The following is a 452903-nucleotide window of genomic DNA, read 5'->3' on the forward strand; positions in this document are numbered from 1 at the left end:
TCGCCGACTCCGCGGGCAAGAAGGGTGGCGAGTTCTACACGCCGCGTGACATCGTCCGCCTGATGGTGCAGATCGCCGACCCGCGCCCCGGGATGAGCGTCTACGACCCGTGCACTGGCTCGGGCGGCATGCTGATCCTGTCCAAGGAGTACGTCGAGGAGTCCGGCGGCGACGGCCGCAACCTCGCGCTGGCCGGCCAAGAGAAGGACGGCAGCGTCTGGGCCATCTCCAAGATGAACATGCTGCTCCACGGCATCCCCGACGCCGACCTGCGCAACAACGACGACGGCACCCTCGAAGACCCGGCCCACATCACTGGCGGGGAGCTGCAGCGCTTCGATCGGGTGATCACCAACCCGCCGTTCTCGATGAACTACTCCGCCGATGCCATCCCGTTCCCGGAGCGCTTCCGCTATGGCTACACGCCAGAGAAGGGTAAGAAGGCCGACCTCATGTTCGTCCAGCACATGCTGGGTGTCACTCGTCCGGGCGGCATGGTCACCACCGTCATGCCTCATGGAGTGCTGTTCCGTGGTGGGGACGAGGGCCGCATCCGCACCGGCTTCCTTGACGACGATCTCATCGAGGCGGTCATCGGGCTCGGCCCACAGCTCTTCTACGGCACCGGCATCCCCGCCTGCATCCTCGTGCTGCGCTCGCTCGGCTCCAAGCCTGTCGAGCGCAAGGGCAGGGTCCTATTCATCAACGCCGACCGGGACTACCGGGAGGGTAGGGCGCAGAACTACCTCGAGCCCGAGCACATCGAGAAGATCGTCTCGGCCTACCGAACCTTCGGAGACGTCCCCGCCTTCGCCCGCGTCGTCAACCGGGATGAACTGGCCGAGAACGATGACAACCTCAACATCCGCCGCTACGTCGACACCACACCCGAACCCGAGCCGCACGATGTGCGGGCGCATCTCTTCGGTGGCATCCCCATTCGTGAGGTCGAAGTCAAGGCGGACCTCTTCGTCGCGCACGGCATGGACCCCGACCACCTGCTTGTCCCGAAGAATGGGGACTATCTGCAATACGGCGGCGACGTCACCGACCGGCGCGACCTGCGGCGCCTGATCGAGGCGGATGACGGCGTGATCGCAGCCGAGGCGACAGTAACCACCGCGATCGGGCTGAGGTGGAAGGCCGAGGAGACCCGGTTCGACAAGCTGCAGTCGACTGCCGACCTTGTTGAGCTGCGCCAGGAGTTCAACGAGACATTCCGCGTCGCCCTGGAGGCGACACCGCTGCTGGATCACTTCGCTGTCAGCGGCATCATCGCCTCCTGGTGGGGCGTCAGTCTCCCGGACCTGAAGGCGCTCGCCACGCTCGGTTACCGCGGCCTTATCGAGGCCTGGGTCGCCACCGTCCTCGACGCTCTCGACGAGGAGAAGGCGAAGGTCAACCCGCTCGATCACAAGGTCGCCCGTGCGTTGCTTCCCGAGTACCTCGACCAGCTCGCCGTGCTGGAGGCGGACGTTGCTGAGCTGGACGCCACGATCAAGATGGCTACCACTTCTGATGATGACGAGGACGACGCTGAGCCGAGTGAAGACGCCCTCTCGCCCGCAAAGATCAAGAAGCTCAAGACAAAGCTGACCGCCATCAGGAAACAGTTCAAGGCTGACAAGTCGGCGTTCGCTCACCGGCTCAATGAGGCCAGCGAGGCGCTGGATGACTCATCAGCTCGCCAGATCGTGCTCGACGCGATGGAGCAGGATCTGCTCGCCGAGGCTCAAGACCGGATCATCCGTCACCGACGAGCAGTGACTACGGCCTTCGAGATCTGGTGGGATAAGTACCAGACGCCACTCTCGACACTCGAAGCCGAGCGAGAGGCCGCTGCCGCCAAGTTGGCTGGGTTTCTCAAGGAGCTCGGCTATGAGTAGGTCGGAGTGGGTTCAAGCGACACTTGCGGACTGTGTCGACACCATCAATTCGGGTGTGAGCGTGAACTCGGACGACCGCCCCAGGGGGCCTGGTGAGATCGGGGTCCTGAAGACGAGCGCTGTCGGTGCCGGTTCCTTCGATCCTGACGAGAATAAGGTTGTTGCAAAGAGGGACCGCTCACGAGTTGCGGAGCCGGTGCTCGGCGGATCAGTTCTGTTTAGTCGGATGAACACTCCGCGCCTCGTGGGAGAATCTTGCTACGTCGAGGCTGGCGATCCTTCGCTGTTCCTACCTGATCGATTGTGGCAGATAAGGGTTGATTCGTCGCGAGCTGACGCGCGATGGTTTTCATATGCTTTGCTGGAGTCGCGTGCTGCATCAGAGATCAAGCGTCTGGCGACCGGAACAAGTGGCAGCATGAAGAATATTGCGAAGAGTGGCTTCCTCGGCATATGCATACTAACTCCACCGATCGAAGAGCAGCGGCGCATTGCCGAGATCTTGGCCGCGCTGGATGGTCAAATACGAGCATCCGAATCAGTTACGGAAAAGCTCGTCACGATCCATACGGCAACCCTAGACGATCTGCTGGACGATCTTCCCAAGGAATCGTACGTGCGACTAAAACATCACCTACTCGTTCCGCCCAAAAATGGGTACTCGCCGGTAGCTGCACATGAGTCAACCGGCGAGTACATGCTTGGATTGGGCTGCCTAACAGTCCGAGGGTTCGTTCCCCGACAGCTCAAGCATGCGCCTGTAGGTGACGTTCGTTTGCAACCGTTCCAGCTTGGCGACGGCGACGTTCTCATCTCTCGATCGAATACGAGAGATCTCGTCGGGCTTGCCGGGGTATTTCGCGATGTGGGCGCCCCTTGCTACTACCCAGATCTCATGATGCGGCTCGTTCCGTCGGGCACCGTGAGCAATACATACCTAGCAGCCGTGCTCAATACCCAGCGAGTCAGACGTCAGATCACGAATGTCGCGAGCGGAACGTCCGGCAGCATGGTCAAGATAACCAAGTCTACGGTTGAGACATTGACACTGCCAATACCGTCGCGATCCGAGCAGGATCGAATAGAGGCGGCAACTCGCGCTGCAACGGAAGCGCTGGACAGTGAGTTGAACCGACTCGAAAAGTTGCGCTTTCTCAAGGCCGGCCTAATAGATGACCTGCTGACAGGTCGAGTTCGGCTCGCAGACGAGGCCGCGTCATGAGTCCCGGCCCTGAGTACACCCACGTCGAGAAACCCCTGCTGGATCAGCTGGCGGGTCTCGGGTGGGCTGTCATCGAGGGTTCGAAGTCGGATCCCGCTGTCACAGAGCGGGACTCCTTTCGTGGCTCGATTCTTGAGGAACGCCTGCGGGCTGCGTTGCTCAAGATCAACCCAGGTCGGGATGGTGCGCCATGGCTGGACGACTCCCGTCTCTCCGAGGTCGTCTCGTCGCTGACGCGATCTGAAGTGGGCAAGCTCATCGAGCTCAACGAGCGGATGACCGAGCGCCTGCTTGAGGGTGTGTCAGTGTCGGGTCTACCCGAGTGGGATCAGGGGCGGTCGCAGCGGATCCGCTTCATCGACTTCGAGCACCCCGAGCGCAACGACTTCCTCGCGATCAACCAGTTCCGGGTGGACGAGCCCGGCGGCCAGGCGAAGAAGTTCGTCGCTCCTGACGTGGTGCTGTTCGTGAACGGCATCCCACTGGTCGTGATCGAGTGCAAGAGCCCGTACGTCACTGACCCGATGGCCGAGGGCATCAACCAGCTGCGCCGCTACGCCAACCAGCGTGGCCTCGGTGCGCCGGAGGGCAACGAGCAGTTGTTCTGGAGCAATCAATTCGTCGTCTCAACGTACGGCGACAAGGCGCGCGTCGGCACCTTCACTTCAGGTCCGGAGCACTACCTGGAATGGAAGGACGCCGCTCCGCTTACACTCGACGAGCTTTCCGCGCATCTCTTGAAGCCCGCGGCCGAGCTGACTGGCCAGGAGCTGCTCGTTGCCGGCATGCTGACGCCGGCGACTCTGTTGGACATCGTGCGGCACTTCACGCTGTTCACGGAGGTCAACGGCCGACGGATCAAACTTGTCGCCCGCTACCAGCAATACCGCGCGGTGGGTCGGGCGTTGCAGCGGCTGCGCACCGGCAAGACCCGTGGCGTCGACGGTGAGAGTGACCGCCGCGGCGGTCTGATCTGGCATACCCAGGGCTCGGGCAAGTCGCTCACGATGGTCTTCCTCGTCCGGGCGATGCGCTCGGATCCGGTCCTGCGAGCCTTCAAGGTCGTGATCGTCACTGATCGGACCGATCTGGAGAAGCAGCTGTCCGAGACGGCGAAGCTCTCTGGTGAGGGTGTTCAGCGGGCCCGTCGCACCAGCAGGCTCAAGACGATCCTGGCCGAGAAGGGCCCGGCCCTGGTCTTCGCCATGATCCAGAAGTACCGCGACTCCGCCTCGGGCTCGGGCGAAACGCGCATGGCGGGTGATGAGAAGAACGAGGTACTCGGCGTCCTCAATACCGACGAGACCGTCGTCATCCTGATCGACGAGGCCCACCGTTCCCAAACCTCTACCCTGCACGCCAACCTGATGGCCGCGCTGCCAAACGCGGCGAAGATCGGCTTCACCGGCACGCCGATCATGCGCGAGGGGAAGAAGCGGACCGACGCGATCTTTGGATCGTTCATCGACAAGTACACGATCCGCCAAGCCGAGGACGACGGCGCGGTTGTCCCGATTTTCTACGAAGGCCGCACCGCCAAGGGCGCAGTGGCCGGCGGCAGTGACCTCGACGAACTGTTCGAGGACATGTTCACCGAACACACCACCGAGGAGGTTGAGAAGCTCAAGGCCCGCTACGCCACGACCGGTGCCGTCCTCGAAGCCCCGAAGCTCATCGCAGCCAAGGCGAAGTCGGTGCTGTGGCATTACGTCTCGACGGTGCTGCCCGGTGGCTTTAAGGCTCAGCTCTCCGCCACCAGCCGCCTAGCGACAGTTCGTTACCGCGACGCGTTGCTGGCTGCCCGCGACGACCTCGTGACCCAAATCGAAGGTCTGCCTGGACACCTCGTCAATGGCGCGGCCGATCGCAGCCTCGACATCGACGGACTCGACCGGCGCCGGCAGGTCCTGGTTCGGGCGCGGCCGTATCTGGAACTGATCCGGATCCTCGACTTCGTGCCCGTCATCTCCAGCAGCAACAACGACGATCCGACCTGGGTCCAGTGGACCGACAAGGCCCGCCAGGATGCCGTTATCGCCGACTTCAAGAAGTCGCTCGGCCCGACCAGCGAACAGGCCAGTCCCGTGGCGTTCCTGCTTGTCCGCACCATGTTGCTGACCGGCTTCGACGCACCTGTCGAGCAGGTTCTATATCTCGACCGCTTCATCCAGGACGCCGAACTACTCCAGGCCATCGCGCGGGTCAACCGCACCGCGCAGGGCAAGGCCGCGGGGTTCCTGGTCGACTACTTCGGCGTCGGCGCCCACCTACAGAAGGCGCTCCAGGCGTACGCACCAGAAGATGCCGAAGACGCGATCGGAGCCTTGGCCTCGATCACCGACGAAGTCCCCAATCTGCGCGACCGTCATGCCAGGACAGTGGCTGTGTTCGCGCAGGCAGGCATCGACACCTTCGACACCGACGAGGACATCGAGGCCTGCGTAGACGTCCTCTCCGACGAGGCGCTGCGTGCTCGCTTTGGCGTGCTGCTCAAGCAGTTCCTGACCACGCTAGACACCGTCCTGCCGCGCCCTGACGCGTTGCCGTTCGTGGGCGACGCCAAGCGACTGGGCATCATCCAGAAGGTCGCACGTCGGCGCTACCGGGACGACGGCATGGGCGACTTTGATCCGTCGCTGTACGGGGAGAAGGTTCGAGCGCTCATCGACGAGCACGTCACCTCGCTCGACATCGCCACCAAGATCCCACCTGTCTCGATCACCGCGCCGGACTTCCTAGCCAAGGTCAAGGGCCTCACCTCGGATAAGGCCAAGGCGTCGGAGATGGAACACGCCTTACGGTTTCACATCCGCAAGAACTTCGACGAGGACCCGGCCCGCTACACGAAGCTCTCCGAACGCCTCGATGAAATCCTCAAGACACTCACTGGCAAGTGGGAGCAGCTCAGCCTGGCGCTAGAGGTGCTGCTCGGGGATGCCACCGACGAGTCCGGTGGCGCGGATCGTGCCCATGAGGATCCCCTTGTGGCGCGGTTCTACGGGCTGTTGGAGGGCGAGTTCGCCACCGACGCGAGCCTGCCCGACGAGATCCGCGTGGACATCGCGCACCTGGCCGAGGAGATCGTCGTCGAGCTCACCGATCACGCCGGCCTCATCCGCTTCTGGCACAACCCCCACGCCCAGGACGAGCTGCGTAAGGAGATCATTCATACCCTCGACGACCGCGATCTGTTCCCCTTCACCGAGCAGGCCGCCGTCGCCGACAAGGTCATGGAACTAGCCCGTGCTAATCGGCCTCTGATCGCCCAGCGCGCGGCCGGAGGGACGCGCCCATGAGTGCCGCCGTGCTCCACCTCGATGGACTGCGCGTCCCGGTTGAGACTGGCGGCGCCAGCCGCAAGGCCAAGCTCACCATCGAGGCCGACGGGTCCCTGCGACTGCGGGCGGCCGGTGATGTCGCAACGGACGAGCTGACGCGATTCCTCGCCTCAAAACGCGACTGGGTCTACCGCAAGCTCGCCGAAAAGGAAGTGCTCCAGAACGAGCCGGTCACCAAGGAGCTCGTCGACGGCGAAGGCTTCCTGTATCTCGGCCGCAGCCACAGGCTCAAACTCGCCAAGACGGACAGCGCGGTGCGACTCGAGCGCGGCCGACTGGTCATGCCCAGCGAACTCGCCGCAGACGGCCCGGTGCACCTGATCGCCTGGTACCAGCGGTGTGGCGAGACCTGGCTGCGTCCCCGCGTCCGCGCATGGGCGGAACGCCTGCGCGTCGAACCCGTGGCCATCGAGGTCGCTGACCTTGGCCACAAGTGGGGTAGCGCCACCGCCGGAGGGCGTGTGCGCATCCACTGGGCAACCCTGCAACTCTCACCGCAGCTGGTCGACTATGTTCTGGCCCACGAGCTGGCGCATCTGCGCGAAGCCCACCACGGCCCGGCCTTCTGGCAGCTTCTCGCCCGCGTCATGCCCGACTACGACGAGCGCAAGCGCGAGCTGGCTCAGCGCGGCGCGCGGCTATGGTTCGGAGGCACCTCATGATCGACCCAAGCGCCCTGTCGCTCTGGTTCGACGGCCCTGCCAAGGTCGATCTGCTTTCCCTTGACGCCGTCGCTCAAACGGTTGCCGACGCGCTGCTGGAGGAGGCGCTCGATCCGGTAGCCCCGGGCCTCTCCGGCAGCTGGGGCAGTGTTCGATCGGCCACAATTGCGAAACGCAGAAGGTGTTGGTCATCCCGACCGACCCGTGGCGCTACGACCCGGTGACCGGCGCCAAGGAGAGCCTCTTCGCTGAGGTGCTGGCCGCGCAAGGCCGAGCTACACGCGCTTCACGAGGGCAACGGAATCCTCTTCAAGATGCGCGATGACCCACGGATCACCAAGGTCGGCAAGTACCTGCGGCGATTCTCGATCGACGAACTGCCCCAGCTGGTGAACGTGCTCCGGGGGGACATGTCACTGGTCGGACCGCGGCCGCCGCTACCGGCCGAGGTCGCGCAGTACGCGATCAACGACGCGCGGCGGATGCTGGTGAAACCGGGCCTGACCGGCCTGTGGCAGGTCAGCGGCCGCAGCGACCTGACCTGGGAGGAGTCGATGCGCCTCGACCTGCGGTACGCCGACAACTGGTCCTTCGCTCTAGACCTGACGATCCTGTGGAGGACCGCCCGCGCTGCGCTGGGGAAAGGCTCGGCCTTCTGATCAAGCCCGCGCGAGGTCAATAAGGAGCATAAAGGGAGATCGCACCTGACGTAGGGCTGCTTATCTGCGAGCTAATCATGACGGCCACAAGCACTTCAGCGGACTGATCGAGGTGCTGCAATCAGCCACCCGGCAGGTCGCCCGCGCGGCTCGGAGGCCCAGCGCACCGGCCGCCAAGATCCTGACCGACGCCCGCCGCGCGCACTACCTACTGCTCGCCGACGGCCCGCCGACCCCGGAAGCCTGAGCCGTGTGTCACGGCGGCAGCGCGGTGGGCCTAGATCTGGGCTCACCGCGCTGGGTCGTTTCCGGGGTCAGCAGACGACGTTGGTGCACTGAGCGGGGTTGCCGTTGTGGCTCGCGTGGTTCCCGCCGCCGTCGATCACACCGGGGACGGCTTCGATTCCCAGGTTGTGGTTGTTGTTGGCGGTGTTCCGGGTGAGCCTGGTCGAGGGCCCGTCGACGTGGATGCCGTCATTGCCGCTGCGGTTGGCCGTGTTGCGCTCCACGACGGTCGCGATCGCCGTGTTGCCGACGTAGATCCCATCGCTCTGCCTGCTGTTGACGGTGTTCCGCGAGATGAGGTTGCCCTCGGGAGCGGTCGGTGAATCGAGAGTCAGCACCAGGATGGCCGGTCCACGACCGCCGGTGACGGTGTTCCGGTCCACCGTGTTGCGGTTGGCGCCGTCGAGGATGATCCCGAATCCGCCCGTCTCCGCGGAGCCGAAGAATCCCGTCCCGGTCACAACGTTGCCGCTGATCAGGTTGCCGGCGACCTCCTGGAGGATGATCCCGTCGCCGTTGTCGGCCAGCTGGTTGTGTTGTACGCGGTTGGCGGTGGTGGCGCCGCCCATGTCGATCGCGGCCCCGGCGTTGTGGGACACGGCATTTCCGCGGATAGTGTTGCGGGAACTGTCGAAGACGCCGATGCCTTCGTCGTTGCCGCCGACCACATTGGTCTCGATCGAGCTGTCATCGACGCGAGCCAGGACGATGCCTAAACCGAGGCTTCCGGCGACCGAAGTCTTCTCGATCATGCTGTCGGTGGTGTCCGCGAAGATGACCCCGGCGTCGTTGGTGTCCGCAATCACCAGTTGACGGAGACGATTGTGAGCGGCACCTCCCGCGACGAACGCTCCGGCCCTGAACTGGCGGATCTTCCCGCCGGTGACGGTCACGCGGTCGTGGCCGTCCAGATTCGATACCCCGATGTCGCAGGGCCCGTCGGGACACTCGGACCGTAGGCCGTCCCCGTCGATGGTGTGTCCGTTGAGGTCGAGCGTGATGTTGTCGGCGCCGATGACGATGCCGTCGCCTGGACAGTTGACGAGATCGACGTGCAGTTTGGTGTCGGCCGTGATCGTGTCGCCGCAATGGAGAGTCGTCTTCACAGCAACCGCTGCAGGGACGGCGCCGGCCCGGGCGGGTGCCACCATGGCGATCACCGTCCCAGCGATCACGACGGCCAGTGTGGTGGCCGCGGACAGTGCTCGCGAGCCTGCTCTTGCTTCTGACATCGTTCGCTCCCTCTCCCTGGACCTGGAGTTCTCGGGCTGACCTGGTGGGGCCGGTCGACGTCGAGCTGACTCGGGCCGTCGAGTCGATCCCGGCGGAATCAGCTCTGCCGGGCGGCTGCAGGTATGAGCCGAAGTGGGACGGTTATGTTCACTGAACTGGTCGAGCGGTCCGGTCCGAGGCGATTGCGGTCCGGCCCCGGGGCCGGCGGTCGTCATGTGATCAGTTTGGCGGCGGTGAGGTTCTTTCCGACGGCCCAGCAACCTGCGTTCTGCTTGCAGTCGACACCGCGCAGGTCGGTTTGGTCGAACAGTTGCCAGGTATCCCCACGGTTGGTGGTGAAGTCGCTCCCGGTGAAGCCAACCGCGACGGCGCTGTCCATTCTGTCCGTCAGGGCCATGTTGGTGCGGAAGCTGGCCGGTGATCCGACTCGCGACCAGGTCATGCCCCCGTCAGTGGTCCTAGCGACCACGCTTGGATCGTTCCCGACAGGATTACCACCTCCAAGGATGAGGCCCTGCTTGGTGTCCCAGAAGGCCAATGAGAAGATGCCGGCCCCTAGGTCAGCGGATATCGGAGTATCGGCCACCGACCACGTGCGACCACGGTCGGGCGTGTGGAACACCCGTGAGTTCGCTCCTGGTAGCACCGTGCCGAACCATGCGTCCTGAGGACCCTTGGTGACTAGAGAGGTCCCGCTCGCATGGACACCTTCGTTGCGCCGAGCCTTTAGCTCTGCATTGCTGGGGGCAACCTTCCAGCTCTGGCCGCCGTTACCGGTGGTCAGGATGCGGAACTGGCCCCCGACAGGGTCGCTCAGCGCAATGCCGTTATCCCGGTCAAAGAACGCGATGCCGTCGTAGAACGCGTTTCGCTCCTGGTTTTCGAACACCAGCTTCCAGGTTTTGCCGCCATTGGCGGTGAGATAGATCTTCGACTTTTTTCCAGAACCGATCGCCAGCACGACGGCGTGGTCGCGGTCGAACGCCTCGATGTCATGAAAGGCCGAACGTTCGCCACCTGGCGGGGTGACGTTCTGCCAGGATGCGCCGCCATCTACCGTCCGGACCACGACTCCAGGACCTTCAGCTTCTCCGAGGCCGGGGCCGAGGAAACTACCCGAGGCCCAGACAGCCTCGCGGCTGACGACGTCGATCCCGACCAGGCTCGCAATGACGGTTGGCATGAGACGCCAGGACGGCGACACTGCGGCTCCGGTGACATGGCCTGCGCCCTCATCGATAGCCATGGCAAGCTCCACGCGCAGTGATTGAATCGCATCTGCCATCGGCGGCTTTGTCCACAATTCCCCCTGGCCTAGACCATTCCCTACAGGCCACCATCGCATCATGTCTTGACGACGGCTACAGCGCGTGTCACCAAAGGTCAGAATCGAACACTTGTATCAGGCTTAGCCTAGAGCTGCCGTCCGTTTGCTCGACGGTTCTTGTTGGTTCCTGCGTTCTGCTTCACGGCCGAGTGCCATCTGGCATTGGTGTGATGCTTTTGTCGCGAACCGCCGGCCGCTACTAGGAATCGACGGGGTCGACTGGCGCTCCCGACAGGCTGAACAGGATCGGAACGTCGCCATAGTCGGCGGTTCGCACGTAGAGGCGTTCTTGAATGAACCGTCGGACCACCTCGATCTCACGGACGCCCGTGTCGGGATCAATGACCACTCGCCTCTGGCTGATCCACTGTCCGGACAGCGTCGTGGTGAGAGGCGAACCAATTGGCCCTAGCGGTACACCGGCACGATCGAGTGGGAGACTCATTTGTATACCATTCCTTCTACCGAGGCGCCGGTGTTACTGTCCACGGCAGAAACGGTGAATGTGCTGGCCGCGTTGAACGGACACGAAGTCCAAGCGGTCCAAGCTGGCTCAGCCCGCCCCTCCTCACATCCCGGGGCCGCCCCCCTCTTCTCCGACCTCAGACCGGGCGCTCTACCTGACAGTCGCGCTGACTCCTTACCTCTGCCAGGTGCTCGACGCCCTGGCAAAGGTCATCCACGGCTGACGTCTCGCTCGCCGGCGGCCCCGGCTACCGCGGCGCACAGCGAGTGCCAGCTGAGCCAAGCCCCTGACCTCACCCGCCGTACGTGAGCGGGTCGTACAGCGCAGCCGGTGGGGTGGCCCAGGGCAACGGTTCGAGGCCCTTGCCGTTCTTGTTGTGGCCGTCGAGGGTGCACTTGTTGAAGGTGCCCTGGGGGTTCATCAGGCTGTTCATGTGCGGGTAGCAGTGGTCGCGCCACCACACGGACATGCCGGTGCCGGGTTCGAGGCGAAGCGCTTCCCAGGCGCGCCAGAGCGCCGACAGGACGCAGACGGCCTCGCCGTGTTTCCACCATTCGCGGCACCAGGCGGTCGACGCGGTGACGGGCCGCCGGTACGCCTTGATCAGGAACTGGTCGACGAACTCGGGCAGGGTCTGGAAGTACGTCTGCGGCTCGGCCTGTTCGGCGGCCGCGGCGTCGAGCACGTCGCCGCTGGCCGCGGCTTCCGCCTCGAGCTCGTCGACGTCGTGACCGCTGCCGCTGCTGTCCGTGGGGTCTTCCCAATCGGTGTCGGACAGCTGCGTCACGAGGGCTCTCCCGTCGGCTGGTTCGCTGCGTTGGGCGGTACGGCGGTACGGCGGTACTGCGGGCGCCGGGGTCGAATTGGGCGATGGAGGCGCGGATCTGGTCGGCGTACGGGCGGTCCATCCAGGGGATGGCCCGGACCAGGGTCGCACGGGACCCGGACGAGAACACGATCGCGCGGCCGGCGGGCAGCGCGGCGAGATGGGCGACGTCGAGGATCTGTTCGCGGTGCAGGGACCGGTTGACCGAGTGGCCGTCCTTGCTGGTCGACGTCGACCCGCGCAGCAGTTCGCGGTCGCCGATGATCTTGGTGAGCCGCTCGAGGAAGGCGACGTCGTCGACGCCGCCCCCGTAGATGCGCCGGTTGGCGGCGGACCAGAGTTTCTCCATGCCGCGCTCGCCCCAGCAGGCCACGCCTTGGGCCCAGGACTGCAGGATCGTAGCGAGCACGATCCCGCGCGATCCGTAGTGGCTGTACAGGTCGGGGAGGTCTTTCCAGCGGCAGACATTCGCGGCTTCGTCGAGGACGCCGATCATCGGCACGGGAAGCCGGCCACCGGGGGACGTGACGGCGTAGTCCTCGGCGGCCTTGACGACGGCCGCGGTGAGGGCGGTGACCAGCGGCCCGGCGTTGGCGGCGCCTTCGCGCGACAGGCTGTAGAGGGTGCCGGCGCGGCGGACGAACTGGTCCGGGTCGAACTGCGGCCGCGGGACCGGGCCGGGGTTGATCCAGGCCGCGACGCGGCTGGACGCGAGGCAGCTGGCCATCTGCTGCGCGGTGCCGAACACGCCGCCGCGCTGCCGCTCCGGCGCGGACCGGATCGCTTCGAGGGCCTTGGCCAGGGTGATGTCGCCGCAATCACGCAGCACTTCCTCGGGCTCGGTGGAGTTCACGTTGGTGAGCCACGAGTAGACGCTGCTGATCGGCTGCCCGGCGCGGGCCGCGGCGAGCAGCAGGCAGGCGAGCAGCTGCATGCCGGCGGAGTCGAAGAACGCGTCGGCGCGGGCATCGGCGGCCCGGGAGGCGTAGGCGAAGTGCTGGGCCAGCTCGCGGGCGGTGTCGTCGTCAACGACGTAGCTGAGCGGGTTCCACCGCCGGGTGGGTTCCTCGGCCGCGACGCGCTGCGGGTCGAACACCCACACGCCGTCCTTGCCCTGGTCGCCGGCCTCGCGCAGCGCGCGGGTGGCGTCGAGGATGTCGCGTTTGTTGGAGGTGACGATCACCGCACCGGGCGCCTCGGCGATCATCGGGATCGCGCGCGAGGTGGTCTTCCCGGTCCGGGGGCCGGCGATGTCGATGATCATGTCCTCGTACGACCCGTACACCGCAGCCCCGCCATTGATGCCACCGGCAACGGTTCGGCCGAGGAACACCCCGGGGTTGTCGCTGGTGACGCCGAGCCGTTTCGCGGTGGCGGTGACGGCCGGTTTCGAGGTGGCCTCGACGTCGCGGCCGCGGCCGAGGTGCCGGGCGGAGGGGTCGACCCGGGACCGGCGGCCGCCGCGGATCCGCCGTACCGCGAACGCGGCGAGCACGGCCAGGATCGCGACCACGACGAGGACGCCGACGAGTGCGTAGGTGGCTTGCCTCGGCCAGGCGACGGTTCCGCCTGCGAGCCCGAACAGCAGCGCGATCGGGTTGGTGGGGATGCCGGTCGACGTACCGGCCCAGGCGGTGCCGAGCCGCAGCGCGCTCCACACGATCAGCCCGATCCCGAGAACAGCGCCACGAACGACCGCGATGCCGGCGTCGGCGGCCACCGGCCTTGATCAGGAAGTTCCCCAGCCCGGGTGGCGTCGGGTCGTCGTCGTCGGAGGACCAGGCGGGCGGGTCCTGCCAGCCGGTGATCATGTGGACCTCGGCGTCGGCGACGTGGACCGCTTCGGACAGCAGCTTCATCTCGGCGCGGGGCACGCCGCCGCAGATGACCATGCCGGCGCGCTCGACGAACCCGCGGGCCTTCATCCGGTCTTCCTCGGTCGGTAGTGCGAGCAGGTCGGAAATGGTGTGCGACACCATCACCTGCCCGACGCCGCGCTGCCGGTTCAGCCGGGTGAGTGCGGCGATCCGGTCGACGAGCCCTGCCCGGAGTACAGTGCGCGCCACAGCTCGTCGGGGACAACAAAGTGGTCGCCGACCGTCACCAGCATGAGGCTCGGTGTGCTGCATGGCGGTCGGCCGGGATGACTCACCGTTTTACTCACCTGATTGGTCGGCAAGCGTCGGCCAGTTATGCGCTGCCACGGCAATCAGTTTCGCGTGTCTATGCAGGTCACGAGCATGCTCGGCAATCAGCGCCTAACGTTGGACACCCTCGGCTGATAAAGCGGGGGTTAGGGGTTCAAGTCCCCTCACCGGCTCTCATTGGGGGATGACTCGGGGCAGCTGCTGGGAGGTGGGCAGTGAGGCTTGAGCATCTCTGTGATGTTGAGTGGCGGTACGACTTGATCGAGACGATTGAGCCGTCGGCGGCAGGCGACGGCCTGTTGTACGGGCAGGGGACTGCGGCCTTCACGGGGCGGCTCGGCGGCACCGCGCGGTGGTCCAACAACCCGAGGCTCCGGGGCGGGTACGCCCACCCCGACGCGCGTGGGTTGATCGACGTCGGCCATGGCGGCTTCGTGATGTTCCGGCTGACCGGCTTGTCGAACGTCACAGACGGCTCGGGTCTGCACGTTCTGACCTTCGAGACCGACCACGAACCCTACCGGTGGCTCAACCATGTCCTCGCCATCGGCGAGGGCGCCATCGACGCGCAGCGCGCCGCCTTGTCGATGCGCTACTACAGGTGCGAGTCGACTACCTCCCCGGGATCCCAGCCGACGCCTGACGCCAGGCCCGTCAGGTTCGATCCACGCAGGCTACGTCGGCTGGAGGGGTCTTCACGGAAGCCTGCGTCTGGCGCACAGTGGTGAGCATGCGTCAGACGAGCAGATGGGACGGGAGAGCTCGATGGGTGTCGAACTGAACCACACGATTGTGCATGTGAAGGATCGGTGGGCTGCTGCTCATGATGTCGGGGAGGTACTCGGGCTGCCGGAGGCGAGGGCGTACGGGCCGTTCGCCGAGCTGAGGTTGGACAACGGGGCGAGCCTGGACTTCATGGATACCGAGGGCGAGATCCATGGGCAGCACTATGCCTTCCTGGTGAGTGAGGAGGATTTCGACCTCGTGCTCGGTCGCTTGCGGGAGGACGGTCGTGGGTGGTGGGCCGACCCGTTCAAGCGTCAGCCGCAGGAGATCAACCACGGCGATGGCGGCCGCGGCCTCTACTGGGAGGGACCTGACGGGCACTGGCTGGAGATCATCACCCGTCCGTACGGGAGCGGCGGCAGTTGATTTTCAGTGCATGTAGAGGCCGCCGTCTACGTTGAGGGTGTGGCCCGTGATGTACGCCGAATCCTCGGACATGAGGAAGGCGATGGCGGAGGCTACGTCTTGGGGTTGGCCTAGGTGGTTGATGAGGAGGGTGTCGACCAAGGCTGCGCGGCGTTCCGGGGGTAGGGGGCCGCCCATGATGTCGGTGTCGATGGGGCCGGGGGCGACCGCGTTGACGGTGATGCCGTGCGGGCCTAGTTCTCGGGCCAAGGCTCTGGTTAGGCCGATGACGCCGGCCTTGGCTACTGAGTAGGGGGTTTTGCTGTAGGTGCCGCCACCTAGTTGGGCTGAGGTGGAGGAGACGCTGACTATTCGGCCGTAGCCATGCCTCACCATGCTTTCCGCTACTCGGTGGGTTACGTAGTGGACGCCGTTGAGGTTGATGTTGATGACCCGGTGCCACTCGTCCGAAGTGAGTTCTAGGTAGGGGACGGGGGAACTGACCCCGGCGAGGTTGGCTAGGGCGGCCAGGGGTGGGAGGGCGGCTTCTAGTTCGTCGATTGCGGTGATGACGGCAGGTTCGTTCGAGACGTCGGCCTGAGCGGCGTGGGCTTTCACGTTGTACTGCGACGTGATCTCGGAGGCCAACGAGTCGCCGGGGGCGATGTCGAGGATGCCTATGTTCCAGCCTTGGGAGGCGAGGAGCAGGGCGGTGGCGCGGCCGATGCCGCGGGGGGAGGCTGCGCCGGTGACTATTGCGGTGCGGTTCACTTGGCGGCTCCGTAGTCCTGGCCGGGCTTCCAGTCGGTGAAGACGTAGTCGGATTCGGAGACCTTGGCGCCGGCGGCCTTGGCCTTTGCCAGGGCCTGGGCGCGGTCGGCCGACGTCGCGTCGCTCAGTTTCTTGAGCTCGGCCTTGAGATCCTTGATCGAGCCGGCCAGGTAGCCCTGCACAATGTTGCCGACGTGGGGAGTGACGGGCTTGCGGAGAGCGTCGACGCGAGCCTGGGCGGGGTTCTTGACGATCGCCTGCGGCATGAGGAAGACGTTCGACTTACAGAACTCGATGCCCTTCTTGTACGCGTCGACCGCGTTCGAGGACGCGACGAGATCGAGATTCAGCGGCGGCTGGTCCATCGCCTCGATCATGCCCTTCTGGTACTCCTCGGTCATGAAGGACGCGATCAGTTGCCCGGCGGCGTCGGGGTTCTTGCTGTCCGCGGAGACGAAGTACCCCGAACTCGGCCGGCCGCGGTAGCACCAGGGATTCGTACCGGCCGTCGGCACGAGGATCTGGCCGGATGCGAGCTTGTCGACGATGGGCGGTGCCAGCGCCTTCGAGCCGCCGGCGCACCAGACGCCGTCGATGAACGTGCCGACCGCGCCGGAGGCGTACCGGGTCCGGGCGTCGACGACACCGAAGTTGTTCGAGCCGGGCATGATCAGCTTGTCGTCGTTCAGCTCCTTGAGGAACTCGATCACCGTGACGTAGGCGTCATGGTGGTACATGTACGAACCATCCGCGAACTGCAGCCCTTGGTACCCAGGGAACCCGGCGGCCTGCGCGAGGTCGTCTACTTGGTCGCGGATGCGTCCGCCGTCCGCCCCGATCGCCAACGTGAGCGGCTGGATCCCGGCCGACTTGAGCTTCCCGAGCGCGTCCTTGAACGCCCCGAAGTCCTTGGGGATGTTGTTCGGATCGAGCCCGGCCTTGGACCAGTGGTCCTTGTTCGCCCACACCAGCGTGGAGCTCTGCCGGAGGCTGAACATCGGGAACCCGTAGAGCTTCCCGTCCAGCTGAGTAATGCCCTCGTTGAAGGCGTCCTTGGGCAGCTTCGCCTTGATATCGGCGGGAATCGTGACTTCATGCACCCACTTGCCACTGACCAGCGCCGGCAACGGCAGCCCGACCACGTTGGAGTAGACGTCTGGCATCTTGTTGGCCTGATGCGCGAGTTGCAACGCCTGAGTTGCTTTGGAGGCGTCGTAATACGTGTGGGCCACGTTCGTCTTCAGCGGACCGGACTGCTTCTTGGCCCAGTCGTCGTTGAGGTGCTTGAACGAACTGAAGTGGTCCCACCAGTCCAGCGTCCCGGTGGCGCCGCTACTTGTGTTCGAAGTCGAAGAAGAACTCGAGCATCCGGTCGCGGCGCCGACAGCGGCAAGTACCGATGCGCCGAGCAAACTGCGACGTGTCATTCCAGGCATGTTTCTACTCCTTAGATCAAGACTTCACTGCTCCGGAGATTCCCTCGACGAAGTAGCGCTGCATGAAGATGAAGAGGACGACCACAGGGACGATCGAGATCACGCCGGCCGCGGCCATTCCGGACCAGTCGGTGGCGGTCTCTCCGACGAATGCCTGCATGCCGACACTCACGGTCCGGAGATCGGGCCGGCTGAAGGTGAACACCAACGGCAGGAAGAACGCGTTCCACGTGGTGATAAAGGTGAGTACTGCGACGGTCGCCGTGACCGGCATTGCCAGCGGCAACATCACCGAGAAGAAGGTACGAACGAAGCCGGCGCCGTCGACGAGCGCAGCCTCCTCCAACTCCCGGGGGATCTGCCGGAAATAGCCGAAGTAGATCAAGATCGCCGACACGTACGCCCCGCCGCTGAGTGCCAGGATCATCCCGCTGAGCGAGTCGATCAGGTGCAACTGCATCGAGATCTTGACCACCGGGATGATCGTGTAGCCGGTGGGTACGAACAGCGTCGCGACCAGTACGCCGAGGAAGAGCTTGGATCCGCGGAATTTGTAGCGGGCAAGGACATACCCGGCCGTCGCACAGCGGATGGTGACGATCACGACGGTGATCACCGTGACGACGATGGTGTTGATCAGATACCGGCCGAAATGCGCGTCGTTCCAGGCCCGCGCGTAGTTGTCCCAGACGAACTTCGACGGCCAGAGCTTCAGCCCGCCGCTGAACATCTCCATGTTGTCCTTGAGCGATGCCGACAGCATCCACAGGAACGGGAAGATCCACAGCACCGCGATCCCCACCAGGAAGATCGCAGCGAGCCACCACGGCAGCCGATGCAGTATCCGACGGTGCCGATCCGTCCTTTCGACGACAGCGGTCATCGCTGTTCTCCTCTCAGCCGGCGACCGGCGTACACGCCCCAGAGCTGGATGGCGCCGACGATCGCGACCAGCAGCCCGAAGATCACCGCGGCCGCGGAGGCGTGCCCGAGTTGCGGGATCGGGGCGGCGAACGCCCACCGGTAGATGTAGATCTCGACGATCTCGGTGTGGAAGTACGGCCCGCCTGCGGTCAGCGTGTACATCAGGTCGAAGTTGTGGAACGTCTCCTCGACCGTCAGCACGGTGATGATGATCAAGAACGGTTTGAGCATCGGCAGCGTGATGTACCGGAAGAGCTGCCAGGTGCCGGCGCCGTCGATCCGGGCCGCCTCGTACAACTCGTACGGGATCGTCTGCAGCGCCGCGAGCCAGTAGATCATCGTGACGCCGAAGAACTTCCAGATGTACAGCACGGCCGCGGTCGGCAGCGCCAGGTGCTGACCGCCCAGGAAGTCCACGCCTCCAAAGCCGAGCTTCATCAGCACGGAGTTGATCGGCCCGGTGCTCGGATCCAGGACGAAGCGCATGACCACGCCGATGATCGCCGTCGTGGTCACCACCGGGATGAAGAACGCCGACCGCAGTACGCCGATCAGCGGCAACTTCGGTGAGTTCAGCACCATCGCCAGCAGCAGCGTGAGCAGCACCCGCGCCGGTACGACGAGCAGCATGAACAGCAACGTGATCTTGAACGAGTTCCAGAACAGCGGATCCGCGAAGACTTCCTTGTAGTTGCTCAAGCCAACGAACTTCTGGCCGGAGTCGAAGCCGTTCCACTCGACCAGTGAGTACCAGTAGCTCGCGATGATCGGATAGATCGTGTAGACGCCGTAGAGCACCACGGTCGGCAGGAGGAAGATCCAGATCCAGGTCGTCTTCTTCCAGCCGTGCCGCGGCCGCTGCTCGACAGCTCGTACGCCGGTTCGCCGCCGGCTGAGTTGCATCGATCTGCTCGTCATGACCGGGCTACCTGATCTGGCTGATCGCGAACGTACGCGGGTCGCCGCCGAGCCGGTTGCCGTTCTCCAGCGCGGTGATCGACGCGATCTCGTCGTCGGTCAATACGAAACCGTCGAGGTCGAAGTTGGCCCGGATCCGTGCGGGCGTCACCGACTTGGGGATGACGATGTGCCCTCGTTGGAGGTGCCAACGCAGTACGACGTGGGCCGGCGTCACCTGGTGATCGGCGGCGATCGACGCCAGTACGGGATGATCGAGATCGCCGCCCTGGCCGAGCGGCGAGTACGCCTCGACCGCGATGGACCGCTCGCGGCAGAGGTCGGTCAACTCTCGTTGCTGGTACGTCGGGTGCAGCTCGAGCTGGTTGACCGCCGGCACGAGCTCGCTCTCCTTGGCCAAGCGGTCCAGGTGTTCGGCCAGGAAGTTGGACACACCAACGGCCCGCACCCGTTCATCGGTGTAGATACGTTCCAGAGCACGCCAGCTGTCGGCATACAGATCGGCCGCCGGGTTGGGCCAGTGCACGAGATACAGGTCGGCGTACTCCAGGCCGAGACGCTGCAGAGTCTCGTCGTACGCCGCCAGCGTCGGCTCATAGCCGTGCTCGCCGTTGCGCAGCTTGGTCGTGACGAACAGGTCCTCGCGAGGGACCCCAGACGCCCGTACGGCGGCGCCGACCCCAGCTTCGTTGTTGTACGCCGCCGCGGTGTCGATGTGCCGGTAGCCGATCTCGATCGCCTGCTCGACCGCGCGCTGGGTGTCCTCCGGCGGGACCAGGAAGACGCCGAATCCCTGCTGGGGGATCTGTACTCCGTTGTTGAGAGCAACCATGATCAGCTACCCGGCTCGAGGACCAGCAACGATGCCGAGGGCAACGGAAGCGCGACCTCCAGGGACACGTCGCCGTCCACCGTCAACCGGCGTTCGGCCTCGAACTCCTCGAGGCCTTGTCGACCGGTGATCTTGGCAAGCTCTTCAGCTGTCGGATCCTGCGGTGAGCCGAGCGACTGCCAGACGGTGAAGGAGTTGCTGTGGTCGGCGTCGATGCGCAGATGCCGCAACCGGTACGACCCGGCCGGCAGGTTGCGCACGGTCACGGTCACCGGCGTCAGGTCGTCGCTGGTCTGATACTGATCGTCGATGTGCCGCCAGACCAGTACGGCGACGCTTCCGTCCTCCGAACGTGAGGCGAGAACGTCGACCTCCTCGGGCATGCTGCTGCCGTCGGTCTCCTCGAGTTCGCCGACCTTCCAGGCCGCGTCCGAGGTCGCACCAAGCCGATCCGGACCGAGCAGAGACAACATCCGATATGCGTTCAGGAACGGCTTCTCGACGCCACCCGCGGTGAGGAAGGACCGGGTGCCTTCGAAGTAGCGCTCGGCCTCGAAGTAGAAACTCCAGGAGGTTGCGTAGGCGACCTTGGCCGGCTCGGTGTCGTTCAGATCGAGGATCTTCTTCATCAGCTTCGCCTGGAAGACGGGGTAGTACTCCGTGTTCTGGAAGCTGTAGTTGCGGTTGTCGTACCGTCCGAAGTGCGCGGGCACCGCCGCGTCGCACTCGTCGACGATCACGGGCAGATCGGCGTACGCCTCATAAGAACCGATCAGCCGGTTGAACTCGCGCACGTCGTACAGCATCTTCGTCGACGACGGGCTGAGTTGCTCGGCGGCCGGTTCGGCGAAGGGCTTGTAGTCGCGCGTCGGGAAGTGGCAGCCCTTGGTGTGGTACGAGATGAAGTCCAGCGGCTCGTCGCGGCTCGACGTGTAGTCCAGGAAGCCGCGGAGGAAGTTCAGGCCGCCGCTGGTGACCGCCGGCCCGCCGACCTTTGCCTCAGGCAACACATCACGGATCGCTTGCACCGTCGCGGTGTAGAGCTCGTTGTACTGATCGAGGGTGCCGCGCCAGTAGAAGATGTCCGGCTCGTTCCACAGCTCCCAGAGCCAGGTGTTCACCTCCGCCTCGCCGTAGCGATCGAGGCAGTGCCGAACCGTCGCGCTGATCAGCCCGCCCCACTTGGCATAGTCGCTGGGCGGATAGCCCCAGGCGCCTGCCTCGTAATTGGTGTACGCCGTCGGGCTGGACACCACGGTCAGCTCGTCGGCCTCGGGCGGCAGGAGGTCCCGCGGGGTGAAGCCGAGCTCGACCAGGAGGTGATGGCCGGCGCCGATGATCGCGTCGTACGCCTGGTCGAGGAGCGTGAAGTCGTAGTACGGATTGCCGTCGGCGTCCTCGTGGTAGACGTTGCCCGAGCTCCAGTGCGGGATGCCGAAGCCGCTGCCCGAGCAGTACATGTAGTGCGGCCGGACGAAGTACCCGGCGCCGGAGAAGTCGGCGAAGGTCTGCAGCAGCCGCTTGCCGGTGGGCATGTACGTCCAGTTGAACTCGTCGTACCCGAAGCTCTCCCAGATCCGCGCCAGCGGACCCTGGACCTGTCCGGCGTCGACGTCGATCGTCGCCGCGGTGACGTGCGGCGCATCGGGATTCCGGGGAGCGGCCGGCGGGAACGGGCCGAGGGCCGTGCGTCCGGTGTGAACCGCTGTGTCGGTGGTCATCGTCGTGACCTCTCTCTGCCCGGGTGATCGGGCTTGCCTCACGGGGTCGGCCGACTTCGCACCCCAAGGGGGAGGGGCGTCGGCGCTGTGCCGCTCTGCCTGAGTGGAGGCTCCGAGTCTGCTCTTGCAATTGATTTACTGTCAATGACTTACTGTTTACAATCTACAGAGAGACCTGACGGCGACTAGAGTCGTCCTGCTCGGATACTTGGCGGTAGCTGCCCTGAGGAGGTGGTCGGGCATGATCCCCGACGATGTCGTGTCACCGCTGCCGTCGCAGCGCGGGCTTGGCGATCTGGTGACTGACGTGCTGCGGGAGATGATCACCGGCGGCAAGTTCCAGCCCGGCCAGCATCTGAAGGAGACCGAGCTCGCCGACGCGCTCAAGGTCAGCCGCGGGCCGATCCGGCAGGCGCTGGCCCGGCTCGAGGAAGAGGGTCACGTCGAGATCCGGCGCCACCGCGGGGCGTTCATCAGCACGCTGACGAAGACCGACGTCGAGGAGGTGCACACGCTGCGCGGCGCCATCGAGAAGCTGGCCGCCAGCCGGGCGTGCACGCGGATGCAAGGCGCGGGATTCGCCGAGATGGATGCGGTCCTGGAACAGATGAAAAGCGTCGACACCAAGATCGACCCCGAGGACGCCGTACGGCTGGACCTGCAGTTCCACGACATCATCTACGCGTACTGCGACCACGCCCGCGTATTGCGAGTCTGGGAATCGATCCGCGGTCAGGTAACGGTCTTCCTAAGAGCCCGCAACGCAAGCTTCCCGGACTTCCTCGACGTCGGCTACAGCGAACACAAGGAACTGAGAGACGCCCTGGCCCTGGGCGACCCACAGGCCGCCCAGGACGGAATCGACAAACACATCCTCGGCGCCTACGAACGCCTAAAACGCCTCAACCTCCCAGACCGCTGACCCACAACATGTCTCGTGACCTCCGCGAGGGGATTCCGAAAGGGAGGTCGGAGGGACACAATGTGTGATGGGTGAAGGGGGGCAGGGTGACTGCTGGGGTGGAGTCGGCTCGGGCTGTTCTGGATGTGGCTCGGGTGGTCGAGGAGTCGTTGGCGGGGGATGAAGGGCCGGACGAGTACGCCGTGGAGGCGCTTGTGCGGGTCGCGGGGGACGAGCTCGAGGCCAGTGGGCGGCAGGGGTTCGAAGCTGTCGGCGCCGAGGGGGACACGGATGTCGCCGCCGTGCTGATTGCGGCGGTGGTCCAGGTTTCGGCCGGGAACACGTTGATCGCGGCGGGAAAAGCGGTCGGTGAGGCTGACCCGGGCGCGGACGCGGTTGGGGAGTACGGCGTTGCGGTGGCGCGGCTCGCCGATGTCGTCGACGCGCTGGACGGGCTCGAAGCCGGTGCGGGCCGCAGGCAAGGGTTCGAGGCTGCGGACGCTTCGGAATCGGTCGAGGCCGCAGTGGACCGGGTTCGCGAGGCCGCCGAGCGAGTTGCGGACGGGATCGCCGCGACGGCCGCGGGGACGGTGACAGAGGCGTTCAAGCAGACTGTGAAGCTGGTGCCCGAGAAGATCCGGGACGTGGCCGACAAGATCGGTGACAAGGTCGATCTCGGCCAGTACGCGGGTCGCCTGGTGAAGCTCGGCGTCCGGGCGGTGCAGCGGGCGCTCGACCTGTTCACGCGGATGTTCCCCGGCGGAGCGCTCGCCGGCATGCGCGACGACGTAAAGGTCCTGTATGCACGGTTGTCCGGCGCCGAGCCGATCCCGGCGACGGTCGGGTTCGTCATCGGCGTCGACGACGTCAAGGCGTACCTGAAGCTGTACGGCGGCGACCGGATCGAGCAGCTCGACAAGGCCGCGGCCGATGTGGAGCAGCTGGGGACGAAGTACGCGAATCTCGGCAAGCTGGCGACCAATCTCATCGAAGGGATCGCCGTGGCGGGTACGGTGGTCGCTTTGCTGCAACTCGCCGTACCGCACCTGGCCTTGATCGTTGCCGGTGCGCTGGCCGCGGTTGTCGCCGGAGTGCTGCTGCTGGCGATGGACTACGTCGGGGATCGGCCTGTGCTGCACACGATCCGGGGCGTCAAACTCGTCCTTGCTGACGCAGTCGGGTGATGGGGATGGCGCGACCCGCTCTGGAAGATCGGGTGGCCGCTGTCTGCGAACAACTCGAGCTGGCCGAGCGGCAACTGGACCTGCCGTTGATCCGCGATCTGCTCGAGCCCCAGGTGGCGACGAGGCTGAGCGGGAAGCTGGGTGACAGGCGCAAGAGTGTCAAGCGCGCTTTGAGCACGGCGACCGAGGACGCCGGCTGGGACTTGTTCGCTACCGAGGAGAAGGCCGCACGACAACTGATGGCCGAGCTGTTCGCCCTCGTCCAGGGCCGCCTGTTCAGCTCGGCGGGGTTGGACAACGGCATCGCCGAGGCAGCACGCCGACTGCTGCAGGACGTGCAGGAGTTGAGCGGTCTGGACCGCGGTGTGCTTGTCACATTCAGCCCCGACACCGAGAGCGTCGACCACACGATCGGCCTGGTCCGGCTGCGGTTTCCAGGCACGACAGTGTGGGACCTGCCGTTCGCAGTCCACGAGTTCGGTCACCACGCCGTCCACGAACTGACACACATCGACGCCGCCCACAGTGACGAGCGTCCGCTGCGTTCACTCGTCACCGGCCCGTTCGGCACCAAGGCCGGCATCGACGAATCCCACGTTCACGAGTTGATCGCCGACGTCTTCGCAACGGTCGCCCTCGGCGCGACGTACCCGATCGCTTGTATCCAGCGGCGGATCAACGCGAAACAACGAGCCACCGACGGTACGACGCACCCGTCCTGGGAACGCCGCGTCGCGACGATGGTTGCCGCGCTCAACCACATGACCAAGATCGGCGACGACCAGCGGTACGCCGCCACCGCCGCGCAGCTCGTACTGCCCGCGTGGCAAGCACTCACCGGCCAGGCTGCCCCGCCCGATGCTCCGGAGCTGAAAGCCCTTGCACACAAGGCGGTCGACGTACTCGCGCGCCACGCCCCGAAACTCACGTACGACGACAAGGAAAGCGCGGTGCTGGTGAAGTACGAGCTGACGACCGCCGCCGAGCCCGGGCCGCCGCGGCCGGTCGAGGTACCGTCGAACGCCGGCCCTGCCGCGATCGTCGACGCCGCCTGGCGGTGGCGGCGGCAGAACCCGGACGCGACGCCCGTCCAGCGATCGCGCGTCGACAAGCATGCCATCGCGCTGTGCACCGCCGTACCGACCGATCGGGGAAATTGATGACCCAACAGCCGTTGCTGCGGATCCGGCTCGAAGTGCTCGTCAACGACATCAACAAGGTCGAGCGTGCGATCGACCGGGCCAAAGAACGCGGCTCCGAACTGGACGCGGTCATCAGTTCGATCACCGACGGAAACCGGTCGGTGGTCAAGCTGATCCAGCAGCTCGCCAGGCTGAACGACCAGACCGCGGGTGCGTTCCGCCGCAACGACGAGCTCGCCGGCCTGCTCGACGACGACGAGGGGTCGTCCGAGCTCCGCGACCAGATCGAGGCCGCCGACTCGGACTTCAAGGAGCTCGACCGCCAGGTCAACGCGATCCGCCGGGAGCTGCGGCGGATCCGGAAGACGACCAAAGAGGTGAACGCCCGCTTCACCAGCGAGAACAGCACTCTGCAGAAGGAGTGCAGCGAGTTGCGCGGAGAGGTCGAGGGCCTGCTCGAGCGAGTGCGGGCCGCGGGCGACGACAAACCGCAGCAGCGCGGTTTCTGGACGGACTACGAGAAGCTGCTCGACGAACGGGCCCGGCCGCTGTTCGGCGAGTACGTCGACTTCCTCGGCGGACTGACGATGCGCGACACCGGCCTCGACGACCGGGTCTGCGAGATGACCGACGTACTGCTCGGCCGGTTCAACTCGATCATCAGGGACTTCGTGCCGATCCCGTCCCGGACGGCCGCGCTCAGCAGCGCGCTGGACAGTGTGATCAAGCTCGGATTCCCTGAATGGTCCATCTGGGGTGTTCCGCTGGTCGCACACGAGGTCGGCTTGGCGCTGAAGAAATCTCACGAGGTCACGAGACTCCAGGAACAGTTCGAAGGCGAAGCGACCGAGGACCAGCTGGCCGAGCTGTACGCGGATGTCTTCGGCGCCTACACCCTCGGGCCGGCTTATGCGTACGCGGCACTGTTGCTGCGGCTGCACCCGCACCACGACGAGCCGATCCGCCCCACCGAGGCGAAGGACGTCGATCGGGCCCGGCTCATCCTGCTGGCGCTGGAGAGCGCGGGCGATCCTGGCACCGGTTACCGGACGGAAGTCGAGCGGCTCAAGGAAACCTGGACCGAGGCCGTGGTGACGAAAGCCGCTCCCGGGCGTGAGGCCGAGGCCGAGGCCGATGTCCGGGGGCCGGGGGCCGAGGCCGACTGGATCGACGACTTCGTCGCTACTGCTCGCGGATACCTCAAGGAGAGAAGGTCGTTGCGAGCGTTCGACGAGCGGCGCTGGACGGAGGCGATGACAACCTGGGAGGAGCTGAAGGACGGCCGGCCAATGTTCGACGACGACGTCGACCTGCTCGCCGTGCTGAACCACGCGTGGGCCGCCAGATTGCAGGATGCCTCCGCGGTCGGTGAGCTCACCCAGCAGGTCGAGGCCATGTGGAACGGACCGAAGCAGCGGAGGCGGTCACAGTGACACCGGAGGTACCACCGCGCAAACCCCGGCTGCCGCGCACCGAGGTCACGGAGTCGGTGACGACGATCGTCTCGGACCGGTCCCGCCCCGGGTCCATGCAAGAGCGCTACATCAGGATCTGGGCCAAGGTCGAGCAGGCGAGGACCGATTACCGCGCCGGCCGGTTGCCCGACCCGGTCACCACGGCACGGCGGTTGCTCGAGGAGGTCGAGGCGGCCTGGCCGGCCCGGAGTGCAGCGGACCAGAACCAGCAGGCGGTGCTCGGTACGGCGGCCTTCCTGCTGGCAGCCGCCTTGCGCGACCAGGGGGACGAGACGCGGGCGCGCCAGTACTTCGAGCTGGCGGTCGCCGCGTTCGAACGAGCTCCCGAATCGACCGACATCCGGGGTGACCTGGCCGCTGACCAAGGATCGGCCCTGCTCGCCCTCGGGCGTGCCGCGGAGGCCGTCGACGTTCTCCGACGGGCGCTGAACGATCTCGGGGAGTCCCTGCCGGTGGTTCGGCGCAACCTGGCGGCCGCGCTGGCCGCCTCCGGCCGGGAGACGGAGGCGATCGACCTGCTGGCGGCCGGGGTCGTGCGGGGAACCTTCGATCCGGCGTCCCACCACCTGTTGGCGACCCTCCTCGACCAGGCCGATCGACCGGCCGATGTCCGGGAGAGGGCCTGGACCGATGCCGCGGAAGCCTTGCTCGCGGCGGAGCAGATCGACCAGGCGATCGATGCCGGCCGGCGCGCGGTCGATGCCCAGCCCAGCGGCCTTTCGCTGGCGGCGCTGGGCCGCAGTTACGCCGCCGCCGGGCGGTACGACGAGGCGGCGGCCGCACTCCGCGAGTCCGACAGCCTCAACCCGTCGGCCTGGACCCGGCTGTACCTCGCCGATGTTCTGGCTGCAGTCGGGGATGCGGACGGCACGGCGGACGCCGCGCTCGCTGCTGTCGCCTTGTCGACCGATGGTTCCGTGCTGACCAAAGCCGCCGTACATCTCCTCGACGCAGGCCGCTTCGACGAGCTCGACGGAGTACTCGACGCTCTGGCGCCGGCGGATCCTGGGCTGGCGGTGAATCTGCGTGGTCTGGCCGCGCTCCGGCGCGGGCGGCGGGACCAGGCGCTCGAGTTGCTGCGCGAAGGCGTCAGCCAACTCCCGGACGACACATCGATGCTGTGGGATGTGGCGATCGCGCTCTATGACCTGGGCGAGTTCGAGCGGTCCATCGACGTACTGCGCAGAGTTCTGGAGCTGGACACGACCGACGTGCTCGCGCTCGCGCAGATCGGTGTGCTCGAGGGTGAGTTGGAACGGTACGACGACGCCGAAAGCGATCTTCGCGCGGCGCTCAGGGAGATCGACGATCCCGGCACACGCGCCTACCTGGGGCGGCTGTTGAGCCTGACCGGCCGACCAGCAGACGCCCTTGAGCATCTGCAGATCGCGGTCGACCAGGGATACAGCGGGCCCTTGACGTTGACCGACTACGGACTCGCGCTGAAGGATGTCGGGCGCAACAAGGAAGCCGAGAAGATCCTCCGGCAGTCGCTGGAGCTCGAACCCGAACAGCCGAACGCCCTGCTGACCCTATCCGCGATCCTGCTGGACAAGGGTGACGTCGCCGCCAACATCGAGGGCGGTGAACTGGCGCGGCGCTTGCTGGAGTTCGACCCCGCGTCCTCGTCAGCGTTGGGCGTCCTCGGCGAGGTGCGCCGTCGCGAGCAGCACTACGACGAAGCCGTGGAGTACTTCGAGCGCGCCGTCGAGATGTCGCCGGACTGGGCCTGGGCGCTGGGCAGCTACGGGCAAGCCCTGCGCGAGCGGTACGACGTCCGCGGGGCTTCTGACGACGCCTCGCTGGTGCTCGCGGCCGATCTGCTGAACCGGGCGCTGGCGATCGAGGCCGATGAGACCTTTCTGCGCGCCGAGCTCGCTCTGGTGCGGATCCGGCAGGACAAGTACGACGAGGCGGTCGTGCTCCTCGAGCGCGCACGGGAGCTGGATCCGCAACCCGCTCTGACTATTCCGCTGGCGACCGCGTTGCGCGGTCGCTACCTCAATTCCGTTGCCCCAGACAACCACGACGACCTGGTCCGGGCCGCGGGCATCCTGACCGACCAACTGGCCGCAACGACGGCAACGGACCAGGACGACGCCTTCGTCGCCAGTCTGAACGGCGAACTGGCGGAGGTGCTCGTCCTGCTCGACCGACCGGACCGTGCCCATCAGAAGTTCAAGCTGGCCTCGAAATTCGACCCCGAGGTCGCCTACTACCGGGTCCGGCGCGGGCAGTTGTACGCCGACGCGGGCGATCTGAAACGGGCGCTGCGGTGCTACGAGCAGGCGATGGATCTCGAGCCCGACTACCCAGATCTCCGTGTCCTGCAGGCGGACGCGCTGGTGAAGCTGCATGACTCGCCCGGCGCACGGGCCGTCCTCGACGAGGCGCTGGCTGCGAAGCCGGACGACGAGTCGGCGCGGTTCAAGCGGTACCAGGTGCTCTGGGAGGCGGAGCGGATCGCCGAGTCGGTCCGGGACCTCGAGCTGCTCGCGGAATCCCCTGACGTGCTGGCTGCGCGGGGCGAGGCTTTACGGCTTCGAGGCCGGTACGACGAGGCCCTCGCGCTACTGGACCGCGTCCTCTCGGACGACCCGCAACACCCGAGCGCGCTGACGACGACGGGTACTGTTCGGCTCGCGCAAGGCGATCTCGACGGGGCCCGATCGGCGTTGGAGCAGGCGGTCGCCGCGAACCCGGGCGAACCGTACGCACAGGGCCGGCTGGCCGACCTGGACTTCACCTACGGCGACGCCGAGCGGGCACTGTCGCGGCTCGCGGCGCAGCTGGAGGATCAGCCGGACCCCGCGCTGCGGGGCGTCTACGTGGACGTGCTGACCAGGCTGGAGCGCTGGGAGGAGGCCGAGTCGCTGATCGAGAGCGCGCTGTGGGACGACGCCGACAATCCGCTGTTCGTGGCCAAGCTCGGTTGGGTGCTCCTCGACACCGATCGGACCGCGGAGGGTCTGCGCAACCTGCAACGGGCCGTCGACCTGCAAGGAGATCTACTCACGCCGCTGGTGGAACTGGCGTACGGCGAACTGCGCGCAGGCCACCCCGAGGAGGCCGATGCGGCCGCGGTTCGGGCCACCGCGGCCGCCGAGGACGAGCCGGGTGGATGGCTGGCTCGTGCGCGGATCGCGATGGCCGTCGGGGATTACCGCACCGCGGTCGAGACGGCCCGGCAGGCGGCAGGCTGCTGGTACCAGGTCTCCAACGTGTACGACCAGCTCGGCTGGGGCTTGCGGTACTGGCCCGAGAACGCGGCCGACGAGAGGGTTGCGGCGTACGACTCGGGGCTCCGGCTGGACGCGCTCGACCCGTGGATGATGGCAGGCCGGGCGGATGCCCTGCGCCGGATCGGCGACGCGGACAGCTCACGGCAGAGCTACGAGCGAAGCTTGTCGTTGATCGGCCTGCGGACGGGGCCGGACGCCAATGTGTCCGGCTTGCAGGGATGGTGCCTGTTCCAGTTGGGCCGCTACGACGAGGCCACCAGCGCTTATTTGCGCCGCCTCGCCTGGCCGGCCCGGACGGCGTCGACCCTGTTCGAGCTGGCGCTGATGGCGGCCGTGACCGATCGCCGGTCCGAGGCGGAGTCGTTCCTCGAGCGGGCCGTCCAGGAGACGGCCCGCGAGCATCCGGCGGTCCGGAACGGAATCGTCACTGTCGCCACGAACGAGGCGGAGTACGAGCGCGCGCGGCTGACCGACGACGTCTGGCGGATTCTGCAGGACGCCTTCGCGCGCGCGTCCGAGTCCGCGAGGCGAGCGGCCGGCGCCTAGCCAGGTCAGGCTGGTTGGCCGAGCCAGTTTTCGAGGGCCGGAGCGAGGCCGTCGAGGTTGTCGTTGTCGGTGGTCCAGGCGATGTGGCCGTCGGGGCGGAGTAGGAGGGCTGTGGGGGCGCCGGGAGTTGCTGGTTTGGTGTTGACGAGGTGGAGGCGGTCGGACCAAGGCGCGGCGAGGTTGTGTAGTTGGGGCGAGTCGGTGAGGTTGAAGAGGACGGCCTTGCCGGCTCGGAGGTGGTCGCCGAGGCGGGTGCCGTCGGCGAACTCGAGGTCGGGGGCCGAGGTTCCGACCAGGTCGTTGTCGCTGCCGAAGTCGTAGCGCTGCCAGGTGCCGGAGAGCTTCTTGGCCAGGTAGGTCGCGCCGTCAGGGGTGTTCAGGAGGTCCGCGACGACCGGGCGGAGAGCTCGGGCGTGGCGGTCGGGGCGCATGATGGTGATCTGGGCTCGGGTCCAGTCGAGGACCCACTCGCCGATCGGGTGGCGTTCGGTGGTGTAGGTGTCGAGCAGGCCGTCCGGTGCCCAGCCCTGGATGGTGGCGGCCAGTTTCCAGCCGAGGTTCACGGCGTCGCCGATGCCCAGGTTGAGGCCCTGACCGCCGAACGGCGAGTGCACATGAGCGGCGTCGCCGGCCAGGAGCACGCGACCGAGCCGGTACGTCGTTGCCTGGCGCGCGTTGTCGGTGAACCGCGTCGCGGTGATGACCTTGGTGATCGTGACATCGGCGCCAGTCACGTTGCGGAGGCTGGTTTCCAGCTCGGCCGCGGTGATCGGGGCGTCGCGGTCGATCGGCGGGCCGTCGAACTCGACGGTGAGGATGCGGCCGGGGATCGGGCCGTACGCGTAGATGCCGGTGTCGGTGCTGTGCCAGCCGAGGGTCAGGTTCTCGGCGCCTTCCAGCTCGACCATCGCCTGGTGGCCGGTGATCTCGGGGTCGGTGCCGACGAAGTCGAAGCCGGCGAGCTTACGGACGATGCTGCGGCCGCCGTCGCAGCCGACGAGCCAGCCGGCCGACACTTCTTCCTCGCCCAGCACGACGCGTACGCCGTTGTCGTCGGCCGTGAAGGTGGTCAGCTCGACGCCTCGGCGTACGTCGACGCCCAGCTCGGCTGCTCGTTCCGCGAGGACCTGCTCGATCGTCTGCTGCATGATCAGGAAGATGCTGGACGCCGGGCCGGCGTCGCGGAACTCGGGGCCGGCGAAGTCGACGCTGCCGGCACCGACCAGGATGCCGCCGAAGTGGCCGGCGATGGGTGGACGCTTCATTTGTGCAGGTGCCGGGCCGCCGGCCGGGCGGGCGAACTGCTGCAACATGCGTTGCTGGTGCTCCTGCAGCGTGGGCAGCAAACCCCTGCGGTACAAGGCTTCTGCGGTCGGCAGGTTGATCGAGCCGGCCTTGATCGTCAGGTCCGGCTCGGTCAGCCGCTCCACCACGAGCACGTCCACCCCGGCCAGTCGCAGCTCGCAGGCAAGCATGAGTCCTACCGGCCCTGCGCCGGCTACCACCACGTCGTAGTCCATGTCAGCTCCCAGATCGTCGTCATCAAATAGTGTACCCGGTCTAAATTTATGTCGAGTATGCTATCTGCCATGGATGAGCGGCTCGGCCTGCGCGAGCGGAAGAAGCGGGAGAGCCGGCGGCGGATCGCGGACGTCGCGTCGGGGCTGTTCATCGAGCGCGGGTTCGACAACGTCACGATCGCCGAGGTCGCGGAGGCGGCCAACGTCGCGCGGATGACGGTCTTCAACTACTTCCCGCGCAAGGAGGACCTGTTCCTCGACCGCCACGCGGACCTGGTCGAGGATCTGAAGGGGGCCATCCGCGCTCGCGAGACCGGTGAGTCCGTCGTCGCTGCCGTACGGCGTCATCTGCACGAGCTCCTCGCGACACAGCATCCGCTGTCCGGCGCGCGCGATGGGACCGAGCACTTCTACCAAATCGTCGACGCGAGCCCGGCGCTCGTACGTCGTACCCTCGAGCACACCCGTGAAATGGCCGACGCGCTGACCGAGCTCCTCGAGACCGAGGTCGGACCGGGCATGCAGGCCGCGGTCGTCGCCAACTTGATCGCGACCGCCGTCACGATCGTGCCGCGCGTCGCCGTCGACAAGCTGATCGCCGGAGAGCCGGGCAAGAAGGTACGCCGTGAGCAGGCCGATGTCATCGACCAGACCTTCGACCTGCTCGAAGGCGGCATCGCCACGTACGGAAGCTGAGTTGCGGAACCAGTTTCGGAACCGGCAGGGGGTGTTGGGGAGCGAGTTCGCCACCTAGAGTCGCCCTGCTTGTAAGGGCTTTCCACTGAGCTTGGAGGGTTTGTGAGGCGGACTCTTGGGTTGGCGGTTGTGGTCGGGGTGGTGGCCAGCGGATTGGCGACGGGTGGGTCGCCGGCGGTGGCTCAGCGTGGAGCGGTGGTGAGTGGGACGTACTCCAGCGGCTCGGCGCAGACCTGGCAGCCGTTGCCGTCGACGTACGTCGGCGCAGATGACAACGGCTCTGTCGACGCGACGGTCGTGGTGGATCCAAGCACGCTCCGGCAGAAGTACTCCGGCGTCGGGTTCTCGCTCGACGAGACCAGCGTGTCCAACCTCTGGAAGCTGACGCCGGCCGAGCGCGAGCGGGCCGTCAAACTGCTGGTGGACCCGAAGACCGGCGCCGGCTTCGACCGGTTCCGGCTCACGATCGGGAGTCCGGACCTGATCGAGCACCTGCCGTTCTGGTCGTACGACGAGTTGCCGGCCGGCGTGACGGAGGACCGCACGCTGAAGTACTTCTCGATCAAGCGGGACGTGGATCTGCACATCGTCGACACGGTCAAGCTGATCCAGAAGTACAACCCGCGCGCGACATTCTTCGCGTCGGCGTGGAGTGCGCCGGCCTGGATGAAGACCAACAACCGGTTCACCGGCGAGGTCGCGCTGAACCCCGGGAGCACGACGTCGTACCGCCAGGTGGGCAAGCTCCGCGACGACTGCATCGACGTGTTCGCGAAGTACTACGTGAAGTACCTGCAGGCGTATGCGAAGCACGGGATCAAGGTCGACGCGCTGACGCTGCTGAACGAGCCCGGGATCGACGTGGTGTATCCGGCGATGGACATCAGCGTCGAGCAGCAGCAGAAGTTGTCAGTGGCAATCAAGCGTGAGGTGCACAACGCGGGCCTCGGCACCGAGCTGTATGTGCACGACTTCAACTTCTGGGACTGGCGGGATCCCAACAGCACGGAGACGAAGAACTACTACCGGATCTTCAACGATCCGCAGACGCGTAAGGCCGCGGATGCGATCGCGTTCCATCCGTACTGGGGTGACCCGACGGTGATGCGGGATGCGTTCGAGGAGTTCGGGAAGCCCGTGCATATGACGGAGACGAGTGATTTGTCGCCGGCAACGATTCTGAACTACTTCCGGCTCGATGCGTCGTCGTACATCATGTGGGCGCAGACGACCGACCAGGACGGCGGCACGCTGCACTGGACGCCGGCTCGGGACAACAGCGTCGACTGGGAAGAGGTCGGCCGGACGACGAAGTGGCCGAACAGGCTGGTCACCGTCGACACGAACACCAAGACGTTCACGGTCCGGGACGAGCTGTACGCGATGGGGCAGTTCGCGAAGTACCTCGGCCCGGAGCACACCCGCGTCGAGTCGAGCGCGACGGCCAACGGCATCAGCAATGTCGTCTACAAAGATGCCCATGACAACTTCGTCGCGATCGTCGGCAACTCCAACGCAACACCCAGCACGGTCCGCGTGACACTGGCGGGGAAGTCGTTCACGGCAACGGTCCCAGCAAACGCCTACGCGACGTACCGCTGGCACGGCGACGTCCCGCGCCGCGACCACGCGACCTCCCAGCCGGGGTCAGCCTCGCGGGCAACACCCTGACGCTGCATCCGACGGTTGCCGGAGCCGTGGACATCAAGGTGCGTGTGACCGATGGTGGTGCCAGCTTCGTCGAGAGCAACCCGGCCGCGAGTGGCGGGAAGAACGTTGGATGGACTGCGCCCGGGAACTGGCTCCAGTACCGCGTCGACGTTGCCCAGGCAGGCACCTACAACCTTGAGCTCAGGGTTGCCAACGGCACCGGCGCTCCGGCGACGGACGCCATTTCGATCCGCGACGCATCAGACGCGACGCTGACGAAAGCAACAGTCCCGGACACGGGCGGCTGGGCCAACTATCAGTCGGTGTCCACACAAGTGACGCTGCCGCATGGGGATCAGGTGATTACCGTGTACTGCGAGACCGGTGGCTTCAACCTGGACTACCTCCGGCTCACCAGTTGAAGGTGGTCAGGAATCAAGAAGCGGTGCGGGGTCGGCTGAACCTAGCTTGAAGGCATGACAAATCTTCGTGGTGTGGTTCTGGAAGTGGCCGACGTTGCAGAGGCCGAGCGGTTTCTGAAGGAAGCGTTCGGGCTGGATGAGCGGGTGCGAGTACGTGAGTCGGCCGCGGACACGAGCGGTTTCCGCGGCTTCACGCTGTCGCTGACCGTAGGACAGCCGAGCACGGTGACGAGCCTGTTCGAGAGCGCGATCGCCGCCGGTGCGACGGTGGTGAAGCCGGTGACCAAGTCGCTCTGGGGGTACGGCGGCACGCTGCAAGCGCCCGACGGCACGATCTGGAAGGTGGCCACGTCCGCCAAGAAGGACACCGGTCCCGCGACGCGCGAGATCGACTCCGTCGTACTCCTGCTGGGCTGCGAGGATGTGGCCGGGAGCAAGAAGTTCTACGTGGACAACGGGCTGACCGTGGCGCGGAGCTTCGGGCGCAAGTACGTCGAGTTCGACGGCACGGGTCCGGTGAAGCTGGGCCTGTACAGCCGCAAGGCGTTGGCCAAGGATGCCGGCGTACCTGCCGATGGCGGTGGGGCGCACCGGATCGCGCTCACCATGGACGCGGGCACGCGCGTCGACCCCGACGGTTTCGCCTGGGAGCCTGCGGCCTGATGCGTCAGCGCCAGTCGCTGCGGTCGGCCGTGCTGCCGGGGACCGGATCGAAGGAGACCTCCGCGGCCGGCACGCGGGTCCCCGACTCGGTCGTGAACGCGACGTCGACCAGTTCGCCGGACTTCGCGTGCCGTACGACGGTGGGCCCCTCGTCGCGGGGAACGTGGACATCGCCCCACTGCTGGAGGGCGGCGAGGACGAGCTTGAGGTCCTCGCCGGCCGGCGTCAGGTGATAGTCGCAACGGGTGCGCTCCCGCTGCGCGCGGTACTCGCGCCGCTCCAGCAGTCCCGCGTCCACCATCGCCGTCAGGCGGTTGGTGAGGATGTTGGGCGCGATGCCGAGCACGTCCCGGAAGTCGGCGAAGCGGGTCGTGCCCAGGTGCGCCTCGCGGAGGATCAGGAACGTCCACCGGTCGCGCAGCAGGTCGAGGGCGCGGGCGATCGAGCAGTTCGGTCGGCCCGCGGTGCGGGTGCTCATGACACCTCCGTGCGGGTGGTGTGGAGGATGGCCGCCGCCAGGATCAGGATGGCCAGCGTACCGATCACGGTGACGCCGAGGAGCAGCGCCGTACTCAGGCCAGACGCTGTCGCGACCAGGCCGAGGGTGAGCGCGATCGCGCCCTGCAGTATGTACGCGACGAGGTAGACCGCCGCGACCGTCGCGCCTCGGTGGTGCGCTGGTGCGTGGGCCGCGATCAGGCCGAGTCCCCCGGAGAACAGCAGGCCGTACGCCGTGCCGCCGACGATCGTCGTCGCGATGAACAGCGGCACCGAATGCCCTGTCGCCGCGAGTTCGAGCAGACCGAGGTCGACGAGCGTGAGGACCGCGCCGAGCGGGACCAGGCGTTGTGCGGGGAACCGGCGGCCGATGATCGCGGTCGTCCCAGTGGCGACCGAGAAGATCGCGAGCAGCAGACCGATCACGAAGATGTTTCCGGTGCCGACCAGGTCACGCACGATCTCGGCGCCGAGGGCCAGGAAGACCGAGCCGAACGCGTACGCGCCGGTGACCGCGAGGGCCGCCGCCAGGTACAGCAGACGGGTGCCCTTGGCAACGGTAATCGGGCGCGGGCGCCAGCGGCCCTGTGCCTCGTCCTTCGTGTGCCGCGGCATCCGCCAGATCGCCGCGAGGACGCCGACGATGACCGCGACCAGGACCCAGTAGTCCAGGTGCAAGGGAGCCGGGGCGTACTCGATCAGCCCACCGCCGACGATCGTCGCCAGGGCCAGCCCCGTCGCGGTCGCCACGGTCGTGACCGACGCCGCTCGGTGCTCTTTGCCCCGGGCACTGAACTCGACTGCGGCTGCCGTCGCCGGCGTCAACGCGAGGCCGACGCCTGCGCCCATCAGCGCGCGGCCCGCGTACACCCAGCCCACCGACGGGGCGACAGCGAAGAGAAGTACGCCGGCGAGCATCGCGCCGACGCCGTACAGCATCGTGGTCCGGCGGCCGATGTAGTCGGACACCTGGCCGAAGATCAGCAGGAACGCGACCAGCACCACCGGGTAGACCGCGAAGATCGCCGTCGTCGCCGTGGGGGTGAGGTGCCAGGTCGAGGCATAGAGCGGGTACGTCGTAGTCGGGGCCGCGCTGGTCCACAGGCTGATGCCCGCGACGGCGGCCGCCGTCCAGAAGCTGCCGCGCCGGCTCAGGCTGCGGCGGGATCGCGGAGCGGCCGAGACGGAGAGATCGAGAGTGCTCACAGAGGGGTCCTTTCAGGGACGGCTGAGTTGCTCGATGAAAGTCAGAACATCTGAGTTGCTCTGAGCAATCCAGGATCGAGTGTGATGCGCGTCACTTGACGACCCGAAGGTGTCTGCAGCAAGGTTTACAGCGCTGCAAATACAGCGCTGTAAATGGCGGCCGAAAGGTAGTAGATGCGTCCCGACATCGTCATCGTGATGACCGATCAGCAGCGGGTGGGGCTGACTCGGCGGAGTGGGTATCCGGTCGACACCATGCCGTTCGTCGACGGTTTGGCGGCCGGCGGGACCGACTTCCGGCAGGCCTACACGGCGGCGCCGGCGTGCGTCCCGGCGCGGACGAGTCTGCTCACCGGGCGGTTCCCGAGCGCGCATCAGGTCCGGCAGAACAGCAACGCCCAGCACGCGCGGTTCTCCCAGGACCTGCTCGACGTACTGCGGGCCGCCGACTACCAGCTGCACTTCGCCGGGAAACCGCACATGCACCGCGGCGCGCAAGACTTCGACACCTTCGCCGGCCCGTACTTCCACACCCAAGGACCCGAGCGGGACGCGGAAGAGAAGGCGTTCGACGACTGGCTCGAGCACCTCGATCACGGTGTCTCCGACGAGCCCACGCCGTACGACGTGCGCTGCCAGCTGCCGCACCGGATCACCACGGATGCACTCGAGGCCGCGCGAACCGCGGGCCCCGACAAGCCCGGTCTGTTCTGGGTCTCGTACCCCGAGCCCCACAACCCGTACCAAGTCCCTCAGCCGTACTTCGACCTCGTCGCGCCCGACGACATCCCCGACCGCATCAGCGGGCCCGAGGCAGCTGAAACCAAGGGCGGCACCTACGCCTGGTTGCGCGAGCTCCAGGAAGAGAAGCGACCGGGGTACGACGACAACTGGCGCCGGTACGCCGCGAACTACCTCGGCATGCTGCGCCTCCTGGACGACCAGATCCGCCGCCTGCACGAGGGCCTGAGGCAACGACCGCGCCTGACCATCGTGCTCGCCGACCACGGCGACTACGTCGGCGAGTACGGCCTGCAACGCAAGGGCGCCGGCCTGAACGACTTCCTGATGCGGATCCCGCTGATCATGACCGGCGACGGCATCGCGATCCAGCAACGTGACGAGCCGGTCTCGATCGTCGACGTACTGCCGACCATCTGCGAGGCCGTCGGCCAGCCGATCCCCGACGGCGTCCAGGGCCGCAGCCTGCTGCCACTCGCGCAGGGCGAGGCAGCGCCCGAAACCGAGTTCGGCAGCATCGTCGCCGAGCAGGGCTTCGGCGGACGCTCGTACGACGTCACCGCCCGGCCGCCGCTGCACTTCGCGTACGACGGCCCGACCTTCGACGAGCTCAACACCGTCACGCAGTCCGGCGCTGCCCGGATGCTTCGCAGCGGCAACTGGAAGCTGATCGTCCACGCCGACCTGGCCGGCGAACTCTACGACGTGGACAAAGACCCGGCCGAGCTCGACAACCTCTTCGACGACGAGAACTACCTGGCCGTCAGGGCCCAACTGCTCCACCAGCTCGCCCGCTGGCAAGCACGGCTGACCGACGACCTCCCCAACGGCAACTACGTCCCGCTCCGCATGCCCCACAACTGGCGCTGGGCCCAACGCAGGGAGAACCAATCATGACTAAACTGACCCGCCGGACCCTGCTGGGTCTCGGCGCCGCCACTGCCGCCGCGACAGTCCTGCCCGGTTGCTCGGGAGGCAAGAAGCCGCTGCGCGTCTCCTGGTACGGCCCCGACCCGGTCACCAAGGCGCTCAACGCCGCATTGGCCGCGTGGAAGTCGAGCGGCGGCGTCGAGTACTCCGCGGAGAGCGCGCCGTTCGACGACTACTGGGACAAGCTCGCCACGCAGACGTCCGGCAACAACGCTCCCGACGTACTGCGGATGTCGATGAGCTACTTCAGCGACTACGCGGGTCGAAGCGCGCTGAAGGACCTTGGTTCGTTGGGAATCGACACCTCGGGTATCGACAAGGATGTCGCCGACAGCGGTGTTGCTGATGGCAAGAACTACGGCATCGGCCAGAGCTCGATCAGCTACGCGATGTACGTCGACGAGGCCGCCGTCAAGCGCGCCGGCGGCACGGTCCCGGCGCAGGGCTGGACGTGGGACAAGTTCGCCGAGTTCGCCCGCGACTACAGCGGATCGATCCAGGGCTCGTACGGATCGACCGACCAGGCCGGGAACTTCCAGCTGTTCGAGGTGTACGCGCGCCAGCACGGCACCGAGCTGTTCTCCGACGACGGCGGAAAGTTTGCCACGAGCAAAGACACGGTCCAGGAGTGGTTCCAGTACTGGGCCGACCTGCGCAACGCGAAGGCCGCGCCGCCGCAGAACGTCAGCGCAGAGACGACCGCGATCGAGAAGTCATTGGTTGCCAAGGGCAAAGCTCCGCTGCAGTTCGGCTGGGTCCAGCAAGTCACCTTCTACCAGCCGGTGGTGAAGAGCCCGCTGTCGGTGTTGCCCGTACCGCAGGACACGGCCGGCGATCTCAAGGGCCAGTTCATCAAGGGGCTCGACCTGTGGTGCATCTCGGCCGCGAGCAAGCATCCCGAGGATGCCGCCAAGCTGATCGGATACCTGCTGAACGACGAGAAAGCGATCAAGACGATCGGCATCCTGCTCGGCGTACCGCCGTCGAAGAAGGCGCGTGACCTGGTCTCGGCGGATGCCGGTTCGGCCGGTGCTCGGGCGATCAAGTACGTCGAGGACATCGCCGGCAAGGTCGGTCCGTCGCCGAAGCCGTGGCCGAAGGGGTACGGCGAACTGCTGACCGGTTTCGGCCGGATCGCGGAGAACATCGGCTTCGGCAAGACCAAGCCGGACGCCGGCGCGCAGGAGTTCGTGGACCTGGCCGGAAAGACCCTCGGCCAGTGATCGTAAGGATCCGCCAGAGCCTTCCGGCGTACCTGTTCCTGCTGCCGTGGCTGATCGGCGTACTCGGGCTGACCATCGGCCCGATGCTGTTGTCGCTGTACTACTCGTTCACCGACTACGCGCTGCTCAACACCCCCGAGTGGACCGGCCTGCACAACTACACCGCGCTCTTCCAGGACCCGCGCTACCTGCACTCGCTGCGTGTCACGTTCATCTACGTCGGCGTCTCGGTCCCGCTCGAGATGGCGTTCGCGCTCGCTGTCGCCGTACTGCTCAATCGTGGGCTCAAAGGTCTCGCCGTCTACCGGGCGTTGTACTACGTGCCGAGCCTGCTCGGCGGCAGTGTCGCGATCGCCTTGCTCTGGCAGCAGATCTTCGGCAGCGACGGCTTGCTCAACGACATCCTCGGCGTCTTCGGGATCCACGGCCGGGGCTGGATCTCCGAGCCCGGCACGGCGTTGTGGACGCTGATCGTGCTCCGGGTCTGGCAGTTCGGCGCGCCGATGGTGATCTTCCTGGCCGGGCTCCGGCAGATCCCGGACGACGTGCTCGAGGCCGCCGAGGTCGACGGTGCGGGCCGATGGCAACGATTCTGGCGGGTCACGCTGCCGCTGCTGTCGCCGGTGGTGTTCTTCAACCTGGTGCTGCAGATCATCGGCGCGTTCCAGGCGTTCACCCCGGCGTTCGTGATCAGCGGCGGTAAGGGCGGTCCGTCGGACTCGACGCTGTTCTACACGCTGTACCTGTACCAGCAGGCATTCGGCAACTTCCGGATGGGATACGCCGCCGCGATGGCCTGGGTGTTGCTGCTGATCATTGCGGTCTTCACCGGACTGAACTTCGTCCTCGGCCGCACCTGGGTGTTCTACGGAGACGAAGGGGTACGTCGATGAAGCGCGTGCTGGCACATATCGGACTGTCCGCCGGCGCACTGATCATGCTCTACCCGCTGCTCTGGATGGTCAGCGCCTCGCTGCGCAAGAACACCGATATCTTCGAGCATCCGGGCCTGATCCCGGAGCACCCGACGCTCGGCAACTACGCGCTCGGGTGGTCCTCGACCGGGACGAGCTTCGGCGTCTACATCATGAACTCGCTGATCATCTGCGCCGCGGTCGTGATCGGCAACGTGATCACGTGCTCGCTGACGGCGTACGCGTTCGCCCGGATGCGGTTCGTCGGCCGGAAGGCGTTGTTCGCGCTGATGCTCGGCACGATCATGCTGCCCGCGCACGTCACGCTGATCGCGCAGTACTCGATCTTCCGGAAGCTGAACTGGATCGATACCTTCTGGCCGATGATCGTGCCGAGTTTCCTGGCCACCGACGCGTTCTTCGTGTTCCTGATGGTGCAGTTCATCCGGTCGATCCCGGTCGAGCTCGACGACGCGGCCCGGATCGACGGCTGCGGGTACTGGGGGATCTACCGGCGGATCATCCTGCCGCTGCTGTCGCCCGCGCTGGTGACGACCGCGATCTTCTCGTTCATCTGGACCTGGAACAACTTCTTCAGCCAGCTGATCTACCTGTCGACCAGAACCAAGCTGACCGTTCCGGTGGCGCTGCGCGGGTTCCTCGACGCGACCGGCAGCTCGGAGTGGGGCGGCCTGTTCGCGATGAGCGTCGTCACGCTGGTCCCGGTGGTCGTGGTGTTCGTGGTCTTCCAGCGGCGGATCCTGGCCGGAATGGCCCACACCGGCCTCAAATGAGATCCTGCCAGGTATGAGGCCGCGCCTGACCGACGTCGCCGAGGCGGCCGGGGTGTCGATGAAGACGGTGTCGAACGTCGTCAACGGGGCCGAGCATGTCCGCGAGGAGACCCGGCAGCGGGTGCTCGCGGCGATCGACAAGCTCGGGTACCGGCCCAACATCGCCGCCCGCAACCTCGCTCAGGGCCGCAGCGGGGTGATCGCGCTCGCCGTACCGCAGCTCGATCGTCCGTACTTCGCGTCGCTTGCGGCGCGGATGCTCGACGAGGCGGAGGCGTTCGGATGGATCGTGCAGTTCCACCAGACCGGTGGGCGCCGGGAGGCTGAGCTCCCGCTGCTGAACGAGCGGCACCCGGCCCGGCTGGACGGGATCGTGATGAGTCCGCTCGGCTTGACGCCCGAGGATGTGGAGGGGCGTGATCCGACGCTGCCGCTGGTCCTGCTCGGGGAGAAGGCCGGCGCGGAGCATCACGCCGACCACGTCGGGATAGACAACCGGGATGCCGGACGTGTGGCGACCGAGCATCTGTTGTCACTCGGGCGCCGGCAGGTGATGGCGCTGGCGCCGGGTCCGGGGATGGAGGACGAGCGGATCAACGGGTACCGCGACGCCCTCGCCTCGGCCGGGTTGCCCGTCGATGAGGACGTCGTGCTGCCGACCGGCGGGCTGCGCGGTCAGGATGCCGAGCGAACCCTCGGCGAGTGGCTGGACTCCGGTCATCCGGCGCCGGACGCGATCTTCGCGGCTACCGACTGGCTGGCGATGGGTGCGATCCGGGCGCTCGTGCTGCGCGGTCTGAAGGTCCCGCAGGATGTCGCGGTGGTCGGCTTCGACGACATCCCCTACGACCTCGCGACCCTGCCCACTCTCACCACGGTCGCGCCCGACCGCGTCGCCATCGCCCGCCTCGCGCTGCAGGCCCTCCGCGACCAGAGGCCTGGAGGCGAACCAGTCCGCCTCCAGGCCCCTTTTAGCCTTGTGGTCCGCGAGAGCACGACCGGTATCGGTTAGCTCAGCCGGCGAGAGCCAGCGAGATCGTCGCGTAGTTGATGACCGCGCCGAGCACTTTGCTGTCGGCGGTCGAGCCGGCCGTCGAGATCTCGACGTCGGCGTTCTTGCTGCCCCCCAGGCCGACGTACCGGGTCGCGACCCAGCGGGTGGTGTTGCCGCTCTTGTAGGTGTAGACGACCGTGCTCACGGTCAGCCGGCCCTGGTGGTTGGTCGAGTTCATCCCGACCGTCGAGGTGCCGACGATGTGCAGACCGCGGGTGCCCTTGAGGGCGGCGATCTTGCGGTTGAGCGCGGTCACAGTGCTGATGTTGTAGTTGTAGTTGGCGTCGAACCGGATCATCCGGTTGTTCGCGCTGTCGTCGAAGCGCGCCTGCCAGTTCCCGAGTTCGACGTCGCGCCAAGTGGTCGGCAGCACCGCCATCGCGTGGTGGCCCTCGCTGTAGCCGAGGAAGAACCGGGTCTTGTACCGCACCGGCGTCGACGCCGTGCTGTTGCTTGCAGCAACTGTCTTGATCTGCTCGGTGGCGGCGTTGCTGGGCAACGCCCCACCGAGCACGAGCGCCCCCGCACCCGCCAGCGCCATGACTCCGGAGACAGCCCCCGCAACGATCCCGAACCGCTTCATCTTTCTTTACCCCCAGCTCTTTCGCCGCCTCCTTGGCTGCGCAGCGAATGAGACACCCGCTCGTCCGCAAAAGTTGCCGCCAACTCTCGACGATCTCCTGCGAGTTGTTGAGACTGGCCGCATGGGTGGGGGAATGGTGTCGATGGTGTTCACCGACATCGAGGGGTCGACGGTGCTGCTGCGGCGGCTCGGCGATCGGTACCTCGATGCACTGGAGGGACATCGCCGGATCCTGCGGGCGGTCTGGGCGACGTACGGCGGGACGGAGATGGGGACCGAGGGCGACAGCTTCTTCGTCGTGTTCGAGACGGCCGGCGATGCCGTGCGGGCGGCGGTCGACGGGCAGCGCGGTCTCGAGGAGCATCGATGGCCGGGCGGTGAGCGACTGCGGGTGCGGATGGGTATCCACACCGGTACGCCGGGTGTGTACGACGGTGACTACTGGGGGATGGACGTCCATCTCGCAGCGCGTATCGGGGCCGCCGCGCAGGGTGGCCAGATCGTGGTCTCGGCGGTCACCGGTCAGCTCACGCAACTGCCCGACGGCGTGACGCTGCGCGACCTCGGAACCCATCATTTGAAGGACATTCCGGAGCCCGAGCACCTGTTCCAGGTCACGATCGACGGCCTGCAGACCGACTTCCCGCCACCGCGCACCATTGGTACGTCGACCAGCCTCCCGGCTCCGGCGACCCCGCTGCTCGGTCGCGAGCAGGACGTCGACCGCATCGTCGACCTGCTGGACCAACCCGACGTACGGCTCGTCACGCTCACCGGTCCCGGTGGTTCGGGCAAGACCCGGCTCGCGATCGGAGCGGCCTCCAAGGTCCCCGGCGGCGTGTACTTCGTTCCGCTCGCGGCGGCCACGTCCGAATCGGTGCTGTGGACGACGATCGCCGAAGTCCTCGACGTACCGCCGAGGGAGCGCAACCGGATCGTTGCCTACCTCGCGCAGCGCACGCTCCTGCTCGTCCTCGACAACCTCGAGCAACTCCCGGACGCCGGCAAGATCGTTGCCGAGATCATCGAAGGCGCGTCGCATGTGAAGATCGTCGCGACCTCCCGGCGCGCGCTCGGTCTGGTCGGCGAGTACCTGCATCCCGTGACGCCGCTGCCCGTCACGGACGAGGACTCGGCCGCCGTACAACTCTTCATGCAGCGCGCCCGCGCCGTGCAGCCGGCGTTCACGTACTCCGACGACGTACTGGAGATCTGCCGGCGGCTCGACGGGCTTCCGCTCGCGATCGAGCTCTGTGCGCCGCGCGTTCGCCTGCTCAGCGTGAAGGAGTTGCTGGCCCGGGTCGACCAGTCGCTCGACATCGCGTCGACGAGCAGCGTGACCCCGGAACGCCACCGCACCTTGCGGGAGACGATCGCCTGGTCGTACGAGTTGCTCAGCCCCGAGCACCGCCGTACCTTCCGTCGCCTGGCGGTCTTCTCCGGCGGCGCCGACCTGGCCGCGATCCAAGAAGTTGCTACTGACATCGATCCGCTGGAATCCCTGGCAGAGCTGCACGATGCGAACCTGATCACCCTCGCCGAAGGTCCGGAAGGTACGCGGGTCCAGCTGCTCGAGACCATCCATCAGTACGCCGCCGACAAACTGCGGACGACCGACGAATCGGCGGCGATCCGCAGTCATCACGCGACGTACTTCGCCGACCTGGCCGAGCGACTCGAGATCATGAAGAGGACCATGGCCGAGCCGCCGATGGAGCGCTCGGAGGCCGACCTCGACAACTACCGCGCCGCGCTCGCCTGGGCCACGGGCAACGACCTCCGGACGGCGCTGCGCCTGTGCTCGGCCCTCGGCTGGGTCTGGCAGCTCGGTGCCTACCACGACGAGAGCCGCCGCTGGCACGAACAAGTCGTCGCAGCCGCCGGTACGACGTCCTCGTCCGAGCTGGCCGCTTGCCTTCGCGGATTGAGCAATCTCCTTCTATTACAGGGCGAAACCGACCGCGGCTACGAGGTTGCCGCGCGAAGCCTGGCCATGTCGCGCGAGCTCGACGACGCGGCCGGCATCGCGTTCGGGATGACCGTGCTCGGTACGGCGCAACGTCAGCAGGGTGAGCTGGACGCAGCCAGGCAGACCCTGACCGAAGCCGTCGAGCGGCTCCGTACTCTCGACGACAGCTGGCGCCTGGCAAGGGTCCTGGGACATCTCGGCGGTATCGAGGAGGCGCTCGGACACCTCGACCGGGCCGAGGAGCTGCTGCGCGAGGCCCTGAGTATCAGCGAGTCCCTCGGGGACGCGTTCGAGAGCACGATCCACGGACAGAACCTGGCCTATCTGCTCGCGCTCGCTGATCGCGTCGGCGAGGCCGCCGAGCTGGCTCGGCACCTGACGCCGACCGTGGTGGCGCTCGGCAGCCCGAGTCTGACCATGGCGTTCTCGAACACCGCGATGAACATCCTGCTCCGCCGCGGCGATCCGGCCGGCGCGGCCGAGCTGTTCGGCGCCGAGGAGGCGATGGGCGAGCGGCTGGAGATCGTCAACCCCTACAAGGACGAGGAGCTCGCGGAGGCACTTGAATTGGTCGGCGATACACTTTCCCGCCCGGAGTGGGAGCGCCACCGGCTGGCGGGCCGGACCGAACGCGTCGAAGATCTGCTCTCGAGGCTGGATTTTTGAGGCGTGCGGTTGTACAAGGCAACGGCGAGTGGTTGACCGCCGTGAAGGTCCCTACCATACTGCTTGCACCGCCATCGGCGGTCTGTGGGGGCAGATGTTACTGGGGTTCAAATGGGGATGGGGGGCTATTGCTTATGCATGCCTGGAAGTTGTTTCGTGCTGCGCTGGTGACGGCAGTCGCCGGCGCGACACTGGTGTCGGTCCCGGTGGCCGCACATGCGGCACCGCCGACGAGCGCGATCGAGGTCAGTACGACGTCGGTCGCCCGTGGGCAGACCTTTACGATCAAGCAAACCGTGTACAACTCGGACTCGTCCACAGTGCTGGGCGGCAAGGCGACGTTGTACGCCAAGGACGCAACGCTCCCGGACATGGTCGACCTGGTCTCGTGCCCGGAGGCCACGGCGTGTGACACGCTCGGGACCAGCGTCCGCGCCGGGACCGGCGACGTACCGTCCGGTGAGTCCAGGACCATCACCTTCACCTTCCGGGTGAAGGACGACGCGCCGCTCGGGACGATCCAGCTGCAGCACCAGTTCGTCGGCGAGAATTTCTCGTTCGAGATCATCGACGGGCCGGAGCTGACGATCAAGGAAGCGCCGGCCGACATCGCCGTGTCGCTGACCGGGAAGGCCACCGGAGCGCGGATCACCTACACAATCGGCGTGAAGAACAACGGCCCGAGCGACGCGACCGGGGTCCGGGTGGTCGGCACTTTCCCGGCCAACCTGGCGTACTCCAGCTCGACCTGCACGCGGGTCGGGACGACGCGATCGGTGAACTGTGACATCGCATCCCTCGCCAGCGGCGAGACTGCGACCCGCACGCTCACCGTGTCCGCGGGGATGCTGACGATCGGAACGCTGACCACGACGGCGACCCGGACGGCCAGCTCACCGGTCGACCCGCTGGCGACGAACGACAAGGCCAGCAAGGTCTGCCGGGCGCTCACCTGGTTGATCGTGTCGTGCTGACAACGTACTGAAACACCGACGACGGCTGGCGGCCGCGGGTTCTCGAGCCCGCGGTCGCCGGCTTCATTTTTGTCTCATGCCTTGCATCCAGGGGCGGCAGAGGTTTACGGTCCGGGTTAACGTTTAAGTGAGTGTTAGTGAGCACTTCTTCGAAACTTGGAGCAACTATGATCAGTCGGCGACGGTTTTTGCAGGTGACCGGTGCGGCGATTGCCACCTCGACGACGCTGGCGGCCTGTGGTGACGGCGGAGCGTCGAGCGGCGGCGCGAAGGCGTCCGGTGAGCTCAAGCTCCCGACGTACAAACCCTTCGAGGGGCTGCACCCGGACTTCCCCGGGGCCGAGTCCGGCCTCGAGCCCGGGTTCCTCAAGTTCCCGGCGGACGCGATCTCGAGCGTTAAGGCGCCGCCGCTGAAGAGCGCGGTGACCGCGCTGACCGAGACATTCGCGACGCCTCCGCCGCCGATGGGCAGCAACCCGATGTGGCAGGCGCTGAACTCCGCCCTCGGCGGCGAGCTCAAGCTGACCATCGGCACCGACCCGGGCTACCCGGAGAAGTTCGCCACGCTGCTCGCCAGCGACTCGCTGCCGGACCTGATGTGGCTGCCGCCGAACCAGGGCATCCCGAACATCGGCCCGATGCTCGAGGCCAAGTTCCAGGACCTGACCAAGTACCTGTCCGGTGACGCGGTGCTGGAGTACCCGAACCTGGCCGCGCTGAAGCCGGCCTCCTGGCGGACCGCGGTGGTGAACGGGAAGATCTGGGGCGCGCCGATCCCGTCGACGCCGTTCGGCCAGGTGATGATGGGCAACCCGAAGACCTGGGCGAAGGTCGGCGGCCTGCAGTGCTCGACCGCGGACGAGTTCTTTGCCAAGTGCAAGGAGCTGAGCAACGGCACGAACTACGCGCTCGAGCCCGCGATCATCAACATGCTGCACATGTTCGGCGAGTGGTTCGGCGCTCCGAACGGCTGGCGGGTGAACCAGGACCGGTCGCTCACCTACCTCTACGAAACCGACAACTACAAGGCCGCCGTCGAGTACGCCGCGAAGCTCTGGGCGGCGAAGGTGTTCTACCCGGACCTCAACCTCGCCGACGCCACGCCGAAGACCGTGAACGGCCAGATCGCCGCGCAGGTGACGGTCGGTCCGCGGGCGACCTCCGACTTCCGCAACCTGGACCCGACGCTGTTCGTGGACACGATGATCCCGTTCGGCCACGACGGCAAGGCGAAACCGACGTACGACATGGGCTACGGCACGGTCGGGTTCACGCCGTTCAAGAAGACCGACGAGGGCCGGATCCGTGAGCTGCTCGCGCTGATGGACTACCTGTCCGCACCGTTCGGCACCAAGGAATACCTGATCAAGAACTTCGGCGTCGAGGGCCAGCAGTACCAGCTGGACGCGGGCAAGAACCCGGTGCTCACCAAGGCCGGCAACACGCAGGCGCCCGGTCTGGTCAGTGCGCTGCAGATCATGAACTCGCCGGAGAGCGTGATCTTCAACCCGGCGTTCCCCGACGACACCAAGAAGGTCTACGCGACCGAGCAGCAGCTGCTCAAGTACGCGATGCGGAACCCGACCGCGGGAACGTACTCCGACACGTCGAGCAAGCTCGGTCCGAAGCTGACCGCGGCGTTCCGGGACACGATCGTCGACATCGTCACCGGCCGGCAGAAGATGGACGCGTACGACGCGGCGCTGAAGCGCTGGAAGTCCGGCGGCGGTGACAAGATGCGCGACGAGTTCGCGGCCGTGCTGCCCTCGAGCGTGCCGGTCACAGGCTCGTGATGCTGAAGTCGAGTGCTCCGAAGCGGCAGGCCAAAGTGGGCCTGCCGCTGGCGGCGAAGTGGCGCCGGGACTGGCAGATGGTGCTGCTGATGATCCCCGGCGTCGTCTTCCTGCTGGTGTTCTTCTACCTGCCGGTGATCGGCAACGTCGTTGCGTTCCAGGACTTCCAGCCGTACCTCGGCATCATGCACAGCGAGTGGAACGGGCTGCAGAACTTCGTCAACCTCTACGACAACCCGGACTTCTGGGACGCGTTGCGGAACACGTTGCTGCTGGCCGCCGTACAACTGCTGCTGTTCTTCCCGGTGCCGATCGGGCTGGCGCTGATCGTCGACTCGCTGGTGAGCAACCGGCTCCGGCGATGGTTCCAGACGATCGCCTACCTGCCGCACTTCCTGTCCTGGGTGCTGGTCGTGACGCTGTTCCAGCAGTCGCTCGGCGGCGCGGGGTTCATCAACAACCTGCTCCGGCACGCAGGACTGGACCCGATCCCGTTCATGACCAACCCGGACACGTTCCCGCTGCTCGTGGTCGCACAGCTGGTCTGGAAGGACGCCGGCTGGGCGATGATCATCTTCCTCGCGGCGCTGACCACTATTGATGTGTCTTTGTACGAAGCCGCCGCGGCGGACGGCGCCGGGCGGTGGCGGCGGATGTGGCACATCACGCTGCCGTCCCTGCGCACCGTCATCGTGCTGCTGCTGATCCTGCGGATCGGCGACATCCTCAGCGTCGGGTTCGAACAGTTCATCCTGCAACGCGATTCGGTCGGGCCGGGGGCGGCCGAAGTACTCGACACGTTCACGTACTACGCGGGCGTGGTCGGCGGCGACTGGAGTAGCGGTGCCGCGGCCGGCCTGGCCAAGGGTGTGGTCGGGGCGTTGCTGTTGTGGGGCGCGAATTCACTTGCCCATCGGCTCGGCGAGCCGGGGATCTTCCAAAGGCGCGGCGCATGAGACCCATCTGGAAAGAGCGTCCTTCTCCTGGGTACCAGGCGATCAAGGCCTTGGTGCTGGGCGGCTTCGCGCTGGTGATCGTGATCCCGATCCTGGTCGTCATCTCGACGTCCCTGGCCAGTGATCGCGACATCATCGACGCCGGCGGATATGTGCTGTGGCCTTCGCATCCGACCTTCAAGGCGTACCAAACGCTGTTCGGTGGCGGGTTGATGGGCCGGGCGATCCTGGTCAGCGTCTTCGTCACGCTCGTGGGTACGGCGATCGCGCTCGCCGTCACGATCGCACTCGCGTACGCGACCTCGCGGCCGGTACTGTTCGGGCGGCCGGTGTTGCTGATGGTGCTGTTCACGTTGCTGTTCGCGCCGGGCATCATCCCGATGTTCCTGGTGGTGAAGCAGCTCGGGCTGCTCGACAGCCTGTGGTCGCTGATCCTGCCCGGGGCGTTGGGCGCCTTCAACTTCGTTGTCCTGCGCACCTTCTTCATGAATGTGCCGGGTGAGTTGCTGGAGAGCGCGCGGATCGACGGCGCGAGCGATTTCACCATCCTGCGACGGATCGTGCTGCCGCTGTCGAAGGCCGTGGTCGCGGTGGTCGGGCTGTTCTACGCGGTCGGGTTCTGGAACGCGTTCTTCAACGCGCTGCTGTACCTGAACGACACGTCGAAGTGGCCGGTCCAGGTGATCCTGCGAACGTATGTGCTGCAGGGCAAGTCGCTGTCCGCGGACCAGCTCGGCGTACATCCGCCGTCGCAACCGCAGTCCCTGCAGATGGCCGTCGTCGTGGTCGCCCTGGTCCCGATCGCCATGGTGTACCCGTTCCTGCAACGGCACTTCACCAAGGGCGTCATTACCGGCGCCGTCAAAGGCTGATCTGCGACAATCGTCCTATGTCCTCACCTGCGGCCGATCGGCCGACGCTGCGCATGGTGGCGAAGGAGGCAGGTGTCTCGGTCGCGACCGTGTCCTACGTGCTGTCCGGACGTCATCGCAGCCACACGATCAAGGACACGACCGCGGACCGGGTCCGCGAGGCGGCGACGCGGCTCGGGTACCGACGCAACGATGCGGCCCGCGCGATCCGCACCGGGAAGTCGGATCTGGTCCTGCTCTCGCTCAGCGTGCTCGCCGACCCGTGGTCGCAGGCGGTCGCGGCCACGGTAAGTACGGCGGTGACTCCGCTCGGCAAGACTGCGCTGATCGTGGCCGACGGCGACTGGCGGAACGTGCTGGCAAACCGGACGCCGGACGTGATCTTCATCGACAGCGTCAAGCCGGATCCGTCGCAGATCGCTGAACTGGAGGCGTTTGCGGCCCAAGGCGTGCAGATCGTCGCGTTCAGCGAGACGCTCGAGCCGGAGGGCTTCGACGTGATCCGGTCGGGCGCTGAGCCGCGGTGTCATCTCGCGGTGGAGCACCTGCTCGAGCATCACGACCGGGTCGGCGCGCTGACCTCCCGGACGATCGGCTTCGCCCGCTTCGACGCCTATCTCACTACGTTGCGCGCGGCCGGCAAGCCGATCCGGGACGACGACATCGAGGTGTTCGAGCAGCATCCCGAAGGGGCGTACCGGGCTGCGATGGCGTTGCTCTCCAAGCCGGATCGGCCGACCGCGATCTACTGCACCACGGACTTCGCCGCGATCGCCGCCGTACGGGCCGCGCATCGGCTGCGGATCGATGTACCGCGGGAGCTGGCGATCGTCGGCGTCGGCAACACGCCGGAGGGCGAGCATCTCGACCCGTCGTTGTCGACGGTCGGGCCGGTCGACTTCAACGACGCGCTGGCGAAGATCATCGTGGGCAGGCTGACCGATCGAGAGGGTGCTCCGGGTGAGGTGTTCGACTTCCCATGGCAGTTGATCGTGCGCGAGTCGTCCCGGGGATGACTCAGCCGAACGTCGTCCTGATCTGTGTGGACGAGTGGCGGGGTGACGCGCTGTCGTGCGCGGGCCATCCGTACGTCGAGACGCCGCATCTGGACGAGCTGGCGCGGAGTGGGGTGCGGTTCAGCCGGGGGTATTCGGCGACGCCTACGTGTGTGCCTGCTCGGGTCGCGTTGTTCACCGGGCAATCGCAGGAGCGGCACGGACGGGTCGGCTACACGGACGGCGTACCGTTCGATGCCGCGCATCCGGTGACGATCCAGGGCGAGTTCCGGCGGGCCGGGTATCACACGCAGGCGATCGGGAAGATGCACGTGTGGCCGGAGCGGGCGCGGCTCGGGTTCGACGACGTCGTACTGCATGACGGTTTCCTGCATCATTCACGGCGGGAGTATCGGCAACAGTTCGGGTTCTTCGACGACTATGTCCCGTGGTTGCGACGGCAGCCGGGGGTTTCGCCGGATGCGGAGTACTTCGACCATGGCGTGAACTGCAACTCGGTGGTCGCGCGGCCGTGGGACAAGGCGGAGTCGCTTCATCCGACGTCATGGATCGGGACTTCTACGATCGACTGGCTGTATCGGCGGGATCCGACCAAGCCGTTCTTCTTGTACTTGTCGTTCCATCGGCCGCATCCGCCGTACGATCCGCCCGCGTGGGCGTTCGATCGGTACGACGCATTGCCGCCGTACGAGCGCTCGTTGGGTGATTGGGAGAGCGACTGGGACGAGTTCCGGCGGGACGGGGACTACCAGGCGTCGATCGGGGATCTGCCGGACCGGGTCGTGCATCGGGCCAGGGCCGGGTACTACGGGCTGATGGCGCAGATCGACCTGCAGGTCAACCGGATCCGCGAGGCGCTGGTCGACTTCGGGGTGTACGACGACACGATCATCGCGTTCACGTCCGACCACGGCGAGATGATGGGCGATCATCGGATGTTCCGGAAGTCGGTGCCCTATGAGGGGTCGGCGCATGTTCCGTTCATCGTCGCTGACCGAGCGTCGGCTGCCGGAGCTGCGCGGGGCGGGGTCGTTGATCAGGTGGTCGAGTTGCGGGATGTGATGCCGACGCTGCTGGAGCTGGCGGGTGTGCCGATTCCGTCGTCGGTGGACGGGTGCTCGTTGGCGCCGTTCTTGCGCGGGTCGTCGGTGCCGGTGCGGGAGTGGTTGCACGGGGAGCATCTGCACTTCGGGCAGTCGATCCAGTGGGTGACGGATGGGCGGGTGAAGTACGTGTGGGGGTCGGAGCGTGGGGTGGAGCAACTGTTCGACCTGGTCGAGGATCCGGGGGAGTTGCGGAATCTGGTTGCCTCGCGCCCCGAGTTGCGGGCGTTGTGGCGGGATCGGTTGATCGAGTCGCTGACCGGCCGCGAGGAAGGGTTCGTTGCTGATGGCAACCTGGTGACCGGGCGTCCGGTCACGGCGATCCTCGAGCACACCAGGGAGAGAATTGCTACCGCCGCGCGTTGACGAGTGGACGTTGGTGGACGTCGGCGAATCCGATGCGACGGTCTACCGGCGGGGCGACGTTTTCGCGAAGTGCTGCGGGGCGACCGGCGTTGTTGACCTGGCTGCCGAGCGAGATCGGGTTGCTTGGCTGGCGGGCACTGGAATTCCCGGCGCTGCAGTCGTTGATTGGCTCGAGTCCTCCGATGGTGCTTGCTTGGTCACCTCCGCCGTACCCGGTGTGTCCGGTGACGCGCTTCCGTCTTCGGTGCATGGCGCGGCGATGCGGAGCTTGGGATCGGCGTTGCGAGATTTGCATGCGTTGACCGATTGCCCGTTCGAACGTCCGTTGGCGACGGTGATCGCTGCGGCGGCGGACGTCGTACGCCGGGGTGCGGTGAACCCGGCCTTCCTGATCGACGAATGGCGACTGCTTCAGCCGTCCGAGCTGCTGTCCCAGGTAGTTGCTGAGAGCCCCTATGTCGAGAGTGTCCTCGAGCCTGTCGTGTGCCATGGCGACGCTTGCCTGCCGAACGTCTTCTTCGATCCTCGGACGCTGGAAGTGACCGGGCTGATCGACTTGGGCCGGCTGGGCGTCGCGGACCGGTACTCCGATCTGGCGCTCGCCACGATCCAGCTGCACGACGAATGGTCCGCCGACCCGGCGCCCTTCCTTGACGCGTATGGGCTCCCGGAGCCTGACTCGCGCCGCTTGCAGTTCTTCCGTCTGCTCGATCCACTCACCTGGGGGTGATTCGCACGCTGGTTGAGCTCGTTGCGTTCGTCGTCTCCCGCCAGCACGCCTTCGAAGGCCGGCCGCTGGACGGACCGCGTCCGGATCCCGAGCCGGTCGCGCGTACGTCGATCGAGGTTCGCGCCGGGCTGGGCATCGTGGGCGACAGGTACTACGGCCAGCAGATCCACAAGAACGCGGCGATCACGGTGATCGACGCGGCGTCCCTCGACGAGGTCGTCCGGGTGCTCGGGCTGCCCGAACCGCTCGACCCGCATCTCACCCGCCGCAACATCACCCTTCGTGGCTTTCCCATCGATTCACTCGCGGCCCATCGCGCACCCGACGGCACCCGCGTCGTCGGTCGCCAATTCACGCTGGACTCCGGCACCGGCCCCATCACCTTCCAAGCCAACCGCCCGGCCAACCCCTGCGCCTGGATGGACGAGGTCCTGGCACCCGGCGCGATGAAGGCCCTACGCGGCCACGGCGGCATCCGCACGACGCCGCTGACCTCCGGATCCCTCCACCTGGGGCCGGCCGAGCTCACCCTGCTGGATTGAGTTTCGGGCGGTTTTCGGCGGAGCGCCGTACCGTCGGAGGGTGAGGCTGGTGGGGGCGATCGTGATGCTGGCGGTATTGGCCGGCTGCACCGACACGGCGCCGACCAGCCGGACCCCGGCGCCAGCCGCCCCGCCTTCCGTCACCCCGACCAGCCCGAAGCCGACGCTCAGGCCGTCCACGTCCACGCCCACTCCCACGCCACGGCCGACCGTGGCCGGCCCGGTCAGCATGACGATTCCGGCGGCCGGGGTGCGGGGGCTGCGGGTGGTGGCCTATGTGGGTACGGCGGACGATCGGCCGGGGACCAAGATCCAGAACCGGGGAGTCGCGGCGAGCCCGCGCGGGAAGGCCGGGGGCGTAGGCCCTGGCGAGATCGGGAACTTCATCATCACCGGGCATCGCGTCAGCCACGGGCGCCCGTTGGAGCACGTGCCCGAGCTGCGGACCGGCGACCACATCCTGGTCACCGCCGGCAGGACCGTGTACGACTACGTGGTCAGCCGGACGATGACGATCTCGTTCCGGAAGCCGGCCGAGAAGGCGCAGCAGAACGCCGCCGTACCCGGGAAGCCGGGCGCCCGGCCGACGCAGGCGATGATCACCATCTCAACCTGCGCGACCATCGAGGACCACGCCGCCGGCAACTACTGGCACGACGAACTCGGCAACCCCGAACACCGCATCAACAAGATCGGCGTTCTCGTCGCCACCCGTCCGGCCTGACCGGCCGGGCTACTTCCGGCCGAGCTTCCACCACTTCGGCTTGTTCATCTTGATCTCGTCCGGCGTCATCGGCGGCGGGACGGGCGGCCGGGACTCCTCGGTGAGGAAGTCGCCGGACTCGGTGTCGTACGGCGTGACGCCGAGCTTGCGGCTGATCTCCATCACTATCGGGATCGACCGCGGGCCGTCGTTCAGATAGAACGTGATGTCGCGGACCTCGACACCCTTGCCGATCGTCATCTCGACGTCGTAGTCCGGACTTCGCAGCGCCAGCCAGGACGGCTTGCTCGTGTCGACATCCGGCACCACCTCCCGGACCGCGGCCACCACGTCGGTCGCCGTACCGACCGATGGCGGCTCGTAGTCCATCGGCATGTCGTCGAGGCGACGTACGCCTCCTGGCCCGCGCACCGCATAGACAGCCCAGCTCATGCCCCCAGCATGCCAGGCGCTCAGCGTTTCCGGGCCGCCAGGATCACAAAGGTCAGATACTCGCCCTGATCCGTCTCCAGCATGTCGAGTGAGCCATCGCGTTCACCGCGGTACTCCGAGACCGCGCGGGACCATCTGAGCCAGTCGGACCAGCCGTTCTCCTGCAGCCGGGCCGCGGTGACGTCGACCAGTTCGGTGATCTCCCACTGGAACCGCCACCAGTCCGCGGTGTGCCAGGCGAGCGCCTCCCACCCGACCACGTTCCTGATGTGCTCCGGGATCTGGCCGAGCTCGCGGACCTCCTTCGTCATCGCCGGAGTCGCGACTCCGAACTGACCGCCCGGCTTGAGGAAGCTCGTGATGTAGGCGAGGTAGTTGTCCGCGGTCCCGAGGTACTCGTACGCGTCGACGCAGATGATCGCGTCGAAGAAGCCCTTCGCGAACGGAAGCGTGTGCGCCTCCGCCTTGAGCGTCATCACCCCGTCCTGGGGCGCGATGTAGGCGGCGGCCTCGGTCGGGTCGACCCACAGGTCCGCGGCCCACACCTGTACGCCGTACTCCTTCGCCAGGAAGACTGACGTGGCGCCCTTGCCGGATCCCAGGTCGAGCACGCGCATGCCGGGTCGCAGCTCGAGCTCGCGGGCGAGATCCTCCAGCAACCACAGGGGATTCGGGCCCATGTCGCCGGACAGCAGCCACTCGGCGTCGTACCCGTTGGCCCGCGGATAGTCCTCGTGCTTCAGCTCCACCACGCGCACAGGGTAGCGGTCTGAAAACGGGATGTGCTCGGTATTTTCGGGCGGCACAGTGGGTGAATGGTTGATCTTGATCCGTTGATCCATGAGTTCTACCGCGACCGGTACGTCGAGGACGACCGGCTGATCCGGTCCGGACACGGCCGCCTGGAGTTCGTCCGAACCCAGGAGCTGCTCCGGCGCTGGCTGCCGCCCGCGTCCGACGTACTCGATGTGGGCGGCGCGACCGGCATCCACGCGCGCTGGCTCGCCGAGGACGGTCACCGGGTCACGCTGGTCGATCCGGTCGTGGAGCATGTCGAGCAGGCGGCGACCGTGCGCACGTTCAGCGCCGAGGTCGGCGACGCCCGCCGGCTGCGGCAGGCCGACGCGAGCGTCGACGTCACGCTCCTGCTCGGTCCGCTCTACCACCTGGTCGAGGCGTCCGACCGCGCCCAGGCGCTGTCCGAGGCGCGCCGGGTGACACGCCCCGGCGGCCTGGTCATCGCGGCCGGGATCAACCGGTACGGCGGTCTGATCGAGGCCGGAAGCAACGGCTACCTCAGCCCGGAGAACCTCCACCTGTTCACCGAACCTTTCGCCTCCGGCCGCAACGACGGCAAGTCCGGCTTCACTGTCGCGTACTTCCATCACGCCGACGAACTGGCCGCCGAGCTCACCACCGCCGGCCTCACCGACGTCGAGGTCCTCGGAGTCGAAGGCCCCGCCGCCAACATCCTCCAGAACACCCCGCCCGACTCCGTCGACTCCCTCCTCCCCTCCGCCGTCCTCCTGGCCCGCCAGGTCGAGTCCGACCCCAACCTGATCTCCGCCGGCTTCCACTTCCTGGCCCACGGCCGCCGCTGACCGGCAGTGCCCCTTCGGGCAAGAATGTCCAGCGGGTGACGGTCGCGAAACGATGTCAATAGCTGCAACTCGGTTTTCGGCAAGGCGGTCCAGGCCGTAACATCAGCCGTCGGCCGGCACTGGGGGTGTTCCGGCCGTTCTGGTGGATGGGTGGGACCGGCGTGAGGCCGGTACTGGGGAGAAGCGGGGAAGTCATGGCCGACAAGCCGGCGCCCAAGCCTGGTCACTTCCTGCCTGGCGGCGAGGGTGAACAAGGCTCGACGGAGGCTCAGCGACCGAACGTGGCACCGCCGGCCGGGCCACTGGCCGCGCCGACGCCGCGACTCGGCGGTGAGGCCCCACCGATCCCGCCCCAGCTGCAGGGGACCCGCATCGACCCCCGCCGTACGACGTTGTCCAGCAGCCGGCTCGGACCGCCGCCGGCCGATGACCGGGCAGCCGCCGCGTACCGGGAGGTGTTCCACCCGCAGCCGATCCCGTTCGATCCGACGAAGCGGCGGTCGAAGGGCCTGGTCGCGCTGATGGTCGTCGCGGCGCTGCTGTTCGTCGGCGGCGGTGTGACGTTCGCCGTCAAGGTGTTCTCCTCCGACAAGTTCAGCGTGAACCCGGTCGTGCCGCCGTCCGTGAAGCCGACCGACGGGCCGACGACCACCGGGCCGGTCGGGAAGGGTACGCCGGACGCCGACATCGTCGGCAAGAACGCGATCTACGCGGCCGGCGCGATGCCGGTGGTGAAGTGCCAGGAGCCCGCGTTCCGCCCGACCTCGATGGAGAACGTGCGCTCGTACTACGAGGCCCTGACGGCATGTATGGACAAGGCCTGGAAGCCGATCGTGACCAAGGCCGGGTTCGAGTTCCGGTCGCCGCGGCTGATCATCTACAACGAGGGCGACGAGACGGCGTGCGGCGTACAGAAGGACCTCGCGCTGTACTGCCAGGACGACCAGGGCGGCAGCGCGACGATGCCGTGGCAGAAGATCGTCGAGGACTACCCGAAGCACAAGGCCGAGATCCGCGCGGAGATGGCGCAGTCGTTCGCCTTCGTGTACGGCGTCCACGTGCAGAACCTGACCGGGATGGCCGAGGCGGCCGACAACCTCGCCGACACGGCCGCGAACAAGGCCAGGCAGTTCGAGCAGCAGCGGCGGGCCGCCCTGCAGGCGTACTGCTTCGGCGCGGTGTTCTTCGGCGCGGCCAAGAACAGCTTCCCGCTGCGCGGTGAACTGCTGAACCAGTGGAACGGGCTGATCCAGCGCCGCGGTGACGACAAGACCAAGGACAAGACCCCCGACCACGGCTCGAGCAAGAGCCTGGCCCTGTGGATGAACCAGGGCTTCGCGACAACCAACCCGGGTAGCTGCAACACTTTCGTCGCAGCATCCGCGAAGGTCAGCTGAGCATGATGGGAATGGCCGATGCCTGAGTCCGAGGACGGTACGCCGAAGCCGGGACACTTCCTGCCCGGCGGCAGCGAGGAACCGGCCGCCGGGTCGCGTCCGCTGATCCTGAAGAGCCGGCATCCCGACGGCCTCGGGAAGGCCCGCTCGGTCGCGCTGGACGACGCCCCGGTACGCCGGAAGGCACGCCCGATCCCGACCGACCCGGGCACCACGAGCGAGTACAGCGGCCCGCCGGTCGCACCGCTCACCGGCGCTCCGCTGCCGCCGCTCACCGGCACCCGCCGGATCGGCGGTCAACGGACGACGGGCTGGCACAAGAACCCGTCCCGCGGCGTACCGCAGTTCTCGACCGAACCGCCGCCGGTCAAGCCACCGCGCCACTACTCGAGCCGCGTGATCGCCGGCCTCGCGGCCCTGGTCCTCGTCATGCTCACCGGCGCCACCGTCGCCGGCTTCAAACTGATCAACTCCTACGACACCAGGGTCGACAACCCACTCTCACAACCCTCGGTGAAGAAGCCCCAACTCCCGATCCCAACCCTCCCGGACCCAACGGTCACCGTCACCGTCCCGGGGATCCCGGACCTTGTTCGTCTGCAGAAGAACAAGATCTACACCTCGGGCAAGGTCGCAGCGGTCAGCTGCAAGGAGCCGGCGATCAAGCCGGACTCGCAGTCCGCGATCCTGCGGTACTACCAGGCGCTGCTGCCCTGCCTGAACAAGGCATGGGAGCCGGTGGTGAAGCGGGCCGGGTACGACTTCCGGGCGCCGAAACTGAAGCTGCAGAGCAGCCAGGCCACGTCCGAGGACACCTGCACCGGTGAGTCGGATACGGCGTACTACTGCGGCTACGACGAGAGCATCAACATCAGCTGGAAGAACGACCTCGCGTACTACAAGAACAGCCCGGAGGGTGCCCGGGTCTGGATGCTCGACACGATGGCGCACGAGTACGGCCACCACGTCCAGGAGATGACCCAGATGCTCACCGCGGAGACCTCCCGCGAGGGCTGGACGAACTCCAAAGCGATGAAGCTCGAGTGGTCCCGCCGCCTCGAGCTGCAGGCGACCTGCTTCGGCGCGGCCTTCCTCGGCGCCAACAAGAAGGCGCTCGGGATGTCCGGCGAGAAGCTGCACGTCTGGCAGTGGGAGACGCAGCACTCCGGCGACGAGTACAGCACGAAGAAGCTCCGCGACCACGGCTCCCGCAAGAGCAACTGGGCCTGGGCCGACCCCGGCTTCAAGTCCGCCAGCCCCGCCTCCTGCAACACCTTCACCGCGCCCGCCGCCAAGGTGAGCTAATGCGCCGCGGGCCGGCGACGGCGCTGGTCGGGTTGGCTCTTTTGTTGGCCGCTGGGTGTACTCAGTCGGCCGGGCCGGTTGCGGTTTCGAGCGCGACGCCGAGCACGACGCCCAGTTCGACGCCCGTTGCGTCGAGGCCGGCGCGGGTTGTGCCGAAGGCTACGTCGACGTACCGGTCGTTGGATGAGATCTACCTTGTTTACAACAAGGTCTACTCGGCGGGACGGGTGCCGGCGGTCCCATGTAAGTTGCCGCAGATTCCGCTGCAGACGCAGAAGCAGGTGCAGCAGTACGCGAACGCGATCCTGGGCTGTCTCGACAGAGCGTGGAAGCCGGTGGTCGGGCGTTCGGACGTCGTGTACTCCGCCACGGCCGTGTATGCCGTCGACCAGGGCTGGAAGACGGGCTGCGGCATCTTCGGGAAGGACGACGAGGGTTTCTACTGCGCCGGAGCCGGGATCTATCTCGACTGGGACGAGTTCACCGAGGAGAGTCCGGACGACCGCGCGTGGGCCGGGGTGTACCTCCAGTTCACGATGGCGCACGAGTTCGGCCACCATGTGCAGCAGCTGACCGGGATCTCGTCGTACTTCGACGATCGGTGGTCCGAGGCCAGTGGCGCAGCTCGCCTCGAGCAGATGCGCCGCCACGAACTCCAGGCGTCCTGCTTCGCGTCCGCCTTCCTCGGGGCGAACCAGCAGACCCTCGATCTGTACGGCGAAAGGCTCCAGGCTTACCGGGACTCGGCGTACTCCGGCGATGACGACGCCCCGGCGACCACGCCGGACCACGGATCGCGCCGGAGCAGCACCGCCTGGGCCAAAGCCGCCTTCAAAGCCAAGTCACCCTCCGCCTGCAACACCTGGGCCGCCCCCGCGAAGCGAGTCACGTGAAGATCCCGAAACGCCTGGCGGTAGCTGCCGCGCTGTGCGTGCTATTCGTCAGCGCGTGTACGGAGGGTCCGCCGCACGTCGCAGTACCGACGCCGACTGTTGCGCCGACCACTGCACCGCCGCGGACACCCGTCGCGCGGGAGGTCGGTGAGCCGGCGCCCATCAAGGACGAGTTTCTGCTGTACAACCCGCTGTACCGCGCCGGGCAGGTCACAGCCGTCAACTGTTCGTTGCCCACGGCCAAGCTCTCGAACCAGCAGGCGATGATCAGGTACGCCACCGCGTTCGTTGCGTGCCTGAACAAGGGGTGGGGGCCGATCGTCACCCGCGCCGGCTTCGATTTCGTCCCACCGGGAGCCGTTTACCCGTCGCCGCCCGGTACCAAGACTGCGTGCGGCCCGATGGAGAAGGGGTACTACGGTCTGTACTGCTACTCCAACCGAGGCATCTATTTCAACTGGCCGGAGTACGTCGTCCCGGGCGCCACGCAGGAAGACACCGCAGCGTCGGTGCAGTGGCTCATCGCCCACGAGTACGGCCATCATGTGCAATGGCTGACGGGGATAGCAGATCAGTACGACGACCGCTACTCGGAAGCCGACGGCGGCGCGCAGAAGGTCGAGGAGAACCGCAGCGAGATGCAGGCGCACTGCTTCGCCGCCGCCTTCTTCGGCGCCAATCAGAAGACATTCCGGATCCGCGGTGAACGTCTCTCGCACTACGGGCATCCCGGCTACGACCGCGGCGCGGCGGACTCGATCAACTTCGACCACTGGCTGCGCCAGGCGTTCAAGGCGAGGGGACCGAGTGGCTGCAACACCTGGGCCGCGCCGGCAAGCAGCGTTACCGGAGTTTGAGTTTGAAGCCCTCGTGGGAGTTCGTGAAGCCCAGGTTCTCGTAGAAGCGGTGGGCGTCGGTGCGGGATTTGTCCGAGGTGAGCTGGACCAGGGCGCAGCCTCGGGCGCGGGATTCTTCGATGGCCCACTGGATGAGCTTGGTGCCGAGGCCCGAGCCGCGGGCCGGCGCGGCGACCCGGACGGCTTCGATCAGGCCGCGGGTGGAGCCTCGGCGGGACAGGCCGGGGATGATCGTCAGCTGCAGCGTGCCGATCACCTCGTCGTTGCGATCGGCAACCATCAGCAACTGGTTGGGGTCACCATCGATCTGCTCGAAGGCGGCCAGGTACGGCGTGAGGTCGTCGAGGGACTCGCGGGTGGCGCCGAGCTGGTCGTCGGCGATCATCGAGACGATCGGGCCGACATCGGCAGCGGTGGCGCGGCGGATCACGGTTTCGGGCATGGTCGCAGCATCTCAAACTTATGCAAACACTTTTCCTAGGGGGACCCGCCGTACCGGGCTGTTTGCCCTGCGCAACCAAGGGTACGAGTGATACTGGACACCACTGCATCCGCCCGTGTGCCGGGGTCGTGTGCAGTGCTGCGCGACAGCGGATGCGGGCCAAGTCGGAAGGAAGTCCCGATGTCCGCATTAGCGATCGACTTCACCGGGCCGTTCGAAGATGCCTTCAGCAAATTGCTGTCGTTCATCCCGAACCTGCTCGGCGGTCTGGTCATCCTGGTGGTCGGCTACTTCGTAGCCAAGGTGCTCGGCAAACTCGTCGGCAAGCTCCTCGGCCGGGTCGGCTTCGACCACTGGATGGAAAGAGCCGGCGTCTCCGGTGTGCTGCAACGGTCGGGCACGGGGCTGACCGCTTCGGCGATGCTGGGCAAGGTCGTGTTCTGGTTCGTGTTCCTGATCAGCTTCACGATGTTCGCCTCCGCACTCGGCGTACCGGAGATCTCGAACTTCATGAGCAACATGCTCGGCTACATCCCGCGGATCTTCGCCGCGATCGTGATCATCTGCCTGGCGGCGTTGTTTGCCAACTTCCTGGCTGCGATCATCCGCGGTGCCACCGGCAACGAAACGCTCGCCAAGGTGGGCAAGTACGCGATCCTCGTGTACGCCGCGTTCGCCGCGCTGACCCAGCTCGGTATCGCGGTCCAGCTGACCGGCAACACGCTGCTGATCGTGCTCGCCGGCGCCGCGCTCGCCCTCGGCCTTGCTTTCGGCCTCGGGGGCCGCGAGATGGCCGGTCGCGCATTGGCCAACCTGTTCGACCGCGAGAAGATGATGAAGCCGACCGCGGACCAGGGCCCGATGAGCGGTACGCCGTCGTACCCGAACCAGGGCGGCTACGACAACGGCTACCAGCAGCAGCCCCCGGCTGCACACAGCGCCGGATACGCCAACGGCACCCAGCCGAACGCCAACTGGCAGTCCGGCCAGTAGCCAAGGCAAAGAAATAGAGGGGAACTCAAAAACGGGTTCCCCTCTATTTCCAATCTATAACCGAAGACCGGGCTTGCCGCAAGCCCCACCTCGTGCTTCACAATCGTCCACCGTGTCCACCAGTGCGTTCGACCTTCCCGAACATCTTGCCGCCAAAGCTGACCAGGCGCTGATCGCCGGCGACGAGGAACACTTCGCGGCCATCGCGGAGACGCTGCGGCAATCGATCGCCGACCTGACCGACCGCCTCGAGACCGCCCGCAAGGCACCTGGCGGCATCGGCCAGGAAGCGATGGACCGCGACCTGGAGGTCCACCGCCTGACGACCAGGCTCCGCCTCCTGAGCCGCTTCGGCCTCGACCTGTGTCTGGGCCACGTCGTCAGCGCCGACGACCCCAAGCAGCCTGTGTACGTCGGACGCCTCGGCCTCACCGACAGCGAGGGCCGGCGGCTCCTGATCGACTGGCGTTCCCCGGCAGCCGAGCCGTTCTTCGGAGCGACGCACGGCAACCCGATGGGCCTGGTCAGCCGTCGCCGGTACCGCTGGACCCGCGGCCGGATCAGCGACTACTGGGACGAGGTGTTCAACGCCGACGAGTTCGCGGGCCATGCCGCGGCGCTCGATGACCAGTCGGCGTTCATCGCCAGCCTCGGCACCAGCCGCTCGCCCCGCATGCGCGACGTACTCGGGACGATCCAGGCCGACCAGGACGCGATCATCCGTGCCGGCTCCCGCGGTGCACTCGTCGTTGACGGCGGTCCCGGCACCGGGAAGACCGTTGTCGCGCTGCACCGTTCGGCGTACCTGCTGTACTCCGATCCGCGCCTCGGCGAGCGGCGCGGCGGCGTACTGTTCGTCGGCCCGCACCAGCCCTACCTGGCGTACGTCGCCGACGTCCTGCCCAGCCTGGGAGAGGAGGGCGTCCAAACCTGCACACTGCGGGACCTCGTCCCCGAAGGCGCCGCGGCGAAGCCCGAGGGCGACCCGGATGTCGCACTGCTCAAGTCGTCGGCCGAACTCGTGACGGCGATCGAGCCGGCCGTCCGGCTCTACGAGGAAGCGCCGACGAAACGCATGATCGTCCAGACCCACTGGTCCGAGCTCGAACTCACCGCAGCCGACTGGACCGACGCGTTCGAATCGCCCGATCCCGGTACGCCGCACAACGAGGCGCGCGACCTGGTCTGGGAAGAGCTGCTGACGATCCTGATCGACAAGGAGGACGACGAGGACGTCTCGGAAGAGATGCTGCGCAGATCCCTGGAACAGAACGAAGACCTGCGTACGACGTTCGACAAGGCGTGGCCGTTGATCGAGCCGAACGACGTCGTCGCGGACCTGTGGTCTGTCCCGGCGTACTTGCGCAGATGTGCGCCCTGGCTCGAACCCGAACAGATCAAGCAGTTGCAGCGCGAGGACCCGTATGCGTTCACGCTGGAGGACCTCCCGTTTCTCGACGCCGCCCGTCTGCGCGTCGGCGACCCCGAGGCAGCGCGACGTGCACGCCGGCGGAAGGCAGTGGCCGCGGCGGAGCGGGAACGCATGTCCGAGGTCGTCGACAACCTGATCGCGGCCGCCGACGACGCCTACGGCGGTGGCCTCGTGTCGATGCTGCGCGGTGAGGACTTCACGGACGCATTGGTCGACCCGGCCGGACTCGTGCGTAAGGACCCGGACCAACTGGCGGGCCCGTTCGCACACGTCGTCGTGGATGAGGCGCAGGAGCTCACCGACGCCGAGTGGCAGATGTTGTTGCTCCGCTGCCCGTCCAGGAGCTTCACGATCGTCGGCGACCGCGCCCAGGCCAGGCACGGCTTCACAGAGACCTGGCCGGAACGGCTCGAGCGGGTCGGGCTCGACCAGATCAACGTGGCGACCCTGACCGTCAACTACAGAACGCCGGAACAGGTGATGGCAGAGGCCGAACCGGTCATCCGGGCTGTCCTTCCGGACGCGAATGTGCCGACGTCCATCCGCACGGGCGACCATCCGGTGGTCCACGGCTCGGCCGCCGACCTGGGCTCGATCCTCGACGCCTGGCTCGCTGAGGACGGCGATGGCGTCGCCTGCGTCATCAGCGCGACCGGCGACGCGGTACCGACGACCTCACGCATCCGCTCGCTCACGCCGGTCCTGTCCAAGGGCCTCGAGTTCGACCTCGTCGTACTCATCGATCCCGAGACCTTCGAGGGAGCAGTCGACCGGTACGTCGCCATGACCCGCGCGACGCAGCAGTTGGTCGTGCTGACAACTTCACATCGTGGTGGGGAAACGCCCGCCTAGCAGACGGGTGGCCTGCTCGGCCGCTTCGATGAGGAGGTCCAGCCAGTCGAGGCAGCGGTCGAGCGGCATGCGGATCGTCGGGCCGCTGATCGTGATGCAGCCCGCGAGTTCGCCGTTCGCCTTGAAGACGGGCGCGGACAGGCCGGAGGCGCCCTGTTCGCGCTCGCCGATGGTGATCGCGTAGCCGTCCGCGCGGGTCTGCTTGAGTGCGGCGGCGAGCTCTTCGGCGCTGGTGATCGTGCTGTCGGTGATCGGGCCGAGCGGTTTCGCCAGGATCTCCTTGGCGAGTACGTCGTCCCATGCGAGCAGGACCCGACTGGCCGACCCTGCGTGCAGCGGCATGATCTTGCCGACATGCATCTCCCGGCGCAGCGCGTGGTGCGTCTCGGCGAGCGCGACGCAGACCCGATGGCCCTGCTCGGCCCGGAAGAACGACGCCGTCTCACCGGTGACATCGCGCAGTTGACGCAGTACCGGCACGATCAGATCGAGTACGTCGACGCCCTTGACCGCGGGCGCCGCCCAGTACGCCATCTTCACCCCGACGCGGACCTGGTCGCCCTGCCGGTCGAGGAAGCCGAGCGAGACCATGTTCGTGACGAGACGCTGCACGGTCGAGACCGGGAACCCGGTCGCGTCGCGGATCTCGCCGAGGGTGAGCGACGGTCGGGACAGCGAGAACGCGTCGAGAATCTCCCCGATCTTGCCGAGCACCAGAAGAGGCTGCCCGTTACCGCTCCCCGGATCCGCTGTCGCCATGCGTTCAGCGTAGGCGACCGTGCCGACCGCGAAATCATCGCCGTTCATGACGCCCAGGGGAACGACGTCGTACTGGCCTGCGCGCCGTTCGCGGCACGGGAACGACTCGGCTCGCCGAGGTCGGCAAGCAGTTCACTCCCGAGTCGCACCAGCGTGCTGAACTTCGCCGGCGTCAACCACTCCGGCCGCAGCGCGAAGACCAGATCCTCGGTGGCCGTGTTCCCGGCCGCGCCCGGTGCGAAGGGACACCCGCCGAGACCGCCGAGCGAACCGTCGACAGTGGACGCACCTGCGTCGAGCGCAGCCAGACTGTTCGCCACCCCGAGGCCCCAGGTGTCGTGCCCGTGGTACACGATCGGGCGGTCGTCGACGGACGCCGTACGGCCGACCAGGTCGTGGACCTGGGCCGGGATCGCCTGCCCGAGGGTGTCGCACAGCACGACCTCACTCGTGCCGTCCGTCCGTGGATCGAGCACGATATCCAGCACGTGGTCGGCCGGCACCTCGCCCTCGAACGGGCAGGTGAAGGCGGTTGCGATGCACAGTTGTACCTCACCCGAGACCGCATCCGCGGCTTCGAGAGCGGCCGGCAGCGCGGCCAGGCTGGCCTCGGTGGACCGGCCGATGTTCGCCTGGTTGTGCTTGTCCGAGGCGGACAAGCAGTACTGGAAGTTCCGCGCACCGGCCTCGGCCGCCCGAGCCACGTGCCGCGGCGTCGCGACCCAGATCCAGCACTTCGCCAGCTCGGCCGGAGTGAGCGCGCGGATCACGTCGAGCGTGTCGGCCACTGCCGGTACGAGGTCCGGCCGGGCCATCGACCCGATCTCGAGCTCCGGTACGCCGAGGTCCAGCAGTGACCTGACCAAGGCGATCTTCTTTGCCGTGGGCAACGGCTTGCCGGTGAGCTGCAGACCGTCCCGGAGCGTCACGTCACGCAGTCCGGTCATGACGCCTCCTCGAGATGGTCAGGGCCGAGCAGCTCGCTCAGCACTTGGTGAGTGTGTTCACCGAGCTCCGGCCCGAGGCTCCGGATCGGCAACGACTGCGGCCCGATCACCGGTACGACGCCCGGGAACCCCACGTTCTTCAGTACGTCGACGCCGTTCGACACGTCGAAGCGCTGGATCATCCCGCGGGCGGCGTACTGCTCGTCCTGGCTGATCTCGCGGGCGGTGTAGATCGGCCCGCACGGTACGCCGGCATCCTCTAGCTGCTCGATCGCCTTGGCGGCCGGCCGGCCCGCCGTCCAGGCGCCGATCGCCTCGTCGAGCTCGTCGCGCCGCGACCACCTGCCCGCGTTCGAGCGAAGCTCCGGATCCGCAGCGAGGTCGACACGGCCGATCAAGGTCATCAGCCGCTGGAAGATCCGGTCGCCGTTGCCGGCCACGATGATGCTGTCACCGTCCTCGCACAGGTACGCGTTCGACGGCGCGATGCCTTCCATCCGCCCGCCGATGCGCTCGCGGAGGACGTCGTACGCCTCGTAGTCCGGGATCAGCGACTCCATCATCGACAGCATCGACTCGTTCAGCGCGACGTCGATGATCCGCTCGGCCAACGGCGCCGGGGGAAGCCCCGCGGTACGACGTACGTCGCGCTGGTAGAGCGCCATCACCGATCCGAACCCGGCGTACAGGCCGGCGATCGAGTCACCGATCGAGATCCCGACCCTGGCCGGCGGACGGTCCGGGTGGCCGACGAGTTCACGGAACCCGCCGTGCGCCTCGGCGACCGCCGCGAAGCCCGGGCGGTCCGACATCGGGCCGGTCTGGCCGAACGCCGAGATCCGCGTGATCACCAACTCCGGGTTCGCCTCGGTCAGCACCTCCGGCCCGATGCCCCAGGCCTCGAGCGTGCCGGGCCGGAAGTTCTCCAGTGCGACGTCGCAGTGCCGGACCAGGTCGATCACCGTCCGGCGGCCGAACTCGCTGCGCAGGTCCAGCTCGATCGATTTCTTGTTGCGGTTGATCGTCCGGAACAGCATCGACGTGGTCCCGGCGTACAAGCGCCAGTTGCGGAGCTCGTCGCCGGTGCCGGGGCGTTCGACCTTGATCACCTCGGCGCCGAAGTCGGCGAGCAGGCGGCCGGCGGTCGGCGCGGCGATGTAGTTGCCTAGTTCAAGGACCCGGACACCGGCCAGTGGCGTGGTCATATCAGCAGTTCTCCAAGGGTTGGTGGATCAGAACAGCAGGCTGATCGGCATCAGCAGGACGATCGCGACCACCGATGCGACGGACACGCCGATCGTGCAGCTCTTCAACGCGCCGCGGGTGGTCTGTCCCATCAGTGACTGCAGCAACCAGAACGTGTTGCTGGTGACGTGGACGGCGAACAGCGAACCGGCGCCGGCCGCCAGCGCGATCAGGACCGGGTCGAGGCCGAGCGCCGGAGCGATCGGGGCGAGGATGCCGGCGGCGGTGATCGCGGAGATCGTGACCGAGCCGACGGCGATGTGCAGCGCGGCGGCCATCACCCAGACCACCAGGAGCGGGGCGACGTGGTTCGCGCTGAAGTACCCGCGGAGGATGTCGCCGAGCCCGCCGGCCGCGACGACCGCCGCCAGCGAACCGCCGACCGCGGTGAGGATCAGGATCTGGCCGCTCTCCTTGAACCCGCGGGCGATCGCCTTCTCGACCCGCGGCTGACCCATCGCGTAGCGGCCGACGATGCAGGTGCCGACCAGACCGACGAGCAGTGCGACGACCGGGTCGGAGATCAGCGCTACGACCTTGTTGCTCCAGTCGGCGGCCTCGGCGATGGCGCCGAACCCGATCAGCAGCAGCGCCGACAGCAGCGGGACGAACAGGACGAACAGCGGCGGCTGGCCGGTCTCGTCGTACTCCGCGGCGTCACCAGCACCGCCGGTCCGCTGCACCTCCGTGGTGCCTCCGCCGCCGACCGTGACAGCTTCCTTCACCGCAACGGATTCGGTGACGGCCTCGGCCACGACGACCTGCTGCTCGTCGACGGCCTCGTTCCAGAAGCCGCGGCGGAACAGGAACGTCATGATCGTGATCGCGATCAGCACGGTCGGGATGATCAGCACCAGACCCCAGAGCAGCATCTTGCCGAGTGGCACGTGCAGCAGCGCGGACAGCGCCAGCGCGCCGACGCCGGGCACCATCAGGACGATGCCGCACTCCAGGCCGATCGCCATTGCGGTGGCCATCCGCGCGGTGCCGAGCGGGCCGATCCGCTTGGCCGCCGACTTGGCCAGCGGAGCCGAGATGACCAGCAGCACGTCGAGATAGATCGACTGCAGCAGGGTTGCGATCGTCAGCGCCAGTGAGTACGGCAGCCGTTTCGGTCCGAAGAGCTTGAGCAGGTGCTTGACCAGGCGCTCGATCGCGCCGAGCTCCTGCAGGATCGAGCCCATCAGAACGCCGAAGGCGATCAGCAGGCCGACCTCGGCCATGATGTCGCCGAAGCCCTTGGTGATGGTCTCGACGGTCTTGTCGAGGCCGAGCTTGGTGGCCAGGCCGAGGTACAGCGAGCCGACCACGAGGGAGATCACCGGGTTCACCCGGAAGCGCACGATGAGAACCACGATGCCGAGGATCGCGGCCGCGGTGTTGACAAGGATGCCGACGTCAGAAGTCATGGGCAGAAGTCCTTCGAGGGGGAGTCGAGGGAGGTGCTGGGACTGTGTGCCCATAATGTGAGCATAGACCCACGATGTAGGCAAGAGGTTGAAGTCGGTACGTTTTGTAGACAGTGACCACCTGAGCGTGAATAGGCGCAAAAAAAAGCCGCACCCTGCACGCCTGGGCGTGAAGGGTGCGGCCGTGTCAGAGCACAGAAAGTGCGTGCCGGGTGATTCAGCTCTCGGTGTCGGGGCCTGCCTCGCGGACGTCCTCGACCTTGCGCATGGCTTCGCGGAGGTCGGCCAGCCAGCTTTCGCTGTGCTGGGCGACCAGCTTGACGCACCAGCCGAGGGCGTCGCTGCGGGAGCGGGCCACGCCGGCGTCGACGAGGGTGTCGAGGACCTGGCGTTCGGGCTGGCGGAGCCGGGTCATCACCGGCGCGGACAGTGAGGTGAAGATCGTCCTGGTCTCGCCGCATCGGACGCCCCAGGCGACCTTGCGGCGGGTGGCGTGCTCGAGCTCGCGGGCGATCTCGATCCGGTGGTCCCGGGTGTCCTCGCGGAACTGCTTGACCCGGCCCGCCTCGGCGGCGGAGCGCTCGGAGTCGCTCACGTCCTTGCTCTGCTCGGGTGCGGGGATCCGGCCGACGATCAGGATCTCGTCCCGGTCGATCGACAGCTCGGTCTCACCCTCGAACCAGTCGCCCGGCAACCGCCCGGTCAGCCAGCCCCGCACCTTCTCCTGCTCAGTCTGTGTACTCATGTAATCATGATTACACCTCAACAGGACGAGCTCAAGCAATCAGCGGTACTGCACCGTGTACGCCGCGTGCGCGTCGCCCTGGGACAGCCCGATGTTCGACACACCGATCACCAGCGTGTGCCTGGTGACGTCGTTCCGGTACGTCACGTACGTCGTACCGGCCGCGCCTTCGGTGGAGATGCGTGTCCAGTGCGCTCCGCCCTTCGCAGCGACCTTGTGCAGCTGTGCGGCCGCGGTCGGCGTCGCGTAGTACGCGGTCCACTTCGTGTCACCGCGTCCCCAGGCCCGGACCAGATTGTCCGACCACTGGACCGCGTTCCAGGCCTGCGGCTCGCCGCTGAACTTCGCGGTGTGCGCCGCGTGCCAGCCGTTCGCCGCACGCAGACCGACGTTCTGTACGCCGATCGTGAGGTTCCCGCCGCGAGCGTCGTCGTGGTACGTCACATAGATCGTGCCGGCAGCGCCTTCGGTCGAGACCCGGCGCCAGTGGATGCCGCCGGGCAACGCCTGTCCGTAGAGCGTGCGGGTAACAGCTGTTGATGCGTAGCAGTTGGCGGTTGCGGTCGCACCGCTGCCCCACGCCCGCACCAAGCGGTCGGCGTACGCCGCCGCGGAAATGTTCGTCGCAGACGCAAGCCGGCTACAGCTGGCTGTCGTCGTGGTTGCAGTGACCGGCGCTCCGGCCGCGGTGAGAACGAATGGCGCGCTGACCGCGAGTGCCGTCGTACCGCCCAGACCTATGATCCTTCGAATCATCATCGACCTCCCGAGTGGATGTGGTCCTACTCGTGGGACGCCACATCACACCCGGGAGTTTGCATTGCTCCCCAATGAAACAGGGCTGCAATGTGTTAGGCAGCCGGTGGTGGCGCGAATGCTGCGCGTAAACGCTCCTGCGCGTTCGCTCCGGCGGCCGTGTGGTCAAGTCCGAGCAACGCCGCACCCACCACCGGCGGTACGTCGACCACGCGCGGGACCGCCTTCGGAGCAACCTCCGCGAGCAGACGCGTGACGCGATCGAGCAGGACGGAGTGTCCCGCGGTCAGAACGCCACCGCCGAGTACGACGGTGACGCGCTCGTCGAGCAGCTCGAGCCGCCGCAACGCACTGACCGCCATCGCGACGATCTCCTCGGCCTGTTGCTGAATGATGCCCAAGGCAACAGTGTCGCCGGCGGCCGCGACCTGGAACAGCACTGGCCCGGCCTCCAACTGCCGCTCGATCGGGAGGTCGCCGAAGTGGAACGCCTCGATCACCGCGGCCAACGACGGCAACCCGTAGTGCACCGGCAGCGCGGTCAGCAGTGCGGTCGTAGGACCGCGCCCGTCCTCGGCTCGCGACGCCGACCAGAACGCCTCCTCGGCCAGTTGTGCACCACCGCCCCAGTCGCCGGTCACCTTCCCCAGCGCCGTGAAGCGAGCGGTCCGCCCGTCCGGCAACATCCCGGAGCAGTTGATCCCCGCACCGCACACCACTGCCACACCGCGCGGTTCGTCTACTCCGGAACGCAGCAGCGCAAAGGTGTCGTTGGTGACGTACACCGACTCCGCCCAACCGCAGTCCTCGAACACAGTGGTCAGCTGCTCGACTTCGATCGGCAGGTCCGCGTTGGCCAGGCACGCCGAGATCTGCTGCACGAGGGGTACGTCGCCCAATCGCAGTCCAGCTTCTGCCGCCGCAGCACGCACCAGCGGTTCCAGTTCGGCCACTGCGGCGACCTGTCCGATCTTCTGCGGCTCGAACCCGCCACCACGCGCCGTACCGAGCACTGTCCCGTCTGCGGCGACCAGTGCGACGTCGGTCTTGCTGTTGCCGGCGTCGAAGGCGAGAACTCCGCCCGGGACTAGCGCGCCCACGGGAGGTACGCCTTGTTGTGCGCGAGCAGCTTGTCGGTCAGCTCCTGTGCGAGGGAGATCTGCCCGACCAGAGGATGTGCCAGCAGTGCCCTGAATACCCGCTCGGATCCACCCTTCACGGCGGCGTCCAGCGCCAGGTCCTCGTACGCCGTGACGTGCGCGACCAGTCCGGCGTACAGGGGTTCCAGCGGGGCGACGGGCTCCGGCGTCGTACCCTCCGCGCCGACTGTGGCCGGCACCTCGATCACCGCATCGTCAGCGAGGAAGGGGAACGTGCCGTTGTTGAGGGTGTTCACCACCTGCACGTCGCCGGTGTTGTTGAGCAGGGACGACGCCAGTGCGACAGCGGCCTCGGAGTAGTACGCGCCGCCGCGCTTCTCGAGCAGTGCGGGCTTCTCGTCGAGCTTCGGGTCGGCGTACATGTCCAGCAGTTCTTTCTCGAGTGCTGCGACCTCTGCGGCACGAGAGGGCTTGGTGAGCAGCTCCTTCACCACCGCGTCGTGCGCGTAGTAGTAGCGCAGGTAGTACGACGGCACGACGCCCAGCTCGCGTACGACGTCGGCCGGCAGGATCAGGTCCTCGGACAGCTCGTCCAGGTGCTCGGCGAGCAGCTTGGGCAGCATGTCCTCGCCGTTGACGCGGACCGCGCGCTCCCAGGTCAGGTGGTTCAACCCCACGTGGTCCAGCGACACCTCATCCGGCGTGACTCCGAGCATGGCGGCGAACCGACGCTGGAACCCGATCGCCACGTTGCACAGCCCGACTGCCTTGTGGCCGTGCGACAGCAGCGCACGGGTCACGATCCCCACCGGGTTGGTGAAGTCGATGATCCACGCGTCCGGATTGGTGCGCCGTACTCGCTCGGCGATGTCCAGCACGACCGGCACGGTCCGCAGTGCCTTGGCGAGACCACCGGCGCCTGTCGTCTCCTGCCCGACACAACCGCATTCCAGCGGCCAGGTCTCGTCCTCGTTACGCGCTGCCTGCCCGCCGACGCGCAGCTGAAGCAGTACGGCATCCGCGCCCTCGATGCCCGCGTCCAGGTCGGACGTGGTGATCACGCGGCCCGCATGCCCTTGTTTTGCGAAGATCCGGCGGGCCAGGCCGCCGACCAGCTCGAGCCGGTCCGCCGCCGGATCGACCAGCACCAGCTCCGACACCGGCAACGTATCCCGCAACCGGGCGAAGCCGTCGACGAGCTCGGGCGTGTAGGTGGACCCGCCACCAACGACTGTGAGTTTCATGCTGTGGCTCCTAGGTGACAGGTGGACCGGCGGTGTCGAACACCTCGTCGCGGGTGGTGCTCAGCGCGGACTGCAGTGCTCCGGAGAGCACGGGATCGGTGCTGATCGCGGTCATCAGCAGTTGCGGCCGCGGTACGGCGAGATCGGCGAGCTCGTCCTGGACGAGGCCGCGCAGACGTTCGCCACCTGCGGTGATGACACCACCGGCGAGCACGATCAGCTCGGGGTCGACGACCGCGACGACCGCGGCCAGACCGACGGCCAGCCGGTGCGCGAACTCCTCGAGTACGGCGTCGCCCGCGCCCTCGGTCTGCAGCGCGACCGCGATCGCGGCTTCCGGCGTACGGGCCTTGAGGCCGTGTTCGCGAGCGAGCTCCAGGACGGGTTCGCCACCGGCGAGCTCCTGGAAACCGCCGGCGTTGTTGCGACCGACGTTGCGGACCAGCGGCGTACCCGGGAGCGGCAGGAACGCCACCTCACCAGCGCCACCGGTCGCACCGCGGTGCAGCCGGCCGTTGATCACGATCGCGGCGCCGATGCCTTCCTCGCCCCAGAGCAGCACGAAGTTGTCGTGCTCACGGGCGTGGCCGATGCGCTGCTCGGCGATCGCGGCCAGGTTGACGTCGTTCTCGACCTCCAGCGGTACGGCGATCGCGGCGGCCAGCTCCTCGAGCAGGTGCGGCGCGTGCCAGCCGGGCAGGTGGGTCGCGTACCGCAGCCGGCCGGTCGTCGGGTCGAAGCCACCCGGCGTACCGATCGAGACGCGGTGCAGACGTTCCTTGCTGAGGCCCGCCTCGCCGGCGGCACCCTCGATCGCCTTGACCACCCGGTCGACCGTGCCCTTGGCGCTGCGGCCAGGGGTGGCGAGCTCGTACTCGCCGACCACCTTGCCGGTCAGGTCCGCGACCGCGGCCCGGATCCGGGCTGGTGTGACGTCGAGGCCCGCGACGTACGCGATGCCGCCGTTGATCTCGTACAGCTGCGCGTTCGGGCCGGGACGGCCTGCCGTGGTGCCGCTCGGGCGGACCAGGTGGGCAGCCTCCAGCCGCGCGAGCAGCTGGGACGCGGTCGGCTTGGACAGACCGGTCAGGTTGCCCAGCGTGGTGCGGGAGAGCGGACCCTGGCTGAGCAGCAGATCCAGGGCGGCGCGGTCGTTCATCGCGCGCAGCAGGCGCGGCGTTCCGGGTGTTGTTGCCATGAGCCAACCCTGCCTCCCTTCGCCGCTCGCGGGTACTCGCCGCGCTGAATACGCGAACTGTTAGGAAAGTTTCCTATTAACGCGAGACCGTACGGCGGACTTCGGCGGGTGTCAATCGGCGGTCGTCGGTTAGGGTTACCTAACTATGTCCACTGGGGAGTTGTTGAGGCGGGCGGTCCGGCGGCATCGGGGCAGGATGATCGCGGGGGTGCTGGTGCTGTCGCTGCATCAGGCGACCGAAGCGGCCGTGCCGGTGGCGATCGGTGTGTTCGTGGATCGCGCTGTGTCGACAGGACGCGTCGAGCCACTGTTGTGGTGCGTGCTGATGATGGTCGTGCTGTTCGCCGTACTGTCGAACGCTTGGAAGACCGGTGCGCGGCAGGTGGTGTGGGCGATCGAGTACGAGACGCACCTGCTCCGGCTGGAGATCGCGCAACGGGTGCTGGACCCACGTGGTCACCGCACCGGGCTGCGGTCGGGTGAGCTGCTGTCGATCGCTACGTCGGACGCCGAGAAGGCCGCACTGGTGATGCGGGGCCTTTCTGTTGGCGCAGCGGCGTGTACGGCGTTGATCGTGTCGTCAGTGTCCTTGCTGCTGGTCGACGTACCGCTGGGGCTCGGGGTGCTGATCGGCGTACCGCTGCTGGTGCTGGGGATCCAGGCGATGTCGCCGCTGTTGACCCGTCGTACGTCGAGTCAGCAGGCGGCCGTCGCGGAGACGACTGCGCTGGCTACGGACCTGGTCAGTGGACTGCGGACGCTGCGGGGTATCGGGGCCCAGCACAACGCGGCTGCGCGGTACCGGCGCTCCAGCCAAGACACTCTGCGCGCAACGTTGCGTGCGGCATCGACCAACGGACTGCAGGACGGCGTGACAACCGCACTCAGCGGTCTGCTGCTTGCTGCTGTCGCTGGGGTAGCTGGGTGGTTCGCACTGCATGGGCGGATCACGATCGGCGAACTGATCACCGTGGTCGGCTTGGCCCAGTTCATCGCCGAGCCAGTCGGCACACTGGGCTACGCAAGCCAGATCTTCGCCAGAGCCCGCGCATCCGCCGGTCGCCTCGCCGCTGTGCTCTCGTCGCCTCCCCAGACTGTCACTGGCACCTCAACAGCTATCGACACCACGAAGCCCCTCCTCACCTTGGAAGGCGTTTCGCACGGCACCCTGTCCTCACTGACCCTGGTCCTCCATCCAGGCGAGTCCGTTGGCGTCCTCTGCTACGACCCGCGCGACGCTGACGCCCTCCTGCACGTCGTGGCAGGACGAGCCTCGGAGCACACCGGCACAGTCCTCGTCGGAGGCACCACTCTCGAGGAGCTGGACGTTGATGTCCTGCGGCGAACGGTGTTGCTGGAGCGCCACGAGACAGACCTCTTCGAAGGCACGCTGCGCACCAACCTCCTGGCAGAGACCGGCCTGGAGCGCGTGATGAACGCCGCCGGCGCCGCCGACCTCATCGAAGAGCTGGACCGTCCACTCGCCGACCGCGGCCAGGCACTGTCAGGCGGGCAGCGCCAGCGACTCGGTCTGGCGCGCGCACTGCTGGCCGAGCCGCCACTGCTCGTGCTGCACGACCCGAGTACTGCGGTCGATGCGGTGACCGAGGAATTGCTGGCGGAGGGACTTGCCGAGGAGCGAAGAGGCCGGACCACGCTCGTGTTGACGAGCAGCCCAGCACTGTTGGGGAAGATGGATCGGGTCGTAGTCATCGCCGATGGAGCGGTGGTTGCCCAGGGCATCCATTCCGACCTTGCCTCGGCAGACGCCGGCTACCGAGAGGCGGTACTGCGGTGAACCTGCTTCCGGTCGCAGGTCCGCGGGCGACGTGGACCGTTCTGTGGCGAGAGATCCGGCGGCTGCCGGTCCTGTCCGTGCTCGCGGCTGTAGTGATCACCGGGGCCAGTGCGGCCGGGCTGGTCGCGCCGTGGGCTCTTGGACAGCTGATCGACGACATCTCGGGTGGCGGTGACCGGTCCGCGATCGTGCGCGTGGTGGTCATGATCGGCGTGGCGGCGGTGGTATCCGGCGTACTGACTGCGCTTGGCGTGACGCTGGTGGCGCGGGTCGGTGAAACCGTGCTGGCGCGGATCCGTGAGCAGGTGCTCGATCGGGTGCTGCAGTTGCCCGCGCCGGTGCTGGAGAAGGTGCGGACGGGTGACCTGCTCTCGCGGGTGGGCGACGACGTGGCTTCGGTTGCGTCCGCGTTGACCGAGGTCGGGCCGTCGGTGCTCGGTGCGGCGTTGACGATCGTGCTGACGGTGGGTGGAATGTTCGCCCTCGACTGGCGGCTCGGGCTGGCCGGGATGCTCGCCGTACCGATGTATTTCCTTGCTCTGCGGTGGTATTTGCGGCGGTCGGCGCCGTACTACAAGCAGGAGCGGGTGGCGCTGGGCGAGCGGTCCGAGGCGATCATCGCGTCGCTGCGAGGGAGTGCGACGGTCCGCGCGTACCGGCTCGAGGATCGGCAGTTGGCGAAGATCCGCGAGACGTCGGGGACGGCGCGGGACATCTCGATCACGGTGTTCCGGCTGTTCAGCTTCTTCTCGGCGCGGATCAACCATGCGGAGTTCACCGGGCTGACTGCGATCCTCGTGACCGGGTTCTTCCTCGTGCGTGCGGATGCGGTGACGGTGGGCGCGGTGACGGCGGCGGCGCTGTACTTCCACCGGTTGTTCAACCCGGTCAACGTCGTACTGATGGAGTTCGACCAGATCCAGACCGCGGCCGCGGGTATGTCCCGGTTGGCCGGCGTGTTGGAGATCGAGGCGGCCCCGGCGCCGCCGGCGGGTCCGGGGCCGGCCGACCGGTCGCTCGAGCTCTTTGACATCTCCCACAACTACGACGGTCCGGAGGTCGTTGGTGGGGTATCGCTGCGGTTAGAACCAGGCGAACGAGTCGCGCTGGTGGGAGCGAGCGGTGCTGGGAAGACCACGCTGGCAGCCATTGCAGCAGGCGTTCTGGTGCCATCAGCAGGCACGGTGAAGCTCGGCGGTGTCGACATCCGTGAGCTCGGTGAGGACCGGACTCGTGCACAGGTCGCACTGCTGAGCCAGGAGGTGCATGTCTTCTCCGGCCCACTGGTCGAGGACGTACGGCTAGCACGACCTGCTGCGACGGCTGACGAGGTGGAAGCAGCACTGGACCGTGTCGATGCGCTGGCGTGGGTACGTGCGCTACCGGAAGGCCTGGAGACGGTCGTGGGTGAGAACGGTCATCAGCTGACCGGGGCGCAGGCGCAGCAGCTCGCCTTTGCGCGCCTGGTACTGGCTGATCCGCCTGTTGCTGTGCTGGATGAGGCGACCGCGGAAGCGGGTAGTGCGGGCGCACGCGAGCTGGAACGAGCCAGCGCAGCAGCCACTGTCGGCCGGACCACTCTGGTCGTCGCGCACCGGTTGACGCAGGCCGAGCAGGCAGACCGGATCGTCGTCCTCGACCAGGGGCGGGTGGTCGAGTCTGGGACGCACAGGGCGCTGCTCGCAGCCGGTGGGCGTTACGCGCAGCTGTGGCGAAGCTGGACCGGGACGTCTACGCCTGATCAGCCAGGAGAGCGAACGACACCAGCCAGTGTGTCGACATGAAGTCCCCACCGGTCACCGTAGGCAGCACAGCCTCCACCTGACGGTCCGCGGCCGCCCGCAGTACGTCGGCAACCTCTGGCAGTGCCGGCGCCAGCGTCCGCAACTGCCAAGCTCTGCTCAACGCCAGTCCTGCCAAGTGCGACAGCTGCCCATCGCCCGAGTCGTCGGTAGCCGGCACCTCGAGCAGGCCCTGATGCCTACCCTCCTGGCCGAGTCCTGGGAGGAACGCGGACAGCCAGTCCTTGAACTCCCCACCCGGCAACACCCGGCGCATCAACTCTGCCTCCGACAGCGCCGGCGAGAGGAAGTCGGTACCGGACGGCTCAAACCGTGTGTCATAAGCGGTATCGCCCCCGAACCACTCCACCGCGCGCGCCTTCACCGCCTCCACCACGTCGGCCCGGCCGAGCTCGTCGTACGCCTCAATCAGCAAGGCGAGGGCGAAGGCAGTGTTGAGGTGCACCCCGTGCCGCACCGGGTACGCCTGCTTCGGCAACCACGCCAGTACCAGGTCCGCGATCACGTCACCGAGCGGAGCCAGCGCCTCCGCCCACTTCGTCGTACGGCCCGATGCGACCAGCATTGCCGCCCAGGCCCAGCCGTACGGCCGCTCGTACCCCGGCCGGGCCTTGAGGTAGGCAGCTTCGACAGCGATGTTCTCCGGCGTCAGACGCCGGTCCAGCAGGTCGGCGGGCCGTTCGCCGACCTGCTCCGGTGCCAGCCTCAGCAACTGCGTCAGAGACCACTGCATGTGTGCGCTGGAATGCCAGTCGTACGACCCGTGGAAGGCCGGGAACAGGCGGTCCGGCGTCACATCGACGTCGTCCGGGCCGAGAGAGGCGTGGGAGGAACCGTACGGGTACGGAGTCTCGAGCACCTGGCAGGCGATGTCGGCCCAGGCGGCGGCGTACTTCATAGCACTCCTTAGAACGCGAAGATGTACATGATGACGATGTTGCAAGCCAGCAAGGGGATCGCAGTCGGGATCTGGGCCTTGATCGGCCCGTACTGATCCTTCATCTCCAGTAGCGCTGCTGGAACGAGGTTGAAGTTGGCGGCCATCGGCGTACAGAGCGTGCCGCAGAAGCCGGCCAGCATGCCGACCGCGAACACGACCGCCGGTGTGCCGTGGAACTGCTGCACCAGCAGCGGCCAGCCGACCGCGGCTGTCATGACCGGGAAGGCCGCGAACGCGTTGCCCATGATGATCGTGAAGATCGCCATGCCGATGCAGTACAGCGCGACCGCGGCGATCAGCGACCCCTTGGGAATCACGTGATCCGTGACGCGGCCGACCGCCTTGCCGACACCGGACGCGGTGAACAGCAAGCCGAGCGTGGCGAGCATCTGCGGCAGGATCGCCGCCCAGCCGATGTGCTCGAGCAGCCGTCGACCCTCATGCAGCGGTACGGCGGGAGATCTCGGTCGGAACAGAACCATGCCGACGGCCAGCGCCAGGATCGAGGCGACGCCGAGGCCGATGATCGTGGCCGAGCCGGTCTCGAGCAGGGGCTTGCCGTCGCCGAGCTTGACCTTGGCGAGCCAGGCGCCGAAGATCGCCGCGACCACCGGGATCACGAGCGCCGGCAGGAACAGCTTGTTGCCGAACCGGTCGGCGAAGCGCGCCCGCTGCTCCGGCGTCGTCGTACGCTCCTGACCGCGGCCGGGGAAGCCCGCGCCGGCGAGTACCGCGATACCGCTCACCGCGATGCCGAGCAGCCACGACGGCGCCTGCTTGTGCACCACGAACGTGCCGTAGCAGAACGACAGTCCGAGGATGCCCCAGAACGCCGCGCTGCCGAGGCGCTTGCGGTTGGTCCGGTCGGTGAAGGCCTGCATCGCGATCAGCAGGAAGAAGATCCCGCACAGCCAGTAGAACCACTCGACCTTGATCACCGGGCCACCTCCTCGTCCTCGGCCTCGGCGTCGGCCTGAGCGGCCATCTTGTCGAGCGTGCGATCCAGCAACCACAGCCGTGAGCCGTGGATGAGCAAAGCGCAGATGCCGGTCGGGATCGCCCAGACGGCGATATCGATCGCTTCGAGTTTCAGGCCGTACGTCGTGTCCACGAAGCCGGTGATCAGCAGGATCGAGCCGATCGCGACGAAGATGTCCTCACCGAAGAAGACCCCGACGGTGTCGGCGCTGGCCGCGAAGCCCTTGATCTTCTCCTGCATCTTCTCCGGCAACTTGCCGTACTTACGCTCGGCCGCACCGGCGGCCATCGGATGGATCAGCGGCCGGACTGCCTGCGCGTAGCCGCCGATGCTGGTCAGGCCGACCGCGGCGGTGCCTTGCCGGATCAGCATGTAGAGGGCCAACAGCCGGCCCGTGGTGAGGACCTTGAGTTTGCTGATCAGCTTGCGGGCCTGGTGTTGCAGGCCGTAGCGCTCGATCAGACCGATGACGGGCAGAGTGACGATGAAGACGGTGACGGAGCGGCTGCCGGCGAACCCGTCGCCGAACGCGTTCAGGATCTTGACCGGAGACAGGCCGCCGATGAGGCCGGCCACGATCCCGGCCGCGGTGACGACCAGCATCGAGTTGATCCGGAGTGCGAACCCGACGACCACCACCGCAATGGCGAGCAGAACCCACATGGTTCCTCCCGGAGGGACAGGGCGATTCCGCTCACCATAGGAGATTGTTGAACGATCCTGCAATGCATCATTCGAACAAATTGTCCGGACACGTGAAAACGCGCCGTGACCGCGGGGGTCCGGCGCGTTGTCAGCGAGGGGTTGTCTAGGGCAGGCGCCAGTCGACCGGAGTCGCGCCTTGCTGCTCGAGGAGAGCGTTGACGCGGCTGAACGGGCGGGAGCCGAAGAAGCCTCGGTCCGCGGACATGGGGCTCGGGTGGGCGCTTTCGACGTACGGCGTGCTGCCCAGCATCGGCTTGAGCGTCTGGGCGTCGCGGCCCCAGAGGATCGCGACCAGCGGGCCGCCGCGGTCGACCAGTGCGTGGATCGCCTGCTCGGTGACGCTCTCCCAGCCCTTGCCGCGGTGCGCGCCGGACTTGCCCGGCTGCACGGTCAGCACTCTGTTGAGCATCAGCACACCCTGCTCGGCCCACGGCGTCAGGTCACCGTTGGACGGCGCCGGTACGCCGACGTCCGCCATCAGCTCGCGGTAGATGTTCGCGAGACTCCGCGGAATCGGCCGTACGTCGGGAGCCACGGAGAAGCTGAGCCCCACCGGGTGTCCGGGCGTCGGGTACGGATCCTGGCCGACCACCAGCACCTTCACCTGCTGCAGCGGCTGCTGGAACGCGCGCAGCACGTTCTCACCCGCCGGCAGATAGGCCCGTCCCGCAGCGATCTCGCCGCGCAGGAACTCACCCATCTTCGCGACCGTGTCCTCGACCGGCGCCAAAGCATCGGCCCAGTCCGGCGCCACCAGATCCGTCAACGTCTTAGGACTCACCCGCCACAGTTTCGCAGCACCCCGCCCTGCTGTGCACCTCGGGTTGTCACCCACTGTTCGCGTGTCGCTCAAACGCCGGCCTTGCCACGCAGGGTACAAAGGTCGCGGCCCCGCAAAGGTATGAGCTTGCGGGGCCTTTGCTATGGGGTGGACAGGCGTTGGAGTGCCTTGGCGTAGCGGCGGGCGGCGTAGTGCTGGGCCTTGCGGGTGGCGGGGCCGGCCAGGCGGGTGTACCAGGTGGCGGCACGGCTGTAGGCGCGGACGGTGAAGTAGATGCCGTCGGGGTCGCGGGTGACGACGAAGGACTCCTCGCCGGACTCGGGGTGGCCTTGGAGGGTGCCGTACGCGAAGCCGATGCGGTCCGGCTCGTTGACGGTCCAGACGACTCGGCAGGGGACTGGCAGGCCGATGCGGCCGAGTGGCGACGGGCCGATCAGCAGGCCCGATCCGAGACGGCCGAGCGAGTTGGTGCCGATCTGTGCGGGCGCGTCGGTCGCAGTCATCGGCACTCCGGCTGCCGGCTGCATCCGCCAATTCAGCAAGGCGTCAGCCGCCCGGTGGAACACCTCGTCACCATGGCCGATCCGTTGACGGTACTCCAGGCGGTGGTAGCCCGCGGGCGTCTCGACGTACCGCGTCGACCCCACGACGTCGTACGTGAACCGCAGCCCCGCCAGGTCCTCGAGCTTCATCCGACCCCTTCCCGTCGCATCGCCAGTACCCCGCACAACGCAAACCCGACCGCATTCGCCACACCGTGCGTCGCAACCATCCACTCCAACGGTAGGTACGGCGTACCCGCGACATGCCCCAACGCCCAGCTGACCGCCAACAGCATCGTCACCACCAGCACGGATCCAGACACCACCAGCAAGACCGCAGTACTCAGGTCAGCCCGCCGCGACCGCCGCCAGAGGCTCCAGCCAACCAACCACATCCCTGCGGTCAGTACGACGGCTCCCGCGAGCTCCACGGGATCACCGAGGAAGAACCCCAGCAGTACGAGCCCAGTGCCCAGCGGGACGCTGATAGCTGCCAGGCCGTCCGCAGACAGGTACGCCATCAGTGCGGCCGCGAAGCCTGCGAAGTGGAAGTGGGCGACCGTCAGCGACAGCACAGTGAGGTTGAAGCCGAAGAGCTCGTACGACGAGCGCTCGGCGACCAGTGCGAGCGCTGCAATCGATGGAGTGGCCAGTGCGGTGTACAAGGCGACCTGCCGCGCTTGTAATGCCCTTTGTCGCAGGAAGTGCCGGACGGCGAGTGCGATGAGAACAACCGTGCCGGCGAAGTAGATCGACGCGAGGGTGATCGACACCGCACCACGCGGCAGCCAGAGCGACAACGCACCCGGAACGGCGAACGCGAACCACCAGCGGGTGCTGGTGGTTCGCGTCGGGAGCAGGGTGAGGCCGAGAGGTACGACGATGAGCATGCCCAGGCTCACCACCGCATGGACCAGGAAGATCAACTGCTCTTCAGGCCGCTGGTGTTGTCCTGCTTGATCGCGTTGAAGAGCGCCGTGGCCTTCTTGGTGTCCCACTTCACGGCGTCGCCCCGGTTGCAGCACAGCTGGTAGTTGTCGTCACTCGTCGGCACACTCAGCGCCACGCCGCCGCTGCCGGAGATCGCCCGCATACCGCGTGCGAACCGGACGAAGTCCAGCAGGCTCATGTCCTTGTCCACGGTCAGCGCGTCGACGCCCTTGGTCGCGACGTTGTAGTACCGCACCGGATTCAGGAACGTCGACGGCGACGCGGCCTTCTTCGCGACCGCACCGACCATCTGCCGCTGCCGCTCGGTCCGGCCGAAGTCGTTCTGGCCGTCGGCATGCCGGGATCGCACGTAGCCCAGTGCCTTCACCCCGTCGAGCTTCTGGCAGCCGGCCGGCAGGTTGATATGCGCCTTGTCGTCGTTCATTGCCTTCGGCAAGCACATCTGGATCCCGCCGATGCTGTCGATCACCGACGCGAAGCCGCCGAAGCCGACCTCGACGTAGTGGTCGATGCGCAGCCCGGTGTTGTTCTCGATCGTCTGGATCAGCAGGGCCGGCCCCTTGTTGAACGCGGCGTTGATCTTCTGCTTGCCCTGGACGCCCGGGATGTTGACCGCGCTGTCACGCGGGATGCTGATCAGCACCGTCGGCCCGGACTTCGGCACATGCATCAACATGATCGAGTCGGTCCGCGCCGGTCCGGCGTCGCCGCCGGTGTGCAGCCGGGCGCGCTCGGCCCGGCTGAGGTCCTCGCGGGCGTCCGACCCGACCATCAGGTACGTCGTACCCGAGGTCTCGGCGGGCCGTTGTCCGGTCGGCATCGCGTCGATCTTGTCGATCCGGCTCCATGCGTACAGCGGGACCGCGATCAGCATGAGAACGAACAGCAGGACGATCAGTCCGACGGTCCGGAGGAACCAGTTGCGCCGCTTCTTCGGCCGGCCGGCCGACTTGGGCGCCCGGTTCGCGTATCGCGGGTCGATGGGCTGCGTTTCACTCATACCCACGACCGTATCGGTGTCCGGCCCCCGGACACGTCACCCCACTGAATGGTTTTACACGTCGGAAAGTAGGTACCGCCTCCCTCAAAGGGAGGAAATCCGCCCCGAGAGCGAACCAGATCGCCGGAACGCGCCCGGCGACATCCCAACTCTGGCGGTGAACAAGCGCGTGAAGTACGCCGGATCGTCGTACCCGACCCGTCTGGCGACTGCTGCGACGGGCAGGTCCTCCTCGGCGAGCAAAACCTTTGCATTGCTGAGTCTTGTGGTCAGGACCAGTTCATGTGGGGTTGAGCCTGTCGTACGCCGTACTGCGTCGCGCAACTCCTTCACGGTGAGACCGAGCTCACTGGCATAGTCCTGGACGCTCATCGGTGTACTGGCGAGCTCGGCGAGCTGTGCGGCCACGTCATCACCTGTCGTGGTCGCAGCTGCGGCGATCAGGTCGTAGAGAGCACCTGTGAGCTGCACTGGGTTGTGCTGTGTGCTGACGCGCAGCAGCCGGCTGAATGCGCGGTCGACCGGACGGGGGTCTGCGAAGCGGCGGACTGGTCGGCTGGCATCCAGGTGGCCGAGTGTTGTGAGTGCTTCGACCGCGGAGCCGCTGAACAGGGTCCACGCCTGACGCCACCTCGTTGTCGGCCGGTAGCCGTGCAGGACGCCGGGGAAGAGCCAGAGCATCGCGGGCGCTCTGACCTCGTGCAGTTGACGGTCAGGTCCGTGCAGCAACTGACCGCGGCCCTCCTTCAGCCAGACGAGGGCATGACAACCGAGGGCGCGTTCTCTGGTGTTCTCCGAGCCATGCGTCTGCTCACCCGCCCCGAGGCAGAAGAGTCCAAGTTGGCGCTCAATAGCACCTGGAGTCAGGTAGATCGACCAGTCCGACACATCACAAGAGTCCAAGAAGCTCGGCACTGTTGTCCATTCCGCCGGCCGCAGGTGTTGGCTGGAATGGACGGGTGCTGACGTCTAACGGATATGTGCTGGATGAGGAGCGGCTGGGCCAACTGGTCGCCGTGCCCGAGGAAGAGCGTGGTGATCGGGCGCGGTTGCGGTCCCGGTTGCAGCGGGACGGGTACCTGTTCCTGACCGGACTGCTCGACCCTGCGGTGGTGGAGGAGTTCCGCGAGTACTACTTCGGGTTGACGCGTGCTGCCACGGACAGGGCGTCGTACCGCAAGGTGCTGTTCGAGGAGATCGTGCCCGGGCCGGAGTACGCCGCCTTCTGTGCGCAGCCGGCGTTGAAGGGCTGGTTCGAGTGGTTCCTCGGCGGTGAGCCGTTCCTGCACCGTCGGAAGATCATCCGCCAGACGGCACCGGGCGAGAACGGCATCGGTACGGCGACGCAGGCGCACTATGACCTGGTGTACCTGCGTGACGGGACTGACCAGGTGCTGTCGGCGTGGATCCCACTGGGAGACTGCCCGGTCAGCCGCGGCGGACTGACCTACCTGCAGGGCAGTCACCACCGAGTGCTCGAGGACGAGGCCGCGGGGCGACTCAAACGGCCTGCAGCATCCATCACGGCGGACCTGCCCGCTCTGGCGACGGAGTACGACGCCAACTGGCTGGTCACCGACTACGTGGCCGGCGACGTGGTCATCCACACCGCGCACACTGTCCATGCCGCCTTGGACAATGTGTCGTGCGAGCTACGGTTGTCGACGGACATCCGGTACCAGCTCGCCGGCGACGCCATCGACGCGCGCTGGCAGAACCACTGGCACGACAGGGACGGTCTCTGACCGGTATCCGGATACGTTCTCGCTAACGACATTCATTTCGGTTAAGGTGCCGCTCGGAAGTCGAACCGAGTCGGAGGAGAGCCGTGAACCGGAATGAACTGATCGCCGGCGTGGCACACAAGGCGGGCATCCCGCGGAACCAGGCCGAGAAGGTCCTCGACGCCCTCGGCGACGTCGTCACCGAAGCCGTACAGCGTGGCGACAAGGTGTCGCTGACCGGCCTGCTCAGCATCGAGCGCGTGATGCGGGCTCCGCGTACCGGCCGCAATCCGCAGACCGGCGAGCCGCTGTCGATCCCGGCCGGGTACTCCGTGCGTCTGTCGTGCGGAAGCCGCCTCAAGGCCGCGGCCCGAGGCAACCTCCGCACTGCCGGCTGAGCTACTGCTGCTACCTACTGGGCCGACGGGCTCAGGAAGCGGATCGGGTCGCAGTGGCCGTCGTCCATGGAGTGCTTGACGACTCTCGGGCCGGACGCCGGCGGTGACGCGGCCGCGGCGGACGATGTGGTGATGCCGCCCAGCAGGAGCGCCGAGATCCCGATGACAGCTGCGATGGTGCGTTTGTTCATGTTTCCTCCCCAATCAAGGTAGGACGATCTACCGCACTCGGGAACGGCTCACGGCGGTAACCCAGTACGGCGTGCTCGGGCTGGTGAGCTGGTCGACCACCGTGCCCCTTGTGCCGGACTTGTTCAGCGTGATGACCGAGATCTGGTTCGAGCGGTTCTGGACGACGTACAGCGTGCGGCCGATGAGCAGCAGCCCGTCGCCGTTGGTCATCAATGCGTCGCCGATGTGGATGCGCCGGGCCGTGGCTGATCACCTTGCCGCGTCCGGTCCGCAGATCGGCCCGAGCAGTACGACGGGCACGGCGAGCAGGGTGGTGAGTCGACGGACGAGGTGCGGCATTTGGCGGGGTCCTCCCTGATCCGTGTTCTTTACCTGGAAGAACGGCTGGCTCCTGTGGATAGTTCAGACCGGCCTGATCCCGAACCGGGTATGTTCGCTGGCAGCAACTAGAACTGGGACAAAGGGGTCAGGGATGACAGCAGGAATCGACAGCTCGGAGTCGGCCGGCGCGGCGCGGCCGCAGGACGACCTGTACCGGTTCGTCAACGGGACGTGGCTGGCTGAGCACGAGATTCCCGCGGACAAGGCGATCCACGGTGCGTTCCACGCGCTCTGGGACACCGCCGAGCAGGACGTCCGGGCGATCGTCGAGAAGACCGCCGCGGCCGGCCATCCGGAGGGCAGCGAGCCGCGGAAGATCGCCGACCTCTACACGAGCTTCATGGACACCGAGACGATCGAGCAGCTGGGCGCCGAGCCGATCGCGGATCAGCTCGCACTGGTCCGGGACGCCAAGGATCTGACCGGCCTGGTCTCGGTCCTCGGGCAGCTCGAGCTGCAGGGTGTGCCGGGCGTCTTCCACTACTGGGTCGACGCCGACGCGAAGAAGTCCGACGAGAACATCGTCCACCTGACCCAGGGCGGCCTCAGCCTGCCCGACGAGTCGTACTACCACGACGACAACTTCGCCGAGATCCGTGCGGCGTATGTCGCGCACGTGGCGAAGCTGCTCGAGCTTGCCGGACTGCCTGACCCGGCCGGGTCCGCGGCGCGGATCCTGGAGCTGGAGACCCGGATCGCCGACGGCCACTGGGACCGGGTGAAGGACCGGGACGTGCAGCTGACCTACAACAAGCTCGACCGCGCCGGGCTCGAGGAGCTCACGCCCGGCTTCGACTGGTCGACGTGGTTGGCCGGGGCAGGTGTGCCGGAGAGCGCGTTCGCGCAGGTCGTCGTCCGCGAGCCGGACTTCCTGACCGCCGCCGCGGCCGCGTTGCAGGAGGTCGAGCTGGACCGGTGGAAGGAGTGGCTGAGCTGGCGGATCGTGCACAGCGCCGCGCCGCTGCTGAGCCAGGTGTTCGTCGACGAGAACTTCGCCTTCTACGGCAGGACCCTGACCGGTGCGCCCGAGCTGCGCGAGCGCTGGAAGCGCGGTGTCGGCGCCGTCGAGCAGTCGTTGGGCGAGGCCCTCGGCAAGCTGTACGTCGCCGAGCACTTCCCGCCGACCGCGAAGGCCCGCATGGTCGACCTGGTGCAGAACCTGGTCGCCGCGTACCGGCAGCGGATCGACGCGCTGGACTGGATGGGCCCGGAGACCCGGCAGCGGGCGCTGGACAAGTTGGGTGCCTTCGTGCCGAAGATCGGATACCCGGACGAGTGGAAGGACTACTCGGCCCTCGACGTCGACCCGACCGACCTGTTCGGCAACGTGCGTCGTTCGGTCGCGGTGGAGACCGCTCGGGACCTGGCCAAGCTCGGTCAGCCCGTCGACCGCAACGAGTGGAAGATGACGCCGCAGACGGTCAACGCGTACTACAACCCGCGGATGAACGAGATCGTCTTCCCGGCCGGCATCCTGCAGCCGCCGTTCTTCGACCTCGACGCCGACGATGCGACCAACTACGGCGCGATCGGCGCGGTGATCGGGCACGAGATCGGTCACGGCTTCGACGACCAGGGCTCGCGCTACGACGGCGACGGCAACCTCAACGACTGGTGGACCGACGAGGACCGGGCCGCCTTCGAGCAGCGCACCGACAAACTCGTCGCGCAGTACGACGCCCTCGAGCCGGCCGAGACACCCGGCCAGAAGGTCAACGGCAAGCTCACCCTCGGCGAGAACATCGGCGATCTGGGCGGCCTGTCGATCGCCTACGTGGCCTACGAATTGTCCCAGGCCGGAGCCGAGGCGGATGAGACCGGCAGCGAGCGCTTCTTCGCTGCGTGGGCGCACGCGTGGGCCACGAAGACCCGGCCGGAGGAAGCTGCTCGGCGGTTGACCATCGACCCGCACTCGCCGCCGGAGTTCCGCTGCAACGCAGTTGTGAAGAACATCGACGTCTTCCACACCACGTACGACGTGCAAGAAGGCGACGGCATGTGGCTGGCTCCAGACGAACGGGTCCGGATCTGGTGACTGCGTCCCCGCCGGCCGGCCCACTCCGGGTCCGGCCGGCAGGGCTCACCGGTGCAATGCGGTTCGAGTGAAGACGTTGTCGGGGTCGTGAGTGTCCTTGACCTGGTGCAGGCGCGTGAGCTTGTCCGGGGAGTAGGCGCGGTGCACGGCGGTGGGATCCTCGTCGGCGATGGTGTTGACGTAGCTCCCACTCGTGTAGGGCTCGAGACCCGCGGAGTAGGTTCGCGCCGCGGTGATGCGGGCCTCGTCCTCGCCGGGATCGCTCCAGTCGTCACCGGTGGTGAACTCGACCAGCGCGTCGCGATGGCTGAACGCCGTCTCAGCGTCCGGCACATCGCCGACGGCGCCGCCGCACAGCGTCAACCGAGCTCCCGGATTGTTGTCCGAGGCAAGGAACGCGTCGATGGCAGCGTCCGGTAGGGACCGCAGGTAGTGGCCCTTGCAGTAGCGACGGAGGGCGTGGCGTTCGGCGTCGTCGGACTGGGTCTGCAGGTCCAGGTAGCTGAGCTCCGTGATCCGTCGACCGATCGGATTGCCGATCCCTTCGTACGACGGAAGCAGCCGCCGTCCCTCGTCGCTATCGCCGACCCACACGTAGCCGATGCTCGCGATCAAGCGTCCGCCGTACTCGTCCCGCCGGCCGATCCGGGCCACCGGTGTGGCCTGCCGCGGCGCGTCCGCGAACAGGTCCCGCCAGCGGCGAAGCGCCGTACCGGCTTCGTCCAGCTCGTAGAACATGTCGACGGTGAGTGCCTGGGTCCCGACGGGATGCAGTTGGAACTCGAACGCGGTGACGACGCCGAAGCTCCCGCCTCCACCGCGCAGCGCCCAGAACACGTCGGGGTGCTCGGTCGCGCTGATCCGCAGTACGGCGCCGTCCGCGGTGACCAGCTCGTACGAGGTGACGTTGTCGCACGTCAGCCCGTGCGGGCGAGCCAGCCAACCGACCCCGCCGCCGAGGGTGAGCCCGCCGACGCCGGTGTGGGAGACGTTGCCGGCCGTGGTCGCGAGCCCGTACCGCTGGCTGGCGACGTCGAGTGCGCCGAGCAGCGCGCCGCCGCCGACCCGGGCCCGGCGGCGGGCCGGGTCGACCTGCACCGAGTTCATTGCGGACAGGTCGAGCAGCAAACCGTCCTCCACCACCGGGAGCCCGAGGAAGCTGTGCCCGCCGCCGCGAACCCCGATCGCCAGCCCGGCCTCCCGGCCGTGGCGCAAAGCCGCAACCACGTCGGCCGTACTCGCACAGCGCGCGATCAAGGCTGGCCGGCGATCCACCATCGCGTTCCACACCGCCCGGCTGGAGTCGTAGTCCGCATCTCCAGGCCGGGTCAGGAGTCCGTCGAAGGCCGCGATCGTCATCGCCGGGCCAGCCGTCGAGTCGCCGTCAGGATCGAATCCCGCCGGAACCAGGCGATGACGGCCGCGACCAGCAGGTAGCCGACAGGAATCGCCGGGGACGCACCGAGCGCGACGATGTTGGTGAGCGATGCACCGACGAGCAGCATCGTCAGACCGAGCGCGGCGAGACCGCACAGCCGCGGTACGAGCAGTCCGATCGCGCCGGCCAGTTCGAGCACACCGACCACGTACCGCAACCACTGACCGGCACCGACCGCGTCGAAGAGGTCGACCATGACCGGGTCACCGGTCAGTTTCGGCAGGCTCGCCATCACGAACATCGCCGCCAGCACCACCTGCGTCACCCACAGCACCACCACGCCCGGCCGGACCCTTCGCGTTGTCGTCGTCGCCGTACTCATCGCTGCCTCCAAGAGTTGTTCTGGTACGACGACCCTCGCGCCGGTGACCCGTAGCCCACATCCGTGCCGACCACGGATCCACCACGGATCGGGCACAGATCCAGCACGGGGGATCCGCGGATCGGTCATGATGGGGCGCGTGAACGAGGTGTCCGCGCGGGAGGCCGAAGTACTGGAGGCGCTGGTCGGCCACCGGTCGAACGCGCAGATCGCCCGGGCACTGCACATCTCCGTCCGTACGGTCGAGAGCCACGTCTCGTCGTTGCTCCGCAAGTACGGCGTGACCGACCGGCGCGAGCTAGCCGACCTGGCAGGATCGCGGCGCGGTCCTGGGATGAGCGGGCTGCCTGCCGGACGGACCACCTTTGTCGGGCGCTCTACCGAGACGACTGCCGTCCGAACGGCGCTCGGGCAGTCGCGCCTGGTGACCGTGCTCGGACCTGGCGGCATGGGTAAGACGCGGCTGGCAGCCGTCGTGGCGGCCGAGGTGGGTGCTGCCGGCGCGTTCGTCGACCTGGTTCCGGTTCGGGACGGCCTGGTGACCCGCACGGTGGCAACTGCGCTCGGGCTCACTGAACGCCCGCCGCAGAGTCTGGAGCAGGTCCTGATCGAGCATCTGCAGACCGGGCGGTGGCTGCTGGTTCTGGATAACTGCGAGCACCTCGTCGACGAGGTCGCCGTACTCGCGGAACAACTGCTCCGCAGCTGTCCCGAGGTGACGATTCTCGCGACCAGCCGGGAGCGGCTCGGCGTACCCGCGGAGGCGACCGTGCTGCTGCCGCCCTTGGACGCCGCGACCGAGCTGTTCACCGACCGGGCGCGGGCCGTCGACCCGACCTTCACGGCATCGCCCAATGACCTCACGGAGATCTGTGCGCGGCTGGATGGCATGCCGCTGGCCATCGAGCTCGCTGCGGCCAGGATCGGCTCGCTCGGAGCCGACGGCCTGCACGCCGCGCTCGACGACAGGCTCCGGCTGCTGGCGGGCGGGCGTGGCGTGGACGCCCGGCACCGGTCGCTGGCCGCGGTGATCGGCTGGAGCCACGAACTGCTGGACGAGCAGGAGCGGCTGTTGTTCCGGCGGCTCTCCATCTACGTCGGCGGTTTCGACCTGGACGCCGCCAGCGCGACCAGTCCAGAGCTCGGGCGGGGTGAGGTGGCCGACTTGCTGGGTCGGCTGACGGACAAGAGCCTCGCCGTACGCCGGGGATCACGCTGGCGGCTACTCGAGACAATCCGGGAGTTCGCCCGCGACCAACTGACCGAGAACGAACTGACCACCGCACAAACCCGCTGGCTCCACTGGGCCGCCAACACCGCCACCACACTGGAGAACCAGCTCGACGCCCCCGACTGGCAACACCCCTACGACCAAGTAGCCAGCGACCTCCGAGCCGCACTCGCCACCACCCCCGCGGCGTTCGACCCGGTGGCGCATCGGTTGGCGCGGGGGCTTGGGCATCTTGGGTTTGCTCGGCGAGAGTTTCGGGAGGCGATTGGGTACTACCGGGCGGCGGCTGAGCGGGCGCCCGATGGGGTGGCTGCTGCGCTGGATCTTCGGTCGGCTGCTGATGCCACGCTCGCGATCTCGGACGCAGAGACCGGGGTTGAGCTGCTGCTGGACGCCGCCGACCGAGCGGTTGCTGATGGCAACGTTCGGGCGACGATGCTGGCGTTGGCCGTGATTGCCGTGAACCGATACCCGACCGGCTCGCTGTACGAGCTGTCCAAGGAGCGCAGCCAAGAGCTGCTCCGGCAAGCCGAGAACAGCGCGCGGCCCGGGGACCCGCAGGTGACCGCATTGCTCGCGATGGCAAGGGCTTGGGAGTACGGCGGCCGCCGGATCGGCGCGGATGCGGGGCTCGCCCAAGAGGCTGTCGACGCGGCCCGGCGCACCGGTGATCCGGTGCTGATCGCTGGTGCGCTCGACGCGCTGACGGTGGCCGCCGGGAACGCAGGGCGACTGCGCGACGCACGCTCGTACGCCGTCGAGCGGATGCGGTTGGTGGGCCCGCTGCCTCGCCACGAGCCGTACGCCGCGGCCGAGATCATCGACGCGTTCCACGTCGCGCCGACCACGGCGACCGCGGTCGGCGATCTGCCGGCGGCGCTCACGGCCGTGGGTGCGCCGGACGATCCGGTCGGGAACCATCCGTACATCTCGCTGCCGCGCAGGATCCGGGTCTACGCGCTGACCGGCCAGTTCGACGCCTGCTTGGAGCACGCGGACGCACCCTGGGACCGCTGGCAAGGCGCGGGCTCTCCGCCGATCGAGTGGATGGCGTCAGCATTGTCCGCGGCCGCGATGGTGCACGGACTGCGCGACGACGGTTTGTTCGACGTCTGGCAAGCACGTGCGCTCGAGGTCGCCCGGTGCACGGACGTGGAGGATGCTCCCTGGCTGACGGCTCCCTACACGTTCGCGCGAGCACGAGTCGCCGTCCAGCGCGGAGGCGTCCAGGGCGGAGGCGTCCAGGGCGGAGGCGTCCAGGGCGGGGAGGTCCAGGGCGGAGGCGTGCAGGGCGGGGAGGTCCAGGGCGGAGGCGTGCAGGGCGGGGGCGTCCAGCGCGGGGAGGTCCAGCGCGGGGAGGTCCAGGGCGGAGGCGTGCAGGGCGGGGGCGTCCAGCGCGGGGAGGTCCAGCGCGGGGAGGTCCAGGGCGGAGGCGTGCAGGGCGGAGGCTTCCAGCGCGGGGAGGTCCAGCGCGGAGGCGTCCAGCGCGGGGATGTTCAGGGCGGGGGCGTTCAGGGCGGGGGCGTTCAGGGCGGGGGCGTTCAGGGCGGGGACGTGCAGGGTGGGGGCGTGCAGCAGGCGGAAGTCGTTGTGCGGCGGGCGTTTGGGGATCTCTTTGAAGGGTGGTGGGTGCCGTACGCACGTGCTGCCGCCGCGGAGCTCGCCGTGGTTGTCGGGCTTCCCGACGCGCACGACCTGCTCGCCGCGACCGCGTCGGACGCCGCTGAGAACGACTGGGCCGCAGCTTGCCTCACCCGCGCTACGGCCCGCTTAACAGGCGACCGCGACGCACTGCTAGTGGCCGCCGATGCCTTTAAAGACATCGGCGCCCACTTCGAGTGCGCCTACACCCTGACCCTGCACCCCGACCACGCGGTCGAGGCCCGGGTGGAGCTCGCAGCGATGTTAGGAAGCCATCCAGTTCTGTAGGCCCTCGACGGTGCGGGGCATGGCGTCCGAGAGGTTCTCGGTGCCGTCGGAGGTGATGAGGATGTCGTCCTCGATGCGGATGCCGATGCCTCGGAGGTCTTCGGGGACGGTCAGGTCGTCGGACTGGAAGTACAGGCCGGGCTCGACAGTGAGGACGTAGCCGGGCTCGACGGTGCCCTGGCGGTAGGTCTCGCCGCGGGCCGCGGAGCAGTCGTGGACGTCGAGGCCGAGCATGTGGCTGACGCCGTGCAGCGTGTAGCGCTGGTACAGGCGGCTCTGCGGGTCGAGCGCCTCCTCGGCCGACACCGGCAGCAGCTCCATCGCGTCCAGGCCGTGCACGATGACCTCCATCGCCGCCTCGTGCCCGGAGCGGAACGCCGCACCCGGCTTGAGCGCCGCGATCCCGGCGTTCTGCGCGTCCAGGACCAGCTGGTACAGGTCGCGCTGGCGCGGGGTGAACTCGCCGTTGACGGGCAGCGTGCGGGTGATGTCGGCGGTGTACAGCTGCCGGTTCTCAACGCCCATGTCGAGCAGCATCAGCGTGCCGTCGTTCACCGGGCCGTCGTTCTCGATCCAGTGCAGCGTGGTCGCGTGCGATCCGGCCGCGGCGATCGATGTGTAGCCGACATCGTTGCCCTCGGCCCGTGCCCGGCGCCAGAACGTGCCCTCGATCCAGCGTTCGCCGTACTGCCGAACCTTGTCCATCTCCGCGAGTACGTCGGAGAACCCGCGGTGCGTGATCGCGACTGCGTCCCGGAGCTGCTCGAGCTCGTACGCGTCCTTGACCAGTCGCAGCTCCGACAGCGTCGCGGCGAACTCCCCGTCCTTGAGCTGCTCGATCCGGGTGCCGCTCAGCAGCGAAGCGATCGACTCGTCCTCACCCCGGCGTACGCGGGTCGGTACGTCGCCCTTGAGCGCGTCGGCGAGCTGGTCGACGTGGCGCGTCTCGAGACCGAACTCCTTGGCGGTCTCGGTCAGCGAAGGACGCCGGCCGGCCCACATCTCGCCGTACATCCGGTCGCGCCAGAACTCCTCGCCCTGCGAGCGGTCGGCGCGGGGGCGGAAGTACAGGACCGAGTCGTGGCCGCTGGTGCCGTTCGGCTCGAGGACCAGGACCGCGTCGGAGGTCTGGTTGCCGGTCAGCCAGACGTAGTCGGTGTGCGGGCGGAAGACGTAGTCGGTGTCGTTCGAGCGCACCTTGAACGTGCCGGCCGGGATGACGAGGCGCTCGCCCGGGAACGCCTGCGACAGCGCGTCCCGCCGCTTCGCCGCCCACAGGCCGACGTCGCTCAGCGCGAGGTCGTGCCGCTCCGAGTCGGCCCACCCCGAGTTCATGAACTCGCGCAGCTTCTGGCTCGGCTCGTTGTCGTGGGAAGCGGTCTTCGGGGCAGCAGTGTCAGCGGTGTTCTCGGTCATCGTCGACCAGTCCTCGTCTCAACGCGGGGTGTGCAGTTGGTCGCCGCGGAGCATGCCGCTGTCGGGCAGCGCCTCGGCGGGGTCGGAGCCGATACGAGTGATCGCATTGTGCTCGTCCACGAAGACTACGCTCGGCTCGAAGACCTTCGCCTCGGCGGTGTCGAACATCCCGTAGGCGATCAGGATGACCAGATCACCGGGGTGGATCAGGTGCGCCGCGGCGCCGTTGATCCCCACCACCCCGGACCCGCGCGGCCCCTCGATCAGGTACGTCGACAGCCGCTGCCCGTTGGTGATGTCGACGATGTCGACCTTCTCGCCGGGCAGCAGATCCGCCGCGTCCATCAGATCCGCGTCGAGCGTGCACGATCCGACATAGTGCAGGTCCGCCTGCGTCACCGTCGCCCGGTGCACCTTGGACTTCATGATCTCGCGCCACATGCCGGCCATGATCCGGTCCCGGCGCCGTGTTGTCAGTGGCCGCGATCACGGCTGACCAGTTCGGGTTCGCGCGGGTCGGGGGCGGGCGGGAGGTGACGGCGGAGGGTCTCGCCTTCGATGTCGACGTTCGGGAGGAGGCGGTCGAGCCAGCGCGGGAGGTACCAGGCGTGGCGGCCGAGGAGGGCCATCACGGCCGGGACGATCGTCATCCGGACGACGAAGGCGTCGATGGCGACGGCGAGCGCCAGGCCGAAACCCATCTCCCGGATCAGTGTCTGGCCGGACAGGATGAAGCCGGAGAAGACCGCCGTCATGATCACGGCCGCCGCGGTCACCACCCGGGCGCCGTGGGCGAACCCGTCGACGACGGCGGCTCGCGGCGTACCGCCGTGGACGTGTTCCTCCCGCATCCGGGTGACCAGGAAGATCTGGTAGTCCATCGCGAGCCCGAACACCACGCCGATCAGGAAGATCGGCAGCATGCTGATCACCGGCCCGGTCTGCCCCTCGATCCCGAACAGCCCGGCCAGCCAGCCCCACTGGAACACCGCGACCACCGCGCCGAACGTCGCCGCGACGGTCAGCAGGAACCCGAGGGTCGCCTTCAACGGCACCAGCACCGACCGGAACACCAGCATCAGCAGTAGGAACGCCAGTCCGATGATCAGCGACAGGTACGGCACCAGCGCGCCGCCGAGCTTGTCCGAGATGTCGATGTTGACCGCCGTAGCGCCCGTGACGGACACCTCCGCGCCCCCTGCGTCGGGCAGCGCCCGGATCGCCTTGACCAGGTCGTGCGTCTGCGTCGCACTCGGACCGGTTGCCGGAATCACCGTCAGCAATGCCGTGTTCCCAGCCGGGTTGAAGGTCGGCGGTGTCACGAGCGTCACATCCGGCAGCCCGCGTACGGCGGTGGCCGTGGCAGCCGCCGCAGCCTGCGGATCGGCGGACGCGCCGGCGTCGACGACCACCATCAGCGGACCGTTGAATCCGGCGCCGAAGCCCTCGGAGAGCAGCTCGTACGCCTTGCGCTGGGTGGAATCGGGTGCCGCGGTGCTGTCGTCGGGCAGCCCGAGCTCGAGATCGGTGGCCGGGAGCGCCAGCGCACCGAGACCGATCACGGTCACCAGCAGCACCGCCACGGGTCGGCGGGTGACGAAGCGGCCCCATCGACGTCCGGCCGAGACCCGTCCGGCCGCCTCGGGATCGCCGGCTCGCAGACCCGGGATCCGTCCGCCGAGCACGCGGCGTCCGGCGAATCCCAGCAGCGCGGGCAGCAGGGTGAGTGCGATCGCCACCGCCAGTACGACGGTGAACGCGGCGGCCAGGCCCATCTGCGTCAGGAACGGGATGTCGACGACGAACAGCCCGGCCAGCGCGATCACCACGGTCAGTCCGGCGAACACCACCGCGGAGCCGGCCGTGCCGACCGCGCGACCGGCCGCCTCGTCCGGTTCCAGTCCGGTGCTCAGCTCGTGCCGGTACCGCGACATGATGAAGAGCGCGTAGTCGATCGACACGGCGAGACCGATCATCAGCGCAAGGATCGGCGTACCCGAGCCGATGTCGATGAACCCGCTGGCGGCCGAGATCGCGGTCACCCCGATGCCTACCCCGATGATTGCTGACAGCAACGGTAGGCCGGCCGCGATCAGCGAGCCGAAGGTGATCAGCAGGACGACGGCGGCCACCCCGATCCCGATCACCTCGGTCAGGCTCTGACTGTCCTGCGCCTGCATGGCGTCGCCGCCGTACTCGACTGTGAGCCCGGCCGCGCGCGCCGGTTCCACCGCGGTGGCCACCGCGTCCTGCGCCTCGGGGGTGACCTCCTGCGCCGTGACGTCGTACGTCACCTGGGCGTAGCCGGTCCGGCCGTCGGCGGAGATCGCCTTCGCGGTGAAGGGATCCGTGATCCGGGCGACCTGTGGCGCGTGGTCGATCCGGCCGAGGGTCTGCCGTACCTGCGTAGTGTTCGCGGCGTCGGTGAGCTTCTGGCCGGGCGGCGCCTGGAAGACAATGCGGGCGGTCGCGCTGTCGGCGCCCGCCTGCGGGAACCGGTCCTGGAGCAGGTCCGCCGCCCGCTGCGACTCGGTGCCCGGGATCGAGAAGCCGTTGGCAGTCGGGCCGGACAGGGCGGCCGCGCCGGCGATACCGGCGGCCAGGAGCCCCAGCCACACCAGAACCACCAGCCGGCGACGGCGGAACGCGAACCGGCCCAGCCGGTACAGGTAGGTAGCCATGCAGCCGATGCTTCCGGCCGCGCTCCGTCACTCGCGTCGGCCAGCCGCGGGCACCTCGCCGTACTGCGTCTGCCGTACGGGCTACTGCGTCTGCGGTACGACGGCGCCCGGGCGAACCAGTCCGGTCTGGTAGGCGAGTACGACCAACTGCGCACGGTCACGGCAGTCGAGCTTCACCATGGCGCGATTGACGTGGGTCTTCGCGGTCGACGGCGACAGCACGAGGCGTACGGCGATCTCCTCGTTGGACAGGCCGAGCGCGACCAGGCCGACGATCTCGCGCTCGCGTTCGGTCAGGACGTCGAGCACCGACGGACCGATGTCCTGCCCGGCCTGCGGCTCGGCCAGGAAGCGGTTCATCAGGCCGCGGACCGCCTTCGGGGACAGCAGGGCGTCACCGCGGGCGACCACTCGGATGGCATCGATCAGCTCGGCCGGCTCCACGCTCTTGCCCAGGAAGCCGCTCGCGCCGGCGCGGATCGCGTCGAACACGTACTCGTCGACCTCGAAGGTGGTCAGTATCAGCACCTTCACGCCGGCCAGCGCCTCGTCCGCGGTGATCATCCGGGTCGCCGCGAGACCGTCGACCTCGGGCATCCGGATGTCCATCAACACCACGTCGGCCAACTCGGTCCGGGCCAGCTCGACCGCCTCCCGGCCGTTCGCCGCCTCAGCAACGACCTCCAGATCGGGTGCTGAATTCACCAGCACCCGGAACCCGCTGCGGATCAGCGTCTGGTCGTCGGCCAGCAGCACCCGGATCGTCACCCACAACTCCCGTCTCGAGAGGAAGAACAGCATGTACGCCGAACCCGCCACCAGGCTCCGGCCCAGTCGTCAGTTGACCGTGTACGGCGGCGACGCGCTCTCGCATACCGACAAGCCCGTGACCCGCGCCGAGGCCCTCCCGGCCTGGTGAAGCCGCGGTTCCGCCGCTGTCGGTTACGTCGACCGTGAAGGCCCCGGTGGAGCGGGTGAGGCGGACTCGAGCTGTTGCGCCCGGGGCATGTTTCAGCACGTTGGTGAGGGACTCCTGGACTATGCGGTAGGCGGTGAGTTCTATGACGTCCGGGAGGTCGCCGATGGAGTCGGGCGGGACCCAGTCGACCTGGACGCCTGCTGCGGTGAACGAGTCGATCAGGGCGCCCAGTTCGTGGAGGGACGGTGTCGGTGCGGTCGGTAGGGGAGAGCCGGAGCGGCGGAGTACACCGAGGAGGACGGTGAGCTCCTGCAGCACAGTGCGGCCGCCGGAGCGGACCAGCGCCAACGCTCGCTCGGCCTCGTCCGGCTGAGTACGCAGTACGTGCGCAGCGACACCGGACTGCACGTTCATCAGCGCGATGTGGTGAGCGATGACGTCATGGAGCTCGTGCGCGATCCGCAGCCGCTCCTCGATCACCCGGCGCTGCGCTTCCTCGTCCCGGGTCTGCTCGGCCCGGACCGCCCGGTCCTCCAGCTCCCGCAGATACGCACGCCGGTACTGCGTCGCCTCACCGATGCATGCGCCGACCAGCACGACCAGCCCGTTCACCAGGTTCGCGAACAGCTCGCCGTCGGTGTACACGGCCGCCGCGACCACCGTCACAGCCATCACCGACACGATCGCGGCCGCGCGGGTCCGGCGTTCGGTCCGCTGGACCACCATGTACGCCGAGCACGCCATGAACAGCCCGATCGGGCTCTTGGCCTGCTGCGTGATCGTGTACGTGACCCCGACGAGCGTTGTCAGCGCCAACGCGACCACAGGCGCCCGCCGCCGCAGCAACATGAACACGGCGCCGGCGATGATCAGCAACGACCCGGACAGAGTCAGGAACGCCTCGCCGTGCCGACGCTGACCCAGCGACAACCCGTTCCCCACCAGGATGACGGTCGCGAGGGCGCAGTCGAGCACCAACGGGTGCACCCGCAGGTTCCGCCACCGCGCGTCCATAACGCTCACACTACGTGGCCGCCCAGACCCCCGCGTCGTCCTCCAGCCGTATCCCCGCAGTACCGCGAACGCAGTACGCCTCAGGCCGGTTCTTTAGAGGCCTGTACGGCTAGCTCCCGCAGCGCCTCGTACCGCGGACGCATAGCCGCCACCCGGGAGACCTCGGCGTCCACCGGGGTCAGGTGCTCGCCACCCGGCTCCGGAGACAGCCCGAGCGCCACCGCAGCCGCGCCGCGGGCGCCTACCTCCGCCTCGGCGCACACCGTAGTCGGACGCGCGAAGGTTGCGGTCAGACAGCGGCGCCACCACTCGGAGGCGTCAATGCCGCCGCCACCCAGTACGACGTCCAGCTGCCGCCCGAACAGCGAGTCGAGCATGCGCAACCCGCGGTCGACCTCCAGGGACGCGCCCTGCAACGACGCGGCGAGCAGATCCGCCGCGGTGTCGTCGAACGACAACCCGAAGAACACTCCGGATCCGCTCGGCACAGTCGCCGGCGGCCTGGTCCCGGCCATGAACGGGATCGCGATCGCCCGCGACGCCCCGACCTCCACGCCCGCCAGCTCGTCGGACTCCAGCTGCAGTACGCCGGTCAGCCACGCGTGCAGGTTCCCGGCCGCGGAGAACGCCATACCGGTCACCGCGCGCTTGTCATCGACCCGGTACCGCCACAGCTCCCACGGCAGCTCAGGCGCGTCGTCGATCGGATGCACAACGCGTACGGCGGCCGACGTCCCCACCGTCACCGCAGCGGTCCCCACGTCGTACCCGCCCGTCCCGACGTTCGACGCAGCCCCGTCACCCGTCGGCGGATGCACAGGTACGCCGACCAGCCCCGGCCAACGGCGTGCGTACTCCGCGGACAACGACCCGGTCCACCCGGTCGGCACGATCGACGGCAACCGGTCAGCGCGTACGCCGGCGATGTCGAGCGCCTCATCGTCGTACGTGCCGGTGGCCAGGTCGAGCGTCCCGGTGCCGGACGCGATCGACACCGACGTCACCCGCTCGCCGGTCAACCGCTCCAGCACGAGATCGGGCAGCCCGGCGAACTCCGCGGGGGAGCCGATCGACAGCAGCCAAGGGATCCGGCGGGTCCAGTACAGGCGGTGCAGCCAGGCGCCGGTGCGCGCGTGGAAGGCGCGTTCGTCGACGGACGGGGCGAGGTCGACCGAGCGCGTGTCGGCCCAGGTGATCACCGGTGTCAGCGCGTCGCCCTTGTTGTCGAGGGCAACGATCGAGTGCCACTGCGAGGACAGCACGATCGCGCCGATGTTCTCGAGATGACCGTTCTGCTGCAGCTCGTCCAGGCAGCCGAGCAGCCCCTCGACGTACTCGTGCAGGTCGAGCGTCGCGGAGCCGTCCGAGCCGTACGTCGGGGCGATCTTGTGCCGGGCCAGCGCGCCGGGGATCGGCGACGCGTCGTCGTCCGACAGCACCAGGGCGCGCGCGGACGACGTACCTAGATCGAGAGCGAGGACGCGCCCGTCAGTCCTGGTCATGGAGCGCCTTGAGGAAACTCTGCGCCCAGACGTTCACATCGTGCGCGGCGAGGTGCTTGCGCATCGCCTTCATCCGGCGGCCGAGCTGGCGGTCGTCGGTGTTCATCGCGTCGACGATCGTGTCCTTCATGCCGTTGATGTCGTGCGGGTTCACGAGGAAAGCTTGCCGGAACTCGTCCGCCGCACCGGCGAACTCGCTCAGCACGAGCGCGCCCGTGTCGTCGTACCGCGTCGACACGTACTCCTTCGCGACCAGGTTCATGCCGTCCCGCAGCGGTGTCACCACGGCGACGTCCGCGGCCCGGAACAGCGCCGCCATCTCGGTCCGCGAGTAGGACGTGTGCAGGTAATTGATCGCCGGCGTACCGATCCGGCCGTGCTCGCCGTTGATCCGGCCGACCAGCAGCTCGATCTCGTCCCGCAGTACGCGGTACTGCTCGACCCGCTCGCGCGATGGCGTCGCCACCTGGATGAACACCGCATCGTCGACCGAGATCCGCTTCTCGTCCAGGAGCTCGCCGAACGCGCGCAACCGTTGCCGGATGCCCTTGGTGTAGTCGAGCCGGTCGACGCCGAGCAGGATGTGCGTCGGGTTGCCGACCTCCTGCCGCATCTCGGCCGCGCGGGCCGTGGTCTCGGGCTGACGAGCCAGGCTCTGCAGCTCGTTGACGTCGATCGAGATCGGGAAGGCCTTCGCGCGGACGATCCGGTCGTCCGGCAGGTGGATGCGGTCGCCGCGGGTCCGCAGCCCCATCCGGTTGCGGGCCAGCCGGGCGAAGTTCGAAGCTGCACCCGGTCTTTGGAAACCGACCAGGTCCGCGCCCATCAGCCCGTCCAGGATCTGCCGCCGCCACGGCATCTGCGCGAACAGCTCGGTCGGCGGGAACGGGATGTGCAGGAAGAACCCGATCCGTACGTCGGGACGCAGCCGGCGCAGCATCGCCGGGACGAGCTGCAGCTGGTAGTCGTGCACCCAGACGTCGGCGTTGTCGTCGGCAGCGTCCGCTGCGGCCTCCGCGAATCGGCGGTTCACCGCGACGTACGACTCCCACCACTCGCGGTGGAACTCCGGCGCCACGATCACGTCGTGGTACAGCGGCCAGAGCGTCGCGTTGGAGAAGCCCTCGTAGTACAGCTGCACGTCCTCGGCCGACAGCATCACCGGGACCAGGTGCATACCGTCGTTGTCAAACGGGTCGACCTTCTCGTCCGGGCTTCCGGTCCAGCCGATCCACGCGCCGTGGTGGCTCTGCATCACCGGTGCGAGTGCGGTGACCAGTCCGCCTGGACTGCGGCGCCACGCCGTACTGCCGTCTGGCATCTCGATCCGGTCGACCGGCAGCCGGTTGGCCACCACTACGAAGGAACTCCTACCGTTCGGCATCTTCAGCGTCATCCACTCAGGTCGTCGTCGTCACCGGGGTAACGGACCCCGATCTGGCTCCGGGTCTCGTCGAGCAGGTCGAGAATCTCGAGGGTGGCGGCATGAGGCAACGCCGGTACTTCGAGCGCCCCCGCACGCAGCGCTTCCATTACTGCGCCTGCCTCATAGTGGTACCCACGCCCATGCGTCGGTACGTCGATCCGCTCCGCTCCGGAAGCAGTCGTACGCACGTAGTACTCGGGGTGGTGGAATCGGTGCGGCAGTTGCAGGCTGCCCTCCGGGCCGCTGATCGAGGCGACCCACGGGTTCTGCGAGCGCAGACCGCAGGTGAGTGCGGCGACAGCACCGGAGTCGTACCGCCAGGCCATGGCGACGTTCAGGTCCACGCCGTCCTCGTTGAGCGACCCGACAGCCTTCACCTCGGCCGGACGGCCCAGCGCCATGTAGGCGAACGTCATCGGGTAGATGCCGCCGTCCATCAGCGAACCGCCGCCGAGCGCCGGATCGAGCAGCCGCGACGGCAAGGAGGAATTGTGGAAGGCGAAATCAGCAACGACCTGCTGGGGCTCGCCGATCACACCGCTGGCCAGGTCGTCGAAGACGGCCTGGATGACCGGGTTGGTCCGCATCCACATCGCCTCGGCGAACAGGGTCTTGTGCTCGGCCGCGACCGCGACCAGGTCCCGCGCCTGCTTGGCCGTCAGCGTGACGGGCTTCTCGCACAGCACGGCGATGCCTGCCTGCAGCGCGGTCCGCGCGATCGCGTAGTGCTGCGGATGCGGCGTACCGATGTAGATGACGTCGACGTCGCCGGAATCGATCAGCTTGCGATAGTCGTCGTAGGCGCTGGGGATGCCGAACTCCGCCGCGAACCGGTCCGCGTTGTCCTGGGACCTGGACGCGACCGCGGTGGCGACGGCGTCATCGGGGAGCAGCCCCAGATCGTGCGTGAACTGGGTCGAGATGTTGCCGGTAGCAACGATGCCCCATCTGACACGATCTATACCCACTGGGTTAACTCCGGGGTCGGGAACGGTCCGTCTGCTGCGATTCTCGCGGTTTCGAACGCGTGAGCCAAGCGAATGAGCGTGACCTCACTCCGCGCCGTACCGCTGAACGTGATCCCGACCGGCAGTCCGGAGACCATCCCGGACGGCATCGACAGCAGCGGATAGCCGGCCAGGGCGGCGTGCGAGGACGAACCGCCGAGCACGTGGTCGCCGTTCACCAGGTCGATCGCCCAGGCCGGTGAGTACGACGGACTGACCAGCGCGTCGAGCTGGTTATCGCGGAGCAGGTCGTCGATGCCGTCCCGGCCGGCGCGGAGTGCGGTGAGGCGCGCAGCGACGTACACGGGCGAGCCGAGGCCCTCCGTGGTCGCAGCCCGCTCAAACAGCTCCTGCCCGAACCACTGCAGCTCCTGGTCCGCGTGCTCCTTGTTGAAAGCGATCAGGTCGTCCAGCGTCCGTGGGCCGCCGGGGACCCGAGTGGCCAGGTACGCCGCCAGGTCGACCTTCAGCTCATGTGACAGCACCTGCAACTGGTCCTCGTCGCCACCCGGCGTCGGCAGGGACAGGTGGTCGACCAGAGTCGCGCCACAGCTGCTGAGGAGCTCCAGTGCGTGTTCGGTGACCTGGTCAAGTCCGCTGGAGTAGCCCCACAGCGGCCCGCGCGGTACGCCGATGCGCACGTTGCTGAGGTCAGTGCCCCGGCAGGACTCGGTGTAGTCCGTCTGGTTGCCGGTGAGGACTGACAGCAGTGCAGCCGCCTGGGTGACGGTCCTGGTCATCGGACCGGCGGTGTCCTGCGAGTGCGAGATCGGGACGATGCCCTGCTGCGGGATCAGGCCGACAGTGGGCTTCAGGCCGACGATGCCGTTCAGGGCGGCCGGGCAGACGATCGAGCCGTTGGTCTCGGTGCCGATCGCGTACTCCGCCAGCCCGGCGGCCACGGCGGCGCCGGAGCCGGACGAGGAGCCGCCCGCGGAGCGGTTCAGGGCGTACGGGTTGCGGGTCAGACCGCCGTACGCGCTCCAGCCGGAGGAGGACGCCGCGCCGCGGAAGTTGGCCCACTCGCTCAGGTTGGTCTTGCCGAGGATCACGCAGCCGGCGTCACGGAGCCGGCGTACCAGCGGGGCGTCGTCGGGCGGCGGTGGCTGGTCGGCCAGCGCCAGCGAGCCGGCCGTGGTCGGCAGGTCGGCGGTGTCGATGTTGTCCTTGACCAGGACCGGTACGCCGTGCAGCGGGCCGCGAACGCGCCCGTTGTCACGCTCGGTGTCGAGGCGGGCGGCTTCGGTGAGAGCGGCGGGGTTGGGCGTGCAGATGGCGTTGACCAGCGGGTCCACCTCACGGATCCGCGCCTGCAGCTCCTCCACCAGCGCCACGCTGGAAAGAGTTGAGCTCACTAGAATGATCCTGCCAGAGTTGGTGACGCCCGGCCGTCCGCCGACGACACGCTCCGTGTCGTGTCACGGGTGAATGACATCGCTGTTGTTCAACACGTACAGTGGAGCGCGGACGGACGATCACCGACCGCACAGGAGTCAGCAGCAGATGGACAGCGCCAACGCCAGCTCTTCCGGCCCCGCCGAAGCTGCGCCGCCGGCCATTGCCGGGCTCTCCGAGCGGGATGGAGCCATCCTCGCGTTCGAGCGGCACTGGTGGAAGTACGCCGGTGCCAAGGAGCAGGCGATCCGGGACCAGTTCCAGATGTCGGCGACCCGGTACTACCAGGTTCTCAACGCACTCATCGACCGGCCCGAGGCCCTCGCGCACGACCCGTTGCTGGTCAAGCGCCTGCGCCGCCTCCGCGCCGCCCGCCAGCGCGCCCGCTCCGCACGCCGACTGGGCATCGAGGTCTGACCATGTCCCGCCTTCGGGCATCCCGCGGACGCCCGCGTGGCGACCGAGGTCAAGTCCTGTCCTCACTCGTCGCCGTGGCCGCGGTCGTCGCGATCGTGGCCGGTCTGCTGGTGCTGTTCGGGACCCGGGGGCACGACAGCAAGGCCGACGAGCCGTCCGGCGCTGCGTCGAAGCCGAGCAGCAAGCCGTCGACCAAACCGTCCACTGAGCCGTCTTCGGGTCCGTCGACGGTCGGTGCGAGCATCCCGAGGCCCGGCACGCAGACGACTCCGCCTGAGGTCACGCCGACGGAGGCACCTTCTTCGACAGCGCCTCCTTCGACTGCGCCTCCTTCGACAGCACCGACTGAGCCGACGTCGAAGCCCACCCAGCCGCCGGGGACGCAGCCGGTGACCATTCCGGTGGAGGAGCGGCCGGCGATCGAGGTGTACAACAACACGCCGCGCAAGGGCCTGGCCGACGAGGTCGCGGGCCGCGCTCGGCAGGCCGGCTGGACGGTCGCAGGCTCGCCCGACAACTGGCACGGCAAGGTCGCCGAAAGCACGGTCTACTACCCGCCCGGCATGCTCCAGGCCGCGAACCAGCTCGCTCACGACATCGGCATCGGCCGGAGCAAGGGCGCGCTGGACAACATGAAGATGGATCGCCTGACCGTGATCCTCACCTCGGACTACGCCGGATGAGCACTCCGGTCATCCAGACCGATGCCGGGCGTGCAGGCTGGGAAGCCATCGTCGCCGATCCGGCCACTGCAGTGATCTCGTCCGACTTCGACGGCGTACTGTCGCCGCTCGTCGAGGACCCCGCACGGTCCCGGCCGGTCGAGGGCGCCCTGGACGCGCTGGCCCGGCTGGCGCGCTCCGTCGGCCAGGTGGCGATCGTGACAGGTCGCCCTGCGCTGGTCGCTACGGAGCTCTCGGGGGTGAGTGCTCACCCTGGTCTCGGCCAGCTCGTAGTGCTCGGCCACTACGGGCTGGAGCGGTGGGACGCTGCGACCGGCAAGGTCACGACCGCACCGGTGCCGGCGGGGGTCGCAACGGCTCGAGGCCGGTTGCCGGGCCTGCTGACCGAGGCCGGCGTACCCGATGCCTTTGTGGAGGACAAGGACAGCTCGCTGGCTGTGCACACGCGGCGGCTGGATGATCCGACCGGTGCGTTTGAGCTGCTGCGCGGGCCGCTGACTGCGCTGGCCGAGGAGACCGAGCTGCGGCTGGAGCCGGGCAACCTCGTGTTGGAGCTGCGACCACCCGGCATCGACAAGGGCGTCGCGATCCGCAGTCTGGTCGAGTCGACCGGCGCCCGCTCGATCCTGTACGCCGGGGATGACCTGGGCGACCTCGCCGCGTTCAAGGCGATCGGGGCGCTGCGCTCAGCCGGGCTGAGCGCGCTACTGCTGGCGACGCGATCGTCGAACGCGACCGAGCTGATCGAGGCCGCCGACATCGTCGTCGACGACCCCAGCGGTGTGGTGACCGTCCTCACGGCCCTTTCGGACGCGATCTCAGCACGCTGAACGCCTGCGTCACGGTCTTCCCGAGCGGCTGGATCGGACGTTCGACGTACCCGCCCTCCTTCAGGTTCGCGAGCCGCTCGAACGGATTCCGCGACGCCGGATCACCGGTCAGCAGGAACGAGATCACCACGCCGACGACGTACAGCGGCAGCATCGGCAGGCCGATCAGGCAGAAGTACTGCCAGGAATGCCGCTCCTCGTGCCGCACTAGCGCTGGGTTGTCGAAGTACGAGCGGTCGTTCTTGCTGAGGATGACGTTGCCGATCGTGAACGCGCCCGCGACCGGGAAGCCGAGCTTGTAGCCGTTCGCGAAGTACAGACCGCGCGGGCCGCGGGTGAACTTCGCGCGTCCGAGGACGCCGACGAAGGCACCGGCCAGCGTGGACAGATTGAGGAAGTTCCCTACCAACTTGACCCACTGCCAGGCCGTCATGCCGCCCAGTATGGGGTTCTGTCGGTGGGGTGGGTAAGACTTGGCGGGTGAGTTCGGTGGTGCGGGTCTGGCGCGCGGGGCGAGTGGTCGATCCGCATTCGGTGATCGGAGGGCTTCGGAAGGGGCCGGGCGATCCGGCGTACGTGTTCGATGCGGGGCGCCGGACAGTGTGGCGGGCTAGTCGGACGCCTGACGGGCCGGTGCAGCTGCGGTTGACGCCGTACGCCGGGGGCGTGGAGGCCGAGGCGTGGGGCGCCGGGGCTGAGTGGGCGCTCGACGGGGTGCCGGAGCTGCTGGGGGATCGGGACAGTTGGGACGGGTTCGAGCCGCTGCCGGAGCACCAGGCGTTGGTGGATGCGGCGCGGCGGTTTCCACATCTGCGGGTGCCGCGGACGCGGGCGGTGTTCGAGGCGCTCGCCGCGGCCGGGATCGAGCAGGTCGTGACCGGCAAGGAGGCGTTCCGGGCGTGGCGGCTGCTGCTGCGCGAGTACGGCGAACCTGCGCCGGGGCCTGGCGGTCCGGACGGGCGGCAGATGATGGTGCCGCCGGCGCCTGAAGATTGGCGGCGGATCCCGTCCTGGCAGTGGCTGCGGGCGGGTGTCGAGGGGCGGCGGTCGCGGGTTGTGCTGACGGCGGCGACGCGGGCGAAGGCGTTGGAACGGACGCTCGAGCTGACCGATTCCGAGGAGATCGAGCGGCGGCTGCGGTCCCTCCCGGGAGTCGGCGTGTGGACGGCGGCCGAAGTGCGGCAGCGAGCGCATGGGGACGCGGATGCGTTCTCGTTCGCGGACTACCACGTGTCGCGCAACGTCTCGTACGCCTTGATCGGCGAGGAGTTGGACGACGACGGCTGCGCCGAGCTGATCGAGCCGTATCGAGGACATCGTTTCCGGGTGCAAAGGCTGTTGGAGCTGGCCGGCATCAACCATCCCCGCTTCGGCCCGCGCATGGCGCTACCCACCCACACGCCGGGCGCGACGCATCGCCTGCGCTAGTCCGGGCACTGGATCCACACCATGACCATCAACGGCGACGGCCTGTATCTCGTGGCGGGCCTGGCGCTGCTGCTCGGCGCCGTCCTGCCGCGTCTGCTCCGCCGGTACGCCGTCTCCGCGCCGATCGGCTTCCTCGGTGCGGGACTGCTCCTTGGCCTCGCTGTCGACCAGTCCCACCTCAGTCCGATCGTCGAGTCAGGCCTCACCAAGCACCTGGCCGAGCTGACGATCCTGGTCGCCTTGATGGGCGTCGGCCTGGCGATCGACCGCCCGATCGGCTGGCACCGGTGGAAGGTGACCTGGCGGCTCCTACTGGTCGCGATGCCCGCGTGCATCGCGGCTGTCGCTGGTGCGGGCTGGCTGCTCGGCCTGGCGCCGGCGACCGCCCTGCTGCTCGGCGCTGTACTCGCGCCGACCGACCCGGTTCTCGCCTCGGACGTGCAGGTACAGGGTCCGTCGACCGGCGCGGACGCCGAGCCTGAGGAGGATGACGAGGTTCGCTTCGCGCTGACCTCGGAAGCCGGTCTGAACGACGGTCTGGCGTTCCCGTTCGTCTATGCGGCGGTGTTCGGCGCGACCAAGGGTGCGGTGGGTGGCTGGGCACTCGAGTGGTTCGCCTGGGATCTGATCGGGCGGACCGTGATCGGCGTACTGGTCGGTTTCGGGATCGGCTGGCTGCTCGGCAAGATGGCCTTCTCCGCACCCTCGCGGACCTTCCGCTTGGCCGACTCGCGTGAACCCGTGCTGGCCCTCGCGATGACGCTCGGTGTCTACGGACTCGCCCAGGTGCTGCACGGGTATGGATTCGTCGCCGTCTTCATCGCCGCTCTGACACTCCGCGCGGCTGAGCGGCACCACGACTTCCATGAGGACCTTCATGGGTTCGTCGAGCAGCTCGAACACATCCTGACCTGGGGGATCCTGCTGCTCCTCGGATCGGCGATCACAGCCGGGCTGCTGCGGCCGCTGACCTTCGCCGGTGCCGCGCTGGGCCTGCTGCTGGTGCTGGTGATCCGTCCGCTGACCGCCTGGGTGTCGTTGACCGGAACGCCGATGCGCCGCTCCGAACGCTGGGTCACCGCCGCGTTCGGGATCCGCGGCGTCGGGTCGGTGTTCTACCTGGCGTACGCCGGTGCCGATTTCGGGACCGACCTACCGTGGCTCTGGGCGACCGTCGGCTTCACCGTCGTGCTGAGTGTGGTTGTCCACGGCGTCGCCGCGACACCGCTGATGCGGATGCTCGACGTACGCCGGGACCGGGCCGCCTGAGCGGCTCCGCAACTGAGATCGCCCGTCTCGAATGGTGGGATCACAAGACACAATATGGACCCGATTGGGTAATCTCGGGGGCAGCTCATCCAGAGGGACTGAGGGAAACGGCCCGTTGACGTCCCGGCAACCCTCCCCGTCGAGACCCCGTCCGGGGTGATCTCAGCGAGGGACCGGTGCCAAATCCGTCCCGCGCCGAGATCCGGCTCCCGGGGAAGATGAGAGGGGAACCTCACTCATGAGCCAGACCGCCACCCACACGATCCGTGAAGGTGCCTTCGGCAACGGTACGCACCTGAGCTGTCGCGCCTGTGGGGCGAAGTCGCCGCTCGGCCCGTTCTACGCCTGTATGGAGTGTTTCGGTCCGCTCGAGGTCGGATACGAGTACCCGACGATCACCCGCGAGCAGATCGAGGCCGGTCCGAAGAACATCTGGCGGTACCAGCCGCTGCTGCCCGTCCCCGTCGACGTGGCCAGCTACCCGAACACCGAGCCCGGCTACACCCGGCTCATCGACGCCAAGAACCTCGCCCGCGAGCTCGGCCTGCGCAAGCTGTGGGTGAAGGACGACTCCGGCAACCCGACCCACTCCTTCAAGGACCGGGTGGTTGCCTCCGCGCTCAGCGCGACCCGCGAGCTGGGCATGAAGGTCTTCGCCTGCCCCTCCACCGGCAACCTGGCCAACGCCGTCGCCGCGGCCGCCGCCCGGGCCGGCATCCGCTCGGTCGTGTTCATTCCCCATGACCTCGAGCGCCCGAAGGTGATCACCACCGCCGTGTACGGCGGGACGCTGGTCGCCGTCGAGGGCAACTACGACGACGTGAACAAGCTCGCCTCCGAGATCGCCGGCGAGGAAGAGGGCTGGGCGTTCGTCAACGTCAACGTCCGCCCGTACTACTCCGAAGGCTCCAAGACGCTGGCCTTCGAGATCGCCGAGCAGCTCGGCTGGCGGCTACCGCAGCAGATCGTCATCCCGGTCGCCTCCGGTTCGCAGCTGACCAAGATCGACAAGGGCTTCACCGAGCTCGGCAAGCTGGGTCTCGTCGACGCTACCGACTACAAGGTGTACGGCGCGCAGGCGACCGGCTGCTCTCCGGTCGCGCAGGCGTTCCGTGACGGGCACGACGTGGTCAAGCCGGTCAAGCCGGACACGATCGCCAAGTCGCTGGCGATCGGCAACCCGGCCGACGGGCCGTACGTGCTGGACGTCGCCCGCCGTACCGGTGGCGCGATCGAGGACGTCAGCGACGAAGAGGTCATCGAGGGCATCCAGCTGCTGGCCCGGACCGAGGGCGTCTTCGCCGAGACTGCGGGCGGCGTGACCGTCGCGACGCTGAAGAAGCTGATCGCGACCGGCCAGCTCGACCCCGAGGCCGAGACCGTGATCATCAACTCCGGCGACGGGCTCAAGACGCTCGACGCCGTGGCCGACCGGGTCGGCCCCAAGGTGACCATCCCCGCGTCGTACGACGCCTTCGTGAAGGCAGGCCTGCAGTGAGTGTGAGCGTTCGGGTTCCGACCATCCTGCGTCCGTACACCCAGGGCGTGTCCGAGGTCTCCGCGGAAGGCTCGACGCTGACCGAGGTGCTCGACTCGCTCGACGCGTCGTACCCCGGGATCAAGGGCCGCGTCCTCGACGACTCGGGCGAGCTGCGCCGCTTCGTGAACGTCTACGTCGACGATGACGACGTACGGTTCGCGGAAGGCCTGCAGACCGCGATCAAGGACGGTGGCCAGGTTTCCATCATCCCGGCGGTGGCGGGCGGCTGATTAAGCTGTCCTGATGCGTGCTGTAGTCGTCGAGGAGTACGGCGTCGTCCCCGTCGTACGGGACGTTCCGCGACCTGTCGCGGCGGACGGCGCGGTCGTCTTGCGGGTCGAGGCGACCGGCCTGTGCCGCAGCGACTGGCATGGGTGGATGGGGCACGACTCCGACATCGTGCTGCCGCACGTCCCGGGCCATGAGTTGGCGGGGACGATCGCGGCGGTCGGTGCCGGAGTGACCGACTGGCAGGTCGGCGATCGGGTGACCACGCCGTTCATCTGCGCGTGCGGTCAGTGCGAGCAGTGCTTGGAGGGCAACCAACAGGTCTGCCCGAACCAGCTCCAGCCCGGCTTCAACTACTGGGGCTCCTTCGCCGAGTACGTCGCTGTGCCGTATGCCTCCGTGAATCTGGTCCGTCTCCCCGACGATATGGACTTCGCAACCGCCGCCGGCCTGGGCTGCCGCTTCGCCACCTCGTTCCGCGCCGTCCACCAGGTCGGCAAGGTCCGAGCCGGCGAACGCGTAGCCGTCTTCGGCTGCGGCGGCGTAGGCCTGTCCGCCGTCATGATCGCCACCGCCCTCGACGCAGAAGTCGTTGCCATCGACACCAATCCCGAGGCGCTCGCATTGGCCCGCGAGTACGGCGCCACGCACACCCTTCAGGCCTCGGATCAGGTCGCCGCCCGGATCCAGGATCTCGGCGGGGCTCACGTCACCATCGACGCCTTGGGCTCCAACGACATCGTCCAGCAAGCCCTCTCCTCCGTCCGCCCCCGAGGCCGCCACGTCCAGGTCGGCCTGCTGCCGAACGGCGTACAGCTCGATGTCGGCCGCCTGATCGGCCAGGAACTGTCGTGGCTGGGCAGTCACGGCATGCCCGCCCACGCCTACCCCGAAATGCTGGCCTTAGTTGCTTCAGGCAAGCTCCGACCGGCCGAGCTCATCACCCGCACCATCACCCTCGACCAAACCCCCGCTGCCCTTGCCGCGCTGTCCGATGGCACCACAGCCGGCATCACCGTCATCACACCAGGCAGCAGTTAGAGGCGGATCAGGTAGACCGTGGGTGGGCGGCCGGTGCGGCCGTGTTGTTGGGTGCCGGTGGGGGCGGCTAGGCCGGCTCGTTCCAGGCGCTTCAAGACTCGGCGGGCGGTGCGGAGTTGGACGGCCAGGTGGTCGGCTACGTCTTGGGTGGTGAGGCCGTCGGGGAGGGTGGCGGTGAGTTCTCGCATGCGGGCGAGGGTCTGGGTGTTGAGGCCGACTCGGCGGGCGAGCAACGGCAGGCTTTCTGTGCCGCGGGCGGTGGTGGGCTGGTCGCCGCTCGGTTCGATGACGATCTCGACGTCGTCGGACATCGAGACAACGCCGGCGACGGATCCGATCGACGCGGCACGGCTGACGGCTCGACGGGCGAGCGCCTCGGCTTCAGCCGCAGTACGGCCGACGCCGAAGCCGACGTACGCCGTGCTGTGTCGCGCCGCGAGGTGGTCGAGTAAAGGCATGCGGGAGAACTGCTCCGTGGCCTGCTCCAGCAACCCGCGTGTAGTGACGACCAAGTGCCGTCCGTCGGGCAGAGCGGCGAGGCTGCCGCCGAGCGTGATGAGGTCGGCGGCGAGCGCGTCGTCGGGCTCAGGTAGATCGATCACTCCGAGCGCGACCTGCGCATCCCCGACATGCTGACCGGTCGTCGTGAGGATGAGTGCCTGCAGCGTGGAGCGGATCGAGTAGCGCGACGGCGCGAGGCGTACCGAAGGCATTTCGTTCTCGATCAGGTGGAATGCCGAACCCAGGCAGCTGATCGCGACCTTCGTGTTGTGTTTCTCGCGTGCGGTGCGGTGGAACTCGACGATGTCGTCCGACGTCAGCCCGGGCCGGTATGGCAGCACGTGGATGTGTTCAGTCGGGAGCTTCGCCTCGATCAGCGTCTCGATCACCTCGGACCGGCGCAGTGTGTCGATCGAGAACTGCGTGACGTTGTGCCCGAGCCGCAGCAGCTCGACGAGTGCGCGCAACAGCGTCGCGCCGTCGTACGAGACGTACATCGCGGGCCGGTCGATCACCCCGGCCTCGGTGGCGATCGTGTACGGGACGACGCCGGTGAACAGGAACGCGTCGACGTCGGAGTGCGCCTGCGAGACCAGCTCGACCGCTTCGGTCTCGTGCCGGTAGGCCAGCGGGTGCAGGGTGGTCCCGCTCGGTGCGCCGACCGCGGTCACGCGCTGGACCAGGTCCTCCGGTCCGACGACGCCGACCGTGAGCGCCATCAGGTCACCGGCCCCGAAGCTGAGCTGATCCTCACGGCATCCTCCGACGACTTCTGGTCTGGCCCTCAACTCGCAGAATAGCGCAGGGAGCGCTGAGATCTTGACGTTCAGGGCGGACTCTTTTAGTTTCGGTCAAGACCACAATTGCCGCCACCCCCTGCAGGCGGTCCAGGACGGCGGCGGTGTGGTGGAGCGAAGGAGGGAGCGCGCCACCCCACTGCCCGTGCTAGGTGTGGAGCTCCTCGAGGCAGCGGATCACCAGGTCGCGTTCGCCCGGCGGCAGGTCAGGACCGTAGGGATCGTGCGCGGCCTCGGCCGGCACCAGGCCCTCCCATTCGGCTGCCCACAGCATCCGCTGCACGTACCCCTCGATCGGCGCGTAGAACGTCGCCGCCGCAAACCGGTCCAGCCGGTCCGACGCGGTCAGGAACCCGGAGTGGTCACCGGCGGTCCAAGCACGCAGTACTGCGGCCGACAGCTCGACCTGTGCCGATGCGATGCCGACCAGCGCGGTGTCCGCGCCCCACATGAACGACGGCCCGTACATGCGGTCCTCGCCGGTGATCAGGAGCTTGCCGCTGCCGCGTCCGGCCCAGATCGCGTCCTGACAGCCGATGGCCCGGTCCAGCGTCGCCGTCTTCACCCCGAGCATCGCGTCCAGCGACAACAGCTCGCGGATCAGCGAAGGCGAGTACGGGTACCCACCGGCCTCCCCGTGCAAGTAAAACCCGACCAGCGGCAGCCCGCTCTCCGCCGCGACCCGCTCGTGAAGCGCCACCGCCTGCGCGTCCCCGTCCGGCAGATCGCCGAGCGCGGCCAGCGGATAGACCATCACTGCCTCGGCCCCACCTGCGGCAGCGGCCAGCGCCATCTCCACCGTCGCATCGGCCGCCTCCTGCAACCCAGCCGCCTCAGCAGAGCGAGGTACGCCGACTCCCGCCACGATCGGTACGTCGGTGGCCTGCCGCCACGTCTCCAGCACCTTCGCACGGTCACCAGCCGACAGGTACAGCCCGCGCCCGGTGTGCGCCCACACCGCGATCCCGCCGACGGACTGCGCCGTCAGGGCACCGGCGTACGCGGTCAGAGCGTCGTACGCGACGACGCCGTCGGAGTCCATCGGTGTGACCACAGCGGGAAGCAGTGTGCCGCGCAGTCGCTCTACGAGTGAGTGCATGAGGTCCTCTCAGACAGCGTCAGACAGAGTGCCCGAGACCGGGGCGCTTCGGTACGTCGATCCAGCCGTCGCAGTCGGCGAACACACTCGGCGCCAGCGGGTCCTCGTCGACCATCAGCGGCCCCACCAGGTCGGCCGCGACGGTCGCACCGGGCACGGCGGCGGCCAGGTGTACGGCGGCCAGCGTGGCCACGCCCAGCTCCGGCATCGAGCCTACCTTCACGGCCAGCCCCGCAGCCTCGGCCACATTGGCGATCTGCAGCGCACGGTGGAGCCCGCCGACCTTGAGAATCTTGATGTTCAGTACGTCGGCCGCACCGCGCCGAGCGATCTCCATGGCGTCGTGCAGCGAGTGCATGCTCTCGTCGACCATCACGCGTACGTCGAGGCGTTCGCGCAGCCGGACCAGCCCAGCAAGATCCCAGCGGGGCAGGGGCTGTTCCAGCAAGGTCAGCCCGGCGACGCTCATCTTGGCGAGGTACGGGAGGGCCGTGGTCGCGTCGTACCCCTCGTTGGCGTCCAGGCACAGCTCAGCGTCGTCAGGAATCGCGGCGCGGACCGCACGGATCAGCTCGAGGTCCTTGGCCGGGTCCTGGCCGCCCTTGACCTTGAGGTGCATGAACCCGCGCTCGGCGTACTCCGCTGCCTCTGCGGCCATCTCATCAAGCGTGCCGAGGCCGACGACCCACGTGGTCTGCACGCGGTCGCGGACACTGCCGCCGAGGATCGCATGCACGGGCCAGCCGCTCAGTCGACCGGCCAGGTCGTACAGAGCGATGTCGAGGCCCGACTTGGCGACCTGCTGGCCGCGCAGTACGCCGTCCATCACGACATGCGCACCGGCCCGGTCGAGCGGGTCGCGGCCGATCAAGGCTGGCGCGAGGTGCTCCTCGATCGCAGCCTGTACGCCGGCCAGCGTCTCACCGGTGTACGCCGTCATCGGTGACGTCTCGCCGATCCCGACGGCGCCGTCGGCGGTGTGGACCTCGACGACCAGGCTGATGAGCTCGGTGCTGATCCCGCTGCTGATCTGGAACGGACGGCGGTACCGCGCGCTGACCACACGGGTCTTGATCGCGCTGATCGGCGCCGATGCCCCGTCCGGCAACCCCGCCGGTTGTACTGCAAGACTCATAACCGGCTCCTAGGGTCGCAATCCGATCGAAAAGCATTTACGGTCAAGACCGTAAATACCCTGAGCGCTCTCTGTCAACGGAAGGTGGCACCCCGATGCGGCTGGGTCTCTATCTGAACCTCTACGGCACCCCGGACGAGCGGCCCCAGTTGGCCGACGCGGTCGAGCAGGCGAAGCTCGCCGAGCAGGCCGGGTTCGAGTGGGTCGTGCTCGGCGAACGGCACCTGCACCGGCCCGGGTACCACGAGATCCTCACGTCGATGACGTGGTTGGCCGCACAGACGTCCCGGATCGGGATCGCCACGGCGGGGATCGTGACGCCGTTGTACGACCCCGTCGTACTTGCGGAGACGCTGGCGCATATCGACGTACTGTCCGGCGGGCGGCTGACGGCCGGGTTCGTGCTCGGGTACCGGCCGGAGGAGTTCGCGCTGTACGGCGTGACGCAGGCCGAGCGGGTCGCGCGCTTCGAGGAGGGGCTGGAGATCCTGACCCGGCTGTGGACGTCGGACGAGGTCACGTACGACGGGAAGTTCACGAGCATCCAGGACGCGTACCTGTCGCCGCGACCGGTGCAGTCGCCGCGGCCGCGGATCTGGAACGGCGGGCGGGTGTCGGCGGTGCTGGAGCGGACCGCGCGGATGTGCGACGGGTGGACGACGTCGTTCAACGAGCTGGACGCGGACCTGCCGGCGAAGATCTCGGAGTACCTGTCGTATCCGCGCGGGGAGGGGACGCTCGGGCAGGAGGTCATCCTCTGCCGGGAGGGGTACTGCGCTCCGACGTCGCAGGACGCCAGGACGGCGCTGGAGGAGCCGCTACGCGACCTGTACGACGCCTACACCGGCTGGAAGCGCACTTCGACGGATGTCAGCCGCTACACCCAGGGCTGGGACGACATCGTCGACCGCAGCCTGATCGGCTCCCCGGCCCAATGCGCCGACCGCCTGGCCCACTACGAGGAGCTGGGCGCCGATGGGATCATCCTCCGCATCCAGCCGCCGGGCATGTCGCAGGCAGACGCACTGCGCTCGATCGAAGCCTTCGGAGAACTGCTGTAGGCGCTACGGAGCCGCCGCGGTTGGAGCGGCCTCGTCGGCTTGTTCCAAGGGTTTCTCAGGTCTCCCGTCGTTGCTGGAGATCAGGCCGTTGACCCAGTGGGTGGAGGGGTCGGCGTCCAGGAGGAGGGCTTTGGCCAGAAGGGACAGGGGAATGGCGAGGATCGCCCCCAGTGGGCCCAGGACCCAGGCCCAGAAGACCAGGGACAGGAACGTCAGGGTCGTGGACATGCCTACCGCGTCGCCGACGACTTTCGGTTGGATGATCGACTGGAAGACGAAGTTGATGACGCAGTACGCGACGATCACCCAGATGAGCGAGGACCAGCCGTTGTCCAGCAAGGCAAGCAGCGCGGGTGGGACGACGCCGATGATGAAGCCGATGTTCGGGATGTAGTTCGTGATGAAGGCGAGCAGGCCCCACAGCCACGGCAGCGGGACGCTCAGCACGTAGAGGACGCCTACGTCCACCACGGCGACGATCAGGCCGAAGATGGTGGAGACGACCAGGTACCGCGTCGTACCGCGCGCGAAGCTGGTCAGTGCGCTCGCGATTCCAGGGCGGTGTTTTGCGGCTTCGGTCAGGCGCTTCGTGAAGCTGTTGGCGTCCATGCCCATGAAGAACAGCAGGATCACGATGAAGCCGAGGTCGGAGAACACTCCGAGCAACTTGGTCAGCCAGCTCTGGAGGACCCCGAGGGCCTTGCCCAGGTCGAGGGCTTGCACGGCACGCTGGATCTCCTGGTCGCCGACGCCGAGGTCGGCAAGCCAGGCGCGGACGTCATTGACGAGTTGCCCGAAGGTGTCCCGGTACGTCGGCAGCAGCGTCGCGAGCCGCGCGATGGACAGCGCCAGCGCAGCGGCGAGGCCGACAAGGATGGCGATCACGACGACGATGGCGATCAGGGCGGCGATCCACGGACGGACGCCACGCCGGATCAGGAGCCGGCGCAGGGGGCTGACCGCGATGGTCAGGATGAGCGCGAGGAACACCGGGCCGGCGATGCTCGAGAACCCGTGCAACCCGCCGGCCGTGATGATCGCGCCGGCCAGACCCAGCAGAACCACGACGCCCCGCGGAAGGGACCACGATGCGGCGGCGCCCCCAGGCGACGGTTCGGCCGGGTCGACTGGGGAGTCCGAGGAGTTCGGGGCGTCCGCCGGTGGGGCGTCGGGGGAGTCGGGCATCTCGTACTTCTCCTCCGCGTCGGGCCAGGGAGTTCGAACATCGCCGACATCCCCTCCGGCGGCATCACGCGTCCCGGAGGAGGCAGCGGCGGGCGTCGTACGTCACGGGTGAGTCAGTCCTGCTGGTGGCGCAGACCGGCCTGTACTGCGGTCAGCAGCGCCTTCGCGCCCAGGCCGACCAGCAGCAGGTCCCCGATGATCTGCACCGTGACGACCAGGCGAGCCGCCTCGGTCACCGGTGCGATGTCGCCGAAGCCGACCGTGGCGAGGACCGTGACCGTGAAGTACATCGCGTCGGAGCGGGTCAGCGGCTCGGTGAAGCTGCCTGCGCGGTTCAGTTCCATCAGGTAGTACGCCGCGGCGAACACGACCAGGAGCAGCGGCACGCAGGTCGCCAGCGTGTTGACCGCCCGGATCCGCGGGTACGGCGACCGCGTGATCTCGCGGATCTGCCACGCCAATACCACCGCGACCACGAGGAGTCCGAGCCCCAGGTACACCGCCACGATCCCGTCGAGCCCATCCATCGGGAGCACGAAGTACCCCACGACGATGACCGCCCCTCCGGCCAGCGACCGCAGCAAGGATCTCCGCGCAAGCCGACGCTGCTCACCCGGCGGAAGACGGTGGACGCCGCTGTCTGCCACCCCCTGAGTGCATCGCACCCGCCACGCCGCGGCATCGCCATTCCCGGACGAGCCCCGGCTCGCGTCATCCGCCCTGGATGATCCCCCCGAATCGGGCCGCCGGGAAACCCCGGGATGAGGTGAGGCCCGCGGGACGGTTGCGGTCGTAGCCTGAGTCGGACGGATGGGGGTGGCGAATGGACGTCCAGGTGGTGTTCTGGACCGTCGTGCTGGCGCGTTTCGTGCTGCCGTTCTTCATCCTGCGCTACCCGCTGCCGGCGATCATCGCCTGTCTGCTCCTCGACGGCGTGGATCAGACGATCTTCCAGCTGTTCGGCTACGACCCGCCGAACTATCAGAGCTACGACAAGGCGATGGACGTGTTCTACCTGTCGATCGCCTACCTCGCGAGCCTGCGCAACTGGAGCAACCCGGGGGCGGTCAGGATCAGCCGGTTCCTGTTCTTCTACCGTCAGATCGGCGTGGTGCTGTTCGAGCTCACCGGGCTGCGGTTCCTGCTACTGGTGTTCCCGAACACGTTCGAGTACTTCTTCATCGCGTACGAGGGCGTGCGCGCGCGGCGGAACCCGATGCGGTACGGGTTCCGGTTCTGGGTCAAGGTCGCGGCCGGGATCTGGATCTTCATCAAGCTGCCGCAGGAGACCTGGATCCACATCCTCAAGCTCGATCTGACCGACACGATCCGCGACGTACCGTGGTTCCTCCCCGCGCTGATCGCGGCGGTACTGGTACTCGCAGCAGTCCTGTGGTTCGTCGTCCGGCCGCGACTCCGGCCGCCCGACTGGACGTTGCGGCTGAGCGCCGATCCGTTGCCGGTGGAGATGGACGAGGCCGGCGAACGGATGGCGTACCGCGCCGCACACAACCGAGTGTTCGACATGACGGCCGTCGAGAAGATCGTGCTGATCGGCCTGATCAGTGTGATCTACGGGCGGGTGCTGCCCGGCGTACAGACGAGCGACCTCAGGCTCTTCCTCGGCATCGCGTTCTTCGTGGTGCTGAACTCCGCGATCGGGCTGTGGAGCGCGCGGCGCGGGTACGGGTGGGACTCGGCCACGTTCTCGTTCGTCGTCCTGCTGGTGATCAACATCGCGCTGGTGCTCGTCGCCGACCTGCTGCTGACGCGGGGCGACGGCGCGCTGTCGCTGCCGGACACGCTGTTCTTCGTCTTCCTGGTCACCACTCTGACGATGCTCTACGACCGGTACCACCCGGTCAGCGAGTACCGCGCGACCACGGCAGCCGAAGCCGTGAGCAAGCAGCCGTGAGCTGAGGAGAGCGCCATGCCGGAGCCCGAGGAACTGTCCAGCGGAGCCCATCGACGGCCCGGTGAGGTCGAGGTCCCGGAGTGGACCAGTCGCTGGGTCGGCGGGATCCTGTTCGCCGGCGTGATGATGATCGTGCTCGGGATGATCCACGCGTTCCAGGGTTTCGTGGCGATCTTCGACGACACGTACTTCCTGGTCCGCCCGTCCCGCCTGGCGATCCACCTCGACTACGACAACTGGGGCTGGATCCACCTGGGCGTCGCCCTGTTCGTCCTGGCAGCCGGTATCGCCCTCCTCAACGGCCGCGCTTGGGGCCGCGTGGTCGGGGTGATCGTCGCGATCGCGAGCATCCTGCTCAACATGGCGTTCCTGGCGGCGTACCCCATCTGGTCCACGATCACCATCGCCGTCGACGTCCTCATCATCTGGTCCCTGACTGTCCACGGCGACGAACTACGCCAGATGCTCGACCGCAAACAGTCCCGGTCGTGATCAGTCGGCTGTTTTCAGCATGGCTTCGACCTCGGCCTCCACGAGGCCTGGGTTGTCCAGGGCAACGTCGTGAGAGGTGTTTGCCGCCGTGACCAGGCGCCGGTTGGGCGCGGCCTCGGCGAACTCGGCCTGGGCGGCGCGCCACGCCTGAGCGTCGGGCGGTGAGGTCGGGAACGGGGTCTTGGCAGAGGCGATGACGGTGGTTGGTACGCCGGACGGCCAGGTCATCTTGTGGTACGCCGTGTGAGCCGGCACGTACTCCGCGGCGACCGCGAGCAACTGGCGCTCGGGCTTCGTGGTGGCATGGCCCTTCAATCCGTCGACCTGTGCCTGCGTGGCCGCGGCGATCCGGGCGATCTCGGGGTCGGTGTAGAACGGCGGCAGGCTCGCGTCGACCAGGACGGCGCCGTTGAGCTGGCTCGGGTACTGCTGAGCGAAGTACGTAGCAATCTCCCCAGCCTCAGAGTGCGACACCAGGACCACCTGGCTTGCCCCCAGCTCGGTGAGCCCGGCTTCCAGATCCGAGACGGCGTTCTGCACCTTCCACGGCCCGGGTACGTCGTCACTCGCACCCATCCCCTCCCGGTCGTAGGTGATGACCTCCGCCCCGGTCTCCTTCGCCAGCTCCGGCGCAAGCTCCTTCCAGTACGTCGAGTCAGCCCCACCCCCCGCATCAAGCACAACCGCAGGCTGGCTGCCCGGGATCACCTGAAAGGCCAGCCTGTGCCCGCCGTTGGAGACCATGTGGGTGCCGGCAGTCGTGCCGGCGCTCGGGGTATCGGCGCTATCGGCCTGCCCACAGCCGGCGAGTATCCCGGCCAACACTGCGCCCACAGCCACACCAATCGCCGTACGTCGTGTAGTCATGACTCAACCCTGTCCCCACCACCCGCCACCAGCACGGGTGCTGGAACCCCAACCAGGAGAGACAAAACCCCACCGCACGCGGGGGGAGTACTCAGGCCTTCAGGCCCGACATGGCTATGGAGTCGGTTAGGTAGCGCTGGAGTAGGCCGAAGACCAGGAGGCTGGGGACTACGGTGATGGTGGCGCCGGCCATGACCTGGTTGATGGGGACGGCTTGGGTTTGGAGGGTGGCCAGGCCGACGGTGAGGGTTTGCATGTTGCCGGACTGGCCGATGACCAGGGGCCAGAGGAAATCGTTCCAGTGCCACAGGAAGACGAAGATTCCCAGCGTCGCCAGCACCGGGCGGATCAGCGGTACGACGATTGTCGTGAAGATGCGCCACTCGGACGCCCCGTCGATCTCCGCGGCTTCGAAGAGCTCGTCGGGGAGTTGCATGATGAACTGGCGCATCAGGAAGACCGCCTGCGAGTTGGCCAGCGTCGGGACGATCAGGCCCCAGTAGCTGTCCACCCAGTCGAACCGCGAGACCAGGATGTACGACGGAATCAGCGTCGCCTGGAACGGGACCATCAGCGTGGCCAGGAACGCCCAGAACATGATCTCCCGCCCCGGGAACTTCTTCTTCGCGAACGCATAGCCGGCCATCGACGCGAACAGCAGCACGCAGACGACCGAGACGAGCGAGTAGAGCAGCGAGTTGACCGTCCACCGCGGGATGTCCGAGCTGGACAGCACGCGCGAGAAGTTGTCCAGCGTGAAGTTCGCCGGGTTCAGCGCATCGGGAAAGGTCCGCCCACTGGGCGGCGCGAAGGCGACCATGACCATCGCCGCGAACGGAACGATCGTCACGATCGCGGTCAGCGTCAGCAAGGTCGGCAACGTCAACCGGGCCGCCGTACGCCGCCCGACGGCCTTGGTCTCGCTGACCGCCCGTACCGGCGGGCGTTCGAGCATGTTGACCATCAGTCGTCCCTCCCGACGAGCCGGCGCTGTACGAGCGAGACGATCAGCACGATCAGGAACAGCACCAGGCCGATCGCGCTGGCGTAACCGAAGTCGAAGTACTTGAAACCGCTGTCGTACAGGAAGTACACGAGCGAGTAGCTGGACCGCACCGGGCCGCCGCCGGTCATCACGTACATCGCGTCGAAGACCTGGAACGAGCCGATGGTCTCGATCACCAGCACGAAGAACAGCACCGGGCGGAGTTGGGGCAGCGTCACGTACCGGAACCGCTGCCAGGTCCCGGCGCCGTCGATCATCGCCGCCTCGAGGTACGACTTCGGCACCGCTTGCAGGCCCGCGAGCAGGATCAGCATCGAGTATCCGAAGCCCTTCCACGCCGACGTCACCGCGATCGACGGGAGCACGGTGCCGGACTGGGTGAGGAAGTCGATCGGGCCGATGTTCACGAGCCCCAGTACTGCGTTCAGTAGACCGTCCTGGGCGTCGTAGATCCACTTCCAGATGACCGCGGCGAGCACGATGCTCGTCACGTACGGCAGGAAGAACACGCCGCGGAAGAACCCGCGCTTCCAGACCACTTGATGGAGCAGTACTGCGGTGCCGAGCGAGAGCAGGACTGTCAGCGGTACGAAGATCACCGTGTAGGTGACGGTGACGAGAAGCGCCTGGTGGAAGACGCTGTCCGACAACAACCGCGTGTAGTTGTCGAGGGCAATAAAGTCCCATTTACCGCTGAGCCGGTAGTCGGTCAAAGACAGCAGGAACGCGCCGACCACCGGCAAGAACCGGAACACCAAGAACAGCACAAGCATGGGAGCGACGAAGAGCAGGCCGACCCAGGGGCGCCGGATGGATCTGCGCCGACCGGACACGGGTCCCGCCCGACCCGTGCCCGGCACCTGGCGTGCCTCCGTCAACGCTGTCTCGACAGGAGGTCGTTGGCTTGTTTGGCTGCGTCGTCCAGGGCCTGTTGGGGCTGCTTCTTGCCCGTGAGAACGGCCTGGATCTCCGTGCTCAGGAAGGACATCACCTGGCGCGCGGACGCGTTCGGTTCGCCCGGTACGGCGTACTGCAGGGCGTCACGGAACTTGGCCGCGTTCGGGTCGGTCGACTCGGACTTGGCGTCGTTCCGCGGCGAGTAGAACCCGGACGCCTTACTCAGCGGGTCCAGCTGGGCCGGCTGCATCATGAACGACAGGAACTTCTTCGACGCGTCGACGTTGTCCGACGCCGCGTTCAGCACCAGACCGCCCGGCAGCCCGAACCCGACCTGCTTCTCGCCGGTCAGCGGCGAACCGATCTCGACGTTCGCCGCACCCCAGGTCTTGGTGACGGTGGCGACGTCAGCCGGCACGCTGGTCATCGCCATCGCGACCTGACCCTTGCCGAAGGGCGAGTCGGCGACCACGTTGCTCGCGCCGATCGCGGTCTTCGGGATCGCGCCCTCGTCGTACAGCGACTTCAGGAACGTCAGCGCCTCCAGACCCGGAGCCTGGTTGAACGTCACGGACTTGCCGTCGTCGGCGAACACCTTGCCGCCGGCCTGCCACAGCAGCGGGTAGAAGTTCAGGTTCAGCGTCGCCTCGGGGGCCGCCGAGTAGTCCAGCGTGGCGAACCCGGCGGCCTTGAGCTTCGGCGCGGCCGCCTTGATCTCGTCCCAGGTCTCCGGCGGCTTGGCGATCCCCGCCTTGGCCAGGACGGTCTTGTTGTACATCGTCGAGGTGACGGTGTGGTAGATCGGTGCGCCGTACACCTTGCCGTCGACGGTCAGACCCGGGATCGCGGCCGGCAGGAACTTGTCCTTGTCCGGCGCGACCACGTCGTCGATCGGCTCCAGCGAGCCGCTCTTCACGTACTGCGGGATCTGGTCCGGGATCATCAGCAGGACGTCCGGGCCCTTCTTGCCGGAGAACGCCGCCGCGACCTTCTCCTCCCGGTTCGCCCACGGCTGCATCTCCAGCTTCAGGTCGATCCCGGAGTTCGCCGCCTCGAAGTCGGTCTCGACCTTCTTCCAGTAGGCGTCGCTGGCCGCCTGGTCGGCGATCACCGGGTACATCCAGAGCGTGACGCTCTTCTTCGAGTCCGACGAGCCCGAGTCGCCGCCGCCGCAGGAACTGAGCGCGGCGGCGAGTACGAGTGCCGTGAGTGGTGCCGCGATGCGGCGGACGCTGGATTTCATCGCACCCCCAGGGTGTCCGGAAGTCAGGGCCGGAAGTAGTTACACCGAATAACGGTCAGGACCGAAAGTAGCCGGGGTGAATTTCTGCTGTCAACGGCTGATATCAATCCGGAACAGCTCGGACCCGCTCGTCATCAGCAGTTGGTGGTCTCCCCGGACGCCGAGCCGCCGGTGCGCGTGCTCGACGAACAGCGTCGGAACGGACTTGTTCCCCGGCGCGATCCGGTAAATCTTGTTCAGGTCGATGCTCACATAGACGGCCTCGGAGGTCGCGACGATGTCGCCGCTGGAGGTCGTCGTACCGAGCGTGAAGGACTTCTTCAGCTTGCCGCTGTCCGGGGCCACCGCGAACACCGTCTTGCCGGCCACGCCCCAGAGCAGGCCGTCCGGGCCGATCGTGACCGACGAGACCGTCGCCGCACCCGGCACCGGCACGGTCTCCCAGAGCTTCTTCTTGTTGGCCACGTCCCACGCGAATACTGTGCCCGCTTCCCGGGTCGGCGGTGTGGTGGTCAGCCCGCCGGCGATCGACGTGCCGCCGTACACGATGCCGCAGTTCGCGGTCAGGCCGAAGACCGACTCGTCCTGTACGACGTTGCGGTACTTCTCCGCCGTACCGGTCTTGGGGTCGTAGATGACCAGTGCGCCGCCGAGCCGGTCGCCGTCCGGGACCGTGCCGACCGCGATCTTGCCGTTCACCTCGGCCAGCGCGCGGGCCCGGGTCTGGAACAGGTCCGCCTTCAGGTTGAGCGCCTGGACCGGGTTGTCCGGCGTACCGGGCGGTCCTGGGGAGTACTCCGGGCTGCTCCACGGCTTGCTCAGGTCGTAGTCGTAGAGCCGGGCCTCGGGATAGGCGCCGATCCACAGGTTGCCGCCGGAGCCCTCCATCAGCGCCTCGACCTGGGAGAACCGGTTGAACGTCGTGGCGCCGGTGTCCGGGTTGACGACCGACACGCCGCCGTTGAGGAAGCCGCCGGCGTAGATGTTGTTCTTACCGCCGGCCACGGACAGGATCTCGATCGGCTCCCGCCGTACCTTGGTCTGGAAGATCTCGGACTTGCCGGTCTGCGGGTTGTACCGGAACTCCTCGCCGCGCCACAGGGTGCCGACGACGCTGGTCCCCGGGTAGTCCGGCAGGTCCAGATCGGCGTACCCGATCGAGCGGGCGTTCTGGATCCTGCCGGTGAAGGTCAGGCCGGTCCCGGTCAGGGTCTTGGTGGCCGGGTCGTATTTCTTCAGCTCACTCGCCTGGATCATGTACAGCGAGCCGTCGGCGCCGATCGGCGAGATGTCCAGCCCGTGCTCGTTCGCGATCTCGTCGACCCAGGTCCTGGACGCGATGTCCCAGACGTACATCGGGCCGGGGAACGCCGTACTGACCCGGGTGTACACGCGGCCGCCGCGGACGTTGAGGTCGTAGACGACCTTGTCCTTCGGGTCGCCCATCGTGGGCGGCGCCGGGATCCCGGTGATCGCACCCGAGGCCACGTCGACCTCGGAGAAGTACGCGTCCGGCTCGGTGCCTGTGTAGAGCTTGCCGTTGGCGTAGTCGATGCTCTTCACATACCCCTGGCCGGCCTTGATCGTGCCGTAGTCGCGGACCGCGCCGGTCGCGTGGTCGTAGCTGAACACCCGCCCGTGAGGGTACGTGCCGCCGTACACATTGCCCTGCTCGTCGACGGTGATTCGCAGGATGAACGTCTCGGACGCGAGCGGCCGGCCCAGGTCCTCGGCAGTGGTCGCGCCGGGCTTCAACCGGTACAGGTGGCCGTTGTTGTAGGTGCCGGCATAGATCGTGCCGTCGGGCGCGGCGGCGACCGCGTAACTGCCGTCCGCGCCGGGCAGTGCCGCGGACAGCAGGCTGTCGCCGGTGGCCGGGTCGATGGCGTTCAGGTACGCCGGGCTGCCGCTGGACACGTTCCAGATCGCGGTCTTGCCGTTCGGGCCGGGCGCGACGGTCCCGCCGATCAGCAGTACGTCGGACAGCGGAACGCCCAACGAGGTCAGTGTCGCTGTCGGCGGATGATGCCCTGCCTCAGCAGCGGGAGTGGTCAGAGTCGTGACGAGTACGGCGGCGAGTGCCACCGCGATGAGCGAGCGGGCTGATCGCATGCAATGCCTCCGGGGTGCCGTATTTACGGTCCTGTCCGAAAGTGAAGCGCCGACGACATCCCGAAGTCAACGCCTCGGGCGGATTTGCCACTACTGGCAGGAGGGGCTCCGGTTTCGGCCTCGGCCGTTAAGGGTGGGTGATGGTGGCGAGTAGGTTCTGCAGCTTCTCGCGAGTTGCGGCGAAGTAGCTGTTCTCGCGGTGCAGGGCGCGGTGGAAAGCCGCCAGCTCGGCCGGAGAGATCGTGTTCGAGAACGTGCTGATCTCGGTCAGGTCGAGCCGGCGGTTGAACAGATGCACCGTGTCCCGCCAGCGATGCAGCAGTCCGACCAGGTCCGCGTCCCGATGCAGTCCGAGCGCTCCGGACACCAGCGCAAGATCCACCGCGGACACCACCAGCCGCGGGTACACCTGCCGTGAGCTCGGCGCGTCAGGCGAGAACCGCTCGTCGTTGAGCAGCCGGGTGTTCTCCTGCAGCTCGTCCACCACAGCACGCAGTACTTCGGTACGCCGCTCTGCCTCGGCCGTGAGCCGCTCGACGAAGATGCCGCTCAACCCGGCGACCAGCGTGAGGGTGTTGACGGCCGGCTCCCACCGCGAGTTTCCCGGCCAGAAGAACCAGATGATGCCGAGAACGAACGCCACCCCGAGCAGGCCGTACGTCACCACAGTGACGACGGTCCGCCGGGTCATGTCGCCCAGATGTCGTCGGCGAGGCTGTGCGCCGCCTCACCGGCCGCATCCGGCGCGAGCAGGAGCAGCTCCAGACCGAACGGGTTCGGACGGCGGGTGTACCGGAACTGGGACTGGATCGCCTCGACCGGCGTCAGCTGACAGGCCTCGGTGAGCCGCTTCAGCCGGTCCGTCGAGTACTTCCGGGTGGTGTAGAGCCGGATCGTGTCGCCGATCGGCAGCACCACCTCGGTGTGGTCCGGCAGCTCCATCCGGATCTCGGCGTCTGTGTCGTTCTGCCAGAGGATCTTGACCAGCAGCGCGTCCTCGTCCTCGACCTCGCCGATGAACTTGACCCGGTCGTTGTTGATCTTGAGATCGGTGTTGTACCGCAGGGCGCTGGTGACGAACTCGGCGAACGCGCGGGTCTGGTGGTACTCGTCGGCGGCCGCGTCCGCGGTCTCCTGGTCCAGCCGGGTCGTACTCGCGACCTCGAGCAGCAGCCGGTCCTGCGGCCGGAGCACCCGGGTCAGGGTGCTGAGCAGCTCTTCGTCGCTCTCGAAGTTCGCCAGCGTGTTGCCGGTGAGCGTGAACAGGATCGGGTCGTTGCCGATCAGCCGGGCGAGCATCTGCGCGAGCTCGTCCATGTTGTCGGCGATCGAGAAGTCCAGCTGCACCGGCAGCACCTGCGACACCGGGAAGCGGGCGCCGCGGACGGGCTCCAGCGTGCCCATCCGCAGCATCTCCGAGCTCATGTCGACCGGGATGTAATACATGTCCCGGTTGTTCCGGCGCATGTCGCTGAGGATCGTCCGGTCCTTCACGCCGGTGCCGACGCCGAGGCTGACCAGGTGGAAGCCGCCGTTCTCGACGTGCGGGCGGACCTTGCGCCAGTGCCGCAGGAACGACTCCGCGCCGGCCTTCATGACCAGGTAGAACGGGTCGTTGGTGGCGTTCGCCCAGGCGATGGTCGGGCCGATGCCCCAGTACGAGAAGCCGGACGTGATCTGCTTGCCGTCACCGGTGGTCGACACCGGCCCGCGCAGGTCACCGGTCAGCGTCGCGAGCTTGTCGGTCTGATCCTCGCCGACGAGCAGCAGGGACCAGGCGAAATCGTCGTCGGCCAGCGCATGCTCGAGCTTCCGGATCACGGGTACCGGCTCTGCCACGTCCCACCCCTCACACGATGAGACGTCAGGTTATCGGTTGCCGGACCAGACCGCCCGCTAGATCGGGGTGACCGCGTCGGCCTCGCGGCCCTTGGGCCCGTCGACGATCTGGAACTCGACCGGCTGGCCGTCCTCGAGGGTCTTGTAGCCGTCCGACACGATCCTGCTCCAGTGCACGAACACGTCGTCGATCTCGTTGCCGTCGCCGTCGCCACCGGTCTCGACGGCAAGAAAACCGTAGCCCTTGTCGGCGTTGAACCACTTCACGGTGCCGCGCACCATCGGAACTCCTCGACCACGGGACCGCTTATCCAGGCCCCTCGCGATGAACAAGCCTAACCGAGCCGGCCGCCAGGCAGAGCGCCGTGCCCACGAGCGCGGCGCTGACCCACAGCGGTCCCCGGAAGCCGAACGCCCCGATTGCGAGCCCGCCGAGGACCGGCCCGGCGGCTGCTCCGACGTTGAGCGCAGCGGTTGCGAGACCGCCTGTCAGGACGGGCGATTCGGCACCGGCGTACAGGGCATAAGCGATCAGCGTGGAGCCGACTGCGAAGGACAAACCGCCTTGTATCAAAGCCAGAACGGCAGTCGGTACGACGTGTGCCGCGGTCAGCGCGAACGCGCACCAGCCGAGCAGCAAGATGCCACCGGCAACCAATGTGAGGAGCTGGTTGCCGCGGTCGGCGTACCGGCCGGCGATCGTGACGCCGATGAACGACCCGAGCCCGAACAACGCGAGTATGAGCGGCACCCATCCCACGCCGAGACCGGTGACATCGGTCACGATCGGGGCCAAGTACGTGAACGAGCAGAACGTCGCACCGTTGACGAGGGCCCCGAGCAGCAGCAGTACGACGAGGCGCCGGCCGACCCGGAACCGCCCGATGGTCGTCGGACCGGTGCCGCGGGCCGGGACCGAGCGCAGGATCGCGATCAGCGCAGGCAGCGAGACGATCGCGACCGCCCAGAACGCCGACCGCCAGCCGAAGTACGAGCCGAGCAGGGCGCCCGCCGGTACGCCGACGATGCAGGCGAGCGTCGTACCGCCGAGCAGGACCGAGGTCGCGCGGCCCTTCGCGTCCGGACGGACCAGGCCGGTCGCGGTGGCGAGTGCGATCGCGAGGAAGCCCGCGTTCGCGAGCGCGGCCAGGATCCGGGTGATCAGCAGTACGGCGAAGCTGGTCGTCAGCGCGCCGACGACGTGGACGGCGAGGAAGACGGTCAGCGTGACGAGCAGCGTCCGCCGCCGCGGCCAGCGGGCGCCGAGGACGGCGATCGCCGGAGCGCCGAGGATCATGCCGAGCGCGAACGCCGAGGTCAGCCAGCCGGCGGTGGGAATCGAGACGCCCAGGTCCTGGGCGATGTCCGGGCCGAGCCCGGAGAGCATGAATTCAGAGGTCGCCTGGGCGAACACGGCCAGGCCGAGCAGGTACAGCACGAAAGGCATGGAGATACTCCCGTAAACCATCGATGGAATGCGTCATCGGTGGTTACGGTCTGTCGGCCTCCGGGCTGGACATGGTGGGGAGCTTAGGGAACGGCCTACGAGCCGTCCACCGAGTTAGCCCCGGCGGGAGGCGGCCAGGCCGAGGACGCCCGCGGTGACCAGCAGAAGGGCGCTGGTAACGCCGAGGTCGTCGGTCTGCAGGACCCCGTTCTCGGTCAGCATCCAGATCGTGGCCGCACCGGTCAGCACGGCGCCGGTCACGACGCCGGGAACATCCGGTTTCGTCTTCCGTGGCTGCTGGCTCATCCGCGCTCCACCTTTATGCTGCCCAGCCTGACGTCCAGGTCCAGGGTGACCTGTTGCGGGCCGGCCTTGCCGTCCGTGCCGAGGTCGTTGAGGGTCAGCTCGGCATTATGTCCGCCCTGGTGCTGGTCGAGGAAGGAGACGTCTCCCATTTCGGCCGACAAGTTGCCGGTCACGTCGACGTTCTCAGGCACCTTGACGATGACCTCGCCGGCTCCGCCGTGGACGTCGACCTTCGCGCCCGGGCCGAACTTCGCCTGGGTCAGGTCAAGGTGCACCGACCCGGCGTCGAACTGGTAGCTGGTCCCGGTCGCGGTGATGGTCTGGCTCTGCGGCGCGACGTAGTTGGTGTCGGCGAAGTTGCGCGGAATGCTCGGGAACACCGTGCTCGCCACCGCACCGGCCGCGAGCAGGATGCCCAGCGGCAGCAGGGCCAGCGTCCGGCCGACGAACCCGCCGAGCAGCATGCCGGCGCCGAGCGTGGCCAGGCCGATGACCAGCATGGTCGCCGTCGAGGCGCCCGCGAGCGCGGCGATCCCGATCGCGAGACCGGTCAGTACGACGACGATCGACTTGATCCCGCGCATGCCCTTCGCGGGCGGTCCGGCGGGCTTGCTGCTGACCGGCGGGGTGGTGCCGGCCGGCTCGTCGATGTACAGGCCGAGAGGGTCGTCCTCGGTCCACACAGCCTGGACCGGTTCGACGGTGCGGTCCTGGGGTCGCTGCGTGGCCGAGGACGACGGACCCGCCGGGGGAGCTGACGGGTCGCCTTGGGGTGTTGCGTACGGCGAAGTGGCCTGCTGGCCTGGCGTGGTGTCCTGCGGGCGGCCGGTCCAGTTGGTGCCCTGGCCGCTCCAGTTCGCGTTCGGATCGCCCATGTACTGGCTCCGCCGGCCGCGGCCGATCCCGCCGTTCTTGCGCTGCTTGGCAATCACCCAGATCACCGCGACCACGATCAGCGGACCGGGAACGAAGCGGCCGAAGTCGAACGACGACATCATCGCGATCGCGGCGAACACGCAGGCGCCGATCACGACCGGCCACAACCACGGGTGGTCGGGACGGATCCGGTCACCGAGCAGACCCTGCGCCGCCGAGCGGTCGCTGCCCTCGTCGGGCATCAGGACCCAGGCGGCGATGTAGAAGATGATCCCGGGGCCGCTGAGGATCAGCACGGCCATCACCACGCGGACCAGCACGGGGTCGATGTTCAGCGCGCGGCCGATGCCGCCGCAGACACCGGCGACCCAACGGTCCGACCTGCTGCGCCGCCATGTCTGCGGGTTCTGCAGGCGGTCGCGGTCGAACCCACCGGGTCCACTCTGGTTCTGCTCCATGTCATCGATACTCACACCCTCCTCGCGTGCGGAACATCGGGATGCACCCTGACGATCCCCGGAGTCGGCGCGGTTCCGGCGAGGGCAGCGGCGGGGGTTTCGGGGTTCTCCCCGAGCCGACCCTGAGCCAGGCGGGCGGGCGCTGAGGAGGCGGCCGGGGACAAGCCTGCTGGTGTGCGGCCCGTCCACATGTGACGATCGTTGTGATGAGCCAGCCAGCAGCCGCGCCGCCGGGCGGGACCTCCACGAACGGAGGCCAGCCCGAGCCGACTCCTGCGCCGAACGGGCAGGAGCAGTGGCGCTATAAAGGCTGGGGTCCGGAAGGCCCCGGGCAGTACCAAGGCCCGTACGCCGCTTACGCCGCCCGCATGGCCGCGGAGCAGGCCGCCGGGGGCCAGCGATACGCCGCGGGCCAGCCGCACCCCGCCGGCCAGCAGTTCGCGGGAGCAGGTGGTGCGGGGACGCCGCCGCCGTACGGCCAGCCCGGACCGGCAGCCGGACCCGGCGCGTTCCCCCCTCGGCAGCCCACAGACCCGCCTCGCCGGGCGTATCGGCGTACCGAAGGTCGGGTCGTCGCCGGTGTGGCCGGCGGGATCGCGGACCACCTCGGCGTGTCCGACACGCTCGTCCGCCTGGTGCTGATCGCGACGACGGTGTTCGGCGGCTTCGGCGTACTGATCTATGCGGCCCTGTGGTTCCTGATGCCGCTCGCGCCGGACAACGTGCCGGGCGCACCGGGCCTGGCCGCGCACACCCGCAGCGGAATGCGCTCCGACGAGCCGCCGCCCCCGGTCGCCGAGGCGAAGCAGCGGAAGCGGGAGAAGAGCCGCGGCCAGCTGCCTGCATTGGTGGCCATCGGCATCGGTCTGTGCCTGCTGCTGCAGGTCGCCGGATTCGGGATCGCCGGCAAGCTGTTCTGGCCGCTGGTGTTCGCCGCGACCGGTCTCGCGCTGATCTGGCGGCAGGCGGACGAGAACCAGAAGGACAAGTGGACGCAGGACATCCGCGTTCCGATCCTCGGCCTCGTGCTGGGCAAGGGCGGCTGGAAGTCGCTGATCCGGATCGCCGTCGGCCTGATCCTGATCGGTACCGCGGTCACCCTGTTCCTGGTCCAGAACGGCCGGCTCTCGATGGTCGGCGACGTACTCATCGCTCTGCTGCTTGCCGTCGTCGGCATCGGCGTCATCGCCGGGCCGTGGGTGCACCGGCTGACCCGCGACCTGAACTCCGAGCGCGCCGAGCGGGTCCGCTCGCAGGAGCGTGCCGACATGGCCGCGCACCTGCACGACTCGGTGCTGCAGACGCTCGCGCTGATCCAGAAGCAGGCGGAGGACCCGAAGGCGGTGACCCGGCTGGCCCGCTCGCAGGAGCGCGAGCTGCGGTCCTGGCTGTACGACGAGGACGACACCACCGATCAGACCATCGCCAGCGCGGCGAAGCGGGCGGCAGCCGAGGTCGAGGACTCGCACGGCGTGCCGATCGAGGTGATCACGGTCGGCGACTGCGACCTGACCGAGCCGCTGTCGTCGATGGTGCGGGCGGCCCGCGAGTCGATGGTGAACGCCGCCAAGCACTCCGGTGCTGCGAAGATCGACGTGTTCGTCGAGGTCGACGGCGACCGGGTGGAGATGTTCGTCCGCGACCGGGGCAAGGGCTTCGACGTCGACGAGGTACCGGACGACCGGCTGGGCTTGCGGCACAGTGTGATGGGCAGGATGGAACGGCACGGCGGCCGCGCAACAGTGCGGTCCGATGCGGAGACTGGCACCGAGGTGCGACTGGAGATGGACAGATGACCAGCAGGCGCGTAGTCGTCGTCGACGATCACGACATGTTCCGGGCCGGGGTACGCAGCGAGATCGGTTCCTCGGTCGACATCGTCGGGGAGGGATCCGACGTCGACACCGCGGTCAAGGCGATCGTCGGCACCGAGCCCGACGTCGTACTGCTCGACGTACACCTGCCCGGCGGCGGTGGCACCGAGGTGATGAAGCAGGTGCACCAGCGGCACCCGGACATCAAGTTCCTGGCGCTGTCGGTGTCCGACGCGGCCGAGGACGTGATCGGCGTGATCCGGGCCGGCGCCCGCGGGTACGTCACCAAGAACATCTCCGGCACCGAGCTGATCGACGCGATCAACCGGGTCGCCGACGGTGACGCGGTCTTCTCGCCGCGGCTGGCCGGCTTCGTGCTGGACGCCTTCTCCGGCGCGATCGATATCGCCTCGGTGGACGAGGATCTCGACCGGCTCTCACAGCGTGAGCGCGAGGTACTGCGGCTGATCGCGCGAGGCTACGCGTACAAGGAAGTCGCCCGGGAGCTGTTCATCTCGGTGAAGACCGTCGAGACCCACGTCTCCTCGGTACTGCGGAAGCTCCAGCTGTCCAACCGGCACGAACTGACCCGCTGGGCGACCGACCGCCGCCTGGTCTGACCTTCGCTGCCCCCTTCGGGGTAATCTCCACCAGTCAGGTGGGGTTTCGAGGGGGGCAGTGTCGTGGTGCATTACGTGGTACGCCGGGTCGCGTCCGCGATCAGCGTGGTCGCGGTGACCCTGGTCGCGACGTTCGCGCTGTTCTTCATCGCGCCGACCGACCCCGCCGCCGCGATCTGCGGTGAGCGCAAGTGCCCGCAGTCGCGGTACAACGAGATCAGGGCGAACCTGCACCTCGACGAGCCGAAGGTCCAGCAGTTCAGCCGGTACGCGCAGGGCATCGTGGTCGGCCGCGACTTCGAGACGTCCGGCGTCGTCCAGCACTGCTCGGCGCCCTGCCTGGGCTTCTCCTTCAAGAACGACCGCCCGGTGACCGGCACGTTGATGTCCCGGCTGCCGGTGACCGCCTCGCTGGTCCTCGGGTACGGCATCCTCGTGCTGACGATCGGCGTGTCGGCCGGCGCGATGGCGGCCAGACGACGCGGTACGTCGGGGGACCGGCTGATGATGAGCGGCACGCTGCTGATCAGCTCGGTGCCGTACTACATCGTCGGTCTGATGGCGGCGCTCTACCTGACGATCCTCTACCCGATCCTGCCCCGGAGCGGATGGGTGTCGCCGCTCGAGAGTCCGTGGCACTGGTTCACCGGCCTGGTGGCGCCGTGGGTGATCCTGAGCTTGTACGGGTGCACCGACTACGCCCGCTACTCCCGCGGGTCGATGGTGGAGACGCTGAACGAGGACTTCATCCGGACCGCTCGCGCCAAGGGCCTGTCGGACCGGGCCGTCACCTACAAGCACGCGCTCCGGGCCGGGCTGATCCCGGTCGTCACGATCTTCGGCCTCGACCTGGCCGCCAGCCTGTCCGGGGCGATCTTCACCGAGAAGATCTTCGACCTGCCGGGGCTCGGCGTACTGGCGCTGGACGCCGTCAGCGACTACGACCTGCCGGTGATCATGGGCACGGTGCTGCTCGGCTCCGTGCTGCTGGTCGCGATGAACCTGATCGTCGACCTCGCCTACAGCGTCATCGATCCCCGCGTCCGGCTGCAGTAGCGGATCAGCGGCCGGCCGACGTGTACGGCAGCAGGGCCATCTCGCGGCGTCGACCGCCTCGGAGCAATAGCGGTCAGCCTGGTCGAGCGGGCCTGGTGGTCGACCAGGCGCCGGCTGGATCCGGACCTGTCCGCGCTTGATCCGTCAGCGGCTACCGGTGAAGGAGATGCCGCCGACGATGTGACGCTGCGCCAGGAAGAAGATCGCGATGCAGGGCGCGATCACGACGATCGTCGTCGCCATCAGCAGCGTCGTGTCGGTGGAGTTGACGGAGGAGAAGCCGGCCAGAGCCAGTGGCAGCGTCTTCCAGGTGGTGGTGGTGACGTAGATCGCGGGCGTGAGGAAGTTGTTCCAGGAGCTCATGAACTGCAGCACAGCCGCGGCGACCACGACCGGCTGGGACAGCGGCAGGTAGATCGACCACCAGGTGCGGAACCAGCCCGCTCCGTCGATCCGCGCCGCGTCCGTGAGCGCGTCGGGCAACCGCAGGTAGAACTGGCGGAACAGGAAGATGAAGAACGGCGACCCGAACAGCGCGGGCAGGATGATCGGGTACAGCGTGTCCATCATGTGCAGCATCCGGAACAGGATGAACTGCGGCACGATCGTCACCTCGCCAGGCAGCAGCATGGTTGCTAATACGAGCGCGAACACGGCAGCGGCACCGCGAGCGGGGATCCGCGCGAAGGCGAAGCCGGCCAGCGAAGAGACCAGTACGGTGCCGACGACCGGGATGACGGTCGACAGGACCGAGTTGCCGAGGTAGCGCCAGAACGGGAAAGAGGCCAGACCGTCGACGTAGTTGGCGAACCGCCACTGGATCGGCCAGAGGCTGATGCCGGCCGCGGCGACCCCCTGGTTGGTGCGCAGCGAGGTGGCGACCATCCAGAGGAAGGGATAGGCGAACACGAAGGAGCCCACCAGGAGACTCAGGAACGCCAGCACCCGCTCGGGGCGAGGGAGTTCGCGAGGTACCTGCCGGCGTCGGGCTTCGGGGCGGTCACGGCGTTCGAACACGATTCTCCTTCGTCGGTCGCTCCGACTCGTAGAACACCCAGAAGGCGCTGCCGCGGAACACCAGAGCGGTCAGGATCAGGATCATTACCAGCAGGATCCAGGCCAGCGCCGAGGCGTAGCCCAACTGGAAGAACTGGAACGCGTTCTTGTACAGGTAGAGAACCAGGAACAGCAGCGAGTTGTTCGGGCCACCACCGGCCTGGGTGACGATGTAGCCCTGGGTGAACACCTGCATCGCGCCGATCAGCCCGGTGACGACGTTGAAGAAGATGACCGGACTGATCTGCGGCAGCGTGATGTTCCAGAACCGTTGCCACCGGCCGGTTCCGTCCAGTTCGGCGGCCTCGTACAGCTCTGCCGGGACGTCCTGGAGGCCGGCCAGGTAGATGATCATGTTGCCGCCGACGGTCCACAGGCTCATCAGCACCACCGCGGGCAATGACCAGAACGTGGAGTTGAACCAGGCCGGGCCGTGGAGGCCTACCGACTCCAGCACGCCGTTGAGCAGGCCGTAGCGCGGGTTGAACACCCAAAGGAACAGGATTGTCTGGGCCACGCCGGTGACCAGACTGGGCAGATACCAGACCGTCCGGAAGAAGTGGATCCCCCGCACCTTGGTGTTCATCAGCAGAGCGACTGCCAGCGAGAGCGCGGTCGACAGCGGCACGCTGAGTACGGCGTACAGCAGGGTCACTTTGATCGCCTGGCCGAGCAGCGGGTCGGTCGCGGCCTTCCGGTAGTTGCCGAGCCCGGCGAACGTGGCCGGGTCGAGCAGGTTCCAGTGGAACAACGACAGACCCAGCGAGAACGCCATCGGACCAGCGGTGAAGAGCAGGAAGCCGACTGCCCAGGGCGAGATGAAGATCCAGAACGCGGCGGTGGACCGGTCGATCCACCGCCGCGCCATGGCGAGCCACAGGCCACCCAGGAACACCCCGTAGAAGGCCGCGACCAGCAGGACGAATACCGCGATCGGCCGAAGACCCTCGGCCAGCCCGAGCCGGCCGAGGAGGTCCTCGAGGTTGGAGAGCGGATCCATGCGCTGGTCAGCTCGTGGTCAGACCGGCGGGGCATTTCTGCTGCAGATCCGACAACACCTTCGCCGGATCCTCGTGGCCCGCGCCGATCGCGGTCCGCGAGCCCAGGGCGTCGCCGATCGCGCCGGTGATCTGGCCGTAGTTCTTCACCGACGCGCCCAGCCGGGACTGGCCTGCGGCGGTCTCGAAGGCCTTCAGATTCAGGCTCGGCGCCGCGGCCTCGAAGCTCTTCAGCCCCGAGTCGGTGACGGGTACGCCGAGCGAGGAGGCCTTCGACGTCAGCAGGCTCTGCGCGCGGTCGTCCGTACTCATGAACGCCGTGAACTTCCGCGCGGCGTCCAGTTTGCTGTCCCGGATCGACTTCGACAACGACAGTCCGTTCACCTCGAGCTGGGAGCCCTTGCCGGGGACGGGGACGAGCTGGAACTCGCCGCTCTTCAGCCCCGCGAGCTTGGCGATGTCCCAGGGGCCGAAGTCGGGCTGCATGGCCAGCCGGCCGACGCTGAGCCAATAGAACATGTCCTGGCCCTGGGCATCGAGTGTGGTCGGAGCGAAGCCGTCCTTCGCCTGCGCTTGCATCAGCAGCTTCGCGGTGGCCAGCGCCGCGGGAGTGTCGAGCGTGCAGGACTGGCCGTCGGCGGTGAAGAAGTCGCCGCCCTCGGCGACCAGCCAACCGTTGAACCACAGCGGCGCGGAACCGTAGGTCTTGCTCTTCCCGCTACCGGCCGTGAGCCGCTTCGCGGTGGCCACGAACTGGTCGACGGTCATCGGCTCACTGAGCGACGGAGGCTGAACTGCCGACTTCTTGAACAACTGCAGGTTGACTGCCATCACCTTCGGCTTGATCACGAACGGTACGGCGTAGTACTGGTCGCCGACCTTCATGCCGTCGGGAATATTGGCGGCGTAGTACTTCGACGGGTCGACCTGGGCGGGTTGGAAGGCGGACTGGAAGTTCGCGAGCTGGGTGTTGGACGTCTGCGCGACGTCAGGTGCCTGGCCGCCGGCGATGGAGGTGGTGAGCTTCTGCTCGTAGTCGCTCTGGATCCAGTTGTCCTCGACCTTGATCGTCGGATTGGCCTGCTGGAACGCGTCGATCATCGCGGCGAGCGTCTTGGCTTCCTCGTTGCTGCCCCAGTGTGCGAACTTCAGCGTCACTTGGTCCGACGAGCCGCCGCTCGAGCTGGAGCAGGCGACGAGCGTCAGTGCGAGGCCGGCCGCGGCGAGGGCGGCGAGCATCCGGGTCTTCTTCATGGGTCCACCTTCGGGTCGGGGATTTCAGCGGCTGAGCTTGACGGTGGCGCCGGGGGCGACCATGACGACGTGGGGCGGTCCGTCGTCGAAGGAAGCCGCCCAGCGCAACGGTGCCGAGTCAGGTGTTGTCGTCAGTTCGGTGTGCTTCCGGCCGTCGTGCCGGATGGTCAGCACGGCAGCGCCGATCGGTATGTCGCGGACCTCCACCCACTCGCCGGCCGGTAGGTGCGATCGGGTCGAGACCGTCCCGTCGCGGTCGATGTCGAGGCCGGTCAGGCCGGCGACCAGATGGGAGACGATCGTGAAAGGGATCTCCGGGTACTCCCAGCCGGAGTCGATCAGGCGGCGGATCCAGTAGAGCGCGTCGTCGTCGAAGCCGTGCGCGAAGAATGCCTCAGGCAAGTAGCTCGTCGACTCCAGGAACTGGGGCGGATGCTTGCGCACCCACTCGGCGAGCTTGGTCAGGTGCCGGTGTACCCGGTCGGCCGGGAGCGGCATCTGCTTGACCATGGGGAACCAGGAGGCCTCGGAGGCGAGACCGTCGATCCGGCCGGTTACGGTCAGGCCGACCACATAGTTGCGTGCGGCATCGTCCCACCAGCTGTCGTCGAACTGCGCGAGTACCTTGGCCGCTTCTGTGCCTGCGCGATCGGCCAGGTCGGTGACGCCTTCGCTGATCGCCTGCAGGGCAGCCCATTGCGCGGCGACTCCGTCCGCCGCGATTTGCATCGCGGGCAGTCCGGAATGCTCGTTGTATGTCGGTGTCCCGGCGAAGATGTCGACCGTCTCCTGCTCGCCCGCCAGGCCGTTGCCCTGAACGTCGTGCAGCGGAATGAAGTCTTCGATCAGGTGCCGGTAGTAGGCGGTCAGGACGGGATCACTCAGGTAGCGGTCATCGCCCGTCCAGCGGTGCAGGTCGAGGGCCTTCTGGGCGATCTCGAACGGGGCCGGCGTCTCGCGCACGAAGTCGGTGTCCGAGCGGTAGTCGATGGCGGCCGGCCTGCCGTCGAAGGTGAACGCCCAGAGCGGGTAGTACCGCCGGGCGGCGGTCGCGGAGGCTGCGAAGTGCCGCAGCATCGTGAAATTCTCCTCGTCCAGGCCGAGCAGATGTGCCCCCAGCGCTTGGTGCGCGACGTCGCGCGCATAGAACATCGGCCGGTCGAGCAGACCTGCGTGATAGCTCGGAATCGCGCCGGGATCGCCGGTGCGAACCGTCCGCAGGGCGACTTGTTCGGCCCATCGGAAGCCGCGATCGAGATCGTCCATCGAGGACGAGAACTCCAGTGTCGAGGTGCGCTTCATCGGCCCTCCTTCGTATCGCCACACAGCGGCTCGGGGCAGGAGACAGTGGCCGTGGACCTGGCCAGGTCCACGGCGGCATCGGCGGCTCGGTGCCGCAGGGCAGTGTCCGGTCGCCGCTGGCTCGTGCGGCGGCGTCCGGTGTGTCGACAGGAGGAGCCGGCCGGGTCTCGACGAGAGCTCTCTCAGGAAGTAAGCTAAGCGCTTAACTCCTTGTGCGCAAGGGCTGGGGGTGACCGAGTGGCAGCGAATAGGATGGAGCCGGCCAAGGTTCCGATCCGGATGGGGAGACCATGTCGACGATGCAGGACGTCGCCGATCGGGCGGGGGTGTCGATCGCCAGCGTCTCGTACGTCGTCAACGGGACGAAGCCGGTCGCGCCGGCCACCAGGGCCCGGATCGAGGCGGCGATGGCCGAGCTCAACTTCCAGCGCAACCGGGCCGCACGCGCCCTAGCGATCCGGCGGACGCAGAGTCTCGCGCTCGTCTTCCCGGCGCTCGACCGGCGGCTGGGGACGACCTCGATCGAGTTCCTGACCGGAGCGGCGCGGACCGCGAACGAGTGTGACTACCACCTGACGCTGTGGCCGGTCAGCAACGACGCGAGTGAGTTGACCGATCTCGTCTCGGTCGGTGTCGTCGACGGCGTCCTACTGATGGAGGTGTTGCTGGACGATCCCCGGGTGGCCGCGTTGCAGAAGTCGAAGACGCCGTTCGTGATGATCGGCCGGACCGCCGAACCGGACGGACTGCCGTACGTCGACATCGACTTCGACGCCACCGTGGCGGGCGCGCTCGATCACCTCGAATCCCTCGGCCACCGACACATCGCGCTGGTCGAGGAAAGTCATGCGAACAAGGACTTCCTCGCCTACGGCCCGCAGGTTCGCACCGACGCCGCCTTCGCCCGACTCGTCGAGGCGCGCGGCCTGAGCTCGGTCACCGTCGGCTGCGGCCAGACGGCCGCCGCGGGAGCGGCCGTCACCCGTCAACTTCTCGCAGACCATCCCGATATCACCGCAGTCATGGTTCGCAACGAGCAGGCGACCCTCGGGGTCATGTTGGGAGTCCGTCAGGCCGGCCTGCGCGTTCCGGAGGACGTCTCGGTCCTGTCCCTGACGACCACGACGGAGATCTCGACGATGTCCGAACCCGCTCTCACGATCATGCGCTCGCCAGGCGACGAACTCGGCCGGCTCGGTGTCAAGATGCTGGTCGATCACCTCGACCGCGGCCTCGACACTCCACCGCAGCTGATTCCTTGCACCCTGTACCGCGCGGGGTCGACGGGCGAGGTTCGCTGAGATCTCCCAGTTCGGTTGCCGGGGAAGCGGCGTACGGCGGACCGACTTGGGGAGACCGGAAGCACTGGGAGCGCCGAGCACGCGTGACAGGCCGCGGGCGGCGGCCCGGATCAACGGATCAGGGTGAGTGGGTCGTACTGGCCGTACAGAACGACTGTGGACACGGCGGCCGCGACCCAGTCGTAGGCGCCGTACGCGGGAGCCGCGACAGAGAGGCTGCTCTCCTCGATCGCAGCTGCTGATTACGTATCCGTCCCGCTGGATGGCCGCGAGCGGGCGCCGGAGTTGCTCACCGTCGGCGACCGTGTGCCGGGTGAACCGCTGCAGCGGGCCGGCGATCACGCTCTCCTGCAACTCCCGGTCGGCGTGGGTCAGCAACACCAGGCCCACGCCGGTCGCATGCAAGGGTTGCCGGCCACCGACCCGGGTGAACACGTGCACCGCACCGCGGCCGGAGATGCGCTCCAGGAACACGGCATCGGCACGGTCGAGTACGGCGAGCTGCGCATGTTGCCGGGTTGCCTCGAAGAATCCTCGAGGAACGGCATCGCGAGTTCACGCAGCCCGAGGCCGCGCGGAGCCAGCGCTGCGAGCTCCCACAACCACAGGCCGATCCGGTAGCGGCCGTCCTCGTCCCGCTCGAGCGCACCGCCCTGCAGCAGTTCGTGGAGGAGCCAGTGGGCGGTGGTGGGCGGCAGCCCCGAGCGACGGCTGATCTCCGACAGGGTCTGGGACGGCGTGCGATGACTGAAGGTGCGCAACACCGCCAGTAGTCGCGAGCTCACACTTGCCGTCATCCCGGCAGTACGGCCCGCCTTCCACTCACTGGAAACCGTTCGCTTCCGGTCAGCGGACGGTCAGCGGAAAGGAAGAGCGGACGGTCAGCGGCTGGGTCAGCGGCCGGCCGATGTGTACGGCAGTAGGGCCATCTCGCGGGCGTTCTTGATCGCGCGGGCGACCTGCTTCTGCTGCTGCACCGACAGGCCGGTGACCCGGCGGGAGCGGATCTTGCCGCGGTCGGAGATGAATTTCCGCAGTAGCGCGGTGTCCTTGTAGTCGATATAGGTGATGCCGTCGCGGTCCAGCGGGTTCTGCTTCGGCTTGCGCTTACCGGTCGGGGCCGGGCGTCGGGCCATGGCGGCACTCCTTCTTGAATGTCGTTTTCAACTAGCGTAACGCAAGCGTCCATGAGTGGCGCGTTTCGGCCAGGGCATGGATTCGCCACCCCGGTAGCGGCGGTCCCGGCTTGGTGGCTGTTATACCGTCGACTCTTATGGAGCGGAATCTCACAGCCGATCAGCTCGCGCTCTTCGAGAAGGAGTTCGCGTCGAACCCGCAGTACCGGGTGATGCAGAACGCCGTCACGCAGACGCCGATCAACAGCATTGCCCTCGACCGTCAGGTCGTCACGTCGATCGACCATTCGGTGTCGAATCTTCTCGACGACTGGAAGGTGACGAACCAGAAGAAGAGCGGCCGGTGCTGGATGTTCGCCGGGCTGAACCTGCTCCGGGTCGGCGCGGCCGGGAAGCTCGGGGTCAAGGACTTCGAGTTCTCGCAGAACTACGTGCTGTTCTGGGACAAGTTCGAGCGGGCCAACTTCTTCCTCGAGGCGATGATCGAGACCGCCGACCGGGACGCCGACGACCGGACGGTGGCGCACCTGCTGTCCGACCCGATCAGCGACGGCGGCCAATGGAACATGTTCATCGCGATCGTCCGCAAGCACGGCCTGGTGCCGAAGGCGGCGATGCCGGAGACCGAGAGCTCGTCCGCGACCGGCCAGCTGAACGACGCGCTGCGCAAGCTGCTGCGTCAGGGCGCGCGCGACCTGCGGGCGCTGGAGGGTGACGAGGCCCGCCGCGAGCGCAAGCGCGAGATCCTGACCACCGTGCACCGGGTGCTGAGCATCCACCTCGGGACGCCGCCGCAGAAGTTCCTGTGGCAGTGGAAGGACTCCGACAAGGGCTTCCACCGCGACGGCTGGACCACGCCGACCGAGTTCGCGGCGGCGTACGTGCAGCTGCCGGTCGACGACTACGTCTGCCTGGTGCACGACCCGCGGGCGACCAGCCCGGTCGGCAAGACCTTCACCGTCGACTATCTCGGCAACGTCATCGACGCCCCGCCGGTGGTCTACCTGAACGTCGAGATCGACCTGATGAAGCAGCTCACTCAGGACGCGATCGTCAGCGGCGAGCCGGTCTGGTTCGGTTGCGACGTCGGCAAGCAGATGAACTCCGACCTCGGCTTCTGGGACGCCAAGCTGTACGACTACGGCTCGGTCTACGACACCGAGTTCACGCTGGACAAGGCCGAGCGGCTGGTGCACCACGAGACGCTGATGACGCACGCGATGCTGTTCACCGGCGTCGACCTGGTCGACGGCAAGCCGCGCCGCTGGCGCGTCGAGAACAGCTGGGGCGACGAGAAGGCCGACAGCGGCTTCTGGACCATGAACGACTCCTGGTTCGGCGAACACGTCTTCGAAATCGCCGTCCGCCGCTCCTCCCTCCCCGCCGACCTCCAGGCCCGCCTGGACGACGAGCCGATCGTCCTACCGGCCTGGGACCCAATGGGCGCCCTCGCCGACTAACCAACCACTTAATAAACGGACCCCGGCCCCCGGCCGGGGTCCGTTCTACGTTCAGTACCTCTCGGGCGGCCCGCCGACCAAGCACCCCACCGCGGCCGCAGCCACTGCGGCATGACGACGCAGCTCATCGCTGTCCCGCGTCACGACGTACAAACACCACCCGACCCCAGCCGGCGTCAGCTCCCACAGCCCACAGCTGTTCACACTCAACGCGATCCCCGCATGCTTCACATCTGCCTGCAGTTCGAGCTCAGGGACATCAGGCCAGCGATCCAGGCTCCACTCGACCATGGCGGCTTCGGCGTTCGGGATGGTGCGGATGTCGAACAGTGCGAGTGGCACATCGACGAGGTTCACCTCCGTCGGCACCGGAGGCAGCTTCGCCAGAGCGGTGCGGGCGGCCGTGTCGGACGGACCGATGGACAGCCAGGCTTTGCCCTCGCCGTCGTTGACCCCGAGGCCGTCGGCAGTACGGCGATGGTCGTGGGCGGGGAGGTATGGGCTGAGGGCGTCGATCACGTCCCGAGTGGCGTGCAGCTCGACCGAGCGCCGGCCAGGGCCGTCCAGTAAGCCGATGGCTGTGTGGGAGTCGGTGCGGACGGCCAGCTCTACTTCGACGGTGGTTCGGTTTCCGGCGTACGTCAGCAGGCGGTCGACGATGCCCAGGGCTGTGGTCAGGTCGGTGCCGGTGGCGATCGGGTGGTACGCCTGGTTACTCATCAACAGGTTCGGTGAGGGCTGTTCGGAGGAGGGTGGTGGTTTCGGTGGGGTGTTCCAGGAGGGGGAGGTGGCCTGCCCAGGGGAGGTCGATGCGTTCTGAGGTGGGGAGGCGGTCGGCCAGGTAGTCGGCGCTGTCGGTGAAGAAGCGGAAGTCGTGGGCGCCGGTGACGAGCCAGACGGGGGCGGTGATCCGCTCGGGCTCGACCGGCCATTCCTCGTTGTCGACGTCGCCGGCGGCCAGTTGGACGTCGTACGCGTGCTGCTGCATGGTGCGGAGGAGGTCGCGGGCCTCGGCGCTCGCGTCGGGGCCGATCCAGCGGTTCACGGTGAGCTCGGTGGCGCCCGCTACATCGCCGGCGTCGATCAGGGCGTTCTCCTCGGCCCACAGCGCGCGCAGCGCCTCGTCGGGCTCGACGTTGTCGGTCGGCGCGCACAGGAGGACCACGCGGGCGAACCGCTCCGGCTCCCGGCTCGCCACCTGCTGTACGACGTACCCGCCGTACGACGCTCCGACGGCAGACACCGCGCCAGCGCCGACCTCGTCCAGCACCGCGAGCACATCACCGGCATCGGAGTACTTCGCTCCGGCCTCGAGCGGCGTCTCGCCGTACCCACGCAGGTCGAGTGTGATCACCCGGTGGTCGTCGCGGAGGTCTTCCACCAGGGCGGACCACATGCGGGCATCGGCGACCCCCGCGTGCACGAGCAGGACCGTCGGCCCGTCGCCGACCACGGTGTAAGAGATAGTCATGGTCGAACCATCGCCGGTCGGACCGGCTTCCAGCAAACCGATTAGCGCATGCGGATGACGGTGAAGTCTTCGGCGTAGTGGTTCGGCGGGAAGCCGGCCCTTGCGGCGACCTCGGCGAAGTGCGTGCGGATTCCGTTGAGCAGGGCGTCGGGGTCGCGGTGCTGGCTGGTGTGGGACATCAGCGCGGCCAGCTTCTGGTCGAAGGTGTCGGTGATGTCGACGTGGTGGTTGATGTCCGGGTGGTCCATCATCCACAGCTCGTCGACGTCCCAGGCCTCCTCGGCCAGATCCGTGTACGCATAGGGGTTGCCGGCCGCCGGGTAGAACGCCCGTACGGCGGCCTCGGCCGCGGCCAGGTGGTCCGGATGCGAGACCTGCAGGCGGGACCACACGCGCTCCGGCGACTGCGTGAGCAGGCGCTGCGGACGGACCGTGCGGATCACCCGGCTGATGTCGCGGACCAGCTCGAACGTCGGCTCGACCGCGCCGTCGGCGTACCCGAGGAAGTGCAGGTCGTGGACCCCGACGTGTTCCGCGGCGGCCGTCTGCTCGGCCCGTCGTACGGCGGGAATCTCGGCGCGATCGCGGTCCGGCTCGAAGCCGCCGGCCTGACCGTCCGTGACGACGCAGTAGTGCACGTCGATCCCGGCCTTGGTCCACAACGCGACCGTCCCGGCGCCGCCGAAGTCGATGTCGTCGGGGTGCGCGACGACCACCAGAACCCGCTCGATTTCACTGTCCGGCCGCGGATTCGCCTCAGGCACTGTCACGCCAAGACCCTAACCGTTTGCCCGGCCGGGCACAGTTGAATTCATGGAGTTCGGCGGCACGTGCGATCCACAGGACGCCGGCCTCGATCCTGCTGGGCTTACACAAGCGATTGAGTTGATCGAGGCCCGCGGTGCGATCGCCCAGCTGTGTGTCGTGCGCGACGGCCGGGTGGTTGTGGATCGCTCCTTCGGGTGTGCACCGAACGCGTTGTTCTGGCTCTTCTCCGCGAGCAAGCCGTACCTCGCGGTCGTGATCCACCAGCTCGTCGAGGCCGGCCGGCTGCACCTGGACGACGCGGTCGCGGCGTACTGGCCGGAGTTCGGCGAGAACGGGAAGCGCGAGATCACCGTCCGTCATGTCCTGCGGCACCGGTCCGGCGTGACGAACGCCGGCTCGTACGTCGGTGAGGCCCGCGTGATGACCGACTGGAACCGTTCGCTCCGTCGGATCGAGGAGGCCAAGCCTCGCTGGCCGATCGGCACCGTCGCGTACAGTCCGCTCGCCTTCGGCTTCATCCTGAGCGAGGTCGCGCGGCGCTGCAGCGGCGTCCCGATCCACGAGCTGGTACGACGGTTCGTCCTGGAACCGCTCGGCGTCGCCGACACGCACCTCGGGCTGCCCCCCGACCTGTGGGAGCGACATGTACCGGTCCGTGCCGCAGGTCCGCTCGGACCGTTCATCCAGTCCGTGGTGAATCGGCGCAGCACGCGCGAGGCCCTCGTACCGGCCGCCGGAATGTCGACGACGGCGCGGGACCTGGTGACCTTCTACCAGGCGTTGCTCGGCGGAGCGCTGCTGCGGCCGGACACGCTCGCGGTGGCGTGTGAGCCGAGCAGCGAGGGTGATATCGACAGGACCGCGCGGGCGCCGATTCGTTGGTCGCAAGGGTTCCAGCTCGGCGGTCCGCGGTGGATCGAGGGCGCGTCGACGTCGCTCGGCTCGCTGAGCAGTCCGCGGACCTTCGGTCACAACGGGAGCAACTGCTGTATCGGGTGGGCCGACCCGGATCGCCAGATCACCTACGCGTACCTGACCAACCGGGTCGGCCGTCCCACCGCCGACCAAGCCCACCACGCCGCCGTCGCCGACAAGGTCCTAGAGGCTGCTGAATAGGCGCAGGCTAGGCGAGCGCGGGGACCGCGAGCCGCTCGCTGATCACGTGATCGACGAGCCCGTACGACTTGGCGCCCTCCGCGGTCAGCACGTGGTCGCGATCGGTGTCGTGGCGTAGTTGCTCGATCGTCTGCCCGGTGTGCCGCGCGAGGATCGTCTCGACCTGGCTGCGAACCCGCACCACCTCGTCGGCCTGCAGGATCAGGTCCGGGATCGTCCCCCGGCCGCTCGCCGCCGGCTGGTGCAGCACGACCCGCGCATGCGGCAGTACGGCGCGACGCCCGGCCGCACCGCCGGCCAGCAGGACCGCCCCGGCCGAGATCGCCTGGCCCACGCAGAACGTCGCGACCGGCGACTGGATGTACTGCATGGTGTCGTAGATCGCGAGCATCGCGGTCATGTCGCCGCCCTCGCAGTTGATGTACAGGTTGATCTCCTGCTCCGGCTTGTCGACCTCGAGGTGCAGGAGCTGTGCGATCAGCGCGTTCGCGACGCCGGCGTCGATCGCCGTACCGAGGTAGATGATGCGCTCGCTGAGCAGGTGCGAGTAGACGTCCATGATCCGCTCGCCCCGCGGGTGCTGCGCGATGACGTTCGGGATCGTGTAGCTGCTCATGCCGCCACCTCCTTCTTCTTGGGCATGACCTGGTCGAACGACTCGACGACGTGGTCGATGAAGCCGTACTCGCGGGCCTCGTCGGCGGTGTACCAGTGGTCGTGCAGCGAGTCCTCATGCACGGTCTCGAACGGCTGGCCGGTGTCGTCGGCGATCAGTCCGAGCACAGTGTCGCGGATGTGCCGCAGGTCGTTGGCCTGGATCTCGATCTCCACGGCGGAGCCGCCGATCCCGGCCGAGCCCTGGTGCATCAGCACGCGGGCGTGCCGGAGGGCGTAGCGCTTGCCCGGCGTACCGGCCGACAGCAGGAACTGGCCCGCGCTGCAGGCCAGCCCGATCGCGAGGGTCGACACGTCGCACGGCACCATCCGCATCACGTCGCGGATCGCGAGCATCGACGGCACCGAGCCGCCGGGCGAGTGGATCCAGAACGCGATGTCTGTGTCCGGGTCCTCGGCCGCGAGCGTCATGATCTGGGTGGCCAGCAAGGTCCCGATGTCGTCGTCGAGGACCCGGTCCAGGACGACGATCCGCTGCCCGAGCAGCCGCTGCCGAGCCGTCTCGTTGAACATCGGCGGTTTCATGTCTTCTGCCATGTCATCCACCCTGACGCGGGCAGAACCCCGTACCCCAGCTTTTCTGCTCACGGCAAGTCTGCCCACAGCAAAGCCAAGGGGTGTGGCAGGCTCCGGCAGGTGATTCTGACTGACGATCTGACCGCGCAGGAGCGCACTCTGCTGGAACTGACCGCGACTCCGGCGGCGACGCTGCTCGGTGCGGCGTCGATGATCCTGCGGACGACGCTGTTCAGCGAGGACCCGGCGGCCTGGGTCGACATGTGGCAGGCGCGTCCCGACCTGGCGCGGATCGAGTGGTCGGACGGACCGGAGCTCGCCGACGTCGTCGCGCATCTCGCCGCGAAGGACTACGAAGGCCAGATCGAAGGCGTCCCCGGCCTGCGCATCACGTCGTACGACGACCACAACGCCAAGCTGCTCTGGATCGGCGGGCCCACACCTGTGGTGCTACAACTGACCCGCCAGACCTCTTAGCCGATCGTCGAAGTCGGCCGGGAACGTGTGTGTCAGTCCCGGAATCCGCTCGATCGTGCATCCGAAGCTTTCAAGCTTCTCGGCCACGCCTTCGACGACCTGGCGCAGATCATCGTCGGCCCCGATCCAGATCGTTGCCGGAGACAACTTTCCGGCGGAGGCGTCCGGCAGTTGACGGATCGCGGGCGCCATCGCGAGTACGCCGGCAACCGGTGTCGGCTCGGCGGTGAGCGCCCAGTTCAGGGCAGCCCGTCCACCAGCCGAGAAGCCTGCGGCGATCAGCGGCAGGTGCGCAGCGGTCAGCTCGGGCGGGAGTGCGGCGAGTGCACGGGCGACGTCCGCTGCCGCCTCGTCGGGATCCGGCCAGGTCCTGTAGTTCGACGACGTCAGCTGGGACGACTGCACACACACGAGCGCGTAGCCGTGGTCCAGCACACCTCGCCAGTTCTTCTGCGCGTGCTCGGCGGTCTGACCGGCTCCGTGCAGCGCCACGACCACACCTACCGGCGTCTGATCCGGTACGTCGATCAGCGGCGGAACCGTCTCCGGAGCAACCCGCGCCGCGGACACCGCGACCAACTCGTCGAACTCCGGCTTTCCGCGCAGCCCGGCCAGGTCGTCGTCATCGGTCAGGAGCCCCGGCTCCCACCAGGCACCAGCCGCGCTTGCGGCCTGCAATGTCCTGAGCGCCCCGTCGGTGTCACCGCTCAAGCCCTGCACGCAGGCCTTCAGGTGAGACAGCTCCGCCGTCCACGCCTCGAGTCCAGCGCTGTCCGTGTCCAGCAGGCGGAGGGCCTCGTCGAACTTCTGCGCCTCGTACAGCGCATCGAGACGCTCGATGAGGTCGTCGTACCGGGCGGTCAGATCCATGCCGAGCACCCTAGGGCCGCCCAGGGCTCGCGTCAGGCCATTTCGGAAAGTGTCGGCGAGAGCGCCTAAGGTGTTGAGTGATGACTACGCTGTTCTCGCCTGATGAGCTCCCAGTGCCGCTGGAGGAGCCGAAGACGTCCCGGACCGACCCAGATTCGCTGCTCGAGGGGCTGAACCCGCAGCAGCGCGCGGCCGTGGTGCACTCCGGCAAGCCGCTGCTGGTGGTGGCCGGTGCGGGTTCGGGCAAGACCCGGGTGCTGACCCGGCGGATCGCCTACCTGCTGGCGGCCCGCGACGCGCACCCCGGGTCGATCCTGGCGATCACGTTCACCAACAAGGCCGCCGCGGAGATGCGCGAGCGGGTCGTGGACCTGGTCGGCCCGCGGGCGAAGCTGATGTGGGTCTCGACGTTCCACAGCTCGTGTGTCCGGATCCTCCGCCGCGACATCAAGCGGTTCGGGATCAGCTCGACGTTCTCGATCTACGACGACACCGACTCGCGCCGGCTGATGACGCTGGTCTGTCGCGAGCTCGATCTCGACGTGAAGCGGTACAACCCGCGCGCCGTGCTGAACTGGATCAGCACCCAGAAGAACGAGCTGATCGACCACGAGACGGCCGCGGCCAAGGCCGAGAACCATCTCGAGGAGACGTACGCCGAGTGCTACCGGACGTACCAGGAGCGCCTCGCCCAGGCGAACGCGCTGGACTTCGACGACCTGCTGATGACCACGGTCAACCTGCTGCAGGCCTTCCCCGAAGTCCGTGAGTACTACCGTCGTCGCTTCCGTCACGTGCTCGTCGACGAGTACCAGGACACCAACCACGCGCAGTACACGCTGATCCGTGAGCTCTGCGGCGAGGACCCGGCTGCCATAGACAATTCAGATGGCAACGGTCCGACCGCGCCGCCGGCCGAGCTGATGGTGGTGGGCGACTCTGACCAGTCGATCTATGCGTTCCGCGGCGCGACGATCCGCAACATCCTCGCCTTCGAGGAGGACTTCGCCGGCGCCGAGACAATCCTGCTCGAGCAGAACTACCGCTCCACCCAGACGATCCTGTCCGCGGCCAACGCGGTGATCGCCCGCAACGAAGGCCGGATGGCGAAGAACCTCTGGTCCGACCAGGGCCAGGGCGAGCAGATCGCGGTGTACGTCGCCGACAACGAGCACGACGAGGCGCAGTTCGTCGCGGACGAGATCGACCGGCTCACCGACGCCGACGGGATCAAGCCGTCCGACGTCGCTGTCTTCTACCGGACCAACGCGCAGTCCCGTGTGTTCGAAGAGGTCTTCATCCGGACCGGCCATCCGTACAAGGTGGTCGGCGGCGTCCGGTTCTACGAGCGCAAGGAGGTCCGCGACGCGCTCGCGTACCTGCGCGTGCTGACGAACCCGGAGGACACCGTCTCGCTGCGCCGGATCATGAACGAGCCGAAGCGCGGGATCGGCGACCGGGCCGAGGCGGCGATCGAGGCGCTGGCGGCCCGCGACCGGATCTCGTTCGCGGCCGCGATGCGCCGGGCCGAGGACGCGCCGGCGATGGCCTCGCGCTCGGTGAACGCCGTCCAGGCATTCGTGGACATCCTCGACGAGCTGACCGCGATGGTCGACTCGGGTGCGCCGCCGGACGACATCCTCGACGTGGCGCTGCACCGCTCGGGGTACTACGAGACGCTGCAGAAGTCGCCGGATCCGCAGGACGAGACCCGGTTGGAGAACCTGGACGAGTTCATCTCGGTGGCCCGCGAATTCGTCGAGGAGCGGACAGCGGCCGGTGAAGCCGCCGATCTGCAGGCATTCCTCGAGCGGGTCGCGCTGGTCGCCGACGCGGACCAGATCCCGGATGCGGCCACCGACGGCGTGGTCACGCTGATGACGCTGCACACCGCGAAGGGGCTGGAGTTTCCGGTCGTGTTCCTGACCGGCATGGAGGACGGCGTCTTCCCGCATTCGCGCTCGCTGACCGACCTGAAGGAGCTCGAGGAGGAGCGCCGGCTCGCGTATGTCGGCATCACCCGCGCCCGGCAGCGGCTGGCGATCTCGCGGGCCGCGGTGCGTTCGGCGTACGGCGCTCCGCAGCACAACCCGCCGTCGCGGTTCCTGGAGGAGATCCCCAGCGAGCTGCTCGACTGGCGGCGCGACGAGTCCGCGATCACCCGCTGGTCCGGCACCGGGACTGTTCGCGGCAGCGGCATCCCCAGCCGGTACGAGCCGACCCGCTCGCGTGGCAGCTCCGACAAGCCGGTGATCAGCCTCAACCCGGGCGACCGCGTCGTCCACGACACGTTCGGGATGGGCACGGTCGTCGTGGTCCGCGGCGAGGGCCAGCAGGCGCAGGCCGACATCGACTTCGGCTCCGAGGGCGTCAAGCGGCTCCTGCTGCGGTATGCGCCGGTCGAGAAGATCTGACTCCTCGCGGCGGGTCGGCGGCGGCCGGTAATCGCAAGTCCACGTCAACCTTTTGGACGGTCGCGTTGCATTCGGGCCGGAGATTGAGACAATCAAGGGTCTTCGGCCCCTCCCGGAAGCGTCCTCCCACATGTCCAAGTCGTCTGGCAACAACCGCCGGATCATCCTGGCGGGGGCCAATCCTGGGCTGCGGCTGTTCGACGAGAACGGCAAGGTGACGGCCTACGCCTCGATCTGGATGGTCGACTGGTCGATCTGCGGCTCGGGTACGGCGGTCGTGCTGTGGTTCGACGGGATCGTCCGGGTGGTCTCCGAGGACGTCGACCTCGCCTCCTGGCTGGAGCGGTACTTCGTCCGCTCGTTCCTCGAGGTGCAAGGCCTGCCCTGGCACGAGCCGGCCGTCGAGCGGGATCTGGTCCAGGTCTCGATGAACCTCGCGGACGGGCTGAGCGCCAAAGCCGCCGACATCCAGATCGAGATGGGCGGCGTCCTCGACCGGCGGCTGTTCGCGACCGACAACTTCCAGCTCGCCGAGGGGAATCACAGCCTCAGCCTGGTGATCGCGCCGGTCAGGTCGGCGACCGTGTCGATCGGCGGCGCTTCGGTCCCGGGCTTCGTGCAGGTCGACGGCTCGCCGGACAAGCCGGGCTCGTCCGCGTTCCTCACTACCGCCGAGGTCTGGCAGCGCTGACCCCTTACGCTGTACGAATCAGCGTTTGGAGGATCAATAGTGGCTAGTCAGGCGCCGGCGCCGCGGACGCCGCTGAGCCGCGACCGGGTGCTGCGGGCCGCGGTCGAGATTGCCGACGCCGACGGCCTCGATGCCGTCACCATGCGCCGGATCGGCGAAGCGCTCGGTGCCGAGGCGATGTCGCTGTACTACCACGTCGCGAACAAGAACGATCTCCTCGACGGCATCGTCGACGTCCTGATGGCCGAGCTCAACGAAGCCGTCGACCGGCTGACGGTGGTCAAGGACTGGAAGGCCGCGATGCGGCACCGCATCCTCACCGCGCGGGCCGTGCTCCTCCGGCACCCCTGGGCCCCGCGCCTGCTGGAGAGTCGTACGACGATGCGCCCGGCGGTCGTGATCTACCACGACCGGCTCGTCGGGCTGATGCGATCGGGCGGCTTCTCGTACGACCTCGCTCATCACGCCCTGCACGCGCTCGGCAGCCGCGCCCTGGGCTTCACCCAGGAACTGTTCGACCCGGCGGACGCGACCCCCAACCCGGACGCCGATGCCCGAATGCTCGCCGACCTGGCCGAGCAGGTCCCCAACCTGGCCGGCATGCTCGCCGAAGTCGCCCACGACGACCCCGACTCAACCATCGGCTGGTGCGACGACCAGCAAGAGTTCGAATTCGCCCTCGACCTGATCCTCGACGGCCTCGACCGGTTAGCCGCCCGCTAGCACCCGCCCGCTAGCACCCCAGCGCTCCGCTTCGCCAGCCCCCGGCTGACCTCCTCTCGCCCGAGGTCTTGACGTTTCTTACGGTGTAAGCCAGCCTTACGACGTAAGAGAGACTTACAATGTAAGGGGTGGAACATGAAGGCCATCGTCCAGGACCGCTACGGCTCGCCCGACGTCCTCCGGTTCGCTGACGTCGACACCCCGAGGGCGACCGGCGACCAAGTGCTCGTCCGGGTCCGCGCGGCCGCGCTCAACGCCCGCGACTGGCACGTCCTGCGCGGCGACCCGTACATCGCCCGCCCGTCCGCGGACCTCGGCTGGCGGCGCCCGAACGAGCGCATCCGCGGCACCGACTTCGCCGGCACGGTCGAAGCGGTCGGCCCCGCGGTCACCCGTTTCCAGCCCGGCGACGAGGTGTACGGCGACGCCGACGGCGCCTTCGCGGAGTACGTCTGCGCTCCCGAGCAGCGGATCGAAAGGAAGCCCGCCAACCTCACCTTCGAGCAGGCGGCCGCCATGCCGCTGGCCGCCAACACCGCGCTGATCGGCATCCGCGATGTCGCGAAACTCCAACCAGGCCAGGAGATTCTCATCAACGGCGCATCCGGCGGCGTCGGCACCTTCGCCGTCCAGCTGGCCAAGGCGTACGGCGCGAACGTCACCGGCGTCTGCAGTTGGCGGAACCTCGAGCTGGTCCGATCGGCCGGCGCCGACGAGCTGATCGACTACACCACGACCGACTTCGCCCGCGCGGATCGCCGGTACGACGTCGTACTCGATCTCGTCGGCAATCGCTCGCTGTCCGACCTCCGCCGCGTCCTGAAGCCCGGTGGTCTGCTGGTCCTGTCCGGCGGCGGGGTCTACAAGGGTGGGAGCCTGCTCGGCCCGATGGGCCTGATGATGCGCGGCACGCTGCTGTCGCGGTTCGTCGGCCGCCGGATCGTCCTACTGACGGTGAAAGCGAGCCAGCAGAACCTCGCGACCCTCCGCGAGTTTGCCGAGGCCGGCAAGGTCGCGCCGATCATCGACCGCACCTACCCGCTCGCCGCGACGGCCGACGCAATGCGTTACCTGGAAGGCGAACACGCCCGCGCGAAGGTCGTCATCACCGTCTGAGCGCCCACCAGTTGTCCATCCGCTCCACGACCCGCTGATCGCCACCCAGCACCCGCTGGAGCCGGAACAGGTACGCCGCGATACCGGCCGCCCCCTGCATCCAGCCGACCCCGGGCGGCAGCAGCGGATCCTCGTTGCGATGCTCGATGAACCGCCAGTACGCGTGACTGCCGTCGTGATGCGCGTGGTCGAGCAACGTGTCACCCATCAGTACGGCGAATTCCAGGTCCTGGTTGTCGCCGGTGTCGAGGAACGCATCGCCGACTCCCGCAGTACCGCAGCAGCGTCCGTCGTTGTCCCAGAAGCCGGGGTGCAGTCGCTCGGGGATCCCGGAGTACCGGACGCTGTCGAGACAACGCCGATGCCACGTCTCCGGGGTTTCGCCCGCCACCTCTTTCACGTCGGCGTACTCGAGCGCGCTGAACAGCAATGCCGTCCCCACCCCGCCGTGGCACCAGTTGTACGTGAACTCGTCGCCGTGCCGCTCGGCCCACGGAATCACCCGCGCGACCCGGAAACCCTTGTCGTCGTTGATTCCGATGCTGACCAGATGCTCGGCTCCGCGCCGTGCCACGTCGATGAGTTCCGGCCGGTCGAGATCCACGCCCGCGACCGCCAGCGCCGTCGCGATCCCGGCGACGCCGTGCGTGAAGTTCGGCATCTCGGTCGGCTCGTCGGTCCGGAACCGCCGCGACACGAACTGCCAGTTCACGCCGATCGGGGTCTCCTCCTTCTCGCCCAGCACCACGTCGGCCGCATGCGAGGCGAGCCCCGACGCGTCCGAGCCACGGCGCATCGCCCACACCGCTCCGAGAAGGACCGCAGAGGTGCCGAGGGTGACATCGTTCGCGAACGCACCCGGCTCGTACCGCGGCTCGTCGAGGAAGCTCTCCGGCCAGCCGTCTTCGGTCGCGAGTTCCCGGATCCGTTGCAGCGCGGCATCCGTACCCGGCTCATCGAGAGCGCTCAGGATCCCGATCGAGCTGACCTCACCGTCGAAGAACGTGGTCGACCCGTCCTTCGGGACGAGGGCACGGATACGGTCGGCGATCCCCGTTGCCAGGTCCTGTTCGGCGCTCGTCCACGGACGGGTCAGACGGATCTCCGCCAGCGTGTACGCGAGCCCGCCGATACCGCTGTGCATGCCGTCGATGTACTCGACGGGCTTGTCACCACCCCCGGCCTCGGGGATCCACGGCCCGTCGTCGTCCCACCGGACCTGATTCCGCACCCACGCCCAGGCGGCCTCAGCCACATCGCCGTACGTCATGGCTTGGCGTTCCGCATCCGGATCCCGCTCCATTCGAGGGTGCTTGCGACGGTCTCGGCCCAGAAGTCGTGCAGTCGCCGCAGGACCCGCAGCTGGATGCCGGCCTCCTCGTGCAGCGCGAACAGGTCGCCGACACGCTCGGCCGGACCGAGCGGCCGGACCTCGGTCGTTGCGACGACCGCGGCGTCATGCTCCACGAACTCGTCGGCCGGGAGGCGGTACGCATACAGCTCGACCGAGCGGATCGCGTCCAGCCAGCCGTACTCAACGGCGTGCACGCGGGTGCCGGAGCCGGCGCCGATGATGCGGTCGCGGTCCTCGGGAGTCGTCGCGGGGCCCACCCATGCCAACGCACGGGGGCACTGCCGCGGGAACCAGTAGTCCGGGGCGCGGTCGTGGCCGACAGCCCAGACGTACGGCGTGACCTCCCCGTTCGTCTGCGCGACGTACGGACGGAAGGTCGTGATCGTCGGATCTTCGGAGAAGTGCAGAACCTCACCAGCTGCCGGACGCATGCGCCGCAGCTTAGCCGTGAGGCCAAGTCACTGCTCGGGTTTACTAGCCGGCGGTGTACGGGTTGAGGCCGCAGTGGTTGCGGAGCCACGGGTCCGGGTCGACCGCTGTGCCGCCGTCCGGGTGTACTTCGAAGTGCAGGTGCGGGCCGGTGGTGTTGCCGGTCATCCCGACCGCGCCGACCTGGTCACCGGCGTACACGGTCTCGCCGACCGTCACGCTGAACTTCGACATGTGGTTGTACCAGGTGACGGTGCCGTCCTCGTGCCGGACCTGGACCTGACGCCCGTACGGACCGGCCCAGTCGGCGAAGATCACCACGCCCTTCATCACGGCGCCGATCCGGGTGCCGATCGGGGCGGCGAAGTCGAGGCCGGTGTGGTTGTGGGCCCAGCGGCTGCCGCCCTGACCGAAGGTCGCGGTGATGTGGTAGCCGGTGACCATGATCTGGCAGCGGGTGGCCGACTCGCGGGCGGTCTTTGCGGCCAGCTCGGCCTTCGCCTTCGCGACGGCCAGGGCGCTCGCGCGCTTCGCGGTCAGTGCCTGGGTGGCGGTCAGCTTCGCGGCGCGGGCCTTGGCCAGCTGCGCGGCGGCGGACTGCTTCTTGGTGGTGTCGGCCAGCTGGACCCGGGAGGAGTCGCGGGTGGCGAGCTGGCGCGCCTGGATCCGTGCCGTGGTGATGCCGGACAGCTGCTGACCGCTGTTCAGGCTCAGCGCGGCAAGGTTCACCGCGGAGTTCGCCTGGGTGGGCGACGCCAGCGTGCTGGCACTGAATCCGACAGCTCCGGCTGCCGCGGCGAGCGCGGCGGTCAGTCCGACGATCTGAGTACTGCTGGGGGTATTACGCCTGGCGACGCGATGCTTGGCACTATGACGTCCTGCGCCGGGTTTGCGCGCAGCGTTGCCGGGCGTGACGCGGTCTCCCGCGGCACGGTGCTGGGACACAACGTGGCCTTTCGGTCACAGGGGAGGGGCTTGAGAAAGAGCTAGGGAGGCTCTTCCCATCCCTGGTCGGGGGTTTATTCCCGCTAGGGACCTGACGCACGATAACGGATCAGTCACGGGGCCACAAACCCTGTCCCGGTGTTTTCCGCCTCTCCTTCACGAAACTTTTGCATGCGCGCCTGCACGTGCATCGGCCGTGAGCGCGAAGAAGGCTGACCGGTCAGGCAGTTTTGGGCTGTTCGTCGAGGTGGGCCAGCATCCCGGTGATCCGGTGCACGACCTCGCCGTGGAACGGCAGCGACAGGTGACCGACCCCGTGCACGCGGACATTGCTCGCCAGCAGGTCGGGATGGCGGATCCGGGCCCGCCGCTGCGGCACGATCAGCTGGTCGACGTCGCTGTAGAACGCGACGAACCTGGTCCGGCAGTCCGGCGCCGGCTCGCCCAGCTCGGCCATCAGGTCGCTGTCCGGCCGGACCTGCTTCACCAACGGCCACGGCAGCAGCTTGGCCGCGACGGTGCCCTGATGCGGCGTACCGAGCGTGACGCAGGTGTGCACCCGCTCGTCCCCGCCGAGCCGCTGGACGTAGTACCGCGCGATGAGTCCGCCCAGGCTGTGCCCGATGACGTGGATCTGGTCCGACCCGGACTCCTCGCAGATCGCCTCGATCTCCCGGCCCATCCGCTCGGCGGTACGACGGACGTCCAGCGTCAGGGGTGAGTACGAGAACGTGTGGATGCTGCTGAACCCGCGACGGGCCAGGTGCCGGCGCATCAGCGCGAAGATCGTGTGGTTGTCGATGATCCCGTGCGCCAGCAGGATCGGCGTACCGGCGGCGCGGACGTCGCTGACCAGCAGGCCGCGCTGGGCGGGACCGAGGCCGGCCAGGTTCAAGCGGGACGGGAGTACGTGCGACGAGCCACTCACCAGGCCGAGCGGATACATCGCCAGGTGCGTGGTCAGCCAGCCGATCTCGACGGCGGCACCCTGCAGCACGCTGGGTGAGAGTGCGGAGCGGGCGCCGTACGCGAGTCCGTCGAGCGCGCCGCGGATGTCGTCCTGCCAGGAACTCATGGGCGACTCCTCACACAAACCAGACCCCCCGATTGGTCCGATCTCTTTCAACGGTAACCGGTTCCCACCGTGCGTGGCGGGGAACACACGGCTCCGTGTCTTATCCGTGAGGTTCTCACCGGTTAGCCTGCGAGCATGCCTGCTACGAGCCCGTTGCGCGTCGTCGTCGCCAAGCCCGGTCTGGACGGTCACGACCGCGGCGCCAAGGTCGTGGCCCGCGCGCTGCGCGACGCCGGCATGGAGGTCATCTACACCGGACTGCACCAGACGCCGGAGCAGATCGTCGAGACGGCGATCGCGGAGGACGCGGACGCGATCGGGCTGTCGGTGCTGTCCGGAGCGCACATGACGCTGTTCAAGCGCGTGCGCGAGCTGCTGGCCGAGCGGGACGCCGAGGACATCGTGGTGTTCGGCGGCGGGATCATCCCGGACGCCGATCTGGAGCCGTTGGCCGAGCTCGGCGTACACAAGATCTTCACTCCCGGCGCGACCACCACCGAGATCGTCGCGTGGGTCCGCGGCAATGTCGGCGACGCGTCGGCGTCTCCTGCCTGAGGTCCTACCGGAGTCGCGAATCCGCTCCGGAGCGTGATGGCGACTGCCCGGAGTCGTTCTGAACAGTCCTGCCCGGTTCAGCCAGGTTACTAATCGGTAATACCGAATCGTTAGGAAATGCCCGGTTGTGCGGGCTTCCCAAACGCGGTCGCATACAGCCATGCGGCTGTCCGTTTCAGAGACCGTCGATGGGACTGTGTGTGGCTCAGAACACATCGGCCCCGTTCTCGGTTACTGTCCGGACATGGCGGATCGCAGTGCGGTGGGGGTCTGCGATCAACCGGGCCGGACCAAGCTATACGTCCCATCGGGAGAGGGCAGGTAAACGATGAGGTTTGAACGATCACACGCACGCAGGACGGCCTTTGTGGCTGTCGCAAGCAGCCTGGCGCTGCTCGCCACCGCGTGTGGTAGTGGCGATGACGGCAGCAGCAGCGGCGGGGGCAGTTCGGCCGCCGGCGCGCTCGAGGGTCGGGGGCCGATCACGTTTGCCACCGGCAAGGACACGTCGGGCTTCCTGCCGAAGCAGATCCAGGCATGGAACTCGCAGCACCCGGACGAGAAGGTCGAGCTGAAGGAGCTGCCGGAGAGCGCGGATGCGCAGCGCCAGCAGATGGTCCAGAACGCGCAGGCCAAGTCCGACGCGTTCACCGTGCTGAACATGGACGTCGTCTGGACGTCGGAGTTCGCCGCGAACCAGTGGATCACCGAGATCCCCGAAGATAAGGTGCAGGACCTGGGCAAGCTGATCCCGGCGACGGTCGAGACCGGGAAGTACCGCGACAAGCTGTACGGCGTCCCGATCACGTCCGACGGCGGCCTGCTGTACTACCGCAAGGATCTGCTGACGAAGGCCGGCATCACGACTCCGCCGGCGACGTGGGCCGACATGCTCACCGCCTGCCAGAAGGTAGCCACGCTGCCTGAGGCCAAGGGCATGAGCTGCTACGCGGGCCAGTTCGAGAAGTACGAAGGCCTGACCGTGAACTTCTCCGAGGCGGTCAACTCGGCGGGCGGTGTGATCGTCGACAAGGACGGCAAGCCGAACGTCAACACGCCGGAGGCCAAGGCCGGGCTCGACGAGCTGGTGAACGGTTTCAAGACCGGTGCGATCCCGAAGGAGGCGATCACTTATACCGAGGAGCCGAGCCGCCGCGCGTTCCAGGACGGCAAGCTGCTCTTCCTGCGCAACTGGCCGTACGTGTACTCGCTGGCCAACAAGACCGACGGCTCGTCGAAGGTCGCCGGCAAGTTCGCGGTCGCACCGCTGCCGGGCAAGACCGGCCCGGGCGTGTCCTCGCTCGGTGGGCACGACTATGCGATCAGCGCGTTCGCCAAGAACAAGGCGACCGCGGTCGATTTCATCAACTTCATGGCGAGTGAGGACCGCCAGAAGGCGAACCTGGAGGCGACCTCGCAGGCTCCGACCTGGCAGTCGCTGTACGACGACCCGACGCTGTCCAAGCAGTTCCCGTACCTGGCTCCGCTGAAGGCGTCGATCCTCGGTGCGCAGCCGCGGCCGAAGGTGGTCAAGTACGGCGACGTCACGGCAGCGATTCAGGCGGCGGCATACGGCGCACTGAGCGGCTCGGTCGCGCCGGACAAGGCTCTCGCCGATCTGCAGACCAAGTTGCAGTCGCTGATCACGAACTGATCGTGATGCGGGGGCCGGTGGGTGGAGCTGTCGTGGCCACGCACCGGCCCCGGTCCGTCCCTGCCCGGGTGCAGCTCGGGGAGCAAAGGAGTCTCAGGTGACAGTAAGTGCACCGGTCGCGGAACGACCGGTCAAGAAACCGAAGCGCCAGCAGCGCTTCGACGAGGGCACCGGCCGGCTGGCCGCGATCCTGCTCTCCCCGACGCTGATCGTGCTCGGGCTCGTGGTGCTGTTCCCGATCATCTCGGCGCTGCGTGAGTCGCTGTTCCAGAGTGGTCAGCACCTGGACGCGAACGGGTTCGTCGTCCAGGGGTCGCAGTGGGTCGGGCTGCAGAACTACGCCGACATCTTCCGTGGCGACACCGGCCACCGGTTCTGGAACGCCTTCTACAATACGACGTTCTTCACCGTGGTCTGCGTCGTACTGGAGACCGTCCTCGGCGTCGCGATGGCGCTGATCATGCACAAGGCCTTCAAGGGCCGCGGCATCGTCCGGGCCAGCATCCTGGTCCCGTGGGCGATCCCGACGATCATCTCGGCACTGCTGTGGAAGTGGATCTTCCAGGCCGACGGGATCTTCAACGCGATCATCGGCACCCAGGTGCTGTGGTCGACCGACGGCTGGCAGGCCAAGGCGTCGATCGTGATCGCGGATACCTGGAAGACCGCACCGTTCATCGGCCTCCTGGTCCTGGCCGGGCTGCAGACCATCCCGGCCGAGGTCTACGAGGCCGCGAAGGTCGACGGTGCCAACGCGTGGAAGACGTTCACCAGGATCACGTTGCCGCTGGTGAAGCCTGCGCTGCTGGTGGCGGTGCTATTCCGGATCCTCGACACGCTGCGGATCTTCGACCTGCCGTTCGTGCTGGTCGGCCCGCACAAGGACTCGGTCGAGACGCTCTCGATGCTGGCTTACGACGAGGCGTTCAACGTCAGGTTCGGACCCGCGGCGGCCTACGCGACGGTGCTGTTCATCTACGTCGCCGTCGTCGCGTACATGTTCGTGAAGATCCTCGGCGCCGACGTGATCGGTGAGGCCAGAGCCAAGAAGCCGGGCGGCGGCGGTAACGGCAAGCGCTGGCGGAAGAACAACGCGGTCAAGGCTGCGCCGGAAACCACTGTCGGCGCCGTCACTATTTCGGGTGGAGGTGGACAGTAATGGCAGCCGTAGCTCCCCAGCCGGCCGAGGCCGGCCCGCTGCGCCGGTGGGCGCCGCTGGCCGGTGTCGCGATCATCGTGCTCTACTGCCTGGCGCCGTTCTACTGGATGCTGGTCTCGGCCTTCCGCCGGCCGTCCGATCAGTTCTCCAACTCGATCATCCCGGCACCGTTTTCGTTCCAGAACTTCAAGGACGTGTTCAGCGGCGACAACGGCTTCGGCCGAGGTCTGCTGAACAGCCTGATCGTGGCCGGGTCGGTGACGATCCTGACGCTGCTCATCGGCATGGTGGCGGCCTACACGCTGGCCCGGCTCGACTTCAAGGGCAAGAACATCGTCCTGGCGATCATCATCACCACGTCGATGTTCCCGGGCATCTCGCTGGTGGTGCCGCTGCTGAAGCTGTTCGTGAACATCCACTGGATCAACACCTATCAGGCGATGATCGTGCCCAGCTTGTCGTTCGCATTGCCGCTGGCGGTGTGGAACCTGACCGCGTTCTTCCGGCAGATGCCGCAGGAGCTCGAGCAGGCGGCGATGGTGGACGGCTGTACGCCGGCCCAGGCGTTCCGCAAGATCATCATCCCGTTGGCGGCGCCCGGTGTGTTCACCACCGCGATCATCACGTTCATCGCAGCCTGGAACGAGTTCCTGATCGCGCTGAGCATGACCAACAAGAAGTCGATCCAGACGGCGAACGTGATCATCGCGCAGTTCACCGGAACGACCGGCCGCGACCAGCCGTTCGGCAGCCAGATGGCCGCCGGTGTGGTGGTCACGATCCCGCTCGTGATCGCCGTACTGCTGTTCCAGCGCCGTATCGTCGCCGGTCTGACGGCAGGTGGCGTGAAGTGAGCCCGTTCGGACGGGACCGGGACGACCGGGACCGCCACGACCGCGAAGATCGGGACCGGGAGGATCGCGACCGTCGCGATCGTGAGGATCGGGACCGGCGGGACCGGGAAGACCGCGATCGTCGGTACCGCTAGCCAAAGGAAACGGCCGGAGCCTCGAGCTCCGGCCGTTTCTCTTTCAGCTCCAGTGCCGGTTCAGCACTTCCAGAGGGTGTCGGCGCTGACGGCAGAACCGTTGGAGGTCTGGCCGTTGTAGACCCAGGTTTGGTAGATGACTGTCCTCCAGTCCGAGATGATTGGTGAACTGCTACTGCAGTTGTAATTGCTTGAGTAGACCGCCATGGGCACCCCAACTTTGGACGGGCAGGTGTAGGTCCACTTGTCCCTGACGTTCACCCACCTCTTGTAGTACTCGCTGAATTGTTGAAGGTAGACGTGAGTCGTGCACTGTGACGGGAGATTGTCATTGCATTTCATCGTGCCGTATCCGCGCACGAATCCGGGCGCTGGAGTGGAAATCTTCTGGGGTGTCCAAGCGTACGTATAACACGTTGGCGCAACGGTTACGCTGTCGGGGTGGTTGGTTGTTGTCGGGGCGGGTGGAGCTCCGCTCGAGGTTGCAGCGGCGGTGACCGGATTCAAGACAGCCCCCGCCAGGCAGAGCATCAAAGCGATGAGAACGAGTTGAAACTTGCGCATTCTGACCTCCTCCTTAGGCAACGCAGTCACGGCGCAGATGCTCATGACGGTCGCCTGGCCTGCCGAACTATGCGTAGTCGATCGCATAACCGTTCAGACGGAGTTGCTGCTCCGCCTTGGGCCTTCCCCTTGGGATCGCTATTTCGAAACGACTCCCAGTGGGAGCCTGGCATACGCAGGCAATTGGTTCCAGGAAATTGCACCTTGTTGCAATGGAGTCAACAGGTCAGCTGCCGCCAGGCGGAGTCTCATCCTCGCCAGGCGCTTCGAGCCGGCGACCAGACTGATCACGCCTACCCTTGGTGAGGTCGAGCCGGACGTCGTCAGGAGGCAGCGGCAGAGCCATGCTGTCTCCACCGCCGTGCGGCCCTGATCGGCGCATCTGCGACGACCCAGAGGTTCCACCTCGCCCGCGATAGACGATCAGGCCGTTGACGGGGTCTGGTACCGCGTCCAATGCAGACTCGACGCCACCCAGCCGGCGAAAGGCACTCCAGTCGGTCGCTGCTCGGAACCCAACCTCGAAGACCACTAGGTGCTCGAGGTCGATCAGGTTCCACTCTTCTATACCGTGACCGATCGCCGCGGCAGTCAGCACCTCACCATAGATATGCCACCACTTGGACGCGGACGAATCAGCCCCGTCTAGTACCTCCGCGGACCACCAATCGGCCACGAGTCGATGGTAGCCCGACCCCACCGCGCACAGCTGGGATCGGGCATTCCGATGGTCAAGCCTTGCTCAGATCTGTAGCCAGACGGTGGTGTCGGCGGGTGCTTCGTTGTTGGTGAGGGGCTCGCTGGTGAGCAGCACCTTCACGTGGTCGGGGAGCGGGATTGGTGTGTCCGTCAGGTTCACCACGCAGCGGAACCCGGGCTCGCGGGTGAACGACAGCACACCGGCCGGAGCGTCGGCGTCCCAGACCAGGCGGCCCTCACCGAGAGCCGGGTGGTCACGGCGGATCCGGAGTGCCGCCTTGTAGAGACTCAGGTGGCTGTCCGGGTCCCCAACCTGCGACTCGGCGGTCAGGCCCGACCAGTCGGCGGGCTGCGGGAGCCAAGGCTGGCTGGTGCCGGGGCCGAAGCCGTACGGCGGCTCCGCGCCGGACCACGGGATCGGCACCCGGCAGCCGTCGCGGCCGCGGACCGTGTGGCCGGAACGCGCCCAGGTCGGGTCGTCGAGCACGTCCTCCGGCAGATCCTCGACCTCGGGCAGCCCGAGCTCGTCGCCCTGGTAGATGTACGCGCCGCCCGGCAGCGCCAGCTCCAGCAGCGCCGCCGCCCGTGCCCGGCGTAGTCCCAGCTGCAGATCGGTCGGTACGACGCCCGCGCCCTCCAGCGCATCCCGCTTGTCGCGGCCGTACCGGGTGCGGTGCCGGATCGTGTCGTGGTTGCTCAGCACCCAGGTCGCCGGCGCCCCGACCGCCCACAGGTTCTCGGTCGTGTGATCGATCACCTCACGCAGGTCCTTCGCGTCCCACGTTGCGCGCAGGGCATCGAAGTTGAACGCGGACTGCAGTTCGTCCGGCCGTACGTACTGCGCGAGTCGCTCCGCCGGGGACAGCCACGCCTCCGCCACGAACACGCGGGCACCTTGCGGCGTATCGGCGTACTCGTCGGCGATCGCGCGCCAGCGCTGATGGATGGTGTGCACGCCGGGCTGGTCGTAGAACGGGTTCCCGACGTACTTCTCCCGGGTCGGCTCACCGTTGTGCAGCGGTACGTCGGGCAGCGCCGGGTCCTTGGCCATCGAATCGGCGACGTCGATCCGGAACCCGTCGACGCCGCGGTCGAACCAGAACCGCAGGATCGCGTCGAACTCCTCGATCACCTTCGGGTGGTCCCAGTTCCAGTCCGGCTGGGAGATGTCGAACAGGTGCAGGTACCACTGCCCGTCCTCGATCTGCTGCCAGGCGCCACCGCCGAACGCGGCCGGCCAGTTGGTCGGCGGGCCGCCGTCCTTGGAGTCGCGGAACCAGAACAGGTCGCGCTCCTCCGAGCCCTTGCCGGCCTTGAGCGCGGCCTGGAACCACGGGTGCTCCCAGGAGCAGTGGTTCGGCACCAGGTCGATCAGGATCCGCAGACCGAGCGCGTGCGCCTCGGCGATCAGCGCGTCGGCGTCGGCGAGGGTGCCGAACTCCGGGTTGATATCGCGGTAGTCGGCCACGTCGTACCCGCCGTCGAGTAGCGGGGACGGGTACCAGGGGCTGATCCAGATCGCGTCGATCCCGAGGTCGGCGAGGTACGGCAGCCGGGCGCGGATGCCGTTCACATCGCCGGTCCCGTCGCCGTCGGCGTCGGCGAACGAGCGCGGGTACACCTGGTAGACGACGGCGCTACGCCACCAGTCGTCAGCTGGTCTGCTTCCTGGATCACTCATGTGACCTAGCCTGACACGAGGGACACGGGATGCTGTGACAGTCGTCTCAGCGGCGACCCCGGCTGTTGCCCCGGCTCCCGGGGTGGCTAGTGTCAGAAGCCCCGTACAGGCGAGAGAGGGACCACACTCGTGGATCTGATGGAATTCCAGGCGAAGACGGTCTTCGCCAAGCACGGAGTGCGGACGACCGTGGGTGCGGTTGTCACGACTCCGGAGGAAGCCCGCGCGGCAGCCGAGAAGATCGGCGGCCGGGTGGTCGTGAAGGCCCAGGTCAAGACCGGTGGGCGCGGCAAGGCCGGCGGCGTCAAGCTGGCCTCGAGCCCGGACGAGGCAGAAGAGAAGGCCCGCGAGATCCTCGGGCTGGACATCAAGGGTCACGTCGTCAAGATCCTGAACATCGTCCCGGCCGCGGCGATCGCCGAGGAGTACTACTTCTCGTTCCTGGTCGACCGGGCCAACCGCAACTACCTCTGCATCGCCTCCGCCGCCGGCGGGATGGAGATCGAAGAGGTCGCGCACACCAACCCGGACGCGGTCGCGCAGATCTCGATCGACCCGGCCGCCGGCGTGGACGAGGCGAAGGCCCGCGAGATCGCCGAGGCCGCGAAGTACCCGGCCGACGTGATCGACGCCGTCGTACCGGAGATCGTCAAGCTGTACGACGTCTTCATCGCCGAGGACGCCTCGCTGGTCGAGGTGAACCCGCTGGTCAAGCTCGAGGACGGGAACGTCGAGGCGCTCGACGGCAAGGTCACGCTGGACGAGAACGCGGACTTCCGGCACCCGGACCACGCCGAGTTCGAGGACATCTCGGCGGCCGACCCGCTGGAGGCCGCGGCCAAGGCCAAGGGCCTGAACTACGTGAAGCTCGACGGCTCCGTCGGCATCATCGGAAACGGCGCCGGCCTGGTCATGTCCACGCTGGACGTCGTCGCGTACGCCGGTGAGGAGTTCGGCGGCCAGAAGCCCGCGAACTTCCTCGACATCGGCGGCGGCGCCTCGGCCGAGGTGATGGCGAACGGTCTGGAGATCATCATCTCCGACCCGCAGGTGGAGAGCGTGTTCGTGAACGTCTTCGGCGGGATCACCGCCTGCGACGCGGTCGCCAACGGCATCGTGCAGGCGTTCGAGCTGCTCGCCAGCCGCGGCGAGGCCGTCACCAAGCCGCTGGTCGTCCGGCTGGACGGCAACAACGCCGAGGAGGGCCGCCGGATCCTCGACGAGGCGGGCCTCGCCGGTCTGGAGCGGGTCGACACGATGGACGGCGCCGCCAAGCGCGCCGCCGAGCTGGCTGCGAAGTAAGGGATCGCCGAACAATGTCTATCTTCCTGACCAAGGACAGCAAGGTCATCGTCCAGGGCATGACCGGCTCCGAGGGCACCAAGCACACCACCCGGATGCTTGCCTCGGGCACCAACATCGTCGGCGGCGTGAACCCGCGCAAGGCCGGGCAGAGCCAGGACTTCGACGGTAAGTCGGTCGCGGTGTTCGGCACCGTCGCGGACGCGGTCAAGGAGACCGGCGCGAACGTGTCGGTCATCTTCGTCCCGCCGAAGTTCACCAAGGACGCCGTACTGGAGGCCGTCGAGGCCGAGGTGCCGCTGGTCGTGGTGATCACCGAGGGCGTGCCGGTGCACGACACCGCCGCGTTCTTCGCCGCCGCGCAGGCGACCGGCAAGACCCGGATCATCGGCCCGAACTGCCCCGGCATCATCACCCCGGGCGAGTCGAACGCCGGCATCATCCCGGCCGACATCGCCGGCCAGGGCCGGATCGGCCTGGTGTCGAAGTCGGGCACGCTGACGTACCAGATGATGTACGAGCTGCGGGACTTCGGGTTCTCGTCGGCGATCGGCATCGGCGGTGACCCGATCATCGGGACGACGCACATCGATGCGCTGAAGGCGTTCCAGGACGACCCGGACACCGACGCGATCGTGATGATCGGTGAGATCGGCGGCGACGCCGAGGAGCGGGCGGCGGCGTTCATCAAGGAGAACGTGACCAAGCCGGTCGTCGGCTACGTGGCCGGGTTCACCGCGCCGGAGGGCAAGACGATGGGCCACGCCGGCGCCATCGTCTCGGGCTCGTCGGGTACGGCGGCCGCGAAGAAGGAGGCCCTCGAGGCCGTGGGCGTGAAGGTCGGCAAGACGCCGACCGAGACCGCCAACCTGATGCGCGAGATCATGCAGGGTCTGAGCAAGTAGTTACTGCTGAAAGCGGGACCTGTTCCTTCGGGAGCAGGTCCCGTTTCTTATTTGTAAGCGGCTGAGCGGTCTACGGCGCGGGCGACGGTGTCGTTGAACGCAGTGTCGGTGATGTCGAGCTCCTTCAGCACCGGGAACAGCATGTAGACCACGCGGTCCCCGGACCCGGCGACCCCGATCCGGTAGATGTACTTCTTACCGTCACCGGTGTCGTACGTCGCCTTCCAGCTCTTGCCCTTGATCGTGCTGGTCTGGATGAGGCCGGTCGATTTGACGTCGGCGTTCGAGACGTTCTTCTCGCACGTGTCGACGTTCTTGCGGATCTGGGTGACGTAGCTCGCCGCCGCGTTCGCGCTCGCGAACTTCGCGACCGTGTCGTCCAGCCCGAACTCGGTCGGCACCTTCGCCTCCGGCGTCACGTACGTGACCGTGCCGAACTTCAGTGCCTTGGCCTTCTTGAAGTCGATCTTCTCGCAGCCGCCGCTGCTGTTGCCCTTCGCGGCCGGGGCGCTCACCCACGGCTTGTTGATCTCGGACAGCAGCGGCAGGTCGACCGAGGCCATGAAGCCGGGCGCGTCGACGTTCGGCAGGAGGGCCGGTTTCGCGACCGGCGCACCGGTGCCGCAGCCGCCGGACTGGGCGCAGACCTTCTTCGCCGCGGTGTTCGCGGTGGCGAGCACGACGTCCGGCTTGGGCGGCGCGGCGGCGACGGTGTCGTGCTCGACCACGATCGTGGCCTGGCCGGCCAACGTGACCGCGACGGTCTTGTATTTCGTCTTGGACCCGGGCAGCTGACCGAACACGGCGATCACACCGCGCTCGCCGACGCCGGTGGTCACGTAGCCGGCCGAGAGCCGCGTCTGCGGTGCGGTGCACTGGCTCAGCCAGTGGACGACGGAGGTGTAGGTCTTGGCCGCGGCGGCCTTGTCGTTCGACACGTCGACGTACTGGACGGCCGTTTCCTTGGTGGTGGCGTTCTGGAAGGTGCGGACCCAGGTCCGCAGGCCGGCCGGGTCGGCGAACCGCTGCGCCTGGCAGACGAACGCGGTGTCCGGCGCCGAATCGCCGTCAGCGGTCTTGGTGACGGCCCAGGCGCCGGTCGCGCCGAGCGTCTTCGCGCCGGTGGCGTCCAGCAGCGCCTTGTCGTCGGCGAGCACGTTCGAGTTGGTCGGCTTGTCGTCCGAAGCGCTGCTCCCGGCCTTCGGGTCGGGTGTCTTGTCGCCGCCGAACGCGTTCAGCGCTGCGACACCGCCGCCGCCGACCAGCACCACGACCGCGACCCCGGCGGCGATCGTCTGGTTCCTTTTGCGCGCCTTCTCGCGACGCGCCTCCCGGGCAGCGGCGCGACCGCCGCCGCGTGATGCGCGGTGGGAACCGGCCAATGCTCGACCTCCTGACTGATTCCACCCGACAGTACCGGGTAGACCAACGCCACTCCCACTCCGCTACCACCAGCCGAACACCTACGAACTGAGCGTGAGCAAGCGGGCTGAAGTCTCCCACATCCGGCGTGTCAGGACGAGTGGCGTCCGTACGCGGGGAGACGATGGGAGTCAGATGACCGACATGCTGAGCCGCCCGGGCGCCCGGGACGGTGAATCGAGCGCTACGCCCCCGTCTGAGATCGCCGCCCAGACCAAGCCTTTGGTCGTGTCGGCCGTGATCTCCGCGGGAGCCTGCCTGCTCACCGGTCTGCTCACGTGCGCCGCGGTCGCGGTGATCGGCTGGTTGGGGGCGACCTTCGGCGGCGCGTCCGGCGCGGTCCGGGCCGGGGCTTCCGCCTGGCTGGTCGCGCACAAGGCCGGTGTGACCATCGGCACGGGCCGGATCAGCGTCGCACCGCTCGGTCTGACTCTGTTCTTCGTCTGGTGTCTGTACCGCGGCGGCAAGTCTGCGGCTCGGTCCAGCGCGGCCGATCGGACCAGGGACCTGATCTCGCTGGCAGGCGCGTTCGCGCTGGTCTACGGCCTCGGGGCGCTGGTCGTGGCGTTGCTCACGTCGGACGGCGCGCTCAAGGTGTCGCCGCTGTCTGCGTTCCTCGGCGCCTTTTCGTTGGCCTTCGTCGCAGGCATCGCCGGGATTCTGGTCGAGTCCGGTGCGGCGGAAGACATCGCCGATGCGACACCGGCCGGTTTGCGAGACGTGGTTCCGGCGGCGTTCGCCGCAGTACTGACTGTGATCGCGATCGCCTCGCTGCTGTTTGCCATACTGCTCGCGGTCCACTTCTCGCGGATCACCGGGATGCTCGAGCTGCTGGACGCGGGCGCGATCGGGTCGGTCGTGCTGTTCGCGATCTGCCTGATGCTGGTGCCGAACGTGGTGCTGTACGTCGTGGCGTTCCTCGCGGGGCCCGGATTCCAGCTGGGGACCGGGACCACGATCGCGCCGACCGGCGTGGATGTCGGGAACCTGCCGGCGTTTCCCTTGCTGGCCGCGGTGCCTGCCGACGGCGCCACTCCGTCGTACCTGCTGGTGCTGACGGCGGTGGTGCCGCTGGTCGCGGGTGCGGTCGCGGGGCTGGTCGTCGTACGGCGAGGGCTGGTCGATCGGGACGGCGACATGCTGGGCTGGGATGCGTTCGCGCTACGCGGTGCGATGGCGGCGCTGCTCGCGGGAATCATCATCTTCGCGCTGCTGGCGATGTCGGGTGGTTCGGCGGGGCCGGGGCGGATGGCGTCGGTCGGCGTTCCGGGGGCGTTGCCGGCGGCCGGCGTACTGGCTGCCGGGATGGCGATCGGGGCCGCGATCACGGCCGCCGTGGCCGCCTCCCGGCGACCGGTTGCGGAAGAGGCTGACGCGGAGCGATAGGCTGCCCGCCGTGACTTCTGCTTCTGATCCCGGTTCTGCTGCACGCCTCGTCGTGCTCGTCTCGGGATCGGGATCGAACCTGCAGGCCCTGCTGGACGCCTGCGCGGACCCGGCGTACGGCGCTCAGGTGGTCGCCGTCGGAGCGGACCGCGAGGGGATCGTGGGGCTGGACCGGGCCGTGGCCGCCGGAGTGCCGACGTTCGTGCACAAAGTGAAGGCCTACGACGAGCGGGCCGACTGGGACCGGGCGCTGACCTCGTCGGTCGCGGAGTACAAGCCGGATCTGGTCGTGTCCGCGGGCTTCCTGAAGCTGGTCGGCGACGACTTCCTCGAGGCGTTCGGCGACCGGTACATCAACACCCACAACGCGCTGCTGCCGGCGTTCCCGGGGATCCACGGTCCGCGGGACGCGCTGGAGTACGGCGTGAAGGTCGCCGGCGCGACGCTGTTCTTCGTGGACGGCGGCGTCGACACCGGGCCGATCATCGCGCAGGTCGTCGTACCTGTTCTCGATGACGACAGCGAAGAAGACCTGACCGAGCGGATCAAGGAGGTCGAACGCCACCAGTTGGTGGAGTGGGTCGGCCGCCTCGTCCGCGACGGCTGGACCATCACCGGACGAAAGGTTCGACTGAAGTGAGCACCGACCGCAGGCCGATTCGCCGGGCGCTGATCAGCGTCTACGACAAGACCGGTCTGGAGGAGCTCGCTTCCGCGCTGCACGCCGCCGGGGTGCAGATCGTCTCCACCGGTTCGACCGCGGCCCGGATCGCGGCAGCCGGCGTACCGGTGACCAAGGTCGAGGAGCTGACCGGGTTCCCGGAGTGCCTGGACGGACGGGTCAAGACGCTGCACCCGATGGTGCACGCCGGGCTGCTGGCCGACGTACGGCGTGATGAGCACGTCGAGCAGCTCCGCGAGATGCGCGTCGAGCCGTTCGAGCTGCTGGTGAGCAACCTGTACCCGTTCAGCGAGACGGTCGCGTCCGGGGCTTCGGTGGACGAGTGCGTCGAGCAGATCGACATCGGCGGGCCGTCGATGGTGCGCGGTGCGGCGAAGAACCACGCGAACGTCGCCGTGGTGACGTCGCCTTCGCAGTACGCGTCGGTTTATGCGTCGCTCGGCGAGGGTGGGTTCTCGCTGGAGGAGCGTTCTGGGTTGGCCGCTGCTGCGTTCGTGCACACGGCGGAGTACGACATTGCTGTTGCGTCGTGGATGGGGTCTGTTCTGACGGACACCTCGGAGGGGTCTGGGTTCCCGGCGTGGGTGGGTTCGGCGTGGGACAAGTCCGCCGTACTGCGGTATGGCGAGAACCCGCACCAGCCGGCGGCGCTGTACTTGAACGGCCGGGGCGGTCTGGCTGCGGCGGAGCAGTTGCACGGCAAGGAGATGTCGTACAACAACTACGTCGACGCTGATGCGGCTCGGCGTACGGCGTATGACTTCAGCGAGCCGGCGGTTGCGATCATCAAGCACGCGAACCCGTGTGGGATTGCCGTGGGCAAGGACATTGCCGAGGCGCACCGGCGAGCGCACGAGTGCGACCCGGTGTCGGCGTACGGCGGTGTGATCGCGACGAACGCGCCCGTGTCGGTCGAGATGGCCAAGCAGGTCGCGGAGATCTTCACCGAGGTGCTGGTCGCGCCGGCCTTCGAGGACGGCGCGGTCGAGATCCTGCAGGGCAAGAAGAACATCCGGCTGCTTGTCGCGCCGGCTGTGTCTACCGACGAGACCGTCGAGATGCGTGCGATCAGCGGTGGATTGCTGCTGCAGCACCGCGACCGCTTCCAGGCACCCGGCGACGACCCGTCCGCGTGGACGCTTGCTGCTGGTACTGCGGCTTCGCCTGAGGTGCTGGCTGATTTGGCCTTCGCTTGGAAGGCCTGCCGAGCCGTCAAGTCGAACGCGATCCTGCTGGCGTCCGACGGCGCCTCGGTCGGCGTCGGCATGGGCCAGGTCAACCGAGTCGACTCCTGCCGCCTCGCCGTCTCCCGCGCCGGCGACCGCGCCACCGGATCCGTCGCCGCGTCCGACGCCTTCTTCCCCTTCCCCGACGGCCTAGAGGTCCTCATCGAAGGCGGCGTCAAGGCAGTAGTCCAACCCGGCGGCTCCATCCGAGACGAAGCCGCCATCGAAGCCGCCAACAAAGCCGGCATCACCATGTACTTCACCGGAACCCGCCACTTCTTCCACTAACCACTTTCTCGTTGCATGCGGGGGCTGTGATCTACCCCCGCATGCAGCGCAGCCGTGCGCTCCTGCTGTCCAGTTCTCCACGGAGTGGTGCCACTCGCTCGACGGGCGGTGGACGGGTGGGGCGACCATAATGGGTCGGGTTGGCGTGTGGGTGTCCGCTAGGTCGCTGGGGTGAGGTTTTTGTCTGGTCGGGTTGATAGTCCGCGGTTGCAGGGGCTTGATCGGGATCGGGTTGGGGAGTTCTGGGCGGAGGTTGCCGAGCAGGGCACGCCGTTGGTTGAGGCGGTCGGGGATGGGGAAGTCTGGTTGACGTTTCTTTATCGGGCTACCGACGCGGTTGGTGGGGTGTCGGTGTTCGGCGGGCCTGCGGGGTGGGATGCGCCGGGGAACCAGATGCGTCGGCTCGAGGGGACCGACGTCTGGTACCTGACTGTTCGCGTCCGGGGCGACCTGCGCTGCACCTATCGGCTGGCGGTCGACGACGTGGACCAGCCGGATCTGGATTGGCGGGAGCGTACGGCGGATTGGTTTGCGGATCCGCTCAACCCCGCGACGTTCGTCTTTCCCGCGGACGAGGCTCTGGGCAGCGACGAGACCGTGGTCTCGCTGATCGAGCTACCGGACGCGCCGAAGCAGCCGTGGATCGCGCCGCGCGCCGACGTACCGCGTGGCGAGCTCGTTCAGTACGCGCACCGGAGCGAGATCCTCGACAACGAGCGTCGCATCTGGGTCTACACGCCGCCCGGCTATCAACCCGACGACGAGCCGTACCCGCTGTTCGTGTTCTTCGACGGAGACACAGTGCGCGGCCCGATGCCGGTGGACACGATTCTCGACAACCTGATCTCGGACGGCCGGATTCCGCCGATGGTCGGCGTACTCGTCGACAGCTTGACTCAAGAGATCCGAAACCGCGAACTCCCTTGCGGCGGGCCATTTCTCGAGTACCTCACCGACGAGCTGCTCCCGTGGGTCCGCGAGAAATACCGGATCACCACCGACCCCGCGCGCACGATCGTCGCCGGGCAGAGCCATGGCGGTCAGGCCGCGGCATTCGCCGGCCTCCGGCGCCCGGACGTCTTCGGCAAGGTGATCTCGCAGTCGGGATCGTTCTGGTGGAGCCCGGAGGACGATCCGGAGCACGAGTGGCTCACCCGCCAGTACGCCGAGGCCGAGCACCAGCCGGTCCGCTTCTACCTCGAGGCCGGGCTGATGGAGCGCGGGCAGACCCCCGATCACGGCCCGTCCATCCTGGTCACGAACCGCCACCTGCGTACGATCCTGCGCACCAAGGGCTACGACCTCGACTACACCGAATACAACGGCGGCCACGACTACGCCTGCTGGCGCGGCTCACTAGCCGACGCGCTGATCGCACTCACCGCCCACTGACGATCCGAACTGGGGAGGGACATGCGGAGGCTGGGGGGATTGCTGGTTCTCGCGCTGGCGCTGGCCGGCTGCGGCGACGAGGCGGCGCCACGGGCGCGGAGTACGCCGAGCCTGGGACTGCGCGCGATCGAGCCGTCCGGGACGAGCGCCCAGACACCCGCGGCCCAGTCGCCCGGAGTTCAGACGCCCGGGGTGACGCAGCCCGCGTCGTACCCGACGACTCCCTTGCCACGAAGGCCGGAGCTGCCTGCGTCGGCGTACCAGCAGATCCGCGTGGTCCGAATGCGGGCGCCGAATGCCGCGCTTCAGTTGCCGCCAGACGGGTACGCGCAGGTGATCTTTGCGTGCTCCTACGAGGAGTGGAGTCTGCAGTACGAGTACAACGTGCAGACGAACTACAACCCGCCCGGACGGCACTTGCGGGGTGACAAAGCCGGCGACATGCTTGGCGCGATCACCAACAGCGAGGTCGGTCGGGCGCTCGGGTCGGAGGCGGATCCGACGTCGGACGAGTGGATGGCGCGGTCGTACACCGAGGACTCCTGGCCCGATCGGCAGCTCGTCACGGCGTACCAGGTCAAGCGCGCCAACCTAACCCGAGCCAAGGTCCTTGCCGCCCGCAACGACTATGCCAAGGGGTGTTCGGTCAAGTACACCTCGCCGCTCCTCGACGCAGTGCATGTCAGCATCTACGCGCCGTGGGACTGGAGTATCTAGAAGCGGCGGCGGTAGGAGATCTGGTGGCCGTTGTCGCGGGAGCCGCCGTCGAGGGTCCAGCCGGTTGATTCGTAGAAGTGTTGGCCTTGGGGGTAGTTGGCCAGGGTCCAGAGGATGGCTTCGGGGTACGTGCTAGCGAGGGCCTGTAATGCCTTCTGCATAAGGGCTTTGCCTACGCCCTGGCGCCAGTACGCCGGGTCGACAGCGATCGTGTCGAGCTCGCCGAGGTTGGGGTCGATGGGGTCCCGGCTGGGGCCGATGCCGACAAGGCCGGCGGTGTGTTGTCGATCTCGGCGACCCACCAGTTGCCGTCGGCAAGGGTTTCGGTCCAGCGGGCGATGCGGGCGTCGCTGACTTCGATGGGCGGCATCAGGTCGCCGAAGCCGTCGTTCCACGAGTCGACATAGATCTGTACGACGCGTGGCGCGTCGGCGCGGGTGGCGGGGCGGATGGTCGGCATGAGCTGGATGATTCCACCGCGGCCGCGGGACTGAAAGCGATTTGAAAGCGGCGCTTCGTACGGTCGGTGCACCGACTGACAACCGAACGAACGACCGTGAACAGGCCCCGCAATTTGGGGACGCTCTGCCGCGGGCGGCCCTCAGAAGCCGTACGCCGATCGCAGCCATCAGCAGGTCGGCCAGCTTGCAGACGGTGAGCACTCGGGCGGGCGGCATTCTGCTTGTCGTTCTAGGGGCGTAGCTCTACAGCCATTCGTGGTCAGTTCGGGATGATCAGGCCGAGTACGGCGATGGCGGCTGCCGTGAGTAGCAGGAACGTCGTGTCGAACATTCGGCTGCGGACGTGGAGGAGGCCTGCGGCGGTGTCGTTGAGGGCGGCGCGGAGGAGGCCGGCGAGGCCGACGGCGCCGGCGAAGATGAGTACGCCGTTGCGCCAGTCGTAGAACCACAGCACGACCAGGCCGGTGAGGGCGGCCAGGAGTGACAACGCTAGCGGCCACTGGCTGCGCCGCTGGGCCTCTCCTGCCATCAGCACGTCACTCTCACCTTCAGCACGGGTCCGGTGGTCACTGGGGCAGGCTCGCTTCGGCCGCTTCGACGACGTTGGTGAGGAGCATGGCTCGCGTCATCGGGCCGATCCCGCCGGGCATCGGGGCGATCCAGGCGGCCTGCTCGCGGGCGGCGGGCTCGATGTCGCCGACAATCTTGCCCTCGGCATTGCGGCTGGTGCCGACGTCGAGCAATACGGCGCCGGGCTTGACCATGTCGGCGGTGATCAGGCCGGCGGACCCGGCCGCTGCGATCACGATGTCGCCGGTGCGGACCACCGCGGCGAGGTCCTTCGTACCGGTGTGGCACTGGGTGACGGTCGCGTTCTCGCTCCGCCGGGTGAAGAGCAGCCCCATCGGCCGCCCCGCGGTCACCCCACGCCCGACGACGACCACGTGGGCCCCGGCGATCGGTACGTCGTACCGCCGCAGGATCTCCACGCAGCCCTTCGGCGTACACGGGAGCGGGCCGTCCTGGCCGAGGACAAGCTTGCCGAGGCTCATCGGGTGCAGGCCGTCGGCGTCCTTGACGGGGTCGATCAGCCCGAGGATCGCGTTGGTGTCGACGTGCTTCGGGAGCGGGAGCTGGACGATGAAGCCGGTGCACTCCGGGTTCTCGTTGAGCTCGCGGACCTGCGCGGCGATCTCGTCCTGGGTCGCGGTGTCGGGTAGTTCGACCTGGATCGAGGAGATCCCGACCGCGGCGCAGTCGCGGTGCTTGCCGGCGACGTACGCGCGGCTCCCTGGGTCGTCACCGACCAGAATCGTGCCGAGCCCGGGCACCACGCCCTGCTCGGCGAGCTTCGCGACCCGGACCTTCAGCTCGTCCTTGATCGCCGCCGCCGCCGCCTTGCCATCCAGAATCTGAGCCGTCACGCCACCAGAGTCTGCCATGCGCCGCGCAGCACCGGACCTCCACCACTCACCAACCCCGCTCCCGCGACATGCGCTGAGCGTGAACCCGCCCGACGTCGGACGGTTGCGGCGGGTTGGTGAGTGCCGGAGGTCCGGATCGCCAGGCCATCACAATCGGTGCCCGGCCGCGGGGCCACGCGGCGGTGCGGCCGGGCGAGGTGATTGTGATGGCCTGGGGATCCTCAGGTTGTGAGCTTGTAGACCGTGGTGCTGCCGACGGTCGTGGCCGTGTAGTTGGATGTGACCCAGGACTGGATCTCGGAGGCGGCGGAGGAGTTGCCGCCGCCACCGCCCTGGCCGCCGGAGATGTAGTACGCGATCTTGCCTTCGGCCACCCACTCCTTGAACTGCGCGAGGGTCGGCGCGTCGTCCGTACCACTGAAGCCGCCGATGGCGATGACGGACTTCCCGGTGGACAGCTCGATCGATGCCGCCGACTGCGAACCGCTCACCGCGGCCGCCCAGGTGGTCGTGGTCTTGGACAGCAGCGCGGTCAACTCGCTGCTGGCCTCACCGCCCATCCCGCCCCCACCTTGCTGCGCCCCCGCCTCAGACGAAGCCGAGGAACTCGAGGAGCCCGTCGAGCCGGAAGAGCTCGACGACCCGGTCGAGCCGGCGGATCCCGTCGTGCCGGAGGTGCCGGACGTGCCCGAGGTGCCGGTCGTGCCGGAGGTGCCGGTCGTGCCGGTCGTGCCCGAGCGACTAGGTGGCGTACCGCCGGAGCCGCCCGGTCCGCCGCCGGACCCGCCTCCTGGCATCCCGCCTCCGCCTCCGCCGCCCATCGCGCTGCTGCTCGGACCCGAGGTCGGGATCGACCCGTTGTGCGTCTGCGAAGCAGTAGACACCGCATACGCCGTACTCCCGAGCCCAAGCGACACAACAAGCGCGAGTACGACGGCCGGCAACGCCCGCCGAGCCCGCCGCCCGACGAGCACCAACGCAGCGCCAACCACGCCGGCAGCCAGCACGACGTACTTGGCCCACGGTACGAAGTCGGCCGTACGACCGAGCAGCACGTAGTCCCACGCGCCCGTCGCCAGCACCATCGCCGCCAACGTCACCCGGGCGGCGATCGAAGACCGCTGCTGCCACGCGAGCCGAACGCCCATCGCCACCAGCCCGGCGATCGCCGGCGCCAGCGCAACTGCGTAGTACGGATGAATCGTCCCGCTCATGAAGCTGAACACTCCGGCGGTCACCAGCAACCAACCGCCCCACAGCACGAACCCGGCTCGAGTCAGGTCCGTCCGCGCCGCGCGCCGAGTCAGCCACAACCCGCCGACCAGTGCGATCAGTGCCGCAGGCAACAACCACGAGATCTCGGTGCCGAACGCCGAGCCGAACATCCGCGTGATCCCCGTACTCCCACCAAACCCGGTGTTCCCACCACCGCCACCTCCGCCACCACCGTTGCCCTGTCCACCCAGCAGCCGACCAAGGCCGTTGTAGCCAAGAGCAAGCTCCAGCAACGAATTGTTGGTCGACCCACCGATATAAGGCCGGCTCGAAGCAGGCCAGAGCTCAACCAGTGCCACGAACCAACCAGCACTGACAATCACCGCACCCAACGCCCCCAGCAGATGCACTATCCGCCGCCGCAACGACGTAGGCGCCGCGATCAGATACACCAGCCCGAACGCCGGCACGACCAGCAGCGCCTGCCCCATCTTTGTCAGGAACGCGAACCCGATCGCAACCCCGGCCAGCGCCAACCACCGCGCCGAAGCCTTCTCCAGCGACCGTACGACGAAGTACGCCGCGGCCACCATCAACAGCACGAGCAACGCATCCGGGTTGTTGAACCGGAACATCAGTACCGCCACCGGCGTCAACGCCAACGCCGAACCGGCGATCAGCCCCGCGCCCGGACCCGCGAGCCGTCGAACCGCCAGATACAGCAGTCCGACGGAAGCGATCCCCATGAACGCCTGCGGCGCCAGCACGGTGAAGCTGTTGAACCCGAACACCCGCGCAAACGCCGTCGCAACCCAGAGCGCGCCCGGCGGCTTGTCGACCGTGATCGCGTTCCCCGCGTCGAGCGACCCGAACAGCCAGGCCTTCCAGCTCTGCGTCCCGGCGAGTTCCGCGGCGGCGTAGAAGCTGTTCCCGTATCCCGAGTCCGTCAGGTTCCACAGGTAGAGGAACGCGGTGCCGACGAGCATCGCGAGTGCGGCCGGCCGGACGTACGCCGCCTGCGAGGCCGGTCCGCGCGCAAATCGCCGCAACCTGCCAGGGGGTGGTTCGGCTGGGGGTTGTTCCAGGCGGGGTCGGTCGAGCAGCGTCGTCATGATCGTCTCCAGTTCGCGGATGGGTTCCACTGACGACGGTGCCAACCTCGGCTCCGGCCACCCTGGACGCCGGCTGGGAGGTTCCTGTGAGCCGGGAATGCCCGCGCTCTTGCCGTGGTTCGGGCAGGTAGTTTATTCTTGAACTATCAACCAGCGAGGAGCCACCATGCCCGCCGTGACCGTCAGTGACATCACCGTCCTGCCCCGCATCACCCAGCCGGATCCGGCGATCGCGCACGAGCGCCCGGTGAAGTCGGTGACGTCCGCGCCGAGCGGCTACGAGGGCGAGGGCTTCCCGGTACGGCGTGCGTTCGCCGGCGTGGACCTCCGCGACCTGGACCCGTTCATCCACATGGACCAGATGGGTGAGGTCGAGTACGCGCCGGGCGAGCCGAAGGGCACCCCGTGGCACCCGCACCGCGGCTTCGAGACCGTCACGTACATGCTCGACGGGATCATGGAGCACCAGGACTCCAACGGCGGTGGCGGCGTCATCTCCAACGGCGACACCCAGTGGATGACCGCGGGCTCAGGCCTCCTGCACATCGAGACCCCGCCGGAGCACCTGGTGCTCAGCGGCGGCCTCTTCCACGGCATCCAGCTCTGGGTGAACCTGCCGAAGATCCAGAAGTGGGCCGCGCCGCGCTACCAGGACATCCGCGGCGGGGACGCTGCGCTGCTCTCCACTGCAGACGGCGGTGCGCTGATCCGCGTGATCGCCGGCTCGGTCGACGGCCACGAAGGCCCCGGCTCGACCCACACGCCGATCACCCTCGTGCACGCGACCGTCAGCCCGGGCGCCGAGCTGGTCCTGCCCTGGCAGCCGGACTACAACGCGCTCGTCTACGTCCTCGCCGGTCAGGGCACGGTCGGCGCCGAGCGGCGGCCGTTCCGCAAGGGCCAGCTGGCCGTCTTCGGTCCGGGCGACACGATCCGCACCCAGGCCGGTACGACGCAACCGCAGGCCGAGCCGAACCTCGACGTACTGATCATCGGCGGCCGCCCGATCCGCGAGCCGATCGCGATGGCCGGGCCGTTCGTGATGAACACCCGCGCCGAGGTCGTCCAGGCCTTCGAGGACTTCCAGGCCGGCAAGCTCGGCAGCATCCCCGCGGTCCACGGCGCGCCAACCGACCTGCGCAGTACCGAATAGTTGCCCTGGACGCCCCGGGGTCCCGGATCTACCTTCAAAACAAGGGGATTCGTGATCTCAAGGGGGTGTCATGTCCATCGTGAGGAAACTTGCGCTGATTGTGTCCGCGGTGGCACTGACGGTCGCCGCGGCCGCACCGTTCCCGGCGTCGATTCCATTGCCGAACGACTTCCAGCCGGAGGGGATCGCCACCGGTCCGAAGCACACGTTCTACGTCGGGTCGCTCACCACTGGTGACATCTACCGGGGGAGCCTGCGGACCGGGAAGGGCGGGCTGTTCGTCGACGCTCCGCCGGGCCGGTCGGCCGCCGGGATGAAGGTCGAGGCGTCCGCGCAGCGGCTGTGGGTGTCGGGTGGCTTCACCGGACATGCTTACGTCTACAGCACGCGGAACGGTTCGACGATCGCGGACCTCGTGCTCAGCTCGCCCGGCGACAGCCTGATCAACGACGTGATGATCACCAAGAGCGGCGCGTTCTTCACCGACTCGTTCCATGCGGTGATCTACCAGGTCCCGATCGGGCCGGGCGGCCGGATCGGCAAGCCTCGGACGATCCCGCTCAGCGGACCCGCCGCCGTTCTCGGGGACTTCCCAAACCTGAACGGCATCGCGGCGCCCAGCAACGGCCGGGTGCTGATTCTCGGCCAATCGTCGCGCGCCGAGCTGTACCTGGTGGATCCGTGCAGCGGCGCCAGCCGGACGATCCCGCTCACCGGCGGCGCGCTGACACCCGGTACGCCGGACGGCATCTTCCTGGACGGCCGGACGCTCTGGGTGGTGCAGAACTTCGCCAACCAGTTGGTCAAGATCCAGCTCAGCCCGAACCTCAGCAAGGGCCGCATCGTTGCCACCGTCACCAATACCCTGTTCCGGGTGCCGACGGCGCTTGGTGAGGACGGTCACCGGCTCGCGCTGGTCAACGCCCGCTTCGATCTCGGGTTCCCGCCACCGCTCGGACCGGGCGCCCCGCCGGGCACCGACTTCAACGTGGTCCAGATCGACAAGCACTGATCAACCCTCGGGGTAGAACAGGAACAGCGTGCAGCCCTTCGGGGACTGTGGGACGTGGGAGGACCCGGCCGGGGCGTGGATGAACGAACCGGCTGGGTAGTCGCGGGTTCCGTCGTTGAATACGCCGTCGATGACGAACACCTCCTCCGGTCCCGGATCGTGTACGTCGATGCCCTCCCAGCAGGATCCCGGATCCATCTGCAAGACAAAGGCTTTCGCGACCTCGCCGGACCAGAGCGGTCGCAGCGTGATGCCGGGGAAGAGTTCGCGGACCGGTGCGTCGTCGACGGACGCCCACTCGTAGTTCTGCATACCTCTGATCCTCTGCATTCCGAGCGTCGTGACCCAGTGTCTGGATAGTCCTGATCGGGTACTTTCTTGCCATGCACCGTGTCGTCGCTCTGGTCAGCGCACCGCAGGCGAGCTTCGAGCTCGGCTGTGCGGCGGCCGTGTTCCGCGAGGCGCCGTACCGGTTCAGCGTGTGCACCGAGGAGCCGGGGCCGATCCGCACCACCGAGGGTTTCGACATGGTGGTCACGTCCGGTCTGCGGGCCCTGGATCGCGCCGACACGATCGTCGTACCGGGGTGGCTGCCGATCAATCGGGAGCCGAGCCGTCCGGTGCTGCGGGCGCTCGCTCGGGCACATCGGCGGGGAGCCCGGTTGGTCAGCATCTGCTCGGGCGCCTACGTACTCGCGGCGACCGGGCTGCTCGACGGACGCCGGGCGGCGACGCATTGGCGGTACGCCGATGAGCTGCAGCGCCGATTCCCCGCGGTACAAGTGGATCCGGATGTGCTGTACATCGATCACGGCGACGTCGCGACGAGTGGTGGATCAGGGACCGGGATCGATCTGTGTCTGCAACTGGTGCGACGCGATCACGGGGCTGCTCATGCGGCGCGGGTCGCGAGGCGGATGGTGATGCCGCCGCATCGCGAAGGCGGACAGACGCAGTACCGCACCGAGGATCAGGCACCGGTGGACTCGTTGGGCGAACTCCTCGACTGGGCGACCGATCACCTCGCCGACCCGCTCACGCTCCAGGACCTCGCCGGCCAAGCCAACGTTTCACCGCGCACGCTCGCGCGCCGCTTCGCCGACCAGCTCGGCATGGCACCCGGCCAGTGGCTGCTCACCCAACGCATCGCCAGAACCCGCGTCTTGCTCGAGGAAACGGACCTCCCGGTCGACACAATCGCGACCAAGGTCGGCCTGTCCTCGGCGACCAATCTCCGGAGACGTTTCAAAACCGCTCTGCAGACAACCCCGAGCGCCTACCGCCGGGCGTATCAGGGCATGTAGTCGCCGCTGTCGTCGAGCGTGATGTAGTGCTCGATCCGAGGGTCGTCCGGATCCTCGCCATACAGCTCCACGAACCGACGCGCCGCCGGCAGCCCGCCGTACTGCGGGTTCATGCCGCGCAGGCTCTTGAACATCAGCGCGAGGTCCAGGTAGCGGTCGCCGACCCCGAGGCGCCCGAGGTCGAGGATTCCGCAGAACCGCAGCGTCCCTGGGTCGATGAAGATGTTGGGGGCGCAGTAGTCCCCGTGCGTGACGGCGTCTCCGGCGCCGGGGAACGGTGACGGGAACGGACAGCCCGATAGCTCGTCAAGCGCGCGGAGACCGTCGGCCATCGCGGCGAGCACCGCCGGGCGGTCGGCCGTCGGCCAGACCTCGGACGCGTCGCGCCCGGCGAGTTCCGTGGCCAGGAGCCAATTGTTGCCCCGGTCAACGAGCTGCGGGCAGGGAAATCCGGTCCCGCCCAGCCATGCCAGCCGGTCGGCCTCAAGGCCGACGCCGGGACCGGCCTTGTAGTAGAGGCGTTCGGCCCCACGATCGAGGCGGACGACGGTCGCTCCCGAGCAACCGCCGACGACCGGTTCGGCGCGCGACGCGCCGAACCGGTCTTGAAGAGTATTCAGATCCACTCAGTGAAGGTTACGGTGCAGCGCTGAGATCAGCTCCCCATTTGAATCGCCGTCGAGGGACCAGATCATTGCGCCGCCCAGGTCGCGGTGCGAGATGTACTGCGCCTTGCGGGCCATCTCGACCGGGTCGTCCCAGGTCCAGAACGTCGTACCGTCGAACAGCCAGGCGAACCCGGCCCTGTTGTCGCGGTACACGGTGTAGTCGGACAGGTGAGCCTTGAGCAGGCGGTAGTCCTCGGTGCCTGCCTCGTACGTCGCCGGAGCCGGGCCGGTCGACGGCTGGAACAGACCGTGGTTCGCGTTCGTCACGCCGGTCCAGCCGTGTGAGTAGAACGGCACGCCCATCACCAGTTGGTCACGCGGTGCGCCGCGGGACAGGTACGCGTCGATCGTGACCTGCGAGCTGAACTCCGGTGAGGTCGGATCACCCTTCGGTCCGTCGATCGCGGACTGCTGGTTGGTGAGCGTCTCCCACGGACCGTGGTAGTCGTAGCCCTGCGTCGTACCGAAGGTCAGGTCCTTGAACAGCTTGCGAACCTCGAACCCCTTGTCGATCATCGTCGGGTTCGCGGGCAGGAACGCGGTCAGGTCGTACTTGCCGTGCCGGCCGGACAGCTTGTCCAGCTGCTTGCGGTACTCGTGCACCAGCGCGGTGAAGTTCTGCTTGTCCTCGGGCCGGATCACGTTGCCCGGGTTGCCTTCGCTGGCCGGCCACTCCCAGTCGAGGTCGACGCCGTCGAAGATGCCCTTCGCGGCACCCGCAGGGAGGCCGGGCAGGTTGCCCTTGAGCCACATGTCCAGGCACGACTTCACGTGGGCGGCCCGGGAGGCCGGCGTGAGCGCCGCGTCGGAGAAGTGCGCCGAGCCGGTCCAGCCGCCGAGCGAGATGCTGATCCGCAGCTTCGGGTACTTCTTCTTCAGCTCTTTGAACTGGTTGAGGTTGCCGTTGAGCACCTGTCCGGGCTCGTCGGCCTTGCCGTTCACACTCTGCTCGGCGGTGAACGGTCGCTGGTAGTCGGCCCAGGCGTCGCTGCTGATGCAGTTCCCCGCGGCGTCGACGAAGCCGAACGCGTAGTTGATGTGGGTCAGCCGGGCCGCGGCCCCGGTCTTCACCAGATCGCTGACCAGGTAGTTCCGGTCGTACCCACTCCAGTTGGTGTAGTAGCCCACCACACGCTTGTTGTCACCGTGGGCCTCGGCAGGTACGGCGACAATCGTTGGAACGACCATCGCTGCCGCAACCAGCAGCCCCACACTCCGACGCTTCATTGCACCCCCATCGGATGAGTTGATGCGCACACAGTAGGACCGCCCCCCGACTTACACAATGACTCTGCAAAAAACTCTTGATACTCCCCGGATAGGGTCGCGGTATGACGACTGTGCAGGCGGATCTTGCGCCGACCGGTGTGCTGCGGGCCTCCATCAACCTGGGGAACCCGGTGCTGGCGAACGGTACGCCGGACGCGCCGGGCGGGGTGACGGTGGACATCGCGCGGGAGCTCGCGAAGCGCCTCGACCTGCCGTTGGAGCTGGTGTGTTTCGATGCGGCGCGGAAGTCGTTCGAGGCGATGACGACCGGGCAGGCGGACATCTGCTTCCTCGCGATCGACCCGGCCCGCGCGGAGGAGGTCGCCTTCACCGCGCCGTACGTCGTGATCGAAGGCGTGTACGCCGTGCCGCGGGATTCGAAGCTGGCCACGGTCGCCGAGGTCGACGCCGACGGCGTGCGGGTCGGCGTGAAGCAAGGCTCGGCGTACGACCTCTACCTGACCAGAACGTTGCGGCAGGCAACGGTTGTGCGCGGTGCGGAAGGCGTCGACGTGTTCCGGGCGGAAGGGCTGGAGGCAGCGGCCGGCATCCGGCAGCCGATCGCGGCGTACGTCGCTGAGCACCCTGATCTCCGCGTGATCGACGAGCGGTTCATGCAGATCCGGCAGGCCGTCGGCACCGCCAGGTCGAAGCACCCCGACACCGTCGCCCACCTCCACGACGTGATCGAGGATCTCAAGGCCTCGGGCTTCATCGCCGCCTCCCTTGTCGCGTCCGGCCAAGCAGACGCGACGGTCGCTCCGTCTGCCTGATTGCCCTTACGGGCAGTAGTCAGGCAGGAACCTGCCGTGGCAGGTCATCCAGGCAACCTTTTGGTCGGGTCCGGACATCTACCGGTGAGTGGCCGCTCGGCTCCGCTCCGTGAGGAGGCGTCGGGCGGTCCGATGTGAGGACAACGATCGGGAGGGACTCATCGTGGTATCCACACCACGATCGAGGCGCCTCGGCCTAGCCGCCGTCGCCTCGATCGCCGCTTTGAGCCTCGGGCTCTCCGCCCCGGGCCATGCATCCGCAGTACCGCAACGTCATCCACTCGCGGCAAAGGCCGCCAAGCCGACAGACAAGAGCGTCACGCTGATCACCGGTGACCGGATCACGCTGAAGGGCGGCGATCCGGCCAAGCCCGCGGTGCGCCCCGGCGCCGGCCGGACCAACGTCGCATTCAGCTCGTATCGGCTGCAGGACCACCTCTACGTCGTGCCGTCGGACGTCCGTGAGCAACTGTCGACCGGCAAGCTCGACAGCCGGCTGTTCGACGTCACCGGCCTGATCAAGGACGGGTACGACGACAAGTCGAGCGCCACGCTCCCGCTGATCGTGACGTACAGCGGGAAGACCCAGAAGCGGGCTGCGATCCCGGGCGCGAAGGTCTCACGCCAGCTGCCCGTCATCAACGGCGCGGCGCTGCAGGTGACCAAGCCCGCACGCGTCCAGACCGGTGCCGGGATCGACAAGATCTGGCTCGACGGGAAGCGCAAGGTCACGCTGGACCAGTCTGTCCCGCAGATCGGCGCCCCGGTCGCGTGGCAGGCCGGGTACACCGGCAAGGGCATCCCGGTCGCCGTCCTCGACACCGGCATCGACAAGTCGCACCCGGACCTCGCGACCCAGGTGGTGGGGGAGAAGAACTTCACCGACGCGCCGGACGGCGACCACTTCGGCCACGGCACCCACGTCGCCTCCACGATCGCGGGTACGGCGGCCGCGTCGAACGGCAAATACAAGGGTGTGGCCCCGGACGCGAGGCTGTACGACGGCAAGGTCTGCGACGACTTCGGCAGCTGCCCGGACTCCGCGATCCTGGCCGGCATGGAGTGGGCCGCGACCGAGGTCAAGGCGAAGGTCGTGAACCTGAGCCTGGGCGGCACCGACACCCCGGGCATCGATCCCCTCGAGGAGGCCGTGAACCGGCTGACCGCCGAGACCGGCACGCTCTTCGTGATTGCCGCCGGCAACGATGGACCGGCCGAGCGCACCATCGGCTCGCCGGGTAGCGCGGATGCCGCGCTCACCGTCGGCGCCGTCGACAAACAGAACGGGCTGGCCGACTTCTCCAGCCGCGGACCGCGCGTCGGCGACGGAGCCGTGAAGCCGGACATCAGCGCACCCGGTGTGTCGATCGTCGCGGCCAAGGCGAAGGACTCGATCATCGGCGAGCCGGTCGGCGACGACTACCTGCGCCTCGACGGTACGTCGATGGCGACGCCGCACGTGGCCGGATCCGCCGCGATCCTGGCCCAGGAGCACCCGGACTGGAAGGCCGCCGAGCTCAAGGGCGCGCTGATGGGTTCGGCCAAGCCGGCCACCGACCAGACCGCGTTCGAGCAGGGCGCCGGCCGCGTGGATGTTGCCAAGGGCATCAAACAGACCGTGATCGCCGAGCCCGGCAACGTCTCGTTCGGTACGGCGGTCTGGCCGCACGACGACGACACCCCGGTGACCAAGACGCTGACGTACCGCAACCTCGGCGACCAGGCCGTCACGCTCACCCTCGCCGCGTCGCTCAACGGCCCGGACGGCAGCCCGGCGCCGGCGGATGCGCTGAAGCTGAGCGCAACCTCCGTCACCGTCCCGGCCGGCGGCACGGCGTCCGTGCAGGCGACCTCGAACACTAAGCACGACGGCCCGGACGGCCTGTACTCCGGCCGCATCACCGCGACGAGTGGCGACACGACCGTCACCAGCGCGATCGGTGTCGAGAAGGAGCAGGAGAGCTACACCCTGACCCTGAAGGCGATCGGTCCGGACGGCAAGCCGGCTCCGGTCGACGGCGTCCTGACCGCGATGGAGCGGAACTTCTTCCAGTTCCTCGGTGACGGCAACGACACGATCACCATGCGGCTGCTGAAGGGCGAGTACCTGGTGCAGGCGAGCCAGTTCCTCGAGCAGCCGGACGGCAGCTTCTCCAGCTACAGCCTGGTGCAGCCCTCCATCCAGCTGACGAAGGACACCACGGTGGTGTTCGACGCCCGCGCAACCAAGCAGGTCAAGGTGACCGTTCCGCAGGCCGATGCGAAGGTCGCGCTCGCCGATGTCGGGTTCGACCGGACGTCAGCCGACGGCAGCTACGGATTCGGCTACGCGGGTCTGGCGTTCGACTTCAACGCCGTCTACAGCGCCCAACTCGGTCCCGCGCTCCCGCCGGAGCAACTCACCGGCCATGTCGTGTCCCAGTGGGCAAAACCGGACGCGGACGGCTCGTTCAACAACTCGCCGTACGTCGTGGGTCAGTTGAACACGTTCCCCGGGGTGTTCCCGACCGGGTTCGTGCGGGCGGTCAAGGCGAAGGACCAGGCCGTCGTCAAACAGAGCACCAATGCCACGAGCGACAGGGCCATCGAGCGAGTCCTGATCGGCAACGGTCCTGGGATGAACGGCGGCTGGTCGCCGGTCCTCGACTACGGCAAGGCCCCGTTGACCACGACGGTGTACGCCGAGGGCAAGCCGGCCACCTGGCAGTTGGAGACCGACGAGATCATCCCGAGCACGGATCCGAACGACCCGTTCCCGCAGACGATCAGCCGGCTGATGTCACCGGTGAAGTCGTACCGGGCGGGCAAGTCGTACCGGGAGCGGTTCAACGCCGCGGCCTTCACGACGGCGCCGGATCTCGCGGCCCGCGCGCAGAACGACCTGATCGTGTCCGCGTACGGTCTGGCCGACGCCGACGGGAACAACGGCTACGGCGCCACCGACGCCGAGTCCAGCAAGCTGATCCAGGGCGGGAAGGTCGTCGCCGAGTCGCCGTACTTCGGGTATGTCGACGCGACCGGTCTGCCCGCGGAGAAGTCGACGTACACGCTGGAGTCGACGCAGACGCGGCAGTCGTTCAGCACGTTCAGCACGCGGACGGATCTGCGCTGGACGTTCTCCTCGGCAGCGACCGACGAGCAGCAGCCGCTGCCGTTGCTCGGGATCCGCTACCAGCCGACGGTGAACAGCCACAACGTGGCCGAGCGCAAGCCTGTCACCGTGCTGCCTCTCGTGGTCGAGGCGCAGCCCGGCCAGGCTCTGCCCAAGATCCGGAAGCTGACGATCCAGTTCTCCGGTGACGACGGCAAGACCTGGCACGACGCGGCAGTCGCACCGACCGGGCACGGCGTTTACAAGGCGATCTTCGTTACCCCGAAGGGCGCCAAGAGCATCTCGCTGAAGTCCCATCTGGTCGACGGAGCCGGAAACATTACGGAACTGACCGTTATCGGCGCCTATCCGTTGAGCTGACCATGCAACCCCGGAGACCGGTCGTCACGTTGTGAAGGTCGCGCAGACAACCGATTTCTGGGGAGGCCCTGTGAAATTCACGCACAGAGGAACGCCCGCGATCGCCGTACTGGCGGTCGCGGGTCTGGTCGCCGGTCTGGGAGGAACCGCTCACGCGGTTCCGTCCGGCCCGGCGGCCACCGCCCGTTCCGCGGGGAGCAAAGACGTCAGCGTCACGCTGATCACCGGCGACAAGGTCGTGCTGCCCGGCGGCGACCTGACCAAGGCGACGATCGAACCGGGCGCGGGCCGGCAGCACGTCGGCTTCGTCACCTCGCGGACCAAGGATCACTCGTATGTGATCCCGGCCGACGTCACCAAGGCGGTCGGCGACGGGAAGATCGACCGCCGGCTCTTCGATGTCGCCGAGCTGGTCAAGGACAAGTACGACGACGCCTCGACGAGCACGATCCCGGTGCTGACGACGTACGCCGGTACTGCGAAGCGTGCCGTGCCGGCCGGGACGAGGGTCACCCGCCAGCTGCCCTCGATCGGCGGCGCGGCGATGAAGGTCAACAAGTCGGATGCCAAGACGTTCATGAGCTCCGGCGGATTCACCAAGCTGTGGCTGGACGGCAAGCGGAAGGTGCTGCTGGACCAGTCGGTGCCGCAGATCGGCGGACCGGTCGCGTGGCAGGCCGGGTACACCGGCAAGGGCGTCTCGGTCGCGGTGCTCGACACCGGCATCGACGCGACCCACCCCGACCTCGCGACGCAGGTCGTGGGCGAGAAGAACTTCACCACCGAGTCAGCCGACGATCTGGTCGGTCACGGCACCCACGTCGCGTCGACGATCGCCGGCACCGGTGCTGCCTCGGACGGGAAGTACAAGGGCGTGGCGCCCGACGCCCGGATCTACGACGGCAAGGTCTGTGAGGTCTGGGGTTGCGACGAGTCCGCGATCCTCGCCGGTATGGACTGGGCTGCGAACGACGTCAAGGCCAAGATTGTCAACCTCAGCCTCGGCGGTACCGATACCCCGGACCTCGACCCGCTCGAGGAGGCCGTGAATCGGCTGACCGCGCAGACCGGCACCCTGTTTGTGATTGCTGCAGGCAACGAAGGGCCGGGCGACGGGACGATCGCCTCACCGGGCAGCGCGGATGCGGCGCTGACCGTCGGCAACGTGACCAAGCAGGACCAGCTCAACGAGCTCTCCAGTCGTGGTCCGCGGATCGGTGACAGCGCGGTGAAGCCGGACGTGACCGCGCCCGGCACGGATATCGTCGCGGCGAAGTCGAAGGACTCGACGATCGGTGAGCCGGTCGGCGACAAGTACCTGCGGCTCTCGGGTACGTCGATGGCGACGCCGCATACCGCCGGCGCGGCCGCGATCCTGCTGCAGGAACACCCGTCCTGGACACCGGCCGAGTTGAAGGCCGCGCTGATGGGTTCGGCGAAGGTCGCGGCGGACCAGACGTCCTTCCAGCAGGGAGCTGGACGGATCGACCTGACCACTGCGATCAAGGCGAGCGTGGTCTCCGAGCCGGGCAGCGTCTCGTTCGGCAAGGCGTCGTACCCGCACACCGATGACGAGCCGGTCACCCGTGAGGTGACCTACCGCAACCTCGGCGATGCGGCCGTCACGCTGTCGCTGTCGTCGGTGCTGAACGGCCCCGACGGTGCGGCGGCTCCTGCGGGCGCACTGAAGCTGAGTGCCGACTCGGTCACCGTTCCGCCCGGCGGTACGGCGTCCGTGCAGGCAACGTCGGACACCAGCCTCGGCGGCGCGGACGGCCTCTACAGCGGTCGCGTCACCGCCACGGGCGGCGGCCAGACGGTCGTCGTACCGGTGGGCGTGGACAAGGAAGTCCCGACGTACACGTTGACCGTCAAGCTGATCAAGCCGAACGGTGCACCGGACCCGGACTACCCGGTGTCCGTCGCGGGCGTCGACAACGATGAGTACGAGACGGTTTCGCCGGACGAGAACGGCACGGTCACACTCAGGCTGGCGCAGGGCGAGTACATGCTCAACCAGTTCCAGGAGTTCGAGCGCGGGACGGAGGACTGGATCTTCTTCACACTGCTCGCGCCGAGTGTGAAACTCACCGGGGACCAGACGGTCGTCCTCGATGCGCGGAAGGCAAAGCCGGTGACCACCTCGGTGCCGAACGCCGACGCGGTGCAGGCCAACTCCGACATCGGGTTCGACCGGACGATCAAGAGCGGCGTGTACACCTACTCCGCCGCCGGATTCCTGTCAGGGACGATGTTCACCTACAACGCCGGCCCGAAGCTGCCCGCGTCCGAGCTCACCGGTCATGTCATGTCCCAGTGGGGTGTGCCCGGCGCGGACGGGTTGTTCACGAATACGCCGTACCTGTACGGGATCGCGAACTTCCAGCCCGGCGACTTCCCGACCGGCTTCAGCCGCACGGTGAAGCAATCCGATCTCGCGACCGTGGACAGTACGGTCAATGCGACCGCCGAGTCCCGGGTCTTCAAGATGCTGTCCGCGGCCGGGCCGAACGGTGACGGCGGATGGGCGAGAGTGATCCGGCTCGACGTGCCGCGAACGATCCGCTACTACGTCGACCAGACGCCGTACGGCTGGTTCGGAACCACCGAGGAGGACACCGACGGCGCTGACCTGCCGTTCCCGAAGTGGCACCTCGAGGGCACACCGGTTGTCTACAAGACCGGACGGCACTACCAGGAGCGGTGGAACGCGGCCGCGTTCGGTCCGTCGGTGTTCTCCTACACTGCTCGCCGCGCAGACCGGTTGGACATCTACCTGAACAGCCTCACCGATGCGGACGGCCACAGCGGCTTCATCGACACCACGTCCGCGAGTACGACGCTGTACCGCGACGGGACCGAGATCGGGTCCTCGGACGGGTTCGGCATCAGTGCTGCCGGGCAGCCGGCGGGCAAGGCGTCGTACAAGCTGGTTGCGACCCGCACGCAGGAGGTCTGGCCGTTCGCGACGCGGATGGATCTGGAGGCGACGTTCACCTCGTCCGCGGACCAGCCGAAGATCCCGATCCACACGGTTGCCTTCCAGCCGGATGTGGACGGCAACAACACGATGGTGCGCACGCCGGTCACGGTCCTGCCGTTCACCGCCGAGGGCGTGCGGACGGTGAAGGTCCAGTACTCCGACGACGGCGGAGCCACCTGGAAGCAGGCGCCGGTCGCCGGCAACAAGGCGATCTTCCCGACGCCCGCGGGTAACACCGTCTCGCTGCGTGCGACGGCGACGGACGCCGCCGGCAACAGCACGATCCAAACGGTAATCGCCGCTTACACCATGCGGTGAGAACAGCAGAACGCCCCCGCCGACCGGCGGGGGCGTTCTGTCGTGTGGTGATCAGCCGATCAGCCGATCAGGCCGAGGGCCTTCACCGCGTCGCGCTCCTCGCCGAGCTCGGCGACCGATGCGTCGATCTTGCCGCGGGAGAAGTCGTTGATTTCCAGGCCCTGCACGATCTCCCAGTTCGCGTCCTTGACGGTCACCGGGAACGACGAGATCAGGCCCTCCGCGACGCCGTACGAACCGTCGGAGACGACGGCCATCGACAGCCAGTCGCCGTCGGCCGAGCCGGCCAGCCAGTCGCGGGTGTGGTCGATGGTGGCGGCCGCGGCGGAGGCGGCCGAGGACGCGCCCCGGGCCTCGATGATCGCGGCGCCGCGCTTCTGCACGGTCGGGAGGAAGTCGTTCTCCAGCCAGGCCTGGTCGTTGACGACCTCGGCCGCGTTCTTGCCGGCCACCTCGGCGTGGAAGATGTCCGGGTACTGCGTCGCGGAGTGGTTGCCCCAGATCGTCAGCTTCTTCAGATCGGTGACGTGCACGCCGGTCTTCTTGGCCAGCTGCGCCAGCGCCCGGTTGTGGTCGAGCCGGGTCAGCGCGGAGAACCGCTCGGCCGGGATGTCCGGGGCGTTGCTCTTCGCGATCAGCGCGTTCGTGTTGGCCGGGTTGCCGGTGACGGTGATCCGGACGTCGTCGGCGGCGTGGTCGTTCAGCGCCTTGCCCTGGACGGTGAAGATCGCGCCGTTGGCCTCGAGCAGGTCACCGCGCTCCATGCCCTTGGTCCGCGGCCGCGCACCCACCAGCAGCGCGACGTTGACACCGTCGAAGACCACGTTCGGGTCGTCGCCGATCTCGATCCCGGCCAGCGCCGGGAACGCGGAGTCCTCGAGCTCCATCACGACGCCCTCAAGTGCCTTCAGCGCCGGGGTGATCTCGAGCAGCCGCAGCTCCACCGGGGTGTCCGGCCCGAGCAGGGCCCCGCTCGCGATCCGGAACAGCAGGCTGTATCCGATATTCCCCGCGGCCCCGGTAACGGCCACCTTCACCGGTGTAGTGCTCACGACACGCTCCTAGAAACTCATTGTTGGGTGTGCTTCGGACGCTAGCAAGCCCGGCGTCCGGTACCAACGCTGGGGGCGACCGAATAGCTCACATCCCAATACATCATTCACCGATCGGTCATCCCGCGTACGTCGAGGGGCCGACGCCGTGCCCGAGGGTGGCGCAAAGTCCCTGATCTGTAAGGAGCAACCCATGAAGCGATTGGTCCCGGTCGCTGTTTCGGCGATCGCAGTGGTCGCGTCGGTCCTCGTGCCGCAGTCCGTCCAGGCGGCCAAGCACGACGACTTCGTCATCGTCGGCCACCGGGGTGCGTCCGGCTACCGGCCCGAGCACACGCTGGCGTCGTACGAGCTGGCCGCGCGGATGGGTGCCGACTACATCGAGCCCGACCTGGTTACGACCAAGGACCACGTGCTGATCACGCGGCACGAGCCCGAGATCGGCGGTACGACGGACGTCGCGAACCACCCGGAGTTCAACGGCCGCAAGAAGACCAAGATCCTCGACGGAGTCGCGGTCACCGGCTGGTTCACCGAGGACTTCACGCTGGCCGAGCTGAAGACGCTGCGCGCCAAGGAGCGGATCCCGGCGACCCGCCAGCACAACACGGTCTTCGACGGGCACTACCAGATCCCGACCTTCCAGGAAGTGATCGACCTCAGCAAGCGCCTGTCCAAGGAGCTCGGCCGCCCGATCGGCATCTACCCCGAGACCAAGCACCCGACGTACTTCCGGCAGCAGGGCCTGCCGCTCGAGCCGGAGCTGATCAAGACCCTGAACCGCAACGGCCTGAACCGGCCGGACGCCAAGGTCTTCGTGCAGTCCTTCGAGGTGTCGAACCTGAAGGCGCTGGACAAGCAGCTCCGGGTCCCGCTGGTGCAGCTGACCAGCTCGGCCGGCGCGCCGTACGACTTCGTGGTGTCCGGCGACAAGCGCACGTACGCCGACATCGTCAGCGCGAAGGGTCTGCGCGAGGTCGCGACGTACGCCGACGGGGTCGGGCCGAGCAAGGACCAGATCATCCCGCTGGACGCGGCCGGCAAGCTGGGCAAGCCGACCAGCCTCGTGGCCGACGCGCACAAGGCCGGCCTGGTCGTGCACCCGTACACATTCCGGGTCGAGAACACCTTCCTGCCGGCCGACTTCGACAGCTCGGTCAACCCGAACGACTCGGGCAATCTGTTCGGCGAGATCGCGGCGTACCGCAAGGCCGGGATCGACGGGCTGTTCACCGACAACACCGATATCGCGGTGGCCGAGGAGAAGGAAGCTCGCTGACTGAAATGATGGGCAGGTGGAACGGCGAACGGCCTCCGGGCTGGCGAGTGTAGAGGCGCAGCCCGACGGGACGTTCGTGCTGCGGGTCGACGGGTCGCCGCAGTCGCAGGTCGATCTGGCCGATCCCACCCACCTGCCGTTCGAGTACATGCGCCGGATCGGCGACGTCGTGGACGCGATCGCGCCGCGACGTCAGCCGGTCGCGGTCCTGCACGTCGGCGGGGCCGCGCTGAGCATCCCGCGGTACGTCGCCGTCACGCGCCCGCGGTCCCGGCAGATCGTGCTCGAGCCGGACGAGGACCTGACCGAGTTCGTCCGCGAGGCGCTGCCGCTGCCGAAACGGACGGGTATCAAGGTGCGGCCGGTCACGGGCCGGGCCGGGATCGGCGAGGTGTACGACGACTCGATGGACGTGGTGATCCTGGACGCGTTCGAGCATGAGGCGGTGCCGGCGAATCTGGTGACCGCGGAGTTCTTCGCGGAGTGCGCCCGGGTACTGCGGCCGACCGGGGTACTGGTGGCGAATCTGATCGACGGGAAGGCAGGGTTGCCGTTCATCCGGCGTACTGCGGCGACCGTGCGGGCCGCGATGGGGGCCGGGGTGGTGCTCGCCGAGCGGAAGATCCTGCGTGGCAAGGGATTCGGCAACGTCATCATGGTTGCGTCGCGGCAGCCCGTTCCCGCGTTGACGGATGCCGGGCGGCGCGCCCAACCGCCGTACGACGTGATGCCGCTCGACGAGCTGGCCGGCAAGGCGTCGCCCCTCACCGACGCCGAAGGCTACGTCACGCCGCAGGCGCCCCCCTCAGCCTTCCGAAGCTGAGCTCCTCGAGCGCCGAGGCGCTCCGCGGCGGAGCTGAGCCGGCGCATCGGTCGGCCGAAGGCTCTTTAGCGGCCGGAGCCCAGGCGCTCGCGGCTGGGGCTCAGTCGTTCGATGGCGTCCGCCGCCGCCGCTCGCTCGGCAGGCGATCCGCCAACTGACCGGACCAGGTGATCGAGCCGGTCTTGACCCGCCAGGCGGGCCCCACAGAGCCATGCCTGGATCGTCGCCCGCGGGATACCGGTCTGTTGCTCCAGAGTCCGCAACGAACGTGGGCGGGCGAGTGCTGCCAGAGCAGCTCCTAGTTCCTCCAGGCTTTGCGCTGCCTCCAGCAGCCCGACGATGTCCCGTGGATCTCGGCTTGCCGCCTCCCAGCGGCGGCGCCAGACCGGTAGCAGGTCGGTGGGCACGCCGCACCCGGTCAGGAAGGCTTTGGCGACCTCCCATGTCGGCAGTTGCTTGCCGTTGGTCGCGCGGATCAGGTGTGGATGGGAGTAGTGCGCGCGATCGGCCAGCTGTCGGTAGCTCAGCCCGGCATGACGTCGTACTCGCTGCAGCGCGTCCGCGAAAGCTTCCACGTGTTCAAACATAACTCAACATGTTTCAACAGATCAAGCGGCAGTTACGCTTGACCCTGTGTCTGTCGCGAAGGTTGCCGCCCTGGCCTACTACCCGGTGAAAGGTCTCGCCGGGATTCCCGTCGAGTCAGCTGAGGTCGGTCCGACCGGCCTGCTGAACGACCGGCTGTTCATGCTCGTCGAGCCGGACGGCAGCTTCCTCAGCCAACGCAAGCTCCCCGCGATGGCGACCCTCCGCGCCGAGCTGGCCGGCGACACCCTCCGGCTGTCCGCCTCCGACGCGCCCGATCTCGAGCTGGCGAGCCAGTACGACGGCAAGCGGCGCGACGTCAGCCTGTTCGGCAAATGGTTCGGCCAGGGCGTCGTACAGGACCCGGCCGCGGACGAATGGTTCACGGCCCGCCTCGGTACGCCGGCCGCGCTGGTCCGCGTGACGCCGGAGCACGAACGGCCCGGCTGGGGTGCGCATCGCGGCCTCACTGGGTACGGCGACGCGCATGCGCTGATGATCACGTCGCTGTCGTCACTCGACGGCCTGAACGCGCGCATCATCGAGCGCGGCGGCGAGGCTATTCCGATGAATCGCTTCCGGCCGAACATCGTCGTGTCCGGCTGGCCGGAGCCGCACACCGAGGACAAGGTCCTGCGGATGACGGCCGGCGCGGTCGAGATCGGTTACTCGGCGCGCGGCATCCGGTGTGCGGTTCCGACGGTGGATCAGCTGACCGGTGCCAAGTCAGGGCCGGAGCCGACCAGGACGCTCGCGACGTACCGGCGCGAACCGGCGTACGGCGGCGGCGTCAGCTTCGGCGTCAAGGCCGCAGTACTTGCCGGAGGCACCATTCGCGTCGGCGACGAGATCGCCGTCCAGGAATGGATCCCGGACGGCACCGATCCCGCCCAGGACTAACAGCCGACGCGCGAGCGACCTGTCACGGCCTTGTAGGTGCAGGTGTCGAAGGTCTTGCCGGCCGGGGTCTGGAAGCGGGCGGTGTCGCCGGTGTTGTTCCAGACGTACCAGCTCTGGTTCCAGTACAGCGTCAGCGCCCGGTTGCGGTTCTTGCCGGTGCGGACGATGACCGTCGACCGGCCCGGCAGCACGTAGCCGCGCGGGAACACGAACACGTGGTTGGCCACGTCGGCGACCCGGAAGCCGGACAGGTTGATCGGCCGGCTGCTGATGTTGCGGACAGTGAAGAATTCGTTGTTGATCTGGGCGTTGGTGCGGACGTCCGTGCCCGGCGGGTCGTACTGGATCCCGCTGAGTACGGCCGTGATCGCCGCGTCGGCCGTCAGCGGCGCGAAGGCCGCCGCACCGGCCAGCACCACGGCGGCCGTCGCGGCGGAAAAGAGCGTGCGGAAGCGTCGTGCGAACACAGATAATCCCCTTCGGCAGTGGGCCGATCTCCCCCCGGCCCGGTGAACACAGCTGCCGGTTCCCCCCGGCGGTCGCAGACGCTACTCGTTACGCTCCGTGCTCGTCAAGGGCTCAACCAACGGGTGTCGCGACCCCGTGCTCGAGCACCTTCACGCGCTCTTCCAGCCCGGCCTCACGGAACGCGGAGACGAGCTGATCGGGCCCCTCGGTGAAGTGCGCCCAACCCTCCGTATGCACCGGGACGATCGTCGCCGCACCGAGCAGTCGCGCTGCCTCGACCGCGTCCGCGGACGTGAGCGTGAGGTTGGCTCCGTCGAGTAGCGCGGTCCGCGCGGCGCCGGCGAACAGCACCGCGACATCGATCGGCGCGAACCGGTCCGCGATCTCCTTCACCAGCCCGAGCGACGCGTTGTCGCCGGCGACGTACACAGTCGGCAGCCCTTCGCCCTGCAGGACGAACCCGGTGACGACGCCGAGCACCTTCTCAGCACCCTCCGGGCCGTGCAGCGCGGGTACGCCGGTCACCGTGACGACGCCGCCGTCCGGTCGGGGTAGGTCGATCGACTCCCAGTTCTCCAGGCCGCGGACGCCTTCGATGCGAGTGGCCGCGCCCGGGGTCGACAGTACGGTCGGGATGCTCGCCAGCAGCGCGCGGCCGGCGTCGTCGAGGTTGTCCTTGTGCTCGTCGTGCGAGACGAGCGCGACATCGATCGGGCCGAGCTTGCCGGCCGGGATCGCCGGGCCGATCAGCTTGGTCATCACCCGACCCGGCAGCTGGTAGTCGCGGGGCTCGTCGAAGGCGGGGTCGATCAGGAATGTCAGGCCGCCGAGGTTCAGGACGGCGGTCGGGCCGCCGATGTGCGTGATCTCCATGACCACGATCCTCCGTCGCGGCGAGCCGTCCGGCCATTGGCCCGGGAGCCATAGTTGCCGAAGATCGGGCCATACTGTTCTTATGCGTACTGTCGCGGTCCTCGCGTACGACGGGATGAGCCCGTTCCACCTGTCCGTGCCCTGCCTGGTCCTCGGCGAGCGGCGGGGCCGCGCCACGGGGTACGACGTACTCGTCTGTGCGGAGCAGCCGGGATCGATGCGGACGAACGCCGGGTTCGGGATCAGCGTGGATCACGGGCTCGAGGTGATGGAGCGGGCCGATGTCGTCGTGCTGCCGAGTTGGGAGCCCGGTCGGCAGGCGTCCGACGTACTGCTGGACGCGATCCGGCGGGCGCATGCGCGCGGGGCGACGGTGGTGGGGTTGTGCATCGGGGCGTTCCTGGTGGCGGAGAGCGGGATCGCGGTGGGGCGCGAGGTGGTGACGCACTGGCGGTGGGCGGACGAGCTGCGCGTTCAGCATCCGGAGCTCGATGTACGCGCCGATGTGCTGTGGTCCGATCTCGGCGATGTGATCACTTCGGCCGGGACGGCGGCGTCGCTCGACTGCTGTTTGCACCTGGTGCGAATGCATCACGGGGTCGAGGAGGCGGAGAAGGTTGCCCGCGACATCGTCGTCGCGCCGCATCGGAGCGGGTCCCAAGCGCAGTACATCCCGGTGCCGGTGCCGCCGGATCCGGGCGACGACGTGATCGAGAAGGCGATGGTGTGGGCGCGGGCGCGGCTCGACCAGCCGGTGTCGCTGGACGAGTGGGCCGGGGCGGTGGCGCTGTCGCGGCGTACGTTCACACGGCAGTTCCGGGCGCGGACCGGGAGCTCGGGGCAGGCGTGGTTGCTGCGGCAACGGCTGGACCGGGCGCGGCTGTTGCTGGAGACAACCGATCTGCCGGTCGAGCGGGTGGCGGCGTCGAGTGGGTTCGGGAGCAGTGATGCGTTGCGGCACCATTTCCACACGCTGCTGGGGACGACGCCGCAGCGGCATCGGCAGGAGTTCTACAGCAGCACGAGCAGGATGTAGATCACCGGCGCGGCGAACGTGACGAGCAGGATCCAGGCCATCATCCGGTGCCCGGTCTTGCCGCGGTCGAGCGACGAGGCGAAGTACAGCACGGCGCCTTCCTCGGTGTGCCGGCTCAGCCCCATCCGCTTGGCCTCCTCGGGGCGCGGATCAGGCCGCTCCTCGGCGAACGCGTCCGGATGAATCCCGTAGTGCGCCGGCCCGGCTGAATCCACGTCGTCACGCTCGGAGAACATCCAGCCTCCCGCAGGTTGGTGGACCAGGTCGTCCAACCATGATCACACCAACCAGCAGGATTCGTGCCGCAGTTCCTACGAGAAGTCCGCCACCCAGGAGTTGCGGTCTGTCCAGCTGAGGCAGGCAATGACCTGCAGAGTGCAGCGCTGTGCTGTTCCGAAGCCGACACCGAGGGTGGTCAAGCCGCAGTTCATAACTGTGCTCCGGCTCTGCGACATCATCTGGTTGTACGCCTTCTGCGCCGACCACTTGTCGCCGCCGGCCGCGCTCATAGAGCTGCCCGTTGCGTTCACCGAGCCGGACTTCGCCCGGGAACCCGCGTCTCCACGCGCGCCGCCGGTCAGATTCGGATCCTGCTTGAGCGGTGCACAACCCTGGTCGACGCGAGCGTTGTCGATCATGTTGAACAGCTGCAGCTCGTCGTTCGTCATCTGGCCGTCGACCGGTGGTGGCGGGGGTGGGGTGGTGGTTGGGGTCTGGGTCGGGCGGCCGGTGGAGATCGTGCGACCTGGGGACGTCGGGGCGCTGGTCGCCTTGTCCGAGGTGGGGGAGTCGGTCGGCTCGATGGTGCTCGGGCTTTCCGACGGGACCGTGGTCGGGGAGGTGGAGTCCGTCGGGGTGTCTGTCGGGTTCGCCGTCGGACTCGTGCTCGGGGTGACCGTCGGCGAACTCGTCGGGGTCGCCGTCGGCGGGACCGTCGGCCGCGTCGTCGGGGTGGCGACGGCAGCCTTGGTGGCCGGGGTGATGTACGTGTCATCGGTCCGCGTGACCATCGGCACCGAAGCGTCCGCGTCGTCGTTCTGCGGCTGATGCAGCAGGATCCAGGAGATCGGCGTAATCACCAGCACCACGGAAGCCATGGCAATGATCGACCGCCGCCCCCGAGCGCCCCGCTCTCCAGACCCAGCCCGCCGCGAACCACGCCCCGGCCCACTACCTCCAGGCCCAGAACCCCCACGCCCACCAGCAGCGCGCGCAGCCCCACGCCCACCGCCCGCACCAGCAGAGCCAGCACCATCCGCGCCGCCGGACCCAAAGTCGGCCACACCAGCACCCGCAGCGCCTCCGCCGCCGGCCCCAAAGCCCGAAGCCCCAGCCCCGGCCGCACCAGCCGACTCGGCTCCCGCCAACCCGAGACCAGCACCACCCGCCGCGCCGGCACTAGCCGCTCCGAAGTCGGATACACCGGCACCTGCAGAGCCTCGGCTACCGGAGCCGAAGCTCGAAGCGCCGGCGCCAGCCGAGTCGGCAGCCACCAACCCGTGGCCGACACCACCTGTCGCGCCGGCGGAGCCGGTACTAGCCAGGCCGAAGTCGGTAGCACCCGCGGCGGCGCCACTTGTGGTGAGTCCAGAGGTGTCAGTGCGTGCTGCTCTGGCGGATTCGCTTAGACCGGCGCCTGCGCCGGCGGCGTCGAAGGCGGCTGCGGCACTTGCCGCGCCAACGCCGGATGCACCTTCTGTTGTCTCGGTGCGTGCTGCTCGGCCGGTGGCGGCCAGGGCGTCGGCTGCTGAGGCGGCTGGGGTGGAGCGCGAAGGAGTGTCCAGCGACGCCCAGTCGTCGGCGGCGCGGCGGACGGACCAGGTGCCGGCGGTTTCGCCCAGGCCGGTGCGCTCTGTCGGCTCCGGGGTTTCCGAACGACGTGCTGCACGGCGAGCCCGGGTGGGTGGCTCCGGTTCGGCGCCGGCGATCGGCTGCTCGACCCACGACGGCGTACCAGCAGGCGTCCGCGTGGGCAGCCCGGAGGTTGCGTCCTCGGGTGCGGTGTAGCTGGGGAGCGCGCCGCGCGGGGCGTACTGCGGGGTTGCCGGGCGGGACTGGTTGCCTCCGGCCCAGAACGGGTTTTCGTTGGACGCACCAGCGTTCTGCGCCGTGGCCCAGAACGGGGACTCGTCGCTCGAGCGCGGTGCGTACCGCGGTGGTTCGGGTGGCGCGGGCGGGGTCGATTCCGCGGGCGGGGTGGACCGGTTGCCGGAACGCGACGAGCGTGACGCTGCTCGGGTCGCCTTCCTGCGTGGTTTGTACCGGCCGTTTCCGGACTCGGACATTATTCCGTGGTTCCTCTCAAAGTCGCGCCCCCAAGACGTGCCTCATCAGCCGTCTCACCGGAGCCCCCCAGGAACGTCCGGCGACATGACAAGGTCGGATCTACCCGCGGCGACCGGCCGTGAACCGGCCGGACATTGTGGGCCTGAGACAACGTCTCGCCCGCACTCGGTGATCTGCACACAATGACAACCACAACGGCACTCAGCTCCGGCCGAAGTCCTGGACCCAGCTGCCCGGTCCGTAGTTGGACTTGACCTGCCCCGGGTCGTATCCGATGCCGATCGTGGTGAACCGGCAGTTGAGGATGTTCTCGCGGTGGCCGTCGCTCTGCATCCAGGTGGCGACCACCTTCTGGGCGGTGTCGTAGCCGGCCGCGATGTTCTCGCCCCAGCTCGACCCGCGGTACCCGGCAGCCTTCATCCGGTCGCCGGGGTCCTGACCGTCGGGGTTGGTGTGGTCCATGTAGTGCCGCCGGACCATGTCCGACGCGTGCTTCCCGGCCGCCTCGACGAGCGCGCTGTCCAGCCGCAGCGGACCGCAGCCCTGCTGCTGCCGGATCTGGTTCGTGTAGTCGAGGACCTGCCGCTCCTGCGTACTCGTGCCGCCACCACTGGGCGGCGGAGGAGTGTCGGTCGGAGTCGGTTCGGTGGTGCGGGTCTTCGTCGGCTTAGGCGTCGAACTCGACGTCTTCGTCGGGTAGCTCGGCTTCGGCCGCCCGCCACCGCTGGTCGTCCGCGTAGTGCCCGGCGAGCTCGGCGGCACGGTCACGGTCGTCACGCCGACCGTCGGAGCAGTCGGAGTCGTGAGTACGCCGGTAGGCGTGACACCCGGCGTACCTGGGCTGGTCGGAGTCGCCGACGTGGACGACGAGATCGCGCCCGGGCCGAGTGCCGGCGTACCGACGACTGACGTGGTCGTGCGACCGTTCGGCAAAGTCTTGGTGATCGTGACGAGCGGCGTACCGGCGTTGTCGCCCGATCCGCCGTCGATGCGCGTGTCCTCGGAGACGTTCAGAACCTTGGCAGCGTCGTCGGTCCGCGAGTTGTCGTGGGACATCAGCCAGACGACCGGCCCGATCGCGAGCAGTACCGACAAAGCGCTGACGACAGGGGCCACCAGGCCACGGCTCCGCCGAGGAGCACGTCTGTTGCCGCGGTGCCGCCGGGGGGTAGGCGAATCCGTCATGGGATGGGCGAATCCTCTTCGTTTTTCGTCGTACCGAGTGTCGCGTCGTTCCCCGTTGGTCCAGCCAGGTCCCCCCTGGTTACCGAACAGGAACCTTAACGGACCCGCGAGGTCATCGTTACAGGTCTGCGACGGCTCTTAACGATTCCCGAAGGTTCTCCGGGCAACGATTAACGAACAGGGCCTGAACGGCCGATCATCCGCCGAAGTCCTGCACCCAACTTCCGTTGCCCCAGTCCGGCTTCACCTGGCCGCTGTCGTACCCGATGCCGATCATCGTGTAGGTGCAGTTGAGGATGTTCGCGCGGTGGCCCGGGCTGTTCATCCAGCCGGTGACGACCGCCGACGGGCTGGAGTAGCCGACGGCAATGTTCTCGGCCATCGCACCGCCCTTGAACCCGGCCGACTTCATCCGGTCGAACGGGCTGCGGCCGTCCAGGCTGTCGTGCGCGAAGTAGTGCTGGTCGACCATGTCGGAGGCGTGCGCCTGGGCCGCTTTGGTGAGGGCGCTGTTGGTGCGCAGCGGTCCGCAGCCGGCCTTGGCCCGCTCCTGGTTGGTGAGGGCAAGCACTTGTGCCGCAGAGCCACCGCTGGGCTTGGAAGTCGTCGTCGGCTTCGGAGTCGCGGTGTGGCTCGGCTTCGTCGTCGGCTTGGACGTCGTCCTGGTGGGCTTCGGGCTCGGCGTACGCGAGCTGTCCCGGCTCGGGGCCGTTGTCGACCGGGTCGGCTTCGGGGTCGGGGTCTTCGTCGTGGCGCGAGTCGGCGTGGGTGTCGGCGTCGGCGCGCTGGGTGTGTACGACGGAGTCGTCGGACGGCTCGGAGTCGCCTTCGGGGCGTCGTCGCTGGCCGGCGCGACGGAGGTGATCGGATTCTCCTGGCTCGTCGGTTTGCTGTTGCCGGTCTGACGTACGACGAACCACCCGACGCCGACCAGCAGGACCAGAGCAGACAGCGACGCGATGAGAGGACCGGCCACGCCGCTGGCAAGTGACCGTTTGTGGTTCGTCATGGTGAGCACCCTTGCCCAGGCAGACGTTTGCCCACCCTTACCAAGACCGCCCTTGACAAACCTTTGACTATCGCAGTCGTTTCAAACGGCTGCAACGGAAAGACAGCGCCGCTTCGCGGCGGGTGGGGTGGGGGGTTTCAGGTGGTTGACCGCGCGATGACGATGTCGGCGATGACCTTCCAGCCCAGGCTCCGGTACAGGCGCAGGCCGTCGATCGAGGCGATCAGGATGCCGCGTTTGGCGCCCTTCGCCGCGGCCGCTTCGACCAGCGACGCCATCACGGCACTGCCGAGTCCGCGTCGCCGATGGGCCGGATCGGTCTCGATCCGGTCCGCGACCGCGTCCTCACCGACGACCGCCATCCGCCCGCTCGACACCACTCCGCCGTGCATGGTGGCGCGGGTGATGATCAGGTTGTCCTCGAGTTCGGTGTGCAACGCATAGCGCTCGTGCAGCTTCAACGCCGGCTGCTCCGAGAGCTGGATCGTCATCAGCCAGTCCTGGTCCTGCTGGACCTCGAGCCCGAGGTCCTCCAGTTGCTCGATCCGGGCTTCTTTGTCATCGGTGGCCAGGGTGATCCAGCCCGCGCCGCGCCCGCCGCCGTCGGCCGAGGCCAGCTGGGCAGCACGCTCCACACGTTCCGGTTTGTCGTCGGCATCCAGTACGACGTACTCCGTCGGCCGGCTCTCCTCACCCGCGCGGACGATCAAGATGCCGTCGTTGTCGTCCTCCACTGTGGTCCAGCCCCGCGAGACGGACCACCCGGCCTGCCAGCGGCGGACGAGTTCCTCACGATCTCTCACCCGTCGATTCAATCAGCCCGCACCCGCCACGGCGAGGGGAACTGGTGTCGCTTGACACCAACTGGCCGTGAATTTCCGCCTGCAGGCTGTCACCACTACCGCTCGGCCGCCCGCTGCGCAACCCCTCACAGCCGGTCAGCGGGCGGCGTACTCGTCGGCGAGCAGGTCGAAGGTGAGCAGGTTGTCGTAGTCACCGTCGCGGCGCGGGCTGGCCGCGCGCTCGGTGCCGACGTGGGTGAATCCGTTGGCCTCGGCAACGTGCGCGGACGCGCTGTTGCCCTCGGCAGCCTTCAGCACCAGCCGGCGCCGGCCGAGACCGCCTTCCGCGACAGGCTTGAACGCGTGCGGGATCAGCAGTTCGACCGCGGAAGTCATCAACTTACGGCCGCGCGCGTCCGGGTGCATCCAGTACCCGATCTCGCCCACCGTCCGGTCTATCCGGTCGTTCAGATCGAAGATGCTGACATTCCCGAGCAGCTCGTCGCTGGCCAGATCGGCGATCGCCCAGGCGACGCCGTCACCGCCGGCCATCATGTGCAGCCGTGTCTTGATGAATCCCTCGGCGTCCTCCAGCCGGTACGGCGATGGCATGCCGGACAGCCAGTACTGCGTCCGCTCGTCGCTGCAGGCCTCTTGTACGCGTTGCGCGTCCGAGTCCCGCAGTCCGCGCAACCGGATGCCGCCGCCTTCGAGCATCGGCGCCGACCACCAGTTGCCCTGCGGCTCGAGGTCATCGTCACGGCCGAGCGTCGCGACCCATTCGTTCTTCCGGGTACCGCGCGTGCGGCCGCCGCCCTGCACGCGGACGAGCTCGCGGAAGCCCACCTTCCAAGCGACCCGGCGGCTTGCATAGTTCCCGACGAACGCGCGCCAGATCACCCGGTCCCAGCCGAGACCGTCGAACGCGTACCGCACCGCGAGCTTCAGCGCCCGCGTCATCACCCCGTTGCCGCGGACGTCCGGCGACAGTGCGAACCCGACCTCGCCGACGCCGCCTTCGCCGTCACCGAGATCGATCGTGCCGGCGTACCGGCCGTCGTACTCGATCGCCCAGGCCCACATCGTGTTCGTGCGCCAGCCGTTCGGGACCAGCTCGGTCAGGAAGCTGACCGCGTGCTCGTGCAGGTACGGCACCGGGATCGTGGTCCACTCCTGCATTACCGGGTCCTGGCACATCAGGTAGGCGGGCTCGACATCGTCGACGGTGTGGGCACGCAGTGTCACCACTCCGTCGGTCAGAACCGGGACGTCCTCGGGGAATCGCATATCTCAGGGTGACGCGCTGCCACCGGCCCGGCAACGCATTTCCCTGACACGGAGAGCAATCGAGATTAGGCTGTGAGCTGTGAACGCAGCCGGAGGGGAGCCGCCACGCGGCCGGGGTGGGCAGCTGGCCGCTCAGCGACAGGCCACGATCGTTGCCGAAGTCAACAGTCGGGGCGCGATCACGGTGGCCGAGCTGGTCGATCGGTTCGGTGTCTCGGACATGACGATCCGGCGCGACCTCGACGCCCTGGACTCCAGCGGCCTGCTGCACAAGGTGCACGGCGGCGCGACGTCGGTCGGCCTGCGCAGCGCCCACGAGCCGGGCTTCGACGCCAAGCTGACGCAGGAGTCCGCGGCCAAGCAGGCGATCGCGGCCGAGGCAGCGACCCGGGTCCAGCCGGACAGCGCGATCGGCATCGGCGCCGGTACGACGACGTACGCGCTCGCTCGTCAGCTGCTCCGGGTGGAGAACCTGACCGTGGTGACGAACTCGGCGCGGATCGCCGACGTGTTCCACGGCAACGGGCGCTCGGACCGGACCGTCGTGCTGATCGGCGGCATCCGTACGCCGTCGGACGCGCTCGTCGGGCCGATCGCGACCGCAGCGCTGGCGTCGCTGCACCTCGACCTGTTGTTCCTCGGCGCGCACGGTGTCGACGCCGAGCACGGGTTGAGTACGCCGAACCTGATGGAGGCCGAGACCAACCGGTCGTTCATCGCCGCCAGCCGCGAGATCGTCGTGGTCGCGGACCACACCAAGTGGGGGACCGTCGGCCTGAGCACGTTCGCGACCTGGTCGGACCTGGACGTCATCGTCACCGACAACGGCCTGTCGACCCCCGCCCGCAAGGCCATGCGCGACACGGGTTGCGCCCTCGTTATCGCTAGCTGAGGCGAGAGGCGCCGGCTGACGGAGCCGCAGCGAGGGCGCTGGGTGCGCTGAAACCGTGCTCTGCAAAGGCCTTCTCGATCGCGGCCAGCACCGACTCGGACGCATCCGCCTCCACAAGCGCGATGATGCAACCGCCGAAACCGCCACCGGTCATCCGCGCTCCGAGCGCACCGGCCTCGAGCGCGGTATCGACCGCGACGTCGAGCTCCGGCACGGTGATCTCGAAGTCGTCGCGCAGTGACGCGTGCGACGCGGTGAACAGCGGGCCGACCTCGCGCAGCTTGCCGGCGTGCATCAGCGCGACCGCGTCCTCCACCCGGCGGATCTCGGTCACGACATGCCGCACTCGACGCCGTACGACGTCGTCCGACAACCGCGCCAGCGCATCGTCGAGCTCCTCGAACGCGATCGACCGCAGAGCCGGTACGCCGAGCTCGGCCGCCGCCTGCTCGCAGCTCTTCCGGCGCGCGGCGTACTCACCGTCGACATGCCGGTGCGGTGCCTTCACGTCGACGACCAGCAGAGCGAGGTTGTCGGCCGCGGGGTTGAACGGGATCTGCTCGGTCGACATCGCGCGGATGTCGAAGTACAACGCGTGGCCCTCGGTGCAGCACATCGAGGCCATCTGGTCCATCAGTCCGACCGGCGCACCGACGTACTTGTTCTCGGCCTTCTGTGCGAGTCGGGCGACCTCGCCGGGGTCGACCTCGATCTCGCGCAAGCCGAGCAAGGCGACCAGCGTCGCGCAGAGCAGGGCCGCGGACGAGGACAGGCCGGCGCCGGAGGGGATGTCCGACTCGAACCGCAGGTTCGCGCCGCCGACCGCGTAGCCGGACTCGCGCAGGATCCAGGCCGCGCCGGCCGGGTACGCCGCCCAGTCGCCGACCGATCCCGGAGCGAGCTCGTCGATCGCGAACTCGGTGACGCCCTTGTGTCCGGCCGAAGCGACCGCGATCCGGCCGTCGTCGCGCTTCGAGGCGGTGACGACGATCCGGTTCGGCAGGGCGATCGGAAGGACGAGCCCGTCGTTGTAGTCGGTGTGCTCGCCGATCAGGTTGACCCGTCCCGGTGCGCGCCAGCTGCCGTCGGGCGCCGTACCGAAAACATCCTTGAAGCTCACGAACCGACCTTCCGCAGAGTCTCGGCCACGTCCTCGGGCCGGGTGTCGCTGATGAACGCGCCCATGCCGGACTCCGAGCCGGCCAGGTACTTGATCTTGTCCTTCGCCCTGCGGATCGACAACACCTCCAGGTGCAGGTAGCCGAGCTCACGATCGATGCGGACCGGGGCCTGATGCCAGGCGGCGATGTAGGGCAACGGTTCGCCGTACAGGCCGTCGAGTCGCTGCAGTACGTCGAGGTACAGCTCGGCGAAGTCGTCGCGCTCGCCGACCGACAGCTCGTCGATGCCGAACACCTGGCGGTGCGGGTAGAGGTGCACCTCGACCGGCCAGCGGGCCGCCTCGGGCACGAACGCGGTCCAGTTGCCGTTCTCGGCGATGACCCGCGTGCCCTCCTTGCGCTCGGCCGCCAGTACGTCGGCGAACAAGTTGCTGCCAGCAACTTCCTGGTGCTCGCGGGCGCGCGCCATCAGCGTCCGCATCCGCGGCGGGATGAACGGGTAGGCGTAGATCTGGCCGTGCGGGTGGCTGAGCGTGACGCCGATCTCCCGGCCGCGGTTCTCGAACGGGAAGACCAGTTCGACGTCGTCGCGGGCGCCGAGTTCGGCGGTCCGGTCGGCCCAGGCGTCGACGACCAGGCGGGCCTGGCCCTGGGACAGATCGGTGAACGACTGGTTGTGGTCGCTGGTGAAGCAGACCACCTCGGTCCGGCCCGGGCCGGCGAACGACGGGAACCGGTTCTCGAACACGACCACGTTGTAGTCGTGGTCCGGGATCTCGGTCGGCTTGCCCGGCCGGCTCGCATCCAGCGGGCACTCGTCGGCCGGCGGCAGGTACGTCCGGGTGTTGCGGTGGGTGGCGTAGGTGATCACGTCGCCGGTCAGCGGGTCGGTGCGCAGGTCGACCTGCGGCTGCGGGGCGGGCAGGCCGCGGGTGTCCTCGAGCGGCACCCGCACCGGCGTGTCGGCGGGGTCGTAGTAGATCAGCTCGCGTCCGTCCGACAGTTTGGTGTCGGTACGGCGTACGCCGCGGGGTGTTTTCATCGTGTGACCCTCCCGGCCGTACGACGCGTCCGGCCAGGAATCATCGTAAACCAACAAACTCGAACAAGCACGGTAGCCCGGGCGGCCGGTAGTCTTGCTCAATGGACGACTACGCCCAACGCCCGCCCTCTCGTGATCTGTCGAGAGGGCGCTAGGAAATCCCACCCATGAACGACACCCTGCTACTGAACATCGTTCTGATTCTGGTCTTCGTGATGATCGGCGGTGTTTTCGCCGCCGCGGAAATGGCCCTCGTGTCTCTGCGGGAGAGCCAACTGAAGGCCCTTTCGCACCGCGGCAAGCGCGGCGAGACCGTCGCCAAGGTCGCCGCCAACCCGAACCGGTTCCTGTCCGCCGTGCAGATCGGCGTGACCCTGATGGGCTTCCTGTCCGCCGCCTTCGGTGGCGCGACGCTCGCGGACAGCCTCTCGCCGCACCTGCAGAAGCTCGGACTGCCCGAGGGCCTGGCCGACACCGTTGCGCTGATCCTGATCACGATCCTGATCTCGTACGTCTCGATCGTGATCGGTGAGCTCGCCGCCAAACGGCTCGCGCTGCAGCGGGCCGAGACCTTCGCGCTCGGCCTGGCACCGCTGGTCGACCGGATCGCCTCCGGCGCGCGGCCGGTGATCTGGCTGTTGTCGAAGTCGACCGACCTGGTGGTCCGTGCGCTCGGCGGCGACCCGAACGCGAACCGCGAGGTGATGTCCGACGAGGAGCTCCGCGACCTGGTCTCGGCGCACGAGTCGCTCGGCGAGGAAGAGCGCAAGATCGTCGACGACGTCTTCGAGGCCGGCAGTCGGCAGCTGCGCGAGGTGATGCTGCCGCGGACCGAGGTGGACTTCCTCGACGGCGAGATGCCGGCGTACAAGGCAGTCAAGTTCGCCGCCGAGCGGCCGCACTCGCGATACCCGGTGATGAACGGCTCGGCCGACGACATCGTCGGGTTCGTCCACGTCCGCGACCTGTTCGACCCGGCGGTCGCCTCCCGCTCGGTGCGGGTCGGCGACCTCGCACGCGAAGTACTCATGCTGCCGGACACCGCGAAGCTGCTGCCGACGCTGACCGAGATGCGCCGCCGTAGCACGCACCTCGCGATCGTCCTCGACGAGTACGGCGGCACGGCCGGCATCGTCACGCTCGAGGACCTGGTCGAAGAGCTGATCGGCGACATCAAGGACGAGTACGACGAGGAAGCGGCCGAGACCACCCGCCTCGGCGGCGGCGACATCGTCGTCGACGGCCTGCTGAACCTCGACGACTTCGCCGACGCCACCACGATCGAGCTGCCCGACGGCCCCTACGAGACCGTCGGCGGTTTCCTCGCCGCCCAGCTCGGGAAGGTCCCGTCGACCGGCGACGAGGTCCGCTTCGGCGTCTACACGATGACTGTCACCGAGATGGACGGCCGCCGGGTCGCCCGGGTCCGCCTGCACCGGATCAAACCGGAAGCGGAGCAGGTCGAGTCTCCAGCACCCGCTGTCGAGCAATGACGACGAGCCCGCCGACGACGTACCCGAGGCCCTGGAAGACGAGGACCGGGATGATGCCGACAGCGTCGCCGAGGAAGCCGGCCGCGGTGATGCCGATCAGCACCGCGACGCTCTCGGCGGCGCCGACCGCGCCGTAGATGCGGCCGCGGGTGCCGTCGACGGTGAGGTTCTGGAAGACGGTCATCATCCCGGCGATCGTGAGCGCGCCGGGCAGCCCGACGACGATCATGCAGACGAACGCGGGGATCACGCTGTCCGACGCCAGCGGGTAGAGGAACAGCGTGATGTCGATCAGGCCGAAGGCGAGGGCGCCGATGCCCCACAGCCTGGCGGCCGGCCAGCGCGAGCCGATCGCGGCGGCGACCAGACCGCCGACGATCCCGCCGACCGCCTGGGACGAGACGATCAGGCCGTACACCTTCCCGTCGCCGCCGATCTGGGAGCTGACGAACGGCGCGAACAGCGTGCTCATGATCCCCTCACCGACACCGGTGACCATGCAGAACACGAAGAACAGCCGGATCGCCGGGCCTGCGACGCACAACCGCAGCCCTTCGGTCCACTCTTCCTTGAGGCGCTTGATCGCGCCGCCGGCGGTCCGCTCCGGGTTCTCGGGCCGTACCTGGCGGTGCCGCATCCGCGCGACCAGTACGACGGCGATCAGGAACGTCGCCGCATCGCCGAGCGCGAGCAGGGTGAGTCCTCCGGCGGCCGCGAGGACACCACCGAGCGCTGCGCCGATGAGCCGGGCGAGGTCGCGGATCTGACTGTTCAGCGCGTTCGCCGTCACCAGTTGCTCGTCGTTGACCAGCACCGGGACAAGGGACTGCTCGGCCGGCTGGAAGAACTGCTGTAGACAGCTCTGCGCCAGCACTACGCCGTACACGATCCAGATCTTGCTTTCGTCGTTCACGGCGATCAGCGGCAGGAGGACCACCGCGTTGAGGACGTTGGTGACGATCATCGTGGTCCGCTGGTTCCAGCGGTCGACGAAGACGCCGGCCAGCGAGCCGAGTAAGACGGCCGGCAGGAACGACGCCAGCAGCAGCCCACCGCTCGCCAGCGTGGAGCCGGTCAGCACGTACACCTGGAACGCGAGGCCGGTCCGCAGCAGCCAGTCGCCGATCAGCGAGATCAGGCCGGCGCTCAGCATCAGGCGGTAGTCGCGCTGGCGGGCAAGGACGCCCCACAAGTCCTTCATCTGCCTACTCCGCTCTGTTATTCGGGGGAGATCGTGACGATCTGGGTGAATGAGACGTGCCGGCTGCCGGGCGGGCGGACGGACTTGTCGTCGATCGGCCGCTCGTCGATCCAGCGCTGCAGCAACGCGTCGACCTGCCCGACGAGCTCGGTCAGCTCGTCGGCGGTCAGGTAGAACCCGCTCTGCCCGATGCCTGAGTTGTCCCTCCAGACCGCGTCCTCGGTCTGCCGTTGCTGCTGCCACTGGCTCAACCGCTCGAGCGCGCGCTCGGCCAGCAGTTGCTCGAGTACGTCGGCCGCCGCGGCGCCTTCCGGGGTCTGCGCCGCATCACGCCACGACTGCGAGGTCGACACCAGCCGCCATGGCCGCTCGCGGTTGTCCTTCCCCGGAGCCGGCTCGACGAAGTCGTACTTCGCCAGCTGCCGCAGGTGATGCGACGCCAGCGCCTGACTGATCCCGAGCCGCCGCGCCGCATCGGCCGCGGTCATCGGCCCCTCCCGCCCGAGCAACGACTGCAGATCCAACCGCACCGGATGCGCCATCGCCCGAATCGCCAACGGGTCATCCAGCAACCGCGACCGCCGCGAATCCTTCTCCAAAGACATGCTTGGAATATGCGCCGCACCGAATCAGATGTCAAGCCATTGCTTGGAATGTGCTAGCCGGTTTGCTCGCGGATCCACTCGAGGGCGGGCTCGGCGTGGGTCAGGACGGAGACGTGGCCGAGGTCCTCGTGCAGTTCGAGTTCGGCGGTCGGCAGGTTGGCGGACAGCCATTTGCCGTGTGAGCAGGGGATGATGCCGTCCGCGGTGCCGTGGACGAGCAGGGTCGGGGCGGTGATCGTGGTCGGGTCGCAGCCCCAGTCCAGGACATAGGAGCAGTCGTCGTCGATGACGCCGTCCGGGCCGTCGGGCATGGCCTTGTCACCGGCGACCGAGCCGAGCCAGCCCCACGGGCCGTCGAACAATGCGATATCACTCGCGGTGAACTCCGGGTCGTACTCGACACCTGACGTCTCGTGCCGCATCTTCGCATCCCGCCCGGCGGCGGCCGCGTGGAGCGAGGCGAGCCCGGACGCGACCATGCCGTCGTACCAGTCCAGGCCTTCGGCGTCGTACGGCGCGATCGCGGCGAACGTGGCCACGGCCTCGACCCGTTCACGGAGGATCGCGGCGGACGCGAGCGCGAACGAGCCGCCGCCGGAGTACCCCATCAGCGCGAAGGTGCCGATTCCGAGCGTGTCCAGGACCGTGGTCAGATCGTCGGCCACCGACGCCATCGTGCGGCCCGGCGCCGCGGTCGATCCGCCGTACCCGGGCCGGTCGAACGAGATCCACCGGACGCCGAGCCACTCACCCGCGTCGAACAGCGGCGCCGGTGGGACGCCGAGGTTCGGTGTGCCGTGATGCCAGACCACGGCGAGGCGTGCGTCGTCACCCGGGGCGCTGTCGTACCCGTGCAGGATTCGTCCGTCGGCCAGGCGGAAGTCGATCTCGTCCATGCCGTTCACGATAAATCGCCGAAATGTCGAGTGCTCCCGATCGTGTCCGACCTCTGCTGCGAAGATCCCTACAGATCCCGAAAGGATGCCCGAAGATGAAGTACCTGCTGCTGATTCACAGCAACCCGATCACCTGGGGCCACCCCTCCTTCCTGAACACCGAGGAAGGCAAGCGACTCCCCAAGAAGGCCCGCGACGCCCTCGCCGCCCAACTCGACAAGCTCCTGACCGAGATCGACGCCTCGGGCGAGCTGATCAACGCGGTCCCGCTGGACCCGCCGGCGAAGACCCGCGTGGTCCGGGTTCGCGAAGGCATTCGAGCCACCACGGACGGCCCGTACTCCGAGGCGAAGGAGCAACTGGCCGGCGTCTTCCTCATCGACGTCAAGAGTCCCGAGCGAGCCGAGGAGATCGCCGCAACGATCCCCGAAGCCGAGTTCGTCGCGGTAGAGGTCCGCCCGGTCTCGGTCTTCGACTGACGTACTGCGGTCAGCCCCACCCAGCGTGGGGCTGATCGCACTTCAGTGTTCGACGAGGCGGGAGTGGTTTGCCGTTGTGGCGAGGGTCGGGTCGAGGGCGCCGAGGGCTAGCCAGGTGGCGCCGCCTACGCCGTCCCGGGCGGTCAGGACCTCGCCGGCGAAGTGCTGGCGGATGAGTTGGCCGACCGGGGAGGATTCACCGGCGACGCTGCCCGCGAGCACCATCGGGCCTTGGTCCGAGCTGGTCTTCAGGCGGGCGACTGTTTCTGTGAGCAGTTCGGCTGCGCGTTTCACCAATCCGCGGGCGGTTTCGTCGTCCTGGGCGTACGCCGCGATGACGGCCGGAGCCAATTCGGCGAGCATGACCGGTGGCCGGCTGTTGACCGTCCTCACCAGATCGTCGCGCAGCGCGTCGTACCCTTCACGTTGTGCAACGGAATTCGGGTCCCGATCGGGCAGAACTGTTTGTACGACGGTCTGCTCGAGCAGGCCGAGCGGCTCGCGAAGATCGAGGGCTTGCAACACACTGCGCACAGCCTCCCGGCCGAGCCAGAACCCGGACCCCTCGTCGCCGAGCAGCCAGCCGTGCCCGCCGACAGTCCGCACGAGCTGGTGATCGCGGACCAGTCCGACGTTGCTGCCGGTGCCCGCGATCAGCACGATTCCGCCCGGCTGCGGCGTACCTGAGGCGAACGCGACCTCGAGATCGCCGATGTAGTCGGGGGCCACGGTGAGGCCGGCGCCGGTCCAGGCCTCGTCGAACCGGGCTGCCACGTCGGGCCGCCCGAGGGCCGAGCCGCCGGCCATGCCGACCACGGCGGCCTTGACCTCGGACGCGTCCAGCCCGGCGAGGGCCGCGTGAAGCGCCTGACCGAAGTTGGCCGCCGCGCTTGCGGGATGACTGGTCGGGTTCCCGCCCGCGGCGGCACCGCGGCCGACTACGTTGCCCTCGGAGTCCGCGATCACGATCCGGGTGGAGGTGCCACCCAGGTCACCGCCCAGGACCAGCGGTCCGGCCGGTAGGGGGCGTTCGACCGACATACGCAATGCTCCAAACTGCTCAAAAGAGCCTATTTACAAGCACAAAGCAATCACGCGACGGTCCCGATCCGTGGAGATCACAGGGATGAGCCTTGACTTTAGCTGCCAGTTGAGAAAAGTTCTGTCCAGCAAACCGCAAACTTGCGCACTTGTCGGCACCCGGAGTGTCGTAGCCAGCAGATTAGTCGAGGGGTGGGCCGCTGATGGCCAGCAGTAAGCACGGGGGATCCGGGGAGACGGGTGGCGTGAGCGCGCAGTCCTATGTGCACACGCTGACCCCGATTCTGGCCGCGGTGACCGAGCAGATCGACGGTCCGATCCAGCAGGCGGCCGACCTGATGACCGAGTCCTTGCGCGCCGACGGCGTGATCCAGGCGTTCGGCTCCGGGCACTCCGAGGCGCTCGCGATGGAGATCGCCGGTCGCGCCGGCGGCCTGATCGCGACCAACCGGATCGCGCTGCGGGACCTCGTCCTGCTCGGCGGCGAACCGCGGGAGCTGCTGCGCAGTGCTGAGCTCGAGCGCGACCCGAAGTACTCCCGCAAGCTCTACGAGCTGTCCGCGGCGCGGCCGGGCGACCTGTTCGTGATCGCCTCCAACTCCGGCGTGAACGGCTCGATCGTCGAGCTCGCGAGTGTGGTGAAGGAGAAGGGCCACCCGCTGATCGCGATCACCTCGATGCAGCACACCGGTGGGATGGACTCCCGGCACCCGTCGGGCAAGAAGCTCATCGACTTCGCGGACGTGGTGCTCGACAACCACGCGCCGTACGGCGACTCCGTCCTCGACCTGCCCGACGGCGGCGGCAAGGTCTGCGCGGTCTCGTCGATCACCGCCGCTCTGATCGCGCAGATGCTGGTCGCCGAGGTACTGCGCCGGATGACCGATGCCGGCGAGACCCCGCCGGTCTATCTGTCCGCGAACATCCCCGGCGGCGACGAGCACAACCATGCTCTCGAAGCGCGGTACGCGGGTCGCATCCGTCGTACTGCCTGAACTGAGCCACCCTGAAGTACTAGCCTGCCGAAATGCTGAAACGGCGGACGTTGCTGCAGGGTGCGCTGGCCGGCGCGGTCCTGAGCGGATGCTCATCGGCCCCGCCGGCCCGGCCTGTCTCCCCGCAGAATCCCTTCGACGTCGACGCGAACGCTCCGCTCGACGTCGTGATCAGCGAGGAGTACGGCGGGTTCGCGGCGGCGGCGTACCGGAAGAAGTATGCGAGCGCCGCCGTCACGCCGAAGGTGACGCCGCAGCTGTCGGATGCTCTGCTGCCGCGGTTCGCCGCGGGCAACCCGCCTGACGTCGTGCTCAGCACCGGCGATCAGGAGCTCGAGCTCGGTCGGCTGGTGAAGGACGGGCAGCTGACCGACCTGCAGAAGTTGCTGGACGCGCCGTCCTGGGACAACCAGGCCGCGAAGGTCAAGGACCAACTGCTGTCGGAGCTGCTCGACATCGGCCGGTACGACGGAACGCAGCGCACGCTCAACTACGTCGCAACCGTTTACGGGCTGTGGTATTCGGCCGGCCTGTTCCAGACCAACGGCTGGGACGTGCCGCACACGTGGCCGGATTTGCTTGCCCTCGGCACCGATATGAAGGCGGCCGGCCTCGGCCCGTTCATCTACGCCGGCGCCCATCCGTACTACGTCCTCGAGCTGGTCCTCACGCTGGCCGCCAAGACCGGCGGCGCGGACGTGCTGAAACGGATCGACAACCTCGACGCCGGCGCCTGGAAGGACGCGAGCGTGACCCGGGCGATCGCCGCGGTCGGGGAGCTGACCAAGCGCGGCCTGATCGCCGCGGGGAGCGCGCAGTACGACCACATCGGCTCGCAGAAGCGCTTCCTCGCCGCGAAGGCCGGGATGCTGCCGTGCGGGAACTGGCTCGAGAACGAGATGAAGGGGCTGATCCCGCAGCGGTTCGGGCTGACGATGTTCGCCGTACCGGCGCTGGACGCCTCGCCGGCGCTCGCGAGCGGGCTGCATGTCGCCGCGACCGCGCCGTTCCTGGTGCCGGAGAAGGCTCAGAACAAGGCCGGCGGCCTCGAGTACCTGCGCGCGCTGCTGTCCCAGGACGTCGCGGCCCAAGTGAGCTCCGAGTCCAACCAGCTCACGATCGTCCGCGGCGCGGCCGACGGCCTGGAGATGGGGACGGCGCTCCGCTCGGCCCGCGATCTACTGACAGCGGCCGGCGACCAGGTCATCACCTGGTACTTCGACACCTGGTACCCGGACTTCGCGAACGCAGCCGCCGCAGCCACCGGGCAATTCATGGCCGGCGGCCTGCAGCAGTCGGAGTGGACCGCGCGGATCCAGGCCGCGGCGGACAAGCTCAAGCAGGACAACGCGGTAACGAAGTACCACCGGGACTGAAAAACGCTATCGCCGTCGGGCGCTGGTCGCCGTACTCTCTTGCTGAGGAGTGGCGACATGGCATGGCTCGGAGCAGCGGTTCTGTTCTTGATGCTCTGCGCCCTGCTCAACCTCCTGCTGCCGAACCCGCCGCCGAGCCGCTGGCGGCGCCGGATGCAGCGTGTGACGGCGCGAGCGCACGGTCGGTTCCGCCGTCGCCCGGTCCCGCTGCCGGACCCGTTCGACACGCTCCGGCTGCAGACGCGGCTCGGGACGTTGTCCACCAAGATCCGCCGGGTGGAGTCCACGCCGCACGTCTACGCGAAGGCTCACCGCCTGATGGCGCTCGAGGCGGCGTACGACGACCTCCTGGACGAGGCGTGCCGCCTGGCCGGCGTACCCGATCCAGACGCCAAACAACCCGAAGAGAAGCGCTGGCAGGAGGAGCAGGAACTGGCCTCCCGAGGGTGGTCCTGGTAGGTATACCGCCCGGGTGATGGCTGGACCGGGGTCGCTGGCAGAATCGTGCGTATGTCCCAAGCTGCGTCTGACCCCTCCGCAGCCGGTTCCCAGCGGCGCCCTCGCGTGCTTTCCGGGATCCAGCCGACGGCGGACTCCTTCCACTTCGGCAACTACCTCGGCGCGGTGCGGCAGTGGGTGGCCCTGCAGGAGGACCACGAGGCGTTCTACTGCGTCGTCGACCTGCACGCGATCACCGTGGAGTACGAGCCGAAGGCGCTCCGCGAGCGCACCCGCCGGTCCGCGGCGCAGCTGCTCGCGGCCGGGATCGACCCGGAGCGGTCCACCCTGTTCGTCCAGTCGCAGGTGCCCGAGCACGCGCAGCTGAGCTGGGTGCTCGGCTGCATCACGGGCTTCGGCGAGGCCAGCCGGATGACGCAGTTCAAGGACAAGTCCGCCAAGGGCGGCGCCGACCGCGCCACCGTCGGCCTGTTCACCTACCCGATCCTGCAGGCCGCGGACATCCTGGTCTACCAGGCCGACCGCGTCCCGGTCGGCGAGGACCAGCGTCAGCACCTCGAGCTGACCCGCGACCTCGCCCAGCGGTTCAACCACCGCTTCGGCAAGACCTTCCGGCTGCCGGAGCCGTACATCGTCAAGGAGACGGCGAAGATCTCCGACCTGCAGGACCCGTCGGCCAAGATGAGCAAGTCCAGCTCGTCCCCGGCCGGCATCATCGACCTGCTCGACGACCCGAAGGTCAGCGCGAAGAAGATCCGTTCCGCGGTCACCGACTCCGGCCGCGACGTGATCTTCGACCAGGAGAACAAGCCCGGCGTCGCGAACCTGCTGACGATCTACTCCGCGCTCACCGGCCGCAAGATCAGCGAGCTCGAGGACGAGTACGCCGGCCGCGGGTACGGCGACTTCAAGAAGGACCTGGCCGACGTCGTGGTCGAGTTCGTCACGCCGTTCCGGGAGAAGACGCTCGGCTACCTCGACGACAAGGCTCAGCTGGACGCGATCCTGGCCGCGGGCGCCGAGCGGGCGCGCGCGGTCACCGAGCCGACCCTGGCCCGGGTCTACGACCGGCTCGGGTTCGTCGCCGGCCCGCCGCAGGGCCGGTAGCCCCGGATGACGACGATCGGTGTCGCGATCCCGATCGCGGAGCCGTACGGCTCGGAGCTGCAGAAGTTCCGGGCCGAGTTCGGCGATCCGATGGCCGCGTCGATCCCCACCCACGTCACGCTGCTGCCGCCGACCGACATCGAGGCGGCGGACCTCGACGTGATCGACGCGCACCTGCTCGAGGTGGCGGCGCGGTTCCCGAAGTTCCGGATCCGGCTCCGCGGTACGGCGACGTTCCGGCCGATCTCGCCGGTGGTGTTCGTGCCGCTGGCCGAGGGCATCTCCTCGTGCGAAGTACTGCAGTCGCAGGTGCGGTCCGGCCCGCTGCGGGTCGACCTGCGGTTCCCGTACCACCCGCACGTCACGGTCGCGCACGACCTCGACAAGGATGCCCTCGATCGCGCGTACGACGCCCTGTCGGAGTACGACTGCGCGTTCGACGTCGAGTACTTCAGCCGTTACGAACACGGCGCCGACGGCGTGTGGCGGCCGCAGCGGTCGTTCCCACTGGCAGGCTGAGCCTCCTCGTCGGCGGGTACAGGAGATTCATGAAAAAGCTCAAGGCCGCCTGGCAATGGTTCGGCCGGACGCAGCTGTGGCGGGCCTGGCAGCGGTACGGGAACCAGCGCGGTAACCGCCTGGCCGGCGCGACGAGCTTCTTCGGGTTCCTGTCGCTGTTCCCCTTGATCGTGCTGGCGGCGGCGATCATCGGACCGCTGCTCGGCGACGACGCGATCGAGACGCTGAAGAAATCTCTGGAACAGAACCTGCCGGGGATCGGCAACAACATCGACATCGACGCACTGATCGCCCACGCGGGCACGATCGGGTTGATCTCCGGGATCGGCCTGCTGCTGACGGGCCTGGGCTGGATCGACGCGCTGCGGGCCTCGATCCGGCTGATGCACGAGCTGGACGACCAGCCGGGGAACGCGGTGCAGCAGAAGCTCGCCGACACCGGCGCGCTGATCGGCCTCGGGCTGATCGGGCTGATCGCGACCGGCGCCTCGTCCGTCCTGACCGGACTGTCCCGACGGATCGTCGACGCGAGCAACCTGGACGGCACCTGGCTGGCCGACTGGGGTCTCCAGGTGATCAGCATCGTGATCGGTATCGCCGCCGGGGCGCTCCTGTTCGGGTACCTGCTGACAGCGCTGCCGCGGATCGCGGTGCCGCCGAAGGTCCTGCTGATCGGCGCGCTGGCCGGCGGCATCGTGTACTACCTCGCCCAGCGGCTCGGCAACCTGTACGTGAGCCACGTGATCGGCGCGAATGCGGCGTACGGCGCTCTGGCGTTGCCGCTGGCGCTGCTCGTGTGGATCTACCTGATGACGCGGGTGATCATGCTGGTCGCGGCGTGGACGAAGGAAGCGACCGTCGTCGTACCGGCGGAGGCCACTGCCGAGCCTGAGGTCGTTGAGGAAGAAGAAGAGCCGCTGCTGCTCGGGCCGCCCGGCAAGCGGTACAAGGTGGTCCCGATCCCGGAGCGAAAGGCCGACACGGTCGCGGTGGCCGCCGGTGCGGTGCTGGGCGCCACGCTCACCACGGTCGCCGTGCAGGCGATCCGGGCGGTGCGCTCAGTACGTCGTTAGTGACGGCGCCGGCGGAGCGTGCGCGGTCGGCGCAGGAACAGGCCGAGGAGCAGGACGGGCGGTCCGGCGTACGCCCAGACGGGGACGCGGAAGGCGAGGGACTGGACAGCCTGGCCGGGGCTCAGGACCGTCCGGCTGCGCTGCGGCCGCGCAGTACCTGAGGCGGGCTTGTCGGCGGGCTTGCCCTGGGTCGTGGTCTTCGGCGGGGCGTCGGCCTTCACCAGCGTGCCGACCGGCTTGAGTTTGCCGTAGTTGGCGAACGTCCAGGTCAGCAGGTTGCTGGCGTCCTCGGTGATGCCGTGCGGCGCGTTCATCATCGTCACGACCAGCGTGTGGCCGTTGCGCCGGGCGGCGCCGACGAACGTGTTGCGGGCCAGCGTGGTGTAGCCGGTCTTGACGCCGAGAGCGCCGTCGTAGTTGAACAGCAGCTTGTTCTGGTTCGCGACCTGGTACGTGCCCTTGTTGCCGGCGTTCGGGAAGTTCGTGAACTTCGTCGACGCGTACTTCGCGAAGTCCGGGCGTGCGAGCCCCGCCTGTGCGAACAGGGCCAGGTCGTAGGCGCTGGAGTACTGCCCGTCGGCGTCCAGGCCGGTGGGGTCGGTCACGTGCGTGTCGAGCGCGCCGATCTCCTTGGCCTTCGTGTTCATCCGCTGGATGGTCGCGGGGATGCCGCCCTGGTCGTGCGCGCAGAGCGCATGGACGGCGTCGTTCCCGGAGGCCAGGAACATGCCCTGGAAGAGCAGGTCGACGGTGTAGTGCAGGCCGGGGTACACGCCGACCTTGCTGCCGATGATCCCGGCGTCGGCGTCCGAACCGACCACCGGATCGGTCTTCTTCAGCCTGGGCAGCAGGACGAGAGCGGTCAGCGTCTTGAGCGTGCTGGCCGGGCGGAGCTTCGCGTGCGGAGCCTTCGCCGCCAGGACCTGACCGGTGTCCAGGTCGGCCACGACGTACGCCGACGCCTGCACAGCCGGCGGTGCCGCCCCGTCGGCGATCACCGTCGGCTTCGCCGTCAGCAGCTCGCCGCCGACCGGACCTTGTGGGCCCTGATCGGCGGCGGTCGCTGTCAGAGGTCCGGCAACCGCCAATGCGGTGGTCGCGCAGGCCGTCAGAAGCAAACGCATCGCGGGCACTCTAGTTGCCCTACGGTGCAGATGTCACAGTCGGGTCTCTGTCCTTGATCAGGCGCGGTAGGCCGTCCACATGTTGCTCATGCGGGTTGACTGGCCGGGCGTGAACTGGTTGTAGCAGGAGTCGTAGGAGTAGTCCATGTAGTTGTGGATCGGGTCCAGCCCCGGGAGTGAGCAGGAGTCCCGGCCGGTCGGGCAGCCGCTGGAGGCGCTGCTCTGGGCCGGCGTGTCGGACACCGAGTCGTTCGTGCTCGTGCAGCCGCCCTGGAACGTGTGGTAGAGCCCGAACCAGTGGCCGGCCTCGTGGGACGCGGTCTTGCCGAGGTTGAAGTTGGTCGCCGAGCCGCCGGGCAGCGAGCTGTACTGGACCCGGATGCCGTCGATGCTCGGGTTGCTGGCGTAGTCCCACGGGAAGGTGGCGATCCCGAGATACGAGAAGTCGACCAGCCAGATGTTCAGGGCGTTCTTACCGCCCTGGCGCGTTTGTGACCGGTATTGCGTGCTCTGGCGGTCGTTGTGCCACTGGTTGTTCTTGTAGCGGTTGGTGCCGGCCAGGTAGAACGTGAAGCCGGTGTTAGCGGCCTGCGACGACTCCTGACCCGCGTAGTCCTGGTTCAACTCGGCAATCTGCTGGTTGATCTGGGTCGAGGTGACGTCACCGGCACCGGACGTGCTGAGCATGACGTGCACGTACACCGGGACACTGGCCGCGGCCAGCTTGCCGGCCGTGGGTGCGAGTCCACGGGCCTGCTTGGCCTTGAGGATCGCCGCCGTCTTGGCGTCGATGGCCTTCTGCTCGGCCACCGACAGGTCGCGGTGGTCAGCACCGAAGCCACCACGCGCGGCGGCTCCGTCCTCCGGCGTGAAACACGCCGGGTTCCCGGTCTGGTGGACAGGCAACTGAGCAGTCGCCTGTCCACCGAGCGGGCTGAAAGCAAGCGCCGTACCAGCCAGCAGAACGGCCAGGGCGCGGGGACGGGTAACGAAAGATCGCATAGCGGTCCTCCAGAATCGGGCCGCTTGGGCGGTGCGGCCGAATCCGCCGATTTTCCCCACGATCCCGAGGAGTGCCAACCCATTCCCTGACCGCTTGGTGCCACGGCACCGCATTGACACTCCGGGCTAGGCTTGAGTCAATGGACTGGAGATAGACCAATAGACTCCGGGAGTGGCTGTGTTGGGTGTGGAGGAGCTGCGGGGGCTGGTTGAGGCCGGTGAGGTTGACACGGTGTTGGTGGCGATCACCGATATGCAGGGGCGGTTGCAAGGGAAGCGGTGTGGGGCTCGGTACTTCGTGGAGGAAGTGCTGAAGCACGGGACCGAGGGGTGTAACTACCTGCTGGCCGTCGACGTGGACATGAATACCGTCGACGGCTACACGATGTCGTCGTGGGAGCGTGGGTACGGCGACCTGGTGATGGCGCCCGATCTGGACACGCTCCGGCTGGTCCCGTGGCTCGAAGGTACGGCGATGGTGCTGTGCGACGTGCAGTGGCTGGATGGTCAGCCCGTCGTCGCCTCCCCGCGGCAGGTACTACGCAAGCAGCTCGACCGGCTGGCGGAGAAGAACCTCAAGGCGTACGTCGGGACCGAGCTCGAGTTCATCGTCTTCGACGACACGTTCGAGACCGCCTGGAACAAGCGCTACACCGGCCTCACCCCGGCGAACCAGTACAACGTCGACTACTCCCTGCTCGGCACCTCCCGCATCGAGCCGCTGCTGCGCGACATCCGCAACGGCATGACCGGCGCCGGCCTGTACGTCGAGTCCGCGAAGGGCGAGTGCAACCTCGGCCAGCACGAGATCGCCTTCCGGTACGACGAAGCGCTCGCCACCTGCGACAACCACTCGATCTACAAGACCGGTGCGAAGGAGATCGCCGCCAAACACGGCAAGAGCCTCACGTTCATGGCGAAGTACGACGAACGTGAAGGCAACTCCTGCCACATCCACCTGAGCTTTCGCTCCACCGATGGCGATCCCGTTCTCGCCGGCGATCGCGACTACGGGTTCTCGCAGCTGATGGAGCATTTCATCGCGGGACAGCTAGCCTGCTTGTCCGAGTTCACCTATCTGCTCGCCCCGAACATCAACTCCTACAAGCGATTCGTCCGCGGCAGCTTCGCCCCGACCGCGGTTGCGTGGGGTCTCGACAACCGCACCTGCTCGCTCCGTGTGGTCGGGCACGGCGACTCGCTCCGGGTGGAGAACCGTCTCCCCGGCGGCGACGTGAACCCGTACCTCGCCGTCGCCGCGATCATCGCCTCCGGCCTGCACGGCATCGAGAACGAACTGGAACTCGAGCCCCTGCTCGAAGGCAACGCCTACGAGTCCGACAAGGAACACGTGCCGTCCACCCTGCGCGAGGCCGCGGCGCTGTTCACTGGCTCGAAGCTGGCGCGCGAGGCGTTCGGCGACGAGATGGTCGACCATTACACCAACACCGCGCGGATCGAGCTCGACGCGTACGACGCCGCCGTCACCGACTGGGAGCGGATCCGTGGTTTCGAACGTCTCTAGACCGCGCATCGGCATCACGACGTACCTCGAGCCGACAAGCTGGGGGATCTGGCAGCGGGAGGCGGCCGTCCTCCCGCGTGTCTACCTCGACGCCGTCGCCGCTGCGGGCGGTACGCCGATCCTCTTGCCGCCCATCGGGACCGACGTCACGGTTCTCGACATCCTCGACGGACTGGTCGTATCGGGCGGCTGTGATGTCGACCCGGCTGCGTACGGCGAGGACGCACACCCCGAAACCGTCGACACCCGACCGGGACGTGACGAGCACGAGCGGGTGCTGATCCACGGCGCGCTCGAGCGGGACCTCCCGTTGCTGGCGGTCTGCCGAGGGTTGCAGATGCTGAACGTCACGCTCGGCGGCACCCTCCACCAGCACCTGCCCGACGTCATCACCAACGACCATCGTGGCGGACCCGGGGTCTTCGCGACCACCGAGATCAAGGTCGAGCCCGACTCGCTGGCCGGCCGGATCCTCGGCGAGCGGGCGAGCGGCAGTTGCTACCACCACCAGGCGCTCGACGTCGTCGCACCCGGCTTGAAGGTCACCGCCCGCTCCGGCGACGGGACGATCGAGGCGGCCGAGGTGGAGGGCCGCGACTTCGCGCTGGGCGTGCAGTGGCACCCGGAAGAGACCCCCGAGGACCTGCGGTTGTTCACCGCGTTGATCAGGAGCACGCAATGACGTACGACGTACTCAATCCGGCCACCGAGAAGGTGATCCGGACCATCGAGCTCGCCGGCGAGCCCGAGGCGGACGCCGCGATCGCGAAAGCAGCAAGGGCTTTCGAGTCCTGGCGGGACGTGAACCCGGCCGACCGAGGCAGGCTGCTCAGGCGATTCGCCGACGCTGTCGACGCCGACCTGGAGAACCTGGCCGCGCTGGAGGTCGAGAACGCCGGCCACACGATCGGCAACGCCCGCTGGGAGGCGGGCAACGTCCGCGACGTCCTGACGTACTACGCGGCCGCGCCGGAACGCCTGTTCGGCAAGCAGATTCCTGTTGCCGGAGGCATCAATGTGACGTTCCAGGAGCCGCTCGGCGTGGTCGGCGTGATCGTCCCCTGGAACTTCCCGATGCCCATCGCAGGTTGGGGTTTCGCGCCGGCGCTTGCCGCAGGCAACACCGTCGTACTCAAGCCGGCCGAGCTCACCCCGCTCACCGCGATCCGCCTCGGCGAGCTCGCCCTCGAAGCAGGCCTCCCGCCGGGTGTGTTCGAAGTCGTCCCGGGTCCCGGGAGGACGGTCGGGCAGCGGTTCGTGACCCACCCGGACGTCCGCAAGATCGTCTTCACCGGATCCACCACGGTCGGCAAGCAGATCATGGCCGGTTGCGCGGACCAGGTGAAGCGGCTGACGCTCGAGCTGGGCGGCAAATCGGCGAACGTCGTCTTCGCGGACGCGGATCTGGAGAAGGCCGCAGCGCAGGCGCCGTACGGCGTGTTCGACAACGCGGGGCAGGACTGTTGCGCGCGGTCGCGGATTCTCGTGGAACGCACGGTGTACGACCGGTTCATGGAGTTGCTCGAGCCTGCGGTGAAGAACTTCAAGGTCGGCGATCCGAGTGATCCGGCGACCGAGATGGGTCCCCTGATCTCGAAGGCCCAACTCGAGCAGGTCGCGTCGTACGTCGAGGACCCGGCATTCCAGGGGACTGCGCCGAGCGGGCCCGGGTTCTGGTTCCCGCCGACCGTGCTGGCGCCTCCGAGCGACAGGGCGGTGAGGGAGGAGATCTTCGGGCCGGTCGTGGCGGTGATTCCGTTCGAGGACGAGGCGGACGCGGTGCGGATCGCGAACGACAGCGAGTACGGGCTGTCCGGCTCGATCTGGACCCGGGATGTCGGTCGCGCGATCCGGGTCGGCCGCGGGGTCGAGGCCGGCAACCTCTCAATCAACTCGAACTCGTCGGTGCGGTACTCGACGCCGTTCGGCGGTTACAAGCAGTCCGGCCTCGGCCGGGAGCTCGGCCCGGACGCCCTGAATGCGTTCACCGAGACCAAGAACATCTTCATCAGCACGGAGGACTGAATGGACGTCAAGGCGCATCGGCTCGAGGGCCGCGTCGCGGTGGTGACCGGCGGGGCCAGCGGAATCGGCCTGGCCACGGTACGGCGGCTCGCCGCGGAGGGCGCACACGTCGTGATCGGCGACCTCGACCCGGACGCGGGCAAGCAGGCCGCGGACGAGGTCGGCGGGCTGTTCGTCTCGACCGACGTCACCGACGCGGCCGCCGTCGAGAACCTCTTCAAGCAGGCTTTCGACACCTACGGCAGCGTGGACATCGCGTTCAACAACGCGGGTATCTCGCCGCCCGACGACGCGTCGATCCTGGACACCGGTCTCGAGGCGTGGCGCAAGGTCCAGGAGGTCAACCTGACCTCGGTCTACCTGTGCTGCAAGGCCGCGATCCCTTACATGCAACGGCAGAACAAGGGCTCGATCATCAACACCGCGTCGTTCGTCGCGGTGATGGGCGCGGCAACCTCGCAGATCTCGTACTCCGCCTCCAAGGGCGGCGTACTGGCCATGAGCCGCGAGCTCGGGGTCGAGTTCGCGCGGCAGGGGATCCGGGTGAACGCGCTCTGCCCGGGCCCGGTGAACACGCCGCTGCTCACCGAGCTGTTCGCGAAGGACCCCGAGCGTGCCCAGCGCCGGCTGGTCCACGTCCCGATGGGCCGCTTCGGCGAACCCGACGAGATCGCCGCCGCAGTCGCATTCCTCGCCAGCGACGACTCGTCCTTCATCACCGCCAACACGTTCCTCGTCGACGGGGGGATCTCGGGCGCCTACGTCACACCGATCTAGTCTGGAGCCATGGTCGTTCAGGCAAACGAGGCGGTGTTCCGGCCGGTCCGGGCCGGGAACCCGTTCGAGGAGACGGTCGAGCGGTTGCTGCAGGCAATCAAGCTCGGCGTCGTCGTGCCCGGCGACCGGTTGCCGCCGGAGCGGGAACTCGCAGCCCGGCTGAACGTCAGCCGGGTGACGCTCCGGGAGGCGATCCACGCGCTCACCGAGGCCGGGTACGTCGAGTCCCGGCGCGGCCGGTACGGCGGCACGTTCGTCAACGAGCAGCTGCCCAAACCCCGCCGTACGCCGGCCAAGCGGCTCGCGCGTGACCTGGCCGACGGCCTGGATGACGCACTCACGCTGCGGTTCGTGCTGGAGACCGGCGCCGCCGAAGCCGCTGCGACCCGCGAGCTGAGCGAAGCCGAACGCGACCATCTCGAGCGATGCCTCGCCGACACGTCGGCCGCCCGGCTCGCCGACTACCGCCGCCTGGACTCCCGCCTGCACCTGGCGATCGCCGAGGTGACCGGCTCGCCGTCGCTGACGTCCGCGATGGCGGACGTCCGCATGCGCCTGAACGAACTCCTCGACGCGATCCCGTTGCTCGAGCGCAACATCCAGCACTCCAACGAACAGCACCAGGCGATCGTCACCGCGATCCTCGCCGGCGATCCCGACGCCGCCCGGCAGGCGATGCAGGAACACCTCTCGGGTACGGCGGTACTGCTGCACGGCTTTCTCGCCTGACTCCTTGACACCCGGGATGCCGGGTGCCTCAATTGCGTAAAGGTCTGGGGGAAGACCATTGAGGCGCTGTGCTGTCTGGGTCTAGGAGGCTCAATGACTGACGACGAGGATCGCCTGCACCAACTGGGTTACGCGCAGGAGCTGAACCGGACGATGTCCGGGTTCTCGAACTTCGCGGTGTCGTTCACGATCATCTCGATCCTGTCCGGCTGCTTGACGTTGTACGGGTTCGGGATGAACACCGGCGGCCCGGTGATGATCGTCTGGGGCTGGCCGATCGTCGGGCTGATGACGTTGTTCGTCGGCCTCGCGATGGCGGAGGTGTGCTCGAGTTTCCCGACCGCCGGTGGCCTGTACTACTGGTCCGCGAAACTCGCGCCGTCGAACGGCGCGGCCTGGTCGTGGTTCACCGGGTGGTTCAACTTCCTCGGCCAGGTCGCGGTGACGGCCGGCATCGACTTCGGGGCGGCGTTCTTCCTGAATGCGTTCCTGGACCTGCAGTTCGGATTCAGTGCGACGCCGGGGCACACGATCCTGCTGTTCGGGCTCATCCTGCTGCTGCACGGCCTGCTGAACTCGTTCGGTGTGAAGCTGGTCGCGCGGCTCAACGACATCAGCGTCTGGTGGCACATCGTCGGCGTGCTGATCATCGTCGGCGCGCTGGTGTTCGTGCCGGACAAGCACCAGTCGGCGTCGTTCGTGTTCGGCCACTTCGTGAACAACACCGGCTGGGGTTCGACCTTCTACGTCGCCCTGCTCGGCCTGCTGCTGGCGCAGTACACCTTCACCGGGTACGACGCCTCGGCGCACATGACCGAGGAGACGCATGACGCGGCGCGCTCCGGTCCCCGTGGAATCGTGATGTCGATCCTCGTGTCCTTGGCAGCCGGATGGGTGCTGCTGATCGGCCTGACGTTCGCGATCCAGAACTACGACGGTTCGCTGCACAGCTCCACCGGCGTACCGCCCGCGCAGATCTTCATCGACGCGGTCGGTGCGGTGACCGGCAAGATCCTGCTGCTGATCGTGATCGGGGCGCAGTTGTTCTGCGGGATGTCGTCGGTGACGGCGAACTCGCGGATGATCTACGCGTTCTCCCGGGACGGCGCGCTGCCGGGTTCGAAGTTCTGGCACAAGATCAACCACCGCACCCGGACGCCGACCAACGCGATCTGGCTGGCTGCGGCCGGTGCGTTCGTCCTGGGCCTGCCGTACCTGTGGAACGCGACGGCGTACGCCGCGGTCACGTCGATCGCGGTGATCGGCCTCTACATCGCCTACGTCCTGCCGACGCTGCTCCGGCTCATGCAGGGTGACCGTTTCCAGCCCGGCCCGTGGAACCTCGGCCGCTGGAGCCGGCCGATCGGCATCGTGGCGATCGTCTGGGTCGCGTTCATCACGATCCTGTTCATGCTGCCGCAGGTCAGCCCGGTCACCGGTAGCACGTTCAACTACACGCCGATCGCGGTTCTGGTCGTGCTGGGCTTCGCGGCGGCGTACTGGTTCCTGTCCGCTCGCACCTGGTTCACCGGCCCCAAGGTCCAAGGCAGCGAGGAAGAACTGGCTGCCATAGAACGAGATCTCGAGTCCATCTAGTCCTGCATTCAACCGCCTGTCGCGCAAGATCGCGGCAGGCGGTTGAACTTTGTCTACAAGCGCAGACCATCCGGTGCCCCGGCACGATCGTGCCGTCGTGACTGCTCGGATCTGGGCAAGAGTGGGTGACAGGATGGTGACCATCAAATTTCCTCATGTGACACTTGCCGTGTCGAACGGTCGTTTCCTGTGATAATCGACGAGGGGAATCCTTCGGGGAGCTAGATGACTGACGACGAACTGGTCGGGCGAGCAGGACTGGTTGAGCGTGCTACCAAGCAGCTCGAGACCAGCGGCAGTGTGCTGCTGTACGGCCCGACCGGTATCGGCAAGTCAGCTCTCGGGCGCGCCCTGGTCGCGGATCGCGGCCGCAAGGGCTGCCGGATTCTCAGCGCGGCCCCGTCCAACTCCGAGGCCGGCCTCCCGTACGTCACGCTTCTCGACCTGCTGTCCAACCAGCTCGAGTTCGCCTGGGGCGTGCTCCCGGATCACCTCCGCCAGCCGCTGGAGGTGGCGCTGCTGAAGGCGAGCGCCCCGGACACGGTGCGCGACGAGCTCGCCGTACGCCTCGCCGTGCTGCACGTGCTGCGCCGTCTGGCCACGACCGGCCCGGTGTTGCTGGTCGTCGACGACATCCAGTGGGTGGACCCGTCGAGCCTCGAGGTGCTCACGTTCTGCGCCCGCCGCCTGTCCGAGGGCGTGCATCTGCTCGCCACCGAGCAGGTGGCCGACGGCGATCTCCCGATGATGGTCGACGCGTGCCCGGAGCCCGTGCTGCAGCTCGAAGTCCCGCCGTTGACCGAGCCTGATGTCCTTGCTCTGCTCCGCCAGCGACTCTCGAACCCGCTCCCGGTCCGCACTGCCCGCCGCATCTTCACCGCGAGCGCCGGCAACCCGTTCATGGCCCTCGAGCTCGGTCGCGCCGTACTGCGGCACCCGAAGAGCGTCTCGCCCAACGACCCGCTCCCCGTGTCCAGCCGCCTCAAGACGCTGCTCGGCGACCGCCTCTCCACGCTTGAGCCCGCCGCGCACGAGCTGCTCCTGCATGCCGCGTCGTCGCCGCGCCCGACCACGACCCAGCTCGCGCGGTCCCTCGACCGCCCGATCGAGGCTGACCTCGCCGAGGCCGAGTCCCTCGGCCTGATCGACATCTCGGCCGAGCGCCTTCGCTTCACCCACCCGCTGCTTCGCGAGTTCGTGTACGCCGAGGCGACGTCAGCCGCGCGTCGCCAGGCGCACGCCCAGCTCGCGGCCGTGGTCGACGAGCCGGTCGAGAACGCGACCCATCGCGCTCTGGCCACCCAGGAGGCCGACCCGGAGCTGGCCGCCGCGATCGAAGAGGCCGCCACCGTCGCCGCCGGCCGTGGGGCGCCCGGCGCCGCCGCGACCCTGTGGCGATTGAGCGCGGAGCGTACGCCGATCACGCGGCCGGACGATCGCGCCCGCCGTCTGACCCGGGCGTCCGATGACGCCGCGGCCGCTGGGCATCTTGCGGAGTCGGCCGACATGGCCCAGTTCGCCGTACAGGCTGCGACGAAGCCTGAGACGAAGGTGCCGGCGCTGCTGCTGAGCGCGGATGCGGTCTGGCCGGAGCGCGACCGCCGGGTCGAGCTGCTCGCGGAGGCGTTCGCTGCGGCGAAGGGCGACAAGCGGCTCGAGGCGCGGGTGCGGATCGAGCGCAGCCACAGCCACTACTTCGATCGCAGCCTGGACGACGCGCAGGAGGACGCCCGCGTCGCCGAGGCTCTGGCGCGCGAGGCCGGTGACATCGAGGCAGTTGTCGACGCGTTGAGCGCAGCGAGCTCGGTGTTGTTCGCGCGTGATGCCGAGGAGTCCGCGGACGCGGTGCTCGAGCAGGCTGCCGAGCTCGCGAAGGGACTGCCGCTCACCAAGACCGTGGTGAATGCGCGGCAGATGGCCGCGATGCGGGAGCTGTTCCGCGGGCGGATGGACGAGGCGATCACCCGGATCACGGCGCTGGTGGACGACGTACGCGACCATGGCGCGATGCGCTGGCTGGCGTCCGCGCTGATCTCGGCGACTGCGATCTACGAGCGGAGCGGGCGCGGCGCCGACGCACTGGCTGCCGGTCACGAGTGCTACCAGCTGATGCAGGACATCGGTGACGAGGCCGAGGTCGGCATGGTCATCGCCAGCCGCGCCGAGTGGGTCGGCGGTTCGGCGGCCATGGGCCGGCAGCTCGCCGAGGCCGCGCTGGAAGGCGTCCGCCTGGTCGGGAACGACGAGTGGACCGGCCCCGCGTTGGCGAGCATCGGGCTGATGGCCGTGCTGACCGGCGATCCGCAGCGGGCGGTCGAGTCGTTCGACGCGATCGCGGAGTCGGGCGAGGCCGCGATGCCGTACGACCCGGCCGTGATCCCGTGGCACGCCGACTACGCGGAGGCGCTGGTCGCGGCCGGCCGGCTGGACGACGCGGCCGCACTGATTGCCGAGATCCGGACCCGCGCCGAGAACCTCGACCGTGAAGTGATCATGATCGGCCTGGCCCGGTCCGAGGCGCTGCTGATCGCCAAGCAGGGCGACCCGGCCGCGGCGCTCGACCTGCTGGAGAAGACGATCAGTACGGCGGGGGATCGCGTCTACCCGCTCGATCTCGCGCGCTGCGAGCTCACCCGCGGCCGCGTCGCCCGGCAGGCCCGTCGCCGTTCGGTCGCGCGGACCGCGTTCCTGGACGCGATCGAGCAGTTCGAGGCGTACGGCGCTCCCGCCTGGCGCGAGGTGGCCGAGACCGAGCTGGCGCGCCTCGACGTACCGAGCCGGAGCCGGCAGCCGTCGGAGCTGACCGACAACGAGCAGCAGATCGTCTCGATGGTCCGCGACGGCTCCACCAACCGCGAGATCGCCGCGGCTCTGTACCTGTCGGTGAAGGCGGTCGAGTCCCAGCTGACCCGCCTGTACCGGCGCTTCGGGGTCGCCAACCGCACCCAACTGCTCCGCATGGTGGACCGGCCCGGTCACAATGGTTAGGTGAAGCTCGAACGGAAACACGCTCTCGTCCTGCTCGCCATCGCGGCCTGGAACGTCATCACCTACCTGCGGTTCATCAAAGCGCTGATGGACACCGAGGGTCGCCCGACCGGGTACTACGTGGCACACACGATCCTGGTCATCGTGAACCTGCTGATCGCCGTACTGCTCGGCACCTGGGGTGTGCGCGCGTACAAGGCGGCTAAGGCTTCACAAAGCTCGCCGGTGTGACACCGAGCAGTTTCCGGAAGTGCCGGTTGAGGTGTGACTGGTCGTAGAACCCGGCCAGCGTCGCCACCTCGGCGGCCGGGTGGCCGTCGAGCAGGTACCGCCGGGCCAGATCGACCCGGCGGCCGGTGAGGTACCGGTGCGGCGGCATGCCGTACTCGCGGCTGAACGCCCGCACCAGATGCGCCGGATGCGCATGCACTACCTTCGCCGCGTCCTCCAGCGTGATCCCGTCGGTCACCTTCGAGTCCAGCAGTTCACGTAACTGTGCGGCCACGCCGGAGTCGGAGCGATCCGGTGGGGCGACGACGGTGCGACGTAGGTGCTGCGAGAGTCGTTCCTCGATCAACGTCAGACGGCTCTGAGCCTCCAGATCCTCCTGGCCGTCAAGGAGCACTCGATGCAACTGATGGATCCGGTGTCTGAGGATCGGGTCGACGTACTCCGGGTGGTCGACGGCTGCGCCGATCAGATGGTCGCCACCGAGCCGATCGGGCGCCAGATAGAGGACCCGCTTCCGGAACCCCTGCGGCAGGACCGACCGCCCGTCGTGCGGCACATGCGGCGGCAGCAGCGAGACCTGCGCCTGGGCCAGACCGTGCTCGCGGTGGTCCAGGTCGTACCGGACCGCGCCCTCGTCGACGATCAGCACGGTCCACGCGTCGTGGGTGTGCGTCGGGTACGCATGCGACGGGAAATGGGCGTGCAACACCTCGACGACCCCGGCCAGCCCAGGCCGCCACGCCCGGACCACGGCGCCGCTGCTCATACCTCAGAACATACGCTTCTGGGCGTGAAGGTTTACGTGAGCGCGGATATGGAAGGCATCACCGGACTGGTCGACGCGGAGGACGTGCAGCCGCCGGGACGGGACTACGAGCGCAGCCGGGTGATGATGACGGAGGACGTGAACGCCGCCATCCGCGGTGCGTACGCCGCCGGCGCGACCGCCGTACTGGTCAACGACGCCCACGGCCCGATGCGCAATCTCCTCCCCGACCTCCTCGACCCGCGTGCCCGCCTGATCAAGGGCCGCCCGAAGCCGATGGGCATGATCGAGGGCCTGTCGTCCGAGTACGACGCGGTGCTCTGCATCGGCTTCCACGCCCGCGCCGGCGTGCTCGGCGTACTGAGTCACAGCTTCATGGGCCACGAGATCGAGGACATCTGGCTCGACGACCGGCCCACCGGCGAGATCGGCCTGCTCCACGCGGCGGCAGCGGCATACGGCGTACCCGTCGCGCTCCTGACCGGCGACGACTCCGCCTGCGACGAGACGAAGGCCTGGGACCCCACGGTCGCTACCGTCCCGGTCAAATTCGCCAAGGACCGCTTCGCCGCTCAGTTGGTGCCGGTCGCCGAGGCTCGCGAGTCCATCGAGACCACCACGACCGATGCGTTGGCCAACCTGACAACGCCGCCTGCCGAGCGCGGTCCCCACCGCCTCACCGTCCGCTGGCAGTCCGCGTCCGTCGCCCTGCACCTCCTGGCAATCCCGGGTGTCGAGCGACAGGACGACCGCACGGTGACCGTCGAAGGCGACATGCTCCAGCTCTACCGCCTCTTCAACCTGTTCCTGCGCGTCTGCACAGCCGTTACGTCCAACCAGCCGTACTGCTGAAACTCGTCGGGGTGGGGTTGGCTAAGGACAGGAGGTCGTGGGCGGTCCGGCGTCGGCGCACGCTCAGAGCTGGCTCGCCGAGGGCGCCAACCGGCACTACCTCCTGTCCTTAGCGCTGATTCTCAAGCTGAGGCTGGCCAGCAGGAGGTCGGGGCTCTCTAGTTGGGGGAGGTGGCCGGTGTTGTCGAGGAGTTCGAAGGTGGCGTTGGGGATGGCATCGGCGTACGCGCGGCCGTAGGTGGGATCGCCGATGCGGTCGCTGTCGCCCCAGATGACCGTGGTGGGGATGGTGATCGCGGCGAGGCGTGCTTGCAACGTTGGGTCTTCCATCGTGGCCGTGTAGACGGCCAGGGCGGCTCGGTTGCCGGCCAGCTGGGCTTGCGCGGCCGGCGGGAGCTGGGTCGGGTCGATGCGGAAGGTGTCGGGGTTGTAGTAGCTCAGCTCAGCCAACTCGGGGAAGGTCAGCGAGAAGAAGTCCGCGACCGGGTGGCCGGGGACCTGCAGGCCGACGCCGTCGACGATCACCAGCGAGGTGACCCGCGGCGAGTTGAGGAGAGCCAGCTCGGCCGCGATCCAGCCGCCGATCGAGTTGCCGATCACCAGCACGTCCTCGAGGTCGAGCCGGTCGAGCAGGTCGGCGTACGACGTGGCGAGGCCGGCGATCGTGGTGAGGTCATCGGGGCGCGGGGTCCCGCCGAAGCCGGGATGCGTGGGTACGACGACGTGGGCAGGCAGCTCGACCGCCAGTCGTACGCCGAAGGGCGCGACGGTCTGCGGGCCGCCTCCGCCGTGGAGTAACAGGACGGGTCGGCCGGTGCCGTGCTCTTCGAAGGTCAGCATATAAGGAACCTTAGATCAGCATCCTTATATAAACAACCTGCTATTGTGATCGCCGTGGAGCCTTCCGTGCAGGACATCGGGATCGCAGTCAAGCGGTTGCAGTGGCGTCATCACACCGAGGCGAGCAAGCGCCTGGCCGAGCTCGGCGTCTCGCTGCCGCAGTGGGACGTGCTCCGCCGGTTGCACGAGGCTCCGGATGCTTCCCTCCACGACCTGGCCCAGCGCACGTTCCAGACCGATCAGTCGATGGGCTCACTGGCCACCCGGATGATCGCCCGCGGCCTGATCGAGCGCGTCGAGGGCCGCGGTCGCGCCGTACGCCATGCGTTGACCCCAGAGGGCGAGCGGATCCGGAAGGCCGGCGGCAAGATCCTCGAGTCCGTCCTCACCGAGTCACTCAGCCCGCTGAGCGCGGCGGAGCGCGCGACGCTACACAAGCTGCTGACCAAGGTGGCTTAAAACGTACAAGACCGCCACCGGGGTCGTCCGCGAGCATCGAAGCTGTGGATGAGCCGATCAGATTCGATACGAAGATCGCTGTGCTGTTGCGCGACGATCTGGCGGTGTGGCAGCGGTTGAACGTGACCGCGTTCCTGGTCAGCGGGATCGCGGCGACGCACCCGGAGGTTGTGGGTGAGCCCTACGAAGATGGCGACGGGACCGGCTACCTGCCGATGTTCCGGCAGCCGGTGCTGGTGTTCGAGGGCAGCAAGGAGTTCATGGCGACCGCCCACGAGCGCGCGCTCCGCCGCGAGCTCGAGCATGCCGTCTTCACCCAGGATTTGTTTGCTACGGGCAACGACCGCGACAATCGCGCGGCGTTGAAGGCGGTGTCGACCGCGGACCTCGACCTGGTCGGGATCGCCTGCTACGGGCCGAAGAACGCGGTCGACAAGGTGCTCAAGGGCGCCGCCATGCACCACTGAGATACCGCTCCGGCGCAAACGGCTGCAGCTCCGGCGACCGTACGTCGTCCAGCACCAGCGGTACGACGTGCCGCGCGGTCCCGGGCGCCAACGTCAACCCGAGCATGCCGTGCCCGGTGGCGACGTACAGCCCGCGGTGGCCGGGGATCGCCCCGATCAGCGGCAGGCTGTCCGGCGTCGCGGGCCGCATGCCGGCGAACGTTGCCGTCGACAACCCCGGTCGCCAGTCGGCGAAGTACGGCGTGGTCCGATCGAGTACTGCGGCCAGCCGGCGTTCCGTGATCGGACCGCCCGGCCGACCGAGGTCGAGCCGCGCCGCAACCCGCACGCCGTCCGCGAACGGCGTCACCGCGATACTCGGCTCGACGAGTTTCACGGCCAGCCGGGGAGCCAGACCCGTGCCCGGTGTGGTGATGCTGTAACCGGTTGCCGCCAGCAACGGTATCCGTACGCCGAGCACCGCGAGCAACTCGGTCGACCAAGCACCCGCGGCAACGAGCAGCCGATCCGCACTGAATCGCCCGACGCTGGTCTCGACATCCCACCCCGGCCGCAGTCTGCTGACTGTGGCGTTCACCAGGCGGCCGGTGAACTGCTCGCGTAACGCGCGCAGAACCTGCTCAGGCCGCACCTGGACTTCATCGACCGCGTGCACGGCCCCGAGGACAGCCGGACCCAACGCGGGCTCCCGTAGACGCGCCGACGGCCCGTCGAGGATCTCGTAACCGCCCTTGTATCCGGCCGCCGTCGTCGCCTCGGCCAACTGCGCGACCTCGTCCAACCCGGCCCGCGTCAGCGCGGTCATCAACAACCCGGTCTGCCGCAGTTCCAGGTCGGACGTCTCCTGCAACCGGTTGAAGTCGTCCACACACCCGGCCCCGAGATCCAGTACGGCGCGCAGCCCAGCGGCGTACTGGCTGGCCGAACCGCTCCGCACGAACCCGACGATCCACCGCAACAACGTCGACGTCAGCCGCGGCGCGACGCTGAACGGCGCTTCACGATGCAGCACCTGACGTGCGGAGTGCAGCAGCACACCCGGCCCCGACAATGGCGCGGAGAGCGCCGGGACGACCCAGCCGGCCGCGGCGGGCGAGGCGAATCCGCTCTGTGGCCCGGCGTCCAGCACGGTGACGTCGGCGCCTGCCTCGGCCAGGGCGACGGCGGACCACAGGCCGATGACGCCGCCGCCGATCACGATGATGCGCATCTACTGCCCCGCTGCGTAGGAGGCAAGGAACGTCCGTGTCCGCAGTTCCTGCGGCTTGCCCAGTACGTCGGCCGGCGCACCCTGCTCGACGATCTTGCCGCCGTCGACGAACACCACCCAGTCCGCCACGTCCCGCGCGAACGGCAGCTCGTGCGTGACCAGCACCATCGTCATCCCGTCCGCGGCCAGCTCGCGCATCACCCGCAGTACCTCGGCCGTCGACTCCGGGTCCAGCGAGGACGTCGGCTCGTCGAACAACAGGACGGACGGCTTCAACGCCAGCGCCCGCGCGATCGCGACGCGCTGCTGCTCACCACCCGACATCTGCTCCGGGTACGCCAGCGCCCTGTGCGCCAGGCCGACACGACGCAGCAGCTGCACGGCCCGCTCCAGCGCGTCCTTCTCGGGTACGCCGGCGCGCAGCTGAGCGAGCATCACGTTCTCCACCGCGGTCAGGTGCGGGAAGAGGTTGAACCGCTGGAAGACCATGCCGACCGACTGCCGCAGCTTCGCCAGATCCCGGCACTGCAACGAGGACCCGCTGAAGATCGTCTCCCCGGCGACCTCCATCAAGGCTTCGTCCGGTTGTTCGAGCAGGTTCAGGCAGCGCAGCAAGGTCGTCTTGCCGCCGCCGCTCTGCCCGATGATCGCGACGATCTGCCGATGCTTGACCTTCAGGCTGACCCCGTCCAGCACCAGCCGTCCGTCGAAGGACTTGTTCAGACCCTCGATCCGCACCACGACATCACTCAAAGCTCTGACGTTCATGCCGAGGCTCCTTCCAGCATGGCCCGCGCCGCCTTCAGCCGTCGACGACGCCGAGGCGTGAGTGGTACGCCGGCCCGGATCTTCCGCTCCAGCCAGAGCAGGCCCTGGGAGAGCGGGTAGCAGAGCACGAAGTAGATCGCCGCGATCACGAGGTACACCTCGAGCGCGCGGAACGTCGCCGACGTGATCAGCCGTCCCTCGGACATCAGCTCGGCCGCCGAGATCGTGACCAGCAACGACGTGGACTTGAGCAGGTCGACGAGCATCGTGTTCGTACCCGGGAGCGCCGAGCGCAGCGCCTGCGGGAACACGACGTACGCGAAGGTGCTGACCTTGCCGAGTCCGAGTGCCTCGGACGCTTCCTGCTGACCGGCGTGGACGCCGGCGATCGCGGACCGGAAGATCTCCGACAGATACGCCGCGTAGAAGACGATCAGGCTCACGCAGCCGGCGCTGAACACGCCCAGCTTCAGGCCGACCGACGCGAGGCCGAAGTACGTCACGAAGATGATCGCGAGCAGCGGGATGTTCTTGAACACCTCGGTGTAGATCGCGGCCGGGATCCGGAGCGCGCGATGGCGGCTGACCCGGAGCAGGGCGAGGGCGAGCCCGAGTGCGGCGGCGCCGGCGAAGCTCGCGATCGTGTAGAGGACGGTGCGTTCGAGACCGTCCAGCAGAGCGGGGGCGTAATCGCCCCAGGGAACCTGGAACATCACGACCTCCTCAGATGGACGGCGGTTGCCAGTCGGCGGGGCGGTCGACGTTCTGCCGGGTCTTGGCGATCTCCGGCGCGGGCTTGAGGAACTGGTTCGGGTCGCCGCCGTACTTCTGGATCAGCTTCGTCAGCTCGCCGTTCGCGTACATCGCGCGGATCTGCTCGGAGATCGCCTTCTCCAGCGCGGTCGCCTGCTTCGGCAGGTAGAACGCGGTCATGTACTGCTGGAAGTACTGGTACGCCGGATGCGCCGCGACGTCGGCGGCCGTCGGGGGTGTGAGGTACTGCGTCTCGACCTTGAGCTCCGGACGTTCCTTCTGGGCCGCGAGGACGAGCAGCGGGTCGAGGAAGCCGACGTTGATCCGGCCCGCGCCGAGGTCGTCGAAGACGCCGTTGCCGTCCGGGTACGCGTGCAGCTTGGCGCCGGGGACGGCCTGGATCGACTTCACCCAGACGTAGCCCTCGACGGTGCCGAGGTTCTTGCCCTCCAGGTCCTTCACGGTCTGGTAGTGCTCACCGGCGCGGACGGCCATCGCGGGCGGGGAGTAGTAAGGCGGGTCCGTGAACAGGCCCTGTTTCTGCCGTTCCGCGGTCCATGCGACGCCGCCGATGGTGATGTCGACGCGGCGGGACTGGACGCTCGCCAGCATGCCGGCGAAGTCGGTCAGCTCGGGTTTGACCTTCAGGCCGAGTTTGTCCGCGACCGCGTTCAGGATGTCGGCGTCGAGGCCGGACATCTTGTCGCCGACCAGCGAGGTGTACGGCGCGTACGGCTGGATCGCGACCTTGAGCACCCCGGGTTCGAGGGTGCCGAGCGCCGCGGCCGCGTCCGAGACCGGTGCCTTGGAGTCGTCTCCGCAGGCGGTCAGGCTTCCGATCAGCAGCGCGGCGACGGTCAGCAGGGGAGCGATCCGGGATCGTGCGATGAGAGTTTTCGACATGGCATGCCTTTCGTGGCCTCACCCCGATTTCTTCAAGGCTAGGGATGACGGAGTACGCCGTCATTGGACGATCGGTCCATGATTTGCTGACGTACGACGTTGTTCGTCGTACGCTTCGTACAAGATGCTCTCTGCTCCGTTGGCCCAGCAGATCGCCCGGGACACCTCCGAGGTGATCGGCTACAACGTGCTGATCACCGACGACCGCGGGATCGTGATCGGGAGCGGGGACGCCTCGCGGTTGGGGAGTTTCCACGAGGCGTCGGTCGAGGTGCTCGCGTCCCAGCAGGCGGCCTGGCATACGGCGGCGGAGGCTGCCCGGCTGCGCGGGGTCAAGCCCGGCATGACACTGCCGATCGTGATCGACGGCGAGGCGGTCGGCACGGTCGGCATCACCGGTTCGCCGCGTCAGGTGCGGCGGTTCGGCCTCGTCGTACGACGGCAGACGGAGATCCTGCTGCAGGAGTCGGTCGAACTGCGCTCACGGCTGCTCCGCGAACGAGCCCTGGAAGAGCTCGTCCGCGACATCGGCTCCTTCGACGAGGACGTAGTAGACCCCGCCTTCCTGGCCGCCCGAGCCAAAGAACTCGGCTTCGACCTGACCGTCCCGCGCACGGTCATCATCGTCGAGGTAGACGAGCCCACACCGGCCGCCGCCGACGTCGCAGCAGTCCGCCCGGAACTACTCCGCACCCTCCGCCAGGCCTTCGGCCCCTCCGACCTGGTGGCGGCGATAACCGCAGGCCGCTTCGCGCTCCTCCCGACGCTGAAGCGGGGCAGCCGGCGGGAGCTGGGGGAGCGGGCTGCTCGGGCGATTGGCTTGGGGCATGGGTTTGGGGCTCGGGCGGGGGTTGGTGGGGTTGCTCGTGGGGTGGTGGGGCTTCGGGAGGCGTACGCCGACGCGGGGGATGCCTTGCGGTTGGGGAAGGAGTGTGCGCCGGGCGGGACGGCGTACCTCATTGACGAGTTGCGGGGGCAGCAGGTGTTGGCGGCGGTGGGGCATCGGGCTCGGGCTCGGCTGTTGAAGCTGGTTGCCGGGGAGTTGGCTACGCAGACGGACTGGCTCGATCTAAGGGCGACGTTGATCGCCTGGTGTGAGAGCGGCTTCAACCTGGTCAGGACCGCGGAGGCGCTGCACATCCATCGCAATACGCTGATCTACCGCCTGGAGAAGGTCGAGCGCCTGACCGGCCAACCCTGGCGCGACCACCGCGCCACTCTCACGCTCTACCTCGCCTGCCTGGCATCACAGCTCGACTAGCGAGGCGCGAACTTCGTCCAGGTGGCGCCCTCGTCGGTGCTCAGCACGACCTCCGTCGTACGCCGCTTGGGCACCTCGAACCCGTACATCAAGTGCTCGTCCCCGGCGAGATCTGCCAGATCACCCGGATACCCGCGGTCCAGGTTGGCCGCCCCGTCCCGCACCCGGTACAGCCGCGGCCGGTCGCCCAGCCGACCGCCGAGCATCATCGCCGTACCGTCGTCGAACGCGAGCGGCGGCGTGTTCAGGCTCTGCGGCGGATGCTGGACGAGCGTCCACGTCTGTCCACGGTCGGTCGAGATGCGCATCTTCGCGACCGCCTGCCCGCTGTCGCCGACGATGACCGAGGTCGACACCAGCGTCTGGCCGTCCGGGCTGACGGCGAGCTTCCCGAGCTGGTTGCGGTTGTCCAGCGCCTGCGACCGCCAGGTCTTCCCGCCGTCGTCGGTCCACATGATGTCGGTCCGCCCGACCCCGGTCAGCACCCAGCACCGCCCGCTCGTGTCGCAGACCGGCGACCGGCTACCGCGGGTCTCGAGCATCCGGACCGACGACTCCTTGGGGTTCACCACCACGATCCGGCCCGGCACGATCTGGTCGGTCAGGATCTCACCGGGCTCGAACGTCGAAGTGGACAGCCGGTACCGCAGGCGGGTCAGCACCGGGCCGTCGTACGTCATCCGGAACATCATCGTCGTGTCCCCGGTGAGCGTGCCCTCGCGCGGCGGGGCGACCGCGATCGCCTCGTCACCCGTCGCCAGCGTCGCGTACGGGACCGGCCACTCCGGCGAGGTCGCACGGGCGCCGTCGCGATCGAGTACGGCGGCGTACCGGCAGTTCGGGCCGCTCGTGCAGTCGGACCAGCCGGCCGCCCAGCGATTCCGCGTCACCATCGTCATCGACAGCACCTGCGCCCGCTCGGCGTTCACCACCGCCGTCCCGGCGGGCCCGGCGGAGGCGGGCTCGATGGCCACCGGCCCCGACTCAGCATCGACCCGGTGCGAGATCCAGAGCACCGTCGTCACCACGATGGACGTCGTGGCGGCCAGTACGCCGAGCACGAGCAGCGGCGGCTTGCTCCGCGGGATGCCGCAGCGCTCCAGCAGTTCGACCAGCCGGGGGTAGTAGCGGTCGACGAACTCACGGACGCGCTGCTCCACACTCACCCCCGGTAACCCACGAATTGACCGGGATGAAGTTTAAGGGACGGCGGGCGCAGCCGATCACACCCGGCGGAAGATGAGTGCGCGCTTCACTTCCTGGATGGCCTTGGTGACCTCGATGCCGCGGGGGCAGGCGTCGGTGCAGTTGAAGGTGGTGCGGCAGCGCCAGACGCCTTCCTTGTCATTCAGGATCTCCAGCCGCTGCTCGGTGCCCTCGTCGCGGCTGTCGAAGATGAACCGGTGCGCGCCGACGATCGCCTGCGGGCCGAAGTATTGCCCGTCGGACCAGAAGACCGGGCACGACGTCGTACAGGCGGCGCACAGGATGCACTTGGTGGTGTCGTCGAAGCGGTCGCGGTCGGCCTGCGACTGGATCCGCTCCCGGGTCGGCTCGTGACCGCTGGTGACCAGGAACGGCATCACCGCGCGGTACGCCTCGAAGAACGGGTCCATGTCGACGACCAGGTCCTTGAGCACCGTCAGGCCCTTGATCGGCTCGACGGTGATCTCCTTGTCCGGGCTCAGGTCCTTGATCAGCGTCTTGCAGGCCAGCCGGTTCCGGCCGTTGATCCGCATCGCGTCGGAGCCGCAGACACCGTGCGCGCAGGACCGCCGGAACGTCAGCGTGCCGTCCTGCTCCCACTTGATCTTGTGCAGCGCGTCCAGCACCCGGTCGGTCGGTTCAAGACTTACGGTGTACGTCTTCCACTCGGCCTCGTCGACGACCTCGGGGTTGTACCGCAGGATCTTGACGTGTGCGTCCATCAGTACTTGCGCTCCATCGGCTTGTAACGGGTCTGGACGACCGGTTTGTAGTCGAGCCGGATCGTCTCGTTGCCGTCGGCATCTACCTCGCGGTACGCCATCGTGTGCCGCATGAAGTTGACGTCGTCACGGGTGGCGTAGTCCTCGCGGAAGTGCCCGCCGCGGGACTCCTTGCGCTCCAGCGCCGACACGACCAGCACCTCGGCCAGATCGAGCAGGAAGCCGAGCTCGACCGCCTCGAGCAGGTCGGTGTTGAACCGCTTGCCCTTGTCCTGGACGGCGACATTCGCGAATCGGACCTTGAGCGCCTCGAGGTCGACCAGCGCCTGCTTCAGCGAGCCCTCGGTCCGGTACACCTGCGCGTTCAGGTCCATCGTCGCCTGCAGGTCCGACCGGATCGCCGCGATCCGCTCCTCGCCAGTCGACGTCCGCAGGCCCTCGACCAGCTCGACGACGTACGCCGACGGGTCGTCCGGCAGTTCCTCGAAGGCGGCCGTCGCGGCGTACTCCGCGGCCGCGATCCCGGCCCGCCGGCCGAACACGTTGATGTCGAGCAGCGAGTTCGTGCCGAGGCGGTTCGCGCCGTGCACCGAGACGCACGCGACCTCGCCGGCGGCGTACAGGCCCGGGATCACGTCCTCGTTGTTGGCCAGCGCCTCGCCCTTGATGTTGGTCGGGATACCGCCCATCGCGTAGTGCGCGGTCGGGAACACCGGGATCTGCTCGGTGTACGGCTCCACGCCCAGGTACGTCCGCGCGAACTCGGTGATGTCCGGCAGCTTCGCGTCGATGTGCGCGGGCTCGAGGTGGGTCAGGTCGAGCATCACGTACGCGCCGTCCGGACCGCAACCGCGACCCTCACGGACCTCGTTGGCCATCGCGCGGGCGACCATGTCCCGCGGCGCCAGGTCCTTCACGGTCGGCGCGTACCGCTCCATGAAGCGTTCGTTCTCGTTGTTGCGCAGGATGCCGCCCTCACCACGGGCCGCCTCCGACAGCAGTACGCCGAGACCCGCCAGGCCGGTCGGGTGGAACTGGAAGAACTCCATGTCCTCCAGCGGCAGGCCCTTCCGCCACACGATGCCCATGCCGTCGCCGGTCAGCGTGTGCGCGTTGGACGTCGTACGGAAGACCTTGCCGAAACCGCCGGACGCGAAGATCACGGACTTGGCCGAGAACACGTGCAGCTCGCCCGTGGCCAGCTCGTAGGCGACCACGCCGCTGGCCTTGCCGTCGGTCATCAGCAGGTCGAGAACGTAGTACTCGTTGAAGAATTCGACGTTCTGCTTGATGCACTGCTGGTAGAGCGTCTGCAGGATCATGTGACCGGTACGGTCGGCCGCGAAGCACGAGCGCCGTACGACGGCCTCGCCGTGGTTGCGGGTGTGGCCGCCGAAGAACCGCTGGTCGATCTTGCCCTCGGCGGTCCGGTTGAACGGCAGGCCCATCTTCTCCAGGTCGAGGACCGCGTCGACGGCCTCGCGGCACATCACCTCGGCGGCGTCCTGGTCGACCAGGAAGTCACCGCCCTTGACCGTGTCGAAGGTGTGCCACTCCCAGTTGTCCTCCTCGACGTTGGCCAGCGCGGCGCACATGCCGCCCTGGGCCGCGCCGGTGTGCGACCGGGTCGGGTAGAGCTTGGTGAGTACGGCGGTCCGGGTCCGCTTGCTCGACTCGAGAGCGGCCCGCATTCCTGCGCCGCCCGCGCCGACGATGATGACGTCGTACTGGTGCTGCTGCATGAAATTCCTTTAGTTACAGACAGACAATGTGGAGTTGGGGTCGAGGCAGGGATCGAAGGTGAAGATCACCAGCGTGCCGAGGACGACCACCACGAGCGCAGCCGTGATCAGCAGGGCCTTCAGCCAGAACCGGGTCTGGTCCTTCTCGGCGTAGTCGTTGATGATCGTGCGCAGGCCGTTCGAGCCGTGCAGCATCGCCAGCCACAGCATCAGCAGGTCCCAGACCTGCCAGAGCGGGTTGGCCCACTTGCCGGCCACGAAGCCGAAGTCCAGCGCGGTGATGCCGCCGCCGAGCATCAGGTTCACGAACAGGTGCCCGAGCACGAGGATGACGAGCGCGAGCCCGGACAGCCGCATGAACAGCCAGCTGTACAGCTCGAAGTTGGTCTGGCCCGAGCGGTTCCGGCCGCCGCCCTTCAGGCTTCGCGACCGGCTGCTCGACCGGGGTGCCGCGATCTCGCTCATCTCAGCCTCCGAAGACGTGGGAGAGGTGACGGATCACGAACGGCACGAACAGCACGACCCAGATCACTCCGACGCCGATCATCAGCTGCCGCTGGTAGCGCGGGCCCTTGGCCCAGAAGTCGATCAGGATCAGCCGGATGCCGTTGAAGGCGTGGAAGAGGATCGCGGCCACCAGCCCGACCTCGAGCAGGCCGACGATCGGGTTCTTGTAGGTGCCGATGACCTCGTTGTACGCGTGCGGCGAGACCCGGACCAGCGCGGTGTCCAGCACGTGCACCAGCAGGAAGAAGAAGATCCCGACACCGGTGATGCGGTGCGCGACCCATGACCACATGCCCTCCCGGCCGCGGTACAGCGTGCCGGCTGGTTTGCTGGGCACCAGATCCTCCTCGAACGGGTTTCGCCGAATCGTCTTTGATGCTAGACCCGCCCGCCGCGGTGAAATGTCCTGACAGCTGTGACATCGATCGCGGTGGATGTGATCTCGGTCGCGTCGTAGCTTGACTTCAACCGAGCTTGAACACGTTGGCTGACGGCACATCAGAACCGAAGGGGAGAACTACAGTGAGTTTCTGGATCTGTGCGACCTGTGCGGTCGAGCACTCCGAGCAGGTCGACGTGTGTGCGATCTGCGCCGACGAACGCCAGTGGGTGCCCGCCGACGGGCAGCACTGGACGACGCTCGAGGAGCTGGCCGGGACCGAGGTCACTATCGACGAGGTCGAGCCGAACCTGTACGGCGTCCGCTCGAAGCCGCCGATCGGTATCGGTCAGCAGTCGATGCTGGTCGTCACCGACGAGGGCAATCTGCTCTGGGACCCGATCGGGTACGTCGACGACGACGCCGTACGCCGGGTCCGCGAGCTGGGCGACGTGGCGGGGATCATCGCCAGCCACCCGCACATGTACGGCGTCCAGGTCGAGTGGAGCCACCGCCTCGGCGACGTACCGGTGTATGTCTCGGAGGCCGACAAGGAGTGGGTCGCCCGCCTGGACCCGGTCATCCGGACCTGGTCGGGCAAGCTGACGCCGCTACCCGGAGTGACGGTTCTCCAACCAGGCGGTCATTTCCCGGGCAGCGCGGTCGTGCACTGGCAGAACGGTGCCGAGGGCAAGGGTGTGATCCTGTCCGGCGACACGATCTTCGCGAACCCCGACCGCACGTCGGTGAGCTTCATGCGCAGCTACCCGAACCGCATCCCGCTGTCCGGCGCGGTCGTCGACCGGGTCGCCCGCTCCCTCGACCCCTATGAGTACGACCGCCTCTACAACAACTTCGGCGCCTCGATCCCAACCGACGCCAAAGCCGTCGTACGCCGCTCCGCCGACCGCCACGCAGCCTGGACCCGCGGAGACTACGACCACCTGACCTGAGCCGCCGGCCGGACGTCTTGTGGGACGTCCGGCCGCACCGGTCAGGTCCTGCCGACCGCTAATCCGTCGATCTGAACGATCTTCCCGGCGCTGACCGTGCGGAACGTGAGCGTTCCGTTGAACAGCGTGCTCTGCACGGGCAACCCGAGCACGACCTGGTAGTGCGTCGTCGGGTAGGCGAGGTTGAGCGTGGTCAGCAGCCGGTTCCCGGCGTAGACCGCGACGGCCCCGCAGGTCGGACACCGCGTCGCGATCAGGAAGAACCGCTTGCCCTGCACGGTCCGCGTCAATGCCGCGCCGGAGGCCGTGGTCTGCGTATCCGTCCCGAAGTAGAACTTCGTCGAGGACCCGCGCGCCCACCCGGTCGTTGCCATCGCCAACGACCGGTCGTCCAACGGCCGCGAGAAGCAGCGCTCGGCACTCCACTGGCCGACGTTCCCGAGCTTGTCCCACGCCCGCACCGAGACGCAGTACTCGTACCCGGCCGCGACCGCAAGGTTCATGGACGTCGCGGTCGTCTTCGTCCACGGCTGCACATAGGCGCTGTACGGCCCGGCAGATGTGGCCCGCCGGTACTGCACGTCGTACGACGCGACCCCGCTCGCGTCCGTGGCCGACACACTCAGGGTCGCCGTTGCGGCGACCGAGGACTGGTACGCCGGGCCGACCATCCGAGCCACCGGTCCGGTCGCGTCGACCGTGATGTCCCGGTACGCCCCGCCGATGACGACCTGGTAGTTACCGGACCGCAGTTCGGGCGCCGTGAACGGTGAGGTGCACGGCTCGGCGGGCCTGAACGATCCCTTCACCTCGCACGTGAATTTGGTGCCCGCCGGGAAGGCGGAGCCGTCGAACGGGATCGAGATGTTCGTTCCCATCACCGCCGGCGTCGGCCCGATCACGACCCCGAGCTTCTGCCAGGCGACGTCGGCCCGATGCGTAGCCGTCTGTCTGGCGAGCTCGTTGTACACGTACAGGTCGCCGCCGAGATCCAGGCCGAGCTGGTAGACCCGGCCGCCGGCCGTCAGCGCCAGGATCCAGGTGTTGCCGGACCAGGCGATCGCCCGCACCTCCGAGTCGAGCGACGGACTCGTTCGCTGCGTCCCGGCCAGTCGCACTGTCGAGCCGTCGCCGAACGCGACGTACCGGCCGTCGGCCGAGACTCGAACCGGCCGGCCGTCCGCCACCTCGGTCTGATCCGGCAGCGTGGTCGTTCGGCTGCCGCCGGCCGTCGCCTCGACCGTCGCGAGCCGGCTCGGCGTGATGCGGTGGTCGGACACCACCAAGGTGCGGGCGTCCGGCATCCAGCTCGGGCTGGACAGCCGGCAGTCGACCTTCAGCGGCGTACCACCTGCGGCCGCGATCACGTACACGCACGGCGTGGCGTTCTCCGATGCCTGGAACGCGATCCGGGTGCCGTCCGGCGACCAGGACAGGTGAGTGATCGGCGCTGTGGAGGTCCAGAGTTTCACCGGTACGCCGAGATCGCCCGGCTCGACCCGCTGCGTCCACAGCGACCGCTCGGTGGTGTTCGTGACGTAGGCGAGCGACCGCCCGTCCGGAGAGCTGGCGAGGCCCTCCTTCGGGGTGACCGGGTCGGCGGCGGCCGGGAACGGCACGACGTGCCCGTACAGGTCGGCGGCGGCCAGGTCCAGGGCGTCCGGTTGGTCTCCTTGCGTGATCGCGATCTGCTCGGTCGCCGGCGGGACGGGTTTGCGGGCGCCGACAGGGCCTTCGCCGACCTCGTTGACGACCGACACGGCGTACTCGATGCCGACCTTCGTGCTGGGTTCGGCGACCGTGAAGTCGGCCGTGGACGTCTTCACGGGGAACCACTCGACGGTATCCGCGCCGTTCAGGTAGCGGTGCAGGTTGTAGCCGCGAACGGCTGTTCCCGCCGCGGTCTGCCGCGACTCCCAGCTCACCGTGTGGCCGCTGTACGTCGACCGCACCGTCACCTCCTGCGCCTGCGGCACGTCGACGCCGTAACCGGTCACGGCGACCGTGTGACGCCCCAAGGAGGTGGAGTCCGAGATGGTCAGGGTGTCCGAGTCCGGGCCGGTCGTCTCGGGCAGGAACCGCACGCTCACGGAGCACGTTGCCGCCGGCGCCAAGGTCTGCGAGCAGTCGTGCGGAGCGTCCGGGTTCAGCCGCCAGGCGTTCCCCACCATGGTCAGCGAGACGCCGGTGATCTGGACCGGAGCGGTTCCCGTGTTCTTCACCGTGAAGGACGCGGCCGCGCCCACGCCGTACCTGACCTTGCCGAAGTCGTACTTCTCGGGCGTGACCGACAGCGCCTGGTATCCGACCGTGCTGTGGTAGCGCAGGTCGATCGCGTGGAAGACCGGACTGCCGTCGCAATCGTGCATGCGCAGGCTTGCGGTGAGAGTATCGAGCTCGAGCGCGGCCGTGTAAGCCACGGCGGTGACCGACAGGTATCCGCTCGCGGTGCAGCTGTGGTCGCCCTGGGTGAGCTCGAGCTCGGACGGCGTCAGCGAGTAGTTGCCCGGACCGGCGATGAACGCAGGAAGCCGGACCTTCACCGTGCCCGCGGACAGCGTCCGAGAGCCGTCGGCCGGTGCGGACGCCGTGACCGCATCGGCGATCTCGTCGTGCGGCCAGGTCGTGCCGGGGTCCACGTCCAGAGCGAGTACGTCGATGTCGCCGACGGCCGGAGTCGTGGTGTTGCGGGTGGTCGTGACCGGGGCGCCGGCGGCGGTCTCGGCGTCGGCGGTCGCGACGACCCGGTACGAGGCCGTAGTTCCGGGGGCGATGTTGTCGTCGACCCAGCTGACGCTCGCGGCGCTCAGCGGGCCGCTGACGTTACCCCAGTCGGCACTGCCCTCCTTGCGCTCGACGCGGTAGGCGGATGCGTCGACGGGGTTCCAGGTGATACCGACGCCTGCGCGGGTCGGGAACACCTGTGCGGTCGGGCCGCTGAGGGCGGTTTCGTCGCCGAAGGCGGCGTGGGCGATGAAGGGGAGGGTGATGGCTGCGAGGGCGGTGGCCAGGGCAGCGCGGAACAGGGTCGATTTGCGGGCGCGGCGCATTGAATCTCCAGGGCAGGGGACTCCGGCGCACCCCGAGCGACACCGGCGAAAGGGAAAGAACTATCCCGAAAACGGACCAGACCGCAAGCTGGTTGCAGCTTGCTGCAGTCAGGCAGCGAGGCGGGAGTGGGCGACGCGGTGGTGGAGGGTGAGCATGCGGTTGACGCAGGTTTGCCATTCGTAGCGTTCGGCTCGGTGGCGGGCGGCGGCCCGGCGGCCGGGGACCTTCGCCAGCGCGAGGACCGCGTCGGCCAAGGCGGAGGGGTTGGCGGCCTCCCAGCGGCCGCAGGTTTCGTCGACTAGTTCGCGGGCGCCGCCGGTGTTGGCGGTGACGACCGGGGTGCCGGCGGCGAGGGCCTCGAGGACGGCCAGGCCGAAGGTCTCGCCGGGGCAGACGGACAGTGCGATGTCGGCCTCGGCGAGATGCCTGGCGAGTGTCTGGCGGCCGTCGACGTACCCGTGGAAGGTGATCGGCGCGTCGCCCGCGATCTCGATCAGCTCGTCGAGGTGCGGGCCGGTGCCGTACACGTCCATCTGCAGCTTCACGCCGCGGCGGTGCAGCTCGACCGCGGTGGCGACCGCGAGGTGCGGGCTCTTCTCCCGCGACAGGCGGCCGGCGTGCACCAACTTGAGTACGCCGTCGTCGACCGGCTCGGCCCGTGACGGGTGGAAGGTCTCCAGGTCGACCCCGAGCGGGATCCGGACCAGCGGGGTCGTCACCTCGTCGAACTCCGCGGCCGCGTAGCGGGACGTGACCACCACCGCGTCGTACGTGCGGCTGAGGATCCGGTAGAGCGCGGCGACAGTCGCGACCACGTGGAGCTGGCTGGCTTTCACACCCTCGGCCCGGCGCTGGACGCTTTCACCGGTCCAGCGGCTCGTGCGCTGGCTGACTTCGCCGAGCATCCGGCCGGGACGCAGTACGTCGTGGCCGCCGAGCTGACCGGGACGGGCCGAACCCAGCGCCAGCATCGCGTCCAGACGCTCGTGGCTGAACAGGATCGTGCCGATGTCGTTGCGACGGGCCCAGCGCGCGACCGGGAGCAGCGTCGACTTGTCCGAGATCTCGACCGTCGTCGGCCCGAACTTCTTCAGTACGTCGATCACGTTCCACGGGTTGGTGATGAGTCGGTACCCGCCGCTCACCTTCGGCGCCTTCACCCGGACCACCGTGCCGAACTCGGTCTCGGTCACCTCGTCGCGTTCGCCCGGTGTGATCACGATCCGCTCGGCACCGGCCTCGACGTACCCCTGGCCGATCTGCTCGATCGCGGTCCGCATGCCACCGGACGTCGGCCCGACGAAGTTCGCCAGCTGGGCGATCCGCAGCCCCGTCACGCGACCCGCCGGATCGCCGCTGCCTCACGCAGTACGTCGGCGTAGTGCCGGTCGACCAGGTCGTCGACCACGGCCGGCCAGGTCCGGGACTGGACACGTTCCAGTCCGGCGGCCGCCATCCGGCCGCGGGCCTGCGGGTGGTCGAGCATGATCTTCACCTGGTCGCGCAGCGATCCCGCCTTGCCCGGCTCGAACAGCAGGCCGTTTTGGCCCGGGTGGATCAGGTCGAGCGGGCCGCCCGCGGCCGGGCCGACGGTGGCGACGCCGGACGCCTGCGCCTCCTGGATCGTCTGGCAGAACGTCTCGTGCTCGCCGGTGTGGACGAACACGTCCAGCCCGGCGAAGATCGAGGCCAGGTCGGCGCCCCGGCGCATCCCGAGGAAGGTTGCCGTCGGCAACGCACTCTCCAGCGAGGCGCGGTCCGGCCCGTCGCCGACGATCACGATCCGGCAGTCCAGCTCGGTCAGCTCGGCCAGCCGGCGGACCTTCTTCTCCGCGGCCAGCCGGCCGACGTACCCGACGATCGGCCTGCCGTCCGGCGAGATCTCCCGGCGCCACTGCTCGCTGCGGTTCGCGGGGTCGAAGAGGTCGAGGTTCACGCCACGGCCCCAGAGGTGCACCCGCGGTACGCCGCGCTGCACCAGCGCATCGACGGCCGAGGACGAGGGGGCGAGCGTGCGGTCGGCGCGCGAGTGCGTCCGGCGTACCCAGCGCCAGATGCCGCGGTCGGCGGCGGCGTACCAGGGGTACTGGCGGGCGAAGCCGGCGATATCGGTCTGGAAGATCGCGACCGTCGGCAGCCCGAGCTTGCGGGCCGCACGCAGACCGTACGCGCCGATGATGAACGGCGAGGCGAGGTGCACGAGGTCCGGCTTGAAGTCGGCCATCGCCCGCTCGATCGACGGATCCGGCAGGCCGACCGGGTACTCCTTGTAGCCGGGCGTCCGGAAGCTGCGGGCGCGGATCACCGGTACGTCGCCGTACGCGTCCGGCCCGGGTCCGGGGGCGATGATCAGCAGTGCGTGCCCACGGGCGCGCAGCCGGTCGGCGACATGGCGAGCCGTGTTCGCCACGCCATTGATCTGCGGCAGGAAAGTCTCGGCCACCATCACGATTCGCACACTTCGAAGGTTCCTCACCGTGCATGAACCCTGGGCGACGCTCTCGTGACCCCGCGTGGATGCCCTGTCGACAGGTGCAGGGCTTTGAAGTGTCCTTCAGGTTGCCACCGGGCTGTGCTCGGTTAGTCGCACGCGAACTCTGGGGACCGGGACCCGGGGTTGATCAGGTCATCAGCAGGAAGAACTCCTCGTTGAAGAGGGTGAGGCGGAGCTGCTTGCCGATCACCTCGAGGTCGACACGCCAGCCGGCGACGTACGCGATGTGGGTCTTCCCGTCGAGGTGCTGGGATACCCAATCCTGGATCGGCGCGACGGCGCTGCCGTGAAGCCGGTCGAGTAGGTCTTCGGACAGTTGCGCGGAGGTTGCTCCGGTAGCGACGAGATAGGTGATACCGGTGTCCGCGCCGGAGAACTTCAGCGCCAGCCCCGGCTTGCGCTGACACGTCTCGTTGTCGGTCGCACAGGTGTAGCCGTCGCCGGTCAGGTCCTTCGCCAACTCGGGCTCGGTGGTGTCGAGGTGCAGTACCGGGACCTTGATCTGCTGGTTGCCGAACCTCTCGGCGTTGATCACCGTCTTCGGACCCCGGGCGACGATCTCGTACTTCCCCCAGTTGCCCTCCATCGCGCCGCCCCAGGTCTGCCGTAGTACTCCGGTCAGCTTCTCCAGGTCCGCGGGGAACGCGACCGGTCCGACCGTGGCTACCAGCGACTGCAGGGCCGGCGCGGTCTCGCCTTTGCCGGTGGCCTTGATGGTGAGCGCGCTGACCGCGCCGCCCTGCTTGTACTGGAAGGCGACCGCGAGCGTCGTACGACCCGATGTGGCGAAACAGCCGGAGTGTCCGCCGTCGGCGCTGGTGAATCGCACGCTGCACTCGAGACCACGTGTGGTGAGCGCGTCGGCGAGCGCCTTCGCCTGACCTGTCATCGTGCCGCCGGCGAAGACGCCGTCCGCGAGTGTGAGCCCGCCGTCGGCCGGTGCGTCGACATCGGAGTCCTTTCAGGGCGGAAGACGAAATCTAACGGAGGCGTGTGCCGGAGCACACATCGGCGACGTGCGCTGGTGCATACCAGTGCGGCGGTGGTTCGGAATACCGTGGGGGAATGAGTCATCGCAGCGAGTCCGGGTTCGAGTTCTCTCCGGTGTACGAGCCGCTCGAGGGGTTCGATCCGGCGGGGAAGCTGGGGGAGCCGGGGCAGTTCCCGTACACCCGGGGCGTGTACCCGACGATGTACACGCAGCGGCCGTGGACGATGCGGCAGTACGCGGGGTTCGGGACCGCGGCCGAGTCGAACCAGCGGTACCACCAGCTGATCGACCACGGGACTCACGGTCTGTCCGTGGCCTTCGACCTGCCGACGCAGATGGGTTACGACTCGGACGCGTCGATCGCTTCTGGTGAGGTCGGGAAGGTCGGGGTGGCGATCGACTCGATCGACGACATGCGGGTGCTGTTCGACAAGATCCCGCTGGACCAGGTCTCCACGTCGATGACGATCAACGCGCCCGGGTCGGTGCTTCTGCTGCTCTACCAGTTGGTGGCCGAGGAGCAGGGCGTGTCCGCGGACAAGCTCACCGGCACGATCCAGAACGACGTACTGAAGGAGTACATCGCCCGCGGGACGTACATCTACCCGCCGAAGGAGTCGCTGCGGCTGATCAGCGACATCTTCGCGTACTGCCAGGCGGAGCTGCCGCGGTGGAACACGATCTCGATCTCCGGCTATCACATGGCCGAGGCGGGGGCGACGCCCGCGCAGGAGATCGCCTTCACCTTGGCGAACGGGATCGAGTACGTCCGCGCCGCGGTCGCGTCCGGATTGGACGTGGATGAGTTCGCGCCGCGGCTGTCGTTCTTCTTCGTCGCGCGGACGACGCTGCTGGAGGAGGTCGCGAAGTTCCGTGCGGCACGGCGGATCTGGTCGCGGGTGATGCGGGATTCCTTCGGCGCTCGCAATCCCAAGTCGTTGATGCTGCGCTTCCACACCCAGACTGCCGGCGTACAGCTGACAGCGCAGCAGCCCGAGGTCAACCTCGTCCGCGTCGCGATCCAGGGGCTGGCCGCCGTACTCGGTGGGACGCAGTCCCTGCACACCAACTCGTACGACGAGGCGATCGCGCTGCCGACCGAGAAGGCGGCCCGTCTTGCGCTGCGCACGCAACAGGTCCTCGCGTACGAAACTGACATCACCGCCACGGTCGACCCGTTCGCCGGCTCGTACGTCGTCGAGTCGCTCACCGACGAGGTCGAGGCCGCCGCGGTGGAGCTGATGGACCAGGTCGAGGAGTACGGCGGGGCCGTCGCCGCGATCGAGAAGGGTTTCCAGAAGCAGGAGATCGAGCGGTCGGCGTACCAGATCGCCCAGGAGATCGACTCGGTCGAGCGTGTGGTCGTGGGGATGAACAAGTTCAAGATCGCCGAGGAGGAGCCGTACGAGCCTCTCCGCGTCGACCCCACGATCGAGGCCCAGCAAACCGCCCGCCTCGCAGACCTCCGCGCCACCCGCGACCAGGCAGCCGTCGACGAAGCCCTCGCCGCCCTGAAAAAGGCTGCCCAAGGCAACGACAACTGCCTCTACCCGATGAAAGAAGCCCTAAAAGCCCGAGCCACAGTCGGCGAAGTCTGCAACACCCTCCGAGAAGTCTGGGGCACCTACGTCCCCGCCGACACCTTCTAAACCAGGAACACCGCCAAACACACCCTCGAAACGACACCGCTCCGCGGCGACTGTCTTATCGGCCGCCTCCGGCGGCGGTGCACGTCCATCCACGCGCGCATGCCCCGGCGCGGGCGATGAGGTGGCCGAGCAGGCACACGGAGCGGACACCGCTTCGCGGCGGCTGTCCTGTTGGCCCGCCTCCCGCGGCGTGCGCGCCGTGCGCCGTCGAGCGGATGTGGTCGGCGCCAGCTGATGTGGTGAGCAGGCAAAAGGACACCGCTGCGCGGCGGCTCTCCTGTTGGCCGCCTCCGGCGGCGGGGCAGGTCCGTTCACCCGCGCATGCTCCGGCGCAAGCGAACAACTGAGCGAGCAGCCACACGGAGCGGACACCGCTGCGCGGGGACTGCCTGTCGGCAGCCTCCGGCGGCGTGCGCACCTGCACTGTCGGGCGGATGTGGTGGGCGCCAGCTGATGTGGTGAGCAGGCAAAAGGACACCGCTGCGCGGCGGCTGTCTGGTTGGCCGCCTCCGGCGGCGCAGGTCCGTCCACGCGCGCATGCCCCGGCGCCGGCGCATATCCGTCCACGCGCGCATGCCCAGGCGCAGGCGACGGGATGGGCGAGGAGGCGCAGGGGAGCGACACCGCCTCGCGGCAGTTGACTGTTGGCCGGCTTCCGCGGCGTGCGCGCCATCTGCTGTTGGGCGGATGTGGTGGGCGCGGGCTGATGTGGTGAGCAGGCAGAAAGGTCGCCGTTGCGCGGCGGCTGGTCGTTGGCGGCCTTCGGCGGTGTGCGCGTCATGCGCCGTGGGGTGGACGTCCTCGGCGCCGGGCGGTGGTCGAGGACCAGGTCCAGGTCGACGTACAAGAGCGAGCGCCTCGACGCCAGACGTCCAGCCGTCCTGCAGCTTGGCTTGTTAAACCGCGCGTTGCATGCGACGATATTCGAACGTTGCGAAAGTCCGTTCGATGTGTTCGTTACAGGAGGTGTCATGGCTGCCGAGCTCTTTGAGTCGCAGACCTACCTGCCTGAAGAGCAGGAGCAGATGGCGACTATCGCCAGCTTCCTCGATGCGCACCACAGCAAGACGGGCGAGCGCCCGGAACGGCGATACTTCCTCGCGGGTGCTGAAGAACACGAGCAGATCGAGGTCCCTGAAGCGCTCCACCTGGTGCTGGTTCAGGCTGTCGCGGCGCTGAAGGCCGGCAAGGCGGTCACGATCTCGCCGACCATGCCGAAGTTGACGACCCAGCAGGCCGCAGATCTTCTCGGGGTCAGCCGGCCGACCGTGGTCCGGTTGATCGACTCCGGCGAGCTCGCCTGCGAACGGATCGGCAATCGCCGGAAGGTTCTCCTGCGGGATCTCCTTGCCTACCGCGAGATGAGGCGCCAGCGGCAGTACCAGGCGATCGCCGACATGTCGGTCGACGTGAGTGAGGATGAGGACCCCGCCGTCGTAAGCGAGCGACTCAAGCGGATCAGGAAGCAGCGAGCCGAGCACAGAAAGCGACCTACCGATCTCTGAGAGTATTGGGGTGTGTTCGCCGCCCTCTTAGATACTTGCGTCCTTTGGCCCAGCCGGCAGCGGGACTTCATCCTCAGTCTTGCCGTGGAAAACCTCTATCGCCCGCTGTGGAGCAGCGCGATCCTCGATGAGCTGCAAGCCTGTGAGATCGACAAGCACACAACGAAGTACGGACTCTCCGAGGCCGACGCGGAGACCAGGGCCGCGTACCTCATCGAGCAGATGCGTACGCACTTCGACGACGCCGAAGTCCAGAACTGGGAGCCGTACGAGGGCACATTCGGCTTACCCGACCCCTACGACGAGCACGTCATCGCGGCCGCCGTGGCAGGCAATGCAGGCGCGGTTGTCACAAACAATCTCAAGGACTTCCCGGCTGACAAGGTTCCGCGCGGTGTCGAGGTTCTGTTGCCGAGTGAGTTCGCGGCCAACACTGTGGCGGTCTCACCGCAGCGGGCGCTGAAGGCGGTCGCCGAACTGACCCAGCGGTGCAAGAACCCGCCGATCTCGGTCGATGAGTTCCTCGAGATGCTCCGAGACAAGTACGGGATGGACGAAGCGGTCGACCTGATCAGCGAGGTTCGGTAAGTGCTCGCGCTGGTCGTGTCACGACAGGGGTAGGTAGGTCTGGCAGGCCTCGGTGTTGTGGAGGTGGATGTTGGGGCGGCGGTGGGTTTGCCAGTTTTCGCGGGTTAGGCGCCAGCGGTTCAGGAGGGCGGGTTCGCCTAGGCGGGTGGCCCAGTCTGTGCCGTTGGGTTCGTAGCCGAGGGCTCGTGAGATTGCGTTCGAGCCGTGGTTGTCGACGAACGCGTCGCTGCCCGCCTCCTTCGCCCCGAGGCCCTCGAACGCGAGGTGCAGGATCGCGGCGCGCATCTCATGTCCGAGACCGCGGCCGCGCTCATCGGCGGACAGCCACGAGAAGCTCGTGACCGTGCCGAGGGTGGAGAAGTTCACGCCGATGAGGTCCTGCATCCCGACCGGGCGCCCGTCGACGACAACCACGAAGTACAGCCGCCAGGCGTCGCTCTCCACCTTCCCGCGACCACGCCAGATCGCCCGCATCCACTTGGCCACCCGCTGGTCCGGATCGGGCTCGTAGAGCGAGATCGGGTCGTCGTACGGCGGTGGGTCCGCATCCGTCTTCCCGGCACGAACCACCTCCGCCAACTCGCCCAACAGCTCGTCGGTCGCCCCCCGCAACTCCAACACCGGCGTACTGACCCGCACGTCAAGCAACGGATAAGTCGTCATCTGCTAATCCAACAACGCGACTGAGGTTAGGACTGTGGTGCCTAGGGTTATGGCTTCTTCGGAGGGGGTGAAGCCGGGGGTGTGGAGGTCGGCGGCGGTTTCTGCGGAGGGGTGGCGGACGCCTAGGCGGGCCATGGCGCCGGGGACGTGTTCCATGTACCAGGCGAAGTCTTCGCCGCCGAGGCTCTGGTCCGTGGGCGCGATCGCGCTAGAGCCGAGCGTCTGCTGTACGGCGTTCTGCAGGACCCCGATCGCGGTGGTGTCGTTCATGACGGGCGGTACGCCGTGGGTGACCTCCGTGTCGACCTCCACGCCGTACGGGCGGACGATCTGCTCGGCCAGCGAAGGGATCAGCTCCTCGGCCAGCCGCCAGGCGTTGACGTCGAGGCAGCGCAGCGTTCCCTCAGCCTCGCCGCGGGACGGGATCGCGTTGGCGGCCGAGCCGGACGTGATGCGGCCCCAGACGAGCGACATGCCGGCCCGCGGGTCTACCCGCCGCGACAGCGCAGCGGGGAGCTCCGACACGAGAGTCGCGAGCGCGTAGACAAGGTCCGCAGTCAGATGGGGCCGCGACGTGTGACCGCCCGGCCCAGTCAACCGCACCAGGATCCGATCAGCGGCCGCGGTGAGCGCGCCCACCCGCAGTCCGACCTGTCCGACCTGCAGCCGCGGGTCGCAGTGGAGCCCATAAATACGGCGGACCCCGTCGAGTCCGCCGGCTGCGATGACGCCGAGCGCTCCGCCCGGCATCACTTCCTCCGCAGGCTGGAAGATCACCCGCACCCGCCGGTCCAGCTGCCCGTCGCGCGCCATTCCGGCCAGCACCAGCGCCGCACCCAGCAGAGCCGACGTGTGTACGTCGTGACCGCACGCGTGAGCCACCCCGTCGATCGTCGACCGCCACGGCGCGTCCACGCCGTCAGGCACCGGCAGCGCGTCGATGTCCGCCCGCAGCGCGACGCAGGAGTCGCCGGCGCCGATGTCGCAGATCAGGCCGGTCCCGGTCGGCAACACGCGCGGGGACAGCCCGGCCTCGACCAGCCGCTTCTCGAGGATCTCGGTCGTCCGTACCTCGTGCCACCCCAGCTCCGGGTGCGCGTGCAGATCCCGCCGTACGTCGACCATCTCCTCGCGTACCGCCTCGACCCGCGCGAGTACGTCCGCGACCAGCAACTGATGACTCATCCCGAGATTGTGCACCAGAGTCGGTCGATGCCCCACGGCGACGACCACAGTCCGTGAGAGCCGCCACGGAGCGTGCACACCGTGACGTGGGTGGCGCAGCCGGTGACCGTACCGGAGAAGTTGTCGAAATGTGACGAGAATGCCGGTCACTTTCCGGTATCGAGGCCTGCGCGACGTTCAAAGAATGACGGGGCGCGCCCTATAGTCTGCGGATGCGGCACGTGGGGGAAGGCGTGCCGGGCAAAGATTTTCTGGTCGACGAAGGAGACGTCCGGTGAAGAAGTACGTGCGGGGAACGGCGATCGTGGGCGTGCTGACGCTCGCCGTCGCCGCTTGTGGGAGCAAGCCGACCGACAGTAGCTCCAGCGGCAGCGCCAACAAGGACTTCAAGGCCTGCATGGTCTCCGACTCGGGGGGTTTCGACGACAAGTCGTTCAACCAGACCTCGTACAAGGGCCTGCAGGACGCCGTGAAGGAGAAGGGCCTGACCGAGGTCAAGGCCGAGTCGAAGTCCGACAACGACTACACGACGAACATGACCGCGATGGTCAGCGCGAAGTGCAACGTCATCGTGGCCGTCGGGTTCAAGCTCGAGGACGCCACCGAGGCGGCCGCCAAGGCGAACCCGAACATCAAGTTCGCCATTGTCGACTCCGCGCCGAAGGCGCCCATCGCGAACCTGAAGCCGCTGCTGTTCAACACCGCGCAGTCCAGCTTCCAGGCCGGATACCTGGCCGCCGCGATGACGCAGTCCGGCAAGGTCGGCACGTTCGGCGGTCTGCAGATCCCGACCGTGACCATCTTCATGGACGGCTTCGCCCAGGGCGTGCGGTACTACAACACGCAGAAGAGCAAGAACGTCCAGGTGCTCGGCTGGGACGACCAGAAGCAGAAGGGTCTGTTCACCGGCGACTTCGAGGACAAGGCCAAGGGCCAGAACAACGCGCAGAACCTGATCACCCAGGGCGCGGACGTGCTGTTCCCGGTCGCCGGCCCGTCGGGTCTGGGCGGTCTGCAGGCGGCCAAGGCCAGCAACGGCAAGGTCAACGCGATCTGGGTCGACACCGACGGCTGCGTCAGCGCCGAGGAGTACTGCTCGGTGCTGATGAGCAGCGTCGAGAAGGGTATGGACGTCGCCGTGAAGGACGCGGTGATCTCGGTCGTCGACAACAAGTTCGACAACACCCAGTTCACCGGCACCCTGCAGAACGGCGGTACGGCGATCGCGCCGTTCCACGACTTCGACAGCAAGGTCCCGGCGGACGTGAAGTCCGAGCTGGACACGATCAAGGCCGACATCATCAGCGGCAAGATCACGATCGAGTCGAAGGTACAGCCGAAGGCGTCCTGATCGATCGCGCGTTCGCGTAGTACGGTGCGAGCCAGGAAGGCAGCGGACCCACCGGTCCCAGCCTTCCTGGCTCGCCGTCTGAAGGGGAGGCTGCCCGCATGCATCTCGAGCTGTCCGGCCTGACCAAGAGCTTCGGCTCGCTGGTTGCCAACGACCACATCGACCTGGTGATCGAACCGGGCGAGATCCACTGCCTGCTCGGCGAGAACGGAGCCGGCAAGAGCACGCTGATGAACATGCTCTACGGGATGCTGCAGCCCGACGAGGGCGAGATCCTGATCGACGGCGAGAAGGTGAAGATCACCTCGCCGAGTGACGCGATCAAGCACGGTATCGGCATGGTGCACCAGCACTTCATGCTGGTCCCGGTGTTCACCGTCGCCGAGAACATCATGCTCGGCCGGGAGAACACCCGGGCCGGCGGCGTCCTGGACCGGAAGAAGGCCGACGCCCTGGTCACCGAGCTGTCCGACCGGTACGGCTTCGAGGTCGACCCGGAGGCGCTGGTCGAGGACATCCCGGTCGGCGTGCAGCAGCGGGTGGAGATCATCAAGGCGCTCAGCAACGACGCCCGGGTGCTGATCCTGGACGAGCCGACCGCGGTACTGACCCCGGCGGAGATCGACGAGCTGATCGAGGTCATGCGCCAGCTCAAGGAGAACGGCACGTCGATCGTCTTCATCACCCACAAGCTCAAAGAGGTCAAGGCGATCGCGGACAAGATCACCGTGATCCGCCGTGGCAAGGTGGTCGGTCAGGCCGAGCCGTCGGAGACCGAGGAGCAGCTCGCCGAGCTGATGGTCGGCCGCGCGGTCGACCTGGTCGTCGACAAGGAGCCGGCCCAGCCGAAGGACGTCGTACTGCGGGTCGAGGGGCTGACCGTGATCGACGAGCGCGGGTTCACCGCCGTCGACGACGTGGACCTGGAAGTCCGGGCCGGCGAGATCCTCGCGGTGGCCGGTGTCCAGGGCAACGGTCAGACCGAGCTCGCCGAGGCGCTGCTGGGGCTGATCCAGATCGCGGCCGGGAAGATCTCGCTGGACGGCGAGGACCTGACCGGCAGGTCGACCAGACAGCGGCTGGACGCCGGTATCGGGTACGTCCCGGAGGACCGCGCCCACGACGGCTTCGTCGGCTCGTTCACGGTCGCCGAGAACCTGATCCTCGACCTGTTCCGCAACGCGCCGTTCGGCAACGGGCTGGCGCTGCGGACCGACGAGATCGAGAAGAACGCCGAGGCGCGGGTGGCGGAGTTCGACATCCGCACCCAGAGCATCGACCTGCCGGTGTCGTCGCTGTCCGGCGGTAACCAGCAGAAGGTCGTGCTGGCCCGCGAGCTGTCCCGGCCGCTGAAGCTGCTGGTCGCCTCGCAGCCGACCCGTGGTGTCGACGTCGGCTCGATCGAGTTCCTGCACACCCGGATCGTCGAGGAACGTGACAACGGCACCGCCGTCCTGATCGTGTCCACCGAGCTGGACGAGATCGCCGCGCTGACCGACCGGGTCGCGGTGATGTACCGCGGCAAGGTGGTCGGCGTCGTACCGGCCGACACCCCGCGCGACGAGCTCGGCCTGATGATGGCCGGCGCCTCCAAGTCCGAGGCGCACGACGTCGCGATCGAGAACCCGACCACGTTGGGAACCATCTAGATGAGCACAGACACAACGGTCGAGCCGGAGCCCGCCGCGCCCGTACCGGCCAAGGAACCGCAGCGCTCCGGCCTGCCGTCGTGGGCGATCCAGGGCCTGGTCTCGCTGAGCGCGATCGTGCTGGCGCTGGTGGTCGGGGCGATCCTGATCATCGTCAGCGACGACCAGGTGAAGACCGCCATGGGGTACTTCGGCGCCGCGCCGATGGACACCGTCTCCGCGGCCGCGAGCGCCGTCGGTGAGGCCTACAAGGCGCTCGCCCTCGGCGCGTTCGGCTCGGTCACCGCGATCAGCGAATCGTTGACCCAGGCAACCCCGCTGATCTGCGGCGGTCTGGCGGTCTCGCTCGCGTTCCGCACCGGACTGTTCAACATCGGCGCGCAGGGCCAGCTGATCGCCGGCGCGATCCTGGCGGCGTACGTCGGGTTCGCCTGGCACCTGCCGCCCGGTCTGCACCTGATCGTGGCGATCCTCGCCGGTCTGCTCGGCGGCGCGCTGTGGGGCGGCATCGTCGGAGTGCTGAAGGCCCGCACCGGCGCGCACGAGGTGATCGTGACGATCATGCTGAACTACGTCGCGATCTATCTGCTCGCCTGGCTGTTGACCACGTCCGCGTTCCAGCGGCCCGGGCGGACCGACCCGATCTCGCCGATCGTCGACGCCAACGCGCAGTACCCGCAGTTCGGCGACACCCGGCTGCACGGCGGCTTCATCCTCTCGGTGCTCGCCGCGATCTTCGTCTGGTGGCTGCTGAACCGGTCGACGATCGGCTTCGAGCTGCGTGCCGTCGGAGCGAACGCCGACGCATCCCGGACAGCGGGTATGTCGGTCGGCCGGGCGTACATCATCGCGATGGTCGTCGCGGGCGCGCTCGCCGGTCTGGCCGGGACCCAGCAGGTGCTCGGGACGGACCTGCCGTTGACCGACGGCGTCGCGGCATCGGTCGGCTTCGACGCGATCACGGTCGCGCTGCTCGGCCGCGGCACACCGCTCGGCACGGTCCTCGCCGGTCTGTTGTTCGGCGCTCTGAACGCGGGCGGTCTGCAGATGCAGCTGATCACGCAGACCCCGTTGACGCTGACCACGGTCCTGCAGGCCGTGATCGTGCTGTTCGTGGCGGCCCCGGCTCTGGTGCGCTCGATCTTCCGCTTCCTGCCCAAGGAACGCGGCGCCGGCGCCGTCCTCGCGAAAGGCTGGAACGGATGACCGAGACGACTCCCGACGCGGTGCCCGCGGCGCCCGCGAAGCCCAAGGTCATCGAGGCGCCGGCCGATCGGACCCGGCGGTTGCGGGTCGGCGGCCTGATGCTGGTGTTCGCGCTGATCGGTCTGCTGCTGGCGATCTTCACCAAGAGCGGCAAAGCGACGTTCCAGCTGGTCTCCGGCGATCTGCAGAACAACCTGCTGCATCTGCCCGCGCAGGCGGTCGGTCTGCTGCTCGGCATCCTCGGCGTCGCCGCGGCCGCCGCGTACGTCGTCCGCCGGGTTCCGCAGCGGTACGCCGGCTGGCTGGCAGCGCTGCTCGGCATCTGCTTCATCGGCGCGTTCCTGTGCTGGGCCTCGGCGGGCAAGACGTTCCCGCTGGCGAACCAGTTCCAGGGCACGCTGAACTTCGCCACCCCGCTGATCCTCGGCGCGCTCGCCGGTGTGCTGTCCGAGCGGGCCGGCGTCATCAACATCGCGATCGAGGGCCAGTTCCTGACCGGCGCGTTCACCGCGGCCGTCGTTTCCAGTACGACGGGAAGCGCCGCGGCCGCGCTGATCGCCGCGGCCGCGACCGGCGTGCTGATGGCTGCGCTGCTCGCGGTGTTCTCGATCAAGTACCTGGTCAACCAGGTCGTGCTCGGTGTCGTGCTGGTGGTCTTCGCGACCGGCATCACCGGCTTCCTCTTCGACGAGTTCCTGCAACCGGACGCGAACAAACTGAACACGCCGGAAGTGCTGTCGGCGGTGAAGATCCCCGGTCTGGCCAGCATCCCGTTCTTCGGCCCGATCCTGTTCAACCAGACGATCCTGGTGTATCTGACCTATCTCGCGGTCGCGGTCGTCACGTTCGTGCTGTTCCAGACGCGGTGGGGCCTGCGGATCCGCGCGGTCGGCGAGCACCCGAAGGCCGCCGACACGGTCGGTATCAACGTCAAGCGGATCCGGTACTCCGCCGTACTCTCGGCCGGCATCCTGGCGGGGCTCGGCGGCGCGTTCTTCACGGTCGGGTACGCCGGTTCGTTCTCGAAGGAGATGACCGCGGGCAACGGGTTCATCGCCCTGGCCGCGCTGATCATGGGCCGCTGGCACCCGATCGGCGCGACGGTCGCGGCGCTGTTCTTCGGCTTCGCCACCCAGTTGCAGTCGCAACTGCAGATCATCCAGACCCCGATCCCGGGCGAACTGTTGCTGATGGCCCCGTACCTGGCCACGATCATCGCCGTAGCCGGGCTGGTAGGCAGAGTGAGAGCACCAAAGGCCGACGGTGAGCCCTACGTCACCGAATAGCCCGGGTGGTGTGATGGGGGATGCTGAAGTGGTGGACGTGGACTGGGTGCAGCTGCGGGCTGCTGCTGTAGAGGTGATGGGGCGGGCCTACGCGCCGTACTCCGGGTTTGCTGTGGGGGCCGCGGCGTTGGTGGATGACGGGCGGGTTGTTGCTGGGTGCAATGTCGAGAACGCCTCGTACGGGCTGACGTTGTGTGCGGAGTGCGGGCTGGTTTCCGAGCTGCATCGGACCGGCGGCGGGCGACTCGTGGCGTTCAGCTGTGTGGATCACCACGGGGATCTGCTGACGCCGTGCGGGCGCTGCCGCCAGCTGCTACATGAGAACGGCGGGCCCGGCCTGCTCCTCGAGACGCCGACCGGACCGCGCCCGTTGCGTGAGTTGCTGCCCGACGCGTTCGGGCCGGAGGACTTGGAGAACTGATGAGTTTCGACGCGGTGGATGTCATCCGGGCCAAGCGGGACAAGGGCGAGCTGAGCGACGGGCAGATCGACTGGGTGATCGACGCCTACACCAAGGGCGAAGTTGCCGACGAGCAGATGTCCGCGCTCGCGATGGCGATCCTGCTGAACGGGATGAACCGGCGCGAGATCGCCCGCTGGACCGCGGCGATGATCGCGTCCGGCGAGCGGATGGACTTCGGCAAGCTGTCCCGGCCGACCGCGGACAAGCACTCGACCGGCGGTGTCGGCGACAAGATCACGTTGCCGCTGGCACCTTTGGTGGCGGCGTGCGGGGTCGCCGTACCGCAGTTGTCGGGCCGGGGCCTCGGCCACACCGGCGGCACGCTGGACAAGCTCGAGTCGATCCCGGGCTGGCGGGCCGCACTGTCGAACGACGAGCTGATGCGGCAGCTGGAGGACGTCGGCGCGGTGATCTGCGCGGCCGGAGACGGCCTGGCTCCGGCCGACAAGAAACTGTACGCGCTCCGTGACGTGACCGGCACGGTCGAGGCGATCCCGCTGATCGCCAGCTCGATCATGAGCAAGAAGATTGCCGAGGGCACCGGCGCGCTGGTGCTGGACGTGAAGGTCGGCTCCGGCGCGTTCATGAAGGATCTGGCCGACGCGCGCGAACTCGCCGAGACGATGGTTGCGCTGGGCACCGATGCCGGCGTGAAGACCGTTGCCTTGCTCACCGACATGTCAGTCCCGCTCGGTCTGACCGCGGGCAACGCGCTCGAGGTCCGTGAGTCGGTCGAGGTGCTGGCCGGCGGCGGTCCCGCCGATGTGATCGAGCTGACCGTTGCCCTGGCCAAGGAGATGCTCGCCGCGGCCGGCGTGACCGACGTCGACCCGGCCGAGAAGCTCAACGACGGTACGGCGATGGACGCCTGGCGCGCGATGATCTCGGCTCAGGGCGGCGATCCGTCCGCGGAGCTCCCGGTCGCGCCGGAGCAACACGTCGTACCGGCTCCTGCGTCTGGCACGCTGTCCAAGCTCGATGCGCTGGCTGTTGGTGTGGCTGCGTGGCGGCTCGGGGCCGGCCGGGCTCGCAAGGAGGACCCGGTGTCAGCGGTGGCCGGGGTCGAGATGCATGCGAAGCCGGGCGATCAGGTGCAGGAAGGTCAGCCATTGCTGACCCTTCATACGGATGACCCGAGCCGGATCGAGCGTGCGCTGGAGTCTCTGACCGACGCGGTAGCGATCGCGGACTCCTATGAACCAGGTCCGTTGGTGATAGACCGGATCGGTTAAGGGCTTCAGCTGGAGGTTGCGGTGAAGCGGGCTCGCTGGTCCTTCGCGAGCGCCGTGACGAGGGCGGTGTCCGGGGTGAGATTGCTGCCTATGGGACCAACCTCGCGGACGCTGATCTCGACGACCATCGGCCCGACGGCGAGGCTGACCTCGGCGACGGCGGTGGACTGGGAGGTGCCGCCGTCGAACTCGACCCGGGCGTCGGAGAGCGCGCCGGGGAGGTTGAACGGGTGCTCGTGGGCGTCCTGGTTCCAGAAGCCCTTCTGGAGGGCCACGGCCTTGCTGGCCGAGCCGGTCTTGAACAGCTGCAGCGTGAAGCGCTTCTTCTTGTCGGGGCTCAGCCGGGACGCGCGGTACCCCTCGACGAAGCTCGCGTTCAGCAGCAGGGCACGGTCCAACGCGGGGTCGGCGGACCAGGTGTTCAGGAAGCCGGTCGCGGTGAACGGGCCGGTGACGTTGGCGCGCGGGTCCGCGACATAGCCGCGGGGCAGTACGGCGAGGCCGGCGAGCGAGCCCGTCGCCTTCTGGGCCGGGCCCGACAGCGAATGCTTGGCTGCGGGGGTCTCGGCGGCGGTGGCCGACGCACCGTCCTCACTGCCGCAGGCAGTCACAGTCAGCAGCAAAGCGGTTACTACAACGGCAGCGCCCACGGCTTGACTCCGCGCAGTCCGCGTCACGGTCCCTCTCCGTCCAGCTACTCGCCCCCGAGCGCATCCGACAGTTCCGAGGCCGATGCCATCAGAAGTTGGTTAACTCCAGGCAAACAGTCTTGTTTTATTGGGACGTCGACGGAGTGAGAAGCGTCTCGATCCGGCGGCGGGCGGCCTTCGGATGGAGTGGTTCGCAGCCGGCCTCGACGCAGCGCCGTACGACGGCGGGGTCGTCGCGGAGCAGCAGGAGCCCGCGCCGGAGCAGCGTCAGCGGGGGTTTGCGGCGCTCGCGGAGGTCGCGCTGGAAGCGGCGGAAGAACGTGACGAGCCGGTGGTGACGGACGCAGATCGCGGCGGCGAGCAGGTCGCGATCCCGGAGCGCGCCGACGATCTGGTCGGCGAAGATGCCCTCAGCAACGATCAGCGCGGAACCGCCGGTGGTGACAGGCCGGTGACCGACGGTGCCGTCGGCGGCGATGTCGTAGATCGGGAGGTCCGCGGCCCCCGTCGTACACAACTGCTCGAGCGCCGCGACCGCACGCTCGCCGTCCCAGGACCGTGGGTCGTCCCAATCGACGATCCCGAGCGAAGACCGCGGCATCGCCTCGTCGTCCCCGTCCCGGTAGAAGTCGTCCAGCCGCACCACCGGCAACCCCACCAACTCCGCCAGCCGCGACTTCCCCGCCCCCGAAGGCCCCGCCAACAACACCACCCGTGAACGCACCCCCACATTCTCCGCCAGCCGGTGCAGTAACGGCCAATCCCACCCACCGATAATCAGTCATGCCGAAGATGAAGCTGGGCGCCGCCTTCTACGCGCTGATCGCGGCTGGGTGGCTCGCGTCCGCCGTTGTGCTGGTCCTTCGGCCGTTCGGGGCGTACGCCGACGCCGAGCGGTGGTTGCAGATCGCCAGTGCGATCGTGTTCGCGCTCAACGGGCTGCTGTTCGCCGTAGGCGCGGTGACTCGGCGGGGGCTGGCAGGCCAGTCTGGGCCATGGATCTGCCGCAACGGCTGGGCCCTCGTCGTCGGCCTCGCCGCGGTCATGTTCGTGCTGTCGCTGCTGACCGACGCCGAAGGGATCTCGCCGTTCCCGACTGCGACGGCGGTCTTCATTCCGCACTGGGTCAATCGGCTGAAGGAGAAGTACGACGAGGGGGTGGCGGAAGCGGTCACAGGAGCGCCCGACGAAGGTCGGCCGCCGCTTCGGTGAACCAGGTGTTGGTGCGGTTGGTTAGTTCTGACTCGCCGGTGGTCCAGCGTTGGTGGAACCAGGGGTGGCCGGATTCGGCGCCTTGGCGGACGTAGGCCATGCACCAGATGTGGTTGTCGGCGGCTGCGTCGACCAGGCGGAGGCGGTCGGGGCCGGTCAGGCCGTAGGCGTCGGCGAAGCGGCGTAGGCGGGTGAAGGAGCGGCCTCGGCGCACGTCGTGGATGTCCGCGTCGGGGCGGAGCGGCGCCCACAGGCGGACCGCGGTGGCGACGTCCCAGAGGGGCGAGCCGGGGCCGGCGAGGTCGAAGTCGATGAGGGCGACCGCGAGGCCGTCACGGAAGACCACGTTGTCCAGGTTCGGGTCGTTGTGGCTGATCAGCCCGGTGACGTACGCCGACGGCACCGGCTCGGCCCACTTCAACCCGACGGGCCGGAAGTCCGCGACCGCCTCGTGGTACGTCCGCAGCAGGTGCGCCACGCTGTCCAGCGCCTCGTCGGTCATCGACCAGTCCGGGTACGGCGTGGTGACCGTCTCGCCGGGCAGGTACGACAACACCTCTCGCCCCTGCGAGTCGATCCCGAGCAACCGCGGTGCGCCCTCGAACCCGACCCGCTCCAGGTGCTCGAGCAACGCATGCGTCGCCAGGCTGCTGGGACGCAGCGGACGACGGACGGTGTTCGCGACCCGCACGACCAGCCCACGGTTCGCAGTACCGCCGGGCAACTGGGTCTCAACCTCGGGCAAGGGCATCGCGGGTCAGTTTGTCTCGTTCAGCAGGGCCTTCGCCAGAGGTGCGTGGGTAACGATCCCGTTGACCAGCCCGCTGCGTACGGCGGCGCGCACCGCGGCGACCTTCGCCAGCCCGTACGGGATCGCGATCACCTCGTCGATCTTGTCCATCTGCTCGGCGTTGATCGCGATCACCCGATCGGTGACGCGGCTCTGCACCGGCTCGCCGTCCGCATCCACGAACACCCCGGAGATGTCCGCGACCACGCCGCGCTTCTCCAGCTGTTCGCAGGCCTTCTCGTCCATCGCGTCGTACAGCGTCGACTGCCCGGCCGCCCACGAGCCGAGCCCGACCACGGCCTTGCTGACCGAGTCGAAGTGGCTGATCGCCTCCGCGACCTCCGGCTGCTGCCGCAACGCCCGCGCCGTCGCCGCATCGGGCACGACCAGCGGCGCATAGAACAGGTACGCCGGTCCGCCGGACAAGCGCGCCGTGTGGCGTACGAGCTCTACAGAGTTCGCCTCGACGTCCGGCCGAGTGAGCGCACCCGTGAGTTGGACGACCGGCACAGGGGCGAGCGTCGTCAGTTGCTCGGTCATCGCGGTCACCGCACGAGCCCACGCAAGGCCGAGGACGTCCTCTGCGGTGACGATCTCCGACAAGAGATCAGCGGCCGCCTTGCCGAGTTGGGTCCGCAGAGCCGGCTCGTCGACCTCAGGTGTGTCGACCACGATCGCCCGCCGCAGGCCGAGCGCCTCCTGCAGCTGGACCGACAGCTCCAGGTCGATGGCCCCGGGGTGGCTGATCTCGATCCGCACCAGCCCACTGCTGCGCGCCTGGTCGAGCAATCGCGCGACTTTGAACCGACTGAGCCGGAACTCGTCCGCGATCTCCACCTTCGACCGCCCGTCGACGTAGTACCGCCGCGCGATCGACGCGGTGAGCACCAGCTGCGCCGGCCCGAAGGACTCCATCAAAGCCTCCCCGCTCATATGAGCACCATCGGACCCAAGTGTTGCACAGACCCTTGACAGGTCAAGTCCCTTCCTAGTTCACTCATCCTGTGAGCGCACCCTTGCTCAAATGAGCGGGGCGACGAAGACCACCTGCCCCGCCTCGCTTCGCTCGGCGGGGCGGGGGTTCGCGGACCGAAGGAGCGGCTAGTGCCCGGAAGAAGGCTTATGGCGGTCGGTGTCGCGCTGGTGTTGAGCGCGGCCAGCGGGTGCGCCGGCTGGGGTGGTGGCGCCGGTGGCGGCGACAGCGCCTACAGCATCAACGTGCTGATGGTGAACAACCCGCAGATGGTCGACCTGCAGAAACTCACCGCCGACAACTTCACCAAGCAGACCGGCATCCACGTGAACTTCACCGTGCTCCCGGAGAACGACGTCCGGGACAAGATCAGCCAGGAGTTCTCCAGCCAGGCCGGTCAGTACGACGTGGCGTCGGTCAGCAACTTCGAGATCCCGATCTATGCCAAGAGCAAGTGGATCGCCCCGCTGTCGGACTACATCGCCAAGGATTCGTCGTTCGACCAGGACGACATCCTCAAGCCGATGACCCAGTCGATGACCGCGGACGACGGCAAGATCTACGGCGAACCGTTCTACGGCGAGTCGTCGTTCCTCATGTACCGCAAGGACATCCTGGCTTCCAAGGGCGTGACGATGCCGGCCAAGCCGACCTGGCAGCAGGTCGCGGATATCGCGGCCAAGGTCGACAACGCCCAGCCCGGGATGCGCGGCATCTGCCTGCGCGGCCAGCCCGGCTGGGGCCAGCTCTTCGCCCCGCTCACCACCGTCGTGAACACCTTCGGCGGCACCTGGTTCACCCAGGACTGGCAGGCCCAGGTGAACGCACCCGAGTTCACCGAGGCGACCAAGTTCTACGTCGACCTCGTCCGCGCGCACGGCGAGGCGGGCGCCCCGCAGGCCGGCTTCACCGAGTGCCTGAACAACACCATCCAGAGCAACGTCGCGATGTGGTACGACGCAACCTCGGCGGCCGGCTCGCTCGAGGCGCCGAACTCGCCCGTCAAGGGCAAGATGGGCTACGCGCCGGCTCCGGTCGTGAAGACCGACAGCTCCGGCTGGCTGTACGCGTGGGCCTGGGGCATCCAGGAAGCCTCGAAGAAGAAGGACAACGCCTGGAAGTTCATCTCCTGGGCCTCCGGCAAGGACTACGAGAAGCTCGTCGGCGAGAAGGTTGGCTGGTCCAACGTTCCGGCCGGTAAGCGCGCGTCGACGTACGAGATCCCGGAGTACGTGAAGGATGCGGCCGCGTTCGCGGAGCCGACCAAGTCGGCGATCGAGAACGCCGACCCGAAGAACCCGGGTGTCCAGCCGCGGCCGGCGCCGGGGATCCAGTTCGTCGACATCCCGGAGTTCCCGGACCTCGGGACCCAGGTCAGTCAGGACGTGAGCTCGGCGATCGCCGGGCGGATGAGCGTCGACAAGGCTTTGAAACGCGGGCAGACGCTCGCCGACGACGTCGCCGAGCGGTACCGCTCGCGCGCAGCGAAGTGAGGGGTGCGGCTCATGTCCGTTGACGCCAAGAAGCCCGCGGCCGTGAAGCCGAACCGGCGTACGACGCCGCCGGGCTCGGAGGGCACGATCATGCGCAAGGCCGGTGACTGGGCCCGGCGCGGACCGTTGCTGCCGGCCCTGGTGTTCATGATCATCGTGACCCAGTTGCCGTTCGTGGTCACGATCATCGTGTCGTTCATGAACTGGAACGCCTACTACCCCGACGAGCGCGGGTTCGCCGGGATCGACAACTTCCGCCGGGTGCTGACCGACGTGAACACCCGGCACGCGATCTGGGTGACGATCCTGCTCACCGCGGGCGTCGTCCTGATCAGCCTCGTGCTCGGTCTGCTGATCGCACTGCTGCTGGACCGCAAGTTCCGCGGCCGCGGTGCGGTCCGGACGATGATGATCACGCCGTTCCTGGTCGTGCCCGTCGCCGCGGCGCTGCTGTGGAAACACGCGCTGTACAACCCGACGTACGGCCTGTTCAACGGCGTGCTGAAGTGGATCTTCGGTGACAACGCGCCGCAGCCGGACTGGATCAGCAACCAGCCGCTGTGGTCGATCATCTTCGCGCTGGTCTGGCAGTGGACGCCGTTCATGATGCTGATCCTGCTGGCCGGTCTGCAGAGCCGTCCGCTCGACGTGATCGAGGCGGCCGGGATCGACGGCGCGAACCAGTGGGAGATCTTCCGCTACATGACGCTCCCGCACCTGCGGCAGTACCTCGAACTGTCCGCGCTGCTCGGCTCGATCTACGTCGTCCAGAACTTCGACGCGGTCTTCACGATCACGTCCGGCGGCCTCGGTACGGCGAACCTCCCGTACACGATCTACCAGACCTTCTACACCGCACACGACTACGGCCGCGCTTCCGCCGCCGGCGTCATCGTGGTGATCGGCACGATCGCGATCGCGACGTTCGCGCTGCGGTCGGTGTCCACGCTGTTCCGAGAGGAGACCGGCAAATGAGCGGCCAAGTCACGATCGTGACCGGCAAGAAGAATCGCGGTGGTGGGTTCGTCCTGTCCGGGGTGGCCTGGATCGTCGGCATCCTGTTCGTGCTCCCGGTGCTGTGGATGCTGCTGACGTCGTTCCACTCCGAGGAGAACGCGGCGAAGAACCCGCCGGATGTCGCGGCGCCGCTGACGCTCGACGGCTACCGGTCGTTCTTCGACAGCGGACCATGGCCGTCGATCGCGAACTCGCTGACCGCGAGTATCCTGTCCACCGCGCTGGTCATCCTGCTCGCGTTCCCGGCGGCGTACGCGCTGTCGATCCGGCCGGTGAAGAAGTGGACCGACGTGCTGTTCTTCTTCCTGTCCACGAAGATGCTGCCGGTGGTGGCGGGCCTGCTGCCGATCTATCTGTTCGCGCAGTCGGTCGGGTTCCTGGACAACATCTGGCTGCTGATCATCCTGTACACCTCGATGAACCTGCCGATCGCGGTCTGGATGCTGCGCAGCTTCCTGTCCGAGGTGCCGGTCGAGATCCTCGAGGCGGCCTCCGTCGACGGGGCGTCGCTGACCCGCACGCTGCGGTCCGTGGTCGCACCGGTCGTCACACCGGGTATCGCCTCGGCCGCTCTGATCTGCTTCATCTTCAGCTGGAACGAGCTGCTGTTCGCCCGAGTGCTGACCGGCACAGTGGCGCAGACCGCGCCGGTGTTCTTGACTGGGTTCGTGACCAGCCAAGGATTGTTCCTCGCCAAAGTCTGTGCCGCGTCGATCGTGGTGTCGCTGCCGGTGCTCATCGCCGGGTTCGCCGCACAGGACAAGCTCGTCCAGGGTCTGTCGCTGGGGGCGGTCAAGTGAAATTGTCCACCGCCGCTCTCGATGCCCTGGGCAATGACATCGGTGTGCCCTCCTACGACCGTACGGCGGTGACGCCGGGGATCGTGCACTTCGGGGTCGGAGGGTTCCACCGGGCGCATCAGGCGATGTACCTGGACCGGCTGATGAGTGACGGGAAGGCGCTGGACTGGGGGATCGTCGGTGTCGGGGTGCTGCCGCAGGACCGGCGGATGTACGACGTCCTGTCGGCGCAGGATCACCTGTACACGTTGGTGATCAAGCATCCCGACGGAACCCTCGAGCCTCGGGTGATCGGGTCGATCGTCGGGTACCTGTTCGCGCCGGACGATCGGGAAGCGGTGCTCGCCCGGATGGTCGACCCGGCGACGCGGATCGTGTCGTTGACGATCACCGAGGGCGGGTATCACGTGAACCAGGTGACGGGCGAGCTGGATGCGTCCGACCCCTCGCTGGCAGCCGACCTGGAGCCGGGTGCGACGCCGGGGAGCGCGTTCGGGTTCATCGTCGAGGCGCTCGCGCGGCGGCGGGCGGCCGGCGTACCGCCGTTCACCGTGATGTCATGCGACAACATCCCGGGCAATGGCCATGTGGCACGCAAGATGCTGTCGTCGTTCGCCCGGTTGAAGGACGCGGATATCGCCGAGTTCCTGGAGACCGAGGTCAAGTTCCCGAACTGCATGGTCGACCGGATCACGCCGGTGACCACGGACGCGGACCGGGAGGCGCTGGCCGAACGGTTCGGGGTCGAGGACGGCTGGCCGGTGGTGTGCGAGCCGTTCACGCAGTGGGTGCTCGAGGACGACTTCGGCCTCGGCCGGCCGTCGTACGAGGATGTCGGCGTACAGATCGTCGAGGACGTCGAGCCGTACGAGCTGATGAAGCTGCGGCTGCTCAATGCGAGTCACCAGGCGCTGTGCTACCTCGGGTATCTGGCCGGCTATCGGTACGCGCACGAGGTGTGTCAGGACAAGCTGTTCGTGGACTTCCTGCTCGGCTACATGGACGACGAAGGTACGCCGACGCTGCCGCCGGTGCCGGGGGTCGACCTTGATCGATACAAGCACCAGCTGATCGAGCGGTTCGCGAACCCGGAGGTACGGGACACGCTGGCGCGGCTGTGCGCGGAGAGCTCGGACCGGATCCCGAAGTGGTTGCTGCCGGTGGTGCGCGAGCAGCTGGCGGCCGATCGCGAGATCAAACGTTCGGTGCTGGTCGTGGCGTCGTGGGCGCGGTACGCCGAGGGCACGGACGAGCAGGGCGGCGCGATCGAGGTCGTGGACCGGCTGCGGGACAAGCTGGTCGAGCGGGCGCAGCACAACCGGGAGGATCCGCTGGTGTTCATCTCGGATCCGGATCTGTTCGGGGATCTCGCGTCGGACGAGCGGTTCGTCACGCAGTACGAGGCCGCTCTGAAGTCGCTCCACGAGATCGGTGCCCGCGCCACGCTCGAAGCCCTGTAGCGTCGGAGCATGACTGAGCTGAGGCTGGTCGCCGGGGTGGACTGCTCCACCCAGGCGACCAAGGTTCTGGTGTGCGACGCCGAGACCGGCGCGGTGGTTCGCGAGGGCCGGGCGCCACACCCGGACGCCACCCAGGTGGACCCCGCCGAGTGGTGGAAGGCATGGGAGATCGCGTCCGACGGCCTGCTGGACGGCGTACAGGCGATCGCGGTAGGCGGCCAGCAACACGGCATGGTCCTGCTGGACGACTCCGGCGAGGTAGTCCACCCCGCCGTCCTCTGGAACGACACCAGCTCAGCCGACGCCACCGAACAACTCGTCGCCGAACTGGGCGGCCCCGAGGCGTGGGCCGAAGCAATCGGCTCAGTCCCGGTGCCGAGCTTCACGGTCACCAAGCTCCGCTGGGTGCGGGACAAGGAAGCTGCATCCCGAGCCGCGGCGGTTGTGCTGCCGCATGACTGGATGACGCATCGGTTGGCGGCTGATCGGACCGGTATCGACGGGATTACCACTGATCGCGGTGACGCGTCGGGGACCGGGTGGTGGTCGGCGGCGACGAACAGTTATCGGACGGACCTCGTCGAGCTTGCGTTCGGTCGACAGCTGGCGTTGCCGCGGGTTGCTGGGCCGGCTGAGATTGTGGGGGAGACGGCGTTCGGTGCAGCTCTGGGGGCTGGGACCGGGGATAACGCGGCGGCTGCGTTGGGGCTTGATCTGCAGCCTGGGGATGTTGCCGTTTCGCTCGGGACCAGTGGTACGGCGTTTGCGCGGTCTGCCAATCCGACCGCGGACCCGACCGGCTTGGTTGCGGGCTTCGCGGATGCGACCGGCGAATACCTCCCGCTCGTCTGCACGCTGAACGCGGCCCGCGTGATGTCGGCGACCGCGACCATGCTCGGCCTCGATCTGGCCGAGTTCGACGAGGCCGCGATCACCTCACCCGGCAGCGACGGCCTGGTGCTGCTCCCGTTCCTGGACGGCGAACGTACGCCGGACCTCCCGCACTCCACCGGCCTGATCTACGGCCTCACCCGCGCGACCATGCAGCCCGCGACGATGGCCCGCGCCGCAGTCGAGGGCCTCCTCTGCGGCCTCGCCGACGCGGTCGACGCACTCCGCGCCCAGGGCCTCCCCGTCCACCGGGTCCTCCTGCTCGGCGGCGGCGCCCGCTCCCGCGCAGTACAGGCCCTGGCCCCGGCCCTCCTGGGAGCCGAGGTCGTTCTCCCCGAACCAGCCGAGTACGTCGCCTTGGGCGCCGCCCGCCAAGCAGCGTGGGCCCTCACCGGCGCACTCCCGACCTGGCAGGTCCCCGTCGGCAAGCCCGAGCCCGCCATCACCGTCGACGCCGCTAAGATCCGCGCCAACTACGAGCAGGTCCTCACGAACACCCGCCCGCTCCTGTCGTCCCCGTACAACAGGAGCTGAGGTCAGCTGGGCCGCGGACCCAGCGGATCCTGATCCGGCGGCGCCGGCGACCGCCGGGTGGTGCTGGTGAGTGAGCGCTCCGGTAGCCACAGAACGAACGTGCTGCCAACGCCGAGTTCGGAGTACAGCGCGACGCTGCCGCCGTGGGACTCGGCGATCTGCCGGACGATGGCGAGACCGAGGCCGGTCCGGCGCTCACCACTCGACGGTACGGTCGCGGGCGCCTGCCGCTGCCCGGCGCGGAAGAAGCGGTCGAAGACCCGGTCCGCGTCGTCGGCCGCGATACCAGGGCCTTCGTCGCGGACCGCGATCCACGCCCAGCCGTCGCGGCTTCCGACCGCGAGGATGAGCTCGCTGCCGCCGCGGGCCAGCCGTACTGCGTTCGAGAGCAGGTTGTCGACCGCCCGCCGCAGCGCCGACGCATCACCGGCAGCAGTCGGCCCCGGAGCAAGCCGCAGTACGACGTGGAGCTCTCGATCCGCGGCGAGCAGCTCGTACTCCTCGGCTGCTTCGCCCGCGATCGCGGCGAGGTTCACGTCCGCATCGACGAACGCCGGCGACGAACGGCGTGCGGAGGCGAGCAGATCCTCGACCAACCGCGTCATCCGCTCGATCGCCCGGCTGACGATCGCGGTCGCCTGCGCCCGATCCTCCGATGGTGTGTCGTCATGCGCGAGTACGGCGTCGACGTTCGCCTGAATCACCGCGAGCGGATTGCGCAGCTCGTGCGACGCGTCGTCGACAAGCTGCCGCTGCGCCACGAACGCCGACTCCAGCCGGCCGAGCATGTCGTCGACGGTGTCGGCCAGGTTCCGGAGTTCGTCCCGCGGACCATCGAGCGCGATCCGCCGGGAGAGATCGGTCGCAGAGATCTCCTGTGCAGTTGCCGTGATCCGGCGTACCGGCCGAAGCGCCCGACCCGACAGCCACCAGCCGGTGCCGAGGCTGACCAGGAACAGGCAGGCCATGCCCGCAGCCGAGTAGTTCCGCAGGCTCTGCAGCGTCTGGTAGTTCACCGCGGACTGCACACTCGACAACTCGGCCGCCTGGATCACCTGACCCGGCTTGAGGTGCAACTCACCTTGGACGTCCTTGTAGTACTTCTTGACCTCGATCTGGTTCAGCGGTTTCGGATCGAGGATCTGCTCCAGGGCGAGGTACACCCCGCCGAGCAGCAACGCCGACAGCGCGATCAGTACGGCGGAGTACGTCAGGGTCAGGCGGAACCGGATCGTCTGCATCCAGGCAGGGAACGTCATTCGTCACCTCGGAGCCGATAGCCGCGGCCGATCACGGTCTCGAGAACCGGGTCCTCGCCGTCCTGGGTGAGCTTGCGGCGCAGCGTCCCGACGGTCACGCGGACGCTTTGCGTGAACGGGTCGGCGTTCTCGTCCCACACGTGCTCGAGCAGCTCCTCGGCCGACACGACATGACCCGGGCGCGACATCAGATACCGCAGTACGCCGAACTCCTTCAACGTCAGCGTCAGCTCGCGACCGGAGCGGGTGGCGAGGTGGCGGGACGAGTCGAGCACCAGGTCGCCGACGTGCAACTGGGTCGTCCCGTTGCTGACGTCCCGACGCAGCAACGCCCTGATCCGCGCGAGCAACTCGACCAGCGCGAACGGCTTCGTGAGGTAGTCGTCGGCGCCCTCGTCGAGCCCGCGGACGCGGTCGGCCAGCGAGGCGCGCGCCGTCAGCATCAGCACCCGCAGCTCCCGCCCGGACGCCACCTCGATCTCGCCCCGCCGCACCGCCCGGCACAGCTCGAGACCGCTGGTGTCCGGCAGCGTGATGTCCAGAATCGCCAGGTCGTACGCCGTGGTCGCGAGCTTCTCCACCGCCGCGCCGCCGGTCGTCGCGGCGTCGACGGCGTACCCGGCCCGGCCGAGTCCGGAGCGCAACGCACTGACCAGCCCTTCCTCGTCCTCCACCACCAGTAGTCGCACGCCTCCACGGTAGACGCGCCGCTCACACCCCCGGCCCTCCGCTTTCGGCGGACTTTCGCGCCTACAGTTGGTGAATGGTGTACTTCGGTGGGTTTCTCGCGCTGATCGGGTTGTCGACCCTGATCTTCCGGGACGGGGACGTGGCCGGGATGCCCGCGGCACTGGTCGGCGGCGTGCTGCTCGTGGTCGGCGTGGCGATCGGCGCGCTCGACGTCGTACGGCGACGTCGCGTCCGCCGTCGCAAGATCGCCAACGGCGAACCGGTGCCGGTCGGGGACATCTTCCAGCGGGCCCGCGCCCTGCCGCGGCTGCTCCGAGACGTCCGTCAGGGCGCGTACGCCGACCTGCCGAAGAGCCGGCCGTTCATCTGGGTGCTGGCGCTGGTCTACCTGATCTCGCCGATCGACATCCTGCCCGACGTGCTGCCGCTGATCGGGGTGACCGACGACGCGGGCGTGGCCGTCTGGCTGCTCACCAGTGTGTCGACGGCTACCGGCCTCTACCTCAACCGCGAGCGTGAGCGTCAGCGCCTGGGCAATCGTGACCTCGGCACCGGTGGACCCACGCACTGATGTCAGCCGCCGCCTCCTCGGGATGCTCATAGGCGAACAGTTGCAGGGAGTCCGTCGGCGCAGACGGATCGGTGAGCCGGTCGGCGGCTTCCATGAGTTGGTGTGCGGCCGCCACTATGCGAGCGGCTTGCTCGCGCGCCACGGCCGGATCCTCGAGCGTGACTGCAGCAGTCGCCAGGTCCGCGACTTCGCAGGCCTGGTAGGCCATCGCCAACTGAGCGCGGTTCATCCGAACGCCCGCACGAAGAAGACGGCGGTCATCGCGATCGCGGTCGTGAGCACCAGCACGCGCAACACAGTCGGCGGCAGTCGGCGTACGACGTGGGCGCCGAGGTAGCCACCGACGACGGCGCCGGCGAGCAAGGCGACCAGGCGGACCGGCTGCGACAGTACGTCGGCGGCGAAGACGAAGATCACCGCAGCGGTCAGGTAGACGGCCGCGACCTGCATGACCCGCAGTGGATTCCCGCGGGCCGGGTCGAGCGAGGTCGTCGCGGTCCAGAACGCGAGCATCATCAGCCCGACCGCGCCACCGAAGTACCCGCCGTAGATCGCCAGCACGAACTGCCCGGCCAGGACCGCCGCCGGCCCGGGTTGCCCCAGCCGCAGCGCGGCGGTCAACCGCCGGCCGAAGGCGAGGACGACGGTCGCGAACGCCAGCAACCACGGCACCGCGGCGTCGAAAGATGCCGATGGCAACCACAGGAGCAGGCCGGCGCCGATCGCGCCGCCGCAGACGCTGGCGAGGGTCAGCCGCGTCGGCGACGGCTGGGCGAGCGCCTCGAACTCCCGGCGGTAGACCCACGCGCTCGTCGCGTTGCCGGGCAGCAGGGCGACGGTTGTGGTCGCGTTCGCGGTGACCGGCGGCATGCCGGCCGCGACCAGCGCGGTGAGTGCCACGAAGCTCCCGCCACCGCCGATGGCGTTCAGCGCGCCGGCGGCGACACCGGCCAGAAGGATCAGCAGCACCCTTCGAGGATCAGCGCTGCAAGCGCCTTCCACAATGCGTGATCTCCGTAGCCAGCCTCAGGCTGAGACGTAGGCTGATCCCATGCGCTACGACCTCGACGATCTCCGCCTCTTCACACATGTCGCGGCAGAGGGCTCGATCACCGCCGGCGCGCGGGTGATGCACCTCAGCCTGCCTTCGGCCAGCGCGCGGGTCAGAGCACTCGAAGCGCAAGCTGGCGTACCGCTCCTGATCCGCGAGCGGCGCGGCGTCCGGCTGACTCCCGCGGGCGCCACGCTGGCCCGGCATGCCCGCGAGGTCCTCGCCGAGACGATCAGGTTGGACAGCGCGGTCGCGTCGTACGCCGTCTCGAGGACCGCCCCGATCCGGCTCGTCGCCGGCGGCTCGGCAATGCATCAGCTTGTCCCGGTCGCGCTCGCCACGTTCCTCCGCGAGCATCCGGAGTACGACGTGACCGTGAGCGAGCGGCGTACCGTCCGCAGCGTCCGACTGCTCGCGGCCGGGGAGGCCGACCTCGGCGTGATCCTCGACGACGAACCGACCTCGCTGCGGACCGAGCCGCTGGCCGACGACTCGCTGGTCGTCATCGGCCAGGCCGGCGGCACCCTCGCCGGCCGCACCTCGATCGCGTACGCCGAGGTCGCCGAACACCCGCTGGTCGGACTCGACCGCAAGTCCCCGCTGACTCAATGGATGGACGAGCGCCTCGGCCCGCACGCGCCGGCGCCGCGCTACCGCACCGTCGTACCGACCCTGCACACGCTGATCACCCTCGCTACAGCGGGCGTCGGACTGGCGATCGTCCCGCGCCGGGCCGTCGATGCGATCGCCGCGCTGGACATCTGCCCGCTGCAGGACGCCTGGTCGACCCGCGCACATCTGCTCTGCTACGCCGCCAACGCTCCTCAGTCGGCCCACCTCCTGGCCGGTCACCTGCACGCGGCGGCAGGCGCCTAGTTGCGCAGGCTGCTCCGGATGCCTTCCATCAGGTACGTCAGGCCGAGCTCGAACACCTCGTCGGCCTGCAGATGGGGCGCGTCGTGGACCCATTCCTCCATCGCGGGATAGTCACCGGTCGCGAACATCCGAAGCAGGTACGGCGCGGTCGCATGCTGCCACTGCCGCTGGTCGAGGCCGCTGGCGCGCTGGGCCCGGCGCTCGGCGACCTCCTTGCGGACCGCGCCGATCACGTAGATGTTCAACGTCGCAAGGGCGCCGGTGACGGTGCCGAGATCGTCGAGCCCGGTGGCACGCAAAGCGGTCAGGGACGCTTCGCCGTGGGCCAGGGTCGCCGGACCGAGATGCGGCCGGCCGCCGAGCAGCTCCGCGAACCATTCGTGCCGCAGGGCTACGCCGCGGATCCCGGTCGCGATCGAGCTGAGCACGGCGTCCCAGGTCGCTCCGCCGGGCGCCGGAATCTCGGCGTACGCGGCGTCGACCATCAGCGTGAGCAGCTCGTCCTTGGTGTCGACGTACCGGTAGAGGCGCATCGGGCCGGCGTCGAGCGCGGCCGCGACCTTCCGCAGTGACACCGCGTCCAGCCCGTCGGCGTCGGCGAGGTCGATCGCTGCGCGGACGATCCGCTCGCGGCTGAGCGGGCTCGGTCGGCGCCGTTCGGTCGGCTCGGGCCGCTCCCAGATCAGGGGGCTGTCGGTCACCGGCCAAACGATACACCTGCGCGATTCGATACAGTGTATGAAGCAATACACTGTATCGAGAGCGGAGCGGATCATGATCGCGATCATCGGCGGCGGCCCGGGCGGCCTCACGCTCGCCCGGATCCTGCACGTCCACGGCATCGACTCCGTCGTGTTCGAGCGTGACGCGTCCGGCGACGCCCGCAGCCAGGGCAGCATGCTCGACCTGCACACCGACACCGGCCAGGCCGCCCTCCAGGCCGCCGGACTCGAGCGGGAGTTCCTCGCGGCCGCGCGCGGCGAAGGGCAGGACCTGCGAATGCTGGACCACACCGGCACGATGCTGCTCCAGGAGGACACCCCGGACGACGCGCCGATGCTGCGCCCGGAGATCGACCGCGCCGACCTGCGGGACATCCTGCTGAGCTCACTCCCCGCGCACACGGTCCGCTGGGGCAGCGCCTTCACCCATGCAGAAGGAAACCTCCTGTACTTCGCCGACGGCAGCACCGCCACCTGTGACCTGCTCGTCGGCGCGGACGGCGCGAACTCCCGGGTCCGTCCGCTCCTCACCGACGTCGAGCCGACGTACTCCGGCAAGGTCGTGGTGCAGAGCTCGATCCGTGATGCCGATCGCACCCAGCCCGAACTGGCCGAGATGGTTGGCCGCGGCAACTACTGGGCGTTCGGACCGGACCGGATGCTGGGCGCGCAGCGCAACGGCAACGGCGTGGTCCAGGTCAGCGTGTCGATCTACGGTCCGTCCGACCTGGACCCTGCGGCGGCGACCGACCTTCCGGATGAGTGGGCCCCGCAGTTCCGGCGCTTGCTGGCCGCATGTGACGAGCCGTTCGTCGTGCGCCCGGCGTACCTCCTGCCGATCGGGATGACCTGGCCGCGCCGGTCGGGTGTGACCCTGCTCGGGGACGCGGCGCACCTCATGCCGTCGCACGGCGAGGGCGCGAACCAGTCCATGCGGGACGCCGCCGAACTCGCGCAGGCGATCGCCGCGCATCCGGACGACCTGGACGCCGCGCTGGAGCAGTACGAGCCGGCCATGTTCGAGCGCACCGCCAAGGTCGCGGAGAGCTCGGCAGAGGTCGCGAAGATGATGTCCGGCCCCGATGCCGCCAAGAAGGTGCTCGCGTTCTTCAGCTAGCGTGCATATATGGACGAGGTCGGCGTTCCGCTGCAGGCGTTCGGTGCGTTGTTGCACAGCCAGAACATCGGCATGGTGTGCCGGGCGTTGAACATGTACCAGGTGGCGGCGGCGTACACGCGGGTGAGCGGCGGCAACCCGCTCGAACCGATGGCCGGCGAGGTCCGGCAGGTCGCACGCGGGATCCTGTCCCGGCCGCCGGCCGAACCCGATGAAGACCTTCGGGCCGGCTTCGATCACGTGAGCGCCTTGAACGTGCTGACCGTCCTGGCCGAGCCTGCGGATGCCGACCTGATCGCAGGCGTGCTGGAGAACACGACGAACGAGGAGATTCGAGCCGTGGCAAAGCTGGCGGCGGCCACCGCTACCACCCCGCCGGGATAGCGTGCTGGTCATGCGCGCGCTCACGGTAGAAGAGGCCCGGCAACGGGCGGCAGACCTGGACCTGCGGTCGTACGAGGTCGCGTTCGACCTCACCGGCTCGGGGGACACGTTCGTCACGACCAGCCGGATCCGCTTCGGGGCGACGAGCAGCACGAGTTGGGTGGATGTGAAGCCCGAGCGGCTGATCAGCGTCGTACTCAATGGTCAGGCGCTCGATGTCGGCGCACTCGACGGCGGCCGCTTCCCGCTCACCGGCCTCACGGCCGAGAACGAGCTCGTCGTGAACGCCGAGCTCAAGTACTCCGCGGACGGCGAGGGCCTGGTGCGCTCCGTCGACGCCGCCGACGGGCGCGTCTACACGTACGGCATGTCGTCGCTGGAGTCGGCCCCGCGGTACTTCCCCTGCTTCGACCAGCCCGACCTCAAGGCGCCGTACACGATGACGGTGAAGTGCCCGGAGGACTGGGTTGTCCTGGGCAACGGAGCCGCCACGCGGACTGCGCCAGGGGAGTGGGCGCTCGCCGAGACCAAGCCGCTGTCGACGTACTTCGTCACCCTCGTCGCCGGCCCGTACCACCTGATCCGCAGCGAGTACGACGGGATCCCGCTCGGGCTCGCCTGCCGGCAATCGCTGCACGAGCACCTGGAACGCGACGCCGAGGATCTGTTCCGGTCGACCCGGGAAGCCTTCGACGCGTATCACGGGATGTTCCGGCAGCGATACCCGTTCGGCGAGTACTGGCAGGTGTTCGTGCCGGACTTCAACCTCGGCGCGATGGAGAACCCGGGCTGCGTCACGGTCTCCGACGACTTCGTGTTCCGCGGGCCGGTGACCGAGGCCGAACGCAGTACCCGTTCGCGCGTACTGGTGCACGAGATGGCGCACATGTGGTTCGGCGACCTGGTCACGATGAAGTGGTGGAACGACATGTGGCTGAACGAGTCGTTCGCCGAGTACATGGCGCACCGGGTGTCGGAGGACGCGACCAGCTACGGCGGCAACTGGACGGATTTCGCGTTCGTGCGGAAGTGGTGGGGGCTGCAGACGGACCAGAGCAGTTCGACGCATCCGGTCGCGCCGGACAGTTTGAAGGATGCGCGCCAGTCGCTGGACGACTTCGACGGGATCTCGTATGCCAAGGGCGCGGCGGTCCTGAAGCAGCTGGCGAAGTACCTCGGTGATGACGTGTTCCTCAAGGGGGTCAACGCGCATCTCGAGGCGCACGAGTACGGGAACGCGGAGCTGGGTGAGTTCATCGCGAAGCTGACCGAGGCCGGGGCGCAGGACCTGGATGCGTGGTCGGAGCAGTGGTTGCGGACGTCGGGGCTGGACACGATCAGCGTTGAGCGGACGGACTCCGGCGTTGTCCTGCATCGGAAGAGTCCGGACAGCTCGCGCCGGCTGCACAAGCTGAGTGTCGGTGGGTACGCCGCCGACGGGTCTGCGACGTCGGTCGAGGTGGTGCTGGCCCAGGACTCCGCAGAAGTTGCGCTGAGCAACGATGTGATCGTCGCAGACGCGAACGACGACACCTGGGCGAAGATTCGGCTGGACGCCGTCAGTCTGGCGAACCTGCCGGAGGTGCTGCCGAAGATCGCGGACAGCACCACCCGTGCGGTGGTGTGGAATTCGGTTCGGGACTCGGTGGCGGATGCCGAGTTGGATCCCCGGCGGGCGCTCGAACTGTTCGTTGCCGCTCTTCCGGAAGAGGACAGCGATATCGCAGTCGGCTCGCTGGCGCAGTGGCTGGAGGCGCGGGTGCTCGGGCGCTATCTGGACTACGAGCAGCACCGCGGGCCGGTGGCCGACGCGCTCGGCAACAAGCTGGCGACGACAGTGCCGGGCAGTAGCTTGCAGCTGATTGTCGCTCGGACTTTTGTCGCGACGACGGATGATGCCGACCTGCTGAGGTCCTGGCTCAACGATGGTGGACCGGATGGTCTGGTCGTCGATGCCGATCTCCGGTGGGCGATCGTGCTGCGGCTGGTCCGGCTCGGCGCGTTCGGCGCGGCCGAGATCGACGCCGAGCTGGCCCGGGACAAGTCCACGGAAGGAGTAACGCACGCGGCCCGCTGCCGCGCGGCTCTGCCCGACGGCAAGGACGCGGCCTGGGCCCGGATCATGACCGACCCGGCGATCGGCGTACAGGAACTGCTCGCCACGGCGGACGGGTTCTGGCATCCGTGCCAGACAGCCATCACCGCGCCGTACGTGCGGCGGTTCTTCACCGACATCCCGCGGACCGCGGAGATCCGGGCCGGCATGGTCGTCGGCCTGACCGCGAGCAGGATCGCCCCGAAGTACGCGATCGACGAGGAGCTGATCGCGCCGGCCGAGGCGCTGATCGCGGACGAGAGCGTGTCGCCGGGCATCCGCCGGCAGACCGCCAACTTCCTCGACGATCTGCGCCGGGCGGTGGCGGTCCGCCGGACGTTCGGCTGAGGTCTAGTGCCCTAGCGGACGGTGAGACGTTCCGCGACGGCCTTGCGGGCCTGGTGGATCCGGGCCTTCACGGTCCCGAGCGGTACGTCGAGCTCGTCGGCGATCTCGGCGTACGACAGCGCGCCGAGATCGCGCAGTACCAGCGGCTGGACGAGCTGCGGGTGGCTGGACTCGAGCTGCTCGAGGGCCTCCAGCAGGTCGAGCCGGGAGCCGGCGATCACCGACGTGGTGCGCGGGTCGACCGACTCCGGCAGCACCTCGGCGGACTGCTCGACCGAGCGGCGCTTCAGCGACCGGTAGGTCTGGCGGGCCTGGTTGGTGGCCACGATCGTCACCCAGCCGGCGAAGCTGCCGGTGCCCTTGAAGGTGTGCACCTTGTTGGCGACCTGCAGCAAGGTGTCCTGGACCGCCTCCTCGGCGTCCTCGCGGTAGGGGAGGAATTTCGCCACCCGTCGCTGCACCTGCGGCCGGATCGCCTGCAGGAGTTGTGGAAGCACTGTCTTGTCCCCCGACGCCGCGCGGGCCGCGAGTTCTTCCAACTCCTCGGTCATGCTCCCCCTTTTGAGCTTGGTTGTGGTCGACAATAGCCCGGATGGATGTCATCGGGCGGTACCGGTTACGGGACAAGATCGGCGCGGGCGCGTTCGCGACAGTCTGGCGGGGTTACGACGACGACCTGGATGTCGACGTCGCCGTCAAGGTCCTCGCGGACAACTGGGCGTCGCGCGCCGACGTGCGCGAACGCTTCCTGTCCGAGGCGCGCCTGATGCGCCGGATCGCCAGCGACCGGGTCGTCCGGGTCTTCGACCTGGGCAAGCTCGACGACGGCCGCCCGTACTTCGTGATGGACTACATCGGCGGCGGCACGCTCGGCGACGTACTCCAGCAAGGGCCGCTGGACGCCGTGGACGCGCTGTGGTGGGGCGCGGACCTGGCCCGTGCTGTCGCCGCGCTGCACAGCGAGGGCGTCGTACACCGCGATGTCACCCCGGCGAACCTGCTGCTCCGACCGGGCGACGAGTCCGGCGGCGGCACGCATCGGATCGTGCTGGCAGACCTGGGCCTGGCGAAACGGGCCGCGGAGGCCTCCGGACTCACGCAGGCCGTCGGTACGCCGTCGTACATGGCGCCCGAGCAGGGCCGTGGCGACGGTGGCTTCGACGAGCGAGCGGACATCTACGCGATCGGCGCGGTCACCTATGCGCTGATCACCGGGCATCCGCCGTACGTCGCGGGCTCGATCGGCGAGGTGCTGAACCGCGACCCGGACCTGCCGCCGCCGAGCCTGCGCTCGGTGCTGCACGACTCGATCGGGCCGCTCGACGACATCTTCGGGCGGGCGCTGGCCTATCGCGTCGACGACCGCTGGGAGCGCGCGGACACGCTGGCCGAGCGGCTCGAGGCGGAGGCCTACCGGCTCGAGCAGGAGGCCCCGCTGCGCGCCGAGGAGCGCACCGAGATCACCGACGAAGACCTGGACACCACGGTCGCGACGGACCCACCGGTCCGGCGACGCCGCCGGACGCGGATGTGGTTCCTGCTGGCGTTGCCGGTCGTCTTCGCGGCAGCGGGTGTCGGCGGCTGGTTCCTCTTCGGGCGATAACTTCATAGAGTAGTCATATGGTTACTCTCTGCAGTCTCGTGGTGACTCTTGCCTTGCTGACTCCGACCCAACCCATAGTCAGCTACGCCTGCCGCGCCGACACCAAGTTCGGCCGGCACACCCTCTCGCTGCGCCAAGCCGTGAACGCGACCGCGCCGGCGACCGTCCGGCCGAACACGCGCTTCACCGTGGCCGTCGATCTTCAGCCGGGGACGCTCCCCAGCGAAGTCAAAGGCTTCAAGCTCCAGGAGGTCCGCGACCTCGCCCTCCGCATCCCGATCCCCGCCAACACGTCGTACGTCAGCGCTCAGCTGACCGGCGGCTCGGGCCTCAACTCCACGCCATCTGTGCAGCTGGACGGGAACACAGCGGTCGTCAAGGTAGCCGGTCCGATCCCCGGCGGCGCGAGCTACCAGCTACCGACCCTCAGCGTCCGCCTCAAATCCGGCCGCAAAGGCACAACGATCGAGACCAAGCTCAAAGGCACGAGCTACGACGACCCCGGTCTCACCCTGCAGGCCAAGATCAAGTGGAAGTTCCTCTCCACTACGGCCCCGGTCGCCTGCTATCCCGATCCGAACCCGGCCCTCACCAGGACCCGCGTTCAGTAGACGACCGTGATCCGTTCGGCGGACGGGTCGATCCGGACCTGGCCGCCGTACGGAAGCACGAACTGCGGATCCGTGTGCCCGATGTCCAGGCCCTTCACGACCACGGCGGTCGGGTTGTACTCCGTGAGCGCGCGGTCGACGGCGAGGTACTGGCCGGAGACGTAGCTGAAGGACTGCTCCGGCGTCAGCTCCTGGAAGAGCGACGTGGACTTCGGGCGGCCCCACAGGACCGCGTCGAAGCGTTCGAGCAGGCCGCGTTCGCCGAGGTTGCGGAGCATCCGGTAGACCTCCTCGGACGTCGGCATCTCTTCGCTCGTCTCGCCGAAGAACACCCCGCCGTACGACTCGGTCGGGAGCATCCAGCGGTTCGCCGACAGCTGCCAGTCGAGGATCTCGATACAGCCGCCCCAGAGCTTCCCGCTGACCGTCTGCGTGCCGCTCCACGTCCACCCGGTGCCGGGGAACAGGGGCGGCTCGTTCTCGAGGTTCTCCGGGACCGCCCAGTCGTGGTCGACGTCGGTCCACCCCTCGGCCGGCGTCAGGTCGAACTCGCCGCCGGTGAACATTGCCGCCCGCAACGATCGCTCGGTATCCGGGTGCAGCGCGCCGCCGCGGCCGAACTGCACCATCACACTTCCGCCGTGGAAGGCCGGCAAACCCAACGTGTGCAGGAAGTTGAGTAGGTTCGTGTTGTCGCTGTACCCGAAGAACGGCTTCGGGTCCGCCTGGAAGACGGCCGGGTCCAGGTACTTCAGCACGGTGAGCTGGTCGTCGCCGCCGATGCTCGCGAACACCGCGCGGATCGACGGATCCGACCACGCCTCGTGCAGATCGTCGGCCCGCTCCTCCGGCGTGGACCGGAGCTTCCGGGTCGTCGGATACTCGACCGGCTCCAGCCCGAAGTCGTCGCGCAGCCGTCGCAGCCCCAACTCGTACGGGCCGGGGAAGATCTCCGGCAGCCCCCGGGACGGCGAGACGATCGCGACCCGGTCACCTGGCTTCAACAAGGCTCAGACTCCGATCGGGTGCCAGACGGTCTTCAGTTCGAGGTACTGCGTGAGGCGCGACATGCCCTGGTCCGCGGACCAGTCCTCGTCGGCGGGACGGCGTACCCGCTTGAGGTTGTCGGCCGCGGCGATCTCGAGCTCGGTCGCCTCCTCGGGATCGACGATCCCGCACAGGTCGATCGCGTTGACGTCCATGTGCGAGGCCAGCCACGGGCCGACCTCGGACGCCGAACCGGTGAGGATGTTGACCACCCCACCCGGTACGTCGGAGGTCGCCATCACCTCGCCCAGCGTGATCGCCGGCAGCGGGCGCTCGAACGACGAGACCGCGACGACCGTGTTGCCGGACACGATCGCCGGCGCGATCACGCTGGTCAGGCCGAGCAGGCTGGAGTCCTGCGGCGCGAGCACCGCGGCCACACCGGTTGCCTCAGGCAACGAGAAGTCGAAGTACGGGCCGGCGACCGGGTTGCTGGAGCCGACCACCTGGGCGAGCTTGTCGGCCCACCCGGCGTACCAGACCCAGCGGTCGATCGATTCGTCCACGACCGCACGGGCCTTGGAGATCGACAGCCCTTCGGACGCGGACACCTCGGCGCTGAACTGCTGGTGCCGGCCCTCCATCACCTCGGCGATCCGGTAGAGCACCTGGCCGCGGTTGTACGCCGTCCGTCCGTGCCAGCCGCCGAACGCCTTGCGGGCCGCCACCACGGCGTCGCGGGCGTCCTTGCGGGAGGCCTGCGACGCGTTGGCGAGAAACTTGCCCTTGGCATTGGACACGACGTACGACCGGCCCGATTCGCTGCGCGGGAAGGCGCCGCCGATGTAGAGCTTGTAGGTCTTCCGCACTTCAAGCCTCTGGGTCTCAGTGGGCAAGGTAGGCCTCCAAGCCGTGGCGACCGCCCTCGCGGCCGTAGCCCGACTCCTTGTACCCGCCGAACGGCGAGGTCGGGTCGAAGCGGTTGAACGTGTTCGCCCAGACCACGCCGGCGCGCAGCTGGTTCGCCATCCAGAGGATCCGCGATCCCTTGTCGGTCCAGATCCCGGCGGAGAGGCCGAACGGCGTGTTGTTCGCCTTCTCGACCGCCTCCTGCGGAGTACGGAAGGTCAGCACGGACAGCACCGGGCCGAAGATCTCCTCGCGGGCGATCCGGTGCGCCTGCGACACCCCGGTGAAGACGGTCGGCGGGAACCAGTAGCCGTGGGCCGGCAGCTCGCACTCCGGCGACCAGCGCTCGGCGCCCTCGTCCTCGCCGATCTGCGACAGCTCGCGGATCTTGGCCAGCTGGGCGGCGGAGTTGATCGCGCCGATGTCGGTGTTCTTGTCCAGCGGGTCGCCGACGCGCAGCGTGCCCATCCGGCGCTTCAGCCGCGCGAGGACCTCGTCGTACACACTCTCCTGGACCAGGAGCCGCGAGCCGGCGCAGCAGACGTGGCCCTGGTTGAAGAAGATGCCGTTGACGATGCCCTCGATGGTCTGGTCGATCGGCGCGTCCTCGAAGACGATGTTCGCCGCCTTGCCGCCGAGCTCGAGCGTGACCGCCTTGTGCGTGCCCGCGACCGACTTGGCGATCGCCCGGCCGACCTCGGTCGAACCGGTGAACGCGACCTTGTCGACGCCCTCGTGCTCGACCAGCGCCTGCCCGGTCCGGCCCGCACCGGTGACGATGTTCACCACGCCCGGCGGCAGATCGGCCTGCTGACAGATCTCCGCGAAGGCCAACGCGGTCAACGGAGTCGTCTCGGCCGGCTTCAGCACGACGGTGTTGCCGGCCGCCAGCGCCGGGGCGATCTTCCACGCCAGCATGAGCATCGGGAAGTTCCACGGGATCACCTGGCCCGCGACACCCCACGGCTGCGGGTCGTCGCCGACACCGGCGTACTCGAGCTTGTCGGCCCAGCCCGCGTAGTAGAAGAAGTGTGCGGCCACCAGCGGGATGTCGACGTCGCGGGACTCGCGGATCGGCTTGCCGTTGTCGAGCGACTCCAGCACCGCCAGCTCACGCGAACGCTCCTGGATCAGACGCGCGATCCGGAACAGGTACTTCGCCCTGTCCTTGCCGCTCATCGGGCCCCAGACCTTCTCGAAGGCCTTGCGCGCCGCCTTCACCGCCTTGTCCACATCGGCGGGACCGGCCTCGCTTACCTCGGCGAGCACCTCTTCGGAGGCAGGGGACACGGTCTTGAACGGCTTCCCGTCCGTCGCGTCGGTGAACTGCCCGTTGATGAACAGTCCGTACGACGACTTGATGTCGACGATCGCCCGCGATTCGGGGGCCGGTGCGTACTCGAATCTGCTCATGCCTGTCAGTCCAAGGTGAAGTAGTCGGGGCCCGGGTAGTGCCCGGTGGCCAGCTTGGTGCGTTGCATCAGCAGGTCGTTCAGCAGGCTGGACGCCCCGAACCGGAACAGCTCCGGGTCCAGCCAGTCCGGTCCGGCGGTCTCGTTGACCGTGACCAGGTACTTGATCGCGTCCTTCGCGGTCCGGATCCCGCCGGCCGGCTTGACGCCGATGTGCAGCCCGGTGGCCTCGTGGTAGTCGCGGACCGCCTCCAGCATCACCAGCGTCACGGGCAGTGTTGCGGCCGGGGACACCTTGCCGGTGGAGGTCTTGATGAAGTCGGCGCCGGCCAGCATCGCCAGCCAGGACGCACGACGGACGTTGTCGTAGGTGACCAGCTCGCCGGTCTCCAGGATCACCTTCAGATGCGCGTCGCCGGCGGCCTCGCGGATCGCGCTGATCTCGTCGAAGACCAGGCCGTACCGTCCGGACAGGAAGGCGCCGCGGTCGATCACCATGTCGACGTCGTCGGCGCCGGCCGCGACCGCGTCCTTGGTGTCCTGGACCTTGATCGCGAGGCTGGAACGTCCACTGGGGAAGGCGGTCGCCACACTCGCGACGCTGATCCCGGAGCCCTTCAGCTCGTGCTTCGCGGTGGCCACGAGGTCGGGGTACACACAGACGGCGGCGACCTGGGGAGCGGTCGGGTCGGCCGGGTCGGGCCGTTTCGCCTTCGCGCACAGGGCCCGGATCTTGCCGGGAGTGTCCTGGCCCTCCAGCGTGGTCAGGTCGATCATCGAGATCGCCAGGTCGAGTGCGTAGGCCTTGGCGGTGGTCTTGATCGACCGGGTGCTCAGGGTGGCGGCCCGGGCCTCGGCGCCGACCTGGTCGACGCCCGGCAGCCCGAGCAGGAATCGGCGCAGCCGGTCCTCGGACGAGGTCACGTCGGCCAGGCTGTCGACGCCGCTGTCGAGTGTGGTCACCTGTGGCAGTCTAGCCGTGGCCGGCGGCCCCGCGCCTACTGCGCGGCACTCGGCACGGCACCTCGGCGCACGGGAGGAAAGGCCACGATGAACCACATCGAGGCCTTCCCTCCCGCACGCCGAGCTACCGCACCGAGCACCTGCTCGCTACGGCGCGGGACCACCGCCCACGGCTAGTGCTGTTCCGGACAGCCAGTTACTTTGTCCGGGTGAAGTCGAAGTCGCCCGAGAGCGAGCAGTACCTGTCTGCGTCGAACCGGATCACCGGGGCCATCGTCCTGGTGATCGGGGTCCTCGGCCTGGTCGACGTGGTCCTGGAGTGGCGGACCGCCACCGGGCTGCTGGTCGGCAGCATCATCGCGATCGTCATGGTCCTGGCGTACGCCGGCCTGATGCGGCCGTCGGTCACGCTGAGCCCCGAGAATCTGCTGCTACGTAACCACCTGCGGGACCACCTGATCCCGTGGTCGAAGGTGACCGGCGTCGACGTGACCGACATCCTCCGGGTGCACACCGAGACGAACCGATTCCGTGCGCCCGGTGTCCAACTGATCATGCGCGACCTTCGCAAGCAGCGTGTCGGCGGCCGGAAGCTGGCGGCGGACAACTCCCTGTCCAAGGCCGACTTCGTGGTCAGCCGGATCGAGACCCTCCAGGGCCAGTACTCCGAGCAGTCGCAAGGCGAAGTGATCACCAGCTGGGCCAAGCCCGAGCTGATCACAATCGGAGCCCTCGCCGCGATCGCGATCGTGGCAGCGCTGGCCCGCTGAGCGTGCTCACTCGCCGCGTCCTTCTCCGTACCGGGGTCGCGGCAGGCGTGGTCGGAGTCGCCGGGGTAGCCGCCCTGGAGACCGGCGCAATTCCCGGCCGGGCGCGACTGCACGACGCCCTCGGCCTCACCGGCCCGGACGGCGTCGTACCCGATGTGCCCGCCGGCCCGGTGGTTTCCGGCAGCTTCGGCTCCGTCGGCTACAGCGTCATCTACCCGAATGGGTACGACGCGTCGGCGGAGCTGCCCGTCGTACTCGTCCTGCACGGTCGTGGGGGCGACCACACCTCCGCGATCAACGACCTCGGCATCGACCGGTACCTGACCGCGACCGTCCAGGCAGGTACGCCGGCCTTCGCGCTCGCGACCGTCGACGGCGGCCAGAACAGCTACTGGCATCGACGGACCGACGGCAACGATCCCGGCTCCATGCTCGACCAGGAATTCCTTCCCCTGCTGGCCGATCGCGGTCTGCGCACCGGCCGGTACGGCGTCCTCGGCTGGTCGATGGGCGGGTACGGCGCACTGCTCCGGGTGGCACAGCAGGGGCGTCCGGCGTCGCGGGCGATCGCAGTCGGGGCGCTCAGCCCGGCACTGTTCCGCTCGTACGACCAAGCGCAGGCGGGAGCGTTCGACGGGCCTGACGACTTCGACCGTCATCAGGTGCTCGGTCGCCCGACGAGCTTCGAGGACGTTGCCGTTCGCATCGACTGTGGTCGGGACGATCCGTTTGCGTCGGCTGCGCGCGAGTTGCGCGCGCAGTTGCACGCGGGCGGTGGACAGCAGGCCGGGGCGCATACCCCTGGTTACTGGCGGCGTATGCTCCCTGACCAGTTGCGATTCCTGGGCGGAAAATTGGGGCAGTGAGGGGAACTGTGGCGTGAATCGCCGCGTCAGAACCCGTGTTCAAGCTCGGGTGAACCCCTGTGCACCCCAGGATTGGTCCGACAGGTCCCTAGACACATCGAGAGTGGAGCTCATGGTCAACCTCTCCCGCATCACCCTGCGTGGCGTGGCCACGGTCGGTGCCCTGGCCGGCCTCGCCGCGCTGGCGCTGCCGAACGCCCAGGCCGCGCAGACCTCCAGCACGACGACGGCTGCGGCTTCGCAGGCCGCCGACACGAAGCCGATCGAGATCGGCACCGGTCTGGTGGCCGGTCCGCCGCCGGCTGGAGACGGCCTCACCACGAAGTCGTCGCTGACGAACGTCGTGCGCTACAACAAGCTGTACAAGACCGGCGCGATCCCCACGTCGAAGTGCAAGGAGCTCAACGTCTCGCTGCGCACGTTCGCGGGAGTCGTCGCTTACGAGAACAACCTGTTCAAGTGCCTCTACGGCTCCTGGGCCCTGCCGCTGAAGCAGGCCGGCGCGGCGTACAAGGTGGCGCCGAAGCTGGTTGTCCACAACTCGAGCGCGGTGAACTCGAAGTGTGGTGTGGTCACCGGCGGTACCGCGTTCTTCTGCGGTGTCGACCACGGGTACATCTACATCCCGGCGTACGTGATCAGCAACTACTGGGCGCAGAGCCCGACGATGGCACGGGCGTACGCGACCTTCACGCTGTCGCACGAGTACGGTCACCACGTCCAGTGGCTCACCGGCATCCTGAACGCCTCCTGGGCGCGTCAGAACGCCTTCAGCACCTACGCCGCGCAGCTCGAGGAGAGCCGTCGTCGTGAGCTGCAGGCGTCCTGCCTGGGCGGTGCCGTGGACGGCGCGAACAAGCGCAACTACCCGTTCAGCGGCGGCTTCATGACCCAGTACAACTGGGTGATCAGCAACAGCGGCGACCAGCCGGGCGGTGTGCGGGACCACGGTTCGATCAAGAACCACGCGTTCTGGGTAACCGCCGGTTTCAACGCGCGGCACAGCTACACGGTCGCGGGCAACTGCAACACCTTCAACGCGAGCTCGGCGTACGTCGCCTGATCTCGCTGCGAATCTGACGTAACTCAGCCGCCCGGTACGCGTTGGCGTACCGGGCGGCTGTTGCGTTTTGGCGACACCTGCACGATCCGCGATCGTGTGGTTACTTGTTTCGGGTGCGGACGCCCTACAGTTTCTGAGTCGAGCCTCGAACGGCAGGAGTCAAGGACAGTGAACTACGACGAGTTCAACACCGAGTACGCCAAGGTGCTGGACAAGATCAAGAGCGGTCGTTCCACCTGGTCGGAGCTGTCCGGGCACGTCACCCGGCTCCGGCAGGCGACGACCGGCATCACCTCACCGGTGGAGCGCACCCAGGTCGACCACGACCTCGCGGCGCTGAGCCAGATGGTGGACATGTCGCGGCGGACCAACGACAAGGAAGACGTCTGGACGGTCACGTCCGACGCGATCCGCAAGGCCAGCAGCCAGGAGGGTTCGGTCGCCGACCGGATCGCCCGGATCGAGGCCAGCATCAACGACATCAGCGCCCTCGCCAACCGCAACCCGGACGAGCGGGACGCGCTGATGCAGTCGACCAGCACGCTCCGCATCCTGCACTCGTCGCTGCAGAGCTCCCTGCACGCCGAGGAAGCCGAAGCCGCCGCAGCCGCACGCTGAAGCCGGGGAGCCACCCGCCAGGTGCTCCCCAGCTGCTTCGTGGCTACAGACCCAGCGCGGTCGACAAGGTTTGCTTGATGCCGGTCAGGTTCTCGCCTGCCCGGCGCCGAGCGTCAGCGACATCTGTGCTGACCGGCACGACCACTTCCAGGTAGCACTTCAGCTTCGGCTCCGTGCCGGACGGCCGGACGACGACGCGGGCCCCGTCGGACAGCGTGTACCGCAGACCGTCCGTCGGGGGCAGCGATTCGGACCCCTGGCTCAGGTCGTCGATCCGTTCGACGGTGTAGTCGCCCAGAGTCGTGGGCGGCGTGGACCGCAGCCGGTCCATTGCCTGAGCGATCAGCGAAAGGTCGTCGACCCGCACCGCCAGCTGGTCGGTCGCGTGCAGACCGTGCTTGACCGCGAGATCGTCCAGCAGATCCTGCAACGTGCGCCCCGCGGCCTTCGCCTGTGCGGCCAGCTGCAGTACGCGGACCAGCGTCGACACGCCGTCCTTGTCCTTCACAGCCGCCGGATCGACGCAGTACCCGAGCGCCTCTTCGTACCCGAACACCAGCTCCGGCACCCGCCCGATCCACTTGAACCCGGTCAGCGTCTCGACGTACCGAACGCCGTACGACGCGGCGATCTTGCCGAGCAGCGACGACGACACGATCGAGCACGCGGCGACACCGTTCGGGCGGGGCGCCAGCAGGAACTCGCCGAGCAGCGCGCCCAGCTCGTCACCGCGCAGCATCCGCCAGCCGCCGTCCGCGGACGCGTCGGGGATCGCGACCGCGCACCGGTCCGCGTCCGGGTCGTTCGCGACCGCGATATCCGCGCCCATCGAACGGGCCAGCTCCAGCGCCGCGTCGATCGCGCCCGGCTCCTCCGGGTTCGGGAACGAGACGGTCGGGAAGTCGGGGTCCGGGTCGGCCTGCGACGCCACCACCTGCGGTACGGCGAACCCCGCGCGGGCGACAGCGGCCTCGACGAGGGTCCGCCCGACGCCGTGCAGCGGCGTGTAGGCGACGTTCAGCTCGCGCGGCGCATCCGCCGGCACCAGGTCGGCGATGCGGTCCAGATAGGCGTTCAGGAGGTCGTCGCCAGTCGTCTGCCAGTCGTCGCCGCGCGGTACGTCGGCCAGCGGACCGACCGCGGCGATGGCGGCCGCGATCTCCGCGTCCGCGGGCGGCACGATTTGCGAGCCGTCGCCCAGGTAGACCTTGTAGCCGTTGTCCTGCGGCGGGTTGTGCGACGCGGTCACGACCACGCCGGCGACCGCGCGCAGATGCCCGATCCCGAAGGCGACGACCGGCGTCGGGGCCGGCCGGTCCAGCAGTACGGCGTCCAGCCCGGCGCCGCGCATCACAGCCGCGGTGTCCTGGGCGAACACGTCCGACTTGTGGCGCGCGTCGTACCCGATCAGGACCGGACCGTCGGTCAGACCCTTGGCCTTCAGGTACGCCGCGAGTCCGGCGGCGGCGCGGATCACGACGACCCGGTTCATCCGGTTCGGTCCGGCGCCGACTGCTCCGCGCAGACCCGCCGTACCGAACTCGAGCGTGCCCGCGAAGCGGTCGGCCAGCTCCGTGGTGTCCCCGGAATCCAGCAGCGCCCGCAGCTCGGCGCGGGTGTCAGGGTCGGGGTCTTCGCTCAGCCAGGCGTCAGCGGCAGCCTTCAGATCTACAGTCACATGCGAACTCTAATGACCGGACGACTGACAGGGGCGTGAACGCAGGTCCGCGACGTAGTCGTCCGGTGCGCCGGCGGCCTCGGCGGCCTCGGCGAGGATGCCCAGGTAGCGGGCCGAGGGCAGGCCGCCCTCGTAGGCGTTCAGCACGTACATCCAGGCCAGCTGCTCGCCGTCCAGGGTCTGCACCCGGACCTGGATCTTGCTGTAGACGTCCTGGTCGATCCACTCCCACTCGTCCAGGCGCTCGACGTCCTTCGGGTGGACGTCGTACAGCGCGACGAAGACCTGGTTGGCCGGGTCGGACCCGTCCTCGACCACGGTGGCCATCGAGCCCTCCCAGCCGAGCTCCTCGCCGCCGAAGGTGAGGCGCCAGCCGTGGATCCACCCGGTGCCCCGCAGGGGGGAGTACGGGCACCGGTCGGCCATCAGGTTCGGGTCCAGATTCGACGCAAACGCGGCGTACAGGGTCACGGAAAAAGAGGATACGGAAGAATGGCCTCTCGTGGCGCGAGTTGTGATCATCGGTGGCGGTCCTGGCGGGTACGAAGCGGCGAGTGCGGCCGCCCAACTCGGCGGGGAGGTGACGGTCGTCGATTCCGATGGAATCGGCGGTTCCGGGGTGCGCACTGACGCCGTTCCGAGCAAGACCTTGATCGCCACCGCCGAGGTGATGACCGAGGTCGAGGAGGCCGGCGAGCTGGGGGTGCGGCTCGACGACGGGGACGACAATCCGGCCAACTCCGTGCGTGTCGATCTCTCCGTCGTCAACAAACGGGTCAAGGCGCTGGCGACCGCCCAGTCCGAGGGCATCGAGCGCCGGCTGGACTCCGACAAGGTGCGGATCATCAGGGGCCGCGGCCGGCTCGACGGGCCGGAAACGGTGGTCGTCGGCGACGAGCGGCTGGACGCCGATGTGATCCTGATCGCTACCGGTGCAAGGCCGCGCATCCTCAAGGGCTCCGAGCCGGACGGCGAGCGGATCCTGACCTGGGAGCAGGTCTACGAGCTCGACGAGCTGCCCGAGCGGCTGATCGTGGTCGGGTCCGGGGTGACGGGCGCCGAGTTCGCCAGCGCGTACGACGCGCTCGGCAGCGACGTCGTCCTGGTGTCGTCCCGGGACCGGGTCCTGCCGGGCGAGGATGCTGACGCGGCAGCGGTCCTGGAGGACGTGTTCAAGCGGCGCGGTCTGACGGTGCTGAGCAAGTCCCGGGCCGAGTCGGTGAAGCGGCAGGGCGACGGGGTCGTGGTGACGCTGACCGACGGCCGGAAGGTCGAGGGTTCGCACGCGCTGCTTGCGGTCGGATCGCTGCCGAACACCGATGACATGAATCTGGTCGAGTCGGGCGTGTCGCTGACCGACGCCGGCTTCGTGCAGGTCGACCGGGTGTCGCGTACGACGGCCCGCGGCGTCTATGCGGCCGGCGACTGCACCGGCGTACTCATGCTCGCCTCGGTGGCCGCGATGCAGGGCCGGATCGCGATGGCCCACGCCCTCGGCGACGCCGTCACACCGTTGGACCAGTCAACGGTCTCCGCGAACGTCTTCACCGCCCCCGAGATCGCCACGGTCGGCCTGTCCCAGGCGGTCGTGGACGCCGGCGGCAGTACGGCGATGGTCGTCAAGGTCGCGCTGGCCGACAACGCCCGCGCCAAGATGCAGGGCGTCCGCGACGGCTTCGTCAAACTCTTCTGCCTCCCCAACACCGGCATCATCGTCGGCGGCGTCGTCGTAGCCCCCCGAGCCAGCGAACTGATCCACCCCATCTCGCTAGCCGTAGGCGCCCGCCTGACCGTCGACCAGGTAGCCCAGTCCTTCACCGTCTACCCATCCATCTCCGGCTCGATCGCCGAAGCCGCCCGAAGGCTCCACCTGAGGAGCTGAACGACAAACAAAGAAGAAACAAAGGACAAGAACACACAGGAAAAGACAAGGAAAGAAGAAGACGGAGAGGGAGTTCGGTGCCTGGCCGGATCCGGCGCGCCACTCACGTCTCGACGTGCGCGGCTAGGCGTCCTGTCCTAGATACCGCTCCAGTTCCCGGATCTCTTGCCGGATATGGGCCTGCTTGGCCGGGTGGAGATACAACAACTGGCAATTGTGGATGGCGAAAGCGACATCCCGCGAAGACCCGAACAACTCGCTGATGCGTGTCACCGTCTGATCTTCGGATTCGTCATCGGCGGCGGCGCGATAGAGCTCGATCAGCTCGGGCATCTTGCCGGGTAGAGCGGCATAGGCCCGGAAATGTGCCAGCCTCATCTCCTGCTGCACCCGAATCTCCGACTCGTTCCGTTCCATGGATCAAACGTAGCCTTCAGGGTCGCCGGAGCGTCTGGGGGCACTTACTGTCCGGGTATGAAGTTTCTGGTGTTGTGGCGGATGGAGTTGAGTTTGCTGTCGCCGGAGATGGCTCGGGCGGTGGGGGCGATGCCGGAGTACGGGCAGCGGCTGGAGCGGGAAGGCAAGGTGCTGGCGCGGTACCACGTGGTCGGATCGCACGGCGGGGCGTGGATCTACGAGGTGGACTCGCACGAGGAGTTCGAACGATTGTTGGGGCGCGCTCCGGTCTTCAACTTCGCGCGGTACACGGTGCACGCCCTGGCAGAGATGGAATCCAGGCCGCCGGGAGATTGACGCGCCCGGACCTGCACGAGAGGGTTTGCAGCAGGGGGTAGTGCATGTTCGAGGATCGCAGCGAGGTCGCTGTTGACCGGCATCTGGTGGTCAGCCATCGGTTGCGTGCCCGGCGGTTGCAGCTCGGGCTGACGCAGAAGCAGCTCGTCAGCCGGCTGGCGCGCCGCGGGATCCGGACCACCAACAAGACGTTGTCCAGCTTCGAGCACGGCGCCGGGGTCGACGTGGTGCGGTTGCCCGAGCTGGCCGGTGCGCTCGACTGCACCGTGACCTATCTGCTCGGCATGACCGAGGATCCGGCTCGGTGGGAGCCGGATCGGTCCGGTCCGCCCGACCACCGGCAGGTGGCGCGGCCCGCGGTGCTGAACTCACCCGGTGTGGTTGGCCAGCCCGACGGTCACGGGATCCTCGGCCCGGACATCCCGGTCCGGCCGCCGAGGCGCTGATTCACCAGCTCCAGGTGGTACGCCGAATAGTGGCGTAAGGCAACCAACTGCGGCGGCGACAACCGATCGCAGACCCAGCCCCAGTGCAGCGAGACCCAGTCGCCCGGCCGCAGCGGCTCGATCAGTTCCACGTTGCCGAGCCCGAGCGTCGCGGTGTCCCGGCTGGGTAGACCAAGAGCCAGCCGTACGCCGTCCCAGACCAGCGGTCGCGACTCGACGACGACCTGGCCGCCGGCCGCCGAGATCACCTTGCCCCAGCGGATCCGGCACTGGTCGAGCACCTGCAGTGCATGCTCGGTACGGCGTTCGTCGTGCAGCAGGCCCGCCCACGGGTAATGGCAGAACACCTGGAAACTGTGATGCGGCAGCCCGTCGTCGGCGCTGCCGGCCCGGTCGAGCAAGCGATTGCCGACCCAGTACGCCTCGACCACCTCGCGGTCGAGCGGATCCGCCGTACCGGTGGCCGCGGCGATCACCCGTAGCTGCGGCCACGCGCCCTCGAACTGTTTGGCCAGCGCGCGGAACCTGACGCCGGTCCGGCCCTCGAGCAGGGCGCCGGCGTCCGCGGGACCGCAGTACCCGAGCTGGTTGGGCGCGAACGCATACCGCGCGAACATCGCAGGCCCGTTCACAGCTCGGCCCCGAAGAACGCGAACGCATCGGCGGCGCGTTCCGGCGACATCCGCTCCAGCGCGAATCCGCTGTGGATCAGCACGTACTCACCGGGCACGAACGGCCCGTCGAGCAGCGTCACGTTGATGTCGCGGACGACTCCCGCCACCTCGACCCGGCCGAGGGCGGCGCCGTCGGGACAATCGACCACCCGGCCCGGAATGCCCAGGCACATCGCGTTACATGTCCCTCAGCCGGAGGTAGCGGCGAACGTCTTCCAGTCCGTAGTAGCCCACCCCGACGAGCAGCAGCAGTACGACGGCTATCAGCATCCAGCGCATCACAACGTCCCCTCCACCACACCGGGCCGGGATGCCGGTCCGGCGACCTGTCCGGTGACCAGGTCGACCACCAGTTGCGCCGCCGTCCCGACCGCGTCCTGGACTGCCGCCGACAGTCCGATCCCCGCGTCGACGGCGGCCGGTTCGCAGCCGACCACGACAACAGGACCTACAGTGCCACCGAGTCGCGGCACAAGCGAGAGCACAGCGTCCGGTCCGAGGTCGTGGGCGTCCATGCTCACCTCCGGACCGGGCTCGCCGCCGGGCTCGGCCTCGATCAGGTAGACCGTCCCCGGCGGCCCGCCCCGCTCGACCGTGTCGACGAGTACGACGAGGTCGTACGGTTCGAGCAGCTGATAGGCCAGGTGGATCCCGCGGATTCCGAAGTCCCGCACCTCCACGCCGTCCGGCAGACTGCGCTCCGACAGCTCCTCGACCACTGCCACGCCGAACGCGTCGTCGCTGCAGAACAGATTGCCCAGGCCCGCCACGAGAACACTCATTTCAACGGCTCCAGTTCATCCGGGCTGAAATACAGGTACCGGCCGTGCGAGCGCTGTACTTCGCCTTCTTCGCCGTCCAGCGCGACCGCGACGTGCGTCTCGCCGTCGACATCGGACAGTACGGCGACCACCGTGCCGAGCCGTCCGGTCAGGAACATGTCCTGCGCGTCCGCCCGCCGTACGCCGGGCCGCAGCCGGACCTTCGTACCGTTGCCGACGGCAACATCACCGACCTGGACCGTGTCGGTCGACGGCGAGACCGACGCGTCGTTGCCGGGATCCCACCAGGGCTTGCTGACCGGCTCCGGTTCGGTCACCTTGCGCAGGTAGCGGATCGTTCCGTGCAACCGGTCCTGGAACTCCGGCGGCATCGAGTCGATCCGGTCGAGCAGCTCGGCCGTGCGCGGATCGGTGCCGCGGGCCTCGCGTTTCTCCTCCTCGGTCAGCGTCATCGTGCGCAGGCTGAGGATCTCGTCGATCTCGGTCGCGTCGTACAGGTCGCCGGTGCTCTCCGGCGCGATCCTCGGGTGGTCGTACAGGATGATCGGCGACGACAGCAGCAGGTCGCCGGCCAGCACCGGGTAGAGGCCGACGTTCTCACAGCCGGCCGCGTAGGCGCCGGCCCACTCGGGCGGCTCCAGCAAAGAGAGGAACCGGCACCCGTCGGCGGCGACCATGACGTGGTGGGCGATCAACGCCTGCCGGAGCGCGCCGACCCGCTCCGAGCTGCCGTTCGGGGTGGTGTTCTCGACCCGGATCCGGAGCCGGGTGACGCCGTACGGGCCGTTCAGCTTCTTGAGGCTCAGGGCGACGGTCCCGGTGATCGGCTTCCGGGTCCGGCGGAGGAAACCGGCCGTGCCGATCGCCTCGGTCTCGGTGCCGCCGGCCAGGTGGAACGGCACCTCACGGGGGAATTTCTGCAGGCGCGTGGTGATGTCGACGGTGCGCACCACCGCCTCGTCCCACGGGCGGTACGTCGCGTCGTCGGTCGCCAGGAAGGTGACCTCGGCCTTGTCCGCGTTCAGCACGTGTCGCCATTGCGCCTGCAAGAAGCGCAACCGCACGGTCAGCAGTGCGTCGTCGCCGTCGAGCAGGCACTCGGTCTGCGACCAGGACCGCTCGGACGGGTCCACCAGCGCGTAGTCCGGCGGCATCAGGACGCCGAACTGCCAGCGGACCCGGTTCTTTCCGTCCGAGGCGCGGTACGGGTAGAGGACATAGCCCTCGAACAGCAGCGCGTCCGCGAGCTCCTGGACGGCGTCGAACTCGTTCATTCCAGCTGTTCCTTCAGGAGTCGCTCGATCGCGTCGTCCCAGCCGGGCAGGGCTTCCCGCGTGCGGTACCGGTACAGCCGGTCGAAGGTGTCCTGCCGCAGCCGTAGCCACGCGGCACCCGGGAAGTGCTGGTCCATCGCCTCCCGCCAGACCGCGACCGGCAGCTCGTACGTCGTCTCCTTCTGCCAGGCGACCGGTGTGACCGAGAGGGTGCCGGGACGGCCGGTGAAGATCGTCCCGTTGAACAACAGCAGCAGCGGTACGGCGTCCTCGCGCACCGCGTACAGGTACTTGTGGGCGGCGACATCGAAGTCGTAGCTGCACGGTAGGTGCAGGTCGACCTCGGTCGCGCCGGTGAAGCCGGGCACCATCTGGGTGACGAACGCGAGTTGCAGCGGCTTCAACGTCTCACCCCAGCGGGCCCGCTCGCCGAACAGGTCGGCCAGCCCTTCGGCCTCCTCGTCGGTGTAGCGGCGCCGGATCGGCTCGATCCTGATCTGGCAGCGCATCGCCAGGGCGTGGACGGGCGTGCCGGTTGTCTCCTCGATCCGCAGCCCCAGCCGGATCGACGGCGCTGCGGCGTACCGATCGGCTTCGGCGCCGGTACAGCTGAAGTCCAGGTCAACCACGGCCGCGCTCCCGGATCCCCGCGAAGAACTCGTCGATCCGCCGCCAGACGTCCTCGCCGCCGGCGAAGCCTTCCCAGTACTGCCGGACGATCCCGACCAGCTGGTAGCACGCGTCGATCGGCACCAGGTGGCACTCGAATCCGCCGTCGACCCGACGCAGCAGCACGGCTTCCAGATCCGGGATGAGCTCCTGCAGGAGCGGATCGTCGGCCACCACCTCGTTCCAGGCGGTCAGGTCGAGCAGCGACTCGGTGGCGCCGCCCGGGCTCGGGTAGAAGGCGACGTACCGTCCCTGGTCCGACTGGTAGAAGAGGAACGCTAGGTTGACCGGGATCCCCATCGCGTCCCACTGCGCAGCGGTCAGGGCGAACTCGGTGTCGGCCCGATACCGCTCGGGCACCGCTCTGTAGTGTCCGTGCGATGCGCCCTGACCGGTGAACAGCAGATAGCAGGCGCGGCACGTGCAGAGCAGCCGATGGTCGTGCACATCGGCCAGGTGCGAGTGCTGAATCCCGATCGGGACAGCGCACATCTCGCACTGCTCACCTGGTGCCGCCTGCTCCCGGACCCCACCTGTGAACTCGCGCAGAACCGCGACCGGATCGACGACCGGACGAGGCTTGTTCCGTGCGAGCGAACGCAGGGTGGGGGGTGGTTTCACGCCGGTTGCACCCCCGGGATCGCGACTTTCCAGCCTGAGCCGTCGGGCAGCAGCGGCAGCGCTTCAAGCGGTGCGCCCTCGACAGCCCGCCCGGCCAGGCGTACGTCGTACTCCGCTGTGCAGCGCGGACAGGTGAGTCGATCGCCGTCCAGCTGGGCGTGGTGCAGAGCGGACGAGCACGCCGGGCAGTTGTTTCGGTAGGCGAACAACGTGCCGGCCAGGTTGGCCAGCAGCACGTCGAGGCCGCCGACAGTTCGGTGCTGGACCTGGCCGGGGGGTGGGGCCAGGTCCAGCTGGTGCCAGCCGTCCCGATGGGGCCGGAACGGCTCGATGGTCAAAAGGTTTTGCTTCTCCTTCACCATGCCCTCGACGTCGACCGCGATCGCCTCCGGGGCCGCGTCGAGCACCGCGTTCTCGACAGTCAGGCGGACCGTGGCAGTCGACCCGGGGCAGCCGTCGCAACTGCCTTGCAGCCGCAGGTGTACGACGCCGTCGTCGTCGATGCCGAGGTAGTCGATCCCGCCCGCGTGCGACCCCAGGTACGGGCGGACCGAGTCGAGCGCGTGCTGGATCCGGGTGGCGATGTCGTCGGGATGCAGGTCATGCAGCAGGAGGAGGCCGGCGACCAGGTCGTCCCCGGCCAACTGCCGTACCTGCGGCTCGTCGAGCAGGCTCAGCAGTTGTCCGAGGCCGGCGCCGTGCAGAGTCAGCACCGCGCGGACCAGTTCCTCCACCTGTCCGGCGAGCTTGGGGTCGGCGCGCCGCTGAACCTCGTCCAGCAGTACGTCGATCCGTTCGCTCAGCTCCTGGACGTCGTGTCTGTCCATCTCAGTAGGGCGCTACGGCGATGGACGGCGAATGCAGGTGCGTCTTCTCCTGCCCGTTGCCGACATACATGTGCACACCGCACGGCAGGCAGGGATCGAAGCTGCGGACCGCCCGCATGATGTCGATGCCCTTGAACCGCTCGGGTGGATTCTCCTCGAAGATCGGCGTGTTCTGTACGGCGTCCTCGTACGGGCCGGGGGTGCCGTAGCTGTCCCGGACGCTGCCGTTCCAGGGGGTCGGCGGGTACGGGTGGTAGTTCGCGATCTTGCCGTCCCGGATCACCATGTGGTGGGAGAGCACGCCGCGGACCGCCTCGGTGAAGCCGCAGGAGATTGCGTCGTCCGGGACCTTGAACGGCGTCCACGTCTCGGTCCGGCCGGCTCGGACCTCGGCCATCGCCTTTTCGCAGAAGTGCAGCGCGAGCGCGGCGGCGTACGCCTGGAAGTAGGTCCGGGCCCGGTTCCGCTCGAGCGCGTTGCTCCACTGCGGGATCTTCCACTCGTACTCCGTGGCCGGCTTGAGCGCGGTCCGCGGGAGCTGGATCTTCACGCTGTGCCCGGTCGCCTGGATGTAGTCGGTATTGACCAGGCCGGACAGCGCCGTCGACCAGAGCCGGGCGATCGGTCCGCCGCCGGTGTCGAGGGCGAGGTGGTCCTTGCCGTCGAACCAGCGCGGCGACATCGTCCAGCTGTAGGCGTTGGAGAAGTCGCGCTTCTGCGGCTTCGGCAGCGTGTGCTGGTTCCACGGGTGCCGGACGTCGATCGGGTTGCCGAGCGGGTCGATGTCGACGAACTTCTCGTGTGAGCCGTCCGCCCAGTCCTCGTAGTACGAACTGCCGAGCAGGATCCGCAGGCCGAGGTTGATGTCGACCAGGCTGTTGGTGACCAGCTGGCCGTCCACGATGACGCCGGGGGTGACGAACATCCGCCGGCCCCAGGCCTCCATCCTCTCGTAGCTGAAGTCGCAGACCGCCGGGTCCTGCAGACTGCCCCAGCAGCCGAGCAGGATCCGCCGCTCGCCGACGTGCTCGTAGCCGGGCAGCGCCTCGTAGAAGAAGTCGAACAGGTCGTCGTGCAGCGGCACGACCTTCTTCATGAACTCGATGTAGCGCATCAGCCGGGTGAGGTAGTCGGTGAAGAGCTGGATGGTCGCGACCGTGCCGACGCCGCCCGGGTACAGCGTGGACGGGTGAACGTGCCGGCCCTCCATCAGGCAGAACATCTCGCGGGTGTAGCGGCTGACGTGCAACGCCTCGCGGTAGAACTCACCCTCCAGCGGGTTGAGCGAACGCATGATGTCGCCGATGGTCCGGTAGCCGTGGTCGGCGGCGTGCGGCGCCTCGGTCCGGTTCGCCAGCTCGAGTACGCCGGGGTTGGTCTCCTTGACCATCCGCTCGCAGTAGTCCACCCCGACCAGGTTCTCCTGGAAGATGTTGTGGTCGAACATGTACTCCGCTGCCTCGCCGAGGTTCACGATCCACTCGCCGAGGTGCGGCGGCGCGACGCCGTACGCCATGTTCTGCGCGTAGACCGAGCAGGTGGCGTGGTTGTCACCGCAGATCCCGCAGATCCGGCTGGTGATGAAGTGCGCGTCCCGCGGGTCCTTGCCCTTCATGAAGATGCTGTAGCCGCGGAAGATCGACGAGGTGCTGTGGCACTCCTCGACGGTCTTCGACTTGAAGTTGACGTTCGCGTAGATACCCAGGCTGCCGACGATCCGGGTGATCGGGTCCCAGGCCATCTCGACGACGTCGGAGCTCTTCGAACTGGTCGTTTCCGGCTTGACCTTGGGGTCGGTGGTGGTCATGGCCTACCACACCTTCTCGTAGCCGGTGGTGAGCTCGGAGCCCTTGCTCCGCCACTTGGGTTCCTTGTTGCCGGCGTTCTGCGTGTACTTGCGGAGCCGGCGGATGACGGTGCCGTAGACCATCGTCGCGGTGGTGGAGATCTTGCTGCCCGGCGGTTCGTCCATGAACGGCATGAACTTGTCCGGGAATCCGGGCATCGTGCAGGCGATGCAGATACCGCCGACGTTCGGGCAGCCGCCGACGCCGTTGATCCAGCCGCGCTTGGGCACGTTGCAGTTGACCACCGGACCCCAGCAGCCCAGCTTCACCAGGCACTTGGGCGAGCCGTACTCCTTGGCGAAGTCGCCCTGTTCGTAGTACCCGGCCCGGTCGCAGCCTTCGTGCACGGTCCGGCCGAACAGCCACTGCGGCCGCAGTTCGGCGTCCAGCGGGATCATCGGGGCCTGGCCGGCGACCTGGTAGAGCAGGTAGACGAGCGTCTCGGACAGGTTGTCGGGGTGGATCGGGCAACCTGGCACACAGACGATCGGCAGACCGGCCTTGGACTTCCAGCTCCAGCCGAGGTAGTCGGGCACTCCCATGGCGCCGGTCGGATTTCCTGCCATCGCGTGGATCCCGCCGTACGTCGCACAGGTGCCGACGGCAACGACCGCGGTGGCCTTCGGGGCCAGCCGGTCCAGCCACTCCGAGGTCTTCATGGGCTGCCCGGTGGCCGGGTTGTTGCCGAAGCCGGCCCAGTAGCCGTCCGTGCCGTGCACCGCCTCGTTCGGGATCGAGCCCTCGACCACCAGCACGAACGGCTCGAGTTCGCCGCGGTCGGCCTTGTGCCACCAGGCGATGAAGTTGTCCGCGCCGGTCTCCGGCCCGCACTCGAAGTCGATCAGCGGCCAGTGCACGGCGATCCGGGGCAGCCCGGGCAGGGCGCCGAGGACGATCTCCTCGATGCTGGGCTGGGTGGCCGCGGTCAGGGCGACCGAGTCACCGTCGCAGCTCAGTCCGCCGTTCATCCAGAGGATGTGGACGACACCCTCGTCGGTCTCCTGTTCCGCCTGCCCCGGTTCCAGCGTCGTGGACACGACCCCACCCTCCGTCACTCCCGCAATGCCGATCGTTTCGACCGTACGACGGTCGCGGGCGGACGGACAGACACTTGTGTCTGCTATTAATGGCGGTGTCCGGAAATCCGGGATTCGGGGATTCCAGGACATTCCGGAGGAGCTTTTTACCGCTCTTCCACCGATATTCTCAGGCAATGGACGACGATCCCGGTCGCGAGGTGTTCGTCTCGCCCGTGGTCGTGGCCTCCCAGGTCTTCCCGGCCCGGCCGGGTTCGCTGCCGGACGCCGAGCAGTTCGTCCGCGAGGCGCTTGAGCCGATCAGGCTGGAGACCGAGGAGCGGCAGGCGCTGTACCAGGCCATCACGGCTGCGTTGCTGGCCGCCGCCGGGGCGAAGGACAACGTCTTCGACGTCACCGTACGGATCTTCCCCGACGGCGTGGAGGTCGAAGTACTGCACGGCGCCGGCATGCACCGGGTGCAGCCGGCAGCCGAGCCGTTCGCCGATTGGCTGACCGGCGTACTGCGTGGCCAGGGACTGTCCCAGGAGGCGGCCGCGCAGCGGATCGGGGTGTCGGTGCGGACCATCAGCAGGTGGCTACGCGGCGACACCGAACCGCGTATGCGGGACCTCCGCAAGGTGCACGAGATCTTCGGTCCGTGATCTCTGGCATGGGACCGGGCGCGGGTTTAGTGTGCGATTTGTCCGTTGATCGCGGAATTCGCCATTTCTTTTCGCCCGGCGGGGTGAGCATCACGAACGAACCGGAGCGGGTACGCACCCGGGTGCTGGTCACTGGCGTCGTCCAGGGCGTCGGCTTCCGTCCGTTCGTCTACTCGCTGGCGCGGGAGCTCGGGCTGTCCGGCCAGGTCGGCAACACCGCGTCCGGAGTCGTCGCCGAGGTCGAAGGACCCGACGCGGCGGTCACCGACTTCGCGGACCGCATCCGCATCGACGCGCCGCCGCTGGCCGTGGTCTCGACCGTTGCAACGGAGTCGCTGCCGGTGGTGGGCGGCACCGAGTTCACCATCCTCGACTCCACGGCCGGAACCGGCCGCACGCTGGTCTCGCCGGATGTCGCGACCTGCGCGGACTGCTGGTCCGAATTCGCCGACCCGTCCGACCGGCGCTACCGGCATCCGTTCATCAGCTGCACGAACTGCGGACCGCGCTTCACGATCATCACCGGTCTGCCCTACGACCGGCCCGCCACGACGATGTCCGGCTTCCCGCTCTGCCCCGACTGCGCCCGCGAGTACGCCGATCCCACCGACCGCAGATTCCACGCGCAGCCGATCGCCTGCCCGGCCTGCGGCCCGCGGCTGCAGCTTGTGCAGCCCGGCCTCGAGACGGCGTACGACGAAGACGCGCTGGCGTCGGCGCACGCCCTGCTGGTCGACGGGGCGATCCTTGCGGTCAAGGGGATCGGCGGCTTCCATCTGGTCTGCGATGCCGGCGATCAGGCGGTCGTGACGACGCTGCGCAAGCGCAAGGACCGGGGTGACAAGCCGTTCGCCGTGATGGCCGCCGATCTCGACACGGCCCGGCGGATCGTCGAGGTCGACGCCGACGAACAGGAGCTGCTCACCGGCATCCGCCACCCGATCGTGCTGCTCCGGCGCCGGCCGGGCGCGACGGTCGCAGAAGCCGTTGCCCCCGGCAACCCTGATCTCGGCGTGATGCTGCCGTACACACCGCTGCACCGGCTCCTGTTCGACCAGCCCGGTCCTGGCGTGCTGGTGATGACGAGCGGCAACCTGTCCGGCGAGCCGATCGTGACCACTGACGACGAGGCGATGACCCGGCTGGGCGGTCTGGCCGACGCATGGCTCGGTCACGACCGTCCGATCCACGTGCCCTGCGACGACTCCGTCGTACGGATCGTCGACACGACCGAGCTGCCGGTACGGCGGTCTCGTGGCTACGCGCCGTTCCCGGTCGACCTGCCCATCCCGGTCCGGCCCGCGCTGGCGGTCGGCGGTGACCTGAAGAACACGTTCTGCCTCGGCGAGGGGCGTTACGCTTGGCTCTCGGCACATGTCGGCGACATGGACGACCTCGCGACGCTGCAGGCCTTCGAACGGGCCGAGCAGCACCTCGAGGAGCTGACCGGCGTACGGCCCGAGCTGCTCGTGACGGACAAGCATCCGTCGTACCGCTCGCGGCAGTGGGCCGAGCGGCACGCGGACGGTCGCGAGGTGGTCGGCGTACAGCATCATCATGCGCATCTCGCGTCGCTGATGGCGGAGCATCGGTATTGCGGCGAGATCATCGGGTTCGCCTTCGACGGGACCGGGTACGGCGACGACGGCGCGGTGTGGGGCGGCGAGGTGTTGCTGACCGGGTACGAAGGCTTCGAACGGTATGCGCATCTGAAGTACGTACCGCTGCCGGGCGGCGATGCCGGGGTTCGCAATCCGTGCCGGATGGCGTTGTCGCACCTGCGCGCCGCGGGACTGCGATGGGATCCACGCTTGCCGTCCGTACAGGCGTGCCGCGAGTTGGACCTGCTCGAGGCCCAGTTGGATCACGACATCGCGTGTACGCCGACCTCCAGCATGGGCAGGTTGTTCGATGCGGTCTCGTCGCTGGCCGGGGTGTGTCATCGGGTCGGCTACGAGGCGCAGGCGGCGATCGAGTTGGAGGGACTGGCCTCGTCCGATGAAGGACTCGGCGCCTACGAGTTCGACGTCGAGGGAGAGCAGATCGACCCGGCGCCGATGCTGGCCGCGGTCGTGGGGGATGTGCTGGCCGGAGTGCCGCCGAGCGTCGTGAGCGCCCGGTTCCACCAGGGGCTGGCCGAACTGATGGTGACGGTGGCCGAACGGGTCCGCGCCGCCGAAGGATTGACCACCGTCGGGCTGTCCGGCGGCGTGTTCGTCAACAAAGTGTTGCTATCGGCAACTACCAGGGCGCTGACCGGCGCCGGCTTCGCCGTACTGCGGCATCGCCGGGTGCCGCCGACCGACGCCGGGATCGCCCTCGGGCAGCTGGCCGTGGCAGCTCGGGTCCGGTAGGGGAGGGAACATCATGTGTCTGGCCGTGCCGGGAAAGGTCGTGGAGATCCGGGACGAAGACGGTACCCGGATGGGGCAGGTCGACTTCGGCGGTGTGCTGAAGGACGTCTGCCTGGAGTACCTGCCTGATCTGCAGGTGGGCGAATACACCATCGTGCATGTCGGTTTCGCGTTGCAGCGACTCGACGAGGAGTCCGCCATGCAGTCACTCGCGTTGTACCGCAAGCTCGGTGCGCTCGAGGAGGAGTTCGGCGACCAGTGGGGTCTGGCCGCTCGGCAAGCCGGTGAGCGCCGCCCACCTGGTACCGACTGGGAGGCTGAGCGATGAAGTACCTCGAGGAGTTCAGCGATCCGGTGCTGGCCCGCAAGCTGGTCGACCAGATCCACGCCACCGCGACCAAACCGTGGGCGATCATGGAGGTCTGCGGCGGGCAGACGCACACGATCGTCCGGCACGGCATCGACCAACTGCTGCCGGACGCCGTCGAGATGATCCACGGCCCCGGCTGCCCGGTCTGCGTCACGCCGCTGGAGACGATCGACAAGGCGCTCGAAATCGCCGCCCAGCCGGGAGTGATCTTCTGCTCGTTCGGCGACATGCTGCGCGTGCCCGGCAGCGGTCGCGACCTGTTCCGGATCAAGAGCCAGGGCGGTGACGTCCGGGTGGTCTACTCGCCGCTGGACGCGCTGCGGCTGGCGCAGCAGAACCCCGACAAGCAGGTCGTGTTCTTCGGCATCGGGTTCGAGACGACTGCCCCGCCGAACGCGATGACCGTCTACCAGGCGAAGAAGCTCGGCATCCCGAACTTCAGCCTGCTCGTCTCGCACGTCCGGGTGCCGCCCGCGATCGAGGCGATCATGCAGTCGCCGACCTGCCGGGTCCAGGGCTTCCTCGCCGCCGGCCACGTCTGCAGCGTGATGGGCACGATGGAGTACCCGGAGCTCGCGGACAAGTACGGCGTACCGATCGTCGTGACCGGCTTCGAGCCGCTGGACATTCTGGCCGGGATCCTGCGCACGGTCAGCCAGCTGGAGAAGGGCGAGCACGTGGTCGAGAACGCCTACCGCCGGGCGGTGAAGGACGAGGGCAACCCAGCGGCGAAGGCGATGCTGGCCGACGTGTTCGAGTCCACCGACCGCTCGTGGCGGGGGATCGGGATGATCCCGCAGAGCGGCTGGCGATTGTCCGAGCGCTACCGCGAGTACGACGCGGAGTACCGCTTCCACGTCCGCGACATCGCGACGGAGGAGTCGACCGTGTGCCGCAGCGGCGAGGTCCTGCAGGGTCTCATCAAGCCGCACGAGTGCTCGGCGTTCGGGACACTCTGTACGCCGCGCAACCCGCTCGGGGCCACGATGGTGTCGAGCGAGGGTGCGTGTGCGGCGTACTACCTGTATCGCCGGCTGGAGACACCCACCGAGGTGGTGACGACCGGTGGCTGAACCGGTGCTCGACTTCGACGGCTGGACCTGCCCGCTGCCGCTGCGCGACCACCCGAACGTCGTCATGGGTCACGGCGGCGGCGGACAGATGTCGGCCGAGCTGATCGAGCACCTCTTCGTCCCCGCGTTCGCGAACCCTGTCCTCGGCGGCCTGACGGACTCGGCGGTGTTCACCCTCGGGGACGCGCGGCTCGCGTTCTCGACGGACTCGTTCGTCGTCCAGCCGTTGTTCTTCCCCGGCGGCAGCATCGGGCACCTGGCCGTGAACGGGACGGTCAACGATCTCGCGATGAGCGGCGCGCAGGCGGCGTACCTGTCCTGTGGGTTCATCCTGGAGGAGGGCGTCGAGCTGTCCGTGGTCGGCCGGATCGCGGCGGACCTCGGGGACGCGGCGCGGCGGGCCGGCGTCACCGTCGCGACCGGCGACACCAAGGTGGTGGACGCGGGGCACGGCGACGGCGTCTACATCAACACCGCCGGTATCGGCCTGGTCCCGGCCGGCGTCGACATCCGTCCGCAGCGCGCCGTACCGGGCGACATCGTCATCGTCAGCGGCCAGATCGGCGTCCACGGGATCGCGATCATGAGTGTGCGGGAGGGCATCTCGTTCGGCACCGAGGTGGTCAGCGACTGCGCGCCGCTGAACGACCTGGTCGCGACGATGCTCGCGGTGTGCCGCGACCTGCACGTCCTGCGCGATCCGACCCGGGGCGGCGTCGCGACCTCGCTCAACGAGATCGCGAAGTCGGCCGGCGTCGGCATCGAGCTGACCGAGAGCGCCTTGCCGGTGCCCGAGACGGTCGCCAACGCCTGCTCGTTCCTCGGACTCGATCCGCTGTACGTCGCCAACGAGGGCAAGCTGCTCGCGATCGTGCCGCGCGACGAGGCCGACGCCGTACTCGCGGCGATGCGGTCGGACCCGCTGGGCACGGACGCCACGATCATCGGTGAGTGCGTGGCGGCGCATCCGGGCATGGTCGTGACGCGCACGGCCTTCGGCGCTACCCGCGTCGTGGACACCCCGATCGGGGAGCAGCTGCCTAGGATCTGTTAGCCAGCCAGTCGTGCCAGGCGTCGAGGCCGTCGCCGCGGGTCGCGGAGACGGGAAGTAGCTCGACGTCCGGCTTCACCCGGTGGATCAGCTCGAGGCACAGGTCGACGTCGAAGTCGACGTACGGGAGCAGGTCGATCTTGTTCAGCAGGACGAGATCGGCGGTGCGGAACATGTACGGGTACTTGGCGGGCTTGTCCGCGCCCTCGGTGACCGAGATGATCACCACCCGCGCCGCCTCGCCGAGGTCGAACAGCGCCGGGCAGACGAGGTTGCCGACGTTCTCGACGAACACCAGCGAGCCGTCGGGCGGCGCGAGCTCGGCCAGGCCGCGGTCGAGCATCTCCGCGTCCAGGTGGCAGCCGGCGCCGGTGTTGATCTGGACGACCTTGCTGCCGGTGGACTGGATCCGCTGCGCGTCCAGCCAGGTCTCCTGATCACCCTCGATCACGAGGGTCTCGCGGCGGCCGCCGAGGTCGGTGATGGTGCGCTCGAGCAGAGTGGTCTTGCCGGAGCCGGGAGAGCTCATCAGGTTGATCGCGGTGATCGCGTGCTCGGCCAGATAGCTCCGGGTGCGGGCGGCGAGCTGGTCGTTCTTCGCGAGGATGTCCTGCTCGAGCACGACCGTGTGCGTGTGGGGGTGCGCGTGGTCGTGGTCGTGATCGTGGGTGTGACCATCGACCAGCGTCACGCGGGTGCTGCCGTCCTCGCCCCCGCACCCGCAGGTGCTGCACATGTCAACGCACCTCCACCGAGATGATCCGCAGCTCACGGCCGGCCAGTACGTCGAGATCGGCGCTGCCGCACTCGCACAGCATGACCGGATCGTCGAGCCTGAACTCCAGCCGGCAGTCCCGACAGTACGCGCGCCCCGGTGGCTCGTCGATGTCCAGCCGCGCCCCTTCGAGCCCGGTCCCGCCGGCGACGATCTCGAAGCAGAACCGGATCGAATCGGTCACCACCCCGGACAGCCGCCCGATCTCGAGCCGGACGGCCGCGACCGGTCCGTCGCCGATCTTCTCGACGATCGCATCGACGATGCTCTCCGTGAGGGCGAGCTCATGCACCTTCCCGACGCTAGGCGGACCGCTCCGCACCGGCAAGGGATCGGAAAGTTGCGGGAAAACCTGCAGGCCGTCCGGTCGCTCAGAGTAGTCGGCGGGCGGGCGTGATTCCGGGAAGAATCGGACCCCGGGAATCCATTGGGCACGAATAGTTACCGTTGTGCGAGGCAACTATCGAAGACGGTCCCGCCGATCGCTACCGGAGAGGCGACGGGCGGCTTACTCTCCGTTTGTCGATCCCGCGGCCGGCTCGGGGGAGCCGCTCCACTGCGGAGGGGAAAGTATGAGACGTCGCCTGAGGTACTCTGCTGCGCTCGTCGGCCTGACCGGCCTGATCATCGCGTCGATGTCGGCACCCGTACACGCCGCGACCCAGGACCATTCGCCGCCGGGGCAGGGTCCGGGCGCGATGCAGGTGCAATCGGCAAGCGACGCCGCCTCGTCGAAGCTCGACCCGAAGCTCCAGGCGAAGGTCAAGAAGGGTGATACCGCTCCGGTGGCCGTCTTCGCGACCGTGCAGGGCGACCAGGGCAACACCGCCAAGGCCCAGCAGGTGCTCGACAAGGCCCATGTGGCGAAGTCCGGTGACGCCGCGCTGGTGATGGGTTCGATCCCGGTGCAGGCGCTGCCGAAACTGGCCGCCGTACCAGGGGTTGTCTCGGTACAGCCGGTCGAGCTGGCCCGGACCGGGCAGCCGTTGTCCGACCCCGATCCCAGCCTGCACCAGGCGCCGACGGCGGCCGAGCTGAAGGCCGCGCTCGCCAAGGTGAAGTCCGACGACGTGCCGTACGACCAGGCTCCGCCGCTGCGGGGCTCGAACTTCGACAAGCTCCGCAAGCAGAACCTCCTCGACGCCAAGTCCCACAACTTCACCGGTGCCTGGAACGCAGGCTTCACCGGCCAGGGCGTGACTGTCGGCGTCCTCGACGGCGGCACCGACTGGGGTCACCCGGACCTGGTCAACACCTGGCAGACATGGAGCGGTCAGACCGGCGACAAGGCCGGCTGGAACGGCTGGCCCAAGGCCTTCGATCCTTATGGCACCCTTCAGTGGCTCTCGGCACCCGACCAAGTTGACCAGGGCCTCTCTTGGTACACGAAGACGACCGCGGCCACCTGCACGCTGAGTGCCAAGACCTGCTCCGTGGACTTCGCGACCAAGACCGGACCGTCCCGCAACTTCAGCGCCCCGGTCGGCACGAAGGAGCACACCTACAGCTTCCCGTCCAAGTGGAGCAAGTCCGGCAAGGTCATGCTCGGCAGCCACCCGGACGACCACCTGCTCCAGCTGTACGGCGAGCGCCCCGGCTTCCTGATCACGGACCCGCACACGGCCGGCGTCTACGACACGGTGTACGTCGACCTCGACGACGACTACTCCTTCGCCGACGAGAAGCCGGTCAGCAAGTCGTCGCCCGCGTCGTACCGCGACATGAACGGTGACGGCTACACCGACCTGTCCGGCGGCCTGCTCTACTACATCTCCGACGGCAAGACCCCGATCCCGGGCGGCCTGGACATGTTCGGCGTCGACGACACGTCGTACGGCTCCGGTCAGCTGGTCGCGTGGACCGGTGACTTCGACCCGGCGATCGAGGGCCACGGCACGCTGACCGCGTCGAACATCGTCGGTCAGGCGGTCATCAACGGAAAGGCGCCGACGTTCAAGGACCTCCCCGGCGGCAAGTACGCCGGTGCGGTGCTGGGCGGTGCGCCGAAGGCCAAGCTGGCGCCGTTCGGTGACATCTACATGGGCTTCGACTTCTCTACCCAGTTCGGGTACCTGCTGTCCACCCGCAAGGGCGTCGACGTCACGTCGAACTCGTACGGTGAATCGACCACTGACAACGACGGCTGGGACGCCGCGAGCCAGGAAGCCGACGTGATCCACGACGGCTTCAAGACCACAGCCCTGTTCTCCACCGGCAACGGCGCACCGGGCTTCGGTACGGCGACCGCCGCCGCGCCGTCGACCGCCATCGAGGTCGGAGCGTCGACGCAGTTCGGCGGGACTGGCTGGGACTCGATCGTGCGGACCAGTCAGATCACCGACAACGACGTGATGGTGTGGTCGAACCGCGGGTTCGGCGCGAACGCGACCAACGGCGTCGATGTAGTTGCCGACGGCGCCTATGCACCGGGCGACGCGACCCTGAACACGATCCTCGACGGCCGCAACGCCTGGGTCACGTGGGGCGGCACAAGTCGCTCGACCCCGGTCGCCGCAGGTGCGACGGCGCTGGTCTACCAGGCCTACGAGAAGGCGCACCACGGCGCCGTACCGGCCGGCTTCTACTCGACCGCGCAGGACATCCTGAAGTCTTCGGCGAAGGACCTCGGGTACGACTCCAACGTCCAAGGCTCCGGCTCGATCGACGCGGGTAAGGCGGTTGCGACAGCTTTGGGCCAGCGGGCCAGCGTGTCGCCGACGGAATGGCGGGTGGGTGACTACCGCGGCACGGAGTACCCGGTGTTCGCGAACATCATCTCGCCAGGCGGCACCGACACGCAGAAGTTCACGCTGCAAGGCCCCGGTGCCTGGCAGGTCAGCGACCGGCAACTCGTCCGCACCGACTCCAGCACGCTGTCCTTCAGCAGCAAGGATCTGAGTCAGGAGAGTACGGGCAACTTCAATGCGCCGGACTACCTGATAGACCTGACGAAACAGGTCAAACAGCATCGCAACTCGGATCTCATGGTGGTCAAACTCGAGTACCCGCGGAACGAGTTCGACGGCAACAACGACCTCACCGAGGACCAGGCGTGGCGGCTGCTCACGTACAACTGGACCGACGTGAACCACGACGGCAAGCTGTGGACCGACAAGAACCACAACGGCGTCGTCAACCACACCGACAAGACCACCAGCTCGAACATCGACGGCTTCCTCGACCTGGACTTCGCCAAGTCGGAGATGGAGCAGGGCGAGTACAGCCGGTTCATGTACCACCGGGCCGGCTCCAACGCACTGCAGTCGTACGTCGCCGATCCCGCCAAGCGGATGGCCGACGGCCTGTTCCTCGGTCTGCAGCACTCGACGAAGAACGCCGCCATCCCGGTCACCGACTTCAAGGTGTCGATCGACTGGTACCAGAACACCGACTGGAAGTGGGTCAGCACGCCTCACACGGCTGTCGGTTCGTTCAACGCGTCGATCAAGGTGCCGAGCAACGCGCCGTACGGCATGTACTCCGGTGCCGTCGTACTGACCCGTGGCTCGGACTCGATGGTCGTGCCGGTGTCCGTCGCGGTCGCGGCGAAGGTGACGCAGGACGCGAACGGCAAGATCACCGGAGCCGTCACCTTCGGCGGTGACGACGTGGCTCAGTCGCAACGGAACCTGACGTACAACAACGGCACGGTGTTCGGTGCGAACGACTGGACCTGGCGGGCCGAGTCCGGTGACTGGCGGTTCTTCTATCTCGATGTGCCGAAGACACCCGCGGAGGGCACGAAGTTCCTGGCCAACACCAGTTGGGAGGACTCGGGTCCGTACACCGACCTCGACACGTTGATCATGGGCAGATCGGTGAACCACTTCCAGCTCGAGCCGGATTCGGTGTACGGCGCGCCGTACACGATCGACACGGTCGGGAAGAGTCCGAACACCAACGTCCGAACGGGGGCCTGGCTGTTCAACACCGCGACCGGTGGGCCGGCCGATGTGGTCACCGCACCGGCGCAGGAAGGGCTGCAGGCGCTCGCGCTGCACCAGGTCAGCTGGCAGGGCGACAAGTTCAACACGCCGTTCAAGGTGCAGCTGGGGAGTGCGTCGGTGACGCCGTCCTCGGTCGTGCAGACCGCGACCGGTGACACCGGTGGGTTCGACGTGACGTTCGACTCGAGCGTGCCGCTGGACGGGCTGAAGGCGGAGGCCTTCGGTCTCAGTCAGCCGAGTACGACGACGGAGACGGCGCACCAGGACAACCCGGACGACCCGTCGACGGCGAGCGTGAAGAAGAACATCACGTTGTCGCACGCCTCGCGGTTGAGTGTCAGCACGGCGCTCGACAGCAACGACCTCGACCTGTACGTGGTCCGGGACGCCAACAACGACGGCGTGTTCTCGCCGTCCGAGATCGTCGCCTCGTCGGCCGGCGGTACAGCGAACGAAGCGGTCGATCTGGTCAACCCGCCCGACGGCAACTACCAGATCTGGGTGCACGGGTTCTCCGTCACCGGTACGCCGGCGTTCACCCTGAACGTCAACGCGATCCAGGGCAACGACCTGACCGTCAGCGGCCTGCCCACCGGCCCGGTCGCGGCCGGTACGCCGGTCACTTTGCACGTCGACTACAACAAGGCGATGACACCCGGCCAGAGCTACAACGGCGAGCTCCTGCTCGGCCCGGCCTCGGCCCCGACCGCGCTGTCCGTCCCCATAAAGATCACCAGATAACGCAACTTCGGCGGCGGAGGCCGCATCGGGTGAGGTGTGAACAACTTCCTCCTGAAACGAGCCTCCGCCGCCGCTGCGGCCTCCGCCGTGGTGCTGGGTGGTCTGGCGGCTGCCTCGGGCAGTACCGCGAACGCCGCTCCCGCGACTGCCACCGCAGCCTGCAGCATGTCCGTCGGTTCGATCACGGCCGGCGGGGACATCGCCAACACGGGCGTCACTGCCTCATCGCCGATCAAGTCGTCGCGCGGGGTCGGTCCGCATCTGTTCGGTCCGGGGCTCTCGAAGATCGCGTCGACCTGGACCACCACGGTCGGCGTCGCGGGCGAGGACACGACGTACGGCCAGGTGGTCGTGAACGGCACGCTGTACTACGGCGAGTACGGGCACGACTCGACCGGCAAGCCGACGAGCAGCCTGAAGTCGCTCGGCGTCGGGTACCAGGGTTACAAGGCGATCGAGTCGTCGTTCTACTGGGGCAAGACCGTGCGCGGGTCGGACTACCGGCTGCGCGGCGACGGGGTGCTGTACCGGTACGGCCCGAACAAGCAGGTCACGCGGTACGCCGGCTACTCGGCCGTCAAGACGATGGCGCTGATCAGCGAGACGCTGACCTACGACACCTTCCTGGCGCTCACAAACGGCGGCGCGCTGTACACGATCCACATCCCGACGAGCACTGCGGCGCCGACCGTCAAGAAGGTCCGCACGTCGACCTGGCAGAACTTCGACTTCCTGGTCGCGGAGAAGTGCGGCACCCAGAGCACGTTGCTCACGGCAATCGACAAGGACAGCGGCTCGGCCTACCTCTACGCCGTTGGCCACGCCAACGGCGCCGCGACGGTCATCAAGGGCCTGGGCAAGGTCCCCGGCACCTTCAAGGACCCCGTCTACTACCTCCACACCGCCGAGGGCACCCCGTCCCTCTTCGGTGAGTGATGTGATGACCCTGAAGCGAGTCTCCGCGGTCGCGGCTTCCGCCGTACTGCTCGGGTCCGTGGCAACTCTCCCAGCCACGACTGCGAGCGCATCCGCGACCGCCGCCTGCACGATGACCGTCGGCTCGATCACCTCGGGCGGCAACTTCGCCGACGCCGCCGTCACGGCCTCGGCGCCGCCGGCCGCCAAGCAGACCACCGGATCACACGTCTTCACTGCGGGGATCACGAAGGCGAGCTCGACCTGGACCAACAGCGGGGCCGGGCCGGACGGCACCGCCGCGTCGAGCGCACTCGTCATCCTGAACGACTCGATGTACGAGGCCACCTATACGACCGGCTCGACCGAGCCGCCGCTGCGGCTGGACAAGGTCGGGTCCGGCTGGGGCAGCTTCACCATGGTCGAGCAGTCCTTCTGGCAGAAGGCGCCTGGGTCCGGCGACAATTTCCTCGCCTGGTACGGCCTGCTCGGCGGGACCGGCGTCCTGCACCGCTGGGCCGCGGGCCCGGACGGCATCTATCGCCACGAGACCGCCGGCGGTTTCGCGTCCGTCAAGGCGATGGCGCTGATCAGCGAAACGAAGACATACGACACCTTCCTCGCGAACACGCGCGGCGGTGCCCTCTACACGATCCGGATCCCGCGGACCTCGCCGCTGAAGCCGATCGTCACGGCGATCCGGACCTCCACCTGGCAGGGCTTCGAGGCGCTGGTCGCCGAGAAGTGCGGGAACCAGAGCACGCTGCTGACGGCGATCGACAAGGACACGGGTTCGGCGTACCTCTACGCGGTCGGCCACACCAACGGCACGGCCACCGCGATCAAGGGTCTCGGCAAACTGCCGGGCACCTACAAGGACCCGGCCTACTTCCTCGACACCGCTGAGGGCAACCCGCCCCTCAACGGGGACTGAATTGATGCGACAGGGCCCCGGTGACCTGCAGGTCACCGGGGCCCTGTCGTCGATCAGAAGTCGCCGCCGAAGTCTCCGCCGCCGAAGTCGAAGCCGCCGCCGTCTCCGCCGCCGTCGAAGGGGTTGAAGTCGCCTCCGCCGTCGCCTCCGCCGTCGCCGCCACCATCTCCGCCGCCGTCGCCACCGTCACCGCCGTCTGCTTGGCCGTCCTGGTAGCCGGCGGCGTAGTCGCCGTACCCGCCGCCGGCGAACATGCCGCCGAGTGCGGTGCCGATGAACATGCCGGTCAGCACACCGCCGACGCCGCCGAACAGACCCTGTGCGTACGGCGAGTAGGCCGGGCCGGCCTCCCAGTACGGCACGCGCTGCGGGCCGACCATGACCTTGCGGACGTCCGGCTCGGCGCCGGCGCGGACCCGCTCGGCGTCGGCCGCACAGGCCGGTACCTCACGCGGCGCGCCGCCCGGCGGCGTCCACGTCACGTCGACCACGGACGGGCCGTGCTGCGGGTTGAAGAAACAGGCCGGCCGCCGCTGCGGCAGCGGCTCGCCCTTCACCCGGGCCTTCACGCAGGCGGCGGCGTACCGGCCGTCCTCGAGGATCTCGACCACATGCTTGATCTGGTCGGCCTGGGTGACCTGGCCGATCGCCTGCTTGGCGGACTCGTAGGAGTCCAGCGCGCGCTGGTAGTCCTGCCGGGCGCCGTCGCCGAGGTCCTTGCCGACCATCTCCAGGTCGAGGTCCTGCAGCTCCTCGCCGAAGCGGGTGATGTCTTCGTCGGCGGTGCGCTTCACCGACTCCAGCTCGGCGGCCGTGATCTCGTGCTTTTTCTTGTTCTGCAACTGGGTCCGACGGTACGAGCGGTATGCCAGCACCGCGATCACCACTACAGCGATGATCAGGATGTAGTCCATGTCGGGCCTCTCTCGGGGGCTTTCCTGAGAGCGTATCGAATCCCTCAAGACACCGACGCCACGCACGGTGACGCAATCCCCGGAAAACGATCACCGACCGCGCATAATCGGTGACACCGCCCAGCGCCCGTCGTACACCGCCGGAAGGCTGGCTCATGCGCAGGACTGCCCGACTACTCCCACTCGTGCTGACCGCGGCCACCCTGATTCCCCTGCAGCACAACGATTCCGACCCTTCGTACCAGGAGATCCCGCTGGACGGCGTGACCGTCCAGGCCCATACCATACCGTTTGGTATGGTCGCCGTGACGTGGCCCGAGGGCGCACAGAACGTCACCGCGAAGATCCGCGTGGAACGCGACGGACAATGGACCGACTGGGAATCGTTACCTGTCGAGGACGAACACGGGCCCGATCCATTAGTGCCTGAAGGAATTCAGCGTGGCGGCACCGAACCTTTGTGGGTCGGAAATGCCACCGGCGTCCAGGCCAGCGCTGTAACTGAAGCAGGCACCGTCGCCGGCGCCAAGGTCGTGCTGATCCAGCCGGGTGTGCTCGCGTCAGATGCCGATGAGCCCTCCGCGCAGTCGATCGCGCCGGCCGCCTCGCGAGCGCCGTACCCGATGCCGTTGATGGTGAGCCGGAAGCGTTGGGGTGCTGACGAGCGACTTCGCAGTCACAACGGTGCCGCGTGCGCGCGTCCGAAGTACACGACGACCGTGCTCGCGGCGTTCGTGCATCACACCGCCGATCGCAACGACTACACGCGGACGCAGGTCCCGGCGATGGTGCGGGCGATGTACGCGTACCACGTGAAGAGCCGCGGCTGGTGCGACCTCGGGTACAACTTCCTCGTCGACCGCTTCGGCCGCGTCTTCGAAGGCAGGTACGGCGGGGCGCAGCTGCCGGTCCTCGGCGCGCATACGGCGTCGTACAACTCGAACTCGTTCGGGGTCGCGGTGATCGGCAACTTCGAAAAGGCCGCGCCGCCGGCGGCGATGCTGGAGTCCACCGCACGGGTGATCGCGTGGAAGCTGGACGCCAACTATCGGTCGCCCCAGGCAACGATCCGCCTCGACGGCAGCAGTCTGCACACCGTCTCCGGCCATCGCGACACCAAGGCGACCGCGTGCCCAGGGACGCAGCTCTACAACAAGCTCGGCTGGCTGCGGCAACGCGTGAACACCTTGATGGGCGGCAGTTTCTCGACGCCGATCTACCAATACGCACGCAAGCTCGGATTCCGGAACATCGGTCAGCCGTTCTGGGGTGAGCATCGGACGCGCACCGGCTGGTCGACGTACTTCGCCACCCGCGACGTCTTCTACTCCGTTGCCAGCGGCACACATTCGACAGCGGGCGCGTTCCGGACGCGCTTCCGCCGGCTCGGCGCCGGCAGTGCGCGGCTCGGACTGCCGATCACCGACACGTACCGCGTGCCGGGCGGATCCCGGCAGAAGTTCCAGCGCGGCTGGCTCGTCTGGGACCGCCGCACACGTCAGGTCAATCTTGTGTACGGGAGAGCTTCATGAGAACGGTACCGATTTCTGGGCGTGCGATCGCGGCTATCGTCCTGTCGTCCACGGTGATCAGCGCCACCGCTCAGGCGCGCCAGATCGTGCCCACGGCAACGGCCCCGGACACGACGATCATGGGTCGCGGATTCGGCCACGGCCGCGGGCTGTCGCAGTACGGCGCGCAGGGTGCCGCGCTGGCCGGCAAGCCCGTGAAGCAGATCCTGGACTTCTACTACCCGGGTACGACGGCCGGCAAGGCGACCGGCAGCATCCGCGTCCGGGTCAGCGCGGACACGACCGACGGCGTACGGGTCGGCGCGGTGAACAAGCTCAGCGTCCGGTCCTTTGCCACTGGCAAGGTCTATGTGTTGCCCAAGGCATCAACCCGGAACCAGTGGTCGGTCGACCCGAACGGCGAGCACGGGACGAAGCTCAGCTCGTACGACGCGAAGACGAAGAAATGGACGCTGTACAAGACGTTCACGGGCATGGCGCAGTTCGAGGGACCTGCCGTGATCGGGCTGATCCTGCCGAGCGGCGCCGTACGGCGGTATCGCGGCGCGCTGCGGGCGATCGACGTGTCCGGTACGCATCTGGACACGGTGAACGTCGTACCGCTGGAGTACTACCTGCGCGGCGTCGTGCCGCGGGAGGCCGTGTCCAGTTGGAGGCCGGCCGCACTGCAAGCCCAGGCCGTTGCCGCGCGCACCTATTCGGTCTTCCATCGCGATCGCGCGTCGAGCAAGGCGTACGACCTGTGCGACACGACGTCCTGCCAGGTGTACGGCGGGTACGACTCGGAGGAGACGTCCACGAACAGTGCGATCGCGGCGACCGCGGGGCAGATCCGGCTGTACAAGGGCAAGCCGATCATCGCCGAGTTTTCGTCGTCGAACGGCGGGGCGACCGCGACGGGGGACGTGCCGTACCAGCTGATGAAGGCGGACGGCTGGGACGCGTACCCGAAGAACGGGAACCCGAACGTGACGTGGACCGTGACGCGGTCGGCGGCCGACATGCAGTCCGTCTTCGCCGTCGGGTCGATCCGGTACGTGCGGGTGCTGAAGCGCAGCGGCGTCGGACCGGGCGGCGGTCGGGCGCTGACCATCGAGGCCGTCGGGTCGAAGGGCAAGCGGGTGCTGACCGCCGACCAGGTCCGGATCCGGCTGCATCTGAAGTCCGGCTGGATCAGCTTCCCGGCCCGCAAGCTTGATATGCCAACTAGCGTCGTGGAAGAGCCTGGTCGCTGAGCCATTGACGTCGTGTCCGTACGCCGGTTAGAACGTGACATCGATGTCAATCGCCACCGCCCAGGAGGATCAGCTCGATGCGCAGGAAATTTGGTATATCAACTCGTCTGGCCGCCGGAGTACTCGCGGTCACCGTCCTCGGGTCGCTGAGCATGACCACGGCCGACGCGGGGACCGACCCGAACGCAGCTCGGGCGCGCGCGTCGTACGACGCGATCAACAAGTACTTCGACGCCGGCAAGGGTGGACTGCTGCTGGAGGAGTACCCGAACACGCAGACCAACCCGTACTCGTACGTCTGGCCGTACTCGCAGGCGTCGATCGCGGCCGAGGACCTGGCCGGCGTACCCGGTGCCGGCCGCAACGGTGCGGCCGAGGCTGACCGGCGGCTCGCGGCGTACGAGTTCTACTGGAACTCCGGTACGACGCCGACCGGGTACGACTCGTACGTGCGGCCGCCGAACGGCCAAGGCGGGGACAAGTTCTACGACGACAACGAGTGGATCGGGCTGAACCTGATCCAGCGGTACCAGCGGACCGGTGACCGCGCCGCCCTCGCCCGTGCGAAGGACATCTTCGCGCTCGTCGTCCACGGCTGGGACACCGATCCGTCGCACCCGTGCGCCGGCGGCGTCTTCTGGACCCAGGCCCCGTGGAGCCAGGACCGCAACACGGTGTCGAACGGACCGGGCGCGGAGCTCGGCGCGCATCTGTACCTGCTGACGCGGGACAAGTCGTACCTGACGTGGGCGCAGCGGCTGTACACGTGGGCGCAGACCTGCATGCTCGCCCCGAACGGCCTGTACTGGGACCACATCGACCTGGCCGGCAACGTCGAGAAGACCCAGTGGAGCTACAACCAGGGCGTGATGCTCGGCGCCGGCGTTCTGTTGTTCAAGGCAACCGGTAACCCGAAGTACCTCCGCGACGCGAAGTCGGTCGCGTCCGCGTCGCTGGCGTTCTACAACACCCCCGAGATCCTCGCGAAACAAGGCGCCGCCTTCAACTCCATCTGGTTCAAGAACCTCTTGATCCTGGACTCGGTAGCCCCGAACCCCAGCTACCGCAAGGCAATGCAGTCCTACGCCACCTACAACTGGACCACGACCCGAGACCCCGCCACCAACCTCTACAACTTCGGCGAGGGCTCAGTCGAGCTCCTGCAACAGTCAGGAATCACCCAGATCCACGCTCTCCTGGCCTGGCCCCGCTCCCGCTATCACCTGCTTGCCTGACAAACAACGCGCCGCCCGTCCCCCGCAGGGGACGGGCGGCGCGGTTCTTCCACTTAAGCTGCTGCTGTTGCGGTCTTGATGTCTACGGGGGTGATCGGGGTCCCGTCCTGCGGCCCGTTCTGCGGCGTCACACCAGCCTCCGCCACCTTGTCGATCAGCTTCGCGCTCGCCTCGTCGATCGTCCCGAACGCCGTGTACTGCGGCGTCAACCCCGACGCATCGCCGTACACAATGAAGAACTGACTCCCGTTCGTATTAGCCCCGGAGTTAGCCATCGCAAGGATCCCGCGCCCGTACTTCAGCGTCGGATAAACCTCATCCGCGAAGCTGTACCCCGGCCCGCCGGACCCGCTCCCGGTCGGGTCGCCGCACTGCAGCACCTGCAGACCCTCGCTGACGGTCAACCGATGGCACTTGGTGTTGTCGAAGTACTTCTGCCCGACCAGGCTCAGGAAGTTCTTGACCGTGCACGGCGCCAGCGCGCTGTCCAGCGTCAGCTGCAGATCGCCGATCGACGTGTCCAGGCTGACCTTCGACGTACCCGACGCCTTCGTCTTCCCGTCGGCCGGCGGGTTCACCTTCTTGCTGGCAGGCTCAGCGCTCTTCTTGTACGTGCAGTTGACCTCGGCCGCCAGCGGCGTCGCCCGCTTCGGCGCTGCCGCCATCGCGGTCGGAATACTCGACGGCTTGTTGTCCGGACCCGCCGAAGCCTGATCGCCCGACGCGGCCGCCGGCTTGTCGTCACCACCCACCCCGAACACCACGAAGACCCCGACGATCACCACGACGACCGTCGCGACCGAGGCGATCGTGACCGCCAGGTTCCGCCGCTGCCGGCGCCGCTCGATCTCCCGCTCGGCCAGCCGCTTCGCCTTCCGCGCCGCCAGCTGCTGCTGATGGGTCTTCTTGGACATGCAGTAACCCTCCTCACCGGAATGCCTGCACGGGAACCTACAGCGAAAACCTGAGAACTGTCTGTCAATCCGTCCCAGCTTGATCCGATGGATACACCCGACCCGATCCGCGTACGACGTACGCGAACGGGCTCAACAGAACTCACGCCCTCATGCTCTCAAAGCTCGACCAGACTCCACCGAAGCCGGCCTTCGTCGATGTACGGCGACCACCCGTAGGGCGGATGCGCCGGGAACGGGGTCGCGGCGTGCATCCGCCGGCCGTGATCCTGAAGCGCGGGCTGACCGAGCGTCAGCGAATCGGCCACGTCAGCAAGCATCTCGCCGATGCTGAACCACTCCGGGATGGAGAACCCCTCTGACTCGTTGTCGAAAGTGCCGACGCAACCGTGATGCTCGCCCTCGCGGAGGTCCACGAAGAGATTGCAGTCGGTGCCGGCGTCGCCGATCGGGAGGAACGCGTCGAGCCAGTCGAAGGAGCGAGTACCAGCCGGGTCCTGCTCGGCGGACAGCTCTCGATCGGGAGAGACCGAGGAAGTAATCCGGCGCATCATCTCGCGGTCGCGCAGCATCCGCTCCAAAAGCCCGAGCCGTCTGCAGCGACCTGGCGCACCAGACAGTGACTGGAGATAAGCAATAGCTTGTTCCCACTCCCCGCCGCGCGACGCCAGATCGCTGCTTGCCGCCGTCAGAGGGCTTTTGGGGTGGGGTCAGTCTTTGATTTCGCAGATGGGGGCGCCGGCGGAGACGGTGGCGCCTACTTCGGCGGATAGGCCGGTGACCGTGCCGGATTTGTGGGCGTTGAGGGGTTGTTCCATCTTCATGGCTTCTAGGACGACGATCAGGTCGCCCTCAGCGACGGTGGCGCCTTCCTCGACGGCGATTTTGACGATCGTGCCTTGCATCGGTGAGGTGAGGGAGTCGCCGGAGGCGGCGGAGTTCTTGGTTCCGCCGGCGCGCCGGGACGGCTTCTTCTTGGAAGCAGTAGCAACAGCGGCCCCAACAGCGCCCAGACCAGCCGGCAGCACGACCTCGAGCCGCTTGCCGCCGACCTCGACGGTCACCTTCTCGCGTTCGCCGTCCTCGGACGGTTCGGCGAGCGGGCCGTCGTACGGCGTGAGCTGGTTGTCGTACTCGGTCTCGATCCACCGCGTGTGGACCTTGAACCCGTCCGTCCCGACGAACGCCGGATCCGACACGACGGCCTGGTGGAACGGGATCACAGTAGGCATCCCCTCGACGACGAACTCACGCAACGCCCGCCGCGACCGCTCGAGCGCCTGCTGACGGTCCCGCCCGCTGACGATCAGCTTCGCCACCAGCGAGTCGAACGCGCCCGGCACCGTCTCGCCCTGGTCGTACCCGCCGTCGAGCCGTACGCCGGGACCCGACGGCGCATGCCACCGCGTCAGCGTCCCCGGCGCCGGCAGGAACCCGCGCCCGCCGTCCTCGGCGTTGATCCGGAACTCGATCGAGTGCCCCGAAACCTCCGGATCGTCATAGCCCAAAGGCTCGCCCTGAGCGATCCGGAACATCTCCCGCACCAGGTCGAGCCCCGTGACCTCCTCGGACACCGGGTGCTCGACCTGCAGCCGCGTGTTCACCTCGAGGAACGAGATCAGCCCGTCCTGCCCGACCAGGAACTCGCACGTCCCCGCCCCGACGTACCCCGCCTCGCGCAGGATCTTCTTCGACGAGTCGTACAACAGCGAAAGCTGCTCAGAGGACAAGAACGGCGCCGGCGCCTCCTCGACCAGCTTCTGGTACCGGCGCTGCAGCGAGCAGTCCCGCGTCGACACCACGACAACGTTGCCGTGGGCATCGGCCAGGCACTGGGTCTCGACATGCCGCGGCTTGTCCAGGTAGCGCTCGACGAAGCACTCGCCCCGCCCGAACGCCGAGACAGCCTCGCGGGTCGCGGACTCGAACAGCTCCGGGATCTCCTCCATGGTCCGCGCGACCTTCATCCCGCGACCACCACCGCCGTACGCCGCCTTGATCGCGATCGGCAGCCCGTACTCCTCGGCGAAGGCAACGACCTCGTCCGCACCGGCCACCGGGTCCGGAGTACCGGGCACCTGCGGCGCACCGACCTTCTCCGCGATGTGCCGCGCCTTGACCTTGTCGCCGAGCGAGTCGATCGCCGACGGCGGCGGCCCGATCCAGATCAGCCCCGCGTCGATCACAGCCTGGGCGAAGGCGGCGTTCTCGGCCAAAAACCCATACCCAGGATGTACGGCGTCCGCACCCGACCGCGCCGCCACATCCAGGATCTTGGCGATGTTCAGGTAGGAGTCGGCCGGTGTCGACCCGTCCAGCGCGTACGCCTCGTCGGCGAGCCGGACGAACAGCGCATCGCGCTCCTGGTCGGCGTACATGGCGACGCTGCCCAGCCCCGCGTCGGCGGCGGCCCGGACGACCCGGACGGCGATCTCGCCCCGGTTGGCCACCAGCACCTTGGTGATCTGCTTGCTGTCGGACACAGCTGCTCCCTTCGGCTGGCCCGAGTCTAGGGTGAACCGGCCCTTCAAGGAGACAGGGCGTTCCTCACATCACGGCGGGTTGCCGCTCGAAGAACGACTCGAGTACGACGACTGTCTGCGTGCTGGTCACACCGTCCACCTCGTGAAGGGCGCGCAGCGTGGCCTGCAGGCCCTCGGTGGTCGTCGTGCGGACCTTGACCAGCACGGACGCCGGTCCGGCGATGATGTGCGCCTCCTCGACCGCCGGGATGTCCAGCAGCGCCGCGCGGGAATCGCCCATCCACGCGTTCGCCTCGAGCAGGACATAAGCGAGTACGCCGCGGCCGAGCGCGGCCGGGTCCACCTCGATCGTTGTACGCCGGATCACGCCGGCCGCCTTCAGCTTGCGCACCCGCTCGTGGGCCGATCCGGCCGACAGCCCGGCGACCTCCCCGAGCGCGGCGTACGACTGCCCGGCATCCTCCTGCAGCGCGGCCAGGAGCTTGCGATCCACATCATCTATGGTCATAGACACCTTTATCCATATCTCATTCTGTTCAAACCGAAGATAACAGGATACGGTTCGGACATGACGATCACCCTGACCAACACTCTGCCGCGGATCCGCGCCGAGTTGGTGGTGCTCGACGAGCGTTTCGCCCGCATCGCCGGCGACGAGTACGTCGAGTGCCTGTACGACGGCGGCCGTTGGCTCGAAGGACCGGCGTACTCGCCCGCGTGGCGCTGCCTGATCTTCAGCGACATCCCGAACGACCGGATGCTCCGCTGGGACGAGGTCTCCGGACACGTCAGCGTGTTCCGCGAGCCGTCCGGCTACGTCAACGGCAACACCGTCGACCGCGCCGGCCGGCTGATCAGCTGCTCGCAGGGCGATCGTCAGGTCGTCCGGACGGAGTACGACGGCAGCCGCACCGTGCTCGCCTCGCACCTCGGCAGCAAGAGGCTCAACAGCCCGAACGACGTGGTCGAACACAGTGACGGCTCGATCTGGTTCACCGATCCGCCGTACGGGATCACTTCGAACTACGAGGGGCATGCGGCCGAGCAGGAGCTCGACGGATGCCACGTCTACCGGATCGCGCCGGACGGCGTACTGACGGTCGTCGCGGACGACTTCATCCGCCCGAACGGGCTCGCGTTCACGCTGGACGAGCAGCAGTTGTACGTCGTCGACACACCGGGGAAACACATCCGGCGCTTCGACGTCGACGGCGAGAAGCTGATCGGCGGCGAGGTGTTCGCGCCCTGCGAGGCCGGGATGTTCGACGGGATCCGGGTGGACAGCGCCGGCCGGGTCTGGGCGGCGACGCACGAGGGCGTCCACTGCTTCGACCCGGACGGCACTCTGATCGGCAAGCTACTGCTGCCGAATGTCGTGTCCAACCTGACCTTCGGCGGCCCCAAGGGCAACCGCCTGTTCATCACCGCCACGACGTCCGTCTGGTCGTGGTTGACGACGGCTCAGCGGTAGGACTTCGACACACCGTCCAGCAGTCGCTCGAGCGTGTCGTACGTCGGGGTGTCGGCCACGTCGATGACGTCCTTCGCGACCGGGACCCGGTTCTGGCTGACGACGTTCGCGAACTGCGACTCGTCGGCGGTCCGGAACCCGTGCCTGGCCGCGAGCTCCTGCAGGTCGGTGTCGGTCGACAACAGCTCGCCGAGCTTCTCGCCGTTCGCGTTCAGCGAGACCAGCGTGTGCTTGGACTGGATCGTCGGCGACGGATACATCAGCACCATGCCCGGCTTGAGCTTGTGGTGTACGGCGGCGTCGACGAACTGCGCCTCGTAAATGTTCACCATCGGCGACTTGCCCATCCCGAGCGCCAGGTAGTCGTCGAACGGGCCCTCGCTGGAACTGTCGGTGTAACCCTGGTTGACGAACAGCGGCGCGACCAGCGGCAGCACCTTCTTCTCGTCCGCCTCGCTCTGCACCACATTGTTGTGGTTGGCAACATAACTGACGATCGACAGGAACATCGCCGCCGAGTTCGAGGTGCGCGGATCGGTGGTGGTGACCAGGATCTTCTTGTTCACCGGGTACGTCGTGTTGCCGCGGATGTTGGTCCAGCGCCAGCCCGCCTTCGCGAGGTCGACGTACCTGCGGACGTCGAAGTACCAGATGCCGTTGATCTGCTTGGCGATCCCGGTCGCGGACAGCAGGTCGACGATCGGCTGGTACGTCGCGATCGCCATCGGCGAGGAGAACACGGCGTACTTCTTGCCGCTCACCGCGGGCCGGCCGGCGGTCGGTTGCAGGATGCGCTCCGCCGCGACGGTGCTGGATGGGAACGCGAAGTCGTACTTGCTCAGGTCGACCGAGGTGGCGATCTCGCGCGACCCGGCGGTGTCGATCGTGACCTCGAACCCGTGCTTGGCCAGCGCCGCCTTCACGTCGGGGTCCTCGAAGAAGGCGCGCTTCTCCGAGCCGATCACGCCGCTGACGGTGATGAGACCGGTCTGGGCCTGTACGTCGCTGCCGTTGCGGACGACGAGCACGGTCGCGACGGTCGCGAGTACCAGCACGCCGGCGACCGCGGCCGGGAGGGCGATCGGGATGCGCTGTCGCCAGCTACCCGGCTCTGCGGCCTGCTGCGCGGGCGTCGGCGTACCCCCAGCTGGCGGGCCGGCGGCGTCCGGCTCGGGTTGCGGGGTGAGTTCCTGGCGGGCCATTCGTTCGATCAGGATCGGGACATAGTCGCGGACGCGGTCGCCGTCGAACTGGCGGCGGGCCGCGGCGACGGCGGTTTCGATGTCTTCAGGAGTATGGATGTCGGCGAAGGTGTCGTTGAGACGGCGGGTGAGGTTCTCGATCGCCTTCTCTTCGCGAACAGTGTCGAGCGTCAAAGGATGTCTCCACATCACGGTGTCTGACTCCGGCGCCGTGCTCTGCGCCCCCGTTCGGCGCCACGCACATCCTTCCGGCCGAGGGGGCCACCCCGGATAGGCTGACGTGATGACGGGAATTCTGGAACCGCTGGCAGGGACCGCACCGGCGGTCTGGGAGAAGCTGGACGACCGGTTCGCCGGGGTCCGCGGGGACAACAAGCTCGAGCGGCTGTGGACCGGCGGGCGCTGGGTCGAGGGCCCGGTGTACTCCGCCGCGGGGCGGTTCCTGCTCTGGAGCGACATCCCGAACGACCGGATCCTGCGCTGGGACGAGACGTCGTACCAGGTCTCCGTCTTCCGGCACCCGGCCGGCAACACCAATGGCCACACCCGCGACACCGAGGGCCGGCTGGTCAGCTGCGAGCACGGCAACCGGCGGGTGACGCGGACCGAGCACCACGGCGGCATCACGGTGCTGGCCCACGAGTACGACGGGAAGCGGCTGAACAGCCCGAACGACGTCGTGGTCAAGCGTGACGGGTCGGTCTGGTTCACGGATCCGGCGTACGGGATCGACAGCGACTACGAGGGCTACAAGGGCGAGATCGAGACCGGCGGGTGCCATGTGTACCGCGTCGCGACGGACGGCGCGCTGACCCGGGTCGCGGACGACTTCAACCGGCCGAACGGGATCGCGTTCTCGCCGGACGAGTCGCTGCTCTACATCTCCGACTCGGAGGAGGGCACGATCCGCGTCTTCACCGTCGACGGCGACAAGCTCTCCGGCGGCGAACTGTTCGCCGAGTGCGGCAACGGCATCTTCGACGGCTTCCGCCTCGACACGGCCGGCCGGGTCTGGGCCAGCGCGGCCGACGGCGTCCACATCTACCACCCCGACGGCACCCTCCTCGGCAAACTCCTCGTCCCCGAAACCGTCAGCAACCTCACCTGGGGCGGCCCGAAACGCAACCGCCTCTTCATCACCGCAACAACCTCCGTCTACTCCCTCTTAACCACCGCGAACGGCGCCCCGGAGGCCTACGGACCTCGTGTCTGAGTTCGGCCAGGTACTGCGGAAGTTCCGGCAGACAGCCGGTCTCTCGCAGGAAAAGCTGGCAGCGGCGTCCGGTGTCAGCGTCGAGGCGATCAAGGCTCTGGAGTCTGGCAAGCGTCGGCATCCCCGCGCGCTGACGGTGAAGCTCCTGGCCGACGGTCTCGGGCTGACGGATGGCGAGCACGCCGAGCTCGTTGCCGCTGGCACCCGACCGCGGACGATCCAGCTGTTGCCGGACGACCTGCAGGACTTCTCGGGCCGCGACGACCAGGTCGCCGACGTCGAGAAGTTGTTCTCGTCCGGCGAGGCTCGGCAGGGTGTCGTGGTGATTTCCGCCATCGCCGGCATGGGTGGCGTCGGCAAGACCGCGCTCGGCGTCCACGTCGCGCACCAGGTGGCTGACCAGTTTCCGGATGGTCAGCTGTACCTGAACCTGCGCGGTTTCGGTCCCGGCGAGCCGATGACCGCCGCTGAGGCGCTCAGCCGGCTGATGGGCAGTCTCGGAGTACAGAGCGACAGCTCGGCAACCGTCGATGAGAGCGCGGCGAGATACCGCTCAGCGCTGGCCGGTCGTCGCGTGTTCGTCTTCCTGGACAACGCCGCGAGCGAGGCGCAGGTGCTGCCGTTGTTGCCGGGGACCTCGACCTGCGCGGTCCTCATCACCAGCCGTCGCTCGCTGACGAGTCTGCCGGGGGCGGCGCATCTCCCTTTGGGTGCCCTTCCCGAGCCCGACGCATTCGAGCTCCTCGCGCAGGTCGTCGGAGACGGACGCATCGAATCGGATCCTGTCAACGCGCAGGCGATCGTCCGGCTGTGCGGCGGCCTCCCGCTGGCACTCCGGATTGCGGGCGCTCGCCTCGCCGCTCAACCGTCGTGGAGCGCGGAGTACTTCGCTGAACGGCTGGGGACGAACCGCCGGCGCCTCGACGAGTTGGCGCTCGGCGATCTCGACGTACGGATGAGCATCGAGGTGTCGTTGGCTGCGGCAACCGAACAGGATGCCGGCGCGGTCGCGGCGTTCTCGCTGCTCGGTCTGCACGAGGGCGACGAGCTGGACGTCCGGGTCGCCGCCAGGCTGCTCGATCTCCCGGTCACCGAGACCGAGGACCGGCTGGAACGGCTGGTGGACCTGCACCTGTTGGAGTCGAACGGACCGCGGCGGTATCAGTTCCACGACCTGGTCCGCGCGTACGCACAAGAACTTGCCGCGGCGCGGACCTCCGAGTCCGAGCGGCGCGCGGCCAGGGACCGGGTGGTGGCCCTGTACGTGGCGATGGCCTGGCGGGCGCGGCTGCCGCGCCTCGGCGCGTTTTCGCGGGCGTGGTTCGACGAGCGGTGGCTGGATGGCACCGAGGGGCTCGAGCACGAGGAGGTCATGGCCTGGTTGGACGCCGAGGCGCACGAAGTTCTCGCCGCTGCTCGCCGGCTGATGACGGGGCCCTGGCCCGACCTCACGATCCTCGTCAGACTCGCGGCCGGGATGGTGCTGTTCTGGGCCGACCGTCAACGCAACGCCGAGGGCGCGCAGCTCGGAGAGCTGGCGGTGACGGCGTTGCGGCGCGATCCGATGTGCGGACCGCCCCGGGTGGAGGCCTCGATCAGGCACAACCTGGCGCAGCACTACGGGGTCATGGCGGACTTCGAGCTGGCGGCGGCTCACATGCGGGTCGCGGTCGAGCTGTCGGCGGCGCCGGGCGAGGAGTGGATGCTGATCCACAGCCTGCTTGCCCTTGCTCAGTTCCTGGAGCGCCTGGACCGGCTGGACGAGGCTATGACGCACGCTGAGACCGGCCTGGAGCTCGCCCTCAGCGGCGGTGACGAGGCTGTCGAGGGGCAGGCGCGATTCACCCTCGGTGTTCTCGCCGGTCGACTCGGCAAGCCGGCCGAGCAGGACCGGGAGTTCGAGCTCGCCGCAACGTTGGTCCGGAGCAACGAACCGACTGGCTTCGGCTGGCTGTCCCGCTCCATCGGCGACACCTATCTACGCTCCGGCCGGGCGGACAGAGCGCGCAGCTGGCTTCAGACGGAACTGGCCACAGTGAGGGACTCCGCCAACCCGTTCGCGCTGGCCGACCATCTCCAGCTCCTAGGTGCGGCCGAGGTGGAGTTGGCGGCGTACGCATCGGCGCGGCGCCATCTCGAGGAAGCGCTGGCCTTGATCGGTGACAACAGCCGTGAGTTCGAGGCGAGGATCAGGCATTCGCTGGGCGATGCGCTGAGCGGGCTCGGGGAATCCGAGCCCGCTCAGGAGCAGTGGCGGCTCGCAGAGCAGCTCTCTACAGCTCTTTGAGCTGGTCGATGATGGTGAAGATGGCTAGGAAGCCGAAGGCCAGGAATGAGAAGGCCAGTACTGCGGTGCGCCAGGTGGTGATGCGGATCGCGTGTGGGAGGGCTCGCGAGTTCATCCACCAGAGCAGGCCGGAGTACACGAACATCATCGTGCCGGCGGTGCAGGCGGAGATGACCAGGAGGACCAAGGGCTGGGTCAGGCCGGCCAGGAGGACGATGATGCCGAAGGCAACTAGTCCCCAGACCAGCCAGAAGTACAGCTTGGACTCGGTGATCTTGGATTCGCGGAGGTAGCGGGATTTGATCATGTCGGACGACAGGCGCGACGTGTAGTCGACGATGCCGGTCGCCGCGGCGAACAGCGAGAACGCGCCGATCGCCCAGAACAGGTACCCGAACCAGCCGCCGACGAGCGTCTGCAGCGTCGTACCCTCGATCTTCAGGAAGCCGATGTTGTTCTTCACGTCCGGGTTCCCGAACAGGGTGGCATGGGCAAGCATCGACGTGAACGCGATCGTGATCACGGTGATCGCGACGAACGTCGCCGCCTGCTCGATGTTCGCGAACTTCCACCAGCGCTTCCAGCGGGCCAGGTTCGCGTCCTCCGGCGTGAACGTGTACCCGTTGGCGGTCGGATCCGCCTCGGTCTCACCCGTCACCGGCGAGGTCAACCGCGGCACGTGCGCGCCTTGGCCAAAGCCCTTGTCCCGGATCCAGTTGCTCTGGACAAGGTTCTGGCCGCCGCCCGCACCGGCGTACGCGATCGCTCCCATCACCAGCGCGAACCCGAGCTGGTCGGCCGGGAACTGCGGATGCGTGACGGCGTCGCCGAGCGCGCCGTACGTCTTCGCGCGGATCGCGAACACCAGCGCGAGGATCACGAGCAGCGCGACCGCGGCGATCTTCACCGCGATCAGTCGCTCGAGCATCACGTAGACGACCGGCGCGAACGTCAGGATCGCGCCGATCAGCAGCAGCATGCCGATCGCGATCCAGCGCGGATCGCCGGCGCCGAACAGGTACGTGAGCATGCTTGCGGAGCTGGTCGCCCAGCCCGGCCACATGTTCGCGAAGTACGTCATGATCGCGAAGAACAGGCCCCAGTGCTTCCCGTACCGGTTGAAGCCGGTCAACGCTGTCTCGCCAGTTGCCAGCGTGTACCGCTCGATCTCCATGTTCAGGAACCACTGGACCACCACGCCGACGACGGCGCCCCAGAGGAACACCAGGCCGACCTGGCTGGAGATGTACGGCCAGAGGATGAACTCGCCCGAGGCCAGTCCCACGCCGGCGCCGACCATGCCGGGGCCGATGATCTTCCAGGTCTTCGTGGGCGGCTCGGGAAGGTCGCGAACTTGCGGTGCGGGCAGATTCTTGGTCGGTAGTGCGAATCGTCCGTGGTCAGTCGATGTGGTGTCTGCCATCAGGCTCCTCACTCTCCTCGACCCCCTGCCCGGAGGGTAACGAATACTGTCGACAACGGCGACCCGACACAGCCGGATGGCAGACTGACCGGCATGGGTGGGGTGACTGTTCTTGCCGCGTCGTACGCCGGTGCCGCCAGCGCGCCGGCCTACGCACGCCTGGCCGGGCTGGCTGCGGAACTGCCGGGGGAGCTGCTCGTACGACGGGACGCCGGCTGGCCCGTTCTCGTGTACGACGAAGCCGCCGAGGCAATCGCTGCCGCGGCTGAGCTTCGTGAGGCGGCGTCGCTCGTACCGGCGGGGGAGCTGCTCCGGATCGCCCTGCATACAGCGCCGACCACCGCGCCGGCCGTCCGGCATGTCGAGCAATTGCTGGCGATCGCCAATCCAGGGCAGACGTTGCTCACGGCAACGACGGCTGTCGGTGTGACGGGCGTTGCCGATCTCGGCGTACATCGGCTGCATGATCTTGGTTCGCCGGAGCGGATTCTCGAGCTGACCGAGACGACCGAGCCGTTGCGCTCGCTCGACCAGGTGCCGAACAACCTGCCGGTGATGTTCACCAGCTTCGTCGGCCGACAGACCCAGGTGGCCGCGCTTCGAACGCAACTCTCCGGCAGCAGGCTGGTCACCCTCACCGGCCCCGGCGGCAGCGGCAAGACCCGGTTGGCCGCGCAGACCGCAGCCCAGTTGGCCGAGCGCTGGCCCGACGGGGTCTGGTGGGTCGATCTTTCTGCGATCACCGAGGCCGGGCAGATCCCGGAGGCTGTCGCGGGCGCGATCGGTCTGCTCGTGGAGTCTGGTGACCGTCTGCTGCTCGGTCAATTGCGGACCAAGCGGGCGCTGATCTGCCTCGACAACTGCGAGCAGATCATCGACGGGGTTGCGGAGTTCGTCCTCGCGCTGCACACCGGCTGCCCGGAGATCTCCGTACTCGCGACCAGCCGGGAGCCGCTCGACCTGCCGGGCGAGGCGATCTGGCGAGTGCCCGCACTTGCTCCATCCGAGGCGCGAGCACTGTTCCTCGAACGCGCCGGCTTGGAGTTTCCCGAATCGGACGAGGCCATCCGTTCGATCTGCCTCCGGTTGGACGGCATCCCGCTGGCGCTGGAATTGGCCGCCGCTCGGGTCCGCACCTTGACGCCCTCGCAGATCGCAGCCGGCCTGGACGATCGGTTCGGCCTGCTGACCAAGAACGTTCGCGGGGTTGCGGCGCGGCAGCAGACTCTCGCTGCGTCGATCGGCTGGAGCTACGACCTGCTCTCTCCGGACGAGCGCCAGGTGTTCCGGAAGTTGGCGGTGTTCGCGGGCGGCTTCACGCTGGATGCAGCGGCGTCGGTGTGCGACGTCGTACTCGAAGATTTTGCGCGGCTTGTCGACAAATCGCTCGTGGTGGCGGAGGGCGGGCGGTATCGCCTGCTCGAGACGATCCGTGAGTACGCCGCAGCGCGCCTGGCAGAGGCCGGCGAGACCTTGGAGACCCGCTCCCGTCATCTTGAGCACTATCTGACGGTGGCCGAGGCCGCAGAGCCCTTGCTGGACGTGGATCGCGAGGCTTGGCGGGCGCGGATCGAGCCTGATCGGGAGAACTACCGGGCCGCTCTGGAACACGGTCTGTCGGCGGACCCCGATCGTGGCCGTCGGCTGGCCGCCACTCTGCGGTGGTTGTGGAACCTGCAGGCGACGGGCAACGAGGGCATCGGCTACCTGCGCCGCGCGATCGAGCTCGCGCCGGACGACCGGTCGTTGCTTCAGGCCCGTTTGCTCTACGGCTATGCGACGGTTGCCGACACTGTCGATCCGTTCGGGTACGACGCGGCGGGTCGTGGGCTCGCGCTCGCTACCGAGCTGGGTGATGACCGGTTGCGGTCGCTCTTCCTGGCGCTGGTGGCGGTCGGCGAGTTCTTCACGGACTTCCAGAAGGCGTGGGATCTGACGGCTGAGGGGGTGCTGCTGGCAGGGGATGACGAGCCGGCGCGGAATGCGAACATCGCTTTGCAATGCGTCCTGCTTTCCTTGTGGGACAGGCACGACGAGCTACGGCCGCTGCTCGACCTGGCGGCCGATGGCCTGATCACCAGCGGCGAACGCGGGATTGCGTCGACCGTGCTGACCGTGTGGTCCGAGAGCTTGATGTCGACGGGCGAACCGCTGAAGGCGGTCGAGGTCGGCGAGCGCGCGCTGGCTGCGGCCGAACCGCTGGCTGACTTCCACCGGGTCGGGACCGCGCGCGGGCAGCTGGCGACGCTGCTGGTGCGGACCGGTCGGCTCGACGAGGCGCGCTCGCTGATGCAGCCGCTGCTCGAGTTGGCCGAGACCGCGGGCGCCGTCGTACCGAATCTCGGGCAGGTGATGGGGCTGATCTCTTACTGGAGCGGCGAGTACGACGCTGCCGTGGAGTGGATGGCCCGTGATACGGCTGCGGATGGTCCGTTGGCGGAGACATTCGTACCCGCCATGCTGCTGCCGTCGGTTGCGGCGGCTCGGCGTGCCGGCGGGCATGATGCGTCGGAACTGCTCGAGCGCGCCGTCGTACTGGCTCGTCGCTACAACATGCCACGGATCCTTGCGGATGCGCTCGATCAGCTCGGTCGGGTCGCGATCAGTGCACAGCCGGAGAAAGCCGCTGATCTGCTGCATCAGGCGTTGACGATCCGGGTGGATCACGGGTTGCGTACGTACGTCATCGACAGCCTGGAATCCCTTGCTCTGTTGGCAAACCACACCAACCGCCCCGCTGACGCCGCGCGCCTCGCCACCGCCGCAGCCGCTGGCCGCTTGGCCCTTGGGCTGGCCACTCCGCCGGACCATCCTGAACTGCCAACCTCCTCCGACGACCCGCCGCTGTCATTGGACGAGGCTGTCGCCTACGTACGCCGTACTCGCGGCGCTCGCGGCCGACCGTCCTCCGGCTGGGCCAGCCTCACTCCGACCGAGCAGCAGGTCGTCGACCTAGCCGTCGAGGGACTCAGCAACCCCGAGATCGGCGAGCGGTTGTTCATGAGCCGTGGGACGGTCAAGACCCACCTGGCCCACGTCTACGCCAAACTCGGCGTCTCCAACCGGACCGAACTCGCCTCGCTCAAGAAGCCCTGAGCATCTCCAACGCCTTGTCGATCCGCCGCTGTCGCGTCTCGGGCTTCTTCGCGTCGTTGATCGCGTTGACGTGCTCGCGCCGGTGGCTGTAGGCAAGCTTGTCGAACGCCTCCCGTAAGCCTTCCTCCTGCAGCGCGGTCGCGAGGTCCTCGGGCACGTCGACCGTCCGCTCAGCCGTGTCCCGCTCGACTGTCACGGTCACGGCGTCACCTTCACCTTTGCCGAGCTCGCTCCGGATACCTTTGAGAATCCCGAGCGCCATGCACCCGCCCATGGACGCGATCGATCCCCGGTAGTCGATGCCGTCGAACGTCGCCCGTACCGGGATCCGCCCGCCCCCGCCGAGCGCGGCGATCACGTCACCCGGCACCTCGACCCAGGCGCCGCCGCCGTCGTTGACCACGATCCGCCCCTCGAACGTCTCCATGCCGCCCACGCTAATACGAAGGACAGCGGAAGATCACGCGTGTAGCTTGGCCAGTCATGGAGAAGCCCGAGCTGACGCGTGCGATCGCAGCTGCGACCTCAGTCGCCTCGTCGCTCGACCTGGAAGCGACCGACACAGTCGTTCTCCACAACTCGAACAAGCTGGCGCTGCGGCTGACGCCGTGCGACGTCTTCGCCCGGGTCGCCCCTGAGGGGCAGGAGGTCGCACAGTTCGAGATCGAGCTCGCCCAACGGCTCGCCGAGGTCGGATCTCCCGTGGCCGCCCTGGAGCCTCGGGTGGATCCGCTGGTGTACAAGCGTGATGGGTTCGCGATCACCCTGTGGGCCTACTACGAGCCTGTGACACCTGGCGTCTCACCAGCCGACTTCGCGGCGGCGCTGGAGCAGTTGCACGTCGGCATGCGCAAGGTCGACGTACCGATCCCACGCTTCACGGACCGAATCGCTGAGGCGTCAGAGCTCGTCACCAATCCGGATCTCTCACCGGCGCTCGGCGACGCGGACCGCGCATTCCTCAGCAGCAGACTGGAAAGCCTTCGACAAGCGATCGAAGACCACGGCGCTCCAGAGCAGTTGCTTCACGGCGAGCCACATCCAGGCAACGTACTCTGCACGAAGAACGGCCCGCTGTTCATCGATTTCGAGACCTGCTGCCGCGGACCCGTCGAGTTCGACCTCGCCCACGTCCCTGTGGAGGTCAGCCGCCACTACCCCGGCATCGACCAAGCCTTACTGGACGACTGCCGCCAACTCGTCCTCGCCATGGTCGCAGCCTGGCGCTGGGACATCGAAGACCAGTTCCCCAACGGCACCCAATTCGGCCAAGAATTCCTCCGCCTACTCCACAACGGCCCCCCGTGGCCCACCCTCGACGCAATCACCCTCCAATAGCCGCCCCGCACAAACCGCCGACGGCGGCCCCAATGCGCAGGCAATCAAGCGTGAGCCTGCCGCCGACGTGCCCACGTCGCAGCCGGCACCCAAGACCCAGGACCCACACACGGCGACCCAGGGCCTCGGGCCACACGGGAGCCCGGCGTCTCGGGCTACCCGGGAGGCCGGGCGTCTCGGGCCATACGGGAGCCCGGGCGTCTCGGGCCATACGGGAGGTCAAGGGTCTCGATGGCCGACACCGCGCCCGGCGCTGACACCGCGCCCGGCGCTGACACCGCGCACTGACACCGCCCACGGCGCTGACGGCGCTGACGGCGCTGACGGCGCTGACGGCGCTGACGGCGCTGACGGCGCTGACGGCGCTGACGGCGCTGCCCCGCGGCCAGTTGCTGCCACCGGTGCGACTGGCGCGACCGGCGACCGGCGACCGGCGAGTGGCGAGTGGCGCTGCGCCGCGTTGGCGTCGAGCGTAGGTAGGCGTACCACGAGCAGCGCGAACGGTGCTCGAACCGTGATCGGCGGCAACATCCAACAACCACCGCAGCACACGGCGAACGCCTCTGCGCATCCCCTTCCAACGGTTACGCGCCAAGCGCTCGACCTAACACCCCCTGCGTTCGGATCGCGGTAGCACGAAATCCGCCGTGCGGCCGAGCGTCCAGCTGCATCCGGCGTCTCGTGACCCCGCCAGTGACGCTGTGAGATGGCGCGCACCGGGCCCGTTCGTCGGCATCGCGACTGTCCATGGGGCGGCACCGGAGCGCCACGACGCCGGCCCGTCGGCGGAGCTGGGCGAGTCGCGTCGTTCAGTCCGGCGACTGAGCGGCCACGTCAGCTGTCTGTTGGGGAAGTATTGAGGCGGTGTGTCCCGGTGGGGTCGACCTGGAAGGTGAAGCCGTGGGGTGTGGTCCATTCCAGGGTCTTTACATCGACGCGGCGGACGTCCCAGCCGCGGGCGTGGGTCTTTACCCGGTGCGCGAACCGGCTGAGCGGTGCGAGGTTGCGGGTGCTGGTCTGACCGCCCGGGCCGTACGGGTCGTAGGGCTCGATGTGATCCAGGTCGATGCTGCGATGGGTCTCGCGGGTCCCGTACGGGAACAGCTCGACCGGGTAGGTCAGCCGCACGCGTTCGCGGATCCGGCTCGGGATCTCGTACGCGTCGGCGCTCACGGCGTCGTTGAGGTCGATCACGGGTTTGACGGTGTACGGCGCGTGGCCGATGAGTTCGGTGAGGTGGTCGGCCAGCAGCGGACCAATCCCCTCGGCGCGCAGCACCCCGTTGCCGGTGGCCAGCGTGAGGTCGGTGAGGTGCACGAACACCTCGACCTGCCCGGGACGCACCTGTCCGCTGGAACTCGCGGGGTTGGCGTAGGCGTCTAGCTTGATCTCCGCAAGGCGTGCGTCGAGCGCCCGTTGCGCGGCGGTGTCCATTGGCATGCCGTCGTCGGGCTGGCTGCGCGGGCCCGGGACGTACTCGATCGGCCGAGTGTCGAACGGGTCACTCGGTGGATCGGGATCGTACGGCCCGGCCTCGTCGGCCAACGGAGGATCCCGCAGTTCGATGTGATCGGCCAGTTGGGCGTCGCCAGCATCCAGGCGGTCGTACGGCGGGCCTGCCGTGCGCGTCGTGGTGCCACCGCGTGCCGGGTCTGCCGACATAGACGGTGTGTCGTTCGAGCGGTTCGGCGGGCCGTCGTACGGCGGGCCTGCCGTGCGCGTCGTGGTGCCACCGCGTGCCGGGTCTGCCGACATAGACGGTGTGTCGCTCGAGCGGTTCGGCGGGCCATCGTACGGCGGGCTCACCGGGAACGCCGTAGTGCCAGCGTGAGCCGGGTCCGCCGACGTAGACGGCGCGTCGCTCGACCGGTCGAGCGCGCCGCGGCCTGCAGCCGCCGATCGCGCGCCGACGCCTACCTGTGAGTCCGCTGCCGCCGATCGCGCGCCGGCACCTGACGTCGCGCCCGCTCTTGCGGATCCCGTGCCGACGCCTACCTGCGAGTCCGCTGCCGCCGATCGCGCGCCGACACCTGACATTGCGCCCGCTCTTGCGGATTCCGTGCTGGCACCTGACGTCGAGCCCGCTGCTGCGGATCGCGTACCGGCGGCTGTTTGCGGGTCTGCTGCTGCGGGGTGCGGGCCAGGGGCGGCTTCGGAGCTCGCCTTCGCCGAACGCCTCCCAGGGCTCGAAGCTGGGCTCGAGGTATCTGTGGGTGAGGCGGCGGGGTTGGCGGACGGCGTTGGGGCGATGCTGGTCGGGGTGGTGGTTGGGGCAGGGGCCGGGGTGGTGGTTGGCGCTGGCTGGGTGCGGGCTTGGGTGAGGAGTTCTTGGGTGAAGCGGGGGTCGGCGATGATGCCGATCGCGTCGGCGCGGCGGTGTTGGAGGTGGCGGGTGTCGCCGATGGTTTTGAGGGCTTCGGCGATGGCGGTGATGGTGGCGTCGTGGCGGATGACCGCACCGGCGGGGGCCTTGGCGTAGATGGTTTTGTTGCCGTGGTCGTCGCTGCGACCGACGAAGACGCCACGCTCGCTTGCTGCTTCGGCGGCCTCGTCGCGGGCCAGGTCGGGGTCGGCGTGGGCTTTGGCGGCGCGGATGATCTTGTTCAGGCGGTACGGGGTGATGGAGTCGATCAGCGACGCGACGCGTTTGTCGACGGAGCGGGCGGCTTGTTCGGACAGTTTCAGGCACAGCGTGGCGAGTTGGCGTGCTTTCCAGGGGGTGGCGTCGCCGGCTTGGACGCGGGCCCAGGTGAACGGGAACCGGTGCTGTAAGGCGAGTGCTTCGCCGAGGAACTGGCGTGCGACCATCGGTGAGATGCCGAGCATGAGGCCGAACTCGGCGATGGCGAACTCGGCGATCGGCGGGCAGCCGTCACCGCCGAGCACCACGGCCCGCTCTCGCCCGTCGGCGGTCCGGCGGCCGGGGCGGATGCCGCAGGTGGAGGGGTGGAAGCGGTCGGCGTAGATCTGGGCGTGCTGCAGCAGCCGCGCATCGGCCTGGTTGGCGATCGCGCGGTGCTCGGCGGCGGACTCGAGCAGGTCGGCCGTGGAGAGCTCACTCAGATCGTTCTCGAACATGTGTTCGATTCTATCGGATCAGCTTCCGCCTGCCAAATCGGTTCGACCGTCGAATCCCCTTATTTACAAGCCGAACGAGCGCGTCGCGGCGATCGCGGTCAGGTTCTAGGGCCGGCGTCGGCAGCCTCTGTGAGGACCGGTCGCTGACGCGGCGTAGCGCCCTTTGTAGATCCGCGATGTACCGGGCGGGGGGATTGACCATGCGATACATCACGGGGGGCGCGGCTGTGCTCGCCCTGATCGTTACCGGCTGCGGCACTAAGCAGGCTGCGGTCAGCGAAGCGCCTTCGGCGACGGCTACGTCGCCGCCGTCTGCGCAGCGGTTTCAAACTGTGGTTGCGTTGAAGGATGCTGCTGTGGCGGCGGGGTTGCCGTGCTCGACTTGGGTGCAGGACAACATGGTGCAGAGTGCCGCTGAGTCCGGGAACTGCGCCGAGGATACGGTGTTGTCGACGTACGCGACAGACGACGATCTGCAGACCGCGATCGATACCCTGCGTGCACTTGATGAACTGATGACAGAGCAGAAGCTCAAGCCGGACCCGCGTCTGATCGGGCCGAACTGGATCATCAACGGCCCCATGGCAGACAGGTTCGCCGTCCAACTGGGCGGCACGGTCGACCGCTGAGTGAGCTGCGACGAGAGCGCGAGCTGGCACTACTGCTGAAGTCTTCTGTCGCGGTCGGTCGGGAGCCACGGTCAAACTTCCGGCTGATCGCCGAAGCCGGCCACGACTCCAAATCTCTTCTTTTACTCTTGTTTTTGAAGGTCTTCCAAATCTTCTGAATGGCCCTCTTGGGTTTCCTTGGCGAGTTTGCTGGGCCACCAGATTCGGGGGCCTATGTCGTGGGCCAGGGAGGGGACCAGGAGGGAGCGGACGACTGTGGTGTCGAGGAGTACGCCGAAGGCGACCATGAAGGCTATTTGGGCGAGGAAGAGGATGGGGAGGACGGCCAGGGCGGAGAAGGTGGCGGCTAGGACTACGCCGGCTGAGGTGATGACGCCGCCGGTGACGGCGAGGCCTACGAGGATGCCGGGTCTGGTGCCGTGTTCCTGGGATTCCTCGCGGACGCGGGTCATCAGGAAGATCGAGTAGTCGATGCCTAGGGCAACTAGGAAGACGAAGGCGTAGAGCGGGATGCCGGGATCCGCGCCGGGGAACTTGAAGACGTGGTTGAACATCAACGCGCTGACCCCGAGCGTCGCGCCGAACGAGAGCACGTTGGCGATCACCAGCAGTACGGCGGCGACCAGCGACCGCAGCAGCAGCATCAGTACGACGAAGATCACCGCGAGGATCGTCGGGATGATGACGCGGAGATCGCGCTGCGCGGCCTCGAGCACATCGAGGTTGATCGCAGTGTTTCCGCCGACCAGGATGTCCGGACTGACCGCGTCCAACGAGGACCGCAGATGCTTCACGACCTTGGTCGCGTCGGGTGAGTCGGCGGGCACCTTGAGTGTGGCCTGGACCAGCACCTTGCCGTCGACAACCTTCGGCGGTACGCCGGGGGCGACCGAGGCGGAGGCCGCGGCGATACCCTCGACCTTCAACGCTGTCGCAATCACCTGGTCCGCCTGCGCGACCGGGGTCAGGATCTGCACCGGCGTACCCGAGCCCGCGTCGAAGTGCTTGGCCAACTCCTGCTGCCCGGTGACCGACTCGACCGTGTTCAGGAACAGGTCCTCCTGTGAGGTCCCGCTCGCCTTGAACGTCGGGAGGAACGCCGCGCACGCCAGCAACGCCAGCGCGCTGATCACCCAGACCCGGCGGGAGTGCCGCCCGACGAGCCCGGAGATGCGGCCCCAGAGACGCTTGCCGCCGACCTGGTCGCGGGAGTGGACATGGTCGACGTGCGGGATCGACGGCCAGAAGATCCGCCGGCCGAACGCGAGCAGGATCGCCGGGAGGAATGTCATGGCGGCGATGAATGCACCGGCGATCCCGAAGGCGCCGACCGGACCGAGGCCCTTCGTGCTGCCGAGCTGGGAGAGCAGCAGACAGAGCAGACCGAGGATGACCGTCGCCGCGCTGGCCGCGATCGGTTCGATCGAGGCACGCCAGGCGACCCGCATCGCCTGATACTTGCTCTCGTAGTCGTGCAACTCCTCTTTGTAACGAGAGACGAGTAGCAGCGAGTAGTCGGTCGATGCCCCGACGACCAGGATGAACAGGATGCCCTGGCTCTGGCCGTTCAACTGCAGTACGCCGTTCTTCGCGAGCGGGTACACGACGAGCGCGGCCAGGGCGAGGCCGAAGACCGCGGTGAGCAGGACCGCGATCGGCAGGATCGGACTGCGATAGACGATCAGCAGGATCACGAACACGACCGCCAGCGCGACCCCGAGCAGGATCCCGTCAATTCCGCTGAACGCGACGACGAAGTCCGCGAACACCCCGCCCGGACCGGTCACATAAACCTGCAGACCGGTCGGTGTGAGGTTCTGCTTGATGTCGGTGCGCAGCGTGTCGGCGACCGCGAACAGCACGGTGGTGCCCTGCTCGACCACCTCGTCGGCGCGGTCGCCGTTCGTCTGGACGGTGATCAGCAGCGCCTTGTGATCCGCCGACGGGACTGCCGGTCCGACCGGCGCAGTCAGGTACTCACCAAGCTTCTTCCCGTTACCGAGATCCAGCGAAGGGATCCGGCCGATGAACGCCTTGGCCGCCTCCAGGTCCGCCGGCGTGATCCCCGATTCACGCTCGATCAGGACGAAGTACGGCAGCGCCTTGGAGTCGATGAACTTCGCGGACTCGTTGGCCACCAACGTCGACTCGGCCTGCTTCGGGAGGAAGTTTGCGTTGTCGTTCTGCTGGACCTCACTCAGTTTCCCGACCGCCGGGCCGCCCAGGGCGCCCAGCACCAGCCAGCCGATCAGTACTGCGGCGATTGCCGCCCGCCACGTCCATCGGTTCACGCTCGGCACAGTACCCGCGATCTCTCACCACCCGGCAGTGGGTGTGCGGGAGCCGTTTCGGCGGCGTAACAACAAGATGACTACGCGGAAACACCCCGGTCATAACGTCCAGGCCTAATCGATGAGGTCGGATGATCGGAGACTTGCGATGACGCTCGAGGCACGACCAGAGGCCGTCGCCACCCGCGACGGAAGCGGCGCGGTGGGCACGGTCGAGGCGCCGCGGCGCGGACGCTGGATCGACGTCTGGGATCCCGAGGACGCCACGTTCTGGGCCGGGAAGGGCCGTACGATCGCGCGGCGGAACCTGTGGCCCTCGATCTTCGCCGAGTTCCTCGGCTTCTCCGTCTGGCAGCTGTGGAGCATCGTCGTGGTGTCGATGCCCAAGGCCGGATTCGGCTACGACACCAACCAGCTGTTCTGGCTGGTCGCGCTGCCGAGTCTGGTCGGTGCGACGCTGCGGCTGCCGTACACGTTCGCCGTACCGCGGTTCGGCGGGCGGAACTGGACGATCTTCTCGGCGCTGATGCTGCTGATCCCGACCGCTGGCATCTCATACTTCATGACCCGGCCGGACACGCCGTTCTGGCTGATGGCGCTGGTCGCGGCGACCGCGGGCGTCGGCGGCGGCAACTTCGCCAGCAGCATGACCAACATCTCGTTCTTCTACCCGGAGAGGGAGAAGGGCTTCGCGCTCGGCATCAACGCGGCCGGCGGCAACCTCGGCGTCGCCGTCGTACAGCTCCTGGTGCCGATCGTGATCGTCGCCGGCGCGGGACTGTCGCTGAACCGGGCCGGGCTGATGTGGCTGCCGCTGATCGTGCTGGCCGCGTTCTGGGCGTGGAAGGTGATGGCCAACCTCTCGGTGGCGAACTCCTCGTTCCGTACGTCGATCGCCGCGGCGAAGCGGCCGCACACTTGGGTGATCTCGTTCCTGTACATCGGTACGTTCGGGTCATTCATCGGCTTCGGGGCGGCGTTCCCGCTGCTGATCAAGACCACGTTCCCGGACATCACGCCGGCGCACTTCGCGTTCCTCGGCGCGCTGGTCGGGTCGGTGGCGCGGCCGTTCGGCGGCAAGCTCTCCGACCGGGTCGGCGGCGCCTGGATCACAGTCTGCTCGTTCGTGGTGATGGGCCTCGGCATCCTTGCGGCGATCGTGTCGCTCAAGTCCGGGAGCTTCGCGGCGTTCCTGATCAGCTTCCTCGTCCTGTTCGTGGCCAGCGGCGCGGCCAACGGGTCGACGTACCGGATGATCCCGGCGGTGTTCCGGCTGACGACGCCGGACGACCCGGGCCGGGCGCGGCGCGAGGCGGCGGCCTGCATCGGGATCGCGTCGGCGGTCGGTGCGTACGGCGGGTTCCTGGTGCCGCGCGGGTTCGCGATGTCGACGAGTCACTTCGGATCGCTGATCCCGGCGCTGTATGTCTTCTGCGGGTTCTACGTGCTGTGCCTGGCGGTGACGTACTTCTGCTACCTCCGCAAGGGCGGACCGCTCAGCCAGGAGCGCGTGTGAACTCTGTCCTTACTCACTGTCCGTACTGCGCTCTGCAGTGCGCCACCACGCTGCACCCGGTCGCACGACCGGGTGCCGTGGAGGTGCGCCCCGCCGGCCAAGGCGGGCTGTGCCGCAAGGGCTGGACGGCTCCCGACGTACTCACGGTGCCGGATCGGCTCACCACGCCGCTGATCCGCAACGCCGCGGGCGAGCTGGTGGAGACGAGTTGGGACACCGCGCTGGACTTCGTTGCCGCACGCATCCAGTCCTTGCAGGAGGCGCACGGCCGGGACGCGGTGGCGGTGTTCGGCGGCGGCGGGCTGACGAACGAGAAGGCGTACGCGCTCGGGAAGTTCGCGCGGGTGGCGTTGAAGACCGCGAACGTGGACTACAACGGCCGGTTCTGTATGTCGTCGGCGGCAGCCGCGACGAACCGGGCGTTCGGGATCGACCGGGGACTGCCGTTCCCGCTGGCAGATCTGGGCGGTGCGGGAGCAATTCTGCTGGTCGGCAGCAATATCGCGGAGACGATGCCGCCGGCGATCAGGCATCTGCAAGGCGCAAGGGATGCGGGTGGACTTCTGGTCGTCGACCCGCGCCGCTCGGCCACCGCTGGGTTGACAGCCGACGACGGTGGCATCCACCTGCAGGCCACACCCGGCACGGACCTCGCGTTGGTGCTCGCTCTGACACACGTGGTTCTGCAGGAGGGCCTTGCGGACACCGCGTACTTGAGCGAGCGGGTCGATGATCCGGACCTGCTGATTCGCTCCACGGCTTCCTGGTGGCCGGAGCGGGCCGAGCGGGTGACCGGTGTGCCTGCTGCGACGATCCGTGAGGCCGCGCGGGTGCTGGCGGCGGCTGCTCCGGTCCATGGTGGCGCGGGTGCGTTCATCCTGACCGGGCGTGGGGCTGAGCAGCACAGCAAGGGCACCGACACAGTGACTGCTTGTATCAACCTGGCGCTGGCGCTTGGGCTGCCCGGGCGGGTGCGGAGCGGGTACGGGTGCATCACGGGGCAGGGGAACGGGCAAGGCGGTCGGGAGCACGGGCAGAAGGCGGATCAGCTGCCTGGTTATCGGAGCATCTCCGATCCGGCGGCTCGTGCGCACCTGATGCGTGTTTGGGATGTCGAGGAGTTGCCGGGCCCAGGGAAGAGTGCGGTTGAGCTCATCAACTCGCTCGGGCAGGCGGACGGTCCCAAGGCGCTGATGGTGCACGGCAGCAATCTGCTGGTGTCGGCGCCGAACCTCACCTCCGTCCGTGAGCGGCTTGCTTCGCTGGAGCTGTTGGTGGTTGCGGACGTGGTGCCGTCCGAGACTGCGCTGCTGGCCGACGTGGTGTTTCCGGTGACGCAGTGGGCCGAAGAGGACGGGACGATGACGTCGCTCGAGGGGCGGGTACTGCGGCGCCGTACCGCCGTACCGCCTCCTGGTGAGGTGCGGAGCGATCTCGCGGTGTTCGCCGGGCTGGCTGAAAGGCTCGGTAGTAAAGGGTTTTCGACCGATCCGGCTGAGGTCTTCGAAGAGCTTCGGCGGGCGAGTGCCGGCGGCCGGGCCGACTATTCGGGAATCACGTGGGAGCGGTTGGACGCCGGTGAGGCGTTGTTCTGGCCGGTGCCGCATGAGGGACATCCCGGTACGCCGCGGTTGTTCGCGGACGGGTTCCCGACGCCGGACGGGCGGGCGCACGCGGTGGCTGTCGATCATCGGCCGGTGGCGGACGATCTCAACGCCGAATCGCCGCTGTACTTGGTGACTGGGCGCCTGTTGCAGCACTACCAGAGTGGTGCGCAGACGCGGCGGGTGCCGGAGTTGGCTGAGGCGGAGCCGGAGGTGTTCGCGGAGATTCATCCGCGGGTGGCCGCCCAGTTGGGGATCGGCGACGGCCGTCCGGTGCGGTTGCGTACTGCTCGTGGGTCGATGGTGCTGCCGGCGCGCGTGACGACCGACGTACGGCCGGACACGGTGTTCGTGCCGTTCCACTTCGGCGGGGTCGAGGCTGTCAACGAGCTGACCAACGATGCGCTCGACCCGGTGTCGGGGATGCCTGAGTTCAAAGCGTGTGCCGTCGAAGTCACCGCTGCCGCTGTACCGGCGACGGGAGTGTCGGCATGAGGGTAGTGATCATCGGCGGCGGGATGGCCGGGCGGCGGTTGGCCGAGCTGTTGCCGTCGTACGACGTGACGGTGCTCGGCGACGAAGCGTCGTACAACCGGAGCAGGCTGACTGAGTACGTCGCCGGCCGCGCCGAGCCGCTGATGGGCGGCGAACCGGTGGCTACCGCCGTGGCGGTGGACCGCGACCGCCGCGTGGTGCGTGATGCCACTGGGCGCGAGTGGGGTTATGACCGGCTGGTGTTCGCGACTGGGGCGGTGCCGACGGTGCCTGCGGAGGTTGTCGCGGTGGCTGGGGTGCAGACTCTGCGGTCGGTTGATGATGCGCGAGCGATTGTCGCGTCGGCCGGGGCGGTACGGCGGGCGGTCGTGCTGGGCGGTGGTGTGCTCGGCGTCGAGACTGCTTGTGCGCTGCGGGGGCGCGGGGTTGCGGTGACGCTGGTGCACGACGGGGAAACCCTTCTGGACAAGACGATCCGGGCATCTGCCGGGCGGCGGGTCACGCGGGCGGTGCGGGAGCTGGGGGTCGAAGTACTCCTCAACACGACGCTCGACGGGACCGACGTTCGGGACGGGCGCTTCCGGGCGTTGAACTTGCGCAGCGGGCGGCAGGTGTTCGGCGAGCTGCTGGTGGTCGCGTGCGGCGTGCGACCGCGCACCGAGTTGGCGACCGGTCTCACTGTCCGCACCGGCATCCTCGTCGACCACACCCTCACGAGCCCCGACGACCCTGACGTTCACGCAATCGGCGACTGCGCCGAGGTAGAAGGTCGCCTAACTGGCACGGTCGCCTCCGCATGGGCACACGCCGAAGCCCTGTCCCGACAGTTCTTGGGAGAGACCGAGGGGCTGCCCGACTACGAGGTCGTGCGGCTGACGGCCGGCGGGCTGGATGTGCTGGTGCTGGGGGACAAGGACGAGGCCGGCGAGGTTGTTCGGCTCGAGGACGGCAGCAGGTATGTACGGGCCGTCCTGCGGGACGGCGTCGTGCGGTCGGCGGTGGTGGTGGGTGCGCCGGAGGTGGCGGCGGAGTTGGTGCTGCTGGCGGATCGGGGGACGCCGGTCGTTGCGGACGGGTTGCTCGCGGAGCCCGCCGTACCGGCCAAGAGGGTGCCGACCGTGTGTCGGTGCAACGGAGTTACGAGGGCCGCGATCGAAGCGGCCTGGCGTGGGGGTGCCGACAGTGTCGACGGCATCGCCGCCACGACGCGGGCGACGACCGGGTGCGGGAGCTGCACCGGCGCCGTCGGCGAACTGCTCGACCGCTTCCGGCGCGGCGAGACCGAACCAGTCCCGAGCAGGAGGGCGACGATGGCAGAGCTGAAGAAGGCCAAACATGTTGTGGTGGTAGGCGGTGGCATGGTCGCCCACCGGCTGGTCGAGGCACTCCGGCAGCGCGACACCGACATCACCTATCGCATCACGGTGTTCGCCGAGGAGCCACGCCTCCCGTACGACCGGGTCGCGCTGACCAGCTACTTCTCCGGCCGCGACCCGCACGACCTCTCCCTCGGCGATCCCGACCTGTGGGACGACCCGGCGGTGAACCTGCGCAAGGGCGTCCAGATCACCTCGATCGACACGACGGCGAAGACCGTGACGACCGCGCGCGGCGAGCAGGTCGGGTACGACGAACTCGTCCTGGCGACCGGTTCCGCGGCGTTCATCCCGCCCGTGAAGAACAACGACGCGCAAGGCTGCTTCGTCTACCGGACCATCGACGATGTCGCCGCGCTGCGGGTGTACGTCGAGCGCCTGAAGTCCGAAGGCAAACAGGTCAACGGTGTCGTCGTCGGCGGTGGTCTGCTCGGTTTGGAGGCGGCCGGTGCGCTGCGGGCGCTGGATGCGGCGACCAAGGTCGTCGAGTTCGCGCCGCGGCTGATGCCGTTGCAGGTCGACGAGGGCGGCGGTTCCGCGCTGGCCCGGTTGATCGAGGGGCTCGACGTCGAAGTACTGACCGCAACGCAGTGCCAACGCGTCAAGCTCACCTCGCAAGGTGCCGCCCGGGCGATGGCTGTTGCCGACGGCCCCGATCTGCCGGCCGACGTGGTGGTGTTCGCGACGGGTGTCCGTCCGCGCGACGAGCTCGGCCGGGAAGCCGGTCTGGAGATCGGCGAGCGCGGCGGTGTCGTTGTCGACGAGGCCTGCCGTACGTCGGTGCCCGGGGTGTGGGCGATCGGTGAAGTCGCTTGTATTGAGGGCCGTGTGTGGGGATTGATTGCCCCCGGCTACACGATGGCCGAGATAGTTGCCGACCGCCTATTAGGTGGTGAGGCAACCTTCCCCGGCGCGGATACATCGACCAAGTTGAAGCTGCTCGGCGTCGATGTCGCGAGCTTCGGTGACGCGTTCGGCGCGACCGAGGGCGCACTCGACATCGTGTACGCCGACCCGGTGGCCGGCGTCTACAAGAAGCTCGTGCTGTCCGACGACGCTCGTACGCTGCTCGGCGGCATCCTGGTCGGCGACGCATCGGCGTACTCCGGACTGCGCCCGATGGTCGGCCGCGAGCTCGGCGCGGACCCGGCCGCGTTCCTGCTGCCGGAGGGTGCCGCGCCGGTGCAGCTCGAGCTGCCGGACGACGCGCCGGTGTGCTCGTGCAACAACGTGTCGGCGGGGACGATCCGGTGCGCCGTGCGCGATGAAGGTTGCTCCGACATCAAGTCCGTGTGCGGGAAGACCAAGGCCGGGACCAGCTGCGGTTCGTGCCTGCCGATCGTCAAGAACCTGCTCAACACAGAGCTCGCCAAGGCCGGTGTCGAGGTCAGCAAGGCGCTGTGCGAGCACTTCGCCCTCTCGCGGGCGGAGTTGTTCGACGTCGTACGGATCACCGAGCTGCGGACGTTCAGCGAGATCGTCGAGCGGCACGGGACCGGGCGCGGCTGCGACATCTGCAAGCCCGTGGTGGCGTCGATCCTGGCCAGCCTGGACCCGGCCGGTCACGTCCTCGAGGGCGAGCGCGCGACGCTGCAGGACACCAACGACCACGTGATGGCCAACATGCAGAAGGACGGCACGTACTCCGTCGTACCGCGCATCCCGGGCGGCGAGATCACGCCGGAGGGTCTGATCGCGATCGGCGAGGTGGCGCGCGACTTCGGGCTGTACACGAAGATCACCGGCGGGCAGCGGGTCGACCTGTTCGGCGCGCGGATCGAACAGCTGCCGGCGATCTGGACGCGGCTGGTCGACGCCGGGTTCGAATCCGGGCATGCCTACGGGAAGGCGCTGCGGACGGTGAAGTCGTGCGTCGGGTCCACCTGGTGCAGGTACGGCGTACAGGACTCCGTCGGGATGGCGATCGCGCTGGAGCTGCGGTACCGCGGGCTGCGGTCGCCGCACAAGCTCAAGCTCGGCGTGTCCGGGTGCGCCCGCGAATGCGCCGAGGCGCGCGGCAAGGACGTCGGCGTGATCGCGACCGAGAAGGGCTGGAACGTGTACGTCGGCGGCAACGGCGGGATGACGCCCCGGCACGCCGAGCTGCTCGCATCCGATCTGACCGACGAAGAGCTGTTCCAGACTGTGGATCGATTCCTCATGTACTACATCCGCACCGGGGACCGTTTGCAGCGGACGGCGGTGTGGATGCGCGAGCTCGAGGGCGGCCTCGACCACGTGCGCGACGTCGTACTGAATGACAGCCTCGGGATCGCCGCCGATCTGGATGCCGCTATGGCTCGTCATGTCGACTCGTACGTCGACGAGTGGCAGGCGACGCTGAACGACCCGCAGAAGCTGGCCCGGTTCGTGTCGTTCGTGAACGCGCCGGACCAGCCCGACGCCGACCTGCGTTACGTGGTCGAGCGCAGCCAGCCGCGCCCGGCCAGCCCGGCCGAGCGCGGGCAGTTGGAGCCGGTCCTGCTGGCCGGCCCTCGATTGGAGGTACGCCGATGATGGTCTGTGAGTACGACGTCCTGCTGCCGGAGCGCGGTGTCGCGGCCCTGCTCGGCGAGGTGCAGATCGCGTTGTTCCGCACCCACGACGGCGAGGTGTTTGCCCTCGGCAACCAGGACCCGTTCAGCGGGGCGAACGTGATGTCGCGCGGCATCGTCGGCAGCCGGGGCGACGTACCGACGGTGGCGTCGCCGATGTTCAAGCAGGTCTTCTCGCTGCGTACGGGCGAGTGCCTGGACGACCCGGAGGTCTCGCTGCCGGTGTATCCGGTCGAGGTCGTCGACGGTCAGGTCGTGGTGGGCTCCGGTGGCTAAGCAGGGGCCGCTCAGCGGCTGCACGATCGCGATCACCGCGCATCGGCGCGCGGAGGATCTGATCGCGTCGTTCGAGCGGCGCGGCGCGAAGGTGCTGCACGCGCCGACGCTGCAGATCGTGCCGGTCGCGGACGACCACGCACTGATCGAGGCGACCCGGCGGGTGATCGCGAATCCGCCGGACGATGTCGTGGTTACGACCGCGGTCGGGTTCCGCGGGTGGGTGGAGGCAGCCGACACCGCAGGACTCGCGGCTGATCTGCTCGGGACTTTGGAGCAGTCGCGGATTCTGGCGCGCGGTCCGAAGGCGCGCGGCGCGATCCGGGCGGCCGGGTTGGTCGAGCACTGGTCGGCGCGGTCGGAGACGACGGCCGAGGTGGTGGAGTGGTTGCGTACGCAGGGCGTGCACGGGCGGAAGATCGTCGTACAGCTGCATGGACTGTCGGATCCGGCGTTGCAGGATGCGTTGCGTACGGCGGGGGCGTCGGTACGCGGGCTGGAGGTGTATCGCTGGGGGCCGGCGCCTGATCCGGTTGTCGTCGAGCGGATGATCTCGCAGATCTGTGCGGGGACCGTGGATGCCGTCGTACATACGTCGGCGCCGGGTGCGCAGGCGATGCTTGACGCGGGGGCGCTGACCGGGCAGTACGACGCGCTGGTGTCGGCGCTGCGGACTGGGCGCGTGCTGAACGCGTGTGTCGGGCCGGTGACCGCGGGGCCGTTTGTGGCGTTGGGGCTTGAGCCGCTGGTGCCGGATCGGTTTCGGCTGGGGGCGTTGATCCGGATCGTGACTGATCGGCTGACTGACGACAACGCTCGGTCGATCGAGACGGAGTTCGGGTTGCTGGTGATTCGCGGTGGGGCGGCGGTGCTGGACGGCGTCGTACTCCCGCTCGGGCCGGGGCCTCGCGCTGTGCTCGCGGCCTTGGTGGCTGCGGGGGGTGATGTGGTGTCCCGGCCGGAGTTGCTTGCTGTGCTTCCTGGTGCTGAGGACGTTCATGCTGTGGAGGTCACCGTCAACCGGCTCCGGACAGCCGTCGGTCGGCCTGAGCTGGTCCGCACAGTGGTCCGCCGGGGTTATCGGCTTGCCGTCGAGCCTGCGGGGGTGCCTTCGTGACTGATCTTGTTGCCGTCGCTCACGGTACGGCGGACCCGCGGGGGATCCGGGTCGTGCATGAGCTTGTGCGTGAGATGGCGCGACAGCGTCCCGAGTTGGCGATCTCGCTCGGGTTCGTGGACCTGAACCTTCCCGCGCTTCCCGAGCTGATGCGCCGAGTGGTTGCTGATAGCAACGAGGCCGTCGTGGTGCCGTTGTTGCTGAGCTCGGGCTATCACGTGTACGTCGATGTCGCGGCCGAGGTGGAGCGTTATTCCGGGCAGGTGCACGCGGCGGCTGCGCTCGGACCCGATCCCGTCCTCGCTGACATCATGGCCGACAGGCTTGGCGATCTGTCCCGCGTCGACCATGTCGTGCTGGCGGCAGCTGGCTCGTCCGACCCACGTGCGCTCCTCGACTGCTCGGAGACCGCCGCCTTGTTGTCCGACCGCATCGGTCGGCCGGTGCGAGTTGGATACGTGTCCGGTGCCGGCGAACGGCTGCCCGCCGTCCTGGCTCGAACCCCGGGGCGGGTGGCGGTCGCGACATACCTGCTGGCTCCGGGCTTCTTCGAGACCCTCGTCCGACGCCACGCTCGGGGCCACCTGGTCAGCCCGCCCCTCGGCGCCGACCCCCGCCTGGCAGCCCTCGCCCTCCATCGCTTTACCTGCAGCTCGACAGGAGGTGTCGACCGCTGCAGCCTGCGGCAAGCGCTTGTCCCCGGCGTGTCGGGGTCGTCCAGTCGGATACCTCCTGTCGAGCTGCAGATCAGCACAGCGTGCTTGCCTGCGTGATGCTGCGGGCGCATGGTGGAGGGGTGAGCGGGAAGAAGTGGGCCGACCTGAGTCCTGGACACCGACGGCTGGTTGTCATCGCGGCTGTCGTGGAGAGCCTGATGAAAGCCGTTGCGCTGGCCGATCTCGCCCGACGGCCGGCCGCTCAGGTCCGAGGACCGAAGCCGCTCTGGGCTCTGGTGCTCACCCTGTTCAACTCGGTCGGCACCGCGCCGATCGCCTATTGGCTCTACGGCCGCCGCAAGACCGACTAGCTGGGGGAGGGCGGCATGCCTGAGGCCGCGCATACGATCCGGATCCATCGCCCCCGGTCCGCCGTCTTCGCGTACTTCGCGGACGGCGAGAACGACCCGCAATGGCGTCCTGCGGTCAAAGAGATCGTCCGGAGCGGTCCGGTCGGTCTGGGGGCGACGTACCGGCAGCGGGTCGCGGGACCGGGCGGACGGGCGATCCCGTCGGACTACCGCGTCACGGCGTACGAACCGGACACGCATCTGGCGTTCGAGGTCACGGCCGGGCCGGTGCGGCCGGTCGGCGACTACCGGTTCGAGATGGTCGAGGACGGGACCGAGGTCACGTTCACACTCTCCGCGGAGCTGTCCGGCTTGAAGAAGCTGCTGATGACCAAGCCGGTCCAGCAGTCGATGAACTCCGAGGTTGCCGCCCTCGACCGCGCGAAGCAGATCCTGGAGAGCTAGGCCCCGTCCAGAGCCGGGCCTAGGTGGGCCTCTTCGTAGGCGTAGTGCATCTCGAGGTCCGCAGCTAGCTGGGTGAGTGTGGCGCGAAGGTGCTGCGCCTGGGCTGGGTCGGCGATGAGTTGGTCGAGGGTGGGCTTGAGCTCGGGGAAGTCTGCGGCGAGGCGTGGGAATCAAAACCCTGAAAGCCTACGAAGACGCACTTGAGCGGTAGGTGTCCCCGTCGCCGTCTAGTCTGCGCACGTGGGGATCTATGACGAATTGCTCAAGGTGACCGACGATCCTGAAGGTCTGGAGGGGGCTCGCGGTCAGATCCAGGCCTGGATCCTGCCCGGCTTCATGGATCGGGCCGAGGTGATCCGGGCGGCGACGGAGTACCTGGAGGAGGATCTGCTGACGGACCAGCAGATCGAGCAACTCGTCGACGAGTTGTGGCACGCCCGTCTGGCCGAGCAGCAGCACTGGCCGGCCCGGACCGATGCTGACAACCTAGGTGCGGCCTTCGCCGAGTTGGAAGCCGCGGGCGTCGTCGCCCGGATGAACTTCACCTGCTGCCAGACCTGCGGATCCACCGAGATCTTCGACGAGCGCCCGGCCGACCGTCCCTCCACTGGGTACGTGTTCTTCCACTCGCAGGACGCCGAACGCCTCGCGGACGACGCCGCAGATCTGTTCCTCGCGTACGGCGCGTTCGACGTACCGGAAGCCGAATGGCCCGACCGCGTAACCGCTGTCGGCCACCAAATAGCCGACGTACTGCGTGCACACGCCCTTCCGGTGACGTGGAACGGTTCCTCGAACCAGCGCATCCAGGTCGGCCCGCTGACCTGGCAGCGCCGCCTGCCCACAGCAACACAAGGCGTCTGACCTTGGGGCAGGTGTTGCGTGCGTGGGCTGCGCGGCTTGATGGGGCGTGGGGGGAGATTGCGGAGATCTCGGCTGATGCGCGCACGTTTGATCGGGTGAGGATCAATCGGATTGCCGATGGGTGGGACAACGGTATCTATCCGTTTGTGCGTGCCGCGTGTGCGCGCCGGCCGTGGGTGGGGGAGGGCTTGGCGCGCGACGGTATGGCGTACTACGACTGGCGGACGAGCGAGTCGGAGCAGCAACGGTTGACGCCGGGGGTGGGTGAGGAGCTGGGCCGCAGGTTCGACCTGCCCGGCGCAGAGGTTTCTGAGCTGACGATCGAACGTTCCCGAGGTCGACTTGAGTGCAGGATGTCCGTAGTCGTCGAGCAGACCGAGGTGTCGTACGCGCTGCCGGACATCTACGTGTACTGCTCCGGGGTCGAGGCGCTGCGGTTCGACGCTGCGGACCGGCTCGGCCTCGCGATCTCCTGGCGTGACGGAGTACCGCTGCTCTCCTTCGGCGCCGACGGGCATGTCATGGCGCAGGAGGTCGCTCTCTGGGTCCAGCACAAGAACTGGGCCTGGTCCGCAGGCAAGCTGCCGCCGGAGCCGAGGCAGTCGAAGAGGTCAGGTCGTACGGCGCTCGGCGGAGCGGCGCGGGAGGCGGCGAGTCTGTTGCGCGATGCGATGCTGCTGACCCGCTCGGTGTGGGCATTGAGCATGACGCACGCGGTCCCGGTGCGGGCCTTCGGTCGGATGTTCTCCGGCGCAGGTACGGCGATCCTCGCGGCCGGATCCGCCGTACGCCGGGACGCGGCGTTCCGGCGGCTGATCGAGCAGTGGCGTACGGCAGGTGGGCCCGAGCTGGCGCCTTGGTTCGACGACCCCATGAGCTATCTCCCGCCGGAGCCGGCCACCGGGCCCGCGCCGACGTCCCAACTCATGATCGCCGGTTTCGAGCTGAGGCCGGAGCCTTCGACCGCAACCCTGCTGTACGCCGAGCCCGGCGTTCCGTGGGTCCTGCGCCGCGTCGCTGCCGAGGATCCGGCCCGGTTCGCCGTCGACGGGGCGGCGTTCGAGCATCAGCGTGGCGACGCCGAGCGCAAGGGACTCGTGCGCCTCGAGCAGTAGGTCAGGGCCTGTTGCGGAGGGCGGACAGGTCTGTTCGGCAGCGGGTTTCTACTTCGGAGAGGTCGGCGAGGGTTTCTTCGATGTCGCGGCGGCGTTGTTCGAGTTCGGCTCGGCGGTGGGTTATTTGGTCCAGGAGGTAGACGAGTTGGCCCTCTTCGCCGGGTTCGGCGTCGTACATGTCGACGATCTTGGCGATTTCGTCGAGGGAGAAGCCGAGGCGTTTGCCGCGGAGGATGAGGCCTAGGCGGACCTTGTCGCGGGGGTGGTAGACGCGGGCGGTGCCGCGGCGTTCGGGGGTGAGCAGGCCGCGGTCCTCGTAGAACCGGATCGTTCGCAGCGTGACGGCGTACTCGGTGGCGAGCTCGGCGATCGACCAGGTCTCAGCGGACACCCGGCTATTGTGCATGCAGCCCAGCGTGCTTTACGTTTACGTAAGCGTCAAGCACGAAGGGGTGCCGCATGTTCGAGCTGTCCGAGGAACACCGGGAGTTCCGCCAGAGCGTTCGCGACTTCGCGGAGGCGGAGATCGCGCCGCATGCGGCCGAGTGGGACCGCAAGCACTACTTCCCGGTGGAGGTCGTGCAGAAGATGGGGAAGCTCGGCCTGTTCGGGCTGACCGCGCCGGAGGAGTACGGCGGCGCCGGCGGTGACTTCACCAGCCTGTGCGTGGCGATCGAGGAGATCTCTCGGGTCGACCAGTCGATGGGCATCACGCTCGAGGCGGCGGTCGGGCTCGGCATCAACCCGATCCTGACGTATGGCACCGACGAGCAGAAGGCGACCTGGCTGCCCGACCTGGTGGCCGGGCAGAAGCTGGCCGGGTTCGGCCTGACCGAGCCGGAGTCGGGCTCGGACGCCGGCGCGACCAAGACCCGCGCGGTGCTCGACGGCGGTGAGTGGGTGATCGACGGCTCGAAGCAGTTCATCACCAACTCCGGCTCGTCGATCACGTCCTGCGTGACGGTCACCGCGCGGACCGGTGAGCGCGCGGACGGCAAGCCGGAGATCTCCACGATCATCGTCCCGACCGGTACGCCGGGCTTCGTGGCGGAGGCGGCGTACGACAAGCTCGGCTGGCACGCGAGCGACACACATCCGCTGTCGCTGAGCGGCGTACGCGTCCCGGAGGCCAACCTGCTCGGCCAGCGCGGGAAGGGGTTCGCCCAGTTCCTCGCGACGCTCGACGACGGGCGGGTCGCGATCGCGGCGGTCGCGCTCGGCTGCATCCGCGCCTGCCTCGAGCTCTCGGTGCAGTACGCCGGTGAGCGGCAGACATTCGGCGGCCCGATCGGACGCAAGCAGGGGGTCGCGTTCCAGATCGCCGACCTGAAGGTGATGGCCGACGCGGCCGAGCTGCTCGTCTACCGGGCGGCTGCGTTGAAGGACGCCGGCGCGTCCGTGGCCGACTTCAAGCAGGCGGCGTCGGTCGCCAAGTTGTATGCGACCGAGGCGGCGGTGAGTGCTACCAGGATCGCCACCCAGGTCTTCGGCGGCTACGGCTTCATGGAGGAGTACCCGGTCACCCGCTTCTACCGCGACGCCAAGATCCTCGAGATCGGCGAGGGTACGTCGGAGGTCCAGCGGATGCTGATTGCCCGAAGCCTCGGGCTCCCGGTGGAATGATGCATGCATGACCCACGATCACTGGACTGAGGTCAAGGTCGCCCGCGAAGCGACGCTGGCACCGCCCGAGAAGGCCAAGACCAAGCTCGACAGCCAGAACAAGCTCTATGTCCGCGACCGGATCGCGCTACTCGTCGACGAGGGCAGCTTCGTCGAAGAGGCTCAGCTCGCGAACGCGCTGAACGCCGGTCTGCCAGCCGACGGCGTCGTCACCGGCCGCGCGCTGGTCGACGGCCGTCCGGCGCTGATCGTCGCCAACGACCCGACCGTCAAGGCCGGCTCGTGGGGTGCGCGGACGGTCGAGAAGATCGTCCGGATCACCGAGGTCGCGCTCCGCGACGAGCTGCCGATCTTCTGGCTGATCGACTCCGCCGGCGCCCGCATCACCGACCAGGTCCAGCTGTTCCCGGGTCGTCGCGGCGCCGGCCGGATCTTCCACAACCAGGTCGCGCTGTCCGGCAAGGTCCCGCAGATCTGCTGCCTGTTCGGTCCGTCCGCGGCGGGCGGCGCGTACATCCCGGCGTTCTGCGACATCGTGATCATGGTCGACGGCAACGCCTCGATGTACCTGGGCTCGCCCCGGATGGCCGAGATGGTCGTCGGCGAGAAGGTCACGCTGGAGGAGATGGGCGGCGCCCGGATGCACACCAGCGTGTCCGGCTGCGGCGACCTGCTCGCGTCCGACGACACCGAGGCGATCGAGCTCGCCAAGCAGTACTTCTCCTACCTCCCCGGTTCGTGGCGCTCGCGACCGCCGTCGTACGACGCCTCGGACGCCGGCCGCCACTTCACCCGCGACCTGGTGCCGGCCGAGGAGAGCGTCGGCTTCGACATCCATGACGTGATCGACGCGGTCGTCGACGCGGACACGTTCTTCGAGATCAAGCCGGCGTACGCGCCGGAGCTCGTCGTCGGGTTCGGGATACTGGCCGGGCAGGTGGTCGGGATCGTGGCGAACCAGCCGGCGGTGAAGGGCGGTGTGCTGTTCGTCGACTCGGCGGACAAGGCGGCGCGGTTCATCTGGCTGTGCGACGCGTTCAACGTGCCGCTCATCTATCTGTGTGACGTGCCCGGGTTCATGATCGGCAGCGAGGTCGAGCGGGCCGGGATCATCCGGCACGGCGCGAAGATGATCACCGCGGTGTCGGAGGCGACCGTGCCGACGGTGTCCGTGATCGTGCGCAAGGCGTACGGCGCCGGCCTGTACGCGATGTGCGGGCCTGGCTTCTCGCCGGACGCGTGCGTCGCGCTCCCGACCGCGAAGATCGCTGTGATGGGTCCGGAGGCGGCGATCAACGCCGTGTACTACAACAAGATCCAGGAGATCGCCGACTCCGGCGATCGAGTCGAGTACGTCGCGAAGCTCCGCGAGGAGTACGAGACCGATATCGACATCCTGCGCCTCGCAGCCGACCTCGTCATCGACGCGATCGTCGAGCCGGAGGACCTCCGCAACGACCTGATCGCACGCCTCGCCGCGGCGCAGTCCAAGGACCGGACTTTCTCCCACCGCCGGCACGGCGTACCGCCGGTGTAGATAGTCTGCACCCGTGAGTGCAAACGATTTCGCGGGCCGCGTCCGCTCTCGGGAAAAGCTGGTCGGCTACTGGATCACGCTGGACGTGCCACCGGTCGCCGAGCGCATCGCCAAGCTGGGGTACGACTACGTCGTGCTCGACGGCCAGCACGGCCTGATCGGGTACCAAGGCCTGATGACCGGCCTGCTCGCCATCGACGCCGGGGCCTCGATCGGGCCGCGGCCGACGGCGGGCCTGGTGCGGGTCGAGGCGAACGATCCGACGCCGATCGGGCGGGCGCTCGACGCCGGTGCGACCGGGGTGATCGTGCCGCTGATCGACACCGCCGACGACGTCGCGCGGGCAGTCCGTGCGGCGAAGTACCCGCCGGTCGGGGCGCGCTCGTTCGGGCCGATGCGGGCCTCGCTGCGGATCGGCCCGGTGCCGGCCGACAGCAACGCGCAGACCGTCGTACTCGCGATGATCGAGACGCCGCTCGGGCTGAAGAACGTCGCCGAGATCTGCGCGACGCCCGGCCTCGACGGCGTGTACGTCGGCCCGTCGGACCTCGGCCTCGCGCTCGGCGCACGGTTCCCGGGCGACCCGGAGATCGAGGGCCCGTTCGAGGAGGCGGTCGAGCTGATCGCGCGGACCGCGCAGGAGGCCGGGATCGCTGCCGGAATCCACACCTTCGACGGCGAGTCCGCGAAGCGCCGGATCGAGCAGGGCTACAGCTTCGCGACCGTTGCCTCCGACCTCAGCCACCTCGAGGCGATCGCCGCGGCGCACCTCGACACCGCAAGGTCCTAGGAACACCCCGGCGCCTTCTCGGGTTAGGTTCGAAGAGACCAACCCAAGGAGGCCGGGGATGAAGGCACCCGAGCGCGGCGCGTTGCCGCAGGGACTGGCGGCGACGCTGGGGCGGACGTACGGGCGACTGACCGAGACGGTGCAACGGCTGACCGATGCGGACTTCCAGCGCGAGACCCGTTGCCCCGGCATGCCCGTCGGCCCGCTGCTCGTCCATCTGCTGTACGACGCCCAGCGCGCGCTGATCGCCTTCGCCAGCCCGGCCGTGGTCGAGCCCGACCGGGACTTCGTCAGCTATTGGAAAGACTTCGCGCCGCACCCCGACGGTGACACGAGCTTCGTCCAGGGCATCGCAGCGTCGTACCGCAAGCCCGGTCTGCTCGTGCAGCACTGGCGTGAGGTCTCGGAGGCCGCCGTACGAGCGTCCGCGCTGGGGCTGGCCACGAAGGGCCGCCGGATCGAGACCCAGGGTCACGTCCTGCGGTCGGTCGACTTCGTCGCGACATTGGTGCTTGAGGCAACGGTTCACCACCTCGACCTGACCGTCGGGCTACCGGACGCGCCGGAACCGGATCCGCACGGACTGCAGGTGACCGCACGCACGCTGGACGGTCTGTTCGGTCCGGACGCGTGGGACGTGATCGGCTGGGACACCACGACGTACGTGCTGAAGGCAACCGGTCGACTGCCGCTCGACGAGGACGACCTGGAGATGCTCGGCCCGCACGCGAGCCGCCTGCCGTTGCTGGGTTAGAACACCCCGGCGAACGGATCCTCCAGCTCCTGCCAGTCGAGGCCGGCCAGCTCGGACTCGGTGAGCAGGCAGGCGTCGAGGATCGCCTGCAACCGCGCCGGATCGAGGCCCATGCCGGTCGCGACCACCGTGCACTCCGCGAGGTGCTCGGTCTCGGACCACTCGCCGAGCATCCCGAGTGACGCGCTGTACCCGGCGGACTCCCAGCGGACGCGCTGGGTCGGCCGGTTCGCCAGCCAGACCACGCCGCGGCTCCGGACGACGCCGTCGACGATGTCCTCGAGCGCGTCGTTCAGCCGGGTCGGGTGCAGCGGACGCGTCGACGTCCACAACACCGTCGTCACCCCGTCGCCGCTCGGCTGCACCCGGTCCGACGACGTGAGCTCACCGGCCCACGCCTCGGCCGCGTCGAAGTCGAACCGCCCGGTCCGCGCAACCGGCCCGGTCGGTACGCCGACCACGTCCGCGGTGACGACCGCCGTACGCGGATTCAGGTGCTCGAGCAGGTGCACCAGCCGGTCAGCCGCCGCGCTGCGGTGTGCGTTGGCGAGCACGCACACGTCGGCGTACTCGATCTGGCGGGCGGTCAGCTCGGCGACATTGCGCCGATCGGGTAGACCGAGGGCGAGACTGCGCTCCGCGAGCAGCTCGTCACCGGACAGTTGCTCGACGAGCAGTACGGCGTCGACGACGCAGGTGACCGTGTCGACGGCGATCTCCGGCAGGGCAGACACCAGCGTGGCGACGAGCGGACGTGCCTCCATCGCCGGCGGCGCCGCGAGCACAACGTGGTCCCAGTTGGCCCGCGCGACGAGTGCCTCCAGCAACGGCACGAGCGACTCGATCAGCTGGCAGGCGCCGCAGTCGTCCCCGACTGTGAACTCGCCGGCGTCGACCGGTCCGGACGCGTCCTGAACGCGCCACGACAGCACGCCGCGCTCCGGCAGCTCGTCCTGGTCAACGACCACGACCACTGTGGTGGCGTCGGTCATCGCATCGAGTACAGGCTCCCGCAACGTCGTGGAGAGCCCCACCAACAGGGACAACGGAGTCTTCGCTCGGGCGGTCATCTCCCGAGTATATGAAAACGGTTTTCATCAGTCCAGAGGTCCGGTTGTCTGATAGGTAAGGAGTATGGCGATAAAGATCGGGCAGTTCAGCGGTGAATGGGACGAGCTCCTGGAGCTCCTGGACATGGCGTTCTCGTCGCCGTGGACCGACGCGCAGTACGAGTCCGAGCGGAAGATCTGGGAGCGAGAGCGGTCGACGGTCGCGATCGACGACGGACAGCTGGTCGGGCACACCGGCACGTTCTCGCATCGGATGGCGGTGCCCGGCGGGCAGTTGCCGGTCGCGGGCGTGACGATGGTCGGCGTACGGGCCACGCATCGGCGGCGGGGCATCCTGCGTGACCTGATGCGGGCGCAGCTGACCGACATTCACGAGGCCGGCACGGAGCCGCTGGCCGCGCTGACGGCGAGCGAGGCGGTCATCTACCCGCGGTTCGGGTACGGGCTCGCGGCCGATCACCAGGAGATCGTCGTACCGAAGGTGTCGCGCACGCTGCGCCCGGTGGCCGGCATCGACGACGTGACGATCCGGTACGTCGACGTCAGCGAGAGTCTCGCCCGCTGCGCGGACCTGCGGAACAAGCTGGCGCTGGAGCGGCCCGGGATGTTCCAGCACGACGAGCGCTGGCAGGAGTACACGATCAGCGACAACCTGACCGGCAATCCTGCGAACGCGTCGAAGGTCCGCTGCGTGCTGGCCGAGCGTGACGGCGAGCTGACCGGGTTCGCCCACTACCGGACCAAACGGGCAGAGAAGGGGTACGTCGACGTCCACCGCGTGCATGCGGTCGACATCGCGTCCCATGCGGCGTTGTGGAGGTACCTGCTCGAGCCGGACCTGCTCAGCGAGACGCGCTGCGAGATGCTCGCCTCCGACGACCCGCTGCTGGACCTCCTGCTCGACCCGCGGGCACCGTCGCCGATCACCCGGGACGGCCTGTGGGTCCGGCCGGTCGACGTCGGTACGGCGCTCGCGAGGCGGACCTATGCGCGGGACGTCGACGTGGTCATCGAGGTGGTCGACGACTTCCTGCCGTGGAACGCGGGCCGCTGGCACCTCGACGGCGGGCCGGAAGGTGCCAGCTGCGGCTCGACGTCCCGGGACGCCGACCTGACACTGCACGTGCGTGACCTCGGCGCCGTCTACCTCGGTCGCCCGTCATTGGCCAGGCTCGGCCGGGCGGGTCTCGTCGACGAGCACACGGCCGGCGCCCTGTCCACGACTGCGGAAGCGTTTTCCACATCTCGACTCCCCTTCCTCGATACGGGCTTTTGACGGGGTAGCCTGCCCAGATGCAGACGCAGCGGCGGGGTGCGCTCGCGGTGGCCGCCGTGGTGCTCGTCGGGGTTGTCGCGGCCGGCTTCGTCGTGCTCGCGTCGGCGAGCGGGCCGGTCCGGCCGGTGAGCGACAGCACGCTGAAGGCCAGCCCGCGACCGCTGCCGACGTTCACGCCGTCCGACACCGCTGCGCCGCCGCCGTCGGCCACAGCGTCGCCGCGGGACATCAAGCCGGTCGAGATGCCGGCCTGGTTGAAGGCGTTGTGGCAGGCGGTGATCTACCTGGCGATCGCGGCATTGCTGGTGTTCATCGGCCTGGTGATCTACCGGATCATCAGCAAGGTGCGGCTGCCACAGGCCGAGCCCGACGACACGGACTGGGAGCGGGTGAAGACCGAGCGTCTGGCCGAGGCTGTCGACGCGGGCCTGGCGCGCATCGATTCCGGCAAGGCGACGGATGCGGTGATCGCGTGCTGGGTGGCGTTGGAGGAAGCGGCCGCGTCAGCCGGAGTACCGCGGGATCCGTCGGAGACGCCGGCCGAGTTCACCGTGCGCGTGCTCGGGATCGGCGGGATCTCCGAGGGGCAGCTGGTCCGGCTCGGCGCGCTGTATCGCGAGGCGCGGTACTCGACGCACGGTTCGAGCGAGGAGGCGCGGGCCGAGGCGCGGGCGGCGTTGCTGCGGTTGCGTGATGACCTCGCGGCGGCTCATCCCGACACCGCGGAGGTAGCCGGATGACGTCGTACCGCTGGTCGGCCCTGGAGGAGAAAGGGCCGCCGCAGGAGGTCAAGAAGAGTCGGTCGTTGCGGCTGAACAAGATGCTGCTGCAGCACATCGGCATCGCGGTGCTGGCGAGTTTGCTGCTGGTCGCGGTGTTCGGCGCGGCAGGGATGGCGCCGCGGCCGCTCTGGTTCGTGGGTGCCGCGCTCGCGCTCGGGATCGGGTCGCTCGCGATCCGGTTGGTGTTGCCGCAGGTCGTGGAGACCAGTTGGCCCGGCCAGCACGACGACAAGCTCGCCGCGCTGCGTACGCGGACCAGCGACAACCGGACCCAGTTCATCGCCACCTGGCTGCAGGAGTCGAGCCGCGAGCGGCGTGCCGGCGAAGGCTCCCAGACGTTCGTACGCCGGGTGCGGCCGATGCTGCTCGAGCTGGCCACCGACCGCCTGGTGCACCGGCACGGCGTTGACCCTGAGCTCGAGCCGGACCGGGCTCGCGAGATCACCGGCGACCGGCTCTGGCAGCTGATCACCGGTGACGACAAGCGCACTGCGTCGCTCGACGAGATCGAGTACGCGATCCACACCATCGAGAACCTGTGAGGACTACCTGTGACTGATCGCGAGCTGACTCTGGGTGAGGTTTCTGACCTGAGCCGGCAGGTGCTGGAGCGGGTCAGCCAGGCCGTGGTCGGGAAGGCCGACGCACTCGAGCTGGTGCTGGCCGGCGTCCTGGCCGGCGGGCACGTGCTGCTCGAGGACTACCCGGGTCTCGCGAAGACGCTGGCCGCGCGGTCGTTCGCGCAGGCGCTCGGGCTGGAGTTCCGGCGCGTGCAGTTCACGCCGGACCTGCTGCCGTCGGACGTCACCGGCGGGTTCGTGTACGACCAGAAGGAGTCCGAGTTCGTCTTCCGGCCCGGCCCGATCTTCACCGGCCTGTTGCTGGCCGACGAGATCAACCGGACGCCGCCGAAGACGCAGGCTGCGCTGCTGGAGTCGATGCAGGAGCACCAGGTCACCGTCGAGGGGCAGACCTTCCCGCTGCCGACTCCGTTCCACGTGCTCGCAACGGCGAACCCGGTGGAGTACGAAGGCACCTATCCGTTGCCGGAGGCACAGCTCGACCGCTTCATGCTGCGGATCGGCTTCGGCTACCCCAGCCCCGCGGAGGAGTGGGAGGTGCTGCGTCGCCGGATGAGCCGTCGTCGTGAAGACCAGACAGTCGACGCGGTGACTGATGCAGCCGGCCTGCTCGCTGCGCAGCAAGCCGTCGAGCGGGTCACTGTCGACGACACCGTCGGCCAGTACTGCGTCGACCTCGCCGCCGCGACCCGTCGGGACTCGCAGGTGCTGGTAGGTGCGTCGCCGCGTGGCTCGTTGGCGCTGCTGCTGACCGCGCGGGCGTACGCGGTGATCAAGGGCCGCGACTACGTCGTACCGGAGGATGTGAAGACGGTGGCTGTGGCTGCGCTGGCGCATCGGATCACGGTGCGTCCGGAGTTGTGGCTGCATGAGGTGACTGGGGCGACCGTCGTGCGGACCGTGCTCGGATCTGTCGCGGCGCCGCCCACTGTGGTCGCCGCTACATGAGGTGGCGTCCGACGCACGCGCAGATCCGGGCGATCTGCGTGGCTGCGGTGCTGCTGGCGGTCGCCGTCTTCTTCCGGCGGCCGGACGCCGCCGTGTTCGGGTTGCCGTTGGCGTTCCTGGCGGCGTGGGGACGCTTCTTCCGGCCCCGGGACCGGCCGGAGGTGCACACCGAGCTCGACGCGGACGTGTTGTTCGAGGGGCAGGCGACGACGTACCGGCTGCGGGTGCCGGACGGGGTTGATCCGGATATCGACCTGATCGTGGCGGCGTTGCCGCGGACGGCCTGGTTCCAGTACGACCCGCCGCAGGCGGCGATCGCGGAGCCGGTGTCGAACGGTGAGGTGACGCTCGAGGTCGGCGTACGGTCGAAGCGGTGGGGACTGCGGTCGTTGGAGCGGCCAACGGTCACGGCGACGTCCACGGTCGGGGCGTACCGGATCCAGGTGACGTCGGTGGAGTCGCAGGCGGTGACGACGTTGCCGCTGCGGGAGGGGTTCGAGGCGGTCGACGCCGTACCGCGGCCTGCCGGGCTGGTCGGGTTGCACCGGTCGCGGCGGCCGGGTGAGGGGACGGAGCTGGCCGGCGTACGGCCGTTCCGGACCGGTGACCGGTTGCGGCGGATCAACTGGGCGGTGTCGGCGCGGACGCAGGAGCTGCACGTCACGTCGACGTGGTCGGACCGCGACACCGAGGTCGTGATCATGGTCGACACCGGCGGCGAGATCGGAGTCAGCGAAGGGATCGACGGGCGGTCGTCGAGCCTGGACACCGCCGTACGAGCGGCCGCCGCGGTTGCGGAGCACTACCTGCGCAACGGCGACCGGGTGCGGTTGATCGACACCGGCAGCCTGTTCCGCGGGGTGCGGTCGGGGAGCGGGCGCGCGCATCTGCGGCGGATCCTGGACACGCTGGTCCATGCGGATCGGCGCGGTCGGCAGCAGGACGAGGAGCAGTTGGCTCGTCGTAACCGGGTCCGGTCGGACAGTTTGGTGCTTGTGCTCAGTCCGCTGCTGCGTCCGGTGATGCTCGGCTACATCGTCACGCTTGTCCACTCCGGGTGCACGGTGATCGCGATCGACACGTTGCCGCCGGACGTCACGTCGATCATCGACATCGACGCCCACGACACGCGATCGTGGCCGCTCGCCTGGCGCCTGCGGTTGCTCGAGCGCCGCCGCGATCTCGATCGGCTCAGCGACCTCGGCGTACCGACGGTTCCGTGGCGCGGCTCCGGGACGTTGGATGAGGTACTGCGGGATGCCGCGCGCTTGTCCGCCGCACCGAGGATCCGCTCATGAATACCTCCGAGAAGATCACGCTCTGGCTGGCGCAGTTGCGCTCGTCCGGGCGGGCTGTCGTGTATGCCCGGCTGGTGATCGCGGTCGCCGGTGCTGTCGCGCTCGTCGTACCGGCTGTTCAGTCGTGGGACCAGTTGGACCTGATCCCGCTGGTCGGCGTACCGATGCTGTTGGCAACTATCGTGCTGCCGGATTCGCTGGCGGGCTTCGTGTTTCTGCTGGTGGTCGCGCTCGGGTGGTTGATGCGGGCGCCGGCCGAGATCAGTTGGAGCCTGGTGCTGACCGCGGTGGCGCTTGTGCTGGTGCATCTTGCGGCCGCGTTCGCCGCTCAGCTGCCGTCGTACGCGCGGGTCCATCCGGCGGCGTTGCGGCGCTGGTGGTTGCCTACAGCAATCGCCTTGTTGCTGGTGCCGGTGGTGGCGCTGGCTGCTGCGCTGGTTCAAGGCGCGGATGTGCCGGGGTCGCTGGTGGTGACGGTTCTTGCGATGGGACTGGGGACGGCGACCATCTGGTTCGCCGCGGGACAGAAGCTGGACCGGGGTTAGCCGAGGGTGTCCTCGATCTCCTGGGCCCACTTCATCGGGATGGCATCAGGGCCGATGACCTGCATGGCGGACATGACGGTCAGCAGCATGCCGGCGGAGAGGAACTCGCGGGCCTCCTGCGGTGACGCGCCGGTCAGCTCGCGGATGAGCGCGTAGATGCTGCCGAAGCGCTCCCGGACGCAGTCGCCGATGGCCGGATCCCCGCTGGCTGAGAAGCCGTGCAGCAGGACGAGGAGCAGCTCGGGTTCGCCGAGCAGTCGCTTGTAGTTGCGGCCCAATGCGCTGAGCTCTGGGGACTCGGCGGCCCCCTCCCGGAAGATCTCCTCGATCCGCTGGCACACGCTGTCCACAGCGGCCAGGAACAGTTGCTGCTTGGTCCCGAACAACCGGATCACATACGGCTGCGAGACCCCGGCCATCCGCGCAATCTCGTCGGTCTTGGTGCCCTCGTACCCAGACGCCGCAAACGCCTGAACCGCAGCCCGCAAGACCTCTTCGCCCCGCTCCTTGGCCGTCAGCCTGACCCTCGTCATGTCCCCAGCTCCTTCCGTCTGCTTGACATGTTATCAGTGGATGCATACTCTCGTCATCGGTGAAGTTATCAGTGAATTACAACTAGGAGCTCGAGATGACCGCTCTCGTCGAGAGGGATGTGGTGGGGACCCGGAGCCGTGGGCTCGGGGTGGTGTTGGCCGCGGTGGGGATTCCCACCTTCATGGTCACGCTGGACAACCTGGTCGTGACGAACGCGCTGCCGGTGATCAAGACCGAGCTGGGCGCGTCATTGTCGGACCTGCAGTGGTTCGTGAACGCCTACACGCTGGCCTTCGCCGCGCTGCTGCTGACCGCGGCCGCGATCGGCGATCGGCTCGGCCGGCGGCGGATGTTCCTGGCCGGGATCGTGCTGTTCACGCTCGCGTCGGCCGCCTGCGCGCTGGCGACCGAGCCGTGGATGCTGACCGCCTTCCGCGCGATCCAGGGCATCGGTGCGGCGGCCGTGATGCCGCTGTCGCTGACGTTGCTCGCAGGCGCAGTACCGGAGAAGCAGCGGAGCGCGGCCATCGGCATCTGGGGCGGCATCTCCGGCCTTGGTGTCGCCGTCGGTCCGGTGGTCGGCGGCGCGGTTGTCGACGGCCTGAACTGGCAGTGGATCTTCTGGTTGAACGTCCCGGTCGGGGTGTTCGCAGTACTGCTCGCCGCTCGGGTCCTGTCCGAGTCCAGGGGTACGGCGAAGCGGCTCGACCTGCTCGGACTGGTTCTGGCGACGGCCGGCGTGCTGTCGATCGTGTGGGGTGTCGTGCACGGAGCCGACGACGGTTGGACGTCCGGCAGCGTACTCGGCTCGCTGATCGCAGGCGTCGTACTGCTGGCAGCCTTCATCGGCTGGGAGAGCCGGACGTCTGCGCCGATGCTGCCGCTGCGGTTGTTCTCGGTCCGCTCGTTCAGCGTCGTGAACATCGTCTCGTTCACCTTCGCGGTCGGCGTGTTCGGATCGGTGTTCCTGCTCGCGCAGTTCTTCCAGGTCGTTCAGCACTACACGCCGTTCCAGTCCGGCGTACGCACCCTGCCGTGGACCGCGGCGCCGCTCGTGGTCGCACCGATCGCCGGTCTGATCGTCGATCGAGTCGGCCCGCGGACGTTGATCGTCACCGGACAGCTGCTCCTGGCCGCTGGGCTCGGGTGGATCGCCCTGATCACCACCGCGACAACGCAGTACGGCGATCTCGTCGCACCGTTCATCCTCGCCGGGATCGGGATGGGGCTGACCTTCGCGCCGTCGGCGAGCGTCGTGATGAACAGCGCGTCCGACGCGGACCGGGGCGTGGCGTCGGGTACGAACAACACCATCCGCGAGGTCGGGGTCGCGATGGGCGTCGCCGTCCTCGCGTCGGTGTTCGCCTCGGCCGGATCGTACGAGTCACCGACCAGCTACGCCGCCGGCCTGGTGCCCGCGGTCTGGACCGGCGCCGCGATCGTCGCGGCCGGTGCACTGGTCGCGTTCCTGCTGCCGGGTCGCTCTAAAGTGTGACCGTGCTGGACGCAGACGACGTACGACGGATCGCGCTGTCCTTCCCGGAGACGGTGGAGAAGAAGCGCTGGGGACACCCGACGTTCGACGTGGCCGGGCGGATGTTCGTCACGGTGCCGGACGACCAGACGTCGTTCGCGGTCCGGTGTCCACGGCTGGAACGTGAAGAGTTGATCGCGGCGGAACCCGAGAAGTTCTGGGTGCCGAAGCACGAGGCGGGCTCGAACTGGGTTCGGGCCCGCCTTGCCGCGCTCGAGGACGCCGACGAGTTGCACGACATCCTGCTCGACTCCTGGCAGCAGGTCGCGCCGCCGGGGTCAGCTGACGTATCTGGGTGACACCGCGAACGTGTTGCAGCTGGCTGGGTTGCCGGTCTTGAACGACGTACCCATGAACCGCTGCTGGCTCGCCACGCTGCCGTGGTCGCCCTCTTCCGGCTTGTCGCCGGCCGTCAGGACCCACTTGTTCCAGACGTAGAGCATCTCGCCGCTGATCGGGTAGCTGCGCTTGTTGACCGCGAGGAAGACGCCGGCGAAGCAGTTCGCCTGCAGCTCCATCCGGCGGGTCTGCCGGGTCCGGTCGTCGTAGTTGGTCAGCTCGTACCGGATGTTGTCCGACGCCTGCAGGATGCCGGTCATGTTCTGTACGCCGTGCCCGTACTCGTGCGCGACCGAGCGGGTGTACCACATCCGCGCGTACGCCTTGGACTCCGCGTCCGGGTACTCCGTGTACGCCTGCACGAACACGTCGACCTTCATGTACAGGTTGTTGTTGGCCGAGCAGTAGTACGGCACGCTGACCGGGCCGGTGCCGCACGGGCCGGTCGCGTTCGTACCCGCCCAGAACGTCATCGTCGGCGGACGGAACTTGTAACCGGCCTTCGCCACCAGCGGCGCCCACGCCTTGTCCAGGCAGGGCTTGATCGCGGTCCAGTACGCCGCCGCGTTGCGCGCGTTGGTCGGCCGGACCCTCGGCTCCTTGCAGTTGACCGTCTTCATCTGGCCGGCCTGGTAGAGCGCGTTCTTCGCGACGACCGTCGAATCCGACACCTTCGGCGCGGTCGTGGTCGTCGTCTCGGTGCTGGTCGGCTGCTCGGTCGGCTGCTCCGTGGGCTGCTCCGTCGGCTCCTCGGTGGGGGCTCCGGTTGGCTCGGGGGTGTAGCGGCTCGGACTCACCGGCGGAGTCGTGACGTCGTCGGCGTTCTTCTTGACGACGCCGATGATCCACCCGCCGACGATCGCGACGCCGACGATCGACAGGATCGCGATCAGCGGCGCCTTCGACTTCTTCCGCGGCCGCTGCGGCTGCCAGCCCGGACCGCCACCTTGCCCGCCGGGTCCGGGCGGGCCGAAGGTCGGACCCCAGCCGAAGCCCGGGCCTTGCGGCGGCGGCCCGCCGTACTGACGCTGTGGCGGTCCGTACGCGGGCTGCTGGTACTGCGGCGGTTGCTGCTGGTACTGCGGTTGCTGCGGCGGGTACTGCTGCGGATTAGGCGGGTACGGCGAGTTCTGGCCGGGCGGCCCGTAGGGTGGCTGGCTCAACGCCGTTCCTCTCCTGTGCGTCAGAAAGCGACCGCCACAGTATCGGCAACAAACAGGTCAGTATCGCGCGCCCCTGGACGGTAGGGTCGGCAGCGTGACTGATGCCCGCACACCGAACAGCCCGATCGACCAGCTGGCTGAACGGCACCTCGAGCAGGAGATCGTGCTCGACCCGATCACGGCCACCGAGCTGGGGATCGCCGGCCACGACCACGAGCTGCCGGACTTCACGCCGGCCGGGTTCGAGGCGCGGGTCGAGCTGACCCGGCAGACCCTCGGCGAGGCGCAGGCGATCGAGCCCGCGAGCCCGCGCGAGGAGGTCGCCAAGGACGCGCTGGTGGAGCGCCTCGGGCTGGAGCTCGAGCGCTACGAGGCCGGCGTACCGCAGCACCAGCTGAACGCGATCTCGTCGGTCCCGGCGGCGCTGCGGCAGGTGTTCGACCTGATGCCGACCGACACCGAGCAGGACTGGGAGACGGTCGCGATCCGGCTCAACCAGATCGGTACGACGCTCGACGGGTACCGCGACACGCTGCTCGAGCAGGCCGCGCTGGGCCGGATCTCCGCGGTGCGCCAGGTGAACGGGCTGGCCGAGCGGATCGCCAGCTGGACCGGTGCCGACGGCGACGACTTCTTCGCCGGGCTGGCCGCGCAGGCTCCGCAGAGCGCGGTGAAGTCGACGGTCGAGGCCGCGGCGGCGTCGGCGCGGAAGGCGTTCGACCAGTTCGGCGCGTGGCTGACGACCGACCTCGCGCCGCGGGCGCCGCAGCGGGACGCGTGCGGCCGGGAGGTGTACGAGCTGGCCTCGCGCAGCTTTCTCGGCGCAGCGATCGACCTCGAGGAGACGTACGCCTGGGGCTGGGCCGAGCTGGCCCGGATCGAGAACGACATGCAGGACATCGCGTCCGGCCTCAACGGCGGCGACCGGAGCATCGAGGCCACGGCTGCGCTGCTGGACAACGACCCGGCGCGCACGATCCGCGGCAAGGACGCCTTCCGGGACTGGATGCAGCAGCTGTCCGACGCCGCCGTCGCCGAGCTGGGCGGCACCCACTTCGACATCGCCGACGAGATCCGCACGCTCGAGTGCATGATCGCGCCGACCTCGGACGGCTCGATCTACTACACGCAGCCGAGCGAGGACCTGACCACCCGCCCGGGCCGGATGTGGTGGGCGGTGCCGAACGGCGTCGAGCAGTTCGCCACCTGGCGCGAGGTCACGACGGTGTACCACGAGGGCGTGCCCGGGCATCACCTCCAGGTCGCGCAGACGATGCTGCGGACCGACCTGCTGAACCGCTGGCAGCGGATCGCCTGCTGGGTGTCCGGTCACGGCGAGGGCTGGGCGCTGTACGCCGAGCGCCTGATGGAGGAGCTGGGCTACCTCGAGGAGCCGGGCGCGCGGTTCGGCATGCTGGACGCGCAGGGGTTCCGGGCGGCGCGGGTGATCGTTGACATCGGCATGCATCTGGAGCTGGAGGTTCCGCGCGACAACCCGTTCGGCTGGCGGCCGGGGGAGCGGTGGAACGCCGAGCTCGGGTTCGAGTTCCTGCGGGCGCACTGCCGGATGGAGGTCGAGTTCCTGCAGGCCGAGCTCAACCGGTACCTCGGCTGGCCGGGGCAGGCGCCGTCGTACAAGGTCGGCGAGCGCATCTGGCTGCAGGCGCGCGAGGAAGCCAAGCAGCGCAAGGGATCCGCCTTTGATCTGCGGACGTTCCACTCGGACGCGCTGAACCTCGGCTCGATCGGCCTGGACCCGCTGCGCCGGGCGCTGGCGAAGCTATGAGCATCCGTTTCGTCCTGGCCTCGAAGTCGCCGGCCAGGCTGAAGACGCTGCGCAGTGCGGGCATCGAGCCCGAGGTGATCGTGTCCGGCGTGTACGAGGACGACGTGACCGCGGAGAATCCGGGCGAGCTGGCACGGTTGCTCGCGACGCTGAAGGCGCGCGCAGTGGTCGCGAACCTGAGCGATCATGCGACGGTGCTCGGGTGCGACTCTGTGCTCGAGTTCGACGGGGAGCCGTACGGGAAGCCCGAGACGCCCGACGCCGCACGCGAGCGCTGGCGGATGATGCGCGGGCGCACCGGCGTACTGCACACCGGGCACTGCCTGATCGACACCTCGGCCAAGCAGGAACTGCGGGAGCTGGCGTCGACCACTGTCCACTTCGCCGACCTGACCGACGACGAGATCGACGCGTACGTCGCCACCGGCGAACCTCTCGTCGTCGCCGGAGCGTTCACCGTCGACGGGCTGGGCGGGCCGTTCGTGACCGCGATCGAGGGCGACTACCACAACGTCGTCGGCCTGTCGTTGCCGTTGCTGCGGCGTATGCTCGCGCAGGTCGGCATCGCCTGGCCCGAGCTGTGGAAGACCACCTCCGACTACGTCTACGACGAGACCGTCGCTTCGACGTACGACGACACACGCGGCGGCGTCGTCCGCGCCGCGGCTGCCGCCGAAGCAGTGGATTCGCTGCTCCCCAAGGGCGGTCGCGTCCTCGAGCTGGCCGTCGGCACCGGCATCGTCGGCGCCGAACTCGTTGCCCTAGGCAATCTGGTGCACGGCGTCGACATCTCGACCGCCATGCTCCAGCACGCGCGCGTCCGGCTCCCGGGCCACGTCGCCGCGGCCGACGCGACGCGGCTGCCGATCGCGGACCGCCGGTGCGACGCGGTCGTTGCGGTGTGGCTCCTGCACCTGCTCAACAACAGCGAGCCGGTCATCGCCGAGGTCGCCCGGGTCCTACGCACCGACGGCGTCTTCGTCACCACAACCGACAAGTCCGACGCCAGCCGCTACGCCGACGACCGCGGCCCGGACGACAACCGCTCCCAGGACGCCATCGCGCACCTCGTCGCAGTCGCAGCCCGCTATGGCCTCGTGCTGGACGGCGCGACAACGTTCCCCGGCCCGACCCGCAACACCGGCCAGGCTCCGACGTACCCGCTCATCCGATTCCGCCGCGCCTGATCTGCAGACGGGCTTACGGGTGGGCTGACGCGCGCCACTGGCCGGGGCCGGGGTGGAACGGGGTGCGGGCGTTGCGCCAGTAGGTGGCCCAGTTGCTGGCTCGCTCGGGGTCTGCGGCCGGGGCGGGAGCGGCGGAGCGGGCGGCCAGGACGGTGATCAGGGCGGCCAGCTCTTCCGGCGTGGGGTTGCCTTTGGTGACTTGGATTGTGGTCACAGGGGGATGTTCCCATGCTTCTTCGGGGGCAGGGTGTCGCGCTTGGTGCGGAGGAGGCGGAGGGCGCGGATGATCTCGGCGCGGGTCTCGCTGGGCTTGATGACCGCGTCGATGTAACCGCGTTCGGCCGCGATATACGGGTTCGCGAGGTGGTCCTCGTACTCCGTGATCAGCTCCTGCCGGCGGGCCTCGACGTCCTCGGCGGAGGCGAGCTCACGGCGGTGCAGGATGTTGACCGCGCCCTGTGCGCCCATCACCGCGATCTGCGCGGTCGGCCAGGCGATGTTCATGTCCGCGCCGAGATGCTTCGAACCCATCACGTCGTACGCGCCGCCGTAGGCCTTGCGGGTGATCACGGTGATCATCGGGACGGTCGCTTCGGCGTACGCGTAGATCAGCTTGGCGCCGCGGCGGATGATGCCGTTCCACTCCTGGTCGGTGCCGGGCAGGAAGCCGGGTACGTCGACGAAGGTCAGGATCGGCAGGTTGAACGCGTCGCAGGTCCGGACGAAGCGGGCCGCCTTCTCGGACGCGTCGATGTCGAGCGTGCCGGCGAACTGCATCGGCTGGTTCGCGACCACGCCGACCGGGCGGCCCTCGACCCGGCCGAAGCCGACGATCATGTTCGGCGCGAACAGCGCGTGCACCTCGAGGAATTCGCCGTCGTCGACGACCGCCTCGATCGCGGTGTGCATGTCGTACGGCTGGTTCGGCGAGTCCGGGACGAGGGTGTCGAGGGCAAGGTCGGTCTCGGTCGGCTCGAGATCGGCCGGGGCGTCGTACACCGGCGGGTCCTCGAGGTTGTTCTGCGGGAGGTGACCGACGAGCGCCTTCACCCACTCGATCGCGTCCTCCTCGTCACTGCCGAGGTAGTGCGCGTTGCCGGACTTGGTGTTGTGCGTCCGCGCGCCGCCGAGCTCTTCCTGAGTGACGTCCTCGCCGGTGACGGTCTTGATCACGTCCGGACCGGTGATGAACATGTACGACGACTCGTCGACCATGACCGTGAAATCGGTGACCGCGGGGGAGTAGACCGCGCCGCCCGCACACGGGCCCATGATCAGGGAGATCTGCGGGATCACGCCGGACGCGCGGACGTTGCGGCGGAAGATCTCGCCGTACAGCCCGAGGGAGACCACGCCCTCCTGGATCCGGGCGCCGCCGGAGTCGTTGATGCCGATCAGCGGGCAGCCGATCTTCATCGCCAGATCCATCACCTTGACGATCTTCTCGCCGAAGACCTCGCCCAGGCTGCCGCCGAAGACGGTGAAGTCCTGCGCGAACACGCACACCTGACGGCCGTCGATGGTGCCGAACCCGGTCACCACGCCGTCGCCGTACGGGCGGTTGCCGTCCAGGCCGAAGCTGGTCGAGCGGTGCCGGGCGAACTCGTCCAGCTCGGAGAAGGAGCCCTCGTCGAGCAGCAGTTCGATCCGCTCGCGGGCGGTCTTCTTACCGCGCGCGTGCTGCTTCTCCACGGCGCGCTCGGACCCGGCATGCACGGCCTCGTCCAGCCGGTGCTCGAGGTCCGCGAGCTTCCCGGCCGTGGTGTGGATGTTCACCGTCTCTCCCATGAACGCGCAGCCTACGCGTCAGTACGCCGTACCGCCTGTGACGTCCGCCGCAGCGCGCCGCTGAACCTGGCCGCCGCTAGGTTCTCGTCGTGGCGGACGCAGAGGTCAGTGGTCTGATCCGGAGCATCAACAGGCTCGTCGAGCGGGACACGGGGAGCTTTTCGCTGGCGATCGGCGACCAGATCACCCACCGTGTGGGGCGGTCCGACCAGCGGCAGCTGCGGCTGCTCGCGGACAACCTCGACATCCCGGCCCGGCTCGCGCCGCGGCCCCGCGAGGACGACCGGCGCGTGGAGATCCGTGCCGCTCTGGTCGAGACGGTTGCGAGCTGCGCCGGCGTACTTGAACCGCGGGAGTCGGTCGAGGAGTCGCTGTATCCCTCCGGCCGGTCCCGGTTCGAGACGGCCAACAGCCGGCTGTATGCGCAGTACGAGACGCCGCGCCTGGTCGCTGAGCTTCGTCCGGACGGGCAGTCGGACGACCTCGGTGTCTTCCTGCCTCCGATGATCGACGGCGACCTGCTGGCTGCGCATGCGTCCGTTGTGGCGATCAGTGCGCGGACCGGGCGTCCGGAGCCCGCAGTACTGCGTGAGCTCGTCGCCGCCGGGCGCGGCGCCCACGCGACGGCCGCCGCGCGGTTGCTGCTCCAGTCCCGCCCCGGTTTCACGGCCTTGCCCGCGCCGGAGCGGAACGAGCTCACGACGGCGATCGCCGATCATCTCGAAGCCCAGTTCGAGAACCACGAGCGGCAGGCCCCGGGGCCGGAGATCGGCGCCGTACTGGCGGATCGGCAGCAGTTGGCCGGCTTCGGCTCGACCGCGATCACGACGGCAAGCCAGGACGCCAACGAGGAGATCGCTCATCTGCACGAGTTCTTCGACAAGATCGGCTGGCCTCCGGCCGTTGAGACACCGGATTCGGTCAACGAGCTGTGCGGCCGCATCCAAGGCGCTGTGGGGGAAGCCCTCGACGCGCCGAACTCGCGGTGGGACGGCCAGATCAAGCGGGAGCCTGGCGCCGGCACCACTCTCGTCCTCCCTATGGAACAGGCGACAGCGCTCCGGAAGCTGATCGAGAGCAGCAGGACTCACCCGCTGAGTCCCGCGGATGCGACCGCCGCCCGCTCGGCGTTCCAGGCGGTGGCGGCGGAGTACGCACGCTGGGCCGTTCCGGAGGAGTACGACGAACGGCACGAGGCGGCGGCCGACTCGGTCGCGCCGCGGTACGTGAACATCGAGCAGGCCGTCGGCACGGCGTACGCCGAGGACCACGTGCGCGAGCTCGCCGACCGGACGCTGCCGTACGAGCTGGCGATCCAGGTGCGGCACGCGCATCCGCCGGCTGCGGACCAGCGGCTCGCGCCGGCGGCCCGCGCGTTCGCGGCGGTCATCGACAACGCCGCCGGCCTCGAGGAGGGCGAGACGCTGCGCCGGATGGCCGGCGAGGGGCGGGTCCTGATGGTTCAGTCGGCTGTCGACGAGTTGGTGGCGGCTTCCGCCGTACCGAACATCGAGCGGCCGTTCGCCGCCGGTCGGATCACCGACGAGGCCGATCGCCAGTTCGACGCGCTGGACACGGTGACCGGCGATCCGGAGCGGTACGGCACCGATATCGGCAAGATGGCCGTGTCGATGGCACACCAACGAGAACCGATGGCGCGCTTCGCGTCCGGACACGACCCGGCGTTAGCCCGCCCGCAAGCACAGCCTCGCGACTCCGCTCCGACAACGAACCGCCCCACGTCGAACCCCGATCCAAAGCGCCCGACCCTGGACCGGTGAACCGAACCCCTCGGGTGCCACGATGGGGCGGTGGAGTACGCCGAGTTCGACGCCGCACGCCGCCGCATCATCCACGCCTGGGGCAACGAGATCACCGACCCCGAACAACTCGCCGCAGCAGTCGCCGACCTGCACGAACAGGCGACGAATCTCACCAGCGGATCCGACCGCGCGATGCGCTACTTGATCGCGATGGACGAACTGGTCGCCGAGGCCTCGGAACCCGAGAGCGAGTACATCCGCCGGGCCTCCGACGTGATGATGCGGTCGAGCGGGCCTGAGGGTACGCCGGCCGAGCAGCGCGCACGGGCCGAGGCGGGGATGGCCGAGATCGCCCAGATCGCCGCCGAGGCCCCGACCGCCGGCGAGCGCGACGCCGTACTCGAGATGAACGAACCGTTGGCCGTCATCGCGGCGTCGCACCCTGACGTCGACGACCAGACCGCCAGATTCGCGGTCGACACTGCGGTGGCACCGGCAGGCCGGATCGTGGCTCCGAAAGGGGCACCCGGATCGCGGTCGACCGCGGCGGCCTTGTCGACCGGACCCAAGGCGCCCGGTCGCGATCTGTGACCATGCGATGATGACCCGATGGAGTACGGGGACTTCGATGCTGCACGCCGTCGCGTCGTGCGCGCGTGGGGCACGGAGATCACCGACCCCGAAGAGCTGGCCGCCGCCGTCGAGCGGCTCCGGGAACAGGCCGCGACCGTCGACGGCGAGGCCGACCAGGCGAAGGCGATCCGCTATCTGAAGACGCTCGACGACCTCGTCCTCGAAGCCCGCACGCCGGAGAGCGTTCCGGTCCGGCAGGCGTCCGACGTGATGATGCGGGCCTCGAGTCCGGACGGTACGCCGGCCGAGCGGCGGGCCCGTGCCGAGGCCGGGATGGCCGAGATCGCGCGGATCGCGTATGCCGCCCCGACCGCCGGCGAGCGGGATGCCGCGCTCGAGATGAACGAGACCCTGGTGCAGATCATCGAGATGATCGACCTGGGGTCCGCGGAGCAGTAGATGGCCGGCGGGATGGTCCGCAGCGCGAACAGCGAGATCCCGGACCTCGACAACGGGCTGTGGGAACGCGTCCGCGACGCGGTGGCGGCGGAGTCGGGTTCTGCGGTGTCGCTGTGGAACGGGGATCTGCATTACACCGACGATCCGACGATCCGCGGTGCGGCGTACTCGGACGGCACTGTTCGGCTGAACCGGACGCTGGTGGTCCAGCCGCTGCAGGAGATGTACGAGACCCGCGGGCAGCCGGCCACGCTGGAGCAGTGGGGGATCCGACGGAACGCGCTGAAGACGGTCTGCCACGAGTTCGACCATCTCGCCGGGCCGGAGGGGTTCACGCACGCTCGTTGGAAGGCTGACCTCCAGCCGCTGGAGTACCGGCCGCTCGAGGAGGGCGTCACCGAGGCGTGGAGTCAGGCGCAGCTCGACGCGACCGCCGATCGCGTACTGCCGCCGGACCTTGCCGCACAGGTGAAGGCGGTCCGGGTGCCGCACTCATACCCCGGGTACGAACCCGCGGCCCGCGCGTTCGCCGACCAGATCGGCGCCGAGGCGAACCTCTCCGGCAACGAGGTACTCCGTCGGATGGCGAGCCAGCCGCCCATGTCGAAGGCGCGCGCCGCAGCCGACGTGATGTTCGACAGCTCGGACCTGCCGAACCTCGTGCCCGCCGCGGAACAGGAGGCCGTCCGCGAGCGCCTCGCCACCCAGATCAACCAGGACTTCGGCAAGCTCCGCGAGCTCCACGACAGCACCGCCCCCAACCTCCGCTCAATCTCCCACACCCGCGGCGCCGACATCGCCGACTCCCTCACCGACGCAGTCCGCGCCACCGAGACGCAGTACCGCGACCAGCTGGCACAACAACACACCCAACAACTGCAACAAACCACCAACCGAGAACAACCCACCATCGAACTACCCCAACCCCAACAGACGGTCCAACCCACCCACCCCCAATTCCCGATACTCCAACCCCACCCCCCAAGACAACCCCAACCCCAGCCGCAGCCGTCGCCGCAACCGCAGCCACAGCAGCATCCGCAGCAGTCGGCGCAGCCACAGGCGCCGCAGCAACCCCCGGCCTTCCAGCCACCACAGCAACCCCAGCCGCCGCAGGCACAACCGCAGCCGCAGGCACCGGCCTACCCGCAGCCGCAGCAAGCGCAGCCGCTGCAGGCTCAGCCGCAGGCGTACCAGCCACCGCAGCCTCAACCGCAGCAACCGCAGGCACCGGCCTACCCGCAGCCGCAACCGCAGCAAGCGCAGCCGCTGCAGCCGCAACCGCAGCAAGCGCAGCCGCTGCAGCCGCAACCGCAGCAAGCGCAGCCGCTGCAGCCGCAACCGCAGCAAGCGCAGCCGCTGCAGGCTCAACCGCGGGCGTACCAGCCACCGCAGCCTCAACCTCAGCCGCCGCAGGCTCAGCCGCAGCAGCCCCAGGCACCGGCCTACCCGCAGCCGCAGGCGCAGTACCAACCGCAGCAAGCGCAGCCCTCGCAGGCACAGCCGCACCAACAGGCGTACCAGCCACCGCAGGTCCAGCCGCCGCAGGCTCAACCGCAGCAGCCGCAGCAAGCGCAGCCGCAGCAGGCGTACCAGCCACCGCAGCAAGTCCAGCCGCTGCAGGCTCAACCGCAGCAGCCACCGGCGTACCCGCAGCAGGCTCAGCCGCAGCAGGTCGTCCCGCAGCAACAGCCGCAGTACACCCAGCCGCAGCAGCCACCTACCTACCCGCGGCCACAGGCGTACCAGCCACCGCAGCAAGCCCAGCCGCAGCCCGCACAACCGCAGCAGCAGCCGCAGTACGCCCAACCGCAGCAGCCAGCTACCTACCCGCAGCCGCAGCAGGCACCAGGCCAGCAAGCCCAGTGGTGGCCGCAGCAGCAGCCGGTCCAGCCACAGAAGACTCCCGGCCAGCCGCAGCGGGCCCAGCAGCAACCGCAGCCGTGGCAGCAGCCGCAGCCCCCACAGCCGCAGCAACAGTCGGCGTTCCCGCAACAGACTCCTGGCCAGCTGCAGCCGCAGCAGCCTGCGCAGCCGCAGTACGCCCAGCCGCAACAGCCGCAGCAAGCGTCGGCCTATCCGTCGCCGCAGACCCGCCTGCAGCAGCAGTACACCCAGCCGCAGCAGGCGCCGGGCCAGCAGCAGTCACTGGCCCAGCAGGAGACCCGACGCCGGTGGTGGCAGAGGCGCCAGCCGCAACAGCAGTCGCAGCAGCCGCGCAACCCGCAACAGCAGCAACGCGGGCAACAACCACAGCCGCAAGCTCCGACGTACCCGCAGCCGCAAGCCGCTGCCTACCCGCAGCCCCAGGCTCCTGCCTACCCGCAGCCACAGCAGGCGCCGGGCCAGCAGACCCCAGGACAGTCGTGGCAGCAGCCGCAACAACCTCCTCCCCAACAGACTCCGGGCCAATGGCAGCCGCCGCGTGGTCCGCAGCACGAGGTTTTCCACTCGCCATCGCAGCAGCAGTCGCAGTCGGGTCAGCAGCAGCCGGGGCAGTGGCAGCCTCCGCGTGGACCGCAGCATGAGGTGTTCCACTCGCCGCCGCCGCAGCAGCAACCGCAGCAGCAGGGCCAGCAGCAGGGCCAGCAGCAGGGCCAGCAGCAGGCGGGGCAGCCTGGGCGGCAGGGGATGGGGCAGTGGCAGCAGGCGCCGGGGACGCAGTACTCGCAGGGGGCTCCGCAGCCGGTGGCTGGGCAGTGGCCGGCGCCGCAGGCTTCTCAGCGGCAGCAGTTTCCGCCTCCGACGCAGTACGGACAGCCGCAGCCGGCTCCCCAACAGCAGGCTCGCCAGCAGCAGCCGGCTCCCCAACAGCAGGCTCGCCAGCAGCAGGCACTGCCCGGGCAGCAGGCCCAGCCGGGACAGCAGGCCCAGGCGGGGCAGCAGCAGTGGTGGCAGCAAGGGCCGCAACAGCAGCAGGGGCCGCAGCAGCCGCCTGGCTCGGGTGCGCAGGATGTGGCGGCCTTGCGGGCTGTGCTTGATCATCAGGCGCCGGCGGCGGGAGCTACGCGAATGGCGCAGGGGCAGGCGGCGTCCGCTCATCGCGGTGGTGCGCACCAGACCGAGCAGTCCGCCGGCCGCTCTACAGACAGCCCCAGCCGCTAAGCACACAGGCCCCATCGCAAACAAGCTCCAGGCGGGCTGGCCGCGAACCAGCTCCAGAGCAAGCCCGAGGGCAACCAGCCTCAGGCAGGTCCGACCCGCTGACCAGCTGCAGGCGGGTCCGATCGCGAACCAGGTTCAGGCGGGCCGGCCGCGAACCAGCTCCAGGGCAGGCCCGACCGCTGACCAGCTTCAGGCAGGCCCGGCCGCTGGGCGGCGTCAGGTGGGGCCGACGGTGAAGAGTTTGGTTAGGCGGGCGGCTTGGGCTAGGTCGCCGCGGACGGAGAGGCGTTGTTTGAGGACTGCCACGATGGGGTCTTCGTTGCCGGTGACTATTCGGAGCAGGGTGGCGGGGTCTGTGCGGATGGAGATGTCCGCGGGAGCGGGCTGTCTCGAGAGCATCGTGCATCGGCTGTCGTGGACGTGGATCCAGTACTCGTCGACGGAGTGACCGTCCCCGCCCGCGCCGGTGATCTGCCAGCTGATCACAGCGTCGAACCCGGCGGCCCGGGCGGGTCGGAGGTACTCCGGCATCCGGCGAAAGATCTCGCGCAACGCGACCTCTCGCACTCCCCCGATGAGACGATGCCGAAGCTCCCGCTCCGACGTCCGGTCGACCAATCGGGCCAGCTCGCTCGCGTCCAAGGTCGTGATGCCCTCGGACTCGAGCCAACCGGCACTGCCTCGTTCGGTCATCGACCACCCCCGCGGCAGTTCCTACCGGACTGTAGGAATTTCCTACGATGCGGTAGGTTTGTCAAGTGGTCGAGGACCCTGAACGACGTCGGCGGGCTCGTCATCTCGGTCCGGAGCGCCGTCGCCCGTTGATCCTGGATGCCGCGCTCGAGGTTTTCTCGGCGAACGGCTTCGCCGGTACGACGATGCAGTCCGTCGCGGACGCGGCCGGCGTCACCAAACCCGTCGTCTACGACTCGTTCGCGAACCGCGACGAGCTGCTCCTGGCCCTGCTCGGCCGCGAGGAGCAGCACCTGGTCGTCTCGATCGTCTCCGCGCTGCCCGCGGACCCGAGCGTCGGTACCCCGGAGGAGCACGTCCTCGAGGGTCTGACCGCGTTCCTGACCGCGGTGTCCAAGCAGCCGCAGTCGTGGCGCATCGTCTTCGGCGCGCAGTACGGCGCTGCGCCCGTCGTCGCCGAGCGGGTCCGCGCCGCCCGCGCGTTCCTGGTCGAGAGCCTGCGCCTGACCCTGCTCCAGTCCCTCCCCGGCGTCGCGGACCCCGACGCGAACCTCCCGGTCCTCGCCGAGTTGCTCGCCTCGATGACCGAGTCCTGCGCCCGGATGCTCGTCGTCGACGGCACGGACCGCAGCCCGGCCGAGCTGGCGAAGACCGTCTCCCAGGTCGTCGCCGGCGGCTTCGGCAACGTCTGAGCGCGACATACTGTGAAGTAGCTGAACGCGCGGTCACGATCGGCTTCCAGTGGTTGGACTGTGCGGCGTCGATGGGCGTCCGCCGATAGGGTGGGCGAACGTGAGCGAGACCGGTAGTGAGACCCGTACCCGCGCGCGGTTCGAGGTGCCTGAAGAACTCAGGGCCGACGTCCGCCTGCTCGGCGAGATCCTCGGCAAGGTTCTGGTCGAGTACGCCGGGCAGCCGCTGCTCGACGACGTCGAGAAACTGCGCGAGCTGACCATTGCCGGTGACGGCGCCGCGGCCGAGCAGTTGGTCGCGTCGTGGCCGCACGAGCGGGCCGAGGATGTCGCGCGGGCCTTCACCTGCTACTTCCACCTGACCAACCTGAGCGAGGAGCTGCACCGCGCCCGGGTACTGCGGGAGCGCGACCGCGCCGGCAGCGAGGCCGTGGTGTCCGAGCTGGCCCAGGCCGTCGAGCAGATCGCCCGCGACAGCGGCGAGCAGCAGGCCCGCGCCCTGCTGAACGGGCTGGAGTTCCGCCCGGTGCTGACCGCGCACCCGACCGAGGCCCGGCGCCGCGCCGTACTGGCGACGATCCGGCGCATCTCCGCGCTGCTGGACGAGCGCCACGACCCGCGGGCAGGCGACAGCGACCTCGCGGAGAACCGTCGCCGCCTCGTCGAGCAGGTCGACGTCCTCTGGCGTACGGCGCAACTCCGTACCAGCCGGCCCACTCCGCTGGACGAGGTGCGGTCCGCGATGGCCGTGTTCGAAGAGACCCTGTTCGATGTCGTAGGCAACGTGTACCGCCGCCTCGACGACGCGCTGGCCGGTGACGCAGCCGGCACCCGTACGCCGGTAGTCGCGCCGTTCGTGCACCTGGGTTCCTGGATCGGCGGCGACCGGGACGGCAACCCGAACGTCACCGCAGCGATCACCCGGGAGGCCATGCAGATCCAGGCCGACCACGTGCTCCGGGCGCTCGAGCAGGCGACCGAGGAGCTCGGCCGCGCGCTCACGCTGGACGCCGCAACCACTCCGCCGTCCGCGCCGGTCCGCCGCATCCTGGAGGACGCCCGGGCGGTCAACCCGGAGCTGATCGCTGACATCGAGACCCGCTCGCCGGCCGAGCCGCACCGGCAGCTCCTGCTGCTCGCAGCGCGCCGGCTCGCCGCGACGCGGTCCCGTGACGCCGACTTCGGCTACCCGCGGGCCGCTGACTTCCTCCACGAGCTCAAGGTCTTGCAGGACTCGCTGGTGACAGCCGGCGCACCACGCCAGGCGTACGGCCAGCTGCAGCAGCTCATCTGGCAGGTCAACTCGTTCGGCTTCCACCTGGCCGAGCTGGAGATCCGCCAGCACTCCGCAGTACACGCCAAGGCTCTGGAAGAGGTGCTGGGCGGCGGGGAGCTCTCCGACCAGACAGAAGAAGTGCTGGCCACGCTCCGGGTCATCGGTCAGATCCAGCAGCGCTTCGGCCCCGAGGCCTGCCGTCGGTACGTCGTGTCGTTCACCCGCAACGCCGGCGACCTGGCAGCCGTCTACGAGCTGGCTGACGCTGCGCTGGACGGGCGCCCGATCGAGCTGGACGTCGTACCGCTGTTCGAGACCGGTGAGGACCTGCAGAACTCGGTGGAGGTGCTGGACAACGCGATCCAGCTCACCCGGGTGCGGCACCGGCTCACCGCGAACGACCGGCGCTTCGAGGTCATGCTCGGGTACTCCGACTCCGCCAAGGATGTCGGGCCGGTGTCGGCGACGCTGGCGCTGTATGACGCGCAGGCGCGGATTACGGCGTGGGCGCACCGCAACGCGATCCGGCTGACCCTGTTCCACGGTCGCGGTGGCGCGCTGGGTCGCGGCGGTGGTCCGGCGAACCGCGCCGTACTTGCGCAGGCTCCCGGGTCGGTCGGCGGCCGGTTCAAGCTGACGGAGCAGGGCGAGGCGATCCCGGCGCGGTACGGGAACGCACCGATCGCGCAGCGCCACATTGAGCAGGTGACCGCGGCGACGCTGCTCGCATCCACTCCGGCGGTGGAGGAGCGGGCCACGGCGGCGGCGGAGCGGTTCGCGGTGATGGAGAAGACGCTCGACGAGGCCGCGCGTACGGCGTACCACCAGCTGGTGAAGGCGGACGGGTTCGCGGAGTGGTTCGGCCGGGTGACTCCGCTGGAGGAGCTCGGTCAGCTGCCGCTCGGGTCGCGGCCGGCGCGGCGTGGTGTGGCGGTGTCGTCGCTGGAGGACCTGCGGGCGATCCCGTGGGTGTTCGCCTGGTCGCAGGCCCGTGTGAACGCACCGGGTTGGTACGGCCTCGGTACGGCGCTGTCTGCCGTCGGGGACGTCGCACTGCTGCAGGAGGCCAACCAGAACTGGCCGCTGTTCCAGGTGATGCTGGAGAACGCGGAGATGTCGCTGGCGAAGACGGACCGCCGCATCCTCGGCCGCTACCTGGAGCTGGGCGACCGGCCGGAGCTGACGCAGCTGATGCTCGACGAGCACGCGCTGACGACCGAATGGGTGCTCAAGGTGCTCGGCGAGGAGCGACTGCTCCAGGGGCGGCGGGTGCTCGGCCGTGCGGTCGAGCTGCGCAACCCGTACGTCGACGCGCTCAGCTACCTGCAACTGCGTGCACTGCGGACCCTGCGCACCGACGACTCGCTGGATGAGGAGCAGATCGTCCGCACTCGACGGCTGCTGTTGCTGACCGTCTCGGGCGTTGCCGCCGGTCTGCAGAACACCGGATGAGATTCAGCGACCTGGAGCGGCCCCCGCTGGACGAGAAGTTCCTGCGGGGCCGCTTGGTGCGTCCCGGTGCGCTGTGGACCCAGATCGACGTACTCGCGGAGACGCCGTCGACCAATGCGGTCGTGGCCGCCGCGGCCGCTGGTGGCCAGGCCGAGGGGCTGGTTGTCGCAGCGGAGTACCAGTCGTCCGGTCGCGGGCGGCTGGGGCGGACGTGGACCACACCACCGCGCTCTGCCTTGCTCATGTCCGTTTTGCTGCGCCCGGTGACGGTGGAGGCGGCTCGCTGGCCGTGGCTCGGTCTGCTGGTTCCGCTGGCTGTTGCGGCTGCAGTGCGTGCCGTTGCTGAGGTCCCGGCGCAGGTGAAATGGCCGAACGACGTCCTGGTCGAGGACCGCAAGCTGGCGGGCATCCTGCTCGAGCGGATCGAGGGACCCGCGGCCGTGGTCGGCATCGGCCTCAACGTGACGCTGCGCGAGTCGGAGAAGCCCCATGAGGCCGCGACGTCGCTGGAGTTGGAGAAGGCCGCAACGACCGATCGCGCTACGGTCATGGCCGCCGTACTGCGTGAACTCGCCTCTCGTTACCAGGCCTGGGTCGACGCCAAGGGTGACCCCAGCGTGGTGCTTCCGGAGTACCGTGAACTGTCTGCGACGCTGGGGCGCGCTGTGCGGGTGGAGCTACCGGACGGCACGTTCTTGGAAGGCACTGCCCGTGACCTGGCTGACGATGGTCGGCTCATCGTCGACACCGCTGATGGCCCGAGACCCTTGGCAGCAGGCGATGTCACGCACCTGAGGACAGCTGGCCAATAGTGCGGCCCTGGTCCGGACGGTGGACCACGACGATCCGGTTGCCTGCCCGCACCGAGCCCGTCTGCAGCACCTTCAGATAGGCACCTACTCGACCGGTCTTCGCGAAGCGGTGGTGGAACCGGTGGATCCCCATCCGCCCCGACAAGTTCCCGCACGGCGTACGCGGCGAACTTACCTCGACCAGGATCCCGTTCTTCGGCCCGCCGATCCGCCACCGCTCGCCGATCATCGCGCCGGTGATGTCGAGCCCGGACGTCGTCAGGTTCTCGCCGAACAGCCCCGGCGGTATGTCACGATCCAGCTCGATGGACCACCAGCCCGCGTCTTCCTCGGCGTACGCGTAGAGCGCCTTGTCCGGCCCGCCGTGGTACCGCGTATCGCACTGCCGATCACCGACCAGCCCGAGCTCGCCAACCTGAACCGCCCCGCGCACCGGCCGCTTGTCGATCGCCGTCCATCGAGTCGGCCCGCGGATCACCTCATGCACAACGTTGACCGCCACCACCCGCGCATTCATTGGCTGATCCAACGAATCGGATCGCCGCTGTCCAGGTCGTCGCAGCCCGCGTCGTGCAGAGCGCCGGCGACGAGCGTGCGGCGGTACGACGCGAACGTCAGCACATGCGCGATCATCCCGCCGGCCGTGTAGACCTCGGCGTTCTCGCCCGGGCAGACGATCAATTCGTCGAGCCGGTTCGCCGCACACAACTCACCGATCTCGCCCGCGAACGCCGGTCCGACCACCTCGAGCCGGCGCCGCATGCTCTGCACACTCTCGCCCCGCTCGACCGAGAAGTCGTACTCCTGGCCGGTCAGGTTCGCATGCCACATCCCGAGCTGACCGACCAGCCGGGACAGCAGCGAGCGCAGCGTCGGGTGGTCGTCGATCCCTTCGACCGAGATCTCGATCGGCCGGTCGAGTTGCTCGTCGGTCAGCGTCGCCGCCTGCCCGACCATCTCCCCGAGCAGCCAGATGTGGTGATCGACCATCGTCCGTACCAGATCCATCGAACTCACCTCGTCCCTGGCCGCCACCCGCAGCCCGTTCGGCGGGTGGAAATGGATGCCGCTCGGCGCGTCCAGCCGGATCCGGTCCGGCCGACCACGCCATTCCGCGGGCGGTACGCCGTACGCCCGACCGAAGGCACGCGTGAACGCCTCGTGCGACCCGTACCCGGCCTCGACCGCGACATCGAGGATGTGCCCCGGCCCGGTCAGCAGCCGGTACGCCGACCGCTCGAGCAGGATCCGCCGTCGCAGCGCGCCCGGGCGCTCGCCGGCCGCGGCCGCGACCATCCGATCGAGATGCGACCGCGAGAGCTGGAGCCGCGTGGCGAGGTCGGCGGCGTTGACCGCGTGGTCGTCGAGCGCGTCGGCCAGTACGTCGACGAAGGCGGCGAGCACGTCGGTGGTCATGCCACCATCGTGCCGCCGCCCGGGTCGTCGTGCTTGATCGTTTTCGCTTTACTCGGTGAAGATTTTTGCGGCGGTGATCAGCGTCTCGATCACGCCGTACCCGAGGAGGACGGCGACCAGGAGCCAGGAGATCACCAGGCGTGGGGTCTGGTTCATTGGGTTGCCTCCACCGTGGACTCAGACTTCTCGTGGAACCGCGCGGACACCGAACGGATCATGAGGTTGGCGACGAACCCGACCGCCAGTACGCCGACCATCGTGAACAGCGCCGGCCGGTACGCCGAGGCGGTCAGCGTGCCCGGTTTGCCTTCGTGGTCGAGGAAACCGTTGATGATGAGCGGTCCGGCGATGCCCGCGGCAGACCATGCCGTCAGCAGCCGCCCATGGATGGCGCCGACCTGGTAGGTGCCGAACAGATCCCGCAGGTACGCCGGAACTGTCGCGAATCCGCCGCCGTAGAACGAGATGATGATCGCGGCGAGCAGTACGAAGACCACCGTGCTGGTGTGGCCGACGGTCGCGAGCAGGGCGTAGGCGATGATTCCGACGCCGAGGTACATCGCGTAGATCGGCTTGCGGCCGATCACGTCCGACGTCGTCGACCAGCCGAACCGGCCGGCCATGTTGAAGATCGACAGCAGACCGACGAACCCGGCCGCCGCGGCCACCGCGACGCTCGACTTGCCGTCGTCACCGCGGAAGAAGTCCTGGATCATCGGGCTGGCCTGCTCGAGGATGCCGATCCCCGCGGTCACGTTGCAGAACAGCACGACCCAGAGGAACCAGAACTGCGGCGTCTTGATCGCGTTCGAGGCCGACACGTTCGCTGTGGTGACGAGCGCCTTCTGCTGCACGGTCTGCGGGTCGAAGCCTTCCGGCGTCCAGCCCTCGGCAGGCACGCGGATGTTGAAGACGCCGAACATCATGATGATGAAGTAGCCGAGTCCCAGCGTGACGAAGAGCCCGACCAGCGCGCCGCCGCCCGCGACCGACGTACTGACGTTCGGGTCATAGTTGGAGTCGTAGAGGCCGAGCAGTTGGCGCGACAGCGGGCTCGCGACGAGCGCGCCGCCGCCGAAGCCCATGATCGCCAGGCCGGTCGCGAGACCCGGGCGGTCCGGGAACCACTTGATCAGGGTCGACACCGGTGAGATGTAGCCGATGCCGAGACCGATACCGCCGATCACGCCGTACCCGAGGTAGACCAGCCAGAGCTGGCTGGTACCGATGCCCAGGGCGCCGACCAGGAAGCCGGTGGCCCAGAAACAGGCGGCGACGAACATCGCTTTTCGTGGGCCGTTGCGTTCGACCCAGGTGCCGCCGACCGCGGCGGACAGGCCGAGCATCACGATCGCGATGCTGAACACCACGCCGACCGCGGTCTGACTGCTGTCGAAGTGTTTCACCATCGAGGTCTTGTAGACGCTGGTCGCGTACGCCTGCCCGATGCACAGGTGAACGGCCAGCGCGGCCGGCGGGATCAGCCAGCGGCTGTACCCGGGCGGCGCGATCGTGTGCTCCCGATCGAGTATCGACAAGATTGCCATCACGGCTCCCTCTCGTCCCCCAGTTGATAACCCCTCGCGCATCTTGGCTCACTGTATGCACTTTGTGAAGTGTTGAACCACTTTGCTGCCTGTTCGGTACCGGGCGGTTGCCCCCGTTCGTGTCGGGAGGGGGCAATCGGACCCGGTAGCTGTGAGACTGGGGGTATGGCGATCTCGGCGAAGTTGTTGGGTGAGGACGAGTACGTCGTCGTCAGCACCCGGACGCACTGGAAGGCGCTGATCGGGCCGGTGCTGCTGCTGCTCGTGGTGGCGGGCGCCGGTGGTTTCCTGGCCGCGATCGTGCCGACCGGGTCGTTGCAGACCCCGGCCCGGATCGCGATCCTCGCCGTCGGTGTGGTGATCCTGGCGACGTTCGCGCTGAAGCCGTTCCTGAACTGGTTCTTCTCGACGTACACGATCACGAACCGGCGGCTGATCACCCGGCACGGCATCCTCACCCGCACCGGGCGGGACATCCCGCTGATGCGGGTCAACGACGTGTCCTACGAACACGGCCTGATCGACCGCATCCTCGGCTGCGGCACGCTCCACATCGAGTCCGCCGGCGAGCGCGGCCAGGTGGTTCTTCCCGACGTACCGCACGTCGAGCACGTCCACCTGCAGATGTCAGACCTCCTCTTCGGCGGCCCCGAGGGCAAGCCCGGCGACGGCATCCTCGAAAACGAAGACCCGCCCGAACACATGCGCCGCCGCCCGCAACAACCGCAACAGCCCCAGCAGCCCGGATCGGACGACGGCCAAACCCTTTTCAGCTCAGACGACGACCGCTAGAAGACCTCGAGGCCTACTGGTGCCAGCGGCCAGCGGAAGGCTGCAGTTGTTTGGTTGAGGGTGCCGGGGGTGTGTTCGGTGACTCGGCCGGTTGTTGCGAACTCGGCTAGTGGGCGGCCGCCTAGGTAGGCCGCGGCTAGTTCGGATACCGAGAGGGTCAGGTCGGCCCTGTCGTCTGTGGGTTGGCAGGAGACGGACGAGCCGGTCGCGGTGAGGCGGTAGCGGCCTGTGTTGGACTCGATCAGGTTGTCGGTGACCTCCATGACGACGTCGACGGGGACGGCGTACTGGCGTTCCTGGAGGGCTCGGCGGACGTCCGTGATGCGGATCCAGAGGGACTCGCTGACGCGGCGGTCCAGGGCGGTCGGTGTGCTCACCAACTGCAGGAGGGGCTCGTCGATCGCGGCGTAGCCGTAGCCGAGTTTGGCGCTGAGATCCATGGTCAGGAGGTGTTGCCAGAGGACTCGGTAGGCCGCGGGCGAAGGGGCAACCAGCTCGTCCACGTGGACCTCGTACGCCGGACCGGTCGGGCCCCAGACCATCTTGCCGCGCCACAGTGCGTAGCCGTCGACGGTGGCGGTCTCGTCTCGGTGGACGACGATGCGGAGGGCGGTTCGGCCGCCGCGGTCGTCCGGCTTGTCTTCCAGGTGTTTCTGCCAGCGCAGCTCCGAGCGATCGGACACTCCGGGCCGGAGCTTCTGCATCGCGACCAGCAGGCGCGGCAGCTCCTTGAGCGCCTCGTCCGCAGACAATTCGCCGAGCTCGCCCGGGCGGATCGGCCCGGTCGGCGGGCCGACGCGGTGCAGATCGACCTCGTACGACGTGCCCCACGCGGCAGCGGCGTACCCGAAGCGGCCGTAGATCGCCGGCTCGCTGGCCCAGAGGACCGCGATCGCCTCCGGCACCTCGCGCAGCTGCTGCCCGATCAGCCCGGACATCACGCCACGCCGTCGGTGCGTCGACTTCACGCCGACTCCGGTCACATGCGCCGCGGGCACGACACCGCCCGGCACCGACAGGTCGCGCGTCAGTGCACGCGTCGTACCGATGATCTCGCCGCCGTGGGTCGCCACGAGCGCGCGCTCGGGCTCGAACAGCTGCTGCCCGAGATCGTCGGGCGTCACCTCGAACATCATCGCCGCGCCGAACACGGCCTGGACCGCGTCGTACTCGCTCGCCTGGGCCGTCCGCACCTCGATATCGGTCACGTACCGCATCTTCACACGCCCTACCGACAACTACAGCCCTCACGCGAGCATCAAGGCAGCTGAGAGGTGGTGCACATGATCAAGATTCTCGGAGCGACGACGGCGGCTCTGCTGATGGCAGCAGGCCTGATCCCCGGAACAGCGGTTGCAGGGCCGAACCGAGTGGCTACGCCGAGTGCGGCGTCTGTCGGGGGCTGCGCGGTGTCGGTGGGGTCCGTGACGGCGGGGGGTGACCACCGGGGCCAGGGCGTCTTCGCGGCTCTGCCGCCGACGGCGTCGGCCAGCACCATCCTTGGGGGCGGGGTGTACCCCGACGGAGCGGTTCGGATCAGCTCCTCGATGTCGTGGGGCGATGACGGAGTCAGCATCGCCTTCGTGTCCGGTTACAGCGTCCTGGGGGATGCGCTGTACTACGCCCAGTACGCCTCGACAGACGGCACGATAGATCGTCCGCCGTTGAAGCGGATCGGCGGTGGCTGGGGAAGCTTCGTCGCTCTCGACACGACCTTTTACTACGGCACAGTGGGGAAGCGGAGCAACGCCTTCGGACTCAGCAACGACGGCACGCTGTACCGCTGGACCATCGACAGCAAGGGTGTCTGGCGGAACAAAGCATCCGCAGCCGGGTTCGCCTCGGTGAAGTCGATGGCACTGATCAGCTCGACCAAGACGTACGACACGTTCCTCGCGAACACCCGCGGCGGGGCGCTGTACACGATCCACATCCCGACCACCGCGCCGATGAAGCCGATCGTCAAGCAGGTGCGCAGCGCGACGTGGCAGGGCTTCGAGACGCTGCTCGCGCAGCAGTGCGGCCAGTACGGCACGCTCCTGCTCGGCATCGACCGCGACACCCACACCGGCTACGTGTACGCCGTTGGTCACGCCACCGGGCCGACCACCGTCATCCAGTCGTTCGGCAAGGTGCCCGGCACCTTCACCGACCCGGTCTACTTCCACTGGACCGACGGCAACGCCACCTTCAAGCCGCCGTTCGGAGAGTGACTCTCAGACAGCTTCGACGTTGTCGATCAGCCAGTGGCCGGCGACTGACTGCAGCGTGAGGACTACCCGGGTTCGCTGGACGCTGGGCGTCTTCAGAGTCTTGGTGGTTGTAGTGGTGTCGACGAAAAGGAGGACATGGGCCGTCGTGGCGGTCGCGTCCTGGACTGCGGCCTCTTTGACGGCGGCCTTGGCGACGGCCTGCTGGCTGAGTTGCTGTGGGCGGATGGCGGCCACTGTCTGGGCGAACTCGGCCCCGAACTTCTCCGTCGTGACCTTCCGCGTCGCTGCCGCGTAATCATCGAGCTTGCGATAGTCGTAGCTGAACAGGGCGACCACATTCGTCTGTGCGGCCGCGAGGACGTCCTTCCGCAGCTGCTCGTCGGGCCCTGCCTCGTCGAGCTTCTGCTGCAGGTCGTCGGCGCGCTTCTGCTGTGTGTTCGCATCCGACCGTACGAGGGCGACAGCAGCGATCCCCGAGCCGATGGCGGCCACCAGCAGTACACCGAGAACGATGCTGACGACAACCGCCGGGTGCAGGCGCGATGGAGACTTGCTCATCCGTTCGGCCGCGGTCAGCGGACGACGGGCAGATCGCCGGTGTTCTCGGTGTCGAGCTCGGCCGGGGAGTCCGGCGTCGGGGTGTGCTCGGCCTCGTCCAGCTCGATCTCTTCCTTGAACACGAACTTCCGGTACGACCAGAAGCGGAACAGGGTGCCGAGTCCGAGGCCGATGAAGTTCGCGGCGATGTTGTCGGACAGCCAGGTGTGCAGGTCCAGCACGTACCGCGAGAAGGCCAGACAGCCGGCCGCGATCAGCAGACCGATCCCGTTCAGCACGAAGAACAGGACGTACTCACGGTGCAGACCGCTGCGCTCCCGGTGCCGCCAGGTCCAGTAGCGGTTCCCGAAGTACGTCACGACGGTGGCGACCGTGGTCGAGATCAGCTTCGCGGTCAGCGGCTTGTGGTGCAGCATGCCCTCGCCGGAGTCGGCGAGCACCAGCGGGTTGGCGAACACGAGCCAGTTGTAGATCGGCAGGTCGACGACCAGACCGAGCAGACCGACCAGACCGAACTTGGCCACTTCGTGCACCAGGTGCTGGAACTGGCGGTACAGCGTGGTGACGAGCTTCAACGGTCTTCGGAACCTTCTGTGATCACACAGCGACGGGAGGGGCAGCTTCCCACGGTACCCGGCGACAGGTCCGACCCCGAAATCGGCTGCGTGGCGCGGGTGGCCGCCGACCGGCTCTTGTTGTATGGACATTAGGCTCCGGTTGTGAAGTTCGATCGAGAAGACCTCCCTGTCGGCACGCCGGTCGTCGGCATGGTCGGCGGCGGCCAATTGGCCCGGATGACGCAGGAAACCGCCGTCGCGCTCGGCATCCAGCTCCGCGTGCTGGCCGAAGGCCCCACCGTGTCGGCTGCTCAGGCGGTCGCGGACGCGCCGGTCGGCGACTACAAGGATCTCGAGACGGTACGGCGGTTTGCCGCGGAGTGTGACGTGGTCACGTTCGACCACGAGCACGTGCCGACCGAGATCCTGCACACACTCGAGGCGGACGGCCTGAAGGTCCACCCGGGCCCGGATGCGCTCGTCCACGCCCAGGACAAGGCCGTGATGCGCGCCCGGCTCGACACATTCGATGCCCCGGCGCCGGCACATCAGGTCGTGGAGACGCCGGCCGAGGTCGAGGACTTCGCGAAGCGGGTCGGCGGGTTCCCGATCATCCTCAAGACCACCCGCGGCGGGTACGACGGCAAGGGCGTCTGGTTCGTCGACGGGCCGGACGACGAGGACGTCGCCACCGCCTTCGCCAGCGGCGTACCGATCCTGGCCGAGGAGAAGGTGGATTTCGTCCGGGAGCTGTCCGCGATCGTGGCGCGCTCGCCGCATGGCCAGGCGGTCGCGTACCCGATCGTCGAGTCGGTGCAGAAGGACGGCATCTGCGTCGAGGTCACGGCACCCGCGCCCGGCCTGGCGCCGGAGAGGGCCGCGCAGGCGCAGCAGACCGCGCTGCGGATCGCCGGTGAGCTCGGCGTGGTCGGCGTACTCGCGGTGGAGATGTTCGAGGCGCGCGACGGGCGGTTGCTGGTCAACGAGCTGGCGATGCGCCCGCACAACACCGGGCACTGGTCGATCGACGGTGCGGTCACGTCGCAGTTCGAGAACCACCTGCGCGCAGTACTCGACCTGCCGCTCGGCTCGCCGGCCGCGCGAGCGCCGTACACCGTGATGGTCAACGTGCTCGGCGGCGACGTCGAGGACATGCACCGCGGGCTCCTGCACTGCATGGCCCGCGACCCGGGGCTGAAGGTCCACTTCTACGGGAAGTCGGTGAAGCCGGGCCGCAAGATCGGCCACGTCACGGCGTACGGCGACGATCTCGAACAGACACGTGAGCGCGCCCGGCACGCGGCGGCGTACCTGACCGGCACCATCGACGAATAGGACAGACAGTGATTGGCATCGTGATGGGGTCGGACAGCGACTGGCCGACGATGAAAGCGGCGGCCGAGGTGTGCGTGGAGTTCGGCGTGCCCTTTGAGGCAGACGTCGTGTCCGCGCACCGGATGCCGACCGAGATGATCGACTACGGACGGTCAGCCCACGAGCGAGGGCTCAAGGTGCTGATCGCCGGCGCCGGCGGGGCTGCGCACCTGCCCGGCATGCTCGCGTCGGTGACACCGTTGCCGGTCATCGGCGTACCGGTTCCGCTGAAATACCTCGACGGAATGGACTCTCTGCTGTCGATCGTGCAGATGCCGGCCGGAGTCCCGGTTGCAACGGTGTCAATCGGGAACGCTCGGAATGCGGGGCTGCTCGCGGTACGGATCCTGGCCGCGGCGGACGAGAAGTTGCGGGACAAGATGCTGGCGTTCCAGGAATCTCTGGCCGACGTGGCACGGGGGAAGGGCAGCACAGTGCGTGACGGGGCGGCAGAGTTGCGTAAAGGCTGAGGCAGTCGCTGGTTTCCACAGGATGGGGGCGGGTAGTCGTGAGATCCCATTGGTTGTCGTCTAAGGTCGTCGATCGTGACTCCGCCCACTGATTCGGACACGCAGCGCATACCGGTCCGTTATTGGATCTGGTTGTTCGGCGCTGCCGTGTCTCTGCTCGGCGACCTGACGATGACGTTCGCCATCGGATGGTCGGCCAGCCAGCACGGCGGCCGTGTCGCCGGTCTCATCCTGCTCCTGGCCGCCGCCCCGCGCGCCGTACTCCTCCTGATCGGCGGCGCGATCGGAGACCGCTACGGCGCCCCCCGCGTCCTGCTCGTCAGCTGCATCGCGATGTTCCTGGTCACGCTGGCCCTCGTACCCGCCACCCTCGCCTTCGACGAACCGATCTGGCTGCTGGTGGTCCTCGCCCTCGTGGTCGGAGTCATCGACGCCTTCTTCCTCCCGTCGTCCCGCGCCATGCCCCGCCTCCTCGTCCCCCCGGAACAGGTCCCCCGCGCCCTCGCCAGCTTCCAGGTAACCGGCGTCGTCTTCGCCGTCAGCGGCACGGCCGTCGGCGGCGTGCTGGTCAGCTGGGCCGGCCTGACCGCAGCGGCCGGATTCGACGCCCTGACGTTCGGCGTCATGATCATCGTGCTGATTCTGCTGCGGAAGACGATCGCGCCCCCCGGCAGAATGCCGTCGGGCATGCTGCGCTCGATCGCTGCCGGTATTCAGGTCGCCTTCGGACGGCCGCTGACGCGCGCATTGCTACTGACGATGACCGTTGCGGCCGGTCTGCTGATGCCGCTCGACGCGTTGCTGTTTCCGTTGCTGGCTCGCTCGCACGGATGGAACGCCGCAACTGCTGGTCTGCTGGTCGCGAGCCGGAGCCTCGGAGTGGGGGTAATTGCCCTGCGCATCCTCATGCGGGGGGCATTTCCCCGTCCCGGCATCTTCGCCGCGCTCGGTCTACTGGTGGCGGCGGCCGGGTTGTTCGGGCTCTCGGTGTTCGATCCGCTGCCGCTGACCTTTGCCGCCGGGATGCTGAGCGGGATCGGGGTCGGCACGTTCACGGGTCATGTGCTCCCGCTGCTGATGAACTCGGTGGAGCGCGAGTTCCAGTCCCGGCTGCAGTCCATCGTCGTACTCGCCCAGAGTCTCGCGCTGGTGATCATGAACCCGGTGCTCGGCGCTCTCGCCGATCTGGACGGGGTGGGCATCACCGGTGTGTGCCTCGGGATCTCGGTGGCCGCGGCACTCACCGGATGCGTCGTACTGACGCGCCCCGTCCTTCGGGCTGCAACGGTCGTCTAGGGCTTCCCTGGCGCGCGGTACGTCCAGCCGGCGGCGCGCCAGGCTTCGGCGTTCAGGTTGAGGCGGGCGTCGATCACGACCGGGGTGGCGACGATCTCCTTCAGGGTGGTGGGGTCGAGTTCGCGGAACTCGGGCCACTCGGTGAGGTGCAGTACGGCGTGGGCGTCGCGGCAGGCCTCGACGGCGGTCGGGGCGTAGCGCAGCGTCGGGCGGACGCGGCGGGCGTTCTCCATCGCCTCCGGGTCGTAGACGGTCACGTTCGCGCCGTGCAGCTGGATCCGGCCGGCCACGTCGAGCGCGGGCGAGTCGCGGACGTCGTCCGTCCCGGCCTTGAACGCGGCGCCGAGGACGGTGACGTTCTTGCCGACCCATTCGCCGCGGAGCATCTCGTGGGTCAGGTCCACGATCCCGGCGCGGCGGTGCTGGTTGATGTCGTCGACCTCACGCAGGAACGTGATGACCTCTTCGACGCCGAGCTCGCCGGCGCGGTGCATGAACGCGCGCAGGTCCTTCGGCAGGCAGCCCCCGCCGTACCCCGGGCCGGCGTTCAGCATGCCGCGGCCGATCCGCTTGTCGTACCCGAGCGCGTCGGCGAGCAGCGTCACGTCGGCGCCGGTCGCGTCGGCCATCTCGGCGAGTGCGTTGATGAACGAGATCTTCGTGGCCAGGAAGGCGTTCGCGCCGCCCTTCACCAGCTCCGCGGTCGGGAGGTTGCACACGACAACCGGCGTACCCTCGCCGATCGGGGTGGCGAACACCTCGCGCAGGCGGGTCTCGGCGGCGTCGGACTGTACGCCGAACACCAGCCGGTCCGGGTGCAGCGTGTCGTCGACGCCGTGCGCCTCGCGGAGGAACTCGGGCTGCCAGGCGATCTCGACGCCGCTGCCGACCGGGGCCTCGGCGTGGAAGCGGGCCTCGACGATCTTCGACGTACCGACCGGGACCGTGGAGCGGCCGACGACCAGGGTCGGCTTGGTCAGCAGCGGGGCGAGCATGGTGACGACCGAGTGCACCTGGGCCAGGTCCGCCGCCTCGCTGCCCTCGAGCTGCGGTGTGCCCACGCAGATGAAGTAGACGTCGGCCCAGTCGCCGATCTCGCGGTAGTCCTTGGTGAACCGCAGCCGTCCGGAGTCGACGTGCTTCTTCAGCAGCGGGTCCAGACCGGGTTCGTACAACGGGGCCTTGCCGTCGTTCAGCAGCTTCAGCCGGTGCTCGTCGATCTCGACCCCGATGACGTCGAAACCGAACTCGGCCATCCCGGCGGCAGTGTTCGCGCCGAGGTAGTTCGTGCCGATGACGGCGATCCGCAGGGGGCGGGAGGTCGCTTCACTCATGTCGGGGACTCTACCCATCGTGGTTATCAGACGGTGACCGGCTCATGTCTGTGGAGTGCGCTCTTGCTCACTTTCGGGGTACGACGCCCTGCTCGGCCGGGTTGTTCGTCGTACTGTGTGACTCGTGAGTAACTCATTCGAGCTGTACGCGCTGTCGGAGGAGCACCAGGCGATCCGGGAAGCCGTCCGGGACGTCTGCGACGCCAAGGTCGCCCCGCACGCCGGGGACGTGGATGAGCTGGCCGAGTTCCCGAAGGCGTCGTACGACGCGCTGAAGGCCTCGGACTTCCACGCGCCGCACATCCCGGAGCAGTACGGCGGCGCCGGCGCGGACGCGCTCGCGACGGTGATCGTGATCGAGGAGGTCGCCCGCGCCTGCGCGTCGACCTCGCTCATCCCGGCCGTGAACAAGCTCGGCTCGCTGCCGCTGCTGCTGTCCGCCTCGGACGAGGTCAAGCAGCGCTACCTGCCGCCGGTCGCCGCGGGCGACGCGATGTTCTCGTACTGCCTGTCGGAGCCCGAGGCGGGATCGGACGCGGCCTCGATGAAGACGAAGGCCGTGCTCGACGGGGACTCGTACGTGCTGAACGGCGTGAAGCGGTGGATCACGAACGCCGGGGTGTCGGACTACTACACGGTCTTCGCGGTGACGGATGCTTCAGCGCGGTCGCGGGGGATCTCGGCGTTCGTCGTCGAGAAGTCCGACGAGGGCGTGTCCTTCGGTGCGCCGGAGAAGAAGCTCGGCATCAAGGGCTCACCGACGCGCGAGGTGTACTTCGACAACGTGCGGATCCCTTCGTCGCGCCTGATCGGTTCGGAAGGCACCGGCTTCGCCACCGCGATGGCCACCCTCGACCACACCCGCGTCACCATCGCCGCCCAGGCCCTGGGCATCGCGCAGGGGGCGTTGGACTACGCGCTCGGGTACGTGAAGGAGCGCAAGCAGTTCGGCAAGGCGATCGCCGAGTTCCAGGGCCTGCAGTTCATGCTCGCCGACATGGGCATGAAGATCGAGGCGGCCCGACAGCTCACGTACGCCGCCGCCGCGCGGTCGGAGCGCGGCGACGCCGACCTCACGTACTTCGGCGCCGCAGCCAAGTGCTTCGCGTCCGACGTGGCGATGGCGGTAACCACTGACGCAGTTCAACTCCTCGGCGGCTACGGCTACACCCACGACTACCCGGTAGAACGCATGATGCGCGACGCCAAAATCACCCAAATCTACGAGGGAACAAACCAGGTCCAACGCATAGTCATGGCCCGCCAGCTGCTCAAGGGTCTGGGGTAAGACAGCCCCCCGCGGTGCTGCGCGGGCGTCTCTCGTCGCTCCGCTCCTCGGCACACCCACTCCGCGCCGCCCCCACCCACCCCCCGGCTATCGCCGGTGCATCCCTTCCGGCTGCCGCCGCGTGCGACTGCTAGGTGGTCGTCTGCGTGTGAGCGGGTTGCGGCGGGGAGGTGGTTAGTCCCGCGCGGTGCTACGCGCGGCTCCTTCGTCGCCGTGCTGCGCGCCGCTCCTACCCGCCCCCGGGCTTATCGCCCGTGCATCCTTCCCGGCTATCGCCGGGAGTTGCGGGCTGTCGCCCGCGGTCTCGCGCTGCCGCGTGGGCTTCCGGCTGCCGCCGGGGTTTTGCGAGCTGCCGCTCGCGGTCTGCGGCTGCCGCCGCGTGCGACTGCTAGGTGGTCGTCTGCGTGCGAGCGGGCTGCGGCGGAAGAGGTGGTTGGTCCCGCGCGGTGCTGCGCGCCGCTCCCACCCGCCCCCGGGCTTGTCGCCCGGAGCATCCTTTCCGGCTACCGCCGGGGTTTGCGGCTGCCACCCGCGGGGCGCGGGCTTATCGCTCGGTGCTTCCGGCTGGCGCCGGGATTGCGAGCTGCCGCTCGCGGTCTGCGGCTGCCGCCGTCGGTGAGTGCGCGCTGCCGCGCGGGTGACAGCTTGGTGATCGTCTGCGTGTGAGCGGGCTGCGGCGGGGAGGTGGTTAGTCCCGCGCGGTGCCACGCGCGGCTCCTCCGTCGCCGTACTGCGCGCCGCTCCGACGAGCGCACCGAGACCGTGATCGGGCCGTCGGGTTTTACCTGTGGTGTCTCTGTGCGGTCGTGAGCTTCTATCGATGCCGAGGGCAATCACCACGCCGAGTGGCCTGCTCGCCGGACCGCCCACTCGCGCGAGGGTCAGGTGATGGTGAGGGTGGTGATCAGGTTGTTTTTTAGGGTGAAGGTGAAGTTGAGGTCGGCTGAGCCGCCTGGGAAGTTGCCTTCTAGGTGGTGGGTGGCGAGGTAGGTGTGTGGGGCGAGTTGGCGGGTGGCGGTTAGTTCGGCGGTGTAGGTGTATTCGCTTGCTGCGTTGCCGAGCCAGGATCGGATCTCGTCGGGGCCGTGGTAGGTCTTGCCGTCGTCGGTCACCTCGGCGTTGGGGGCGTACCACTGCATGGCGGCGTCGATGTCGCGGGCGATGTGGCTGGTGAGGTAGTTCGTGATCGTGTCAGGAAGCATGGCGATCTCCGCAGATCGTTGGGATGTGCATTCGGCGAGACCAGGAAGGCGCCGAGATTGGCCCGGACGGCGTCGGTGACGACTAGCCGGCGGGCTTTCAGGTTCATGTCGGCCACGGTCCCGGTTCCCGGCTGGGGAGGGTCAAGGGATTTGACTCTCTCTCGGGGGGAGGGTGCACAGTGGCGGCGTGGGGCGAGGGCTGACGATCGGGGAGTTTGCGGTGGTGACGCACCTGAGTGTGCGCACGCTGCGGCGGTATCACGAGAGTGGATTGCTGGTGCCGTCGACGGTGGATCGGTCGAGCGGGTACCGGTACTACACGACCGAGCAGATTCCTTCCGCGCAGGTGATCCAGAAGCTGCGCGAGCTCGAGGTTCCGCTGGCCGAGGTCAGGAAGATTCTCGCTACCGATGATCCTGCGGTCCGCTCGGAGTTGATCGCTGAACACCTCGATCGGTTGCAGGAGTCATTGGATCGGACTCGCGCCGCCGTAACCTCGCTCCAACGGTTGCTTCGCCCTGTCCCGGGTGACGTGGTCGTTGAGCTGCGCTCGGAGCCCGCGCGACTGGTTGCCGGGATCACCGATGTGCTCGACCTGCCTGACGTGCTGTCGTGGTACGCCGGTGCCATGGCGGAGATCGACTCGGCAGTTGCAGCCCGGGCGCGGCTCGGGCCGCCCGGTGGTCACTACGGCAACGACCTCTTCACGGTCGGTCGCGGCACGGTCCTGGTCTACCGTCCGATCGCCGATCCACCGAACCGCGGTCGCGTGCAACCAATGGAACTACCCGCTGCCGAACTCGCGGTGACGATCCATTCCGGGCCGCACGACGACATCGACGTCACCTATGGCCGCCTCGGCTCCTGGGTTCACGACCACGCCCTTGCCGTCGCCGGCCCGATCCAGGAGACCTACACAGTCGGCCCACAGGACAACTCCGACCCGAACACCTGGCGCACCGAGTTGGCATGGCCCATCTTCCGCCTGTCCGGCGCTAGTGGAGAGTGAGGGGCCGCTACGGAAGGGTGTGGCCGGCGGCTGTGAAGAGTCGGTACCACTCTTCGCGGGTGAGGCGGATCGCTGCGCCGGTGGCGGATTCTTGGACCCTGCGCGGGTTGGTCGTGCCGATGACGATCTGCATGTTGGCGGGGTGGCGGGCGATCCAGGCGATGGCGATCGCGTCCGGAGTCACGTCGTACGCGGCCGCCAGTTCGTCCAAGGCCTCGTTCAGTGGGCCGTAGTTTTCGCGGTCGCCGATGAAGACGCCTCCGGGTGGGGGCTTCTGGACGGAGCCCCAGGTCTGGATGGTCATGTTGTTGAGGCGGCTGTAGTCGAGGATGCCGAGGTCGCGGTCGGCGGACTGGTCGAGGCCCATGATGTTGGCGGCCAGGCCCTGCGCGACCAGGGCGGCGTTCGCGATGCTGAACTGGAGTTGGTTGGCGACCAGCGGCTGACGTACGGACCGGGCGAGCAGCTCGATCTGGCCGGGGGTGTGGTTCGAGACGCCGAACGCCGCGACCTTGCCGGCCGCGTGCAGCTCGTCGAAGGCCTCGGCGACCTCGTCGGGCTCCATCAGGGTGTCGGGGCGGTGCAGCAGCAGGATGTCGAGGTGGTCGGTCCGGAGCGCGGCCAGCGACTGCTCGACGCTCGAGATGATGTGCTCACGGGAGAAGTCGAAGTACCCGGAGCGGATGCCGACCTTGGACTGGATCGTGATCTGGTCGCGCTCGGATTCGGGCACGGCCTGCGCGTCGCCGTACCGCTGCTCGCAGCCGTGGGAGCCGCCGTAGATGTCGGCGTGGTCGAACATCGTCACACCGGCATCGCGCGCCGTCCCGACCAGCTCGCGGATCTCGGCGTCGCTGAGGTTCTTGATCCGCATCAGCCCCAGCACGACCCGCGACACGGACATCCCAGCTTTGCTCAACTCAACGGTCTCCATGACAGCGGTTGTATCACCCGCGCGAGTGGCGGATCATCTCGAGGAAGCCGTAGCCGTTGTGGGTGTCCGGCAGCAGCGCCGAGCCTTCCGTCCACTCGTTCCAGGCATTGACGGTGATGATCGGATGCGGTTGACCGTGACGTTCGAGGAACGACTTGGCCATCAGCAGGCCCGCCTTGAACTCCTCGGGCGACGGATCGAACGTCGTCGTCCACGGGTACCGGCCGCGGACGAACTCGCGATCCTGGGCGGTCCGCGGCGACGCGTCCCACCCGACGGTCACATTCGGATAGAACGGTACGTCGAGCTCCGCGGCGTACCGCTCGTACTCCGCGAACGCGGCCGTCCGCAGCGGCCCGATCTCGGCGCGCGGGAACTCGAACCCGCCGAGGTCGGCGTGGTGCACCCAGACGTACGACGTCGCGGAGCGGAAGCCGAGCCTTCGCACCAGCCCGGCGGGATCGTCGAGAGTGATCGCCGTCGGGAGTACGCCGATGCCCCAGACAACTGCATCCAGGTGAATCCCTTCGAACCCGGCGCGCCGGGTCTGCTCGTCGAACCACCTCAGCGCGTCCGCGGTCTCCTCGACGCCGCCGAGACCGGCGATCAGGTTGCCGAGCTCGTAGATCGACAGCCAGGGCCGGCCGTCGACGGTGAGGTAGTTCGAGCGAGAGAAGTACGCGTCGATCACCTGCCTGGCGAGCCGCTCGAACGCGGCCCGATCGATCGCGCCGTCCTTGAGCTGCCGTGGCGGGTCGGCCGGATCGTCGTACGGGAAGATGTCGACGAGCTCGTGGTTCGCCCACATCAGCGCGAACGTGATGTCCTCGCTGTTCCGCGCGCCGAGCAGCCCGTCGTCGAGGGCCGCCTGCAGGTACGGACCGTCGTCATACCAGTAGTAGTCGACCAAGAAACCGTCGACGCCGTACTTCTTGGCCAGACTTATCTGGTGTTCCGCGGCAGCAGGCGTCGCCTCGTTGAATCGCCCGTCAAGAGGCACCCGTGGTTGCCGATGGCCCTCAAAACGAGGCTTGGCCCCTTCGAGCAGTCGCCACTCGTCCCAGCCCTCGCCGAACCACTGCGCGTTCCGCGGATCGGGGTGCCAGTCCGGGAAGTAGTACGCGAGGATCTTCGGCGGCTCAGCCACGCTGTGGGTCTGCGCCGGCTTCCTTGGTTACGCGGTCGCCCACCTCGAGCTGCTTCCACAGGTCGCGGGGCACCTTGACCTTCTGCTTCTCGCCGTCGGCGAGCTCGACCTCGAGCCGGCGGTATAGGTTCGAGCCGTCGAACATTGCCCGCGACTTCTTCACGACGACTCCGCTCCAGGCATCCTCGTTGGCCATGAGTACTCCTTCGATCACAGTGAGTGGTCGAGCCGAGCCTAGCTCGCGGCGAGGTTCAAAACCCGCTCAGGCCATCCCGGATCGGTGGGCTCGGCGATGGGGTAGCCGGAGGCCCAGGGGCCTTCCCAGTGGACGTCGATGCCGGGGTTGTGGATGGCGCTGCCGTCGGGAAGGAACAGATGTGGACTGCCTTGTACGGCGTCCGTGACGGCGACCGCGTGATCGGCCATGACCTCGGAGCGCGCTCGACCGTCGTCGAGGGCAGCCGCCAGGGCGGCGGCGTCGACCGAATCGACTTCGGCGGCGACCTCGAGGATCACTTGGCGGTGGCCGATCGTCCGGGACTCGAACCAGAATGCACGGCGGAGCGCGGCGTCCAGGTCCTCGGATGCCTGCAATCCTTGGGCTTTGGCCGCATGTACGGCCTCGGCGGCGAGCAGGACGGTCGACGGATACGTCCAGTCCGGCTGCGTCCACAGCCGGAACCCGATCTCCGGCGCCAGTTGTCCGAGCCCGACCGCCTCGCTGTCCGTGCCCGGTCGCGAGTGCGGCCCGTTGAACAACTCGAGCGCGAACGTGTGGTGATCCAGCCGCACAGCATCGTCCAGTCCGAGCTTCGTCCGCGCGGTCCGCAGGCGGTAGATCGCCACGTGCGCGAACGGGCACAGCAGGTTCGACCACACCTGGATCGTCCCGGGTGCGACGTTCACGCGTCCTCCTGGTGGTCGGCGCCGGCCGGGTTGTTCGTGAAGTGCTCCGGCCGGATCAATACCGCCGTACGCCGGTCCGCGACCATCTCGCGGTCGTACTCGTCGAGGTCCGGATGTACGCCACCCGCCGCCGCGTAGATGTCGCGCAGCAACACCCGCAGGCGCTCCGCGTCGATGCCCGGGAGCGGATCGTCCGGTCCGGCCAGCTCGACCGATCCGGTGACGCCGATCCACTCCCAGTGCGCGCGGAACACCAGCGTCGCCTGCGGGGTCCGGCGCAGATGAGTGAGCTTCGCCGTGTGCCCGCGCGCGACGAACGCCACGACCGGCTCACCCGTCAAGGGATGGTCGAGGACGCCGGCGTTCACCACCGAGGTGGCCGGCTCGCCGGACCGTCGCTGCGTGATCGCTACCGCCAGAAAATGATCCTGCCGCCCGAGTTCGTTGATCCGCTCAAGTCCTTGCATGCCACGAAGCTAACGGACCGTGGTCCGGTTATCAAGTGGCCAGAGCGTCGGCTGGATCGCCGGGTCCGTGTAATCCGGGTCGGGGTTCTGCCGGACGAGCGTGTCGTTGGGATGGGCCGAGCCGGGACGCCAGCGGTTGCTCGCCGGCTGCAGGTGAATCGCGATCGACCGGCGCGGCGCCGTACTCAAGTTTGCCGAACTCCCGTGCACGGTCCGGCAATGGTGGAAGCTGACCTGCCCACGCTTCATCCGCGGTACGACGGGCGTCGGGTCGAACCCCTGCTCCGCGATCGACGCCTCGAGTCCGGCGTTGTCCTGCGAGAAGAAGTCGAGCCCGGTCACGGACCAGCGATGGCTGCCAGGCAGGAATCCGACGGCCCCGTTCTCCTCATCCACGTCGTGGAACCCGACCCACGCGGTGAGCATGTCGTCCGACGTACACGACTGCCAGTACTGCCGGTCCGTGTGCCATCCGACCTTCGCCGAACCACCCGGCGGCTTGAACAACAGTTGGTCGTGCCACAACCGGATCCCGTCCGCACCGGTCAACGCGGCCGCCGTCGCACCGATCGCCGGGTGCTGTACCAGCGCGGCCAACTCGTCGACCCGCAAGGACGAGTAGTCGTTCTTCCGCAGTACGTCGCCATCCGATGGCTGCCAGCCTCGCGTCGCGGGCAGCTCGGGCAGCGTGTGGTCGTGGTCGCCGGCGTAGAACCGCTCCATCCCACGCTCAGCCGCGTCGAGTACGTCGGACGGCACGATCGCCGGCGAGATCCAGTAGCCGTGCTCTCGGAAGAAGGCGATGTCATCTGCTCCAGGTAGCTCCATGCGGACCAATCTAGGAATCGAGCGACCGGTATGGCGTTGCCGATGTTCAGGCAACTGGACACAATCTTCAGGTGTCGTTGCATCGGCCCAGTGGGCTCCGCGCCGGATTCCACGCCGAGGGATTCGCGGGGGACAGCGGTCTGCTGCATGCCGGCGAGCAGTGGGTGCCTGAGCAGTTCCTGATCGAGCCGCACGAGCATCCCGTCTGGGAGATCTACCTGCAGCAGCACGGCAGCACGCACTGGGTGGCCGGCGGCGAGAGCTACGTCCTCCACCCGGGGCATCTCTTCGCCGTACCGCCAGGTGTCACTCATCACCTGGCCGGCCGTTCCGGCAACCACCACTTCTACTTCGCCGCGATCGACCGCGAACCCGTCGTACGACGCCAGCCCGCGCTCGCACTGCCCTGGCCGAAGACCGTCGTACATCGTGAAGCGGGTGAGCTCACGCACGCCTTCGCGCAACTCGTCCGCGAGGTCACCACCCGCTACGAATACGCCGACACCGGGCTGACGCTCGCGGTCGACCACCTGATGCTCGCGGTATCCCGGTGTCTCGCGCCGGCCGCCGTACCGCAGCTTGCGATGCACCCGGCGGTGCGGACCGTGAAACGCCTGCTGGACCAGGAGTTTCACGAGCGGTGGACGCTGCGGGAGTTGGGCGATCGCACCGGGCTCGCACCGGCGTACCTGGCCGAGCTGTTCACCACCGAGCTCGGCCAGCCGCCCCACCGGTATCTCAACGAACGGCGGATCGAGCGCGCCCGCCAACTCCTCGAGACCAGCGACATCACGATCACCGCGTTGGCCGTGAGCCTTGGCTTCAGTTCGAGCCAACACTTCGCTCGCGTGTTCCGTCAGCTCACCGGGACGACGCCGACCGCGTTCAGATCGTCACCAGCGCGGTGACTCCCAGTGCGATCCCGACGAGGTAGGTGCCCATGGCACCGACATCGCGGAGCGGGCCGTGGGTCGCGAGACTGCGCGAGGCCAGCATTCCGAACGCGTGCACGTAGCGGACGAACACGGCGGCGATCGCGAGGACGTCGACCGCCCAGCTGTCGGACAGCACCGAACAGACCAGCAGCAGCACGATCATCGTCGGGATGTACTCGGCGGCGTTGCCGTGCGCGCGGATTGCGATCAGCAGCTTGTCGGACGGGTCGCTCGGCAGCTGGTTTCCCGCGCCGCGGAGGGCCCGGTTCCGGCTGACGTTGGCGCCGAGCACGAAGAGCAGAATGCCCATCAGGGCGATGCAGACGATGGTGACGGTGTCGAGGTTCATACGAGTACTCCTTCGAACAAACGGCTCACGATGGTTTGACTGAGTTGGGTCCCGAGCAGGGCGTCGGTCTTGTGCATGCCGCCCGGGCAGGTGACGTTGACCTCGATCAGCCGGCCGCCGATCACGTCGAGACCGGCGATGGCGAGGCCGTGCTTCCGCAGGACGGGTCCGATGGCGGCGACGATCGCGTGATCGTCCTCGTCGAGTTCGGCCGGTGCGATCGGCGGTCCGATCCGGAAGTCGTCGACGGCCGGTCGGCGAAGTACTGCGCCGACGATGTCGCCGTCGAGCAGGAACAACCGTTTGTTGCCGTGCGCAACAGCTGGCAGATACTGCTGGGCGATCACCAGCCGCCGCCCGCCGTGGCTCGCGGACTCCAGCAGTGCGACCGCGCCCTGGTCGTCGTGCACCAGCCACACGTCGAGTCCCGCGAACCCGTCGACCGGCTTGACCACCGCCGTACCGACGCGTGCGACGAACGATCGCAGTTCGGTGGGATCCGCACCGACGTAGGTCGGCGGACAGAGCTCGGGGAAGTGCAGCGCGACCAGCTTCTCGTGCATCGCCCGGATGCCTTCCGGCCGGTTGATCACCCGCGTACCGGCCTGCTCGACCAGATCCAGCAGGTACGTCGTGTGCAGGTACCGCGCATCAACCGGCGGATCGATCCGCAGGTGCACCAGGTCGAGTGACGCAACGTCGACAACCGTGGTCTCGAGCTCGTCCCACCAGGTCGCATCGACAATCCACCGATGGTCACCACCGACCGCATACCGCGGCCGAAGCCGAATCCGCCGAGCACGAGCCCGCACCCGCCCGTCGACAACCGCGAGCTCCTCCGGCCCACAACACCAGACCTCGAACCCCAGCTCCTGAGTCGCGCTCATCAAGCCGACGCTCGCGTCGATATCCCCGACCAGCCCGGCCAGCGGATCGGTCACGAACAGCACGCCGCCGCTCATGCCGCCACCTCCGGCGGCCATACCAAACCGTATGGTACGGCGGAGTCGGGGAGTGCCAGGTCGTGCGAGAGCCGAGTGTTTGGAACGTGCTCGCCCGCGACGGCAGCGCGCCAGAGGTCTGCCAGTTGAGGGCGCTCGGGTTCCAGTGCCCGAAGTGCGGCGCTGCGGACTGCGTCGTCGTACATCAGGCGGCCGAGTGCGCCTATCGCGCGTTCGACGCCGGCTGGTTCCTGGGCGTCGAGGAAGCGGACCTCCAGGTACGTGCTGCGTGGACGCACCGGCGGAAACAGCGTGCTCACGTGTGCCGCCGCCCCATCCAAGAACTTCGACGCCCCGGCCGCGAAGGCGGTGTAGGAGCTGACCGGATCGCCACGAAGTACGAGGTCGTCGAAGCCGGTGCGCGTCGGATCGACCTCCAGCCAAGTGCTCAACCGCTCGCCATCGCGCGCGAACGCCGTCGACAGGAACGGCCCGGCGAGATTCAGCACCCGCCACTGCTCGATCCCCGCCGCACCCGGCCACCAATCCAGGCAGATCTGCGTCGACGCGGTACGCCGCATCATCCGCCGCCCAGCCGGCCCGATCGTGTCGAAATGCCGCTGCATCGCGACGTACCGCTCAGAGGTCAGTTGCAGCGGCACATCCGTCCGCGGATCCACCGGGATCGTCAGCAGGCCGATGCCTTCACGGCCGAGCCGACTCCGCAGATCCGCCGTCAGCACCTCCAGGTCTCCGACTGGATCGAGCGACGGCGGCAGGCTCAGCTCGAGCTGGCCGCCCGGTTCGAAGGTGATGTACGGCGCCGCGATCGCACCCGCGGCGGCCCGCCGTACCCGCTCGATCGGGACCACGCCGCCGTCCGCGTCGGCGACGACGTACTCCTGCTCGGCCGCGATCCGGACCGTCCGCCGGCGTCCCCGCGTGAACAGGCCCGCGACCACCGGGTGAAGTTCCATGGCATCCATCGGGCCCTCCCTGATACCGTAAGGTTTCCTGTCGAAATATTGGAAGGTATCCTTACGACATGTCAAGAGCTGAGGTGCCACGACCTGATCAGAAGCCGTTGATCGCGCTGGTCGAGCGGGCCAATCGCGCGCTGCAGTCCGACATGGTCCGGCGGGCCCATCTCGACGGGCACACCGAGGTGAAGATGGCGCACAACTCGGTGTTCGGCACCCTGCATGCCGAGGGTGCGCGGGCCGCGGACATGGCGATGCGGGCGGGGATCACCCGGCAGTCGATGGGTGAGGTGATCCGCGACATGGTCGCGCTCGACCTGCTGGAGATGCGGTCCGATCCGGAGGACGGCCGGGCCAAGGTGGTGACCTACTCCGAGCACGGACTGGCCGTGGCCGGCGACGGCTTCCAGTATCTGATCGACCTGGAAGCACGCTTCGCCGAGGAGTTCGGCGACCACGAGTACGCCGTCGCCCGTGACGTCCTGGACCGCATCGTCGAGATCCTCGACCGGGTGTCAGCCGAACATGAAGCTCAGATCTCGTCCTCGGTCGGCGGCAAGGTGGGGTAGTCGACGATCGGATAGAGACCGACGGTGAAGCCGTACGTCGTGTCACCCGACCGGGGGAGCTGGTCGAAGTCGTGCACCAGCGCGGCGACCTGCAGCCAGAACTCGCTCGCACGGTCCGTGGGGATCCGGGCGTGCCTGATCAGCGAGAACATCTCACCCGCGTCGTACGCCGGTTTGGACTCCTCGGCCGCGACCTCGAAGTCGTTGAAGTCGTGCGGCAGCATCCCGTCCGCTCCCTGCCGACCGAGTCCGACGTAGAACATCCGCGCCGCGCGGCCGTAGAACCGCTCCTCGATCGCCCGCACCCGCCGGGTCCGGACCACCCGGAGGATGCCCGCGTCGGTCAGCACCTTGACGTGGTGCGCGACCGTGCTCTTCGGCCGGCCGACCGCGGTCGCCAGCTCGGTCACCGTCGCGGCCCGCTCGTGCAGCAGCCCGAGAATCGTCGTCCGCAAGGGGTCGCTGATCGCCCGCACCTGCTCCGCGGTGGTCAGCTCGACGGTGTCCGCGAGCTCGTAATCGGGGACCGAGCTGTTGATCGACATGATCCGAATAGACTAGCATCGCGGATTGTTCGAGATATCTGGATCATTGGAGCCGACGATGGCTGAGATCGTTCTGTACCACCACTCGCAGGGCCTGACCGACGGGGTGAAGGCGTTCGCCGAGGAGCTCCGGCAGGCGGGGCACACCGTCCACACACCGGACCTGTACGAAGGCAACACGTACGCCACCATCGACGAGGGCATGGACTACGCGCGGGCGACGGGTTTCGGCAAGATCGCGGAGCGCGGCGTCGAGGCGGCGCAGCAGCTGCCGCCGAATGTCGTGTACGCCGGCTTCTCGCTCGGCGTCGTTCCCGCCCAGCAGCTCACGCAGACGCGCCCGGGAGCCGTCGGCGGGTTGTTCTTCTACTCCTGCCTGCCGGCGGAGGAGTTCGGCGCCTGGCCGGAGGGCGTGCCGGCGCAGGTTCACGCGATGGAGGAGGATCCGTTCTTCGCCGAGGAAGGCGGCGACATCGACGCCGCCCGCGCCCTGGTCGCTTCCAACGGCTCCGTGGAGCTGTTCCTGTACCCCGGCAAGGAGCACCTGTTCGCGGACTCGTCGCTCCCCGGTTACGACGAGCCCGCGGCCAAACTCCTGATGCAGCGCACGCTGGATTTCCTCGCCTAGCTTGTGCAGCTCGACAGGACGTATAGGCCCACTACGCCTGATTGGCCGAGCTGCTGAGCGTGGCTGATTCCTCAGTGGACGTATACGTCCTGTCGACCTGCGGCTTGTCGCGGCGGGTGGGGATGAAGGAGGCGATGGCCAGTGCGGCGAGGGCGGCGCCCGCGCCGATCAGCAGGACGGTGCGGAAGCCGGTCTGCGAGGGCAGGGTGAAGCTACCGAGGCTGATCGTCAGGTTGGCCAGGATCACGCCGGCGACCGCGCTGGAGACCGACGTTCCGATCGAGCGCATCAGCGTGTTGAAGCTGTTCGCGGCCGCGGTCTCCGAGACCGGTACGGCGGCCATGATCAGCGCCGGCATCGCGCCGTACGCCAGGCCGATGCCGGCGCCGATCAGCAGCGAGACCAGCACGAGCTCCCAGACCGATCCCATCAGCACGCTGCCGACGCCGTACCCGGCGGCGACCACGACGGCGCCGAGCATCAGCGTCACCTTGGGGCCGCGGGTCTTCGAGATCTTCGCCGAGAACGGCGCGGCGATCAGCATGACCAGGCCCGACGGGCCCATCACCAGACCGGATGCGAGCATCGACTGACCGAGTCCGAAACCAGTTGCCTTAGGCATCTGCAGCAGCTGCGGCAGGACCAGCGACATCGCGAACATCGCGAACCCGAACACCATCGATGCCAGGTTCGTCAGCAGCACCTGCGGGCGAGCCGTCGTCCGCAGGTCGACGAGCGGCTCGCTGGTACGGCGTTCCCACCAGCCCCACGCGAGCAGCGCGACGATTCCGAGGGCGAACAGGCCGAGCGTCCGGCCGCCGGTCCAGCCCCAGTCGGCGCCCTGAGAGATTGCCAGCAGCAACGAAATCAGGCCGATCGACAGCCCGAGCCCGCCCAGCAGGTCGAACCGGCCGCCGGAGCGTACGGACGACTCCGGGACGAAGCGCAGTACCAGTCCGAACACGATCACGCCGAGGCCGGCCGACAGCCAGAACAGCGTGTGCCAGTTGAAGTTCTCGGCGAGCAGCGCCGCCAGCGGCAGGCCGAGTGCACCGCCGACGCCGAGCGAGGCGCTCATTTGCGCGGTCGCCGTACCGAGCTTGTCGCTCGGCAGTTCGTCGCGCATGATGCTGATGCCGAGCGGGATCACGCCCGCGGCGAAGCCCTGCAGGGCGCGGCCGGCGATCATCGGCACGAGTGAGCTGCTCAGCGCGGCGACGACCGAGCCGGCCACCAGCATGCCGATGCTGATCAGCAGCATCCGGCGCTTGCCGTACATGTCGCCGAGGCGACCCATGATCGGGGTCGCGACCGCGGCCGCGAGCAGGGTCGCGGTGATCGCCCAGGCAGTCCCGGCGGCCGACGCGTTCAGCAGTCGCGGCAGCTCGGGAACCAGCGGGATCACCAGCGTCTGCATCAGCGCGACCGTGATACCGGCCGAGGCGAGCACCGGCACGACAGCACCGGCACGCACGGTTGGAGCAGCAGACATCATCAGCCTCCGAAGGCAGCGAAAGATAGTTGGTTTGTGCAACTACACGTTAAGTCAGGCAGTTGACTTAAACAAGTCCGCGGGGCAAGCTGGGAGGGAAACCACACGGAGGTGATGGTCAGTGACCGAGAGCGATCAGATTGTCGACTACCCGATCCCGCCCGTCGACGCGATCGAGCCGCCGCCGGAGTGGGAGCGGCTGCGGCAGGAGTGCCCGGTGGCGCAGGTCCGGCTGCCGAGCGGCGACCAGGCCGCCTTGCTCACGCGGTACGACGATGTGCGGCAGGTCCTGTCCGACCCGCGGTTCCCCCGGACGGCGGACGGTGCCGCGCGGGTGTCGGCGGGAGGCACTGGCGCGTTCGACCGGCCGCGGGGCGGCGTACCGCAGTCGGGGGACGAGCATCAGCGCTGGCGGCGGATGATCACCAAATGGTTCACCGCCAAGCGGATGGCGGCGCTGCGGCCGTCGATCGAGGCGATGGCGGATCAGCTTGTCGACGAGATGGTCGAGCGTGGGCAGCCGGCCGACCTGAAGGCGAACGTCGGATTTCCGTTGCCGGTATGGGTGATCTGCGAGCTGCTCGGCGTACCGGCGTCGGACCGGGAGCGGTTCTCGTACTGGTCCGACACGTTCCTCAACCTGAGCCGCTACACCGCGGACGACATGGCTGCCGCGCACGGCGAGTTCGCGACGTACATGCGCGGCCATATCGAGATCAAGCGCGCGGACCCGGGCACCGATCTGCTGAGCGACCTGATCACCGGCACCGACTCGGCAGGGGAGCAGTTGAGCGACGAGGTGCTCGTCACCACCGGCATGGGGCTGTTGATCGCCGGCCACGAGACCACGACCAACATGATCGGCAAGATGATGGCGATGCTGCTCGCCGACCGCGGCCGCTGGGAGCAGTTGCTCGCCGACCCGGGCCTGGTCCGCACCGCCGTCGAGGAAACCTTGCGGTACGACGCGAACGCCGGCTTCGGCATGGTCCGCTACGTCTCCGAGGAGGTCGAGCTCCCGGACGGCGTACTGCCTGCCGGTACGACGGCCGTGTGCAGCATGGCGTCCGCGAACCGGGACGAGCGGATCTTCGAGGATGCCGGCGAGATGGACCTGACCCGCAGCCCGAACGTCCACCTGGCGTTCGGGGCCGGGCCGCACTCGTGTATTGGTCAGTCGTTGGCGCGGACGGAGCTCCAGGTCGTACTGGAGGTCTTGCTGCGCCGGCTGCCGACATTGGAACTGGCGGTGCCGTCCGCGGAGTTGCCCCTGGTCGAAGGGCTGCTCGTCGGCGGGCTGCGGGAGGTAAGGGTGATGTGGTGATGATGATGTCGAAGACGGATCGGTCCGCGAGGGTGAATGCGACTCGGGACCTGATCCTCGCGACGGCCGAGCGGATGTTCGCTGAGCGCGGCGTCCACGAGGTGTCGAACCGGCAGATCAGCGAGGCGGCCGGCCAGGGCAACAACACCGCGGTCGGGTACCACTTCGGGACCAAGACCGACCTGGTCCGGGAGATCGTGCGCAAGCATGCGCTCCCGGTCGAGGAGCGGCGCCGCGAGCTGATCGCGGAGCTCGGCGCGGATCCCGATGTCAGGGACTGGGTGACGGTGCTGGTCCGGTCGGCGACCGACCACATGAGCAGCTTGGGTCCGCCCAGCTGGCTCGCGCGGTTCAGCGCCCAGCTGATGTACGACCCGTCGCTGCGGGAGATCCAGCTCCAGGAGTCGCTCAACTCACCGACCCTGCAACGTGTCATCGAAGGGCTCGCCGAACACCTCGCGGAGCTTCCGCCGGCGGTTCGGATGGAGCGCGGTGACATGGCCCGGCATCTGATCATCCAGATGACCGCGGAGTTCGAGCGGGCGCAGGCCGAGGGTACGCCGACGGCGCGGGCGAGCTGGCAGGAGATGGCCGACGGTCTGATCGACGGCATCGTCGGTCTGCTGACCGCACCGGTGACTTCGTGAGCGTGCTCGTGGTGGGTGCTTCCGCGGCCGGCCTCACGACCGTAGAAGCCCTGCGACGCAAGGGATATCGGGAACCGATCACGGTCCTCGGCGCCGAGTGGCACCCGCCGTACGACCGTCCGCCGCTGTCCAAACAGTTCCTCTGCGGCGACTGGGACGAGGCCCGCACCCGCCTGCGCCCCGACACGATGCTGTCGGCCCTGGACGCCGAGTTCGTCCTGGGCGACTCTGCCGTCTCGCTGGACGCCGACCGCAAACTGGTCCGAACCGCCGCCGGCCGCTCGCTGACGGCTGATGCGGTCGTCATCGCAACCGGCCTGACGCCACGCCACCTGCCCGGCGCCGGCCTCGCGGGGGTGCATGTGCTGCGGACGCTCGATGATGCGGCCGCATTGCGTAAGGATCTGGTGGAGAGCGATCGGCTGGTCGTCGTGGGGGATGGTGTGCTCGGGGCCGAGGTCGCCGCGACCGCACGGAAGCTCGGCCTCGCCGTTACGCTCGCGGGCCCCCAGGCCACGCCCCTGGAGGCTCAGCTTGGCCCGACAGTCGGAGGATTGCTGGGTGAGCTGCACCGGTCTCAAGGTGTCGACCTTCGTCTCGGTGCAGCGGTGACTGGGCTGACGGCGGTTGATGGCCGGGTGAGCGGCGTACAGCTGGCTGATGGCGACGTACTGCCTGCGGATGTGGTGGTCGTGGCGTTGGGCGCCGCGCCGGCGACCCAGTGGCTGGAGGGGAGTGGGCTCCGGCTCGACAACGGGGTCGTGTGTGACGCGTACTGCCGGGCCGCTGACGGGATCTACGCCGCCGGTGATGTGGCCCGGTGGCAGCACGACGATTCCCTTGTGCGGTTGGAGAATCGCACCAACGCGACCGAACAGGCCATGTGCGTCGCGGCCAACATCCTCGGCGACGAGCAGCCCTATCGACCGATTCCGTACTTCTGGACCGACCAGTTCGCCGTGAAGATCCAGGTCCACGGCCGTCCGTCCGCCGACGCCGAGGTGACCGTTGCTGAGGGCAACATCGGCGAGCGGTTCGTCGCGCATTACCGCCGCGGCGGCCGCGTTACCGCAGTACTCGGCTGGAACATGCCGAAACAGACCCGCCTGCACCGGGAGCACCTGGTGTAACTCGAAACCTCTCTGGGGAAGGATTCGTATGACCACTCCTGTCTACCCGATGACCCGGGCAGAAGGTTGTCCGTTCGACCCGCCGCCGCAACTGCGCGAACTGCAGGAAGAAGCGCCGCTGGTCAAGGTACAGATCTTCGGCACGACCGCCTGGCTGGTCACGCGGTACGACGACCAGCGTGCGCTGCTCGCCGATCCGCGACTGAGCTCCGACGTGAACAAGCCGGGCTACCCGAACACCGTTGCCCGGGCGCTACCGACCGGCGAGGACTCCGGGATCGGGTTCATCCTGATGGACGACCCGGAGCATGCGCGGCTGCGGCGGATGGTCACCGCGCCGTTCATGATCAAGCGGATCGAGGCGATGCGGCCGCAGGTGCAGGCGATCGTCGACGGGCTGATCGACGACCTGCTCGCAGGCCCGAAGCCGGTCGACCTCGTGGAGGCGTTCGCGCTCCCGGTGCCGTCCCTGGTGATCTGCCGGCTGCTCGGGGTCCCGTACGACGACCACGAGTTCTTCCAGCAGAACAGCCGCATCCTGATCCGCACGACCGCGTCGGTCGAGGCGCGGACAGAGGCCCGGAACAACATCGGGCGTTACCTGAACGAGCTGATGGGCGACAAGCTCGCGAACCCGCAGGACGATCTGCTGTCCGGCCTCGCCGAGCGGGTCAAGGCCGGTGAGCTGACCCGGCAGGAGGCGGCCGGGATCGGGGTGCTGCTGTTGATCGCGGGGCACGAGACCACCGCGAACATGATTGCCCTCGGCACCCTTGCGCTGCTGGAGCACCCGGAGCAACTCGCCGTACTGCGGCAGACCGACGACCCGAAGCTGGTTGCGGGCGCGGTCGAGGAGCTGTTGCGGTACCTGAACATCACGCACAACGGCCGGCGCCGGGCGGTGCTCGAGGACATCGAGCTGCACGGCCAGGTGATCAAGGCCGGCGAGGGCGTGATCCTTCCGAACGACATCGCCAACCGGGATCCGTCGATGTTCTCCGACCCGGACATCCTCGACGTGCACCGGGACGCGCGGCGGCATGTCGCGTTCGGGTTCGGCGTACATCAGTGCCTCGGGCAACCGTTGGCGCGGATGGAGCTGCAGGTCGTCTACAGCACGCTCTACCGCCGGATCCCGACGCTGCGCCGGGCCGTCGAGCTGGACGAGATCCCGTTCAAGCACGACGGCGCCGTGTACGGCGTCTACTCGCTCCCCGTGACGTGGTGAAAGGACAACCTATGAAGATCATCGTCGACCAGGACAAGTGCGTCGCCTCCGGCCAATGCGTCACCGCGGCCGCCGACGTGTTCGACCAGCGTGACGAGGACGGCATCGTCGTACTCCTCACCGACAACCCGTCGGACGACTTAGCCGCCGACGTACACCAGGCCGCTGCCGTGTGCCCGGCGCTGGCCATCGTCGTCGAGGACTGATCAGCTGAATGCAGCTGCATTCCGGTCGGCCCACACGCGGAAAGTGCGCGCGGGCCGACCGGTCAGCTCCTGCACCGTGGTGGTGACAAGGTCGGATCGGGGGCGTCGCTCGGCGCTCCCGATCAGCGCCTCCACCAGCGCGGGCGGTCTGCCGTCAGCGGTCAACTGTGCACGAGCTTCGGCGAACGGCGTCGGCTCGAAGGTCAGGTGCCGCCCGAGCGCCGTACCGAGAATCGCGACCTGATCAGCACGACTCAGCACCTCCGGCCCGGTCACGGTGTGCGTGGTCCCGGGCTGCGGATCGGTCAGGAGACGTACTGCGACTGCCGCGATGTCAGCCGGATCGATCACTGCGGTCGCGGCGCTGTCGGGTCCCCGAACGATGTCGCCGGCTCGCAACTGTCCCGCCCAGCCGAGCGCGTTGGAGGCGAACGTGTCGGCTCGCAGGATCGTCCACTCGAGCCCGGACGCATGTACGGCGGCTTCGAGGTCAGAGTGCAGCCTGGTGATCGGATCAGTGTCCGGTCCGAAGCGCACTGCGGACGACGACAGGTAGACGACGCGTCGGGCGTGCTGCGCGATCTTGCCGAGGGTCGCCTCGGCGCCGTCGGCGGTCAGGAACGGCCAGATCAGGAAGACCGTGTCGACGGTTTGCAATGCGGGGGTGAGGGTCTCCGGTTCGGCGAGGTCGGCGCCGGATCCGCGGGTGAGGGTTCGTGCCTCCGGGAGGAGGGCGGTCAGTTCACGGCCGACGTTTCCGGTGGCGCCCGTCACGAGGATCATGCTTGCGGCAACTCGGCCGAGCGGTGTCCGTATTCCCGAGTATCGTGTCGGAGATGATCAACGGAGCGCATGTGATCATCTACAGCACGGACGCCGAGGCGGATCGGGCGTTCTTCTCCGACGTGCTGGAGTACCCGTCGGTGGACGCCGGGCACGGGTGGCTGATCTTCAAGTTGCCGCCCGCCGAGGTGGCGGTGCATCCGGCCGAGGTCGCGTCCCACGAGCTGCTGCTGATGTGCGACGACCTCGAGCAGACAATGGCCGAGCTGAGCGGCCGCGGGGTGGAGTTCGAGGCGGTCGAGCGGATGCGGTGGGGTGTGCTGACGTCGTTCCGGCTGCCTGGTGGCGGCCGGGTCGGTTTGTACGAGCCGCTGCATCCGCGGGCGAATGATCTCTGAGTTCCGGATCGCGGTACCGGATGCGGAGGTTGTCGCGCTGCGGGAGCGGCTCCGGCAAACTCGTTGGCCTCGGCAACTACCTGGGGACGGGTGGGAGCGCGGCGTCCCGGTCGATTACCTGCAGCGGGTCGCGGAGCGGTGGGCGGCGTACGACTGGCGCGTCTGGGAAGCGCGACTCAACGAGTATCCGCAGTACACGACCGAGATCGACGGGCAGACGATTCACTTCCTGCAGGTGCGATCGCCGGAGCCGGATGCGTTGCCGTTGGTGCTGACGCACGGCTGGCCGGGGTCGGTGGCAGAGTTCCTCGAAGTGCTCGGGCCGCTGACCGACCCCGCGGCGTACGGCGGGAATCCGCGCGACGCCTTTCACATCGTCGCGCCGTCCGTGCCGGGGCATGGGTTCTCGCTGCCGTTGCAAGACGGCTGGAACCATGGGCGAATCGCGCGTGCCTGGGCGGAGTTGATGAGTCGGCTCGGATACGAGCGCTATGGCGCGCAAGGTGGCGACACGGGATCGGTCGTCTCACCGCTGCTCGGACAGCTCGATCCGGAACATGTGGTCGGCGTACATATCAACGGCGGGCTGGCGTTTCCGGAGGTCGAGCCAGGTGATGTCCGGACCGACGTCGAGCGAGAGCGGTTGGCGGCGGCTGAGCGGTTGCGTGCAGTCGGGACCGGGTACGCCGACCTGCAGGGGACCCGGCCTCAGACGGTCTCGTACGGGTTGAGCGATTCGCCGGTCGGGCAGTTGGCGTGGATTCTGGAGAAGTTCTGGGAGTGGACCGATCCGGAGCACGCGCTGCCGGAGAACGCGGTCGACCTGGACCACCTGCTCACGGACGTGTCGATCTACTGGTTCACCAACAGCAGCGCGACGTCCGCCAACCTGTACTACGAGAATCGCCGCGCCGCCGACGAGATCCGGCCGAGTGTGCCGACGGGCGTCGCGGTCTTCCCGACGGATCCGGCCATCCGCCGGGTGCTAGACCGCCGGCACCACATCGTCCATTGGTCGGAGTTCAGCCGTGGCGGGCACTTCGCGGCCCTCGAGGCTCCCGACCTGCTCGTCGACGACATCCGGGCGTTCTTCCGGCTGGTCCGGTAGGCGGGCCGGCGCGACGAACGTCAGCAGCGTGCCGTCGCGCTCCACGGTCGCATCCGGCCAACGACGGCGGACCATCCGGATCGAACGTTCGTTGGCCGCACCTATGACGAAGAGAAAATGCTTCGCGCCGGAGGCGATCGCGTCCGCGGCGGCGATCGCGAGCATCCGGATCCCGAGCCCGCGGCGCTGATCGTCCTCTGCGATGACGGCTGCGAGCTCGGCCGTCGACTCACCGGGCGCCCACGCCCACATCGCGTGGCCGACGATTGTGTCCTCGCGCGTTGCCACGAAGGCCGCGCCGGTGGGGCACAGCAGGCGTAGCAGTAGCGCCGCGCGCGGCGGAGAGCCGATCGCGGTCTGGAAGCGGAAGTAGCGGCTGAGATCGGTCAGCCCCGACAGCATCCTGGCCAGCTCGTCCGCGTCGGGTTCGCCGGCGCGACGGACGAGTGGCGGCCTCGCCTGAGTCTGGTTCACGGATTCAGCGTTACCTGCTTGGCTGAGTCTGTCAAGTGGACTTATCATGAACCCATGAGTACGGCAGTCAGTGAGCAGATGCCCGAGGCGATGAACTGGTCGACGGAGAATTGCACGATCTCCCGGGTGATGGAGATCCTCGGCGACAAGTGGACTTTTCACGTCCTCCGCGAGGTCTTCGTCGGTGTCCGACGGTTCGAGGACATCCGCGCCCGGGCGGGCATCCCGCGCCAGGTCCTCACCGAGCGCCTCGCCGCGCTGATCGAGCGCGGCCTGATCCGCCGCCATCCGTACCGGCTGCCCGGCCAGCGGGAGCGCTCGGAGTACCGGCTGACCGAGGCCGGGCTGGACCTCTACCCGGTGCTGGTGGCAATGATCCAGTGGGGCGATCAGTACCTGCCGCTCGCCGCCGGCGCGCCGCTCGAGCCGCGCCATCGCGGCGACTGCGGCGAACGCGTCACCGTGACCATGCACTGCGAGGCCGGCCATCAGCCAGGCCCCAGGGAAGTTGCCTTCCGCCCCGGCCCGGGCGCCCAGCGTCGCTAGGGCAAACGCTCGATCGCCTGACGGATCAGGTTTTCGGTCTCGCGGGGCTGGGCGGCGGTGATCGAGACGGCGTCCATCGTGACGACGTACGTGTCGAGTTCGTCGCGCTTGTCGAGGTAGACCGCGCTGGTCAGATGCTCGATGTAGACGATGTCCGGGAGGTCGGCGTCGTTGAAGCGGAGCAGGGTGAACGCGCCGCCGGTCGCGGTGTATCCGCCCTGGGAGAACGGGATGATCTGCAACGTGACGTTGTGCCGTCGCGACGCCTCGATCAGGTGCTTCAGCTGGGCTCTGAGGATCGCCGGGCTGCCGATCGGACGTCGCAGTACGGCTTCGTCGATGACCGCCCAGAGTCGCGCGGGTCGTTGCCGCGTCAGCACGTCCTGGCGGCTCATTCGCAAGGAAACAAGGCGATCCTGCTCGGCTCGCGACAACGGAGCGTCCTGCCGGCCGAGCTGCATGACGGCCCGCGCGTACTCCGGTGTCTGCAGCAGACCCGGGACGAACTGCAACTCGAACGTACGAATGAGATCCGCTGCCATCTCGAGCCCGAGATAGGAGTGGAACCACTGCGGCGTGAGGTCGTCGAACCGTTGCCACCAGCCCGGGCTGTTGGCCTCGCGGGCCAAGGTCAGCAGACGATCGCGCTCCACGTCGTCCTCGACCTTGTAGAGCGTCAGCAGGTCGTCGACGTCGCGCACCTTGAAGCCGACCCGGCCGAGCTCGAGCCGGCTGATCTTGGACTCCGAGCCGCGGATCGCCCAGCCCGCGTCGGTGCGGCTGATCTGGGCTTCTTCGCGAAGACGACGCAGGTGCACGCCAAGCATGATGCGCAGGGCGGTCGGACCGCCGTACGCGCCCGGCTCGGTCACCTCATGCCTCCCAGCGCTGTCCCCGTGGTGTCCCGATGCAACAGCTGATCATTTCACAACAGATAGTGACCTCGTCCACCCCGACGCGCAGATACGGTGTGTCCAACGGGCCCTACGGTCAGTAGAGTCGGGCTCACAGATTTCCGACCACTCTCTGCGAGGTCCACCCGATGCCCGATGCCAAACAGGCACCCAGTTCGATCCCGGTCGGCGTCGACACCAGCCGGGCCAGCATCGCCCGGGTGTACGACGCCTTCTTGGGCGGCAAGGACAACTTCGAGGTCGACCGCGAGGTACTGCGTCGGGTCGCCGCCGTGGCGCCGGAGGCCAAGGACCTGGCCTGGTCGAACCGGAACTTCCTGATCCGCGCCTGCCGGTTCCTGGCCGGCCAGGCGGGTATCACGCAGTACCTCGACTGCGGGTCCGGTCTGCCGACCGCCGAGAACACCCACCAGGTCGTGCAGCGGATCCAGCCCGAGGCCAAGGTGCTCTACATCGACAACGACCCGGTGGTGCTCGCGCACGGCCGCGCGCTGCTCGAGGAGAACGAGAACACGCTGTTCGTCAGCGCCGACATCTTCGATCCGGACGAGGTGCTGAGCAAGCCCGAGGTGCGTGACTTCCTCGACTTCAGCGAGCCGATCGCCGTGATGCAGGCCGGCACGCTGCACCACTACATCGGCACCGAGGGCGCGCAGATCATGCAGAAGTACGTCGACGCGGTGGTGCCCGGGTCGTACACGGTGATCTCGCACTTCTACGACCCGGAGACTCCGGAGCACTCCGCGGTCGCCGTGAAGATGGAGGAGACGTTCATCCACAGCCCGATGGGCAGCGGCCGGTTCCGGACCCGCAAGGAGCTGATGGAGTTCTTCCCCGATCAGGAGCTCGTCGCCCCGGGCCTGGTGCTCTGCGACGACTGGTGGCCGGACGGCCCGCGGCTCAAGCCGCTGAACCAGGTCGAGGAGTGCATCGTCGGCGCGGTCGGCCGCAAGAGCTAGTACGCCGTGACGCCCGGGACCGCTCGCCGGTCCCGGGCGTCGTGCTGTTTCAGAACGTCCAGTGCTGCGCCGCCGAGTTGTTGCAGGAGGCAACGGTTACTGGATTGCCGAGGGCAACTGGTGCGGTCAGGCAGAGGCTATTGGCGCGGATGGTGCCGTCGCCGGGCTGGGTCCACTGCTGGTTGGCGCCGCCGTGGCAGCTGTAGAGGATCACCGCGCCGGCTTGGGTCGCGCTCGAGTCGAGGCAGCTGAACTGGGCGTGGAACGTCTTGTTCTCCGCATGCACCCAGTTCTGGTTGTCGCCGCCGGTGCAGGTGTACAGCAAGATCGTCGTGCCGTCGGAGCCGGAGACGTCCAGGCAGCCGCCGCTGCCGCGGATGTCGCCCGAGGCCGAGTTGCCGATGCCGTTCTCCTGGACGGCGGTCGATCCGTTGAGTGTGACCTGGCTGTCCGCTGCGCAGCCGGTGCTCTCCGAGCTGCCGGTGAAGTGTGCGGTGAGACTGCCGCTGGTCGGCAGGTTCATCGTCAGCTTCGAGTACGGCTCGTCGTCGCAGGTGGCCTTGTCGTTGTTCCAGTCGAAGTACTCGGTCCAGCTCACCATTCCCGACGTACTGATCGTGTTGCCGGAACCGGTTTGCAGGCTGCCGAGTTTGAACGACGTACCGGCGGTGAGGTCGCGGACGGTCACGCCGTACCAGCCGCTGCCCTCGCTGGCGACGGCGAACGCGTAGGTGTGGCCGGGGGTCGGGGCTCGGTCAAGGCGGCAACTACCGCCGGTGCCGTCCTCCTGGAACTTGATGCAGTAGGTGCCGGCGTCGCCGACGCGCATGTCGGTGGAGTTCCAGAGCGAGTAGAGGAACATGCCGCCGCCGTCGCGGTGGGTCTGCATGCCCGTGTATCCGCCGACGTCACCGCCGGTGAAGTCGAACTGGTTGGACCAGTAGACGTTCGCGCGTCCGGGCGAGTTGTTGATCGTCATCCGGAACTCGGCCTGCGTGAGCGACGCGGTGTCGAACGTGTAGTTGACGTAGGTGCCGGGTGTGACACCGATCGCCGACGCACTACCGGGAACGAGAGCGGCGGCGAGGCCGAGAAGGGCGCAGAGCAGTAAGGACTTGAGTCTCATCGGGGGTCTTACCTCCAAGCGAAGTGGGGCGGACTTCGACCAGAGAGCTCTCTCGACTTGATGATGCGCAGACGTGCGCGGAGATGTCCAGAGGTGAGCGGTTAACGTTACATATGCTCGGAAACGAGCGTTGCTGCTGTTCCTTCTTCGAGGGCTTGGAAGATGTGCGGGAGGTCGCCCGGGTAGGCGATGTAGTCGCCGGGGAAGAGCTCGATCGGGTCGTCGGTGGGGCCGATGAGGGCTCGGCCGGAGCCCAGGACGACGTGTTCGACGACGCCGGGCATGTGCGGCTCGGACTTCCGGCCGGGGCCGGGGGAGGCGACGATGCGATAGATGTCGCGGCGGGCGTTCGGCGGGCTGGAGGCGACGAGGGTGGCGCTGTAGTCGGCCTGGTCGGAATAGATCGCAGGGCCTTCACCGGCGCGGATGATCTGGACCTTCGGGCGCGGTGGATCGAGCAGCGCCGCGAATGGGGTGTCGAGCGCAACGGCCAACGCCCACAGGGTTTCCACGCTGGGGTTGCCGGTGCCGGACTCCAGTTGCGACAGCGTGGACTTCGCGACGCCGGCGCGTTTCGCCACCTCGGTCAGGGAGAGCCCGGTGCGGGCCCGGTGCCGGCGCAGGGACGCGGCGATCACGTCCAGTGGTGCCCTGTTGTCCATCGCGTGTTCGCTCCATCGGTCTACTTGTTCGGCTTGACGAACGTGCGGATCGTTGTTCATCATAATGCCCATGCGTTCGATCTGGCGAACACTCGACCGGGGACTAGCCCGTGACATCGCCCTGGTCTGCCTGGCCGACGGTGTCGTGGGCCTTTCGTACGGCGCGATCAGCGTCGGCGGCGGGCTGCCGTTGTGGGTGCCGATCCTGCTCTCGATCGTGGTCTTCGCCGGCGCGTCGCAGTTCCTGTTCGTCGGGATCGTCGCGGCCGGCGGGAGCCCGATCGCCGCGATGATCGCGGGGCTGCTGGTGAACACGCGGCACATCCCGTTCGGCCTCGCGGTCAGTGACGTGATCGGCGGCGGCTGGCGGCGGTTCGCGGGCAGTCACGTGATGACCGATGAGAACGTCGCGTTCGCGATGGGGCAGGACGAGCTGGAGCAGAAGCGGGCGGCGTACTGGGCCGGCGGCATCGGCATCTTCATTTGCTGGAACATCGGCGTGGTGGTCGGTGGGTTGGCTGGGTCGGTGATCACTGACACCGATGCGTTCGGGCTCGATGCAGCGTTCCCGGCGGTGCTGCTTGCGTTGGTGTTGCCATCGTTGCGGGATCGGTCGACGCGTACGGCGGCTCTCGTGGGTGTGCTGGTTGCGTTGGCGACGACGCCGTTCTTGCCGGCTGGGCTTCCTGTGCTGTGTGCGCTGGTGGGGTTGCTGTTCTATCGGGCGCCGAAGCCTGCGTTGGAGGTGAGTCGATGAATACCCCGGTGCTGTTGGTGGGGATCCTGGTGCTTGCTGTGGGCACCTTTTCGCTGCGGTTCGCCGGACCTGCGTTGCGGAGCCGGTTCGAAGTACCGGAACGGGCGCAGCAGTTGCTGGCGGTGGCGGCGATTGTGTTGCTGACGGCGTTGGTTGCCACGTCGGCGTTGATGGACGGGCACGGGCCGGCGGGAGTCGCGCGACCGGCGGGCGTGCTGGTCGGAGGCGTGCTCGCTTGGCGGAAGGCGCCGTTCGTGCTGGTCGTGGTGGCTGCTGCGGCAACCGCAGCCGGCCTGCGCCTTCTCGGCGTACCGTGACTTCGTTGCTGAGGGCATGGATAGCGGCTTGTTCGCCCCGCTGACGGGTTGTAACACGTCAGCCGGCGAATAACCCGCCAGGCGGACTCGTGGTCGCTCGCTGGTGGAGCCGGGGGACGATGGCGAGTTTGGTGGGTGGGTGGACTTCGTGGGTGTGGCGGCCTCGGCTGCAGAGGCGGTCGGTGATCATCTCGACGGCTCGTCTGCCGAGTGCGCCCCGATCCGGTGCGATCGCGCTCAGGCCGCTGGCGGGGTTGCTGGGTAGCCCGTCGTCGTACGACAAGATCGACACGTCCTGGGCGTGCAGGTACTCCTGCGCGGCGACCGCATCCTCGTCGGTGTGTACGAAGAGCGCGGTCGGCTTCTGATCCGTGAAGACGTGTTCCAGCGCCTTGCTCAGCACGCGCCTCTGGTCGGAGGATCGTCGCAACCGGGTGATCCCGAGAGCGACATTGCGCGCCGGCGCGATGGTCTCGGCGTACGCCGATGCCGTTCGGAGCAGGGCGGGGGCGGTAGGGGTGTCGCGGATCAGGCAGTGGATCTTCGTGTGCCCGAGGGCGGCGAGGTGATCGAGGCCCAGGACCGTTCCGGCCTCATGGTCAGTGAAGACGTGGTCCACAGGAGAGCGGGCGGCGGCAACGGACGTCGCCGCGTCAAGGTCCCGGACCCAGTCAAGCTCCCACGGCCGCTCGATCAGCACGACCGGTACGTCGGTGTGGCACAGCTGACCCCACATGGCCGCCGGTAGATGCGGGGTGACGAGTAGTCCGTCGAGCTTGAGGCTGGTGATCCGCGCGTACCGCGCTGCCGCTAGCGCGTCGGTGTAGTCGTAGTCCGCCTCTACCAAAGTGCTGCCACTCGCGGCCGCTGCCTGTTCCGCGCCGGCGAGTACGGCGTCGAAGCAGTAGCCCCGCGTCGGGACCAAGATCCCCAGCCGCAGTTGCGCTCGTACGGGATCGCGTCGGCCAGCCCCGACGGCGCCGCCGTGGACGCGGGTCAGCCGTCCTGTCGTGGACAGCTCGTGGATGTCCCGCTGGATTGTCCGGACGCTCGCGCCCAGCGCGGTTGCGGCCTCGAGGGCGGAGACCGAGCCGGTCCGCTCGATCCACTTGACCAGAAGCTCTCTGCGCTGTGACCCGAGAAGCTGCCTCATGCTCCCAGGACGATACGGGAGGACGTGTCGTCTTTTGTCCGAATCGGCGCGCCGTCGTCGGCCGCCGTGGTGACCTTTCAGGATGAGACTGAAGCTCGCGCTGGCCTTCGTGGTGCTGTTCGTCGCCTCGGCGCTCACCTGCGCCAGTGCGTCGGCGGCAGGATCCTCGTACTACGTCGACTGTTCGGCTGCGACAGCCGGCAGCGGCAGTCAGTCCTCGCCATGGAACTCGCTCTCAGCCGTCAACGCGCATGCCTTCGCGGCCGGCGACAGGCTGCTCTTCGCCCGAGGGGTCTCCTGCGCGGGTCAGCTGAAACCGTCCGGATCGGGTACTGCCGCGTCGCCGATCACAGTCGACGCTTACGGCGCCGGCAGCGCCCGCCCGATCATCGCGGGCGGCGGCACCGTCTATGCGGCCGTCCACCTCTACAACGTCCAGTACTGGGAGATCCGCAGTCTCGAGGTGACCAACCAGGGCGCTGCCGCGGCCGAACGGAACGGGATCCTGGTCGAGCTCGCCGACTTCGGCACCGGCTCGCACTATGTGGTCGACAACGTCTACGTGCACGACGTGAACGGCGGCGACACGAAGAACAGCAACGGCATCCAGTTCCGCGTGAGCGGTACGACGACGCCGACGCACTTCAATGGGGTCACCGTCGAGAACTCGGAGATCTACCACGTCGATCGAGAGGGCCTCACGACCTCGTCGAGCTGGGGATGCCGTGCGATCTACGCCTGTACGTCCGGTCCGGCGTGGACCGCGAACACCGGCGTCGTCTTCCGGAACAATCTCATCCACGACATCGGGGGAGATGGGATCGTTATGCGGATCGGGGCCGATGCGGTCGTCGAGCACAACACGGCGTACGACATCTGGATGCGTTCGGCCGGCAACAATGCGGGCATCTGGACCATCAACAGCGACCGGACCGTTGTCCAGTACAACGAGGTGTATCGGGTCCGGCGGCCGTGCTGCAACGACGGGATGGCGTTCGACTCCGACGGCGGGAACCGCGGAGTGATCTTCCAGTACAACTTCAGCCACGACAATGAGGGCGGATTCGTCTTGTTCTGCGGGTGTTCCAGCGGCTGGAGCACGTCCGGGACGATCGTGCGCTACAACCTCTCGATCAACGACAAGTCCCGGATCCTGTACGCCGCGGGCGAGAGCGCGGCGCAGATCTACGGGAACACGTTCTACATCCCGAGCGGATCGTCGACGAAGATCATCGAGGACAACGGGTCGAGCTCCACCAAGGCGACGTGGACGAACAACCTCATCTACAACCTCGGCAGCGGCGGATACGACCAGGCCGCGAACTACGTGTTCCGCGGGAACCTGTACTACGGCAGCCATCCTGCGTCCGAGCCGGCCGACCCGTACAAGTCGACCGCGAACCCGTTGCTTGTTGCGCCCGGTAGCTCGGCGCCGTCCGGATACCAACTGGGGTCAGGCTCGCCGGCCTTGCGGACCGGGCTGAACCTGGTCGGCTCGAGTCCCAAGGACTACTTCGGCAATCCGGTCCCGGTGAACTGCAGGCCGGATGTCGGCTTCCATCAGCGCTCGACGTTCGACGACGCGGCCTGCGCCGGGACGAACCTGGTCCAGAACGGCGGCTTCGAGTCCGGCACGACGTCGAGTTGGAGCGTGACGTCCGGGCGCGGATTCATCGCGACGGACACGGTGCACAGCGGGGCCGACAGCCTCAAGCTCGGTCCGTCCCAGGCGAGCGCCGAGCAGGTCGTGCCGGTGCAGCCCAACACGACGTACGTGCTCTCCGGCTGGGGGCGGGTCTCGGCGTACGACACGGAGCTGGTGATCGGCGCGAAGGCGTTCGGCGGTACGTCGGAGGTGCGGGCGCCGGCCTTCGTGAACACCACGTGGCGCGGTGGGAGCGTCACGTTCACCACCGGCCCGAGTACGACGACGGCGACGGTCTACTGCTTCGCTCGGGCGGGTGCGGGGTTCGGCTTCTGTGACGATCTGACGGTCACGCGGCAGTCCCCGTAGCAGGTACCGTGCGGGCATGACCATGCAGCCCGGCCTGCCGATGCCAGCGCCGAAGAAGTCGGTTCTTCCGATGATCGCCATCGCCTGTTTCGTCATCGGTGCGGTGCTGGTCGGGTTCTTCATCTGGCGGATCGTGGTGACCGCGCCGCATACGCCGCAGCCGATCGAGTCCGGGCAGGTTGAGCTGAAGGAGGAGGGGCTGACGATCTACTCGTCCGTCCCGGTGCTGACCCCGCCGTGCAAGGCGCAGGACGCCGACGGCAACGACGTACCGCTCGAGCGGGAGACGGGCTCGGAGACGATCACGATCAACGGCAACAGCTGGTACGTCGTCGCACGGTCGGCCGAGCCTGTGCCGGCCGGGGTCTACAGCATCTCGTGCACCGACGACGAGACCAGCGCGACGTACGCCGCCGGCCCGAAGTCGTCGATCGTCGCGTTCGTGCTGTCGATCCTCGGCACGATCTTCTCGTTCCTGATCTTCGTCGGCCTCGGCATCGTCTTCCTCATCATCTGGGCCGTCCGCAAGTCCCGCCGCAACAAGCCGCCGACTTTCCCCGGCCAACCAGGTGCCCCAGGCAACTACCCGCAGGCCGGCTACCCCCAGCAGCCGAACTACAACTTCCCCCCACCCCCGCCCTACAACCCAGGCCCGAACCCCGACCACCCCCAGGACCGGTGACCGCGATGGATCTCAACTGGGCAGGCTGCCCGAACGCTCGCGATGTGGGTGGGTTGCCCACGCGTGACGGACGCGTGGTGCGGGCAGGCGTGCTGATTCGGTCGGAGAGTTTGCAGTATCTGACCGATGACGGCGTTGACGCGGTACGGCGGGCCGGGGTGGGGCGGATTCTTGATCTGCGGGGGGACGGCGAGGTTGCGGCGTACCCGACGCCGTTCACCGGTACGCCGTTGGCCGTGCGGCAGGCGTTGCAGGATCCGGCGGATCCGGATCACGGGCAGCCGACCATCGTCGAGGCGTGTACGTGGATGCTCGATCGGCGGCCCGAGCTGTTCGCGGCCGCGGTGAAGGCGATCGCGGACGAGCAGGACGGCGCGGTCGTCGTGCACTGTCACGGCGGCAAGGACCGGACCGGGATGGTCGTCGCGCTGGCGCTCAGCGTGGCCGGCGTACCGGAGGACGAGATCGTTGCCGACTACTTCCTGACCCAGGAGCGGCTCGCGCCGTGGCTGGAGGAGCAGCTGGCCGCGGAGCCGGATCCGTCCAAGCATCCGGAGATGATCGAGTTCCGCGACACCCGGGCCGAGTCCATCGTCGCGATCCTGCGCCACCTCGACACGGAGTACGGCGGACCGGAGGCATACCTGCGGCACGGTGGTCTTACAGATAAGGACCTCGCGAAACTGAGAGCCCGCTTAGTCGACTGACCTGCGTCACTATCAGATCACGCAGCGCAGTACATTAACGCAATGCCGACCGCCGCAGAGCCGACCGGGGCCATTGACCCCGCGGCCTTGGCCGAACGCTACGGACTCTCCAAGAGCTCGATCCGCCCCCCGCTCAGCTCGTATCTCCGTGAGCTGTGGAGCCGTCGCCAGTTCGTCCTCAGTTACGCCACCGCACGCACCTACGCCATGTACGCCGGAGCGCGCCTCGGCTCGCTCTGGCAGGTGCTGACGCCGCTGCTCAACGCCGGGGTGTACTACCTCGCCTTCGGTGTCCTGCTCGGCACCAAGAACGGGATCGACAACTACGTCGCGTTCCTGCTCAGCGGGATCTTCGTCTTCACGTTCACGCAGCGCTGCATGACCGAGGGCTCGCGCTCACTCGCGCTGAACCTGTCGCTGATCCGCACGCTGCACTTCCCGCGCGCGACCCTGCCGCTGGCCTACGTGCTGAACGAGCTGAACCAGATGCTGGTCTCGCTCGCGATCCTGTTCGTGGTGGTCGGGTTCACCGACGGCCCGGCGTGGCGCTGGTTCCTGATCGCGCCGGCGATGGTGCTGCAGATGATGTTCAACATCGGCATCACGCTGGTCTTCGCCCGGATCGGGACGTTCGTCTCCGACGTCACCCAGCTGCTGCCGTTCGTCACCCGCACCTGGCTGTACGCGTCCGGCATCTTCTTCTCGCTGCCGGCCAAGCTGGAGGAGCTCAACGCTCCCGGCTGGGTGGTCCAGGTGCTCGCGTTCAACCCGATCTCGGCGTACATCGACATCGTCCGGCGATCGCTGCTCCAGGAGCACAAGCAGAACGAGCTGCCGCACGCCTGGTCGATCGCGATCGTCTGGTCGTTCGTGATGCTGGCGGCCGGGTTCTGGTACTTCTGGCGGGCGGAGGACCGTTATGGCCGAGGCTGAACCGACGGTCATCGCCGACAGGCTGGACATCATCTACAAGGTGATCGCCGGCCAGGGCGGCAAGGGTACGGCGGCCACCGCGTTCCGGCGGATCCTGAAACGACAGGACCGGCCGACGATCCGCGAAGTCCACGCGGTCAAGAGCGTCAGCTTCACCGCGAACAAGGGCGACGCGATCGGCGTGGTCGGCCGCAACGGCTCCGGCAAGTCGACGTTGCTGCGCGCGATCGCCGGCCTGCTGCCGCCCGCGTCCGGCGCCGTCTACACCAGCGGGCAGCCGTCGCTGCTGGGCGTGAACGCGGCGATGATGAACGACCTCACCGGCGACCGCAACGTGGTCCTCGGCTGCCTCGCGATGGGCATGTCCCCGGCCGAGGTCCAGCGCCGCTACGACGAGATCGTCGAGTTCTCCGGGATCGGCGATTTCATCGACCTGCCGATGTCGACGTACTCCTCGGGGATGGCGGCGCGGCTGAAGTTCGCGATCGCGTCCGCGAAGACCCACGACATCCTGCTCGTCGACGAGGCGCTGGCCACCGGCGACGCCGAGTTCCGGGTGCGGTCCGAGCGCAGGATCAAGGAGCTCCGCGACCAGGCCGGCACGGTCTTCCTCGTCAGCCACAGCCTCGACGTGGTCCAGGAGACGTGCAACCGCGCGATCTGGCTGGACGCGGGCGTACTCCGCCTCGACGGCCCGGTCAAAGAGGTCGTCGACGCCTACATCCGCTCCACCCGCGCGGGCTAAGTCGTGAGCACCAGTGGATATCCACTGGTGATGAGCGTCCTCCACTGGTACTCGGGTGAAGGACCCCCAACACGAGTGGATATCCCCTTATCCACAGATGTGCGGCAGCGGGCCCGGGCGCTGCCGCGTCGTTGGATGCTTGGCAGGTGAACCAACGGCTCAGACTGATCGCTCAGCGACAAGGTGGCGTCTTCAGCCGGCGCCAGGCCCTCGCGAGTGGATGCACCCACGACCAGATCGTCCGCTGCCTGAGGGACGGTAGCTGGGAACAGATCCGACGCGGTCAGTACGCCGAGATGCTCGACCTGACTGTTCTACCCCCTTGGGAACGCGCCCGGATGCTGCACCGCCGGCAGGTGCACGCCGCGGTGAACGGTATGCGCCCGGGCTCCGTCGCTGTCAGTCATCAGTCGGCGCTGGTCCTGCACGGTCTGCCGATCTGGGGCCTCGACCTCAGTCGCGTGCACGTCACCCGGGTCGACGGGCGATCCGGTGGTGTCGTCGCCGGCGTACAGCACCACCTCGGAGTGCTGACCGACGCCGATCTCAGCTTCGCCGACGGCCTGCTCGCGACCAGCGTCGCGCGCGCGACCCTCGAATCCGCGTGTCTGGCGTCGTTCGAGGTGGGGGTGGTCGGTGTTGACGCCGCGCTGCGCGCTGGTCACCTCGAAGAGGACGAGGTACGGCGCCTGCGGTCCGTGATGGCGTTCTGGCCCGGATCCGTCGCCGCCCGCGAAGCGTTGCGGTTCGGAACCGGATTGTCCGAGTCGGTCGGTGAGTCGCGACTTCGGGTTCTGATGTACGAGCACGGGCTGCCGCGACCCCGGTTGCAGACCGAGTTCCGCGATCGTCTCGGACTCATCGGCCGGGTCGACTTCGACTTCGACGGGGACTGGACGGTGGTCGAGTTCGACGGCGCGTTGAAGTACGGCGGCGGATCACCCGAGGTTCTGATCCGGGAGAAGCGGCGCGAGGACCGGCTCCGCGCTCTCGGCCTCACCGTCGTCCGTACCGACTGGTCCGACTTCGACCGGCCCGCCGATCTCGCAGCCGGCCTACTCCGTGTTCTGAGACGCCACCGCCGGCCGGCATGACGGGATATCCATCCGTCTTGTGGGTTCTTCGCCCGTATGCCAGCAGAGAACCCCCAAGACGAAGGGATCTCCCCTCGCGTTGGCGAACGGCCGGTCAGACGGCTTTCGGGTTTTCGCGGAGGCCGATCAGGAAGCCGAGGCCCCACGAGACGTGCATGGTCGCGCAGACCAGCGGCATCCAGAAGAGGGCCTTCCAGGGCAGGTAGCGGCCTTCCATCGCGGAGCCGAAGATCAGCAGCAGCGCGTAGCCCAGCGGCGCGATGAAGCCGAGGTCGAGCCAGCTGACGCCGGTCGCCAGGCCGACGATGCCGAGGATCGTGCCGACGGCCAGCAGGATCACGGCGACCGGCGGCGCGAGGTACCGCTTGTTGGCGGTCTCCGGGTGCCGGCGGATGACCTCGCGGCGCCACTGGCCGGTGTGGAAGAACTGCTTGGCCACCGCGGACAGCGACGAGCGCGGCCGGTAGGTGACCGAGAGATCCGGGGTGAACCAGATCAGCCCGCCGGTCTTGCGGATCCGGTAGTTGAGCTCCCAGTCCTGGGCCCGGTGCATGGTCTCGTCGAAGCCGCCGACCCGCTCGAGAGCGGCCCGCCGGAACACGCCGAGGTACACGGTGTCGGCCGGCCCGGCCTTGCCGCCCTGGTGGAACGTGGACGCGCCCAGACCCAAGCGGGAGCGGTACGCGCAGGCGACCGCCATCTCCGTCGGGGTCCGGCCCTCGGCCGCCATCACGCCGCCGACGTTGTCTGCGCCGCTCTCCTCCAGCACCTCGACCGCGCGGGTGATGTACCCGTCGGTGAGCGCGCCGTGCCCGTCGACCCGGACCAGGATGTCGTGCTTGGCGTGCGCGATGCCGACATTCAGTGCGGCCGGGGTCTTGCCGGTCGGGTTCGGCACGATGCTGATCCGGTGATCCTTCTCGGCCAGCTTGTCCGCGATCTCCTGCGTCCGGTCCTTGCTCGGGCCGATCGCGAGGACGACCTCCAGCTCACCGGGATAGTCCTGCTCGAGGACGCGGCCGACCGCCTCCTCGAGATGGCGTTCCTCGTTCAGCACGGGCATCACGACGGATACGGGTGGCCAGTGGGACAGCGGCATATCAGGTCAGGCCTTACAGATCGATGCGACGTCGTCGACGCCGGTGGCGGGTGTGGTCGGTGAAGCGGTGGGCTTCTTGGTGGAGCCGGTGCTCGGTTTCTTCGTCGTGCCGGTGGTACTACGCGGAGTGGTCGAGGTCTTACCGTCTCCTCCTGAGCCGCCCTTGTCCAGCGATTCGGACTTGGCGATCGCCTCGGCGACCTTCGTCCGGATCAGCGCGAAGTCCGGGTCGCCGGTGTGGATCAACGGCGGGACCGCGGAGAAGCTTGACACCGGGAGCTTCTTCGCGTCCAGCGCGAGATCGGTGAAGGTGCCCAGCTCACCGGCCGGAATGTCGGTCTTGACCACCTGTTTACTGGCCGACGCGATGCCCTGGAACTTGGTCAGCACGGTCGACGGCGAGAGCTGGTTCAGCATCGCCGACATCACGCACTTCTGCCGGGTCATCCGGTCGTAGTCCGACGACTCGGCCCGGGACCGGGCGAACCACAACGCGTGGTACCCGTCCAGGTGCACGTTCTTGCCGGGCTCGATGTAGCCCTTGATCGGGGAGCTGCCGCCGCCGATCGGGACCCGCTTGCCGATGTCCAGCGTGATCCCGCCGACCGCGTTGAGCAGGTCGCGGAACCCGGCCAGGTCGATCAGCACGAAGTAGTTGACCTTGAGCCCGGTGACAGCCTCGATCGCCTGTGTGGTGGCGGTTTCGCCCGGGTTCGGGTCGCCGGGGAACAGCGCCTTGTGGTTGGCGGCGTACGTATAGACGGCGTTGAGCAGGCACTCGGCAGCGCACTTGTTCCACATGAAGCCCTCGGGGAACTGCTTGGCCATCGCCGTACCGGCCGGGAACGGGACCTTGGCCAGGTTCCGCGGGAGGCCGATCAGGACGGTCCGGCCGGTGTCCGCGTCGATGCTGGCCACGGTCATGCTGTCCGGCCGGGTGCCGATCCGGTCCGCGCCGGAGTCGCCGCCCATCATCAGGACGTTGTAGCGGCCCTTCTCGGCCTTCGAGGACTTCCCGCTGCCGAACACGCTGGCGACGAAGTCGCGCTGGGTGTTCACGATCACACTCGCGTAGACCAGTGCGCTGACGACGACAAAGATCAGTACGCCGTCGAGGATGCTCGTGATGAGGCGGTGATTGCGCTCCAGCGTCAGCGGCTGCGAGATCCGGTACGCGTCGATGAACAGCGCCGCCCAGCCGATCGCGAGCACGATCAGGATGATCTGCACCAGCCGCAGGGTCCCCGGCCGGGCCAGGAAGTTGATCGTCCCCGAGCGCCAGATCAGGCCCAGGACGATCAGGAACACGATGATCGCGATCAGGCCGAAGACCACCCGCCAGACCCAGCGGCCGGCGCGGCGGCTGCCCGCGACGATCTGCGCCGACCCGGGCAGGATCAGCGTCATCAGCAACAGCGTCAGCGCCCGCTTGAACCGGACCGGCTCGCGGAGGTTGCGCAGGTCTGGCTTCTCCTGCGGCATGACGTCCTTCCGTTCTCCAACCGGGCGGTCTCAACCGACCGTACCTTGTCCTCACTTGTCGCTAGGTACGACGTGCCGCGCGACAAACTGGTTCGGGCGGAGGCGGATCCGGAGACGAAGAGTAGCAGTCTCTTCACTCAGCGCAGGAAAACCCGTGCACTGACCCTGCTTCACACAGTTGTGATGGTCGGCGGCGGATCGATGCGTTACGAAGTCTTCTAAGTACAACCAGTGAGGAAACCGCCCCATGAAACTGTTCCGCTCAGTCCTGGCCGTTACAGCGGTCGCGACCACCACCCTCCTCGGTACGACGTCCGCACACGCCGCGGCGCCCGGTACCGACTTCACCGGCATCGCCGCGCTGAGCAACTGCTCCGCATCCCTGGTCCGGTACGCCGAATCCGTCAGCACCGACAAGGCGCTCGTACTCACCAACGGGCACTGCTACGAGGGCGGGTTCCTGCAACCCGGCCAGGTGCTGGTGAACAAGGCGTCGACGCGTTCGATCACGCTGCTGAAGCCGGACTCCAACCGCGCCGGCACGGTCCGCGCCGACAAGATCCTGTTCGGCACGATGACCAAGACCGACATGATCGTCTACGAGGTCAACGAGACGTACGCGTCGATCAAGAGCCGGCTGAACGTCACCCCGCTGACCCTGGCCAAGCAGGGCCCGGCCGACGGCGCCGGGATGGCGGTCGTCTCCGGTTACTGGAAGCGCATCTACACCTGCTCGGTGCAGGCGACGATCCCGCAACTGCGCGAGGGTGACTGGACCTGGCAGAACTCGATCAAGTACCAGCAGCCCGGTTGCGAGACGATCGGCGGTACGTCGGGATCGCCCGTCGTGAGCACCACGACCGGCGAGATGATCGGCATCAACAACACCGGTAACGAGGACGGCGAGCGCTGCACGGTGAACAACCCGTGCGAGGTCGACGCCGACGGCAACGTCACCGTCGAGCAGGGCGCGGCGTACGGCCAGCAGACCTGGTGGCTCTACACCTGCCTGACCGCGAATCGCACGATCGACCTGAACAAGTCCGGTTGCGAACTCCCGAAGCCGACCCGTCGTCGCTGACTGTCCGTAATAAGGACGTGCGGGGTGACGCAGACCACTTCGATATCCGGTAACGTCGCCCCGCATGGCAGTCGACTCCTCCACTGACCACGTCACCACCACCACTTGGCCGAGCCCGTTCGGAGTACGGACGCGGCTGGTTGCGGCCAGTGCGCTGATGCTCTTCACCGAGCTTGCGCTGATCCGGTGGACCGGTTCGAACGTGGTACACCTCAGCTACTTCTCGAACTTCGTGCTGCTCGGCTCGTTCCTGGGCATCGGGATCGGCGTACTGCGATCCGGCCGGGCGAAGCGGCTGCCGTACTACTCGCCGATCATGCTGGGCCTGCTGGTCCTGGTGATCGCCTGGAAACCGGTGACGGTCAACCGGGGCAGCTCGTCGAGCGTCATCTACTTCACCAGCCTGAATACCACCGGCCCGCCGGTCTGGGTGATCCTGCCGGTCATCTTCATCGCGGCGGCGGTGGTGCTCGCCGGTCCGGCCGAGCTGGTCGGCCGCTGTTTCGCCGAGCTGCCGCGGCTGACGGCGTACCGCTTCGATCTGATCGGCAGCCTGGCCGGGATCGTGACGTTCACCGGGCTGTCGTTCCTGGGTGCGCCGCCGATCTGGTGGGGGCTCATCGTCACGATCATGTTCGCCGCGCTGATGATCCCGCGGTCGTCCGGATCGGGTCGCCGGGCTGTCGCCGTCGGGTTGAGCGCCGCGATGGTGCTCGCGCCGTTGCTGGTGATGCTCGGGGTGCTGTTCCACGAGTCGACCAAGGCGAACAACAGCTGGTCGCCGTACTACAAGGTGCAGACCAAGCAGTACACGTGGGAGGGCGTGCCGCTGCTGACGATCACGGTGAACGGCGTACCGCATCAGCAGGCGATCCCCGCCGACGCGCGGTTGCAGTGGGAGCCGCAGTACGGACTGCCGTACGAGCGGGCGAACGTCGGGAAGACGCCGAAGAACGTGCTGATCATCGGCGCCGGATCCGGGTCGGATGTCGCGATCGCGTTGAAGAAGGGCGCGACGCACGTGGACGCGGTCGAGATCGACCCGCGGATCCGCGACCTCGGCAAGGCGCTGCACCCGGACCGTCCGTACCAGGATCAGCGCGTGACGTCGCACATCGACGACGGGCGTGCGTATCTGTCGCGGACGAACAAGAAGTACGACCTGATCCTGCTGGCGCTGCCGGACTCGTTGACGCTGGTGAACGGCGCGAGCTCGCTGCGGCTGGAGAGCTACCTCTTCACCAAGCAGGCGTTCGAGAGCGCTCGCGATCACCTCAATCCGGGTGGGGCTTTCGCGATGTACAACTACTACCGCGAGACCTGGCTGATCGACCGGCTCGCGTCGACGGCGCAGGAGGCCTTCGGGCACAAGCCGTGTGTGGACAAGATCGGCGACGGTCTGCAGCAGGCCGTCGTGACGGTCGGTCTGACCGAGCAGGACCAGACGTGTGCCGCTGAATGGCCCGGTCCGGCCGCGATCACGCCGCCGCCCGCCACGGACAACCGGCCGTTCCTGTACCTGTTCACGGACCGGATTCCGTCGCTGTATCTGGTCACGCTCGGGCTGATCCTGGTCGCGGGTCTCGTCGGCGTCGGCATCGCGGGCGGCGGGTCATCGTACCGGCGGATGCGTCCGTACGCGGACCTGTTCCTGCTGGGCGCAGGCTTCATGCTGCTGGAGACGAAGAGCATCACCGGCTTCGCGTTGCTGTTCGGTACGACGTGGGTCGTGAACGCGATCGTGTTCGCCGGCGTGCTGGTGGCGGTGCTTGCGGCGGTCGAAGTGACGAGACGGTTCAGGACACCACCGATCAAGGTGATGTTCGCCGTACTGTTCGGCGGGCTCGCGTTGTCGTGGATCTTCCCGGACAGCTGGCTGCTCAGCATGCCGGTCGGGTTGCGGGTGATCGTCGCGGTCCTGATCGCGTTCACGCCGATCTTCGCCGCGAACGTGATCTTCGCGAAACGCTTCACCGATACGGCGGACGGCACAGCCTCCTTCGGCGCCAACCTCCTCGGCGCAATGCTCGGCGGCTGCCTGGAGTACGCCGCCCTGATCATCGGCTTTCACGGCCTACTGATCATCGCCGCCCTGCTCTACGCCGGAGCCTTCCTCCTCACCCCCAAAGCCCGCTCACTCGCCCGATGAGTGAGCTGGCGGACTACTACCGCGACCGCGCCGGCGAGTACGACGCGGTCTACAACAAACCGGAACGGCAGGAGGACCTCGCCCGCCTGCGGGCCCTCCTGCCGCCCCTCGTCGCCGGCCGCTCGGTCCTGGAAGTTGCCGCCGGCACCGGTTACTGGACGACCGCGCTGTCCACCACGGCCGCCTCGGTCCTCGCAACGGATGTGAACGAGGAAACCCTGGCCGTCGCGCGGACGCGCTCCTACGGTCCGGGTGAGGTGGAGTTCGCCATCGCGGACGCGTACGACCTCGCGGCAACTCCGGGTCGCTTCGACGCGATCTTCGCGGGCTTCTTCTGGTCGCACGTGCCGCGGGCCGACGTACGGCGGTTTGCTCTGAGCCTGCTGGATCGGGTCGAGCCGGGCGGGGTGGTGATCCTGGCGGACAACAGGTACGTGGAGGGGAGCAACTATCCGATCACCCGGACCACGGACGGCGGCGACACCTACCAGAACCGGTCGCTGTCGGACGGACGGGTTTACGAGGTGTTGAAGAACTTTCCGTCGCGCGAGGAACTGGTCGCGGACGTGGCGCCGGCCGAGGTGGAGTGGACCGAGTTGACTTACTTCTGGCTGGCAACCGTCTGCTAGTTGGTACAGGTTCGGCCCGTTTGTGGGGGACTGGGGGGATCTGGGTGGCAGGATCTGAGACATGACGTGGCTTGTGACTGGTGGTGCCGGGTACATCGGAGCGCATGTGGTGCGGGCGTTCCGCAACGACGGGATCGACGTGGTCGTGATCGACGACCTGTCGAGCGGGAAGGCGGAGTTCGTACCGGACGGTGTGCCGTTCGTGCGGGCGAACCTGCTGGACGGTACGGCGGTGCGGGAGGCGCTCGACGGCGTGGACGGCGTCGTACATCTCGCCGGGTTCAAGTACGCCGGGGTGTCGGTGGAGCGGCCGCTGCACACGTACACGCAGAACGTGACGGCGATGGTGTCGCTGCTCGAAGCGATGGCGGAGAAGTCGGTGCGCAACATCGTCTTCTCGTCGAGCGCCGGGGTGTACGGGACGCCTCGCGACGAGGTGGTGACCGAGGACACCGCGCCGGATCCGCAGTCGCCGTACGGCGAGTCGAAGCTGATCGGCGAGTGGCTGCTCCGCGACCAGGCCGCGGCGGCCGAGTTGCACCACACCTCGCTGCGCTACTTCAACGTGGTCGGATCGGGCGATCCGACGGTGTACGACGCGAGCCCGTACAACCTGTTCCCGATCGTCTGCAACCTGCTGACGCAGGGGAAGGTGCCGCAGATCTACGGCACCGACCACCCGACCCCGGACGGTACGTCGGTCAAGGACTACGTACACGTCGCCGACCTCGCGCGTGCTCACGTCGCGGCCGCCCGCGCGCTCGAGTCCGGCAAGACGCTCGAGCGCGTCTACAACCTGGGCAGCGGCACGGGTACGTCGGTCCGCGAGATCATGGACGCCGCTCGCCGGGTGACCGGCATCGACTTCACCCCGGGCGAAGCCCCGCGCCGTCCCGGCGACCCGTCCCGCGTGGTCGCGAACGGCGAGCTCGCCGCCCGCGACCTGGCGTGGAAGAACACGTACACGGTCGACGACATGTTCGCGACCGCATGGGAAGCCTGGCCCAAGGGCTAGTAGCTCTTCTTGAAGTAGCCGTTCGTCGACAGGTCCATCATGCCTGGGCCGGTGAGGACGCCGCCTTCCACCGGGAGCGTGTGACCGGTGATCCAGGACGCGTCTTCGGAGGCCAGGAACGCGACCGCGGCGGCGATGTCCTCGGGCTCGCCGACGCGGCCGAGCGGGTACATCTTCCCGAAGCGCTCGAGCGTGTCGGGCTGGTTGTCCCAGTTCGGCGTCCGGATGGTGCCTGGGGCAACGACGTTGAAGCGCACGCCGAGATCGCCGTACCGCGCCGCGTAGTTGACCGTCATCGCGATCTGGCCGGCCTTGGCCGCGGCGTACTCGATGTTGCCGAAGGCAGCGAGTCCGTTGACGGAGCTGATCGTGACGACGTTGCCGCGGTTCTTGACGAGCTGCGGGAGCGCCGCCTGGATGCACCGCGACGCACCGACCAGGGTCAGGTCGAGCTGCGCGTGCCACTCCTCGGAGGTCGTGTCCTCCGGCACGGTTGACACGATGCAGCCGCCGGCGTTGTTGACGACCACGTCGAGCCGGCCGAACCGCTCGACCGCGGCCGCAACCGCCGCGTCCACATCGTCGCGGTCGGTCACGTCGACCCGCAGCGGGAGCGCCTGCTCGCCGATCCCGGCCGCGACCTCGCCGACCTTCTCCACCTGGAGATCGGTCACCACCACCGACGCGCCCTCGTCGGCCAGCCGCCGCGCGACCGCGGACCCGATGCCCTGCGCCGCCGCCGTGACCAGCGCGACCTTTCCTTCGAACCGACGCACGCTAACCCCTCCGTTGTTACTCGAGTACTCGGTCGACCTTCTCGTCCGCGACCCGGCGCTCCAGCTTGGCGGCGTCCAGGTTGCGGCAGAGCACGATCGAACCACCCCCGGAGATCACGCCGATCAGCAGTCCCAGACCGTCCCGATCCGTGAGCGTCCGCTGGACCAGGATGCGATCGGCGATCGGCTCCGCCGTACTGATCAGATCCTCGTGCGTGAGGTCGTCGTACGCCGGGGAGCCGGGCGTCGGCGGGTCGAACGGGACGAAGACGTCGGGGTGGTTGTAGACCTCGGCGCCGTAGTCCTGGATGCCGTCCGGGAGAGGTTCGCGGAAGCGGCCGCCGAGCGGGAGGAGCGCCGACGCGACGGTCTCGCGGTCGCCGCGGACGGTGAAGTCGGGGCCGGTGATCGCGAGGGCGCCGGTCTTGCTGGTCAGCGAGGCGCCGACCGACCAGGTGGAGAGCGCCCAGACGACGCCGAGCCAGTGCGGCGGGAGGCCGATCGCGACGGTCTCGCCGGCCTCCAGGTCGTACTCGTCGGCCAGCAGGTTCGCCGTCTTGGCGACCCAGTTCGCGGTGGTGACCGCGCTCAGCTCGATCCGCTCGCCGGTCGCGTCGTCGTAGTAGGTGAGGAACGGGGCGCCGCCGTCCCGGCGGACCGCGGCCGCGAACAGCTCGGGGAGGACTCGTGACATATGGCCCAGCCTACGGTTCGTACTCCGGCGTACCGTGGTGGGGGATTTTCTCGAAAGAAGGCTTGTCATGGTGCCACAGCTCGCGCTGCCCGAAGGCGGCGAATGGATCGTCATCCTGGTCATCGTGGTCCTCCTGTTCGGCGCGAAGAAGCTGCCGGAGCTGACCAAGAACGCCGCCCGCGCAATGAAAGAATTCGAGAAAGCCCGCCAAGGCGACGACGACGAAACCCCGCCCCAGGTAGCACCCGCACCACCCCAGCCCCAAGCAGCTCCCGTGCAGGCGGCCCAGGCACCCGCGCAGCCAGCCCAGGCAGCTCCGGCGCAGCCAGCACCCGCTCAGGCAGTCCAGACGCAGCAGCCCGAGTCCCAACCAGCACAACCCCAGCCAGCCCCGCCCCAGCCGCTGACAGACGGCCAGCCGGCCCGCCCAACCGATGCCGAGGGCGGCACCACGCAGTAGCCGGCCCGACCCACCTCAGCCGCAGGCAGCGCCGGCTCAGCCGACCCCAGCCGGTGACGGACGGCCTGTCGGCTTGCCCGACGGATGTCGAGGGCGGCACCGCGCAGTAGCAGGCTCTGCTCACCTCAGCCTCAGGCAGCGCCGGCTCGGCCGACCCAGCCGGTGACGGACGGCCAGCCGGCTCGCCTCTGGCGGTCAGGTCTGCCCAGCAGCCGTTGGCGGAGGGCGGGGTCAGCTTGGTGGGTTGATTTCGAGGATTGCGGTTCGCAGGGCGGCGGCCAGTAGGGCGGTCGGTTCCGGGGCCCGGCCGGGTAGGCGGGCGAGGATCGTGCGGCGGAGTTCTTGTGGGCCGCCGTGGACTGTGACCACTCGGACGCCTGGCGGGACCGCGGATGCCATGGACGCGGAGATCGTGGTCAGGCCGGCGCCGGCTGCGACCAGGTGGAGTTTGGCGAGCCAGTCGCGGACCGTGTGGGCGATGACCGGGCGTTCGTCGAGGCCGGGCCAGACCCCCATCCACAGTTCGCTGGAGGACGTGGGTCCGGCGATCCAGCGCTGACCTCGGAGGTCCGCGACGTCGACGGAGTCGTGGGCCGCGAGCAGGTGCCCGGTTGGGACGGCCAGTCGCAGGCTCCGCTCGGCAAGAGTCTCCAGCTTCAGCGCGGGCGACTCGGCGTCCGGCGGGCGGAACGGCGGCGCGGAGGCGATCAACGCGAGGTCGATCGTCCCGGCCCGGAGCGCCCGGATCAGGTTGGGTGTCGATCCCTCCCTGGTTGTCACGGTGATCGCCGGGTGCATACGACGTACCGCGCTGATTGCCCGCGGCAACAGAACCGCGCCGGCACTCGGGAACCAGCCGAGCCGCACGGTCCCGCCCTCGACCGGCAGCCCGGCGAGTTCGCGCGAGGTCGCGTCGAGCTGGTCGAGCACGACGGCGGCGTTCCGCAGTACGACCTGACCGGCCGCTGTTAACGCGACACCCTCGCGGCGGCGTTCCAGCAGTTGGTTGCCCGCGGCCCGCTCGAGCCCGGCGATCTGACGCGAGACCGCGGACTGCGTGTAGCCGAGCGCCGATGCCGCGGCGGTGAACGTACCCCGCTCCGCCACCTCCCGGAACACCCGCAACGCAACCAGCGAGACGTCGGTGATGTCCATGACATCTACGCATACCACCTATGCCGAACTTTCGCTGGAGTCATATCAACCCCAGACCTACGTTGGCCCCATGACACAACCACGCATCGCCCTAGTAACCGGAGCCAACCAAGGCATCGGCTATGCCTTGGTAGAAGAACTCGCCAGCAGGATGAACCCAGAAGACCTAGTCCTCCTCACCGGCAGAAACCCAGACCGAGTCGCCGCCGCGGTAGAGGAGATCACCCGCCGCGCCGCCGCCTCCGGCGCCGCCTCGGCGGGAGGAAAGACGGGAGCCGAAGGCGGAGTTGCTGGTGCGGCTGGCGGGGCGCCGTACTCGGGTCTGGCCGATGGCGGAGTTGCTTGTGCGGCGGGTGGGGTGGCTCAGGCTGTTCCCGCTGATGGCGGGGTTGCTGGTGCAGTGGGTGGCATCGGCCGTGTGACGTCCGCCGGGGGCGGAGTGGACGGCGTACCTCCGGCGACTGCCGCCGAAGGCGGAGCCGCGGGAGTGGCTGGCGGGGCACCTCGTGCGGTTCCCGTCGATGGCGGTGCGGGTGGCGGGGTGCCTCACTCGAGTGCAGGCGGGGGCCAGGCGTCTCGGCCGATCCCCGCGCGGGGTGGGGCTCGGGTTGAGGGGTGGGTGGTGGATGTGACCGATGAGGGGGCTGTGGGGCGGTTGGGTGAGGAGTTGGGGGTTGTGGACATTGTGGTGTCCAACGCGGTGGGGCCGTTGGAGCCGGGGGTGGCGGCTGGGGAGCAGGTGGATGGGTTTGTGGATGTGGCGAATTTGGGGGCTCAGTATGTGTTGCGGGCGTTCGGGCCCAGGCTGAGGGCGGGTGGGCGGTTGGTTGTGGTGGCTAGTTCTTTGGGGACGTTGGAGCAGTTGCCGGAGGAGTTGTGGGGGCGGTTTGACGGAGTGAACTTGGAGGACGTGGAGAAGGTTGTGGAGGAGTGGCGGGGAGCGGTGCACGACGGGACGGCGGCGGCGCAGGGATGGCCGGAGTGGATTAACCTGCCGTCTAAGGTTGCTCAGGTGGCGGCAGTGCGGGCCGTGGCGGCTGAGCGGCGTGAGCGGGATCTGGCCGACAACACCCTGGTCGCGTCGGTTTGTCCGGGGCTGGTCGATACCCGCGCCTCGAGGCCGTGGTTCGACGACTTCAGTCAGGCCAAGTCGCCCGAGGAAGCAGTCCAACCGATCGTCGACCTGCTCCTGGCCGACCACGTCGATCCGGCGCTGTACGGCGAACTCGTTCGCGACGGCAAGGTCGTCGCGTGGAAGCCGTCCACCCCTCGGTAGCCCCCTGCCCGGGCGGAGCCAGTTAGGTTAGCCTAACTTTCGTGAGGGGTACGACGATACGCGGTGAGATCAGGCGCTTGACGCGATCCGGCGACTCCCGGGTGATCTGCCCGGTGCGGGTGGAGGCGATCGAGCAACTGACGCCACGCTTCAGCCGCGTCATCGTGCAGGGCGACGGGCTCGCGGCGTACCAGACGATCCGGCCGGCCGACGCTTTCAAGCTGGTCATCCCGCCGGACGGCATCGGCAGCGTGCGGATGCCGAAGGTCAGCCCGACCGGCGTACCCGTCTGGCCGCAGGACCGCCCGACGCCCCTCACCCGCGGGTTCACCGTCCGCACGTTCGACCCGGACACCCGGCGGCTCACGTTCGACGTCGCGCTCCACGGTGACGGCCCGGCGATCACCTGGCTGACGAAGACCCGCCCGGGCGAGACCGCCGTACTGCTCGGCATGCGGCGTGAGTTCCACGCCGGGGACGTCGACCATCATCTTCTGATCGGCGACTCCACCTCGCTGCCGGCGATCGCGAGCATCGTCGAGAGTCTCGACGTACCGTCGACCGTCTACCTGCAGTCCGAGACGCCGGCCGAGCGGGCGCTGGTGAAGGGCGACGTGCAGTGGACCCACTCACCGCCGCCGACCGGCCCGGACAGCGCGCTGGAGCAGGCGGTCCGGACCTTCCGGCGGCCGCCCGGTCGCCTGCAGGCGTGGTGCGCGGCCGAGGCGGGAGTCGTCCGATCTATCCGTCCGTACCTCGTGGACGACCTCGGCGTGAGTCGCGACGATCTGCACACAGTCGCTTACTGGATCGCCGGTGAGACCTCGGAGCGCGGGGACGCCGTACGGATGCAGGCGTTCGCGAAGGCAGGAGAAGAGGGCCTCGACGTCACGGACCCCGCAGTACTGCAATCGCTGGAGTTCTCATAAGGTCGTCCCATGCTGATCCTGGCCGGCCTGGGGCTGATCCTGGTGCTGACCGTTGCCACCGGCTACTTCGTCTCGCAGGAATTCGCGTACGTCGCCGTCGACCGGAGCCGCCTGCGCACGCTGGCCGAGGACGGTGACGCGTCGGCCGCGCGTGCGCTGAAGGTCACGTCGCGGCTGTCGTTCGTACTGTCCGGCGCGCAGGTCGGCATCACGATCACCGCGCTGCTGGCCGGGTACTTCGCGGAGCCGTATCTCGGTGCGGGCCTGGAGGACCTGCTCGGCTCGTCCGGCGTACCGGAGGCCGTGAGCAGGTCGATCTCGGTGATCTTGGCGTTGCTGTTGGCAACGATCATTCAGATGGTGCTCGGCGAGCTGGCGCCGAAGAACCTCGCGATCGCCAAGGCCGAGGCGATCGCGCTGCGGCTGTCCCGGTCGACCCTGTGGTACCTGCGGCTCGCGGGCCCCGTGATCCATCTGTTCGACTCGGCGTCGAACCGGATCCTTCGCCGGGTCGGGATCGAACCGGTCGAGGAGCTGCCGCAGGGCGCGACCCCGAAGGAGCTCGACCGGATCATCGAGACGTCGTACGAGCAAGGCCTGCTGGACCAGGACACGATGCGGCTGCTCGATCGCGGGCTCGACTTCCGCGGCCGTACGGCGGGCGAGGCGATGGTCCCGCGCGTCGATGTGGTGACGATGCATCGCGACGAGCCGCTGACCCGCGTGGTCGAGCTGCAGGACACGGGGCACAGCAGGTTCCCGGTGATCGGCGACTCGGTCGACGAGCTGGTCGGCGTGGTCGCGATCGGCGACGTGGTCGAGTTGGAACCGGCCGATCGGGCGGCGATCGCGGTTGGTTCGTTGGCGTCGCCCGCGGTCGCCGTGCCGACGACGTTGCCGCTGCCCGGCGTACTCGAGCGGTTGAGGGTCGCGCGCCGCCAGTTGGCGATCGTGGTTGACGAGTACGGCGGGTTCGCGGGGATCGTGTCGCTCGAGGACATCGCGGAAGAGCTCGTCGGCGAGATCCGCGACGAGGACGATCTGCCGGAGACCGGGTTGGTGCAGGGCGGCGACGGGTCGTGGGTGGTGCCGGCTCGCTGGCGGCTCGATCAGGTCGAGGAGGCAACCGGCGTACAACTGCCTGAGGGCGATGACTACGAGACGGTGTCCGGTCTGGTGCTGGCTCGGCTCGGCCGCCTCCCGCTGGTCGGTGATGAGATTGCGGTGGAGCTGCCGCAGCGGATCGACCACGACGGCCGGCCGATCCAGGCCGAGTTCGTGCGGCTGACCGTGCAGACCATCGAACGTCGCGTGCCCGGCATCGTGATGATGGAGCGGACAGCATGAGTACGACGTGGGCGCTCATCATCTCCGCCGTACTGCTGGCGCTGAACGGGTTCTTCGTCGCCGCCGAGTTCTCGCTGGTCGCGTCGAAGCGGCACCGGCTCGAGGAAGCGGCCGCATCCGGCAGCCTGGCTGCCCGCGCCGCGCTCGCCGGGGTCAGCGAGTTGTCGCTGATGCTTGCCGGGGCGCAGCTCGGCATCACGTTGTGCACCTTGGGTCTCGGCTCGTTGAGCGAGCCGGCCATCGCGCATCTGCTGCATCCACTGTTCGAGCTGGCGAACGTCCCCGAGGGCGTCGGTCATGTGATCGCGCTGATCATCGCGGTCGGCGGGATCGGTCTCCTGCACGTCCTGCTCGGCGAGATGGCGCCCAAGTCGTGGGCGATCAGCGATCCCGAGCGGTCGGCGTTGGTCCTGGCGATGCCGTTCCGCGCGTTCACCTGGGTCTTCCGGCCGCTGCTGATCGTGCTCAACTGGCTCGCCAACCTGTGCCTGCGGCTGGTGAAGGTCACGCCGCAGAACGAGATCGCCAACGCACACGGCCCGGACGAGCTGCGGCTGCTGATCGAGTCCTCGCACGAACACGGCACGCTCGAGGAGCCCGAGCACGAGCTGCTGACCGCGATGCTCGCACTGCAGAACACCACGGTCGGTCAGGTCATGACGCCGATCGCCGAGCTGTCGACGGTCCTCTCGACCGCCTCAGCCCGCGAGGTCGAGCTGACCAGCCGGCGCGAGGGGCACTCGCGGCTCGCGGTGGTCAGCTCCGGTACGACGATCTGCGGCATCGTGCACGTCCGCGACGCGGCCCGCGCAACCACCGCGGGCGACACGAACGTGCGCGCATCCGACCTGATGATGGCCGCGCTCGAGCTCGGCGAGCGTACGCCGGTTGCGACGGCGATCCGCACGATGCGCGACGAACGCTCCCAGCTCGCCGTGGTCTGCGGCGGCGACGTGGCGATCGGCGTGGTCGCGCTCGAGGACCTCCTCGAAGAGGTCATCGGCGAGTTCGACGACGAGACCGACCCCATCATCAGCGCGGCCAAGGGTGACTAGTCCGGCTACCTTGTAGGCAGAAACTGTCCTGGAGGAGGGGTGGCGTGGCGATCAGCCGGATTGGGCTTGTGGTTCACCAGGGGCGGCCGGTTGCGGTGCAGACTGCCGAGACCGTGCGGAAGTGGGCGACCGACCACGGCATCGGCTGCACCGACATCGACGTCTGGAAGGACCACCAGGAACGGCGGAGCGGGACCGACGAGCTGCACCACGCCGGCGATCCGGATCTCGTTGTCACGCTCGGCGGCGACGGAACCTTCCTGCGCGGGGCTCGGATCGCGGCGAAGAACAACGCCGCCGTACTCGGCGTCGACCTCGGCAAGGTCGGCTTCCTGACCGAGGTGGCGTGCCGCGACGTCGAGGCCGCGCTGGAAGCGGTGCATCACGGCGGAGCGACGTACGAGGAACGGATGACGCTGACCATGCGGGCGTCGCGGCCGTTGGAGATCCCGCAGGGGATTGAGTCCTTGCTGCGGTACGGGCACGGTCCGGCGTTGCCGCCACCGCCGGTACGGCACGAGATGGCCGAGGGCGACGGGTGGGGGATGGCGCTCGATGTCACCGCCTTGAACGACGTGGTGGTGGAGAAGCTGGCGCGCGATCACCAGGTCGCGCTCGGCGTGTACCTGTCCGGTCGACTGCTGGCGTCGTACTCCGCCGACGCGGTGATCGTGGCGACACCGACCGGGTCGACGGCGTACAGCTTCGCGGCCGGCGGGCCGATCCTGTCGCCGAACACCGAGGCGATCGTGTTCACTCCGGTCGCACCGCACATGACCTTCAACCGGACGGTGATCGCGGCGCCGGACGAGCCGATCGCGCTGCGCGTACTGCCGCATTCGGGGCAGGCGGCGGTGAGCATCGACGGCCAGTTGCGCGGCGTACTCGATCCGGGGGACTGGATCGGGGTGTACGGGTCGCCGCAGCGATTGCGGCTCGTGCGGCTGCGTCCGACGGACTTCTACGGGCGGCTGCGCGACCGCTTCAACCTCACCGACGCACCCGCCACGGCACTCGACGGCGAACCCGAACTGTTCTGGCAACCGGCGGATTCGCCGATTCCCCCGGACCTGAAGCACCTACGGATTCCGCAAGCACCTGGTGACGACCGGTAGGGTCTTTCCTCATGCGAAACGTGGTGATCCTGGCGGGTGGTTCGGGGACGCGCTTGTGGCCGATGTCCAGAGACGACAGGCCGAAGCAGGTGCTGCCGCTGGCGGCGGGACAATCGCTGCTCCGGGTGGCGTTCAACCGGCTCCGCGGACTGGTCGAGCCGGAGAACATCTACGTGTGCACGGTCGGCGCGTACACGGACGTCGTACGCAAGGAACTGCCTGAGCTCGGCGAACACAACATCATCGGCGAGCCGGCTCGCCGCGATACCGCGAACGCTGTCGGGCTCGCGTCTGCTGTCGTGGCGCGGAACGATCCCGACGCGGTGGTCGCCTTCGTCGGTTCGGATCACCTGATCAGCCCGGAGGACGAGTTCCGGGCGGCGATCGAGCACGGCTTCGAGGTTGTGGAGGCTCGTGGGCGGTCGCTGGTCACGTTCGGGATCGAGCCGACGCATCCGCACACCGGGCTCGGGTACATCGAGCGTGGCGATGCCATCGACGGGACGCGGGCCTTTGTCGTGGACCGATTCCGCGAGAAGCCGGATCGGGCGACGGCGGAGGAGTACCTGGCGACCGGGCGCTTCTGGTGGAACTCCGGGATGTTCGTCTGGCAGGCATCGACGGTGCTTTCGGTGCTCGACTCGTTGTTGCCCGAGTCGGCCGCACGGTTGCGTGACGTCGCCGCGGTGTGGGACACGCCTGAGCGCGACGCGACCCTCGAGGAGATCTACCCGAACCTGCAGAAGATCTCGGTCGACTACGCGGTGATGGAGCCGGCGTCGCAGGGCAAGGTCGACGCGGACGTGGTCGTCGTACCGATGCCCGTGCACTGGCTCGACGTGGGTTCGTGGGCCGCGCTGGCCGACACGTACGACGCCGACCCGAACGGCAACCGCACCGACAGCGTCACCCTGAGCTGCCTTCTCGACTCCCACGACAACATCATCGTCACCGACGACCCGAACCATCTTGTCGCCGCAGTCGGCCTCCACGGCCACATCATCGTCCACACCCAAGACGTAACGATGGTCTGCCCACTGTCCGACGGCGAGCGCGTAAAGGACCTGGTAGCCCGAGTCCAGTCCGACCACGCGAACTACATCTAGTTCCACAAGAAGACGCCCCCGGGAGGACAACTCCCGGGGGCGTTTCCAGTTGCTGCAACCTCAGCCGGCGCTGGGTTCCTGGGCGTCTGCGGCTGGGTACTTCTCCATGAACTGTTTCAGGGCGTCGCCGCTGACCGAGCCGCAGAACTGGCGGTGGCCGAAGGACTTCTGCGAGGCGTCCGGGCTGCTCCAATGGGCGAAGGCGAGGTTCTTGCCGTCGGGCCAGGGCTTACCGTCGGACTCCTTGAACGGCGCGGCGATGAACTTGCCGACCGAGCTGTCCGGGAGCTTGGACTTGGAAATCTTCTCGATCTGGTCGATCTGGTCCTTCGGCAGCGTGTCGCGGTACCAGAGGATCGTGTAGCCGTGCTCCAGGTTGTGGACCAGGTTCTCCACCGGCGGGCGGTCGCTCGGCGTGTAGAACTTCTTGTCGAACGGCGCCCAGACCGCATAGTGCGGGCCGGACGACGGCGGCGAAACGGAGTACAGGATCTTCTCGCCGTCGGGGCGGTGGTCCTGGGTCCCGCCGGCCTCGTCGTTGGTGATCGCCGCGCAGGAGGCGGCCGACGCGGCGACGCCGAAGTCGGTGAGCGCCTGGTTCTTGGTCTTCGAGTCCTGGACCAGCTTGATCGCCGGGTAGGCGATGATCGCCAGGCCGGCCACGATGGCGCACGCCACGATGATGATGGTGCGGCGGCGGTCCGACCGGGACTGCTCGCGCTGCATCTTCTCGATCATCTCGCGGCGCGACTGCTTCTGCGACGAGGCTTTACCCACAGTGTTGGTCTTCCCGGCTAAGGGCGGCCACCGCGCCGCCATGCGAAGGCAGTGTACGAGGCAACCCTAAGAAGTTGCCTAGAAAACTACCGCGACCGTGAGCCGAACGTGACCGTCGCCTCAGCGCCCGGCCCCGGCCGCACGCTCACGCCGTACCCCTCCGCGTGCAGCAGGACGGCGAGCTTCTCGGCGATCACGCCAACGGTCACCGGCTCCACACCGAACACGGTGACAGCGCTGTCACCCAACTCGAGCCGTACGTCGTCCACGTCGCGCAGCAACCCGGCCCACACCGCGGGATCCACCTCTCGCGGACCGGACGGCTCCTTCCGCGACAACACCGCAGCCCGCGCGGCCTCTCGCGTCCCCAGGCTGAACATGTCGAACTCAGCGTCCCGCACCAGCGCCCGCGCACCCGGCCCGTGCTCGCCGACAGGCAGTACGGCGTCCTGCAGCCCACGCAGTACTGCGACGGGAACGCCGTCCGCCTTTCCCTTCACCAGCTCACCCGCACTGGCGATCTCGTCCGCCAGCGCCGGCTCCGTCACAGCAAGGACGTTCCCGTGGCTGTCCGTCGTACCGCGCAGGTCCTCGATGACCCGCACTCCGGCCGCACCGATGGCCAGATCGGTCTGACCGTTGCGCCACGGGCGGCCGAGCGTGTCGGTCACCACGATGCCGACGTTGACGTCGTACCGCTCCCTCAGCGCCGTCCGCAGTACCCGTGCTGACTCGTCAGGGTCGACCGGAAGCAGCAGGACCGTGCCGGGCGCTGTGTTCGAGGTATCCGTGCCAGCAGCAGCCATCACCAGGCCGTGCCGCGTCTGCACGATCCGGGTCTCGCCGCGTTGTGCGACGACCCGCACGAGTTCAGCGTCGATAGCCTCCTGGCGTGTGCCGTACGTG

430 protein-coding genes, 4 pseudogenes and 1 riboswitch (2 of these 435 cut by a window edge) are annotated in these 452903 nt (G+C 68.1%); of the genes and pseudogenes, 227 read left to right on the top strand and 207 right to left on the bottom strand.

Translation table 11 applies throughout. The annotated features are described in order from the left end of the window. From ACQPYH_RS06425 to ACQPYH_RS06450, 6 genes are all read left to right on the top strand, one after another. A protein-coding gene (locus ACQPYH_RS06425) for an N-6 DNA methylase (RefSeq protein ID WP_432887987.1) crosses the window boundary here: on the top strand, positions 1–1886 show its 3' portion. The gene continues 520 nt to the left of window position 1, outside the view; the window shows 1886 of its 2406 coding nt (coding positions 521–2406); the start codon falls outside the window, past its left edge; its stop codon occupies positions 1884–1886. Beyond that, positions 1879–3108, top strand: coding sequence for a restriction endonuclease subunit S (locus tag ACQPYH_RS06430; RefSeq protein ID WP_432887990.1), 1230 nt, complete (start codon positions 1879–1881; stop codon positions 3106–3108). The genes ACQPYH_RS06425 and ACQPYH_RS06430 overlap by 8 nt, the downstream gene beginning before the upstream one ends. Continuing rightward, a complete protein-coding gene (locus ACQPYH_RS06435) occupies positions 3105–6404 on the top strand; it encodes a type I restriction endonuclease subunit R (protein WP_432887993.1) in 3300 nt (1099 codons plus the stop codon). Before ACQPYH_RS06430 ends, ACQPYH_RS06435 begins: the two co-directional genes overlap by 4 nt. Further along, on the top strand, positions 6401–7108 hold the full coding sequence (locus tag ACQPYH_RS06440) for a SprT family zinc-dependent metalloprotease (protein ID WP_432887996.1): 708 nt from the start codon (positions 6401–6403) through the stop codon (positions 7106–7108). The genes ACQPYH_RS06435 and ACQPYH_RS06440 overlap by 4 nt, the downstream gene beginning before the upstream one ends. A gap of 314 nt (positions 7109–7422) precedes the next feature. Next, entirely contained in the window at positions 7423–7767 is a 345-nt protein-coding gene (locus ACQPYH_RS06445; protein WP_432887999.1) for a sugar transferase, read from the top strand. A 112-nt stretch (positions 7768–7879) separates the two neighbouring features. After that, positions 7880–8014, top strand: coding sequence for a hypothetical protein (locus ACQPYH_RS06450; RefSeq protein WP_432888002.1), 135 nt, complete (start codon positions 7880–7882; stop codon positions 8012–8014). 67 nt (positions 8015–8081) lie between these two features. On the opposite strand, the gene ACQPYH_RS06455 is transcribed toward ACQPYH_RS06450, so the two are convergent. From ACQPYH_RS06455 to ACQPYH_RS06470, 4 genes and pseudogenes are all read right to left on the bottom strand, one after another. Next, positions 8082–9284, bottom strand: coding sequence for a right-handed parallel beta-helix repeat-containing protein (locus tag ACQPYH_RS06455; RefSeq protein WP_432888005.1), 1203 nt, complete (start codon positions 9282–9284; stop codon positions 8082–8084). A gap of 212 nt (positions 9285–9496) precedes the next feature. Continuing rightward, positions 9497–10570, bottom strand: coding sequence for a WD40/YVTN/BNR-like repeat-containing protein (locus tag ACQPYH_RS06460; protein ID WP_432888008.1), 1074 nt, complete (start codon positions 10568–10570; stop codon positions 9497–9499). Positions 10571–11370: 800 nt separating this feature from the next. After that, positions 11371–12015, bottom strand: coding sequence for a DUF4913 domain-containing protein (locus ACQPYH_RS06465; protein ID WP_432894353.1), 645 nt, complete (start codon positions 12013–12015; stop codon positions 11371–11373). Between the two features lie 31 nt (positions 12016–12046). Further along, a pseudogene (locus ACQPYH_RS06470) lies at positions 12047–13168 on the bottom strand (type IV secretory system conjugative DNA transfer family protein); the annotation flags it as partial. Between the two features lie 1140 nt (positions 13169–14308). Between ACQPYH_RS06470 and ACQPYH_RS06475 the strand changes: the two are divergent. Together ACQPYH_RS06475 and ACQPYH_RS06480 are read left to right on the top strand one after the other, a co-directional pair. Beyond that, positions 14309–14779 (top strand): DUF3237 family protein, encoded by a 471-nt coding sequence (locus tag ACQPYH_RS06475; RefSeq protein WP_432888011.1) that lies wholly within the window; start codon positions 14309–14311, stop codon positions 14777–14779. 37 nt (positions 14780–14816) lie between these two features. Beyond that, a complete protein-coding gene (locus ACQPYH_RS06480; protein WP_432888014.1) occupies positions 14817–15203 on the top strand; it encodes a VOC family protein in 387 nt (128 codons plus the stop codon). 3 nt (positions 15204–15206) lie between these two features. Here ACQPYH_RS06480 and ACQPYH_RS06485 read toward each other — a convergent pair whose 3' ends face one another. From ACQPYH_RS06485 to ACQPYH_RS06510, 6 genes are read right to left on the bottom strand one after another with little or no spacing between them, the layout of a single operon-like run. Further along, a complete protein-coding gene (locus ACQPYH_RS06485; RefSeq protein WP_432888017.1) occupies positions 15207–15953 on the bottom strand; it encodes an SDR family NAD(P)-dependent oxidoreductase in 747 nt (248 codons plus the stop codon). Further along, on the bottom strand, positions 15950–17389 hold the full coding sequence (locus tag ACQPYH_RS06490; RefSeq protein WP_432888020.1) for an ABC transporter substrate-binding protein: 1440 nt from the start codon (positions 17387–17389) through the stop codon (positions 15950–15952). The genes ACQPYH_RS06485 and ACQPYH_RS06490 overlap by 4 nt, the downstream gene beginning before the upstream one ends. Positions 17390–17405: 16 nt before the next feature. Continuing rightward, the gene (locus ACQPYH_RS06495; RefSeq protein ID WP_432888022.1) at positions 17406–18272 is read right to left on the bottom strand and encodes a carbohydrate ABC transporter permease; all 867 of its coding nucleotides are present in this window, start codon (positions 18270–18272) and stop codon (positions 17406–17408) included. Further along, complete coding sequence (locus ACQPYH_RS06500) at positions 18269–19231, bottom strand: carbohydrate ABC transporter permease (protein WP_432888025.1); 963 nt, start codon at positions 19229–19231, stop codon at positions 18269–18271. The genes ACQPYH_RS06495 and ACQPYH_RS06500 overlap by 4 nt, the downstream gene beginning before the upstream one ends. Positions 19232–19238: 7 nt before the next feature. Continuing rightward, positions 19239–20063 carry an aldo/keto reductase gene (locus ACQPYH_RS06505; protein ID WP_432888028.1) on the bottom strand — a complete coding sequence of 275 codons (825 nt, stop codon included), beginning with the start codon at positions 20061–20063 and terminating at the stop codon, positions 19239–19241. A gap of 2 nt (positions 20064–20065) precedes the next feature. Next, positions 20066–21784: a GH39 family glycosyl hydrolase gene (locus ACQPYH_RS06510; protein ID WP_432888030.1), complete on the bottom strand. Its 1719-nt coding sequence runs from the start codon at positions 21782–21784 to the stop codon at positions 20066–20068. A 241-nt stretch (positions 21785–22025) separates the two neighbouring features. On the opposite strand from ACQPYH_RS06510, the gene ACQPYH_RS06515 reads away from it, so the two are divergent. From ACQPYH_RS06515 to ACQPYH_RS06535, 5 genes are all read left to right on the top strand, one after another. Further along, entirely contained in the window at positions 22026–22706 is a 681-nt protein-coding gene (locus tag ACQPYH_RS06515) for a GntR family transcriptional regulator (RefSeq protein ID WP_432888033.1), read from the top strand. 86 nt (positions 22707–22792) lie between these two features. Next, positions 22793–23869, top strand: coding sequence for a hypothetical protein (locus ACQPYH_RS06520; protein ID WP_432888036.1), 1077 nt, complete (start codon positions 22793–22795; stop codon positions 23867–23869). A gap of 5 nt (positions 23870–23874) precedes the next feature. Continuing rightward, a complete protein-coding gene (locus ACQPYH_RS06525) occupies positions 23875–25029 on the top strand; it encodes a hypothetical protein (protein ID WP_432888039.1) in 1155 nt (384 codons plus the stop codon). Continuing rightward, a complete protein-coding gene (locus ACQPYH_RS06530) occupies positions 25029–26444 on the top strand; it encodes a hypothetical protein (protein ID WP_432888042.1) in 1416 nt (471 codons plus the stop codon). The genes ACQPYH_RS06525 and ACQPYH_RS06530 overlap by 1 nt, the downstream gene beginning before the upstream one ends. Further along, positions 26441–30274, top strand: coding sequence for a tetratricopeptide repeat protein (locus ACQPYH_RS06535; protein WP_432888045.1), 3834 nt, complete (start codon positions 26441–26443; stop codon positions 30272–30274). Before ACQPYH_RS06530 ends, ACQPYH_RS06535 begins: the two co-directional genes overlap by 4 nt. 5 nt (positions 30275–30279) lie before the next feature. Here ACQPYH_RS06535 and ACQPYH_RS06540 read toward each other — a convergent pair whose 3' ends face one another. After that, positions 30280–31794 carry an FAD-dependent monooxygenase gene (locus ACQPYH_RS06540; protein ID WP_432888048.1) on the bottom strand — a complete coding sequence of 505 codons (1515 nt, stop codon included), beginning with the start codon at positions 31792–31794 and terminating at the stop codon, positions 30280–30282. Positions 31795–31863: 69 nt separating this feature from the next. On the opposite strand from ACQPYH_RS06540, the gene ACQPYH_RS06545 reads away from it, so the two are divergent. From ACQPYH_RS06545 to ACQPYH_RS06560, 4 genes are all read left to right on the top strand, one after another. Then, the gene (locus ACQPYH_RS06545) at positions 31864–32490 is read left to right on the top strand and encodes a TetR/AcrR family transcriptional regulator (RefSeq protein WP_432888051.1); all 627 of its coding nucleotides are present in this window, start codon (positions 31864–31866) and stop codon (positions 32488–32490) included. A gap of 102 nt (positions 32491–32592) precedes the next feature. Next, entirely contained in the window at positions 32593–34161 is a 1569-nt protein-coding gene (locus ACQPYH_RS06550; protein ID WP_432888054.1) for a glycoside hydrolase family 30 protein, read from the top strand. Between the two features lie 38 nt (positions 34162–34199). Beyond that, a complete protein-coding gene (locus ACQPYH_RS06555) occupies positions 34200–34562 on the top strand; it encodes a carbohydrate-binding protein (protein ID WP_432888057.1) in 363 nt (120 codons plus the stop codon). A 54-nt stretch (positions 34563–34616) separates the two neighbouring features. Further along, entirely contained in the window at positions 34617–35225 is a 609-nt protein-coding gene (locus tag ACQPYH_RS06560; protein ID WP_432888059.1) for a glyoxalase, read from the top strand. Positions 35226–35229: 4 nt separating this feature from the next. Here ACQPYH_RS06560 and ACQPYH_RS06565 read toward each other — a convergent pair whose 3' ends face one another. After that, complete coding sequence (locus ACQPYH_RS06565; RefSeq protein ID WP_432888061.1) at positions 35230–35703, bottom strand: winged helix-turn-helix transcriptional regulator; 474 nt, start codon at positions 35701–35703, stop codon at positions 35230–35232. Continuing rightward, positions 35700–36929, bottom strand: coding sequence for an MFS transporter (locus ACQPYH_RS06570; protein WP_432888063.1), 1230 nt, complete (start codon positions 36927–36929; stop codon positions 35700–35702). The genes ACQPYH_RS06565 and ACQPYH_RS06570 overlap by 4 nt, the downstream gene beginning before the upstream one ends. 174 nt (positions 36930–37103) lie before the next feature. On the opposite strand from ACQPYH_RS06570, the gene ACQPYH_RS06575 reads away from it, so the two are divergent. From ACQPYH_RS06575 to ACQPYH_RS06595, 5 genes are read left to right on the top strand one after another with little or no spacing between them, the layout of a single operon-like run. Next, a complete protein-coding gene (locus ACQPYH_RS06575; protein WP_432888065.1) occupies positions 37104–38567 on the top strand; it encodes a sulfatase-like hydrolase/transferase in 1464 nt (487 codons plus the stop codon). Then, on the top strand, positions 38564–39823 hold the full coding sequence (locus tag ACQPYH_RS06580; RefSeq protein WP_432888067.1) for an ABC transporter substrate-binding protein: 1260 nt from the start codon (positions 38564–38566) through the stop codon (positions 39821–39823). Before ACQPYH_RS06575 ends, ACQPYH_RS06580 begins: the two co-directional genes overlap by 4 nt. Next, positions 39820–40716, top strand: a complete 897-nt coding sequence (locus ACQPYH_RS06585) for a carbohydrate ABC transporter permease (RefSeq protein WP_432888069.1) — start codon at positions 39820–39822, stop codon at positions 40714–40716. The genes ACQPYH_RS06580 and ACQPYH_RS06585 overlap by 4 nt, the downstream gene beginning before the upstream one ends. After that, positions 40713–41531 (top strand): carbohydrate ABC transporter permease, encoded by an 819-nt coding sequence (locus ACQPYH_RS06590; protein ID WP_432888071.1) that lies wholly within the window; start codon positions 40713–40715, stop codon positions 41529–41531. Before ACQPYH_RS06585 ends, ACQPYH_RS06590 begins: the two co-directional genes overlap by 4 nt. Before the next feature lie 13 nt (positions 41532–41544). Next, positions 41545–42543: a LacI family DNA-binding transcriptional regulator gene (locus tag ACQPYH_RS06595; RefSeq protein WP_432888073.1), complete on the top strand. Its 999-nt coding sequence runs from the start codon at positions 41545–41547 to the stop codon at positions 42541–42543. Position 42544: 1 nt separating this feature from the next. Here the strand turns inward: ACQPYH_RS06595 and ACQPYH_RS06600 are convergent, their stop codons facing one another. Beyond that, entirely contained in the window at positions 42545–43168 is a 624-nt protein-coding gene (locus ACQPYH_RS06600) for a hypothetical protein (protein WP_432888075.1), read from the bottom strand. A gap of 121 nt (positions 43169–43289) precedes the next feature. On the opposite strand from ACQPYH_RS06600, the gene ACQPYH_RS06605 reads away from it, so the two are divergent. From ACQPYH_RS06605 to ACQPYH_RS06650, 10 genes are all read left to right on the top strand, one after another. Next, positions 43290–45803: an ATP-binding protein gene (locus ACQPYH_RS06605; RefSeq protein ID WP_432888077.1), complete on the top strand. Its 2514-nt coding sequence runs from the start codon at positions 43290–43292 to the stop codon at positions 45801–45803. 134 nt (positions 45804–45937) lie between these two features. Further along, positions 45938–46777, top strand: a complete 840-nt coding sequence (locus ACQPYH_RS06610; protein ID WP_432888079.1) for a hypothetical protein — start codon at positions 45938–45940, stop codon at positions 46775–46777. Between the two features lie 167 nt (positions 46778–46944). After that, positions 46945–48570: a sugar ABC transporter substrate-binding protein gene (locus tag ACQPYH_RS06615; RefSeq protein ID WP_432888081.1), complete on the top strand. Its 1626-nt coding sequence runs from the start codon at positions 46945–46947 to the stop codon at positions 48568–48570. Continuing rightward, entirely contained in the window at positions 48570–49526 is a 957-nt protein-coding gene (locus ACQPYH_RS06620) for an ABC transporter permease (RefSeq protein WP_432888083.1), read from the top strand. The genes ACQPYH_RS06615 and ACQPYH_RS06620 overlap by 1 nt, the downstream gene beginning before the upstream one ends. Beyond that, positions 49523–50398: a carbohydrate ABC transporter permease gene (locus ACQPYH_RS06625; RefSeq protein WP_130446462.1), complete on the top strand. Its 876-nt coding sequence runs from the start codon at positions 49523–49525 to the stop codon at positions 50396–50398. Before ACQPYH_RS06620 ends, ACQPYH_RS06625 begins: the two co-directional genes overlap by 4 nt. A gap of 17 nt (positions 50399–50415) precedes the next feature. Continuing rightward, positions 50416–51414, top strand: coding sequence for a LacI family DNA-binding transcriptional regulator (locus tag ACQPYH_RS06630; RefSeq protein ID WP_432888085.1), 999 nt, complete (start codon positions 50416–50418; stop codon positions 51412–51414). Then, the gene (locus ACQPYH_RS06635) at positions 51378–52883 is read left to right on the top strand and encodes an arylsulfatase (protein ID WP_432888087.1); all 1506 of its coding nucleotides are present in this window, start codon (positions 51378–51380) and stop codon (positions 52881–52883) included. Before ACQPYH_RS06630 ends, ACQPYH_RS06635 begins: the two co-directional genes overlap by 37 nt. A gap of 13 nt (positions 52884–52896) precedes the next feature. Beyond that, on the top strand, positions 52897–53613 hold the full coding sequence (locus ACQPYH_RS06640; RefSeq protein WP_432888089.1) for a phosphotransferase: 717 nt from the start codon (positions 52897–52899) through the stop codon (positions 53611–53613). Continuing rightward, on the top strand, positions 53610–54155 hold the full coding sequence (locus tag ACQPYH_RS06645; protein ID WP_432888091.1) for an MOSC domain-containing protein: 546 nt from the start codon (positions 53610–53612) through the stop codon (positions 54153–54155). The genes ACQPYH_RS06640 and ACQPYH_RS06645 overlap by 4 nt, the downstream gene beginning before the upstream one ends. Before the next feature lie 40 nt (positions 54156–54195). Beyond that, on the top strand, positions 54196–54879 hold the full coding sequence (locus ACQPYH_RS06650) for a class E sortase (RefSeq protein ID WP_432888093.1): 684 nt from the start codon (positions 54196–54198) through the stop codon (positions 54877–54879). Between the two features lie 9 nt (positions 54880–54888). Here the strand turns inward: ACQPYH_RS06650 and ACQPYH_RS06655 are convergent, their stop codons facing one another. Next, complete coding sequence (locus ACQPYH_RS06655) at positions 54889–55311, bottom strand: hypothetical protein (RefSeq protein WP_130446466.1); 423 nt, start codon at positions 55309–55311, stop codon at positions 54889–54891. Positions 55312–55331: 20 nt separating this feature from the next. After that, positions 55332–56063, bottom strand: coding sequence for an SAM-dependent methyltransferase (locus tag ACQPYH_RS06660; RefSeq protein WP_432888095.1), 732 nt, complete (start codon positions 56061–56063; stop codon positions 55332–55334). A 63-nt stretch (positions 56064–56126) separates the two neighbouring features. Between ACQPYH_RS06660 and ACQPYH_RS06665 the strand changes: the two genes are divergently transcribed. From ACQPYH_RS06665 to ACQPYH_RS06685, 5 genes are all read left to right on the top strand, one after another. After that, positions 56127–56912: a class I SAM-dependent methyltransferase gene (locus ACQPYH_RS06665; protein ID WP_432888097.1), complete on the top strand. Its 786-nt coding sequence runs from the start codon at positions 56127–56129 to the stop codon at positions 56910–56912. A 194-nt stretch (positions 56913–57106) separates the two neighbouring features. Then, positions 57107–58309, top strand: a complete 1203-nt coding sequence (locus ACQPYH_RS06670; protein WP_432888099.1) for a neutral zinc metallopeptidase — start codon at positions 57107–57109, stop codon at positions 58307–58309. A gap of 18 nt (positions 58310–58327) precedes the next feature. After that, entirely contained in the window at positions 58328–59614 is a 1287-nt protein-coding gene (locus tag ACQPYH_RS06675) for a neutral zinc metallopeptidase (protein ID WP_432888101.1), read from the top strand. 149 nt (positions 59615–59763) lie between these two features. Beyond that, positions 59764–60507, top strand: a complete 744-nt coding sequence (locus ACQPYH_RS06680; RefSeq protein WP_432888103.1) for a neutral zinc metallopeptidase — start codon at positions 59764–59766, stop codon at positions 60505–60507. Next, positions 60504–61364, top strand: coding sequence for a neutral zinc metallopeptidase (locus ACQPYH_RS06685; RefSeq protein ID WP_432888105.1), 861 nt, complete (start codon positions 60504–60506; stop codon positions 61362–61364). Before ACQPYH_RS06680 ends, ACQPYH_RS06685 begins: the two co-directional genes overlap by 4 nt. Here the strand turns inward: ACQPYH_RS06685 and ACQPYH_RS06690 are convergent. Beyond that, entirely contained in the window at positions 61351–61806 is a 456-nt protein-coding gene (locus tag ACQPYH_RS06690) for an N-acetyltransferase family protein (protein ID WP_432888107.1), read from the bottom strand. The genes ACQPYH_RS06685 and ACQPYH_RS06690 overlap by 14 nt on opposite strands. Positions 61807–61986: 180 nt before the next feature. On the opposite strand from ACQPYH_RS06690, the gene ACQPYH_RS06695 reads away from it, so the two are divergent. Together ACQPYH_RS06695 and helR are read left to right on the top strand one after the other, a co-directional pair. After that, positions 61987–62799, top strand: a complete 813-nt coding sequence (locus ACQPYH_RS06695; RefSeq protein WP_432888109.1) for a mechanosensitive ion channel family protein — start codon at positions 61987–61989, stop codon at positions 62797–62799. Positions 62800–62911: 112 nt separating this feature from the next. After that, positions 62912–65083, top strand: coding sequence for an RNA polymerase recycling motor ATPase HelR (gene helR / locus ACQPYH_RS06700; protein ID WP_432888111.1), 2172 nt, complete (start codon positions 62912–62914; stop codon positions 65081–65083). Here the strand turns inward: helR and ACQPYH_RS06705 are convergent. The 9 genes from ACQPYH_RS06705 to ACQPYH_RS06745 form a co-directional block, all read right to left on the bottom strand. Next, complete coding sequence (locus tag ACQPYH_RS06705) at positions 65054–65842, bottom strand: IclR family transcriptional regulator (protein ID WP_432888113.1); 789 nt, start codon at positions 65840–65842, stop codon at positions 65054–65056. The two genes, helR and ACQPYH_RS06705, sit on opposite strands and share 30 nt — an antisense overlap. Before the next feature lie 44 nt (positions 65843–65886). Next, positions 65887–66789, bottom strand: a complete 903-nt coding sequence (locus tag ACQPYH_RS06710; protein ID WP_432888115.1) for a hypothetical protein — start codon at positions 66787–66789, stop codon at positions 65887–65889. Continuing rightward, positions 66786–67994: a CaiB/BaiF CoA transferase family protein gene (locus ACQPYH_RS06715; RefSeq protein ID WP_432888117.1), complete on the bottom strand. Its 1209-nt coding sequence runs from the start codon at positions 67992–67994 to the stop codon at positions 66786–66788. The genes ACQPYH_RS06710 and ACQPYH_RS06715 overlap by 4 nt, the downstream gene beginning before the upstream one ends. Positions 67995–68021: 27 nt before the next feature. Continuing rightward, a complete protein-coding gene (locus tag ACQPYH_RS06720) occupies positions 68022–69443 on the bottom strand; it encodes a GntP family permease (protein ID WP_432888119.1) in 1422 nt (473 codons plus the stop codon). Between the two features lie 217 nt (positions 69444–69660). Then, the gene (locus ACQPYH_RS06725; protein WP_432888121.1) at positions 69661–70188 is read right to left on the bottom strand and encodes a hypothetical protein; all 528 of its coding nucleotides are present in this window, start codon (positions 70186–70188) and stop codon (positions 69661–69663) included. A 39-nt stretch (positions 70189–70227) separates the two neighbouring features. Then, the gene (locus tag ACQPYH_RS06730; protein ID WP_432888123.1) at positions 70228–70944 is read right to left on the bottom strand and encodes a hypothetical protein; all 717 of its coding nucleotides are present in this window, start codon (positions 70942–70944) and stop codon (positions 70228–70230) included. A 95-nt stretch (positions 70945–71039) separates the two neighbouring features. After that, positions 71040–72044, bottom strand: coding sequence for an N-acetylglucosamine kinase (locus ACQPYH_RS06735; protein WP_432888125.1), 1005 nt, complete (start codon positions 72042–72044; stop codon positions 71040–71042). Beyond that, positions 72032–73288: a 6-phospho-beta-glucosidase gene (locus ACQPYH_RS06740; RefSeq protein WP_432888127.1), complete on the bottom strand. Its 1257-nt coding sequence runs from the start codon at positions 73286–73288 to the stop codon at positions 72032–72034. The genes ACQPYH_RS06735 and ACQPYH_RS06740 overlap by 13 nt, the downstream gene beginning before the upstream one ends. Positions 73289–73298: 10 nt before the next feature. Then, on the bottom strand, positions 73299–74486 hold the full coding sequence (locus ACQPYH_RS06745) for an ROK family transcriptional regulator (protein ID WP_432888129.1): 1188 nt from the start codon (positions 74484–74486) through the stop codon (positions 73299–73301). Between the two features lie 145 nt (positions 74487–74631). Between ACQPYH_RS06745 and ACQPYH_RS06750 the strand changes: the two genes are divergently transcribed. Together ACQPYH_RS06750 and ACQPYH_RS06755 are read left to right on the top strand one after the other, a co-directional pair. Next, positions 74632–76284: an ABC transporter ATP-binding protein gene (locus ACQPYH_RS06750; RefSeq protein ID WP_432888131.1), complete on the top strand. Its 1653-nt coding sequence runs from the start codon at positions 74632–74634 to the stop codon at positions 76282–76284. Further along, positions 76281–78068 carry an ABC transporter ATP-binding protein gene (locus ACQPYH_RS06755; RefSeq protein ID WP_432888133.1) on the top strand — a complete coding sequence of 596 codons (1788 nt, stop codon included), beginning with the start codon at positions 76281–76283 and terminating at the stop codon, positions 78066–78068. Before ACQPYH_RS06750 ends, ACQPYH_RS06755 begins: the two co-directional genes overlap by 4 nt. Here ACQPYH_RS06755 and ACQPYH_RS06760 read toward each other — a convergent pair. The 8 genes from ACQPYH_RS06760 to ACQPYH_RS06795 all read right to left on the bottom strand — a co-directional run bounded on the left by ACQPYH_RS06760 (position 78016) and on the right by ACQPYH_RS06795 (position 84872). Next, on the bottom strand, positions 78016–78984 hold the full coding sequence (locus tag ACQPYH_RS06760; RefSeq protein ID WP_432888135.1) for a DUF2891 domain-containing protein: 969 nt from the start codon (positions 78982–78984) through the stop codon (positions 78016–78018). The two genes, ACQPYH_RS06755 and ACQPYH_RS06760, sit on opposite strands and share 53 nt — an antisense overlap. 8 nt (positions 78985–78992) lie before the next feature. Further along, complete coding sequence (locus tag ACQPYH_RS06765; protein WP_432888137.1) at positions 78993–79964, bottom strand: DUF979 domain-containing protein; 972 nt, start codon at positions 79962–79964, stop codon at positions 78993–78995. Further along, the gene (locus ACQPYH_RS06770) at positions 79961–80668 is read right to left on the bottom strand and encodes a DUF969 domain-containing protein (RefSeq protein WP_432888139.1); all 708 of its coding nucleotides are present in this window, start codon (positions 80666–80668) and stop codon (positions 79961–79963) included. The genes ACQPYH_RS06765 and ACQPYH_RS06770 overlap by 4 nt, the downstream gene beginning before the upstream one ends. A gap of 145 nt (positions 80669–80813) precedes the next feature. Then, on the bottom strand, positions 80814–81491 hold the full coding sequence (locus tag ACQPYH_RS06775) for a uracil-DNA glycosylase (RefSeq protein ID WP_371407162.1): 678 nt from the start codon (positions 81489–81491) through the stop codon (positions 80814–80816). Between the two features lie 140 nt (positions 81492–81631). Continuing rightward, a complete protein-coding gene (locus ACQPYH_RS06780) occupies positions 81632–82183 on the bottom strand; it encodes a DUF1990 family protein (protein ID WP_432888142.1) in 552 nt (183 codons plus the stop codon). Continuing rightward, the gene (locus ACQPYH_RS06785) at positions 82180–82959 is read right to left on the bottom strand and encodes a YndJ family protein (protein ID WP_432888144.1); all 780 of its coding nucleotides are present in this window, start codon (positions 82957–82959) and stop codon (positions 82180–82182) included. Before ACQPYH_RS06785 ends, ACQPYH_RS06780 begins: the two co-directional genes overlap by 4 nt. Beyond that, the gene (locus ACQPYH_RS06790) at positions 82956–83984 is read right to left on the bottom strand and encodes an LCP family protein (protein WP_432888146.1); all 1029 of its coding nucleotides are present in this window, start codon (positions 83982–83984) and stop codon (positions 82956–82958) included. Before ACQPYH_RS06790 ends, ACQPYH_RS06785 begins: the two co-directional genes overlap by 4 nt. A gap of 84 nt (positions 83985–84068) precedes the next feature. Continuing rightward, positions 84069–84872, bottom strand: coding sequence for a helix-turn-helix domain-containing protein (locus ACQPYH_RS06795; RefSeq protein ID WP_432888148.1), 804 nt, complete (start codon positions 84870–84872; stop codon positions 84069–84071). Positions 84873–84943: 71 nt separating this feature from the next. Between ACQPYH_RS06795 and ACQPYH_RS06800 the strand changes: the two genes are divergently transcribed. Further along, entirely contained in the window at positions 84944–85729 is a 786-nt protein-coding gene (locus tag ACQPYH_RS06800; protein ID WP_432888150.1) for a phytanoyl-CoA dioxygenase family protein, read from the top strand. 83 nt (positions 85730–85812) lie between these two features. Beyond that, complete coding sequence (locus ACQPYH_RS06805; protein WP_130443872.1) at positions 85813–86106, top strand: HU family DNA-binding protein; 294 nt, start codon at positions 85813–85815, stop codon at positions 86104–86106. 14 nt (positions 86107–86120) lie between these two features. Here ACQPYH_RS06805 and ACQPYH_RS06810 read toward each other — a convergent pair whose 3' ends face one another. Together ACQPYH_RS06810 and ACQPYH_RS06815 are read right to left on the bottom strand one after the other, a co-directional pair. Continuing rightward, on the bottom strand, positions 86121–86297 hold the full coding sequence (locus ACQPYH_RS06810) for a hypothetical protein (RefSeq protein ID WP_432888152.1): 177 nt from the start codon (positions 86295–86297) through the stop codon (positions 86121–86123). A 28-nt stretch (positions 86298–86325) separates the two neighbouring features. Further along, positions 86326–86508 carry a hypothetical protein gene (locus ACQPYH_RS06815; protein ID WP_432888154.1) on the bottom strand — a complete coding sequence of 61 codons (183 nt, stop codon included), beginning with the start codon at positions 86506–86508 and terminating at the stop codon, positions 86326–86328. A gap of 262 nt (positions 86509–86770) precedes the next feature. Between ACQPYH_RS06815 and ACQPYH_RS06820 the strand changes: the two genes are divergently transcribed. Next, on the top strand, positions 86771–88714 hold the full coding sequence (locus ACQPYH_RS06820) for a M13 family metallopeptidase (RefSeq protein ID WP_432888156.1): 1944 nt from the start codon (positions 86771–86773) through the stop codon (positions 88712–88714). 45 nt (positions 88715–88759) lie between these two features. Here ACQPYH_RS06820 and ACQPYH_RS06825 read toward each other — a convergent pair whose 3' ends face one another. Then, a complete protein-coding gene (locus ACQPYH_RS06825; protein WP_432888158.1) occupies positions 88760–90073 on the bottom strand; it encodes an FAD-binding oxidoreductase in 1314 nt (437 codons plus the stop codon). After that, on the bottom strand, positions 90070–90474 hold the full coding sequence (locus ACQPYH_RS06830; protein ID WP_432888160.1) for a DoxX family protein: 405 nt from the start codon (positions 90472–90474) through the stop codon (positions 90070–90072). The genes ACQPYH_RS06825 and ACQPYH_RS06830 overlap by 4 nt, the downstream gene beginning before the upstream one ends. A 139-nt stretch (positions 90475–90613) precedes the next feature. Here ACQPYH_RS06830 and ACQPYH_RS06835 point away from each other — a divergent pair, with 139 nt between their 5' ends. Continuing rightward, complete coding sequence (locus ACQPYH_RS06835; RefSeq protein WP_432888162.1) at positions 90614–93634, top strand: ATP-binding protein; 3021 nt, start codon at positions 90614–90616, stop codon at positions 93632–93634. On the opposite strand, the gene ACQPYH_RS06840 is transcribed toward ACQPYH_RS06835, so the two are convergent. The 9 genes from ACQPYH_RS06840 to ACQPYH_RS06880 form a co-directional block, all read right to left on the bottom strand. Continuing rightward, positions 93611–95050 (bottom strand): aminopeptidase P family protein, encoded by a 1440-nt coding sequence (locus tag ACQPYH_RS06840; RefSeq protein ID WP_432888164.1) that lies wholly within the window; start codon positions 95048–95050, stop codon positions 93611–93613. The two genes, ACQPYH_RS06835 and ACQPYH_RS06840, sit on opposite strands and share 24 nt — an antisense overlap. Before the next feature lie 18 nt (positions 95051–95068). Beyond that, the gene (gene panD / locus ACQPYH_RS06845) at positions 95069–95491 is read right to left on the bottom strand and encodes an aspartate 1-decarboxylase (RefSeq protein ID WP_432888166.1); all 423 of its coding nucleotides are present in this window, start codon (positions 95489–95491) and stop codon (positions 95069–95071) included. A 32-nt stretch (positions 95492–95523) separates the two neighbouring features. After that, on the bottom strand, positions 95524–97731 hold the full coding sequence (locus ACQPYH_RS06850; RefSeq protein WP_432888168.1) for an MMPL family transporter: 2208 nt from the start codon (positions 97729–97731) through the stop codon (positions 95524–95526). 81 nt (positions 97732–97812) lie between these two features. After that, complete coding sequence (locus tag ACQPYH_RS06855; RefSeq protein ID WP_432888170.1) at positions 97813–98499, bottom strand: response regulator transcription factor; 687 nt, start codon at positions 98497–98499, stop codon at positions 97813–97815. Next, on the bottom strand, positions 98402–99664 hold the full coding sequence (locus ACQPYH_RS06860; protein WP_432888172.1) for a sensor histidine kinase: 1263 nt from the start codon (positions 99662–99664) through the stop codon (positions 98402–98404). The genes ACQPYH_RS06855 and ACQPYH_RS06860 overlap by 98 nt, the downstream gene beginning before the upstream one ends. Before the next feature lie 80 nt (positions 99665–99744). Then, a complete protein-coding gene (locus tag ACQPYH_RS06865; protein WP_432888174.1) occupies positions 99745–101166 on the bottom strand; it encodes an FGGY family carbohydrate kinase in 1422 nt (473 codons plus the stop codon). After that, positions 101153–102550 carry an alpha,alpha-trehalose-phosphate synthase (UDP-forming) gene (locus ACQPYH_RS06870; protein ID WP_130443894.1) on the bottom strand — a complete coding sequence of 466 codons (1398 nt, stop codon included), beginning with the start codon at positions 102548–102550 and terminating at the stop codon, positions 101153–101155. The genes ACQPYH_RS06865 and ACQPYH_RS06870 overlap by 14 nt, the downstream gene beginning before the upstream one ends. 8 nt (positions 102551–102558) lie before the next feature. Beyond that, on the bottom strand, positions 102559–103560 hold the full coding sequence (locus ACQPYH_RS06875) for a Gfo/Idh/MocA family protein (protein ID WP_432888177.1): 1002 nt from the start codon (positions 103558–103560) through the stop codon (positions 102559–102561). After that, positions 103551–104933, bottom strand: a complete 1383-nt coding sequence (locus ACQPYH_RS06880; protein WP_432888179.1) for an amidase — start codon at positions 104931–104933, stop codon at positions 103551–103553. The genes ACQPYH_RS06875 and ACQPYH_RS06880 overlap by 10 nt, the downstream gene beginning before the upstream one ends. A gap of 169 nt (positions 104934–105102) precedes the next feature. Between ACQPYH_RS06880 and ACQPYH_RS06885 the strand changes: the two genes are divergently transcribed. Then, positions 105103–105411: a DUF3263 domain-containing protein gene (locus ACQPYH_RS06885; protein WP_327640134.1), complete on the top strand. Its 309-nt coding sequence runs from the start codon at positions 105103–105105 to the stop codon at positions 105409–105411. Positions 105412–105460: 49 nt separating this feature from the next. Here ACQPYH_RS06885 and ACQPYH_RS06890 read toward each other — a convergent pair whose 3' ends face one another. Then, complete coding sequence (locus tag ACQPYH_RS06890; protein WP_432888181.1) at positions 105461–105694, bottom strand: hypothetical protein; 234 nt, start codon at positions 105692–105694, stop codon at positions 105461–105463. A 106-nt stretch (positions 105695–105800) separates the two neighbouring features. Here ACQPYH_RS06890 and ACQPYH_RS06895 point away from each other — a divergent pair, with 106 nt between their 5' ends. Continuing rightward, entirely contained in the window at positions 105801–106094 is a 294-nt protein-coding gene (locus ACQPYH_RS06895; RefSeq protein WP_432888183.1) for a LytR C-terminal domain-containing protein, read from the top strand. Further along, positions 106091–106924 (top strand): trehalose-phosphatase, encoded by an 834-nt coding sequence (gene otsB / locus ACQPYH_RS06900; protein ID WP_432888185.1) that lies wholly within the window; start codon positions 106091–106093, stop codon positions 106922–106924. The genes ACQPYH_RS06895 and otsB overlap by 4 nt, the downstream gene beginning before the upstream one ends. Here the strand turns inward: otsB and ACQPYH_RS06905 are convergent. Continuing rightward, complete coding sequence (locus ACQPYH_RS06905) at positions 106890–107357, bottom strand: hypothetical protein (protein ID WP_432888187.1); 468 nt, start codon at positions 107355–107357, stop codon at positions 106890–106892. The two genes, otsB and ACQPYH_RS06905, sit on opposite strands and share 35 nt — an antisense overlap. 47 nt (positions 107358–107404) lie before the next feature. Here ACQPYH_RS06905 and ACQPYH_RS06910 point away from each other — a divergent pair, with 47 nt between their 5' ends. The 5 genes from ACQPYH_RS06910 (at position 107405) to ACQPYH_RS06930 (ending at position 112430) form a co-directional block, all read left to right on the top strand. Then, positions 107405–108352 (top strand): DNA-3-methyladenine glycosylase family protein, encoded by a 948-nt coding sequence (locus ACQPYH_RS06910; RefSeq protein WP_432888189.1) that lies wholly within the window; start codon positions 107405–107407, stop codon positions 108350–108352. Positions 108353–108373: 21 nt separating this feature from the next. Next, entirely contained in the window at positions 108374–109621 is a 1248-nt protein-coding gene (locus tag ACQPYH_RS06915; RefSeq protein WP_432888191.1) for a cation:proton antiporter, read from the top strand. Positions 109622–109703: 82 nt separating this feature from the next. After that, positions 109704–109846, top strand: a riboswitch (SAM riboswitch). Between the two features lie 13 nt (positions 109847–109859). Beyond that, positions 109860–111119, top strand: coding sequence for a threonine synthase (gene thrC / locus ACQPYH_RS06920; protein ID WP_432888193.1), 1260 nt, complete (start codon positions 109860–109862; stop codon positions 111117–111119). Further along, positions 111116–111391 (top strand): ubiquitin-like small modifier protein 1, encoded by a 276-nt coding sequence (locus ACQPYH_RS06925; RefSeq protein WP_432888195.1) that lies wholly within the window; start codon positions 111116–111118, stop codon positions 111389–111391. The genes thrC and ACQPYH_RS06925 overlap by 4 nt, the downstream gene beginning before the upstream one ends. A 13-nt stretch (positions 111392–111404) precedes the next feature. Continuing rightward, positions 111405–112430 carry a zinc-dependent alcohol dehydrogenase family protein gene (locus tag ACQPYH_RS06930; protein ID WP_432888197.1) on the top strand — a complete coding sequence of 342 codons (1026 nt, stop codon included), beginning with the start codon at positions 111405–111407 and terminating at the stop codon, positions 112428–112430. Here ACQPYH_RS06930 and ACQPYH_RS06935 read toward each other — a convergent pair. From ACQPYH_RS06935 to ACQPYH_RS06945, 3 genes are all read right to left on the bottom strand, one after another. Continuing rightward, positions 112427–113650: a hypothetical protein gene (locus tag ACQPYH_RS06935; protein ID WP_432888199.1), complete on the bottom strand. Its 1224-nt coding sequence runs from the start codon at positions 113648–113650 to the stop codon at positions 112427–112429. The two genes, ACQPYH_RS06930 and ACQPYH_RS06935, sit on opposite strands and share 4 nt — an antisense overlap. A 226-nt stretch (positions 113651–113876) precedes the next feature. Further along, entirely contained in the window at positions 113877–114827 is a 951-nt protein-coding gene (locus ACQPYH_RS06940) for a dihydrodipicolinate synthase family protein (protein ID WP_432888201.1), read from the bottom strand. Positions 114828–114846: 19 nt separating this feature from the next. Further along, positions 114847–115962, bottom strand: coding sequence for a mandelate racemase/muconate lactonizing enzyme family protein (locus tag ACQPYH_RS06945; RefSeq protein ID WP_432888203.1), 1116 nt, complete (start codon positions 115960–115962; stop codon positions 114847–114849). Positions 115963–116057: 95 nt separating this feature from the next. Here ACQPYH_RS06945 and ACQPYH_RS06950 point away from each other — a divergent pair, with 95 nt between their 5' ends. Further along, positions 116058–117023 (top strand): LLM class flavin-dependent oxidoreductase, encoded by a 966-nt coding sequence (locus tag ACQPYH_RS06950; RefSeq protein ID WP_432888204.1) that lies wholly within the window; start codon positions 116058–116060, stop codon positions 117021–117023. A 3-nt stretch (positions 117024–117026) separates the two neighbouring features. Here the strand turns inward: ACQPYH_RS06950 and ACQPYH_RS06955 are convergent, their stop codons facing one another. After that, positions 117027–118208, bottom strand: coding sequence for an AI-2E family transporter (locus ACQPYH_RS06955; protein WP_432888205.1), 1182 nt, complete (start codon positions 118206–118208; stop codon positions 117027–117029). A 113-nt stretch (positions 118209–118321) separates the two neighbouring features. Next, positions 118322–118855, bottom strand: a complete 534-nt coding sequence (locus ACQPYH_RS06960) for a potassium channel family protein (protein ID WP_432888207.1) — start codon at positions 118853–118855, stop codon at positions 118322–118324. A gap of 176 nt (positions 118856–119031) precedes the next feature. On the opposite strand from ACQPYH_RS06960, the gene ACQPYH_RS06965 reads away from it, so the two are divergent. Further along, entirely contained in the window at positions 119032–120123 is a 1092-nt protein-coding gene (locus ACQPYH_RS06965; protein WP_432888209.1) for a hypothetical protein, read from the top strand. Between the two features lie 15 nt (positions 120124–120138). Continuing rightward, positions 120139–120615: a DUF7144 family membrane protein gene (locus ACQPYH_RS06970; protein ID WP_432888211.1), complete on the top strand. Its 477-nt coding sequence runs from the start codon at positions 120139–120141 to the stop codon at positions 120613–120615. On the opposite strand, the gene ACQPYH_RS06975 is transcribed toward ACQPYH_RS06970, so the two are convergent. The 11 genes from ACQPYH_RS06975 to ACQPYH_RS07025 all read right to left on the bottom strand — a co-directional run bounded on the left by ACQPYH_RS06975 (position 120616) and on the right by ACQPYH_RS07025 (position 131681). After that, positions 120616–121482, bottom strand: coding sequence for an alpha/beta fold hydrolase (locus ACQPYH_RS06975; RefSeq protein ID WP_432888213.1), 867 nt, complete (start codon positions 121480–121482; stop codon positions 120616–120618). A gap of 91 nt (positions 121483–121573) precedes the next feature. After that, positions 121574–122446 (bottom strand): carbohydrate ABC transporter permease, encoded by an 873-nt coding sequence (locus tag ACQPYH_RS06980; RefSeq protein ID WP_432888215.1) that lies wholly within the window; start codon positions 122444–122446, stop codon positions 121574–121576. Then, positions 122446–123261, bottom strand: coding sequence for a carbohydrate ABC transporter permease (locus tag ACQPYH_RS06985; RefSeq protein ID WP_432888217.1), 816 nt, complete (start codon positions 123259–123261; stop codon positions 122446–122448). The genes ACQPYH_RS06980 and ACQPYH_RS06985 overlap by 1 nt, the downstream gene beginning before the upstream one ends. A 101-nt stretch (positions 123262–123362) precedes the next feature. Beyond that, positions 123363–124628: an extracellular solute-binding protein gene (locus tag ACQPYH_RS06990; protein WP_432888218.1), complete on the bottom strand. Its 1266-nt coding sequence runs from the start codon at positions 124626–124628 to the stop codon at positions 123363–123365. 90 nt (positions 124629–124718) lie between these two features. Next, positions 124719–126740 carry a hypothetical protein gene (locus ACQPYH_RS06995; protein ID WP_432888219.1) on the bottom strand — a complete coding sequence of 674 codons (2022 nt, stop codon included), beginning with the start codon at positions 126738–126740 and terminating at the stop codon, positions 124719–124721. 127 nt (positions 126741–126867) lie between these two features. Continuing rightward, positions 126868–127431: a hypothetical protein gene (locus ACQPYH_RS07000; protein WP_432888221.1), complete on the bottom strand. Its 564-nt coding sequence runs from the start codon at positions 127429–127431 to the stop codon at positions 126868–126870. Then, the gene (locus tag ACQPYH_RS07005; RefSeq protein WP_432888222.1) at positions 127428–128579 is read right to left on the bottom strand and encodes an L-histidine N(alpha)-methyltransferase; all 1152 of its coding nucleotides are present in this window, start codon (positions 128577–128579) and stop codon (positions 127428–127430) included. The genes ACQPYH_RS07000 and ACQPYH_RS07005 overlap by 4 nt, the downstream gene beginning before the upstream one ends. A 57-nt stretch (positions 128580–128636) precedes the next feature. Further along, positions 128637–128861: a cold-shock protein gene (locus tag ACQPYH_RS07010; protein ID WP_432888224.1), complete on the bottom strand. Its 225-nt coding sequence runs from the start codon at positions 128859–128861 to the stop codon at positions 128637–128639. A 25-nt stretch (positions 128862–128886) separates the two neighbouring features. Further along, positions 128887–130026: a Cmx/CmrA family chloramphenicol efflux MFS transporter gene (locus ACQPYH_RS07015; protein WP_432888226.1), complete on the bottom strand. Its 1140-nt coding sequence runs from the start codon at positions 130024–130026 to the stop codon at positions 128887–128889. A gap of 114 nt (positions 130027–130140) precedes the next feature. Further along, positions 130141–130332, bottom strand: a complete 192-nt coding sequence (locus tag ACQPYH_RS07020) for a hypothetical protein (RefSeq protein WP_130443947.1) — start codon at positions 130330–130332, stop codon at positions 130141–130143. Beyond that, the gene (locus tag ACQPYH_RS07025; protein WP_432888228.1) at positions 130329–131681 is read right to left on the bottom strand and encodes a PspC domain-containing protein; all 1353 of its coding nucleotides are present in this window, start codon (positions 131679–131681) and stop codon (positions 130329–130331) included. The genes ACQPYH_RS07020 and ACQPYH_RS07025 overlap by 4 nt, the downstream gene beginning before the upstream one ends. 191 nt (positions 131682–131872) lie before the next feature. On the opposite strand from ACQPYH_RS07025, the gene ACQPYH_RS07030 reads away from it, so the two are divergent. The 3 genes from ACQPYH_RS07030 (at position 131873) to ACQPYH_RS07040 (ending at position 135156) form a co-directional block, all read left to right on the top strand. Beyond that, positions 131873–133462: a PspC domain-containing protein gene (locus ACQPYH_RS07030; RefSeq protein ID WP_432888230.1), complete on the top strand. Its 1590-nt coding sequence runs from the start codon at positions 131873–131875 to the stop codon at positions 133460–133462. Beyond that, positions 133459–134100 carry a response regulator gene (locus ACQPYH_RS07035; RefSeq protein WP_432888232.1) on the top strand — a complete coding sequence of 214 codons (642 nt, stop codon included), beginning with the start codon at positions 133459–133461 and terminating at the stop codon, positions 134098–134100. The genes ACQPYH_RS07030 and ACQPYH_RS07035 overlap by 4 nt, the downstream gene beginning before the upstream one ends. A 63-nt stretch (positions 134101–134163) precedes the next feature. Further along, a complete protein-coding gene (locus ACQPYH_RS07040; RefSeq protein ID WP_432888234.1) occupies positions 134164–135156 on the top strand; it encodes an ABC transporter permease in 993 nt (330 codons plus the stop codon). A gap of 144 nt (positions 135157–135300) precedes the next feature. Here ACQPYH_RS07040 and ACQPYH_RS07045 read toward each other — a convergent pair whose 3' ends face one another. The 4 genes from ACQPYH_RS07045 to ACQPYH_RS07060 are packed head-to-tail and all read right to left on the bottom strand — an operon-like array spanning position 135301 to position 139766. After that, positions 135301–136173 carry a carbohydrate ABC transporter permease gene (locus tag ACQPYH_RS07045; protein WP_432888236.1) on the bottom strand — a complete coding sequence of 291 codons (873 nt, stop codon included), beginning with the start codon at positions 136171–136173 and terminating at the stop codon, positions 135301–135303. After that, entirely contained in the window at positions 136157–137212 is a 1056-nt protein-coding gene (locus tag ACQPYH_RS07050) for a carbohydrate ABC transporter permease (RefSeq protein WP_432888238.1), read from the bottom strand. The genes ACQPYH_RS07045 and ACQPYH_RS07050 overlap by 17 nt, the downstream gene beginning before the upstream one ends. A 7-nt stretch (positions 137213–137219) precedes the next feature. Further along, positions 137220–138464: an extracellular solute-binding protein gene (locus ACQPYH_RS07055; RefSeq protein ID WP_432888240.1), complete on the bottom strand. Its 1245-nt coding sequence runs from the start codon at positions 138462–138464 to the stop codon at positions 137220–137222. A 24-nt stretch (positions 138465–138488) separates the two neighbouring features. Next, positions 138489–139766, bottom strand: coding sequence for a hypothetical protein (locus ACQPYH_RS07060; RefSeq protein ID WP_432888242.1), 1278 nt, complete (start codon positions 139764–139766; stop codon positions 138489–138491). Between the two features lie 290 nt (positions 139767–140056). On the opposite strand from ACQPYH_RS07060, the gene ACQPYH_RS07065 reads away from it, so the two are divergent. Continuing rightward, on the top strand, positions 140057–141067 hold the full coding sequence (locus tag ACQPYH_RS07065) for a LacI family DNA-binding transcriptional regulator (RefSeq protein ID WP_432888244.1): 1011 nt from the start codon (positions 140057–140059) through the stop codon (positions 141065–141067). A 294-nt stretch (positions 141068–141361) separates the two neighbouring features. Here the strand turns inward: ACQPYH_RS07065 and ACQPYH_RS07070 are convergent. From ACQPYH_RS07070 to rpsR, 3 genes and pseudogenes are all read right to left on the bottom strand, one after another. Then, a pseudogene (locus tag ACQPYH_RS07070) lies at positions 141362–141541 on the bottom strand (IclR family transcriptional regulator domain-containing protein); the annotation flags it as partial. A gap of 215 nt (positions 141542–141756) precedes the next feature. After that, positions 141757–141864: pseudogene (locus tag ACQPYH_RS07075) on the bottom strand (helix-turn-helix domain-containing protein); the annotation flags it as partial. Positions 141865–141960: 96 nt separating this feature from the next. After that, positions 141961–142203, bottom strand: a complete 243-nt coding sequence (gene rpsR / locus ACQPYH_RS07080; protein WP_130443954.1) for a 30S ribosomal protein S18 — start codon at positions 142201–142203, stop codon at positions 141961–141963. 137 nt (positions 142204–142340) lie between these two features. On the opposite strand from rpsR, the gene ACQPYH_RS07085 reads away from it, so the two are divergent. Then, the gene (locus ACQPYH_RS07085; RefSeq protein WP_432888246.1) at positions 142341–143663 is read left to right on the top strand and encodes an aminopeptidase C; all 1323 of its coding nucleotides are present in this window, start codon (positions 142341–142343) and stop codon (positions 143661–143663) included. Positions 143664–143714: 51 nt separating this feature from the next. Here ACQPYH_RS07085 and ACQPYH_RS07090 read toward each other — a convergent pair whose 3' ends face one another. Genes ACQPYH_RS07090 through ACQPYH_RS07100 form a run of 3 tightly spaced genes read right to left on the bottom strand, consistent with a single transcriptional unit; the run spans position 143715 to position 145904 of the window. Next, entirely contained in the window at positions 143715–144383 is a 669-nt protein-coding gene (locus ACQPYH_RS07090) for a hypothetical protein (protein ID WP_432888247.1), read from the bottom strand. Further along, positions 144376–145134: an alpha/beta fold hydrolase gene (locus tag ACQPYH_RS07095; RefSeq protein ID WP_432888249.1), complete on the bottom strand. Its 759-nt coding sequence runs from the start codon at positions 145132–145134 to the stop codon at positions 144376–144378. The genes ACQPYH_RS07090 and ACQPYH_RS07095 overlap by 8 nt, the downstream gene beginning before the upstream one ends. Positions 145135–145175: 41 nt before the next feature. After that, the gene (locus ACQPYH_RS07100; protein WP_432888251.1) at positions 145176–145904 is read right to left on the bottom strand and encodes a PIG-L deacetylase family protein; all 729 of its coding nucleotides are present in this window, start codon (positions 145902–145904) and stop codon (positions 145176–145178) included. Between the two features lie 43 nt (positions 145905–145947). On the opposite strand from ACQPYH_RS07100, the gene ACQPYH_RS07105 reads away from it, so the two are divergent. Beyond that, a complete protein-coding gene (locus ACQPYH_RS07105; RefSeq protein WP_432888253.1) occupies positions 145948–147018 on the top strand; it encodes a serine hydrolase domain-containing protein in 1071 nt (356 codons plus the stop codon). A 7-nt stretch (positions 147019–147025) separates the two neighbouring features. Here ACQPYH_RS07105 and ACQPYH_RS07110 read toward each other — a convergent pair whose 3' ends face one another. Further along, positions 147026–147634, bottom strand: a complete 609-nt coding sequence (locus tag ACQPYH_RS07110) for a ClpP family protease (protein ID WP_432888255.1) — start codon at positions 147632–147634, stop codon at positions 147026–147028. Further along, positions 147631–148230, bottom strand: a complete 600-nt coding sequence (locus ACQPYH_RS07115; protein WP_432888257.1) for a ClpP family protease — start codon at positions 148228–148230, stop codon at positions 147631–147633. Before ACQPYH_RS07115 ends, ACQPYH_RS07110 begins: the two co-directional genes overlap by 4 nt. A gap of 99 nt (positions 148231–148329) precedes the next feature. On the opposite strand from ACQPYH_RS07115, the gene ACQPYH_RS07120 reads away from it, so the two are divergent. Further along, entirely contained in the window at positions 148330–148686 is a 357-nt protein-coding gene (locus ACQPYH_RS07120) for a hypothetical protein (RefSeq protein WP_432888259.1), read from the top strand. Here the strand turns inward: ACQPYH_RS07120 and ACQPYH_RS07125 are convergent. Next, the gene (locus ACQPYH_RS07125; RefSeq protein WP_432888261.1) at positions 148660–149556 is read right to left on the bottom strand and encodes a serine aminopeptidase domain-containing protein; all 897 of its coding nucleotides are present in this window, start codon (positions 149554–149556) and stop codon (positions 148660–148662) included. The genes ACQPYH_RS07120 and ACQPYH_RS07125 overlap by 27 nt on opposite strands. 80 nt (positions 149557–149636) lie before the next feature. Between ACQPYH_RS07125 and pcrA the strand changes: the two genes are divergently transcribed. The 4 genes from pcrA to ACQPYH_RS07145 all read left to right on the top strand — a co-directional run bounded on the left by pcrA (position 149637) and on the right by ACQPYH_RS07145 (position 154500). After that, positions 149637–151970: a DNA helicase PcrA gene (gene pcrA / locus ACQPYH_RS07130; RefSeq protein ID WP_432888262.1), complete on the top strand. Its 2334-nt coding sequence runs from the start codon at positions 149637–149639 to the stop codon at positions 151968–151970. Positions 151971–152100: 130 nt separating this feature from the next. After that, positions 152101–152661, top strand: a complete 561-nt coding sequence (locus ACQPYH_RS07135) for a hypothetical protein (RefSeq protein ID WP_432888264.1) — start codon at positions 152101–152103, stop codon at positions 152659–152661. 39 nt (positions 152662–152700) lie between these two features. Beyond that, on the top strand, positions 152701–153384 hold the full coding sequence (locus ACQPYH_RS07140; protein ID WP_432888266.1) for a TetR/AcrR family transcriptional regulator: 684 nt from the start codon (positions 152701–152703) through the stop codon (positions 153382–153384). A 135-nt stretch (positions 153385–153519) separates the two neighbouring features. Then, entirely contained in the window at positions 153520–154500 is a 981-nt protein-coding gene (locus tag ACQPYH_RS07145) for an NAD(P)-dependent alcohol dehydrogenase (protein WP_432888268.1), read from the top strand. Here ACQPYH_RS07145 and ACQPYH_RS07150 read toward each other — a convergent pair. The 4 genes from ACQPYH_RS07150 to ACQPYH_RS07165 form a co-directional block, all read right to left on the bottom strand. Beyond that, a complete protein-coding gene (locus ACQPYH_RS07150) occupies positions 154490–155803 on the bottom strand; it encodes a lanthionine synthetase LanC family protein (RefSeq protein WP_432888270.1) in 1314 nt (437 codons plus the stop codon). The genes ACQPYH_RS07145 and ACQPYH_RS07150 overlap by 11 nt on opposite strands. Then, positions 155767–156285 carry a DUF6886 family protein gene (locus ACQPYH_RS07155; RefSeq protein ID WP_432888272.1) on the bottom strand — a complete coding sequence of 173 codons (519 nt, stop codon included), beginning with the start codon at positions 156283–156285 and terminating at the stop codon, positions 155767–155769. The genes ACQPYH_RS07150 and ACQPYH_RS07155 overlap by 37 nt, the downstream gene beginning before the upstream one ends. A 43-nt stretch (positions 156286–156328) precedes the next feature. After that, complete coding sequence (locus tag ACQPYH_RS07160; protein ID WP_432888274.1) at positions 156329–157228, bottom strand: M23 family metallopeptidase; 900 nt, start codon at positions 157226–157228, stop codon at positions 156329–156331. Positions 157229–157448: 220 nt separating this feature from the next. Further along, the gene (locus ACQPYH_RS07165) at positions 157449–158303 is read right to left on the bottom strand and encodes an esterase/lipase family protein (protein ID WP_432888276.1); all 855 of its coding nucleotides are present in this window, start codon (positions 158301–158303) and stop codon (positions 157449–157451) included. A 135-nt stretch (positions 158304–158438) separates the two neighbouring features. On the opposite strand from ACQPYH_RS07165, the gene ACQPYH_RS07170 reads away from it, so the two are divergent. The 4 genes from ACQPYH_RS07170 to ACQPYH_RS07185 all read left to right on the top strand — a co-directional run bounded on the left by ACQPYH_RS07170 (position 158439) and on the right by ACQPYH_RS07185 (position 162525). Beyond that, entirely contained in the window at positions 158439–158858 is a 420-nt protein-coding gene (locus ACQPYH_RS07170; protein ID WP_432888278.1) for a cobalamin B12-binding domain-containing protein, read from the top strand. Between the two features lie 367 nt (positions 158859–159225). After that, positions 159226–160512, top strand: coding sequence for an ABC transporter substrate-binding protein (locus tag ACQPYH_RS07175; RefSeq protein ID WP_432888280.1), 1287 nt, complete (start codon positions 159226–159228; stop codon positions 160510–160512). A 97-nt stretch (positions 160513–160609) separates the two neighbouring features. Further along, entirely contained in the window at positions 160610–161671 is a 1062-nt protein-coding gene (locus tag ACQPYH_RS07180; RefSeq protein WP_432888282.1) for a carbohydrate ABC transporter permease, read from the top strand. Then, the gene (locus ACQPYH_RS07185) at positions 161671–162525 is read left to right on the top strand and encodes a carbohydrate ABC transporter permease (RefSeq protein ID WP_432888284.1); all 855 of its coding nucleotides are present in this window, start codon (positions 161671–161673) and stop codon (positions 162523–162525) included. The genes ACQPYH_RS07180 and ACQPYH_RS07185 overlap by 1 nt, the downstream gene beginning before the upstream one ends. A 194-nt stretch (positions 162526–162719) precedes the next feature. Here ACQPYH_RS07185 and ACQPYH_RS07190 read toward each other — a convergent pair whose 3' ends face one another. The 3 genes from ACQPYH_RS07190 to ACQPYH_RS07200 form a co-directional block, all read right to left on the bottom strand. Then, entirely contained in the window at positions 162720–163268 is a 549-nt protein-coding gene (locus ACQPYH_RS07190; protein WP_432888286.1) for a hypothetical protein, read from the bottom strand. Between the two features lie 181 nt (positions 163269–163449). Next, positions 163450–163899, bottom strand: coding sequence for a hypothetical protein (locus ACQPYH_RS07195; protein ID WP_432888288.1), 450 nt, complete (start codon positions 163897–163899; stop codon positions 163450–163452). 66 nt (positions 163900–163965) lie between these two features. Beyond that, positions 163966–165603 (bottom strand): glycoside hydrolase family 13 protein, encoded by a 1638-nt coding sequence (locus tag ACQPYH_RS07200; RefSeq protein ID WP_432888290.1) that lies wholly within the window; start codon positions 165601–165603, stop codon positions 163966–163968. A 129-nt stretch (positions 165604–165732) separates the two neighbouring features. Here ACQPYH_RS07200 and sucC point away from each other — a divergent pair, with 129 nt between their 5' ends. Both sucC and sucD read left to right on the top strand, forming a co-directional pair. Beyond that, positions 165733–166905 (top strand): ADP-forming succinate--CoA ligase subunit beta, encoded by a 1173-nt coding sequence (gene sucC / locus ACQPYH_RS07205; RefSeq protein WP_432888292.1) that lies wholly within the window; start codon positions 165733–165735, stop codon positions 166903–166905. Positions 166906–166919: 14 nt separating this feature from the next. Then, positions 166920–167810, top strand: coding sequence for a succinate--CoA ligase subunit alpha (gene sucD, locus ACQPYH_RS07210; RefSeq protein ID WP_130443998.1), 891 nt, complete (start codon positions 166920–166922; stop codon positions 167808–167810). A gap of 47 nt (positions 167811–167857) precedes the next feature. On the opposite strand, the gene ACQPYH_RS07215 is transcribed toward sucD, so the two are convergent. Beyond that, positions 167858–169192: a hypothetical protein gene (locus ACQPYH_RS07215; protein ID WP_432888294.1), complete on the bottom strand. Its 1335-nt coding sequence runs from the start codon at positions 169190–169192 to the stop codon at positions 167858–167860. A gap of 175 nt (positions 169193–169367) precedes the next feature. Between ACQPYH_RS07215 and ACQPYH_RS07220 the strand changes: the two genes are divergently transcribed. The 5 genes from ACQPYH_RS07220 to ACQPYH_RS07240 all read left to right on the top strand — a co-directional run bounded on the left by ACQPYH_RS07220 (position 169368) and on the right by ACQPYH_RS07240 (position 174923). Further along, the gene (locus ACQPYH_RS07220; RefSeq protein ID WP_432888296.1) at positions 169368–170618 is read left to right on the top strand and encodes a cell division protein PerM; all 1251 of its coding nucleotides are present in this window, start codon (positions 169368–169370) and stop codon (positions 170616–170618) included. A gap of 1 nt (position 170619) precedes the next feature. Next, positions 170620–171258: a phosphoribosylglycinamide formyltransferase gene (purN, locus tag ACQPYH_RS07225; RefSeq protein WP_432894355.1), complete on the top strand. Its 639-nt coding sequence runs from the start codon at positions 170620–170622 to the stop codon at positions 171256–171258. Continuing rightward, positions 171255–172814: a bifunctional phosphoribosylaminoimidazolecarboxamide formyltransferase/IMP cyclohydrolase gene (purH, locus tag ACQPYH_RS07230; protein ID WP_432888298.1), complete on the top strand. Its 1560-nt coding sequence runs from the start codon at positions 171255–171257 to the stop codon at positions 172812–172814. The genes purN and purH overlap by 4 nt, the downstream gene beginning before the upstream one ends. Before the next feature lie 207 nt (positions 172815–173021). Then, positions 173022–174206: an enterochelin esterase gene (fes, locus tag ACQPYH_RS07235; protein ID WP_432888300.1), complete on the top strand. Its 1185-nt coding sequence runs from the start codon at positions 173022–173024 to the stop codon at positions 174204–174206. Between the two features lie 21 nt (positions 174207–174227). Further along, on the top strand, positions 174228–174923 hold the full coding sequence (locus tag ACQPYH_RS07240; protein WP_432888302.1) for a hypothetical protein: 696 nt from the start codon (positions 174228–174230) through the stop codon (positions 174921–174923). Here ACQPYH_RS07240 and ACQPYH_RS07245 read toward each other — a convergent pair. The 4 genes from ACQPYH_RS07245 to ACQPYH_RS07260 form a co-directional block, all read right to left on the bottom strand. Further along, a complete protein-coding gene (locus ACQPYH_RS07245; RefSeq protein ID WP_432888304.1) occupies positions 174920–175600 on the bottom strand; it encodes a GNAT family N-acetyltransferase in 681 nt (226 codons plus the stop codon). The two genes, ACQPYH_RS07240 and ACQPYH_RS07245, sit on opposite strands and share 4 nt — an antisense overlap. A gap of 43 nt (positions 175601–175643) precedes the next feature. After that, complete coding sequence (locus ACQPYH_RS07250; protein ID WP_432894357.1) at positions 175644–175913, bottom strand: DUF3017 domain-containing protein; 270 nt, start codon at positions 175911–175913, stop codon at positions 175644–175646. 37 nt (positions 175914–175950) lie between these two features. Next, positions 175951–176808, bottom strand: coding sequence for a bifunctional methylenetetrahydrofolate dehydrogenase/methenyltetrahydrofolate cyclohydrolase (locus tag ACQPYH_RS07255; protein ID WP_432888306.1), 858 nt, complete (start codon positions 176806–176808; stop codon positions 175951–175953). Positions 176809–177029: 221 nt separating this feature from the next. Next, complete coding sequence (locus ACQPYH_RS07260; protein WP_432888308.1) at positions 177030–179135, bottom strand: ArnT family glycosyltransferase; 2106 nt, start codon at positions 179133–179135, stop codon at positions 177030–177032. A 166-nt stretch (positions 179136–179301) separates the two neighbouring features. On the opposite strand from ACQPYH_RS07260, the gene ACQPYH_RS07265 reads away from it, so the two are divergent. Together ACQPYH_RS07265 and ACQPYH_RS07270 are read left to right on the top strand one after the other, a co-directional pair. Further along, positions 179302–180288 (top strand): pirin family protein, encoded by a 987-nt coding sequence (locus ACQPYH_RS07265; protein WP_432888310.1) that lies wholly within the window; start codon positions 179302–179304, stop codon positions 180286–180288. A 70-nt stretch (positions 180289–180358) separates the two neighbouring features. Continuing rightward, entirely contained in the window at positions 180359–181300 is a 942-nt protein-coding gene (locus ACQPYH_RS07270) for a hypothetical protein (protein ID WP_432888312.1), read from the top strand. Here the strand turns inward: ACQPYH_RS07270 and ACQPYH_RS07275 are convergent, their stop codons facing one another. Continuing rightward, complete coding sequence (locus tag ACQPYH_RS07275) at positions 181301–181612, bottom strand: cupin domain-containing protein (RefSeq protein ID WP_432888313.1); 312 nt, start codon at positions 181610–181612, stop codon at positions 181301–181303. 71 nt (positions 181613–181683) lie between these two features. On the opposite strand from ACQPYH_RS07275, the gene ACQPYH_RS07280 reads away from it, so the two are divergent. Beyond that, entirely contained in the window at positions 181684–182604 is a 921-nt protein-coding gene (locus tag ACQPYH_RS07280; protein WP_432888315.1) for a helix-turn-helix domain-containing protein, read from the top strand. Here the strand turns inward: ACQPYH_RS07280 and ACQPYH_RS07285 are convergent. Together ACQPYH_RS07285 and ACQPYH_RS07290 are read right to left on the bottom strand one after the other, a co-directional pair. Further along, on the bottom strand, positions 182592–183230 hold the full coding sequence (locus ACQPYH_RS07285) for a phosphotransferase (RefSeq protein ID WP_432888317.1): 639 nt from the start codon (positions 183228–183230) through the stop codon (positions 182592–182594). The genes ACQPYH_RS07280 and ACQPYH_RS07285 overlap by 13 nt on opposite strands. Beyond that, positions 183231–184499 carry a glycoside hydrolase family 18 protein gene (locus ACQPYH_RS07290; RefSeq protein WP_432888319.1) on the bottom strand — a complete coding sequence of 423 codons (1269 nt, stop codon included), beginning with the start codon at positions 184497–184499 and terminating at the stop codon, positions 183231–183233. A gap of 104 nt (positions 184500–184603) precedes the next feature. On the opposite strand from ACQPYH_RS07290, the gene ACQPYH_RS07295 reads away from it, so the two are divergent. The 3 genes from ACQPYH_RS07295 (at position 184604) to ACQPYH_RS07305 (ending at position 192087) form a co-directional block, all read left to right on the top strand. Further along, positions 184604–185314 carry a transporter substrate-binding domain-containing protein gene (locus tag ACQPYH_RS07295; RefSeq protein ID WP_432888321.1) on the top strand — a complete coding sequence of 237 codons (711 nt, stop codon included), beginning with the start codon at positions 184604–184606 and terminating at the stop codon, positions 185312–185314. A gap of 163 nt (positions 185315–185477) precedes the next feature. Then, entirely contained in the window at positions 185478–188786 is a 3309-nt protein-coding gene (locus tag ACQPYH_RS07300) for a S8 family serine peptidase (RefSeq protein ID WP_432888323.1), read from the top strand. 70 nt (positions 188787–188856) lie between these two features. Next, positions 188857–192087: a S8 family peptidase gene (locus ACQPYH_RS07305; protein WP_432888325.1), complete on the top strand. Its 3231-nt coding sequence runs from the start codon at positions 188857–188859 to the stop codon at positions 192085–192087. A gap of 59 nt (positions 192088–192146) precedes the next feature. On the opposite strand, the gene ACQPYH_RS07310 is transcribed toward ACQPYH_RS07305, so the two are convergent. Continuing rightward, positions 192147–193139, bottom strand: a complete 993-nt coding sequence (locus ACQPYH_RS07310) for a malate dehydrogenase (protein WP_432888327.1) — start codon at positions 193137–193139, stop codon at positions 192147–192149. Between the two features lie 193 nt (positions 193140–193332). On the opposite strand from ACQPYH_RS07310, the gene ACQPYH_RS07315 reads away from it, so the two are divergent. Together ACQPYH_RS07315 and ACQPYH_RS07320 are read left to right on the top strand one after the other, a co-directional pair. Beyond that, positions 193333–194418 (top strand): glycerophosphodiester phosphodiesterase, encoded by a 1086-nt coding sequence (locus tag ACQPYH_RS07315; RefSeq protein WP_432888328.1) that lies wholly within the window; start codon positions 193333–193335, stop codon positions 194416–194418. Between the two features lie 16 nt (positions 194419–194434). Further along, positions 194435–195241 (top strand): spermidine synthase, encoded by an 807-nt coding sequence (locus tag ACQPYH_RS07320; RefSeq protein WP_432888330.1) that lies wholly within the window; start codon positions 194435–194437, stop codon positions 195239–195241. A 65-nt stretch (positions 195242–195306) separates the two neighbouring features. Here ACQPYH_RS07320 and ACQPYH_RS07325 read toward each other — a convergent pair whose 3' ends face one another. Then, positions 195307–195816: a helix-turn-helix domain-containing protein gene (locus tag ACQPYH_RS07325; protein ID WP_432888332.1), complete on the bottom strand. Its 510-nt coding sequence runs from the start codon at positions 195814–195816 to the stop codon at positions 195307–195309. Between the two features lie 58 nt (positions 195817–195874). On the opposite strand from ACQPYH_RS07325, the gene ACQPYH_RS07330 reads away from it, so the two are divergent. Then, entirely contained in the window at positions 195875–196726 is an 852-nt protein-coding gene (locus ACQPYH_RS07330) for an MOSC domain-containing protein (protein ID WP_432888334.1), read from the top strand. On the opposite strand, the gene ACQPYH_RS07335 is transcribed toward ACQPYH_RS07330, so the two are convergent. Next, on the bottom strand, positions 196723–197193 hold the full coding sequence (locus ACQPYH_RS07335) for a lamin tail domain-containing protein (protein ID WP_432888336.1): 471 nt from the start codon (positions 197191–197193) through the stop codon (positions 196723–196725). The genes ACQPYH_RS07330 and ACQPYH_RS07335 overlap by 4 nt on opposite strands. Positions 197194–197305: 112 nt before the next feature. Further along, positions 197306–198067 carry an MBL fold metallo-hydrolase gene (locus tag ACQPYH_RS07340; RefSeq protein WP_432888338.1) on the bottom strand — a complete coding sequence of 254 codons (762 nt, stop codon included), beginning with the start codon at positions 198065–198067 and terminating at the stop codon, positions 197306–197308. 82 nt (positions 198068–198149) lie between these two features. Between ACQPYH_RS07340 and ACQPYH_RS07345 the strand changes: the two genes are divergently transcribed. After that, entirely contained in the window at positions 198150–199103 is a 954-nt protein-coding gene (locus ACQPYH_RS07345; RefSeq protein ID WP_432888340.1) for a GlxA family transcriptional regulator, read from the top strand. Here ACQPYH_RS07345 and ACQPYH_RS07350 read toward each other — a convergent pair. From ACQPYH_RS07350 to ACQPYH_RS07360, 3 genes are all read right to left on the bottom strand, one after another. Then, the gene (locus ACQPYH_RS07350; protein WP_130444050.1) at positions 199079–199339 is read right to left on the bottom strand and encodes a hypothetical protein; all 261 of its coding nucleotides are present in this window, start codon (positions 199337–199339) and stop codon (positions 199079–199081) included. The genes ACQPYH_RS07345 and ACQPYH_RS07350 overlap by 25 nt on opposite strands. A 75-nt stretch (positions 199340–199414) precedes the next feature. Next, on the bottom strand, positions 199415–200200 hold the full coding sequence (locus ACQPYH_RS07355) for a hypothetical protein (RefSeq protein ID WP_432888342.1): 786 nt from the start codon (positions 200198–200200) through the stop codon (positions 199415–199417). Next, entirely contained in the window at positions 200179–200532 is a 354-nt protein-coding gene (locus ACQPYH_RS07360; RefSeq protein ID WP_432888344.1) for a hypothetical protein, read from the bottom strand. Before ACQPYH_RS07360 ends, ACQPYH_RS07355 begins: the two co-directional genes overlap by 22 nt. A gap of 278 nt (positions 200533–200810) precedes the next feature. On the opposite strand from ACQPYH_RS07360, the gene ACQPYH_RS07365 reads away from it, so the two are divergent. Then, complete coding sequence (locus ACQPYH_RS07365; protein WP_432888346.1) at positions 200811–201110, top strand: hypothetical protein; 300 nt, start codon at positions 200811–200813, stop codon at positions 201108–201110. A 480-nt stretch (positions 201111–201590) separates the two neighbouring features. On the opposite strand, the gene ACQPYH_RS07370 is transcribed toward ACQPYH_RS07365, so the two are convergent. From ACQPYH_RS07370 to ACQPYH_RS07385, 4 genes are all read right to left on the bottom strand, one after another. Next, positions 201591–202505, bottom strand: a complete 915-nt coding sequence (locus ACQPYH_RS07370; RefSeq protein ID WP_432888348.1) for a CAP domain-containing protein — start codon at positions 202503–202505, stop codon at positions 201591–201593. 265 nt (positions 202506–202770) lie between these two features. Further along, on the bottom strand, positions 202771–203583 hold the full coding sequence (locus ACQPYH_RS07375) for a CAP domain-containing protein (protein ID WP_432888349.1): 813 nt from the start codon (positions 203581–203583) through the stop codon (positions 202771–202773). Between the two features lie 137 nt (positions 203584–203720). Further along, entirely contained in the window at positions 203721–204386 is a 666-nt protein-coding gene (locus ACQPYH_RS07380) for a GNAT family N-acetyltransferase (protein WP_432888351.1), read from the bottom strand. A 135-nt stretch (positions 204387–204521) separates the two neighbouring features. Continuing rightward, on the bottom strand, positions 204522–205652 hold the full coding sequence (locus ACQPYH_RS07385) for a GNAT family N-acetyltransferase (protein ID WP_432888353.1): 1131 nt from the start codon (positions 205650–205652) through the stop codon (positions 204522–204524). 79 nt (positions 205653–205731) lie between these two features. Here ACQPYH_RS07385 and ACQPYH_RS07390 point away from each other — a divergent pair, with 79 nt between their 5' ends. Further along, positions 205732–206544, top strand: coding sequence for a DeoR/GlpR family DNA-binding transcription regulator (locus ACQPYH_RS07390; RefSeq protein ID WP_432888355.1), 813 nt, complete (start codon positions 205732–205734; stop codon positions 206542–206544). Here the strand turns inward: ACQPYH_RS07390 and galK are convergent. Then, positions 206537–207664 carry a galactokinase gene (gene galK / locus ACQPYH_RS07395; protein WP_432888357.1) on the bottom strand — a complete coding sequence of 376 codons (1128 nt, stop codon included), beginning with the start codon at positions 207662–207664 and terminating at the stop codon, positions 206537–206539. The genes ACQPYH_RS07390 and galK overlap by 8 nt on opposite strands. After that, entirely contained in the window at positions 207661–208707 is a 1047-nt protein-coding gene (gene galT, locus ACQPYH_RS07400) for a galactose-1-phosphate uridylyltransferase (RefSeq protein WP_432888359.1), read from the bottom strand. Before galT ends, galK begins: the two co-directional genes overlap by 4 nt. A 167-nt stretch (positions 208708–208874) precedes the next feature. Between galT and ACQPYH_RS07405 the strand changes: the two genes are divergently transcribed. Beyond that, positions 208875–210200 carry a hemolysin family protein gene (locus tag ACQPYH_RS07405; protein WP_432888361.1) on the top strand — a complete coding sequence of 442 codons (1326 nt, stop codon included), beginning with the start codon at positions 208875–208877 and terminating at the stop codon, positions 210198–210200. Here ACQPYH_RS07405 and ACQPYH_RS07410 read toward each other — a convergent pair. Genes ACQPYH_RS07410 through ACQPYH_RS07420 form a run of 3 tightly spaced genes read right to left on the bottom strand, consistent with a single transcriptional unit; the run spans position 210148 to position 212902 of the window. Continuing rightward, positions 210148–211401 carry an MFS transporter gene (locus ACQPYH_RS07410; RefSeq protein WP_432888363.1) on the bottom strand — a complete coding sequence of 418 codons (1254 nt, stop codon included), beginning with the start codon at positions 211399–211401 and terminating at the stop codon, positions 210148–210150. The genes ACQPYH_RS07405 and ACQPYH_RS07410 overlap by 53 nt on opposite strands. Before the next feature lie 17 nt (positions 211402–211418). Continuing rightward, positions 211419–212006 (bottom strand): helix-turn-helix domain-containing protein, encoded by a 588-nt coding sequence (locus tag ACQPYH_RS07415; RefSeq protein ID WP_432888365.1) that lies wholly within the window; start codon positions 212004–212006, stop codon positions 211419–211421. Positions 212007–212059: 53 nt separating this feature from the next. Continuing rightward, on the bottom strand, positions 212060–212902 hold the full coding sequence (locus ACQPYH_RS07420; protein ID WP_432888367.1) for an alpha/beta fold hydrolase: 843 nt from the start codon (positions 212900–212902) through the stop codon (positions 212060–212062). Between the two features lie 95 nt (positions 212903–212997). Between ACQPYH_RS07420 and ACQPYH_RS07425 the strand changes: the two genes are divergently transcribed. Then, positions 212998–213381, top strand: a complete 384-nt coding sequence (locus ACQPYH_RS07425) for a YciI family protein (RefSeq protein ID WP_432888369.1) — start codon at positions 212998–213000, stop codon at positions 213379–213381. Between the two features lie 42 nt (positions 213382–213423). Here ACQPYH_RS07425 and ACQPYH_RS07430 read toward each other — a convergent pair whose 3' ends face one another. Beyond that, the gene (locus ACQPYH_RS07430) at positions 213424–214422 is read right to left on the bottom strand and encodes an N-acetylglucosamine kinase (protein WP_432888371.1); all 999 of its coding nucleotides are present in this window, start codon (positions 214420–214422) and stop codon (positions 213424–213426) included. Between the two features lie 203 nt (positions 214423–214625). Between ACQPYH_RS07430 and ACQPYH_RS07435 the strand changes: the two genes are divergently transcribed. Genes ACQPYH_RS07435 through ACQPYH_RS07460 form a run of 6 tightly spaced genes read left to right on the top strand, consistent with a single transcriptional unit; the run spans position 214626 to position 219951 of the window. Next, positions 214626–215417 (top strand): sugar isomerase domain-containing protein, encoded by a 792-nt coding sequence (locus ACQPYH_RS07435; RefSeq protein ID WP_432888373.1) that lies wholly within the window; start codon positions 214626–214628, stop codon positions 215415–215417. 32 nt (positions 215418–215449) lie between these two features. Continuing rightward, the gene (gene ngcE, locus ACQPYH_RS07440) at positions 215450–216793 is read left to right on the top strand and encodes an N-acetylglucosamine/diacetylchitobiose ABC transporter substrate-binding protein (protein WP_432888375.1); all 1344 of its coding nucleotides are present in this window, start codon (positions 215450–215452) and stop codon (positions 216791–216793) included. A 57-nt stretch (positions 216794–216850) separates the two neighbouring features. Continuing rightward, the gene (locus ACQPYH_RS07445) at positions 216851–217252 is read left to right on the top strand and encodes a hypothetical protein (RefSeq protein ID WP_432888377.1); all 402 of its coding nucleotides are present in this window, start codon (positions 216851–216853) and stop codon (positions 217250–217252) included. A gap of 51 nt (positions 217253–217303) precedes the next feature. Beyond that, complete coding sequence (gene trpS, locus ACQPYH_RS07450) at positions 217304–218359, top strand: tryptophan--tRNA ligase (RefSeq protein WP_432888379.1); 1056 nt, start codon at positions 217304–217306, stop codon at positions 218357–218359. A 6-nt stretch (positions 218360–218365) separates the two neighbouring features. Beyond that, positions 218366–218878: a 2'-5' RNA ligase family protein gene (locus tag ACQPYH_RS07455; RefSeq protein ID WP_130444084.1), complete on the top strand. Its 513-nt coding sequence runs from the start codon at positions 218366–218368 to the stop codon at positions 218876–218878. 29 nt (positions 218879–218907) lie between these two features. After that, positions 218908–219951 carry a YihY/virulence factor BrkB family protein gene (locus ACQPYH_RS07460; protein ID WP_432888381.1) on the top strand — a complete coding sequence of 348 codons (1044 nt, stop codon included), beginning with the start codon at positions 218908–218910 and terminating at the stop codon, positions 219949–219951. Here ACQPYH_RS07460 and ACQPYH_RS07465 read toward each other — a convergent pair. Both ACQPYH_RS07465 and ACQPYH_RS07470 read right to left on the bottom strand, forming a co-directional pair. Then, positions 219948–221075, bottom strand: coding sequence for a D-alanyl-D-alanine carboxypeptidase family protein (locus ACQPYH_RS07465; protein WP_432888383.1), 1128 nt, complete (start codon positions 221073–221075; stop codon positions 219948–219950). The two genes, ACQPYH_RS07460 and ACQPYH_RS07465, sit on opposite strands and share 4 nt — an antisense overlap. Positions 221076–221132: 57 nt before the next feature. Further along, positions 221133–222077 carry a zinc metalloprotease gene (locus tag ACQPYH_RS07470; protein WP_432888385.1) on the bottom strand — a complete coding sequence of 315 codons (945 nt, stop codon included), beginning with the start codon at positions 222075–222077 and terminating at the stop codon, positions 221133–221135. A 172-nt stretch (positions 222078–222249) separates the two neighbouring features. On the opposite strand from ACQPYH_RS07470, the gene ACQPYH_RS07475 reads away from it, so the two are divergent. The 8 genes from ACQPYH_RS07475 (at position 222250) to ACQPYH_RS07510 (ending at position 231948) form a co-directional block, all read left to right on the top strand. Then, positions 222250–223602: a glutamine synthetase family protein gene (locus tag ACQPYH_RS07475; RefSeq protein ID WP_432888387.1), complete on the top strand. Its 1353-nt coding sequence runs from the start codon at positions 222250–222252 to the stop codon at positions 223600–223602. Beyond that, on the top strand, positions 223583–224284 hold the full coding sequence (locus ACQPYH_RS07480; RefSeq protein ID WP_432888388.1) for a gamma-glutamyl-gamma-aminobutyrate hydrolase family protein: 702 nt from the start codon (positions 223583–223585) through the stop codon (positions 224282–224284). Before ACQPYH_RS07475 ends, ACQPYH_RS07480 begins: the two co-directional genes overlap by 20 nt. After that, positions 224281–225627, top strand: a complete 1347-nt coding sequence (locus ACQPYH_RS07485) for an aldehyde dehydrogenase family protein (protein ID WP_432888390.1) — start codon at positions 224281–224283, stop codon at positions 225625–225627. Before ACQPYH_RS07480 ends, ACQPYH_RS07485 begins: the two co-directional genes overlap by 4 nt. Next, entirely contained in the window at positions 225628–226404 is a 777-nt protein-coding gene (locus tag ACQPYH_RS07490) for a 3-oxoacyl-ACP reductase (RefSeq protein WP_432888392.1), read from the top strand. It begins immediately after the preceding gene. A gap of 9 nt (positions 226405–226413) precedes the next feature. After that, the gene (locus tag ACQPYH_RS07495; protein ID WP_432888394.1) at positions 226414–227133 is read left to right on the top strand and encodes a FadR/GntR family transcriptional regulator; all 720 of its coding nucleotides are present in this window, start codon (positions 226414–226416) and stop codon (positions 227131–227133) included. Positions 227134–227226: 93 nt separating this feature from the next. Beyond that, a complete protein-coding gene (locus ACQPYH_RS07500; protein WP_432888396.1) occupies positions 227227–228729 on the top strand; it encodes an amino acid permease in 1503 nt (500 codons plus the stop codon). Positions 228730–228954: 225 nt separating this feature from the next. After that, positions 228955–231717: an AAA family ATPase gene (locus ACQPYH_RS07505; RefSeq protein WP_432888398.1), complete on the top strand. Its 2763-nt coding sequence runs from the start codon at positions 228955–228957 to the stop codon at positions 231715–231717. Further along, positions 231718–231948 (top strand): SCO4848 family membrane protein, encoded by a 231-nt coding sequence (locus ACQPYH_RS07510; RefSeq protein ID WP_130444104.1) that lies wholly within the window; start codon positions 231718–231720, stop codon positions 231946–231948. It abuts the gene before it with no gap. Here ACQPYH_RS07510 and ACQPYH_RS07515 read toward each other — a convergent pair. Then, complete coding sequence (locus ACQPYH_RS07515; RefSeq protein ID WP_432888400.1) at positions 231920–232714, bottom strand: AraC family transcriptional regulator; 795 nt, start codon at positions 232712–232714, stop codon at positions 231920–231922. The genes ACQPYH_RS07510 and ACQPYH_RS07515 overlap by 29 nt on opposite strands. A gap of 24 nt (positions 232715–232738) precedes the next feature. On the opposite strand from ACQPYH_RS07515, the gene ACQPYH_RS07520 reads away from it, so the two are divergent. Continuing rightward, positions 232739–233566, top strand: coding sequence for a M55 family metallopeptidase (locus tag ACQPYH_RS07520; RefSeq protein ID WP_432888402.1), 828 nt, complete (start codon positions 232739–232741; stop codon positions 233564–233566). A gap of 96 nt (positions 233567–233662) precedes the next feature. Here the strand turns inward: ACQPYH_RS07520 and ACQPYH_RS07525 are convergent, their stop codons facing one another. After that, positions 233663–234406 carry an alpha/beta fold hydrolase gene (locus ACQPYH_RS07525; RefSeq protein ID WP_432888404.1) on the bottom strand — a complete coding sequence of 248 codons (744 nt, stop codon included), beginning with the start codon at positions 234404–234406 and terminating at the stop codon, positions 233663–233665. 54 nt (positions 234407–234460) lie between these two features. On the opposite strand from ACQPYH_RS07525, the gene ACQPYH_RS07530 reads away from it, so the two are divergent. Next, complete coding sequence (locus tag ACQPYH_RS07530; RefSeq protein ID WP_432888406.1) at positions 234461–234865, top strand: MarR family winged helix-turn-helix transcriptional regulator; 405 nt, start codon at positions 234461–234463, stop codon at positions 234863–234865. A 44-nt stretch (positions 234866–234909) separates the two neighbouring features. Further along, positions 234910–235332 carry a DUF2000 family protein gene (locus tag ACQPYH_RS07535; protein WP_432888408.1) on the top strand — a complete coding sequence of 141 codons (423 nt, stop codon included), beginning with the start codon at positions 234910–234912 and terminating at the stop codon, positions 235330–235332. On the opposite strand, the gene ACQPYH_RS07540 is transcribed toward ACQPYH_RS07535, so the two are convergent. From ACQPYH_RS07540 to ACQPYH_RS07555, 4 genes are read right to left on the bottom strand one after another with little or no spacing between them, the layout of a single operon-like run. Further along, positions 235307–236542: an NAD(P)/FAD-dependent oxidoreductase gene (locus tag ACQPYH_RS07540; RefSeq protein WP_432888410.1), complete on the bottom strand. Its 1236-nt coding sequence runs from the start codon at positions 236540–236542 to the stop codon at positions 235307–235309. The genes ACQPYH_RS07535 and ACQPYH_RS07540 overlap by 26 nt on opposite strands. Then, a complete protein-coding gene (locus ACQPYH_RS07545; RefSeq protein ID WP_432888412.1) occupies positions 236543–237310 on the bottom strand; it encodes an amino acid ABC transporter ATP-binding protein in 768 nt (255 codons plus the stop codon). It abuts the gene before it with no gap. Beyond that, complete coding sequence (locus ACQPYH_RS07550) at positions 237307–238023, bottom strand: amino acid ABC transporter permease (protein WP_432888414.1); 717 nt, start codon at positions 238021–238023, stop codon at positions 237307–237309. The genes ACQPYH_RS07545 and ACQPYH_RS07550 overlap by 4 nt, the downstream gene beginning before the upstream one ends. Positions 238024–238033: 10 nt before the next feature. Then, positions 238034–238966 (bottom strand): substrate-binding periplasmic protein, encoded by a 933-nt coding sequence (locus ACQPYH_RS07555; protein ID WP_432888416.1) that lies wholly within the window; start codon positions 238964–238966, stop codon positions 238034–238036. Between the two features lie 124 nt (positions 238967–239090). Between ACQPYH_RS07555 and ACQPYH_RS07560 the strand changes: the two genes are divergently transcribed. Further along, a complete protein-coding gene (locus ACQPYH_RS07560) occupies positions 239091–240227 on the top strand; it encodes a CdaR family transcriptional regulator (RefSeq protein WP_432888418.1) in 1137 nt (378 codons plus the stop codon). On the opposite strand, the gene ACQPYH_RS07565 is transcribed toward ACQPYH_RS07560, so the two are convergent. From ACQPYH_RS07565 to sdhC, 5 genes are read right to left on the bottom strand one after another with little or no spacing between them, the layout of a single operon-like run. Beyond that, complete coding sequence (locus ACQPYH_RS07565) at positions 240224–241393, bottom strand: WD40/YVTN/BNR-like repeat-containing protein (RefSeq protein ID WP_432888420.1); 1170 nt, start codon at positions 241391–241393, stop codon at positions 240224–240226. The two genes, ACQPYH_RS07560 and ACQPYH_RS07565, sit on opposite strands and share 4 nt — an antisense overlap. 57 nt (positions 241394–241450) lie before the next feature. Next, positions 241451–242155, bottom strand: a complete 705-nt coding sequence (locus ACQPYH_RS07570; protein WP_432888422.1) for a succinate dehydrogenase iron-sulfur subunit — start codon at positions 242153–242155, stop codon at positions 241451–241453. Next, positions 242155–243897: a succinate dehydrogenase flavoprotein subunit gene (sdhA, locus tag ACQPYH_RS07575; RefSeq protein ID WP_432888424.1), complete on the bottom strand. Its 1743-nt coding sequence runs from the start codon at positions 243895–243897 to the stop codon at positions 242155–242157. Before sdhA ends, ACQPYH_RS07570 begins: the two co-directional genes overlap by 1 nt. A gap of 9 nt (positions 243898–243906) precedes the next feature. After that, positions 243907–244362 carry a succinate dehydrogenase hydrophobic membrane anchor subunit gene (locus ACQPYH_RS07580; RefSeq protein WP_432888426.1) on the bottom strand — a complete coding sequence of 152 codons (456 nt, stop codon included), beginning with the start codon at positions 244360–244362 and terminating at the stop codon, positions 243907–243909. 1 nt (position 244363) lies between these two features. Beyond that, positions 244364–244741: a succinate dehydrogenase, cytochrome b556 subunit gene (gene sdhC / locus ACQPYH_RS07585; RefSeq protein ID WP_432888428.1), complete on the bottom strand. Its 378-nt coding sequence runs from the start codon at positions 244739–244741 to the stop codon at positions 244364–244366. A gap of 185 nt (positions 244742–244926) precedes the next feature. Between sdhC and ACQPYH_RS07590 the strand changes: the two genes are divergently transcribed. Beyond that, positions 244927–245736, top strand: a complete 810-nt coding sequence (locus ACQPYH_RS07590) for an MBL fold metallo-hydrolase (RefSeq protein ID WP_432888430.1) — start codon at positions 244927–244929, stop codon at positions 245734–245736. Positions 245737–245777: 41 nt separating this feature from the next. Here ACQPYH_RS07590 and ACQPYH_RS07595 read toward each other — a convergent pair whose 3' ends face one another. The 4 genes from ACQPYH_RS07595 to ACQPYH_RS07610 all read right to left on the bottom strand — a co-directional run bounded on the left by ACQPYH_RS07595 (position 245778) and on the right by ACQPYH_RS07610 (position 252170). After that, positions 245778–248786 (bottom strand): choice-of-anchor D domain-containing protein, encoded by a 3009-nt coding sequence (locus tag ACQPYH_RS07595; protein ID WP_432888432.1) that lies wholly within the window; start codon positions 248784–248786, stop codon positions 245778–245780. A 108-nt stretch (positions 248787–248894) separates the two neighbouring features. Then, the gene (locus ACQPYH_RS07600; RefSeq protein WP_432888434.1) at positions 248895–250124 is read right to left on the bottom strand and encodes a glycosyltransferase; all 1230 of its coding nucleotides are present in this window, start codon (positions 250122–250124) and stop codon (positions 248895–248897) included. Further along, a complete protein-coding gene (locus ACQPYH_RS07605; RefSeq protein WP_432888436.1) occupies positions 250121–251245 on the bottom strand; it encodes a glycosyltransferase family 4 protein in 1125 nt (374 codons plus the stop codon). Before ACQPYH_RS07605 ends, ACQPYH_RS07600 begins: the two co-directional genes overlap by 4 nt. Before the next feature lie 163 nt (positions 251246–251408). Further along, on the bottom strand, positions 251409–252170 hold the full coding sequence (locus tag ACQPYH_RS07610) for a hypothetical protein (RefSeq protein ID WP_432888438.1): 762 nt from the start codon (positions 252168–252170) through the stop codon (positions 251409–251411). Between the two features lie 176 nt (positions 252171–252346). Between ACQPYH_RS07610 and ACQPYH_RS07615 the strand changes: the two genes are divergently transcribed. From ACQPYH_RS07615 to ACQPYH_RS07625, 3 genes are all read left to right on the top strand, one after another. Continuing rightward, positions 252347–253921, top strand: a complete 1575-nt coding sequence (locus ACQPYH_RS07615; RefSeq protein ID WP_432888440.1) for an acyl-CoA mutase large subunit family protein — start codon at positions 252347–252349, stop codon at positions 253919–253921. A gap of 734 nt (positions 253922–254655) precedes the next feature. After that, positions 254656–255426: a helix-turn-helix domain-containing protein gene (locus ACQPYH_RS07620; RefSeq protein ID WP_432888442.1), complete on the top strand. Its 771-nt coding sequence runs from the start codon at positions 254656–254658 to the stop codon at positions 255424–255426. Positions 255427–255510: 84 nt separating this feature from the next. Continuing rightward, the gene (locus ACQPYH_RS07625) at positions 255511–256014 is read left to right on the top strand and encodes a PIN domain-containing protein (RefSeq protein WP_432888444.1); all 504 of its coding nucleotides are present in this window, start codon (positions 255511–255513) and stop codon (positions 256012–256014) included. A gap of 18 nt (positions 256015–256032) precedes the next feature. On the opposite strand, the gene ACQPYH_RS07630 is transcribed toward ACQPYH_RS07625, so the two are convergent. Together ACQPYH_RS07630 and ACQPYH_RS07635 are read right to left on the bottom strand one after the other, a co-directional pair. Then, a complete protein-coding gene (locus tag ACQPYH_RS07630; protein ID WP_432888446.1) occupies positions 256033–256677 on the bottom strand; it encodes a GNAT family N-acetyltransferase in 645 nt (214 codons plus the stop codon). Positions 256678–256680: 3 nt separating this feature from the next. Beyond that, entirely contained in the window at positions 256681–257862 is a 1182-nt protein-coding gene (locus ACQPYH_RS07635; protein WP_432888448.1) for an amidohydrolase, read from the bottom strand. Between the two features lie 274 nt (positions 257863–258136). Between ACQPYH_RS07635 and ACQPYH_RS07640 the strand changes: the two genes are divergently transcribed. The 6 genes from ACQPYH_RS07640 to ACQPYH_RS07665 all read left to right on the top strand — a co-directional run bounded on the left by ACQPYH_RS07640 (position 258137) and on the right by ACQPYH_RS07665 (position 265049). Next, positions 258137–259213 (top strand): BMP family lipoprotein, encoded by a 1077-nt coding sequence (locus tag ACQPYH_RS07640; RefSeq protein WP_432888450.1) that lies wholly within the window; start codon positions 258137–258139, stop codon positions 259211–259213. A 98-nt stretch (positions 259214–259311) separates the two neighbouring features. Continuing rightward, complete coding sequence (locus ACQPYH_RS07645; RefSeq protein WP_432888452.1) at positions 259312–260862, top strand: ABC transporter ATP-binding protein; 1551 nt, start codon at positions 259312–259314, stop codon at positions 260860–260862. Further along, positions 260863–262068, top strand: coding sequence for an ABC transporter permease (locus ACQPYH_RS07650; RefSeq protein WP_432888454.1), 1206 nt, complete (start codon positions 260863–260865; stop codon positions 262066–262068). It abuts the gene before it with no gap. After that, the gene (locus ACQPYH_RS07655) at positions 262065–263354 is read left to right on the top strand and encodes an ABC transporter permease (RefSeq protein WP_432888456.1); all 1290 of its coding nucleotides are present in this window, start codon (positions 262065–262067) and stop codon (positions 263352–263354) included. Before ACQPYH_RS07650 ends, ACQPYH_RS07655 begins: the two co-directional genes overlap by 4 nt. Before the next feature lie 31 nt (positions 263355–263385). Continuing rightward, a complete protein-coding gene (locus ACQPYH_RS07660) occupies positions 263386–263775 on the top strand; it encodes a cytidine deaminase (RefSeq protein WP_242000527.1) in 390 nt (129 codons plus the stop codon). After that, positions 263775–265049 (top strand): thymidine phosphorylase, encoded by a 1275-nt coding sequence (locus ACQPYH_RS07665; RefSeq protein WP_432888458.1) that lies wholly within the window; start codon positions 263775–263777, stop codon positions 265047–265049. Before ACQPYH_RS07660 ends, ACQPYH_RS07665 begins: the two co-directional genes overlap by 1 nt. A 5-nt stretch (positions 265050–265054) precedes the next feature. Here the strand turns inward: ACQPYH_RS07665 and ACQPYH_RS07670 are convergent, their stop codons facing one another. After that, on the bottom strand, positions 265055–265699 hold the full coding sequence (locus ACQPYH_RS07670; protein ID WP_432888460.1) for a hypothetical protein: 645 nt from the start codon (positions 265697–265699) through the stop codon (positions 265055–265057). A gap of 124 nt (positions 265700–265823) precedes the next feature. Next, a complete protein-coding gene (locus ACQPYH_RS07675; RefSeq protein WP_432888462.1) occupies positions 265824–266423 on the bottom strand; it encodes a uridine kinase family protein in 600 nt (199 codons plus the stop codon). A gap of 59 nt (positions 266424–266482) precedes the next feature. Between ACQPYH_RS07675 and ACQPYH_RS07680 the strand changes: the two genes are divergently transcribed. Continuing rightward, positions 266483–266911 (top strand): hypothetical protein, encoded by a 429-nt coding sequence (locus tag ACQPYH_RS07680; RefSeq protein ID WP_432888464.1) that lies wholly within the window; start codon positions 266483–266485, stop codon positions 266909–266911. On the opposite strand, the gene ACQPYH_RS07685 is transcribed toward ACQPYH_RS07680, so the two are convergent. Continuing rightward, complete coding sequence (locus tag ACQPYH_RS07685; RefSeq protein WP_432888466.1) at positions 266871–267662, bottom strand: phosphotransferase; 792 nt, start codon at positions 267660–267662, stop codon at positions 266871–266873. The two genes, ACQPYH_RS07680 and ACQPYH_RS07685, sit on opposite strands and share 41 nt — an antisense overlap. A gap of 6 nt (positions 267663–267668) precedes the next feature. Continuing rightward, on the bottom strand, positions 267669–268634 hold the full coding sequence (locus ACQPYH_RS07690; RefSeq protein ID WP_198681638.1) for a sugar-binding transcriptional regulator: 966 nt from the start codon (positions 268632–268634) through the stop codon (positions 267669–267671). Positions 268635–268823: 189 nt separating this feature from the next. On the opposite strand from ACQPYH_RS07690, the gene ACQPYH_RS07695 reads away from it, so the two are divergent. From ACQPYH_RS07695 to xylB, 5 genes are read left to right on the top strand one after another with little or no spacing between them, the layout of a single operon-like run. Then, on the top strand, positions 268824–270167 hold the full coding sequence (locus tag ACQPYH_RS07695) for an ABC transporter substrate-binding protein (RefSeq protein WP_432888468.1): 1344 nt from the start codon (positions 268824–268826) through the stop codon (positions 270165–270167). A gap of 12 nt (positions 270168–270179) precedes the next feature. Continuing rightward, entirely contained in the window at positions 270180–271142 is a 963-nt protein-coding gene (locus tag ACQPYH_RS07700; protein ID WP_432888470.1) for a carbohydrate ABC transporter permease, read from the top strand. Continuing rightward, positions 271139–271984: a carbohydrate ABC transporter permease gene (locus ACQPYH_RS07705; RefSeq protein ID WP_432888472.1), complete on the top strand. Its 846-nt coding sequence runs from the start codon at positions 271139–271141 to the stop codon at positions 271982–271984. Before ACQPYH_RS07700 ends, ACQPYH_RS07705 begins: the two co-directional genes overlap by 4 nt. Beyond that, positions 271981–273444, top strand: coding sequence for a mannitol dehydrogenase family protein (locus ACQPYH_RS07710; RefSeq protein WP_432888474.1), 1464 nt, complete (start codon positions 271981–271983; stop codon positions 273442–273444). Before ACQPYH_RS07705 ends, ACQPYH_RS07710 begins: the two co-directional genes overlap by 4 nt. Before the next feature lie 9 nt (positions 273445–273453). Continuing rightward, on the top strand, positions 273454–274869 hold the full coding sequence (xylB, locus tag ACQPYH_RS07715; RefSeq protein ID WP_432888476.1) for a xylulokinase: 1416 nt from the start codon (positions 273454–273456) through the stop codon (positions 274867–274869). A gap of 2 nt (positions 274870–274871) precedes the next feature. Here the strand turns inward: xylB and ACQPYH_RS07720 are convergent, their stop codons facing one another. Further along, positions 274872–276128, bottom strand: coding sequence for a sensor histidine kinase (locus ACQPYH_RS07720; protein ID WP_432888478.1), 1257 nt, complete (start codon positions 276126–276128; stop codon positions 274872–274874). Continuing rightward, positions 276125–276817: a response regulator transcription factor gene (locus tag ACQPYH_RS07725; protein WP_432888480.1), complete on the bottom strand. Its 693-nt coding sequence runs from the start codon at positions 276815–276817 to the stop codon at positions 276125–276127. Before ACQPYH_RS07725 ends, ACQPYH_RS07720 begins: the two co-directional genes overlap by 4 nt. Before the next feature lie 74 nt (positions 276818–276891). On the opposite strand from ACQPYH_RS07725, the gene ACQPYH_RS07730 reads away from it, so the two are divergent. Next, positions 276892–277389 (top strand): YkvA family protein, encoded by a 498-nt coding sequence (locus ACQPYH_RS07730; protein WP_432888482.1) that lies wholly within the window; start codon positions 276892–276894, stop codon positions 277387–277389. Between the two features lie 225 nt (positions 277390–277614). On the opposite strand, the gene ACQPYH_RS07735 is transcribed toward ACQPYH_RS07730, so the two are convergent. After that, the gene (locus tag ACQPYH_RS07735) at positions 277615–278358 is read right to left on the bottom strand and encodes a sulfite exporter TauE/SafE family protein (protein ID WP_432888484.1); all 744 of its coding nucleotides are present in this window, start codon (positions 278356–278358) and stop codon (positions 277615–277617) included. Positions 278359–278440: 82 nt separating this feature from the next. Here ACQPYH_RS07735 and ACQPYH_RS07740 point away from each other — a divergent pair, with 82 nt between their 5' ends. Beyond that, on the top strand, positions 278441–279316 hold the full coding sequence (locus tag ACQPYH_RS07740) for a LysR family transcriptional regulator (RefSeq protein WP_432888486.1): 876 nt from the start codon (positions 278441–278443) through the stop codon (positions 279314–279316). On the opposite strand, the gene ACQPYH_RS07745 is transcribed toward ACQPYH_RS07740, so the two are convergent. Continuing rightward, positions 279313–280017, bottom strand: coding sequence for a TetR/AcrR family transcriptional regulator (locus ACQPYH_RS07745; RefSeq protein WP_432888487.1), 705 nt, complete (start codon positions 280015–280017; stop codon positions 279313–279315). The genes ACQPYH_RS07740 and ACQPYH_RS07745 overlap by 4 nt on opposite strands. A 37-nt stretch (positions 280018–280054) precedes the next feature. Here ACQPYH_RS07745 and ACQPYH_RS07750 point away from each other — a divergent pair, with 37 nt between their 5' ends. The 3 genes from ACQPYH_RS07750 to pepN are packed head-to-tail and all read left to right on the top strand — an operon-like array spanning position 280055 to position 283982. Continuing rightward, positions 280055–281155, top strand: a complete 1101-nt coding sequence (locus ACQPYH_RS07750; protein WP_432888489.1) for an FAD-dependent oxidoreductase — start codon at positions 280055–280057, stop codon at positions 281153–281155. Between the two features lie 9 nt (positions 281156–281164). Further along, positions 281165–281539, top strand: coding sequence for a hypothetical protein (locus tag ACQPYH_RS07755; protein WP_432888491.1), 375 nt, complete (start codon positions 281165–281167; stop codon positions 281537–281539). A gap of 10 nt (positions 281540–281549) precedes the next feature. Continuing rightward, complete coding sequence (gene pepN / locus ACQPYH_RS07760) at positions 281550–283982, top strand: aminopeptidase N (RefSeq protein WP_432888493.1); 2433 nt, start codon at positions 281550–281552, stop codon at positions 283980–283982. 11 nt (positions 283983–283993) lie between these two features. Here the strand turns inward: pepN and ACQPYH_RS07765 are convergent, their stop codons facing one another. Then, positions 283994–284533, bottom strand: a complete 540-nt coding sequence (locus ACQPYH_RS07765) for an RNA polymerase sigma factor (protein WP_432888495.1) — start codon at positions 284531–284533, stop codon at positions 283994–283996. 41 nt (positions 284534–284574) lie between these two features. On the opposite strand from ACQPYH_RS07765, the gene ACQPYH_RS07770 reads away from it, so the two are divergent. Together ACQPYH_RS07770 and ACQPYH_RS07775 are read left to right on the top strand one after the other, a co-directional pair. Next, entirely contained in the window at positions 284575–285585 is a 1011-nt protein-coding gene (locus tag ACQPYH_RS07770) for a serine/threonine-protein kinase (RefSeq protein ID WP_432888497.1), read from the top strand. Between the two features lie 17 nt (positions 285586–285602). After that, on the top strand, positions 285603–286196 hold the full coding sequence (locus ACQPYH_RS07775) for a hypothetical protein (protein WP_432888499.1): 594 nt from the start codon (positions 285603–285605) through the stop codon (positions 286194–286196). On the opposite strand, the gene ACQPYH_RS07780 is transcribed toward ACQPYH_RS07775, so the two are convergent. The 4 genes from ACQPYH_RS07780 to deoC are packed head-to-tail and all read right to left on the bottom strand — an operon-like array spanning position 286190 to position 290467. Beyond that, positions 286190–287203 (bottom strand): S66 family peptidase, encoded by a 1014-nt coding sequence (locus tag ACQPYH_RS07780; RefSeq protein ID WP_432888501.1) that lies wholly within the window; start codon positions 287201–287203, stop codon positions 286190–286192. The genes ACQPYH_RS07775 and ACQPYH_RS07780 overlap by 7 nt on opposite strands. 3 nt (positions 287204–287206) lie before the next feature. Beyond that, positions 287207–288079, bottom strand: a complete 873-nt coding sequence (locus ACQPYH_RS07785) for an aldehyde dehydrogenase family protein (protein WP_432888503.1) — start codon at positions 288077–288079, stop codon at positions 287207–287209. Continuing rightward, positions 288069–289505, bottom strand: a complete 1437-nt coding sequence (locus ACQPYH_RS07790) for an aldehyde dehydrogenase family protein (protein WP_432888504.1) — start codon at positions 289503–289505, stop codon at positions 288069–288071. Before ACQPYH_RS07790 ends, ACQPYH_RS07785 begins: the two co-directional genes overlap by 11 nt. A 5-nt stretch (positions 289506–289510) precedes the next feature. Further along, positions 289511–290467, bottom strand: a complete 957-nt coding sequence (deoC, locus tag ACQPYH_RS07795) for a deoxyribose-phosphate aldolase (protein ID WP_432888505.1) — start codon at positions 290465–290467, stop codon at positions 289511–289513. Positions 290468–290676: 209 nt separating this feature from the next. Between deoC and ACQPYH_RS07800 the strand changes: the two genes are divergently transcribed. The 4 genes from ACQPYH_RS07800 (at position 290677) to ACQPYH_RS07815 (ending at position 293784) form a co-directional block, all read left to right on the top strand. Beyond that, entirely contained in the window at positions 290677–291237 is a 561-nt protein-coding gene (locus ACQPYH_RS07800; protein WP_432888507.1) for a PH domain-containing protein, read from the top strand. Positions 291238–291239: 2 nt separating this feature from the next. Continuing rightward, positions 291240–292103, top strand: a complete 864-nt coding sequence (locus tag ACQPYH_RS07805; RefSeq protein WP_432888509.1) for an alpha/beta hydrolase — start codon at positions 291240–291242, stop codon at positions 292101–292103. A gap of 112 nt (positions 292104–292215) precedes the next feature. Then, complete coding sequence (locus ACQPYH_RS07810; protein ID WP_432888511.1) at positions 292216–293166, top strand: neutral zinc metallopeptidase; 951 nt, start codon at positions 292216–292218, stop codon at positions 293164–293166. 168 nt (positions 293167–293334) lie between these two features. Next, positions 293335–293784 (top strand): hypothetical protein, encoded by a 450-nt coding sequence (locus tag ACQPYH_RS07815; protein WP_432888513.1) that lies wholly within the window; start codon positions 293335–293337, stop codon positions 293782–293784. 43 nt (positions 293785–293827) lie between these two features. On the opposite strand, the gene ACQPYH_RS07820 is transcribed toward ACQPYH_RS07815, so the two are convergent. Both ACQPYH_RS07820 and ACQPYH_RS07825 read right to left on the bottom strand, forming a co-directional pair. Then, positions 293828–295462: a phospho-sugar mutase gene (locus ACQPYH_RS07820; RefSeq protein ID WP_432888515.1), complete on the bottom strand. Its 1635-nt coding sequence runs from the start codon at positions 295460–295462 to the stop codon at positions 293828–293830. Positions 295463–295471: 9 nt separating this feature from the next. Then, positions 295472–295933: a gamma-glutamylcyclotransferase gene (locus tag ACQPYH_RS07825; RefSeq protein WP_432888517.1), complete on the bottom strand. Its 462-nt coding sequence runs from the start codon at positions 295931–295933 to the stop codon at positions 295472–295474. 31 nt (positions 295934–295964) lie between these two features. Here ACQPYH_RS07825 and ACQPYH_RS07830 point away from each other — a divergent pair, with 31 nt between their 5' ends. After that, complete coding sequence (locus ACQPYH_RS07830) at positions 295965–297344, top strand: NAD(P)H-quinone dehydrogenase (protein WP_432888519.1); 1380 nt, start codon at positions 295965–295967, stop codon at positions 297342–297344. Positions 297345–297467: 123 nt separating this feature from the next. On the opposite strand, the gene ACQPYH_RS07835 is transcribed toward ACQPYH_RS07830, so the two are convergent. Continuing rightward, on the bottom strand, positions 297468–297761 hold the full coding sequence (locus ACQPYH_RS07835) for a hypothetical protein (RefSeq protein WP_432888521.1): 294 nt from the start codon (positions 297759–297761) through the stop codon (positions 297468–297470). Positions 297762–297818: 57 nt separating this feature from the next. Between ACQPYH_RS07835 and ACQPYH_RS07840 the strand changes: the two genes are divergently transcribed. Continuing rightward, entirely contained in the window at positions 297819–298097 is a 279-nt protein-coding gene (locus tag ACQPYH_RS07840; RefSeq protein WP_130444209.1) for a muconolactone Delta-isomerase family protein, read from the top strand. Positions 298098–298141: 44 nt separating this feature from the next. After that, the gene (locus tag ACQPYH_RS07845) at positions 298142–298543 is read left to right on the top strand and encodes a helix-turn-helix domain-containing protein (protein ID WP_432888523.1); all 402 of its coding nucleotides are present in this window, start codon (positions 298142–298144) and stop codon (positions 298541–298543) included. Here the strand turns inward: ACQPYH_RS07845 and ACQPYH_RS07850 are convergent. Genes ACQPYH_RS07850 through ACQPYH_RS07895 form a run of 10 tightly spaced genes read right to left on the bottom strand, consistent with a single transcriptional unit; the run spans position 298495 to position 306274 of the window. Continuing rightward, positions 298495–299160 (bottom strand): DUF6390 family protein, encoded by a 666-nt coding sequence (locus tag ACQPYH_RS07850; protein WP_432888525.1) that lies wholly within the window; start codon positions 299158–299160, stop codon positions 298495–298497. The genes ACQPYH_RS07845 and ACQPYH_RS07850 overlap by 49 nt on opposite strands. 11 nt (positions 299161–299171) lie before the next feature. Next, complete coding sequence (locus tag ACQPYH_RS07855) at positions 299172–299390, bottom strand: HypC/HybG/HupF family hydrogenase formation chaperone (RefSeq protein WP_350848933.1); 219 nt, start codon at positions 299388–299390, stop codon at positions 299172–299174. 4 nt (positions 299391–299394) lie between these two features. Next, positions 299395–299496, bottom strand: a complete 102-nt coding sequence (locus ACQPYH_RS07860) for a DUF6893 family small protein (protein ID WP_432888527.1) — start codon at positions 299494–299496, stop codon at positions 299395–299397. Next, a complete protein-coding gene (locus ACQPYH_RS07865) occupies positions 299496–299999 on the bottom strand; it encodes a hydrogenase maturation protease (protein WP_432888529.1) in 504 nt (167 codons plus the stop codon). The genes ACQPYH_RS07860 and ACQPYH_RS07865 overlap by 1 nt, the downstream gene beginning before the upstream one ends. Continuing rightward, entirely contained in the window at positions 299996–301273 is a 1278-nt protein-coding gene (locus tag ACQPYH_RS07870) for a hypothetical protein (protein WP_432888531.1), read from the bottom strand. The genes ACQPYH_RS07865 and ACQPYH_RS07870 overlap by 4 nt, the downstream gene beginning before the upstream one ends. Next, positions 301270–301902, bottom strand: coding sequence for a DUF6084 family protein (locus ACQPYH_RS07875; RefSeq protein ID WP_432888533.1), 633 nt, complete (start codon positions 301900–301902; stop codon positions 301270–301272). The genes ACQPYH_RS07870 and ACQPYH_RS07875 overlap by 4 nt, the downstream gene beginning before the upstream one ends. Next, positions 301895–302563 carry a DUF5947 family protein gene (locus tag ACQPYH_RS07880; protein WP_432888535.1) on the bottom strand — a complete coding sequence of 223 codons (669 nt, stop codon included), beginning with the start codon at positions 302561–302563 and terminating at the stop codon, positions 301895–301897. Before ACQPYH_RS07880 ends, ACQPYH_RS07875 begins: the two co-directional genes overlap by 8 nt. Next, positions 302560–303390, bottom strand: a complete 831-nt coding sequence (locus ACQPYH_RS07885) for a NifU family protein (RefSeq protein WP_432888537.1) — start codon at positions 303388–303390, stop codon at positions 302560–302562. Before ACQPYH_RS07885 ends, ACQPYH_RS07880 begins: the two co-directional genes overlap by 4 nt. A gap of 1 nt (position 303391) precedes the next feature. Then, entirely contained in the window at positions 303392–305197 is a 1806-nt protein-coding gene (locus ACQPYH_RS07890; RefSeq protein ID WP_432888539.1) for a nickel-dependent hydrogenase large subunit, read from the bottom strand. Positions 305198–305200: 3 nt separating this feature from the next. Then, the gene (locus ACQPYH_RS07895) at positions 305201–306274 is read right to left on the bottom strand and encodes a hypothetical protein (RefSeq protein WP_432888541.1); all 1074 of its coding nucleotides are present in this window, start codon (positions 306272–306274) and stop codon (positions 305201–305203) included. Between the two features lie 176 nt (positions 306275–306450). Between ACQPYH_RS07895 and ACQPYH_RS07900 the strand changes: the two genes are divergently transcribed. From ACQPYH_RS07900 to hypE, 5 genes are all read left to right on the top strand, one after another. Further along, a complete protein-coding gene (locus tag ACQPYH_RS07900; RefSeq protein WP_432888543.1) occupies positions 306451–306918 on the top strand; it encodes a helix-turn-helix domain-containing protein in 468 nt (155 codons plus the stop codon). Positions 306919–307001: 83 nt separating this feature from the next. Continuing rightward, positions 307002–309272 carry a carbamoyltransferase HypF gene (hypF, locus tag ACQPYH_RS07905; RefSeq protein ID WP_432888545.1) on the top strand — a complete coding sequence of 757 codons (2271 nt, stop codon included), beginning with the start codon at positions 307002–307004 and terminating at the stop codon, positions 309270–309272. A 13-nt stretch (positions 309273–309285) separates the two neighbouring features. Then, positions 309286–309600, top strand: a complete 315-nt coding sequence (locus ACQPYH_RS07910) for a HypC/HybG/HupF family hydrogenase formation chaperone (protein WP_432888547.1) — start codon at positions 309286–309288, stop codon at positions 309598–309600. Further along, entirely contained in the window at positions 309597–310715 is a 1119-nt protein-coding gene (hypD, locus tag ACQPYH_RS07915; RefSeq protein ID WP_432888549.1) for a hydrogenase formation protein HypD, read from the top strand. Before ACQPYH_RS07910 ends, hypD begins: the two co-directional genes overlap by 4 nt. Beyond that, entirely contained in the window at positions 310708–311769 is a 1062-nt protein-coding gene (gene hypE, locus ACQPYH_RS07920; RefSeq protein WP_432888551.1) for a hydrogenase expression/formation protein HypE, read from the top strand. The genes hypD and hypE overlap by 8 nt, the downstream gene beginning before the upstream one ends. Here hypE and hypB read toward each other — a convergent pair. Beyond that, positions 311756–312502, bottom strand: coding sequence for a hydrogenase nickel incorporation protein HypB (hypB, locus tag ACQPYH_RS07925; protein WP_432888553.1), 747 nt, complete (start codon positions 312500–312502; stop codon positions 311756–311758). The two genes, hypE and hypB, sit on opposite strands and share 14 nt — an antisense overlap. A 1-nt stretch (position 312503) precedes the next feature. After that, positions 312504–312833 (bottom strand): hydrogenase maturation nickel metallochaperone HypA, encoded by a 330-nt coding sequence (locus tag ACQPYH_RS07930; protein WP_432888555.1) that lies wholly within the window; start codon positions 312831–312833, stop codon positions 312504–312506. A gap of 280 nt (positions 312834–313113) precedes the next feature. Between ACQPYH_RS07930 and ACQPYH_RS07935 the strand changes: the two genes are divergently transcribed. The 3 genes from ACQPYH_RS07935 to ACQPYH_RS07945 are packed head-to-tail and all read left to right on the top strand — an operon-like array spanning position 313114 to position 319078. Continuing rightward, positions 313114–317229: a S8 family serine peptidase gene (locus ACQPYH_RS07935; protein ID WP_432888557.1), complete on the top strand. Its 4116-nt coding sequence runs from the start codon at positions 313114–313116 to the stop codon at positions 317227–317229. Between the two features lie 36 nt (positions 317230–317265). After that, positions 317266–318165: a hypothetical protein gene (locus ACQPYH_RS07940; protein ID WP_432888559.1), complete on the top strand. Its 900-nt coding sequence runs from the start codon at positions 317266–317268 to the stop codon at positions 318163–318165. Positions 318166–318169: 4 nt separating this feature from the next. Further along, positions 318170–319078, top strand: a complete 909-nt coding sequence (locus ACQPYH_RS07945) for a hypothetical protein (RefSeq protein WP_432888561.1) — start codon at positions 318170–318172, stop codon at positions 319076–319078. 53 nt (positions 319079–319131) lie between these two features. Here the strand turns inward: ACQPYH_RS07945 and ACQPYH_RS07950 are convergent, their stop codons facing one another. Next, entirely contained in the window at positions 319132–319992 is an 861-nt protein-coding gene (locus ACQPYH_RS07950; protein WP_432888563.1) for a hypothetical protein, read from the bottom strand. 155 nt (positions 319993–320147) lie between these two features. Between ACQPYH_RS07950 and ACQPYH_RS07955 the strand changes: the two genes are divergently transcribed. The 3 genes from ACQPYH_RS07955 to ACQPYH_RS07965 all read left to right on the top strand — a co-directional run bounded on the left by ACQPYH_RS07955 (position 320148) and on the right by ACQPYH_RS07965 (position 323994). Further along, positions 320148–321524, top strand: coding sequence for an N-acetylmuramoyl-L-alanine amidase (locus ACQPYH_RS07955; RefSeq protein WP_432888565.1), 1377 nt, complete (start codon positions 320148–320150; stop codon positions 321522–321524). Further along, on the top strand, positions 321521–322759 hold the full coding sequence (locus ACQPYH_RS07960; RefSeq protein ID WP_432888567.1) for a SpoIID/LytB domain-containing protein: 1239 nt from the start codon (positions 321521–321523) through the stop codon (positions 322757–322759). The genes ACQPYH_RS07955 and ACQPYH_RS07960 overlap by 4 nt, the downstream gene beginning before the upstream one ends. A 77-nt stretch (positions 322760–322836) precedes the next feature. After that, complete coding sequence (locus ACQPYH_RS07965; protein ID WP_432888569.1) at positions 322837–323994, top strand: glycoside hydrolase family 76 protein; 1158 nt, start codon at positions 322837–322839, stop codon at positions 323992–323994. Positions 323995–324047: 53 nt separating this feature from the next. Here ACQPYH_RS07965 and ACQPYH_RS07970 read toward each other — a convergent pair whose 3' ends face one another. The 4 genes from ACQPYH_RS07970 to ACQPYH_RS07985 all read right to left on the bottom strand — a co-directional run bounded on the left by ACQPYH_RS07970 (position 324048) and on the right by ACQPYH_RS07985 (position 327884). Then, positions 324048–324908, bottom strand: coding sequence for a peptidylprolyl isomerase (locus ACQPYH_RS07970; RefSeq protein WP_432888571.1), 861 nt, complete (start codon positions 324906–324908; stop codon positions 324048–324050). Between the two features lie 158 nt (positions 324909–325066). Further along, positions 325067–325480 (bottom strand): hypothetical protein, encoded by a 414-nt coding sequence (locus ACQPYH_RS07975; RefSeq protein WP_432888573.1) that lies wholly within the window; start codon positions 325478–325480, stop codon positions 325067–325069. A 138-nt stretch (positions 325481–325618) separates the two neighbouring features. After that, complete coding sequence (locus ACQPYH_RS07980; protein WP_432888575.1) at positions 325619–327391, bottom strand: acetyl/propionyl/methylcrotonyl-CoA carboxylase subunit alpha; 1773 nt, start codon at positions 327389–327391, stop codon at positions 325619–325621. A gap of 64 nt (positions 327392–327455) precedes the next feature. After that, on the bottom strand, positions 327456–327884 hold the full coding sequence (locus tag ACQPYH_RS07985; RefSeq protein WP_432888577.1) for an Lrp/AsnC family transcriptional regulator: 429 nt from the start codon (positions 327882–327884) through the stop codon (positions 327456–327458). A gap of 75 nt (positions 327885–327959) precedes the next feature. Between ACQPYH_RS07985 and ACQPYH_RS07990 the strand changes: the two genes are divergently transcribed. Continuing rightward, on the top strand, positions 327960–328862 hold the full coding sequence (locus tag ACQPYH_RS07990; protein ID WP_432888579.1) for an SMP-30/gluconolactonase/LRE family protein: 903 nt from the start codon (positions 327960–327962) through the stop codon (positions 328860–328862). Here ACQPYH_RS07990 and ACQPYH_RS07995 read toward each other — a convergent pair. Beyond that, a complete protein-coding gene (locus ACQPYH_RS07995) occupies positions 328853–330238 on the bottom strand; it encodes a three-helix bundle dimerization domain-containing protein (protein ID WP_432888581.1) in 1386 nt (461 codons plus the stop codon). The genes ACQPYH_RS07990 and ACQPYH_RS07995 overlap by 10 nt on opposite strands. Before the next feature lie 109 nt (positions 330239–330347). Between ACQPYH_RS07995 and ACQPYH_RS08000 the strand changes: the two genes are divergently transcribed. Together ACQPYH_RS08000 and ACQPYH_RS08005 are read left to right on the top strand one after the other, a co-directional pair. Beyond that, positions 330348–331277 (top strand): SMP-30/gluconolactonase/LRE family protein, encoded by a 930-nt coding sequence (locus ACQPYH_RS08000; RefSeq protein WP_432888582.1) that lies wholly within the window; start codon positions 330348–330350, stop codon positions 331275–331277. Then, complete coding sequence (locus ACQPYH_RS08005; RefSeq protein WP_432888584.1) at positions 331270–333564, top strand: ATP-binding protein; 2295 nt, start codon at positions 331270–331272, stop codon at positions 333562–333564. Before ACQPYH_RS08000 ends, ACQPYH_RS08005 begins: the two co-directional genes overlap by 8 nt. On the opposite strand, the gene ACQPYH_RS08010 is transcribed toward ACQPYH_RS08005, so the two are convergent. Further along, positions 333551–334987, bottom strand: coding sequence for an Nramp family divalent metal transporter (locus tag ACQPYH_RS08010; RefSeq protein WP_432888586.1), 1437 nt, complete (start codon positions 334985–334987; stop codon positions 333551–333553). The two genes, ACQPYH_RS08005 and ACQPYH_RS08010, sit on opposite strands and share 14 nt — an antisense overlap. Before the next feature lie 93 nt (positions 334988–335080). Here ACQPYH_RS08010 and ACQPYH_RS08015 point away from each other — a divergent pair, with 93 nt between their 5' ends. Beyond that, positions 335081–338083, top strand: coding sequence for a helix-turn-helix transcriptional regulator (locus ACQPYH_RS08015; protein ID WP_432888588.1), 3003 nt, complete (start codon positions 335081–335083; stop codon positions 338081–338083). Here the strand turns inward: ACQPYH_RS08015 and ACQPYH_RS08020 are convergent. Beyond that, positions 338070–338510 carry a YdeI/OmpD-associated family protein gene (locus tag ACQPYH_RS08020; protein ID WP_432888590.1) on the bottom strand — a complete coding sequence of 147 codons (441 nt, stop codon included), beginning with the start codon at positions 338508–338510 and terminating at the stop codon, positions 338070–338072. The two genes, ACQPYH_RS08015 and ACQPYH_RS08020, sit on opposite strands and share 14 nt — an antisense overlap. A 56-nt stretch (positions 338511–338566) precedes the next feature. Here ACQPYH_RS08020 and ACQPYH_RS08025 point away from each other — a divergent pair, with 56 nt between their 5' ends. Then, the gene (locus ACQPYH_RS08025; protein WP_432888592.1) at positions 338567–339421 is read left to right on the top strand and encodes a phosphotransferase; all 855 of its coding nucleotides are present in this window, start codon (positions 338567–338569) and stop codon (positions 339419–339421) included. An 834-nt stretch (positions 339422–340255) separates the two neighbouring features. On the opposite strand, the gene ACQPYH_RS08030 is transcribed toward ACQPYH_RS08025, so the two are convergent. Then, a complete protein-coding gene (locus ACQPYH_RS08030; protein WP_432888594.1) occupies positions 340256–342499 on the bottom strand; it encodes a hypothetical protein in 2244 nt (747 codons plus the stop codon). 200 nt (positions 342500–342699) lie between these two features. On the opposite strand from ACQPYH_RS08030, the gene ACQPYH_RS08035 reads away from it, so the two are divergent. Next, positions 342700–343128: a hypothetical protein gene (locus ACQPYH_RS08035; protein WP_432888596.1), complete on the top strand. Its 429-nt coding sequence runs from the start codon at positions 342700–342702 to the stop codon at positions 343126–343128. 122 nt (positions 343129–343250) lie between these two features. On the opposite strand, the gene ACQPYH_RS08040 is transcribed toward ACQPYH_RS08035, so the two are convergent. Beyond that, positions 343251–345419, bottom strand: coding sequence for an MMPL family transporter (locus ACQPYH_RS08040; protein WP_432888598.1), 2169 nt, complete (start codon positions 345417–345419; stop codon positions 343251–343253). 148 nt (positions 345420–345567) lie between these two features. On the opposite strand from ACQPYH_RS08040, the gene ACQPYH_RS08045 reads away from it, so the two are divergent. From ACQPYH_RS08045 to ACQPYH_RS08090, 10 genes are all read left to right on the top strand, one after another. Beyond that, a complete protein-coding gene (locus ACQPYH_RS08045; RefSeq protein WP_432888600.1) occupies positions 345568–346935 on the top strand; it encodes an MFS transporter in 1368 nt (455 codons plus the stop codon). Then, entirely contained in the window at positions 346932–349034 is a 2103-nt protein-coding gene (locus ACQPYH_RS08050; RefSeq protein WP_432888602.1) for a molybdopterin oxidoreductase family protein, read from the top strand. Before ACQPYH_RS08045 ends, ACQPYH_RS08050 begins: the two co-directional genes overlap by 4 nt. Beyond that, on the top strand, positions 349031–352927 hold the full coding sequence (gene nirB, locus ACQPYH_RS08055; RefSeq protein WP_432888604.1) for a nitrite reductase large subunit NirB: 3897 nt from the start codon (positions 349031–349033) through the stop codon (positions 352925–352927). The genes ACQPYH_RS08050 and nirB overlap by 4 nt, the downstream gene beginning before the upstream one ends. Beyond that, positions 352924–353241 carry a nitrite reductase small subunit NirD gene (gene nirD, locus ACQPYH_RS08060; RefSeq protein WP_432888606.1) on the top strand — a complete coding sequence of 106 codons (318 nt, stop codon included), beginning with the start codon at positions 352924–352926 and terminating at the stop codon, positions 353239–353241. The genes nirB and nirD overlap by 4 nt, the downstream gene beginning before the upstream one ends. Further along, positions 353234–354358: a uroporphyrinogen-III synthase gene (locus ACQPYH_RS08065; RefSeq protein ID WP_432888608.1), complete on the top strand. Its 1125-nt coding sequence runs from the start codon at positions 353234–353236 to the stop codon at positions 354356–354358. Before nirD ends, ACQPYH_RS08065 begins: the two co-directional genes overlap by 8 nt. Then, the gene (locus ACQPYH_RS08070) at positions 354355–355131 is read left to right on the top strand and encodes a sirohydrochlorin chelatase (RefSeq protein WP_432888610.1); all 777 of its coding nucleotides are present in this window, start codon (positions 354355–354357) and stop codon (positions 355129–355131) included. Before ACQPYH_RS08065 ends, ACQPYH_RS08070 begins: the two co-directional genes overlap by 4 nt. A gap of 23 nt (positions 355132–355154) precedes the next feature. Continuing rightward, positions 355155–355385 (top strand): hypothetical protein, encoded by a 231-nt coding sequence (locus ACQPYH_RS08075; RefSeq protein WP_432888612.1) that lies wholly within the window; start codon positions 355155–355157, stop codon positions 355383–355385. Positions 355386–355400: 15 nt separating this feature from the next. After that, complete coding sequence (locus ACQPYH_RS08080; protein WP_432888614.1) at positions 355401–355829, top strand: SRPBCC family protein; 429 nt, start codon at positions 355401–355403, stop codon at positions 355827–355829. Positions 355830–356069: 240 nt separating this feature from the next. Continuing rightward, positions 356070–356693 (top strand): DUF6891 domain-containing protein, encoded by a 624-nt coding sequence (locus tag ACQPYH_RS08085; protein WP_432888615.1) that lies wholly within the window; start codon positions 356070–356072, stop codon positions 356691–356693. 95 nt (positions 356694–356788) lie between these two features. Beyond that, complete coding sequence (locus ACQPYH_RS08090) at positions 356789–357808, top strand: hypothetical protein (protein ID WP_432888617.1); 1020 nt, start codon at positions 356789–356791, stop codon at positions 357806–357808. Between the two features lies 1 nt (position 357809). Here the strand turns inward: ACQPYH_RS08090 and ACQPYH_RS08095 are convergent, their stop codons facing one another. Continuing rightward, on the bottom strand, positions 357810–358199 hold the full coding sequence (locus ACQPYH_RS08095) for a MerR family transcriptional regulator (RefSeq protein ID WP_432888619.1): 390 nt from the start codon (positions 358197–358199) through the stop codon (positions 357810–357812). Between the two features lie 68 nt (positions 358200–358267). Between ACQPYH_RS08095 and ACQPYH_RS08100 the strand changes: the two genes are divergently transcribed. Genes ACQPYH_RS08100 through ACQPYH_RS08115 form a run of 4 tightly spaced genes read left to right on the top strand, consistent with a single transcriptional unit; the run spans position 358268 to position 362512 of the window. Continuing rightward, the gene (locus ACQPYH_RS08100) at positions 358268–359431 is read left to right on the top strand and encodes an acyl-CoA dehydrogenase family protein (protein WP_432888621.1); all 1164 of its coding nucleotides are present in this window, start codon (positions 358268–358270) and stop codon (positions 359429–359431) included. Positions 359432–359438: 7 nt separating this feature from the next. Further along, on the top strand, positions 359439–360968 hold the full coding sequence (locus ACQPYH_RS08105) for an acyl-CoA carboxylase subunit beta (RefSeq protein WP_432888623.1): 1530 nt from the start codon (positions 359439–359441) through the stop codon (positions 360966–360968). A gap of 13 nt (positions 360969–360981) precedes the next feature. Beyond that, a complete protein-coding gene (locus ACQPYH_RS08110; protein WP_432888625.1) occupies positions 360982–361758 on the top strand; it encodes an HpcH/HpaI aldolase family protein in 777 nt (258 codons plus the stop codon). Positions 361759–361816: 58 nt separating this feature from the next. Then, positions 361817–362512 carry a maleylpyruvate isomerase N-terminal domain-containing protein gene (locus ACQPYH_RS08115; protein WP_432888627.1) on the top strand — a complete coding sequence of 232 codons (696 nt, stop codon included), beginning with the start codon at positions 361817–361819 and terminating at the stop codon, positions 362510–362512. Here ACQPYH_RS08115 and ACQPYH_RS08120 read toward each other — a convergent pair. Beyond that, positions 362509–363582 (bottom strand): CobW family GTP-binding protein, encoded by a 1074-nt coding sequence (locus ACQPYH_RS08120; RefSeq protein WP_432888629.1) that lies wholly within the window; start codon positions 363580–363582, stop codon positions 362509–362511. The genes ACQPYH_RS08115 and ACQPYH_RS08120 overlap by 4 nt on opposite strands. Before the next feature lie 64 nt (positions 363583–363646). Here ACQPYH_RS08120 and ACQPYH_RS08125 point away from each other — a divergent pair, with 64 nt between their 5' ends. The 6 genes from ACQPYH_RS08125 to ACQPYH_RS08150 are packed head-to-tail and all read left to right on the top strand — an operon-like array spanning position 363647 to position 369012. Next, positions 363647–364858, top strand: coding sequence for a GNAT family N-acetyltransferase (locus ACQPYH_RS08125; RefSeq protein ID WP_432888631.1), 1212 nt, complete (start codon positions 363647–363649; stop codon positions 364856–364858). A 17-nt stretch (positions 364859–364875) separates the two neighbouring features. Beyond that, positions 364876–365598, top strand: a complete 723-nt coding sequence (locus ACQPYH_RS08130) for a DUF4129 domain-containing protein (protein ID WP_432888633.1) — start codon at positions 364876–364878, stop codon at positions 365596–365598. Further along, positions 365595–366182, top strand: coding sequence for a hypothetical protein (locus ACQPYH_RS08135; RefSeq protein WP_242000436.1), 588 nt, complete (start codon positions 365595–365597; stop codon positions 366180–366182). Before ACQPYH_RS08130 ends, ACQPYH_RS08135 begins: the two co-directional genes overlap by 4 nt. Positions 366183–366191: 9 nt before the next feature. Next, the gene (locus ACQPYH_RS08140; protein WP_432888636.1) at positions 366192–367169 is read left to right on the top strand and encodes an AAA family ATPase; all 978 of its coding nucleotides are present in this window, start codon (positions 366192–366194) and stop codon (positions 367167–367169) included. Beyond that, positions 367166–368467, top strand: coding sequence for a DUF58 domain-containing protein (locus ACQPYH_RS08145; RefSeq protein ID WP_432888638.1), 1302 nt, complete (start codon positions 367166–367168; stop codon positions 368465–368467). The genes ACQPYH_RS08140 and ACQPYH_RS08145 overlap by 4 nt, the downstream gene beginning before the upstream one ends. After that, positions 368464–369012 (top strand): hypothetical protein, encoded by a 549-nt coding sequence (locus ACQPYH_RS08150; protein ID WP_432888640.1) that lies wholly within the window; start codon positions 368464–368466, stop codon positions 369010–369012. Before ACQPYH_RS08145 ends, ACQPYH_RS08150 begins: the two co-directional genes overlap by 4 nt. Here ACQPYH_RS08150 and ACQPYH_RS08155 read toward each other — a convergent pair. Next, on the bottom strand, positions 369009–369545 hold the full coding sequence (locus ACQPYH_RS08155; protein ID WP_432888642.1) for a TetR/AcrR family transcriptional regulator: 537 nt from the start codon (positions 369543–369545) through the stop codon (positions 369009–369011). The genes ACQPYH_RS08150 and ACQPYH_RS08155 overlap by 4 nt on opposite strands. 95 nt (positions 369546–369640) lie before the next feature. Here ACQPYH_RS08155 and ACQPYH_RS08160 point away from each other — a divergent pair, with 95 nt between their 5' ends. Beyond that, positions 369641–371041: a DHA2 family efflux MFS transporter permease subunit gene (locus ACQPYH_RS08160; RefSeq protein ID WP_432888644.1), complete on the top strand. Its 1401-nt coding sequence runs from the start codon at positions 369641–369643 to the stop codon at positions 371039–371041. Positions 371042–371043: 2 nt separating this feature from the next. Continuing rightward, complete coding sequence (locus ACQPYH_RS08165) at positions 371044–371379, top strand: MmcQ/YjbR family DNA-binding protein (protein WP_432888646.1); 336 nt, start codon at positions 371044–371046, stop codon at positions 371377–371379. Here the strand turns inward: ACQPYH_RS08165 and ACQPYH_RS08170 are convergent. Beyond that, positions 371359–372582 carry a neutral zinc metallopeptidase gene (locus ACQPYH_RS08170; RefSeq protein ID WP_432888648.1) on the bottom strand — a complete coding sequence of 408 codons (1224 nt, stop codon included), beginning with the start codon at positions 372580–372582 and terminating at the stop codon, positions 371359–371361. The genes ACQPYH_RS08165 and ACQPYH_RS08170 overlap by 21 nt on opposite strands. A 94-nt stretch (positions 372583–372676) precedes the next feature. Here ACQPYH_RS08170 and ACQPYH_RS08175 point away from each other — a divergent pair, with 94 nt between their 5' ends. Further along, positions 372677–374368 carry a DUF885 domain-containing protein gene (locus ACQPYH_RS08175; RefSeq protein ID WP_432888650.1) on the top strand — a complete coding sequence of 564 codons (1692 nt, stop codon included), beginning with the start codon at positions 372677–372679 and terminating at the stop codon, positions 374366–374368. After that, a complete protein-coding gene (locus ACQPYH_RS08180; RefSeq protein ID WP_432888652.1) occupies positions 374365–375555 on the top strand; it encodes a Maf family nucleotide pyrophosphatase in 1191 nt (396 codons plus the stop codon). Before ACQPYH_RS08175 ends, ACQPYH_RS08180 begins: the two co-directional genes overlap by 4 nt. A gap of 13 nt (positions 375556–375568) precedes the next feature. On the opposite strand, the gene ACQPYH_RS08185 is transcribed toward ACQPYH_RS08180, so the two are convergent. Continuing rightward, positions 375569–375769, bottom strand: a complete 201-nt coding sequence (locus tag ACQPYH_RS08185; RefSeq protein WP_432888654.1) for an acyl-CoA carboxylase subunit epsilon — start codon at positions 375767–375769, stop codon at positions 375569–375571. Beyond that, the gene (locus ACQPYH_RS08190; protein ID WP_432888656.1) at positions 375766–377343 is read right to left on the bottom strand and encodes an acyl-CoA carboxylase subunit beta; all 1578 of its coding nucleotides are present in this window, start codon (positions 377341–377343) and stop codon (positions 375766–375768) included. The genes ACQPYH_RS08185 and ACQPYH_RS08190 overlap by 4 nt, the downstream gene beginning before the upstream one ends. 89 nt (positions 377344–377432) lie before the next feature. On the opposite strand from ACQPYH_RS08190, the gene ACQPYH_RS08195 reads away from it, so the two are divergent. From ACQPYH_RS08195 to ACQPYH_RS08210, 4 genes are read left to right on the top strand one after another with little or no spacing between them, the layout of a single operon-like run. After that, positions 377433–379124 (top strand): hypothetical protein, encoded by a 1692-nt coding sequence (locus tag ACQPYH_RS08195; protein ID WP_432888657.1) that lies wholly within the window; start codon positions 377433–377435, stop codon positions 379122–379124. A 30-nt stretch (positions 379125–379154) separates the two neighbouring features. Next, positions 379155–379697, top strand: a complete 543-nt coding sequence (locus ACQPYH_RS08200; protein ID WP_432888659.1) for a hypothetical protein — start codon at positions 379155–379157, stop codon at positions 379695–379697. An 18-nt stretch (positions 379698–379715) separates the two neighbouring features. Continuing rightward, positions 379716–380138 carry a hypothetical protein gene (locus tag ACQPYH_RS08205; protein ID WP_432888661.1) on the top strand — a complete coding sequence of 141 codons (423 nt, stop codon included), beginning with the start codon at positions 379716–379718 and terminating at the stop codon, positions 380136–380138. After that, positions 380139–383243, top strand: a complete 3105-nt coding sequence (locus ACQPYH_RS08210) for a hypothetical protein (RefSeq protein WP_432888662.1) — start codon at positions 380139–380141, stop codon at positions 383241–383243. 216 nt (positions 383244–383459) lie between these two features. Here the strand turns inward: ACQPYH_RS08210 and ACQPYH_RS08215 are convergent, their stop codons facing one another. After that, the gene (locus ACQPYH_RS08215) at positions 383460–383936 is read right to left on the bottom strand and encodes an SCP2 sterol-binding domain-containing protein (protein ID WP_432888664.1); all 477 of its coding nucleotides are present in this window, start codon (positions 383934–383936) and stop codon (positions 383460–383462) included. A gap of 65 nt (positions 383937–384001) precedes the next feature. On the opposite strand from ACQPYH_RS08215, the gene ACQPYH_RS08220 reads away from it, so the two are divergent. The 3 genes from ACQPYH_RS08220 (at position 384002) to ACQPYH_RS08230 (ending at position 388168) form a co-directional block, all read left to right on the top strand. Next, positions 384002–384628, top strand: a complete 627-nt coding sequence (locus ACQPYH_RS08220) for a TetR/AcrR family transcriptional regulator (RefSeq protein WP_432888666.1) — start codon at positions 384002–384004, stop codon at positions 384626–384628. A 100-nt stretch (positions 384629–384728) separates the two neighbouring features. After that, complete coding sequence (locus ACQPYH_RS08225; protein ID WP_432888668.1) at positions 384729–387356, top strand: phosphoenolpyruvate carboxylase; 2628 nt, start codon at positions 384729–384731, stop codon at positions 387354–387356. After that, positions 387353–388168: a biotin--[acetyl-CoA-carboxylase] ligase gene (locus ACQPYH_RS08230; protein WP_432888670.1), complete on the top strand. Its 816-nt coding sequence runs from the start codon at positions 387353–387355 to the stop codon at positions 388166–388168. Before ACQPYH_RS08225 ends, ACQPYH_RS08230 begins: the two co-directional genes overlap by 4 nt. Here the strand turns inward: ACQPYH_RS08230 and ACQPYH_RS08235 are convergent. The 4 genes from ACQPYH_RS08235 to ACQPYH_RS08250 are packed head-to-tail and all read right to left on the bottom strand — an operon-like array spanning position 388140 to position 391131. Next, positions 388140–388685, bottom strand: coding sequence for an MOSC domain-containing protein (locus ACQPYH_RS08235; protein WP_432888672.1), 546 nt, complete (start codon positions 388683–388685; stop codon positions 388140–388142). The genes ACQPYH_RS08230 and ACQPYH_RS08235 overlap by 29 nt on opposite strands. Further along, positions 388682–389584 carry a helix-turn-helix domain-containing protein gene (locus ACQPYH_RS08240; RefSeq protein ID WP_432888674.1) on the bottom strand — a complete coding sequence of 301 codons (903 nt, stop codon included), beginning with the start codon at positions 389582–389584 and terminating at the stop codon, positions 388682–388684. Before ACQPYH_RS08240 ends, ACQPYH_RS08235 begins: the two co-directional genes overlap by 4 nt. Before the next feature lie 48 nt (positions 389585–389632). Next, on the bottom strand, positions 389633–389740 hold the full coding sequence (locus ACQPYH_RS08245; protein WP_422386627.1) for an MFS transporter small subunit: 108 nt from the start codon (positions 389738–389740) through the stop codon (positions 389633–389635). Then, positions 389737–391131, bottom strand: coding sequence for an OFA family MFS transporter (locus ACQPYH_RS08250; RefSeq protein WP_432888676.1), 1395 nt, complete (start codon positions 391129–391131; stop codon positions 389737–389739). The genes ACQPYH_RS08245 and ACQPYH_RS08250 overlap by 4 nt, the downstream gene beginning before the upstream one ends. Positions 391132–391296: 165 nt before the next feature. Between ACQPYH_RS08250 and ACQPYH_RS08255 the strand changes: the two genes are divergently transcribed. Continuing rightward, on the top strand, positions 391297–391923 hold the full coding sequence (locus ACQPYH_RS08255; protein WP_432888678.1) for a PH domain-containing protein: 627 nt from the start codon (positions 391297–391299) through the stop codon (positions 391921–391923). Here ACQPYH_RS08255 and ACQPYH_RS08260 read toward each other — a convergent pair. Continuing rightward, complete coding sequence (locus ACQPYH_RS08260) at positions 391920–393140, bottom strand: GNAT family N-acetyltransferase (RefSeq protein WP_432888679.1); 1221 nt, start codon at positions 393138–393140, stop codon at positions 391920–391922. The two genes, ACQPYH_RS08255 and ACQPYH_RS08260, sit on opposite strands and share 4 nt — an antisense overlap. Positions 393141–393206: 66 nt before the next feature. Here ACQPYH_RS08260 and ACQPYH_RS08265 point away from each other — a divergent pair, with 66 nt between their 5' ends. Beyond that, positions 393207–394136: a hypothetical protein gene (locus ACQPYH_RS08265; protein WP_432888681.1), complete on the top strand. Its 930-nt coding sequence runs from the start codon at positions 393207–393209 to the stop codon at positions 394134–394136. 3 nt (positions 394137–394139) lie between these two features. Here the strand turns inward: ACQPYH_RS08265 and ACQPYH_RS08270 are convergent, their stop codons facing one another. Then, positions 394140–394694 carry a hypothetical protein gene (locus tag ACQPYH_RS08270; protein WP_432888683.1) on the bottom strand — a complete coding sequence of 185 codons (555 nt, stop codon included), beginning with the start codon at positions 394692–394694 and terminating at the stop codon, positions 394140–394142. 14 nt (positions 394695–394708) lie between these two features. Then, a complete protein-coding gene (locus tag ACQPYH_RS08275) occupies positions 394709–395269 on the bottom strand; it encodes a GtrA family protein (RefSeq protein ID WP_432888685.1) in 561 nt (186 codons plus the stop codon). A gap of 144 nt (positions 395270–395413) precedes the next feature. On the opposite strand from ACQPYH_RS08275, the gene ACQPYH_RS08280 reads away from it, so the two are divergent. The 3 genes from ACQPYH_RS08280 to ACQPYH_RS08290 all read left to right on the top strand — a co-directional run bounded on the left by ACQPYH_RS08280 (position 395414) and on the right by ACQPYH_RS08290 (position 398391). Further along, complete coding sequence (locus ACQPYH_RS08280) at positions 395414–396586, top strand: 5-(carboxyamino)imidazole ribonucleotide synthase (RefSeq protein ID WP_432888687.1); 1173 nt, start codon at positions 395414–395416, stop codon at positions 396584–396586. Between the two features lie 23 nt (positions 396587–396609). Next, entirely contained in the window at positions 396610–397095 is a 486-nt protein-coding gene (purE, locus tag ACQPYH_RS08285; protein WP_432894359.1) for a 5-(carboxyamino)imidazole ribonucleotide mutase, read from the top strand. A gap of 75 nt (positions 397096–397170) precedes the next feature. Further along, positions 397171–398391, top strand: coding sequence for an MFS transporter (locus ACQPYH_RS08290; protein WP_432888689.1), 1221 nt, complete (start codon positions 397171–397173; stop codon positions 398389–398391). Here ACQPYH_RS08290 and ACQPYH_RS08295 read toward each other — a convergent pair. Beyond that, complete coding sequence (locus ACQPYH_RS08295; RefSeq protein ID WP_432888691.1) at positions 398388–399725, bottom strand: UDP-glucose dehydrogenase family protein; 1338 nt, start codon at positions 399723–399725, stop codon at positions 398388–398390. The two genes, ACQPYH_RS08290 and ACQPYH_RS08295, sit on opposite strands and share 4 nt — an antisense overlap. Before the next feature lie 124 nt (positions 399726–399849). Between ACQPYH_RS08295 and ACQPYH_RS08300 the strand changes: the two genes are divergently transcribed. Next, positions 399850–401013 carry an acyl-CoA dehydrogenase family protein gene (locus ACQPYH_RS08300; RefSeq protein ID WP_432888693.1) on the top strand — a complete coding sequence of 388 codons (1164 nt, stop codon included), beginning with the start codon at positions 399850–399852 and terminating at the stop codon, positions 401011–401013. An 881-nt stretch (positions 401014–401894) separates the two neighbouring features. Here ACQPYH_RS08300 and ACQPYH_RS08305 read toward each other — a convergent pair. Further along, positions 401895–402215, bottom strand: a complete 321-nt coding sequence (locus ACQPYH_RS08305; protein ID WP_432888695.1) for a hypothetical protein — start codon at positions 402213–402215, stop codon at positions 401895–401897. 187 nt (positions 402216–402402) lie between these two features. On the opposite strand from ACQPYH_RS08305, the gene ACQPYH_RS08310 reads away from it, so the two are divergent. Beyond that, positions 402403–403224, top strand: coding sequence for a MerR family transcriptional regulator (locus ACQPYH_RS08310; RefSeq protein WP_432888697.1), 822 nt, complete (start codon positions 402403–402405; stop codon positions 403222–403224). A 7-nt stretch (positions 403225–403231) separates the two neighbouring features. Here ACQPYH_RS08310 and ACQPYH_RS08315 read toward each other — a convergent pair whose 3' ends face one another. The 6 genes from ACQPYH_RS08315 to ACQPYH_RS08340 are packed head-to-tail and all read right to left on the bottom strand — an operon-like array spanning position 403232 to position 407506. Next, positions 403232–404158 carry an aldo/keto reductase gene (locus ACQPYH_RS08315; protein ID WP_432888699.1) on the bottom strand — a complete coding sequence of 309 codons (927 nt, stop codon included), beginning with the start codon at positions 404156–404158 and terminating at the stop codon, positions 403232–403234. Between the two features lie 13 nt (positions 404159–404171). Beyond that, positions 404172–405305: a glycoside hydrolase family 99-like domain-containing protein gene (locus ACQPYH_RS08320; RefSeq protein WP_432888701.1), complete on the bottom strand. Its 1134-nt coding sequence runs from the start codon at positions 405303–405305 to the stop codon at positions 404172–404174. Then, positions 405298–405501, bottom strand: a complete 204-nt coding sequence (locus tag ACQPYH_RS08325) for a DUF7489 domain-containing protein (protein ID WP_432888704.1) — start codon at positions 405499–405501, stop codon at positions 405298–405300. The genes ACQPYH_RS08320 and ACQPYH_RS08325 overlap by 8 nt, the downstream gene beginning before the upstream one ends. 38 nt (positions 405502–405539) lie before the next feature. Beyond that, the gene (locus ACQPYH_RS08330) at positions 405540–406211 is read right to left on the bottom strand and encodes a DsbA family oxidoreductase (RefSeq protein WP_432888706.1); all 672 of its coding nucleotides are present in this window, start codon (positions 406209–406211) and stop codon (positions 405540–405542) included. Further along, positions 406208–406678: a hypothetical protein gene (locus tag ACQPYH_RS08335; protein ID WP_432888708.1), complete on the bottom strand. Its 471-nt coding sequence runs from the start codon at positions 406676–406678 to the stop codon at positions 406208–406210. Before ACQPYH_RS08335 ends, ACQPYH_RS08330 begins: the two co-directional genes overlap by 4 nt. 9 nt (positions 406679–406687) lie before the next feature. Beyond that, on the bottom strand, positions 406688–407506 hold the full coding sequence (locus ACQPYH_RS08340) for a phytanoyl-CoA dioxygenase family protein (RefSeq protein WP_432888710.1): 819 nt from the start codon (positions 407504–407506) through the stop codon (positions 406688–406690). 71 nt (positions 407507–407577) lie between these two features. Here ACQPYH_RS08340 and ACQPYH_RS08345 point away from each other — a divergent pair, with 71 nt between their 5' ends. Further along, positions 407578–408414: a helix-turn-helix domain-containing protein gene (locus ACQPYH_RS08345; protein ID WP_432888712.1), complete on the top strand. Its 837-nt coding sequence runs from the start codon at positions 407578–407580 to the stop codon at positions 408412–408414. Here the strand turns inward: ACQPYH_RS08345 and ACQPYH_RS08350 are convergent. Genes ACQPYH_RS08350 through ACQPYH_RS08360 form a run of 3 tightly spaced genes read right to left on the bottom strand, consistent with a single transcriptional unit; the run spans position 408392 to position 410717 of the window. Then, entirely contained in the window at positions 408392–408790 is a 399-nt protein-coding gene (locus ACQPYH_RS08350; RefSeq protein ID WP_432888714.1) for an MAPEG family protein, read from the bottom strand. The genes ACQPYH_RS08345 and ACQPYH_RS08350 overlap by 23 nt on opposite strands. Further along, positions 408787–409752, bottom strand: coding sequence for a hypothetical protein (locus ACQPYH_RS08355; protein WP_432888716.1), 966 nt, complete (start codon positions 409750–409752; stop codon positions 408787–408789). Before ACQPYH_RS08355 ends, ACQPYH_RS08350 begins: the two co-directional genes overlap by 4 nt. Then, a complete protein-coding gene (locus ACQPYH_RS08360) occupies positions 409749–410717 on the bottom strand; it encodes a glutamate-cysteine ligase family protein (protein WP_432888718.1) in 969 nt (322 codons plus the stop codon). The genes ACQPYH_RS08355 and ACQPYH_RS08360 overlap by 4 nt, the downstream gene beginning before the upstream one ends. 59 nt (positions 410718–410776) lie before the next feature. On the opposite strand from ACQPYH_RS08360, the gene ACQPYH_RS08365 reads away from it, so the two are divergent. After that, positions 410777–411280: a MarR family winged helix-turn-helix transcriptional regulator gene (locus ACQPYH_RS08365; protein WP_432888720.1), complete on the top strand. Its 504-nt coding sequence runs from the start codon at positions 410777–410779 to the stop codon at positions 411278–411280. On the opposite strand, the gene ACQPYH_RS08370 is transcribed toward ACQPYH_RS08365, so the two are convergent. Further along, positions 411244–411825 (bottom strand): ArsR/SmtB family transcription factor, encoded by a 582-nt coding sequence (locus ACQPYH_RS08370; protein WP_432888722.1) that lies wholly within the window; start codon positions 411823–411825, stop codon positions 411244–411246. The two genes, ACQPYH_RS08365 and ACQPYH_RS08370, sit on opposite strands and share 37 nt — an antisense overlap. 58 nt (positions 411826–411883) lie before the next feature. Here ACQPYH_RS08370 and ACQPYH_RS08375 point away from each other — a divergent pair, with 58 nt between their 5' ends. Beyond that, positions 411884–412453, top strand: a complete 570-nt coding sequence (locus ACQPYH_RS08375; RefSeq protein WP_432888724.1) for a dienelactone hydrolase family protein — start codon at positions 411884–411886, stop codon at positions 412451–412453. Positions 412454–412484: 31 nt separating this feature from the next. On the opposite strand, the gene ACQPYH_RS08380 is transcribed toward ACQPYH_RS08375, so the two are convergent. Beyond that, the gene (locus ACQPYH_RS08380; protein ID WP_432888726.1) at positions 412485–413945 is read right to left on the bottom strand and encodes an MFS transporter; all 1461 of its coding nucleotides are present in this window, start codon (positions 413943–413945) and stop codon (positions 412485–412487) included. Positions 413946–414066: 121 nt separating this feature from the next. On the opposite strand from ACQPYH_RS08380, the gene ACQPYH_RS08385 reads away from it, so the two are divergent. The 5 genes from ACQPYH_RS08385 to ACQPYH_RS08405 are packed head-to-tail and all read left to right on the top strand — an operon-like array spanning position 414067 to position 418480. Then, positions 414067–415269: a cytochrome P450 gene (locus ACQPYH_RS08385; RefSeq protein WP_432888727.1), complete on the top strand. Its 1203-nt coding sequence runs from the start codon at positions 414067–414069 to the stop codon at positions 415267–415269. Between the two features lie 5 nt (positions 415270–415274). Then, positions 415275–415916 carry a TetR/AcrR family transcriptional regulator gene (locus ACQPYH_RS08390; protein ID WP_432888729.1) on the top strand — a complete coding sequence of 214 codons (642 nt, stop codon included), beginning with the start codon at positions 415275–415277 and terminating at the stop codon, positions 415914–415916. Further along, the gene (locus tag ACQPYH_RS08395) at positions 415913–417046 is read left to right on the top strand and encodes an NAD(P)/FAD-dependent oxidoreductase (RefSeq protein ID WP_432888730.1); all 1134 of its coding nucleotides are present in this window, start codon (positions 415913–415915) and stop codon (positions 417044–417046) included. The genes ACQPYH_RS08390 and ACQPYH_RS08395 overlap by 4 nt, the downstream gene beginning before the upstream one ends. 28 nt (positions 417047–417074) lie before the next feature. Further along, on the top strand, positions 417075–418274 hold the full coding sequence (locus tag ACQPYH_RS08400) for a cytochrome P450 (protein ID WP_432888732.1): 1200 nt from the start codon (positions 417075–417077) through the stop codon (positions 418272–418274). Between the two features lie 11 nt (positions 418275–418285). Then, positions 418286–418480 carry a ferredoxin gene (locus ACQPYH_RS08405; RefSeq protein ID WP_432888734.1) on the top strand — a complete coding sequence of 65 codons (195 nt, stop codon included), beginning with the start codon at positions 418286–418288 and terminating at the stop codon, positions 418478–418480. Here the strand turns inward: ACQPYH_RS08405 and ACQPYH_RS08410 are convergent, their stop codons facing one another. After that, positions 418481–419263, bottom strand: a complete 783-nt coding sequence (locus ACQPYH_RS08410) for an NAD(P)H-binding protein (RefSeq protein WP_432888736.1) — start codon at positions 419261–419263, stop codon at positions 418481–418483. A gap of 53 nt (positions 419264–419316) precedes the next feature. On the opposite strand from ACQPYH_RS08410, the gene ACQPYH_RS08415 reads away from it, so the two are divergent. After that, positions 419317–419661, top strand: coding sequence for a VOC family protein (locus ACQPYH_RS08415; protein WP_432888738.1), 345 nt, complete (start codon positions 419317–419319; stop codon positions 419659–419661). Continuing rightward, positions 419651–420769: an epoxide hydrolase family protein gene (locus ACQPYH_RS08420; protein WP_432888740.1), complete on the top strand. Its 1119-nt coding sequence runs from the start codon at positions 419651–419653 to the stop codon at positions 420767–420769. The genes ACQPYH_RS08415 and ACQPYH_RS08420 overlap by 11 nt, the downstream gene beginning before the upstream one ends. Before the next feature lie 126 nt (positions 420770–420895). On the opposite strand, the pseudogene ACQPYH_RS08425 reads toward ACQPYH_RS08420, so the two are convergent. Then, positions 420896–421291 (bottom strand): annotated as a pseudogene (locus ACQPYH_RS08425) (GNAT family N-acetyltransferase); the annotation flags it as partial. Between the two features lie 6 nt (positions 421292–421297). On the opposite strand from ACQPYH_RS08425, the gene ACQPYH_RS08430 reads away from it, so the two are divergent. Next, the gene (locus ACQPYH_RS08430) at positions 421298–421789 is read left to right on the top strand and encodes a winged helix-turn-helix transcriptional regulator (protein WP_432888742.1); all 492 of its coding nucleotides are present in this window, start codon (positions 421298–421300) and stop codon (positions 421787–421789) included. On the opposite strand, the gene ACQPYH_RS08435 is transcribed toward ACQPYH_RS08430, so the two are convergent. Beyond that, positions 421786–422661, bottom strand: a complete 876-nt coding sequence (locus ACQPYH_RS08435) for a helix-turn-helix domain-containing protein (RefSeq protein WP_432888744.1) — start codon at positions 422659–422661, stop codon at positions 421786–421788. The genes ACQPYH_RS08430 and ACQPYH_RS08435 overlap by 4 nt on opposite strands. A 170-nt stretch (positions 422662–422831) precedes the next feature. Here ACQPYH_RS08435 and ACQPYH_RS08440 point away from each other — a divergent pair, with 170 nt between their 5' ends. Then, a complete protein-coding gene (locus tag ACQPYH_RS08440; protein WP_432888746.1) occupies positions 422832–423662 on the top strand; it encodes an SAM-dependent methyltransferase in 831 nt (276 codons plus the stop codon). A gap of 49 nt (positions 423663–423711) precedes the next feature. Here ACQPYH_RS08440 and ACQPYH_RS08445 read toward each other — a convergent pair whose 3' ends face one another. Beyond that, on the bottom strand, positions 423712–424788 hold the full coding sequence (locus ACQPYH_RS08445) for a ricin-type beta-trefoil lectin domain protein (RefSeq protein ID WP_432888748.1): 1077 nt from the start codon (positions 424786–424788) through the stop codon (positions 423712–423714). 107 nt (positions 424789–424895) lie between these two features. Further along, positions 424896–425450, bottom strand: a complete 555-nt coding sequence (locus tag ACQPYH_RS08450) for a helix-turn-helix domain-containing protein (RefSeq protein WP_432888750.1) — start codon at positions 425448–425450, stop codon at positions 424896–424898. 70 nt (positions 425451–425520) lie between these two features. Between ACQPYH_RS08450 and ACQPYH_RS08455 the strand changes: the two genes are divergently transcribed. Together ACQPYH_RS08455 and ACQPYH_RS08460 are read left to right on the top strand one after the other, a co-directional pair. Beyond that, positions 425521–426207, top strand: a complete 687-nt coding sequence (locus tag ACQPYH_RS08455) for an AzlC family ABC transporter permease (RefSeq protein WP_432888752.1) — start codon at positions 425521–425523, stop codon at positions 426205–426207. After that, positions 426204–426524 carry an AzlD domain-containing protein gene (locus ACQPYH_RS08460; protein WP_130444399.1) on the top strand — a complete coding sequence of 107 codons (321 nt, stop codon included), beginning with the start codon at positions 426204–426206 and terminating at the stop codon, positions 426522–426524. Before ACQPYH_RS08455 ends, ACQPYH_RS08460 begins: the two co-directional genes overlap by 4 nt. 58 nt (positions 426525–426582) lie before the next feature. Here the strand turns inward: ACQPYH_RS08460 and ACQPYH_RS08465 are convergent, their stop codons facing one another. Continuing rightward, entirely contained in the window at positions 426583–427677 is a 1095-nt protein-coding gene (locus ACQPYH_RS08465; protein ID WP_432888754.1) for a substrate-binding domain-containing protein, read from the bottom strand. An 82-nt stretch (positions 427678–427759) separates the two neighbouring features. Between ACQPYH_RS08465 and ACQPYH_RS08470 the strand changes: the two genes are divergently transcribed. The 6 genes from ACQPYH_RS08470 to ACQPYH_RS08495 all read left to right on the top strand — a co-directional run bounded on the left by ACQPYH_RS08470 (position 427760) and on the right by ACQPYH_RS08495 (position 433852). Continuing rightward, positions 427760–429691 (top strand): carbohydrate binding domain-containing protein, encoded by a 1932-nt coding sequence (locus tag ACQPYH_RS08470; protein ID WP_432888756.1) that lies wholly within the window; start codon positions 427760–427762, stop codon positions 429689–429691. Between the two features lie 16 nt (positions 429692–429707). Then, positions 429708–430373 (top strand): hypothetical protein, encoded by a 666-nt coding sequence (locus ACQPYH_RS08475; protein ID WP_432888758.1) that lies wholly within the window; start codon positions 429708–429710, stop codon positions 430371–430373. A gap of 5 nt (positions 430374–430378) precedes the next feature. Continuing rightward, positions 430379–431080, top strand: coding sequence for a tyrosine-protein phosphatase (locus tag ACQPYH_RS08480; RefSeq protein WP_432888760.1), 702 nt, complete (start codon positions 430379–430381; stop codon positions 431078–431080). A 42-nt stretch (positions 431081–431122) separates the two neighbouring features. Continuing rightward, entirely contained in the window at positions 431123–432013 is an 891-nt protein-coding gene (locus ACQPYH_RS08485; RefSeq protein WP_432888762.1) for an ABC transporter permease, read from the top strand. Then, positions 432000–432758 carry an ABC transporter ATP-binding protein gene (locus ACQPYH_RS08490; RefSeq protein WP_432888764.1) on the top strand — a complete coding sequence of 253 codons (759 nt, stop codon included), beginning with the start codon at positions 432000–432002 and terminating at the stop codon, positions 432756–432758. The genes ACQPYH_RS08485 and ACQPYH_RS08490 overlap by 14 nt, the downstream gene beginning before the upstream one ends. Positions 432759–432904: 146 nt before the next feature. Continuing rightward, positions 432905–433852 (top strand): type IV toxin-antitoxin system AbiEi family antitoxin domain-containing protein, encoded by a 948-nt coding sequence (locus tag ACQPYH_RS08495; RefSeq protein ID WP_432888766.1) that lies wholly within the window; start codon positions 432905–432907, stop codon positions 433850–433852. A gap of 94 nt (positions 433853–433946) precedes the next feature. Here ACQPYH_RS08495 and ACQPYH_RS08500 read toward each other — a convergent pair whose 3' ends face one another. Next, positions 433947–434951, bottom strand: a complete 1005-nt coding sequence (locus ACQPYH_RS08500) for a glycosyltransferase family 2 protein (protein ID WP_432888768.1) — start codon at positions 434949–434951, stop codon at positions 433947–433949. 6 nt (positions 434952–434957) lie between these two features. Further along, positions 434958–436433, bottom strand: coding sequence for an LCP family protein (locus ACQPYH_RS08505; RefSeq protein WP_432888770.1), 1476 nt, complete (start codon positions 436431–436433; stop codon positions 434958–434960). Positions 436434–436680: 247 nt separating this feature from the next. On the opposite strand from ACQPYH_RS08505, the gene ACQPYH_RS08510 reads away from it, so the two are divergent. The 4 genes from ACQPYH_RS08510 (at position 436681) to galE (ending at position 441307) form a co-directional block, all read left to right on the top strand. Then, positions 436681–437514: a S1 family peptidase gene (locus tag ACQPYH_RS08510; RefSeq protein WP_432888772.1), complete on the top strand. Its 834-nt coding sequence runs from the start codon at positions 436681–436683 to the stop codon at positions 437512–437514. A 64-nt stretch (positions 437515–437578) separates the two neighbouring features. Beyond that, on the top strand, positions 437579–439663 hold the full coding sequence (locus tag ACQPYH_RS08515) for a spermidine synthase (protein WP_432888774.1): 2085 nt from the start codon (positions 437579–437581) through the stop codon (positions 439661–439663). Then, complete coding sequence (locus ACQPYH_RS08520; protein WP_432888776.1) at positions 439660–440292, top strand: class I SAM-dependent methyltransferase; 633 nt, start codon at positions 439660–439662, stop codon at positions 440290–440292. The genes ACQPYH_RS08515 and ACQPYH_RS08520 overlap by 4 nt, the downstream gene beginning before the upstream one ends. A gap of 61 nt (positions 440293–440353) precedes the next feature. Then, positions 440354–441307, top strand: coding sequence for a UDP-glucose 4-epimerase GalE (galE, locus tag ACQPYH_RS08525; protein ID WP_432888778.1), 954 nt, complete (start codon positions 440354–440356; stop codon positions 441305–441307). Here the strand turns inward: galE and ACQPYH_RS08530 are convergent. After that, complete coding sequence (locus ACQPYH_RS08530; protein WP_432888780.1) at positions 441304–442083, bottom strand: SDR family NAD(P)-dependent oxidoreductase; 780 nt, start codon at positions 442081–442083, stop codon at positions 441304–441306. The two genes, galE and ACQPYH_RS08530, sit on opposite strands and share 4 nt — an antisense overlap. Before the next feature lie 16 nt (positions 442084–442099). Next, a complete protein-coding gene (locus ACQPYH_RS08535; RefSeq protein ID WP_432888782.1) occupies positions 442100–442777 on the bottom strand; it encodes a TIGR03089 family protein in 678 nt (225 codons plus the stop codon). A 67-nt stretch (positions 442778–442844) separates the two neighbouring features. On the opposite strand from ACQPYH_RS08535, the gene ACQPYH_RS08540 reads away from it, so the two are divergent. Beyond that, positions 442845–443237 carry a twin-arginine translocase TatA/TatE family subunit gene (locus ACQPYH_RS08540; protein WP_432888784.1) on the top strand — a complete coding sequence of 131 codons (393 nt, stop codon included), beginning with the start codon at positions 442845–442847 and terminating at the stop codon, positions 443235–443237. Positions 443238–443468: 231 nt separating this feature from the next. Here ACQPYH_RS08540 and ACQPYH_RS08545 read toward each other — a convergent pair whose 3' ends face one another. Next, the gene (locus tag ACQPYH_RS08545; protein WP_432888786.1) at positions 443469–444392 is read right to left on the bottom strand and encodes a LysR family transcriptional regulator; all 924 of its coding nucleotides are present in this window, start codon (positions 444390–444392) and stop codon (positions 443469–443471) included. 293 nt (positions 444393–444685) lie between these two features. Between ACQPYH_RS08545 and ACQPYH_RS08550 the strand changes: the two genes are divergently transcribed. The 7 genes from ACQPYH_RS08550 (at position 444686) to ACQPYH_RS08580 (ending at position 451220) form a co-directional block, all read left to right on the top strand. After that, positions 444686–444814, top strand: a complete 129-nt coding sequence (locus ACQPYH_RS08550) for a hypothetical protein (protein WP_432888788.1) — start codon at positions 444686–444688, stop codon at positions 444812–444814. A gap of 200 nt (positions 444815–445014) precedes the next feature. Then, positions 445015–445668 carry a hypothetical protein gene (locus ACQPYH_RS08555; RefSeq protein ID WP_432888790.1) on the top strand — a complete coding sequence of 218 codons (654 nt, stop codon included), beginning with the start codon at positions 445015–445017 and terminating at the stop codon, positions 445666–445668. Between the two features lie 41 nt (positions 445669–445709). Next, positions 445710–446597 (top strand): siderophore-interacting protein, encoded by an 888-nt coding sequence (locus ACQPYH_RS08560; protein WP_432888792.1) that lies wholly within the window; start codon positions 445710–445712, stop codon positions 446595–446597. Positions 446598–446606: 9 nt separating this feature from the next. Next, positions 446607–447944 carry a hemolysin family protein gene (locus ACQPYH_RS08565; RefSeq protein ID WP_432888794.1) on the top strand — a complete coding sequence of 446 codons (1338 nt, stop codon included), beginning with the start codon at positions 446607–446609 and terminating at the stop codon, positions 447942–447944. Continuing rightward, positions 447941–448999 carry a hemolysin family protein gene (locus ACQPYH_RS08570; protein ID WP_432888796.1) on the top strand — a complete coding sequence of 353 codons (1059 nt, stop codon included), beginning with the start codon at positions 447941–447943 and terminating at the stop codon, positions 448997–448999. Before ACQPYH_RS08565 ends, ACQPYH_RS08570 begins: the two co-directional genes overlap by 4 nt. Before the next feature lie 44 nt (positions 449000–449043). Then, a complete protein-coding gene (locus ACQPYH_RS08575; RefSeq protein WP_432888798.1) occupies positions 449044–450114 on the top strand; it encodes an NAD(+)/NADH kinase in 1071 nt (356 codons plus the stop codon). A gap of 11 nt (positions 450115–450125) precedes the next feature. After that, positions 450126–451220 (top strand): mannose-1-phosphate guanylyltransferase, encoded by a 1095-nt coding sequence (locus ACQPYH_RS08580; RefSeq protein ID WP_432888800.1) that lies wholly within the window; start codon positions 450126–450128, stop codon positions 451218–451220. A 60-nt stretch (positions 451221–451280) separates the two neighbouring features. On the opposite strand, the gene ACQPYH_RS08585 is transcribed toward ACQPYH_RS08580, so the two are convergent. Both ACQPYH_RS08585 and ACQPYH_RS08590 read right to left on the bottom strand, forming a co-directional pair. Then, positions 451281–452039 (bottom strand): DUF3105 domain-containing protein, encoded by a 759-nt coding sequence (locus ACQPYH_RS08585; RefSeq protein WP_432888802.1) that lies wholly within the window; start codon positions 452037–452039, stop codon positions 451281–451283. 44 nt (positions 452040–452083) lie between these two features. Continuing rightward, on the bottom strand, positions 452084–452903 hold the 3' portion of the coding sequence (locus tag ACQPYH_RS08590) for a coenzyme F420-0:L-glutamate ligase (protein WP_432888804.1). It continues 155 nt past the right edge of the window; only the last 820 of its 975 coding nucleotides appear in the window; its start codon lies off the right edge, out of view; the stop codon is at positions 452084–452086.

Origin of the sequence: Kribbella sp. CA-245084, from assembly GCF_050942355.1 — a bacterium.
Lineage (GTDB): Bacteria > Actinomycetota > Actinomycetes > Propionibacteriales > Kribbellaceae > Kribbella.

Bases quoted from the DNA above. Each gene is read 5' to 3' on its own strand.
- ACQPYH_RS06430 (WP_432887990.1), top strand. From the start codon at position 1,879: ATGAGTAGGTCGGAGTGGGTTCAAGCGACACTTGCGGACTGTGTCGAC.
- ACQPYH_RS06435 (WP_432887993.1), top strand. From the start codon at position 3,105: ATGAGTCCCGGCCCTGAGTACACCCACGTCGAGAAACCCCTGCTGGAT.
- ACQPYH_RS06440 (WP_432887996.1), top strand. From the start codon at position 6,401: ATGAGTGCCGCCGTGCTCCACCTCGATGGACTGCGCGTCCCGGTTGAG.
- ACQPYH_RS06445 (WP_432887999.1), top strand. From the start codon at position 7,423: ATGCGCGATGACCCACGGATCACCAAGGTCGGCAAGTACCTGCGGCGA.
- ACQPYH_RS06455 (WP_432888005.1), bottom strand. From the start codon at position 9,284: ATGTCAGAAGCAAGAGCAGGCTCGCGAGCACTGTCCGCGGCCACCACA.
- ACQPYH_RS06460 (WP_432888008.1), bottom strand. From the start codon at position 10,570: ATGGCAGATGCGATTCAATCACTGCGCGTGGAGCTTGCCATGGCTATC.
- ACQPYH_RS06480 (WP_432888014.1), top strand. From the start codon at position 14,817: ATGGGTGTCGAACTGAACCACACGATTGTGCATGTGAAGGATCGGTGG.
- ACQPYH_RS06490 (WP_432888020.1), bottom strand. From the start codon at position 17,389: ATGCCTGGAATGACACGTCGCAGTTTGCTCGGCGCATCGGTACTTGCC.
- ACQPYH_RS06495 (WP_432888022.1), bottom strand. From the start codon at position 18,272: ATGACCGCTGTCGTCGAAAGGACGGATCGGCACCGTCGGATACTGCAT.
- ACQPYH_RS06500 (WP_432888025.1), bottom strand. From the start codon at position 19,231: ATGACGAGCAGATCGATGCAACTCAGCCGGCGGCGAACCGGCGTACGA.
- ACQPYH_RS06505 (WP_432888028.1), bottom strand. From the start codon at position 20,063: ATGGTTGCTCTCAACAACGGAGTACAGATCCCCCAGCAGGGATTCGGC.
- ACQPYH_RS06510 (WP_432888030.1), bottom strand. From the start codon at position 21,784: ATGACCACCGACACAGCGGTTCACACCGGACGCACGGCCCTCGGCCCG.
- ACQPYH_RS06515 (WP_432888033.1), top strand. From the start codon at position 22,026: ATGATCCCCGACGATGTCGTGTCACCGCTGCCGTCGCAGCGCGGGCTT.
- ACQPYH_RS06525 (WP_432888039.1), top strand. From the start codon at position 23,875: ATGGCGCGACCCGCTCTGGAAGATCGGGTGGCCGCTGTCTGCGAACAA.
- ACQPYH_RS06530 (WP_432888042.1), top strand. From the start codon at position 25,029: ATGACCCAACAGCCGTTGCTGCGGATCCGGCTCGAAGTGCTCGTCAAC.
- ACQPYH_RS06540 (WP_432888048.1), bottom strand. From the start codon at position 31,794: ATGGACTACGACGTGGTGGTAGCCGGCGCAGGGCCGGTAGGACTCATG.
- ACQPYH_RS06545 (WP_432888051.1), top strand. From the start codon at position 31,864: ATGGATGAGCGGCTCGGCCTGCGCGAGCGGAAGAAGCGGGAGAGCCGG.
- ACQPYH_RS06560 (WP_432888059.1), top strand. From the start codon at position 34,617: ATGACAAATCTTCGTGGTGTGGTTCTGGAAGTGGCCGACGTTGCAGAG.
- ACQPYH_RS06565 (WP_432888061.1), bottom strand. From the start codon at position 35,703: ATGAGCACCCGCACCGCGGGCCGACCGAACTGCTCGATCGCCCGCGCC.
- ACQPYH_RS06575 (WP_432888065.1), top strand. From the start codon at position 37,104: ATGCGTCCCGACATCGTCATCGTGATGACCGATCAGCAGCGGGTGGGG.
- ACQPYH_RS06580 (WP_432888067.1), top strand. From the start codon at position 38,564: ATGACTAAACTGACCCGCCGGACCCTGCTGGGTCTCGGCGCCGCCACT.
- ACQPYH_RS06590 (WP_432888071.1), top strand. From the start codon at position 40,713: ATGAAGCGCGTGCTGGCACATATCGGACTGTCCGCCGGCGCACTGATC.
- ACQPYH_RS06595 (WP_432888073.1), top strand. From the start codon at position 41,545: ATGAGGCCGCGCCTGACCGACGTCGCCGAGGCGGCCGGGGTGTCGATG.
- ACQPYH_RS06600 (WP_432888075.1), bottom strand. From the start codon at position 43,168: ATGAAGCGGTTCGGGATCGTTGCGGGGGCTGTCTCCGGAGTCATGGCG.
- ACQPYH_RS06605 (WP_432888077.1), top strand. From the start codon at position 43,290: ATGGGTGGGGGAATGGTGTCGATGGTGTTCACCGACATCGAGGGGTCG.
- ACQPYH_RS06610 (WP_432888079.1), top strand. From the start codon at position 45,938: ATGCATGCCTGGAAGTTGTTTCGTGCTGCGCTGGTGACGGCAGTCGCC.
- ACQPYH_RS06615 (WP_432888081.1), top strand. From the start codon at position 46,945: ATGATCAGTCGGCGACGGTTTTTGCAGGTGACCGGTGCGGCGATTGCC.
- ACQPYH_RS06620 (WP_432888083.1), top strand. From the start codon at position 48,570: ATGCTGAAGTCGAGTGCTCCGAAGCGGCAGGCCAAAGTGGGCCTGCCG.
- ACQPYH_RS06625 (WP_130446462.1), top strand. From the start codon at position 49,523: ATGAGACCCATCTGGAAAGAGCGTCCTTCTCCTGGGTACCAGGCGATC.
- ACQPYH_RS06630 (WP_432888085.1), top strand. From the start codon at position 50,416: ATGTCCTCACCTGCGGCCGATCGGCCGACGCTGCGCATGGTGGCGAAG.
- ACQPYH_RS06635 (WP_432888087.1), top strand. From the start codon at position 51,378: ATGGCAGTTGATCGTGCGCGAGTCGTCCCGGGGATGACTCAGCCGAAC.
- ACQPYH_RS06655 (WP_130446466.1), bottom strand. From the start codon at position 55,311: ATGAGCTGGGCTGTCTATGCGGTGCGCGGGCCAGGAGGCGTACGTCGC.
- ACQPYH_RS06665 (WP_432888097.1), top strand. From the start codon at position 56,127: ATGGTTGATCTTGATCCGTTGATCCATGAGTTCTACCGCGACCGGTAC.
- ACQPYH_RS06670 (WP_432888099.1), top strand. From the start codon at position 57,107: ATGGCCGACAAGCCGGCGCCCAAGCCTGGTCACTTCCTGCCTGGCGGC.
- ACQPYH_RS06675 (WP_432888101.1), top strand. From the start codon at position 58,328: ATGCCTGAGTCCGAGGACGGTACGCCGAAGCCGGGACACTTCCTGCCC.
- ACQPYH_RS06690 (WP_432888107.1), bottom strand. From the start codon at position 61,806: ATGCCCGAAACCGTGATCCGCCGCGCCACCGCTGCCGATGTCGGCCCG.
- ACQPYH_RS06695 (WP_432888109.1), top strand. From the start codon at position 61,987: ATGTCCGCATTAGCGATCGACTTCACCGGGCCGTTCGAAGATGCCTTC.
- ACQPYH_RS06705 (WP_432888113.1), bottom strand. From the start codon at position 65,842: ATGGCGACAGCGGATCCGGGGAGCGGTAACGGGCAGCCTCTTCTGGTG.
- ACQPYH_RS06710 (WP_432888115.1), bottom strand. From the start codon at position 66,789: ATGACCGGACTGCGTGACGTGACGCTCCGGGACGGTCTGCAGCTCACC.
- ACQPYH_RS06715 (WP_432888117.1), bottom strand. From the start codon at position 67,994: ATGACCACGCCACTGGCCGGTGTCCGGGTCCTTGAACTAGGCAACTAC.
- ACQPYH_RS06720 (WP_432888119.1), bottom strand. From the start codon at position 69,443: ATGACTTCTGACGTCGGCATCCTTGTCAACACCGCGGCCGCGATCCTC.
- ACQPYH_RS06725 (WP_432888121.1), bottom strand. From the start codon at position 70,188: ATGAGTACACAGACTGAGCAGGAGAAGGTGCGGGGCTGGCTGACCGGG.
- ACQPYH_RS06730 (WP_432888123.1), bottom strand. From the start codon at position 70,944: ATGATTCGAAGGATCATAGGTCTGGGCGGTACGACGGCACTCGCGGTC.
- ACQPYH_RS06740 (WP_432888127.1), bottom strand. From the start codon at position 73,288: ATGAAACTCACAGTCGTTGGTGGCGGGTCCACCTACACGCCCGAGCTC.
- ACQPYH_RS06745 (WP_432888129.1), bottom strand. From the start codon at position 74,486: ATGGCAACAACACCCGGAACGCCGCGCCTGCTGCGCGCGATGAACGAC.
- ACQPYH_RS06750 (WP_432888131.1), top strand. From the start codon at position 74,632: ATGTCCACTGGGGAGTTGTTGAGGCGGGCGGTCCGGCGGCATCGGGGC.
- ACQPYH_RS06760 (WP_432888135.1), bottom strand. From the start codon at position 78,984: ATGAAGTACGCCGCCGCCTGGGCCGACATCGCCTGCCAGGTGCTCGAG.
- ACQPYH_RS06770 (WP_432888139.1), bottom strand. From the start codon at position 80,668: ATGTGGGTTCTGCTCGCCATTGCGGTGGTGGTCGTCGGGTTCGCACTC.
- ACQPYH_RS06780 (WP_432888142.1), bottom strand. From the start codon at position 82,183: ATGAAGCTCGAGGACCTGGCGGGGCTGCGGTTCACGTACGACGTCGTG.
- ACQPYH_RS06790 (WP_432888146.1), bottom strand. From the start codon at position 83,984: ATGAGTGAAACGCAGCCCATCGACCCGCGATACGCGAACCGGGCGCCC.
- ACQPYH_RS06810 (WP_432888152.1), bottom strand. From the start codon at position 86,297: ATGAACAAACGCACCATCGCAGCTGTCATCGGGATCTCGGCGCTCCTG.
- ACQPYH_RS06815 (WP_432888154.1), bottom strand. From the start codon at position 86,508: ATGACCAACGGCGACGGGCTGCTGCTCATCGGCCGCACGCTGTACGTC.
- ACQPYH_RS06820 (WP_432888156.1), top strand. From the start codon at position 86,771: ATGACAGCAGGAATCGACAGCTCGGAGTCGGCCGGCGCGGCGCGGCCG.
- ACQPYH_RS06825 (WP_432888158.1), bottom strand. From the start codon at position 90,073: ATGACGATCGCGGCCTTCGACGGACTCCTGACCCGGCCTGGAGATGCG.
- ACQPYH_RS06830 (WP_432888160.1), bottom strand. From the start codon at position 90,474: ATGAGTACGGCGACGACGACAACGCGAAGGGTCCGGCCGGGCGTGGTG.
- ACQPYH_RS06840 (WP_432888164.1), bottom strand. From the start codon at position 95,050: ATGACCGAGAACACCGCTGACACTGCTGCCCCGAAGACCGCTTCCCAC.
- panD (WP_432888166.1), bottom strand. From the start codon at position 95,491: ATGTGGCGCGAGATCATGAAGTCCAAGGTGCACCGGGCGACGGTGACG.
- ACQPYH_RS06850 (WP_432888168.1), bottom strand. From the start codon at position 97,731: ATGGCTACCTACCTGTACCGGCTGGGCCGGTTCGCGTTCCGCCGTCGC.
- ACQPYH_RS06860 (WP_432888172.1), bottom strand. From the start codon at position 99,664: ATGGACGCGCGGTGGCGGAACCTGCGGGTGCACCCGTTGGTGCTCGAC.
- ACQPYH_RS06865 (WP_432888174.1), bottom strand. From the start codon at position 101,166: ATGACCAGGACTGACGGGCGCGTCCTCGCTCTCGATCTAGGTACGTCG.
- ACQPYH_RS06870 (WP_130443894.1), bottom strand. From the start codon at position 102,550: ATGCCGAACGGTAGGAGTTCCTTCGTAGTGGTGGCCAACCGGCTGCCG.
- ACQPYH_RS06885 (WP_327640134.1), top strand. From the start codon at position 105,103: ATGGACAGCGCCAACGCCAGCTCTTCCGGCCCCGCCGAAGCTGCGCCG.
- otsB (WP_432888185.1), top strand. From the start codon at position 106,091: ATGAGCACTCCGGTCATCCAGACCGATGCCGGGCGTGCAGGCTGGGAA.
- ACQPYH_RS06905 (WP_432888187.1), bottom strand. From the start codon at position 107,357: ATGACGGCCTGGCAGTGGGTCAAGTTGGTAGGGAACTTCCTCAATCTG.
- ACQPYH_RS06915 (WP_432888191.1), top strand. From the start codon at position 108,374: ATGACCATCAACGGCGACGGCCTGTATCTCGTGGCGGGCCTGGCGCTG.
- thrC (WP_432888193.1), top strand. From the start codon at position 109,860: ATGAGCCAGACCGCCACCCACACGATCCGTGAAGGTGCCTTCGGCAAC.
- ACQPYH_RS06930 (WP_432888197.1), top strand. From the start codon at position 111,405: ATGCGTGCTGTAGTCGTCGAGGAGTACGGCGTCGTCCCCGTCGTACGG.
- ACQPYH_RS06935 (WP_432888199.1), bottom strand. From the start codon at position 113,650: ATGGCGCTCACGGTCGGCGTCGTCGGACCGGAGGACCTGGTCCAGCGC.
- ACQPYH_RS06940 (WP_432888201.1), bottom strand. From the start codon at position 114,827: ATGCACTCACTCGTAGAGCGACTGCGCGGCACACTGCTTCCCGCTGTG.
- ACQPYH_RS06945 (WP_432888203.1), bottom strand. From the start codon at position 115,962: ATGAGTCTTGCAGTACAACCGGCGGGGTTGCCGGACGGGGCATCGGCG.
- ACQPYH_RS06950 (WP_432888204.1), top strand. From the start codon at position 116,058: ATGCGGCTGGGTCTCTATCTGAACCTCTACGGCACCCCGGACGAGCGG.
- ACQPYH_RS06955 (WP_432888205.1), bottom strand. From the start codon at position 118,208: ATGCCCGACTCCCCCGACGCCCCACCGGCGGACGCCCCGAACTCCTCG.
- ACQPYH_RS06965 (WP_432888209.1), top strand. From the start codon at position 119,032: ATGGACGTCCAGGTGGTGTTCTGGACCGTCGTGCTGGCGCGTTTCGTG.
- ACQPYH_RS06970 (WP_432888211.1), top strand. From the start codon at position 120,139: ATGCCGGAGCCCGAGGAACTGTCCAGCGGAGCCCATCGACGGCCCGGT.
- ACQPYH_RS06975 (WP_432888213.1), bottom strand. From the start codon at position 121,482: ATGACTACACGACGTACGGCGATTGGTGTGGCTGTGGGCGCAGTGTTG.
- ACQPYH_RS06980 (WP_432888215.1), bottom strand. From the start codon at position 122,446: ATGGTCAACATGCTCGAACGCCCGCCGGTACGGGCGGTCAGCGAGACC.
- ACQPYH_RS06985 (WP_432888217.1), bottom strand. From the start codon at position 123,261: ATGCTTGTGCTGTTCTTGGTGTTCCGGTTCTTGCCGGTGGTCGGCGCG.
- ACQPYH_RS06990 (WP_432888218.1), bottom strand. From the start codon at position 124,628: ATGAAATCCAGCGTCCGCCGCATCGCGGCACCACTCACGGCACTCGTA.
- ACQPYH_RS06995 (WP_432888219.1), bottom strand. From the start codon at position 126,740: ATGCGATCAGCCCGCTCGCTCATCGCGGTGGCACTCGCCGCCGTACTC.
- ACQPYH_RS07000 (WP_432888221.1), bottom strand. From the start codon at position 127,431: ATGACCCGGCGGACCGTCGTCACTGTGGTGACGTACGGCCTGCTCGGG.
- ACQPYH_RS07010 (WP_432888224.1), bottom strand. From the start codon at position 128,861: ATGGTGCGCGGCACCGTGAAGTGGTTCAACGCCGACAAGGGCTACGGT.
- ACQPYH_RS07015 (WP_432888226.1), bottom strand. From the start codon at position 130,026: ATGCCTTTCGTGCTGTACCTGCTCGGCCTGGCCGTGTTCGCCCAGGCG.
- ACQPYH_RS07020 (WP_130443947.1), bottom strand. From the start codon at position 130,332: ATGAGCCAGCAGCCACGGAAGACGAAACCGGATGTTCCCGGCGTCGTG.
- ACQPYH_RS07030 (WP_432888230.1), top strand. From the start codon at position 131,873: ATGAGCCAGCCAGCAGCCGCGCCGCCGGGCGGGACCTCCACGAACGGA.
- ACQPYH_RS07035 (WP_432888232.1), top strand. From the start codon at position 133,459: ATGACCAGCAGGCGCGTAGTCGTCGTCGACGATCACGACATGTTCCGG.
- ACQPYH_RS07050 (WP_432888238.1), bottom strand. From the start codon at position 137,212: ATGGATCCGCTCTCCAACCTCGAGGACCTCCTCGGCCGGCTCGGGCTG.
- ACQPYH_RS07055 (WP_432888240.1), bottom strand. From the start codon at position 138,464: ATGAAGAAGACCCGGATGCTCGCCGCCCTCGCCGCGGCCGGCCTCGCA.
- ACQPYH_RS07060 (WP_432888242.1), bottom strand. From the start codon at position 139,766: ATGAAGCGCACCTCGACACTGGAGTTCTCGTCCTCGATGGACGATCTC.
- ACQPYH_RS07065 (WP_432888244.1), top strand. From the start codon at position 140,057: ATGTCGACGATGCAGGACGTCGCCGATCGGGCGGGGGTGTCGATCGCC.
- rpsR (WP_130443954.1), bottom strand. From the start codon at position 142,203: ATGGCCCGACGCCCGGCCCCGACCGGTAAGCGCAAGCCGAAGCAGAAC.
- ACQPYH_RS07085 (WP_432888246.1), top strand. From the start codon at position 142,341: ATGGAGCGGAATCTCACAGCCGATCAGCTCGCGCTCTTCGAGAAGGAG.
- ACQPYH_RS07090 (WP_432888247.1), bottom strand. From the start codon at position 144,383: ATGAGTAACCAGGCGTACCACCCGATCGCCACCGGCACCGACCTGACC.
- ACQPYH_RS07095 (WP_432888249.1), bottom strand. From the start codon at position 145,134: ATGACTATCTCTTACACCGTGGTCGGCGACGGGCCGACGGTCCTGCTC.
- ACQPYH_RS07105 (WP_432888253.1), top strand. From the start codon at position 145,948: ATGGAGTTCGGCGGCACGTGCGATCCACAGGACGCCGGCCTCGATCCT.
- ACQPYH_RS07110 (WP_432888255.1), bottom strand. From the start codon at position 147,634: ATGAGCAGCTACACGATCCCGAACGTCATCGCGCAGCACCCGCGGGGC.
- ACQPYH_RS07115 (WP_432888257.1), bottom strand. From the start codon at position 148,230: ATGGCAGAAGACATGAAACCGCCGATGTTCAACGAGACGGCTCGGCAG.
- ACQPYH_RS07125 (WP_432888261.1), bottom strand. From the start codon at position 149,556: ATGGATCTGACCGCCCGGTACGACGACCTCATCGAGCGTCTCGATGCG.
- pcrA (WP_432888262.1), top strand. From the start codon at position 149,637: ATGACTACGCTGTTCTCGCCTGATGAGCTCCCAGTGCCGCTGGAGGAG.
- ACQPYH_RS07135 (WP_432888264.1), top strand. From the start codon at position 152,101: ATGTCCAAGTCGTCTGGCAACAACCGCCGGATCATCCTGGCGGGGGCC.
- ACQPYH_RS07145 (WP_432888268.1), top strand. From the start codon at position 153,520: ATGAAGGCCATCGTCCAGGACCGCTACGGCTCGCCCGACGTCCTCCGG.
- ACQPYH_RS07150 (WP_432888270.1), bottom strand. From the start codon at position 155,803: ATGGAGCGGGATCCGGATGCGGAACGCCAAGCCATGACGTACGGCGAT.
- ACQPYH_RS07155 (WP_432888272.1), bottom strand. From the start codon at position 156,285: ATGCGTCCGGCAGCTGGTGAGGTTCTGCACTTCTCCGAAGATCCGACG.
- ACQPYH_RS07165 (WP_432888276.1), bottom strand. From the start codon at position 158,303: ATGAGTTCCTGGCAGGACGACATCCGCGGCGCGCTCGACGGACTCGCG.
- ACQPYH_RS07170 (WP_432888278.1), top strand. From the start codon at position 158,439: ATGCCTGCTACGAGCCCGTTGCGCGTCGTCGTCGCCAAGCCCGGTCTG.
- ACQPYH_RS07185 (WP_432888284.1), top strand. From the start codon at position 161,671: ATGGCAGCCGTAGCTCCCCAGCCGGCCGAGGCCGGCCCGCTGCGCCGG.
- ACQPYH_RS07190 (WP_432888286.1), bottom strand. From the start codon at position 163,268: ATGAGCATCTGCGCCGTGACTGCGTTGCCTAAGGAGGAGGTCAGAATG.
- ACQPYH_RS07200 (WP_432888290.1), bottom strand. From the start codon at position 165,603: ATGAGTGATCCAGGAAGCAGACCAGCTGACGACTGGTGGCGTAGCGCC.
- sucD (WP_130443998.1), top strand. From the start codon at position 166,920: ATGTCTATCTTCCTGACCAAGGACAGCAAGGTCATCGTCCAGGGCATG.
- ACQPYH_RS07220 (WP_432888296.1), top strand. From the start codon at position 169,368: ATGACCGACATGCTGAGCCGCCCGGGCGCCCGGGACGGTGAATCGAGC.
- ACQPYH_RS07240 (WP_432888302.1), top strand. From the start codon at position 174,228: ATGCGGAGGCTGGGGGGATTGCTGGTTCTCGCGCTGGCGCTGGCCGGC.
- ACQPYH_RS07245 (WP_432888304.1), bottom strand. From the start codon at position 175,600: ATGCCGCCCGCCCGAGTGCTCACCGTCTGCAAGCTGGCCGACCTGCTG.
- ACQPYH_RS07250 (WP_432894357.1), bottom strand. From the start codon at position 175,913: ATGGCAGGAGAGGCCCAGCGGCGCAGCCAGTGGCCGCTAGCGTTGTCA.
- ACQPYH_RS07260 (WP_432888308.1), bottom strand. From the start codon at position 179,135: ATGACGACGCTGCTCGACCGACCCCGCCTGGAACAACCCCCAGCCGAA.
- ACQPYH_RS07265 (WP_432888310.1), top strand. From the start codon at position 179,302: ATGCCCGCCGTGACCGTCAGTGACATCACCGTCCTGCCCCGCATCACC.
- ACQPYH_RS07270 (WP_432888312.1), top strand. From the start codon at position 180,359: ATGTCCATCGTGAGGAAACTTGCGCTGATTGTGTCCGCGGTGGCACTG.
- ACQPYH_RS07275 (WP_432888313.1), bottom strand. From the start codon at position 181,612: ATGCAGAACTACGAGTGGGCGTCCGTCGACGACGCACCGGTCCGCGAA.
- ACQPYH_RS07280 (WP_432888315.1), top strand. From the start codon at position 181,684: ATGCACCGTGTCGTCGCTCTGGTCAGCGCACCGCAGGCGAGCTTCGAG.
- ACQPYH_RS07290 (WP_432888319.1), bottom strand. From the start codon at position 184,499: ATGAAGCGTCGGAGTGTGGGGCTGCTGGTTGCGGCAGCGATGGTCGTT.
- ACQPYH_RS07295 (WP_432888321.1), top strand. From the start codon at position 184,604: ATGACGACTGTGCAGGCGGATCTTGCGCCGACCGGTGTGCTGCGGGCC.
- ACQPYH_RS07315 (WP_432888328.1), top strand. From the start codon at position 193,333: ATGAAGCGATTGGTCCCGGTCGCTGTTTCGGCGATCGCAGTGGTCGCG.
- ACQPYH_RS07340 (WP_432888338.1), bottom strand. From the start codon at position 198,067: ATGGAGATCACGCACATCGGCGGCCCGACCGCCGTCCTGAACCTCGGC.
- ACQPYH_RS07345 (WP_432888340.1), top strand. From the start codon at position 198,150: ATGCGTACTGTCGCGGTCCTCGCGTACGACGGGATGAGCCCGTTCCAC.
- ACQPYH_RS07350 (WP_130444050.1), bottom strand. From the start codon at position 199,339: ATGTTCTCCGAGCGTGACGACGTGGATTCAGCCGGGCCGGCGCACTAC.
- ACQPYH_RS07355 (WP_432888342.1), bottom strand. From the start codon at position 200,200: ATGGCTTCCGTGGTGCTGGTGATTACGCCGATCTCCTGGATCCTGCTG.
- ACQPYH_RS07375 (WP_432888349.1), bottom strand. From the start codon at position 203,583: ATGACGAACCACAAACGGTCACTTGCCAGCGGCGTGGCCGGTCCTCTC.
- ACQPYH_RS07385 (WP_432888353.1), bottom strand. From the start codon at position 205,652: ATGCGATTCCCCGAGGACGTCCCGGTTCTGACCGACGGAGTGGTGACA.
- galT (WP_432888359.1), bottom strand. From the start codon at position 208,707: ATGAAAACACCCCGCGGCGTACGCCGTACCGACACCAAACTGTCGGAC.
- ACQPYH_RS07405 (WP_432888361.1), top strand. From the start codon at position 208,875: ATGAACGACACCCTGCTACTGAACATCGTTCTGATTCTGGTCTTCGTG.
- ACQPYH_RS07410 (WP_432888363.1), bottom strand. From the start codon at position 211,401: ATGAAGGACTTGTGGGGCGTCCTTGCCCGCCAGCGCGACTACCGCCTG.
- ACQPYH_RS07415 (WP_432888365.1), bottom strand. From the start codon at position 212,006: ATGTCTTTGGAGAAGGATTCGCGGCGGTCGCGGTTGCTGGATGACCCG.
- ACQPYH_RS07420 (WP_432888367.1), bottom strand. From the start codon at position 212,902: ATGGACGAGATCGACTTCCGCCTGGCCGACGGACGAATCCTGCACGGG.
- ACQPYH_RS07425 (WP_432888369.1), top strand. From the start codon at position 212,998: ATGAAGTACCTGCTGCTGATTCACAGCAACCCGATCACCTGGGGCCAC.
- ACQPYH_RS07430 (WP_432888371.1), bottom strand. From the start codon at position 214,422: ATGTCGGTCGAACGCCCCCTACCGGCCGGACCGCTGGTCCTGGGCGGT.
- ACQPYH_RS07435 (WP_432888373.1), top strand. From the start codon at position 214,626: ATGGCCAGCAGTAAGCACGGGGGATCCGGGGAGACGGGTGGCGTGAGC.
- ngcE (WP_432888375.1), top strand. From the start codon at position 215,450: ATGCTGAAACGGCGGACGTTGCTGCAGGGTGCGCTGGCCGGCGCGGTC.
- ACQPYH_RS07445 (WP_432888377.1), top strand. From the start codon at position 216,851: ATGGCATGGCTCGGAGCAGCGGTTCTGTTCTTGATGCTCTGCGCCCTG.
- trpS (WP_432888379.1), top strand. From the start codon at position 217,304: ATGTCCCAAGCTGCGTCTGACCCCTCCGCAGCCGGTTCCCAGCGGCGC.
- ACQPYH_RS07455 (WP_130444084.1), top strand. From the start codon at position 218,366: ATGACGACGATCGGTGTCGCGATCCCGATCGCGGAGCCGTACGGCTCG.
- ACQPYH_RS07460 (WP_432888381.1), top strand. From the start codon at position 218,908: ATGAAAAAGCTCAAGGCCGCCTGGCAATGGTTCGGCCGGACGCAGCTG.
- ACQPYH_RS07465 (WP_432888383.1), bottom strand. From the start codon at position 221,075: ATGCGTTTGCTTCTGACGGCCTGCGCGACCACCGCATTGGCGGTTGCC.
- ACQPYH_RS07470 (WP_432888385.1), bottom strand. From the start codon at position 222,077: ATGCGATCTTTCGTTACCCGTCCCCGCGCCCTGGCCGTTCTGCTGGCT.
- ACQPYH_RS07485 (WP_432888390.1), top strand. From the start codon at position 224,281: ATGACGTACGACGTACTCAATCCGGCCACCGAGAAGGTGATCCGGACC.
- ACQPYH_RS07490 (WP_432888392.1), top strand. From the start codon at position 225,628: ATGGACGTCAAGGCGCATCGGCTCGAGGGCCGCGTCGCGGTGGTGACC.
- ACQPYH_RS07495 (WP_432888394.1), top strand. From the start codon at position 226,414: ATGGTCGTTCAGGCAAACGAGGCGGTGTTCCGGCCGGTCCGGGCCGGG.
- ACQPYH_RS07500 (WP_432888396.1), top strand. From the start codon at position 227,227: ATGACTGACGACGAGGATCGCCTGCACCAACTGGGTTACGCGCAGGAG.
- ACQPYH_RS07505 (WP_432888398.1), top strand. From the start codon at position 228,955: ATGACTGACGACGAACTGGTCGGGCGAGCAGGACTGGTTGAGCGTGCT.
- ACQPYH_RS07515 (WP_432888400.1), bottom strand. From the start codon at position 232,714: ATGAGCAGCGGCGCCGTGGTCCGGGCGTGGCGGCCTGGGCTGGCCGGG.
- ACQPYH_RS07525 (WP_432888404.1), bottom strand. From the start codon at position 234,406: ATGCTGACCTTCGAAGAGCACGGCACCGGCCGACCCGTCCTGTTACTC.
- ACQPYH_RS07540 (WP_432888410.1), bottom strand. From the start codon at position 236,542: ATGCGCATCATCGTGATCGGCGGCGGCGTCATCGGCCTGTGGTCCGCC.
- ACQPYH_RS07545 (WP_432888412.1), bottom strand. From the start codon at position 237,310: ATGAACGTCAGAGCTTTGAGTGATGTCGTGGTGCGGATCGAGGGTCTG.
- ACQPYH_RS07550 (WP_432888414.1), bottom strand. From the start codon at position 238,023: ATGTTCCAGGTTCCCTGGGGCGATTACGCCCCCGCTCTGCTGGACGGT.
- ACQPYH_RS07555 (WP_432888416.1), bottom strand. From the start codon at position 238,966: ATGTCGAAAACTCTCATCGCACGATCCCGGATCGCTCCCCTGCTGACC.
- ACQPYH_RS07560 (WP_432888418.1), top strand. From the start codon at position 239,091: ATGCTCTCTGCTCCGTTGGCCCAGCAGATCGCCCGGGACACCTCCGAG.
- ACQPYH_RS07570 (WP_432888422.1), bottom strand. From the start codon at position 242,155: ATGGACGCACACGTCAAGATCCTGCGGTACAACCCCGAGGTCGTCGAC.
- sdhA (WP_432888424.1), bottom strand. From the start codon at position 243,897: ATGCAGCAGCACCAGTACGACGTCATCATCGTCGGCGCGGGCGGCGCA.
- ACQPYH_RS07580 (WP_432888426.1), bottom strand. From the start codon at position 244,362: ATGAGCGAGATCGCGGCACCCCGGTCGAGCAGCCGGTCGCGAAGCCTG.
- ACQPYH_RS07595 (WP_432888432.1), bottom strand. From the start codon at position 248,786: ATGCGCCGCGCCCGCAAATCGACCCTGTTCCGCGCTGCCCTGGCCACC.
- ACQPYH_RS07610 (WP_432888438.1), bottom strand. From the start codon at position 252,170: ATGACAGGTCAGGCGAAGGCGCTCGCCGACGCGCTCACCACACGTGGT.
- ACQPYH_RS07615 (WP_432888440.1), top strand. From the start codon at position 252,347: ATGAGTCATCGCAGCGAGTCCGGGTTCGAGTTCTCTCCGGTGTACGAG.
- ACQPYH_RS07630 (WP_432888446.1), bottom strand. From the start codon at position 256,677: ATGACGACTTATCCGTTGCTTGACGTGCGGGTCAGTACGCCGGTGTTG.
- ACQPYH_RS07635 (WP_432888448.1), bottom strand. From the start codon at position 257,862: ATGAGTCATCAGTTGCTGGTCGCGGACGTACTCGCGCGGGTCGAGGCG.
- ACQPYH_RS07645 (WP_432888452.1), top strand. From the start codon at position 259,312: ATGCATCTCGAGCTGTCCGGCCTGACCAAGAGCTTCGGCTCGCTGGTT.
- ACQPYH_RS07650 (WP_432888454.1), top strand. From the start codon at position 260,863: ATGAGCACAGACACAACGGTCGAGCCGGAGCCCGCCGCGCCCGTACCG.
- ACQPYH_RS07655 (WP_432888456.1), top strand. From the start codon at position 262,065: ATGACCGAGACGACTCCCGACGCGGTGCCCGCGGCGCCCGCGAAGCCC.
- ACQPYH_RS07665 (WP_432888458.1), top strand. From the start codon at position 263,775: ATGAGTTTCGACGCGGTGGATGTCATCCGGGCCAAGCGGGACAAGGGC.
- ACQPYH_RS07680 (WP_432888464.1), top strand. From the start codon at position 266,483: ATGCCGAAGATGAAGCTGGGCGCCGCCTTCTACGCGCTGATCGCGGCT.
- ACQPYH_RS07685 (WP_432888466.1), bottom strand. From the start codon at position 267,662: ATGCCCTTGCCCGAGGTTGAGACCCAGTTGCCCGGCGGTACTGCGAAC.
- ACQPYH_RS07690 (WP_198681638.1), bottom strand. From the start codon at position 268,634: ATGAGCGGGGAGGCTTTGATGGAGTCCTTCGGGCCGGCGCAGCTGGTG.
- ACQPYH_RS07695 (WP_432888468.1), top strand. From the start codon at position 268,824: ATGGCGGTCGGTGTCGCGCTGGTGTTGAGCGCGGCCAGCGGGTGCGCC.
- ACQPYH_RS07700 (WP_432888470.1), top strand. From the start codon at position 270,180: ATGTCCGTTGACGCCAAGAAGCCCGCGGCCGTGAAGCCGAACCGGCGT.
- ACQPYH_RS07705 (WP_432888472.1), top strand. From the start codon at position 271,139: ATGAGCGGCCAAGTCACGATCGTGACCGGCAAGAAGAATCGCGGTGGT.
- xylB (WP_432888476.1), top strand. From the start codon at position 273,454: ATGACTGAGCTGAGGCTGGTCGCCGGGGTGGACTGCTCCACCCAGGCG.
- ACQPYH_RS07720 (WP_432888478.1), bottom strand. From the start codon at position 276,128: ATGACGTTCCCTGCCTGGATGCAGACGATCCGGTTCCGCCTGACCCTG.
- ACQPYH_RS07730 (WP_432888482.1), top strand. From the start codon at position 276,892: ATGGTGTACTTCGGTGGGTTTCTCGCGCTGATCGGGTTGTCGACCCTG.
- ACQPYH_RS07740 (WP_432888486.1), top strand. From the start codon at position 278,441: ATGCGCTACGACCTCGACGATCTCCGCCTCTTCACACATGTCGCGGCA.
- ACQPYH_RS07750 (WP_432888489.1), top strand. From the start codon at position 280,055: ATGAAGCAATACACTGTATCGAGAGCGGAGCGGATCATGATCGCGATC.
- ACQPYH_RS07755 (WP_432888491.1), top strand. From the start codon at position 281,165: ATGGACGAGGTCGGCGTTCCGCTGCAGGCGTTCGGTGCGTTGTTGCAC.
- pepN (WP_432888493.1), top strand. From the start codon at position 281,550: ATGCGCGCGCTCACGGTAGAAGAGGCCCGGCAACGGGCGGCAGACCTG.
- ACQPYH_RS07765 (WP_432888495.1), bottom strand. From the start codon at position 284,533: ATGACCGAGGAGTTGGAAGAACTCGCGGCCCGCGCGGCGTCGGGGGAC.
- ACQPYH_RS07770 (WP_432888497.1), top strand. From the start codon at position 284,575: ATGGATGTCATCGGGCGGTACCGGTTACGGGACAAGATCGGCGCGGGC.
- ACQPYH_RS07775 (WP_432888499.1), top strand. From the start codon at position 285,603: ATGGTTACTCTCTGCAGTCTCGTGGTGACTCTTGCCTTGCTGACTCCG.
- ACQPYH_RS07790 (WP_432888504.1), bottom strand. From the start codon at position 289,505: ATGAGCAGATTCGAGTACGCACCGGCCCCCGAATCGCGGGCGATCGTC.
- ACQPYH_RS07810 (WP_432888511.1), top strand. From the start codon at position 292,216: ATGGTCAACCTCTCCCGCATCACCCTGCGTGGCGTGGCCACGGTCGGT.
- ACQPYH_RS07835 (WP_432888521.1), bottom strand. From the start codon at position 297,761: ATGGAACGGAACGAGTCGGAGATTCGGGTGCAGCAGGAGATGAGGCTG.
- ACQPYH_RS07840 (WP_130444209.1), top strand. From the start codon at position 297,819: ATGAAGTTTCTGGTGTTGTGGCGGATGGAGTTGAGTTTGCTGTCGCCG.
- ACQPYH_RS07845 (WP_432888523.1), top strand. From the start codon at position 298,142: ATGTTCGAGGATCGCAGCGAGGTCGCTGTTGACCGGCATCTGGTGGTC.
- ACQPYH_RS07850 (WP_432888525.1), bottom strand. From the start codon at position 299,160: ATGTTCGCGCGGTATGCGTTCGCGCCCAACCAGCTCGGGTACTGCGGT.
- ACQPYH_RS07855 (WP_350848933.1), bottom strand. From the start codon at position 299,390: ATGTGCCTGGGCATTCCGGGCCGGGTGGTCGATTGTCCCGACGGCGCC.
- ACQPYH_RS07860 (WP_432888527.1), bottom strand. From the start codon at position 299,496: ATGCGCTGGATGCTGATAGCCGTCGTACTGCTGCTGCTCGTCGGGGTG.
- ACQPYH_RS07865 (WP_432888529.1), bottom strand. From the start codon at position 299,999: ATGAGTGTTCTCGTGGCGGGCCTGGGCAATCTGTTCTGCAGCGACGAC.
- ACQPYH_RS07870 (WP_432888531.1), bottom strand. From the start codon at position 301,273: ATGAACGAGTTCGACGCCGTCCAGGAGCTCGCGGACGCGCTGCTGTTC.
- ACQPYH_RS07885 (WP_432888537.1), bottom strand. From the start codon at position 303,390: ATGGACAGACACGACGTCCAGGAGCTGAGCGAACGGATCGACGTACTG.
- ACQPYH_RS07890 (WP_432888539.1), bottom strand. From the start codon at position 305,197: ATGACCACCACCGACCCCAAGGTCAAGCCGGAAACGACCAGTTCGAAG.
- ACQPYH_RS07900 (WP_432888543.1), top strand. From the start codon at position 306,451: ATGGACGACGATCCCGGTCGCGAGGTGTTCGTCTCGCCCGTGGTCGTG.
- ACQPYH_RS07910 (WP_432888547.1), top strand. From the start codon at position 309,286: ATGTGTCTGGCCGTGCCGGGAAAGGTCGTGGAGATCCGGGACGAAGAC.
- hypD (WP_432888549.1), top strand. From the start codon at position 309,597: ATGAAGTACCTCGAGGAGTTCAGCGATCCGGTGCTGGCCCGCAAGCTG.
- hypB (WP_432888553.1), bottom strand. From the start codon at position 312,502: ATGTGCAGCACCTGCGGGTGCGGGGGCGAGGACGGCAGCACCCGCGTG.
- ACQPYH_RS07935 (WP_432888557.1), top strand. From the start codon at position 313,114: ATGAGACGTCGCCTGAGGTACTCTGCTGCGCTCGTCGGCCTGACCGGC.
- ACQPYH_RS07945 (WP_432888561.1), top strand. From the start codon at position 318,170: ATGACCCTGAAGCGAGTCTCCGCGGTCGCGGCTTCCGCCGTACTGCTC.
- ACQPYH_RS07950 (WP_432888563.1), bottom strand. From the start codon at position 319,992: ATGGACTACATCCTGATCATCGCTGTAGTGGTGATCGCGGTGCTGGCA.
- ACQPYH_RS07955 (WP_432888565.1), top strand. From the start codon at position 320,148: ATGCGCAGGACTGCCCGACTACTCCCACTCGTGCTGACCGCGGCCACC.
- ACQPYH_RS07960 (WP_432888567.1), top strand. From the start codon at position 321,521: ATGAGAACGGTACCGATTTCTGGGCGTGCGATCGCGGCTATCGTCCTG.
- ACQPYH_RS07965 (WP_432888569.1), top strand. From the start codon at position 322,837: ATGCGCAGGAAATTTGGTATATCAACTCGTCTGGCCGCCGGAGTACTC.
- ACQPYH_RS07970 (WP_432888571.1), bottom strand. From the start codon at position 324,908: ATGTCCAAGAAGACCCATCAGCAGCAGCTGGCGGCGCGGAAGGCGAAG.
- ACQPYH_RS07975 (WP_432888573.1), bottom strand. From the start codon at position 325,480: ATGCTGCGCGACCGCGAGATGATGCGCCGGATTACTTCCTCGGTCTCT.
- ACQPYH_RS07990 (WP_432888579.1), top strand. From the start codon at position 327,960: ATGACGATCACCCTGACCAACACTCTGCCGCGGATCCGCGCCGAGTTG.
- ACQPYH_RS08000 (WP_432888582.1), top strand. From the start codon at position 330,348: ATGACGGGAATTCTGGAACCGCTGGCAGGGACCGCACCGGCGGTCTGG.
- ACQPYH_RS08010 (WP_432888586.1), bottom strand. From the start codon at position 334,987: ATGGCAGACACCACATCGACTGACCACGGACGATTCGCACTACCGACC.
- ACQPYH_RS08015 (WP_432888588.1), top strand. From the start codon at position 335,081: ATGGGTGGGGTGACTGTTCTTGCCGCGTCGTACGCCGGTGCCGCCAGC.
- ACQPYH_RS08020 (WP_432888590.1), bottom strand. From the start codon at position 338,510: ATGGAGACGTTCGAGGGGCGGATCGTGGTCAACGACGGCGGCGGCGCC.
- ACQPYH_RS08025 (WP_432888592.1), top strand. From the start codon at position 338,567: ATGGAGAAGCCCGAGCTGACGCGTGCGATCGCAGCTGCGACCTCAGTC.
- ACQPYH_RS08030 (WP_432888594.1), bottom strand. From the start codon at position 342,499: ATGTTCGAGAACGATCTGAGTGAGCTCTCCACGGCCGACCTGCTCGAG.
- ACQPYH_RS08035 (WP_432888596.1), top strand. From the start codon at position 342,700: ATGCGATACATCACGGGGGGCGCGGCTGTGCTCGCCCTGATCGTTACC.
- ACQPYH_RS08045 (WP_432888600.1), top strand. From the start codon at position 345,568: ATGACGCTCGAGGCACGACCAGAGGCCGTCGCCACCCGCGACGGAAGC.
- nirB (WP_432888604.1), top strand. From the start codon at position 349,031: ATGAGGGTAGTGATCATCGGCGGCGGGATGGCCGGGCGGCGGTTGGCC.
- nirD (WP_432888606.1), top strand. From the start codon at position 352,924: ATGATGGTCTGTGAGTACGACGTCCTGCTGCCGGAGCGCGGTGTCGCG.
- ACQPYH_RS08080 (WP_432888614.1), top strand. From the start codon at position 355,401: ATGCCTGAGGCCGCGCATACGATCCGGATCCATCGCCCCCGGTCCGCC.
- ACQPYH_RS08100 (WP_432888621.1), top strand. From the start codon at position 358,268: ATGTTCGAGCTGTCCGAGGAACACCGGGAGTTCCGCCAGAGCGTTCGC.
- ACQPYH_RS08105 (WP_432888623.1), top strand. From the start codon at position 359,439: ATGACCCACGATCACTGGACTGAGGTCAAGGTCGCCCGCGAAGCGACG.
- ACQPYH_RS08115 (WP_432888627.1), top strand. From the start codon at position 361,817: ATGAAGGCACCCGAGCGCGGCGCGTTGCCGCAGGGACTGGCGGCGACG.
- ACQPYH_RS08120 (WP_432888629.1), bottom strand. From the start codon at position 363,582: ATGACCGCCCGAGCGAAGACTCCGTTGTCCCTGTTGGTGGGGCTCTCC.
- ACQPYH_RS08125 (WP_432888631.1), top strand. From the start codon at position 363,647: ATGGCGATAAAGATCGGGCAGTTCAGCGGTGAATGGGACGAGCTCCTG.
- ACQPYH_RS08130 (WP_432888633.1), top strand. From the start codon at position 364,876: ATGCAGACGCAGCGGCGGGGTGCGCTCGCGGTGGCCGCCGTGGTGCTC.
- ACQPYH_RS08135 (WP_242000436.1), top strand. From the start codon at position 365,595: ATGACGTCGTACCGCTGGTCGGCCCTGGAGGAGAAAGGGCCGCCGCAG.
- ACQPYH_RS08145 (WP_432888638.1), top strand. From the start codon at position 367,166: ATGAGGTGGCGTCCGACGCACGCGCAGATCCGGGCGATCTGCGTGGCT.
- ACQPYH_RS08150 (WP_432888640.1), top strand. From the start codon at position 368,464: ATGAATACCTCCGAGAAGATCACGCTCTGGCTGGCGCAGTTGCGCTCG.
- ACQPYH_RS08155 (WP_432888642.1), bottom strand. From the start codon at position 369,545: ATGACGAGGGTCAGGCTGACGGCCAAGGAGCGGGGCGAAGAGGTCTTG.
- ACQPYH_RS08160 (WP_432888644.1), top strand. From the start codon at position 369,641: ATGACCGCTCTCGTCGAGAGGGATGTGGTGGGGACCCGGAGCCGTGGG.
- ACQPYH_RS08180 (WP_432888652.1), top strand. From the start codon at position 374,365: ATGAGCATCCGTTTCGTCCTGGCCTCGAAGTCGCCGGCCAGGCTGAAG.
- ACQPYH_RS08190 (WP_432888656.1), bottom strand. From the start codon at position 377,343: ATGGGAGAGACGGTGAACATCCACACCACGGCCGGGAAGCTCGCGGAC.
- ACQPYH_RS08205 (WP_432888661.1), top strand. From the start codon at position 379,716: ATGGAGTACGGGGACTTCGATGCTGCACGCCGTCGCGTCGTGCGCGCG.
- ACQPYH_RS08210 (WP_432888662.1), top strand. From the start codon at position 380,139: ATGGCCGGCGGGATGGTCCGCAGCGCGAACAGCGAGATCCCGGACCTC.
- ACQPYH_RS08215 (WP_432888664.1), bottom strand. From the start codon at position 383,936: ATGACCGAACGAGGCAGTGCCGGTTGGCTCGAGTCCGAGGGCATCACG.
- ACQPYH_RS08230 (WP_432888670.1), top strand. From the start codon at position 387,353: ATGAGATTCAGCGACCTGGAGCGGCCCCCGCTGGACGAGAAGTTCCTG.
- ACQPYH_RS08235 (WP_432888672.1), bottom strand. From the start codon at position 388,685: ATGAATGCGCGGGTGGTGGCGGTCAACGTTGTGCATGAGGTGATCCGC.
- ACQPYH_RS08240 (WP_432888674.1), bottom strand. From the start codon at position 389,584: ATGACCACCGACGTGCTCGCCGCCTTCGTCGACGTACTGGCCGACGCG.
- ACQPYH_RS08245 (WP_422386627.1), bottom strand. From the start codon at position 389,740: ATGAACCAGACCCCACGCCTGGTGATCTCCTGGCTCCTGGTCGCCGTC.
- ACQPYH_RS08250 (WP_432888676.1), bottom strand. From the start codon at position 391,131: ATGGCAATCTTGTCGATACTCGATCGGGAGCACACGATCGCGCCGCCC.
- ACQPYH_RS08255 (WP_432888678.1), top strand. From the start codon at position 391,297: ATGGCGATCTCGGCGAAGTTGTTGGGTGAGGACGAGTACGTCGTCGTC.
- ACQPYH_RS08260 (WP_432888679.1), bottom strand. From the start codon at position 393,140: ATGCGGTACGTGACCGATATCGAGGTGCGGACGGCCCAGGCGAGCGAG.
- ACQPYH_RS08265 (WP_432888681.1), top strand. From the start codon at position 393,207: ATGATCAAGATTCTCGGAGCGACGACGGCGGCTCTGCTGATGGCAGCA.
- ACQPYH_RS08270 (WP_432888683.1), bottom strand. From the start codon at position 394,694: ATGAGCAAGTCTCCATCGCGCCTGCACCCGGCGGTTGTCGTCAGCATC.
- purE (WP_432894359.1), top strand. From the start codon at position 396,610: ATGGGGTCGGACAGCGACTGGCCGACGATGAAAGCGGCGGCCGAGGTG.
- ACQPYH_RS08295 (WP_432888691.1), bottom strand. From the start codon at position 399,725: ATGAGTGAAGCGACCTCCCGCCCCCTGCGGATCGCCGTCATCGGCACG.
- ACQPYH_RS08305 (WP_432888695.1), bottom strand. From the start codon at position 402,215: ATGCTTCCTGACACGATCACGAACTACCTCACCAGCCACATCGCCCGC.
- ACQPYH_RS08315 (WP_432888699.1), bottom strand. From the start codon at position 404,158: ATGGAGACCGTTGAGTTGAGCAAAGCTGGGATGTCCGTGTCGCGGGTC.
- ACQPYH_RS08325 (WP_432888704.1), bottom strand. From the start codon at position 405,501: ATGGCCAACGAGGATGCCTGGAGCGGAGTCGTCGTGAAGAAGTCGCGG.
- ACQPYH_RS08335 (WP_432888708.1), bottom strand. From the start codon at position 406,678: ATGCAAGGACTTGAGCGGATCAACGAACTCGGGCGGCAGGATCATTTT.
- ACQPYH_RS08340 (WP_432888710.1), bottom strand. From the start codon at position 407,506: ATGGAGCTACCTGGAGCAGATGACATCGCCTTCTTCCGAGAGCACGGC.
- ACQPYH_RS08350 (WP_432888714.1), bottom strand. From the start codon at position 408,790: ATGAACCTCGACACCGTCACCATCGTCTGCATCGCCCTGATGGGCATT.
- ACQPYH_RS08355 (WP_432888716.1), bottom strand. From the start codon at position 409,752: ATGAGCGGCGGCGTGCTGTTCGTGACCGATCCGCTGGCCGGGCTGGTC.
- ACQPYH_RS08360 (WP_432888718.1), bottom strand. From the start codon at position 410,717: ATGGATGCCATGGAACTTCACCCGGTGGTCGCGGGCCTGTTCACGCGG.
- ACQPYH_RS08365 (WP_432888720.1), top strand. From the start codon at position 410,777: ATGTCAAGAGCTGAGGTGCCACGACCTGATCAGAAGCCGTTGATCGCG.
- ACQPYH_RS08370 (WP_432888722.1), bottom strand. From the start codon at position 411,825: ATGTCGATCAACAGCTCGGTCCCCGATTACGAGCTCGCGGACACCGTC.
- ACQPYH_RS08375 (WP_432888724.1), top strand. From the start codon at position 411,884: ATGGCTGAGATCGTTCTGTACCACCACTCGCAGGGCCTGACCGACGGG.
- ACQPYH_RS08380 (WP_432888726.1), bottom strand. From the start codon at position 413,945: ATGTCTGCTGCTCCAACCGTGCGTGCCGGTGCTGTCGTGCCGGTGCTC.
- ACQPYH_RS08390 (WP_432888729.1), top strand. From the start codon at position 415,275: ATGTCGAAGACGGATCGGTCCGCGAGGGTGAATGCGACTCGGGACCTG.
- ACQPYH_RS08400 (WP_432888732.1), top strand. From the start codon at position 417,075: ATGACCACTCCTGTCTACCCGATGACCCGGGCAGAAGGTTGTCCGTTC.
- ACQPYH_RS08405 (WP_432888734.1), top strand. From the start codon at position 418,286: ATGAAGATCATCGTCGACCAGGACAAGTGCGTCGCCTCCGGCCAATGC.
- ACQPYH_RS08410 (WP_432888736.1), bottom strand. From the start codon at position 419,263: ATGATCCTCGTGACGGGCGCCACCGGAAACGTCGGCCGTGAACTGACC.
- ACQPYH_RS08415 (WP_432888738.1), top strand. From the start codon at position 419,317: ATGATCAACGGAGCGCATGTGATCATCTACAGCACGGACGCCGAGGCG.
- ACQPYH_RS08420 (WP_432888740.1), top strand. From the start codon at position 419,651: ATGATCTCTGAGTTCCGGATCGCGGTACCGGATGCGGAGGTTGTCGCG.
- ACQPYH_RS08430 (WP_432888742.1), top strand. From the start codon at position 421,298: ATGAGTACGGCAGTCAGTGAGCAGATGCCCGAGGCGATGAACTGGTCG.
- ACQPYH_RS08440 (WP_432888746.1), top strand. From the start codon at position 422,832: ATGCCCGATGCCAAACAGGCACCCAGTTCGATCCCGGTCGGCGTCGAC.
- ACQPYH_RS08445 (WP_432888748.1), bottom strand. From the start codon at position 424,788: ATGAGACTCAAGTCCTTACTGCTCTGCGCCCTTCTCGGCCTCGCCGCC.
- ACQPYH_RS08450 (WP_432888750.1), bottom strand. From the start codon at position 425,450: ATGGACAACAGGGCACCACTGGACGTGATCGCCGCGTCCCTGCGCCGG.
- ACQPYH_RS08455 (WP_432888752.1), top strand. From the start codon at position 425,521: ATGCGTTCGATCTGGCGAACACTCGACCGGGGACTAGCCCGTGACATC.
- ACQPYH_RS08460 (WP_130444399.1), top strand. From the start codon at position 426,204: ATGAATACCCCGGTGCTGTTGGTGGGGATCCTGGTGCTTGCTGTGGGC.
- ACQPYH_RS08465 (WP_432888754.1), bottom strand. From the start codon at position 427,677: ATGAGGCAGCTTCTCGGGTCACAGCGCAGAGAGCTTCTGGTCAAGTGG.
- ACQPYH_RS08470 (WP_432888756.1), top strand. From the start codon at position 427,760: ATGAGACTGAAGCTCGCGCTGGCCTTCGTGGTGCTGTTCGTCGCCTCG.
- ACQPYH_RS08475 (WP_432888758.1), top strand. From the start codon at position 429,708: ATGACCATGCAGCCCGGCCTGCCGATGCCAGCGCCGAAGAAGTCGGTT.
- ACQPYH_RS08480 (WP_432888760.1), top strand. From the start codon at position 430,379: ATGGATCTCAACTGGGCAGGCTGCCCGAACGCTCGCGATGTGGGTGGG.
- ACQPYH_RS08485 (WP_432888762.1), top strand. From the start codon at position 431,123: ATGCCGACCGCCGCAGAGCCGACCGGGGCCATTGACCCCGCGGCCTTG.
- ACQPYH_RS08490 (WP_432888764.1), top strand. From the start codon at position 432,000: ATGGCCGAGGCTGAACCGACGGTCATCGCCGACAGGCTGGACATCATC.
- ACQPYH_RS08500 (WP_432888768.1), bottom strand. From the start codon at position 434,951: ATGCCGCTGTCCCACTGGCCACCCGTATCCGTCGTGATGCCCGTGCTG.
- ACQPYH_RS08505 (WP_432888770.1), bottom strand. From the start codon at position 436,433: ATGCCGCAGGAGAAGCCAGACCTGCGCAACCTCCGCGAGCCGGTCCGG.
- ACQPYH_RS08510 (WP_432888772.1), top strand. From the start codon at position 436,681: ATGAAACTGTTCCGCTCAGTCCTGGCCGTTACAGCGGTCGCGACCACC.
- ACQPYH_RS08515 (WP_432888774.1), top strand. From the start codon at position 437,579: ATGGCAGTCGACTCCTCCACTGACCACGTCACCACCACCACTTGGCCG.
- ACQPYH_RS08520 (WP_432888776.1), top strand. From the start codon at position 439,660: ATGAGTGAGCTGGCGGACTACTACCGCGACCGCGCCGGCGAGTACGAC.
- galE (WP_432888778.1), top strand. From the start codon at position 440,354: ATGACGTGGCTTGTGACTGGTGGTGCCGGGTACATCGGAGCGCATGTG.
- ACQPYH_RS08535 (WP_432888782.1), bottom strand. From the start codon at position 442,777: ATGTCACGAGTCCTCCCCGAGCTGTTCGCGGCCGCGGTCCGCCGGGAC.
- ACQPYH_RS08540 (WP_432888784.1), top strand. From the start codon at position 442,845: ATGGTGCCACAGCTCGCGCTGCCCGAAGGCGGCGAATGGATCGTCATC.
- ACQPYH_RS08545 (WP_432888786.1), bottom strand. From the start codon at position 444,392: ATGGACATCACCGACGTCTCGCTGGTTGCGTTGCGGGTGTTCCGGGAG.
- ACQPYH_RS08565 (WP_432888794.1), top strand. From the start codon at position 446,607: ATGCTGATCCTGGCCGGCCTGGGGCTGATCCTGGTGCTGACCGTTGCC.
- ACQPYH_RS08570 (WP_432888796.1), top strand. From the start codon at position 447,941: ATGAGTACGACGTGGGCGCTCATCATCTCCGCCGTACTGCTGGCGCTG.
- ACQPYH_RS08580 (WP_432888800.1), top strand. From the start codon at position 450,126: ATGCGAAACGTGGTGATCCTGGCGGGTGGTTCGGGGACGCGCTTGTGG.
- ACQPYH_RS08585 (WP_432888802.1), bottom strand. From the start codon at position 452,039: ATGGCGGCGCGGTGGCCGCCCTTAGCCGGGAAGACCAACACTGTGGGT.